Here is a 453873-nt window from a genome sequence, read left to right as displayed (position 1 = left end):
CACATTGACCGGCGAGGCCCCGACCATCGCGATGGATTTCACGCTGTTGAGGATGCCGCGGACGTAATTGTCGGGATAGGCGTCGTGGTTCATCACTTATCTTTTCTTGTTGGCGGGGGTCATTCATCCCGCCATGTCGGCGCGCGCTTCTCGATGAAGGCGCCGATGCCTTCCTCGGCGTCGCGCGCCATCATGTTCTCGGTCATCACCTCTGCGGCATAGCGATAGGCGTCTGCAAGGCTCATCTCGGCCTGGCGGTAGAAGGCCTCCTTGCCGAGCTTGATCGTGTAGGCGGATTTTAACGCGACCTGTTGCGCGAGCTCGATCGCGGCGCCGAGTTCGGTGCCGGCGGGAACGACACGGTTAACGAGCCCGATCTCGCGGGCGCGGTCGGCCGTGACAGGCTCGCCCGTCAGCAGCATCTCCATGGCCTGCTTGCGCGGGACGTTGCGCGACAGCGCCACCATCGGGGTCGAGCAGAACAGGCCGATATCGACGCCGGGTGTGGCGAACTTCGCCTCGTGCGATGCGATCGCAAGATCGCAGCTGGCGACGAGCTGGCAGCCGGCGGCGGTCGCGATGCCCTGGACGGCCGCGACCACGGGCTTCGGCAGATGCACGACCGCCTGCATCATCGCGCTGCAGGCCGTCATGATCTGCGCAAAATAAGCCCGACCCCGATCCGGATCGGTGCGGCGCGCGGTCAGTTCCTTTATGTCGTGGCCGGCGGAAAAAGCGGGGCCGTTGGCCGCGATGACGGCCGCGCGGATGTGCTTGTCTTCCGCGATTGCGTTTAGGCTCGCATGCAGCTGTCCGATCATCGCCTCGGAAAGGCTGTTGCGCGCGGCTGGTCGGTTCAGCGTGAGCACGGCGACGCTGCCGACGATCTCGCGCAGCAGGATCGGCGGTTGCGGGGTGGGGGCGCGGGCGGCCTGAACGGACATCGAAGCGTTTCCGTTGGATTATTGCATTTGAATGACGCAGCTAACTTAATGTAACAGGGCAAGTGAAGCGAGGGTGGGAATAGCATGGCGGCAGCGAAAATGAGCGTGGCGGAGCTCGAGCAGTTCCTCCGCCACGAGTTTCCCCAGGCCTTCAGCGGCGACGACATCACGATCGAAAGCGCGGACGGACAGACCTGCCTTCTGCGGCAGCGCTACAGCGAAAAGATGCTGCGACCGGGCGGCACCGTGTCCGGCCCGACGCTGATGGCCTTGGCCGATTTCGCCATGTACGTGGTGCTGCTGTCTGCCATCGGGCCGATCGGGCTCGCCGTGACCACCAATCTCAACATCAACTTCCTGCGCAAGGGCCAGCCCGGCCAGGACGTGCTGGCGGAGGCGCGACTGCTCAAGCTCGGCAAACGGTTGGCGGTCGGGGAGGTGAAGCTGCTGTCCGGCACCTCGCCGGATCCGATCGCTCATGTCACCTCGACCTATTCCATTCCAAATGTTTGAGGTTTTCGCGGGTATTATCGTACCATATTTTTAAGGCATTGATTTTACGTAACTAATTTCATCTCTGAGGCATTGACCGTTGCGCCGCTCTTCTCTAGAACCGCGCGCAGTCTGGTGCGGTGTTCGCGCCGATATCTCCCGTCCACGGAAACTCCGACATGAAAACCTTTTCGGCAAAGCCGGCTGAGGTGACGAAGAAGTGGGTGCTGATCGACGCCAAGGGTCTGGTCGTCGGCCGCCTCGCCACCATCGTCGCCATGCGCCTGCGCGGCAAGCACCTCCCGACCTACACCCCGCACGTCGATTGCGGCGACAACGTCATCATCATCAACGCGCAGCATGCGGTCCTCACCGGTCGCAAGCGCGAGCAGAAGACCTACTACAAGCACACCGGCTATGTCGGCCATGTCAAGGAGCGCACCGCGCGCCAGATCCTCGAGGGTCGTCATCCCGAGCGCGTGCTCGAGAAGGCCGTCGAGCGCATGATCCCGCGTGGTCCGCTCGGCCGCGTGCAGATGGGTAACCTCCGTGTCTACGGCGGCGCCGATCATCCGCACGAGGCGCAGCAGCCCGAGAAGATCGATATCGCCAAGTTGAACCGCAAGAACACGAGGGCCGCATAACATGGCCGAATCCATTCAGTCGCTCGACCAGCTCTCGCAGCTCAAGACGGCGGCCGCGCCCGAGGCGCCCAAGCACGAGAAGAAGGTCGACAAGTTCAACCGCGCTTACGCCACCGGCAAGCGCAAGGACGCGGTCGCCCGCGTCTGGATCAAGCCGGGCGCCGGCAAGGTCACCGTCAACTCGCGCGAGGTCGAGGTCTATTTCGCCCGTCCCGTGCTGCGCATGATGATCGAGCAGCCGTTCTCCGTGGCCCAGCGTTCGGGCCAGTACGACGTGATCTGCACCGTCGCCGGCGGCGGCCTGTCCGGCCAGGCCGGCGCGGTCCGTCACGGCATCTCCAAGGCGCTCACCTATTTCGAGCCGGAGCTGCGCTCCGTGCTCAAGAAGGGCGGCTTCCTCACCCGCGACTCGCGCGTGGTCGAGCGCAAGAAGTACGGCAAGGCCAAGGCCCGCCGGTCCTTCCAGTTCTCGAAGCGTTAATCGCTTTTGTCGCATTCGCCGCGAAAGCGGCTTCAATGAGATGCAAAAGGGCGCTGATTTCAGCGCCCTTTTTGTTGTTCGTTTGTATGCAAATTGATGGCGTGTTTCCCGAAAACTTAGGGACCGGCGAAAACCTGAATGGAACCGGCGAGACCTAGCGTTGCCTTCGGAAGGGCGCGCAAATCGGCTGGGCCGATCGCGTAACTGCTATGTTCTAGAGGGGGCCGACATGATGTCGCTCGATAGCATCACGCTCTATTTGGTCGCCACCATGGTCGCCGCACTGCTCGGCGCCATGATGGTGTTTTTCGGCAAGCAGGAGAACAGCCCGGCGCTGAAATGGTGGGGCACCGCCTATCTGCTCGGTGCCGCCTCCGTCGCGCTATGGACCGCGGCGGGCGACAGGCTGGGGCCGCACATTTACCTTGCACTGAACGCGGTCGGTTTCATCGCCTGCGGCATGGTCTGGAACGCGGCGCGCGTCTTCCACGGCCGCAACCCGAACTGGCCGGGGCTCGTGCTCGGCGCGCTCGCCTGGGTCGCTGCTGCGACGCTGCTCGATCCCGCTTCATCGATGCTGCGCATGCTCGTCGGTGCCGGCATCGTCTCGGTGTACGCGGCGCTGACTGCGAGCGAGCTCTGGACCGAACGGCGCAAGAGCGTGCAACGGCGCTGGCCCGCCTTCGTGATGCCGGTGATGCACGGCTGCGTGTTGATGCTGCCGATCCTGATCGGCAGCTTCCTGCGCCCGCATGATGCCGGCTTCTCCTCGAGCATCTGGGTCACCGTGTTCGCGGTCGAGCTCATACTCTATGCCGTCGGCACCGTGTTCGTCATCTTCATGCTGGTGTCGGAACGCACCGTCACCGCGCATCGGACTGCGGCATCGACCGATCCCTTGACCGGCATGCTCAACCGGCGCGGCTTCTCGGAGGCTTGTGCGCGCGTGATCGAGCGCGAGGCCAAGGCCGGGCGGCCGGTGACCGTGATGATCTTCGACATCGACCATTTCAAGTCGATCAACGACCGCTTCGGCCATCCCGCCGGCGACGAGATGCTGAAGCTGTTCTCCACCGTCGTGGTCAGCAATTTGCGCATCTCCGACCTGTCGGGACGCATCGGCGGCGAGGAGTTCGCCGCGCTATTGCCATGCTCACTGGAGGAGGGCGTGCTGGTCGCCGAGCGCGTGCGCGAGGCGTTCGAGACCTCCGGCGTCGTGGTCGACGAAGGTCCGGTCGATACCACCGTCAGCATCGGCGTTGCCGGAGGTCCGGCCGGCACCGAGCTGGAGGTGCTGCTGGCCTCGGCGGACACCGCGCTCTACCAGGCCAAGCGCGGCGGCCGCAACCGCGTCGAGGCGGCCGAGGAGCTGCCGCTGTCGCTGGAGAACTGGCGCCGCCAGAGCGCGGCGCGGACCGGCGCATCGCAGGCGCGTCCGGTCACCGCGTGAGCATGCAGGGCGGGCTTGCGGTAAATCTCTGTTTACCATTCGATCCCTACCATCGTGGTCATGGAATCGATCCGTCGACGGAATCCGCAAGCCGCCCTGATGTCGCTCGAAGCCGAAGCTGCCTCGGCCCGCGGCGGTTTCGCCTGTCTGTTCTCCACTGCGGACGAATACGAGAGCGCGCTGATCACCGAGCGTCGTGCGCAAGGCCGCTACACGCAGCAACGCAGCTACTGGCCGTTCGTGTTGTTCGCGGGTTGTGCGCTGATCGTCGCGGGCACGGTCCTGCTGTTCGCCTGACAGGCCTGCATTTCCAGACCGGGCAGGGCGCCGCTTCAGCGCCTTTTTCTTTGTCGCCATCTGCGGTAGACACGGCCATCAACAAAAAGGGTGGAAAGCCGATGATCACCGAGATCGCGCAAATTGACGTCAAGCCGGGCAGCGAGAAGGATTTTGAGGCCGCCGTTGCCAAGGCCAAGGCCGCTTTCGGCCGCTCCAAGGGCTTTCACGGCTTCGAGCTGCACAAGTCGATCGAGAAGCCGCAGCGTTACCGGCTGATGGTGAAATGGGCGACGCTGGAGAACCACACCGTGGACTTCCGCGGCTCGGAGAATTTCACCGAATGGCGCGGCCTGGTCGGCCAGTATTTTGCCGCGCCTCCCGAGGTCGAGCACACCGAGACCGTGCTGACGACCTGAGGCTTTATCTCGGGAGCATGATCTTATCGGAAAACCGCTCCACACTTTCCGCTAACGCGATCCTCCGGGTCCGGATCATGCTCTAGGCCGCCTCCGCGAGAGGCGACGCCTCGTAGGTCTTGACATGGTCGATCATGACCTTGGCGATCGCGACCAGCGGGAGCGCCAGCGCCAGGCCCCAGATGCCGAACACGACGCCCAGCAGGATCTGGAACGCGAACAGCGTGGCCGGCGGAATGTCGAGTGCTTGCCGCTGCAAAATCGGCGTCAGCACGTAGCTTTCCATGGCGTGCACGCCCATGAACAGCAGAAACGCCGACAAGGCGGGGATCCAGCCCGAGGCGAGGCTCGCCAGGACCACGATGACGCCGGCGATGATGGCTCCCACCGTGGGGATGAAGGCGAGCAGGCCCGCCTGGATTCCCAGGATGAACGCGCCGGGGATGCCGATGACGGCAAGTCCGATCCAGGTTACGACACCGACCGCGATCATGACGATGATCTGGGCGATCAGCCAGCGCTCGAGCGTTTCAGCGATACGGTCGATGACCAGGGCGACACGGGTACGGTGCCGCGCCGGTGCCAGGAACAGCAGGCCGTCATGATAGACGCTGGGCTGGGCGGCGAAGGCCAGGCCCAGGAACAGCACGATGAAGATGTTGCCGACGCCGTGGATGGTGCCGAGCAGCAGCTTGAGGGTCTGGCTCACGATCGCCCCGCCGCTGGAGGCGAGCGTGCCGGCACTGGGCAGTGGAGCGCGCGAGGGAGTTGCCGGCGCGGGCGTCGCCTCCGAGGACGCGTTGGCGGCGGGGTCCGAGGCAGCGTTGCCGAGATCGAAGAAGCTGGTGTCGATGCCGTGGCTCTCGAGCAGGGACCTGACATTGGTGATCTGCGACTTGATGGTCTTGCTCAGCAGCGAGGCCTGTTCGGCAATGGTGGCGCCGCCGAGATAGGCGATGCCCGCGAGCAGCAAAGCGAGCGCGACACAGACGATTGCAAGCCGGACCGTGTGAGGCAGCTGGACCCGGCGGCCGAGCGCATTGACCAGAGCATTGAGACCGAGGCCGAGCAGCATGCCGGTGAAGATCAGCAGCAGGGTGGCCGCAAAATACCAGGTGAAGGCGAGCAGCGCGGTGAACAGCACGACGCCGATGCCTCCGACCGCGATTGCCCAGGCCTGATCCCGCGCGAGGTCGGCACGGGAGCGGGATCGTTCATTTGCGGGAAAGGTCACATCGTATCCTGTCTTTGGTGGCTGCAATGGGGGCACTCTTTCGACAATCACGCTTCCGATCAAGAGCAGGGCTATCGCAGATCACTTTTGGCGGCGGCCTGCGCGCACGCCTCGTCCTTCGAGACGGCGCTTACGCGCCTCCTCAGGATGAGGCTAATCTGGATCAGTGCCTGTTGAAACTGTAGCCACGCACTCCGCCCTCATCCTGAGGAGCCCGCCTAAAGCGGGCGCCTCGAAGGATGACTGCAGGGAAAAGCCCCCTCAAATGCGATAGCCCCGAGATCAAGAGCGGCAACGCGCCGGTTTGACGCTGCCGCGCGAACGGTGCAGAGCGGTGGCGAAAAGGAAGTGAGGGGCGCTTGGGCGTTATCAGCAAGTGGGCCGGTCTGCTCGGGCTGTTGGCTTTGCTCGTAGGCGGCGACCAGATCCGGATCAACCGGCCGGACCACAAATACCGCCTAACGGTCGAGGTGACGACGCCCGCCGGGATCAAGACCGGGTCGGCCATTCTCGCTGTCGTGCCCGATCGCAACTATAACCGCAGCGGCCGCACCACGACGCGCGGGGAGGCCGTGTTCGTCGATCTCGGCCAAGGCAAGAACATCGTGGTCTTGCTGGCGCACCAGCAGGGCGCCAAGCTCGACCTCGACGACATCAACTATGTGGCGCTCCGCGCCTATGGCGCCGCGCGCGGCAGCCGGGTGTCGTTCAAGGACATGAGCCGGCAGACCGGCATTGTCCCGGTGCAAGGAGAGCTCATCCCCGTGCTCGTGAGCTTTGGCGATCTCAGGGATCCCAACACCGCGCGCCTTGTCGCCAGCGACAAGGCAGAGGCAATCCTGGGCGAGGGCTATGCGATCCGCGGCTTCTCCGCCGAGGTGGTGCCCAACGGGTTCTGGCCGATCGACTTCGGAGGCGTGCTCGGGGAGCCCGTGACGCGCGGAATCGAGGCCAAGCTTCCCTGGCTGACCGCGCCGGGCGAGACAGCGGCAATTGCGCTGAGGGCCGCGGGTCTGCCCGTGGAGGGCGGGTTGGACGCCCGGGAGGCATTTGCGCGAAAATAGCATTGCCGTCCCGCGATCCCCTCTGTTGAATTTGTTCCATCGGAGGGGCATCTTTGGGGAATCTTCTTATCGGGAGGCGCGGAACGACAGATGAGAAAGCCGGTCGTCGGCGTGATCGGGAATTCCTATCGCGTCGAGAATCGATTTCAGGTCCAGATGGTTGGCGAGCGAAACCTGCGCGCCGTGGCCGAAGTCTCCGGCGGCTTGCCGTTGATGTTCGCTGGAGCCCCCGACATCACGGATATCCCGGCGCTGCTCGATACCGTCGACGGCATCATCCTCACAGGGGCCCGGGCCAACGTTCACCCGACCCGCTTCAACGTCGATCCCTGCGAGAAGCACGAGCCGTACGACATCCACCGCGACGAGGTCGCGCTGGCCCTTTCGGTCGCCTGCGTCGCCCGCGGCATTCCGCTGTTCGGCATTTGCCGCGGCCTGCAGGAGATGAACGTCGCCTTCGGCGGCTCGCTGCATCCCGAGATCCGCGAGATCCCCGGCCGCATGAACCACCGCATGCCCCGGCTCGAGAACGGCGAGATCCATCCCGATCCGACCGTGGTGTTCGCCGACCGTCACGACGTCGAGCTGACGCCCGGCGGCGCCTTCGCCACGATCCTCGGCTGCGAGAAGATCCGGGTCAATTCGCTGCACGGACAGGGCATTCTCGATCCCGGCAAGCGCGTGCTGATCGAAGGCATCGCCGAGGACGGCACCATCGAGGCGATCCGCATCGCGGAAGCCCCGAGCTTTGCCCTCGGCGTGCAATGGCACGCGGAGTACGACCCGCAGCACAATCCGATCAACCGCAAGCTGTTCGAGGCCTTCGGCGAGGCGCTGGTGACAAGGCAGAAGGCGGGGGCGTAGCCGCGGTCGTGTCCCGGACCAGCTGCAACGCGGAGCGTTGCCGCGCAGAGCCGGGAATCCAGCTTCTGCCACGTTGCGCACTCGGCTTGGACTGAGTAGGGCGGATTAGCCGAAGGCGTAATCCGCCATCTTTAGTTCATGGGGCAGCTGCAATGCCGAACTATCGCCGTGCATTTGTTCCAGGTGGCTGCTGGTTCTTCACGGTCAATCTTCATGATCGTAGGCAGCGGCTGCTCGTCGAGCACATCGCAGCGCTGCGCGCGGCCCTTGCAGCGACCCGTCGGGACTATTCGTTCACTATCGATGCGTTTGTCGTGCTTCCGGACCACCTTCATGCGGTCTGGACGCTTCCCCGCGGCGATGCCGACTTTTCGATGCGGTGGAGATTGATCAAAATGCGCTTCGCGAAGTCCCTGCCGAAGACAGAGCCTTTAACCGCTGTACAGATCGCAAGACGGGAGCGTGGCGTATGGCAGAACCGGTTCTGGGAGCACCTCATCCGCGACGAAACCCGACTATGCACGCCATATCGAGTATTGCTACATCAACCCAGTCAAGCACGGATATGTGACCCGCGTGTTGGATTGGCCGCATTCGTCATTTCACCGAGATGTCGAGGCCGGACTGTTTCCGGCGGATTGGGCAGGAGATAGCAACGCGGATGGTAACTTTGGCGAACGTGCGTGAGCGTCGCACGCAGTAGGCGGATTACGCCTTCGGCTAATCCGCCCTACGAGGACTGTTTATCCAAGGTGCATCCCGAATTTCCGACGGAGTAAACCAATCAGTAGGAATTGCTCCGTCCTGGTTTTTGCGGCTCTGATTTGTTCTTCGAGAACGAATTGGAGTCAGATGCAGAACGAAAGCTGATGGCCGCTCCGTGGCGCAAAATTTCTCTACCGTGTTGAATCGTAGATGCGCTCAGGCTGTGCCCAGCGAGAGCGCCGCGACCGGACTGCGTCCATCGGTCATGCCACCGGCATCAGCCTCACACCGCCCGCTCCATCCGTCGCGCACGATAGGATTGCGTGACATCAGTGTCAGCTTGCGGAAGCTGCTCTCATCCTCATAGCCGGCAGCGCGCGCGATCGTCTTGATCGGCTGCGTCGTCGATTCCAGCGGGGTGCGCGCGTGCTCGACACGGCTGCGCATGATGAAGGATTGCGGCGGCTCGTGCGTGAGTCCTGGAATTTTCGGTTCAACGTACGCTCGCCGAGGCCGAGCGCGTCGGCAATCCTGCATGGGCATTCCCATTGCGTTGCACAATCGCAATGTTGATCTCCACGCGCAGCATTGAGGTTCATGAGAACAATACCATATGCTCTGCAAGGGAGCCCGTGCCGTGCAGACCATGAAGGCGGCCCTCGTTGCGGCGATCACCGTCGTGGCTTTGAGTTGCTGCCTCCTTCCCAGCTCAGCGGAGGAGAGCAAGCGCGTAGCCCTTGTTGTTTCGATCGACGGGGCGATTGGCCCGGCGTCAGCCAGCTACGTCCGGGAGGCTTTGGCCATGGCGAGCGAACGGCGCGCCGAGGTCGTGCTTCTGAGGATGAACACGCCCGGCGGGCTCAATTCCAGCATGCGCGAGATCATCGCTGATGTGCTCGCCTCGCACGTCCCTGTCATTGGCTACGTCGCTCCCTCCGGGGCCCACGCGGCGAGTGCGGGGACCTATATCCTTTACGCGACCCACATCGCGGCGATGGCACCAGGTACCAACATCGGTGCGGCGACGCCGGTCCAGATTGGCGGACCGCTGCCGGGCCTGCCGAGCGGCACACCCGACAAGGATGGCAAAGACAAGAAGGATGAGCCGAAGGACGCGATGACGGCGAAGGCCACGAACGATGCCGTCGCCTTCATCCGAAGCCTCGCCGAGCTGCGCAACCGCAATGCGGAGTGGGCGGAGAGGGCGGTCCGCGAGGCCGCAACACTCTCCGCCAACGGCGCGCTGGAGGCACATGCCATCGATCTCGTCGCGCGCGATCAGGCTGAATTGCTGCGGCAGGTTGATGGCCGTGTGGTGGAGCTCGCAGGCGGCAAGACGCAACGCCTCGCAACAAAGGATGCTGTCGTCGAAGCCATCGAGCCCGGACAGATATCCCGGTTCCTGGCGGTCATCACCAACCCGAACGTGGCGTTCATTCTCCTGATGGTCGGCATCTACGGCCTGATCTTCGAGTTCATGTCTCCCGGAGCCGTCGCCCCCGGAGTTATCGGCGCGATATGTCTGCTGATCGGCCTCTATGCGCTCAATTTGCTGCCGATCAACTATGCCGGCCTCGCCCTGATGCTGGTGGGACTCGTGCTTCTCACCGTCGAAGCCTTCAACCCGACCGTGGTGGTCGGCTTCGGCGGGATCATCTCTTTCGTGCTGGGAGCAATGATGCTCTTCAGGAGCGAGGCGCCTGGATACCAACTGTCCTGGTGGGTGATCGGCACCACTGCGGTCGTGTTCAGCGGTTTTGTTCTGATCGTGCTTGGCTCACTTCGGCGCGTCCGCAAAGCTCCTGCGCTGGTCGGCGCACAGGCCATGCGCGGCTTGCCCGCCGAGGTTCTCGACTGGAACGGGAACGAAGGTCATGTCTTCGCCCATGGTGAGCGCTGGCAGGCGCGCGGCGCCGAAACCTTCAAGCCCGGAGAGACGGTAGAGGTCGCCAATGTCGTCGACCTGACGCTGCTGATACGCCGCACACCCGCTCGGACAGGCGAGGGAGGTACATCATGACGCTGGAATATCTGACGTATGCGGCGCTTGCGCTGCTTGTCATCGTGTTTCTATCCCAGGCCATTCGAATCCTGCGCGAATACGAGCGCGGCGTCGTCTTCACGCTCGGCCGCTTTACCGGTGTGAAGGGCCCGGGCCTGATACTCCTCATCCCGATCGTGCAGCAACTCGTCAAGGTCGATCTGCGGGTGATGGTGCAGGTGGTGCCGCCGCAGGACGTGATTTCGCGGGACAACGTCTCCGTCAAGGTCAACGCCGTCCTGTACTTCCGCATCGTCGACCCCGAGCGCGCCATCATCAAGGTCGGCGACTACATGGCGGCGACCAGCCAGCTCGCCCAGACCACGTTGCGTTCGGTGCTCGGCAAGCATGAGCTCGACGAGATGCTTGCCGAGCGCGACAGGTTGAACGCCGATATCCAGGAGATCCTCGACAAGCAGACTGACGTCTGGGGCATCAAGGTCACCGGCATAGAGATCAAGGACGTCGATATCAACGAAACCATGGTTCGCGCGATCGCCAAACAGGCCGAGGCGGAGCGCTTGCGGCGAGCCAAGGTGATCAATGCGATGGGCGAGCAGCAGGCCGCCGAAAAGCTCGTCGAAGCCGGCCGGATCCTGGCGCAAGAGCCTCAGGCAATGCAGCTGCGTTACTTCGCAGCTCTGCACGACATCGCCGGTGAACGCTCGTCAACCGTGGTGTTTCCGCTCCCCACCGGCCTGCTCGACCATTTGATGCCGCGACCAAACAACCCGTAACAGAAGGCGGCGAGGTGCTGATCGCGAGCGGGCGCCACGGCTCCGACCGAGCTGCAGCGGGCGTTCACGGCGACGTGGTAGCTGTCGAGCCTCCTCAAACGAAAAGGCGCCTCCTTCCGGAAGCGCCTTTTGCTTGTCGCGGATAGTTCGGACCGCTTAGCCCGAATAGTACATGTCGAACTCGACCGGGTGCGGGGTCATCTCGAAGCGCTCGACCTCGGTCATCTTCAGCTCGATATAGGCGTCGATGAAGTCGTCGTCGAACACGCCGCCGGCCTTGAGGAAGGCGCGGTCCTTGTCGAGGTTTTCGAGCGCCTCGCGAAGCGAGCCGCACACGGTCGGGATCTGCTTCAGCTCTTCCTTCGGCAAATCGTAGAGGTCCTTGTCCATCGCCGGACCCGGATCCATCTTGTTCTTGATGCCGTCGAGGCCGGCCATCAGCATCGCGGCGAAGCCGAGATAGGGATTGGCGAGCGGATCGGGGAAGCGCACCTCGACGCGCTTGGCCTTCGGCGACGCGGTGTAGGGGATGCGGCACGACGCCGAGCGGTTGCGCGCGGAATAGGCGAGCAGCACGGGGGCCTCATAGCCCGGGACCAGACGCTTGTAGGAGTTGGTCGACGGGTTGGTGAAGGCGTTGATCGCCTTGGCGTGCTTGATGATGCCGCCGATATAGTGGAGGCAGGTCTCCGACAGGTCGGCGTATTTGTTGCCGGCAAACACCGGCTTGCCGTCCTTCCAGATCGACTGGTGCACGTGCATGCCCGAGCCGTTGTCGCCGTAGACCGGCTTCGGCATGAAGGTGGCGGTCTTGCCGTAGATGTGCGCGACCTGGTGGATGCAGTATTTGTAGATCTGGATGTGGTCGGCCATCAGCGTCAGCGTGTCGAACTTCATGCCGAGCTCGTGCTGGGCGGAAGCGACCTCGTGGTGATGCTTCTCGACCTTGACGCCCATCTTGGCCATGGCGCCCAGCATCTCCGAGCGCATGTCCTGCACCGAGTCCTGCGGCGGCACCGGGAAATAGCCGCCCTTGGTGCGGACGCGGTGGCCGAGATTGCCGCCTTCATATTCGGTGTCGGAGTTGGTCGGCAGCTCCGAGGAGTCGAGGCGGAAACCGGTGTTGTAGGGGGTGGAGGAGAAGCGCACGTCGTCGAACACGAAGAACTCGGCTTCGGGGCCGACGAACACGGCGTCGCCCACGCCCATCGACTTCACCATCGCCTCGGCCTTCTTGGCGATGCCGCGGGGGTCGCGGTTGTAGGGCTCGCCGGTGGTCGGCTCGAGCACGTCGCAGGTGATGACCATGGTGGTCTCGGCGAAGAACGGGTCGATCGTCGCGGTCACCGGATCGGGCATCAGGCACATGTCGGACTCGTTGATCGCCTTCCAGCCGGCAATCGAGGAGCCGTCGAACATCGTCCCTTCGGCGAAGATGTCTTCATCGATCATGCTGACGTCGAACGTGACGTGCTGCCACTTGCCGCGCGGATCGGTGAAGCGCAGGTCGACGTACTTCACGTCGTTGTCCTTGATCGATTTCAGGACGTCTTTGGCGGTCTTCATGCATACCCCTTATGGCTCTGCGGGTCGGTTTCCAGGTGAGCAAGATTGTTCTCGCTTTTGGCGAGTTCGCGCGCGACCGCACAAACGAAATCAGGCCGCCGAAGCAGCCTTATTTCTTGTCAGAGTGTCGCAAAATGCGGGATAGCACCCGGTTCAGATAGCGTCCAGCCCGGATTCGCCGGTTCGGATGCGGATCGCCTCTTCGATGTTGGAGACGAAAATCTTGCCGTCGCCGATGCGGCCGGTCTGCGCGGCGCGGCGGATCGCGTCGATGGCGCGCTCGACCAGATCGTCGCCGATCACGATCTCGATTTTGACCTTCGGCAGGAAGTCGACGATGTATTCTGCGCCGCGGTAAAGTTCGGCGTGACCCTTCTGCCGGCCAAAGCCCTTGGCCTCGGTGACGGTGATGCCCTGCAGACCGACTTCTTGAAGCGCTTCCTTCACCTCGTCGAGCTTGAATGGCTTGATGATGGCTTCGATTTTCTTCACTGCGCGACTCCCGGCCTTTCGATCCAATAGCAACGTCTTCGTCAGGACGCGCATTTCTCAACGCACGATCTTGTCTTCTCTGTGCCGGGATCCCTGACCCGTCCGGCAACAACGGCCGGCCACGCCCTTCAAGATGTCAGTGAGCACGACGAACCGAAGCGGCTTCCTCGAAAGCAGGGTCTATGCCAAGTTGCAAATGCCCTGATTATCGGAGCGTTATCAGCCTTTTAACGAGCATCTCTGAGTGATGGTGCCGACCTGCACAAAATACCGAAGACCGCAAAATAGGCAAACGGTTCAATATATGTGCATTTCGACGTTCCCACCGCCGGATCGGCGCAAAAGATGCCTGTTCAAGAGGCGTTTGTACTAGGAAGTGGCATGGAAGTTCTGACCAACGCCGAAATGCAGCGCGCCGACCAGCTTGCCATCGCGGCCGGCACGCCCGGTTTCAAGCTGATGCTCAGCGCCGGCCAGGCGGTCGCCGAGGCCGCCCATGCGCTGGTGGAGGAGGGGCCGATCCTGATCGTCGCCGGCCCCGGCAACAATGGCGGGGACGGTTTCGTGGCCGCGGCCGAGCTCGCCGCGCAGGGGCGCGAGGTTTCGGTGATCCTGATGTGCGAGCGGGACCAGCTCCAGGGCGATGCCGCCTCGGCCGCGCGCGGCTGGAAGCACCCGGTGCTGCCGTTCAACCCGCAGGCGATCGGCAGGCCTGCGCTGATCATCGATGCGCTGTTCGGCGCCGGCCTCAGCCGCACCGTGGATGGCGAAGCGCGCGCCATGATCGAGGCGATCAACGCCAACGGTGCCCCGGTGCTGGCGGTCGACCTGCCGAGCGGCATCAACGGCACCAGCGCGGCCGTGATGGGCGTGGCGGTGAACGCCACCGAGACCGTCACCTTCTTCCGCAAGAAGCCGGCGCATCTGCTGTTGCCCGGGCGCATGCATTGCGGCCGCGTGCGCGTTGCCGACATCGGCATCGATGCGCAGGTGCTGGAGGAGATCGCGCCGCAGACCTTCGAGAACGATCCGGATCTCTGGGGCGCGGCCTTTCCGGTGCCGCGCATCGATGGCCACAAATATGCGCGCGGTCACGTGCTCGCGGTCTCGGGCGATGCAGCCGCGACCGGCGCGGCACGGCTCGCCGCGCGCGGCGCGCTGCGCGCCGGCGCGGGCCTCGTGACGCTGGCGAGCCCGCGCGATGCGCTCGCAATCAATGCTGCCGCGCTCACCGCGGTGATGGTTCGCCCCGTCGACAGCGCGATCGAGTTCGGCGAGCTGCTCGGCGACAAACGCTACAACACCTGCATCATCGGCCCCGGTGCGGGCATCGGTGAGCGCACCTGCGATCTCGTCCACACCGCGCTTACCGCGCAGCGGCATCTGGTGCTCGATGCGGATGCGCTGACCAGCTTTGCCGCAACCCCCGAGCGCCTGTTCGAATCGATCAAGTCCTCGCAGGACAATGCGGTGGTGCTGACCCCGCACGAAGGCGAGTTTCCGCGCCTGTTCTCCGACCTCAGCAACAAGCATCCCGGCCGCTCCAAGCTCGAGCGCGTCCGCGCCGCCGCCGAGCGCTGCGGCGCCGTCGTGCTGCTGAAGGGCCCGGACACCACAATCGCCGCCCCCGACGGCCGCGCCACCATCGCCGCCAATGCGCCGCCCTGGCTCGCCACGGCCGGCGCCGGCGACGTGCTGTCCGGGATCATCGCCGGGCTCCTGGCGCAAGGCGTGCCGGCGTTCGAGGCCGCCAGCATCGGCGTCTGGATGCATGGCGAGGCGGGAAGCGAAGCTGGGCCGGGCCTGATCGCGGAGGATCTGACCGAGACGCTGCCGGCCGTGCACCGGCGGATCTATGACGCGCTGGGCATCGAATACTGAACGTTCACTCAACCCCGTACCAGCGCACCAGCCGCGGCGCGGCCCAGTCGGTCACGACGGATTCGATCAGCCAACGTCCGGGCGAGGTCGCGGCGAACGCGATGCGCTGGGTCTGGCCAGGCTCGATCGCGAGCGTGTCGAGCCAATAGGGCTTCCAGCCGTCGTCGAGCTTGTCGAGCAGCCGGAAATGGTGGCCGTGCAGGTGAAACACGGTGGTGACCGGGGCGGGGTTCTGCAGCGCCAGGACCACAGTGCGGCCGGTCTTGGCGCGGAAGGCAGGGGCGGAGGCGGTGGAGAAGGTCGCGGGCCGTGCCCAGCCGGCATCGGCCGTACCGAGCGCGACATCGAACCGCAGGGCGCCTCTCAGCTCGAGCTTCTCGGGCAGATCATTCGGCGGGAGCGGTTGGGGCGGCGGCAGCGGAGCGCGCTCCAGCTTCCCGGAGACAGTCAGGTGTCCGACCTGGCGCACCGCCTTGCCGTCATGCAGCATAAACGGGGCCGAACTGGCCGCATCCACGAAGGCGTCGGCCCGCGCACCCGGGGCCAGCACCAACGCGCCGTTGCGCGCGGGGAACGGCTCGGCCGGCTGGCCGTCGAGGGCCATCACGCGGACTTCGTGGTTTTCCAATTTGATTGCGAGAACAGAGCGTTGCGAGCCGTTGATGAAGCGTAGCCGCAGCCGCTCGCCCGCCGAAGCTGAGAGTTCGAATGAAGTCTTGCCGTTGATTGTGTAAAGCGGCGTCGTGTCCTTCGGGTCCTGGCCCGGCGGGACCGCGGTGCCATCCGGCCGCAGGCGCCATTCCTGGATCAGCAGGAGCTCATCACGATCGACGGCGACCGGGCCGGTTTCGGCCACGATGATCGGAAGCGCGCGTGCGGGCTGCTGCAGGCGGTGCTCGAAGAGGCGGAAGTCGGCCAGCAGGGTGCCTGCATTAGGCACTGAAATAATTGATGTTTCTGTCGCATCCGGCGCTGCCGGGGCGCGGCCGCGAAGCGGGTCGGCGGCCATCGGCGCGTGGAGGCTGTACCAGACTGGCGCAATCGGCACAGGGAGGTTGTTGCTGAAGACCACCTGGCAGCGGTCGAAACGCTTGAGACGCACGTCTCTGAGGTGGCTTACGGCGGCCAGCTCCCAGATTGGTGTAGCCGGCTGACCCGGTCTCAAAGCCAGCGTTGCCGGTCTCGCCTGCAGCGCGAGCTGGGCCGTGACGGATGGGCCTGCACCGCCCACGATCAGCCCGGCTGCCGAGGCCCCTAAGCCGGCCAAAACCTCGCGCCGATGGGGAGCATGGATCCGCGTTGTCATGGCACGATCCGGACCACGCCGTGCTGGATAAGTCCAGCCGCAGTGCCTACTTGAAGCTTGCCTCCATCAGGCCATTTTTTTGCTGCGAACAGTCAGGCACATGCTATAAGCCCGGCCGCCCGCGGCATCGCGGCCGGTCTTGATGCGAATTCACGCGGGCGTGGCGGAACTGGTAGACGCGCTGGATTTAGGTTCCAGTGACGAAAGTTGTGGGGGTTCGAGTCCCTCCGCCCGCACCAAGCGCTTATCGCGTTTGCACGGATTACGAGGCCTGCTTCCGCGCGGATGATCATCCGCCTGGAGCGGGTCCGATGAACCACCGGCGTGAAGGCGTTTGCCTCGCGCCGGATCGATTAACGACAGCGTCCCGGCGCGCGACGTGCCGGGGCCGAACGAAAAGAAGATTGGACGCCATGCAGGTCACAGAAACCCTCTCGGAAGGTTTGAAGCACGAGTTCAAGATCAGCGTTCCCGCGTCTGATCTCGACGCCAAGGCCGGCGCCAAGCTCGTCGACCTCAAGGACAAGGTCCGTATCAACGGCTTCCGTCCGGGCAAGGTGCCGGTCGCGCACCTGAAGAAGGTCTATGGCCGCTCGGTGATGGCCGAGACCATCGACCAGACCATCCGCGACACCAACACGCAGCTGTTCTCCGAGCGCGGCTTCCGTCTCGCGACCGAGCCGAAAATCACCATGCCGACGGAGCAGAAGGACGTCGAGGAGCTGCTGAGCGGCAAGACGGATCTGACCTACACGGTCGCCATCGAGGTGGTGCCGGCGATCGCGCTCGCCGACTTCAAGAGCTTCGAGGTCGAGAAGCCCGTCGCCGAGGTCTCCGACTCCGACGTGGACGAAGCGATCAAGCGCATCGCCGATTCCAACCGCACCTATGCCGCCAAGGGCGAGGGCACCAAGGCCGAGTCGGGCGACCGCGTTACCATCAACTTCACGGGCCGCATCAACGGCGAAATCTTCGAAGGCGGCACCGGCGAGGGCATCCAGGTCCTGATCGGCTCCAACACCTTCATTCCGGGCTTCGAGGAGCAGCTCATCGGCATCGGCGCGGGTGAGACGCGCACGCTGAAGGTGTCGTTCCCGAAGAACTACATGAACGACAAGCTCGCCGGGCAGCCGGCCGAGTTCGAGACTACCGCGACGTTGATCGAGGCGCCGCAGGACCTTGCGATCGACGACGAGTTCGCCAAGTCGCTCGGCCTGGAATCGCTGGACAAGCTGAAGGAAGCCGCACGCGAGCGCCTGGTTGCCGAGTTCGCCACCGCCACGCGCCAGCGCGTCAAGCGCGCGTTGCTCGACCGCCTCGACGAGGCGCATCGCTTCGAGGCGCCACCCTCGCTGGTGGACGAGGAGTTCAGCCTGATGTGGAACTCGGTCAAGGCCGAGATGGACTCCGCCGGCAAGACCTTTGCCGACGAGGACACCACCGAGGACAAGGCGAAGGAGGAGTATCGCAAGATCGCCGATCGCCGCGTGCGGCTTGGCCTGGTGCTCTCCGAGATCGGCGAGAAGAACAAGATCACGGTGACCGACGACGAGGTCGGCCGCGCCGTGATCGAGCGCGCGCGCTCGATGCCCGGCCGCGAAAAGGAGGTCTGGGACTTCTACCGCAACAACGCCCAGGCGTTGGCCCAGCTTCGTGCACCGATCTACGAGGACAAGGTGGTCGACTTCATCCTCGAGCTCGCTAACGTGACCGAGAAGAAGGTTTCGCGCGAGGACCTCTACAAGGACGACGACGCGGAAAAGACCGCGGCCTGAAGGGTTTGAGATAGTCCGCTATTAAGGATGATGAGCGAAGAGGCCCAGCTAGCCAGGTGGCCGGCTGGGCCTCATTGTGCGAATCAGCTTCAACTGCCGCCACGGATTAAGCCTTAATGCGCTGCGCACTTGTCAGAAGCGAAATGGGCTATATCTGTCGCTACGCCTTTCTGCTTCTTACCCAAGTTCCTGCATCACAGGACGTCCATTCGCCTTCCGGCAAATCCAGCCAAGCTGGCAAGCCTGCCCGGCGATGTCCGTCTCCGAAACCCTAGGTGACTCATGCGCGATCCGGTTGAAACCTACATGAACCTCGTGCCCATGGTGGTCGAGCAGACCAACCGTGGCGAGCGCGCCTACGACATTTTCTCGCGCCTCTTGAAGGAGCGCATCATCTTCGTGACCGGCCCGGTCGAGGACGGCATGTCGACGCTGATCGTCGCGCAGCTCCTGTTCCTCGAGGCGGAAAATCCGAAGAAGGAAATCTCGATGTACATCAACTCGCCGGGCGGCGTGGTGACGTCGGGCCTTGCGATCTACGACACCATGCAGTTCATCCGCCCGCCGGTCTCGACCCTGTGCACCGGTCAGGCGGCTTCGATGGGCTCGCTGCTGCTTTGCGCCGGCGAGAAGGACATGCGCTTCTCGCTGCCGAACGCGCGCATCATGGTGCACCAGCCCTCGGGCGGCTTCCAGGGCCAGGCAACCGACATCATGCTGCACGCCCAGGAGATCCTGAACCTGAAGAAGCGGCTCAACGAGATCTACGTCAAGCACACCGGCCAGACCTACAAATCGATCGAGGATGCGCTGGAACGCGATAAGTTCCTCACTGCGAACGACGCCAAGGAGTTCGGCCTGGTCGACAAGGTGATCGACAAGCGCGCCGAGGAGCCGGCGCCGGCGAAGGCCCCGTAGCACTACTGAGGCGTCACGACGAGCCCTCAGTTTGCCGTTGACCCGTCAGGGCGGCGTTCACGTTAGGTGCGCGTGCGCGCGGCGCAAAACGCGGTTTTGCGCCCTGCGACAAGCAGAAAGTTCCGCTTTCGTGCTTGTTTTTCGTGGCAATCCAGCAACGCGGGGGTGTTTTCGATCACTTCGCCCGTGCCAAGACCGGAAATCACGGTATTGTCACGGGTAGCCGGCGACCCCCGATTAGCGAATTCTTGATAGTCGGGTGACAGCATGGTTGGCTACGATCGATCGGCTATGATCGCGGGAGAATCGAGCCACCGTGATTCGCACGGAATGTAGTAAAGCGTAGGATCTTTTTTGGTACGGAATTTGCTCTACTTAAGCTTCATGCCGACCATCGTGTCGGAATGGAGCGATCGAGCGGAACGGGATCGAACCGCGGACGGAGATATGAATGAGTAAGGTCGGCACGAGCGACTCCAAGAACACGCTATATTGCTCGTTCTGCGGCAAGAGCCAGCACGAAGTCCGCAAACTGATCGCGGGTCCCACGGTCTTCATCTGCGACGAGTGCGTCGAGCTCTGCATGGACATCATCCGCGAGGAGAACAAATCCTCGCTGGTCAAGTCGCGCGACGGTATTCCGACGCCGAAGGAAATCTGCAAGGTGCTGGACGATTACGTCATCGGCCAGAGCCATGCGAAGAAGGTCCTGTCGGTCGCGGTGCACAATCACTACAAGCGCCTCAACCATCAGACCAAGCACAACGACGTCGAGCTCGCGAAGTCGAACATCCTGCTGATCGGTCCGACCGGCTCGGGCAAGACGCTGCTCGCGCAGACGCTCGCCCGCATCCTGGACGTGCCGTTCACGATGGCCGATGCGACGACGCTGACCGAAGCCGGCTATGTCGGCGAGGACGTCGAGAACATCATCCTGAAGCTGCTCCAGGCCGCCGACTACAACGTCGAGCGCGCCCAGCGCGGCATCGTCTACATCGACGAAATCGACAAGATCAGCCGCAAGTCCGACAACCCCTCGATCACGCGCGACGTGTCGGGTGAGGGCGTGCAGCAGGCGCTGCTCAAGATCATGGAAGGCACGGTGGCTTCGGTCCCGCCGCAGGGCGGCCGCAAGCATCCGCAGCAGGAGTTCCTGCAGGTGGATACCACCAACATCCTGTTCATCTGCGGCGGCGCCTTCGCCGGCCTCGAGAAGATCATCTCGGCGCGCGGTCGGTCGACCTCGATCGGCTTCGGCGCCCAGGTGCTCGCGCCGGAGGATCGCCGGACCGGCGAGATCTTCCGTCACGTCGAGCCTGAGGACCTCCTGAAGTACGGCCTCATCCCCGAGTTCGTCGGTCGTCTGCCGGTCGTGGCGACGCTCGAGGATCTCGACGAGACCTCGCTGAAGAAGATCCTGACGGAGCCGAAGAACGCGCTGGTGAAACAGTACCAGCGGCTGTTCGAAATGGAGAACATCGAGCTGACTTTCGCCGACGAGGCGCTTGGCGCGGTTGCCCGCAAGGCGATCGAGCGCAAGACCGGCGCGCGAGGCCTGCGTTCGATCCTCGAGGCGATCCTGCTCGAGACCATGTTCGACCTGCCGGGCCTGGAAGGTGTGGAAGAAGTCGTGATTTCCCGCGAAGTCGTGGAAGGCACGGCGCGTCCGCTCTACATCTACGCCGATCGGTCCGATCGTGCCGTCGAGAACGCCAGCGCCTGATCTGACGGCGCTGGAAAGCTCCAATCGTCTCCTCGAGTTGGCTGCGGAGCCGTGGTTCCGCAGCCGGTGTTGCGTCGCTTGCCGCGTTGCGTAAGCGCCTGATGGCGCGCGTTTTTCAATGACTTGACACCCCCCGGGTCGATAGCCACCTAATGTCGGCGGCGAGCGAAAATTCTCTTCAAGATTCGCCTCAGTTCCGTTCCGGCGAGCCGGTCCAACTTGTAGAGGACCGACCGGTTCTGCGGATCACCTCGGCACCTTGTGGCGGTTGCGCATGATCGCGGGCTGCGTGCAAGGGGGCAAAGCAAAAGGAAAAGGCCATGACCAATCCAAAACCCCGGCCAACAATCGTTCATGGCGAAGCACACGCCTATCCCGTGCTGCCGCTGCGCGACATCGTCGTCTTCCCGCACATGATCGTTCCGCTCTTCGTCGGTCGCGAGAAGTCGATCCGCGCACTCGAAGAGGTGATGAAGAACGACGCGCTGATCATGCTCGCGACGCAGAAGAACGCGTCCGACGATGATCCGGCGCCCGATGCGATTTACGAGACCGGTACGCTTGCCAGCGTGCTGCAGCTCCTGAAGCTTCCCGATGGCACCGTGAAGGTGCTGGTCGAAGGGCTCGAGCGTGCGCGCGTGGCGAAGTACACCGACCGCGCCGACTATTATGAGGCGACCGCCGTCGCGCTTGCGGACACCGACGCGAAATCGGTCGAGGCGGAAGCGTTGGCGCGCTCGGTCGTGTCCGACTTCGAGAGCTATGTGAAGCTCAACAAGAAGATCTCGGCCGAGGTCGTCGGCGTCGTGCAGGCAATCACCGATTTCGCCAAGCTCGCCGATACGGTCGCCTCGCATCTCGCCGTCAAGATCGCCGATCGCCAGGGCATCCTGGAGACGCTGTCCGTCACCACGCGCCTGGAGAAGGTGCTGGGCCTGATGGAGAGCGAGATCTCGGTGCTGCAGGTCGAAAAGCGCATCCGGTCCCGCGTCAAGCGCCAGATGGAGAAGACCCAGCGCGAGTACTATCTCAACGAGCAGATGAAGGCGATCCAGAAGGAACTCGGCGACGACGACGGTCGCGACGAGCTCGCCGATCTCGAAGAGAAGATCTCGAAGACCAAGCTCTCCAAGGAAGCGCGCGAGAAGGCGCAGCATGAATTGAAGAAGCTGCGCCAGATGTCGCCGATGTCCGCGGAAGCGACCGTCGTGCGCAACTATCTGGATTGGCTGCTGTCGATTCCGTGGAACAAGAAGTCCAAGGTGAAGAAGGACCTGGAGCAGGCGCAAGCCATCCTGGACTCCGATCACTATGGGCTGGAGAAGGTCAAGGAGCGTATCGTCGAGTACCTCGCGGTGCAGTCGCGCGCCAACAAGCTGACGGGGCCGATCCTGTGCCTGGTCGGGCCTCCCGGCGTCGGCAAGACCTCGCTCGGCAAGTCGATCGCGAAGGCGACGGGGCGCGAATTCGTGCGCGTCTCGCTCGGCGGCGTGCGCGACGAGGCCGAGATCCGCGGTCACCGCCGCACCTATATCGGCTCGATGCCCGGCAAGATCATCCAGTCGATGCGCAAGGCGAAGTCGTCCAATCCGCTGTTCCTCTTGGACGAGATCGACAAGATGGGCGCCGATTTCCGCGGCGATCCGTCCTCGGCGCTGCTCGAGGTTCTCGATCCCGAGCAGAACGGGACCTTCAACGACCACTATCTCGAGGTCGACTACGATCTGTCCAACGTGATGTTCATCACCACCGCGAATACGCTCAATATTCCGGGACCGCTGATGGACCGCATGGAGATCATCCGGATCGCGGGCTACACCGAGAACGAGAAGGTCGAGATCTCGCGCAAGCACCTGATCCCGAACGCGGTGTCCAAGCATGGCCTGGACTCCAAGGAGTTCTCGATCGACGACGAGGCGCTGCTGCTTTTGATCCGCCGCTACACCCGCGAAGCGGGCGTGCGCAATTTGGAGCGTGAGCTCTCTACACTGGCCCGCAAGGCGGTGAAGGAGCTGATGATCTCCAAGAAGAAGTCGGTCAAGGTCACCGAGAAGACTCTGGAAGAGCTGCTCGGCGTGCCGAAGTACCGCTTCGGCGAGATCGAGAGCGAGCCGCAGGTCGGTATCGTCACCGGCCTTGCCTGGACCGATGTCGGCGGCGAGCTGCTGACGATCGAAGGCGTCATGATGCCCGGCAAGGGCAAGATGACGGTCACGGGCAATCTGCGCGACGTCATGAAGGAGTCGATCTCCGCGGCGGCGTCCTACGTCCGCTCGCGCGCGATCAACTACGGCGTCGAGCCGCCGCTGTTCGACAAGCGCGACATCCACGTGCACGTGCCGGAAGGGGCGACGCCGAAGGATGGCCCGTCCGCAGGTGTTGCGATGGCCACCGCGATCATCTCGGTCATGACCGGCATCCCGGTCCGCCATGATGTCGCGATGACCGGCGAGATCACGCTGCGCGGCCGCGTGCTGCCGATCGGCGGCCTCAAGGAGAAGCTGCTGGCTGCGGCCCGCGGCGGCATCAAGACGGTGCTGATCCCCGAGGACAACGCCAAGGATCTCACGGAGATTTCCGATGCGATCAAGGGCGGCATGGAGATCATCCCGGTCTCGCGCCTCGATGACGTCGTCGCCAAGGCGCTGGTGAAGAAGCCTACGCCGATCGTCTGGGAAGAGGACACCAAGGTGACGGTGAAGCCGGACGGCGATGAAGCCGCCGGCGGCCTGACCGCTCACTGAGATCGCAGCTCGAAAATGATGATAAAACGGCGCCTTCGGGCGCCGTTTTTGTTTGGGGAAGGGGAGGAGGCAATGCACGTCGATGGGCAATGCCATTGCGGGAAGGTCGCGTTCGAGGCCGAGGTCGATCCGGAGGCAGTCTCGGTCTGTCACTGCACCGATTGCCAGACGCTGACCGGCTCGCCGTTCCGCGTGACGGCCATCTGCACCAAGGCCGATGTCCGCCTGACCCGTGGCTCGCCCAAGATCTACGGCAAGCGCGGCGACTACGGCCGGATGCGCTTTCAGCATTTCTGTGCCGATTGCGGTTCCCCGCTGTTCACCAGCGGCGAGGGCGACCAGGCCGACGATTGGGGCATCCGTTGGGGCTCGATCCGCCAGCGCCATGCGCTGCGGCCGGTGAGGCAGATCTGGTGCCAATCGGCAGCGGTGTGGATCGATGCCGTGCCGCTGCTGCCGGGGCGGCCGCAGGATTGAAGTTGGCTGGCCGAGCCCGCCTTCGCCGTTGGGCTTCGGCGCGGCAACCTTCGATCGCTTCGCGCTTACGACCTTGCTGTGCTGGCTTGCCGAGCCGTAGCTCGCGAAGCGAGCGAAGGCTGGTGGGCGGTCACGGATTCGAACCGCGGACCCTCTCGGTGTAAACGAGATGCTCTAACCAGCTGAGCTAACCGCCCAATGGCGCCTCTTTAGCGCCCCGGCGGGGGCCGAAGCAAGGGCCGACCGCGCCCGACCCGGCTGCAATTGCCGGCCCGGTGAGAGCTTTCATGCCGGACACGGCCAACCCTGCAGCAGGTCCGCTGCAGGGCAATCTTTCTCGCAGCGCGATCTCGACGTAAGGCCGAGGAGCCAGCGATCATGCTGCGGGTGTCAGGCTGTCTTGGTGAACATCGTCAGGACACCGTCGACGATGTTGATCGCGACGACTTGTGCCGAGCTCAAGCCCTTGGCCTTGAGCACGGAGGCGGCCTGCGGTGTGGCGTCGATGGACTGCCGAAGCGACTGGATGTCCGTCTCGCTCGTATGCGCCACGAGTTCATCGACCTTCGCGCGCACGGCCGGCTGCAGTTCCTTGACGTCCACAACCTGTATGCTCCGGATCACAGTGCTGGATTGCGTGGACGATTGCTCCGTGTCGGATTGCGACGATGCGCCCTGTGCCTGCACCAGGGCAGGTGTTCCCAGCGAGAGAGCTGCAACGAGGACGGATGCCGTGAAGCTGCGCATGGTCATGCCTTTTCCAGTTTGAGGAAGCGCGAACCTAGCGCGGAAATCTGGTTGGCATCTGATTCCGATGTGGCCGTTCGGTGAAACAATGCGGCCGCAATGCGCGCGGATGAGACGCTTGCGTCGGGTCCGGAGCCCAATGCGCAACTCTGTTCCAGACTTTCATATTGACCGAATGCAGAAAGCAAAAGCCCCGGACGAACCGGAGCTTTGCCTTAGCGACGACCAGCAGTGGGGTGATCAGTACTTCGCCACGACGGGGCCTCCGCCCCAGTTGAAGCGATAGACCAGCTGGCTGCGAACGGCGTGAACCCATTTCTCGGAATCGATCGACGCTCCAACGGACAGACCCGTTGCCGTGTCGCGGACGGCGTTCGTTGCGGTGTCGAATTCAGAGAACCGATATTCGGTCTTCCAGAACAAGCCCGGCACGATCTTCAGCGCGTGTTCTTCGCCGGCGCCGATGAACCAGCCCCTGTAGGTACGCTTGTCCATGAACACGCCGCTTGGTCTTCCGAACGGCGCAGCGTTGAGGGTGAAATCGGTACGGTCAAAGCTGGCTTCGGTATAGCCGACTGAGAAATAGGTTAGGAGGCTCGGGGTCGCCAGCCAGCCGAGCCGGCCGCCGCCCGCCCAGGCCGAGCTCATCTTCTCTTCACCCACGATCCCGAAGCGAGGCGGGCTGAGCTGGCCCTTGAGGCTGCCGATATCGTAGTCGCCGAATGCGCCGACGACGAAGGCCGCGCCCGCTGCCGCAAACTGGTAGTCGCAGCCGCCCTGCACAGTCCCGAAGAAGCCGCGGCCTCCGGTTGTTGCTGTATCGCTGAAGCGGGTTCTGGTGGGACCATCGATGTAGGTCGTGCTGTCCTGATTCCAGAGCCCATAGCCTCCGCCGCCGCCGACGTGGCAGCCGGTCCAATTCGTGAGCGGCGTGGGGGCCGGAGGCGCCTTCAGATAGGCAGGGGACGTCACATCGGCGGCGGGGCCGCTCGAATTGAAGCGGTAGACCAACTCGCTGCGGACAGTGTGGACGTACTTCTTCGAATCCTCGGAAAAGCCGATCGGCAATCCGCTCGCAGTATCCCGGATCGGATTTGTGCCGACATTGAAGTCGGAGAAGCGGTATTCCGTTTTCCAGAAGAGACCCGGCAGGAAGCCCAACGCATATTCGGCGCCGGAGCCGATGAACCAGCCATCGTAGGTTCGCTTGTCCTGATAGAGGCCGGCCGCAACTCCGAAGGGCGGAAAGTTCAGATTGAAGTTCGTGCGGTCGAAAGTCGCTTCGGTGTAACCCGCCGAGACATAGGTCAGCAGGCTAGGCGTCGCCAGCCAGCCGAGCCGGCCGCCGACCGCCCAGGCCGAGCTCATTTTCTCGTCGCCAACCATCGAGAAGCCGGAGGGAGTGAGCCGCCCGGTTAGACTGGCGAAATCATAATCACCGAAGGCGCCGATCACGAAGCGCTCGCTGGCCGCCGCAAACTGATAGTCGCATCCCGCCTGTACCGTCCCGAAGTACCCGCGGCCACCGGTGGTGATCGTATCGGCATTCTGAAAGCGGAGCGGACCGTCGACAAAAGTCGAATTTTCCTGATTCCACATGCCGTAGCCGCCGCCGCCCGCGACATAGCAGCCGGTCCAGTTGACGAAAGCTGCGGCGACAGCCGGTGGCTTGGCGTATTTGCGCGGAAGGTCGGCTGCCAATGCTGATCCGGAAAACGTCACCAATGCCACGAGGGCGGGCGCAACCTGCTTCATTCCAAACATTCCCATTCCACCAGACCGCGGCCAAGCGACCCCTCGCCAAGCCACAATCGACTCCTCGGGACAAACATACGAAGTTTGATTCAGAATGCTGTTGCAGGAAGGCTACAATCGCGGAAAGTGTGCGGCTCGCCTGTGCATATCCAGCCGCGAGCCGGGCTTTTCGCGACACCGCGTTTCTGGTGTCGGTCTCGTGGGAGCAGAGGGTGCGAGCCTTGGCCCTTCGAAGGGACCGGATGGCGTCCAGCAGAACCTCTTTGATAGCAGAGGGTTCTGACGTTCGACGCGTGCAGTCCAGGGCTGCGGACATCGACAGCTTTCCGAAAGTCAGTCTCTGATCGGACGCGGCCCGGACGGGCCGGTACGCGCCGACGCGGCAATCCGTCGCGCGACCTCCAAAGCGCTCTCACACGTGCCTGACGTTAGGGCGCCCGCTTTTCGACCGAACAAGCTTCTATGATAGAGCAAGAATAGATGATGGAGCCTTGAATGGAACGACCCGCCGGGCACGCAGAGAACGCCGACCAGATCGCCTATTGGAACGGGCCGAGCGGGCAGCGCTGGGCCGATCGCCACGCGGCGCAGGAGAAGCTGCTCGGCCCTATTGCCGACGTGTTGATCGACCGCGCCAAGCCGAAGCCGGGCGAGCGCGTTCTGGATGTCGGCTGCGGCTCCGGCGCGACGACGTTTGCCTTCGCAAAGGCGGTGGCGCCCGATGGCTTCGCGCTCGGCCTCGACGTCTCCGAGCCGATGCTGGCGCAGGCGCGGGCGCTCGCGCCGAAGGGCCTGCCGCTCGACTTCGTGCTGGCGGATGCGACCGTTTATCCGTTCGAGCCGGCGAGCTTCGATCTGCTCGCTTCACGCTTCGGCGTGATGTTCTTCGCCGATCCCATCGCGTCCTTCGCCAATCTGCGTCGCGCGCTGAAGCCGGCCGGCCGGCTCGCCTTCGCCTGCTGGCGGGAGCCGAAGGAAAATCCGTGGGCGATGACGCCGCTGATGGCGGTCTACAAGCACGTGCCCAAGATGCCGCCGGTTGGGCCGGAGGAGCCGGGCCCGTTCGCCTTTGCTTCGGAAGAGCGCGTCATGCGCATCCTGAAAGGCGCAGGATTCGCGGACGTCGCGATGGAGCCGCACAATCTGGCGATGGACATTGCTATCGGCGGCGGGCTCGAGGCCGCCGTCGACGGCTCTCTCCAGATCGGTCCCGCCAGCCGCGCACTCCAGGGCCATCCGCCCGAGACTTATGAAGCTGCCAAGGCTTCGATCCGCGAGGCGCTCGCGCCGTTCCTGAAGGAGCAGAGCGTGGCGCTCCAGGGCGCGATCTGGATCGTGACGGCGAAGGCGGGGTAGGGCGCAGCGCTCTCCACCGTCATTGCGAGCGAAGCGAAGCAATCCAGAATCCCTCCGCGGAGACAATCTAGATTGCTTCGTCGCAACGGCTCCTCGCAATGACGATGCGGAGGCAGAGTCGCCTCACACCACATCATCCGGCGCGAGCGCGCAGCCGTTGTCGGGATGCGTCTCGACCTGGAGCGTGGTGTGGCCGATGCGGAAGGATGTCTTGAGGAGCTCCGTCGTCTGCATCAGGAATGCGTCGTCGCTGCCTGCGGGCATAACGAGGTGGCAGGTCAGCGCCGTCTCGGTGGTCGAGATTGGCCAGACGTGGAGATCGTGAATCGCCGAGACGCCCGGTCGCGCCAGCAGGAACGCCCTGATTGCGGCGAGGTCGGTACCCTTGGGCGCGGCCGCCATCGACATGTCGATGGAGCCGCGCAAGAGGCTGGTCGTGCTCCAGAGGATGGTGGCGCAGATGATGAGGCTGGTGATGGGATCGAGCCAGAGCCAGCCGGTCCAGATGATCAGCGCGGCCGAGACCACGACGCCGAGCGAGACCGCGGCGTCGGCGGCCATGTGCAGATACGCGCCTTCGATGTTGATGTCGTCCTTGCGTCCGCCAGCGAACAGCAGGGCGGTGAAACCGTTGATGAGGATGCCGATGCCGGCGACCACCATCACGGTGACGCCTGCGACCGGCTCCGGCTCGCGCAGGCGCAGGATCGCCTCCCAGCCGATCGCGCCGGTCGCGACCAGCAGGAACACCGCATTGGCCAGCGCCGCCAGGATGGTGGAGGCGCGAAAGCCGTAGGTGAAGCGGCCTTTGGGCGCGCGGCGGGCTGCGATCGAGGCGCCCCAGGCAATGACGAGGCCGAGCACGTCCGACAAATTATGGCCGGCATCGGCGAGCAGGGCGGTGGAGTTGCCGACATAGCCGTAAACCGCCTCGGCGACGACGAGCGCGATGTTGAGCGTAATGCCGAGCGCGAACGCCTTGCCGAAATTGGCGGGTGCATGGACATGGCCGTGTCCATGACCATGATCGTGTGTATGGCCATGCGCATGCGAGTGGCCCGCATGATCATGGTCGTGATAACCGTGGTGGTCGTGGCTGCCCAATTCTAGCGCTCCGCAGACGCCGCCAAATCAGGGGCCATTGTAGGCGTTTCATCTGCCACGTCACGGCGGAAGAGCACGTACAGCGCCGGCAGCACCAGCAGCGTCAGCACGGTCGAGGAGAGAATGCCGCCGATCACCACGGTTGCGAGCGGCCGCTGCACCTCGGCACCGGCGCCGGTGGCGAGCGCCATCGGCACGAAGCCGAGCGAGGCGACGAGCGCCGTCATTAACACCGGGCGCAGCCGTGTCAGCGCGCCTTCGCGCACGGCCTCCGCGACCGAGCGTCCCTCGCTGCGCAGACGCTCGATGAAGGCGATGATGACGAGGCCATTGAGAACGGCAACGCCGGATAGCGCGATGAAGCCGACGCCGGCGCTGATGGATAGCGGAATGTCGCGCAGCAGCAGCGCCGCGACGCCGCCGGTCAGCGCCAGCGGCACGCCGGAGAACACCAGCGCCGCATCCGCCGCCGATCCCATGCCCATGAACAGCAGCAGGAACACCAAGAGCAGCGCCACCGGAACCACGATCGTCAGCCGCTTGGTGGCCGAGACCAGCTGCTCGAACTGGCCGCCCCAGCCGATCCAGTAACCCGGCGGCAGCTTGACTTTCTCGGCAACGGCCGCCTCGGTCTCCGCGACGAAAGAGCCGAGGTCGCGCGCACGGACATTGGCCGTGACGACGATGCGCCGCTTGCCGTTCTCGCGGCTGATCTGGTTCGGCCCCGGCGTCGCATCGACGGTGGCGACCGACGACAACGGCACATAGCGCATCTGGGTGAGGGGCGAGCTGGCCAGCGCCGTTCGAACGGCGCTGCCGGTTACCGCCTCCTCGGAGGGCGGCAGCGGGATCGGGATCGCCCGGATCGCCTCGAGATTGCCGCGCAGGTGCTCCGGCAGGCGCACCACGATGTCGAAGCGGCGATCGCCTTCGAACAGCTTGCCGGCCGACTTGCCGCCGACCGCGATCTCGACGATGCCCTGCACCTCGGCGACGCTGAGGCCGTAGCGGGCAAGCGCCTGGCGATCGAGGCGCACGGTGAGGATCGGCAAGCCCGAGACCTGCTCGATCTTGACGTCGCTGGCGCCGCGGATGCCGCGGATCGCGGCCTCCACCTGCTTGGCGGCGCCTTGCAGGATGTCGAGATCGTCGCCGAAGATCTTGACGCCGACATCGGTGCGGACGCCGGAGATCAGCTCGTTGACGCGGAACTGGATCGGCTGGGAGATTTCGTAGGCGCTGCCGGGAATCTCGTCTGCAGCATGCTCGATGGCCTCGACCACCTCCGATTTCGACTTGCCCGGATCGGGCCATTCGGCGCGCGGCTTCAGCATGACGTAGCCATCGGTCTGCGCCGGCGACATCGGGTCGGTGGCGATCTCCGCGGTGCCGATGCGGGTGAAGAACTCCTTCACCTCCGGAATCTGCATGATGCGCTTTTCCAGCGCCTTCTGCAGGTCCAGCGACTGCGTGAGGCTGGTACCTGGAATCCGGATCGAGGCCAGCGCGACGTCTCCTTCGTCGAGGCTCGGAATGAACTCGCCGCCCATGCGCGAGGCGGCGATGCCGCTCGCGGTCACGATGAGCACGGCGGACAGGGCGACGGCGAGCCGGTTATCGATGGCAAAACGGAGCAGGGGGAGGTAGGCGCGCTTCGCCGCGCGCATGAATAGGTTTTCGTGCTCGGACACCTTGCCGGTGACGAAGATGGCGACGGCCGCCGGCACGAAGGTGATGGAGAACAGCACGGCCGCGCCCAGCGCCATCAGCACCGTCAGCGCCATCGGCGTGAACATCTTGCCCTCGACGCCGGTCAGCGTCAGCACGGGCAAATAGACCACGGCGATGATCAGCGTTCCGAACAGGCTCGGCTTGATCACCTCACTCGACCCGCGCAGGATCGCGCGCAGCCGTTCGGGCGTCGTCAGCAGCCCGCCTTTCTCGCGCTGAGCCACCGCCAGCATGCGCAGGCAGTTCTCGACGATGATCACGGCGCCGTCGACGATGATGCCGAAGTCGATCGCCCCCAAGCTCATCAGGTTGGCGCTGACCTTGGTCTCGACCATGCCGGTGATCGTCAACGCCATGGATAGCGGAATGACGCAGGCCGTGACCAGCGCGGCGCGGAAGTTGCCGAGGATCAGGAACAGCACGGCGACCACCAGCGCCGCGCCTTCCAGCAGGTTGTTCCGGACGGTGCGGATGGTGGCTTCGACGAGATCGGTGCGGTCGTAGACGGTCCGCGTCACGACGCCCTCGGGCAGCGATTTGGCGATGTCCTCCAGACGGGCTGCGACGCGGCGGGCCACGGTCCGGCTGTTCTCGCCGATCAGCAGCATGGCGGTGCCGAGCACGGTCTCCTCGCCGTTCCAGGTCGCAGCGCCCGTGCGCAAATCGCGCCCCTCGGTGACAGCAGCGACGTCCCTGATCCTGACCGGATTGCCGCCGCGCGAGCCGATGACGATGTCCTGGATTTCGCTGATAGTGCCGACCTGGCCCGGCGAGCGAACCAAATATTGCTCGCCGTTGCGCTCGATATAGCCGGCCCCGACATTGGCGTTGTTGGCGGCGAGCGCGGTCATCACGTCGCGGAAGCCGAGCCGGTAGGCCATCAGCTTGCCGGGATCCGGCAGCACGTGGAATTGCCGCTCGAAGCCGCCGATCGTGTTGACTTCGATCACGCCCGGCACGTTGCGAAGCTGCGGTCGGATGATCCAGTCCTGCACGGTGCGCAAGTCGGTCAGCGAATAGTCGCGGTCGCCCTGCGTCTTCGCGCCCGCCTTGGCCTCGACGGTGTACATGAAGATTTCGCCGAGGCCGGTCGAGATGGGACTCATCGCGACCTCGACACCCGCCGGCAGCTGGTCTTTCACCTGCTGGATGCGCTCGCCGACGAGCTGCCGGGCGAAGTAGATGTCGGTGCCGTCCTTGAAGACGACCGTGACCTGGCTGAGTCCGTAGCGCGACAGCGAGCGGGTGTAGTCGAGCTTTGGCAAGCCGCCCATCGCAGTCTCGACCGGGAAGGTGATGCGTTGCTCGGTCTCGAGCGGCGAATAGCCGGGAGCGCGGGTGTTGATCTGGACCTGGACGTTGGTGATATCAGGCACGGCGTCGATCGGCAGGCGCTGGAAATTCCAGGCGCCAAAGGCGACGGCGCCGAGCGCGAGGACGAGGACCAGCCAGCGCTGCTGCAGCGAGACGGCGATGAGACGCTCAATCATGCTCGGCCTCACCCTTGCCCATCTCCGCCTTCACCACGAAGCTGTTCTCCGCGACGTAATGCTCGCCTGCCGAAAGGCCGGCCTTGATCTCGACATGGCGCGGATCGGAATCGCCTGTTTCGACCGGGCGCGCCTCGATCTTGTCGCCGTCCTCGCGCACGAACACGATGGTCTTGTTCTCCAGCGTCTGGATCGCGCTGCGGCGCACGGCAACCGCGACATTGCGCGCTGCGAGGATCAGCCGCGCCGTGACGAACAGGCCGGGCCGCAGCCGTCCGTCCGGATTTGGCAGCACCACGCGCGCCAGCGCGGTCTGGGTCTCGCTTGAGCCGATCGGTGCCATGTAGGAGATCGTGCCCTTGATCTCGCCGCGGCCGTCGTCGGGATCGATCAGGACCTCGTCGTTGAGGCGGACGCGGCGGAGGTCCTGGCGGTAGATCGACAGGTCGACCCAGATGGTGGAGAGGTCGGCGACCACGAAGGCCGGCTTCTGCTCGGAGGCGTATTCGCCGAGCGAGATCTGCCGCTCGATGATGGTGCCGGCAATCGGCGCCTTCAGCTCGTAGACGGTGAGGCTCTGGTTGCTCTCGATCGCGGCGAGCAGGTCGTCCTTGCCGACCTTGTCGCCGATCCGCTTCTGGATGGATTTGGCGAGGCCCGGAAAGCGCGGCGTCACCTGCACCACGGCTTCCTGGTTGGCGCGCAGGATGCCGTTGAAGGCGAGCGTGTCGGTCAGCGTGGCGCTGGCGGCTTCCGCCAGCGTGACGCCCGCGGCCGCCAGCTTGACGTCGGAGATGCGGATGCGGTCGGCGCCGTGCTCGTCCTGCTCGACATGGTCGCTCGGCTTCTTGTGTTCGGAATGCTCGGCGTGCTCGCCATGATCGGTGTGTGCGAGCTTGTCCGCTGCGAGCAGGGAATAGCCGTAAGCGCCTAGCGCGGCGGCGACGATGGCTACAAGGATGGTGGAGGACGTCTTCATCGCGCGCTCTCCCGGGCCAGCGTAAAGGGATTGCCGACAAGGCCTTCGATGATGGCCACGCCGGCGTGGAAATTCTGCAGCGCCTCCTGCTCGCGCAGCCGCGCCTGGGTGACGCTGGCCTGCGCGTCCAGCACTTCGAGCAGGGTGAAGCGGCCCTGGCCATAGCCTTGCGAAATCGCCTCGGACGCTTCGACGGCCTTGGGAATTGCGGTCTCGCGCAGCACCGCGAGCTCGCGCAGCGATCCTTGCAGCGAGTCATAGGCGCGGCCGGCGATCACGATCAGCGCGTTGCGGTTGGCCTCGCGCTCGGCTTTGGTCTTTGCGAGGCTTTCCTGGGCCGAGAGGATGTTGCCCTGGTTCTGGTCGAACACGGGGATCGGCACGGAGACGGTCAGCCGCGCCGCATCGTCGCCCGTTTCGTTGAAGTGGCGCCAGCCGGCCGCGATCCGCACGTCCGGATAGGGCCTGAGCCGCGCCAGTAGCAGCTCGGCATTGCGCTGGGCGTAGACTGCGGTCCAGCGCACCAGCTGCGGATTGGCGTCGATGGCGGCAACCACGGCCTGGAACGCCGGCGGCCGCCCGGTGGTGTCGAGCCGGCCGGACACCTCGCCGAATTTGGCGGCGGGATCGCCCATCAACACCGCAAGCTCGCGCCGGGCGCTCGCCAGCGTCGCCTTGAAGCGCTCGCGGTCCGCCTTCACCAGGGCGGAGGCGACCTCGGCGCGGCCGGTCTCGGCCGGCGAGGAGGCACCGGCCTCGACACGGCGGCGCAGAAGCGGCGTCAGGCGGTCGATCGCGGCGATCTGCTCGTCGAGGATCTGGATGCGCCGCTGCGCGCCGAGCACGCTGAGAAAGGCGATCGCGGTCTCCGACAGCACCTCCAGCCTGATCGCCTTGCGCTGGATCGCGGCGACCTCGACGCCGGCTGCGCCTGCGGCAATCCGCGCCTCGCGCTTGCCGAACAGCTCGAAGGCCTGGCTGATCTGGAGCGTGGTCTCCGCCGAGCGCGTTCCGCGATATCTGCCGGAGCCGAATGAATCGTCCTGTTCGTAGGACAGTTCCGGATTGAGCAGGGCGCCCGCCTGGATACGCTGGCCCGTGGCGATGCCGACGTCGCGCTCGGCTGCCGTCAGGCGCGGGCTCGCCGCCAGCGCGCGCGACAGCGCGCTTCGCATCGTTAAAGTCTGGGCGTGAGCCGGTGCAAGCGCCGATGCTGCAATCAGACACGCTGCCGCGCACGCGAGGCGCGCGGCCATTCCCCTGCAAAACATGAAATCGACCTGTGAAGGATGAACCTAATGGGCGCGCCGCGCCCGACCAATCCGTTCAGGCAATAGGTCTGGGAGGGGGAGAGTCGGTATCGGGCACAATTCCGGCGAGGCGGGGGGCCTGTTGCGGGCTCGGTGCCGACACGAGCGCGATCGCCGCGGTCGATGGTGCCGGCTGTGCCACGGTCAGCGAAAAGCAGCCGTGGCAATGATGTCCGCCGATGGTCTTGTGGTCGCCATGGCCGGAGGCACGATCGAGGACCGCGGCGATCTCCGAACTGCCGCGGGGCGTGGTGATGTCGATGTCGTGCGCGCCGTGCAGAGCGCCCGCGAGCAGATAGACCGCCGCGATCAGCACGGACAGCAGCCCGCGCGGAAAACGCGAGCGGCGGGATCCTGAGGGCTGACGGTTTGCGAGCACGAGTTCACTCTGGTTGCGGTCTGTGCCCGGCCTAGCATGGGTGCGGGAACAGTGTCGACCCGCAACATTGTTACGTCCCTGGAACAATTGCCGCAGCAGTGCATGCGCTGCCAGCGCCTCTCACTGGCGGATAATGACGCGCCGATGCGGCGTCATGGTTTCGAACGCGGGGGCCGGAGCGTCGCTGCCATTGTCACCTTCCATGGTGATGACCGCCCGACAGCTCGCTTCCATAGCCCGTTCCAGCCATTTGATGGCTTCGTCGATCCATTGGTCGTGGTGCTCGGGATCGGCGAGGGCCTTCTCCCGGAATGCATTCGCCTGATGCAGGCACGCCGTTCTGCGGTCCACGCGCCTCTCCTGATCCGGAGGTTCCGCCCCGATCGCATCATTGATGATCCCGGATCCGGCGTCGTTAACATACGACAGGAGGAAACCTGCCGGCCGCAACGCGGAAAGGCCCCAGCCGGACGAGCCGGCTGAGGCCTCATGTGCTCACAATCTCTATCCCTAGGACTTGGACAGACAACCCGCATCCTCCAAGTTCGTTCCATACGATCTGTCCAATTTGGAACGTTCCTCATACCTCGCGATTAGCGAGAGAAGAAACTGAGGAGGACGGACAATGGACGGACTGATTTATCTGATCGGCTTGATCGTCGTCATCATGGCGATCCTGTCGTTCTTCGGCCTGCGCTGAGAGCGCCGCGATGACGGTCGAGACTCTGATGCGGGAAGAGGTCATGGAAGGCGGCTTGGCAGTTGAGGCGCCTCGAACCATCCAGTGGAGCTCGGTGTTCGCGGGCGCGCTTGCTGCGAGTGCAATGTCGTTCATCCTGATCGGTTTTGGTGTCGCGGTCGGCCTCGGTGTCAGTTCGGCCTCGCCGAGCTGGCGCGATGCGTCGGCGGCGCTGGCGCTACTCTCCGGGCTCTATCTGATCATCCAGGCGATCGTCAGTTTTGGATTTGGCGGTTACGTCGCCGGCCGGACCACCCGGTCCGAGCCCGCGCTCGCAACGATCGAGGATGACGGCGAGCGGCGGGACGGGCTTCACGGGTTGACCGCCTGGGCGCTGGCAGTCCTGGCCGGCGCCGCGCTGCTGGCCCTTCTCGGCGCTGCCGCGATCGACCGTTCCCCGATGCGCAGCTCGGCGAGCAACACCTCGGCCGCCGAGCCCCTGTTGAGCTATGAGCTCGACAAGCTGTTCCGCGCGCCGCGCCGCGCTCCGAACACCGACCTAAGGGAAGCGCGCGCCGAAGCCGGACGTATCCTGATGACGTCGTCCAGCCACAGCGGCGTCGCCGCCGATGACCGGACGTACCTCGTGCAGCAGGTCGCCGCGGTCACGGGACTGGCGGCCCCCGACGCCGAAAAGCGCGTTGACGCCCTGATCGCAGACGCGAAGACGGCGATCAACCGCGCGCGGCGCAACTCGATCATCGTGGCGTTCTCGGTCGCAGCCGCGACCCTGATCGGCGCCGCAGTGGCCTGGGCCGCGGCGGTTGCCGGCGGACGCCATCGCGATGGAGAGCCGTTGCCGAACTGGATGGCGAGCGCCAACCGCTTCCACCGCAACCCGCGCGCAATGCCGGTGCCGTAGGCCCCTCAACCAAATGGAAATGGCCGGGCACAAGCCCGGCCATATTCGACTCTTCAGGAAGCGTCAGGCCTTCTCTTCCCAGATCATCGCCAGATGCACGATGGTCTGCACCGCCTTCTCCATGTCCTGCCGGCTGACCCATTCGAGCCGCGAATGGAACGCGTGCTCGCCGGCAAAGATGTTGGGGCAGGGCAGGCCCATGAAGGACAGGCGCGAGCCGTCGGTGCCGCCGCGGATCGCGGTGCGCATCGGGCGCAGGCCGGCGCGGCGGATCGCCTCGATGGCGTATTCGAGCACGTGCGGGTGACGATCGATCACCTGCTTCATGTTGCGGTACTGCTCCTTGACCTCGAACGTGTAGGTCGAGCGCGGGTAGTCCTTCATGACGTCCTTGACGATGCCCTCGAGCAGCGCCTCCTTCTCCTTTAGCCCCTCCTCGGTGAAGTCGCGGACGATGAAGGAGAGCGTCGCCTGTTCGAGCGCGCCGTCGATGCCGATCGGATGCAGAAAACCCTGCTTGCCTGAGGTGGTCTCGGGCGAGCAGCCCTCCTTCGGCAGGCGCTCGACGATGGCGGCGGCGATCTTGATCGCGTGCTCCATCTTGCCCTTGGCGTAGCCGGGATGGGCGCTGACGCCGTTGATGGTGATGGTGGCGCCGTCGGCCGAGAAGGTTTCGTCCTCGACGCAGCCGGCGCTCTCGCCGTCCATGGTGTAACCGAAATCGGCACCCAGCTTGTTCAGGTCGACATTGTCGACGCCGCGGCCGATCTCCTCGTCCGGCGTGAACAGGATCTTGATGGTGCCGTGCTTCACGTCGGGATTGTTGATGAAGAAATGCGCGGCATCCATGATCTCGGCGACGCCGGCCTTGTTGTCGGCGCCCAATAGCGTCGTGCCGTCGGTGGTGATGATGTCGTTGCCGATCTGGTTCTTCAGCGCAGGGTGCTCATTGAAGCGGATCACCTGGCTGGTGTCGCCGGGCAGGACGATGTCGCCGCCGCGATAGTTCTTCACGATTTGCGGCTTGACGTCCTTGCCGGTGACGTCGGGCGAGGTGTCCATGTGCGAGCAGAAGCAGATCACCGGCACCTTCTTGTCGGTGTTGGCCGGGATCGTTCCGTAGACGTAGCCGTAATCGTCGAGATGCGCGTCCACAACGCCCATGGCCTTCAGCTCGGCAGCGAGCACGCGGCCGAGATCCTTCTGCTTCTCGGTCGACGGCGAGCTGGGGGATGCCGGATCGGACTGGGTGTCGATGGTGACGTAGCGCAGGAAGCGCTCGGTCACGGTATGCGAAAAGGAGAGGGAGGACATTCTGGTCAAACCGCCGGGTGTTCTTGAAGCTGGCGGTATATCAGAAAAGCGGGCCGTGATGCGGCCGCAACGGGCTCGGGGGCGGGCTTTAGCGGCCTCAGATCGCTTCCTTCAGTTCCTTCACCGGGCGGAACGCGACCTTCCTGGTGGCTTTGATGTGGATCGCTTCGCCGGTGGAAGGATTACGGCCGGTGCGGGCGGCGCGCTTGCGGACCTGGAGGATGCCGAGGCCGACGATGCGGACCCGGTCGCCCTTCTTGAGGTGCTTGGTGATCAGATCGACCATGTCGGTCAGCACGGCCTCGGCATGCTTTTTGGAGACATCCTGGCGCTCGGCAATGTCGGCGGCGAGGTGCTTGAGCGTGATCGTGGCGGGCGCGGCCGCCTTCTTCGCAGAATCCTTCTTAGCCGGATCCTTCTTAGCCATGTCTGGCCTCCTCGATCTTGCAGGTCGTCCAGAAGGGAGATGGCCCCTGACCCGCAAGTTCCCGGAGGCGTAGACGATTCGGGACCGGACTGACTACGCCCCCGGCGTTACCGAGGGCCGCGTTCGTGTGTGCCAGCAGTGGAATCCGCTGGTTTGAGCTGTGGATGCAACGTCCTTGACTTCACCAGATCGGGCCTTTAAGTCCCCCCTCGTTCCGCAGACATTGCGTGTCACGCGGGAGTAGCTCAGTTGGTTAGAGCGCCGGCCTGTCACGCCGGAGGTCGCGGGTTCGAGCCCCGTCTCTCGCGCCATTTTTGGCAAAAAGATCAAATAGTTGCTGTCTCGGCCAAAAGCGCCGCTTGGACTGCCGTTTCATCCCGATCGCTTCCTCCCCGCCAGAATTCGTCTATTTCGGCTTGGACTCCTCGATATGCGCGAGGATGCGCCGTGCGTCGGTGCTGCCGGCCTGCGCTGCCTTGGCCAGGAGCCGCCTGGCCGCGGCAAGGTCCCGTCGGCCGCCGATTCCGTTGGCGTTGCACCGGGCGAGATTGACCAGAGCTTCGAGTCCGCCCATCGCGGCGCCCCTCTGGTACAGCGCCCGAGCCAACTTCAGGTCTCGCCTGGCTCCCAGTCCCTTCTCGGCAAGCTCCCCCATCCTGTTGATGGCCGTCGCATCGCCGAGCTCGGCGGCCCGCTGGTACAACGCATAGGCCTTTGCGGGATCGCTGGCCGCGCCGATTCCACGCTCCTGCTGTAGGCCGAGGCTGACGAATGCTGGCGCAATCTTCTTCTCGGCGGCCATCTCATAGTAGAAGCGCGAGCGGGCGGGATCTTTCTCGACGCCGTTGCCGTTCTCATACATCAATCCGAGCTCGTAGAGCGCGCGTGCGTTGCCGAGCTCGGATGCCGCCTTGTAGCTCGCCACCGCTCCTCCGTAATCGCGCATGGCGAACAATGAACGCCCGAGCTGGTAGTGCAGGCGGTCCGCCCCTGGCCACCGCTTGACCGCCTCCGCGCACGCCGCAACCGCGCTCGCCGCCTTTAGATTGTCGCGCGTCTCGCCTTGGTCGGCGCGTCCCCTCAAATCCGCGAGCCCGGCAACGGCGTTGTCGCAGTGCTGCATGACGGCGGTATCGTCCTGGACGACTTGCTTGACGGGATGGAGATAGATCTTGTCCTTGGAAAGCTGACCATACATGTAGGGCGTCTGCTTCCGGTGCGTTGCCTGCCGAACCTCGTCGCGAACGTTGCGAAAGACGAAGTTGATCTCGAGGTCGGCCTGCCGGAGGTATTTCAGCAGCGCCGCAGCGAAAGGGCTGTTGCGGCCTTCGCCTTCTTCCGCGGTCCGCCCCGGCTCCGCTGGAAAGAACACGAGCGTGTTGCGGATCGGTGTGCTTCCGGCTGAGGTCAGGGAAGAGCTGCTGCTGCGGCCATTCGGTATCGCAGGGAACGGGTTCTCCCGCATGGCATCCAGGATCACCAGACCCAGCCTGCGAGCCCGCCCTGCGGCAGCGGTCACCGCAGCCAGGGGAACGGTCTCTGCGTTGGCCGACTCAGGTGTCGCAAGATGCGCATCCACGGGGATCAGGTAACTGCCGACACCGGCAGCTGCACTGTATCCGGCAAAATAGAAGACCGCGATGTCCGCAGCGGCGGACTTCTCGGTGAAGGCGACGAGCCCCACGCGCAGATCGTCGATGGTCGTGTTCTTGCGCAGATCGACATCGAAGCCGAGGCCGGCGAGACCCGCGGCAATGTCCTCGGCATCATTGACGGGAGAGCCGAGCGGCGGCGCGTTCGCGTAGCTCGCGTTTCCAATGACCAAGGCGACACGGCGGTTGGAAGCTTCTGCTTCGGCGTCGAAGAGAAGCCCGATGGCAATGAACAGTGCCAGCCAGCGCAAGTTGGAGTCGCGTCCCTTAGTCGATGCCCGAACGGAGCTGCCGCCTCATCCAGTCGCGGTCGGTGAGAAAATCGAGGCCGAGCAGACCATAGTCGACGCGCAGAAACCCGTCCACTCCAGACGACACCGCCGCGGGAGTCTGCCGCGCGACCTCCTGCGCCATCACGCCGACATAGAACCTCGCATCGCCCTTGTATCGATAGCGATAGAGGCGGAGGCCAGTATCGGTCCAGCCGAGTGCCGTAATGTCCTCCTTGAGGCGGATGTCCGATGGAATGGTGACGCGGCTCGCGGCATTCGAAGCGGCAGTCGAGGCCGCTCTGCTGGCCGCGCTTGATGCAGCGCTCGAGGCTGATCGGCTGGCAGCGTTCGACGCTGCGGCTGATGCCGCCTGCGATGCCGCCCGGCTTGCTGCGCTCGACGCGGCATTGCTGACCGCAGTCGAAACGGCATTGCTGACCACGTTGCCGACGACGTTGCTGACGACGCCGCTGACCACATTGCCGACATTCTGGTTCACGCGTGCAACCACTCGCCGATATTCGCGATTGCGAACCTTTTCCTCTTCCGAGCGGGTGTAGGCGGAAACCAGCAGCCCGCGCCGGCGCGCCTCGGTCACCGCGTTGATCATGCATCCCTTGGGATTGCCCTTGGACCGGCAAAGCTGGAATTGAAGCTGGACGTAGTCGGGGTATTTTTTGATGGATCTGGCGCACGCCCCGGAATCGCCGTCGAAGCAGGCGTTCACGTCGCTGTCGTGCGCTGATTGCAGCATCAGCTCGGTGGAATTGACCGGTCGCAGGGCAAGGTCGCTGCCCGGCGGCAGGCGGTTATGGCGCGAGCTCGGATAGCGCTCGGCAAACCGGCCAACCACGCTCTTGTCGCGTGATTCCTTCAGGACATCCCATGCCTTCTCGACTGCCTCCGAATTGCCGGTGGTCGTCTCGGCCGAGGCGAGCTGATAGCTCGCCGGTGGCGGACCGGGCATGTCGATCTGCCCGGTGGCTTGGCCCGGCTTAGCCGACTTCTCGAGCGAAGCCAGCGCGACCCGGGCGCTCTCGACATGCTCGCCAAACGGATAGAGATCCAAATAGGCGCGGTAGGCCGCGAGCGACTTCTGTCGCTCGACGATCTTCCAGGCGTTCGTTTCAGCCGTCTGCAACTGCGCAATGCGCTGGTCGATTTCGGCCGTATGCGCGCTCGCCGGGAATTGCTGGGCGAAACGGCGCAAGGTCGCGATCTCGTTGGTCGAGCGGACGAACTCCCAGGCGAGCTGCTCGGCATCTGCTCCACCATCGCCGCTTGCGATGTCGGCTTCGCCGTTGAGATAGATGTCGCCCTTCGGCAGCGTCCCGTAGATTGCCGGCTCTTGTGTCCCGGTCTCCTTCCAGACTTCGTCGTGCACGATCCGGAAGAGATAGTTGATCTCGAGTTGCGGCGTTTCGACATGGCGCAGGAGCGAGCCGGAGTAGGGGCTATTCCGCCCGGCCCCGTCGCTCGCCGTCGTGCCGGCAGCGGCCGCAAAGGCAACGAGCACGTTGTCGCTCACCTCGACAGGGGCAAGACCGCGCGTGTCGGCCGCGAAAGGCGTCGGGGAACGGGGTGTGCCGGACACTGGCGCGGCCGCCTTGGATGGCCGCGACGACACCGCGCGTCCCGCGGCGGCGACCTTCGTCGTTTCGAACGGGTCGTTGCGGCAGGCGTCGAGAACCACGAGGCCGATGATCTTCGGCATCACGGAGATATCGATCAGGGTCTCGAGATTGATCGCCTCGGCATAGACATCGATCTCGGACTTGATTTCGGCATCGACCGGGATCAGCCAGTTCTTTCCGTCCATTTCGACGCCATGGCCTGCGAAGAAGATCACCGCCTTGTCGGCCGTCTTCGCCGCATTGCCGAATTCGATGAGGGCCTGCCGGAAATGATTGTAGTCGAGGTCGGCGAGGTGTCTGACGGAATATCCCAGACGACCCAGCGACGTCGCCATGTCGGCGGCGTCGTTGGCCGGGTTGATGAGTTTTGGAACCTTGCGATAGTTGCTGTTGCCGACAACGAGCGCGATCCTGTCTCCGGCGGTCGCCTGCAGTATTGTCGAAACGAGCATCGACAATGCTACGCAGCTGAGAACGGCGATCCGGCGTGCCAGATCCTGCAACGTGAAGAGGGGACGCGAGCTTGCGAGAACGAAAATCCCGAAATGGGCAGGCATCGGCAGAAACTCAGAAAATGAAAAATCGCAGAAACGGGCTAAGGCGGCTTGTTCGTGGATCTTACATCAAGGGATGCTGGATGACGACATCAAAGGCCTCCGTGTTCAGGATTTCGTGAACCGGGAGTGGCGATGCTTCGACCAAGAGGCTGCACATCGCGAGCGGTGAAACCAGTCACGCTGCGCTGGTGTTGATGGCGCAGGCGGCCGAGGCCGGCGACATCTTCGGAGACTGCGGATGACCAGGATAGTCAAGTTCGCCTGTGCGCCGATTCTGGCCCTGCCGCTGCTCGTCGCTTTGTGCAGCGTGGCCCGCTGCAATGATCCGGCCGAATCGTCACGCGACTCGATCATTCAGAACGTTCGAGAGGACGTGCGGCGGCACATCCGGGCACGGGAAGCAGGCAAGCCTAAGAAAAGTCCGGAGCTGAGCCAGACGGCAACGCAGCGTGGTGCCACGAAGAAGCGAAACCGCTCGACGGTGGAGTAGTGGGATATCGGCGCGCGCCCTGCGTTGGGTTGCTTCTCGTATCCGGGCGTGTTGCTCGGCGTGCAGCGCGGCCTGGGAAAGTGTTGCAGATGAGCATCAGCTGGGCGCGCTTGATGGAGCCGAACCCCCAATTCAGCCAATCAGGTGAAGACGCCGCGGGTGCTTTGCAAATAAATTCGGCGCCTGAAGCTTGCGGGAATTTACCTCCCGCCAAGGCTCGGGGCTGAACCAGCAGGGGGCTGATCGAATACTATGAGGGCAGGAATTTTCCGCCGCGGCTTTGTCGTGGCCGTACCTTTTTTGCTTAGTCTGTTTGCGACGCGACCGGTCTCCGCACAGGAGGTCAATGTTCCGCAGCAAGTCATCAACAACACCGTTCAGAACATCATCCAGAACGTCCGCGACCAGATTCAGCATCGCAGGGTCGTTACTCCTCCTGGAATGCTGCGCTTCAGCGGCGAGGAGTCGGATTTCGACCGTCGTGATCCATTCGCCGCAAGGGGTGTCAGCAATCCGTTCGGTGCCCTGGCCTACGCCAAGGCTCCGGCACTTGCAGCGCCGCCCCCGGCGACCTGGCTTTACGGCGCGAACCTCGTCGGCAGTGGCGACAGTGCGCAATCGAGCGGGGTCCAGGTCAGCGTTGCGACGGTGACCGGCGCAGTCGATGTGACCAAGATCGGTATCTTCACTGCAACCGACGCGCTGACCTTCATCGGGACTGGCTCGCACTCGTGGGCGCACACCTTCACGAATGGCGGACTGACGACCGACGGTTCAATTCCATCGACTTCCGGCACCCTGTCGTATCTCAACGGCGGTTTCTCGACTGACTTCACCGCGCTCGCGAGCTGGACTCGCAGCACATCCAATCTTCCCCTTGCCGCGACCGCGGACGGCAGCGGCATCGCCTATACCTGGAACGGCCAATACCGGTTCGACTTCCCCTATACCGTGTGGTTCGAGCCGACGGTCGGCGTAACCTATTCGGAGGGCTATACCGCCAATTTCGGCAGCAAGACGGGCGATTCAACCGAATTTCACGGTGGCATGCGCGCCGGCTTCGAGACGGACTGGCTGGGCTTTAAGATCCAGCCGTCGATCTCGGGTCAGTACTACAGGATCGTCGACGCGAGCGGCGCCGGCGCCGTTGGAGGTGCGGTCCCCGTTGCGGCCGGCGTGATCGGTACCAATGGTCTTCGCGGTTCTGCAAAGGTCAACGTGCTCTGGACGCCGCAGCTGTCGTCCTACCTCGAAGTTCATGGCAGCAGCATCACCTTGCCGGACCCCCTGCTGCCTGGGGTTGGCGGATTCGGAACCTCGATCGCGGGTACTCAGGCCGGCCTTCGCTATACCTGGTAGAGTGATCTCGAAGACGGATGCCCGCCGTGCCCGGCGGGCATCTTCTTGCGCTCCTCTCGCGCCTGGCGGAGGCAACATCCCCCGCGGCGCCGTCGCATGGGTGAAACCGAACGAAAAGGCCGCCTGAAGGCGGCCGTTTGGTATCAAACCGGACCTTTTCGGTTGTTCAGCGAATCTCGGACGTGCCCGCGCTGGTCACCACCACCGGCTTGCCGGCCTTGATGACCTGGGTGGACTGGGCGGTCTGGCTGTAATCGGCATGGGTGCGGGCCGCAATCCCGAAGCCGGCCACGGCAATGCCGGCCACCAGCGCCACCACCACGATCTTCAGGTGGGTCGCACGATCAGCAGAATGAATTGAGTGGTTCATCTGAGCCTCCCGACGGGCTTTGCCGTCGTCTACGGGCTCATCTTCTAAGCGCCGTCTGTTTCCGGATGGTTTCGCGGGTTCCGCAAAATGGTTTCATCTCGCCCGGCCGGCAAGTTTCATTCGGACGGCCGCGCTGGGCTGGTCTGGGGCGCCGTTTGGCCGCCTGATCGTCTTTCGGTGATCGCCGCCGAAGCCCGCTGATGTTGCAGCAACATACGGAAATATTGGAGCATTTCTAAGAGTCCTTCTAAGAAGCATTCAATTAGGGAATTCCCGCGCCCTCACATAAGCGTCATCGCGAGCGCATGCCGTTCCGGGGACAGGCGGCATGACGCATCGAAACATGCAGCTTTGGGGTGGCGCGTTGAACAGTCTTGGAATGCTGCGGTCGGCCGTGTTGGCGACCGCATCCGCTTGGGTCTTGATGCCTCAGGCATCGCTTGCACAATCTTCCGCGCAGAGTGGCGCGCAGAACATTCCGCCGGTGACGGTCACGGCGCCGGAAGCGCGCCGCCGCACCGCGGCGACGCCTCAGCGCCGCGCGACGCGGATCTCGGCGCAGACCCCTGCCTCGAACAGGCCGCAGCCACGGCGCGACGTCGGCTTCGTCGAGACGCCGCGCGGGCCGGTGAATGGCTATGTCGCCGGCCGCAGCTCGTCGGGCACCAAGACCAACACGCCGATCATGGAGACGCCGCAGGCGGTGTCCGTCATCGGTGCCGAGCAGATCCGCGACCAGAAGCCGAACAAGCTCGACGAGGTTCTGCGCTACACCGCCGGCGTGCGGGCAGGGACTTTCGGTACGGACACGCGCAACGATTGGTGGCTGATCCGCGGCTTCAAGTCCGAGGACATTGGGCTGTTCCTCGACGGCATGCAGCTGTTCTACACGTCCTATGCGAGCTGGAAGCTGCAGACGCCCAACATGGAGCGTGTGGAGGTGCTGCGCGGTCCGTCGGCGGTGCTGTATGGCGGATCGAGCCCGAGCGGCATCGTCAACGTCATCAGCAAGATGCCGCCGGCCGAACCGATCCGTTACATCGAGACCGGCGTCAACAATTTCGGCAACGCCTATGTCAGCTTCGACATGGGCGGTCCGGTTGCGACCAGTCCTGATAACGGCAAGCTGTTCGCGCGCGTGGTCGGCCAGGTCCAGAACGGCGGCACGCAGGTCAACTTTATATCTGACAACAACTACTTCATCGCGCCGTCCGTCACGTGGAAGCCCGATGCCGACACGACTTTCACGGTGCTGGCATCGGCCTCGAAGCAGGATACCCGCGGCATCAACTTCCTGCCCTATCAGGGCACGGTGACCAGCGCGCCGTTCGGCAAGATCCCGACCAGCTTCTTCGTCGGCGATCCCAGTGTCGATAAGTTCACGCGCGAGCAGGAGATGCTCGGCTACCAGTTCGAGCGTCATCTCACCGACGATGTGACGTTCCGTCAGAACGCGCGCTTTGCGCATGTCGACATCACCTATCGCGGCTATGTCGGCAACGGCTGGGACAACATCAACACGGCGACGATGGGCCGCTATAACTGGTATGCGAAAAACACCGCGAATCAGGCCAATCTCGACAACCAGCTGGAGTATCGTTTCAACACCGGCGCCGTCAGGCACACGATGCTGTTCGGTGTCGATCTGCGGGGCTATCAAATCGACGATTACCAGGCCTTCGGGTTCGGTGTGCCCTCGATCAACGTCTTCAATCCGGCCTACGGAGGAGCTGAGGTTCCGCTACCCGGCTCGCCGTTCCGCAACTTCCTCATCACGCAGAAACAGGCTGGTACTTACGTTCAGGACCAGATGAAGCTCGGCAATTTCACGCTGGTGCTGAGCGGCCGCAATGACTGGGTCGAGACGACGCAGGAAGCCCGGGACACCCGCGCCACCGTCGCCAGCCGCGACGACAGCAGGTTCAGCGGCCGCGCCGGGTTGATCTACAATTTCGACAACGGCATCTCGCCTTACGTCTCCTATTCAACGAGCTACAATCCAATCATCGGCCTTAATGCGTCGAACCAGCTTTTCCTGCCGGAGACCGGTAAGCAGGCCGAAATCGGCGTGAAGGTTGCGCCGGTCGGATTCGACGGCTATTTCACCGTTTCGGCGTTCGACCTTGTCCGTCAGAATGTCCCGACAACGGTGCCGGGCAGCGTTCCGCTCCTGCAGAACCAGACTGGCGAGGTGACCTCGCGCGGCATCGAGCTCGAGGCGGTGGCCAATGCCACGAAGGAGCTGAAGTTCATCGGTGCCTTCACGGCCTATAATCTCTTTGTGAGCAAGGATCTCGATCCGACGCTCGTCGGCAAGACGCCGACCAACACGCCCGAACTCCTGGTGTCCGGCTGGGCCGACTACACCTTCAAGGACGGACCGCTCGCGGGCTTCGGCTTCGGCGGCGGCGTACGTTACATCGGCTCGTCCTGGGCCGATACCGCCAACACGCTCGAGGTTCCCGCGGTCGTGCTCGGCGATCTCGCGCTCCATTATGAATGGCAGAACTGGCGGACGGCGCTGAACGTGATCAACCTGACCGACAAGATCTATGTCGCAAGCTGCGCGTCGTCCACGTCCTGCTTCTACGGCGACCGTCGGCGCGTCACCGCCAGCGTCTCCTACAAATGGTGAGGACAGGCGAGGGCAGGGCCGGAAGGCTCTGGGACGAAGCGCAACCGATCGTGACGTTCGCTCGGCTCCACCTGGGCGTCCGCTGATCTGCGGTTACGATGAGCTCGCGGGCCATGCCCCCCGGCCCAAAGCTCATCCGGGCGCGGCGCAAGCGACCGGCAGGTCGCCGCCGCGCCCGCGACCGGCTTGGAGCCAATCGCGGGCACATTCGCCGGACGAGCCCTGGTCCTGTGATGACGCATGGCTCCTCCGATTACTCTGAGCTGTGGACAGGTCTTTCCTGCACCTGAGGCGGCCGCACCAGCATGGGTGTCCTGGCCGCGCCGATCGGCAAATCGGTCGCCGCGATAACGGGGGGAAGTTGCCCCTGCGGCGCTGCGCTGCCGCACCAAAAACCGGAGCATTCGGTCGATTAGCGCGCAGCGAATAGCTGGCTCGGCCCGAGCGCCGCAATCTCAGAACGGCTGACCTGCGAGACCGTGGCAGCCCTTGCTGGGTGGGGCGATCTGCTCCATACCAGCCGCGGGGTGATTCCGGGATTTTCACCGTGCTGGGGGCGGCAAAGGGCCTGAAAAGAGCGTGTCTTGCGCCCATTGGTGCACTGCGCTAAGGCTCAGAATAATTCCAAATCGGACGAATCCGTGGCTGTCCCGAGGCTGCGGGAAAAGGGCTCGCCAATGAGCGGCATTCTGCAGAACTATCTTCCACTCGTCGTCTTTATAGGGGTAGCGGGCCTGATCGGCCTCGTGCTGCTGATCGCGCCGTTCATCGTGGCGTTCCAGCAGCCGGATCCCGAAAAGCTGTCGGCCTACGAGTGCGGCTTCAACGCCTTCGACGACGCCCGCATGAAGTTCGACGTCCGCTTCTATCTCGTCGCCATCCTCTTCATCATCTTCGATCTCGAGGTGGCGTTTCTGTTTCCCTGGGCGGTGGCGTTCGGCAAGCTTGGCGCGACCGGCTTCTGGTCCATGGTGGTGTTCCTCGCCGTGCTGACGGTCGGGTTCGCCTATGAATGGAAGAAAGGGGCCCTCGAATGGGATTGAACCCGGCTACACAGTCCGCAGGTCCGGTGATCGCACCGGCCCCGAAGGGCATTCTGGATCCTTCGACCGGCAAGCCGGTCGGGGCCAATGATCCGTTCTTCCTCGAGGTCAATTCCGAGCTGTCCGACAAGGGCTTCTTCGTGGCCGCGACCGACGACCTCATCACCTGGGCGCGTACCGGCTCTTTGATGTGGATGACCTTCGGTCTCGCCTGCTGCGCGGTCGAGATGATGCAGGTCTCGATGCCGCGCTACGACGTCGAGCGCTTCGGCTTCGCCCCGCGTGCCTCGCCGCGTCAGTCCGACGTGATGATCGTGGCGGGAACGCTGACCAACAAGATGGCGCCGGCGCTGCGCAAGGTCTACGACCAGATGCCCGAGCCGCGCTACGTCATCTCGATGGGCTCCTGCGCCAATGGCGGCGGCTATTATCACTATTCCTACTCGGTCGTGCGCGGCTGCGACCGCATCGTGCCGATCGACATCTACGTGCCGGGCTGCCCGCCCACGGCGGAGGCGCTGCTCTACGGCGTGCTGCTGCTGCAAAAGAAGATCCGGCGCACCGGCACCATCGAACGCTAAGGTTTTACGTCATGGACGACGCCAAGCTCGACGCCCTGGGGCAGACGATCGTTAGCGCGCTTGCGGGCGCCGCGACCGGTCACTCGGTGGCCTTCAACCAGCTCACCGTGGACGTCGAGGCCGCCAGGATCGTCGAGGTGGTCAAGTACCTCCGCGATGACCCGAACTGCCGGTTCGTCAACATCACCGACATCACGGCGGTGGACTATCCGGATCGCGAGAAGCGCTTCGACGTGATCTATCACTTCCTGTCGCCGACCTTGAACGCGCGCATCCGGCTCAAGGCGCAAGCCGACGAGACCACGCAGGTGCCCTCGCTAATCGACGTCTTCCCGGGCGCGGACTGGTTCGAGCGCGAAGCCTACGACCTCTACGGCGTGTTCTTCGTCGGCCATCCCGACATGCGCCGCATCCTCACGGACTACGGCTTCGAGGGCCATCCGCTGCGCAAGGATTTCCCGCTCACCGGATTCGTCGAGGTCCGCTACGACGATCAGGAGAAGCGGGTGGTGTACGAGCCGGTCCGCCTCAACCAGGAATTCCGCAAGTTCGACTTTTTATCCCCTTGGGAAGGTGCCGACTATCCGGTGCTTCCGGGCGATGAAAAAGCGGGGCCGAAGGTCTGATCATGAACGAGCAACCGCAGAATCTCCGTAACTTCACGATCAATTTCGGACCGCAGCACCCGGCGGCGCACGGCGTTTTGCGCCTCGTGCTCGAACTCGACGGCGAAGTGGTAGAGCGCGTCGATCCGCATATCGGTCTCTTGCATCGCGGCACCGAGAAGCTGATCGAGCAGAAGACCTATCTCCAGGCGATCCCTTATTTCGACCGGCTCGACTACGTGGCGCCGATGAACCAGGAGCACGCCTTCTGCCTCGCCGCCGAGAAGCTGCTCGGCATCGAGGTGCCGCGCCGCGGCCAGCTGATCCGCGTGCTCTATTGCGAGATCGGCCGCATCCTCTCGCATCTGCTCAACGTCACCACGCAGGCGATGGACGTCGGCGCGCTGACCCCGCCGCTGTGGGGCTTCGAAGAGCGCGAGAAGCTGATGGTGTTCTACGAGCGCGCCTCGGGCAGCCGCATGCATGCGGCCTATTTCCGTATCGGCGGCGTGCACCAGGACCTGCCGCAGAAGCTGGTCGACGACATCGAGGCCTGGTGCGATCCGTTCCTCAAGGTTGTGGACGATCTCGACCGTCTGCTCACCGCCAATCGCATCTTCAAGCAGCGCAACGTCGACATCGGCGTGGTGCCGCTCAAGGAAGCCTGGGAATGGGGTTTCTCGGGTGTGATGGTGCGCGGCTCGGGCGCGGCCTGGGACTTGCGCAAGTCGCAGCCCTATGAGTGCTACGCCGAGATGGATTTCGACATTCCGATCGGCAAGAACGGCGACTGCTACGACCGCTACCTGATCCGCATGGAAGAGATGCGCCAGTCCGTGCGCATCATGAAACAGTGCATCCAGAAGCTGAACGCGCCTGACGGCAAGGGCCCGGTCGTCGTCGAAGACAACAAGGTCGCGCCGCCGCGCCGTGGCGAGATGAAGCGCTCGATGGAAGCGCTGATCCACCACTTCAAGCTCTACACCGAAGGCGTTCACGTGCCGGCCGGCGAGGTTTACGCTGCGGTCGAGGCGCCCAAGGGCGAGTTCGGCGTCTATCTCGTCGCCGACGGCACCAACAAGCCCTACAAGTGCAAGATCCGCGCGCCGGGCTTTGCGCATCTGCAGGCCATGGACCACATCTGCCGCGGCCATCTGCTGGCCGACGTGTCGGCGATCCTAGGATCGCTCGACATCGTGTTCGGAGAGGTCGATCGGTGATGGCGCAGGCGCCAATCCAGTTTGACCGTGCCTCGGGGGCCCTTGAAGGGGCCAACCTGTGGGAGCGGACGGCTGCCTTGGCGCTGGTGACGGGATCGAAGATCTCTTCGCACTTCTCGCATATGGGCTACATCGCCTGCGCGAATTTGCTGCGCAAGACGCTGCCCGAGCGCAACATCGCGATCAGGCTCAATCCCGACGCGGTGTTCGAATTCCCTTACGGCGACGGCTATTGGAGCAAGCTGCTCAACCGCTCCTACATTTACGAGGACGAGCTCGAGCTCTTGTTCGCCGATTCCATCGACGTCGACTACACGCTGCTCGATTGCGGCGCCAATTACGGTTATTGGTCGGTGCTGGTCTCGAGCAAGCCGTTCGGCGCGCACAAGGCGATCGCGATCGAGCCGTCGGGCCAGAACTATTCGAAGCTCGCCAACAATGCCCGCATCAACGCTGGCCGCTTCGAGACCATGAAATGCGCCATCGGCGCGGCGCGCGGCACCGCGCGTCTGTCGGGCACCAAGCACGAGGCCTTCAGCATCGCCGGCGATCAGTCGGCGGGCGGCGAGGAGGTGCCGGTGATCGCGCTCGACAATTTGATCGAGGACGGCAAGGTCGCGGCCACCGGCAAGTACCTGATCAAGCTCGACGTCGAGGGCGTCGAGATCGAGGCGATCAAGGGCGGGGCACGGCTGCTTCAGGCCGACAGCGTCATCATGTGCGAGGAGCACGGCAGCGACCGCTCGCACGCCGTGTCGCGCTTCATCCTCGAACAGACCCCGCTGAAGCTGATCGTGTTCGATCCGCGCAGCAACCGCATGGAGACCGTGACCGAGCTGTCGATCCTCGACCGCATCAAGGTCTCGACCCACGTCGGCTACAACGTTTTCGGCACCGCAAGCGCATTCTGGCAGGACAGGATCGAGGCCATGAACGCCAAGAACCTGGATACCAAGACCGCGCGCCGCATGCAGTGAGAGATTGAAGAGATGTCTGTTCGCCGATTAGCACCGAAGGAAGTCCAACCCGCGAGCTTTGCGTTCACGGAGGAGAACCTCGCATTCGCCCGGCAGCAGATCGCGAAATATCCCGAAGGCCGTCAGGCCTCCGCCGTCATCGCCATCCTCTGGCGCGCGCAGGAGCAGAACGAGGGCTGGGTGTCGGAGGCCGCGATCCGCGTCATCGCCGACATGCTCGACATGCCCTATATCCGCGTGCTGGAGGTCGCGACCTTCTACACCATGTTCCAGCTCGCCCCCGTCGGCAAGAAGGCTCACGTCCAGGTCTGCGGCACCACCCCGTGCCGGCTGCGCGGCGCCGAGGATCTGATCCACGTCTGCGAGCACCGCATCCATCACGAGCCCTTCCATCTCTCCAAGGACGGCAATTTCAGCTGGGAGGAGGTGGAGTGCCTGGGCGCCTGCGTGAACGCGCCGATGGTGCTGATCGGCAAGGACACCTATGAGGACCTGACCAAGGAAAGCTTCGGCAAGGTGCTCGATGGCTTCGCTTCGGGCAATCCGCCCAAGCCCGGTCCGCAGAACGGCCGCCAATTCTCGGCGCCGATCACCGGACCGACCACGCTCAAGGAGATCACCTGATGCGTGATCTCGCCATAACCGGAGGGACCGCGGCCGTGAAGAAATGGGGCTTCGTCGCCATGCACGCCGCGATCGCGGCTGCCTTCATGTTCCTGCTGCAGCGTTACTTCATGAACGCCTCGCAGGAGACCAGTCTGCTCTGGGCGCTGTTCTTCGCCGTCTGCGCCGCCGGACTTGCCTACAAGCAGTCCATTCGTTGATCGGAAAGCACTGATATGCTCGAGGACAAGGACCGCATCTTCAAGAACCTCTACGGCCTCCATGATTGGGGGCTGGATGGTGCGCGGCGTCGTGGCGCCTGGGACGGCACCAAGAACATCATCGACAAGGGCCGCGACTGGATCATCAACGAGATGAAGGCCTCAGGGCTCCGCGGCCGCGGCGGCGCAGGCTTCCCGACCGGTCTCAAATGGTCCTTCATGCCGAAGGAGTCCACCGACGGCCGTCCCAGCTATCTCGTCGTCAACGCCGACGAATCCGAGCCCGGCACCTGCAAGGACCGCGAGATCATGCGGCATGATCCGCATCTGTTGGTCGAGGGCTGCCTGATCGCGAGCTTCGCGATGAACGCGCATGCCTGCTACATCTATGTCCGCGGCGAGTTCATCCGCGAGCGCGAGCGCCTTCAGGCCGCGATCGACCAGGCCTATGAAGCCAAGCTGATCGGCAAGGACAATCTCAACGGCTGGCCGTTCGACCTCTACGTCGCCCACGGGGCCGGCGCCTATATCTGCGGCGAGGAGACCGCGCTGCTCGAAAGCCTCGAGGGCAAGAAGGGTCAGCCGCGGCTGAAGCCGCCGTTCCCGGCGAATGTCGGTCTGTTCGGCTGCCCGACCACCGTCAACAACGTCGAATCCATCGCCGTTGCGCCCGATATCCTGCGCCGCGGCGCGGCGTGGTTCGCCGGCATCGGCCGCCCGAACAATGTCGGCACCAAGCTGTTCTGCATCTCCGGCCATGTCGAGCGGCCCTGCAACGTCGAAGAAGCCATGGGCATCCCGTTCCGTGAGCTGATCGAGAAGCATTGCGGCGGTATTCGCGGCGGCTGGGACAACCTCAAGGCCGTGATCCCCGGCGGCTCGTCGGTGCGCATGGTGCCGGCCGAGCAGATCATCGACACGCCGATGGATTTCGATAGCCTGAGCAAGCTGCGCTCGGGCCTCGGCACCGCCGCCGTGATCGTAATGGACAAGTCGACCGACCTGATCCGTGCGATCGCCCGCATCTCCTATTTCTACAAGCACGAGAGCTGCGGCCAGTGCACGCCGTGCCGCGAGGGCACGGGCTGGATGTGGCGCGTCCTGACCCGCATGGCCGAAGGCCGTGCCCACAAGCGCGAGATCGACATGCTGCTCGAGGTCACCAAGCAGGTCGAAGGCCACACCATCTGCGCGCTCGGCGACGCCGCGGCCTGGCCGATCCAGGGCCTGATCACGCACTTCCGCCACGAGATCGAAGCGCGCATCGACCAATATTCGCACAAGGCCGATGTCGATGACATCGGGGTCCGCGATCCCGTGAACATGGTCGCGGCGGAGTAAGAGACATGACCAAGCTCATCATCGACGGCAAAGAGATCGATGTCCCCGCCGAGTACACGCTGCTTCAGGCGTGCGAGGCGGCTGGCGCCGAGATTCCGCGCTTCTGCTATCACGAGCGGCTGTCGATCGCCGGCAATTGCCGGATGTGTCTCGTCGAGGTGAAGGGCGGCCCGAAGCCGGTCGCGAGCTGCGCCTGGGGCGTGCGCGACTGCCGTCCGGGCCCCAAGGGCGAGCCGCCCGAGATTTCGACGCGTTCGCCGATGGTGAAGAAGGCACGCGAAGGCGTGATGGAATTCCTTCTGATCAACCATCCGCTGGATTGCCCGATCTGTGACCAGGGCGGCGAGTGCGACCTGCAGGACCAGGCGATGGGCTACGGTGTCGACACCAGCCGTTTCGCCGAGAACAAGCGCGCGGTCGAGGACAAATATCTCGGCGCGCTGGTCAAGACCTCGATGAACCGCTGCATCCAGTGCACGCGCTGCGTCCGCTTTTCGGCGGAAGTCGCCGGCGCGCCCGAGATGGGCGCCACCGGCCGCGGCGAGGACATGGAGATCACGACCTATCTGGAGCACGCGCTGACGTCCGAATTGCAGGGCAACCTCGTCGACATCTGCCCGGTCGGCGCGTTGACCTCGAAACCCTATGCCTTCGCGGCGCGCCCGTGGGAGCTCGGCAAGACCCAGTCGATCGACGTCATGGACGGCGTCGGCTCTGCGATCCGCGTCGACACCCGCGGCCGCGAGGTGATGCGGATCCTGCCGCGCATCAACGAGGCCGTGAACGAGGAGTGGATCTCCGACAAGACCCGGCACGTGGTCGACGGCCTGCGCACTCAGCGTCTCGACCGGCCCTATATCCGCGAAGCCGGCAAGCTGCGCGCAGCGAGCTGGACCGAGGCCTTCGCCGCGATCGCCGCCAAGGCGGCGCGCACCGACGGCAAGCGCATCGGCGCGATCGCAGGCGATCTCGCCGGCGTCGAGGAGATGTTCGCGCTGAAGGACCTGCTCGGCAAATACGGCTCGGGCAATCTGGCGGTGCAGGGCGGCGACGCCTTCGATCCGGCGCTCGGCCGCGGCTCCTACATCTTCAATCCGACGCTCGCCGGCGTCGAGCAGGCGGACGCGCTGCTCATCATCGGCGCGAACCCGCGGAAAGAGGCGGCCGTGTTCAACGCCCGCATCCGCAAGCGCTGGCGTGCCGGCGGCTTCAAGGTCGGCGTGATCGGTGCCAAGGCCGACCTGACCTATGATTACGACCATCTCGGTGCCGGTACCGAGACGCTGGCCGAGCTCGCGGCCGGCAAGCATTCCTTCATGGACGTGCTGAAGAACGCTGAGAAACCGATCATCCTGGTCGGTGCGGGCGCGGCCGCCCGTCACGACGGCGCCGCCATTCTCGCCGCCAGCGCCAAGCTCGCGCTCGATGTCGGCGCAGTCAAGGACGGCTGGAACGGTTTTGGCGTGCTGCACGAGACCGCCTCGCGCGTCGGCGCGCTCGACATCGGCTTTGCCGCAACCAGCGGCGGCCTCAATGCTGCGCAGATGACGACCTTCGGCACGCTCGACTTGCTGTTCCTGCTCGGCGCCGACGAGATCAAGGCGCCTGACGGCACCTTCGTCGTCTATATCGGCACCCATGGTGATCGTGGCGCACACCGCGCCGACGTCATCCTGCCGGCGGCTGCCTACACCGAGAAGTCCGCGATCTACGTCAACACCGAAGGCCGCGTGCAGATGACGGGCCGCGCCGCGTTCCCGCCGGGCGAGGCCCGCGAGGACTGGGCGATCATCCGCGCGCTGTCGGAAGCGCTCGGCAAGAAGCTCGGCTACGACTCGCTTGCGCAGCTGCGCCAGGCGATGTTCAAGGCCGTGCCGCATTTCATCCGTCTCGACCAGATCGAGGCCGGCTCGGCCGACCAGATCAAGAAGCTGGCGGGCAAGGGCGGCTCGCCCGAGAAGGCGCCGTTCAAGCCTCTGGTCGAGGACTTCTATTTGACCAACCCAATCGCGCGTGCGTCCGCCGTGATGGCGGAGTGCTCGCGCCTCGCCTCCGGGCAGATGCTGACCGCAGCGGAGTGAGCGTGATCTGATGGAATTCTTCGAAAGCGCATTCTGGACCGGGTTCCTCTGGCCGCTGATCATCATGGTCGCGCAGAGTGTCCTCGTGCTCGTCGTCCTGCTGGTCGCGATCGCCTACATCCTGCTCGCCGACCGCAAGATCTGGGCGGCGGTGCAGATCCGCCGCGGCCCGAACGTCGTCGGCCCGTGGGGCCTGCTGCAATCCTTCGCCGACCTGTTGAAGTTCGTGCTGAAGGAGCCGATCATCCCGGCCGGCGCCAACAAGGGCGTGTTTCTTCTTGCTCCCTTGGTCTCATGCGTGCTCGCGCTCGCGGCCTGGGCGGTGATCCCGACCAATCTCGGCTGGGTGATCGCCGACATCAATGTCGGCGTCCTCTTCATCTTCGCGATCTCGTCGCTGTCGATCTACGGCATCATCATGGCCGGCTGGTCGTCGAACTCGAAGTATCCGTTCCTCGCCGCGCTGCGCTCGGCCGCGCAGATGGTGTCCTACGAAGTCTCGATCGGCTTCGTCATCATCACCGTGCTGCTCTGCGCCGGCACGCTGAACCTGACGGCGGTGGTCGAGGCCCAGCACGCGCGCGGTCTCGCCAGCCTGATCGGGCTGCCGCAGCTGACGATCCTGAATTGGTACGTCTGGCCGTTGTTCCCGATGTTCGTGGTGTTCTACGTCTCGGCGCTGGCGGAAACCAACCGTCCGCCCTTCGACCTCGTCGAAGCCGAATCCGAGCTCGTCGCCGGCTTCATGGTCGAGTACGGCTCGACGCCGTACCTCTTGTTCATGCTCGGCGAGTATGTCGCAATCGTCACGATGTGCGCGCTGGCGACGATCCTGTTCCTCGGAGGCTGGCTGCCGCCGGTGGACCTGCCGCCCTTCAACTGGGTACCGGGGATCATCTGGTTCTCGCTGAAACTGTTCTTCATGTTCTTCCTGTTCGCGATGGCGAAGGCGATCGTGCCGCGCTACCGCTACGATCAATTGATGCGCCTCGGCTGGAAGGTGTTCCTGCCGCTGTCGCTGGCGATGGTGATCGTGGTGGCCGGCGTGCTGCATTTCGCCGGCATCGCGCCGAAGTGAGGGCCGTCATGGGTATCAACGTCAACGCCACTGCACGCTCGCTTCTGCTGTCGGAATTCGTCTCGGCGTTCTTCCTCGCCATGCGTTATTTCTTCCAGCCGAAGCCGACGCTGAACTATCCGTTCGAGAAGGGCCCGATCTCGCCCCGCTTCCGCGGCGAGCACGCGCTGCGCCGCTATCCGAACGGCGAAGAGCGCTGCATCGCCTGCAAGCTGTGCGAGGCGGTCTGCCCGGCGCAGGCCATCACCATCGAGGCCGGCCCGCGCCGCAACGACGGCACCCGCCGCACCGTGCGCTACGACATCGACATGGTGAAGTGCATCTATTGCGGCCTCTGCCAGGAGGCCTGTCCGGTCGATGCCATCGTCGAGGGCCCGAACTTCGAGTTCGCGACCGAGACCCGCGAGGAGCTCTATTATGACAAGGCCAAGCTGCTCGCCAACGGCGACCGCTGGGAACGCGAGATCGCCAAGGCGATCGAGCTCGACGCGCCGTACCGGTGAGGTGAGGGCATGATCCTTCCCGCACTGTTCTTTTATCTCTTCGCCGGCGTCTGCGTCGCCTCGGCCGTGATGGTGATTGTCTCGCGCAATCCCGTGCACTCCGTGCTGTACCTGATCCTGGCCTTCGTCAACGCCTCCGGCCTGCTCGTGCTGATGGGCGCCGAATTCCTCGGCATGATGCTGATCGTCGTCTATGTCGGCGCGGTCGCGGTGCTGTTCCTGTTCGTGATCATGATGCTCGACGTCGACTTCCTCGAGCTGCGCGAGGGTTTCATCGAGTACCTGCCGGTCGGCCTCGTGATCGGCGGCATCTTCATGTTCGAGTTGCTGCTCACCGTCGGCTTCTGGGTCATCAACCCCGGCGTCTCCAAGACGATCACGGCGGCGATCCCGGCCAACGTCAGCAACACCGAGGCGCTCGGTCTCGTGCTCTATACGAAGTACATCCACTACTTCCAGCTCTCGGGCATGGTGCTCCTGGTCGCCATGATCGGCGCCATCGTGCTGACGCTGCGCCACAAGGAGAAGGTCAAGCGGCAGGACATCAACGTTCAGAACGCGCGCACGCCCGACATCGCGATGGCGGTGCGCAAGGTGGCGCCGGGGCAGGGGCTCTCGGACGCGGACGCGGCGGAGTGGGTGAAATGACGATCGGGCTCGGACACTATCTGGCGGTCGGCGCGATCCTGTTCACGCTCGGCATCCTCGGCATCTTCCTGAACCGCAAGAACATCATCGTCATCCTGATGTCGATCGAGCTGATCCTGCTCTCGGTCAACATCAACCTCGTGGCGTTCTCGAGCTTCCTCGGCGACATCGTCGGCCAGGTCTTCGCGCTGCTGGTGCTGACGGTCGCGGCTGCCGAAGCTGCGATCGGTCTCGCCATCCTGGTGGTCTATTTCCGCAACCGCGGCTCGATCGCGGTTGAGGACGTCAATCTGATGAAGGGCTGAGCGCATGATCCGGAAAAGTGGGTACCGGTTTTCCGACCAGATCATGCGGAAAGAGTAAGTCATGGTTCAGGCAATTGTCTTTCTGCCTCTGCTGGGCGCCATTCTGGCTGGCCTGATCGCGCTGTTCGGCGCGCATGCCCGCAACCCCTCGGGCGACGAGCTCGATCATCACGGCGGCCACGGCCATGGCGCGCATGCCCATGCGTCCGACAAGATCAACGAGGATGCCTCCGTCATCCACGAGAGCCATCACGACGACGCTCACGATGATCACGGCCATGGCCCGACCGAGCCGCCGGCGGCGGGCTCGCGCGCGGCCGAGCTGATCACCACCGGGCTGCTGTTCGTCTCGGCGGCCTTGTCCTGGATGACGCTGGTCGACGTCGGCTTCATGCATCACGACTACAGGATCCAGCTGCTGCCCTGGATCTTCTCCGGCGATCTCCAGGTCTGGTGGACGCTGCGCGTCGATACGCTCACCGCCGTAATGCTGGTGGTGGTGACGACCGTGTCCTCGCTCGTGCACCTCTATTCCATCGGCTACATGGACGAGGACCCGAACCGGCCGCGCTTCTTCGGGTATCTCTCGCTGTTCACCTTCGCCATGCTGATGCTGGTGACGGCCGACAATTTGGTGCAGCTGTTCTTCGGCTGGGAAGGCGTGGGTCTCGCCAGCTATCTGCTGATCGGCTTCTGGTACCAGAAGCCCTCGGCCAACGCTGCCGCCATCAAGGCCTTCGTGGTCAACCGCGTCGGCGACTTCGGCTTCGCGCTCGGTATCTTCGCGGTCTTCATGCTGGTCGGCTCGACCGATTTCGAGACCATCTTCCACGCCGCGCCCGGCCTCACCGGCAAGACCATCAACTTCCTCGGTTGGCACGCCGACGCGCTGACTCTGACCTGTCTGCTGCTGTTCATGGGTGCGATGGGCAAGTCCGCCCAGTTCCTGCTGCACACCTGGTTGCCGGACGCGATGGAAGGCCCGACCCCGGTGTCGGCGCTGATCCATGCCGCGACCATGGTCACCGCCGGCGTCTTCATGGTGGCGCGCCTGTCGCCGCTGTTCGAACTCGCTCCGAATGCCCAGGCCGTCGTGATGTTCTTCGGCGCGACCACGGCGTTCTTCGCCGCGACCATCGGCCTCGTCCAGAACGACATCAAGCGCATCGTCGCCTACTCGACCTGTTCGCAGCTCGGCTACATGTTCGTGGCGATGGGAGCAGGGGCCTATTCGGTCGGCATGTTCCACCTGTTCACCCACGCCTTCTTCAAGGCGCTGCTGTTCCTGGGCTCCGGCTCGGTGATCTACGCGATGCACCACGAGCAGGACATCCGCAACATGGGCGGCCTCTGGAAGAAGATTCCCTACACCTATGCGGTGATGGTGGTCGGCACGCTGGCGCTGACCGGCTTCCCGCTCACCGCCGGCTACTTCTCCAAGGACGCGATCATCGAGTCCGCCTACGCCTCGCACAATCCGTTCGCGATGTACGGCTTCCTGATGACGATCGTCGCCGCCGGCCTGACCTCGTTCTACTCCTGGCGCCTGATCTTCAAGACCTTCCACGGCGAGCCGCATGACGAGCATCATTACGAGGCCGCGCATGAGGCTCCGCTCTGGATCCTGATCCCGATCGGCGTGCTCGCGGTCGGCTCGTTCGTCGCGGGCCTGCCGTTCAAGGAGCTGTTCGCCGGCCACGGGGTCGAGGAGTTCTTCCGCGAGTCCGTGAAGATGAACCCGCACATCATCGAGGAGATGCACCACATCCCTCAGACCATCGCCTTGCTGCCGACGGTGATGATGGTGCTGGGCTTCCTCGTCTCGTACCTGTTCTACATCCGCCGGCCCTACCTGCCGGTCGAGCTCGCGAACACGCAGCCGATGCTGTACCAGTTCCTGCTCAACAAATGGTACTTCGACGAGCTCTACGACATCATCTTCGTCCGACCGGCGAAGTGGATCGGCTACCAGCTCTGGAAGAAGGGCGACGGCTTCATCATCGACGGCTTCGGCCCCGACGGCGTCTCGGCCCGCGTGCTGGACGTCACCCGAAACGTCGTCAAGATCCAGACCGGCTATCTCTATCACTATGCATTCGCCATGCTGATCGGCGCCGCCGGCCTGATCACCTGGTTCATGTTCGGCTTTGGAGGCCAGTAAATGACAACCTGGCCCATTCTTTCGGTCACGACGTTCCTGCCGCTGGTCGGCGCGCTGATCGTCTATCTGAGCCGCGGTGACGACGAGGCGGCGCGGCGCAATTCGCGCTGGATCGCGCTCTGGACCACGCTGATCACCTTCGCGGTGTCGGTGATCCTGGTCATGCGCTTCGACCCCAGCAACCCCGACTTCCAATTCGTCGAGAAGGCGAACTGGCTCGCCACCGGCATCACCTACCACATGGGCGTCGACGGCATCTCGCTGCCGCTCGTGATCCTCACCACCGCCGTGATGCCGTTCTGCATCATCGCGAGCTGGAAGGCGATCACCAACCGCGTCCGCGAATATATGATGGCGTTTCTGATCCTGGAAACGCTGATGATCGGCACCTTCTCGGCGCTCGATCTCGTGCTGTTCTATTTGTTCTTCGAGGGCGGCCTGATCCCGATGTTCCTGATCATCGGCGTCTGGGGCGGTCCGCGCCGGGTCTATGCCTCGTTCAAGTTCTTCCTCTACACGCTGCTCGGCTCGGTCCTGATGCTGCTTGCCATCATGGCGCTGTACTGGAACGGCGGCACCACCGACATCCCGACCCTGATGCACACCGCCGTGCCGCGGTCGTTGCAGACCTGGGCGTGGCTCGCCTTCTTCGCCTCCTTTGCGGTGAAGATGCCGATGTGGCCGGTGCACACCTGGCTTCCGGACGCGCACGTCGAAGCGCCGACTGCGGGCTCCGTGGTCCTCGCCGCGATCCTGCTGAAGATGGGCGGCTACGGCTTCCTGCGCTTCTCGCTGCCGATGTTCCCGCTGGCCTCGCACGACTTCGCGCCGCTGGTGTTCACGCTCTCGGCCATCGCTATCATCTACACCTCGCTGGTCGCCCTGATGCAGGAGGACATGAAGAAGCTGATCGCGTACTCCTCGGTCGCGCATATGGGCTTCGTCACCATGGGCATCTTCGCCGGCACCATGCAGGGCGTCGCCGGCGGCGTGTTCCAGATGATCTCGCACGGCATCGTCTCCGGCGCGCTGTTCCTCTGCGTCGGCGTCGTCTACGACCGCCTGCACACCCGCGAGATCGCGGCCTATGGCGGTCTCGTCAACCGGATGCCGCTCTATGCGATGACCTTCATGGTGTTCACCATGGCCAATGTCGGTCTGCCCGGCACGAGCGGCTTCGTCGGCGAGTTTATGACGCTGCTCGGCACCTTCAAGGTCTCGATCCCGACCGCGTTCTTCGCCAGCTTCGGCGTGATCCTCTCGGCGGCCTACGCACTATGGCTCTATCGCAAGGTCGTGTTCGGAGCGCTGGTCAAGCCGCAGCTGGCGAGCATGAAGGATCTCACCTTGCGGGAGTGCGTCATTCTATTCCCGATGATCGCGCTGACGATCCTGTTCGGCGTCTATCCGAAGCCGGTGCTCGACATGTCGGCCGCCTCGGTCCAGCAACTCGTCAACAATTACAATACCGCCGTGACGGCCGTGAAGGCCGCCGCACTGCTCCAGTGATCGGGCAGGTCAGGATATCGCCATGAGCTTTTCGACTGCAGGTTATCAACTGGCGCCGGTGCTGCCCGAGCTCGTGCTCGCGGTCGGCGCGATGGCGCTTCTGATGCTCGGCGCCTATCGCGGGCAGGAGACGACCAGGACCGTGACGTCGCTGGCGGTGGTGCTCCTCATCGTGGTCGGCGCGCTCGTCTACATGCAGCCCGCGGGCAAGCAGGTGACGTTCGGCGGCAGCTTCATCGTCGACGACTTCGCCCGTTTCATGAAGATCCTGGCCCTGATCGGCTCGGCCGTGACGCTCGTCCTGTCGACCGAGTTCCTGTCAGACCCGTCGCGCCGGATTTTCGAGTACGCCATCCTCGTGCTGCTCTCGACGCTCGGCATGATGGTGCTGATCTCGGCCGGCGACCTGATCTCGCTCTATCTCGGCCTCGAATTGATGTCGCTGGCGCTCTACGTCGTGGCAGCCTCGAACCGCGACAACGCCAAGTCGACCGAAGCCGGCCTGAAGTACTTCGTGCTCGGCGCGCTGTCCTCGGGCATGCTGCTGTACGGCGCCTCGCTGGTCTACGGCTTCACCGGCACGGTGAGCTTCACCGGCATCGCCGCGGCCGCGACGGTCTCGAATGTCGGCCTGGTGTTCGGCCTCGTCTTCCTGCTCGTCGGCCTCTGCTTCAAGGTCTCGGCCGTGCCGTTCCACATGTGGACGCCTGACGTCTACGAGGGCGCGCCGACCCCGGTCACCGCCTTCTTCGCGTCGGCGCCGAAGGTCGCCGCGCTCGCCGTCTTCACCCGCGTCACGCTCACCGCATTCCCCGGCATCGTCTCGCAATGGCAGCAGATCCTGGTGTTCGTGTCGATCGCCTCGATGGCGCTCGGCTCCTTCGCCGCGATCGGCCAGAGCAACATCAAGCGCCTGATGGCCTATTCGTCGATCGGTCACATGGGCTTTGCGCTGGTCGGCCTTGCCTCCGGCACGGTGGAAGGCGCGCAGGGCGTCTTGATGTACATCGTGATCTATGTCGCGATGACGCTCGGCTCGTTCTCGATCATTCTCGCCATGAAGCGCAACGGCCAGGCCGTGGAGCAGATCAGCGATTTCGCCGGCCTGTCGCGCACCAATCCGCTGCTCGCCTTCATGTTCGCGATGCTGCTGTTCTCGCTCGCCGGCATTCCGCCGCTCGCCGGCTTCTTCGCCAAATGGTACGTCTTCGTCGCCGCCATCAAGGCGAACCTGTTCACGCTGGCCGTTATCGGCGTGCTGACCAGCGTGGTCGGCGCCTACTATTATCTCGCGATCGTCAAGACGATGTATTTCGACGAGCCGGCCGGCCGGGTCGATCCGGTGCGCATCGAGGTGCGGACGGTGCTGGCGGTCGCTGGCCTGTTCAACCTGCTGTTTGCGCTGTTCGCGGGGCCCGTGGTGAGCGTCGCCTCCGCCGCGGCAAAGTCGTTGTTCTAGGATGACCTTCGCGCTCGGTCCTCGCGCATCGGCTGCGGGCTACAGGCTCGCGGCGTTCGAACGGACCGGCTCGACCAATACCGAGGCGATCGAACACGCCAGGGCCGGCGAGCGCGGCCCGATGTGGTTCGTCACGTCCGAGCAGACCGCCGGCCGCGGCCGGCGCCAGCGCGCCTGGATCGCGCCGCGCGGCAATCTCGCCGCCAGCATCCTCGAAGTTATGGACGTCGCCCCCGCGGTCGCCGCCACGCTCGGCTTTGCCGCAGGGCTGGCCGAGGAGGCGGCGCTGGAGAAGGTGAGCCTCGAGGCCGCGCTCCGTCTCGGCGAAGGCCGGCCCCGCTACGCGCTGAAATGGCCGAATGACGTGCTCGCCAGCGGCAAGAAGCTGGTCGGCATTGGCCTTGAGGCCGAGGCCATCGGTGGCGGCCTTGCCGTCGTGGTCGGCATCGGGACCAATGTGGTCGCCGCGCCCGAGGGCACCCCGACACCCGCGGTGTCGCTGGCCGCCCTCGGCGTCCAGATCAGCGCCGAGGAGCTATTCATGGCGCTGTCGGATGCCTGGGTCGAGTTCCGCGGCATCTGGGACAATGGCCGCGGCTTTGCCGAGATCCGCAGGCTCTGGCTGGAGCGCGCCGCCGGCCTCGGCGAAAAGGTTGCCATCCACACGGGAACCATGACGCTGGAAGGTGTTTTTGACACGATCGACGACACCGGCTGCCTGATCGTCCGCACCGCGGAGGGCCGCCTCGTTCCGGTGGCGGCCGGCGAGGTGTTCTTCGGGCCCGTCGCCTCGGTGGGAGCAGCGTGATGGCAAAGCCGGACGAATTGGTGTTTGCGCCGCTCGGCGGCGTGGGCGAGATCGGCATGAACCTGTCGATCTACGGCCTCGGCAACCGTCACCAGCGCGCCTGGCTTGCGGTCGATCTCGGCGTCTCCTTCGGCGATGAGGAGCATCTGCCCGGCATCGACCTGATCATGCCCGACATCTCCTTCCTGGAGAAGGAGCGCAAGAACCTGATGGGCCTCGTGCTGACCCACGCCCATGAGGATCATTTCGGCGCCATCATCGACCTCTGGCCGAAGCTGAAATGCCCGATCTACGCCACCAGGTTCAGCGCCGCGCTGTTCGAGGCCAAATGCGCCGCCGAGCGCAACGCGCCCGAGATTCCGGTCACCGTGGTGCCTTCAGGCGGCCGTGTCGATATCGGTCCGTTCAACGTCGAGTTCATTCCGGTCGCGCATTCCATTCCGGAAGCGCATGCGCTGGCGATCCACACCGACGCCGGCATCGTGCTGCACACCGGCGACTGGAAGATCGACCCGACCCCGACGCTTGGAGCCGCGACCGACGAGAAGCGGCTGCGCGAATTGGGCGAGCAGGGCGTGCTCGCCTTGATCGGCGATTCCACCAATGCCGTGCGCGACGGCCGTTCGCCCTCGGAGGCCGAGGTCGCCCGAACCATCATCGACCTCGTCAAATCCGCCAAGGGCCGCGTCGCGGTGACGACGTTCGCCTCCAACGTCGCCCGCGTCAAAGCGGTGGCTGACGCGGCGAGGGCCGCGGACCGCGAGGTCGTCGTGGTCGGCCGGGCCATGGAGCGCGTGGTGCAGGTTGCACGCGAGACCGGCTATCTCGAGGGCGTGCAGAACTTCCGCTCGCCCGAGGTCTATGGCCACCTGCCGCAGGACAAGGTGCTGGCGTTGTGCACGGGCAGCCAGGGCGAGCCGCGCGCCGCGCTGGCCCGCATCGCCAATGACGACCATCCTGAAATCACGCTGAACCGCGGCGATAGCGTCATCTTCTCCTCGCGCACCATTCCCGGCAACGAAAAGGCGGTCGGCTCGATCATCAACAATCTGGTGCTGCAGGGCGTCGAGGTCATCACCGACCGCGATGCGCTGGTCCACGTCTCCGGCCATCCCCGCCGCGACGAGCTGCGCGATATGATCTCCTGGGTGAAGCCGCAGATCCTGATCCCGGTCCACGGCGAGGCCCTGCACCTGCATGAGCACGCCAAGCTCGCCCGCGCTGCCGGCGTGCCGCGCGTGCTGGTCTGCCGCAACGGTGACCTCGTCAAGCTCGGCCCCGGCGATCCCGGCATCGTCGGCGAGGTGCCGTCGGGACGTCTGTACAAGGACGGCACGATCCTGGAAGACTCCAAGTCCCGTGCCGTCGTGGAGCGGCGCCGCATGGGCTTTTCCGGCTGCGCCTTCGTCGCGATCGCGATGACCGCGCAGGGTGAGCTCGCCGGTGATCCCGAGCTCGATTTGGTCGGCATCCCCGAGAAGAACAGGGCCGGCGAGACCTTCGACGACATCGTCTTCGATGCCGTGATGTCGACCATCGAAGGCCTGCCGAGGGCGCGCCGGCGCGATCCGGACGCCTTGGCCGAGTCGGTGCGACGCGCTGTCCGGGCCGTGATCAACGAACATTGGGGCAAAAAGCCCCCCTGTCTGGTACATGTACTGACGGTATAGGGAGGGGAACATGTTGGGCCGGCTCAACCATGTCGCGATCGCGACCAAGGATGCGGTCAAGGCCGCGAAGATCTACGGTGCGGCCTTCGGCGCCCAGATTTCCGAGGCCGTGCCGCTGCCCGAGCACGGCGTCACCACCGTGTTCGCGACCCTGCCCAACACCAAGATCGAGTTCATCGAGCCGCTCGGCGAGGCCTCGCCGATCGCGAAGTTCATCGAGCGCAATCCCGACGGTGGCATCCATCACGTCTGCTACGAGGTCGTCGACATCATCGCCTCGCGCGACACGCTGGTGAAGGAGGGCGCGAGGGTGCTCGGCGACGGCGTGCCGAAGATCGGCGCCCACGGCAAGCCGGTGCTGTTCCTGCACCCCAAGGATTTTTCCGGCGCCCTCGTCGAGATCGAGCAGGCATAGGGCCGCGTCATGGCCATCCAGATTTCAACCTGGCTCGCGATCTATTTCGTGCTCTGGTGGGTCATGCTGTTCGTGACGCTGCCGTTCGGCGTGCGTAGCCAGCACGAGGACGGTGTTGGCGCGCCCGGCACCGATCCCGGTGCTCCCATCCTCACCCGCATGGGGCACAAGCTGATCTGGACCACGATCATCTCGGCAATCGTGTTCGGCATTGGCCTTGCGGCCTATCATGCCGGCTATCTCTCGATCGAGCGCCTGTCGAAGATGATGGGAATGCCGTTTTAAGTTTTGATTGGCGTTGTTATGGGGTCAAAAATGACATTTCAGCGTATCGTCATTGCGCTTCTGGTGCTGATCGTCGCAGGGCTCGGTGCCATCGGCTATTTCGAATGGCGAATGGCGGCGCAGGTGCGCACCCTGAAGGCGTTCGTCGAGGGCTATGTCTTCAACGAGGCTGTGCTGGCCTGCGAACAGGCCAAAAGTTCGACGCCGTTCAAATGGAACGGCGGCAAGAGCACCTCGGTGATCGGCCTGAACTCGGTCAAGACGGACAAATACACGGTCAGCGCCAGCTACACGCTGGTCGCGGACAGCGTCTATTGCGACTACGATCCGATCAAGAGAAAGGCCGACATCGGCTCCAGCTTCCTGGAGCGGGAGACTTTCTAGCTAGATCGCGCGGCGCTGCCGGCCGGCGAAGAGACCGTAAACGAACAGCACGATGATCGCGCCGACCACGGCACCGATCAGGCCCGCACCCTCGCCAGGGCGATACCAGCCCAGCGCTTGCCCAAGATACGAAGCGACGAAGGCGCCGACGATGCCGAGGATGGTCGTCAGGATGAACCCTGAAGGTTCGTTGTCGCCCGGCATGATGAACTTGGCGATCACGCCGGCGAGAAAGCCAATGATGATGGTCCAGAGAATGCTCATGAGTACACCTTTTCGAGTTGAGCCGCTGCTTCTATGCGTCGGGCAGGCGTCCATCCGGCGTGTATTTGTCGATTGCGGAAGGAAGCTCGCGGGTTAGCCGTGAGACGATCTCCTCCTGGGAAAGCCCGGTCTGCTGTGCGAGCTTTTCCAGGACATCGCTGCCGATGGCCTGCTTCAGCTCCGGCGGGGAGATCTCCTTGTTGGGGCCCGGCTTCACCCATGAATCGGCGATCTCGCCCTGCCCATTCTGGTTGAATCTCTCCAGGAGCTCGCCAATCCCGCCGTTCAGCAGGCCCCCGATCCCGCCCGCGCCGAGCATACCGCCGAGACCGCCGAGCATGCCTCCGAGCGGTTGCTGGCCGCCGGTGGACGAGCCGGCGCCGGCGCCTTTCAGCAGCTCCGCCAGCTTGTCGCGGTTCTGATATCCGGCGATGGCCAGCATCGCCAGCAGGGCAGTCATGGATGGCATTCCGCGGCTCATCGCTAGCTCCTTTTAGAAGGTCAGAAACCCAAAACCGTCTCAGCCTGCTTGGGTTCCTCAATCGACCAATCGGAGCTCGCGACCAAGCGTCCCAGCTTGGCCGCCACCAAAGCACCGGGTGGCAGACAACGTACATTGTGGCTACGATCCGATGAAAAGAATGGCCGGATCGGCTCGAGCTTGCCAGCATCGGGAGTAGCGATCCGGCCCAGACATGGGATGGGATCGCAATGACCGGGGACCGGGCAGGGGACTATCGGATTTTGCACGAGGCGGACTTGCGAGACTATCTCGCAGGCCTGCCCGATATCGCCGCGCTCCTTGGCGGCGAGGCGTCCTCCTGGGCGATCACCGAGGTCGGCGACGGCAACCTCAACCTCGTCTTCATCGTCAAGGGCGCGCGCGGCGGCATCGCCGTGAAGCAGGCGCTGCCTTACGTCCGCCTCGTTGGCGAGAGCTGGCCGCTGCCGCTGTCGCGCGCCCATTACGAATATCTGGCGCTGTCCCGCCAGGCCCAGCTCGCGCCCGGCCTGGTGCCGGCCGTGCTGCATCACAACGAGGCCCTGGCGCTGACGGTGATGGAGCTGCTCGAGCCCCACATCATCATGCGCAAGGGCCTGGTCGCGGCAACGCGCTATCCGCGTTTCGTCGACGATATCACGACCTTCATGGCGCGGACGCTGTTCTTCACCTCAGACCTCGCGCTATCGGCGGCCGAGAAGAAGGAGGCCATCGCGGCCTTTGCCGGCAACCACGCGCTCTGCAAGATCACCGAGGACCTGATCTTCACCGATCCCTACCGCATCGCCGAGCAGAACCGCTGGACCGCGCCCTATCTCGACGGCCTCGCCGCGAGCTTGCGCGAGGATCTGGAGCTGCATGTCGCGGTCTCCCGGCTGAAGCTGAAATTCATGGCGAGCCCGGAAGCGCTGATCCATGGCGACCTCCACACCGGCTCGATCATGGTCACGGACGGCCAGACCCGGGTGATCGACCCGGAATTCGCATTCTACGGTCCCATGGGCTTCGACATCGGCGCCGTGCTGGCCAATCTCCTGATGGCCTATTTCGCTTCCGCCGGCCACGAGCGCGCGCCGGGCGAACGGGCGGCATTCGAGGCCTGGGTGCTGGAGACGGTCGAGCAGGTCTGGACCGAGTTCGCCCGAAAGTTCCTCGATCTCTGGCGGGCGGGAGGCACCGGCGATGCCTATCCGGTCTCGCTTTTCGCCGGCGAGCAGGGTGCCGTGCGGCTGGAAGCCGAGCGAAAAAGTTACGTGCAACGCCTGTTCGCCGACACTGTCGGCTTCGCAGCCGCAAAAATCATCCGCCGCATCTTCGGCCTCGCCCACAACATCGATTTCGAGCTGATCGAGGACCCGCGCACGCGGGCGGTCAGCGAAGCCCGTGCCGTGCGGCTGGCGAGGGCGATGATGGTGGAGACGGCGTCGTTCCGGACCATCGCGGATGTGACGAATGCCGCGCGAAAACTGCGGGACTGGATGCCGGAATTGTCGGGCTGAACCAGCCTCATGAGGAGCCCGCCCACGCTCCGTGATTGCGAGATGAGAGATCGTCCCCGGAACGTTAGTAAAGCCGCATCGGCAGCAGGACGCCGTCCGCGCCGGCCAGCAAACCCCAGGTCTCGTTGGCCGCGACTTCGAACTCCCGGCTCGCTGCCGCTCCGCCGTCCACCTTGAGGGTGACCTTGTACCTGCCGGGCGGCAGATCGAGCTTCTGGCTGTCCGGCAATTCGCCTGCGGCACCGTCGGAGTTCGCCAGTTCTTCGCCGGCGTGCGCCGCCAGATTGACGGCCTGGTCGGCGACGGTGATCACCGCCGCTTCATCCGTCTTGTTACCGAGCATCAGCCTAACTTGCCCCGGCTTCGGCAGCAGGCCGATGGTCGCCGGGGCGAATTTGCGCCCCGACAGCTCGGCAATTGTCCTGTCGTCCTGACGTGAGAGCCGGAGCAGGAGCGGTCCCTCTCTCGTCAGGAACGTGATCTCGGCCCGGTCCGGCTCTGCCACCGCACCGTCTTTCTCCGTCCCGCCACGCTTGCCGAGTGCGTCGCGATAGAAGCCGAGCACAGAACCGAGATCGCGCGGCGTCTCGGCGTAAATCGACCGGATCTGCGGCGAATCTTTCGCCGTCGCGAGGGCCCAGCCTTCGGGCAGCGGCAGGCCGGTATGCTCGGAGAGCTTGGCTTCGAAACGTGCTCCCGCACCGCGCGCCATCATCCCGACGGGGATGCTGAGCAGTCGTTCGACGAAATTGTGCAGAGTGTCATGGCTCCGGACCGCCCACCAGGTCTGGTCGACATTGTCGTTCGCGCCGGAGGTGCGACTCCAGCCGAACTGGATAGCGTCTGTCGCGCTCTCTCTACCGAGGCCGGCCGCGACCGGGCGCGCCAGCACGGCCGTTGCGGCGACCAGACCGGCCGCGAGCAGGGCAGCTAGCGTTCGGCGATTCATTTTTTCCAGATCCCTTGGGGCTCAGATAATGATCCTGAGCTTGGTCGCGTTGATCAGGAAAAATGTTCATCGATCCTGGTCGTCGATGACGCACCGCGTCAATGCCCCGCCGAAAGACTGCCTCAGGAACCGGCATCATTTGCCGTCAAAACGAAGCTTGCTTTCGGCAGGCGACGAATGATCAAATCACTCATCGGAATACGCCTGCGTCGGGGGGACACATGATGTTCAAGACCATCGCGATCGTTGCCGGTTTGGGACTGGCGCTCGCCGCCACAGCCGAGGCGCAGACACCGCGCAAGGGCGGAACCATCCGCATGACGGCGCCCTACGGCTCGAGCTTCACCAGCCTCGACATTCACACCACGCAGCGCGCCCAGGATGAGATCTACGCCAAGGCCCTGCACCGTTCGCTGTACATCTGGAATTCGGCGGAAGGAAAGCCGGTGCTCGAGCTCGCCAAGGAGGATGTGGTCTCGGGCGGAGGCCTCGTTCACACCTTCAAGCTGCGCGACGACGCCTATTTCCACAGCGGCCGCAAGATGACCGCCGACGACATCATCTGGTCCTACAACCGCATCATGGACGGCAGCAAGGCCTATCCCGGCGCGCGTTACGTCCGTGTCATCGAGGGCGCAGCCGCAGTCGAGAAGGGCCAGGCCAAGGAGATCTCCGGCCTGAAGAAGATCGACGACTTCACCATCGAGATGAAGCTGACGGAGAAGGTCGATCCCGGCTTCTACTTCTTCACCGCGCTGACCTCGATCTATCCCGCCGACGAGGCCGCCAAGGAAAGCTTCATCCAGAAGCCGATCGGTCTCGGTCCGTTCAAGTTCGTCGAGCATGTGCCGGGATCACGCATCGTCCTGGAGCGCTGGGACCGGTTCTACAAGCCCGGCAAGCCCTATGCCGACAAGATCGTGGTGTCGGTCATGGGCGAAGCCGCGGCGCGCGACGTCGCGTTCCGCAACAAGGAGATCGACACCTCGGTGCTGGGACCTGCGCAGTACGTCGCCTACCAATCCGACGCTGACCTCAAGGGCACCATCGTCGAGGTCGCCGAGGTGTTCACGCGCTACATGGGCATGAATCCCGCGGTCAAGCCGTTCTCCGACAAGCGCGTGAGGCAGGCGATCAATTACGCCATCGATACCGATTTGATCATCAACAAGCTGGTCAAGGGCAAGGCCTACCGCGCCACCAGCTGGCTGCCGCTGACCTCGCCGGCCTACGACAAGGCGATGAAGCCTTACCCCTTCGATCCCGCCAAGGCCAAGCAATTGCTCACCGAGGCCGGCTACGCATCCGGCTTCGAGTTCGAATGGACCACCAGCCAGAATGAAAGCTGGGGCCTGCCGATCGTCTCGGCCGTCATTCCGATGCTGGACAAGGTCGGCATCAAGGCCAAGGTCAAGCAGGTCGAGACCGCGGTGCTGGCCGAGGTGGTTCGCACCGGCGACTATCAGGCCTTCATCTATTCCCAGGCGAGCGGCCCCGATCCTCAGGCCGCGCTCAAATGCTTCCATTCGGCGACGCCGCAGGCGGCCTGTAACTACACGACCTACAAAAATCCCGACTTCGACAAGATCCTCGATGAAGCCGGACAGGCCGACGATCCCACAAAGCGCATCCAGCTGATGCAGAAGGCCAATGCGCTGCTCTACGAGGAGGCGCCGGTCTGGTTCTTCAACTACAACAAGGCGGTCATGGCGGTGCAGCCCTGGCTGAAGGGAATTCAGCTCAACGCGACCGAGCTGACCCACCAGAACGTCGAGGACCTCTGGGTCGACGAGACCTCGCCCGCGAAGTGACACGCGCGCTCCCGCCTAGCGCGACGGGCGAGGGAGGGAGCGGGGAAAAGTTGAGATGCTCGCGTTCCTGATCCGCCGCGTCCTGCAGACCATCCCGACCGTGCTCGCCGTGGTGCTGCTGGTGTTTGTGCTGTTCAGCGTCGTTCCCGGCAGCATCGTCTCGAGCATGAGCGACGACAGCGATCCGCAGGTCGAGCTGCGCATGAAGAAGCAGCTCGGTCTCGATCAGCCCGTCTATATGCGTTTCGGCACCTACATCGCCGGGCTCGCGACCGGCGATTTCGGAACATCGTTCCGGACCCGTGAGCCTGTCACGACCATGATCGCCAAGCGGGCATGGCCGACGCTGCAGCTGATCTTCGCATCCATGGCGTTTGCGATTCTGCTCGGCGTGCCGCTCGGCTTCGTCGCCGCCTTGCGGCCGGGCAGCCTCGTCGACACCGTCTCGATGATGCTGGCAGTGTCCGGCCTGTCATTGGCCAAGTTCTGGCTCGGGCTGCTCTTGATGTACCTGTTCGCGCTCAAGCTCGGCTGGCTGCCGAGTTTCGGCTACGGTGACGGCAGCCTCAAATACCTGATCCTGCCCGCCGTGACGCTTGGCGTCTCGCCGATGGCGCTGCTGGCGCGGACGACGCGCGCCGCGGTGCTCGAGATCATGACCGCGGATTTCGTCCGCACCGCGCGCTCGAAGGGCATGAGCGAGACCAGGGTCGTCAAGTGGCACGTGATGCGCAACGCGCTCGTACTCATCCTCACGACCATGGGCCTGCAATTCGGCGCGCTGATGGGGCAGGCGGTGGTGGTCGAGAAACTGTTCTCCTGGCCGGGCATCGGCTCGCTGCTGGTCGACAGCGTGCTCCAGCGCGACATTCCCGCCGTCCAGGGCTCCATCCTCGTCGTGGTGATGTTCTTTCTCGCGATCAATCTGTTGATCGACATGCTCTACGGCGTGATCGATCCCAGGATCAGATACGCATGAAGCTGCGCGCCAATCTCGTCATCGGGGGAGCGTTGTTCGCGCTGGCGATCGTGGTCGGTCTGCTCGCGCCATGGCTGGCGCACACCGATCCCGTCATGGACGCCAACCTCATGAATGCGGAGGAGCCGCCGAGCTGGACCTGGTGGTTCGGCACCGACGCGCAGGGCCGCGACATCTATTCCCGTGTCCTCTACGGCGCGCGCGTCTCGCTGACGGTCGGCATCGTCTCCCAGCTCATTAACAGCGTCATCGGCGTGGCGCTCGGCCTCAGCGCCGGCTATTTCGGCGGCTGGTGGGACGATGTCGTCAACGCCCTGACCAATCTCATGCTCGCGATCCCCTCGCTGATCTTCGCGCTCGCCATCATGGCGGTGCTCGGTCCCGGCCTGACCAGCCTCTTGATCGCGCTCGGGCTGACCAACTGGTCGTTCACTTGCCGCCTGGCACGGGCCTCGGCGCTGTCGCTGCGGAGCCAGGGCTATGTGCAGGCGGCCACCGTGCTCGGCTACGGTGATATCCGCATCATGATCACGCAGCTCCTGCCGAACATGCTGGGGCCGATCGTCGTCATCGGCACGCTGGGCATGGGCAGCGCGGTCCTGTCCGAAGCCGCATTGTCGTTCCTGGGCCTCGGCGTCCGCCCGCCCTTTCCGAGCTGGGGCAGCATGCTGTCGGAAGCGCGCGAGCAGATCACGACGGCGCCGTGGCTTTCGATTTTCCCGGGCCTTGCCATCTTCCTCACCGTGCTCGGCCTCAATCTGCTCGGCGATGGCCTGCGCGACATCCTCGATCCGCAATCGCGGAGCCGGCGCACATGACCGGCGCGCCGCTGCTCGAGGTCGAGGATCTCCGCATCGATCTCGATGACGGATTAAGGCGCGTTGCTGCGGCCGAAGGCGTTTCATTCCGCATCGATGGCGGCGAGACGTTCGGCCTCGTCGGCGAGTCCGGTTGCGGCAAGAGCATCACGGCGCTCGCTTTGATCGGCCTGCTGCGGCCACCCTTGTCGATCGGCGGCGGCGTCATCCGGTTCCAGGGCCAGGAGATCCAGCACCTGTCCGCTGCGAGGCAACGGCAACTGCGCGGCAATCGCATCGCCATGATCTTCCAGGAGCCGATGACGGCGCTGAACCCGGTCTCGCCGGTGGGGCGGCAGATCGCCGAAATGTTCGTGCTGCATAAGGGCAAGAGCTGGCGGGAGGCCAACCAGCTGGCGGTCGAGGCGCTCGCGAGCGTCCGCGTCCCCGCGCCGGAGCGGCGCGTGAAGGACTATCCGCATCAGCTGTCGGGCGGGATGCGCCAGCGCGTGATGATCGCGATTGCGCTCGCCTGCGGTCCGGACCTGCTGATCGCCGACGAGCCGACGACGGCGCTCGACGTCACCGTGCAGGCGGAGATCATCGAGCTGATGCGCAATCTGTGCGCCGAGCGCGGAACGGCGATCCTGATGATCAGCCACGATCTCGGCCTTGTTGCCAATGTCTGCCGCCGCGTCGCCGTCATGTATGCCGGCCGCATCGTCGAGGAGCGCGGCTCGGCCGACATCTTCCGAGCGCCCTCCCATCCCTATACGCAGGGCCTCGTCGACTCCCTGCCGCGTCTCGGCAGCCGTGCTGCGCTCGGCCGCAGCAGGCTGAAGGAGATCGCGAGCGTCGTGCCGGCGATCACGCGCTTCCCCGATGGCTGCCGGTTCAATCCGCGTTGCGCGCAGGCGACGGATATTTGCCGAACCACCGCGCCTCAGACGGAAGGGCTGGAGGCGGGCGGTTTCGTCCGGTGTCACCACCATGCATGAGCCAAAGGGGAGAGCGGATGACGATGTGATCCTCAGCGTGGAGGATCTCGCCGTTCATTTTCTGCTTGGAGGCGGCCTGCTGGGCCGCGGCCGTCGGCTGCTCCGCGCCGTCGACGGCGTCGACCTCAAGCTGAAGCGCGGCGAATGCCTCGGCCTCGTTGGCGAATCCGGCTCCGGCAAGTCGACGGTCGCATTGTCCATTCTGGGCCTGCTGACGCCGACGCGCGGCCGCATCGTGCTGGACGGGCAGGTCGTCACGAACCGGCAATCCGGAGACCGGAAAGCGCTCGCCCGCATCGTGCAGATCGTGTTCCAGGATCCCTACGCCTCGCTCAATCCGCGCCAGACCGTGCGCCGCACGCTGGAGGATCCCCTGCGCGTGCACGGCGTGACCGCGAAAAGCGAGATCGAAGACCGCGTCGCGACGATGCTGAGGCATGTCGGCCTGCGCCCCGAGCAGGCCGACCGCTATCCGCATGAATTCTCCGGCGGCCAGCGCCAGCGCATCGGCATCGCCCGGGCGCTGATCCTCAACCCCAGAATCGTCATCTGCGACGAGCCGGTCTCGGCGCTCGACGTCTCGATCCGCGCCCAGATCATCAACCTGCTGCTGGAGCTGAAGGACACGCTCGGCCTGTCCTACATCATGATCAGCCACGACCTCGGCGTCGTCGAGCACATGAGCGACCGCGTCGCCGTGATGTATCTCGGCCGCATCGTCGAGAACGGCAACTGGCGCGAGATCTTCGAGCGCCCCGCGCACCCCTATACGCAGGCTCTGATCGCGGCCATCCCCGATCCTCTGCGCCATGCGCCGCTGGCGACAACGGGCGGCGACCTGCCCAATCCGCTCAACCCGCCGAACGGCTGCGCCTTCAGCCCGCGATGTCGGCACGCGGAGGCGGTGTGCCGGAGCGAGCCGGGGCCGGAGTTGGAGACGCGGGTGGATGGGCACGCGGTGCGGTGCTGGCGGGCCGAGGAGATCGCGGGGCGGGCGGCATTAGTCCCGGCGGAGGGCTGATGCGCCGAAGGCGCGTCTGGGCACACGCCAAGGTAGCTAATCCGATCCTAACGGGACAGAATGGCCGACCTAATCGGATGATGGACGAGACCGTGATGGATTCGCCGCAAGCAGGACCCTTTGCACCGTTCGAATGGATGCTCGCTGCACGCTATCTACGTGCCCGTCGCAAAGAGGGGTTTGTCTCAGTCATCGCGGGGTTTTCGTTTCTGGGAATCTTGCTCGGGGTCGCCACGCTGATCATCGTCATGGCGGTGATGAACGGCTTTCGCACCGAACTTTTGGGCAAGATCCTCGGATTCAACGGGCATATTGTGGCGCAGCCGCTGGAGACCCCTTTGACAGACTGGAAGGACGTCGCCGAACGCATCGGCCAGGTGCAGGGCGTTCGGTTGGTGGTACCGGTTGTTGACGGCCCGGCACTGGCATCGTCGTCAAACGCTTCCGGCGTTTTGGTGCGCGGCATTCGCGCGGCGGATCTCATTCAGCTTCCCTCAATAGCCAATGACATCAAGGAGGGGTCACTCGAACATTTTGACGAGGGCCAGGGCGTCGCCATCGGCCAGGGCCTTGCCGATCAACTCTCGGTACATGCCGGCGAAAATATCACGCTCGTTGCGCAACGCGGCGCAGTCACGCCTATGGGCATGATGCCGCGCGTCAAGAAATATCGAGTCGCGGCTGTCTTCGAGATTGGGATGTCCGAATACGACGCGGGCGTCATCTTCATGCCGCTCGCAGAAGCGCAGGCCTTTTTCAACCGCAATCAGGACGTGACCGCGATCGAGGTTTTCACGGCCAATCCCGATCGGATCGACCTGTTTCGCAAGACGGTAGCGGAAGCGGCTGGTCGACCAATCTTCCTCGTTGACTGGCGACAGCGAAATACGACGTTCTTCAACGCGCTCGAGGTCCAACGAAATGTGATGTTCCTCATTCTCAGCCTGATCGTCTTAGTGGCCGCGCTGAACATCGTGTCTGGTCTGATCATGCTGGTGACGGACAAGGGTAGCGACATCGCGATCCTCAGGACTATGGGCGCCTCACAGGGTGCGATTATGCGGACGTTCATGATCACCGGCGCTTCGATTGGCGTGGCCGGAACGCTGGTCGGCTTCTGCTTCGGGCTTCTCGTCTGCAGGAATATCGAAGCAGTCCGGCAATTGATGTCCTGGCTGACGCGTACCGAGTTGTTCCCGCCAAAGCTCTATTTTCTGTCAAAACTGCCGGCGGAGATCGATCCCGTGGAATCCGCAGCGGTCGTGACCATGGCGCTGACCCTGTCATTCCTCGCAACGCTCTATCCATCGTGGCGAGCTGCGCGGCTCGATCCCGTCGAGGCTCTGCGACAGCGGGGCTAGGTACGCCCAGAGGCCGGTGAAGCCGGCTTCTGTGCGGTTACCAGGAGCACAGCGGACCGCATCCGCGCTGAAACTGCGGCGCGGGTTTATGAGCACGCGCCCTGGATGGTCACCGCGATTTTTCTCTGGGTAAGGATGCGTCGAGTTGAACGGCAGTCCTCGGCCTCGGCCCTTTGGCCCGGTCAACTCCCGATGCCGCCGACCAGACGCGGGCGACGATTTGCGAGCGTTTTCGCCGCGGGCAGCGCGCGCAGCCATGCCCGAAAACTCACAATCTCCGGACAATCCGCCGTGCCTTCCGGCGCAACCAGCCAATCACCCGGGCCCAATCCCTGATCGATCCGTTCGCAGCGATAGCCCGGATGGTGGCTCACGCCGCGGGCGATCAGCACATCCACCTTGCCCTCGACAAGCTCGTGCAGGCCGGCGGGCTGCAGCACGCGCAGACCGATCTCCGCATGTGCGCTGCGAAACGCCGTAAGTTCGAGGCGGCGAAGGTCGTAAGCGCCGTGGACACCCAATTGCAGCAGCACAGCACCTATCGGCTTCAATTGCGAGGTCGCCTCGGCAATGTGGCGGAAGCCCTCGGAGATTCCGGGCAGATAGGCCCGGCCGGCCTCGGTGAGGATGAGCTGCTTGTGCAGACGCTCGAACAGCTGCACGCCGAGGCGCGCCTCCAGCGCTTTCACCTGCTGCCCCACGGCGGCGGGCGTGACGTGCAGTTCGTGCGCGGCCAGCTTGAAGCTGAGATGGCGCGCGGCGGCCTCGAAGGCGCGGAGCGCGTTGAGCGGGGGCAGGGCGTAGGTCATCGCAGCGCACTTTGACACCGATAAGCTGCGGCCTTGCAATAGATTTTCTTGCGCTGAACCGCAGCAATGATGCTTTGCGCAGCAGGGAGGCCGCCGGCTACGGTTGGCCCGCAAATCCGGAGAATCGCCATGTCACCAGCTCACATCGTCAGCCACAATCCCGCGACGGTTCACCCGCCCGTCGGCGGCTACTGCATGGGCCTGGAGTTGAAGCAGCATCGCCGCCTGCTGTTCATCAGCGGCCAGGTGCCTCAAAATTCCGACGGCTCCGTGCCTGACGGCTTCGAGGCGCAATGCGAGCAGGCTTGGCGCAACGTCAGGGAGGTGCTCGCCGCGGCGGGCCTTGGCATTGAGCACCTGGTCAAGGTCACCACGTTCCTGACCGATCGCAGCCAAGTCGTCGCCAACCGCGCCATTAGGCGCGCGGTGCTCGGGGAGCATCAGCCGGCACTGACGGTCGTGGTGGTCGAGACCGTCGACAGCAAATGGCTGCTGGAGATCGAGGCGATCGCCGCGGAATGAAGTGGTCGTCGATGTTGCAATGATCCAATCATATCAGGTGTCCAATGGCTGAGATTCATCCGTTCTACCAGACGCATCGCCACGCGATGGAGGCCGCCATGCGCGAGAGGATAGACCTTGCCGAAGCGATGCTCCGCGAGCGCACGCATCTCTCCGACATCGACGCAATCAGGCAGGAGGTGATGGACGAATTTCAGATCGTCCTCACCCAGATGCCCTATGTCGGCGGCGCGGGAAGCCGCATGAGCGATTTCTTCATGCGCCTGACCGGCTTCATGGCCATCAGTCGTGTGCTGCGGCGCCACGGCGTCCCGGTGCCCGTGATCGGCGAGATCGAGCGAGAAACCTACAAGGCGCAGCTGTTGACGGCACCCGAAGCCGAGCGTCTCGCCGCGGGGCGTCAGTTCATGTCGCCGGAGAACCAGGCCTTGATGCGCGAGCAGGCGGCAAGGAGCGTTACAGAGGCTCACCAAGCCGAGTTTCCGGAAGATTTCGTCTACGATTTCGTCGAGCCGGGTCCGCAGGACAGCTTCGAATTCGGCATCGACTACAGGGCCTGCGGCTTCTGCAAGCTCGCGGCGCGCCGCGGCGACACCGAGATCCTGCCGACCATCTGCGGCCTCGACTTCGTCGCCTACGCCACGCGAGGCATCCGCCTGGAGCGGACCCAGACGCTGGCCGGCGGCGCCAGCCACTGCAATTTCCGCTTCTCGCGATTAGACCGCACTCGTTGACCCGCGATCTTGATCCCGAGTCCACGTCGTCATTGCGAGCGCAGCGAAGCAATCCAGAAATGCATCCGCGGAGAGAGTCCTGGATTCGCTTCGCTGCGCTCGCAATGACGGGGACGCACCCGATGACGGGGGACGCACCGGCCTTTCAAAGCCGGCTGGCGATGATGCCACTATACCCCTGTTTTGCCCGACGGAGCAAATCGACTTCGCCGAATCCGCAATTTAACGACGCCCGCCGGCAAGTCATTGATTCCGCTGGCCCCGGCTACTGTGCATGGGGTTGTTTTCGCATTTTTGTCTTGCCGGCCGTCTATTCCGCCGCTTTCTCCCTCAAGCGCTGCGCATAGACGTTGATGACCAGCGCCGCGAGCAGGATCAGGCCGCGGATCAGGATCTTCAGGAAGCTGTCGATGTTGACGTGGTCGAGGCCGTTGTTGAGCACGCCGAGTACGAACAGCCCGACGATGGTGTTGCCGATGCCGCCGCGACCGCCGAACAGGCTGGTGCCGCCGACCACGACGGCGGCGATGGAATCGAGCAGGTAGGTGTCGAACTCGTTCTGCTGCGCGCTGCCGAAATGGGCTACTCCCAGCATGCCGCCGAGGCCCGAGCACACCGCCGAGATCACCATGACCGCGCCGAGGATCAGCTTGACGTTGAGGCCCGAATATTCGGCCGCTTCGCGATTGCCGCCGACCATGTAGACGTAGCGGCCGAAGCGCGTGTAGGTCAGCACCAGATGGCCGCCGAGCAGCATGATGGCGGCGACGATGACGATCCAGGGGATGCCACCGATCGAGCCCGAGCCGAGCGTCGTGATCAGGCTCGGCACCTTGTAGGCGATCTGGCCGCGCACCAGCAGCGCGGAGATGCCGGCGGCGATCTGCATCATTGCCAGCGTCATGATGAAGGAGGGGATGCCGATCACGGTCAGCCCCACCGCGTTGACGAGACCGAGCAGGGCGCAGAGCAGGAGCGACAGGATGATCGCGACGGCGCCGGGCAGGGGGATGTTGGCGATGTTGACGTAGGATTCCTGCAGCGTGAAGTAGGCGACCGCAATGCCCGTGACGTTGGCGATGCTGGCGACCGACAGGTCGATTTCGGCGCAGAGGATCACGAAGGTGAGGCCGACGGCGATGATGCCCGTCACCGACACCTGGGTCAGGATGTTGCCGAGATTGTCGAGCGTTGCGAAGGAAGGGCTGGCGAAGGCGAAGAAGGCGGTGAGGAAGATCAGCGTCAGGAACGGGGCGATGTTGCGCATCTGCGAGCGCAGGAAGGGCGCAAGGCCCCGCGCCCGTTGTCCTGTCGCCAAAGCCGTCTCGCTGCTCATGTGCTTCTCCGTCACGCCGCTTCCAGCAGGCGGTCCTTGCTGACCGGCTCGTTCTTGAATTCACGCACCAAGGCGCCGCGCTTGAGCACGAGGATGCGGTCGGCCAGCGACAGCACCGTTTCCGGCTCGGTCGACAGCACGATGATCGCGAGCCCCTTTGTCCTGAGGTCGCGGACGATGTTGATGACGTCGTTCTTGGCGCCGACATCCATGCCGCGGGTCGGCTCGCACAGCACCAGCAGCTTAGGCGGGTAGGTCAGCCATTTCGCCAGCGCGACCTTCTGCTGGTTGCCGCCCGAGAGCATGCCGAGATCGAGGCCGACCACCGGCGGCCTGATCTGCAGCTGCTCGACCTGGCGCTTGGCGATGTCGCGCTCCTGCGCCGGCTTGAGTAGCAGCGAGGAGATGCGGTCGAGAATGCTGATCGAGATGTTCTTGTAGACCGGCTCCTGGTGGAACAGCATGTCGCGCCGGCTCTCCGGCACCAGCGCCACGCCGGCGCGGCGCGCCGCCGCCGTGCTGGCGAACGTTTTCGTCACGCCTTCGACTGCAAGCGTCCCGCCGTCCGGCTTCAGCTTGCCGAACAGGACGCGCGACAGCTCCTGCTGGCCGCAACCCATGAAGCCGTAGATGCCGAGCACCTCGCCGGCGCGGGCCTCGAACGAGACGTCCTGAAGGCTGCGGGACAGCGACAGCTGATCGACCCTAAGAATCACCTTGCTGTCGCTCGGTTGCGGCAGCATCAGGTCGTCGGTGTAGCTGTGCTCGAGCGCCTCGCCGCCGCGGCCGATCATGGCCTCGATCAGCGCGCCCTTGCTGGTCGCGGCGCTCGCCGTCTCCGCAACCTTGCGGCCGTTGCGGAACACGGTCACCGTGTCGGACACCAGCAGGATGTCCTCGATGAAATGCGAGATGAAGACGATGGCCGTGCCTTCCTCGCGCAGCCGCCTGAGCGTTGCGAACAGGCGCTCGACCTCGGGCGGGGAGAGGGCGGAGGTCGGCTCGTCCAGGATGACGATGCGCGCGCCGGAGAACAGCACGCGCGCGATCTCGATCAACTGCTGCAGCCCGATCGGAAGGTCGCCGAGCCGCGCCATCGGATCGACGTCGATGCCGAAGCGGGCGAGCTGCTCGCCCGCCTCGCGCGCCATCCGCCGCCATTGCACGAGGCCGAAGGCGTTGGTCGGCTGGTTGCCGAGGAAGACGTTCTCCGCGACCGTCAGGTCGGGCGCGACGCTGAGCTCCTGGTGCACCATGGCGATGCCGGCGGCGTGCGCATCGCGCGCCGAGCGAAAATGCATCTCCTGGCCGTCGACCAGGAAGCGGCCGGAGAACTCGGTGTGCACGCCGGCGATGATCTTCATCAACGTGCTCTTGCCGGCGCCGTTCTCGCCGACGAGACCATGGATCTCGCCGGGATAGAGCGCGAAGTCGACACCACGAAGCGCTTCGACGCCGCCGAAGCTCTTCGTGATGCCCTGCAGTTCCAGGATGGGCTGTTGTCCCACGCTCATGAAGGATCTGGAGGCTTAGATCAGGAAGTGATCCTGCATCCACTGCATCCCGGCCGCGTTCGCCTTGGTCACGACCGGACCGTCGGTGACGACGTTCTTCGGGATGCCCTGTCCGCTCTTCTCGCCGCCGACCACGGCGGAGACGCCCGCGACGATCGCGCCGCCATGGATGCGGCAGGACGGATTGCGGACGGTCGCGAACATGCGGCCTTCGCTGACCGCCTGGATCGCCGGCGGCATGGCGTCGACCCCGCCGATCAGGATGTTGGTGCGATTGCGCGCCTTCATGATGTTGGCGGCGGCCAGCGCCATGTCGTCATTGTGGAAGAAGGCCGCGTCTATCTGCGGGTATTTGGTCAGATAGGTCTCCCAGAGACGGGCGGTCTTCGACACGTCCCAATCGGCCGGCTGGGTGTCCAGCACTTCGATGCCCGGGAATTGCTTCACGACCGAGTTGAAGCCCTTGGCGCGGCCCTGCGCACCGGTGTGGCCGAGCGCGCCCTGCGTCATGATGATCTTGCCCTTGCCGCCCATGGCGTTGCACAGCGCCTGTGTCACCGAAGCGCCCATGAACTCGTTGTCGGGAGCGAGGAAGGAATGGACGTTGATCTGATCGAGCGGCGCGATCAGCGTGTCCATGTCGATCACAGGCGTGCCGGCATCGATCATCTTCTGCACCGGCTGGGTGAGGGTGCCGATGCCGAAGGCCTGGATCGCGACGAAGTCCCATTTCTGCGAGGCCATGTTGTCGATCGCCGCGCGCTGCTTCACCGCATCGAGCTGCCCGTCGAACCAGGTCACCTCGACATTGAACAGCTTGCCCCAGAATTCCGCCGCCTGCTTGCCTTGCGCGCACCAGGTGGCCTGGAGGCCGGCGTTGGAGAACGCCGCCTTCAACGGCTTCTCGCTGCGTCCGACTGCGGCCAGTGCGGGGTTTATGCCCATGCTGCCGAGGATGGCAGCTCCGGCGCCGGCGGCCGCAGCCGCCTGAAGAAGATCGCGCCTGGTCGTCGAGAAATCTTTCGTCCCGGACATCGCTCGCTCCCATATATTTTGTCGTCGGCGCGTCATTGGTAGCGCTACCGATCTCCGAAAGTCTCTCACAAGAGTTGTTCGCACTCAATCTGCATTCAGCCGCAGCGTCGTCGCAGCCCGTGCGTTGGTGCAGCGCAAAGCGTCAGGTGGCCGCGGCGGCGAATGCGTCGATCTCGGCAAGCAATGTATCCCAGGACTGCGCGATCTCGGGCGTCCATTCATCGCCGAGCAGATCGCGGAGCGCATCCCTGATGACGGCGAAGAACGCGATGAACAGCTCGCGCGGCGTGCCATAGGCGTCGTGCGAGGCGACCTCGCACGCGATTAGCCGGAAATGCCCGCGGCGCTCGCCGGCGAAGTCGAGAATCGCCTCGATCGTCAGCGCCAGCATCGACCCCTTCACGAGGTCACCGCCGTCCGTGCGGAACATCGCCTGCGTTTCCGGATGGAGATCGAACAGACGTCGATAGACGAACGGCGTGAGGTCGGCGCAGCGCGAGGCCGCACGTTCGAAGCTGTCGTGGATGGGATGAAAGGCCGCGTTCATCGACAGTTCAGCCGCGCGGGCAAAAAAAGAGCGGGGCCCTGGCCCCGCTCAAAAATTGTGTCGACCCTATTATCCCCGATCTTAAGATTTGATCTTGATTGACGGGGCGACGCTGCGTTTTGCGCGCCAGGGGCTCCTCCCGAGACTTGGACCACCAGGCCTCGACCTCGCGGTCAGCGCCTGAGCAAGAGGGATGCTAGATCAACTTTTCTCACTTGTCATCATTTTCGGCAACGAATGTTCAAAATAGGAGCAGCTGACGAAACGTTCGGGCTTCTGCCTACCTAAACATATGACAGATATAAGAAATTTGTGGATGGCCGGGCAGGTTTCCCTGCCTCAGATACCGGCCGGGCTCGGGCGTAGGGCGGTCCGGCCACAGCTTTCGAGCAATTTGCGCGGGACCAAGCAGGCTGCGGAACTGGCCTCGACTCGGCTGCGCCCGAGTGATTAGTTAGCGCACGAACGAATGGTCCGGCGGATGCGCGCACGCCTGCAAAAATTCCTGCCTCTGGTCCTGCTCGCCCTGGCGATGCAGGTGCTGGCGCCGATCGCCGCCTGTCTCGCGGCCGGCCAGGCTGCGGCCGATCCGTTCTCTGCAGGCGTCATCTGCCATAGCACAAGTGAGCAGGGCGGCCCGGTTGATGAGACCGGGACACCGGCCGCAAAAGCTGGCGCATGTGCGCTTTGTTGCCTCGCGCACGCTGACGCTTCGCTTGACGCGCCGCCCCATGCGGCGTTCTCAACTCCCGTCCGCCCCATCGCCCGCATCGTCTGGCACGTGGCGAACGCGCCCGTCCTCGCCGCCATCGACGGTTCGAGCGCTTGGGCGCGCGCTCCCCCTCGCATTTCCTGATCCGCGAAACCTTCAGCTCCGCGCCGGCTTCGGCCGTGCCGGGATCGCTATGCACCGGCTCTCTGCCGGCATCAGGAATGACCTCATGCCTCGTACAGGCTTCTTTCGACTGCTTTCCGCACGCAAAATTCTGCTTGCCTCAGCTTCTGCCCTCGTTGTGCCATCCAACGCAATCGCGGAGGAAAACCGGCGCGAGCTTCCTCCCGTCACAGTCGACGCGCCGCGGGAGAAACGGGCCTCTCCAGCCCGCGCACAGCGAACCGCCGCGCGATCAACGCGGGCCCGCGCGCCCGCAACTGCGCGTCCGCAACCGACGGCAGCTTCCGAAGGGGGCCTCGGTCCTGGTGCCCTGACGGTTCTCACCGCCCAGCAGGCACTGAGCGAGATCAACCAGACGCCGGGCGGCGTAGCGCTGGTCGCAGCGGAGGCCTACCGGAATTCGACTCCCGCCAGCACGATCAAGGATGTCCTGGACTACGTTCCCGGCGTGTTTGCGCAGCCGAAATGGGGTGACGACACCCGGCTTTCGATCCGCGGATCCGGCCTGTCGCGCAATTTCCATCTGCGCGGCGTGCAGCTTTACATGGACGGCATCCCGATCAATACGGCGGACGGCTACGGCGATTTCCAGGAGATCGACCCGACCGCCTACAAATACGTCGAGGTGTACAAGGGCGCGAACGCGCTGCAGTTCGGAGCCAATTCGCTGGGAGGCGCCGTCAACTTCGTGACGCCATCGGGACGCGACCGATTTCCGAATGGAGTCTCGCTCGACGTGGGAGCCTTCGGCTTCAGGCGACTGCAGGCCAATGCAGGAGGCGCCAACGGGCCGTGGGATGGTTTCGTCACCGCATCAACGCAGGCCACGGACGGCTTCCGCGATCACAGCTTCGGCTCGGGCAACCGCGTGAGCGGCAATGTTGGCTACCAGTTCTCGCCGGATTTCGAGACGCGATTCTATCTTAACGCCAACGAGGTGCGGCAGCGCATTCCAGGAACCGTCACCAAGGCGTCTGCCTTGACCAATCCGGAGGCCGCGGCTCCGGCGAACGTTGCGCTGGACCAGCAGCGCAACATCGACACGATCAGGCTGGCAAACAAGACGACGATCCGATTCGACGACACCAGGTTGGAGTTCGGCGCTTTCGGCGTCGACCGGCACCTCATGCATCCGATCTTCCAGTGGCTCGATTATCGCTACAAGGATTATGGCGGCTTCGCGAAGGTTACGGACGACCGCATCATCGGCGGTTACCGCAACAGGCTGGTTGCGGGCGTCAACCTGTTGAACGGCAGCATCGACAACCAGCAGTTCGCCAACATTGCCGGACAGAAGGGGGCATTGCTGTCGTCGTCGATCGATCGCTCGGAGAACACCTCGGTTTACGTGGAGGACAGCTTCTACTTTCTGCCGAATGTCGCCGCGATCGCCGGCACGCAATTCCTGCATGCGACCCGCGATCGGCAGGACCGGTTTCTCAGCGACGGCGACCAGTCGGGAGCAACCCGCTTTGATCTGTGGTCGCCGAAGGCGGGCCTGCTGTGGCAGATCGACCCGACGTGGCAGGCCTTCGCCAATGTTTCGCGGAGCGCCGAAGTGCCGAGCTTCGGCGAGAGCGCGCGCGGTCCTGGCATTCCGACGATTCCGTTCACCAGCATCCGCCCGCAGATTGCGACGACCTACGAGATAGGGACCCGCATGCGACGGCCCGACTATTCGTGGGAATTGACCACCTATCGCGCCGATATCCGCGATGAGCTGCTGTGCCTGTACAGCGCGTTCGGCAATTGCAACGTGACCAATGCCGACCGAACCTTCCACCAGGGCGTCGAGGCGGGGGCAGGGGCAGCAATCTTCCGCGATATCTTCGTGACAGGAGGCGCGCCCGACAAGGTGTGGCTCAACCTCGCTTATACTTACAGCGATTTTCGCTTCGACAGCGACACGGCGTTCGGCAACAACCAGCTGCCCGGCGCGCCGCGTCACTATTTGCGCGCCGAGTTGCTCTATAACCATCCGACCGGGTTCTATGCTGGTCCGAACGTCGAATGGGTGCCGCAGGCCTATTTTGTCGACAGTATGAACACGTTGACGACCGAGCCGTATGCACTGCTCGGATTGAAAGCGGGCTTCGACAATGGCGGGCCGTTCTCCGCCTATATCGAGGGTCGAAACCTCACCAACAGGACCTACATTGCAAGCGTCAGTATCATCGATCGCGCCACCGCGACGTCGGCGTTGTTCGAGCCAGGTGCGGGCCGGGCGGTCTACACCGGAATGAGGTATCGATGGTAAAGCGCACTGAGGCTGCCGAGACCACCACGACCGATCCAATCAGATCAAAACCGAGGGAACCAAATGAACAGGATCAAGCTATCACTTCTGGCGGCCGCCATGCTGCTCGGCACCAGCGCGGCAGTCGCAGCCGACGACGTCAAGGCCGGCGATCTCGTCATCTCGCAGGCCTGGAGCCGGGCGACGCCGGGCGGCGCCAAGGTCGCCGGCGGCTATCTGACCATCGAAAACAAGGGGAGCGCCGCCGACAGGTTGGTCAGCGTGTCCGCCGATATCGCAGGCAAGGCCGAGATTCACGAGATGGCCATGGACAACGGCGTGATGAAGATGCGCGCGCTCGACAAGGGATTGGCGATCGAGCCCGGCAAGACCGTGAAGCTCGCCCCCGGCGGCAATCATTTGATGCTTCAGGAGCTGAAGGGGCCGTTCAAGCAGGGCGACAAGGTGCCGGTGACGCTTCAGTTCGAGAAGGCCGGCAAGATCACTGTTGCCCTCGACGTCCAGGGCGTCGGCGCGCAAGCACCGGGCGGCGGGGGGCACTCGGGTCACATGGACATGAAGAAAATGCCGGATCATTCGGGAATGAAGATGAAATGAGACTGTTCTGGACTCTCGGGAGACCGAATATGTCGAAGCGATCCTGCCTGATTCTGATTGCCGCGGTCGCCGCATCACCAGTGGCGGCGCATGTCTCTCTCGAGACCAAGCAAGCCACAATCGGCGCGTCCTACAAGGCGGTGTTCACCGTGCCGCATGGCTGCGCGGGCTCGCCGACGGTGAAGCTCCGCGTGCAGATTCCGGAAGGGGTCATCGCGGTGAAGCCGATGCCGAAGGCCGGCTGGACCATCGACGTCGTCGAGGGCAAATATGCGGGGGAATACGACTATCACGGCAACAAGCTCTCGTCCGGCGTCAAGGAGGTGGCGTGGTCCGGCGGCAAGCTGCCGGACAAGAACTATGACGAGTTCATCATGCAGACGGTGCTGACCGACAAGCTCAAGGCGAACACGACCTTGTACTTCCCAGTGGTTCAAGAATGCGAGACCGGCGTCAGACGCTGGATCGAGATCCCAACCGAGGGGTCAAGCCATTCGCATGAGGGCAAGTCGCCGGCGCCTGGCGTCAAGCTCCTGCCGAAACCCTGATGCGCCTCCTCGCCGCGCTCGCGACGCTGCTCTTCGCTGCGGGCTTCGCGAGCGGTGCGCTCGCGCATGCGGCGCTGATCTCGGTCGAGCCGGCGAATGGCAGCACGCTCGCGACCGCGCCCAAGATGGTCGAGCTGCGGTTCAACGAACCGGTAACGCCGGGCGCGATCCGGCTGATCGACGGGACGGGCAGGGCGCGGGACGAGACGCGCGTCAGCGCGTCCGGCGACACGATTTCGATCCAGATGCCGGCGGATCTGCCTGAGGGGACCGCGGTCGTCAGCTATCGCGTGGTCTCGCAGGATGGCCATCCGATCGTGGGATCGGTGATGTTTTCAGTCGGCATGCCGTCGGAGACGAAGCCGTCCGCGAGTACTGACCATTGGTTGGCCGCGCTGATCTGGCTGGCGCGCGTTGGCCTCTATCTCGGTCTGTTCGTAGGCGTCGGCGGTGTGTGGTTTGCGCGCTGGATATCATGGTCTCTGGCCGGCATGACCGTGCCGCGCATGGCGCTCGCGGTCGGCCTTTCCAGCGCGGTGGTGTCGCTCGGTGCGCTGGGTCTCGATCTCCTCGGCCTGCCGCCGGCGGCGCTCGCGACGGCCGCGCCTTGGAAGGTCGCGGTGGCAACCAGTGCCGGCCGCGCGTTTCTAGTTGCTGCCGCCGCGATGCTGTTCGCCTTGCTGGCGCTCCGCAGCGCATGGTCTTCGCGGGCTCTTGCGATCATTGCCATGGTCGGCGTGGGCCTGTCGCTCGCCATGAGCGGGCATGCCGCAACGGCGCCGCCTCGAATGATGATGCGCCCGGCGATGTTTCTTCACGGCCTGTGCGTTGCGCTATGGATCGGCGCTCTTGCTCCGCTCGCGGCTTTGCTGTCGAAGCCGACGCCGGCAACACTCGCCGTCGTGAAGCGCTTCTCGGGCATCGCCATGCCGGCGGTCGGCGTGCTGGCATTGACGGGCCTCGCCCTTGCGATTGTTCAGCTCGAAAAAGTTTCGGCGTTGGTCGAGACCCGCTATGGCCTCATCCTCTCGATCAAGCTCGGCCTGGTTCTCATGCTGCTCGCACTTGCGGCGCTCAACCGCTTCCGCCTCACTCCGGCACTCGCCCGCGATCGTGGAGCCCAGACCATCCTCAAGCGCTCGATCCTCCTCGAATGCGTGATCGCCCTCGCCATCTTTGCCGTCGTCGCCGGCTGGCGCTTCACGCCGCCGCCGCGAACGATCATTCCGGAGACGCCGTTGGCGATCCACATCCACGGCGACAAGGCGATGTTCCAGGTGCTGGTGTCACCTGGAAAGGTCGGCAAGGACGATTTCGTGCTCCAGCTCATGACCGGCGAGGGGACGCCCCTGGCGGCCAAAGAGGTGACGTTGACCCTCAGTCTGCCCGAGCGTGGCATCGAGCCGATGGAACGGGTCGCCTTGCTCGGGCCGGATGGCTACTGGCACGTGCGCAGGGTCGAGCTGCCCTTCGCCGGCCGCTGGCGTGTGCGGATCGAGGCGCTTGTGAGCGATTTCGAGAAGATCACGCTGGCGGATGAACTCGAGGTGCCGCCGCCCTAGGCTCACCGGCTTTGCTGAGCACGGTGCTCCTGAAGTCAAACCTGAAGGCAACGGAAAAATGACAGCTATTTCGCCGCGTTAGCGGCTTTTCTTCATTCCCGTCTTGTGTTTTCGCTCCCAATCCGGTTTCACTGCAGGCGATCACTGATTCCCAGAGTATTACCATGCGGTTGTCGCGGTTCTTTCTGCCCATCCTGAAGGAAAATCCGAAAGAGGCGGAGATCGTCTCGCATCGGCTGATGCTGCGTGCCGGCATGATCCGGCAGGAGGCGGCGGGCATCTATGCCTGGCTGCCGCTCGGCTTTCGCGTGCTGAAGAAGATCGAGCAGATTGTGCGCGAGGAGCAGAATCGGTCTGGCGCGATCGAGGTCTTGATGCCGACCCTCCAGCTCGCCGACCTCTGGCGCGAGAGCGGCCGCTACGACGCCTACGGCCCGGAGATGCTGCGCATCGCCGACCGCCACAAGCGCGAGCTGCTGTACGGACCGACCAACGAGGAAATGATCACCGAGATCTTCCGCGCCTATGTGAAGTCCTACAAGAACCTGCCGCTCAATCTCTATCATATCCAATGGAAATTCCGCGACGAGCAGCGTCCGCGTTTCGGCGTAATGCGCGGCCGCGAGTTCCTGATGAAGGATGCCTATTCCTTCGACCTCAACGAGGCCGCGGCGCGCGTCGCCTACAACAAGATGTTCGTCGCATACTTGCGCACCTTCGCGCGGATGGGGCTGAAGGCGATCCCGATGCGCGCCGAGACCGGCCCGATCGGCGGCGATCTCAGCCACGAGTTCATCGTGCTCGCCGAGACCGGCGAATCCGGCGTGTTCATCAATCGCGATGTGCTGGACCTGCCGGTGCCGGGCGAGGACGTGGATTATGAGAGCGACCTGACGCCGATCATCAAGCAATGGACCTCGCTCTATGCGGCGACCGAAGACGTCCACGATGCCGCGCGGTTCGAGCAGGAGGTGCCCGTGGACAAGCGGGTGAACACCCGCGGCATCGAGGTCGGCCAGATCTTCTATTTCGGCACCAAATATTCCGAGCCGATGAAGGCGCTCGTGGCGGGGCCTGATGGTGTCGACGTGCCGATCCATGGCGGCTCGTACGGTGTCGGCGTCTCGCGCCTGCTGGGTGCCATCATCGAGGCTTGCCATGACGATGCCGGCATCAAATGGCCGGAAGCGGTGGCACCGTTCCGCGTCTCGATCCTCAACCTGAAGCAGGGCGATGCGGCCGTCGATGCGGCCTGCGAGAAGCTCTATGCCGAGCTCACGGCCAAGGGCGTCGACGTGCTCTATGACGACACCGATCAACGCGCCGGTGCCAAATTCGCCGCCGCCGACCTGATCGGCATCCCCTGGCAGATCATGATCGGGCCGAAGGGGCTCGCCGACGGCAAGGTCGAGATCAAGCGGCGCAGCGACGGCGCGCGCGAGACCATGTCGCCTGCCGACGCGGTTGCAAGACTTGTGGGCTGAGAAGGCTGATCGGCTGAATATTGTTCATCGCGCGATATCGCGGCCGCCAATCCGGCCACAATTGACCCCGAATCATGGGATTATCGAGCGATGGATGAGACCATGACCGAAACCGTGCAAACCGCGCCTTTCGCGCCCTTCGAGTGGATGCTGTCGGCGCGCTATTTGCGGGCGCGGCGGAAAGAGGGATTCATCTCGGTCATCGCCGGGTTCTCCTTTCTCGGCATCATGCTCGGCGTTGCGACGCTGATCATCGTCATGGCCGTGATGAACGGCTTCCGCAAGGAGCTGCTCGATAAGATCCTGGGCCTCAACGGCCACATCCTGGTCCAGCCCCTGGAATCGCCGCTGACCGACTGGAAGGACGTTGCCGACCGCCTCAGCCAAGTCGAGGGCATCCGGCTCGCGGCGCCGGTGGTTGACGGTCAGGCGCTGGCGTCATCGCCTTGGAACGCCTCGGGCGTCCTGGTGCGCGGCATCCGCTCCGACGATCTCAACAACCTCACCTCGATCGCCAAGAACATCAAGCAAGGCTCGCTCGAGGGGTTTGACGAAGGGCAGGGCGTTGCGATCGGCCGCCGCCTCGCCGACCAGCTTTCGTTGCATGCCGGCGACAGCATCACGCTGGTGGCGCCCAAGGGCGCAGTGACGCCTATGGGAACGACGCCGCGCATAAAACCGTACAAGATCGTCGCGGTGTTCGAGATCGGTATGTCCGAATACGATCTCGGCTTCGTGTTCATGCCGCTTGCCGAGGCGCAGGCCTATTTCAACCGCAGCAACGACGTCACCTCGATCGAGGTGTTCACGACCAACCCCGACAGGATCGACGCCTTCCGCAAGGCGGTGACGGAGGCGGCGGGCCGGCCGATCTTCCTGGTGGATTGGCGGCAGCGCAATTCGACCTTCTTCAACGCGCTCCAGGTTGAACGTAACGTGATGTTCCTGATCCTGACCATGATCGTGCTGGTCGCCGCGCTCAACATCGTCTCCGGCCTGATCATGCTGGTGAAGGACAAGGGCAGCGACATCGCGATCCTGCGCACCATGGGCGCCTCGCAAGGCTCGATCATGCGGATCTTCCTGATCACGGGCGCTTCGATCGGCGTCGTCGGCACGCTGGTCGGCTTCTGCGTCGGCCTCGTGATCTGCGTTAACATCGAATCGATCCGGCAATTCCTGTCCTGGCTGACCTCGACCGAGCTGTTCTCGCCGGAGCTCTACTTCCTGTCGAAACTGCCCGCCGAGATCGACGTCGGCGAGACCACGGCCGTCGTCATCATGGCGCTGACGCTGTCGTTCCTGGCGACGCTCTATCCGTCGTGGCGCGCCGCGCGCCTCGATCCCGTCGAAGCGCTCCGGTACGAGTGAGGGGCTGATGGAGCAGCAGCAGGGGGCAGAAGATGTACCGGTCATTTATCTCCACGAGATAAAGCGGCAGTACTTGCAGGGCGAGGTGCCGCTGACGATCCTCGACGGCGCCAAGCTGGCGCTGTGGGCCGGCCAGTCCGTCGCCCTGGTGGCGCCGTCGGGCTCTGGCAAGTCGACGCTGCTGCACATCGCGGGGCTGCTGGAAGCCCCCGATTCCGGCGAGGTCTATGTCTCGGGCGCACCGACCTCGCAACTGCCCGACATCGAGCGCACCCAGCTGCGCCGCACCGATATCGGCTTCGTCTACCAGTCGCACCGGCTGCTGCCGGAGTTCTCGGCGCTCGAGAACGTCATGCTGCCGCAGATGATCCGCGGCCTGAAGAAGTCCGAGACCGTCAAGCGTGCCAAGGAGATCCTCGGTTATCTCGGCCTCGGCGACCGCATCACCCATCGCCCCGCCGAGCTGTCCGGCGGCGAGCAGCAGCGTGTCGCCATCGCCCGTGCAGTGGCCAATGCGCCGCGCGTGCTGTTTGCGGACGAGCCGACCGGCAATCTCGACCCCGGCACCGCCGAGCACGTGTTCCAGGCCCTGATGCAACTGGTCAAGGCGACGCACGTGTCGATGCTGATCGCCACCCACAACATGGAGCTCGCCGGCCGTATGGACCGGCGCGTCTCGCTGTCGAACGGCCAGGTGGTCGAACTCGACTAAAGAGCTCGAAAACAACCCCATGCACAGTAGCCAAGTGCTTGGTGAGACTTCCGAAAAAAATCGAAGACGGCGGTCCGTCGCCGCCTCACGATTCAGGGCCTGATCACCGTCAATTTGAACGGTCCGCCATTGGCGGCAGCATGCGCCACGGCTTCGTTGGCGTGGTCGAGATCGAAGGTCTCTGTCTCGTACTCTTCCAGCCGCAGCAGCCCGGCACGCACCAGTGCGATCAGGCGGCTGGCCGCGTCGGGCGGATACATCCAGACGCCGTGGATGCTGATGCAGTTGCGCATGATCCAGGGGTAGGGCAGCTCGAGGCCCGGCCCGCCCGCCATGCCGACGCCACCCATCAGCACGACGCGTCCGTAAGCGCGGACCGTCATGACTGCCGCGCGCACGACAGTCGGGCTCACCGAGGGCGGCATGATGTCGAAGACGCAGTCGATCGGCCCCGGTGCGGCGCGCTTCATCGTCTCACGGTCGTCGTCCTCGTCACCCGAGAGCTTGACCGGCTTCACCCGCGCCCCGAAGCGGCGGACGAGGTCGGCGAGGATCCGTTCGTTGCGGCCCGGCGCGACCACGCAGGCTGCGCCCATCGCCAGCGCGACGGAGACGGCGGCGCTGCCGAAATTGCCGGTGGCGCCGCTCACCAGCACGGTCTCGCCCGGGCGAAGGTTTGCCGCAAGGAAGCCGCCATAGGGCACCAGCAGCGTGCCCAGCGCGCACCATTGTTTCGCCTGCTCGGACGTGATCGGGCCGAGGGGTTTGACGTTCTCGGTCGGCACCCGCATCTGCTCGGCGAAGGAGCCGTGGCGAAAGTGCCGTTGCAGGCGCATGCCGCCGGGTCCCGCGGCGGTCAGGCCCTGCAGGGCGATATCCGGCGCCGCGGCGTCATCGCGCGAGCGCACTGTCGGATCGCAGAACACCCAGTCGCCGACGGCAAGCCTGGTCGCGTCCGGACCGATCGCGCGCACGCGGCCGACGCCGCCTGGGCCTGGAATGATTGGCAGGTCGAGCGCGTAGTTGCGCGTCCCGTCGAAGACCTCGTTCATGTAGGACAGCACGCGCGTCGCGACGACGTCGACGATGACCTCGCCGGTGCCGAGCACCGGTTCGGGGACAGTCTCGATCGCCAGCGGCGAGCCGAAGGATTTGAGTACGGCAGCTTTCATGATGTTCACCTCGAGGTCGGGTGAAGTCCGTATGCGCCGACCTGTCCGGAGACAGGAAGGCCCGGTATTATCCTAGTATTCCGTAGGCCCTCCATCGCCGGGACATCTGCCATGGTCGATCCACGCCGCGTTGAATTCGGGGACTTCCTGAGGTCCCGCCGCGAAAAGCTGTCGCCGAAGGCGGTCGGGCTTCCGGCGGGCAGGCGCCGGCGCACCGCGGGGCTGCGCCGCGAGGAGGTTGCGCAGCTCGCCGGCATCGGCGTCGACTGGTACATCCGTCTCGAGCAGGGGCGCACGGTCAGCCCGTCCGTGACCACCGTGGATGCGCTGGCCCGGGCCCTCCGTCTCAGCAAGGCCGAGCACGCCCACCTCAAGGCGCTGGCGCGCGAGCCCGCAAGGAGCCCCTTCACCCGCGAGATCGTGCCTCCGCCCATTCGTCGCATGATCGAGAGCCTGCATCAGCCGGCCTACATCACCGGCCGGCGCTGGGACGTGCTGGCCTGGAACGATGCGGCCGAGGAGGTGTTCGGGTTCGGGCGATTGCCGGAGCAGGATCGCAACACGCTGCTTCTTATGTTGACGAACAAGCAGACGCGAAAATCCTATGGCGCCGGCTGGACCGACGTAGCCAAGGCGATGGTGGCGATGTTTCGCGCCAAGCACGACGTCTGGGCCGGCGATCCCGCCTTCACGGAGCTGCTGACGCGACTGCGCGAGGGCAGCCCGGAATTCGTCAAATGGTGGGAGGCGCACGACATCCGCAGCACCATCTCGGGCCGCAAGACCATGAACCATCCGAGCAAAGGCGTGCTGCACTTCGAGCACACCAGCTTCCAGGCCAACGACGATCCCGCACTGAAGCTCGTGATCTATACGCCGCTCTAAGCCCGCCGTTGTTGAAGACACTTGACCACCTGCATCGCGCGCTGGGCCGAGCAGGACCCGAGAGGCGTCTTGATGCTGAGCCGCCCCTCGCGCCGGGAACCGAAGGCCCCACCTACAGTTACTGTCTCATCATTGTGCAGGTGGAGCGAGGGACGTGTTCGGGGTTGACCGATGACGACAGCGACCGGGGGATCCTCGGCCGACCGCAACGCCGTCTTGGCCACCCTCGGCGATCATATTCGAGAGATCGGCAGCCCCGACGATCTCGCCTATGCGGCGGCCGAGCTGCTTGGCCGCAGCCTCAATGTCAGCCGGGCAGGTTACGGCACCGTCGACACCTCCGCCGAGACCATCACGATCGCGCGCGACTGGAATGCGCCTGGGATCTTGAGCCTGGCCGGCGTGCTGCGCTTTCGCGACTATGGCAGCTATATCGAAGACTTGAAGCGGGGCGAGACGGTCGTCTGCGCCGATGCTGAAAAGGACGCTCGCGTCGGCGACCGCGCCCGAGCTCTCGAGGCGATCTCGGCGCGCGCATTCGTCAACATGCCGATTTCCGAGCCCGATGGGGTCGTGGCGCTGCTCTACCTCAACAATGCCACGCCGCGCGAATGGACCCCGGCGGAGCTCGAGCTCATCCGCGAGGTTGCCGAACGCACCCGCACCGCCGTTGAACGTCGCCGCGCCGAGAGCGCGGTGCGCGAGAACGAAGCGCGACTCCTCTTCCTGGACGCTCTCAACAAGGAAACGGCCAAGACGCGCGATGCAGACGGCGTCATGGCAGTGACGACGCGAATGGTCGGTGAGTATCTCGGCGTCTCCAACTGCGCCTATGCCGACATGGATCCCGATCAGGACGGCTTCACCATCCGCGGGGATTGGGCTGCCCCCGGTGCGATGCACATAGTGGGGCACTACAGCCTTGCCGACTTCGGCGAGAAGGCGGTGCGAGAGCTGGGCGCCGGCCGCCCCCTCATCATCAACGACAATCTGAAGGAGATCGCCCCCGAGGAAGCCGCCACCTTCCAGCGCATCGGCATCGGTTCGACGATCTGCATGCCCTTGGTGAAGGAGGGGCGCCTGACCGCCTTGATGGCCATTCATCACCGTGGCCCGCATCTTTGGACGCCGCGCGAACTTGCCTTGCTCACCGAGGTGACGGAGCGATCATGGGCGCACATCGAGCGCGTCCGATCGGAGCAGGCGGCGCGCGAAGCTGCCGAGCGGCTCGTCCTCGCCAACAAGGCCGCCGGAATCGGCACCTGGGACTACGATCCGGTCAACGACATTCTTCGATGGGATAACCGCTGCAAGGAGGTGTTCGGTCTCTCACCGGATGCCGAGGTCAGCTACGAGGGCTCATTCCTGAAGGGCATCCATCCCGACGACAGGCAGCGCGCCCATGAGGCCGTCTCGACCGCGTTACAGCCCAATTCTCCGGGAAGCTACAACATCGAATACCGCACCATCGGCATCGAGGATGGTGTCGAGCGCTGGATCGCCGCAACGGGTCACGCGATCTTTTCTGACGGCCACGCCACGCGATTCATCGGGACCGTGCTGGATATATCCGCGCAAAAGAAGACCGAGCGTCATCTGAGGATCCTCAACGACACGGGAGCATCGGTTGCCCGCGAACGCGATCTCGAGAGGATCGTGCAGATCGTGACGGATGCCGGCGTCGAGCTGACGGGCGCCCAGTTCGGAGCCTTCTTCTACAACGTCCTGGCCGCGGACGGCGGCAGCTACATGCTGTATTCGCTGTCCGGCGTGCCGCGATCCGCTTTCGAAAACTTCCCGATGCCGCGCGCCACCGCCGTGTTCGAGCCGACCTTCAAGGGCACGGGCGTGGTGAGGTCGGACGACATCCTGCAAGACCCGCGCTATGGCAAGAATGCGCCGCGGAAAGGCATGCCCGAGGGCCATCTTCCGGTCCGGTCCTATCTGGCGGTCCCCGTGATCTCGCGCAGCGGCGAGGTGCTCGGTGGGCTTTTCTTCGGTCATGCGGAGGTCGGTCGATTCCACGAGGAGCACGAATCCGCATTGCTCGGCATTGCCGGCCATGCCGCGACGGCCATTGACAATGCCCAGCTGCTGACCAGGCTCGAAGCGCTCAATGCCGAGCTGGAGCAACGTGTCGCCGACGAGATCGCCGAGCGCATGAAGGCCGAGGAGCAATTGCGGCAATCGCAGAAGATGGAAGCCGTCGGGCAATTGACCGGGGGGATCGCCCACGACTTCAACAACATGCTGGCCGTCATCCTCGGCAGCTTGAATCTCGCCAAACGGCGGCTCGGCAAGGGCGAGCTCAACATTGACCGCTTCTTGGATAGTGCAACGGATGGTGCGAACCGTGCCGCCACGTTGACGCAAAGATTGTTGGCGTTCTCGCGGCAGCAGCCTCTTGCGCCCGAGGTCGTGGACATCAACAAGATGGTCGGTGAGATGAGTGAGCTGCTCGAGCGCTCGCTCGGCGAGCTCGTCCGTCTCGAGACGGTCCTCGCGGCTGGCCTTTGGCGCGTCAAGGCAGACCCTGCCCAGCTCGAAAGCGTTCTCGTCAATCTTGCTGTCAATGCACGCGATGCCATGCCTAAGGGTGGCAGGCTGACGATCGAAACCGCCAACGCCTCGATAGATCGAAAATATGCCCGCGAATACGCGCTGCAGCCCGGGCAGTACGTGCTCATTGCGGTGACGGACAACGGCACGGGCATTGCGGCGGACGTGCTGGGAAAGGTCTTCGATCCGTTCTTTACGACCAAGGTCGTCGGCAAGGGGACTGGACTTGGCCTCAGCCAGGTCTACGGCTTCGTGCGGCAGTCGGGCGGTCATGTCAAAATCTATTCGGAGGTGGATGTCGGTACGACCGTGAAGATCTATCTTCCACGGTTCGCGGGCCAGGAGCCTGTCTCAACTCCGTCGCACGGCGTGCCACATCCCGGTGCAAGTCCGCAGAGCGAGACCATCCTCGTCGTCGAGGACGACGAGCGGGTCCGCGGCATCTCGTCCGAAAGCCTGCGCGAGCTTGGTTATACCGTCGTCGAGGCCGCCAGCGCCCGGGAGGCGATCGGCAAGATCGAAGGCGGTTTCGTTCCGGATCTGCTGTTCACAGACGTCGTCATGCCCGACATGACCGGTGCCGAACTCGCGGCCGAGCTGTCGAGACGATACCCGGATCTGAAAGTGCTGTTCACCACCGGCTACACGCGCAACGCGATCGTCCACAATGGCGTGCTCGATGCCGGCAAGCATTTGCTGTCCAAGCCCTTTGCGATCGAAGACCTGGCCGCCAAGGTCCGCTCCCTGCTCGACGAGGGGTGAATGAATGTTGCGCGTTGAATCGTCCCCGGCGATGTCCGATGGCATTTCAAGGCGACGGAGCGGGCCGAGGGTTTGTGCTGACGGTCAGTTGGGGGGCGGGCGTCCAAGGGCTCTCGGGCCAATGAACTGCCTGCCAGGGAGCCGCTTTCCCAGGCGTCGTCGGCCAGGAGCTTGTCGGGCCCGGCGTCGGCAATGCGCAGGATGCCTTGAGCCGAGCCCATTGTGACGGCAGGCCCGCCAGGTCGAGCTCGAATGTCATGATGTCCGTCTTGTCGTCCGCGATCGGCGTGCTTTCGCGGACATGCAGGGAGCGGGAGGCCAGTATCGCCTTGACCATGTCGGGGTCGATGTTGCTGCGCCAGACCTCGTGCTTGCCGGTCCGCAGCGGAGATCCTCCGGCCGTCTTCTCCTTGTCGGCATCCGCCGTGATCAGGATCGTGCTCTTGCCGGTGGCCTTTTCGTCGACCTCGGCCGCAAATGTCAGCGGTGCGCCCTTGCTGCTTTCGCAAGACAGGCGCAGCTCCATCGTTCGGAACGCGGAGCCGTTCGCCTTCTTTGCGGTCGCGATCTTGCGGACGAACGGCCGGGCCTCCTTCTCCAGCGACCAGTTTGTCTCAGCGAGCGGTCGCGTGTCGATGCCGAAACCGTGGAGCTCGGATCGCGTCAGCACGTGCAGGCTTTCGAATTTCACCGTCCGGATCAGCGAATCGAGCTCGCGACCAATTCCCATCGCGGCGATGAACGCGGCGCGATCGCGATCGGCCGCCAACAGCCGGCGACGCCTGTATTCCGCGACGGCCGCCGGATCGGGCCGTCCGTCGAAGGCGAGCACCAGCCTGGAATTATGGACCGCTATTGCGGCGTCGGGGGCGACCTCGCGCGATGCCGCCCCCAGAAACAGGTATGCGCAGGCCGAGTTGCACATGGCGCGGGTCGTGGTGAGCTCGGCCTCGACCTCGCCGCTTGCGTTCTTGAGCTTCAGGCAGGCGGCATCCACCTGCGTGCCCGCGGCGCAGGCGGTCGCGATCGTCCGGCCAACCCTGGCAACCGCCTTGCGGCTGCGCAGCAACCGCGCGATCGCGTAAGACTGCTCGACGTTGCCGCCTGGCGAATGGAGATAGATCGGACGCTGCAGGTCCTTGACGGCGGCGAGGAAGCGGCGAATGCGCAGCGCAGCCTCCCGATCGATCTCGCCCTCGATGGCGATCCAGCGATCGCAGCCCGGGCCGCATGCGTCGGCAGGTCCCTTGGCGAGATAGATCGTCAGCCTGGAGGCAAATCCGGTTTTCTCGGCCGGCATTGCTTCGGCACGCAAAGTGCCGGGAAGCAAGAGCGAGGCAAGGAGGAGCAGGATACGGACATGCATGCAGCAAGCGACCACGCACGGCGAGGAAGAGGTTCGACCCTATATGAGGACCACCGTTATCACAACTTTTGATGGCCGGCCGGTGCACGCTTATTTCGTTCACCGGCCACCGCAGCAACGCACCCATGCGCGGCGTGCTGTCGTCCGTCAGGTCAAGATCAGGTCAGACGATCGATGATTTGCAACAGTCGATCGCAGGACGCCTCAATTCGTTTGAGCGGAGACGTTGCCACGCCGAGCAAAAGTCCCGGGCGCACTGATCCGTTCGACGCATACCAGAGCGATAGCGGCGTAGGCGCAAGTCCCAGCCGTGCTGCTTCCCTGGCGACGGCCAGATCGGGTGCTCCGTCCGCCAATTGCAGGACCGCCGCCAACCCGGCAAGCGCAATGTTCGCGGTGCGCGCGCGAAGGTACTTCAGCAATGCATCGCCTTGTGCAGCGTAAACCCGCTTCGTGCGCCGAAGATGCCGCAGATAATGGCCCTCGCGCATGAAGTCGGCCATCGCGCGCTGCACCGCCGGCCCAGGCGCGGGCGCAAGGCACGCAGCAGCTTCGGCAAATTGCGACGCCAGGGCGGCCGGTGCGACGACAAAGCCCAGCCGCAGGGCAGGCGTCACCGTCTTGCTGAAAGAGCCGATGTGAATGACGCGGCCGGCGCGGTCGAGCGATGCGAGCGCCGGCGTCGCCCGGCCCTTGAGCTGAAGCTCGCTGAGATAGTCATCCTCGATCACCCATGCCTTGCTTTGCGCTGCCCAGTCGAGCAGGCGTGAGCGCCGCACAAGCGACAATGTGGAGCCGAGCGGCGCCTGCTGGCCCGGTGTCACGACCACCAGTGCCGCATCAGGAGCATGTTTCATGCCGTAATCGACATCGATGCCGTCCGCATCAACGGGGATCGGCGCAACCGACAATCGCGCAAGCGCGAGACCCTGCCGGGTAAAGGGAAAGCCAGGGTCCTCCATCCAGGCCTTCTTCTGCTCGAGTCCGAGGACGCGGAGCGCCAAGCCAAGGCCGCCGCTGAAACCGGCAGTGACGATGATCTGGAACGGCGCGCATTCGATCCCGCGCGCCAGCGCGAGGTAGGCCGCGATCTCGCGCCGCAACGCCAGCTCGCCGCGTGGATCCGGGTAGATCGCCGGTGCGCTCACCTCCGCCCGAACTGCCTGCGCGCGCATCCGCGCCAGCAATGTCGCGGGAAGGGTCTCCTGCGCAGGCACGCCCATCTGGAAGATCGCGGGCCCCGCCGTCAGCTCCTGGTACATCTCCATGAACGAGCCGGGCGACGGGGCGCTGTCCCGCCTTGCTGGGAACGGGGGCCTGTCGGCGACATGGGTTCCTGTCGCGCGGCTTGCGACGATCAGTTGGGCGGATGAGAGCTTTTCGTACGCCACCCGTACGGTGCCGCGGGCGACGCCGAGTTGGGCGGCGAGATCCTGCCAGGAGGGCAGGCGTGCGCCGGGGGCGAGAACGCCGCTTTCGATCGCGGTCCTGATCCCCTTGTGGATCTGCTCGGCCAGCGGCGTCTTTGCAGATCGATCGAGCTCCAGATGCAGCGGCCTCGTCATGCCTGCGTGGTACACGAGTTTTGTACGTTCTTGGTGCTTTTTTGTGGACCAGTGCAGGGGCACCTAAGGGGGCAAGAGGGAGGGTTCATCCCCGATCATCAAGGAGCAGGCAGATGAGCGAACGGCTCAACTACAATCACGTCGCACCGGCAGGTATGAAGGCGCTGGGCGGTGTCTACGGCTACGTCATGCAGAGCGGACTTCCCGCGACGCTTGTCACCCTGGTCTATCTTCGCGTGTCGCAGATCAACAATTGCGCCTACTGCTTCGACATGCATACACGCGACCTGCTGAAGAGCGGCGTGAAAATCGAAAAGATCGCGCTGGTCCAGGCCTGGGCCGAGGCGGGCCATCTTTTCGACGAGCGCGAGCGTGCGGCTCTCGCATGGGCCGAGACGATCACCCGCGTCGCCGAGACCAACGTCCCGGATGAGGCCTATCAAGCTGTTCGCAAAGTCTTCAGCGAGCGCGAGCTAGTCGATCTCACGATCGCGATCAGCCTGATGAATGCGTACATCGCATGTCGATCAGCTTTCGAAATACGCCGCAGGCCGCGCTCGAGGAGGCCGCCTGACCCGAAGGGAATCAGCCGAAACAGAAAGCAGGAACCTGAAAATGACGAGAGTGATCTCCGGCGTCAAAATTCCCGACAGCCAACTGGCTCGCGAGGCCGCCGAGCTGGTGCGCAGTTACGAAGACGAGATGTTGTTCAACCATTCCGTTCGCGTCTACGTGTTCGGCGCGATGACGGGATTGCGCCAGAAGCTGAAGTTTGATTCCGAGCTTCTCTATGTCGCGGCCCTGTTTCACGACCTCGGCCTCGTCGATCACTACCATACCGCGACCAAGCGGTTTGAAGTCGACGGTGCCGATGCAGCGCGCGAGTTTCTGCGGGCACGCGGCATCGCTGATTCCCAGGCCGATCTGGTGTGGGAGGCCATCGCCCTGCACACCACGCCCGGCATTCCGCAATATATGAGACCGGAAATCGCGCTCACCAACGCAGGCGTTCTGGTGGATGTGGTGGGCATCGGGTATGATCATTACACACCGGAGCAGCGCGAGCAGGTGATCTCGGCGTTCCCGCGCGGTGACTTCAAGAACGAGTTCGTGAAGGTACAGACCTGCTCGGCGCTGAAGAAACCGCAGACGACGTTCGGGACGGTCAACTTCGACTACATCGCAGATCACGATCCGAGCTTCCAAAGGCCGAACGCGTGCACGCGGATCCGCAATGCGCCCTGGCAAAGCTGAGCAGACGCAGCGCGCTCATCGCAGGGCTATGGCATTTGAGAGCTGTTCAGCCGTTCCTGCGACCATCCTTCGAGATGTCCGCTTCAGGCGGGCTTTTCAGGTGAAAGACGGTGTGTGAGGCTGCAGCTTCCAAAAGGCACTGTCGCTGATTGGCCTCATCACGCAGACGACTCTGATCGCGTATGGGGTGTCGCTTTGTCCGGCGAAGTACGCGCGGAGGCGAGCTAGCGATTGACGCGCCCACGAATGTGATGAAAGCGAGCGAAAAGATGGCGACAATTTGGATGAGGAACTTATTCGCATTCGCCTCTTCCATCACGCTAATGTGCGCGCGACGATGTTGCGCGCGCATGCAGCTTGTCTCGCCTCGTCAACATTGAAACTGCTGCAAAACCCCTTGTTTGATAGGGTGTCCGCGATGCTCGATTAACATTCGTTAATGAGCAAAGTCCTTTCGATCACACTGTGGCGCCGCGGCTACAGCAATTCCGTCGATCGCTGTTATGACGACCCACGGCCGGGGGGCCCACTACTGAAGAAACTGGAACGGGAATCAAATGAAGAAGAATTTGTTGCTTGCAGCTGTCAGCCTGGTCGCGCTTGGTGCGACTGCGCCGGCACTTGCGGCTGATCTCGCGGCACGGCCCTACACCAAAGCACCGCCCGCGGCGATCGCTGCGGTGTATGACTGGAGCGGCTTCTACATCGGTATCAACGGCGGCGGCGGTTCGGCTGACACGTCGTGGGATCTGGTCGGCTTCGGTCCGGAAGGCTCCCACAACTCGACCGGCGGCACCGTCGGTGGCCAGATCGGTTACCGCTTTCAGTCCGGCCAGTTCGTGTTCGGTCTCGAGGGCCAGGGCAACTGGGCCGACTTCTCGGGTGACAACATCAGCGCAATCACCGGTTTGCGGAACCGGACGCGCGTCGATGCGTTCGGTCTGATCACAGGCCAGGTTGGCTATGCCTGGAACAACGTCCTGCTCTACGCGAAGGGCGGTGCGGCGGTCGTCAGCAACAAGTACGACGTCTACAGCGTCGTGACGGGTGCGAATCTCGACCGGGCCGACGAGACCCGCTGGGGTGCCACGGTTGGCGCGGGCCTGGAGTTTGGTTTTGCTCCGAACTGGACGGTCGGCGTCGAGTACAACCACATCTTCCTCGGCGACCACAACGTCACCTTCGCCAGTGGCGCTGTCGAACGCATCGGGCAGGACATCGACATGGGTCTCGTCCGCCTGAACTACAAGTTCGGCGGCCCGATGATCGGCCGTTACTGAGACTGACCGCTCCACGTGAGTGGCTGACGAAAGCCCCGGCCTCGGCCGGGGCTTTTTTGCTGTTTGTCTTCAGCGAGTTAACCATCTCCTTTCGGCGGCTTCCGGATCGCTTGACTCCATAGAACGAAATGAGAACAATGTTCTTCATACGTTCCAACAAGGGAGCCGGCCATGTTCAGGGTTTTCGTGGAAGAAGCCGCCGCACTGGCGTCCATCACGCTGTTCGTCGGGATGATCGCGATCTGGGCCCAGGTCATTCCGCAGCTGTAGGCCGGCTTTCTCCGACCTCTTGGGGAAAAGCGGGACGACGCGCCCAAGCGGCCGCTCCGGCGTGGACTCTCAAGCTGTGAGACCCCACCATTGAGAGGCGAGTCGGCCGCGAGTGCATGATGCCTTGAGGCGCCGGAGACCGCTCCATCTCATCTGCAAGAGGCCGTCACGCGACCATGCCGAGCGCCGGATTTGTTCACCTTCACGTTCACTCGGCCTATTCGCTGCTCAAGGGCTCGATCAAGATCGCCAAGCTCGCCGAGCTTGCCAAGAAGGACCACCAGCCGGCGCTGGCGCTGACCGACACCGACAATCTGTTCGGCGCGCTGGAGTTCTCCGACAAGATGGCGAGCTCCGGCATCCAGCCGATCGTCGGCTGCGAGCTCGCCATCGATTTCGGCGATCAGGATCCCAATGCGCGCAACGCGATGGGACCCTCGCGCGTGGTGTTGCTCGCCGCGCAGGAGCGCGGTTATCGCAGCCTGATGCGGCTGAACTCGCGCGCGTTTCTGGAATCGCCGGACAGCCATGCTCCGTTCATCAAGCTCGACTGGCTCGAGGGCGAGACCGAGGGCCTGATTGCGCTGACGGGCGGGCCGGACGGGCCGATCTCGCTGGCGCTCGCCGGCGGCATGGCCGAGCTCGCCGGCGCGCGGTGCGAGCGTCTGGCCGCTCTTTTCGGCGACCGTCTCTACATCGAATTGCAGCGCCACAACGCCGAGAAGGAGCGGCGCGTCGAAGGCGGCCTGATCGACATCGCCTACGCCAAGGGACTGCCGCTGGTTGCGACCAACGAGCCGTATTTCGCAACCACCGACGATTACGAAGCACATGATGCGCTGCTCTGCATCGCCGGCGGCCGGCTGATCGCCGAGACCGACCGTGTGCAGCTGACGCCGGATCATCGCTTCAAGACGCGCGCCGAGATGGCGGTGCTGTTCGCCGACATTCCGGAGGCGCTGGCCTCGACGGTGGAGATCGCCGAGCGCTGCTCGTTCCGGCCGATGACGCGCAAGCCCATCCTGCCGTTCTTCACCGTCGGCGCCGCGGCGAGCTCGGATGCCGCCGCGGTCGAGGCGGCCGAGCTGAAGCGCCAGGCGGAGGAGGGGCTCGCCAACCGTCTGCGCGTGCACGGCCTCTCTCAGGGCACGACGGAAGAAGACTACAACAAGCGCCTGGCGTTCGAGCTCGACGTCATCATGCGCATGAAGTACGCGGGCTACTTCCTGATCGTGTCCGACTTCATCAAATGGGCCAAGGCTCACGGCATTCCGGTCGGGCCGGGCCGCGGCTCCGGCGCAGGCTCGCTAGTGGCGTGGGCGCTGACGATCACCGACCTCGACCCGATCAAGTTCGGCCTGCTGTTCGAGCGCTTCCTCAATCCGGAACGCGTCTCGATGCCGGACTTCGACATCGACTTCTGCCAGGACCGCCGCGGCGAGGTGATCAGTTACGTGCAGCAGCGCTACGGCCGCGACCAGGTCGCGCAGATCATCACCTTCGGTACGCTGCAGGCGCGCGGCGTGCTGCGCGACGTCGGCCGCGTGCTGCAGATGCCCTACGGCCAGGTCGACAAGCTGACCAAGCTGGTGCCGCAGAATCCGGCGGCGCCGGTGACGCTGGCCGCCGCGATCGAGAGCGAGCCGAAGCTGCAGGCGTTCCGCGACGAAGATCCCGTGGTGGCGCGCGCCTTCGACATCGCCCAGCGTCTCGAAGGCCTGACCCGCCACGCCTCGACCCACGCGGCCGGCATCGTGATCGGCGATCGTCCGTTGAGCGAGCTCGTGCCGCTCTACCGCGATCCCAAATCCGACATGCCGGTGACCCAGTTCAACATGAAATGGGTCGAGCCGGCGGGGCTCGTCAAATTCGACTTTCTCGGCCTGAAGACGCTGACCGTGCTCGACGTCGCCTGCAAGCTGCTCAAGCCGCGCGGCATCGATGTCGATCTCGCCACGCTGCCGATCGACGATGCCGAGAGCTATCAGATGCTGGCGCGCGGCGACGTGGTCGGCGTGTTCCAGGTTGAAAGCCAGGGCATGCGGCGGGCGCTGATCGACATGCGCCCCGACCGTTTCGAGGACATCATCGCGCTGGTCGCGCTCTATCGGCCGGGCCCGATGGCGAACATCCCGACCTATTGCGCGCGCAAGCACGGCGACGAGGAGCCGGAATATCTGCACCCCGTGCTGGAGCCGATCCTGAAGGAGACCTTCGGCGTCATCATCTACCAGGAGCAGGTGATGCAGATCGCGCAGGTGATGTCGGGCTATTCGCTCGGCGACGCCGACCTGTTGCGCCGCGCCATGGGCAAGAAGATCCGCGCCGAGATGGACAAGCAGCGCGACATCTTCGTCGCGGGCGCCGTGAAGAACGGCGTGCCGAAGGGGCAGGCCGAAACCATCTTCGAGCTGCTGGCGAAATTCGCCGACTACGGCTTCAACAAGAGCCACGCGGCGGCCTATGCGCTGGTGTCCTACCACACCGCATACATGAAGGCGCATTATCCGGTGGAGTTCATCGCCGCGTCCATGACGCTCGATCTGAACAACACCGACAAGCTCTCCGAATTCCGCTCCGAGGCGCAGCGGCTCGGCATCAAGGTCGAGCCGCCGAACATCAACCGGTCGGGCGCGACCTTCGAGGTCGGCGAGAACACGATCTACTACGCGCTCGCCGCGCTCAAGGGCGTCGGCATTCAGGCGATCGAGCAGATCATCGCGGAGCGCACCCGGGGCGGCCTGTTCACCTCGCTCGCCGATTTCGCCGCGCGCGTCTCGCCGCGCGCGATCAACAAGCGCATCATCGAAAGTCTCGCCGCCGCCGGCGCCTTCGACACGCTGGAGCCGAACCGGGCGCGCGTCTTTGCCGGTGCGGATGCGATCCTCGCCGCCTGCCAGCGCGCGCATGAAGCTGCGACCATCGGCCAGAACGACATGTTCGGCATGTCGGCGGATGCGCCGACCATCATGCTGCCGCAGGTCGAGCCATGGCTGCCGGCCGAGCGGCTGCGCCGCGAATACGACGCGATCGGCTTCTTCCTGTCGGGACATCCGCTCGACGATTACGCGACCGTGCTGAAGCGGCTGCGGGTGCAGAGCTGGGCCGAGTTCTCGCGCGCCGTGAAGACCGGCGCCACCGCTGGCAAGGTTGCCGCGACCGTGGTCTCGCGCATGGAGCGGCGTACCAAGACCGGCAACAAGATGGGCATCATGGGGCTGTCCGATCCCACCGGCCATTTCGAGGCGGTGCTGTTCTCGGAAGGCCTTGCGCAATATCGCGACGTGCTGGAGCCGGGCGCGGCCGTGCTGCTGCAACTCGGGGCCGAGCTTCAGGGCGAGGACGTCCGCGCCCGCGTGCTGCATGCCGAGCCGCTCGATGATGCCGCGGCCAAGACGCAGAAGGGGCTGCGCATCTTCCTGCGCGACACCAAGCCGCTGGACTCGATTGCCAAGCGTCTCGCCGGGCCCGAGATGGCGGCTTCCAACGGCGGCGCGCCGAAGGTCGGCAGTCCCAGCATCGCACCCCGCGGAAACGGCGACGGCGAGGTCTCGCTGGTGCTGATGCTCGACCTCGAGACCGAGGTGGAGATGAAGCTGCCCGGCCGCTTCAAGGTCTCGCCGCAGATCGCCGGCGCGATCAAGGCGGTGGCAGGCGTCGTCGACGTGCAGCAGCTTTAGCTTCTCCGCCACGCGTTCCGGTTTTTGCAAAGTCGTCATACTGCATCGGTTGCAACCCTGCGCTGATTCCGACTAGCATGTCCCCGGGGAATGGAATGGGGCGTGTGATGCTGCGACAGGTTGCGTTGTTGTTGGCCGTTTGTGCCATGCTGACGGGGTGCGTCAGCAATCAGGTTGGGACGGACTTTGCGTCGGTGTCGAAAAAGGTTGGTCCTCCGCGCGCGGGGCACTCGCGTGTGGTGTTCCTGCAGGACAAGAGGAGCGGCTTGAGCATGGCCATTTGCGCCTGCGAGGTGAAGCTCGACGGTGCGCCGCTCGGAAAAGTCGTGGCCGGGAAATATGCCTATGCCGACCGGCCTGCCGGGCGTCACGACGTGCTGCTCACCGAGCTGATGTTTCCGGGCGAGACCAAGCGCGAGATCGTCATGGAGGCAGGCCGGACGCATTTCTACCTGATCAAGAGCAGCCCCCGGCACGATGCGGCCATGGGCGGCGCCGTGCTCGGCGGTTTGGCCGGACTTGCGGTCGTGTCCGTCGCGACGGCGGGCGAGGCCAATCTCGGGCCGGGCGAGCTCGTCGCGCTGGATGAGGCAACCGCGCGGACGAAGCTCGCGGAGCTGGAAGCCGTCGAGTAGGGCGCGCGGTACGACGACGTGCCTCTGATCGCGCTGGCGCAGGGGCTCTTTGGCGGGTTGATCTCGAATGCATGCAGGCGGACGCATGTTCGTGCAATCGTCGGGCGCGGAATGACCGGCCTTTCGGCTTGCAGCATAGCGCGCGGTGCAGCAATCATCGGTTGCATCAACTAACATTTGTTATTTCTTCATATCGGCGCACCTATCTTCGCGACGCTTCATTCGTCCACTGACCCGAGGAGACGTCACATGTGCGACAAGTGTTCTGACACTCTGCATCACCAATCTCTGCGCCAAGACTCTCTGCGCCAAGACATCGCGCCGTCGCGGCGATCGGCGATGCTGTTTGGCGCCGCCGCGTTCGGCATGACCTTCGCCGGTGGAGCTTTCGCCAGTGGCGCCTTGGCCAAGGACGCCAAGCAGCCGCCAAAGCCGCAGAACGTGCTGTCGCCCGACGCGTCGCTGAAGCGGCTGATGGAAGGCAATGGGCGCTACGTCGCCGGCGTGTCGCGACGTCACGATTTCAAGCACGAGCGCGAGGCGCTGGCCGGCGGACAGAATCCGTTCGCGGCCGTGCTGAGCTGCGCCGACTCGCGCATCGCACCGGAATATGCGTTCGATGCGGGGCGCGGCGACCTCTTCGTCTGTCGCGTCGCCGGAAATTTTGCCGGCACCGAGACCATCGCAAGCATGGAATATGCGGTGGCGGTGCTGAACACGCCGCTGATCCTCGTGCTCGGCCATGATGCCTGCGGCGCGGTCGACGCGACGCTAAAGGCGATCAAGGACAATACGTCGCCGCCGGGGCACATTCCCTCGTTGGTCGATGCGATCGCGCCCGCCGCAAAGGCGGCGATGCAGCAGGGCGGGGACGTGCTCAACAAGGCGATCCGGCAGAACGTGGTCGACAACATCGCCAAGCTGAAGACGGCTGCGCCGATCCTCAATGCGGCCGCGGAGCAGGGCAAGCTGAAGGTTGTCGGCGGCATCTACCGGCTAACCACTGGCACGGTCGATCTGATCGCCCAGGGCTGAACGGGCCGAGGAGCCTTGTGCCGCAGTGCGGTCGCGAGGCTTGCGGGCCTCACGTGGAGGTTCGAGGTTTGACGTGAGGTTTGGCGTGGAGGTTTGAGTTGGGCGGCGGCGCCATGCCGCCGCCTCAATCCGCGCTTTTCGTTCAAGTGCCATTCAGCTGGCCGCGCGCCTGATATGCGGTATATGCGGTGGCTACCTCAACGACAAAAGCAGGCACAAGCCATGCGTGGGACGCTCAAAGTCTTCCTCTGCCTTCTCCTGCCGATGGCGATCCTTGCCGCAGGCGCGCCGCATCAGGCGCGTGCCCAGCAGCAGGAAAAGCGTATCGCGCTCGTGGTCGGCAATGGCGCCTACGCCAAATCGCCGCTGGCGACCACCGCGAACGATGCCGGCCTGATCGCGCAGACGCTACAGGCGGCCGGCTTCGACGTGGTCGGCGCGCGCGATCTCGACGGCGACACGCTGCGCAAGAGCTTGCGCGATTTCATCCAGAAGGCCCAGGCGTCGGGCCCGGGCACCGTCGCGATGATCTATCTTGCCGGCTACGGCGTGCAGCTCGCCGGCGAGAACTATTTCATCCCGGTCGATTCCAACATCAGCCGCGACACCGACATACCGACCGAGGCCCTGCGCATCAGCGACTATGCGCGCCAGCTCGCCTCGATTCCGCTCAAGGCCAATATCGTCGTGCTCGACGCAGCCCGTGCGCAGCCCTTCATCGAGGGCGGTCAGCCGATCGCGAGCGGTCTGGCGCTGGTCGAGCCCGAGGCGAACATGCTGATCGCCTTCAATGCCGCGCCCGGCACGGTGGCGCCGGAGGAGCCAGGGCCCTACGGCATCTATGCGCAGTCGCTCGCCGAGATGATCCGCACCGGCGGCCTGCCGCTGCCCGAGGTGTTCGACCGCGTCCGCCTGCGCGTCAACGAGGCCTCCAAGGGCGCGCAGGTGCCCTGGAACGAGCAGAAGATCTCGGCGCCATTCTCGTTCTTCGAGCGCGCGCCCGATGCGCCGCCGCCGCAGGCTGCGCCCGACCAGGTCGCCGCGATCCGCGGCAAGCCGATCCGCGATCTCGGGGTGCAGGACGCCTATGCCGCCGCGCTCGAGCGCGACACGCTGGCGGCCTATGAAGAGTTTCTCGCGGCCTATCCGAACGATCCCCTCGCCAAGCGCGTGATGGCGATCGTTGCCGCGCGCCGCGAAGCCATCACCTGGCGGCGGACCTACCGGACCGACACGCCGGAGGCCTATTGGTCGTATCTGCGCCGCTATCCGCGCGGGCCGCATGCGGCGGATGCGCGGCGCCGCCTTGCGATCCTCACCGCGCCGCCCGAGCCGCCGCCGACCTTCGCGATGATCGACTACGACGTGCCGCCACCGCCGCCGGAGGAGGTGGTCTATGTCGATCGCCCGGTGCTGTATTTCAGCGATCCCGATTTCGGCTTCGCGCCGCCACCGCCGCCGCCGGTCTATTATCTGCCGCCGCCGCCGCCGGATTTCGTCGTGCTGCCGCCGCCGCTGCCGGTGGTCGGTCTGTTCGTGCTGCCGCAGCCGGTGTTCGTGCCGATCCCGGTGTTCGTGAGGCCGCCGGTCTATGTCGCGCCGCCGCCGAACAACATCATCTACCAGAACATCCACAACACCACGGTCATCAACACCGTGATTAACCGCCCGCCGGCGCCGCCGCCGGCCGCGGGGCCGGCGCTCGGATCTGGGATCGGACCTGGCAATCTGGCGCCGGCGGTTGCCGGCCGCGCCACGCCGGCAGGACCGGCCGTGCCGCAGGCGGTCGTTCAGCGCGCCGCCCTGATCCAGCAGGGCAAGGCGCCGATGCCGCCGAGCGCGACCATCCAGCCGACGGCGAGGCCAGGTATCCCGACACCAGCTCCGGCCAATGTCGCGCCTGGCACGACAGCGCCGCCGCCCGCCGGCGCCAAGCTGCCGCAGGCCAATATTGTGCCGCCGCCAGGAGCTCCCGGCAGCCCGCCAGCCGGAGCGGCGCCCGGAGCTGGGACGCCGGGAGGCACACCAAGTCCGACCGCAAACGCTCCCGCCGGCAGTGCCGCTACAACCCCGCAAGCGCTGGCTCCGACCAAGCCGCCGCCGGCCAATACGCTGCCGGTGCCGGGATCTCCGGGCAGCCCGCCGGCCGGAGCGCCGCCCGCGACGGGGACGCCCGGCGGCACGCCCAGTCCGAGCGCGAACGCTCCCGCCGGCAACGCCGCAGCAACCCCGCAAGCGCTGGCCCCGACCAAGCTGCCGCCGGCCAATACGCTGCCCGTGCCCGGCACCCCCGGCGGGCCGCCGCCGGCCAGGGCAGGGGCTGCGCCCGGGACTGTCCCATCCCCTGGCAAGCCCGCCGCGACCGCCACGGCGCCGAGCGGCAACGTTCCGCCGGCGCAGCCGAACGCGGCAACGACGCCCAATCACCCGCCGGCTTCCGGAACCGCGGCGAGCCCGTCCGCGGCCCTGCCCAGGCCGGGGACGACGAGCCCGCCTGTGCCTGACCTGCGCGGCAGGCCCGGCGGGCCCCAGCCGGGCGCTTTGCCGCCGCCGAGCGCGGCCACCGGCAAGCCCGCGGCCCCGACTGCGGTTAAACCCGTGACACCTCCGCCGCCGCCCGTAGCGGCGCGGACACCGTCCGGAGTTCAGGGTCATCGGCCCGCGCCACCGCCGCCGCAGGCCGCCAGGCCCGCCGCTCCGCCGCCGCCTCCTCAGGCTCTGGCAAGGCCGACGCCGCCGCCTCCGCCGCGCGTTGCGCCACCTCCGCCGCCGCGAGCGGCGCCTCCGCCCGTGGCCGTGGCACGGCCGGCGCCGCCTCCGCCTCCGCCAGTAATGGCGCGGCCGGCACCACCTCCGCCGCCGGTTGCGCGGCCAGCGCCGCCGCCGCCGCCACCTCCGGTCGCCCGACCGGCGCCGCCGCCGATGGCCGCCGCGCCGCATGCGCCTCCGCGGCCGGCCGGCCCGCCACCGAAGAGCTGCCCCCCGGGCCAGCCCAGGTGTTAGGAGGCGCGAGGGGCAGGGGATACCGGGATGCGACAGCAGCCTAGAGGCGTCCCCAAAGGCCGTTATTTCCTTGCTTCTGGCCGAAATGGCGCTATATAGCGCGCCATCTCACACGGAAACATGGCTCACAAGGCCGTCCGGTGGCAACCGGGGCGTGAACGCTCCGTTTTGCTCACACGTTTCCGGAGGAACCAACCGGAGAATTAGAACGATGGCACTGCCCGATTTCACTATGCGTCAGCTGCTCGAAGCTGGCGTGCACTTTGGCCACCAGTCTCACCGCTGGAATCCGAAAATGGCTCCGTTCATTTTCGGCACCCGCAACAACATCCACATCGTCGACCTCGCCCAGACCGTGCCGATGCTGCATCAGGCCCTCCAGGCCGTCAGCGACACGGTGGCCAAGGGCGGCCGCATCCTGTTCGTCGGCACCAAGCGCCAGGCGCAGGACGGCGTTGCCGACGCGGCCAAGCGCTGCGCGCAGTATTTCGTCAATTCGCGCTGGCTCGGCGGCACGCTGACCAACTGGAAGACGATCTCGGCTTCCATCAAGCGCCTGCGTCACCTCGACGACGTGCTCTCGGGCGGCGAAGCCAATTCCTACACGAAGAAGGAGCGCCTGACGCTGCAGCGCGAGCGCGACAAGCTCGACCGCTCGCTCGGCGGCATCAAGGACATGGGCGGTCTGCCCGACCTGATCTTCGTGATCGACACCAACAAGGAAGACATCGCGATCCAGGAAGCCCAGCGGCTCAACATCCCGGTCGCTGCGATCGTCGACACCAATTCGGACCCGAAGGGCATCACCTATGTGGTGCCGGGCAATGACGACGCCGGTCGCGCCATCTCGCTGTACTGCGATCTCGTCGCGCGTGCGGCGATCGACGGCATCTCGCGCGCGCAAGGCGATTCGGGCATCGACGTCGGCGCCTCGGCCCAGCCGGTCGCCGAGGAGCTGCCGGCGGCGTCCTCGAGCGGCTTCCAGGGCCTTGCGGGTCCTCGCGGCACTGCCGACGACCTCAAGAAGCTCCCGGGCGTGTCGGGCGCGATCGAGAAGAAGTTCAACGACCTCGGCATCTTCCACTATTGGCAGCTCGCCGAGCTCGACCACGACACCGCGCACACGATCGGCGAAGAAGTCGGTCTGCCGAGCCGTGCGGATGCCTGGGTGGCCAAGGCCAAGGCGCTGACCGCGGAAGCGGAATAGTTAAAAAGAGCGATGGGTTGGCCGGATAGGATCCGGCCACCATTTCAGTTGACGCGAATTCCTGAGATGGACCGCGGCGGGGCGATTGATGCCGCGCCGCGGCAAACCGGCAGGCACAAAGGATTTTCAACGATGGCAACGATCACAGCTGCGATGGTCAAGGACCTGCGCGAATCGACCGGCGCGGGCATGATGGACTGCAAGGCCGCGCTCACCGAAAACGACGGCAACATGGAAGCGGCGCAGGACTGGCTGCGCAAGAAGGGCCTGTCCAAGGCCGCCAAGAAGTCGGGCCGCGTCGCCGCCGAGGGCCTGATCGGCGCGCTCACCAAGGGCACCAAGGGCGTCGTGGTCGAGGTCAACTCCGAGACCGACTTCGTTGCGCGCAACGGCCAGTTCCAGGGCCTGGTCAAGATGATCGCCCAGGTCGCGTTCGACGTCGGAGCGGACGTCGAGAAGATCAAGGCCGCCAAGGTCGGCGACGTCACGATCGAAACCGCCATCAATGATGCGATCGCCACCATCGGCGAGAACATGACGCTCCGCCGCGCCGCCGCGCTCGAGGTGAGCCAGGGCGTTGTCTCGCACTACGTCCATGGTGCCGTCATCGACGGCGCCGGCAAGATGGGCGTGATCGTGGCGCTGGAATCGCCGGGCAAGGCCGATGAGCTCGCAGCGCTCGGCCGTCAGATCGCGATGCACATTGCGGCCGCCAACCCGCTGGCGCTCGATCCGTCCGGCCTCGATCCGGCCGTGGTCAAACGCGAGAAGGACGTACTGGCCGACAAGTACCGTCAGCAGGGCAAGCCCGAGAACGTGATCGAGAAGATCGTCGAGTCCGGCCTCAAGACCTACTACAAGGAAGTCTGCCTGCTCGAGCAGGCCTTCATCCACGACACCGGCAAGTCGGTGGCGCAGGCGGTGAAGGAGGCCGAGGGCAAGGTCGGCGGGGCTGTGAAAATCGCGGGCTTTGTGCGCTATGCTCTCGGCGAGGGAATCGAGAAGCAGGAAAGCGACTTCGCGGCCGAGGTCGCCGCGGCCAGCGGCAAGAAGTAAGCGCCGGAAGTTCCTTCCGGCGTGCCGCCGGAAGCGGCGCCCGGACAAGGAAAGTGCTCATGACTGATCCGGTCTATCGTCGCGTCGTGATCAAGCTGTCCGGCGAGTATCTCGCGGGACGGCAAGGCTTCGGCATCGATCAGCCGACCGTCGACCGGGTTGCGGACGATCTGATCGCGGCCCGCCATCTCGGCATTGAGGTCGCGGTCGTGATCGGTGGCGGCAACATGGTCCGCGGCGTCGAGGTCTCATCCCGCGGGGTGTCGCGCACCACCGGCGACACCATGGGCATGCTCGCCACCATGATGAATTGCCTCGCGCTGGAAGCGGCGATCGAGCGCAAGGGAACGCCGGCGCGGACCCTGTCGGCCTTCGTCATGCCCGAGATTTCCGAGCTGTTCACCCGCACTGCGGCACACAAATACCTGGCCGAGGGCCGCATCGTGCTGCTCGGCGGCGGGACCGGCAATCCGTTCTTCACCACCGACACGACCGCGGTACTGCGGGCCGCCGAGATCGGCGCGCAGGCGGTCCTGAAGGCGACGAATGTCGACGGGGTCTACTCGGCCGATCCGAAGCAGGATCCGACCGCGACGCGGTTCGACCGCCTGACGCATTCGCAGGCGATCGAGGGCGGTTACAAGGTGATGGATGCGACCGCCTTCGCGCTTGCCCGCGAGACATCGCTGCCTATCATCGTATTCTCGATCGCGGAGCCGGGCTCGATCGGCGCGATTCTGCGTGGCGTCGGCCACGGAACCATCGTCGCCGGCTGACGGGTCATCTGGCGCGCCGAACGACGGTGCGGAGCGGTCGCCGGGATTTTGAAGGAGAAACGTGATGGCCACGGGTAATTTCGATCTCAACGAAGTGAAGCGTCGCATGCAGGGCGCCGTCGCCTCGCTCAAGCACGAGCTCGGCGGCCTACGCACGGGACGCGCCTCCGCCTCGATGCTCGATCCGGTGCAGGTCGAGGCTTATGGCAGCCACATGCCGCTCAACCAGCTCGCCACCGTCAGCGTGCCGGAGCCGCGGCTGATCTCGGTGCAGGTCTGGGACAAGTCGATGGTCAAGGCCGTCGAGAAGGCGATCGTCGATTCCAATCTCGGCCTGTCGCCCGCGACCGAGGGCCAGGTGCTGCGCCTGCGCATTCCCGAGCTCAACGAGGAGCGCCGCAAGGAGCTGGTGAAGGTCGCGCACAAATATGCCGAAGCCGCCAAGGTCGCCGCGCGCCATGTCCGCCGCGACGGTCTCGACGTGCTCAAGAAGCTCGAGAAGAATCACGAGATGTCGGAGGACGACCAGAAGCGTCACGCCGACGAGGTGCAGAAGGCGACCGACGGCACCATCGCCGAGATCGACCAGTTGCTGGCCGCCAAGGAAAAAGAAATCCTCACCGTTTAAGGCACCGCCTTCATGTCCAACGCCGCCGCGCCCGCAACGGAAGGACCCGACAGGTCCGAGGCGCCTGCGCATGTCGCCATCATCATGGACGGCAACGGGCGTTGGGCGGCCGCGCGCGGTCTGCCGCGTGCGGAAGGGCATCGCCGCGGCGTCGACGCGCTGCGCCGCGTGGTGCGCGCCTCGCACGAGCTCGGCATCCGCTATCTCACCATCTTCTCGTTCTCGTCGGAGAACTGGTCGCGCCCGGCGAGCGAGATCGGCGACCTGTTCGGCCTGCTGCGGCGCTTCATCCGCAACGACCTGGCGAGCCTGCATCGCGACGGCGTCAAGGTCCGCATCATCGGCGAGCGCGAGGGGCTCGAGAGCGACATCTGCGCCTTGCTGAACGAGGCCGAGGAGCTGACGCGCGACAACACGCGCCTGACGCTCGTCGTCGCCTTCAACTACGGCTCGCGGCAGGAGATCGCGAAAGCGGCGCAGAAGCTGGCCCGCGAGGTCGCGGAGGGCAGGCGGGATCCTGCCACGATCGACGCCGAGACGCTTGGCGCGCATCTCGACGCGCCCGACATCCCCGACCCCGACCTCATCATCCGCACCAGCGGCGAGCAGCGCCTGTCGAACTTCCTGATGTGGCAGGCCGCCTATAGTGAGCTCGTGTTCGTGCCGATCCATTGGCCCGACTTCGACAAGGCGGCGCTGGAAGGCGCGATCGCCGAATTTGCCAGGCGCGAGCGCCGTTTCGGCGGCCTGGTTGCGAAGACCGCCTCGTGAACGAACCCGATCCTGCATCGGCGGGCGCCAAGCCTGCCCCGAGCAATCTGGTGATGCGGGTCCTCGCAGCGCTGGTGCTGGCGCCGCTGGCCATCGCGATCGCCTATGCCGGCGGCTGGTTGTGGGCGCTTCTCGTCACCCTGGTCTCGATCGGGCTGTTCGCGGAATGGCTGATGGTGGTGGGCGCAGCGTCGGCCGCGCTGACCGGGGCAGGGACGGTCGTGATCGCCATGATGGGAGCCTCCGTCGCTTTCGGCGCGCTCAAGACCTCCGTCGTCACCGGCCTCATCGGCGGTGCCATCGTGACGCTGATCGCCCGGGGCAAGTTCTTGTGGGCGGCGAGCGGGTTTGCCTATGCGGCGGCGGCGCTGCTGGCCTCGATCCTGGTGCGCAAGGATCTCGTCAACGGCTTCTCCGCGCTGATGTTCGTGCTGCTCGTGGTGTGGGCGACCGACATCGGCGGCTATTTCGCCGGACGCAGCATCGGCGGCCCGAAATTATGGCCGCGCGTGAGCCCGAAAAAGACCTGGGCCGGCGCGCTCGGCGGCTTTGCGGCGAGCCTTGCGGTCGCGGCCGGCTTCGCCGCCTCCGGGATCGGAAAGCTGATTCCGCTGCTGCTCGTCGGCGCCGTCCTGTCGATGGTGTCGCAGCTCGGCGATCTCTTCGAATCCGCCGTGAAGCGGCGCTTCGGTGTCAAGGATTCCAGTCACTTAATTCCCGGCCATGGCGGGCTTATGGACCGCCTGGACGGATTTGTCGCCGCCATCCTGGCGGCCTGGTTTATCGGCTTTTTCCGCCATGGTGTGCATAGCGCCGGAAGCGGTCTTATGGTTTGGTGAGGATATGAGCGCCGTTCCCTTGCGTAACAACAGGCTTGCTGCGTCCGACATTCGCAGCGTCACGGTCCTCGGTGCCACCGGCTCGATCGGCGACAGCACGATGGATCTCTTGCGCGCCTCGCCCGAGCGCTACCGTGTCGAGGCGCTGACGGCGAACGGCAATGTCGCAGCGCTCGCCAAGCTCGCCAAGGAATTCAACGCGCGCTATGTCGCGATCGCCGACACCTCCAAGCTCGCCGAGCTCAAGGCTGCGCTCGCGGGCACCAGTACCGAATGCGGCGCCGGCGAAAGCGCGGTGATCGAGGCCGGCGCGCGTCCGGCCGACTGGGTGATGGCGGCGGTCAGCGGCGCTGCCGGGCTGAAGCCGGCGCTCGCCGCGGTCGATCGCGGCGCGCATGTCGCGCTCGCCAACAAGGAGTGCCTGGTCTGCGCCGGCGACTTCTTCATGCAGCGCGCGGCAAAAGCCGGCGCCTGCATCCTGCCGGCCGATTCCGAGCACAACGCGCTGTTCCAGGCGCTGAGCTCAGGCAATCGGGACGAGCTCGTCCGCGTCATCATCACCGCGTCCGGCGGCCCGTTCCGGACCTGGAAGCCCTCAGACATCGAGCAGGCGACGCTCGAGCAGGCCCTGAAGCATCCGAACTGGAGCATGGGCCAGAAGATCACGATCGATTCGGCCTCCATGATGAACAAGGGGCTCGAGGTGATCGAGGCGTCCTATCTGTTCGCGCTCTCGCCGGACGAGATCGACGTGCTGGTTCATCCGCAGTCGATCATCCACGGCATGGTCGAGTTTTCCGACCGCTCGGTGGTGGCCCAGCTCGGCGCGCCCGACATGAGGACGCCGATCGCCCATTGCCTCGGCTGGCCCGACCGAATCAAGGGCCCGGCGGCCAAGCTCGACCTTGCCAAGATCGGCCAGCTGACCTTCGAAGCGCCGGACTTCGAGCGCTTCCCCGGACTGCGGCTGGCCTACGAATCGCTCCGGACCGGGAAGGGCGCGACCACGGTCTACAATGCCGCCAACGAGGTCGCGGTGGCCGCCTTCATCGGCGGCAAGATCCGGTTCGGTGCGATTGCCCGGCTGGTCGAGGCGACCCTTGAGGATTGGATCAAAGGCGGCAACCAGGCGCCCCTGACCTCCGCAGACGATGCAATCTCTGTTGACCATGTTGCGCGAAATAGGGCTGCCGCCCTATTGCCTCAAATTGCCTTAAAGGCATCCTAGTTGGTTCGGGACCAGGGCCTTGCGGCGCTGGGTGAGGGAATTCGATGATCGACTTTTTCGTCCATAGTTTCAATACTTTGAGCCATGGGCTCCTCGGCTACGCGGTTCCCTTCCTGTTCGTCCTGACCATTGTCGTGTTCTTCCACGAGCTCGGCCATTTCCTGGTCGCGCGCTGGGCGGGCGTACGCGTGTTAACCTTTTCGCTCGGCTTCGGCCCCGAGCTGGTCGGCTTCAACGACCGCCATGGCACCCGCTGGAAGATCTCGGCGATCCCGCTCGGCGGCTACGTCAAGTTCTTCGGCGACGAGAGCGAGGCCTCGACCCCGTCGGCCCAGACGCTGGCGGCTATGTCGGCCGAGGAGCGCGCCGGCAGCTTCCACGACAAGAAGGTTGGTCCCCGGGCGGCGATCGTCGCGGCCGGACCAATCGCCAATTTCATCCTGGGCGCGCTGATCTTCGCCGGAATGGCGCTCTATTACGGCAAGCCCAGCACGATCGCCCGGGTCGACGGTGTCGTCGCCAACGGCGCGGCGGCTGCCGCCGGCTTCAAGGTGGGCGACGTCGTCATCCAGATCGACGGCAAGCCGATCGAGAGCTTTGCCGACATGCAGCGAATCGTTGCGATGAACGCCGGTTCGGCTCTTACCTTCCAGGTGAAGCGCGACGGCGCCGTCGTCTCGCTGACCGCGACCCCGGCGCTGCTGGAGCGCAAGGACCCGTTCGGCAACAGCCACCGTCTCGGCGTTCTCGGCATCGAGCACAAGTCGCAGGCCGGGGAGGCCTCGACCACCCCGGTCGGCGTCGGCGAAGCGCTCAAGATCGGCGTCGAGCAGGTCTGGTTCATCATCACCAGCACTTTCAAGTTCCTGGGCTCGCTGTTCGTCGGCCAGGGCAATCCGAACGAGGTCAGCGGCGTCCTGGGAATCGCGAAAATGTCGGGGCAGGCGGCCAGCGCCGGGTTCCAGTTCGTGATCAATCTCTGCGCGGTGCTGTCGGTGTCGATCGGCCTTTTGAACCTGTTCCCGATCCCGCTGCTCGATGGCGGCCACCTGATGTTCTATGCGGCCGAGGTGGTCCGGGGCCGGCCTTTGTCCGAGCGGACCCAGGAAATGGGGTTCCGAATCGGGCTTGGCCTGGTGCTGATGTTGATGGTGTTTGCGACCTACAACGACATCCTGCGGATGGCAGCTTCCTGATAGGGGCTTTTTTGTGGCGTTGCTGTTGAGCAACGTCTTGGAATGAAATTGAAATTACGGCGCTTTCGGCCGTTTGCGGCGTCGGCGAAATTGGCTACAAGCGGCCTGAACTTGGGGAATCTCCGGACCGGCGTTGGGGTTGGGTCTGGCAGGGAATGATAAGGGCGCGTTGCGCGATGAAGTTTGGACTGCGACTCCGGGGGGGCTTGCTCGCGACCCTGATCTTGTTCGGCGCGCCGGTGGTTGCCCCGGTTGGGGCTGTTTTCGTGTCTTCGTCTGCGCTCGCCCAGACCGTTCAGTCGATTTCCGTCGAAGGGAATCGCCGCGTCGAGGTGGAGACGATCCGCTCCTATTTCAAGCCGGGTCCCGGCGGCCGGCTGGATCAGGCCGCCATCGACGACGGCCTCAAGGCGTTGATCGAGACCGGCCTGTTCCAGGACGTCAGGATCAACCGCGGTTCCGGCGGCCAGCTCATCGTCTCCGTGGTGGAAAACCCGGTGATTGGCCGCATCGCCTTCGAGGGCAACAAGAAGATCAAGGACGAGCAGCTCACCGCTGAAGTCCAGTCCAAGGCCCGCGGCACCTTCTCCCGCGCCATGGTGCAGTCGGACACGCTCCGTATCGCCGAAATCTATCGCCGCTCCGGCCGCTACGACGTGCGCGTCACGCCCGAGATCATCGAGCAGCCGAACAACCGCGTCGACCTGATCTTCACGGTCGAGGAGGGCGTCAAGACCGGCGTCCGGTCGATCGAGTTCGTCGGCAACAATGCCTTCTCATCCTACCGCCTCCGCGACGTGATCAAGACGCGCGAGACGAATCTGCTGAGCTTCCTCGGCAGCGGTGACGTCTACGATCCCGACCGCGTAGAAGCCGATCGCGACCTGATCCGCCGATTCTACCTCAAGAACGGCTTCGCCGACGTGCAGGTCGTCGCGGCGCTGACCGAATACGATCCGGAGAAGAAGGGCTTCAACGTCACCTTCAAGATCGAGGAAGGTCAGCAATACCGTGTCGGCGCGGTGGATTTCCGCACCAGCATTCCGAACTTCGATCCGAGCTCGATGCGCGCCTATTCGCGCCTCAATGTCGGCTCGCTCTACAACGTCGAATTGGTCGAGAAGTCAGTCGAGGAGATGCAGATCGAAGCCTCCCGCCGCGGCTATGCCTTTGCCGTGGTCCGGCCCGGCGGCGATCGCAACTTCGAAGCGCACACCGTGTCCGTCGTGTTCAACATCGACGAGGGCCCGCGCACTTATATCGAGCGCATCAACCTGCGCGGCAACACCCGCACGCGCGACTACGTGATCCGGCGCGAGTTCGACATCTCGGAGGGCGACGCCTACAACCGCGCGCTGGTCGACCGTGCCGAGCGGCGCCTGAAGAACCTCGACTATTTCAAGAGCGTGAAGATCACGACCGAGCCGGGCTCGTCGAGCGACCGCGTCATCCTGATCGTCGACATGGAAGAAAAATCGACCGGCGACTTCTCGGTCTCGGGCGGTTACTCCACCACTGACGGCGCGCTGGCCGAAGTCTCGATCTCCGAGCGCAACCTGCTTGGTCGCGGCCTGTTCGCCAAGGCTGCGGTGACCTATGGCCAGTATGCGCGCGGCTACTCGCTGTCGTTCGTCGAGCCGTATCTGCTCGACTACCGCGTCGCGCTGGGCCTCGACCTCTATCAGCGTGAGCAGAAGTCCAACAGCTACATCTCTTACGGCACCAAGACGCTCGGCTTCTCGCCGCGTCTCGGCTTCTCCTTGCGTGAAGATCTCTCGCTCCAGCTGCGCTACTCGATCTATCGGCAGGAGATCACCCTGCCGAGCTATCTGGCGAACTGTAACAACGTGGTTGGTTCGGCGGCCTTCAATCCCAGCCCGGCCTTCTCTGCTGCCACCGGTATACCTCTGGATCCGTCCACCAACGGCCTCGGCTGCTACAACGACGGCGAAGCCTCGCTGCCGGTGCGCAAGGAGCTCGCCAACGGCAAGACGCTGACTTCGGCGCTCGGCTACACGCTGACCTACAACACGCTGGACAACAACAAGAACCCGACCGACGGCCTGCTCGTCGACTTCCGGCAGGACTTCGCCGGCGTCGGCGGCGACGTCTCCTATCTGAAGTCGGTCGTCGATGCGAAGTACTACACTCCGCTCGTGTCCGACATCGTCGGCCTCGTCCGCTTGCAAGGCGGCATGCTGAACAAGATCGGCACCGATCTGCGCATGCTCGACCACTTCCAGATGGGCCCGAACCTCGTCCGCGGCTTCGCCCCGAACGGCATCGGTCCGCGCGACTTGAACCCGTTCGGCACGCAGGATGCGCTCGGCGGCACCCAGTATTGGGGTGCTTCGTTCGAATTGCAGATGCCGTTCTGGTTCCTGCCCAAGGAAGTGGGTCTGAAGGGCGCCGTCTATGCCGACGCCGGCGGCCTCTACGACTACAAGGGACCGACGAGCTGGACCACCACCAACGAGGTCAATGCGCCGGGATGTATCCCGTCGAGCATCAATCCCTCGAGCACGGGGACCTGCACCGGTCTCGTCTATGACGACAGCAAGGTCGTTCGCTCGTCGGTCGGTGTCGGCGTGATCTGGCAGTCGCCGTTCGGACCGCTGCGCTTCGACTACGCCGTGCCGCTCAGCAAGGGCAAGTACGACCGCACGCAGGAATTCCGGTTCGGCGGCGGCACCACGTTCTAATTCGATCAGCACGGCACGATCCGGATCACCGGAACCGGTTTCGGAAAGGGATCGTGCCGATCCAGGACATGAGGCATGATGCGGCCTGACCGCTTCATGCCGAAGCCGGACCGCGACGGGGTGGAATGGCGCAGCCGATCTTCTTCACAAAGCCGCCTGCCGCAGCGTTGGCCGACATTGCCACGCTGACAAAGGCGCAGCTGGTCGACCCCGCGAGGGGCGGCCACGTCATCACGGGCCTTGCTTCGCTCGACGAAGCTGGCCCGATGCATCTGGCGTTCTTCGACAACCTCAAATACGCCGATCAGCTTAGGGCGACCAAGGCGGGGGCCTGTCTGGTCAGTCCGCGCTTCGAGGCCGAGGTGCCCGAACATGTGGCCGTGCTGCGGGTGGCGCAGCCATTCCGCGCCTTTGTCCGGATCGCGCGGGAATGGCACGCCGACGCGCTGCGGCCGCAATCCTGGGTCGGCAACGACGGTATCGCACCATCGGCCATCATCGATCCCACGGCCCGGCTCGAGGACGGCGTGGTCGTCGACCCCCTGGCCGTGATCGGCCCGGACGTCGAGATCGGCAGTGGCACTGTGATTGGCGTCGGGGCGGTGATCGGTCCCGGCGTCAAGATCGGCCGGGATTGCAATGTCGGCGCCCGGACCGCTATCCAGTGCGCCCTGATCGGCAACAACGTGCTGATCCATCCCGGCTGCTCGATCGGCCAGGACGGCTACGGCTTCATCTTCTTCGGCCCGGAGGGCCATCTGAAGGTGCCGCAGACCGGGCGCGTGCTGATCCAGAACGACGTCGAGGTCGGGGCCAACACCACGATCGACCGCGGGTCCTTGCGTGACACCGTGATCGGCGAGGGGACCAAAATCGACAATCAGGTCCAGATTGGCCACAATGTGACGATCGGCCGGCACTGCCTGCTCGCGGCCCAGATCGGGCTCGCCGGCAGCCTGACCATCGGCGACAACGTGGCGCTCGGAGCGAAGGTTGGCATCAACAATCACCTCAAGATCGGCGACGGGGCGCAGGTGACGGCGATGAGCGCGGTCAAGGACGACATCCCGCCGGGCGGCCGCTGGGGCGGGCACTTCGCCAAGCCGACCAAGCAATGGTTCAAGGAGATCATCGCGGTGGAGCGGCTGGTACGCGACAGCAAGGCCGATCCGAAGGACGAGGGACGGGAATGACGGCGGAATCACCTGTTAAGTTCGAGCTGGTGGACATCAACGCGATCCTCCAGACACTGCCGCACCGCTTTCCGATGCTGCTGATCGACCGCGTGATCAACATCCGCGCCGATTACAGCGGCATCGGCATCAAGAACGTCACCTTCAACGAGCCGGCGTTCCAGGGACATTTCCCCGAGCGTCCGGTTTATCCCGGTGTCATGATGATCGAGGCGATGGCGCAGACCGCGGGCGTGATCGGCATCAAGTCGGTCGAGGGCACCGAGAAGCCGCGGGCGGTCTATTTCCTCACCATCGACAAGTGCAAGTTTCGCAAGCCGGTGCTGCCGGGCGATACGATCGAGTATCACATGCGCTCGCTCGGCCGCCGCAAGACCATGTGGTGGTTTCACGGCGATGCAAAGGTCAACGGTCAGGTCGTTGCCGAAGCCGACGTCGGCGCCATGCTGACCGATTGAGCGGCACTGGGCTCAGGTGCAATCGTAGCGGCTGCCGGTCGTCTCCCGCCTGATAGTCCGGTTGAAGAACTGGCCCATGGAGGGCGCGCCGAGGAGGCGTTCGACGGTGTCGGCCGTCACGCCGCAATAGCGGTGATAGGCGCCGTTGCTCGCGACGATCAGGTCCTGCTGCGCGCGATCGTAACAGACCCGCTGAAGCACCGTGCTGCGGGTGATGTCCCGGCACTCGAATGTCCGCAGATCGACCAGGCGGTGTTCGCCGGTCTCGACCGCCTCCGACACGATCGGAGTATCCGCGAGCTGCGCCAGCAGAAGGATCAGGGCCCTGACCACGATCGTTGAAGCTCCGCATGAACCTGACGACGGGACGGGAAGGCCGCCTCATCCGGCACTTGAAACACGGCGAGATGATACGTCACTGGACAGATCGGGCATAGTCGCGCTAACCAGCCGAAAACCGAGCGACTTCAATACATAACCCGACCTTCTTGACGAGTAAGATTGGCTTGATGAGCAAGATTGATCCCACCGCGCGGATCGCGGACGGCGCCGTGATCGGCGAGGGCACCGAGATCGGACCCTATTGCATCATCGGCCCGAACGTCGTCATCGGCGCGAACTGCAAGCTGATCGGGCATGTGCACATCACGGCGCAAACCACGATTGGCGACGACTGCACCATCTATCCGTTCGCTTCGCTGGGCACGCCGCCGCAATCGCTCAGCTATCGTGGCGAGCTGACGCAGCTCAGGATCGGCGCGGGCTGCACCATCCGCGAATCCGTCACCATGAACGCAGGTACCGTCGCTGGCGGGGGCGTCACCTCGGTTGGCGACCGCGGCTATTTCATGAACTGCAGCCACGTCGGCCACGACTGCCATGTCGGCAACGACGTGATCTTCGCAACCTCGGCAACGCTCGGCGGCCATTGCGAGATCGGCGACTTCGTCTTCATCGGCGGGCTGTCCGCCGTGCATCAGTTCACCCGTATCGGACCGCAGGTCATGGTCGGCGGCGTGTGTGGCGTGCGCGACGACATCATTCCGTTCGGTCTCGTCAACGGCCAATATGCCGTGCTCGAAGGCCTCAATCTGATCGGCATGAAGCGTCGCAAGTTCACCAAGCAGCGGCTTGCCACCGTGCGTGCGTTCTACCAGAAGCTATTCCATGGCGCCGGCACCTTCGCCGAGCGGCTGGAGGCGGCGCGGCCGCTCGCGGGCGAGGACCCCGCGATCGCCGAAATTCTCGACTTCATCGGCAAGGGCAAGCGCCCGCTCTGTCTTCCCGCCATCGCGAAGTGATCTTGAAATGATCTTGGAGTGATCTTGGGATGGCCGCGGGCACGACATCGGCGGCTTTGCAGGTTTCGTCACCGGTCGGCATCGTCGCCGGGGGCGGAGCCATGCCGTTCGCGGTCGCCGAGTCGCTCGCCGCGCACGGCATCACGCCGGTGCTGTTTCCGCTACGCGGGGCCTGCGATCCCCAGCGGGTGGAGAAGTACCGGCATCGCTGGATCTCCGTCGGCCAGCTCGGACGCGCGATGCGGCTGTTCCGCGAGGAGGGCTGCCGCGACCTGATCTTCATCGGCACGTTGGTGCGGCCTTCGCTGTCCGAGATCCGGTTCGACTTCACGACGCTGCGCCTGCTCGGCAACGTCATCCGCGCCTTCCGTGGCGGCGACGATCATCTGCTGTCGGGTGTGGGCCGCATCCTCGAGCAGGACGGCTTCCGGATGGTCGGCATCAAGGACGTTGCGCCGGATCTCCTGATGCCCGAGGGCTGCATCAGCCGCGCCTGGCCGAGCGATGCCAGCAAGGCCGACATCGCGCGCGGCCGGGCGGTGCTGACCGCGCTCGGCCCGTTCGACATCGGCCAGGCCGTGGTCGTGATCGACGGTCATGTGGTGGCGGTCGAGGACATCGAGGGCACCGACGCGCTGCTCGCCCGCGTCGCGAGGCTGCGCGAGGAGGGCCGCATCCGCGCCGCCACCGGACGCGGTGTGCTGGTGAAGGCGCCGAAGAGCGGCCAGGACCTGCGCTTCGACCTGCCGACGATCGGTCCGCGCACCATCGAGGGCGTCGCGGCTGCCGGCCTTGCCGGCATCGCCGTCATCGCGGGCAACACCATCGCCGCCGAGCCGCAGGCCATGATCGCGCTTGCCGATGCCAAATATCTCTTCGTCATCGGCCTGCCCGCGTGATGTCGCGTGATCCCAAGCGCAAGATCTTCCTGATCGCGACGGAGGAGTCCGGCGACAGGCTCGGCAGCGCCTTGATGAAGGTGCTGCGCCAGCGCCTCGGCGACGGCGTGCAGTTCGTCGGGGTCGGCGGCCGCACCATGGCGCGCGAGGGCCTGGAATCGCTGTTTCCGATTGAGGAGCTCTCGATCGTCGGGTTTGCCGCGGTGGTGCAGCAATTGCCGAAGATCCTGCGGCTGATCCGGCAGACCGCCGACGCAGTGACCGAGGCCGCGCCCGACGTGCTCGTCATCATCGACAGCCCCGACTTCACCCATCGCGTCGCCCGCCGCGTGCGCGCGCGCAATCCCGCGATCCCGATCGTCGACTACGTCTCGCCGCAGCTCTGGGCATGGCGGCCAGGACGGGCGCGGACCATGCTCGGCTATGTCGACCACGTGCTCGGCCTGCTGCCGTTCGAGCCCGAGGAATACCGCAAGCTCGGCGGCCCGCCCTGCAGCTATGTCGGCCATCCCCTGATTGAGCAATTGGGCTCGCTGCGGCCGAGTGCGGAGGAGCAGGCGCGCCGCGACAGTGAGCCGCAGGTGCTGCTGGTGCTGCCCGGCAGCCGCCGCAGCGAGGTCAGGCATCATCTCGACGTGTTCGGCGCAACGCTCGGTCGCTTAAGGGGTGAGGGCTGTGCGTTCGAACTGATGCTGCCGACCATGCCGCATCTCGAAGCCACCATCCGCGAAGGCATCGCGAGCTGGCCGGTCAAGCCTCAGATCGTGATCGGCGAGAACGAGCGGCGTGCGGCCTTCCGCATCGCTCACGCCGCGCTGGCGAAATCCGGCACGGTGACGCTCGAGCTCGCGCTGTCGGGCATTCCGATGGTGACGGCCTATCGCGTCGGCGCGATCGAGGCGTTCATCCTGCGACGCGCGATCCGTGTCTCCTCGGTGATCCTTGCCAATCTCGTGATCGGCAAGGATGTCATTCCCGAGTATTTGCAGGAGGAATGCACGCCGGAGAAGCTGGCGCCGGCGCTTCGGGACGTGCTGACGGAGTCTCCGCTGCGCCGGCAGCAGGTCGAGGCCTTCGCCAGGCTCGATCAGATCATGTCGACCGGCAACACATCGCCGAGCGTGCTCGCCGCCGACATCGTGCTCGCAACGATGCGCCAGGGGCGGCGAACGAGCCAGGGTGTTTCATAGAAGTCTGCTTGAGCCGCCCCCTCCAAAGCGTGAGCTGCCCTCCAAAGAGCAGACGCCAAGAAACGCAACAGCGAAGGCGTGAGTTACGCTAAAGCGACGTGGATCACTCCTGTTGCGAAGGCAGACTAAAGTGAAACGCCGCCCCCTGTGGTTCATTGGCACCAGTCCAAAGTCGTCCTCCGTGCGCCTCGATGATCGATTGGCAAATCGACAAGCCCATGCCGGTTCCGTCCGGCTTGGTGGTGTAGAAGGGCTCGAACAGGCGGTCAACGATTGCGACGTCAAGTCCAGGTCCGGTATCCCGTACGGCGACAACAACGAGATTTGAAGCATCTGCAGCCGTGCTGATCCGCAGCTCTCGTCCGCCAACGTCGACACAGTTCATTGCCTCGATCGCGTTGAGGATCAAATTGAGAACCACCTGTTGCAGCTGAACGCGATAGCCCTTCACGAGCGGCAAGCCCGGAGCGAGGTCGGTCTGGATCGAGACATCATGTTTGAGCAGCTCGCTACGGGCGATGGTGATCACGTCCAGGATTGCACCATTGACATCGACGCTCTCCTTCGGCGCCGGAGCTTTCTTGATCAAGGAACGGATCCAACTGATGATCTCGCCGCCTCGCTTGGCTTCTGTGACGATGGATACGAGCGCCTGCTGTGCCTTTTCGAAATTCGGAGATTGTGTTCCTAGCCAGTTCAGTGCGGCCTCTGCGTTGCAGAGCACCGCGGTGATTGGTTGGCTTAGTTCGTGTGTCACCGAAGCCGTGACCTGGCCCATTGCCGCCGCGCGATTGGCGTGTGTTAGTTCAGCTTGCATCTCGCGGAACGTCTCGGCGGTTCGCTTGCGTTCGGTGATGTCGCGGCTCAGACAAATGATTCGTGACTGTCCGACTTCGCAGAACTCGCGCATACGAACTTCGACGGGAAACACAGTGCCATCCTTTCGGCAATAGCGCCTCTCGAGCGTAGCGATGCCGCCGGCCTTAAGACGCTCGCGGTTGCGACGCCAAGTCGCTTCATCCATCTCCAGATCGAACAAGGCCGCAGTTGCCCCAACCAGTTCGGTCCGGCTGTAGCCGAGACTTTCGCAGGCATTCCGATTCACATCGAGAACGTGACCATCTTCACTGTGCAGCATGAACGTATCGGTCGCGTGGTCCACGAAGGTACGGAAACGGGCCTCGCTCTCGATCAGCGCCTGTTCGGCGCGCTTGCGCTCCGTGATGTGGCGCCCCACACCTCGGTAACCCACGAAGTTCCCTGTCTTGTCAAAGATGGGCAGCCCAGAGACGGAAATATAGCGCTTGCCGCCGTCGGGCATCGGCCGCGCGAGCTCGAAATCGCGAAACGGGAGGTGAGCGTCGAGTATCTCCCGGTGTTTGCGCCAGCCATCTGCGTCAGGTTCGAGATACGGGACCTCCCATCGTGTCCTGCCGATCTCGGAGACCGGCGGCTCGGGAAGCGTCTCGGCGAACTCCTGGCGGATGAAGCGATGCTCCGCGTCCGTTTCCCAGTACACATCGAAGGAGAATTGCACCAGCGTGCGAAAGCGCTCCTCGCTCTCGCGCAGTGCCTCCTCAGGGCGCTTGCACTCATTCGAATCGAGGGCGACCGACGGCACTTCAATCGCATGTTGCATGATCATCTCTTGCTCACGCGTGATGGATCAATCGACAGATTTCTCGTGCCGGATCGCGTCCCCCCGGAGCCGATCAAGATCGATCGGGAATATGCCTTTGGCGACTATACTCCCGTATACAGGGCTTCTCTATAGCGACGTGGCTGTGACGACCCCGAGCCGAAACAACGCGAGCTAAAACCCGGTTCCATCAACGTATGCGTGTGAGGTGGGCCCTGTTTCTGTCTCGCGGGTGGCCGACGCATATTTGCAAAGTAACGACGCGGCCGACATGGACGGGAGGGCAAGGACGTTCGTGGTGAGCTCTTAACCAGTGTTTCTGACCGCCTCAGCCAGAATGGCGTAAAGCTGCTGCCGGCTGAATTCCTTTGGCAGCTCCCTCTCTGCTGTACTCCGCGACACCCTCCGCGCGATGGGACGGGCGCAGGCGGCCGACGACGGCCTCAGCTTCGGGGCCGGCCTTATCTGGGGCTGCGCTGTGGGCGGCTTGTGGCCGCGCTTCAGGCCCAGACGGTTCAGCATACCGCATACCGCGTTACGACTGCAGCCGAGATGGCGCGCAATCTGCGCCGCGCTCTGCCCCGCGGACCAGAGCCTTTTGAGAAGCGCTATGTCTTTCGCATCCCAGCCCATCAGAGATAGTATAACGGCGACTGCCAGACACCGGCTAGTCTAGTCTTCGTCCGGCTCGCGCACGACCGCCGGTTCGTCGGCATCATCTTGCTCATCCTCGTCTTCGTCCTCCTCGTCTTCATCCTCCTCGTCTTCATCGGGGTCCCTGGGTGGCATCACGATGCGCATCCGCATGAGCAGTTTCCTGGCTGTGGTGGAAAATGCTTCGGAGGTGTGTTGCTTCATGGCATTGTGCTCCTCGAAAATTAGCGCAGTCGCCAGATTCTTGGCCGGCATATGCCGGTGCCGGGGCGCGACCGCCGCAAACGCGATGCAGGTCGGGTAGACTGCACGATCAGCGGGCGGCGGGCCATGCAACAGGCAGCGTTTTCGGCTACTTGATGCCCGAGGACCCATTGGGCTCTAAGTTCACCAAAACCTCGCCGGCAGCGATTTCAGGAACTCCAAGATCGAGGTCGGGTAGACTGGCTTGAACAAATGCCAGTATCTTGGCGTTCGCTGCGTTGGCGCTTTCGCGGTCGTCAAATATCATCACCGCGATACCGACACCGTCGCCCGCATCCAGCACATGGTAAGATTTGAATCCCCGCGATTGTCTTAGGATCTCACCGACGCCGCTCTTGGCGCGACGAGCGGCGTCGGCGACCGAACGAACCTTACTGTACTTGCGAATGACCATGTACATGGGGCCACCACGCGCCATACGCTCCTTCGCATCAAAGCATTTCGGTCCCGCTCGGACTAGTGCCAACTTCCGGGATGGGCCACAGCGTCAGGCTGGCGGACCGCAACGCGCCTGTCCAATGAGCCGTCCTCGCCCGAAGCGGCGAGGTGCTGAGGCTCAGGAGCCCTCGAACTTGAACGATACGTTGAGCTTGGCGCGATAGGCCTCAACTTTTCCCTTGTCATCCAGTTGCATATCGAGCTTGACGACCTCTGCAATGCGGAGATCTCGGAGAGATTTAGCAGCTTGCTCGACTGCGTTAGCGGCCGCCTTCTCCCATGAGTCGCTGCTGGTACCGACCAGTTCAATGACCTTGTAGACGCTATCGGGCATGTTCGTCCTCCCAATCGCTAGGAGCAGGAAGTCTAGCACTGGGATCTCGACGCTGATACATCTCGGGATGCCGCGGAAAGGGTCCGATTGGCTGTCACTTTCCTGTTCGACCCAAAAGAAGAACTCGGGTCGTCCTGTCGGAAATTATGTTCGCATTTTCAGCCCGAACGAACGCGGACAGGTATCTTCTTCGCGCTCTCCGGCTTCCGAGTATAATTTTGCGCGCCTAAGTCGTCATTGCCGCCAAGGTTCCGATCCATGAAGCGATGGCACCGCGTAAGCGTCAGCAGCTTGGTGATTGCCCTGAGTCTGGTGTGTGCCGGGGCCCTGGTGGTAAATCAATCGCACGTGCCATCGGAAGCCATAGCGTCATCGGTCACACGTACTCCGGAGCTTATTGAGCGTGCGTGGCACCTGCCCGTGGCAGCAACATTTGAAGGACACGTTGATTGGCAGTCAAATGGCTCTCGCTGCGGACCTGCCGCTGTTGCAAACGCGTATCGGTCCCTTGGCGAGGCGGCAAGGACGGAAGGCAAGGTGTTGGCCGGGACGTGGAGTTGCTGGACAGGCGTATGCATCATGGGACTCACGCTTGACGAACTGGCCAACGTCGCCCAGTCCAACACCAGCCGGAAAGTTACTGTCTTGCGTGATCTCAGCGAAAACCAGTTTCTGGAGCATCTCCGTCGCTCCAACGATCCGCGGCGACGCTACATCGTGAATTTCGATCGCGCTCATATTTTTGGTGCTGGTAGTGGACACCATTCCCCAATTGGAGGCTATTTCGAAGCCGAAGACCTCGTTTTCGTGCTCGATGTCAATTTCGATTTCCAGCCGTGGCTAGTCGAACGGAAGCGGCTGTTCGACGCTGTAAATACGTTTGATGGCGATAAGAAGAGGGGACTGCTGTTCATAGAGTGACATCCCGCTCCATGTCGCCTCGTGACCCTTAGCCGGATCATTTGAGGCAGTTGGGATGTCGCCTATCGGCGGTGGACAGAACGCGGGGGGCCGTCTTGCCTCGACTGGCGCTTGTGCGCCCTATGACGGCCCGCCACTTGCCGCCGGGGTCTCGCTCCACGCGTACACTGAGCGCGACATACTGACCCCGGGAGGACATTTGGGCGGCAACCAGGCGGACGACACGCTAACTCGGGACCGCATGCGACCCGTGAATTGGCCACTTCCGGCGTCCGCGCAACTCGCCGTAGACGCAGCGCAGGCCGAGTGTTCTATTTCGGAGTGCCGGTCTGGCTACCCGAACCCGTGGTCTGCTCACTTCCCGGTCGGCCCGGAGGATGCGCCGAAGCGGCCGGCTTGTCTTGATCGGCCACGTATCCTGACTCTCCGGAGTTGCGGGTCTTGATCCCTTTGTCCGCATCGCGCTGCATCTGCTCGTTGGGCTGGCCAGCCTTGAGCTCCCGGTCCACGTCGCGCTTCATCTCCTCCTTGGTTTGCTCACTGGGTGCGGCCTTTTGCTGTTGGGCCGTTGCTTGGAAGCTCATTGCGCTTCCGGCAACTACAATCAATGCGAGAATTGCTGTTCGCATGCTTCTCCTCCACGGCTTGCTCCGGCCCCTAAACGCGCGAACCTCCCAAGGTTTCCTAGTTCCAATCACTATTGTCGAACGTCACGTAGGGCTAAGCAAAGGGCACTCGAACGGTCTTATGCGCACCGGCCTAGGCGAGTCCGCCATCAACCCTGAAACACTGGCTGGTGATGCGCTGGCTTTCGTCGGAGGCGAGGAACAGTGCCATATTGGCAATGTCTTCGGGCGTTACCGCATCGGGCACCGCCTGGCGCGAGCGTATCTCGGCGATGACCCGATCGTCCGGATACCACAGCCTGCGCTGGCGCTCGGTGATGACCATGCCCGGCGCGATCGCGTTGACGCGAATGCGGTCGGGACCGACGGAGCGCGCCAGCGAGTTGGTGAAGCCGACGATCGCCGCTTTCGCCGCGGCGTAGACCGGCAGTGCCGGCGCGCCGCGCATCCAGGCGATCGACGACATGTTGATGATCGAGCCGCCGCCGCGCGCCTGCATCTGTGGCACCACCGCTTGCGCCGCGAAGAAGACGTGCTTGAGATTGACGCCGATCATCCAGTCGAACTCGGATGGCGTGACCTCGGCGAGAGCCTGGCGCTGATCGTTGGCGGCGTTGTTGACGAGAACGGCGGCGTCGCCAAGCGAGCGGCGGGCCTCTGCCATCGCGCTGCGCAGGGCATCGATGTCGAGGAGATCGCAGGGCACGAACAGCGGCGCAGGCCCGGACGAGGCCGCTATTTCCCGCACCAGGGCTTCGGCGGCGTCCTTATCGATGTCGAAGAAGGCGACCCGGGCGCCTTGGCCCGCGAAGGCCCGGACGAAGGCGGCGCCGATGCCGCTGGCGCCTCCGGTGATCAGCACCACGCTGCCGGCTAGGCTGGAATAGGTCGTCTTCGTCATGCGATCAGGCGCTCCGTCTCGGGGTCGAACAGGCAAATGCGGCGGGTGTCGAGCGCGAAGGCGGCGGACGTGCCGGGCGCGGGGCGGATATCCGGCGAGACTCGTGCCATCGCGGGCTCGCCGCCGAGCCGCAGGAGCACCATCGTCTCGGCGCCGGTAGGCTCGACCAGCTCCACCGGCGCCTCGACGAGGACAGGCGCTTCGCTGGAAAACGTGCGGCTCCCCTCAGCGATGCATTCCGGCCTGATTCCGAACACCACTTTGCGTCCGACAAAGGGTGCTGCTGCGTCGTACCCCGTAAGGCGAAGACGAAGCTCGTCGGGCCGTCCCGCGCCGATCACGACGACCGGACCGTCATTTTCGGCCTCGAGCCGCGCCGGCATGGTGTTCATCGGCGGCGAGCCCATGAAGCGTGCGACGAACAGATTGGCGGGATAGCGGTACACAGTGTCGGGATCGGCGAATTGCTGCACGCTGCCCTGATGCATCACGGCGATCCGCGTCGCCATCGTCATCGCCTCGATCTGGTCGTGAGTGACATAGACGATGGTGGCGCCGATGCGCTGATGCAGGCGCTTGATCTCCATCCGCATCTCGACGCGCAGCTTGGCGTCGAGATTGGAGAGCGGCTCGTCGAACAGGAAGAGCAGGGGATTGCGCACCAGCGCGCGCCCCATCGCCACGCGCTGGCGCTGGCCGCCGGACAATTGCGAGGGCTTGCGGCCGAGCAGCGGCTCGATCTGGAGCAGTTTTGCGACATTGCCGACCGCAGCGTCCTGCTCGGCTTTGGGAACGTGACGGCATTCCATGCCGAAGGTGATGTTCTGACGCACGGTCATCGAGGGATAGAGCGCGTAGGACTGGAACACCATGGCGATGTCGCGGTCTTTCGGCGCGACGTCATTGACGACGCGGCCGCCGATTTCGATCGTTCCCGCGCTCGGGCGGTCGAGCCCGGCGACGATGTTGAGCAGGGTGGACTTGCCGCAGCCGGACGGGCCGACCAGCACGGTGAACTCGCCGCTCTCGATGTCGAGCGCGATGTCCTTCAGCACCTCCAGATTGGCGTAACGCTTGGACAGGGCGCGAATGCTCAGTGCTGCCATGACAACTCCATCATTTCACGGCCCCGGCAGTCAGGCCGCGGACGAAGTACTTGCCGCCGAGCAGGTAGATCAACAGCGTGGGCAGCGCGGCGATGATCACCGCTGCGCTCTGCACGCCATGCTGCGGGATATCCGCGACGGCGGCGGACAGCGCGATAAGCGCTGCGGTGACGGGCTGCTGCTGGCCGGTGGTGAACGTCACGCCATAGAGGAACTCGTTCCAGATATGGGTGAACTGCCAGATCACCGTGACGATCAGGATGGGACCTGAGAGCGGCAGGATGATGCGCCAGAAGATGCGGAAGAAGCCGGCGCCGTCGATGCGGGCGGCCCTGATCAGTTCATGGGGAATGGCGACATAATAATTCCGGCAGAACAGCGTGGTGAATGAGAGCCCCTGAATGGTGTGAATCAGCACGAGGCCGGTCAGCGTGTTGATGAGGCCGATGTCCCGCAGCACGATGGTCCAGGGCAACAGGCGCATCTGCTGCGGGAGGAACAGGCCCAGCGTCACGATGCCGTAGATCCAGTTGTCGCCGCGAAAACGCCAGAGCGACACAGCGTAACCGGCGATTGCGCCGAGCAGGGTGGAGAAGATCGTGGCGGGAATCGTGACCAGCGCGGAGTTCAGCATGTAGGGCCGGATGCCGGCGCAGGTCTCGGCGACACAGAAGCCGCTCCAGGCTGCGGCGTAGTTGCTCCAGGCCAGATGCTGCGGCCAGCCGATCATCGATCCCTGCGCGATCTCCTCGTTGCTCCGCAGCGAGTTCAGCACCACGACCACGAGCGGCGCGAGCCAGGCCGCGGCGATCAAGAAGACGGCGAGATAGATCAGGATCCGGGTCGGTGCGAAGCTGCGGTCAGGCATGGGCGCCTCGCCGTCGCTGGATGTATCGCCACGCCGCATAGGGCAGCAGCACCGCGAGAAGAATGAGCAACATCAGCACGGCCGCCGCCGCGCCGCGACCGAGCAGGCTGCGCTGGAACATCAGGTCGTAGACGACGAGTGCCGGCAGCTGGGTCGCGATTCCCGGTCCGCCGTTGGTGAGCGCGCGCACGAGATCGAAGGTCGAAATCGCGAACTGCAACTGGATTACCACGACGGTGACCGTGATCGGCCACAGCGACGGCAGGATGATACGCCGGTAGGTTCGGACCGCTCCCGCGCCGTCGATCTGCGCGGCCTTGATGATGTCGGGATCGACCGAGCGAAGGCCGGCAAGGAACAGCGCCATGGCAAAGCCGCAGGATTGCCAGATCGCGGCGATGACAATGGTCCAGATCGCCATGTCGCGGTCGATCAGCCAGTCGAACTTAAAGGAGGTCCAGCCGAGGTCGTGCACCAGCTTCTGGATCCCGAGACCGGGATTGAGCAGCCAGCTCCAGACCGTGCCGGTGACCACGAAGGACACCGCCAGGGGATAGAGGAAGATGGAGCGCAGCACGTTCTCGCCACGAATGCGCTGATCGAGCAGGATCGCGAGGATGAGGCCGGTCGCTGCGCTCAGCAGCACGAAAGCGCTGCCGAACAGCAGCAAATTGTCGAAGGCGATTTGCCAGTTGCGCGATGCCGTGACCGCCGTGTAGTTGCGCAAGCCGACCCAGCCCGCAACGGGAACGAGGGTGGACGGCGTGAACGAGATCCAGATCGTCCAGAGCGAAAACGAGACGAGGTGCGTCGCCGACAGCAGCAGCGGCACCCAGATCGTCAGATATTCGGGCAGCCGACGCACCCATTCGGGAAGCGCCGGCCGGCCCGGTCTCATCGTGGCGGCATTGCTCAACGCGCGCCCTCGACGGCCTCGGCGAGGCGGGTGGCTGCCTGCTCCGGCTTGATCGTCTTGTTCTTCACGTACTCCGTGATTACGTCGATCATCGCCGCGGTCATTCCGTTTTCCTGCGCCATGTTGTGCGCCATGCTGAGGACGGCCTGATTGCTGGCGATGGCCTCCTTCAAGGCCTTCGAGGTTGTTCGTTGCCCCTCCGACCAGCCTTCGCCTGATAGATCGACGTCAGTGCGCACGGGGATGGAGCCGGTGATCTGCGAGTACATGGTCTGGATCGCCGGATCCATGACGAGCTGAGCCATCAGGGTCTGGCCGGCTTGCAGGTCCGCCTCCTTGCGCTGCCAGAAGATGAAGGCGTCGGCATTCAACAGGAAGACCGGCTTGCCGTTGTCGCTCGGGCCTGGCGCAATCATGAAGTCCTCGAGCTTGAAGCCGGCATTGCGCAATACGCCCTGCGCCCATCCGCCCATGATCATCATGCCCATGTCGCCGTCGATGAAGCGCTTCAGGTTGGTCGAGAAATGCTGGGCGCCGACGTTGGGGTCCATCCAGTCGGCGATCTTGCGCACCTGGGCGAACGCGGCCTTGATCTCCGGACCCTCGAGGGCCTTCTTCTCGAGATTCATGATGGCCGCGCGATAGGCGAGCGGACTGATGCCCGCGAGAGCCGCCTCGAATTTCTGTCCGTCGTCCGGGCGGGTGCCGCCATTGGCGATAGGAGAGGCGACTCCGCCCGCCTTCATCTTTTCGGCGAGGTCGTTGAAGTCGGCCCAGGTGACGGGGACCTTGTCCGCCTTCGCCTTGTCCATCGCGCGCTTGGACAGGAAGAGCATGTTGGTGCTGTAGATCTGTAGCGGCAGCGCAATCCATTTGCCGCCGGGCTTGTGCAGCTTTGCAAGGTCCGGAGCGACGACCTTCTCGTAGCCGGCGGCCGCGACGAGGGCATCGAGATTGACGGTGGGCGCAATCTTCGACCAGGCCGCAATCTCGGGCCCCTTGAGCTGCGAGCAAGCCGGCGGATCGCCGGCCATGATCTGCGCGCGCAGCTTGTTCATCATCTCGGTGGTGAAGCCGGGGACGGGCGAGTGCTGCCAAACGCCGCCCTTCTCCTCGAATTTCTTGCCGAGCGCCGTAATGGCCGCCCCGTCGCTGCCCGCCGACCATTGCGAGATCGCGGTCAGTCGCGGCTTGGCCGCGCCTTGCGCGCGGGCAAGGTGCGGAAAGGCGAGCGCGGCAGCGGAGCCAGCGAGCAGACGACGCCTTGTTATTGTGATCGGCATGGCAGTTCCTCCCGGTGTGAAATCTTTCGCGCTTTACAGGCCGTTTGGGCTCAGCGCATGTCAGGCCGCCTCCGTCGATGCCGCGGGCATGCCGCCACGGCTGGCGAGACAAAAGGCGGCGAAGGCGAGCGCAGCCTGCGGATCGTTGCCGGTCGACGGCGGCACGAAGGCGAGGGAGACCTGCGCCAGTTTGCGTCCGCCCAGCAGGCAGGCGTCGATCCCATCGACCAGTGCTTGCCGATCCTCTTCAGCGAGAAGCGACGGCCAGCCGCTGATCGCAACGCCGCCGCACGGCTTGACGTTCAGCGTATTGCCGATCGCAAGGCCGAGCCGGAACAGCCGACGGCGCAAATCCTGCCGCACGCGCGATGAGATCGGGACCGTGTTGACCCATTCGTTGCCGAGCTGGAGCAGCTCGGTCTCGGAAACGCCGAGAAGCGCAGCCAGCGCGGGAATCGACGTATAGGCCTCGACGCAGCCGTGATGTCCGCAGCGGCAGCGCGGTCCGTCAGGCCCGAACACCATGTGGCCGAGCTCGATCGGCTGCAGAGCATCGGTCTCGGCCGGATCATCCATCCAGGCGCCGGCGACGCCGTGGCTGACGAGCACGAACAGATGCGTGTCGTTGAACGGGTAGCTTTCCGTGCGGCAGCGGTGAAAGGTGGCATGCGCGACGACCGAATTGGTGAATTCGAGCGGCACGCCGGCGAACATCTCGCCGAACATGTCGCTGATGCGAGCGACGTCGCAGGGAATGATCGGATTGGCCGATATGCTGAGACGGCCGAGGCCGGGAATCGAGACGCCGATCTGCGAGAGGGTGATCCGGCGGCGCCGCGTCCAGTCGCGCAACAACGTCATCGCTTCGCGAAATGCCCGGCCGACGGTCTCGACGTCAGGCGTCTTCGGGAGCGGCACACGCTCGGTGTAGTGCAGCTCACCCGACAGGCCGCCGACCCCGACGCTGAGCCGCTGCGTCGTCAGCTCGAAGGCTGCCAGCGCCACCGCGCCGTCCAGCGACACGAGACCGGTCGGGCCGCCGACGTAAGGGGCAGGGCGCCGCACTTCCTCGATCAGACCCTCGGCCTTCAGGTCGAGCAGGATGCGCGACAGGCTCGCTTCCGACAGACGCACGGCCTTGGCCAGCGGCGGACGAAACGAGCCGCCCGACTGAAGCAGATGAGTCAAAATGGCAGCGCGCGTCTGCCGCCGACTTCTCGGCTGCTCCGGCATTTCCATCCCTGTCGTCATTCTTACTTAGAGTAAGAATGCGCGCGGAGCATTTAGGCTGTCAAGGCGCTTGCCGCCGTGAGCATGGACTTGTTGTTGTGCGCGGCAGCACGAGGAAAGTGCGGGCGCAAAACAAAACGGCGCCATCTTGCGATGGCGCCGCTGCGAAAGGCGTGATGGCCTGACGTTAGCGCTTGTCGATCGGCACGTAATCGCGCTTGGCGACGCCGGTGTAGAGCTGGCGCGGGCGGCCGATCTTCTGTTGGGGATCCTCGATCATCTCGCTCCACTGGCTGATCCAGCCGACGGTGCGGGCGACCGCGAACAGCACGGTGAACATCGAGACCGGGAAGCCCATCGCCTTCAGCGTGATGCCCGAATAGAAGTCCACGTTCGGGTAGAGCTTGCGGTCGATGAAGTACTGGTCGCTGAGCGCGATCTTCTCGAGCTCCATCGCCACCTTCAGCATCGGATCGTCGCCATGGCCGGTCTCCTTGAGCACGGCATGACACATCTTCTGCATGATCTTGGCGCGCGGATCGTAGTTCTTGTAGACCCGGTGGCCGAAGCCCATCAGGCGGACTTCGGAATTCTTGTCCTTCACCTTGGCGATGAACTCGGGGATCTTGTCGACCGTGCCGATCTGATAGAGCATGTTCAGCGCGGCTTCGTTGGCGCCGCCATGGGCCGGGCCCCAGAGGCAGGCGATGCCGGCCGCGATGCAGGCGAACGGGTTGGCGCCCGAGGAGCCGGCGATGCGCACCGTCGAGGTCGAGGCGTTCTGCTCGTGGTCGGCGTGCAGGATGAAGATCTTCTCCAGCGCGTCGGCGAGCACCGGGCTGACCTTGTAGTCTTCGCAAGGCACCGCGAAGCACATGTTCAGGAAGTTCTCGGCAAAGCCGAGCGAGTTCTTCGGATAAACGAAGGGCTGGCCGACGGTGTATTTGTAGGCCATCGCAGCCAGCGTCGGGATCTTCGCGATCATGCGCATCGAGGCGATCATGCGCTGCTTCGGATCGTTGATGTCGGTGCTATCGTGATAGAACGCGGCCAGCGCGCCGACGGCCGCGACCATGATCGCCATCGGATGGGCGTCGCGGCGGAAGCCCTGGAAGAAACGGGCCATCTGCTCGTGCACCATCGTGTGATGGGTCACGCGGTAGTCGAAATCCTTCTTCTGCGCGGCGGTCGGCAGGTTGCCGTAGAGCAGGAGGTAGCAGGTCTCCAGGAAGTCGCCATGCTCGGCGAGCTGCTCGATCGGGTAGCCGCGGTATTCCAGCACGCCCGCGTCGCCGTCGATATAGGTGATCTTGGACTGGCAGCTCGCGGTCGAGGTAAAGCCCGGATCGTAGGTGAACAGGCCGGACTGGCCGTAGAGCTTGCCGATATCGATGACGTCAGGCCCGACGCTGCCGCTGAGGATCGGAAGATCGAAATTCTTGTTTCCGACCGTCAGCGTCGCGGTCTTTGGGCTTTCTTTTGCGTCCATCAGAGGTCCCCGATGTGTGGTGAGACGGGCCGGAGCCGGAGACCCCCAGGGCGACCATGGGGGCAGGCCGGATGTTCCAGAATGTGGGGGAGATGGGTATATTATTGCTATGTGCGCTGCAAGATCGCCGCACGCATGGTCGACTTACGTCGTAGACTGATCCCTAAGCCGGCCGAGGCTTTCCTGGCGTCCAAGCACCTCCAAAACCTCAAATATACCAGGGGACGTCGTCCGTCCGGTGAGCGCCGCCCGAAGCGGCTGGGCGACCGCGCCGAGCTTGAGACTATTTTCCTCGGCAAAGGCGCGCAGCGCGGCCTCGGTGGTGGCGCCGCTCCACGTCTCGACTTTCTCCAGCGCGGAATGTAGCTGGCCGATCAGCTTGCGGTTCTCGGGCGTCAACAGCGCCTGCGCCTTGGGATCCGGCGCCAGCGGCCGGTCGGCGAAGATGAAATGGGCGCCGTCGATCAGCTCGATCAATGTCTTGGCGCGCTCCTTGAGCGCCGGCATGGCCTTGAGCAGCTGCGCGCGCGTGGTGTCGTTTAACTTGGCCTTGATCTCGTCGCGGCTCGGCACGACGTGGTCGAGCACGTCCTCGAACATCTTCACGAGCGATTGATCGTCGGCGTGGCGGATGTAGTGGCCGTTGAGGTTTTCCAGCTTGGCGAAATCGAAGCGGGCGGCGGCGCGGCCGACGCTGCCGAGATCGAACGCGTCGATCATCTCCTCGGTCGAGAAGATCTCCTGGTCGCCGTGGCTCCAGCCGAGCCGGACCAGGTAGTTGCGCAGCGCAGCCGGCAGGTACCCCATCGCGCGGTAGGCATCGACGCCGAGCGCGCCGTGCCGCTTGGAGAGTTTCGAGCCGTCCGGGCCGTGGATCAGCGGGATATGGGACATGCTGGGCAGCTCCCAGCCCATCGCATCGTAGATCTGCTTCTGGCGGGCGGCGTTGATCAGGTGGTCGTCGCCGCGGATCACATGGGTGACGCCCATGTCGTGGTCGTCGACCACCACGGCGAGCATGTAGGTCGGGTTGCCGTCGCCGCGCAGCAGGACGAGATCGTCGAGGTTCTCGTTCTGCCAGACCACGCGACCCTGGACCTGGTCCTCGATCACGGTCTCGCCGGTCTGCGGCGCGCGCAGGCGGATGGTGGGCTTGACGTCGCTCGGAGCCGTGGCCGCGTCGCGGTCGCGCCACATGCCGTCATAGAGGCGGGTGCGCCCCTCGCTGCGCGCCTTCTCGCGCATGGCGGCGAGCTCTTCGGCGGTGGCGTAGCAACGGTAGGCCTTGCCATCGGCGAGCAGCTGCTCGGCGACCTCGCGGTGCCGGGCGGCGCGGGCGAACTGGTAGATGACCTCGCCGTCCCAGCCGAGCTCGAGCCACTTCAACCCGTCGAGGATGGCGCCGATCGCCGCCTCCGTGGAGCGTTCCCGATCGGTGTCCTCGATCCGCAGCAGCATCTTGCCGCCGTGCTTCTTGGCATAAAGCCAGTTGAACAGCGCCGTGCGGGCGCCCCCGATATGGAGGAAGCCGGTCGGCGAGGGAGCGAAGCGCGTGACGACGGAATCGGACATTCTTAGCAGGGCCTATGCATTGGAGGCGGTGGTGTATAGCAGGAACGGGACATAACTAAAGGGCGACGGCGGACCCGGCAGGCCTTGCTTAAGCTCTTGGCGCGGCCACGCGAATTTGGCAGAAGGACCGCTGATTTCCCTACAGGATTTTCGTAATGACAGAACCGGTGGCAGCTGAGGTTGGGCGCGATTTCATTCGTGACATCATCCAGGCCGACCTCGATCAGGGCAAATACAAGGAGATCGTGACCCGGTTCCCGCCGGAGCCGAACGGCTACTTGCATATCGGCCACGCCAAGTCGATCGCACTCAACTTCGGCGTCGCCCAGGAGTTTCCGGGCCGCTGCCACCTGCGCTTCGACGACACCAACCCGGTCAAGGAAGAGCAGGAATATATCGATTCCATCCAAGCCGACGTGCGCTGGCTCGGCTTCGACTGGGGCAAGAACCTGTTCTTCGCCTCGGACTATTTCGACCGCCTGTACGAATGGGCGGAGCAGCTGATCCGCGACGGCCTCGCTTATGTCGACGACCAGACCCAGGAGGAGATCCGCCTCTCGCGCGGCACGTTGACCGAGCCCGGCAAGAATTCGCCGTTCCGCGAACGCTCCGTGGAGGAGAACCTCGACCTGTTCCGCCGCATGAAGGCGGGCGAATTCCCCAACGGCGCGCGCGTGCTGCGGGCCAAGATCGACATGGCCGCGGGCAACATCAATCTGCGCGACCCAGTGCTGTACCGCATCCTGCATGCGCACCATCCGCGCACCGGCAACGCATGGTGCATCTATCCGAGCTACGACTATGCCCACGGCCAGTCGGATGCCATCGAAGGCATCACGCATTCGATCTGCACGCTGGAGTTCGAGGACCACCGACCGCTCTACGACTGGTTCATCGAGAAGCTGCCGGTGCCCTCACAGCCGCATCAGTACGAATTCGCGCGGCTGAATCTCACCTACACGCTGCTGTCCAAGCGCGTGCTGACCCAGCTCGTCCGCGACGGCCATGTCGCGGGCTGGGACGATCCGCGCATGCCGACCATGGCGGGCATGCGTCGCCGCGGCGTGCCGCCGGCTGCACTTCGCGAGTTCGTCAAGCGCATCGGCGTCGCCAAAGCCAACAGCGTGGTCGATGTCGGCATGCTGGAGTTCTGCATCCGCGAGGAGCTGAACCGCACGGCGCAGCGGCGCATGGCGGTCTTGAAGCCGCTCAAGGTGGTGATCGAGAATTATCCGGAAGGGCAGACCGAGGAGCTCGAGGCGATCAATCATCCCGACGATCCCTCGGCCGGCACGCGGAAGATCACGTTCGGCCGTGAGCTCTATATCGAGCAGGACGATTTCATGGAGAACCCGCCGAAGAAGTTCTTCCGCCTGTCGCCTGGCAACGAGGTGCGGCTGCGCTATGCCTATTTCGTCAAGTGTACCGGCGTGATCAAAAACGACAAGGGTGAGGTGGTGGAGCTGCGCTGCACCTATGATCCCGCGACCAAGGGCGGCAACGCGCCCGACGGCCGCAAGGTCAAGGCGACCATGCACTGGCTGCCGGCGGCGGCCTCCAAGCCGGCGGAGATCCGCATCTACAACCAGCTGTTCGCCAATCCGAGCCCGGATGCCTCGAACTTCGCGACCGATCTCAACCCGAACTCGCTGGAGATCCTCGCCGATGCGCGGGTCGAGGCGTCCGTTGCGGAGAGCAATTCGACCGAGCCGATGCAGTTCGAGCGCCAGGGCTATTTCGTGCGTGACAAGGACTCGACGCCCGGCAAGCCGGTGTTCTCGCGCACGATCGGTCTGCGCGACACGTTCGCGAAGGAAGTCGCCAAGGGTTGAGAAGGGCTGAGCAGGACATGAGCAGCGAGGCCGACGCCATCGTTTCCGCCATCATCGCGAAATGGTGCGCCGGCTTCGCGGCGCTCGATGCGGCCGCGCTGTCCTCGCTCTATGCGAGGAACGCGTTCTTCTTCGGCTCCAATCCGAAGCTCTATCGCGGCCGAGATGGCGTCGCCGACTATTTCAACGGCCTGCCGCGCTGGGGGAGGCCGAGCGCGACCTTCTCCGACGTGCACGCCGCGCAGGCCGGCCCTGATCTGATCAACATGGCCGCGAAGATCACGTTCGATCTCGCGGGCGAGCGGGATGATCTCGTCGTCAAAATGAGCTGGGTCATCATCCGCGAGGACGGCGAGTGGAAGATCGTCAATCACCACGCCTCCTCGCAGGCGCCGCTGATCTAGCAACGGGCGCCAGCCCGGAGAAAAGTAGAGCGCTCTTCGCCTGTTCCCGATCCGTACCGCTATTCGTGCAGCCGCACGGTCCGGTAGCCTCCGCAGCCGTCGCGTATCGTAAGGTGCAGGGGAATGGCGGAGCCGGGCCGGCCAGGACGGTCCCAGGGAGTTGCCGGGACGTGGCCGGTCGGCCGCGCTACCCCGGCCGGCGGTTTTGCGCCGGTGGGCTTTGGCATCTGGCCGGCGATCATCGAGACGCTGCGCCAATGGGCTCGGGGCGAGGCCGGGCCTGGCCGGCTGTTGCCGTGGGTGCCGGTCGCCTTCGGCGGCGGCATTGCGCTTTATTTCGCCGCCGATCATGAGCCGGTGCTGTGGGTGGTTGCCGCCACAGCCATCGCGCTGATGCTCGGCGCGGTGCTGCTCCGGCGGAGCCGGCTGTTTGCGCCCGCCATCATGCTCGCGGCGGTCGCGGCTGGTTTTGCCGTGGCGACCTGGAAGACCGCGCGTATCGCGCACACCGTTTTGGCAAAACCGCTCTATTCGGTGTCGCTGTCGGGCTTCGTGGAAGCGCGCGACATCCGCGAGCGCACCGATCGCTTCGTGCTGCGCGTCAGCGCGATGGAGGCGCAGCGCAGCGACGTCAAGCTCGAGCGCGTCCGCCTCTCGGTGCGCAAGGGCACGGCGCCGGAGGTCGGCAGCTTCGTGCAATTGAAGGCGCGGCTGATGCCGCCGATCTCGCCGGTGCGCCCCGGCAGCTATGATTTCTCGCGCGACATGTTCTTCCAGGGCATCGGCGCCTCCGGCTTCGTGATGGGCGCGATCACGGCGTCCACACCGCCGGATGGCGGCGGCCTGCGGCTGCGCTATGCCGCCTTCATGCAGGGCCTGCGCGACGCGATCGACGCGCGCATCCGCGCAACGCTCGAAGGCGACAACCGCGCGATTGCGACGGCGCTGCTCACGGGGCGGCGCGATGCGATCACCGCGCCCGTGAACGATGCCATGTTCGTCTCGGGACTCGGCCATGTGCTGTCGATCTCCGGCTATCACATGGCGGTCGTCGCCGGCGTCGTCTTCTTCGCGGTGCGCGCGCTGCTGGCCTTGATCCCGGGGCTGGCGGCCGGCTCTGCCATCAAGAAATGGTCGGCCGCCGCGGCGCTGGTCGCGGCCGCGTTCTACCTGTTGCTGTCGGGCGCGGAGGTTGCGACGCAAAGATCGTTCTTCATGACGGCGGTGGTGCTGATCGCAGTGATGGTCGACCGCCGCGCCATCACCTTCCGCACGCTGGCGGTTGCCGCGCTGATCGTGCTTGCGGTCGCGCCGGAGGCGTTGGTGCATCCAAGCTTCCAGATGTCGTTTGCGGCAACGCTCGGGCTGGTGGCGCTGGTGCAGATCGGCATGCCGAACCTGCTCGCATCGCCCGATCATTCCGCGACTGCGCGGATCGCGTTGTGGGGCGGCCGGGAGATCGCGATGCTGTTCCTGGCCTCGCTGATCGCGGGGCTCGCGACCACGCCATACGCCGCCTTCCACTTCCATCGCGTGACCCCATACGGCGTGCTCGCCAATCTCGGCGCCATGCCGGTGGTCTCGGCGCTGGTGATGCCGGCCGGGCTGTTGGGGCTGCTCGCGGCGCCCTTCGGGCTCGACGGCGTGTTCTGGTGGTTGATGGGGATCGGCATCGAGTGGATGGTCCTGGTCGCGCGCTGGGTGGCGGCCCTGCCGGGCGCCGTCGGCCGCATTCCCGCCTTCGGGATCGCGCCGCTGATCGCAGCGAGCCTCGGGCTCATCGTGATGGGCCTGTTGCGCACGCCCTTGCGCTGGTCCGGCGCCCTGGTGCTGCTGGCAGCGATCCTCTGGGGACTGTCGGTGCGGCAGCCCGATATCCTGATTGCCGGGGATGGCGCGAGCGTCGCGGTCCGGGGCGGGGATGGGCGCTTGCAGGTGATCCGCGCCAGCAAGGACAGCTTCCTGCTGAAGGAGTGGTTGGCTGCCGATGCCGATCCGCGCGATGCCGGCAACGCCTCGTTGGCGAGCGGGGTGTCGTGTGACGAGTCCGGCTGCGTGGCGCCGCTCGCGGACGGACGACTGATCGCGTTGGCGACGCGTATCGACGCGCTGGCCGATGATTGCAGCCGCTCCGCGCTGGTGGTGACGGCGCGGCCTGCGCCACCCGATTGCGCGGCGATGGTGGTCGATCGGGCGCGTCTTGCCAGTCAGGGCGCACTGGCTCTGACGAGACGCGGCGAGGGCTTTTCGGTGCAGGCGGTGAGGACGAGGGGAGCAAGCCGTCCCTGGCTGCCGGCCGGCGCCGGCGAGGGAGATTTCGACGGCAGCCTCGTGCCGAAGGCGGCCGTGCCCCGCAACCGGGACGCAACGCCATCGGAGGCCGACTTGCAGGCCGACGATTGACGCGGATCACAAATACCAGGCCAGCACGGCGTCAAGCCTTCCGTTGCCGATAACCGGCAGGGCCACCATTCGGCTCAGCCCGGCTGCGCAGGCTTCGGAGCCGGCGATCGAGCCGTCAGAGGTGAGATCGTCGTTGAGCGCGGGCATGCCGGTGGCCCAGGCGCCGCCGATGCTGCCTTCGCCCCTGGCGATGGACTGCGCCGCATAGCGTGCGGCGAGGTCGGTCTGCGCGCTGCAATCGCCGGCGCGAAAGACCAGCGCCGAACGGTCCTCGTTCGGGACCCAGATCTCGAAGCGTCGTGCAATCGGCGTTGCCTGCGCGGAGAGGAATGTCAGAACCCAGGTCTGGTCGGTACCGGTTCGGTAGGGCACGCCGACGCCGAGATTGATCCCGACCTTGGCGGCGTCCTCCCAGCGCAGGAAGCTCTTGGCGTCGTGCAAGTCCTTGATGATCAGCGGCAGGCCCGCCTTCCAGGTGCGTCCGGGCAGGCCGAAGCCGCGCGGAAATCTGGTGTGGCGGGAGTTGAATTCGAACATGTCCGCGGTGCCGTAATAGCCATCGACGAGCCCCATCTCATGCGAGAGATCAGGATCGTTGTGCCAGAGTTCGATCGCGCCGACATGCGCCTCGTCGTCGCCGCAGAACAGCACCAGCACGGCTTGCAGGAATTCGCCCGCGAACACCGGCACCGCCACGCCGCAGGTGAGGCCGGCCGCAGCGGCCTGATCGGTCCGCTTGAAATAGGAGTTGGCGAATTTCGTGAGGATGACGGGGTGGCCACAGGCCCAGGCCTTGCCGGGAAGTCCCTCGTCATATCCGAAGTGCAGCTCTTCGCTGACGGCTTTGAACGCGGACAGCCCATCGTCGTAGAGGCCGCCGCCGAATTCCAGCCGCATGCGCGTCCGGTCGGGTACCCAAAGTTCAACGACGCGAATGAAGGTCTTCATCGAGCGTGTCCGCCGCCTCAAACCACGACAGCATCGGTCATTTGGCTGCGGAGCGGACGTTCAAAATGCGGGCAGCACGGCCCAAACTTCGTGCGACGACGAGGCGCGGCGGTGGGCTCGCCGATCGAATGTCCTGAAACACAAACTTGCCGGGCTCGCCGGCCTCGGCCGGCGACGGCAATTTCAATCCCGGGCTCGGCCTGTCGGCCGAAGGGCGTCAGCCGATCGGCAGGCGCGTGATCGTGGGCCGCGTGTCGGCGACGATCTGCGGCTTGTGCTCGCGCTCGGGGGCTGCCTGCGTCACCGGCAATTGCAGCACGGTCGCGCGCTGGCCTTCGACGAGCTGCGTCACCAGCACGTATTTGCCGTCGGGGAATTCGATCGCGTCATGATGGCGATCGGGAATGTGCGGGTCGATCTTGCCGAACTTGCCGACGCGAGAGTTCACGGTGCGCGTCCAGATCCAGCGGTTGTCGTAGCGGACATTGTCGGCGAAAGCGAGCTCCGTCCCCGGCAGCAGACAGACCGCGACGGAGGGATCGGCTTCGGAAGCGAAACCGCGCGTCGAGGTGCCGCGGAAGGTTGTCGTGACGATCGTCTCGCCGACTTCGGCGGGGCGCGTCGCGACGGCATGCAGGCTGTAGTCACACATCGGGTGCTCCTCATGCTGGGATAGCGACCCGCGTCTCTTTCGAGGCGCAGGCCTCTATCAGAGTGGAAGCATACAACGCTCTGCTCGGTTATGGGCAAATCTGCGGCTCGCGTCCGCAGCGCGCGATCACATTATCTTTCCCGGATTCGATAGGAACAAACCTCGCGTCCTTGCATTCGGCCGGAGCTATCAGCACTGCCGGCACAACTCTACCGGTGAAGCAGAGCGAGATTGCTGCGCGCCTGCGCGGGCGAATGTCGCGCGGGAAGATGGACCGGACAGCCGGCGCAGAACCAGAGAAACCGTCCAGCCGGAGCGGACAAGTATCCGCTCCGATCCTGGATCGCCGATGCCGATCGAAACGCGCCGCGCGCTTGATGTTTCCCGTATCAGTACTTCCGGTAAAGCCCGATCAGCTTGCCCTGGATCTTCACGCGGTTCGGCGGAAGAATGCGGACCTCGTAGGCGGCATTGGCGGGCTCGAGCGCGATCGAGGCGCCGCGGCGGCGGAAGCGCTTGAGCGTGGCCTCCTCGTCGTCGATCAATGCCACCACGATGTCGCCGGTATTTGCGGTCTCGTTGCGCTGGATCAGCGCCATGTCGCCGTCGAGGATGCCGGCCTCGACCATCGAATCGCCGCGCACTTCGAGCGCGTAGTGCTCGCCCGAGCCGAGCATGTCCGGCGGCACGCTGATGGTATGGCTGCGGGTCTGCAGCGCCTCGATCGGCGTGCCGGCGGCGATGCGGCCCATCACGGGCACCGCGACGGGGCGCTCGCCCTCGTCCGCAGGCGGGCTGGAGCTCGCGCGCACCTTGCCGAGATTGCCCTCGATCACGCTCGGGGTGAAGCCACGGCGATTGCCGGCGGCGGCCTGGAGCTCGGGCAGCTTGATCACCTCGATGGCACGGGCACGGTTGGGCAGGCGGCGAATGAAGCCGCGCTCCTCGAGCGCAGTGATCAGGCGATGGATGCCTGACTTCGAGCGCAGGTCGAGCGCATCCTTCATCTCGTCGAAGGACGGCGGCACGCCGCTTTCCTTCAGACGTTCGCTGATGAACCGCAGAAGCTCGTATTGTTTGCGCGTCAACATCTCGACCAAAGTCCCCCGGTTGATGTCGTTCGATTCCGACACGATGAAGCCGGCACTAAGCCGCTACATCCTCGAAACAAATCATGAACGGACACTATATGTTCGATATGTGTTCCGCAACTGCTTAATTTATGGTGAACGCGGCCAAGCTCGCGGAATGCGTGTGGCTGGGCGGCTCAGACGGGCAGCCGGAGCACCTCGCAAGGCGTGCCGGCCTCGGCCTTCGGCGCGAACGGTGCGCGCACCAGAAGTACCTGTGCCGCAGCGAGATTCGCAAGAAGGGAGGAGTCCTGATGGCTGACCGGAAGGGCGACGCGCGTGCCGTCGTCGCGCTCCTCCAGCCGCGCACGCAGATAGTCCTCGCGCTGGTCGTTGGCGGCGAGATCGCGGCCCAGCACGGCGCGCTCGCGCCGATGATGAATCGCTAAACGGCCCGACAGGGCGCGAATCAAGGGGACCATGAACAGGAAGGCGCACACGTAGGACGACACGGGATTGCCGGGCAGGCCAATCACGCGCATCGCGCCTATCCGACCGTGCATCATCGGCTTGCCCGGCCGGATCGCGATCTTCCAGAACGCCATCGCGATGCCTTCGCCCTTGAGCGCCTGCTGGACCAGGTCGTGGTCGCCGACCGAGGCACCGCCGGTCGTGATCAGGATGTCGGCGCCGCTCTCGCGCGCGCGGCGGATGCCGGCGGACGTCGCCTCCAGTGTATCGGCGGCAATTCCGAGGTCGATGGTCTCGGCGCCCTCGCTGCGGGCGAGCGCATGCAGGGCATAGCCGTTGGAATAGACGATCTGGCCGCGACCAGGCGTGGTGCCCGGCATCACGAGCTCGTCGCCGGTGGCGAGAACGGCAACCCTCGGGCGGCGGATGACGGCGAGATGCGGATGATTCATTCCGGCGGCAAGGGCGAGATCGCGCTCGGTGAGGCGGATTCCCTTGCGCAGCAGCACGTCGCCTTCGCGGAAGTCGACGCCTGCAGGGCGGATGTGCCGGCCGAAAATGGCGGCTTCCTTGATCGTCACATGTTTGCCGTCGGCAGCCGTGTCCTCCTGGATCACGACGGCATCGGCGCCGTCGGGAACGACGCCGCCGGTGAAGATCCGCACGGCTTCGCCGGGGCCGACGCTTCCCGCGAACGGCCGGCCCGCCGCGACCTCGCCGACGACGGTCAACCTCGAATCGTTTGCCGCGTCGGCCGTGCGTACGGCATAGCCGTCCATCGCCGACATCGCCTCCGGCGGCTGCGTGCGCCGCGCCGCGACATCGCGGGCGAGCACACGATGGTAGGCCTCGTCGAGGCAAACCATCTGTTCAGCCAGCGGCTCGACGCCGGCCAGCACCGCGGCAAGCGCGTCAGAAACCGGCATCAGGGCCACGGGCGAACTCCTGCTGAGCACATCAGTCAATGGGCGGCGAGAGTTCTAGCCGAGTGCAGGCGTGAGGCAAAGCAGCACGCGGGATGATTTATCCTGCGTGATCGCGGGGTGGAGGAGGTCGGCTCAACTCCGCCGCGGCATGATGCGGAAGGCGAGACAGACCGGAACGAGGATTGCCATGGCAAGGACGAGAATGACGAGCGCCACGGCCAACATCGTTCAACGCCCCGTCGGATCGCCCGGACTGATGTCCGCGACGTCGGGCGGCTTGGGACCCTGATCCTTGTCCGGCAGCGGGTCCGCCTGGGATTTTAGGTCGGCGGCCTTGCTGATCAGCTTGGCGGAGAGGTCAGAATCCGAGGTGGTTCTGGCGAATTCGAGCAGGAGAGAGGCTTGCTTGGTGAGATAGGTCTTGCCCAGCACGTCGATCAGTCCAATGTAGAAGTCCCAACGGACTCATGAGTCCGAAGGGTGGTATTCCGTTCCCGGAACTCTGTATAAAAATGCACAAAGTGATCAGGTTCCACATTTTCAGCAGTTTTTGTTCCGGCAAGTGAGCGCGCTCCGGGCTTTCCCGCGGCTCAGATCCGCAATGCTTTCAATGCGTTCCCGACATCACGCGGCGAGGTGACATGCACGGCGGTCAACCCGCGCGCCCGCGCTCCCTCGATGTTCTCGGCGAGGTCGTCGAAGAACACGATGCGCTCGGCCGGCACGCCGATCGCCGCCACGACATGGTCGAAGGCCTCGGCATCCGGTTTGCGCAGGCCGATGCTGGAGGACAGATACAGCTCGCGGAAATGGCCGAGCAGACCGGCATATTCCTTCGAGAAATAGTCGACGTGCGGCCGATTGGTGTTGGAGAAGGCATAGAGCGGCATCTGCTTCGCCGCCCGCGGCAACAGCTCGGCGATATCAGGCATCTCGCCGGCGAAAATCGCGTTCCAGCCTTCCAGGAATTGCGCATCCGAGATGCCGATCCCGAGCGAGGACCGCAGCGAGGCGAAATAGTCCCCATCGCTGATCTTGCCCATCTCGTGCAACCGGTAGGCCTCGTCGCGCACATAGCGCGCGATGATGGCCTCGGGCTGGCAGCCGGCATGTCCCGCCCAGCAGGCGATCGCCTTGGAGAAGTCGATGTCGAGCACAACGCGCCCGAGGTCGAACAGCAGCGCATCCGCGCTGCCGGGAGAGAGCGATGTCATTGCGTCCTTTTCACTTCGGTATGGCGCGTCAGTAACGATAGGGCTCGTGGTCGAACAGCGGGAACGCGCTGAACACGCTGGGCGCGTTGGTGGCGGCCGCCGGATGCAGGCAGGATTTGTCGAGCTCGGCGAATGAGGTGGCGCCCAGGAGGCCGAGGCAGCGCAGCACCTCGTCTTCGAGCAACTCCAGCATCCGCGCGACGCCGGCTTCGCCGGCTGCCGCCAGCGCCCAGCATTGCAGCCGGCCGATGCCGACGAGGTCGGCGCCCGCCGCGATCGCCTTGACGATGTCGGTGCCGCGGCAAAAGCCGCCGTCGACCATGATCCTGGCGCGGCCCTTCACGGCGTCGACGATCTCCGGCAGCACGTGCATGGCGCCGCGGCCGTGGTCGAGCTGGCGCCCGCCATGGTTGGAGACGTAGATCCACTCGACGCCGTGATCGAGCGCGATCTGCGCATCCTCGGCCGTGGCGATACCCTTGAGGATCAGCGGAATTTTGAACGTGTCCTTGATCATCTTCACGGTCCGCCACTCCAGGCCCTTCTGGAAATCGCCGCCGGTGGCGCGCAGGCGGCTCTCGCGAACGTAGCGCTTGGCGATGTCACGTTCACGACGGCTGTAATGGGCGGTGTCGACGGTCAGGCAGAAGGCGGCATAGGCGTTCTTCTCGGCCCGGTCGACCACGTCGGCGACGAAGGCATCGTCGCCGCGGACATAGAGTTGATAGAGACGCAGTGCATCGGGGGCAGCCTCGGCGGTCGTCTCGAGGCCGGGCTCGGACACCGAGCTCAGCATGTGCGCCGCGCCGAACCTGCCCGCAGCGCGCGCGACGCTCGCCGCGCCATCCGGATCGAAGATCTCGAGTGCGCCGACGGGAGCCAGCACCACCGGCAGACGCAGCTTGCGGCCGAACTGCTCGACGCTGCCATCGATCCTGCGCACGTCGCGCAGCACGCGCGGGCGGAAGGCGATCTCGTCGAGCGCCATGCGGTTGCGCCGCATCGTGGTCTCGGTCTCGGCGGCGCCGATGATGTAGTCCCAGGCATTCTGGTTGAGGTTGGCGCGCGCCTTCCGGATGAACTCGTGCAGGTTCTGGAACGGCTCGTCGCTGGCGCCGAGCTCGACGTTCCGTTCCGGCCGGATGCGGGGCGCTTCATTCATTGTTGTCCTCCCGAGAATTTGAAGTCTTGTCGCCATCGCCTATCGCGTCCGGTCCTCCAAAACCATCCTAAAATCGCATAGCTGCGAGGCGTAGGCGGCCCGGACCGTGTCGTGTTGCTTCGAAACAGTTTCGGAACGTTGCCAAAAGTTTAGGCCAAGGCGAAGGGATTTCTTCGGTGTACCCGCCAGCGCGGCATCCCGGCCTTGAAGAAACCAGAATGGTATTGTGAGAGATGGACTGGATCGCCATTTGCATGGCGTCTCCCAGCCTCAAGAGAAACGCCAAGCACAAAAGGCACCTTCATGCGGAAAACCCTGCTGTTCCCCCTGGGCGCGCTCACGGGAGCGTGCCTGACCCTTCTGGTAGCCAGCCCGCAGGGCGGCGTATGGGCAGCGCGGGCGGCAGTGAGTGCGGGTGATGCTTATTCCCAGCTCAATCTGTTCGGCGCGGTGTTCGAGCGGGTCAAGGCCAGCTATGTCGAGAAGCCGGACAATGCCAAGCTGATCGAGGGGGCGATCACCGGCATGGTGACCTCGCTCGACCCGCATTCGCGCTACATGAACGCCAAGGCCTGGACCGAGATGCAAGAGACCACCTCCGGCGAGTTCGGCGGGCTCGGCATCGAGGTCACGATGGAGGATGGCCTCGTCAAGGTCGTCTCGCCGATCGACGACACGCCGGCTTCGAAGGCCGGCATCATGTCCGGCGACCTCATCGGCAAGATCGACGGCGAGGCCGTGCAGGGCATGACGCTCGAGCAGGCGGTCAACAAGATGAAGGGACCGGTCGACACCAAGACCAAGCTGACCATCATCCGCAAGGGTGCGGATGCGCCGCTCGAGGTTGCGATCACGCGCGAGATCATCCATGTGCGTCCGGTGCGCTTCCGCGTCGAGAACGGCGACATCGGCTATATCCGCATCACCTCGTTCAACGAGCAGACCGCCGACGGCCTGAAGAAGGCGATCGCCTCGGTCTCCAAGCAGGTCCCGCCGGAGAAGCTCGCCGGCTACGTGGTTGATCTGCGCAACAATCCGGGCGGCCTGCTCGACCAGGCCGTGTCGGTGTCGAGCGCCTTCTTGCAGCGCGGCGAGGTCGTTTCGACCCGCGGCCGCAGTCCGGAAGAAACCCAGCGCTTCACCGCTCATGGCGGCGACCTCACCAAAGGCAAGCCGATCGTGGTGCTGATCAACGGCGGCTCGGCCTCGGCCTCGGAGATCGTTGCCGGTGCGCTGCACGACCACAAGCGCGCGACGTTGATCGGCACGCGATCGTTTGGTAAGGGCTCGGTGCAGACCATCATTCCGCTCGGCTCCGGCAATGGCGCGCTGGCGCTGACCACGGCGCGCTACTACACGCCGTCGGGCCGCTCGATCCAGGCCCAAGGCATCGCGCCCGACATCGAGATCCTCCAGGACGTGCCGCCCGAGCTGAAGGGGCGGATGGACACCATGGCGGAATCCCAGATGCGCGGGCATCTGTCGGCCGACGGCACCGAGCAGACCGGATCGCAGTCCTACGTTCCGCCGGAAGAGAAGGACGATAAGGCTCTGCACGCAGCCTACGACTTCCTCCACGGCGTTACGGCAAATGCCGTCGCTGCCAAGCGCGCGACGAAGGCTGCAGTGCCGAACTAGATCTTACGACGTTCCGGATCATGTTTCGCCCGGGAGCGGAGGACCGCTTCCGGGCGATTTCGTTTCCAGCGCCGTTTCGACCTAACCGACCTCGCGGCGGCGGCTCTCGCTGCCTTCGCGCCGGGCGCGCCGGCTGCGGTGCAGCGCGAACAGCTCCAGCATCTTGTCGGCGGGCTTGGCGGCGCTGAACAAATAGCCCTGCATCTCGGAGCAGCCGAGCGTACGCAACAGGCGCTGCTGCTCCTCGGTCTCGACACCCTCGGCCGTCGTGGTCATGCGGCGGGCGGCCGCCAGGTTGACGACGGCTTGAACGATGCTGGCGGAGCCGTCGGGACGGGCGATGTCCTCGACGAAGCAGCGGTCGATCTTGATCTTGTCGAACGGGAAGCGGTGCAGATAGCTCAGCGACGAGTAGCCGGTGCCGAAATCGTCGAGCGCGATGCGCACGCCGATGGCGCGGAGCTGGTGCAGGATGGCAAGCGCGGCATCGTCGTCGCGGATCAGGACTGCCTCGGTGATCTCGAGCTCGAGCCGGCTCGCCGGCAGATTCGACGCTGCGAGCGCCGCCATGATCTTCAGCGCCAGCGTGCCGCTCTTGAACTGCACCGGCGAGACGTTGACGGCGAGGCGGATGTCGTCGGGCCAGCTTGCCGCGTCCCGGCACGCGGTCGCCAGCACCCATTCGCCGATCTCGTTGATCAGGCCGGTGTCCTCGGCGATCGGGATGAAATCGGCCGGCGAGACCCAGCCGCGCTCGGGATGGCGCCAGCGCACCAAAGCCTCGCAGCCGGTGATGCGGTCGTCCTTCAGGCCGAGGCAGGGCTGGTAATACACCTCGAGCCCGCCTTCGCGGCCGCCTTGCGCGATGGCGTGGCGCAGGTCGCCCTCGAGCTGGCGGCGTTCGCGGACCTTGGCGTCCATGTCCGGCTCGAAGAAGCGGTAGGTGTGGCGTCCGGCGGACTTGGCCGCGTACATTGCCATGTCCGCGTTCTTCAGGATCTGGTCGAGCGCCGTGCCGTGCTCCGGCGCGAGCGCGATACCGATGCTGGCGTCGCTGGTGAGATGATGGCCCATGCAGTCGACCGGCGTGCGGATGGTTTCGAAGACGCGCGCGACGAGCTCGTTGACCTGATCCAACGACGTTACCGCGCCCTGCACGATGGCGAATTCGTCGCCGCCGAGTCGCGCCACGAAGTCTGCGGGACCCGCACAGCGGCGGAGGTTGGTCGCGATCGATTTCAACAGCTCGTCGCCGACGAGATGGCCGAGCGCGTCGTTGACGCCCTTGAACTCGTCGATGTCGATGTAGTGCACCGCGGTCTGCTCGCCGTCGCGCGCCGCGGCCAGCTCCTGCCGCAGATGCTCGTGGAACATGGCGCGGTTGGGCAGGTCCGTCAGCGCGTCGTAATGGGCGAGGTGGGTGATGCGCTCCTCGATGCGCCGGCGCTCCGTGATGTCCTCGTGGGTCGCCACCCAGCCGCCATCCGCGAGCGGCTCGTTGAGGATGTGGATCGAGCGGCCGTCGGCGGTATCGACCACCATGGAGTTGCGGAGATGGATGTCCTTCAGGACGCGCGCGGCGTAGGCATCGACGTCGCCGGTAAACGAGCCGGTCGTCTTGCGATGGGCGATGATGTCGCGAAAGCTGCAGCCGGGCTTCACGACATCGGCCGACAAGCCGTACATCTCGATGTAGCGCTGGTTGCAGACCACGAGCCGCTGCTCGGAATCGAACAGCAACAGGCCCTGCGTCATGTTGTTGACCGCGCGGTCGAGCCGCTGCTTCTCCAGCGTCAGCTGTTCGCGCGAAAGGCGGTGCTGCTCCAGCAGCTTGCGCACGACGGCAATCAGCACGCCTGCGATCGCGAGCGCGGAAGAGGCTGCGATCGAGATCAGAATGCCGATCTGCTCGCGCCAGTCAGCCAAGGCCGCTGCGCGCGTCGTGGTGGCCATCACCAGGATCGGGAAGTGGGGCAGGGCACGGGAGGAGATCAGCCGGTCCTCGCCGTCGACGGGGCTGTTGAAGCGGCCGGCGAAATGATCGAGCCCGAACACCCTTTGATGCTCGAACGGTCCGGTCTTGAAGTTTCGCCCCATCAATTCGCCGGACTGCGGATAGCGGGCGAGCAGTGTGCCGTCGCCATGCAGCATCGAGATCGTCGCGCCTTCGCCGAGCACCACGGAGGCGAAGAACTTCTCGAAATTGGCAGGTTCGATCCCGCGTCCGACCACGCCGAGGAACTCGCCGCGTGGCCCGACGACCCTCCGGGCCACCAGAATGGTCCACGCGCCGGAGATGCGGCTGTGCAGCGGCTCGATCAGGACATCAGGCGCATAGGGATCGTACTTGAAGGTGCGGAAGTAGGCGCGATCGGCGACATTCACCTTGGGCGTCGGCCATGCGGTCGACGAATTGATCAGATTGCCTTCGGCATCGATGATGTTGAGGCCGCCCATATAGGGCAGCGCCTCGATCTTCGACCGCAGCATCCGGTGCACATCCTCGCCCGAGAGGCGCTTGCGATACTCCTCTCCGGTGGTAATTCCGGTGGTGCGGACGTAGTCGACGAAACCCTTCTGGATGACGGCGAAGTCCTGCAATTGCTGATCGAAATGATGAGCAAGCAGCAGCACGGTGTTTTCCAGCTCGCGGCCGGAATTGCGCAGCGCCCGCTCCCGGAAGTTCTGCGCCATCAGGACCGAGCCTATGGCGATGGCCGCGATCAGCAGCGTGCCGCCAACCACAAGCCAGCGGATCGGGCCGCTGCGCACGAAGACCTGGTCAAAGAGACGACTGCCGAATTTCATCTTCATGCTGGATTCGTTGCCGCGCACACGTCAGGATCAATTCAGGACCCTGAGAACATCCGTTGGTTTACGGTGACGGTGTGGAAGTAAAGTTAGGAAGCGCGGTTAACGAGACGTGAATACCCGCGCGCAAAAGCAATCCATGCGCGCGGCGCGAAAGTGGGGCGCTAACGCAAGCCCGCGTCAGGCGCGGTAATGGCCGGATTTGCCGCCGAGCTTCTCGACCAGATGGATGCCCTCGATGCGCACGCCGCGCTCGACGGCCTTGATCATGTCGTAGATGGTGAGGCAGGCGACCGACACCGCCGTGAGCGCCTCCATCTCGACGCCGGTCGGTCCCGTCACCTTCACGGTGGCCCGTACCACGCAGCCCGGCAGCTTGGCGTCAGGCTCGATATCGACAATGACCTTCGACAGGGCGAGCGGATGGCAGAGCGGGATCAGCTCCGAGGTGCGCTTGGCGGCCATGATGCCGGCGATGCGCGCGGTGCCGAGCACGTCGCCTTTCTTGGCGTTGCCGGACACGATCAGATCGAGCGTCGTCTTGGTCATGACGACGCGGCCCTCGGCGACCGCCAGCCGCTCCGTCGCTGGCTTGTCCGAGACGTCGACCATCCGCGCCTCGCCGGAGGCGCCGATATGGGTGAGGGCGGGGCCGGCCTTTGCTTTGGCCTGCTTCGTCTTGGCTGAAATGGTCTTCGCCGGCTTGCGCGCCATGTCAGCGCGTGCCCGCCGCGCGCGCCGTCGCCTCGCGCGCGAGCAGCGCGCGCGTCGCCGCCGTGACGTCGGCCTGCCGCATCAGGCTCTCGCCGACCAGGAACGTCGACATACCGACGCGCTCGAGCCGGGCGAGGTCGGCGGGCGTGAAGATGCCGCTCTCGCCGACCATCAGCCGGTCCGAAGGGATCAGCGGCGCCAAGGCCTCGCTGGTCGCGAGCGTGGTTTCGAAGGTCCGAAGATTACGGTTGTTGACCCCGATCATCGGCGAGCGAAGTCTCAGCGCCCGGTCGAGCTCGGCGCGGTCATGGATCTCGATCAAGACGTCCATGCCGTAGGCGAGGGCGGCGTCTTCGAGGTCTCTTGCCGCGGCGTCATCGAGCGCCGCCATGATGATCAGGATGCAGTCGGCGCCGTGTGCGCGGGCCTCGACCACCTGATAGGGATCGAACAGGAAATCCTTGCGCAGCACGGGGAGCGAGGTTGCTTCGCGCGCGGCTACCATGAAGTCGAGATGGCCCTGGAACGAGGGCGTGTCGGTCAGCACCGACAGGCAGGCAGCGCCGCCGGTTTCATAGGCCTTTGCGAGTGCCGGCGGGTCGAAATCGGCGCGAATGAGTCCCTTGGAGGGCGAGGCCTTCTTGATCTCGGCAATCAGCGCGTAGCCGCCGTTGGCGTGCTTTGCCTTGATCGCGCGCAGGAAGCCGCGCGGCGCGGAGGCGGCCTTGGCCTGCGCCTCGACGGTGGAGAGCGGACGCGCTCGCTTCGCCGCCGCGATCTCCTCGCGCTTGTAGCTCTCGATCTTGGTCAGGATGTCGGACATGCGGGAGTTCAGCTCTTGGAGACCGTGACCAGGTGCTTCAGCTTCGCGTTGGCTGCGCCGCTGTCGATCGAGCGGACGCCGATCGCGACGCCCTCCTTGAGGTCCTTGGCGCGGCCGGCCACGACCAGCGCGGCGGCTGCGTTGAGCAGCGCCACGTCGCGATAGGGGCTCGGCTTGCCGTCGAGCACGCTCTGCAACGCGATCGCGTTGGCATCGGCGTCACCGCCTTTGAGCGCACCGGCCTCGCAACGCGGGAGCCCGGCTTCCTCCGGCGTCACCTCGAAATTCCGGATCTCGCCGTTGTGGAGCGCGGAGACGAAGGTCGGGCCGGTGAGGGTGATCTCGTCGAGACCATCGGACCCGTGCACCACCCAGGCGGAGTCGGAGCCGAGATTCTTCAGCACCTGCGCCAGCGGCTGTACCCATTGCCTGGAGAACACGCCGACCATCTGCCGTTTCACGCCGGCCGGATTCGACAGGGGACCGAGCAGATTGAAGATCGTGCGCGTGGCGAGCTCGACCCGGGTCGGGCCGACGTTCTTCATGGCGGGATGGTGGGCGGGGGCAAACATGAAGCCGATGCCGCATTCGCGCACGCAGCGGCCGACCTGCTCCGGCTTGAGATCGATCTTCACCCCGAGCGAGGCCAGCACGTCGGCGGCGCCCGAGCGCGACGACAGCGCGCGGTTGCCGTGCTTGGCCACGGGCACGCCGGCGCCCGCGACGATGAAGGACGCGCAAGTCGAGACGTTGACCGAGCCGGAGCCGTCGCCGCCGGTGCCGACGATGTCGACTGCCTCCGGCGGCGCCTGCACGGTCAGCATCTTCGCGCGCATCGCCGCGACCGCGCCGGTGATCTCGTCCACGGTCTCGCCGCGCACCCGTAGCGCCATCAAGAGCCCGCCCATCTGCGAGGGCGTGGCCTCGCCGCTCATCATGGCATCGAAGGCGGAAGCGGCTTCGTCACGCGACAGGCTGGCGCCGGTCGCCACTTTTCCAATGATCGATTTCAGGTCGTCCATCGCGTGCTTTCAACTCACTGGTTCGCGCCGGTCACCTGCGCGAAGGCGGCCTGATTAATGGTGGTCCCGATGTCGGTTTCAAGCTTGTTGACGTAGGAAGCGACCTGCTCCTCGGTTTGGGCGCGGTCGAGGCTCTCCTTCAGCTTCTTGACCGCGTCGGAGGCAAAGTCGACCGCGGGATCGACGATGTCGGTGACGCGGAACACGATCACCTCGCTGCCGCCGCTCACGGCCGTCTGTCCGATGCCGTCCTTGGCGGTGCGGAAGGCCGCCGCCACGACGGTGCCGGGCACGCCGACGGGCGAGTCGTCGCGCTTGAAGCCGCTCGCGGTCTCGACCTTGGCGCCGACGGCGGTGGCCTCGTCGGCGAGCTTGCCGCCCGCATCGAGCTTTTGCACCATCTCGGTCGCCTTGGCCTTCAGCTTGGCGGCGATCTGGTCCTGGCGCCATCGCGCCTCGACCTGATCGCGGACCTCGTCGAGATTGCGGTCGCGCGAGGGGGTGATGGCGAGCACGTCGTACCAGACATAGCCGCCTTTGAACGAGATCGCGTCGTTGTCGACGCCGACATCGGTGTTGAAGGCCTGCGATACCACGTCGAGGCCCTGCGGGATGCTGGCGACCGGCTGGCCGTTCGGGGCGCGACCGGAGCGGTCGACGGCCTCGATGGTCACGGCGGTGAGGCCGAGCTTCTGCGCCGCGTCGATCACGCTGGAGCCGCCGCCACGCTCGTCTTCCATCTTGTCGCGGAGGTCGGCGACCTTGACGCGTGCACGCTCAGTCGCGATCTCGCGCTTGATGTCGCCGGCAAGCTTGGCGTAGTCGGCCTCGGCGCCCGGCTCGATCTTGTCGACCCTGACGATCGCGACGCCGAGCCCGCTCTGGATCGGCTGGCTGATCTCGCCGGCAGGCAGCGCGAACGCGGCATCGCCGACGGCGGGCGCGAGCGAAGACTTAGTCACAAGCCCCAGGTCGACGTCGGAGGCGCTCAGCCCGCGTTCCTTGCCGATGTCCTCGAACGACGTGCCGCCGACGAGGCGCTCGCGAGCGGCCTGCGCTTCGGCAACGTTCGGAAAGACGATCTGCTGGATCTGGCGCTTCTCAGGCGTGCCGAGCCGGTCCTTGCGCTGCTCGAACATCTTCCGGGCATCCTCGTCCGAGACCTCGGTCCATTTGCCGATTTCTTCCGGCGAGACCACGACGAAGGAGATCTTGCGATATTCGGGCGCGCGGAACTGGACCTTGTGATCCTCGAAATAGGCGGCAAGCGCCTCGGGCGAGGGCGGGTCGATCGGACCGGCCTGCGCGGCGTCGAGCCGGACGAATTCAATCGAGCGTTGTTCGTTCTGGTAGCGCGTCAGGACGTCGACCATGGCCTTCGGGGGCTCGAGGCCGGCGCCGACCGTGCCGGTGATCTGCCGGCGCAGCGATACCTTGCGCTGCTCGGCGACATAGCGCTGCTCGGTGTAGCCGAAATTGCGGATCAAGGCTTGGAAGCGATTGGGGTCGAAATTGCCGCCGATACCCTTGAAGTTGGGGTCGTTCATGATGAGCTGGCGGATCTGCTCGTCGGATTGGCCAAGGCCGAGCCGGCGCGCCTCTTCGTCGAGCGCGGCCTCGGCAATGGTCTGCTGCAGCACCTGGCGGTCAAGGCCGAACGCGCGCGCCTGGTCGGGCGTCAACGGACGGCCGAACTGGCGGCTGATCTGTTGCAGGCGGTCGGTGTAGATCTGGCGGAACTCGTTGAGCGAGATCTCGGTGCTGCCGATCTTGGCGACCGTGGACTGGCCGAAGCCCTTGAAGATGTCGGCAATGCCCCAAATGCCGAAACTGATGATCAACACGCCCATCACCACGGCCATAACGATCTTGCCGAGCCAGTTCGATGAGGCCTTGCGTATTCCTCGGAGCATTTGGTCCAACTTGTTTGGTCAGGAGGGGAACGGAGCGCGTCTTAATGCAGATTCCGCAAAAGCGCGTCACCAAATTGATAGATCATCATAAAGTGGCGGCTTTCCCCCCGCAACCTCGCCCCGGGCGACCGCTTGAAGCTGCGGCGAAAGGGCCTCTGGTCTCTGGAACTGCAGGAGCACCTCTGCTAGCGCATGAACAAACCTCATTCTGCTGGACATTGACATGACCGACGCCATCCGACCGCTGATCGCGGGCAATTGGAAAATGAACGGCCTGAAAGCCCAGGCTGCTGAATTCGACGCCATGCTCAACGGCGCGGCAGACGTGGCTGGCAAGGCCGACCTGCTGGTCTGCCCGCCGGCGACCCTGGTTGCGGCGTTCGCCGAGAAGGCGCGCGGCAAGAAGGTCGCGGTCGGGGCCCAGGACTGCCACTCCAAGGCCTCCGGCGCCCACACCGGCGATATCGCCGCCGAAATGCTCGCCGATGCAGGCGCGACCGCCATCATCGTCGGCCATTCCGAGCGCCGCGCCGACCACGGGGAGGGCGACGCGCTGATCCGGCAGAAGGCCGAGGCGGCCTGGCGCGCCGGGGCCGTTGCGGTCGTCTGCATCGGCGAAACGCAGGGCCAGCGCGACGCCGGCCAGACCCTGGACATCCTGCGCGGCCAGCTCGACGGCTCGCTGCCAGAGGGCTCGACGGCGGCCAATCTGGTCGTGGCCTATGAGCCGGTCTGGGCGATCGGCACCGGGCTGACCCCCACAGCCAAGGATGTCGAGCAGATTCATGGGTTTATCCGGGAACTCCTGACCATCAGGTTCAAGGCTGAGGGCGCGAAGATGCGAATCCTCTACGGCGGCTCGGTCAAGCCCTCGAACGCGGCCGAACTGATGGCGGTGAAGAACGTCAACGGGGCTCTGGTCGGCGGTGCCAGCCTGAAGGCGGCCGATTTCCTTGCGATCGCTAAGGGCTGCCCCTAGCTAAGTCCAAACCGCGGGACCGGGCCCGATCGGGGGTGGCAATGCCACCTCCGATCGTGTAACACCGCGCAACTTCAGGAAAACCCGCGAAGCGCGATCGGCCGCCGTCAGGCGCCGCCCGCTTGTGACGGAAGGATATCATGCAGACCGTTGTCATCGTCATCCACCTCATGATCGTCGCCGTCATGATCGGTGCCGTCCTGCTCCAGAAGTCGGAAGGCGGCGGCCTCGGCATGGGCGGCGGCGCGGGCTTCATGTCGAGCCGCGGCACGGCGAACCTTCTGACGCGGACCACCGCGATCCTGGCCGTCGGCTTCTTCCTCACCAGCCTGTTCCTGTCCTGGTATGCCGGTTACGACCGCAAGCCGTCGTCGATCATCGGCCAGCCCTCGCAGACCCAGCCGGCCGGCGGGTCGCCCATCGCGCCGCCGACCTCGGGCGGCATCCTGGATTCGCTGAAGAAGGCCGACGAGCAGCAGCAGGCGCCGGCTCCGACCGGTCCTCAGGTGCCGCGCTCGCAATAAAGCAGGGGGGCCATGCAGGGCGGTGGCTACCGTCCTGCATCAACAATCCCCATCAAGGCACTGTCATCACTCTTCGTTTCGGCTCACCCACAGGCCCGCAAAATCTTTGGGGCGGAATACGAATCGCTTTGGCGAATCGTATTTAGGGGATTAGAGGTTAAGTCCCATGGCGCGGTACATATTCATCACCGGCGGCGTGGTTTCTTCGCTCGGCAAGGGTCTGGCTTCGGCGGCACTGGGTGCCCTGCTGCAGGCCCGAGGCTACAAGGTCCGCCTCCGCAAGCTCGACCCCTATCTCAACCTCGATCCCGGAACGATGTCGCCGTATCAGCACGGCGAAGTGTTCGTGACCGATGACGGCGCGGAGACCGATCTCGATCTCGGTCACTACGAGCGCTTCACCGGCCGTCCCGCGACCAAGGCCGACAACATCACGACCGGACGCATCTACCAGGACATCATCTCCAAGGAGCGCCGCGGCGATTATCTCGGCGCGACCATCCAGGTGGTTCCGCACGTCACCAATGCCATCAAGGAATTCGTCCTCGACGGCAACGACGATTACGACTTCGTGCTGGTCGAGATTGGCGGCACCGTCGGCGACATCGAGGGCCTGCCGTTCTTCGAGGCGATCCGCCAGCTCAAGAACGAGCTGCCGCGCGATCACGCCGTCTACATCCATCTGACGCTGCTGCCCTATATTCCCAGCGCCGGCGAATTGAAGACGAAGCCGACGCAGCACTCGGTGAAGGAGCTGCGCTCGATCGGCATCCAGCCGGACATCCTGCTCTGCCGCACCGACCGCGAGATCCCGAAGGAAGAGCGGCGCAAGCTCGGGCTGTTCTGCAACGTGCGCGAAAGCGCCGTGATCGAGGCGCGCGACGTCGACAACATCTACGCGGTCCCCGAGGCCTACCACAATGCGGGCCTCGACGACGAAGTGCTCGCTGCCTTCGGCATCGGCTCGCGGATTCCGCCGGAGCTGCGCAGCTGGCAGGAGATCAACGAGCGCATCCGCAATCCCGAGGGCAACGTCACCATCGCCATCGTCGGCAAGTACACCGGCATGAAGGATGCGTATAAGTCGCTGATCGAGGCGCTCTCGCATGGCGGCATCGCCAACAAGGTGAAGGTCAATCTCGACTGGATCGAGAGCGAGATCTTCGAGAAGGAGGATCCGGCGCCGTTCCTCGAGCACGTCAACGGCATCCTGGTGCCCGGCGGATTCGGCCAGCGCGGCGCAGAGGGCAAGATCAGGGCGGCGCAGTTCGCGCGCGAGCGCGACGTGCCGTATTTCGGCATCTGCTTCGGCATGCAGATGGCGGTGATCGAGGCCGCGCGAAACCTCGTCGGCATCGAGGACGCCAACTCCACCGAGTTCGGCCCGACCAAGGAGCCGCTGGTCGGCCTGATGACGGAATGGCTGCGCGGCAACGAGCTCGAGAAGCGCTCGCAGGCAGGCGACCTCGGCGGCACGATGCGGCTTGGCGCCTATCCTGCAACGCTCAATCGCGGCAGCCGCGTCTCGCAGGTCTATGGCGGCGCGACCGAAATCTCCGAGCGTCACCGCCATCGCTACGAGGTCAACACCGCCTACAAGGACCGCCTCGAGCAGCACGGCTTGAAGTTCTCAGGCCTCTCGCCCGACGGCGTGCTGCCTGAAATCGTCGAGTACGAGGATCACCCCTGGTTCATCGGCGTCCAGTTCCACCCCGAGCTGAAGTCGCGCCCCTTTGAGCCGCATCCGCTGTTCGCTTCGTTCATCGAGGCGGCGGCGAAGCAGAGCCGGCTGGTATAGCCGGCTCGGTCTGCCCTGACAAAGTCTTGCTCGCACGTCCGGCTACGCGGCCGCGATGTCCATCCTGCGGCAGAAGCAAGATGCCTTGATCGGCACCTCCGCGCGCGACTGGGCGAGGTCAAGTCGCTGCTTGATCAGCGGCCTCTCGGCGCTGTCGCCACGCCGCATGAGACATTCGTGCAAGCCGTGAAGCGACCACAGATTGTCGGGATGCTGGCAGGCCCGGCTCAGCTTTCCAGCGAGGCCGAGATCGGAACGGTACACCGCCTCGGCTTCCTCGATCCGTCCCTGCTCCAGCAGCAGCGCACCGAGTGCGTGACGCGGTGGCTGCATCCATCCCCACGGCTCGTCATAGGGCAAGGCGTCGCTGAGTGCGACCGATCTGCGCAGCTCAGCGAACGCGAAGTCGTAATTGGCTTTGCGATATTCCAGTTCGCCATTCAACATCGCTTCGGCCACGCCGAGCAGGGCGACGACCTTGTTGTTGTGCACGAGCCGGCTCTCCGGCACGCGTGTCTTCGCCTGAGCGAACAACGCTTTCTCGGTTTCGGCCTCAGTGACGTGGCCAAGCGCTGAATGAGCCACCGCCTTGGCGTAGTGGATCATCGCCGTCACAGAGCAGTATAGCTCTCGATCCTCCGGCAGCTGTTGGGCAATGATGTCGTGCCATTTGCCGAAACGCACGAGAACGTGCTGCTTCATCGTCAAGTAGCCTTCCAGGAAGTCCGCCATGGGGGGCGATTGAATGCGCAGCACTGGCTCGGGCACGGTGGCAATGAGTTCCTCGGCCGCTGCGATAGCGGGGGCGTATTGACCCAGGAACATCGCGCCGTAGATGGCGAAGTGGAAGTTGTGGATGACATAGACCAGGTAGACACCCGGATCGTCCGAATAAGCGAGGAATCTGCGGTCGGTCGCCAGCGCCTTCTGATTGTAGAGCAGGACGTCGTTGTACTGCCCGCACAGCACGTCGAGATGCGTCGGCATGTGGATCAGATGGCCGCTATCGGGGGCGATCCCGCGCAGCCGGTCCCCAGCCCGCATCGCCTTTTGCGGGAAGGGCGACATCTCCATGAGGTGGACGTAGAGATGGAGCAGCCCCGGATGATTCCACGCAGCCGGCCATCGATCGAAAGCTTGTTCGAGCACGGCCCTGCATTCCTCGGTGCCAGCGCCCTTGGTGGGTTCTCCAGACTCAAGGTCCCACATCAGCCACGGCGTCTCGTTCATGATCGATTCGGCAAAGATGGCTCGGACCTCGAGATCTTCGGGATACGTGGCGAAGACCTTTCGCATCTCTCGCGTGAAGGCCTTGTCCCACGGCGCCATGTCCTCGATCGCGTCACGCTGCGGATAGCGCGCCGACAAGGCGCGGATCAGCGCTTGCTCGACCGGGCTCGCCCTCTCCGCCTGCGCGAGGGCGTCCTGCGTCGCATCGTATGATCCCGCCAGCGCCAATTGACGGCCTTGTGCGTCATAGCGGACCCAGGGCAGGTTGTAGTTGGGACCCGCGGCGTAGCCGATGCCCCAATGCGCCATCGCGCAGCTGCTATCGAACTCGAGCGCCTTGCGAAAACATTTGATCGCCTCGCCATGGTTGAATCCGAACACCCAGTTGAGCCCTCGGTCAAACCAGAGCTGCGCATCGGGCGAAGTCGTGGTGATTTTGCGGCTGTAGGGTCCGAGATCAAAATAGGTCATTGCCTTCGCCCCCTTTGATCGCTTCGGTCGTTTTGCCGATTGCTCTCGGGCCGTCGGCGGCTGATGCGCCCTGACCGAGCCTGCACATTATCAAGAGCGCCGGCCCCGCGCTATCGAGCTATGCATGGAACGCCATGAGGGGGCCCCGGGTGAGGCTCAAGACAGAGTTGTGGCCAGCGGGTATAACCGCCGCTCCTGTCAGGGAGGGAGCAAGAATGATCTACGAAATGCGCGTCTATCGTTGCGTGCCCGGCCGCCTACCGGCATTGCTCAAGCGGTTCGAGACCGCCACGCTGAAGATCTGGGAGAAGCATGGCATCAAGCAGGCCGGGTTCTTCACCACCCTGATCGGCGAATCCAACCAGGAGCTGACCTATTTCCTCGCCTGGGACTCGCTTGCCGAGCGCGAGAAGAAGTGGGGCGCGTTCATGACCGATCCGGACTGGATGAAGGCGCGCGCCGAGAGCGAAGCCGACGGCCAGATCGTCGCCAACATCGTCAGCCAGATCCTGGCGCCGACCGCCTTCTCGGCGGTGAAGTAGCAGGCGGCGGGCAGGGAACCCTGGCGCAACCCTGATATTCGGACCGTCCGGGCGGAAGAGGGTTGATCCGACCCTCATGCCGGCTATGGTCGCGCCGAAACGAGGGATGTGCCTTGAGCTCTTCGAATTCAGCGGCGCCGGTCGTCACCATCGGCAGGGTCAAGTTCGGCAATGATTTGCCGATCGCGGTCATTGCTGGGCCCTGCCAGCTCGAGAGCCGCCAGCATGCGCTGGAGGTCGCCTCCGCGCTGAAGGAGATCGCGGAGCGGCTGAACATCGGCCTCGTCTACAAGACCTCGTTCGACAAGGCCAATCGCACCAGCGCGGCGGCGGCGCGCGGGCTGGGTCTTGCGCCGTCGCTGCCGATCTTCGCGGAAATCCGATCCTCGCTCGGCTTGCCTGTTCTGACCGACGTGCACGAAGCCACGCAATGCGCCGAGGTGGCGCAGGCCGTGGACATCCTGCAGATTCCAGCCTTTCTGTGCCGGCAGACCGATCTGCTGCTAGCGGCGGCCGCGACCGGCAAGGTCGTCAACGTCAAGAAAGGTCAGTTCCTGGCACCCTGGGACATGGCCAATGTCGTGACCAAGATCACGAGCGCTGGCAATCCCAACGTGCTCGTCACCGAGCGTGGCGCCTCGTTCGGCTACAACACGCTCGTCTCCGACATGCGCGCGCTGCCGATCCTGGCGCGCACCACCGGCGCGCCCGTGATCTTCGACGCCACCCATTCGGTGCAGCAGCCGGGCGGGAAGGGGACGTCCTCGGGCGGCGAGCGCGAATTCGTCCCGGTGCTGGCGCGTGCAGCTGTCGCGGTCGGCGTTGCCGGCGTCTTCATCGAGACCCATCCCGATCCCGATCGCGCGCCTTCCGACGGTCCTAACATGGTGCCGCTGCGCGAGTTCGAGGGGCTCATCGCCCGGCTGATGGCGTTCGACGCGCTGGCAAAGAATCCGCGCTGATGCAGCAGAGTGAGGCGCGGCCGCAAGATCACGGCTTGCCGACGGCGCTCTACGTCATCTCAGGCGCAAGCTTTGCCGCTGCCTTGTCGGCCCGCGCGCTCGATCCGGTGCTGCCGCACGTCGCCGAGGATTTTGGCGTCAGCATCGCGACCGCCGCGGGCTTTGCCGCGGTGTTCGCCTTCACCTTCTCGATCATCCAGCCGATCATCGGGGCCGCCGCCGACCTGTTCGGCAAGACCCGGCTGATGATCGGCTGCCTCGCGCTGCTCGGCTTCGCGAACATCCTGGGCGCATTCTCGACGTCGTTCTCGGTTCTGTTCGCAACTCGCATCCTCGCGGGCATCGGCTCCGGCGGCGTATTTCCGGTGGCGCTCAGCCTGACCAGCGATCTCGTCGGTCCCGAGAAACGCCAGGTTGCGATCAGCCGCACGCTCGCCGGCGCCATGACGGGCAATCTGCTCGGCGCCTCGGCCTCAGGCCTGATCGGTGATTTCCTCGGCTGGCGGGGCGTGCTGGCGGTGCTCGGTGTCCTCGTGATCATCGCATCGATCGCGGTCGCGGCCGGCTTTCGTGGCGCCAAGGTCAAGCATCCGCCGAAGACGAGCCTCTCGGCGCTGAAGGCCGGCTATCGCACCATCTTCACCAACCCGAATGCCTATGTCTGCTATTCGGCTGTGTTCATCGAAGGCTGCTGCGTGCTCGGCCTGTTTCCTTACATCGCTTCGTTCCTGTTCGAGCTCGGCCAGACCTCGCTGTCGATCGCCGGCATCGTCATCGCCGGCTTTGCGGTCGGCGGCCTGTTCTACACGCTTACGGTGTCGCGCCTGCTGCCTTGGCTCGGCGTGAAGGGCATGATGATCGCAGGGATGACGCTGGTGGCGTCACAGCTCATCGCCGTCGCCTTCGGTCCACGCTGGGAAGTGCAGGCGCTGAATCTCGTCGTGATGGGCTGGGGCTTCTACATCGCCCATGGCTGTCTCCAGGTCTTCGCCAGCGAGCTCTCGGTCGAGGCGCGCGCCACCGCAATGTCGCTGCATTCGTTCTTCTTCTTCATGGGGCAGACGGTGGGGCCGCTCGCCTACGGCTTCGGGCTCCAGCATGCCGGCAAGACGGCGACCCTGTCGGCGAGCGCCGCGATCATGGTGCTGCTCGGCCTCGTCTGCGCGCGGCTGCTCAAGCAGCGGGCGCCGTCAGATGCGCGCGTCTGAGGGCGCGTCCGGACGAAGCGCCCTCTCAAAAAGCTTCGCAAGCAGTCCTTGTGGCGCTCAGGCGCTCGCGTAGGCCTCCTGCCAGAGGTCAAGCACCTCGTGACGCGTAATGCCACGGGTGATGAACACGATGCGCGAACGGCGGTCGGCAGCATGGGGCCATTTTGCAAGCGCCACCGGCGGATGGAAGACGTGGTGGACGCCATGAACCGCGACCGGCGTCTCTTCATCGCGAAGATTCAAGATGCCCTTGACCCGCAAGAGGTCCTCGCCCCGGGTGGCGCGCAGATGCGCGAGCCAGCGCGATACGGCCATCCAGTCAAGGGGATCGTCGAATGCGATCATGAAGTTAAGGATCGAGGCATCGTGGCTATGATGCTCGTGATGGGCATGACCGTCATCATGATGGTGGCCGCTCTCATGTGCAGCCTTGGCGACGTCGGCGAACGCCTGCTCGTTGAGCCAGCGCTCGATATCGGCTGTCTTCTTTTCGGGGTCAATGAGGGCGGCGCCGAACAGTTGAGCCGGATCGACCTCGCCATGCGCCACGTTCTCGATCCTGGCGCTGGGATTGAGCCGACGAAGCCGCAAGTCCAGTGCGTCAGTATCGTTGACCAAATCGCGCTTGGTGATCAGCAGCCGGTCAGCGAGCGCGACCTGCTTCACCGCCTCGTATTGGCGGTCGAGCTGCCGCGCTGCATTGACCGCGTCGACGGTGGTCACCACGGTGTCTAGCCGAAGGAAATGCGACACCAAGGGGTTGTTCAGCAGCAGCTGAGCGATGGGAGCGGGGTCAGCCAACCCCGTTGTCTCGACCAAAATCCTGCGGAACGGCGGTACCTCGCCACGATCGCGGCGCACCAGCAGCGCGCGCAGGGTCTCTTCCAGATCGCTGCGAATAGTGCAGCAAATACAACCGCTCGCGAGCACGGCGACCTCGCCGTCCACGCGTTCCACGAGGAGGTGGTCGAGGCTGACCTCGCCATATTCATTGATGACGACGGCGCTGTCCTTCATCGCGTCATGGCGCAGCAGGCGGTTGAGCAGTGTCGTCTTGCCGCTGCCAAGAAAGCCGGTGATCAGTGACACCGGAATCCGCTCGGCGGATTTGTCGCTCTCGAACAGGCTCATCGGCGTCCTCAACCCTGGTCTTATTTTTGTCGCTGGACAACAGCCTAATGGAGGACGAGCATTCCGAAAACAGGATCTTAAGCCCGATCTCAGCGGGCACAACCCGGGAGGAAGCGATGGACGACACCAAAGGCGACGAAGAGAAGGGCGGTGCCGCGACCGATCGGCGGACCTTGCTCCGCACGGCGGGTCTTGCTGGTGCGGCTGGCGCGGCATTCGCAGGTGCGATGCACGGCAAGTTCTCACTTGCACCGATTACCGCGGCCCAGGCCCAAACCCCGGCGATGCCAAAGGGCGTGGACAGACCTTGGTGGCCCTCGAAATGGGGCAAGGACGACGAGGCTGGCGCGTCGAACCACATCACGCCGGCGAAGGTTCTTGATGCGGTGAAGTGGATCAAGGATGGCAAGATTTACAAGATCGGCCGCGTATACGAACAAGGCATGCCGTTGTTCGGCGCCCGCGCATTCTCGTTGCGCATTCCCGGCGGGCCGACTGGCGGCCCGTTCGGCGACAACAAGCTCGTCTATCACGACGAGTTTCTCGCCACCGAAATCGGCCAGACCGGCACCCAATTCGACGGACTCGGCCATATCGGTATCCAATTGGGCAAGGATGGCGACAAGAGCGAGATGCGCTTCTACAACGGCTTCACCGCCGCTGAGATCAGCGACGCCTACGGCCTGAAGAAGCTTGGCGCCGAGAAGCTCAAACCGCTGTTCACACGCGCCCACCTGATCGATATGGTCGCGCTGAAGGGCGGCATGATGGACGCCGGCCAGGAGATCACCTCGGCCGATATCAAGGCGGCGCTGGCGAAGCAAAACATCGCCGAGAGCGACATCAAGCCAGGCGATGCGATCATGTTCCACACCGGCTGGGGCTCCCTGTGGATGAAGAACAATGATCGCTACAATAGCGGCGAGCCTGGGATCGGCCTCGATGCCGCGAGGTGGATCATCGAGAAGGATCTCGCGCTGACTGCGGCCGACACCTGGGCGGTCGAAGTGGTGCCCAACCCCGACAAGTCGCTCGCCTTCGTGGTTCACGCCGAATTGCAGACCAAGCACGGCATTCTCAACCACGAGAACCTGATCTTCGACGAGTTGATTGCCGACAGGAAGTACCAGTTCGTCTACTGCTTCACGCCGTCGCCGATCAAAGGCGCTACCGGCAGCAATGGCTGTCCGATTGCGATCACCTGACGCGAATGAAAAAGCGGGTGGGCGGGACGTCCCCGCCCACCACGCGAGCTGCGGAGCGACGTGCGGCTCGCCTCGCATGGTCCCGCATGGAATTCGGCGAGATGGCGATCCTGGAGCACAGCCGCAGCGCCGACGTCTTTCGCCGACACGCCCGTCACCTGCCTCGAACTGCCGCTCGACAGCTTTGCCGATTACCGCCGGCTGCACCCGGAAACGTCGTTGAAGATCATGCGCAATCTTGCCGCCATCCTGGCGCGGCGGCTGGTGCTGGCGAATGCCAAGGTGGATTTGCTGAGCGCCTACTGACTATACCGAGACATTATTTTTCGTTCCCCTGATGCGACGCAGCGCGCCGCACTTGCGGCGTGGTGCGTTGCTGATCCGGGGTCCGGAATTCGTGGCGCTCGGTCCCGGCTGTGCGGGGCGCAGCGTTTCGCGCTGCACCTTGCGCGGAACACGGGTGGGGGCTGTCTCACTTCGTCCACGTCACACTGGGCGGAGGAGGCTAGCTCGCGCAGCTCTTGCGATACTCAGCCGGCGTGACGTTCATGTGTCTGCGGAAAATCCGATTGAGATGGCTTTGATCGGAAAATCCGCTCAAGAGGGCAATTTCCTTCAGGGCGAGCCGATCCTTGCGCAGATGTTGGCGGGCGCGCTCCACCTTGCGGCTCAGGACATAGGCATGCGGCCGCATGCCATAGTGCACCTGGAACTTGCGCGCGAACTGCACCGGCGAGCAGTTGCAGATGTTGGCTAGCTCCTCGAGCGTGATGTTCCTGGAGATGTTCTGTTCGACATAGTCCTCGATCAGCCTTGCATGCGCTGGCCTGAAGCGCCCCTGCGAGCAGGGCAGCTTGAATTCAACCGAGGCGTATTTTCGCAAGATGTGCACGCTCGCCTGAAGTGCCAGCGCATCGTAGCAGAGCCGGCCGCCCGGGCCGCCTTCGGACACTTCCTGCACCATCCGGTCGCCGATCCAGGTCAGCACCGGATCTTCGATCCTGAGCAGATCGTGGAGTTCGACGCCTTCTGACTCGCGGTCGAATGCCTCGCTCGCGGTCTTCGTCATCAGGCTCGGCGAGATGTAGAAATGGCTGACTTCGAGGTCATTGCTCCAGCGCCAGTTCGAAGGCTCCGCACGTGTCAGCAGGGTTGTGACACCGCGTCCGACGTGATCCTGCTTCCACGCGCCGGTCACACGGCGGTTCATTGACGTGGTGCCTTCGCGATAGACGACGATCAGGAAATTCTCGGACGGCGGCACCCAGATGTCGGACGGCGCATAGCGGAAGACGCGCAACCGAAAGTCAGCCTTGCCCACGGCGGAACTGTCCAGCATCAATTGGCCGGGAGCGTAGCGGGGGAGCTCCTCAACCGTGATTAATTGGCCCATCGCGCGCGACTCCTTCCCTGATTCTAAGGCGCGGTTGACCGCTTCTGCTTCTCATTGGCCGAACGGCGGAGACGAGCATAAGCCGGTTTTGCCATTTGCCAAGCGAGCCGCGTTGCCGAACTGCAGAACCGGCAACGGACGTCCGGCTTCGTTCAAAGAATTGTCCGATTTGTTCAAGCTCCAGCCGCCGGAATACTCATAGCTTCCCCCGTCCCGCACTGATGGGATCAACAATGACGCGCTGCACCACCATCCGATCGTATGACGGATGGGGAAGGTCGTGCGCAGTCAAAAATCACCGAGGAGGAAGAAATGGCGGAAGCCCTGACCAAATCCAATGGAAGCAACGGTTCGCATGGACCAGCGAGATTCGATGCCGTGGTTGTCGGAGCCGGCGTCGCCGGGCTCTATCAACTCTATCGTCTGCGCGAGCAGGGATTGAGCGTCAGGGGGATCGACGCCGCGTCAGGCGTAGGCGGCACGTGGTATTGGAATCGATATCCCGGCGCGCGCTTCGACTCCGAGGCCTACATCTATCAGTATCTTTTCTCCGAGGAGCTCTACAAGGATTGGAGCTGGAGCGAGAAGTTTCCGGGCCAGCCCGAAATCGAGCGCTGGATGAACTACGTCGCCGACCGTCTCGATCTGCGCAAGGACATCCAGTTCAGTACGACGGTCAAGAGCGCGCACTTCAACGAGGCCACGCAGCGCTGGCTGGTCACGACCGACCGGGGCGACGTGATCGACACCCAGTTTCTGGTCACCTGCTGCGGCATGCTGTCGGCTCCCTACGTATCCTTTCCGGGGCAGGAGACTTTCAAGGGACGGTTGTTCCATACGGCGCGCTGGCCGGAGCAGCCTGTCGACCTCGCAGGCAAGCGCGTCGGAGTCATCGGCAACGGTGCGACCGGCATCCAGGTCATCCAGACGATCGCCGGCGATGTCGGCCATCTCAAGGTGTTCATCCGGACGCCGCAATACATCATCCCGATGAAGAATCCGAAATTTGGGGCCGCGGAGGTCGTGGACTACAAGTCGAGATTCAAGTCACTCACCGAACGCCTGCCGCGCACATTCACCGGCTTTGAATACGACTTCGAGCACGCCTGGGCAGACCTCACGCCGGAGCGCCGCCGCGCGGTGATCGAGGCCTGCTGGAATGACGGTTCTCTGAAGCTATGGATATCCTCGTTCGCCGAGCTGTTCTTCGACCCGGAGGTCAATGCCGAGATCTCCGAATTCGTGCGCGGGAAGATGCGCGAGCGGCTCGAGGATCCGAAACTGTGCGATGCGTTGATTCCTGCCGATTATGGCTTCGGAACGCACCGTGTGCCGCTCGAGCAGAACTTCCTCGAGGCCTTCCATCGCCCCAACGTCGAGATCGTCAGCGTCAAGAGCAATCCGATCGATCGCGTCACGCCCACTGGTATTCAGACCGCTGACGGTACGGTCCATGAGCTGGATGTCATTATCCTAGCAACCGGCTTCGACGCCGGCACCGGTGCCTTGACGCGCATCGATATCAGGGGTCGCGACGGCCGATCGCTGAGGGAGGACTGGGGCAGGGACATCCGCACCACGATGGGCCTGCAGGTTCACGGCTATCCCAACCTGTTCACGACCGCCGTTCCGCTCGCTCCATCGGCTGCGCTGTGCAACATGACCACGTGCCTGCAGCAGCAGGTCGAATGGATCGATGACTGCATCAAGTACATGCGCAGCAAGGATCTGAAGGTGGTCGAGCCGACAAAGGACGCCCAGGACAGCTGGGTGGCCCATCACGATGAGATCGCAAACGCGACGCTGATCGCGAAAACCAATTCCTGGTACCTGGGCTCGAACGTCGAAGGCAAGCCGCGCCGTGTCCTGTCGTACTGCGGCGGCGTCGGCGCGTATCGACAGAAGTGCGACGAGGTCGCGGTGAACGGTTACGAGGGCTTCGCGATGCAATGAGCGCTCGCGACGCGAGCGTCGACTACATCAAACAATCCAGCACGGGAGGACGATCATGATCATGAATTTTGGCGCGACGGCAGATGCCGTTCTCGACGGCGTCGTCACATCCACGCCGCGCGTGCCCGGCGTTGTCGCGATGATGACGGACCGCCGGCGCAACATCTATGAAGGCGCAGCCGGCAAACGCCGTCTCGATCGGCCGGCGGACATGACCACCGACAGCGTCTTTGCCCTTTTCTCCACCACCAAGGCGATTACCGGCACGGCCGTTCTGCAACTCGTCGAGGAGGGCAAGCTCGATCTCGATGCGCCCGCGAAGCGTTACGCGAACGAGATCGGAAAGCTGCAGGTGATCGAGGGCTTCGATGCAGCGGGCGAGCCGATCCTGCGTGCACCGAAGCGCGATATCACCACGCGCATGCTGATGACCCACACGGCGGGCCTGAGCTACGATTTCATCAACCACACCTACAACCGGCTGGCGCAGGAGAAGGGGCAGCCCAGCGTGATCACCGCGACCAAGGCCTCCCTGATGACCCCGCTGCTGTTCGATCCCGGCGAGCGCTGGGACTATGGGACGAATCTCGACTGGTGCGGCCAGATCGTCGAGGCCATCACGGGCAAGCGACTCGGTGAAGTCTTCAAGACGCGCATCTTCGAACCGCTCGGGATCGAGGACATGACCTTCGAGCTGACCGATGCGATGCGCCAGAAACTGGCCGGCATCCACGCGCGGAATGCCGACGGGTCCCTGGCGCCGATGGATTTCGAGCTTCCAGCAAAGCCCGAAGTCCATATGGGCGGCCACGGCCTGTACGGCACGGTCGGCGACTACATGCGTTTCATCCGCATGTGGCTGAATGACGGGGTTGGCGAACACGGCCGCGTGCTGAAAGCCGAAACCGTTCGGATGGCGGAAAAGAACCATCTGGGCGACAGGAAGGTAACGCCGATCACGGGTGTCATCCCGTCACTGTGCAATGATGCGGAATTCTTTCCGGGCCAATCCAAATCCTGGGCGTTGAGCTTCATGGTCAACGACGAGGAAGCCCCGACAGGACGTCCCGCCGGCGCGCTGGGCTGGGCCGGGCTTGCCAACCTGTTCTACTGGATCGATCGGCAGAACAACGTCGGCGGGTTCTGGGCCACCCAGATTCTGCCCTTCGGTGATCCGACATCATTCATCGGCTATATGAACTTCGAGACGGCGCTCTACCAGAGCCTGAGGCAGCGCTTGGCAAGCTAGGACCGTGCTGCGAGAGCGGCCTCGTCGCTGTCGACCGAGGCCGTTTTCTCTTGATGGTCACACGTGACCGAGCATGCTCTAGCCCCGCCCGCGATAGGGCGCCACGCCCTGCTCCGGCACCCACAGGCCCTTCGGCACGCGGCCGGTCTGCCAGAACACGTCGATCGGGATGCCGCCGCGCGGATACCAATAGCCGCCGATGCGCAGGAATTTCGGCTTGATCTCGCTGGCGATGCGCTTGCCGATCATGACGGTGCAGTCCTCGTGGAATGCGCCGTGATTGCGGAAGCTGGCGATGTAGAGCTTGAGCGATTTCGATTCCAGCAGCCACGCCCCCGGCGCGTAGTCGATCATCAGATGCGCGAAATCCGGCTGGCCCGTAACCGGGCAGAGCGAGGTGAATTCCGGCACGGTGAAGCGCACCAGATAATCCGTGCCTTTCTGCGGATTGGGCACGCGGTCGAGTTGGGCCTCTTCCGGCGTGTGCGGCCATTCGACCGCGCGGCCGAGCTGGAGGGACTTTTTCGGCATCGTCGTCAACATCCTGTGGAGCATGATCCGGAAAAGTGGGCACCGGTTTTCCGAAAGATCATGCTCAATTAAGCAATAGGAGCGCGATAAGATCGCGCTCCAGAGGATGCCGGGATGGACGCAAACGGGCTCGTCGTCAACCGGCGGCGATTGTCTGGATCATGACGATGCGGTCGTTGCCGGACTCGCAGCCCCAAAGCTCGCCCGGCCGCCCGTCGAGCTGGCGGACATTGGCGTTGGCCTTGTCGCTGGCGAAGACGTTGAACTTCTCGGTGGCGGGATCGAAGCGCACGATGGCGTTGGCGGAGAAATCGGTCAGCCAGACCTTGTCCTTGTCGTCGACATAAACGGCATAGGCGCGGGGACGTTCGCCTGGCAGCTTCCAGGTCTTCCACGAGCCGTCCGCGGGATCATGCACCGAGACGTGGCCGCTGTTCCACTCGCTGACCCAGATCCGGCCCCTCGAATCCGACCAGACGCGCCGCGACCCCTGGTTCGGGGTCGGCGGCTCGACCACGGTCGCATTGCCGCCCGCGCGGTCGATCTTCGCGATATGGCTGCCGCCGAGGGAGGCGTACCAGATATCGCCCTTGGGCGTGACCGTGATGCCGTAGGGGCCGACCCCCTTCGGTGCCTTGAACACGTTCATCTCGCCGGTCTTCGGAGACAGCCGGCCGTAATAGCCGGACTGGCCGGTGAACCAGTAGGTGCCATCCCTGTCGAACACGCCGGTGTTGAGATTGGCGGAGGCTAACTTTTCCGGCAGGCGGAACAGCGTCACCTTGAGATCGGCAGGGTCGACCCGCGCAATCGCGTTCTGGCCGCCTTCGGTGATCCAGGGCGCACCGTCGGGCCCGACGGTTACGCCGTGTGGGGCTGCGCCCTGGCCTAGGCTGACCGTCTTGAAACGGCCATCGCGTGGATCGAGACTGCCGAGCAGACCCTTGCCCTGCGCCGTGAACCAGATCGTGCCGTCAGGGGCGGGCGTGAGATCGTGCAGGCCGATACCCGGACTGATCGGGTAGTATTTCGTCCGGAACGGGGCTTCCTGCGCAAAACCTGGGCGGGCGGCAAGCAGCGCGGCACTCGAAGCAAGAAATTGGCGGCGATTCATGGCGTTACCCCGACTGTTTGAGATTGAGGTTGGGCACGCGGACCAGACGTGGTCGAGCATATTCTGAGGCGCCTTTCGCGTCAGTCGGAGCGGTGCGTCCAAGCGTTCACATTTGCTTGCGGCCCGTGTAAGACCCGCGGCACCGATCAGCCCCAACGAACGGAAGTGGACATCATGACCGCCATCATCGACATCATCGGCCGCGAAATTCTCGATAGCCGGGGCAATCCCACCGTCGAGGTCGATGTCGTGCTGGAGGACGGGGCGCTCGGCCGCGCCGCGGTTCCGTCCGGCGCCTCCACCGGCGCCCATGAGGCCGTGGAACTGCGCGACGGCGACAAGGCGCGCTATCTCGGCAAGGGCGTGACCAAGGCGGTCGGCGCCGTCAATGGCGAGATCTTCGAGGCCCTGAGCGGCCTCGATGTCGAGCAGCAGGCCCAGATCGACCAGATCATGATCGACCTCGACGGCACGCCGAACAAGAGCCGGCTGGGCGCCAACGCCATCCTCGGCGTCTCGCTGGCCTGCGCCAAGGCGGCCGCGAATTCGCTCGACATGCCGCTCTATCGCTACGTCGGCGGCACCTCCGCGCGCCTGCTGCCGGTGCCGATGATGAACATCATCAACGGCGGCGTGCACGCCGACAACCCGATCGACTTCCAGGAATTCATGATCCTGCCGGTCGGCGCCTCGAGCTTTGCCGAGGGCCTGCGCTACGGCGCGGAAGTCTTCCATACGCTGAAGTCCGAATTGAAGAAGGCCGGCCACAACACCAATGTCGGCGACGAGGGCGGTTTCGCTCCGAATCTGCCGTCGGCGGACGCCGCGCTCGACTTCGTCATGAATGCGATCGGCAAGGCCGGCTTCAAGGCGGGCACCGACATCATGCTCGGCCTCGACTGCGCCTCGACCGAGTTCTTCAAGGACGGCAAATACGTCTATGAAGGCGAGGGCAAGACCCGTTCGATCTCCGAGCAGGCGAAGTATCTTGCCGACCTCGTCGCGCGCTATCCGATCGTGACCATCGAGGACGGCATGTCGGAAGACGACATGGACGGCTGGAAGGAGCTCACCGACCTGATCGGCAAGAAGTGCCAGCTGGTCGGCGACGACCTCTTCGTCACCAACGTCAAGCGCCTTGCCGAAGGCATCAAGACCGGCCGCGCCAACTCGATCCTGATCAAGGTCAACCAGATCGGCACGCTGACCGAGACGCTCGCCGCGGTCGAGATGGCGCACAAGGCCGGCTACACCTCGGTGATGTCGCACCGCTCCGGCGAGACCGAGGATTCCACCATCGCCGACCTCGCGGTCGCCACCAATTGCGGTCAGATCAAGACCGGCTCCCTTGCAAGGTCCGACCGGACCGCCAAATACAACCAGCTCTTGCGCATCGAGCAGCAGCTCGGCAAGCAGGCGCTCTATGGTGGCAAGGCGGCACTGAAGGCGCTGGCGTAAGCCGGCGTCTCGATCCGCGCGAAGAGAAGGACAGGGGAGGATCGACATGAGTGACGGCAAGACCGGACTCGAATTGCGTTCGCTGCTGAAGAAGAGCGGCGAGCTGGAATTGTCTCTCGTGACGGTCCCGACCCCGGAGCCGGCCGACGATGAGGTCGTGGTTCGCGTCGAGGCCACCCCGATCAACCCGTCCGACCTCGGGCTCCTGATCGGTCCCGCCGACATGTCGGCCGCCAAGGTCTCCGGCAGCAAGGAGATGCCGGTCATCACCGCCACGATGCCGGAGGCGGCGATGCGGATGATGGCGGCGAGATTCGATCAGTCGCTGCCGGTCGGCAACGAGGGCGCCGGCACGGTGATACGGACCGGATCGTCGGATGCGGCCAAGGCCCTGATGGGCAAGACGGTGTCGATGATCGGCGGCGGGATGTACACGCAGTACCGCGTGCTCAAGGTCCGCGACGTCATGGAGCTGCCGCCGGGCACCACGGCGGCGGACGGCGCTTCCTGGTTCGTCAATCCGCTAACTGCACTCGGCATGACCGAGACGATGCGGCGGGAGAACCACAAGGCGCTCGTGCACACGGCCGCAGCCTCCAATCTCGGTCAGATGCTCAACAAGATCTGCATCAAGGACGGCATCGGCCTCGTCAACATCGTCAGGAGCAAGGAGCAGGCCGACATCCTGCACAAGATCGGCGCAAAGTACGTCGTGGATTCCAGCGCGCCCAGCTTCATGGACGATCTGACCAACGCGCTGGTCGAGACCGGCGCCACCATCGCCTTCGACGCCATCGGCGGCGGCAAGCTGGCGAGCCAGATCCTGACCGGGATGGAGATCGCAGCCAACAAGACCGCGAAGGAATACAGCCGCTACGGCTCCAACGTGTACAAGCAGGTCTACATCTATGGCAGCCTCGACACGCGGCCGACGGAGCTGAACCGCTCGTTCGGGCTCAGCTGGGGCGTCGGCGGCTGGCTGCTCACGCCATTCCTTCAAAACATCGGCCCGGCCGAGATCGGCCGCCTGCGCCAGCGCGTGGCATCCGAGCTCAAAACCACCTTTGCCAGCCATTACACCAAGGTAGTGTCGCTCGCCGAGGCGCTCGATCCCGCCAATATCGCAGTCTACGCCAAGCGGGCCACCGGCGAAAAATTCCTGATCAACCCGAACAAGTGATCGCTTCGGACCGTTACCGACGGACATCAGGCCGCCGCTTGGCGGCCTGATTGCTGTTGATCTTGGCCGGATGAAGCGCGCGCGCACCCATTTCCAGAAACGCAGCGTTTCCAAATCGGACCAGTTCATGCACTTGCATCTATTGGCCCGGATGGCTTAAGTGCCGTTCCGGCATTTCCGCTCGAGCCTTCAAGGACACCCAATGGCCTACAACATCGTCACGATCGCTGGCAGCCTGCGCAAGGACAGCTTCTCGCTCAAGATCGCCAATGCGCTCGCCAAGCTCGCGCCTGCCTCGCTCAAGCTCGAGGTGATCACGCCGGCGGGCATCTCGTTCTTCAACCAGGACCTAGAGGGCGCGCCGCCCGCGGACTGGCTCGCCTTCCGCGAGAAGCTCAAGACGTCGAATGGCGTCCTGTTCGTCACCCCCGAATACAACCGCTCGATCCCGGGCGTTCTGAAGAATGCCATCGACGTCGCCTCGCGGCCCTATGGCAAGAGCTCGTTCCTCGGCAAACCGGTCGGCATCATCTCCAATTCGCCGGGGCTGCTCGGCGGCGTCAGCGCGGCCAAGCATCTGCAGAACATCCTGCCGGGCATTTCCGGTCCGGTCCTCCAGCAGCCGGAAATCTATCTCAGTAGCGTCGGCGATGCTTTCGATGTGGACGGCAACCTGACCAAGGACTCCCTCAAGACGGTGCTGCAGCAATACATCGACGCCTTCGCCGCGCATGTGGCGAAGAATCAGGGCTGAGCTTCCGGCCAAGCCGACGCTCCGTCATGCCCGGGCTTGTCCCGGGCATCCACGTTCTTCGTTATCGCCGGCAAAGCACGTGGATGCCCGGGACAAGCCCGGGCATGACGCGTCGTGGGGATAGTGCCTCGTTCTGGCAATTAGCACTCCCTTAACCAACCTGTCCCATCTTCCGAAGATGGTCTCCCGCGCGCGCCTGAAATCGATCCTGACCGGTCTTGCCCTCTATGCGATGGCGGCGGCGATCGTCGGCTATTTCGGCGTCAACGCCTACACCGGCAAATACGGTCTCAACGCCCGCCAGGAGCTCGACCAGGAGATCATCGCGCTGACCAGCGAGCTGGCTCAGCTCAAGCGCGAGCGCGCCAGAAGCGAACAACGGGTGTCGCTGCTGCGGTCCGAGAAGATCGACCCGGACATGCTGGACGAGCGGGCGCGCTTCCAGCTCGACTATGTCCATCCGCGCGATCTCGTTCGAATGATCCCGGCGAACTAGCGGCATCCGCAGCTTTCGAAAGCCGAAGCGAAAGTCGCTGCTGACATCCGACCACCACAACTTTGCCTCCTCCTGCGAAGGTCGTAACCCCCGAACCGGGCGGTTCCCTTGACGGCGGCGCCGCGGCGGGCTCATGCCTTTGCTGGCGCGCGCTGAAGTTGACGCAGATCAACCGGGGAGCACCGGCGCCTCCTACAATCGATATCCGGAGGAAACTGTGATGAATGGGACAATGCCCCGGCATCACGCGGCCCGCGTCGAGGCCGCCATCGCGTCAGGCCAGGCGGCACGGTCCGCGCTCGTGGCCTCGTGGCGCCGTTCCTCCCGGTTGCACCATCTCGATCCCGGCGGCCACGCCGCGCCGATGCGGCTGACCGAGGCCGAGCTGCAGCAGGCGCGCGAGCGCATCGCGCCGCTTCTGGCGGCCGCCCAGGGCGCCATGGACCGGCTTTATCAGGCTGTCGGCTCTGCGGGCTGCTGCGTGCTGCTCGCCGATCGCGAGGGCGTGCCGGTCGATCGCCGCGGCACGGTGGCGGACGATGCGACGTTTCAGTCCTGGGGCCTTTGGACCGGTGCACTCTGGAGCGAGGAGCACGAGGGCACCAACGGTATCGGCACCTGTCTCGTCGAGCAGCGTCCGCTGACGATCGATCGCGACCAGCACTTCTTTGCGCGCAACACGCTTCTGAGCTGCACCGCCGTTCCGATCTACGATCACGAAGCGGCGCTCGCGGGCGTGCTCGACGTCTCCTCGTGCCGCGCCGACCGCACCGATGCCTTCGCCAGCCTGATCGCGCTCGCGGCAGGCGAGGCGGCCAGGCGGATCGAGGCCGACCTGTTTCGCAAGGTCTTCGCCCATGCCCGCATCGTGCTGACACAGGCGGCGGATGGAGGCTGCGGCGGCCTCGTTGCAGTCGATGCGGACGATCTGGTGATCGGCGCAACGCGCTCCGCCCGGCTGGCGCTCGGCATCGTGCCCGGCGGTGCGTTGCGGCCGCTGCCCGCGGCCGATCTTCTCGGCGGCGATGCCGCGCGCGATCATCTTGCCGGTGGCCAGCGTGCGGTACTGCAGCGCGCGCTGTTGCGTGCCGGCGGCAATGTCTCCGCCGCCGCCAAGGCCCTCGGCGTCAGCCGCGCGACGCTGCACCGGAAGCTGAAGCGGTTCGAGCTGAACCACTGAGCTCAGCCGTCATTGCGAGCGCAGCGAAGCAATCCAGAATCTTTCCGCGGAGGGACTCTGGATTGCTTCGCTGCGTTCGCAATGACGGTAGGGTGGCTGTGAGCGCTCCATCTCACGCTTACCTCGTCCACGACTGTCGCAGTTCTGCGACAGGTCGGCTCCGCCATCGCGTCCGTCCGGGCTGACAGAAAACACCTCCCGCATCATCGTCGGCGCAAGTCGCGAACAGGCGACGACAAGCGCAAACAGCAACATCGGGAGTGATCAATGAACAAGGTGGAATTCCTCAGCGTCACCAAAGTGCCCTTTGCCGAACGCTACGACAATTTCATCGGCGGCAAGTTCGTCGCGCCGATCTCCGGGAAATATTTCGACAATGCCTCGCCCCTGACTGGCCAGGTCGTCTGCAAGATCGCGCGGTCCGACGCGCAGGACATCGAGGCAGCGCTCGACGCGGCGCATGCCGCCAAGTCCGCCTGGGGCCGCACCAGCGTCGCCGAGCGCGCCGCGGTCCTGAACCGGATCGCCGACCGCATGGAAGAGAACCTCGAGCGCCTCGCGATTGCCGAGACCTGGGACAACGGCAAGCCGATCCGCGAGACGCGCGCCGCCGACCTGCCGCTCGCGATCGACCATTTCCGCTATTTCGCCGGTGTCGTCCGCGCCCAGGAAGGCTCGATCGGCGAGATCGACCACGACACCATCGCCTATCATTTCCACGAGCCGCTCGGCGTGGTCGGCCAGATCATTCCCTGGAACTTCCCGCTTCTGATGGCCTGCTGGAAGCTCGCGCCGGCGCTGGCCGCCGGTAATTGCGTGGTGCTCAAGCCCGCCGAGCAGACCCCGGCCTCGATCATGGTCTTCGCCGAGGTCATTGCCGACCTGCTGCCGGCAGGCGTGCTCAACATCGTCAATGGCTTTGGCCTCGAGGCCGGCAAGCCGCTGGCGTCGAGCCCACGCATTGCCAAGATCGCCTTCACCGGCGAGACCACGACGGGCCGGCTGATCATGCAATATGCCAGCCAGAATCTGATTCCTGTCACGCTCGAGCTCGGCGGCAAGTCGCCGAACATCTTCTTCAAGGACGTCACCGCCGAGAACGACGATTTCTTCGACAAGGCGATCGAGGGATTCGTCATGTTCGCGCTGAACCAGGGCGAGGTCTGCACCTGTCCGAGCCGGGCGCTGGTCCACGCCGACATCTATGACCGCTTCATGGAGCGGGCGCTCAAGCGCGTCGCCGCGATCAAGCAGGGCGATCCGCGCGATCCCACCACCATGATCGGCGCACAGGCCTCCAGCGAGCAACTCAGCAAGATCCTCTCCTATATCGACATCGGCAAGCAGGAGGGCGCCAAGGTGCTGGCCGGCGGCGGACGCGCCGATCTCGGCGGCGATCTCACCGGCGGCTTCTACGTGCAGCCGACCGTGTTCGAGGGCCACAACAAGATGCGAATCTTCCAGGAGGAGATTTTCGGCCCCGTCGTCTCGGTCACGACCTTCAAGACCGACGAAGAGGCGCTCGCGATCGCCAACGACACGCTCTACGGCCTAGGTGCCGGCGTTTGGAGCCGCGACGCCAATCGCTGCTACCGCTTCGGCCGGGAGATCCAGGCCGGCCGGGTCTGGACCAATTGCTACCATGCCTATCCCGCCCATGCGGCGTTCGGCGGCTACAAGCAGTCGGGCGTCGGGCGCGAGACCCACAAGATGATGCTCGATCATTACCAGCAGACCAAGAACCTCCTGGTCAGCTACAGCCCGAAGAAGCTCGGCTTCTTCTGATCGGATCGGACAGGGCGGCGCCGCTTCGGCGCCGTCCGCTCCGCATGTCGGGATTGGCGTCGTGCACCGTTCTTGATCCGGTCACGAATCTGCGCGCGCGATGGCGCTCATAGATTTGTTGCCCGATCAGCGCCAAAGATTTTGCAATATTTCGATCACGTTGCAGTGCGGCATAATGAAAGTCGTGCCATGCCGCCGCGGTGCTTTCCAAGGGCGTTTGACTTGGGTTAGAGAGGGCGAAAGTTTTCTCTGACCCGGAATTCCCATGGCCGCACCCAAGAAAGCCGCCGCAAGCGCTCCACAGGACAAGACCGACGGCGGTTCGCCCCCGGAATTCACGAAGGAGCAGGAACTCAAGGCGCTCCGCGACATGCTCCTGATCCGGCGCTTCGAGGAAAAGGCAGGCCAGCTCTACGGCATGGGCGCCATCGGCGGCTTCTGCCACCTCTATATCGGCCAGGAGGCCGTGGTGGTCGGCATGCAGATGGCCCTCAAAGAGGGCGATCAGGTCATCACCGGCTATCGCGACCACGGTCACATGCTTGCGACCGGCATGGATGCCAACGGTGTCATGGCCGAGCTGACGGGACGTCGCGGCGGCTATTCCAAGGGCAAGGGCGGCTCCATGCACATGTTCAGCAAGGAGAAGCACTTCTACGGCGGTCACGGCATCGTCGGCGCCCAGGTCTCGCTCGGCACCGGCCTTGCCTTTGCCAACCACTATCGCGGCAACGACAATGTCAGCGTCACCTATTTCGGCGACGGCGCGGCCAATCAGGGCCAAGTCTATGAGAGCTTCAACATGGCGGAGCTCTGGAAGCTGCCGGTGATCTACGTCATCGAGAACAACCGCTACGCCATGGGCACCTCGGTCTCGCGCGCCTCGGCACAGCAGGATTTTTCCAAGCGCGGTGCGTCCTTCAACATCCCGGGCAAGCAGGTCGACGGCATGGACGTCCGCGCCGTGAAGGCGGCGGGCGAGGAGGCGGCGGCCTGGTGCCGTGGCGGCAAGGGTCCTTTCATCCTGGAGATGCAGACCTACCGCTATCGCGGCCACTCGATGTCCGATCCCGCAAAATATCGCACACGCGAGGAGGTCGAGAAGGTTCGCCACGACCAGGATCCGATCGAGCAGGTTCGCAATCGGCTGCTCGCTGCCAAGGTCAGCGAAGCCGATCTCAAGGCGATCGACGCCGAAGTGCGCGACATCGTCAACGCCTCCGCCGATTTCGCCCAGCATGATCCCGAGCCGGATGCCGCCGAGCTCTGGACCGACGTGTACCGCTGAACGCGCGCGCAAGCTTTCTTTGGAGAAGATATGCCAATTCAAGTGCTGATGCCCGCGTTGTCGCCCACGATGGAGAAGGGCAACCTCGCCAAATGGCTGAAGAAAGAGGGCGAGACGATCAAGTCCGGCGACGTCATCGCCGAGATCGAGACCGACAAGGCGACCATGGAGGTCGAGGCGACCGACGAGGGCACGCTCGGCAAGATCCTGATCCCCGAGGGCACCGCCGACGTGGCGGTGAACACCCCGATCGCGACCATCCTCGCCGACGGCGAGAGCGCGGCTGATCTCGCCAAGGCACCCGCAGCGGCGGCGAAGGCTGCGGAGTCCGCGCCGCCGGCCGCAGCAAAGGCCGAGGCGCCCGCGCCGAAAGCCGCGCCTGCTCCGCAGGCCGTTGCCGAGCCCGATCCGGAAGTCCCTGCCGGCACCGAAATGGTGACGCAGACCATCCGCGAAGCGCTGCGCGATGCCATGGCCGAAGAGATGCGCCGCGACGCGGACGTGTTCGTGATGGGCGAAGAAGTTGCCGAATATCAGGGCGCCTACAAGGTGACCCAGGGCCTGCTCCAGGAGTTCGGCGCCAAGCGCGTGATCGACACGCCGATCACCGAGCACGGCTTTGCCGGGGTCGGCGTCGGTGCCGCGATGACCGGTCTCAAGCCGATCGTCGAGTTCATGACCTTCAACTTCGCCATGCAGGCGATCGACCAGATCATCAACTCCGCGGCCAAGACGCTCTACATGTCAGGTGGCCAGATGGGCTGCTCGATCGTGTTCCGCGGTCCGAACGGTGCGGCCGCGCGCGTTGCCGCCCAGCACAGCCAGGACTATTCGGCGTGGTATTCGCACGTCCCGGGCCTCAAGGTGGTGGCGCCGTATTCGGCCGCGGACGCCAAGGGCCTGCTCAAGGCTGCGATCCGCGATCCCAACCCGGTGATCTTCCTCGAGAATGAGGTGCTGTACGGCCACACTGGCGAAGTCCCGAAGCTCGACGACTTCATCATCCCGATCGGCAAGGCGCGCATCGTGCGCGCCGGCAGTCACGTCACGATCATCTCCTGGTCGAACGGCATGACCTATGCGCTGAAGGCTGCGGACGAGCTCGCCAAGGACGGCATCGAGGCCGAGGTGATCGACCTGCGCACGCTGCGTCCGATGGACACGGAGACCATCATCAACTCCGTGAAGAAAACGGGACGTGCGGTTACGGTGGAAGAGGGGTGGGCCCAGAGCGGCGTCGGCGCCGAGATCGCCGCGCGCATCATGGAGAACGCCTTCGACTATCTTGATGCGCCGGTGACGCGCGTGTCTGGCAAGGACGTGCCGATGCCCTATGCCGCGAACCTGGAGAAGCTCGCGCTGCCCTCGGCGGCGGACGTCGTCGAGGCCGCTAAAGCCGTCTGCTACAGGTAGACCATGGCAGGCCCCAAGGAGCAGCCACTGCCGCCAGACGTCATGACCCGCGACGACGCGGTCGAGATCCTGCGCGTGTTCGTCCTGGACGGTGGGCTGTCGATGGCGTTCCAGCGCGCCTTCGAGGAGCCGGACATGTGGGGCCTCCTGCTCGTCGATCTCGCACGTCATGCCGCGCGCGCCTATGCGCGCGAGAGCGAATATACCGAGGAGGACGCGCTGAACCGGATCCTCGACATGTTCCAGGCCGAGATCGAGCGCCCCACCGACACGGGCACCACCACGCCGCGCGGCAAGGGGCACTGACCATGGCGATCGAAGCCTATCATTACGATTTGATGCTGGAGGCGATCCGCGAGGCGGAAGCCTCGATCGCGCAGGGCGGCTTGCCGATCGGCGCGGTGCTGACGCGCGACAACAAGATCATCGCCCGCGGCCACAACAACCGCGTGCAGGAGAACAATCCGATCCTGCATGGCGAAATGAGCTGCCTGCGCGAGGCCGGCGCGATCTCGTTCCACGACACCGTCATGTACACCACGCTGTCGCCATGCTCGATGTGCGCCGGCGCGCTCGCGCTGTTCAAGGTCAAGCTGGTGGTGATCGGAGAGTCCATCACCTTTCCGGGCTCCAAGGACATTCTCGACAGGTTCGGGATTCCGTGGATCGACCTTGCCGACGACCGCTCCATCACCATGATGAAGAATTGGCGTTCCATCCCAACCAATGAGCGCCTGTGGCAGGGCGACATCGGCAACTAAACCTGGTCTGTTCGTCGCCGCTGTCGGACGACGACGTTTTGCAAAGTTCTTCTTGAGGTCAGCATGCCCATCAACATCCTGATGCCCGCTCTCTCGCCGACGATGGAGAAGGGCAACCTCGCCAAATGGCTGAAGAAGGAGGGCGACAAGGTCAAGTCCGGCGACGTCATCGCCGAGATCGAGACCGACAAGGCGACCATGGAGGTCGAGGCGATCGATGAGGGCACGATCGCCAAGATCCTGGTGCCCGAGGGCACGCAGGACGTTCCGGTCAACGACGTGATCGCGGTGCTCGCCGGCGAGGGCGAGGATGTGAAGGCTGCAGGGAGCGCCAAGCCCAGCGCTTCGGCCGCGCCGCCGAAGGCTGCTGAGGCTCCTGCTTCGCCGGCTCCCGCGCCTGCGCCTGCCGCACCGAAAGCTGCTGCGCCCGCCGCGGCACCCGCGCAGCAGGCTGCAGCTCCGGCAGCGCAAGCCAATGGTCATGGCGGCCGTGTATTCTCGTCGCCGCTGGCGCGCCGTCTCGCCAAGGAGGCCGGCATCGATGTCGCCATGGTCGCCGGCACCGGTCCGCACGGCCGCGTGGTCGCCCGCGACGTCGAGCAGGCCAAGTCCGGCAAGGGTCTGAAAGCGCCCGCCGCGGCACCGTCAGGCGCGCCTGCGATCGCGCCGACCATGTCGGACAAGCAGATCCTGTCGCTGTTCGAGCCCGGCTCCTACGACATCGTCCCGCATGACGGCATGCGCCGCACCATCGCCCAGCGCCTGACCGCATCGATCCAGAACGTCCCGCACTTCTACCTCACCATCGACTGCGACATCGGCAAGCTGCTCACTGCCCGCGAGGAGATCAACGCCGCCGCGCCGAAGGACAAGGAGAAGAAGCCGCTCTACAAGATCTCGGTCAACGATTTCGTCATCAAGGCGATGGCGGTCGCGCTGCAGAAGATCCCGAACTGCAACGTCAGCTGGACCGAAAGCGGCATGGTCAAGCATCACCATTCCGACGTCGGCGTCGCCGTCGCGATGCCCGGCGGCCTGATCACGCCGATCATCCGGAAAGCGCAGACCAAGACGCTCTCGACCATCTCCAACGAGATGAAGGATTTTGCCGCGCGCGCCCGCTCGCGCAAGCTCAAGCCGGAGGAATACCAGGGCGGCACCACGGCCGTTTCCAACCTCGGCATGTACGGCATTAGCCACTTCACTGCGGTGATCAATCCGCCTCATGCCACGATCCTTGCGGTTGGCACCAGCGAGGAGCGTCCCGTGGTGCGCGGCGGCAAGGTCGAGATCGCGCACATGATGAGCGTGACCTTGTCCTGCGATCACCGCGCCATCGACGGCGCGCTCGGCGCCGAGCTGATCGGCGCGTTCAAGCAGCTGATCGAAAACCCCGTGATGATGATGGTCTGAAGCGGCGGCAGAGGGGGCAACCTTGCATGTCCGGACCCGCTGGCCATGGATATCGCTATTGCTCGGAGTCATCGTCGCGCTCAACCCCGTCGGGCTCGATTTTCTTCACTCTGCGTTCTTTGCCGGCGAGCAGCTGGCACGGAACATCGCCCAGCCGATCGTGCTCACTGCGCTTGCCATCATAGTCCTGGTGGTGCTGCTCGAATGGCTGCTGAGGTCTTTTCTGGTCAAGCGCCGCGCCCGCGGCGCTTCTTGAGTTGAACGGGAGCCGCTATGGCCGACACATCCTTCGACGTCATCATCATCGGCTCCGGCCCCGGCGGCTATGTCACCGCCATCCGCGCCGCGCAGCTCGGCTTCAAGACCGCGATCGTCGAAAAATCCTATCTCGGCGGCATCTGCCTCAACTGGGGCTGCATTCCGACCAAGGCGCTGCTGCGTTCGGCCGAGATCTACCATTACATGCAGCACGCGAAGGACTACGGGCTCTCCGCCGAGAAGGTCTCGTTCGATCCGAAGGCGGTGGTGCAGCGTTCGCGCGGCGTCTCCAAGCGCCTCAACGACGGCGTCGGCTTCCTGATGAAGAAGAACAAGGTCAGCGTGATCTGGGGCGCGGCCTCGATCGATGCGCCCGGCAAGGTCACGGTGAAGAAGTCCGACGTCGAGGGCCCGAAGGGCGCGCTAGGCGAGGGGACCTACCAGGCCAAGCACATCATCGTCGCCACCGGCGCGCGGCCGCGCGTGCTGCCCGGCCTCGAGCCGGACAAGAAGCTGGTCTGGACCTATTTCGAGGCGATGGTGCCGGAGCGGATGCCGAAGTCGCTGCTGGTGGTCGGCTCCGGCGCGATCGGCATCGAGTTCGCCTCGTTCTTCCACACCATGGGAAGCGACGTCACCGTGGTCGAGGTGCTGCCGCAGATTCTGCCCGTCGAGGACGCCGAGATCGCGGGCCTCGCCCGCAAGCGGCTGGAGAAGCAGGGCATCAAGATCATGTCCTCGACCAAGGTCACCAAGCTGGAGAAGAAGGCCGACAGCGTCCTCGCCACCATCGACGACGGCAAGGGCAAGCCTGTCACATCAGAGTTCGAGCGCGTGATCTCGGCGGTCGGCGTCGTCGGCAACATCGAGAATCTCGGCCTGGAAAAAGTCGGCGTGAAGACCGACCGCGGCATCATCGTGGTCGACGGCTACGGCAAGACCAACGTCCCCGGCATCTACGCGATCGGCGACGTTGCCGGCCCCCCGATGCTGGCGCACAAGGCCGAGCATGAGGGCGTGATCTGCGTCGAAGCGATCAAGGGCCTCAATCCGCATCCCCTCGACAAGAACATGATCCCGGGCTGCACCTACTGCCAGCCGCAAGTGGCCTCGGTCGGTTTGACGGAAGCCAAGGCGAAAGAGAGCGGCCGCGAGATCCGCGTCGGCCGTTTTCCCTTCGTCGGCAACGGCAAGGCGGTCGCGCTCGGCGAGGACCAGGGCCTGGTCAAGGTGATCTTCGACAAGAAGACCGGCCAGCTGTTAGGGGCCCACATGGTCGGCGCCGAGGTCACCGAGCTGATCCAGGGCTACGTCGTCGCCATGAACCTGGAGACCACGGAGGAAGAGCTGATGCACACCGTCTTCCCGCATCCGACGCTGTCGGAGATGATGAAGGAGGCCGTGCTGGATGCGTATGGAAGGGTGTTGAACATTTGAGGGGCGAGCGCGTCGCCCGCCGCCGTCATTGCGAGCGAAGCGAAGCAATCCAGACTGCTGCTGCGGAAAGATTCTGGATTGCTTCGCTTCGCTCGCAATGACGAGCAGAGAGAGCTGTTTGCAGAACAAGAAGGAAATCATCCCATGCACGACAACGACAATCTCACCATCGAACGTCCGACCTTCGTCACCCATCTCGAATGCGCGATGGAGGGCGATCATTACGCGGCCGACGAGGTTCACAACCTCTCCAAGGCCGGCAAGCCGCTTCTGGTACGCTACGACCTCGCGGGCGTGAAGAAGGCGCTGACCAAGGATGCGCTCGCCCAGCGCCCCGGCGACATGTGGCGCTACCGCGAGCTGCTGCCGGTGCGCAAATGCCAGGACATCGTCTCGCTCGGCGAAGTCACCACGCCCCTGATCCGGCTGCCCAAGCTCGGCGCAAAACTCGGCGGCGGCGAGATCATCGTCAAGGACGAGGGACGGCTGCCGACCGGCTCGTTCAAGGCGCGCGGCCTCGTGATGGCGGTGTCGATGGGCAAGGCGCTCGGCATCAAGCACATGGCGATGCCGACCAACGGCAATGCCGGCGCGGCGCTGGCGGCCTATGCCACGTCCTGCGGCATCAAGACCACGATCTTCTGCCCGGCCGATACGCCCGAGGTGAACGTCAGCGAGATCGAGCTGCAGGGCGCGACCGTCTACCGCGTCAACGGCTATATCGACGATTGCGGCAAGATCGTCGGCGAGGGCAAGGCGAAAGTCGGCTGGTTCGACACCTCGACCTTGAAGGAGCCGTACCGCATCGAGGGCAAGAAGACGATGGGCCTCGAGCTCGCCGAGCAGCTCGGCTGGGACGTGCCGGACGTGATCTTCTATCCGACCGGCGGCGGCACCGGCCTGATCGGGATGTGGAAGGCGTTCGACGAGCTGGAGAAGATCGGCTTCATCGGCTCAAAGCGCCCGCGCATGGTCGCGGTGCAGGCCTCCGGCTGCGCGCCGATGGTGCGCGCCTATGAGGCCGGGACCGAGCATGCGACGCGCTGGGAGGACGCACACACCATCGCCTCGGGCATCCGCGTGCCGCAGGCAATCGGCGATTTCCTCATCCTGCGTGCCGTGCGCGAGAGCAAAGGTTTTGCCATTGCCGTCGATGACGACGAGATCTCGGCGGCGCTGAACGAGGTCGCGCGCGAGGAGGGGCTCTTGCTCTGCCCCGAGGGTGCCGCGACCTACGCCGCCTACAAGGAAAGTCTCGCCGACGGCCGGGTCAGCAAGACCGATCGCGTCATGCTGTTCAACTGCGCGACCGGGCTGAAATATCCGCTGCCGCCGGTCACCCGCACGCTCGATCGCCACAAGCCGATTGACTATTTGAAGTTCTAACTGGCTTCTCCCTCTGCCCGTTCTTACGGGGAGAGGGTCGGGGTGAGGGGCTGCTTCCGCAAACACAGTGAAAGTTGAGTTCGCGGAGACTCCCCCTCACCCGAATTGCTTCGCAATTCGACCTCTCCCCGCAAGCGGGGCGAGGTGAAGAAAAAGACATCACTGGGGAGAAGACAATGAAGAAGGCCTTCTGGGCTGCGCTGATTGCTGTTCTCGCTGTTGCAGGCGCCGCGCGCGCCGACGATTTTCCCTCGCGTCCCATTACCATCATCGTGCCGTTCGCGGCCGGGGGCCCTTCGGACGCAATGGCGCGGGTGCTCGCCGAGCGTATGCGGGTGCCGCTGGGCCAGCCGGTCGTGGTCGAGAACGTCACCGGAGCAGGCGGCTCGATCGGTGTCGGCCGTGCCGTGCAATCGCCGCCCGACGGCTACACCATCTCGTTCGGCCATCTCGGGACCCACGTCGCCAACGGCGCCGTCTACAAGCTCAAATTCGACCTCGTTGCCGACCTCGAGCCGGTGGTGCTGCTGCCGAGCAATCCGATGATCGTGGTCAGCAAGAATGCGGTGCCGGCGACCTCGCTGAAGGAGCTGATCGACTGGCTGAAGTCGCGACCGTCGCCGCCGACCGCCGGCACGGCCGGCGCGGGCTCCGGCAGCCACATCGCCGGCGTCTATTTCGAGAGCGTCTCCGGCATCAAGTTGCAATACGTGCCGTATCGCGGCACTGCACCGGCATTGAACGATCTCATCGCCGGCCAGATCGACATCATCGTCGACCAGACCTCCAATTCCATCAGCCAGGTCCGCGCCGGCACCATCCGCGCCTACGCCGTGACCGACGACAAGCGCCTCGCCTCCGCACCCGAGATCCCAACCGCGGAGGAGGCGGGCCTGAAAGGCTTCAACATGACGCTGTGGTCGGGCATGTGGGTGCCGAAGGGCACACCGAAGGAGATCGTCGCAAAGCTCAACGCCGCGGCCGTGGAGGCGCTGAACGATCCTGCGGTGAGGAAGCAGCTCGAAAGCCAGGGTCTCGAGATGACACCCAAGGATCAGCTCACGCCCGAAGCGCTCGGCAGGCGGCAAAGGGCCGAGATCGCCAAATGGTGGCCGATCATCAAGGCGGCGAACATCAAGGTGGATTGAACCGGGCGGCGCACTCCTCGCGGCGTCACCGCCGCGTTTGCTGGCGGCGGGGCGCTCACGACGTGGTTTGGTGACCTGGTACCAGCGCACGGTCCAGGCATTGCATCAGATCCGAGGCGGCGAACGGCTTACCGAGAAAACAGATTGCGCCCGCATCGAGCGCCCGCACACGCACGCCCTCATCCGGGAAAGCTGTGATGAATATGAACGGCGTAGCCGACCCCTGCGCCCGCATCTTTGTCAACAGATCGATTCCGCTCATCAGCGGCATCTGCACGTCGGCGATCACGCACGAGGTGTCGCTCGAATCGGTCGAGCTCAGGAACTCTTCCGCCGAGGCGAATGTGTGGACGTTGTATCCGCGCGATTCCAGGAGATTGTTGATCGCGGCCCGAACGTAGGGGTCGTCGTCAAGCACCGAGATGACCGAAGCCACTGACAAGACGTCCGCTCCTCGCCGGGAATTACGCTTGCCGTCGCCACGGCTAGAACATAAAGGCGCAAGGTGGACCTGCCGGTCACGATTGGAAACTCATACTTAGGTTTGTGCATCGGGCTTGTTCGGGCCAATCCCGAGCGCCTCGCTCATTCTCACCAGATCGGCCAGCGACTTCGCGCCCATCTTCCGCATGATCTGGCCGCGGTAGATCTTGACGGTGATTTCGGCCAATCCGAGCTGGGCGGCGACCTGCTTGTTCATCAGGCCGGACGTCACCAGTGACAATACGTCTCGCTCCCGCGAGGACAGTGACTCGAAGCGTGATCTGACCGTCGAGACCATCCTGTTGAGGTCGCGGCGCTTGCGGTCTCGCTCGATCGCGGCCTGAACTGCGTCGAGAATGTCCTGATCGCGGACCGGCTTGGTCAAAAAATCGATCGCCCCGCTCTTCATGGCCCGAACCGTCATGGGAATATCGCCATGACCGGTAATGAAGATGATAGGCGTGTGGATATTTGCCTTGGCAAGATCGGCCTGCAGCTCGAGGCCGCTCGTTCCGGGCAGGCGGATGTCGAGCACCAGGCAGCTCGGGACGTCTGGCGGCTTGGCCTGCAGGAGCTGCGGCGCCGAGCCGAATGCTTCGACCTTGAGACCGACCGACTCGAACAGATTGGTGAGCGCACGGCGCATGGACGCGTCGTCGTCGACGATGAGGACAAGGGGCTGATCGCCGTCCTTCTGCGGCGGCGAAGAGTCCGCGCGCTCGGTCACGATGCTTCCTCTCGGTGGAGGGGCAAGGTGATCTGAAAAGTCGCGCCGCGCTCCTGGTTTGATATGGCGGAAAGTCGCCCGCCATGGGCCTCGATGATCGATCGACAGATCGACAGGCCCATGCCCATGCCGGAGGACTTCGTGGTGAAGAACGGCGTGAACAGGCGGTCTATCGCCTGTTCGCTGATGCCGGTTCCGCAGTCGGAAACGCTCACCTGCATCGCGCTATCGCCGCTCGCCTGTGAGCGAATCGCCAGCTCGCGCGGGCGATCGTGGACGTCTGCCATGGCCTCGATCCCGTTCATGATCAGGTTGATCAGGACCTGCTGCAATTGGATGCGATCGCCAAAGATCCTCGGCAGTGCCGACGACAGCTCCATGCGGACGGACACGGCGTGGCTGGCCATCTCGCGCTGAACCAGCGCGACGGCCTCCCGCACGACCGCATTGGCGTCGAGCGGAACCATCTCGATGTCAGAACGCTTGGCGAGCGCCCGAACGTGACGGATCACGTCGCCGGCACGCCTGCCGTCCTCGATGATCCACTCGACCGAGCGGCGGGCCGCTTTGAGATCCGGCGGACTGCGCTGCAGCCAGGCGAGGCAGGCGTCGGCGTTTGCGATCACTGCAGCGAGCGGCTGATTGATTTCGTGCGCAATCGAAGCGGTCAGCTCACCCAGTGTCGTGACACGTGTCACATGGGCGAGCTCGGCCTGGGCCTTGCGCAGCGCGTCTTCGGCTTGGTTGGCCCGGATGGCGGCGGTTACGTCCGTGCAAACGCCACGGTAGCCCAGGAAAGTGCCGTCCGCGTCGAAGAAGGGCTTGCCGCTGGTCCGGACGTAGATCGGCTGCCCACTACGGTCTTTGCTGCGGTACACCAGGTCGCGGAACGGGACGTGGGCGTCGAGCGCCGCTCGATGTTGTCGCCATTTTTCGGGCTCGAGAGCGGCGTCGGGCGCAATGTCCCAACGCGTGAGCCCGATCAGGCCGGCGGGGGCGGTGTTGGTATCGGAGTGCTCGGATATCTGGGTGACCCGGTGGTCCGGCCCGGTTTCCCAGAACCAGTCAGACGCGGTTTCGGCATAGTCGCGAAAGCGCTGCTCGCTGTCACGAAGCCTGCGTTCTGCCTCCTTGGTAGCGGTGATGTCGGTTACCGATCCGACGAACTCAACGCGACCGCTCGCATCTCGCGTTGCCCGTGCCACCGCTCGGACGTATTTGATGGAACCGTCGGGCATCACCAGCCGGTATTCGTGATCATAGTCCTTGCCCTCGCGCGCCGCCCGGCCCGTCGTCTGCTGCACGGCGAGCCGGTCCTCCGGATGGATCCGCTGGAGCATGAAGGGGATCGCGGGCTTCGTCCCTTCCTCGCATTCGAAGATGCGATAGGTCTCCTTGGACCAGGTGATCTCGCGGGTTGCGGCCTTCCAGCCAAAACTACCAGTGTGGCTCAATTCCTGCGCCTGGGCGAGATAAGCCTCGCTCTGTCGCAGCGCGTTCTCGGCCTCCTTCCGCTCAGTGATGTTCTCGCAGGCGACCAGCACGATCGGCCCGCCATTGGCTCGCAGCATGGCCTTGGCGTTCTCGCGCACCCATAACATCGAGCCGTCCTTGCGAACCTTCCGGATCTCCCAGGTGTGTGACTGATCAAGGGTCTTGAGGCACAACGCGACACAGGCGCGGACAGTGGCGCGATCTTCCGCGAGGAAGACATCCAGCACGGATCGGCCGATCAACTCCGCCGGCGTGTAGCCCAGCTGCTCGGCGCCGAATGTGTTCACGTTGATCACGGTACCGGCCGGATCCACCATGAAGTACATGACCGGCGTGTGCTCGAAGACCTGCTGCCATTGCTTGACCGCCTCGAGCAAGTCGGCGGCATTGGCATCGGTGCGCTGCTTGGCGGGAACAGTTTGCCTCAAGCAGCCGACGAGGAATTGCGCGGCTGACTTTCCGAACGTCGCTGCCCGGCCAGGCTTCATCGCTGACGCTCCCGGCACTCTCTGCGTGAACAGGAGTAGAGCACGTTGCGGCCAGAGGAGCAATTCCAGCCAAAGTCGGGTCGGCCGTCATGACGTTCGCCTTTGGACCGTCCGCTCACCGCCAGGTCCATTGCGGCGCCTCACGGACACCGTGCCGGCCGAGGTTCACGGTGACCGTGCAGCCGGTGCGTCGTGCGCCGTCTCGTTGAACTCGGGCCGCGTGGGCCCGGGCGAATACGGGACAAACTTAGGTATAGCTCCTCCATGCCTAGTCATGTCGGCCATTTTACCTCCGTACAATTGAGCGTTTCGTGCCCGGCGGACTAGCCTCTCGACCATCGGGAGTGTCGAAGCGAACAGCCGAGAAAAGCGCAAGCAACAGAGGGAGACAGCAATGTGCGATATGTCGGTACTTCCTGAGCGTCGCCCATCGGCGTCCGAAAGTTGCTCCTCAGTCAAGGGCTGTGCGGTGTGCGGCGGCAAGTTTGGCCTGATCCGCTACTATTCCTGGCGCACGGCGCTCTGCTCCAAGAAGTGCGTTGATCGTTTCCGCACGCGAAGCGAACGCGACCGCCGGTGGTTGTTTCGGGCCCAGGTCGCATAAGGCTGGATTGGAGAGTTGATCCGGGAGGCCGTGCGTTGAACCGCTCATGCAAGCTCTTCTGCTGGATCGTTCTCATCGCCCCCATCGCGGCCGGCCAGGCACAGGAGACGGGACACGGTGCCGTTCATCGCAAGCACCCACCCCAGGACCAGGCGCTGCACGAAAAGTTCTATTCCTCCTGGCACATGCCTGATAACCCGAGCCTCAGTTGTTGCAACAGCGCCGACTGTTATCCGACCGACATCAAGTACATCGACGGCCAGATCTATGCGCGGCGCCGGGAGGACGGGAGATACATTCTGATCCCACCGCAAAAGGTGGAGCGAAACAGGGATAATCCGGACGGCCGGAATCATCTGTGCGCTCCACCGCCCGCACTGTCTCCGCTCGACAGCGTTTACTGCTTCGCTTTGGGAGGTGCCACATGAGATTCGCTTTCGTGCTGGTCAACGGCCGGACCCCGTTCCGGCAGACCTCGTGCATGCAGTGCTGCGAGCCGATCAGCGGCAGTTATTTGCGCGAGATCGCGACCCGTCTGCCTTACTGCGATCATCAGTGCTACGCGCTGTTCTGCGAGACGCTCGCCAAAGATGGCGTGAGAGCGGCTTCATGAAATTCGTGGTGGTCAATCACGAGCCGCCGTTGCACGCGGCCGCGTGCAGCACATGCTCGCGGTCGCTCCGCTCCGGCTATGTCCGCCATGCGCGGACGCAGCGCCGTTACTGTGACGACGATTGTTACCGGCGCGGCGAATTCTCCACGTTGTTCATGCACTGGCCGGTGCCTGGGCGGACGGAACCAATTGCCGGCAAGGTCGAGCTAGCCGCTGGCAGCATGATCCAGACGTTGACGGTGATGAGTGCCGTCTGGTGCTGGAGCTGCACGATCACCGCCTGGACCTTCGCGAGAGCTTTGACCGGCGCATACTTGGACAGTCGCGACCCGATCACGATGGAAGGAGGTGACACCTAGAGCATGATCCGGAAAAGTGTGAAGCGGTTTTCCGAAACGATCATGCTCAAACAATAACCTAAAGCGCGATGACGATTCATCCTAATCGCATCGCGCTTTAGCTGCGCGGCTGCACGCGCGTAGAAGCCGCAGCACCGTATTCTTGCAGGCGCCGCGTCCAGCCCCGGCGGCGTCGATCAGGGAATGGGTGCTGCGGCCGCCGCTGGCTCCGTTGCGCTGGCCTCGTGCGTCACCACGCGCTGGTCGCTCTTGCCGGCGATCATGCTGCTGCCCTCGAACCTTGCCCGGTAGACCAGCACGTTCTCCATCACGCGCTGGACGTAGTTGCGCGTCTCGGACAGCGGGATGCGCTCGACCCAGTCGACCGGGTCGACGTTGGGGTCCCGGGGATCACCGCGCTTCTGCACCCATTCGCGCACGCGGCCGCGGCCGGCATTGTATCCGGCGAAGGTCATGATCTGGTTACCGCGATATTCCGAGAACAGCGCGCTGAGCTCGGCGGCGCCCATCTGCGTGTTGTAGACGGGGTCGGAGACCATCCTGTCCCAGTCGTAAGTCAGGCCGAAGCGCTTCGCGGTGTCGCGTCCCGCTTCCGGCGTCACCTGCATCAGCCCGACCGCGTTGGCATGCGACTTGTCGCGCTGCTCGAACGAGCTCTCGGTGCGTGCCACCGAATAGATCACGCTGGTCTCGATCGCCGGTGCGACCTGCTTGTGCTCGGGGATGCCGATGGTCGGGAAGGCGTAATGGTCGAGCGCGAGCCCGCGCGCCAGCGCGGTCTTGCCGACCTCCAGCATCACGCGCGCATCGTTGCGCCGGCCCGCAAGCTCGCCGAGCGCTTCCAGCGCGGCGACGTCGGTGCTCTCTTTGGCGAAATCCTCGGCGTAATAGAACACCATGTCGCGCTCGCCGATGCCGTAGAGCATGTCGGCGGCGCGCACGCGCTCGTCCGCAAGCTGCGCATCGGCCGAGGCCAGCACCGGCGAGGGCGGACGCAGTTCGATGCCGTCGAGGCCGAGCCTGGCGCGGGCGAGCTGGCCGTAATAGGCGGTGTGATAGCGCGCCGCCGCCCGGTAGCTCATGCGCGCGTCGGCCGCCGCGCCCATGGCTTCGGCCGCGCGGCCGCGCCAGTAATGCGCCCGCGACAGCGCGATCGGATTGGACGAGCCAGCGTCGATCGAGGCGAAATGCACCATCGCCGTCTTGGGATCGTCGAGATAGCGTAGCGCGATCCAGCCGCACATGAAGTGATAGTCGACGCGGTAGACCTCCTTTTCCGGCACCGCGGCCGTGTGCACCACGTCATAGGCGATCCTGGCCTTGCCCTGATCGAGCAGCTTGCGCGCCAGCATGCGGCGCTCGCGCCACCAGGCATCGGTGTCCTGCGCGGCCATCATGTCGGGCTTGGCAGCGAGGATCACCTCGGCCGCGTCGTCGATGCGGTCGTTCTGAAGATGCCACTGCGCGCGGCACAGCACGTAACCGAGATCGCGTCGCTCCTCGGCCGCGACGTCCTCGAGCAGATCCTTGGCCTTGCTCGCCTTGCCGGTGACGGCGGCGCAGGCCTTCACGATCGCGAGCGCGTCCTCGCCGAGCCGCTTCGCCGCGCGCCGCGCACCTGCATAATCCTTGGCGCCGAGGCGCTTGTCCATGCGCGCGCGGTGATCGTCGGCGGACAGAAGGTCGCCGAACGCCGCATAGGAGTCCTCTTCGCTCCGCTCGGACAGTTCCTCCGCGCGCCAGGTTTCCCGGACCAGCCGCGCAGCCCTGTCGGTCTCACCTTCGGCGAGCAGGACGCGCGCGAGTGCGAACTTGCCCTTGGCGCTGGTCGGGCGATCCATCGTGAACTTGTGCACGATGGCCGCGTCGGCCTTCTCCTGCCACAGCCGTGCCTCGGCACGGCGGCGGAGCAGGGCGCTGCTCGGCCAACCGGGATTGGCGGCGAGGAAGGCGGCGTAGCGCTTGAAATTCGCGGTGCTGTCGGGATGGCGCAGCATGAACCAGTCGGCGAGCTTCTGTCCGGCAGGGTCCGTGATGCGGTCGCGCGCAGCGCTCGCGTCTTCGGTCTTGCCCTTGCGCGTCAGGTCGATGGCGTCCTTGAGCGCGGCAAGATCGCCGGTCAGCGGCGGCTTGGCCGCGGGCTCCTCGACCGCCTTCTTCGATTTGCGCTTGGCCTCGGCGTGCTTGCCGTGCCGCGCTTTGCCGGCGGAGGCGTGGCGGTGCTTGCCCGCTTTCGCCTCATGCGTCTTCTTCGGTGCGGATGATTTTTGACTGCTCTTCGCCGCAAGCTCGGTGGGAAGGAGGGCCATCGCGGCCACGGCAACGACACACGCGAGCGAGCGTAGGCACTGGTTCATTGGATGGTCCCCCCTGCGAAAACCACTACAAACCAAGGTCCGCGACATGCGGCTTGCGAATCAAAGTACCGAACGATGCGTCGGCATCGTGTCGCATCCTCAGGCTGTCGCAACAATGCGGCAAAATACGGATTGGAACTGGGGAACTTCCGAAGTGACGGAAGAGGCAGTGGCTTTAACCTTTGTTAACGATCTGGACTCGCGCGACGATTGCGCACGGTACAGGACGCCGGAACGGTCAGATTGCGCGTGTTCCCTCGGCGAAATCCGGTGTATGAGTTCCTTCTCTTCATCCTTTCAGCCTTTGCCCTGTACCTATGCCGATTTTCAACCAGTCGATCCGGCGCAAGATCGTCGGCATCGCGCTCGGATTGATCGTCCTGATGCTGGTCACCTCGATCCTGTCGATGGTGATGTCCAGCCAGGTCGGCATTTTGCTCGACGAGCTGACCAACCGCTACATCCCCGCCTATAGCCATCTGGCGCGCGCGAACATCCGCTCGCTGGAACGGGCGCTGGCGCAGCGGCGGATGGTGATGACCAGGATGGAGGCGCCGTCGGACGAGGAGGCCTACGCGGCGCGGCTTCGCGACTTCGAGGCCTTGGACCGCAATTTCGAGCGGGAGGCCGAGGCCGCTCGCAAGCTCATCAACGCGATCATCGACGACCCCAGGACGTATTCCGACAACGCCGCGCTGGCACGGCTCGACGTCCGGATCGAAAGCTCCGTCACCGAGCTGCGGCGCGATCTGGACGAGGGCAATGCGAAACTGCTCAAGCAGGTCGACGCCAAGGATATGGCTGCGGCCCGCGGCACGCTGGAACACCTCGACACGCTGCGCGATGCGTTCAACCGGAAGGTCGATGCGATCCGCGCCGACATGCTGGCGCAGGTCTATTTCTCGACGTCTCAGGTGATCGGCCGCCAGCACCAGACCATCATCGTGTCGGGGGTCGTAACCCTGCTCGCGGCGATCGTCGGCTTCGTGTTTGCGCTGCTGGTGAGTAGCGGCATCACGCGACCGGTGCGCCTGCTGCTGGCCGGCGCCCGCGAGGTCGAGGCGGGCCGGTTCGACAAGCCCATCACCGTCTCGACACAGGACGAGATCGGCGAGCTCGCTGCCGCCTTCAACCGCATGATCGAGCAGCTCAGGCACAACGAGCGCATTCGCGAGACCTTCGGCCGTTACATCGACCCGAAGGTGGTGCAGGGCCTGATCGACCGGCCGGAGGTCGCCATCGACGGTGAGCGCCGGGTGATGACCATCTTGTTCTGCGACATGAGCGGCTTCACCTCGATGAGCGAGGGCATGACGCCGCGCGGCCTCGTCAAGGTGATGAACCACTACTTCACCGTGATGTCTGCTCCCATCAGGAACAATCGCGGGATCATCGACAAATATATCGGCGACGCCATCATGTCCTATTGGGGGCCGCCCTTCATCGAGGAGGAGGAGCAGGGTCTGCTCGCAGGGCTCGCCGCCGTCGAGATGACCGATCAGGTGCCCGCGCTGCAGAAGCAGCTGCCGGACCTGCTCGGCATTCGCGCCATGCCGGCGCCGTGCGATCTTCGCATCGGCATCGCCACGGGCGAGGTCCTGACCGGCAGTATCGGTTCCGAGCTGATGATGAGCTTCACCGTGATGGGCGATGCCGTGAATCTCGCCTCGCGGCTGGAGGCCGTCAACAAGGTCTACGGCACCCGCATCCTGATCTCGCAGGCGACCGCGGACGGGATCGGATCGCGCCTGGAATTGCGCGAGATCGATCGTCTGGCGGTCGCGGGCCAAAGCGCGCCGCAGGCGATCTTCGAGCTGATGGCGAGACCGGGCGCGCTCAGCGATGCGCAAGTGAGCTTGCGCACGCATTATGCCGATGGTCTCGCCGCCTATCGTGCGCGGCGCTTCGACGAGGCCCGCGCCGCCTTCAACGCGGCGCTCGAGGCGGTCCCCGGCGACGGCCCCTCGCGCACGATGCTCGGCCGCATCGCTCAATTTGCGGCCAATCCGCCGGATCCCGATTGGGACGGCGTCTGGCGGCTGGAGCAGAAATAGCCGTGCCTTTGCGGTCGGCACGCCGCGCCGGAAAAAAGATGCTACTCCATAACGATGTTCGCCGTGACCTATTTCCCGGGCTTAGGTTGGGTGTCCATGAGGCGTCTGATGGGGACACGCCGATGACACATCTCGAGGACAGGCTGGAACGGTTCGAGACGCTCAGCGCCGAATGCGAGCTGATCGCCAAGCTCGCCACCGACAGCAGCAAGCGCGAGTTCTATTTGAAGCTCGGGGAACAGTACCGTCAGCTGGCCGTCGATATCCGGCAGGCGATCGCGACGACTGCTGCGGCCTGAGCCGGCTGAAATCCGTTCTTAACGTTTGGCGCGCATCCTTGGAGCAAGCGAGCATCGCCGGTCGGCGACACTCGTTGGTGGGAAGGCCGGGGTTCGCTGCAATGCAGCGCGCCTCGTGAGTGTGATTTGCCATGTCTGACAGGGCAATCCCATGCGCCTCGTTGCAGTGATCATATTCGCGCTCATGACGGCGGCCTGCGATCAGGAGCAGGACATCACCGGCTCGACGAATCCGGCCTGTCCGTTGCGCAACTACAGCTACAATCCACGCGACATGAACCAGTGCGTCAGCGCCTGCAAAACGTGCGACCGCGGCACGACGGTCACCTGCACGACCTCCTGCACCCTCAAGGGCGCCCGCTGAGCACTTTGCGGATGCGCGGAACCGGTAGGGCACTCGAGCCAATGCCGGCGGTGCTGTAGCACCGGAACGATTCACATGCATTAATCATTGAAGGAGGCGGCAGGACGCGGAGTCCAATGGAATGGGTATGCTCGATCCCGGTCGATTTCTGGTGTCGTGCTCGCATTGCGATGCCTGGCCGATGGCGGCCAATGTGAAACGGTCGAGCTGGTCGGCGTCGCCGCACGAGGTCCGCTTCGTCTGCACGCGTTGCCGCCGCGAAGAAACGGCGATCGTCTCGGCCTCCGGCGAATTGACCCCCATCAAGCGCGTCGATGCCCCGCCACGCGATGTCGCTGTCGCCTGGGCCCAGGCGCAACGCTCGCGCGGGCGGTCCTGATGTTCGGCGTCGCCGTCTCGTCGATGTTTCGCTTCTCTGTCAATCTGCCCGCTCTAAAATATTCCACTTTACCGAAATTCGGAAATGACGTATGTGTCGCCCATCCCGGCTCAATCTCGAGGGGCGATCATGAGGTCGTCATTGTCGCGAGCCGGGCTTGCGGTGGACGCGGCAGCGTCGTGTACGAGAGCTGAGGGCAGGGCGGATTGCTCTCCGTGAGCCCGAGGCTTCGTACGGACGAGCGGCGCTGTCAGGTTCGTCGCGCCGGCATTTCGATGGCAACGTGCACAACGCCGTCGAACCCTGCGGCGCCAACGAACCGCGCGTACGGCAAAACCGTGTGGTCCTGGCCGTCGTTGCTACGGTCAAGCTCTGGCGAATGCGGCATTGGCGTCAACCGGCGCGGTGCCGGTGACTTTCGCGGGAGCGAGGGAGGCCAGAGGGAACTCGGCTCCCGGGAGAGCGCGGCATAAGCCGTCCGACCATCGCGCAGGGAAGGCCGTGTGTTGGGCTTCACCTGTATGCTGCTGTGCGGTTCTTCCTGCGTGTGCTCTAGCGCAGTGGACCGCGGGTGCCGCCGGCACCCGGCCTTCCCTGCGCCCTCTTGGCTATGAGGGCGGCGAGATCAAGCAAAGCTCGGGCGAAATGCGCCGCGAGGCCGAGTACGCACGTCTGCGTCCACACATTCGGTGTCATCGCCCGGCTTGACCGGGCGATCCAGTACTCCGAGACGCCAGTGATTGAATCGAGAGGCCGCGGCGTACTGGATTCCCCGCCTTCGCGGGGAATGACAAGTGTTACTTGGAGAACGCAGCGTCGCCTCACACTCCGTCATTGCGAGCGCAGCGACTTGTCCGCGGAAGCCTTTGGCGAAGGCGGAAGCAATCCAGAATCTTTCCGCGGCGGGATTCTGGATTGCTTCGTCGCAAGGGCTCCTCGCAATGACGAGGAGGAGAGAGCGAGCGCTACTCTTCGCTCTCGTGCCCTGGACGCAGCGCAGCGTCCCCCGGCGATGCGAAGCATCGTCCGGTTCAACGGTGCGCTGCCGAGCCGGCGCCCATCTATCCGCAATCGCCGTGTTGCCTGGCGTGCCGACTCCGCGCCGCAACGCCCGCGCGTTGCAACTTGTCCGGGACACGAGCGATGCGCATCGGTTCGCGTGGGGCTGCCGCCGACTCACTTCGGGAATGCCCGCCTGTTGTCCAGAGTGGATGTTCTGTGCCTTCCGAAAGATCTCAGGTTGTCGATCGTCACTTTAGCGAGGTATCCCGTAAGCAAACCCGTGTCTTCCCGGTAACGATTGTGCTGTCTGTGCAACACCCCACATCGGATTTAACCCTTATCACCGGCGGTTCGCATCGCCGCCGCTTTTTGGCCACACCCGGACATGAATAAAATCGCTCTAATGTTTTAAGGGCAGTGGCGGTCTTCGAAGGCGACGAGAAAATCCCAAGGTCGATTCAAATCTTGGCTCTGATTTTTCGGGTCTGAAAGGGTTGGCCGGAGAAGCTGGTTGCGATGGGCGCGAAGATCAACAAGCAAAGGCTGCCGAGCCGTCACGTGACGGAAGGCCCTGCGCGCGCGCCGCACCGGTCCTATTTCTACGCCATGGGTCTGACCACCGAGCAGATCCACCAGCCCTTCGTCGGCGTCGCCTCGTGCTGGAACGAAGCTGCTCCCTGCAACATCGCGCTGATGCGTCAGGCTCAGGCGGTGAAGAAAGGCGTCGCGTCCGCCGGCGGCACGCCGCGCGAATTCTGCACCATCACCGTGACCGACGGCATCGCCATGGGCCATGACGGCATGCGCTCCTCGCTGCCGTCGCGCGAATGCATCGCCGATTCGGTCGAGCTGACCGTGCGCGGCCATGCCTATGACGCGCTCGTCGGGCTCGCCGGCTGCGACAAGTCGCTGCCGGGCATGATGATGGCGATGGTCCGCCTCAACGTGCCCTCGATCTTCATCTATGGCGGCTCGATCCTGCCCGGCAATTTCCGCGGGCAGCAGGTCACCGTGCAGGACATGTTCGAGGCGGTCGGCAAGCATTCGGTCGGCGCCATGTCGGACGAGGACCTCGACGAGATCGAGCGCGTCGCCTGTCCCTCGGCCGGCGCCTGCGGCGCGCAGTTCACCGCCAACACCATGGCGACCGTCTCAGAGGCGATCGGGCTGGCGCTGCCGTACTCGGCCGGTGCCCCGGCGCCCTACGAGATCCGTGACGCCTTCTGCATGACCGCGGGCGAGAAGGTGATGGACCTGATCGCCCAGAACATCCGGCCGCGCGACATCGTCACCCGCAAGGCGCTGGAGAATGCGGCCGCCGTGGTCGCTGCATCCGGCGGCTCGACCAATGCTGCGCTGCACCTGCCTGCGATCGCGCACGAGGTCGGCATCAAGTTCGACCTGTTCGACGTCGCTGAAATCTTCAAAAAGACACCATATGTCGCGGATTTGAAGCCGGGTGGCCGTTATGTCGCCAAAGACATGTTTGAAGTAGGTGGCATACCGCTTCTGATGAAGACGCTGCTCGACAACGGCTTCCTGCACGGTGATTGCCTTACCGTCACGGGCCGCACGATCGCCGAAAACCTCAAGAGCGTGAAATGGAATCCGCACCAGGACGTGGTGCACCCGGCAGACAAACCCATCACCGTGACAGGCGGTGTGGTCGGCCTGAAGGGCAATTTGGCGCCAGAAGGTGCGATCGTGAAAGTCGCGGGAATGTCCAACCTCAGGTTTACCGGTCCGGCCAGGTGCTTCGACCGTGAGGAGGACGCGTTCGAGGCGGTCCAGAACCGCACCTACCGTGAAGGCGAAGTCATCGTGATCCGCTACGAGGGGCCGAAGGGCGGTCCCGGCATGCGGGAAATGCTCCAGACCACGGCAGCGCTGACCGGCCAGGGCATGGGCGGCAAGATCGCGCTCATCACCGACGGCCGCTTCTCCGGCGCCACCCGCGGCTTCTGCATCGGCCATGTCGGGCCGGAGGCGGCGGTCGGCGGCCCGATCGGGCTGCTCGAGGACGGCGACGTCATCGAGATCGACGCGGTGGCCGGTACTCTTAACGTAAAATTGAGCGACGCCGAGCTCGCCCAGCGCAGAACCAAATGGAGCGCCCGCGCGACTAACCACACGTCGGGTGCGCTCTGGAAATATGCTCAGCAGGTTGGACCGGCGGTCGGGGGGGCAGTGACCCATCCGGGCGGCGCGCACGAGAAACAGTGCTATGCGGACATTTAGGCGTGCCACAGTTGCGTTTGTGTTGGGGGCGGCTGCGCTGGCCGCGCCGGCGTTCGCCTTCGACGGTGCGCCGGTCAACCCGAAGGATGCCACCATCCCGGTCGTGACGACCTTGCCCGGCGCTGCGGGTGCGGTGCGCACCAAGGTTCCGCCGCAGGTCGCGACCCAGGAAACCTCGCTCACCGCTTTGCAATATGCCGCCGAGGGCGGCCACCCCATCGCGCAATGGAAGCTCGGCCGCATGTACGCCAACGGCGACGGCGTCGCCCAGGACGATTTGCGTGCCTTCGAATATTTCAGCCGGATCGCCAACGCGCATGCCGAGGACAGCCCGTCGGCGCCGCAGGCGCAGATCGTGGCCAACGCCTTCGTCGCCCTCGGCCGCTACTATCTGGCCGGCATCCCGAATTCGAAGGTCAAGGCCGACCCGGACCGCGCCCGCGAGATGTTCTCCTATGCCGCATCCTATTTCGGCAACGCGGACGCGCAGTACGACCTCGCCCGTCTGTACCTGAAGACCCCGGACGCCTCGCGCGAGGACTACCGCTATGGCGCGCGCTGGCTTGGCCTCGCCGCGCAGAAGGGCCAGCATCAGGCCCAGGCCTTGCTCGGTCAGATGCTGTTCAACGGCGACCGCCTGCCGCGGCAGGCCGCACGCGGCCTGATGTGGCTGACGCTGGCGCGCGACAGCGCCGGTGCCGACGAGGTCTGGATCAAGGAAAGCTACAACCGCGCCTTCGCCAAGGCCTCCGACGACGACCGCGCCATGGCCCTGCAAATGCTGGAGCAATGGGTGCAGGGGCGTCGGGAGTGATCGGCTGAGGCGGCCTTAAGCCGCCTCGAGATCCAGATCCGCCCACACCGGCACGTGATCCGACGGCTTCTCCCAGCCGCGCACATAGCTGTCGATGCCGACATTGGCGAGCTTGTCGCTGGCCTGCGGCGACAGCAGCAGGTGGTCGATCCGCAGCCCCTGGTTCTTCTGCCAGGCCCCGGCCTGGTAGTCCCAGAACGTGTAGAGCCCGCCCTCGTCGGTGACGGCGCGCAAGGCGTCGCTGAGGCCGAGGCCGAGCAGGGACTGGAAGCTCTCGCGCGTCTCGGTCTTGAACAGCGCGTCCTCGGTCCAGGCGGCCGGATTGTGCACGTCGCGGGCATGCGGGATGACGTTGAAGTCGCCGGCCAGGATCAGCGGGACCTCCTCCTTGAGTCGCTCCTTCGAATAATCAAGAAGCCGCGACATCCATTTGAGCTTGTAGGGATATTTATCGGTCCCGACCGGATTGCCATTGGGCAGATAGAGGCAGGCGATGCGCAGCACCCCTCGCTTCAGCGTCACCACGCCTTCGAGGAAGCGGGCATGGCTATCCTCGTCGTCGCCGGCGAGGCCCGACTTGGTCTCGTCGAACCTGAGCTTGGAGAGCAGGGCGACGCCGTTGAACGTCTTCTGCCCGTGCGTCACCACGTTGTAGCCGAGTGCCTCGATCTCCAGCCGCGGAAAGGCCTCGTCGACGCACTTGATCTCCTGCAGGCAGACGATGTCCGGCTGGCACTCTTTCAGCCAGGTCAGGAGCAGATCGATCCGCTGCCGGACCGAGTTCACGTTCCAGGTGGCTACTCTGATGGGCATTGGCAGGGCTCCGGGCGGGGGTCTTGGTTAGAACAAAATGCAAACGCACCCGTCAAGCCGGCCGCAAAATCTCCCACAAAATTAACCCGGCTTAAGCAGGCCGCAGGCCATTGATCGTCAAGAGGTTCCTCGGATGGATGGCCGGACAAGGCGATGAATCGAACTCAGCCGCGTGACGGCCTGATCGGCGCGTTCCTGTATTGGCTCGGCGGCTTCGAGATCGAGGACGGTCTGACCGCCGATCTCAGCGAGCGCGAGATCCGCCGCATCCGCGCCAAGCAGATCGACGCGGTGACCCAGCTGATCCCTGTGACGATGGCCGTGACGATGCTGAACGTCGCCATCGTGCTGATCCTGTTCTGGGGCAGGGGCTGGAACGACTTCCTCGCGATCTGGGGCCTGACGCTCGCCGCCACCGCTTCGCTCGCGGTGCGCGCGTGGCACAAGTCGCATCAGAACCCGCCGCAGGAGACATCGCCGCACGCGGCGCGGCAGATGCTGCGGCAGGCGTTTTTTCTCGCCGCGATCTGGGGCGCGCTGCCGCTCGCTCTGTTCAGCCGCATCGAGCCGACCAGTCAATTGCTCCTGGCCTGCCTGATGGTCGGCATGATGTCCGGCGGCGCTTTCACGCTCTCGACCTTCCCGCGCGCGGGCCTCGTCTATCTCGCGACCATGACGATCGCCTGCGCCGGCGCGCTCCTCCTGTGCGGCACCGGCCCATATCTGGTGACCGCCGTGTTCCTGCTGCTGTTCGCATTTTTCATGGCGCGTAACATCGTCTCCCAGGGCAACCTCTTCCTCGGCAATCTCAAGGCCCAGCTCGAGCTCGAGCGCCAGACCGAGATCATCTCGCTGCTGCTGAAGGATTTTCAGGAGAACGCCAGCGACTGGCTCTGGCAGACCGATGCAGAGGGACGTCTCGTCGACGTGCCGCAACGCTTCGCGGACGTCGCGCAGCTGCCGCTTCCGCTGCTGAAAGGCGCGCAGTTCGCCGACGTGCTCGACATGCTCTGCCCCGAGGACAAGTCAGCGGCCTACAACATCGTCGGCCTGATGGAGCAGGCCGAGCCGCTGCACGAGATGAATCTCAAGGTCGTCGCCGGCGGCGAGGCCCGGCTGTGGTCGCTGACGGCGAAGCCGGCCCATGATCGTGACGGTCATTTCCTGGGCTATCGCGGCTTCGGGCGCGACGTCACCGAGCGCTGGCGCGCGGAAAAGGCCGAGGCCGAAAGCCGCGCCAAGTCAGACTTCCTGGCGGTGATGAGCCACGAGATCCGCACGCCCATGAACGGCGTGCTCGGTCTTGCCAGCATGCTCCTCGAAACCAGGCTCGATCCGGAGCAGCGCGAGGCCGTCACCACGATCCGCGAGTCCGGCGACAACCTCCAGCGCATCCTCAACGACATTCTCGATCTCTCCAAGCTGGAAGCAGGCCGCTTCCAGTTCGAGGCGATCGACTTCGCGCCGCAGGCGCTGGTCGAGACGGTTGCGACCGTGGTGCGCGCCAGCGCCAAGAGCAAGGGGCTCACGGTCAAGGTCGAGCTCGATCCGAACCTGCCGCCGACGCTCCGCGGCGACGTCGCGCGCATCCGCCAGGTGCTGCTCAATCTCGCCTCCAACGCTGTGAAGTTCACCGACGAAGGCGAGGTGACGATATCGGCGACCTGCCAGGCGCGGCGCGACCTGCTGGCGACCGTCGAATGGACGGTGACCGACAGCGGCATCGGTATCGCGCCCGACAAGCTCGACCTGCTGTTCAGCGACTTCGCCCAGGCTGATGCCTCGATCAGCCGCCGCTTCGGCGGCACTGGCCTCGGCCTTGCCATCAGCAGGCGGATCATCGAGCAGATGGGCGGCACGATCGGCGTCATCTCGACGCCGGGAGAGGGCTCGACCTTCCGCTTCACGCTGGTCCTGCCCTGGAGCCAGGCGCAGGCGTCCGATCAGGCTGGCGGCCGCGACGAAGCCGACGAGCTCCAGGCCCGGATCTCCGGTCTCGACCGGCCGCTGAAGGTGCTGGTCGCGGAGGACGATGCGGTCAACCGCATGGTCGTGAGCAAGATGCTGGGGGCATTCGACATCGAGCTGCGTGTCGTCACCGACGGGACCGAAGCCGTCGCGGCAGCCTGCGAGGGCAATTACGACGTCGTGCTGATGGACGTGCGCATGCCCGACATGGACGGGCTCGCCGCCACCCGCGCGATCCGCGCGCAAGGCGAGCGCTTCGAAGCCTTGCCGATTGTCGCGCTGACCGCCAACGCCTTCCCCGAGGACATCAAGATCTGCCGCGAAGCCGGCATGTCGGACTTCCTGGCCAAGCCGCTGCGCAAGCCGGCACTGGTCGGAGCGCTCCTGCGGGCGCTGGACGGTCACGTCATGTCGGAGGACGCACCGCTCCAGCCGACGTTGATGCCGGCCGAGGTGGCTTGGACGGACGAGGAAAGGCAGATAACGGGCGCGTAGGTGCGCTAGACCGAGAAGCTCGTCCCGCAGCCGCAGGACGCGGTTGCGTTGGGATTGTTGACGCGGAACGAGGCGCCGATCAGGTCGTCGACGAAATCGACCTGCGATCCCGCCAGAAACGGCTGCGAGGCGGAGTCGACCAGCACCACCGCATTGTCCTGCTCGATCACGAGATCGTCGTCGGTGCGGGCACGGTCGATGTCGAACTTGTACTGGAAACCGGAGCACCCGCCACCCTCGACGGAGATGCGCAGCATCGCGCCAGAACCTTCGCCCTTAAGGATCTCCCCAATCCGGCGTGCGGCCCGGTCGCTGATGGTCACGGCAGTCGTCATTGCTGGTCTCCGATAGTCCCGGCGTCATACCCAATTCATTTGGTATCCCGCGCCCGACATAGTTAAGTGCCACCATACGCAGAATCAAATGGATAGGGACTAAATTCGCCGTGTCCGTCGGAATGGCAGCCCCCCGCGCGCCCTATGCCTGCGACCCCGATCGCAGCCGCGGCCGGCTGGTCGCCGAGCCTCCGAGCCGGACCCGCAGCCCGTTCCGGCGCGATTGCGATCGGGTGATCCATTCCACCGCGTTCCGCCGCCTCAAGTACAAGACCCAGGTGTTCGTGTTCCACGAGGGCGACCACTACCGCACCCGGCTGACCCATTCGCTGGAGGTGGCCCAGATCGCCCGCGCGCTGGCCCGCCAGCTCGGGCTCGACGAGGACCTCACCGAAACTCTGGCGCTCGCGCACGATCTCGGTCATCCGCCGTTCGGGCATGCCGGCGAGCGGGCCCTGGACGCCTGTCTGAAGGCGTTCGGGGGCTTCGACCACAATGCCCAGACGCTGCGCGTCGTGGCTTCGCTCGAGCACCGCTATCCCGAGTTCGACGGGCTCAACCTGACCTGGGAATCGCTGGAAGGCATCGTCAAGCATAACGGTCCGCTGACCGATCGCAGCGGCGCCCCGGTCGGGCGCTACCGCGAGCATGGCGTTCCCGTCGGGATCGCCGACTACGTCAAGACCTACGATCTCGAATTGTGGAGCTTCGCCTCGCTGGAGGCGCAGGTCGCCGCGATCGCCGACGACATCGCCTATGACGCCCATGACATCGATGACGGTCTGCGCGCCGGCCTGTTCCAGCTCGACGATCTCAAGGTGATGCCGCTGACGGCGGAGATCATCGCCGAGACTGCGGCGCATTATCCCGATCTTGAAGACGTCCGGCGCGGTGCCGAGCTGGTGCGGGAGCTGATCTCGCACCTGATCGGAGCGGTGTTTGCGGAGACAGGGAAGAACCTCGCGGCCGTGAAGCCGCAATCGGCCCAGGATGTCCGCCGGCAGAGCCGGGCGCTGGTCGCGTTCCCCGCCGAAGTGGCCGAGGAAGAGGCCGCCATCAAACGCTTCCTGTACCAGCACATGTACCGCCACGCGCGGGTGATGCGGGTGATGGGCGAGGCCGAGCAGATCCTGTTCGATCTGTTCGCAAAATACCTGAAATCCCCCAGCGAGCTGCCGCCGGAATGGCTGCTGGGGGCTGAGGCCGACGACGAGGGCGACCGGGCCCGCCGGATCGGCAATTTCATTGCCGGAATGACCGACCGCTTCGCCCTGACCGAGCACCAGCGGCTCTTTGACTCGACCCCGGATTTGCGTTAGGCGGCGGCCATGCCCCAGACATCCTCATCGCTGCATCTGTTCGCCGACGTGCTCGCACGCGTGCACGGCGCCTGCCGCGCGCTTGCGGCGGATTCCAGCTGGCCCGAGGGCATCGATTTCTCCCGCGTCGTCGTCGAGCCGCCGCGCGATGCCTCCCATGGCGACATGGCGACCAACGCCGCCATGGTGCTTGCGAAAGAGGCAAAGGCAAAGCCGCGCGATCTCGCCGAGCAGATCGCCGAACGGCTGCGCACGGATGCGCTGATCGCCAAAGTCGATGTCGCCGGTCCCGGCTTCATCAATCTGACTCTGAAGCCCGCCGCCTGGGCCGAGGCGCTGCGCACGGTGCTGCGCGAAGGCGCCGATTACGGCCGCATCCGGGGCGGCACCAAGGTCAATGTCGAATACGTCTCCGCCAATCCGACCGGGCCGATGCATGTCGGCCATTGCCGCGGCGCCGTGTTCGGCGACGCGCTGGCGAGCCTGCTCCAGTTCGCCGGCCACGATGTCACGCGCGAATATTACATCAATGACGCCGGCGCCCAGGTCGACGTGCTCGCGCGCTCAGCCTTCCTGAGGTATCGCGAAGCGCTCGGCGAGGACATTGGCGCGATCCCGGAAGGGCTCTATCCCGGCGACTACCTCAAGCCGGTCGGGCAGGCGCTGGCGACGGAGCATGGCGACAAGCTGCTCGCGATGAGCGAGGCCCAGTGGCTGCCGACCGTGCGCGCCAAGGCGATCGCGATGATGATGGACGAGATCAAGGACGATCTCGCCGCCCTCAACATCCGCCACGACGTGTTCTTCTCCGAGCGCTCCCTGATCGAGACCGGCAACAACAAGGTTGCGGAGACCATCGACTTCCTGAAGGCCAAAGGCGACATCTACGAAGGCCGCCTGCCGCCCCCGAAGGGCGCGCCGGTCGAGGATTGGGAAGACCGCGAGCAGTTGCTGTTCAGGGCGACCGCCTACGGCGACGACGTCGATCGTCCGCTGATCAAGTCGGATAATTCCTATACCTATTTCGCCTCCGACATCGCCTATCACAAGGACAAGTTCGACCGCGGCTTTGCCGAGATGATCGACGTCTGGGGCGCCGATCACGGCGGCTACATCAAGCGCATGCAGGCGGCGGTGAAGGCGACGACGTCGGCTAAGGGATCGCTGGACGTCAAGATCGTCCAGCTCGTGAAGCTCCTGCGCAACGGCGAGCCGGTGAAGATGTCCAAGCGGAGCGGGGACTTCGTCACCTTGCGTGACGTGGTGGATGAAGTCGGCCAGGACGCCGTCCGCTTCATGATGCTGTACCGGAAGAACGACGCGGTGCTCGATTTCGACCTCGCCAAGGTCATGGAACAGTCGCGGGACAACCCGGTGTTCTACGTCCAGTACGGCCATGCGCGCGGCCATTCGATCTTCCGTAACGCGCGGGCCGAGGTGTTCCCGGAACTGCCGGGGGATGCCGGCGCGCGGATCGCATGGCTCGCTGAGTCGGCGGTGGAACGGTTGTCGGACCCCGTAGAGCTCGATCTTCTTAAGCGCCTCGCAATTTATCCGCGCATGCTGGAAGCTGCCGCCGCGGCCCATGAGCCGCACCGAATTGCCTTTTATCTCTATGATTTAGCCAGCGAATTTCATGCGCTTTGGACGAAAGGGCGCGATTTGCCCTATTTACGCTTCATTATCAATAATGATGCAGATCTTACAAAGGCGCGATTGGCAATGGTCCAGGGCGTCGTCTCGGTCCTGGCATCGGGCCTCGCCATCCTCGGCGTCCATGCCCCGGACGAGATGCGGTAGTTTGGGGCGAACTACTTAAGGGGAATTCGGGGGTAACCGGCAGAAGCCGGATCGCTTAGACTTGGTTGAAAGCCTTGTGGGTCGAAAGCCGTGCCTTGGTCGAGGGGCGCGCGGCTTTCCCGAAGGGACGCATCATCACGATGGCCGAACGATATCAGGACAGACCGTTTCCTTCCGATGACTATGGTCGCGGCGGCGACCAGCATGGGAAGGCGGATAGCGATCCCTTGGCCGAGCTCGCCCGTCTGATCGGGCAGACCGATCCGTTTGCAGCGCAGTCGCGTCCGCCGGCGGCGCCCGCCCAGAGCTATCAGGACCACGATTACCGCCAGCTCGATGATCAGCAGGACTACGCGGAGCAGGCACCGTCGCCGCCCTCATGGATGCGGCGTGCCAACGTGCAACCGCAGCCGGCACCCGCGCCGGAGCCTGACTATCCGGTCACCGTAAGCCCGGTCCACCCGCTGCATCGCTACGCCGCCAAGCCTGCCGCGCCCGAGCCTGTCGTTCATCAGCCCCAGGCCTATCAGGACACCTATCAAGATCAGGCTCATCAAGATCAGGCTCATCAGGAGCAGGCCTATCAGCAGCATGGTCAGGCCTACCAGGAGCAGTCCTATCAGGAGCCGTATGCGCAGCCCGATCCGTCGCGCTACGACGATGCGCTCTATGGTCGGCTGGAGACAGGCGAGCAGGACTATCAGCGCGAGCCGGCCTATCCCGACGACCCTTACGCCGACCAGAGCGACTATCCGGAGGACGAGGTCGAGGAGCCGAAGAAGCAGCGCGGCGGCATGATGACGGTCGCGGCGATCCTGGCGCTTGCCGTGCTCGGCACCGGTGCTGCATTCGCCTACAAGACCTATATCGGCTCGCCTCGTAGCGGCGAGCCGCCGATCATCAAGGCCGACAACACCCCGACCAAGATCGTGCCGGCGCCGACGGACTCCGCGGTCAAGGTACCGGACCGCATGGTCAGCGGTGACGGCACCGAAAAGATCGTGCCGCGCGAGGAGGCGCCCGTCGACGTCAACGCCAAGGCGGGCGGGCCGCGCGTGGTGTTCCCGCCGCTGAACCAGAATGCGAACCCGCCCTCGGTGGCGAGCGTGTCACCATCCACCGTGCCGCCGCCGAGCGCGGGTCCGAGCCCGAGCAACGGCACGCTGCCGAACAATTCGCCGCGCGCGATCAGGACCGTTGCGGTGAAGGGCGATCAGACCGATAGCGCCGTGCCGCAATCGGCCGCCGCCAAGCCGGCGCCCGCGGCGCCGAAGCCCGTTGCCGCGCCGGTTGCGCCCGCCGCGCCGCGCAATCCGCCGACCTCGGCCAATGCCAGCGCCAACCAGCCGATGTCGCTGGCGCCGCAATCGTCCCCGGCGGCCGAGCCGCCGCAGCGGATAGCTGCGACCAACCCGACGCAGATCGCGCCCACCAGCAGCGGTGGCGGCTACATCGTGCAAGTCTCCTCGCAGCAGAGCGAGGATAGCGCCGCCGCATCCTACCGGGTGCTTCAGAGCAAATACGGCAGCGTGCTCGGCTCCCGTTCGCCCGTCATCAAGCGTGTCGACCTCACCGACAAGGGCAAGGGAGTCGTCTACCGCGCCTTCGCCGGCCCCTATGGTTCGGCCGAGGAAGCGACGCAAGCCTGCAACAATCTGAAGTCCGCAGGCCTGTCTGCCTGCTTCGTCCAGAGGAATTAACGGTCGTTTCCTTGACCCCCTCGCGGGGCAGAGTTAATCGGCCGTTATGAGCACGCGGGCCTTCATTACCGGCGTATCCGGAACGGAACTGACCGCCGCCGAGCGGGAGTTTATCCGTGCCGAACGCCCATGGGGCTTCATCCTGTTCAAGCGTAATGTCGCAACACCAGCACAAGTTGCTGCGTTGGTTGCAGAATTGCGTTCGGTCGCGAAGGCCCCCGACGCGCCGGTCCTGATCGACCAGGAGGGGGGACGGGTGCAGCGGCTGGGGCCGCCACACTGGCCGGTCTATCCGCCGGGGGCCGTATTCGCGAATTTGTACGACACTGATTCGACCCTCGGGCTCACTGCGGCGCGCCTCAGTGCCCGCCTGATCGCAGCCGATCTCGCCGATCTCGGCATCACCGTGGATTGCCTGCCGCTGGCCGACGTGCCGGTGCCGGGCGCCGATGCGGTCATTGGTAACCGGGCCTACGGCACGGAGCCGGGCAAGGTCGCGGCGATCGCCCGTGCAGTCACCGAGGGCCTGGAGCAGGGCGGCGTGCTGCCGGTGCTCAAGCATATTCCCGGGCATGGCCGCGCCACCGCCGACACCCATTTCAAGCTGCCGACCGTCGACACGCCGCGGGACGAGCTGGAGCGGACCGATTTCGCCGCATTCAAGCCGCTGGCTGATCTGCCGATGGCCATGACTGCACATGTTGTGTTTAGCGCCTTCGACCCCGCCCATCCGGCGACGACATCTGCGACAATGATTGCTGACGTGATTCGCGGCGCAATCGGGTTCCAGGGTTTGTTAATGAGTGATGACGTGTCGATGAATGCGCTGTCGGGAAATATCGCCGAGCGGACTCGCGCGATCTTCGCGGCCGGCTGCGACGTGGCCCTGCATTGCAACGGCAACATCGAGGAGATGCGCGACGTCGCCGGCGAGACACCTGAACTGGCCGGTGGGGCGCTGGAGCGGGCGAACGCCGCGCTCGCCGCACGCAAGCCGCCGCAGCCGTTCGACCGCGTGGCCGCACGCGCCGAACTGGATGCATTGATCGCACGGGCAAACACGGCATCGGCATGACTGCAGAAATCCTATCGTTCGAAACCGGGCGGCCCGCAGAGCTCGCCGAGGGTGAGCCGGCGTTGGTGGTGGACGTCGAGGGCTATGAGGGTCCGCTCGATTTGTTGCTTGCGCTGGCGCGGCAGCAGAAGGTCGATCTCGCCAAGATTTCGATTCTCGCGCTCGCCGACCAGTACCTCCATTTCATCGAAGCCGCGCGAAAGATCCGGCTGGAGCTCGCCGCGGACTATCTGGTGATGGCCGCATGGCTTGCCTTCCTGAAGTCGCGCCTGCTGCTGCCGGAGCCGCCGAGCGCGGAAGGCCCGAGCGCCGAGCAGATGGCGACGGCGCTCGCCAACCGGCTGCGCCGCCTGGAAGCCATTCGCGAAGCCGCCAACCGGCTGATGAACAGGCCGCAATTGCAGCGCGACATCTTCGCGCGTGGCGAGCCCGAGCACATCGCCGAGATCAAGCACCCGAAATACACGGCCACGCTCTATGATTTGCTCACCGCCTATGCCGCGCAACGCCAGTCGCGCGTGCTGGCGAGCGTGCATCTGGCCAAGCGCACGGTGTGGTCGCTCGCCGAAGCACGCGCCACGCTGGAGCGGCTGGTCGGCAGCATCACCGAGCAGGACGATTGGGGTGTTCTCGACGACTTCCTGATCCGGCATGTCGCCGACCCGACGCAGCGCGCGACGGTGTTCGCCTCGAGCTTTGCCGCCGCGCTCGAACTGGTGCGCGAAGGTCAGCTCGAGCTGAATCAGAAGGAAGCGTTTGCGCCGATCTATTTCCGGAAGGGGCGCCCAAAACCGGTCCCGGACGCAGCTCCTGCGCCTGATGCGCCGGTCGCTTAAGTGCAAGAAGGAGAATCTGCCATGGCAAGCCTGGCTGAAGTGCGGGTAGAAGAGGCCGAGCCGATGGAGAACGAATCCCAGGCGCGTCCCGAGGAGTTGCGGCTGCTGGAGGCGCTGCTGTTCGCCTCGAATGAACCGCTGGACACCGCGACGCTGGCCAAGCGCATGCCCGAGGGCGTCGACGTCAAGGCTGCGCTCGAGCAGTTGCAGGCCGATTATGCCTCGCGCGGCGTCAATCTCGTTCGCGTCGCCAACAAATGGACGTTCCGCACCGCGGGCGATCTGGCCTGGCTGATGACGCGGGAGAGCACCGAGACCCGCCGCCTGTCGCGGGCCGCAATCGAGGTGCTCGCGATCATCGCCTATCACCAGCCGGTGACGCGGGCCGAGATCGAGGAGATCCGCGGCGTCGTCACGTCGAAGGGCACGCTCGACGTGCTGCTGGAGACCGGCTGGATCAAGCCGCGCGGCCGGCGCAAGACGCCGGGCCGGCCCTTGACCTTCGGAACCACCGAGGAGTTCCTGTCGCAATTCACCCTGGAACAGCTCGGCGACCTGCCGGGCCTGGAAGAGTTGAAGGGGACGGGCCTGTTGGATTCGCGCCTGCCCACCGGGTTCAGCGTGCCGACGCCGTCGGATGATCCTGCCCTGCGGGAGGACGAGGATCCGCTGGAACCGGGCGATGACCTCGATCTCGCCCTTGCGCCTGCGGTCGAGCCTGAGAGCCCGCCAGAAGGCGGCAACGAGGGTGGCAGCGAAGGCGGCGCCGAGGACTGACGTACCGGCGAATTACGGGCTCCTGCGACCAGTTAACACTAGCAAGATTGCGTAGCGCCGACAGCGAATTGGCTGCCTTGGTCCTTGTTTTTGAGGCCTGCCAAGCCTAGGTTTCGGTGAGATCGGCCGGGTCCCCGGCCATGCGCGTTTGGAGGGTTGCAGGATGGGTTCACTCAGCATTTGGCACTGGATCTTGGTGATCGCAGTGGTCCTGCTGCTGTTCGGCCGCGGCAAGATTTCGGATCTGATGGGCGACGTGGCTCAGGGCATCAAGGCTTTCAAGAAGGGCATGCAGGACGACGACAAGGCTGCCGAGAAGCCCGAGCCGGCGAAGTCGATCGAGCACAATGCTGCGCCGACCGCGACACGGTCCGACGTCGGCAGCAAGGCCGTCTGAGCCGGAAGAAGCACGCGAGACGCGGGTAGCGGCCCGATCCTGCGCGCAAGGGATTGGGCCGGCTCCGGCTTCGCGTGAACGGAAGACCTCATGTTCGACATCGGGTGGAGTGAACTGGTCCTCATCGGGGTCGTGGCCCTGATCGCCATCGGCCCGAAAGAGCTGCCGGGCGTGCTGCGCATGGTCGGACAGTGGATGGGCAAGGCGCGCAAGATGGCGGCCGAATTCCAGGGCCAGTTCCAGGAGGCGATGCGTGAGGCCGAGATGGCCGACCTCAAGAAAAGCTTCGACGAGGTCAAGGAAGCCGCCACGGGTTTCAATCCGATGAGCTCGCTCCAGAAGGACGTGAGCGACGCGCTTCGCATCGATGCGCTGGACAAGCCGGCCGAGACGCCGGCCGCTACTACCATCGATCCGCCCGTCACGCCCACGACACCGGAGACCCCGACGCCGTCGACCTTCATGGAAGCCGAAGCGCATGCGGCCGCGAACGAGCCGCTCGCGATCACCCGTGAGGTCGAACAGGCAGAGGTTGCGCAGGACACCGCGCCATCCGAAGCGATCAAGGACGCCAAAGCGTCATGACCGACGCCGATATCGAGGCCAGCAAAGCCCCGCTGATGGACCATTTGATCGAGCTGCGCTCGCGGCTGATCAAGGCGCTGCTCGGCTTTGGCCTGGCCTTCATCTTCTGCTTCTTCTTCGCCAAGCAGATCTACAACGTGCTTGTCTGGCCGTTCGTGTGGATTGCGGGGCCGGAGAACTCGAAATTCATCTACACGGCGCTGCTCGAATATTTCATTACCCAGCTCAAGCTGGCGCTGTTCGGCGCCGGCTTCATCTCGTTCCCGATCGTGGCGACGCAGATCTACAAGTTCGTCGCGCCCGGGCTCTACAAGCACGAGAAGCAGGCGTTCCTGCCGTATCTGGTCGCGACGCCGTTCTTCTTCGTCCTGGGCGCGGCGCTGGTCTATTTCGTCGTGCTGCCGATGCTGGTGCGCTTCTCGCTCGGCATGCAGCAGACCGGCGGCGACGAGACCGCGCAGATCCAGCTGCTGCCCAAGGTCGGCGAATATCTGTCGCTGATGATGTCGCTGATCTTCGCCTTCGGCATCGCCTTCCAGCTGCCGGTGATCCTGACGCTGCTCGGGCGGATCGGCATCGTCAGCTCGACAATGTTGCGCGAGAAGCGCCGCTATTTCATCGTCTTGGCCTTCGTGATCGCAGCCGTGCTGACGCCGCCCGACGTGCTCAGCCAGTGCTCCCTCGCGTTTCCGCTGATGGCGCTCTACGAGGGCTCGATCCTCGCGGTGGCGATGGTGGAGAGGAAAGCGGCCGCCGCACAGGCTGCCACCGGCACTGACGTGTCGACGCCGGCCAATCCGGCGGAGTAGGGCGACCAAGCCCACCGGTGTCATTCCCCGCCTTGTGCGCAATTGCGCACTGGAGCGGGGAATCCAGTACGCCGCGGCCCCTCGGGGAAACACTGACGTCTCTGGAATACTGGATCGCCCGCTTTCACGGGCGATGACAGAATGCTAGGGGAAAACGCGCCAATGTAAGTTGTCGGCATAAACGTTGACTATTTACGCGCTGATCCGGGACCACAGCCATGCACGACATCAAAGCGATCCGCGACAATCCGCAAGCCTTCGACGCCGGCCTCGCACGGCGCGGTTTGAAGCCGATGTCGGCCTCGCTGCTCGCGATCGACGAGAAGCGGCGTGCGGCGATCCTGGCCTCCGAGCAGGCGCAGGCGCGGCGCAATGCAGCTTCGAAGGAAATCGGCGATGCCAAGAAGGCCAAGGACGAGCCGCGTGCGGCCAAGCTGATGGCCGAGGTCGCCGAGCTCAAGACCACGATGCCCGAGCTCGAAGCGGCGGCAAAAGCCGCTGACGATGAGCTGACCAAAGAGCTGGCCGCGATCCCGAACATTCCGTTCGAGGACGTGCCCGACGGTCTCGACGAGCACGGCAACGTGCAGCATCACGTGTTCGGCAACAAGCGCAACTATGGCTTTGCGCCGAAGCTGCATGACGATCTCGGCACCGCGCTCGGCTACATGGATTTCGAAGCGGCGGCAAAACTCTCCGGCGCGCGTTTCGTCGTGCTGAAAAAGGGGCTGGCGCGGCTCGAGCGTGCCATCGGCCAGTTCATGCTCGATCTGCACACCACCGAGCACGGCTACACCGAGATCAATCCGCCGCTCCTGGTGCGCAACGAGGTGATGTTCGGCACCGGGCAATTGCCGAAATTCGAGGACGATCAGTTCTGGGCGATCAAGGGCGAGCTGCTCGCCTCGCCGGACCATGAGCGGCTGAAGACCGAGCGCCTCGGTCTGATCCCCACCGCCGAAGTGTCGCTCACCAATCTCGCCCGCGAATCCATCCTCGATGAGAAGCAATTGCCGATGCGGCTGACCGCGCTGACGCCATGCTTCCGCGCCGAGGCGGGTGCGGCGGGGCGCGACACTCGCGGCATGATCCGCCAGCACCAGTTCACCAAGGTCGAACTGGTCTCGATCACGACGCCGGAAGTGAGCAAGGACGAGCTGGAGCGGATGCTGTCCTGCGCCGAGCAGGTGCTGCAGAAGCTCGACCTGCATTACCGTGTGATGACGCTCTGCGCAGGAGATATGGGCTTCTCGGCGCAAAAAACCTATGACATCGAGGTCTGGATGCCCGGGCAGGGCGAGGGCGGGGCGTTCCGCGAGATCTCGAGCTGCTCGGTCTGCGGCGACTTCCAGGCACGGCGCATGGATGCGCGCTCGCGCGGGCCCGACGGCAAGCCGCGCTTCGTGCACACGCTGAACGGCTCCGGCACCGCAGTCGGCCGCGCGCTGATCGCCGTGATGGAAACCTATCAGCAGGAGGACGGCTCGATCGCGGTCCCGGACGTGCTCCAGCCCTATATGGGCGGGCTGAAGGTGATCGCGCGCGACTAAAGGGTTTTCCCGCGAAGTGGGCAGCGGTTCGCGTCCGAAAACGCGGCATGACGAGAATCGCGTTGCGAAGATCGGGCGGCCGGCTATCCTGCCGGCCCGTCCACGCGAACCCTCCGTTCATGGCCTTGCACCGCGACATCTTCTGGGTCGGAAGACAATGGGCGGTGACGGGGGCCGGGATCCAGGCCATCGACCAGCGCCTGCGCGGCGTTCTCGACATCGGGATCGCGCGGCTCTGGGACGATGATCTCGTGCAGAGCCGGCGGGCCAAGCCCGGCGTCAATGCTGCGGATTTCGACAAGGCACTGAGCGTGGCACGCGAACGCTTTCCGCAGGAGCCGACGTCCGATCCGTTCGTCGCGCAGCTGAAGGCGCTCGGCGTCATCGAGGCTTCCGTCGTGAACCCGGTCGTGCCGGCGATGCAACTGCGTGCAGAAGGCCGGCTTGCGCGCTTCCTGCCGCAATGGCGCGTTCGCCGCTAGCGGGACCAGCCAGGGAACCAGCCGCCGGACCGCAATCGTCCGGTTTGCCTGATCGGCGCTGGCCGGATAAGACGGCTCAGACCCGCTTTCAGGAATCGAACCTTCCGCATGCGCATTCTCTGCACCAATGACGACGGCATCCACGCTCCCGGCCTCAAGGTCGTGGAGGAGATTGCGCGCGCTTTGACCGATGATGTCTGGGTGGTGGCGCCCGAGCTCGACCAGTCCGGCGTGTCGCACTCGCTGTCGCTGAACGATCCCTTGCGTCTGCGCGAGGTCGGCCCACGGCACTTCGCCGTGCGCGGCACGCCGACCGACTGCGTCATCATGGGAGCGCGCCATATCCTGGGAGCCAAGCTGCCCGATCTCGTGCTGTCCGGCGTCAATAAGGGCCGCAACGTCGCCGAGGACGTGGTCTATTCCGGCACCATTGCCGGCGCATTGGAAGGCACCATCCTGGGGTTGCCGTCATTCGCATTGTCGCAGGAGTTCAGCGTCGAGACCCGCGAACGGCCGCCGTGGGACACGGCCCGCAAATTCGGGCCCGATATCCTGCGCAAGGTGATCGCCGCCGGCGTTCCGAAGGACACCGTCATCAACATCAACTTCCCATCCTGCGCGCCGGAGGATGTGCTTGGCATCCGCGTCACGCGGCAAGGCAAGCGCAATCTCAGCTTCCTCAGGATCGACGAGCGCCGGGACGGCCGCGGTAATCCTTATTTCTGGATCGGCTTCGAGCGGACCGCGATGCTCGACACGCCCGCCGACGGCACCGATCTCGCGGCGCTGCGCGAGCGCTACGTCTCGGTCACCCCGCTCAGGCTCGACCGCACCGACGAGGCGTTTTCGGAGCAGCTTGGCCTCACCCTGAAATAAAGGTTAGCCGCCGCGAAGCGCAGCCTCAATGGTCTTGCCGAGCGCGTCGAGCTGAAACGGCTTCTGGAGCGCCGGCCGGTCGCGATATTGCTCGGGCAGGCCGGAGGAGCCGTAGCCGGTGGCGAAGATGAACGGGCAGCCCTTGGCCATGATGACATCGGCGACCGGCGAGATGACCTTGCCGTTGACGTTGACGTCGAGAATGGCGAGATCGAACTCGGTGGATTGCGCAAGCCGCATGGCCTCATTGATGTCGCCCGCTTCGGCGGCAACCTTGTAGCCAAGCTCCTCCAGCATGTCTGCGACCATCATTCTGATCATGACCTCGTCCTCGACGAGGAAAACAGAGCGGCCCGAAAGCCCTGTCGCAGTCATGGTTGAGTCCTTGCCCATTCTCGTAAACGTTCGCAGATAACGATAGGCGACGCAATGCGCGTTTCGGCGAACGCAAACCTCGCAAATGGCTTAGCGCTTTGAAGGCCTTGTTGTGGTCAAATGCTGTGCCGAAAGGATATCATGAGTTCCTGAGCCGGAACAAGATTCTCGTCTCGGGTTCTTGCGGTGCAGTACGGCGATCCGCCAGACGAGACGAGCGATAGCAGCAATGACGTCCCACCAGCACCCGCCGGAAAAGATGATGTTTCAGCTCACGCTGAGGCGTCGGGGCATCAGCGATCAGGCCGTGCTGCGGACCATGGAAGAGGTGCCGCGCGAGCTTTTCGTCGACGAGGCCGATCGCGAGGGCGCCTATCGTGACAGCGCGCTGCCGATCGCCTGCGGGCAGACCATCAGCCAGCCCTTCGTCGTCGCCTACATGACCGAGCAGCTCCAGCTCCAGAAGCAGCACCGGGTGCTCGAAATCGGCACCGGCTCCGGTTACCAGGCCGCCGTGCTGTCGCGGCTCGCCGGCCAGGTGCTGACCGTCGAGCGCTACCGCAAGCTCGCCGAGACGGCACGCGCCCGGCTTGAGAAGCTCGATTGTCACAATGTCGAGGTGATGCTCGGTGACGGTCTCAATCTGCCTCCCAACATCGGCCCGTTCGATCGCATCATCGTCACCGCGGCGATGGAGCAGATACCGGAGAACCTGGTCGAGCGGCTTGAGGTCGGGGGCATCCTGATTGCCCCGGTCGGCCCGCATCAGGGCGTGCAGACGCTGACCCGGCTGGCCCGCAGCGAAACCGGAATCGAGCGCAAGGAACTCGTCGAGGTCCGCTTCGTGCCGGCACTGCCCGGGGTGGCGCGGGAGCTGTAGAATCCCGGATCGGCAGTGCCGCCAACATCTTATTGTGAGGGTTAAGCCGTTATTTACTCGCCGCGTGTTTACTTAAAACACCAGTTCTGTTGCGTACGAGTGAGTAACCATGTCCGCTGTCGCCGAGTTGCTTTACTCGCGCCGCGTGCCGCAGGTCGCGGTGCTGGCGCTGATCTCCTTCAGCTTTGCAGGGTGCAGCGCCGACATGTCGTCGCGGCTGTCCCAGACCAACTTCTCCAATCCTTTCGCCTCCGAGCAGACCGGTTCGGTGCAGCAGCCGCCGCCGCCGCAGCGTGAGTTGCCGCAATATGCGCGGCCGCAGACGCAGCCCGGTTATTACCAGTCGCAGGCTTTGCCTCCGCCCGCGGTATCTGCCCCGCAGTCCTATCCCGTTGCCTCCGGGGGCGGGGTGTCCGGCGGCGGACGGGGCGTCAGCTCATATGCGCCTCCGGCGCAACCGCATCTGGAGACCACGGCCACTGTCCCGCCGCGGTCGGTCGCGGCCGCCCAGCCGGCCGGCGGAACCAAGATCATCGTCGGGACCAGCGACACGCTCGACGTGCTCGCCAAGCGCTATCGCGTCACGCCGCAGGCGATCCTTGCCGCCAACGGCTACAAGGGTCCGCGGGCGCTCTCGCCCGGCCAGCAGTTGATCATTCCGTCTCCTGCGACCGCAGCTGCACCGGCGCCCGCGATGGCTCCGGTCGCGGCAGCGCCTGCGGCGAAGCCGGTTGCTGCCGTCGCGGCACCGCCGAGCACGCACTTCGTCAACCGTGGCGACACGCTCGCCAGCATCGCGCGCAAGAACCGCATCTCGGCGGCAGAGCTCGCCCGTGCCAACGGCATCGATCCGTCGGCAAAGCTGAAGCTCGGCACCAAGCTGACCGTGCCCGGCGCCAAGACCGCCGCCGTCGCGGCGCCGGTTGCTGCGGCTCCGGTCGCGGCTGCACCGGTGGCCGGAACGCTCCAGCCTGTTGCGGCAGCTCCGGCACCCGCGACCAAGATGGCCACTGCCGCCGCGCCCGTGCAGAGCGCGCGGCTCGCCCAGGCCACGAGCAATGTGGAAGAGAAGGCTGCCGAGACGCCGGCGAAGGCTGCGGAGGCCACCGGCGCGCTGCCGACCTTCCGCTGGCCCGTCCGCGGCAAGGTGGTCACGAGCTACGGTGCCAAGACCAATGGCAAGTCCAATGACGGCATCAATCTGGCGGTGCCCGAGGGGACGCCGGTCAAGGCGGCCGAAGATGGCGTCGTCGCCTATTCCGGCAACGAGCTGAAGGGTTACGGCAATCTGGTTCTGGTTCGGCACTCCAACGGCTACGTCACCGCATATGCCCATGCGAGTGAGCTGTTGGTGAAGCGCGGCGATACCATCAAGCGCGGCCAGGTCATTGCCAAGTCGGGTCAATCCGGGGAAGTGGCGTCGCCGCAGCTCCACTTCGAGATCCGCAAGGGATCGAGCCCGGTTGACCCGCTTCAATTCCTCAACGGCGCGTGAGACTTACGTAGCCTCCGCACCAACGGTGTCGTCGCCCGGCTCGACCGGGCGACCCAGTACGCCGCGGCCTCTCGATCGATCACAACCGTTTCTAGAATACTGGATCGCTCGCTCCAGTGCGCAAGTGCGCACAAGGCGGGCGATGACAGTTGAATTCGGGGTAACAGCTCGCGCTACTACGCCGTCAGCTTCACACCCAGCCGTCCCGCCAGCTCCTGCACGAACTGCCAGGCGACGCGGCCCGAGCGCGAGCCGCGCGTCGTCGACCATTCCAGCGCCTCGCGCTCGAGCGTCTCGTCGTCGACCCTGATCCCGAAATGGCTGCAATAGCCGCGCACCATGGCGAGATATTCGTCCTGGCTGCAGCGGTGGAAGCCGAGCCAGAGGCCGAAGCGATCCGACAGCGAGACCTTCTCCTCCACCGCTTCGCCCGGATTGATCGCGGTCGAGCGCTCGTTCTCGATCATCTCGCGCGCCAGCAGATGGCGCCGGTTGGAGGTGGCGTAGAGGATGACGTTCTCGGGCCGGCCCTCGATGCCGCCTTCGAGGACCGCCTTGAGCGACTTGTAGGAGGCATCATTGCCGTCGAATGAGAGGTCGTCGCAGAACACGATGAAACGGAAGGAGGAGGCCCGCAGTTGCTCCATCAGGGCCGGCAGGCTCTCGATGTCCTCACGGTGGATCTCGATCAGCTTGAGCTTGTCGGCCGGTTTGCGCTCCGCGTTGATGCTGGCATGCGCCGCCTTGACCAGTGACGACTTGCCCATGCCGCGTGCGCCCCAGAGCAGGGCGTTGTTGGCAGGCAGGCCATTGGCGAAGCGCTCGGTGTTCTCCATCAGGATGTCGCGCATCCGGTCGACGCCCTTGAGCAGGAACAGCTCGACGCGGCTCACGCGCGGCACCGCCGAGAGGCGTCCGTCGGGATGCCAGACATAGGCGTCCGCCCGCTTGAACGACTCGGCCTCGACCGCCGGCTTGCCCTGCGCGGAGAGGTGCGCCGCAATGGTCTCCAGGGCGTGGACGATGCGCTCCTGCGCGAGGTCCGGGCCTGCCTTGGTGACCGCCGCCGTGGGGCGTTTTGCCGCGAGGCGGGTGGGCTTGTTGGCAGGGGTGCGGGGGCCTTTGCCGGCCGGGCTTTTGCTATGGTTTTTGGGCATGTCCGAAGTTCCTGAGAACGCAGCCTTATCGGGCCTGACGGGCCGCCGCAAGGTGGCCCAAAAGGGCAGTCTGGCAGCGTTGCAATTGGGGCAATGGCCGCTATAGTCCGCGCGAATTTGACCGAACCGGTCGCCTTTGAGGGCCTGACCGGCTTTCCCCCGTTTTCACGAGGATCGTCCGAATGCTGATTACCCCTGCGTATGCCCAGGCCGCGGCCGCTGGCGACACCAACAGCATGTTGATGTCGCTGCTGCCGTTCGCCCTGATCTTCGTGATCATGTACTTCCTGATTCTGCGCCCGCAGCAGAAGAAGGTCCGCGACCACGCCGAGCTCGTGAAGAATATCCGCCGCGGCGACACCATCGTGACCTCGGGAGGCCTCGTCGGCAAGGTCACCAAGGTGGTCGACGACGACCAGATCGAGTTCGAGATTTCCGACGGCGTGCGCGTGCGGCAGATGCGCCAGATGATCTCGGGCGTGCGCGCCAAGGGCGAGCCGGCCAAGGAAAGCGCAAAAGAGAGCGCCAAGGACGACACCGCGGCGAAGTGAGAGCTTCACCGCGAGTCTCAAGTCTCCTGATCTGACAGGTCCAGTCGATGTTGTATTTCACGCGGTGGAAGGCGCTGGGGATTATCCTGACGGCGCTGATCGTGTGCCTCTGCGCGGTCCCCAACTTCTTCCCCGAGGCGCAAGTCAAGAGCTGGCCCGCCTGGGCGCAGCGCCGCATCGTGCTCGGCCTCGACCTCCAGGGCGGCTCCTATCTGCTGCTCGAGGTCGACGCTGCCTATGTGAAGAAGGAGCGGCTCGACCAGGTCCGCGACGACGTTCGCCGGACCCTGCGCGACGCCAAGATCGGATTCACCGGCGGCGTCACCGTGCGCAACGATGCCGTCGAGGTTCGCATCACCAAGGAGACCGATGCGCAGCCGGCGCTTGCCAAGTTGCGCGAGCTGTCCCAGCCGCTGGGCGGCCTGATGGGATCCAGCGGTCAGCGCGACCTCGAGGTGACTGATGCCGGCGGCGGGGTGATCCGCCTGAGCGTCCCGCAGGCTGCGGTGCTCGATCGCCTGCGCAAGACCATCGAGCAGTCGATCCAGATCGTCGAACGCCGCGTCAACGAGCTCGGCACCGTCGAGCCCGTCATCCAGCGCCAGGGCAACGACCGCATCCTGGTGCAGGTCCCCGGTCTTCAGGACCCGACCCGCCTGAAGGAACTGCTGGGCAGGACCGCGAAGATGGAATTCCGCATGGTCGACACCTCCGTGCCGCCGGATCAGGCGCAAGCGGGCAGGGTGCCGCCGGAATCCGAACTGCTGATGAGCGCCTCGCCTCCGCCGACGCCCTATGTGGTCAAGAAGCAGGTGCTGGTCGCCGGCGGCGACCTGACCGATGCGCAGGCGACCTTCGACCAGCGCACGGGTGAGCCGGTCGTCAGCTTCAAGTTCAACACCTCGGGCGCGCGCAAATTCTCGCAGGCCACGCAGGAGAACGTGGGACTGCCGTTCGCGATCGTGCTGGACAACAAGGTGATCTCGGCGCCCGTCATCCGTGAGCCCATCACCGGCGGCCAGGGCCAGATCTCCGGCAATTTCACGGTGCAATCGGCCAACGATCTCGCGATTCTCCTGCGCGCCGGCGCATTGCCGGCACCGCTCACGGTGGTCGAGGAGCGCACCGTGGGTCCAGGACTCGGCCAGGACTCGATCGAGAAGGGCCAGCTCGCGGCCTATGTCGGCTCGATCCTTGTCATCATCTTCATGCTGCTGACCTACCGGCTGTTCGGCGTGTTCGCCAACATAGCGGTGGCCATCAACGTCGCCATGATCTTCGGCTTATTGTCGCTGCTCAACGCCACGCTGACGCTGCCCGGCATCGCCGGCATCGTGCTCACCGTCGGCATCGCGGTCGACTCCAACGTGCTGATCTACGAACGCATCCGCGAGGAATTGCGCGGCGGCCGCAATGCGATCTCGGCGATCGACGCCGGATTCAAGCGGGCGCTCGCCACCATCCTCGATTCCAACATCACCACCTTCATTGCTGCCGCGGTGCTGTTCTACATCGGCACCGGTCCGGTGCGCGGCTTTGCCGTGACGCTCGGCATCGGCATCATCACCACGGTGTTCACCGCCTTCACCCTGACCCGGCTGATCGTCGCCTGGTGGGTGCGGTGGAAGCGGCCGCAGAGCGTGCCGATCTAGGAGCCTGATCGTGACTCACACCGTTCTCATCGGGCTCGGCGTCCTCATTGCCATCCTCACCGTGGTCTCGGCCCTCGGCCTGCTGCCGTCGCTGCGCATCGTCCCCGACGATACGCATTTCGACTTCACGCGTTTCCGTCGCATCAGCTTTCCGATCTCGGCGGCGCTGTCGATCGTCGCGATCGTGCTGTTCTTCACCCATGGCCTGAACCTCGGTATCGACTTCAAGGGCGGCACGCTGCTGGAGGTGAAGGCGAAGTCCGGCACCGCCGACATCGCGGCAATGCGTACCTCGCTCGACGGCCTGGGCCTCGGCGAGGTCCAGCTGCAGCAGTTCGGCGGTCCGGAGAACGTCCTGATCCGCGTTGCGGAGCAGCCGGGTGGCGACGCGGCCCAGCAGGCAGCCCTGCAGAAGCTTCGTGGCGCGCTTGGCGACAGTGTCGACATTCAGCGCACCGAGGTGCTGGGTCCGCGCGTCGCGGGCGAGCTCCTGGCCTACGGCATGCTCGGCCTGATGCTCGCGATCGTTGGGATCCTGATTTATCTCTGGTTCCGGTTCGAATGGCAGTTCGCGCTGGGCGCCATGATCGCCAACGTGCACGACATCGTGCTGACGATCGGCTTCATGTCGATCAGCCAGGTCGATTTCGACCTGACCAGCATCGCGGCGTTGCTGACCATTCTCGGCTATTCGCTCAACGATACCGTCGTCATCTACGACCGCATCCGGGAAATGCTGCGTCGCTACAAGAAGATGCCGATGCCCCAGCTGCTCAATGAATCCATCAACTCGACGCTGTCGCGCTCGATCATCACCCACGTCACGGTGACGCTCGCGCTGCTCGCGCTGCTCTTGTTCGGCGGCCATGCCATCCACAGCTTCACCGCGGTGATGATGTTCGGCGTCGTGCTGGTCGGCACCTACACCTCGATCTTCATTGCAGCACCAATCCTGATCTATCTCGGCGTCGGCGAGCACCGCGAAGACGCGCCCGATACGGCGACGCCGGCGAAGAAAAGCAAGGCATGATCCGAACCTCATGCCCTTGCAGGCGTTTGCGAGGGCAGTAAGCCCATTCGGACGAAGCTCATGGCCGGCGATCCCAACGCTCCGCATTTTCCGCGCTCGGCGCCGATCGATGCCTATGGCAAGGGCGGCTTCGCCTTTGCCGGCATGTCGCATCGGGGCTCGCTGCTCTGTCTGCCCGACGCGATCTGGGCTTGGGACGTGACCGACCCCGCGAAGATCGACCGCTACTCGCTGGATCGGGTGTTCACGGCGGCCAACAGCATCGACACGCTCCTGGTCGGCACTGGAACGGGGCTGTGGCTGCCGCCGCCGGAGCTGCGTCAGGCGCTCAAGGCGGTGAGGGTTGTACTGAACACGATGCAGACCGGCCCGGCCGTGCGCACCTACAACATCATGATCGGCGAACGGCGGCGGGTTGCCGCCGCGCTGATCGCCGTGCCATGAGCAACCGGCCATCCGACTCCGCCGCGTTCTGCGCCGATCTCGTGCGCAGCCACGACTTTCCCCGCTACGCCGCGACCCTGTTCGCGCCGGCCGCCGAGCGCCGCGCGTTACTGGCGATCTATGCCTTCAACGTCGAGATCGTTCGCATCCGCGACCAGGTGAGCCAGCCCTTGCCCGGCGAGATCCGCCTGCAATGGTGGACCGACATGCTGTCGGGCCACGTCCATGGCAGCGCCGAAGGCAATCCGGTGGCGGCCGAGCTGCTTCGCGCGATTCGCGATTTCGACCTGCCGGTCGAGCCGCTGTCGCTGCTTGCCGAGGAGCATCAGTTCGATCTCTACAACGACCCGATGCCGACCATGGCCGCGCTGGAAGGTTACCTCGCGGCGACCTCATCGGCGCTGTTCGCCCTGGCAGCGCAAGTGTTGGGACCGCCTTCGGAGGCGGCCGAGCATGTCGCCCGCCATGCCGGGCTGGCGCAGGGTATCGTGCAGGTCATAGCCAATTTGCCGCGCGATGCCGCGCACCGGCAATTGTTCGTGCCGCAGCAGGTGCTGGAGAAGCACGATTGCAGCATGGAGGATGTCTTCGCCGGCAAGGAAACACCCAATCTCCATGCGGTGCTTGAGCAACTCGCGGGTGAAGCCCGGCAGCATATGACCGCGGCTTCATCGCTGCTGGCGCAGCTGGCGCCGCCGTTGCGGCCGGCGTTTCTGCCGCTGCGCCAGGCGCAGGCCGATCTTGAGCGCCTGTCGCGCCCGGGACGCAATCCGTTTAGGTTGCAGCCGACCTCGCGGTTGCGCACGCTCTGGACGCTGTGGCGCGCCTCGCGATCGCGTGAATTTACCAAATAGACGCCGGCTTATCGCCTGGCCCGCCCAAATGCTCTATGCTGTCCTATGGCTGACATGTCCCAAAGCTCGTTCGATCTCAGCGGCCTTCCGGTCGCCCCTGAAGACATTCGCGCCGCCGCCAAGACCATCCAAGGCGCCGTTGTCGAGACGCCCTGTAGCCACAGCCGGACGCTGAGCAGCATCTGCGGCTGCGACATCTGGCTCAAATTCGAGAACCTGCAGTTCACCTCCTCGTTCAAGGAGCGCGGCGCGCTCAACCGGCTTACCGCGCTGACGGCGGAGGAGCGCGCGCGGGGCGTGATCGCGATGTCCGCGGGCAACCACGCGCAAGGCGTTGCCTACCATGCCAAGCGGCTCGGCATTCCCGCCACCATCGTGATGCCGATCGGCACGCCCATGGTGAAGATCGAGAACACCCGGCATCACGGCGCCGAGGTGGTGGTCACGGGCGCGACGCTGGAGGAGGCGGCCGCCTTTGCGCGCAGCCACGGTGAAGCGCACGGCATGGTCTTCGTCCATCCTTACGACGATCCGCTCGTCATCGCCGGGCAGGGCACGATCGGGCTGGAAATGCTGAAGGCGGTCCCGGAGCTCGACACGCTGGTCGTCCCGATCGGCGGCGGCGGTTTGTTCAGCGGGATTGCCATTGCCGCGAAGTCGATCAAGCCGTCGCTCAGGATACTGGGCGTCGAGGCCTGGCTCTATCCCTCGATGTACAACGCCATTCACGACGGCAATCTGCCGGCGCGCGGCGATACGCTCGCCGAGGGCATCGCGGTGAAATCACCGGGCAAGATCACCACCGAAATCGTTCGGCGCCTCGTCGACGATATTGCGCTCGTCAACGAAGCCGAGCTCGAGCGTGCAGTCGCGACCCTGATCTCGATCGAGAAGACCGTCGTCGAGGGCGCCGGCGCCGCCGGCCTCGCCGCGCTGATGTCCGACCCGTCCCGCTTTGCCGGCGAGAAGGTCGGCCTCGTGCTGAGCGGAGGCAATATCGACACGCGGCTGATCGCCTCCGTGCTCACCCGCGAGCTCGCGCGCGAGGGGCGGCTGACGCAATTGTCGCTCGATATCCCCGACAGGCCGGGGCAGCTCGCCGCGGTAGCGGCACTGCTGGCCGAAGCGGGTGCGAATATCATCGAGGTCTCACACCAGCGGACCTTCTCCGACCTGCCGGCCAAGGCGACGCTGCTGCAGCTTGTCATCGAGACCCGCGATGCCGCCCATCTCAACGAGGTGATGGCCAGGCTCAGCGCATCCGGACTGAGCGCGCGCTGCACCTGAGCACGCGCTAACGTGACGCCAAATCCGCGACGTGGTCGATCAGCCGGTCGATCTCGGCTTGGGTGTTGTAGTAGTGGGGGGAAGCTCGGACGAGCGGCGGCAGCTCGCGGTTCTCGGCATCGATGCGGGTACTCGACGGGTCTGAAGCGCCGATTGTGATGCCCGCCGCCGCGGCGCTGCTGACAATGGCCTCCGCTTCATATCCATCCAAAGTGAAGCTGACGATGGCGCCAGGCTTGCGGCCAAGGTCGTGAATAGTGATGCCGCGAATGGAAGCGAGGCCGCTGCGAAGGCGGCCCGCGAGCAGCCGGCAGCGCTCCTCGATGGCATCCATGCCGATGTCGAGCGCATAATCGACGGCAGCGCCGAGCCCAAGCCGGGCGGCGTAATTATTCTCCCATGTCTCGAAGCGGCGGGCATCGTCGCGGAGCCGATATTCATCGCGCGAGACCCAGGGCGCTGCAAAATGGTCGATCATCGGTGGCTCGAGCTGCTGCAGGAGCGCCCCGCGCACATAGAGAAAGCCGGTACCACGCGGTCCCCGCAGGAATTTGCGTCCCGTGGCCGACAGCATGTCGCAGCCGATGGCCTCGACGTCGACCTCCATCTGGCCGACCGCCTGGCAGGCATCGAGCAGATAGGGGATGCCGTGTGCTCGCGCAATTCTGCCGATGCCCGCCGCGGGATTGGTCAGCCCGCCATTGGTCGGAACCCAGGTGATGGCGATCAGCTTCACGCGTTCGTCGATCATACGTTCGAGTGCGCCGACATCGAACTCGCCCGTCGCATCGCTCGGCACCACATCGATGACCGCGCCTGTGCGTTTGGCGGCCTGAAGAAACGCAACATAGTTGGCGGCGTACTCCGCTTCGGCCGTCAGGATCCGGTCGCCCTCTCGAAATGAAAGCGAATAGAACGCCATCTGCCAGGCAACCGTCGCGTTCTCCACCAGGGCGATTTCATCCGGCGATGCGTTCAGGAGCCGGGCCACTGAGCCGTAAACGGCTTCGAGCCGATCTGACGCGCGATCGGCTGCGGCATAGCCGCCGATCTCGCTCTCGAGATCGATATGTCCCTTCATCGCCGCGACGACGGGCGCGGGCATGAGAGCCGCACCGGCATTGTGGAGATACGCGAGCCGGGAGGCAGCAGGCGTGTCGGCACGAATTTGGTTGATGTCGATCACGTCAGAGCCTCCATCTTCAGGTTCCTCGTAGACACAATGACGCACGCGAGCAAGCTCGGGCAAACGACTGTTCCAGCTGGAGCATGCAGATCGGGATGCCTATGCTGATCGGAAGCGCAATCTGGCACGGAATCACAGGGAATACCCAATGGCAAAGAACACGATCTGCCTCTGGTACGACAGGGATGCTGAAGCCGCGGCCCGCTTCTATGCCGAGACGTTTCCCGACAGCGCGGTGAGTGCGGTCCATCGCGCGCCCAGCGACTATCCGTCCGGCAAGGCAGGCGATGTCCTGACCGTCGAGTTCACGGTAGCCGGCGTTGCCTGTCTCGGTCTCAATGGCGGACCCGTCTTCAAGCACAACGAGGCCTTCTCGTTCCAGATCGCCACCGACGATCAGGCGGAGACCGATCGCTACTGGAACGCCATCGTCGGCAATGGCGGGCAGGAGAGTGCGTGCGGCTGGTGCAAGGACAGATGGGGAGTCTCCTGGCAGATCACGCCGCGGGTGCTGACCGAGGCGCTGGCCGCCGGTGGCACGGAGGCCAAGCGCGCCTTCGATGCGATGATGGGGATGACGAAGATCGACGTCGCCGCGATCGAAGCCGCGCGCCGCGGCTGAGACGGTCGCGCCTCAGATGCAGAGGCCGAGCAGCTTGACGTGACAATTGCCGGACTTCGGCTTGCTCGCGGGCGGTACCTCGCGCTTCACCGCGACGACGGGCTCCTTGTCCTTTTTCTTGCCTTTGCCCTTCTCGTAGTCGCCGGCGATGACCATGGCCCAATAGGTGCGCTTGCCACTCGCATTCTTGGCGCTGGCAATGCCGACGCGGGAGGCATTGTGCAGCAACAGGTTCTTGCGGTGCCCGGAGGAGTCGATCCACTGGCCCAGCGTCTTGTCGAAACTGTCGTAGCCGTAGGCGATGTTCTCTGCGGCGCGGCCCGCGCCGGCCGGTGCGACGCGGCGATTGAATGGGCCGAGTGTGTCGTGGCTGAGGTCGTCCTTCGCCGCCATCGCGCGGGCCTGATCCATGGCGATGCGATCGAGGGTGGCGTCGCGCACGACGCGGGCCTCACCATGCTTGAGACGGAAGCTGGAGATCAGCTCCGCCGGTGAGTCGGCCAGCGCAGGCGCCCCTGTCAGCAGCACAAGGCCGGCGATCGTTCCGCCAACCATACGATGCATCATCGTCCCCCGAGCGCCCATGATCTCTGCCAACCCTTCCTGATCCAAGCGCTTCTCGATCGCCATTGTGGAGGCTTCAAGGCGCAGATTCCGCGCTAGCTCGTCGGGAGCTTCGCCTCGAAATTGAAGCGGTCGCGCAGGTTCTTGCGCTGCTCCAGGATATCCTTGAGGAAGGCGCGATCCTGCTCGTTCTTCATCATCGGCTCGATCAGGTCGAGCTGGTTCATGGCGACCAGTTGCAGGACCTCGATGCGTGGCTTGCCGCTGGCGTTGCGTGGCAGGGCGTGCACGACCTGGATGTGCTCGGGCGGCTTCGGTCCCTTGGAGGCGGCAAGCTCGCTGCGGAGCTGGCCCTCGAGCGCGGCCTGATCGGCTTCGACGAAGGCGTAAAGCCCGACGCCGGAGCGGCGGTCGGCAAAGGCGACGATGGCGGCGTCGCGCACGGCGGGATTGCGGCGGAGCAGCTCGGCCAGCACCGGCGCGTCGTTGACGAGCCGACGGCCGCCGCCCTCGCGGTCGGTGAAGTTGAACAGGCCGCGGGTGATGGCGCGATAGACCTTCTTGCCGGTGGCGAGCCACAGGCTCGCGGCGAACGACTTCCTCGCCAGGATCTTTCGCTCTCGCGGCGTCAGCGCCTCGGGCGCGTAGGAGCGCTTGTGCTTGAGCAGATGCCGGAGGTCTTCATAGGCGAGGATGCGATAGAGCCGGCCGCGGCCCTTGAAGCACGCGGCGAGCTGGAAGTCGGTCACATAGGCGCGGCCATCGCGGCCGACCAGCCAGTTCTGCTCCTTGGCGAGATCGTTGTGGCAGATGCCGGCGCGGCGCAGCCGACGCAGCGCGGCCTTGGCGGAGCGGAAATAGGCGAGATCGCCATGGGGCTTTGCCAGATGCAGCGCGACGCCGTCGACGAAGCCGCGCACCAGAGCGCGGCGCCCGGCCCAGAGCAGCTCGGGGCCGACGGCGAGGCCTTTGGCGCGCACCAGCGCATGCTTCTCGCGGGCGAACAGGTGGCGTGCCAGCAGGAACGACCACCATGGCACCTCGTCGAGCCGGCGCAGCACCGCGTCGATCTCGCCGCTTTCGCTGCGGAAACGGCCGCGCTCGACGGTCGAGAACACGTCGCGCTTGAGCAGCACGCCTTCGGTCCAGCGCGCCGACAGCTCTGCGGCGTCGTCTTTGGGCAAGCTCATTGCAAACTCACGCGGCGGCGGCAATGCGCAGGTGATCGGCGATCCAGCGATCGAGATCGGCGAGCGCCCGTGCGCTCAGCGCCTGCTTCTTGGCCACCGTCTTCTCGTTGCCGCGCAGCCTCGTGCCGTCGGGCTTCTTCGTTGGCAAGCTCGCGAGCGGCGGGAACAGGCCGAAATTGATGTTCATCGGCTGGAACGAGCGCGTGCCCGGCTCGATGGTCTCGATATGGCCGCCGGTGATGTGACCGAGCAGCGATCCCAGTGCGGTCGTAGCCGGCGGGCTGACAAGCGTCTCGCCGCGCGCTTCCGCGGCTGCATAGAGACCCGCGATCAAGCCGACGCTGGCGGATTCCACATAGCCTTCGCAGCCCGTCATCTGGCCGGCGAAGCGCAGCCGCGTCTGTGCGCGCAGCCGCAGCTGGCCGTCGAGCAGCTTCGGCGAGTTCAGGAAGGTGTTGCGATGCAGGCCGCCGAGGCGGGCGAATTCGGCGTTCTCCAACCCCGGAATGGTGCGGAAGATGCGCTGCTGCTCGCCATACTTCAGCTTGGTCTGGAAGCCGACGATGTTGTAGAGCGTGCCGAGCTTGTTGTCCTGGCGCAGTTGCACGATCGCGTACGGTTTCGTGGTGGGATCGTGCGGGTTGGTGAGGCCGACCGGCTTCATGGGACCATGGCGCAGCGTCTCGGGGCCACGTTCAGCCATCACCTCGATCGGCAGGCAGCCGTCGAAATAGGGCGTGTTGGTCTCCCATTCCTTGAACTCGGTCTTCTCGCCGGCGATCAGCGCGGCGACGAAGCCCTCATACTGCTCCTTGGTCATGGGGCAGTTTATGTAGTCGGCACCGTTGCCGCCGGGGCCAACCTTGTCGTAGCGCGATTGGAACCAGGCCACCGACATGTCGATGGACTCGCGGTGCACGATCGGCGCGATGGCGTCGAAGAAGGCGAGGGCGTTCTCGTCGGTCAGCTCGCGGATGGCGTCGGCCAGCGGCGCGGAGGTGAGAGGGCCGGTGGCGACGATGACGTTGCTCCACGCGGCCGGCGGAAGGCCCGCGATCTCGCCGCGCGCGATCTCGATCAGGGGATGATCGTTCAGCGCCTTGGTGACGGCCAAGGAGAAGCCGTCGCGATCGACCGCAAGTGCGCCGCCGGCGGGCACCTGGTTGGCGTCGGCCGCGCGCATGATCAGCGAGCCGAGGCGGCGCATCTCCGCATGCAGCAGGCCGACGGCGTTGTTGGCGGCGTCATCCGAGCGGAACGAGTTGGAGCAGACGAGCTCGGCAAGTCCGTCGGTGCGGTGCGCGTCGGTCATGCGGGTCGGCCGCATCTCGTGCAGCACCACGGGCACGCCGGACTTCGCAATCTGCCAGGCAGCTTCCGAACCGGCGAGGCCGGCACCGATCACGTGGACGAGGTTGGATTGGGGTCCTGTCATGGGGCGGACAGGTAGCGCTTTTCGGCGGAGAGTGGAATCGCCGAGATCGAGTTTTCTGCCACCAGATGCGACAACGCCCGCACGAGGCGGGCGCTATCGGTCCGTTCTAGTGAAGGGCTGAAGGGTATCAGCCCTGATACTGACCGGCGGCAACGCGCGGGATGTCCGAGCGATCGAGGCCGATATCGGCCAATTCGCGATCGCTGAGCTGGGACAGCTCGGCAACATTGCGCTGATAGTCCCGGAAGGCCTGGATCATGCGGATGAGCGAGAGCAGCATTGGTAGTCTCCTGTAGTTCGATTCAGCCTTTGCTTGAGGCCTCATCGTTGAAATGAATATAGGTGAGAGTGGTGCAGTGCGAAAGTTCCGATGTTGCGATGCAGCTAAGCGCTATGCGCATGGCGTACGTAACGGATGATTAACCGGACGGCGCTCCCGCCCAGAGCTTGGCCAAGGTCGTCCGGTGTCCGCGATAAGTACCCGTGAAATAACGGGTTTATGTCAAAGGTTGATCTGGGTCATCGCGGAAATGGGTTGCCTATAAGCGGCCAGCAAGTTCAACCCAGCAGCTTATAGACTCAAGTCATGCCTGCCTAATTCGCATAGGACGCGACGCTATTGTATGAATATAGATTCACTTTAAGATCCATTGAATACCGAAAATGCGCCCATGAGCGATGCGCTGGCGCCGCTACAGGCTAGGCCCGCTTGCCGGGGTTCGGCAGCGGCGATTCGGCGCGGTTCGGCTAGGCTGAGATCTAAGGGGCGCGTGCGAGCTGTGCGGCAAAATAGGCCACGGTCTTGGAGTAGACCTCGCTCTTGTTCCACTGCTTGAGCACCTCAAAGTTCGGGCTGCCTGGCTGCCAGTCCTTGCCCTTCTGCCAGCCATAGCCGACCAGATAATTGGCCGTGGAGGCGAGCACGTCGGGCACGTTATGCAGAAGATCGCGCTTGCCGTTGCCGTCGAAGTCGATGGCATATTTCATCCAGGATGACGGCATGAATTGGGTCTGGCCGAGCTCGCCGGCCCAGGCGCCTTTCATGTCGGCAGGCGCAAGATCGCCGCGCTGGACGATGCGCAACGCATCCAACAGCTCGGCGCGAAACTGCTCTGAGCGACGGCAATCGTAAGCGAGCGTTGCAAGCGAGCGGATCGTTGCAAACTTGCCAGTGTTGACGCCGAAATCGGTCTCCAGGCCCCAGATCGCGACCAGGACTTCGCCCGGCACGCCATAGGCCTGCTCGATGCGCGACAGCACCGAGCCGTATTGCTTCATCCTGTTGGAGCCGCGCTCCAAGCGTGGCGGCACCATGCGGCCGGAGAACTCCTCGAAGCTCTGGGTGAAGACCTTTTGCGAGCGGTCGCGGTTGAGCACGCTCTGATCCAGTGTGACGCCGGCAAGCCCGGCAGTGATGGTCTGCTGCGAGATGCCCTTTGCCGCAGCGTCGGTTTTGAAATCAGCCAGCCAAGCGTCGAAATTGCCCGAGTCGCAGGCAACCGCGGCGGGCGCTGGCTGGACTGAGAGAAGGGACGCGGAGACGGCCAAGGCTGCGAGAGCAAGACGAGAAATCGTCGGAGTCATCAGATGAAATGGATTTCCGTGAATTGACCTGACCGGCAGCATAATCTCGGCTGTAACCGCGGCCAAAGCAAGGCGCGCGGCCCTGTCCGAACCGGCCAGGGCCGCACGTCACGAGATTGTCAGACGTCAGTCCGATTCCGCCACGGGAAAAGGTTGGCCGGGAAGTCGGCGGCCGGCTTGCGCGCCCGATGCGGCGGAGGGGGGGCCGGACGTGCGCCCGGATCGGACGCGATCACCTTGCGGTAAAGGTGCCACGTGGCGTGCCCGAGCAGCGGGACCACAACGGCGAGGCCGAGGAAGGCCGGGATCGTGCCAAGCGCGAGCAGCACCGCCACGATCAGGCCCCAGGCCGCCATCGGCACCGGGTTTTTCGCGACAACGCGCAGCGAGGTGCTCATCGCCTCGAACGCGCCGGCATGACGATCGAGCATCAAGGGGAATGACACGACGCTGAGGCACAGTGCGGCGAGCGCGAACAGAAATCCGGTGCCGCAGCCAACCACGATCAGCCACCACCCTTGCTGCGTCGTCAGCACGCGCGTGATGAAGTCCGAGAAACCGGTGACGCCCTCGTAGCCGAACGCCGCGACATAGATCGCCTGCGCGGTCGCCACCCAGGTGACGAACAGGGCGAGCAGCAACGTACCGAGGCCGAGCATCGCGCCGAACGACGGCGATCGCAGCACCTCCATGGCATCCCAGGCGCTGGCCGGTTCATAGCGCTCGCGCCGGCTGGAAAGCTCGTAGAGCCCGAGCGCAGCGAAGGGCCCGATCAGCGCGAAGCCCGCGGCGAGCGGAAACAGCAGCGGCAGCACCGAATAGCCCATCACCACACGGGCGAGCACGAGGCCGAGCACCGGGTAGATCACGCAGAGGATGATGGCGTGGCTCGGAACGGCCTTGAAATCCTCCCAGCCGCGCCTGAGCGCGTCGTGCAGATCGGACAATTGTATGGTTCGGATCACCGGTCCAGCCTCATCCGTGGGCTGGGCCATCGTGGGGACATTGCCCTGGTAGAGTGTGGCCATGGTCGCTAGCTCCCTTGCCAAGCGGCTGTATCCGGCGCCGGCAAACGGCGCAAGCGGCCGCCCATTCTCTTGAAATCCCACGATCCCGACCAGACGCGAATTCCGGATGGATCGCGAGCTGAACGGCAAGCATACTCCCAAGTCCGAGTCCTGTCCCTCACGCTTGGGTGAAATTTCGATGCCGCGACGCAATCAATGCGGCGTCATTCTGTCGTCATTTCGCCGCAGATAAGCTGATGCTGCTGTCCGTTCGCGCAACTTCGCGGGCGCGGCGCACCAACTTCGTCTATAAGTGCCACGCAAGGCCCTTCCAACGGATTCCTTTTCGGGGAGCAGACATGAGCATTTTCGGGAAAATCATCAGCGCGATCTTCGGCGGCCAGCCGGCCTCCGCTGCGCCGGCCGGTGGCGCCGCTTCGCCGGGCGCCCCCGCAGGGTCGGCAAGTCCTTCGGCGCCGGCCGCCGCACCCATGGCTGCGGTCGACGTGGCGGCGATCGTCGACAAGGCGGCCGCCGCGCACAAGGGAGAGAAACTGGAATGGCGTACCTCCATCGTCGACCTCATGAAGGCGCTCGACATCGATTCCAGCCTCGCTGCGCGCAAGGATCTCGCCAAGGAGCTGGGCTACAGCGGCGACATGAACGACTCGGCGAGCATGAACGTCTGGCTGCACAAGCAGGTGATGTCCAAGCTCGCCGCTAATGGCGGCAAGCTGCCGCCGGAGATCAAGCACTGACCGGACCTGGGGTAGTGCCTCCGGGGCCCGCGATCGCCGCGGGCCCTTTTGCATTCAGGCGACCAGATCCGCATCCTCCGGATGCCGATCGAGATAGTCGACGACGAAGCCGCAGCCGGCGATCACCTTCTTGCCGTCGCGCCGGATCAGGTCGAGCGCGCCCTTGACCAGCTCGGAGCCGATGCCGCGCCCGCGCCACGCGCGCGGCGTCTCGGTGTGGGTGATGATTACGGCCGACGGCGTCAGCCGGTAATTGGCGAAGGCGATGTCGTCGCCGACATCGAGCTCGAAGCGGCTCCTGTCCTTGTTGTCGCGTACCGAAGCCGCCATGCGGGGTCCCTCCGAACTGCAGGTGCCTCCTGATCTAGGAGGCTGACACGGCCCTTGCCAAGGTGAGACCAGGGGGAGATTGCGCAGATGAGATATCTGCAAATGCGCGCCGCCCTGACCGCACTGCGGTATGGCCATGGCGCCCGGCGAGCATGGTCCCGCGACTCCGCAAATAATTCCCGATACCGCTCTTGCAAGCCGGAGTTCGGTTCCCACGTCCTGGAAAGGACATACGCCCGAATGCGGCCGGCAGGGTCGCCAGATATTCGGAGTGTCATGATCGCCAGCCGCAGACGTATGCCTCTTTTGCAGGAGGGTACGATGTCGGATTCTGGTTTCTTGAAGACTCATCGAACGTGGGAAGACTGGTGTGGGATGCTGCTGGGCGCGTTGATCGTGGCCTCGCCGTGGTTCCCGATCCAGGATCAGGCGATCTCCGGTCACCAGACGGCCATCCTGAACACCGTTGCGATCGGTCTCGTCGTATTTGGCATCAGCCAGCTCGAATATGTCGCCTTGCAGCGCTGGCAGGAGGTGATGACGATCCTGGCCGGACTGTGGCTCATCGCCTCGCCATACGTGATCGGCTATTCCGGTGAGGGATTTCTCCGCATCTATCACACGACCCTCGGTGCGGTGGTGGTGCTGCTCGGCATTCTCCAGCTATGGCAGGACTGGGATATGAATGACCAGGACTTGCTCAAGCACGGACAATAGACCGTAAGTACGGCAGGCCCGCCGGCCACGAGCGGCGGGCCTGTGCACTCACCGTGTCACGAGATCCGCATAGTCCGGGTGCTTGTCGATCCACGCCTTCACGAACGGGCATTGCGGGATCAGCTTCAATCCGTCGGCGCGGACCTGGTCGAGCGCGCCTTGCACCAGCTTCGAGCCAATGCCCTTGCCGCCAAGCTCCTTCGGCACGTCGGTGTGCTCGAAGGTGATGACACCGCCGTCGAGCCGGTAGTGCTCGGTCGCAAGATGACCCTCCACGTCGAGCTCATAGCGGTGATGGGCCTTGTTGTTGATGACGTCGCTCATATCATTGCCTTGCAGCTGCCGGCCTCGCGCACGAGATCGTAACGCGCGGTCCGGCCGGGGTTTCCAATCCGAAGCTGTTCCGTTCAGTCGGTCGCTTTGGCGAGCCTGGAATCTTCGGCCTGTGGCTGCGGGCGGAGGCAGCCCTGGCAGATGACCAGGGAGCGGCTGACCCTGGCGTCCTGTTCGGCCTCGATGCCATCCTGCGCCTGCCACCGTTCCTTCGAATGGGGCTGAGCGTCGGCTTGCAACCTGTTGCGCTCGGAGCGGCTGGAGGTTCGTGTCGGCTGCGAGGCGGCGCGGGGCCGGTTGGGATCCTCGCCGGCGCCATCCCAGGCATAACGCGCAGGCTTGACGGCGAGATCGGATGCCAGATGCGCTTGCGGAGTCGCGGCACATCCGGCGAGCGCCAGTGACAACAGAAGGAGGGCAGGCGCTTTGACCATGATGCGGCACTCTGTACGCGAGAACTGAGCGAGGTTGCGTCGATCATGTTTAAGATTTCCTGAACGATATCGTTTGTGGTTGCGACCAACACCAATGCGATATCTGATCCTCCTGCTCAGCTTGCTCGTGACCGGCGCGCGTGCCGACGACGCAAGGCCGTTCAATCCGGCCGATTATCCGCCCGGCGTGCAGAAGGCTGTGCGCTTTGCCAATGAGGAATGCGAGAGCCAGCAAGGCGGCGAGGTGACCTTCGCGCATGATACGGTGCGCAGGATCGACCTGACCGGCGATGGCCGTGAGGACTACATCGTCGATTTCCAGGACACCAAATGCGGCGATCGCGAGACGACCTATTGCGGAACCGGCGGTTGCGTTATGAAGATCCTGGTGACGCTGCCGGATGGCAGCGTGCGCGAGGTGTTCGACGGCTACGTGCTCCGCTATAAGATCATGGCCCCGCCAGTGAAGCGCGGCGCCGCACGCACCATCCGCTTCGATCTGCATGGCAGTTTCTGCGGCGGCTTTGGTCCGCAAGCCTGCTGGAAGACCAAGGCCATCACGGCGACGCCTTTTGCGTTCAAGCAGTAGGCCAAGTCCGCGGCAGCCGGCCTTGCAGGGCCGCTGGCGTTGGCGATAAATGGGCTGCAATGAACGGACGGCTTGCGTGCCGCCCGTCGTCGAAGAGGAAGCCCGATGCAGCCCCTGCGCATGTCCCGCCGCGTCATGAATCTCGCCTATATGCTCACCCAGAATGCGCGGCGGCATGGCGCGCGTCCCGGCTTCGTTTGGGGGGACAAGTCCTGGACCTGGCGCGAGATCGATGCGCAGGTCTCCGCCCTGGCCGCGGCGCTCGCCGCGCGGGGCATTGCCAAGGGCGACCGCATCCTCGTCCATGCCAAGAATGGCGATGAGATGTTCTTCTCGATGTTCGCCGCGTTTCGGCTCGGCGCGGTCTGGGTGCCCACCAATTTCCGTCTGATGCCGGATGAGGTCAGCTATCTCGCGCAGGCCTCCGGCGCCAAGGCGTTCCTGTGCCATGTCGATTTCCCCGAGCACGCCGCGGCGGTGAAGGACGGTGCGCTGGAGTTCACCTGGAGCGTCGACGGCAAGGCCGCGTTCGGCGAGCGCTCGGTGGCCGATGCGATCGCCTCGCATTCGGGCGCCGTTGTGGAGAATGTCGCGGTCGAGCATGACGATCCCTGCTGGTTCTTCTTCACCTCCGGCACCACCGGACGCTCCAAGGCGGCCGTGCTCACCCACGGCCAGATGGGATTCGTCGTTACCAATCATCTCGCCGATCTGACGCCCGGCACGACCGAGCAGGATGCCTCGCTGGTGGTGGCACCGTTGTCGCACGGCGCCGGCGTGCACCAATTGATGCAGACCGCGCGCGGCGCGCGCACCGTGCTGCTGCCGACCGAGAAATTCGACATCAACGAGACGTTCCGCCTGATCGAGGCGCATCGCGTCAGCAATCTCTTCACCGTGCCGACCATCCTGAAGATGATGGTCGAGCATCCCGCCGCCGGCAAATACGACCATTCCTCGCTGCGCTACGTCATCTATGCGGGCGCGCCGATGTATCGCGAGGACCAGAAGGCGGCGTTGAAGAAGCTCGGCAAGGTGATCGTGCAGTATTTTGGCCTCGGTGAGGTCACCGGCAACATCACCGTGCTGCCGGCGGCGCTGCACGACCCGGAGGACGGCCCGCACGCCAGGATCGGCACCTGCGGCTTCGAGCGCACCGGCATGCAGGTGTCGATTCAGGACGATGAGGGCCGCGAGCTCAAGGCCAACCAGAGCGGCGAGATCTGCGTGATCGGGCCTGCCGTGTTCGCCGGTTATTACGACAACCCCGAAGCCAATGCGAAGGCGTTCCGCAACGGCTGGTTCCGCACCGGCGACCTCGGCCACATGGACGAGGAGGGGTTTGTCTACATCACAGGACGTGCGTCGGACATGTACATCTCCGGCGGCTCCAATATCTATCCGCGCGAGATCGAGGAGAAGATCCTGACCCATCCCGGGATTGGCGAGGTCGCCGTGCTCGGCGTGCCGGACGCGACCTGGGGCGAGGTCGGCGTCGCCGTCTGCGTCGTCCGAGAAGGCGCGAAGGCGGTGACCGAAGCGGAGATGGCGGCGTTCTTGTCGCCGAAAGTGCCGCGCTACAAGATGCCGAAGCGCTTCTTCTTCTGGGACGCGCTGCCGAAATCGGGCTACGGCAAGGTGCCGAAGCGCATGGTGCGCGACGAGCTCGAGGCGCGCGGGCTGCTCGACCTCGACAAGGCGAGCTGAGCGCACCAGATGCGGAGCATCAAGCAGCCGGGCGCGCCGCTTCCCGAACGCATTCAATGGGTGGAGGCGAGGGGACGCGCTTTCTCGTTCACACTTCAGGCCGGTCTGCCGCTGCTGGAGGCCGCGCGGCGCGGCTTTGCGTCGGAGGGCTTTGCCGGCGGCGTGCTGAACTTCCGCCATGGCGCGCTCGGGCCGTTCGCCTATGTCATGCCGGCGCTGTCGAAGACCGGTGAGAATGCGGCGTTCTACAGCGATACGTTCCGGCCCGCCGGCGTGACGCGTTTGAGGCTCGGCAGCATGACGCTCGGCACGCGCGACGGTGCGCCGTTCTTTCATTGCCACGGACTGTGGACGGAGGCTGACGGCAAGACGAGCGGCGGCCACATGATGCCGGACGAGACCGTCGTCGCCGAGCCGTTCGAGGTCGAGGCCTTCGGTCTGAACGGTGCGATGTTCACGGCCGAGCCTGATGCGGAGACCAATTTCAAGCTGTTCGGACCGGTCGCGGCTGCAAGCACCGGCGTGCGCACGACGAGCCGCGCCTTCGCGCTACGCCTGCGCCCGAACCAGGATTTTGCCGGCGCACTCGAAGCGTTCTGCCGCACGAACGGCATCGCCCGCGCGAAGATCCATGGCGGCGTCGGATCGACCATCGGCGCGCGCTTCAGCCATGGCGGCGTGACCGAGCCGTTTGCGACGGAGCTGGCAATCACGGCAGGGACAATCGCGCCCGGCGCCTCCGGCGCGCTGGAAGCTGCGCTCGATGTCGCCCTGATCGACTATACCGGCGGCGTTGCGGAGGGGCGTCTGATCCGTGGCGACAATCCGGTGCTGATGACGATGGAGCTGGTGCTGGAGGAAGGGGATTAGCTCGTGAGCCGTGACGTGGCAGGTGCAAGATAGCGCTTTTGCAATCCGGATGTTCCTGTCATGTTCCGTTGCGGATACGAGTAGCGGCAGGACGTCATGGCACGAAGAGGCAATCGAACGATCAACCTTCCAGCGCCGTATCTGAAGCGGGTATGGCTCGACCCGTCGCAGGTTCGCGACCGCGAAGCCTATCCGTTTTGCTTGCCCATCTTCCCTGATGATTTCGAGCTTAGCTTCGACAGCCCCATCACGATCATCGTTGGAGAGAACGGTACCGGGAAGTCGACCATCCTCGAAGGCATCGCAGCGCTCGCCGGCTATGACGATGCCGGTGGCGGCAAGGGCTACAAGCCGGTCGATCATTCCGAAGCGCGCGAGGAGATGGGCGGCCAACTCTCCAAGGCGCTGCGCGCAAGCTGGCTGCCGAAGATCACCAACGGCTGGTTCTTTCGTGCGGAGAGCTTTTTCTCGGTCGCGCGATATCTGGACAAGGCTGCGCGCGACGCCGGCCAGGTCGGTCCCGATTTCTTGTCGCACTCCCATGGCGAAGGTTTTCTGCGCTTCTTCGAGGAGCGTTGCCAGCGCCAGGGCATCTTCATCTTCGACGAGCCGGAATCGGCGCTGTCGCCGGCGCGCCAGATCGAATTCCTCAAGCTACTGCGGCGCATGGAAGACTCCCGCATCTGCCAGGTCATCATGGCAACGCATTCGCCGATGCTCATGGCCTATCCCAACGCGCGGCTGCTGCGGCTCGGCAAATACGGCCTGGAGCCTGTCACGGTGGAGCAGACCGACCATTACCGGTTGATGCGTGAGTTTTGTGCTGATCCGCACGGGTTCGTGGAGGCGACGCTGGCGGAGTAGGTGAGGGGATCCCCTAACAGTAGCTCTCTCTGTCGTCATTGCGAGCGCAGCGAAGCAATCCAGAATCTTTCCGCGGCAGCAGTCTGGATTGCTTCGCTGCGCTCGCAATGACGGAGTGTGGAGCAGCAGTGCGCCAACTCCCGTGTCCTGGTCAAGCTGCAACGCGTGAACGTTGCGGCGCGGAGCCGGGATCCAGGAGCCGCAGCATCGCGGATGCATGGGCCCCGGCTCTGCAGCGCACCGCCCAAGGGGCGCTGCGCTGCGTCCGGGGCACGAGAGCTCGAATTTATCTCGCATTGCTACCCGCATACGCGCGGCTTCACATCCTCGCGGCAGAGTCCGCCCGAGCTTTGCTGCATTCGTCACCCTCAAAAATGCCGAGGGCGCAGGGAAGGCCGGGTGCCGGCTGGCACCCGCGGTCCACTGTGCGAAGCGTGTGCTTGAAAAAGCTGCACAGCGGCATACAGGTGAAGCCAAACATCCGGCCTTCCCTGCGCAGTGGGTTGACGGCTTATGTCGTGCTCTCCCCGGGGAGCGATGCACTATTGCCCCCGTCGCCTTGCGGATGACTGACGGTGCGGGCCCGGTCGGCCCGCAACGTCACCGCAAGCCTTGGCGCACAGACCCCGGGCGCCAGGACCACACGATTTTGCCGTACGCAGACTGCGCCCGTCGTGTGCGCGCCTCGCCTGCTCACGGAGTGATCCGCCCTGCAAACCGCTTGCGCGCGACGCTGCCTGCGTCCACCACCTCCCATCCCGCGTTCGTGACGATCGCGATGCGCCCCTCGGCCCGGGTTGGGGTGGCCGCAACATGCGATAATTCCGAATTCGCGTAAAGCGAATTATTTCGGCTTGGCCAGGTTGACCCCGGTCTGGTGTTTTGCCCGTCGACCAACCCAATCAATGGTGTGCATTGGCTTTGCCACCGCCGTGCCACGAACGGGTCTCCCCATGGCCCAAAAATGCGCTAGCATGACCTCAGCGCGCGTTCCAAGTCGCGCAGATTGAGAAACGAGGAAACGAGATGAGGATGAGAAGCGGACCGGCGATCGCCGGGGTGGCGGCGCTGGCGGTGGCGGGGATGGCTCTGATGACCGCCTTCGAGCCGGTCTGGGCCCATGGGCCGACGCGGCAGAAGGTGCGGGAATCCATCGAGATCAACGCGGCCCCGGCCAAGGTGTGGGCGGTGATCGGCAATTTCCAGGACATGAGCTGGCTCCAGCCGGTCACCAAGACCGAAGGCGAGAAGGGCAACGAGATCGGCGCGACGCGCAAGCTGACCCTGACGGGCGGCGGAACGGTCGAGGAGGAGCTCTACAAATACGAGCCCGACATGCAGAGCTATTCGTACCGGATCACCAAGGTCGACGTGAAGGTGCTGCCTGTGACCAATTATTCCTCGACCCTGACGGTCTCGCCCGCGCCTGATGGCAAGGCCAAGCTGGAATGGGCCGGCGCGTTCTATCGCGGCTATCCCAACAACGACCCGCCGCCGGAGCTGAGCGACGAGGCCGCGATCAAGGCCGTGAGCGGGCTGTACAAGGCCGGGCTCGAGGCGCTCAAGAAGAAGATCGAGAGCGGCAGCTGATCGTGCGGGTGCTGGTTCTGGCGGCGCTCGCCGCCAGCCTTTGTCACGCCGGCTTTGGAAGCGCGCGCGCCGACGAGGCGTTCGTCACCAACCAGCTCAGCGAAGATCTGATGGTGGTGGATCTCGCTGGCGCGCGCGGCGTTGCGACCATCCCAATCGGCGGCAAGCCGGCCGGCGTCGCCGTCAGCGCCGACGGGCGCTTTGCCTATGTCACGAGCCCGGATGCCAAGGCGGTGACGGTGGTCGACGCTGCCACGCGGCAGGTCGCCGGCCGCGTCGAGGTCGGCGGCGGGCCGCTCGGCATTGCCGTGGCGCCCGATGGCAAGACGGTCTATGTCGCCGATTGGTACGCGGCCGCGGTGCGGGTGATCGATACGGCCTCGCGCAGCGTTGTCGCCAGCATCGCGGTCGGCGCCTCGCCGTCGAGTCTTGCGGTGACGCCCGACGGCAAGCTGCTGCTCTCGGCGGACCGCGACGACGACAGCGTCTCGGTGGTGGAAACGGCAACGCGCCAAGGCAAGGCCGTGATCAAGGTCGGCACCCGCCCGTTCGGCGTCACCATCGATGCCGAGGGCAAGCGCGCCTACACCGCCAATGTCGGCTCCGACGATGTCTCCGTGATCGATATCGCGGAAGGCCGCGAGATCGGCCGCGTGCCGGTCGGCATGCGCCCATATGCGGTGGCGCTGACGCTAGGCCGAGGCTTCGTCACCGACCAATATGGCGGCACCGTCAGCGTGTTCGACCTGGCGAGCCTCAAGCCGGTCAAGCGCATCCATGTCGGCGACTATCCCGAAGGCATTGCGGCGACTGCCGACGGCAAGCGCGTCATTGTCGCCTGCTGGGAAAGCAACACGCTAAGCATCATCGATGCGGCCGAGCTCAAGGTGATCGGCGAGATCAAGACCGGCGACGGCCCAAGGGCGTTCGGGGCGTTCCTGCGCAGGACGGAGTAGTTCGTCACAACCCGAGGCCGCTTGCTCCGGCCGGCCGAATTCAAGCGGCCATTCCGCCAGAGCTCAATTGACGTTCTGCGCTTCCAAGATCGTGTTCTCCGGCGCGCCTCGGTCGGTCCAGTCCGGCGGCAGCCCGATTCTTTCTCCGGCCAGGCCTGCCAATCCTGGCGCCCGGCCGAATGTTTCGCAGATCGCTTCCTTGGGCGCACCACCGAGAGAGGCGCTCAATCTGTCGACGGAAGGCGGCGTGGGGACCTTCCCGAACGGGCTCTCCGCGGCAACGAGAAACCTCCCGAAATCGCTTCCGAAAGCCTCGGCCAGGTCATAGGCGTCGCCATCGCTCGATACACGCGGAGCGCTGGTGAAGGAGTTCGCTCCGCGCGCCCAGATCATGGCCGCCTGTTGGTTGCCGCTGCGGTCACGGGCCTCGGCCTCGACGGACAGGCTTCCCAGTCCGATCGGAAGGCGCGGCACCGGAATGGGCACGCCGGGAGCGACGATGGACGGCACGACGCTCGCGACCTTGGAGACGCCGGCTGCCGCCGCATCGGTCGGCGCAATCTGTGTGATGACGGCGCGAACATTCAAGTCCGCAGCCTCCGTGGGAGCTACGATCCGGAAGCGCTCGCTGAGCGCAAGACACATCGCTCTGTTGATTGCGTTCTTGATCAGCCTGCGCTGCTGCGGCGTGAACGGCTGGCTGGCTGCGGTCGCCGTGAACGCGGTCGGCTCGATGCGAGCGGTCTTCGCGGCGAGAACATCAGCCTTGCTGATCCGGAGCTGCGACTTGGTCAAGAGACCATCGGACGGCGTGAGATCGTCGTAGGAGGCCAGCGACCCCGCTCGTTCCAGCGGAGCCGCCGCGCAACCGGCGGCCATCGAGCTCAAGACCGCAACTGCGAGCCACCTCATGGCGAGGGAACGAGACCGGTCGCCACTCCCTGGGCCACGCGCCGGGACTGCGCGACGGGCAGGGGAGAAGGTGCGGCGCCCGGCGCCGAGGCGAGCATGGGCTGCCAGGTCACGTTCCAGCGCGCCAGCGTGGCACCGTTGCCATCGAAAACCAGGTCGAGAAAGGCCAGGGTGAGCTCGGCCGTCGCGAGCTTCACCTTCGGGTTGAGCGCCGGACCACCGGTGAACGAGCGATCGGTGAAGATGCTGTGCGAGCCGCCTTCGAACACGGCAAGCAGCTTGCGCGGTGTGGCAATGGCGTTGAAGACCTCCAGCCGGTCGGCAGCGGGTGAGTAATATCCGGGGATCTGGATGACGTCCTTCGTCGCCGTCACGTGCAGGGTTGGAACGGTGATCCTGCTCAACACCGAGGCAAGATCGGGTTCGCCATAGAATGGAGGGGCCGAAATGACGATGGCGGCGGCAAAGCGCGGGTCGCGCGCCTCGACCCACTTGCCGTCGCGCATCACGCGGGCGCCAACCGCAACAAGCGCCGTGTTCGCCCCATAGGAATGCCCCGCCGCCATGATGCGCCGGCGGTCTACGTGGGCACCATGGGGACTCGACAGCATGCGATCCAGGGCAAAGCGCAGATCCAGGGCTCGCGCCAGCGCCTCGCTCTCGCGAGCGGCACGCTGCAGGCGGTCCACGACGGCGAGGGGATTGCCCGCCCAGAGCGAGGAATCGCTGCCGGCATGCTGAACATGCAGGCTGGCGACGCCGCGGGCCGACCAATATCGCCCCAGATAGCTGTAGCCCCGGCGAGAGCCGCCGAGCCCATGGGAGAACACGATGAGCGGCACGCGCGATCCCGGCGCAACATCCGCCGGCCAGTGCAGGCGCGCCGGAACGGGCCGCGAACGCGCCGGATCGACCCAGTCGAAGTCGACGACCGCGGGGGGCGCGGACTGCGCCCGGGCTGGAGGCGCGGCGAGCGTGGCCGTGACGGCGACCGCCAGCAGCGCGGCACCGAACCGCCGTCGGGTCAGGCTTGTCGCTCCGCTCGCACCGTCCGCGCCATTCGCGTGCGCGGATCGCACATGCTGAGAGGAAGTGTCGCTCAACCCGTTCACCATGAAGGCACCTTGTATGAAGTCGCACCGAGTGTAATCGACGTATTGCACTTAGTGTAATTTTGCAAACTGGTCGATTTCATGGCAAAAACAGGTCATGAAAAGTTCATCCCGGAAGGAGGAAGGCCTGCGCGAGCGGAAGCGGCGCGAAACGCTGCATCGTATCGCCGAGCAGGGCCTTAAACTGTTTCTGACCAGGGGCTATGATGCCACCACGCTCGACGCGATCGCGGAGGCGGCGGGGATCTCGCGGCGGACGTTCTTCTACTACTTCAAGTCCAAGGAAGAGATCCTCCTGGCGTGGCAGGATGGTGGTTTCAGCGAGACCTTGCGTGCCGCCGTGCTCGAGCAAACGACCAAGCAGTCGCCGCTCGATGCCGCAAGGAACGGCCTGCTGGAGCTGACAGCCCGCTTCCCGGTCGATTACAAGCAAACAAAAGTGATCGAGCGCCTGATGTCCGCGAACGAGTCGCTTCGCATCCGGCAGCAGGCGAAATACGTCGAGAAGGAAGCTGCCGTGTTCGCGGCGCTGTCCGAGATGTGGCCGCAGCCGCATCGGCAGGCTGCGCTGCGCGTGGTCGCCATGATGTCGGTCGGAGCCTTGCGGCTTGCGATGGACAGTTGGAATCGCGACCAGGGCAAGCGGCCCTTGGCCGTCTACGTGAAAGAGGCTTTTGCGTGCCTGAACCGGGAGATCGGAGCGGGAGCCTCGCGCAAGGCTGCCGGTCGATCCGGCGAGTGAGCGAGGCTAGCGGGTCGCGCTGTCGATGGGAAAACGAACCGCTGCGCGTCAGCTAAGCCCGCATCGGAGCTGTGACGCCGATCAGCGCCGGCGCGATGTCACGGATGTGCTCGAACACATGGTCGGGCCGAAGCGCCGTTAGCGCCGCCGGTGCCGCATAGCCCCAGCACACCGCGCCGCAGGCGATCCCGACCGCCCGCGCCGCGTCGATGTCGCGGACCTCGTCGCCGATCGAGATCACCCTGCTAGGCGCGACGCCGGCGCGGCGGATGACCCGGCGGAATTTCGCGGCCTTGCCGAACAGCGACGCCGCGCAGTCGAAATGCGAGAACAGCGCTGCGGCGTCCCCGAGCTTCTCGCGCGCATTGGCCTCGCTGTCGGACGTCACCAGCGCGAGCTGCACGCCGTTCTCGGCCAGCGTTCGCAGCATCGTCTCGACGTCTGCGAACAGCGAAATCTCGGAAGCCGCCTCCGCCTTCAGCCGCCGCGCATGCCGCGCGATCGCCGGCAGCTTCCACATGGGCACTTCGAGCTTGGCGAGGATCTCGCGCGACGAGGCGTGGCGCAGCTCCTCGACATCCTCGTCCTTTACGCGGCGAAAGCCGAAGCGGTCCGCGACGTCGTTGATGGTGCGCAGGAACCACGGGAAGCTGTCGGCGAGGGTACCGTCGAGATCGAATATGGCGAGGGAATAGGGCATGAGGCCGGATTTTGAGCTCGCTGACAAGCGTGAGGTCGCCTGCTAATATTCGTGGAGTTCGAGGACAGCCATGCGACACGAGCGGATCGAAATCAACCCTGCGATCGGCCGTTACGTCGTGGTCGACGGGGTTCGATTCCGATCTCGACCCCTGTAGCTCCCTCACCGCAACTTACGAACATCGACATTGATGTCGAGATCGATCTTCGCCACGCAGGTCTGGGTGCTCTTATGCGAGCCGCCTTCATGCCAGCGGCCATCCCGCGCCCGGGCACCACTGACATTGGCCAGCTTCAGGCAGCGCCATTGCGGCAGCGATCCGCTGCTTTCGCCTGCAAACTGCCAAGCCAGCACGGCTTCGTCACCGGACTTGTCGGTGCCGATGATATGCGGACAGAGCTCGCGACGGCGACCCTCGTAGACGCAAGTCACCTGTTGCTCGGCGAGGATCGCGTTCCGAAATAGCGTATAGGTTCGACTGGCTCATTGCTCCCTCCAGATCGATCATCTGGCCTTGCCAACTACTTGAGTGTAGTGATGCGGGACTGGAAGGGTAACCATGCCGATCAATGACACCCAGCTCAGCAAATTTCTGAGCCTGGTCCTGCGCCACCAGCCGGAAACGATCGGGTTGGTGCTGGATTCGCACGGGTGGGCCAGCATCGACGACCTGATCGCCAAGGCAAATGCCGCCGGCACAAAGTTTGGCCGCGATGATCTGCTGCGCGTCGTCGCAGAGAGCGACAAGAAGCGTTTCTCGCTGTCCCCTGGAACTGATCGCATTCGCGCCGCGCAAGGACATTCCGTCTCGGTTGAACTTGGCTTGGCGCCGCAGGAGCCGCCGTCGATCCTGTATCATGGCACGGCGACACGGTTTGTCGAGGCGATCCTGTCCGAGGGCCTGAAGCCGCAGGCGCGCCAGCAGGTGCATCTGTCCTCCGACGAGGCAACTGCGCAGCGTGTCGGTCAGCGCCACGGCAAGCCGCACATCTTCAAGGTCGATGCCGGCAGCATGCATGCCAAGGGATTCAAGTTTTTTCGCGCAGAGAACGGTGTGTGGCTGACCGACCATGTGCCGCCGGAGTTCCTGGCGTAGCTTACGTCCTGGATTTCCAAACGGTCTTCTCGGTCCAGCCGAGTTCGGCGAATTCGGCGGCTCGCAGCGGCGCTTCGCCTTCCGCGAAGAACTCGTCGAGCTGCGGGGGCGCGACATCCGTTTCGCACAGCATGGCATGCGCCTGTCCGCGATGATGAATTTGATGCTGGAAGAGATGCATGAGCAGCCGGTCGCAGCGCTCGGTTTGAACGCTCGTATCGCGGTTGATCCGGACGAAGGCGTCGAGCCGTTCAGTTGTCAGCGCATCGCAGATCGCAATCAGGCGGTTGTCCATTGCGGCCTGGGCAGCTTTGAGCTCGGCTAACGAGGGGTACGGCACCTCGTTCTTCCAGGCTGCCGGTCCGAGCCAGCCCCCTTCAAGCGCATCGATGTAGAAGAAGTCGATGATGTAGATGTGGTTCAGCGTACGCTGCAGGCTTGGAAAGAAGCCGGTGCGGTGGGCTTCGAATTCAGACTGGGATAGCGCAGCGCAGGCGGCGAGCAGGCGATGGTTCGCCCAAGCGTTGTTGTGGGCGAAGGCGCGGTAGGTTTGTACGAGTCCAGCGGACATGTCGGTTCTTTCCCGATCGAATAGTGGCTGATTACGCTCCGCTAATCCGCCCTACAGCCCTGTGGCTTCGATGCAGCGCAATCTACTCCGCCGCCTCGCTCGCCGCACGCCTCCGCTTCGGCTTCCGCGCCTTCTCGAGCACCGGAGCCAGGAATTTCCCCGTATAGCTCCGCGGCGCTTTTGCGATGTCCTCCGGAGGTCCCCACGCCACGATCTCGCCGCCGCCGTCGCCGCCTTCGGGGCCGAGATCGATGACCCAGTCGGCGGTCTTGATGACTTCGAGATTGTGCTCGATGACGACGACCGTGTTGCCCTGCGCGACCAGCTCGTGCAGCACCTCCAGCAGCTTCTTGACGTCGTGGAAGTGCAGGCCGGTGGTGGGCTCGTCCAGGATGTAGAGCGTGCGGCCGGTGGCGCGCTTTGACAATTCTTTTGCCAGCTTGACGCGCTGGGCTTCGCCGCCCGAGAGCGTCGTCGCTTGCTGGCCGACATGGATGTAGTCGAGGCCGACGCGGTGCAATGTCTGAAAAGTCTCGCGCACGCGCGGCACCGCCTTGAAGAACTCGGCAGCTTCCTCGACAGTCATGTCGAGCACGTCGGCGATGCTCTTGCCCTTGAACAGCACCTCCAGCGTCTCGCGGTTGTAGCGCTTGCCCTTGCAGACGTCGCAGGTGACGTAGACGTCGGGCAGGAAGTGCATCTCGATCTTGATGACGCCGTCGCCCTGGCAGGCCTCGCAGCGGCCGCCCTTGACGTTGAAGGAGAAGCGGCCGGGCTCGTAGCCACGTGCTTTCGCTTCCGGCAGGCCGGCGAACCATTCGCGGATCGGCGTGAACGCGCCGGTATAGGTCGCCGGATTCGAGCGCGGCGTGCGGCCGATCGGCGACTGGTCGATGTCGATGATCTTGTCGATGTGCTCGAGGCCCTCGATGCGGTCGTGCGGGGCGGCGCCCTCGCTGGCATTGTTCAGCTTGCGGGCGATGGCGCGGTAGAGGGTATCGATCAGCAGCGTCGACTTGCCGCCGCCGGAGACGCCGGTGACGCAGGTGAACAGGCCGAGCGGAATTTCCGCCGTGACGTTCTTGAGGTTATTGCCGCGCGCGTTCACCACCTTGATGGTGCGGCGATGGTTCGGCGGACGCCGCTCCGGCACCTCGACCTCGAGCTCGCCGGTCAGGTATTTGCCGGTCAGCGATTTCGGGTTGCGCATGATCTCGGCGGGCGTGCCTTCGGCGACGATGTTGCCGCCATGCATGCCGGCGCCTGGGCCGATGTCGAGCACGTAGTCCGCAAGGCGGATGGCGTCCTCATCATGCTCGACCACGACCACGGTGTTGCCGAGGTCGCGCAGCCGCTTCAGCGTATCGAGCAGGCGGGCGTTGTCGCGCTGGTGCAGGCCGATCGAAGGCTCGTCCAGCACGTAGAGCACGCCTGTGAGCCCCGAGCCGATCTGCGAGGCGAGGCGGATGCGCTGGCTCTCGCCGCCGGACAGCGTGCCGGAGGAGCGGGACAGCGTCAGATAATTGAGGCCGACGTCGAGCAGGAAGGTGAGGCGCTCGCGGATCTCCTTCAGGATGCGGCCCGCGATCTCGTTCTGCTGCGCGTTCAGCGCCTCCGGCACGGTCTCGAACCATGCGCCGGCGCCCTTCACGGACAGCTCCGAGATTTCGCCGATATGCTTGCCACCGACCTTGACGCAGAGCGCCTCGGGCTTGAGCCGGAAGCCCTTGCAGCCCTCGCAGGGCACGTCGTGAAAATATTTCGCCAGCTCCTCGCGGGCCCACTCGCTCTCGGTCTCGCGGTAGCGGCGGTTGATGTTGGTGATGACGCCTTCGAACGGCTTCTTGGTGTCGTAGGAGCGCACCCCGTCCTCGTAGGAGAACTTGATCTCGTCCTCGCCCGAGCCGTAGAGAATCGCGTTTTGCGTCTTCTTCGGCAGATCCTTCCACTTGGTGTCGAGCGTGAACTTGTAGTGCTTGCCGAGCGCGGTCAGCGTCTGCACGTAATAGGGCGACGACGACTTGGCCCAGGGCGCGATCGCGCCCTTGCGCAGCGTCAGATCCTTCTCAGGGATGACGAGGTCTTCGTCGACATGCTGCTCGACGCCGAGGCCGCCGCAGGCGGGGCAGGCGCCGTAGGGATTGTTGAAGGAGAACAGGCGCGGCTCGATCTCGGGGATGGTGAAGCCGGAGACCGGGCAGGCGAACTTTTCCGAGAACAGGATGCGCTCGGGCCCGCTCTTGTCGTGGATTTTCGCGGTCTTCTTCTTTTCCTCCGCAGGCGCAGCCGCCGCGGACGCATCGGCGAACTCGACGACGGCAAGGCCTTCGGCGAGCTTTAGCGCGGTCTCAAAGCTCTCGGCGAGGCGCTGGCCGATATCGGCACGCACCACGATGCGATCGACCACCACGTCGATATCGTGCGGGAATTTCTTGTCGAGGCTAGGAGCTTCCGCCAGCTCATGGAAGGTGCCGTCGATCTTGACGCGCTGAAAGCCCTTCTTGAGCCATTCGGCGAGCTCCTTCCTGTACTCGCCCTTGCGGCCGCGCACGACGGGGGCGAGCAGATAGAGGCGGGTGCCCTCGGACAACGCCAGCACGCGGTCGACCATCTGCGAGACGGTCTGGCTCTCGATCGGCAGGCCCGTGGCCGGCGAATAGGGCACGCCGACGCGGGCCCAGAGCAGGCGCATGTAGTCGTAGATCTCGGTGACGGTGCCGACGGTCGAGCGCGGGTTCTTCGACGTCGTCTTCTGCTCGATCGAGATCGCCGGCGACAGGCCGTCGATCTGGTCGACGTCGGGCTTCTGCATCATCTCCAGGAACTGGCGGGCATAGGCCGACAGCGATTCGACGTAGCGGCGCTGGCCCTCGGCATAGATGGTGTCGAAGGCGAGCGAGGATTTGCCGGAGCCGGATAGCCCGGTGAACACCACCAGCTTGTCGCGGGGAATCTCGACGTCGATATTCTTGAGGTTGTGCTCGCGCGCGCCGCGGATCGTAATTGCGCGCAGGCTGGAGCCCGCGTTCTGTTGTTGGCGCTTCGCCTTGATCACTTCATCCATCCGAGTTACCCTCAAGGAAGCCCAAAGGTGCGCGATCGCGCCAACAAAAAAAGGCGCGCTGCGCCCGGAACCGGGATCGGCGCCGATGGGTATGGCAGCGAACGTAGGAAGAACGGCGGCGGATTTCCAGTGGGACTTGCGAATCGTCAACGGATTGTTGGCGTGCTGGCGGGATCTGGCAGCAGGAACGCGCGGAACCGCTCGCGGAGCACCCAGCCAAAACAAAAAGGCCGGCGCGAGGCCGGCCTTTCGTGACGATGTGACGTCGATCGTGATCAGTACTTCGCGACCACCGGGCCACCGAAGGTGTAGTTGAGTCGAACGGTAGCCATGTCCACGTCCTGCTTGATGCTATCGGTGCGAGTGGTCACGCCGAGGAAGGTGAAGGTCTCGTTGTGCCTGCCCATAAACAGGTGGTTGTATTCGACACCGACCGACCAGTTCGGAGCGAAGCCGAATTCTATGCCGGTGCCGACGGTACCGCCCCAGCGCGTTTCGTTCGCGGTGTCGAGCGTAACGCCGCCAAAACTACCAGTGTACTTGTTGTGAGTGACGGCAGCGCCGCCCTTCACGTACCAAAGCACGTTGTTCCAGGCATAACCGACCTGGCCAGTGAAGAGGCCAATGGCGTCGATCCTGGTCTCGTTCACCAGCGGCGCGAGCGCGGCAGGCGAGCTGATGTTCGAACCCTTCAGGTCAGCCCAGTCGCCCTGGGCTTCGAGACCGAATACCCAGTTGGCGGACTGCCAGCGATAACCGATCTGGCCGCCGACGAGTGCGCCGGTCGCATTGTGACAACCTTCGGCCACCGCCGGAGAGACCACGAAGGGGCCGACACTGGTGAGATCCCAACAGTTGCGGCTCCAGCCACCGCCGGCGTTGGCGCCGAGGTAGAAACCGCTCCAGTTGTACGCCGCGATCGGCGCCACCGGTGCCTTGGCGTAGGGGCGGGCCGCCAAATCGGCCGCCGAGGCCGGTGCCAACGCGCTGAGTGCGAACAAGCTGGCCGAAGCCAGCAAAAGCTTCTTCATATCCATTCCCCACTTCCATTTCTCATTCCGGTCTTCCGGAGAGCGGAAGAGCAGCGGACTTATGACCCAAGCAACGTCATTGCTTTACACCATTGAAGCCAAAGGTTGTGTCACCTAGAGGTCACATCCCTCCGAAAACGCGAGCGAACGGGCGGCCGCAACAAACAAAAAGGCCGGCGCGAGGCCGGCCTTTCGTGACGATGATGCGTCAGAGACGAAGCTCAGTACTTGGCGACGACCGGGCCGCCGAAGTGGTAGTTCACGCCGACCTGCACGGTGTGGAGGTCGAGAGTGCCGGTGTTGACCGGGAAGACGCCCGAGAAGTAGGTCTCGCCGCCCAGGCTGCGATAGAGGTACTCGCCCTTGACCGACCAGTTCGGAGCAAACATCGCCTCGACGCCCGCGCCGACCGTCCAGCCCGAATGGAACTGGCTCTCCGAGAGGCTCAGAACAGGGGGCGCGCTGACGCTGATCTTGTTGTTGATCCAGGCGTAACCACCCGTGGCGTACAGCAGGACGCTCGGGGAAGCGAGCCAGCCGATGCGACCACGCACGGTGCCGAGCGCGTCGATACGCGAACTGACCGTCGTGGGAACGAGGGCGCCACCAAAATCAACAAGACCGGTCGCCGAGGCGTTTACGTCAGCCCACGCGCCATCAGCTTCGATGCCGAACACGACGTTGGAGGTCTGCCAGTTGTAGCCAACGGTGCCGCCGACGAAACCGCCCTGCATGCGCGGATCATCGGAGCTGTTTTCCCAGGCGCCGCCACCGACGATACCCAGGTAAAAGCCGGTCCAGTTGTAGACCGAGGCCACAGGCGCGGGGGCCTTGGTGTAGGGGCGGGCTGCCAGATCAGCAGCCGAAGCGGGGGCCGCAAGGGCGAATACACAGGCCGAAGCCAACAAAACCTTCTTCATTTTCAACTTAATCCCAGTCCCAGTTTCTGTTGTTGCCTTCCGTGGCGGAAGGGCAGCGGACTCAAACGGCCCAACTGACGCCGTCTTTACACCACCAAAGCCGCAAGTTGTGTCTCCGAAAAGCCACAACAGCGGAAAAGGTGATGGTTGCTGACTTATTTACGTCCAGGCATGTGCCGAAAAAAGAAGGGCCGGCGCTGGGGCCGGCCCTTCGTTTCGCTCACGATAGGTGGGATATCAGTACCTCGCGACCAACGGGCCGCCGAAGCGATAATTCAGGCGGACTAGACCCATGTCGACGTCCTGACTGATGCGATCGCTCCCGAAGGCAACGCCCGCAGGCGTCGTGAAGGCGATCGTACGGTCGCCGAGGAAGATGTGGTTGTACTCGACGCCGAGCGTCCAGTTCGGAGCAAATCCGAATTCCAGGCCGGCGCCAACGGTGCCGCCCCAGCGGGTCTCGCGAGCCGACGCCAGCAGCGTGCCGGCGCCAGGCGTGCCAGGCGCGGCATAGACGTCGTACTTGTCCCCGACTACGGCGGCGCCGCCCTTCACATAGAGCAGCACGTTGTTCCAGGCATAACCGACCTGGCCCGTGATCAGGCCAAAAGCATCGATGTGAGAGCGGTTACGATCACCGGTGACCAAAGCGCTTCCAGGGAAGAGGAGGCTGACGTTGTCCCCCGAGAAGTCAGCCCAGTTGCCCTGGCCCTCGAGGCCGAACACCCAATTGGCCGACTGCCAGCGGTAGCCGATCTGACCACCGACCGTGCCGCCGGTCGCATCGTGACAGCCTTCAGCCACCAGAACGCCCGTGACCGGGGTCACGAAGTCCCAGCACTTGCGGCTCGTGCCGCCGCCGCCGTTGACGCCGATGTAGAAGCCGCTCCAGTCGTAAACCGCGGCGACCGCCGGGGCCGGAGCCTTGGTGTAGGGACGCGCAGCCATATCCGCCGCGCTTGCCGGAGCCGACAGCCCCAATGCCATTGCACTGATTACGCCGAAAAGAATCTTATTCATTGCAGTCTCCCCAAGTTTCGTCCGCTTCATGAAAGTCCCTGAAGCGGCTGATCAGACGCGACACCCATATGAATCAATTCCAAGGCAAAGGTAGCCTAAGGAAAGGGCAGAGTCCGTCTCCGGAAAGCCACACTCGCCAGACTATTGACAGGTTCCATCTTGATGAATGTTAAGAGTTTTTTCCTATTCAAGGGAACTCGAAAAGGTTCCATTCGGGGCTGACGTTTTTCGCGGCACGCGGGAAAATGTCTGCCCGCCCATGATGAAGAACAAATCTGGAACAAACGTGCGCGCGATGCTATATGTGGGGATAACCTTGGGGGTGGCAGGCTGATCGGTGTCCGCAAGCGTATAGGGTCGCCCTAGCGGGCGCAGAGGAACGCGGGCAGCGGATTCGCCCTTTTGAAATTCAGTGGCATTCGGAGTGGAGAGCGGCGATGGCGGGAAGCGTCAACAAGGTCATTCTGGTTGGAAATCTCGGCAAGGATCCCGAAATCCGCCGCACCCAGGACGGGCGGCCGATCGCGAATTTGAGCATCGCGACCTCGGAGACCTGGCGCGACAAGAACACCGGCGAGCGCAAGGAGAAGACCGAGTGGCATCGCGTCGTGATCTTCTCTGAGCCGCTTTGCAAGATCGTCGAACAGTATCTGAAGAAGGGCGCAAAGGTTTACATCGAAGGCGCGCTCCAGACCCGCAAGTACACCGACCAGAGCGGCGTCGAGAAATACTCGACCGAGGTCGTGCTGCAGGGCTTCAACTCAACGCTGACGATGCTGGACGGCCGCGGTGGCGGCGGCGGAGGTGGCAGCTTCGGCGACGAGCCGGGCGGCGACTTCGGCTCCTCCGGACCCGTCAGCAGCGCGCCGCGCCGTCCCGTTGCCGCCGGCGGCGGCCGCAACAGCGACATGGACGACGATATCCCGTTCTAGGACTTCGGAAGAGGCGGCTAGTCTCGGCGCAGATAACGGCCAACTCGGTTTTCAAGGATCCGCACCAGGACAGGATCCATGAATTCATAGTCGTCCGGAATATCGAGACAGATGACCCGTTTGTTGTACAAGCTGGAGCGGAATTTCCGGTTCAGCTTGGTCCGGTGGGTCTTTTCCATGACGAAGATGACGTCGGCCCATTCAATCTGCTCGGCGGACAGCAAGACGTCCGCGCCGTTCGAAATGCCGGCCGAGTCGGTCTCGATCCCGGGCCAGGTCGAAAACACCTGCTCGGCGGTAGGGCTGCGGAGGCGATTGGCGCTGCAGACGAAAAGGACGTTGGTCACTTTGCCGCTCTCGGAGACGATCGGTCAGGTATCGGCGGGATGATTGGTCAGTGCTTTTCGGGCGGGCTTCCGAGAGTTCCTGCTACATAAATACAGTTCTTTGGTCGACGGTTTTTCCGGCCTAAGCTTATGTGCGCCTCAAGTCTTCGGCGAGATGTGATGTGAATGATATTAACTTTCATGTTAATCATACTCACATCAGTCTCCGCCGGACACGAGGAAGCCCTGCATGAGCCTTGCGCCGCTGCTTGAGGCCGCGCCGGTGGTCCCGCTGCATGCCTTTGCCGCAATGGCCGCCCTTGTGCTTGGCCTCTTCCAGTTCTCCGCCCCCAAGGGCACGCTGCCGCACCGGACTATCGGCTGGATCTGGGTGGTCCTGATGGTGTTCGTGGCCGCCTCGTCGTTCTGGATCCACGAGATCCGTCTGGTCGGGCCGTTCAGCCCGATCCATTTCTTGTCGATCTTCACCCTGGCGGTGCTGCCGCTGGCGGTATGGCGTGCGCGCACCCATCGCGTCGCCGACCACCGGCGGATGATGATCTTGATCTTCTTCGGCGCCCTGGTGGTGGCAGGACTGTTCACGCTGGTGCCTGGGCGCATCATGCACCGGGTGACTTTCGGGGCGTGAGAGCCGGTTCCGCCCAGTCCGTTCCGGCCCCGTCCGCGGCCGTGGCGCGAAGGGCGTAAGTCTCTGGAAAAACAGTGGGAAAAAGCGCTTCCCCAAAGCTCGGCAAGGGTGGTTATCAGGGGTGTGATGCGCTATATGATTCCCAGATAAAACCTCACCGGATTTCCCCTTGGCTGACGACGATAACAAGCCCGGCGACCAGCCGGCGCAACCCTCGGACATTCGCCCCGTCTCCATCCTCGACGAGATGAAGAAGTCCTACCTCGATTACGCCATGAGCGTGATCGTGTCGCGCGCGCTGCCCGATGCGCGCGACGGCCTGAAGCCGGTGCATCGGCGCATCCTGTTCTCGATGAACGAGCAGGGCTTCACGCCCGACAAGAAGCACAAGAAGTCCGCCGGTATCGTCGGTGACGTCATGGGTAAATACCACCCTCATGGCGACCAGGCGATCTACGACGCGCTGGTGCGCATGGCGCAGGACTTCTCGATGCGCGAGTTGCTGGTGGACGGGCAGGGCAATTTCGGCTCGGTCGACGGCGACCCGGCGGCGGCCATGCGCTACACCGAGTCCCGCCTGACCAAGATCGCGCTGAAGCTGCTCGAGGACATCGACAGCGACACCGTCGACTTCCAGGACAATTACGACGGTTCCGAGAAGGAGCCGGTGGTCCTGCCGGCGCGGTTCCCGAACCTGCTGGTCAACGGCGCGGGCGGCATTGCCGTCGGCATGGCGACTAACATCCCGCCGCACAATCTCGGCGAGGTGATCGACGCCTGTATTGCGCTGATCGACAATCCCTCGCTGACCATCGACGAGCTCATCAACATCATTCCCGGCCCGGATTTCCCGACTGGCGGCATCATCCTTGGACGCCAGGGCATCCGCAGCGCCTACCATCTCGGCCGTGGCTCCATCGTGATGCGCGGCAAGGTCACGTTCGAGACCATTCGCAAGGATCGAGAGGCGATCGTCATCACCGAGATTCCGTATCAGGTGAACAAGGCGACAATGGTCGAGCGCATCGCCGAGCTCTACAAGGAAAAGAAGATCGAGGGCATCTCCGACCTGCGCGACGAGTCCGACCGCGAGGGCTATCGCGTCGTCGTCGAGCTCAAGCGCGACGCCGTGCCCGACGTGGTACTGAACCAGCTCTACAAGTTCACCCCGCTGCAGACGAGCTTCGGCGTCAACGCGGTTGCGCTCGATTCCGGGCGTCCGCAGACGATGAACTTGAAGGATATGTTGACGATCTTCGTCGGCTTCCGCGAGCAGGTCGTTACCCGGCGCACCAAGTACAAGCTGCGCAAGGCGCGTGAGCGCGCCCATGAGCAGGTCGGCCTCGCCATCGCGGTCGCCAACATCGACGAGATCATCAAGGTGATCCGCACCTCGCCGACACCGGCGGCGGCCCGTGACACCCTGATGACGCGCGATTGGCCCGCGCGCGACGTCGAGGACATCATCACGCTGATCGATGACCCGCGTCACCGGATCAACGAGGACGGCACGATCCGCCTCTCGCTGGAGCAGGCGAGGGCGATCCTCGAATTGCGTCTCGCACGTCTCACCGCGCTCGGCCGCGACGAGATTGGCGGCGAGCTGTCGAAGCTCGCCGGGGAGATCGGCGACTATCTCGCGATCCTGCGCTCACGCGCGCGCATCCTGGACATCATCAAGACCGAGCTTGCCGAGGTGAAGGCCGAGTTCGCCACGCCCCGCCGCACCGTGATCATGGAGCAGGAGGGCGAGGTCGAGGACGAGGACCTGATCCAGCGCGAGGACATGGTCGTCACGGTCTCGCACGCCGGCTACGTCAAGCGCGTGCCGCTGTCGGCCTACCGGGCGCAGCGCCGCGGCGGCAAGGGCCGCTCCGGCATGCAGACCCGCGACGAGGACTTCGTCAGCCGGCTCTTTGTCGCCTCGACCCATACTCCGGTGCTGTTCTTCTCCTCGCGCGGCCAGGTCTACAAGGAAAAGGTCTGGCGGCTGCCGATGGCCGCGCCGAACGCGCGCGGCAAGGCCATGATCAACATCCTGCCGCTGGAGCAGGGCGAGCGCATCACCACCATCATGCCGCTGCCGGAGGATGAATCGACCTGGGGCCAGCTCGACGTGATGTTCGCGACCACGGGCGGCAACGTCCGGCGCAACAAGCTGTCCGACTTCGTTGACGTCCGCCGCTCCGGCATCATCGCCATGAAGCTCGACGACAACGAGGCGATCGTCGACGTGCAGATCTGCACCGAGCGCGACGACGTGCTGCTGACCGCTGCGGGCGGCCAGTGCATCCGCTTCCCCGTCACCGATGTGCGCGTATTCACCGGGCGCACCTCGATGGGCGTGCGCGGCATTGCGCTCGGCGAAGGCGACAAGGTGATTTCGCTGGCGATCCTGCGCCACGTCGACACCACCTCGGACGAGCGCTCGGCCTATTTGAAGATGCGCCGCGCGGTCGCGGGCGAAGCCGCCGCAGACGAGGCGCCGGCCGATGCCGAGGCCGAGGAGACCTCGGGCAGCTTCCAGCTCCCGCAGGAGCGCTATGTCGAGATGTCGGCGCAGGAGCAGGTCGTGCTGACCGTCTCCGTCAACGGCTACGGCAAGCGGACCTCGTCCTACGAGTACCGCACCACCGGCCGCGGCGGCAAAGGCATCGTCGCTATGAGCGTCAACCACCGCAACGGCAATCTCGTCGCCTCGTTCCCCGTGGAGGAGGCGGATCAAATCATGCTGGTCACCGACAAGGGCCAGCTGATCCGCTGCCCGGTCGAAGGCATCCGCATCGCCGGCCGCTCGACGCAAGGCGTGATCGTGTTCGACACCGCCGAGGACGAGCACGTGGTGTCAGTCGAGCACATCACGGAAGAGGCCGAGAACGGGAATGGAGCGAACGGGGAATAGAGGCTGGCGAATCGGGACTCATCCACCCGCCGTTCCTCGCAGCCGATAGTGCCCCCTGAACGAGATCGCGCCCGTCGGGCCATTCCGACGGGCGCGAGCGTCGCGTAGTCTGCGACGAGACGTCACAGAAATTCCTGGGGTCTTGAGGGACCCGCCCGACACGAACCTGACAGATCCGATTACGGCGTGCGGTTGGCGGTCACGAGGCGGGCCTCGCGGACGTTGGCCTTGGTGCCGGCGCTACGCAGGCAGGACGCTTCGAAGTTCGGCCAGGCCTGCTGCGAGCAGTCACGGCCGATGCTGCGGATGTCGAGCCGGTCGCTCTTGGCCAGCGGCTGCGGCACGCTGGCTTCGACCTTCGGGGCAAAGCCGGGCAGGAGGGTGAGGGCCGCGGCAACACACGCAGACAGAGCGATCGCTGAAATGGTCTTGATCATGACAGTCCCCTGTGATGCGGCCGCCTACGCCCAGTACGCGGCCCGTCATTCGTTGGCCGGATTAGTAATCATGGCCAGTTTCCGGACGTCTTCGCCGATGTGGGAAATGGTTTCGTTCGCGCTCCGTTTTGTTTCGTGGCCGCCCGAGGACGAAACAAACCGGCTGCCGCTGACGCCCAACGGGACATTTTCGGAGGGGCTGGACCGGAAACGGGCTAGGAACCTGCCCGGCTTGCCGGCCCGGGCGGGGCGCGGTAGGACGGGGCCATGCCGCGCATCGCCTTCTACCCAGGTTCCTTCGACCCCATCACCAACGGCCATCTGGACGTGGTCCGGCACAGCGTTTCCTTGTGCGACAGGCTCGTGGTCGCGATCGGGGTGCATCCCGGCAAGAAGCCGCTGTTCTCGACCGAGGAGCGCCTCAAGATGCTCGAGGAGGTCTGCGGTCCGATTGCGGCGCAGGCCGGCTGCGTGCTGGAGGCGACGACGTTCGACGATCTGTCGGTGACCGCGGCGCGCAAGCACGGCGCGACCATCATGATCCGGGGCCTGCGCGACGGCACCGACCTCGATTACGAGATGCAGCTCGCCGGCATGAACGAGGCCATGGCGCCGGAGGTGCATACGGTCTTCCTGCCGGCCTCTCCCATGGTCCGCCCGATCACCGCCACTTTGGTGCGCCAGATCGCCGGCATGGGCGGGGACGTCTCGGCCTTCGTCCCGCCGCAGGTCGCGGCACAGCTCAAGGCCAAATTCGCCTGAAAACGGCGCGCTTCCTCTTCTCTCTGATCCGGAGTTGTCATGATCCGAATTCTCGCAGTTCTTGCCGCGCTTCTGTTCGCGGCGCCGGCGGTGGCGCAGCAATTGCCGGCAAATCTCGACAAGGCCAACGCCATCGTCATCGACAGCACCAAGGGCCGCATCGTCATCAAGCTCAGGACCGACATCGCGCCCCAGCATGCCGAACGCATCAAGCAGCTGGCGCGCGAAGGCTTCTACAACAACGTGCCGTTCCACCGCGTCATGGACGGCTTCATGGCGCAGACCGGCGACGGCCAGAACGGCAACGGCACCGGCGGCTCGAAATACCCGAACCTGAAGCAGGAATTCTCCAAGGTGCATTTTGCCCGCGGCATCGTCGGCATGGCCCGGCGCGGCGACAGCGTCGACAGCGCCAACTCGCAGTTCTTCATCATGTTCGCCGACGGCGGCAGCCTCGACGGCCAGTACACCGTGATCGGCGAGGTGGTGCAGGGCATGGACGTCGTCGACAAGCTGAAGAAGGCGCCCCCCGGCTCGCCCGGCGGCTCCGTCACCGATCCCGACAAGATGGTGAAGGTGCAGGTCGCCTCAGACATCAAATAGGCGCGGCCATGGCGCGCCGCGGTGGCAGGCTCCTGCTGATTGCCGCGGTGCTGTTGCTCGCCACCTCCCGTGCGGCCGTGGAGGCCGCCCAGGTCGACACGATCCAGGACATCTTCCGGCACCTGCGCACCTGCTGGAGACCGCCGTCGCCGGCGAGGGCCCGCCCACTCGACATCACCGTCCTGGTGAGCTTTAACCGGGCCGGAAACATTCTGGGCCATCCGAGGATTACCTATGAATCCGCGGAGGCCTCTGACAACGACCGGCTGCAATACCGGATCGCGGTGATGGAGGCGTTGCAACGCTGCACGCCGGTGCCATTTACCGATGCAATGGCCGGCGCCGCCGCGGGACGTCCATTCGCGATCCAGTTCCGCAGCCGCAAGACGTCACCCGACAAGACTTCACCCCCAACGCAAGAGAGACGAGCATGAGCGTCACCGAAAACACCCTGATCCTCGAGACCACGCAGGGCCCCGTCACCATCGAGATGCGCCCCGACCTCGCGCCCGGCCATGTCGCGCGTATCAAGGAGCTGGTCCGTGAGGGCTTCTACGACGGCATCGTGTTTCACCGCGTGATCGAGGGCTTCATGGCGCAGACCGGCTGCCCGCACGGCACCGGCACCGGCGGCTCCGGCAAGAAGCTGAAGGCCGAGTTCAACAAGGAGCCGCATGTGCGCGGCACCGCCTCGATGGCCCGCGCCGCCAATCCCGATTCCGGCGACAGCCAGTTCTTCATCTGCTTCGACGACGCCCGCTTCCTCGACAACCAGTACACGGTGTGGGGCAAGGTCACCGAGGGCATGGAGAACGTCGACAAGATCAAGCGCGGCGAGCCGGTGCAGAACCCCGACAAGATCGTCAAGGCGCGGATGGCCGCAGACAAGGAATAGTCACTCGATCCTCATCCTGAGGAGCGCGGAACGCGCGTCTCGAAGGATGAAGGCCCCACTGCTGCAACCCGGCCTTCATGGTTCGAGACGGCGCTAAGCGCCTCCTCACCATGAGGGTCTGGCTGTGTCGCGCCAAGCCTGCTCATGCGCACCGATCTCTTCGATTTCGATCTGCCGCCCGAGCGCATCGCGCTGCGCCCGGCGAGCCCGCGCGATTCCGCGAGGATGCTGGTCGTCGAGAATGGCGCGCTGCGCGATCAGATCATTTCCGACCTGCCGCAATGGCTGAGGCCCGGCGACCAGCTCGTCGTCAACGACACCAAGGTGATTGCGGCGCAATTGAAGGGCCGCCGCATCGGCCGCGACACCGAGCCGAAGATCGAGGCGACGCTGATCAAGCGCCTCGACGGCTCGCGCTGGCAGGCGCTGGTGAAGCCGGCCAAGAAGCTCGCCCCCGGCGACCGCATCCGCTTCGGCAACGAAGGCAAGGTCTGCCTGCTCGGTCATCTCGACGCCGAGGTCGAGGCCAAGGGCACCGAGGGCGAGGTGACGCTGGCGTTCTCGTTCCACGGCCCGGCGCTGGACCAGGCCATCGCCGATCTCGGCAGCCCGCCGCTGCCGCCCTATATCGCCTCCAAGCGCACGCCAGACGATCAGGACCTCGCTGACTACCAGACCATGTTCGCGGCGAATGAAGGCGCAGTTGCAGCGCCGACCGCGGGGCTGCATTTCACGCCCGCGCTGGAGCAGGCGCTGCGCGACCGCGGCGTCGGCCTCAACCGCGTGACGCTGCATGTCGGGGCAGGGACGTTCCTGCCGGTGAAGGTCGACGACACCGAAGCCCACAAGATGCACGCCGAGTGGGGCACGATCTCGGCCGCAACGGCGCAGCGGCTCAACGCCGCGCGGGAGACCGGCGGCCGTATCGTTGCCGCCGGCACCACGTCATTGCGGCTGCTCGAAAGCGCAGCGCGCGAGGACGGCACAATCCAGCCATTCGCCGCCGAGACGTCGATCTTCATCACGCCCGGCTATCGCTTCCGCGCAGTCGATATTCTGATGACGAATTTCCATTTGCCGAAGTCGACGCTGTTCATGCTGGTGTCGGCATTTTCGGGGCTGGAGACGATGAAGCAGGCCTATGCGCACGCGATCGCGAGCGGATACCGGTTCTATTCGTATGGCGATGCGTGTTTGCTGCTTCGGGCCGAGCGGTAGGGTGGATTAGCCGTCAGGCGTAATCCACCGCTTCTGTTTCCGCGGATATGAAAGAGGTGGGTTACGCCCAGCGGCCGCGCTTCGCGCATCCGCTAGGCTAACCCACCCTACGCACCTCCCGTTACGCCATCACCTTCTGCGGTAACAGCTCGGCGATCTGCACCGCATTGAGCGCCGCGCCCTTGAGCAGCTGGTCGGCCGCCACGAACATCGAGATCGAATGGCCGGTGGGATCGCTGAGATCCTTGCGGATGCGACCGACCAGGACGTCGTCCTGGCCCGAGGCGTCGATCGGCATCGGGAAGTAGTTCTTGGCGCGGTCGTCGACCACCTTGACGCCGGGCGCCCGCGCCATGATGGCATGGACCTGGTCCTCGCTGATCGGCTTCTCGCATTCGAAGGTGATGGCTTCGCAATGGGCGCGCAGCACCGGCACGCGCACGCAGGTGACGCCGACGGCGATGCTGTCGTCCTCGAAGATCTTGCGGGTCTCCTTGATGACCTTGGTCTCTTCGTCGTTGTAGCCGGTCTCGGGGTCGATGGCGGTGTTGTGGTTGAACAGGTTGAAGGCGTAGGGGTGCGGCATCACCTTCGGCGTATAGACCTGCCCGTTGAGGTTGGCGCGGGTGGATTCGACGAGCTCCTCCATCGCGGCGGCGCCGGCGCCGCTGGCCGCCTGATAGGTCGAGATGATCACGCGCTTGATGCGGTTCTGCTGGTGGATCGGCCACAGCGGCACCAGTGCGGTGATCGCGGCGCAGTTCGGGTTGGCGATGATGCCCTTGTGGTCGCGGATGCGGCTCGCGTTGATCTCGGGGATCACCAGCGGCACGTTTGGGTCCATGCGGAAGGCCGAGGAATTGTCGACCACGACGGCGCCGGCCTTCACCGCGATCGGTGCATACTTCCTGGAGATGCTGCCGCCGGCGGAGAACAGCGCGATGTCGACGCCGTCGAAGGAGCGCTCGGTCAACTCCTCGATGGCCACGCTCTGCCCGCGGAACGACACCGTCTTGCCGGCCGAGCGGGCGCTCGCCAGTGCCTTGAGCTTGCCGACGCGAAAGCCGCGCTTGTCCATGGTGGCGATGAATTCGGCGCCCACCGCACCGGTGACGCCGACAATCGCGACGACGGGATCGTTACTCACTTTGTCCTCCGTTGCATTGAGAATTTAGACAACAAAAAAGCCCCGGACCATCGAGGGCGGGGCTTGCCGTAGAGCTGATGCGTTTAAGTCGACGACCTACGCGCGCACGCCTCCCCGGGCCCCTTCGGCCGTGGTGGTTTTGGTCGTGCGTTTGGTAGTCGTGAACATGGCGGCGACTTATGCGGGAGAGTCTTGCGGCCGTCAATGGCTTTTCGGCCCGGCCGATGCCGGGGGCAGCCTGCCGCTATTTGGCACCCGCTATTTCCCCTTGGCGCCAGGCGGCTCCAGGGTGACCTCCTTGAGGTCGTCGCCGCTGACGACGACGATCGAGAAGTTCAGCCGGCCGCGCTCGCGGACCAGCCCGCCGCTGATGGCCTTGCCTGCGGCGGCGTGCTCGGCGACGCGTACGGCATCGGAGAGGCGGTGCCTGATCGCACCCAGCGCTGCGAGGTTGCTGCGGTCCTCGCGGTCGAGCTCGGTGAGGGGTAGGGCCGCTTCCCCGCCGACCAGTTCGCCGGTCGCAGCATTGATGGTGTGGCGCCAGATCCGGTCGTTGTGCAGTGTCTTCACCCGGTAGACCGGCACGCCCGAGCCGCCATCGAAGCTCACATCGGCGGTGGTGGCGCCGGCATGGCGGGCTTCGGCAATCGCCATGGCCTGGCTGATCGTGATCGAGGAGCTGCGGAATCGCTCTATTTCGCGGCTGACTGCTTGGCGGTCCGCTTCGGCATCACCATCTGTGTCGCTGTGAAGCGCGGTCGGCGTGCTCGCGGTCACGACAGCCTGTGCCGGTGCGGCGATGAGCAACGCGGGCAATGCGATCGCAAGCAGGTGCGAGGTCCATCGTTGGGCAGTCGTCATGCTCGAAACCCTCGGCCAGCGAGTGTGCCGGATGATCGTAAAGAATTCGCGGCCGGCCTTGGGCATCGGCCGGCCGCGGAGCGCCGCGGCAGGCTGTACCCGCCGCGGCGATCGAAGCGGGTCCGGACCTCTTTGGGGCTGGTGAAAAAAGCGGCCCGAACCGACTGTAATGAAACCATACCGTATCGTTTTATTTCGGTCAATGACGCCGCATCGTCGCCCCCTGGGGAAAGCACGCAAGCTCACGGAATTGTCAGCGGGAGGAGCGGCGCCGTGGCGCGAGTTTCGAGGTGTCCTGGACGCGGTCGGCAGGTCCCAGCGCGCCGGCCAGGAACAGCTTGATCGCCGCGCGCATGCGCTTCTCGGCAGACTTCAGCTCCAGCGCCGTTCCGAACGTCGCCATACGATGGGTGTGGCCGACGACGACGTCGAGGAACACCTCGGCTGCGATGGTGGTGTCGTCGACATCGAGCGCGCCTTGCGCCACCAGATGGTCGAAGAAGCGCGCCGTGGTGGCGACGGCCTTCAGCCAGCCTTCCTCCTTGCCGAGCTTGGCGACGTCGGGGAAGTTGATGGCCTGTGCCGTCATCATGCGGCTGAAGGCGACGGCATCCGGGCCGCAGGTGAAGGTCAGCATCTCGCGTCCGATCTCGACCAGCCGCTGCTCGACCGGGATGTTCGAGGCGCTGGAGAGCTGCGTCTCCGCCGCCGCCGACAGCGGCGCAAGCCAGCGCTCGATCTCGCGCCTCAGCACGGCCGCGAACAGACCGCGCTTGTCGCCATAGCGGGAATAGACGGTGGGCTTGCTGACCCGCGCAGCTTCCGCGACCGCATCGAGCGAGGTCGCATCGAAGCCGCGGTCCAGGAACAGGCGGGTGGCGACCTCGATCAGCCGCAGATCGCGCTCGATCGCAGCGGTCTTCGTCGGCCGGCCACCACGCGATTTCGGCACCTCGCGCCGTGGCGCTGCCGGTCTTGTCCTGGTCGCAGTCAATCCCATGCCCAATGATTCCTGCGCGGTCGTGATATCGGTCATTCGCTCTATATCGCGCAGGAGCGGAGGCGTCATCGCGAATCTGGCCGAATTGGCCATATCGTCAACGGTTTCGGTATTGCCTCGTTCCGTCACGAGGGATCACGGCAGCGTCGAGGTCCAGGCCTGGCCGGATGCAGCCTTCTCGTATCCGTACTGGTAGAGCGCCCGCATATAGGTTGTGTCGAACCCTTCCGACGGCGGCGCAGGATAGTCGCGCGCGATGTAGGAGAGATGGAAGCCCAGCCGGTTGCGCTTGGCGAAATCGTAGGTCGAGAAGATGATCGAGCGCGTCTGCGATTGGGTGATCGCCGACAGGCTGCGCGAGGCGACGTCGATGGTGCCGTTGGAGACGAGCTCGAAGTTGCGTTCGATCTTCTTGTTGACGAGGATGTAGATGTCCACCTTCGCATTGCCGGGCAGACGGCCACTCTGGAACAGCAGAGCTTCGGGCAAGGTCAGCACCGGCGCGGTCACGCCGCCATCGACATGCATCTCCTGAAACTTGCGGCCCCCGCCTTCGGCATCGATCATGATGGGCGGAAACACCAGGGGAATGCTGGCGGAGGCCGCCATCACGTCGCGAAACAGCTTGAGCGCCTCGGGCGTTCCGACCGCGGCAATCTTGCCCATGTCCCAGATCGCGGTGCGCTGCGTGTCGAGGTCGGTCGTCACCACGAGCAGCCTGCGGCCCTTGGCGTGCTCGCGCGCGACCTGCGCCATGATCTCGGGCCCGACATAGCGTGCGACGAGTTCGCGCAGCCTGGTGTTGCCGAACAGGCCGGATCCGAACAGCACGCGCATGATGCTGGGATCGTTCAGGAGGCTCTCCGCGATGCCGCTGGTGTAGACCTCCTTCAGCGTGTCGTCATATTGCGGTCCGAGAAACGCGAACGGCGCAATCAGGCCGCCGGTGCTGACGCCCGAGACGACCGAGAAGGTGGGGCGGGTTCGGGCCGCGGTCCAGCCGTTGAGCACGCCGACGCCATAGGCGCCGTCAGCGCCGCCGCCGGACAGCGCCAGATAGGTTCTCGTCGCAGTGCTGTTGTCTTTCTCCAAGCTGAACTTGGTGGCCGGCTCGTCGGCGTAGCGCCGGAGGCCGTCGATATCCAGCACGCGCGAGGCGCTGGCTTCAGCGGCCGTGTAGGGCGTGCGGGGCAGGGCGGTGCAGGCGCCGAGCGCCAGGCTGCAGATCAGGACCACCGATCCGATCAGCCCGACGCCAGTCTGCCTGATCCGGTCACGCGAGGAGACGGATGCGTCGGTCGAACACGGAGGGTACGGCATTGTCGGTGGCTGGCGATCACGCATCTACCGCCGCCGGCAAGTTCGCCGCGGCATCTCGTCCAGCCCCGCGCACAAAACTACACTGTATCGTTTCGTTTGACAAGGGCGCGGGCACACGATCCTTGTGTGGGTCGGTGTCCAGTCTGATGCACAAACCGGCCCGAGCGCGGTCGGCGGGTTGATCAGCCTGCTCCGACACGCAATAAGCACCGCCATGAATCCCGACAATGACCTTCCCAATCACTTTGAGTTGCTCGCCACCGACGGGGCCGCGCGCACCGGGCGCCTGACCACCCCGCATGGCGTGGTGCGGACCCCGGCCTTCATGCCGGTCGGCACCGCCGGTGCCATGAAGGGCATGCACTGGCGCGAGGTGCGCGATGCCGGCGCCGACATCGTGCTCGGCAACACCTACCATCTGATGCTGCGTCCAAGCGCCGAGCGGATCGCGGCGCTCGGCGGCCTGCAGACGTTCACAGGCTGGAACGGACCGATGTTGACCGATTCCGGCGGCTTCCAGGTGATGTCGCTGGCGGATTTGCGCAAGGTCAGCGAGCACGCCGTCACGTTCCGCTCGCACATCGACGGCGCCAAGGTCGAGCTGTCGCCGGAGCGGTCGATCGAGGTGCAGCGTTTGCTCGGCTCCGACATCGCCATGCAGATGGATGAATGCGTACGGTTGCCTGCCGAGCGCGCCGACATCGAGCGCGCGATGCAATTGTCGCTGCGCTGGGCGGAGAGAAGCAAGCGCGCCTTCGCGAACGCCCCGGATGGCTACATGCTGTTCGGCATCGTGCAGGGCGGCGACGTGCCCGAGCTGCGCCATGCGAGCGCGCAAGGCCTGGTCGGGATCGGCTTCCATGGCTATGCGATCGGCGGGCTCGCCGTCGGCGAACCGCAGGCGGTCATGCTGGCGATGATCGACGAGACCGCGCCGCTGCTGCCGAAGCAGCGGCCACGCTATCTGATGGGCGTCGGCACGCCCGACGACATCCTCGAGGCGGTGAAGCGCGGCATCGACATGTTCGACTGCGTGATGCCGACCCGCAACGGCCGGCACGGCGTCGCCTTCACGCGCTACGGCCAGGTCAATTTGCGCAACGCGCGCCATGCCGACGATCCACGCCCGCTCGATGAAGAGAGCTCATGGCCGTCGACGCGGAACTGCGCGCGCGCCTATCTGCATCATCTCGTCAAGGCCGGCGAGACGCTGGGCGCGATGCTGCTGTCCGAGATCAATGTCGCGTACTACCAGTCCCTGATGCAGGGCATCAGGGACGCGATCGCGCAAGGAAATTTCGAGGAGTTCTATCAGCGTACGCGCGCGGACTGGGCGAGGGGCGATATCGCCCCGCGATAGCTCAACAGTCCAAACTCAGTTGCACACGAGCCGCCGCTTCACGGCATGCTTGGTCACGAAGCCGTAGCCGCAATTGTCGCAAGTCCAGAGGTAGCTGATGATGTGGTCCGAGACGTAGGCAGATGCTTCAGCGGCGACCATGGAGTCGGCGCAGACGGGACAGGTCGGCAACTCGCTGCAACGCGGATCACGCCTTAGCACTACGGTCGACATCACTTCAGCAACCGCTGACATCGTGGTGACCTCCCTGCTTTGAGACCTAAGTCTAACATAAGCAGAATCAGTTGACGAGGTCGCAACACAAATGCGTTGGTTTTCTGCTAATTAAAGCTCACGCGATTTTGCGATGCAGCGTATTTAACATGTGCTGCATAGCCGCTTGCGTGTCGCCGCAAGCTGTCCGTAACTGCGCAGGGCCGCGACAGACGTGCAGATCGTCGCCACAGGGAGTTCATCATGGACGTATCGTCCAACACGGGTGCAGCGCACCAACCCGGCCGTGGCCGGATCTATGACTCGATCGTCGATGCCTTCGGCAACACGCCCATCGTGCGCTTGCGCCGGCTGGCCGGCATGCACGACGTGAACGCGACCATTTTGGCAAAACTTGAATATTTCAATCCTGCCGCGAGCGTGAAGGACCGCATCGGCGCGGCCATGATCATCGCGATGGAGAAGGCGGGCATCGTCAAGCCGGACACCGTGCTGATCGAGCCGACCTCCGGCAATACCGGCATTGCGCTCGCCTTCGTCGCGGCCTCCCGCGGCTACCGGCTCAAGCTGGTGATGCCGGAATCGATGTCGATCGAGCGACGCAAGATGCTGGCCTTTCTCGGCGCGGAGCTGGTGCTGACGCCGGCGGCGCAGGGCATGAAGGGCGCCATCGCGGCCGCCGAGGAGCTCTTGAAGACGACGCCGAATTCGGTGATGCCGCAGCAGTTCAAGAACCTCGCCAATCCGGAGGTGCACCGCCGCACCACCGCGGAGGAGATCTGGAACGACACCGGCGGCAGCATCGACTTCTTCGTGGCCGGCGTCGGCACCGGCGGCACGATCACCGGCGTCGGCCAGGTACTCAAGCCGCGCAAGCCGGGCTTGCGTGTGGTCGCGGTCGAGCCGGAGGAGAGCCCGGTGCTCTCGGGGGGACAGCATACTCCGCACAAGATCCAAGGCATTGGTGCCGGCTTCGTCCCTGACATCCTCGACCGCTCCGTGATCGATGAGATCGTGAAGATCAACTCGACCACGGCGATCGAGACCTCGCGCGCGCTGGCGCGGCATGAGGGCATTCCGGGCGGCATCTCCTCGGGCGCCGCGATCGCCGCCGCACTCGAGATCGGCACGCGGCCGGAAGCTTCCGGAAAGACCATCCTGGCGATCGTGCCGTCCTTCTCCGAGCGGTATCTTTCGACGGCTCTGTTTGAGGGAATCTAGGACATGGCGGATCAACCGAGACGGCCGCGCACGCTGGGCGATGCCAGGACCGAGGCCGAGGCGGCGTTCAAGAAGGTGACGGCCAAGGTCGCCACGGCGCCGCCCAAGCAAAACGCCGTGCCCGGCATCAAGGAGCAGGTCACGCTGCGCATCGACCAGGACGTGCTGGAGTTCTTCCAGGAGGGCGGTCCCGGCTGGCAGGATCGCATCAACGAGGCGCTGCGCAAGGTGGCAGGGAAGTAGACTTCGCGGATGGGCTGTAGCTCCTCATCCTGAGGAGCTTGCGAAGCAAGCGTCTCGAAGGATGAAGGCCCCGCTGGTCGAGGCGCGCCTTCATGGTTCGAGACGGCGCTTCGCGCCTCCTCACCATGAGGATCACAAACGAAAAAGCCCGGCGCGAGCCGGGCTTCTGTCGTCTGGGATCCGTCTCGCTCTCAGCGGCGGAACATGCCGCCCATCATGCCGCCGACGACGCCACCGACGAAGGCCGCACCGGCAGCATCGCCGGGATTGCTGCGTGGCTGGGGAGCCGGTGCCGGCGCGCTGCTCTGAGCCGGGGCGGTGGCGGCGCGCCGAGCCGGCTTCTGGCTGCCGTCGCTCGCCGTTGCCGGGGCAGCCACGATTTCCGAGAGCAGGGCCTTGTGCTGGTTCTTGTTGAGATAACCCGACGAGGGATAGCCGCGCGCAGTCTGCCAGCGCTTGAGCACGGACCGCGTTTCGTCGTTGAAGACGCCGGTCTGGTTGGTGTCGAAGCCGAGCGCCGTGAGTCGACGCTGCACGTCGCGACGCTTGTTCTTGTCGAGACCGATTTGGTCCTCGGTCACTTGGGTAGCCTCATCCGTGAAGGTGGCGGGATCGACGCCGGCATTGAGCGTGCGGGTCGCGGTCGAGGGGCCGCTCTTGATCGCCGCTAGCCGCGCCAGCGCCAGCGCCTTGAACTGGCCGTTCGGGTAAGCGGTGAGGTAGGCATTGAGCTCCTCGGCCTTGTTGGACTCCTTAACCGAGCGCCAGTATTCGAGCTCGACACCGTCCGAGCTTCCGGTCGCCGCCGGCACAATGCCGGTCGCGGTCGGGGCCGCAGCGGCGACCTGGGTGGTCGGCGCCTGATTGAGATAGACGGAGCCGGTCAGGTTGGTGTGGCCCCAGGGCAGCTGGCCCTTGCGGGTCTCTTCATTGACCTGAGCGCGCACCGACGTCATGGCCTGCTGGATCTCGACGCCGGGCTTGGTGATGTTGTCAATCAACGCCCGCGTGAACGGGCTGTTGTTGCCTTCCTGGCCGTCGAGTGCGGTCTGGCCCGGGCCGGTGGCGAACGCGATCAGCGTGCCTTCGCCGGACTTCATCTCGGCGAGGCCGCTCTGGACGTTGACGCTGCGGGTCGCCGAATTCGACTTGATCTTCGCGGCGAACGGATTGTCCCGGCAGGCGTCGAGGAAGACGAGCTTGACCTTGGCATCGCCCATGGTCTGCTCGAGCGTCAGGTCGATGTTGATGGCGGCGCCCAGCTTGACGTCCATCTCCGACTTGATGTCGGCATCGACGGGCAGCAGGTAATTGGTGCCGCTGACGGCGATGCCGTGGCCGGCATAATAGAACAGCGCGATATCGGAGCCTTGCGCCTTGCGGCCGAAATCAAGCAGCTTCTCGGTCATCTGGTCGCGGCTGAGATTGGAGCCTTCGATCACCTCGAAGCCGACATTGCGCAGCGTGGCCGCCATCGCCTTGGCGTCGATCGGCGGGTTCGGCAATTGCGCGACGTTCTTGTAGGAGCCGTTGCCGACGACGAAGGCGACGCGGCGGTCAGCCTTGGCGGCACTGATCGACAGCGCCATGCACATCAGCGAAGCGAGGAGGGTGAGATAGCGCATTCTGAAATCCCCAGAATCGAATTGCAGGCAGCAACAAATCGGCCACGAACCTACACGAAGTGCCCGACTTCGCGCCACCAAAACGGCAGTCCGTTGCGTTCAACCCGCTGCTGTGTGGCCGAATGTGCACGATGGAGTGTCGCTCCAACGTGATCCAAATCACACGGCCACTTGGTTTTGTCGCGCGAGGCGGCGCGAGGTTCACCTGGCCCGGGCGGGAACCGACGAAACGGGCTTCAAATTGAGTAAATTGCCAAACAGGATCAGCGCGGCGCCGAGCAGGGTCCAAGCGTCGAGCCGCTCGGAATACAACAGCCAACCGGCAGTTGCAGTCAGTGGAACCCGCAGGAAATCCATCGGAACCACGATCGTCGCGTCGGCGTAGCGCATCGCACTGGCCAGGCAATAATGTGAGAACGTGCCGCAGACGGCGATCACGCCGACCCAGCCCCAGACATAGAGCGACGGCCACGTCCAGACCAACAGCGTCGGAATGAAGCCCGCAACCGACTGCACCACCAGCATCCAGAACAGGATCGAGAGAGCGCTCTCGGTGCGGGTCAGCGATTTGACCAGCGCCATCGCGACGCCAAATCCCATGGCGGCGCCAAGCGCGATGAGCTGCCCCGGATTGATCTCCCCGGTCGAGGGGCGGACAATGACGATAACGCCGACGAGGCCGAGCACGATGGCGGCGATCTTCCATGGCGTCATCCGCTCGGACAGGAAGCTCGCCGCGAGGACGGCCGTCCAGATCGGCATGGTGAACTCGATTGCGACCACCTGGCCGATCGGGATCAGTGTCAGTGCGAAGAACCAGCCGAGTTGGGCAACATAGTGCACCAAATTGCGGCCGACATGCTGCGGCAACCGCGATGTCTTGAGCACCTTCCAGCCGCCGGCGCGGTAGATGATCGGTGAGAGCAAGACGAAGCCGGCCAGCGACCTCATTTCCATGATCTGAAAAACATTCAGCTCGCGCGTGGTCTCGCGCCCGGCCACCGCCATGATCAGCATCAGCGACAGCCAGCCGGCCATCCACAGTGCAGCCATCATTTTCGACGGTGTGGTGCTCATCTGCGGCGGATACGGAAAGGGATGGACAGAGGAGGGGCGGCCGGTATCGGCGACATTGCCGCCGTTTGCAACGGCCAAATCTGCGGATGCAGCGATGCTGGGCGGCATGCTAAGGCATCAGCGAACAACGACAAAGATCGGGAGACATTGCCCATGCGCATCTTGCAGCCGGCCGAGTGGAAGAAACCGCGCGGCTTTTCCCACGGCGTCGTGACCGAGGGGCCGGGCCGATGGGTGGTACTCGCCGGCCAAACCGGGGGCGACGAGGCCGGCAGTTACGATCCCGACATGGCAGCCCAGGTCGCGACGGCGCTGAAGCGGATCGTTAAGCTGCTGGGCGAGGCCGGTGCCGGCGCCGAGCACATCGTCCGCCTGACCTGGTACCTGACCAGCCGCGCCGAGTACGAAGCGGCAGGTGCCGGCATTGGCGCGGCCTGGAAGGAAACGCTCGGCCGCAATTTTCCGCCCTCGACGCTGCTCTATATCGGAGGCCTCGTGGACGAGCGTGCCAAGGTCGAGATCGAGGTCACGGCGTTCGTGCCCGGCCCATAAAAAATCGATCCGGCGCGGGCGCCGGATCGATTGTCGCGTGAGCTAGCGTCTTATTTCGACATCGAGATGTGCGCGCCGCGGAACTGACTGTCCGCGCGCATCGTGACGTTCTGCTTGTTGCCGGACGTCTTGAGAGAGATGTTGGCGTTGAAGCCCGCAGTGGAGGCTACCAGCTCGTAGCTTCCGCCGCTGCCGCGGCCCTGGAGCGAACCGGAGATGTTGCGGCTGGTCTCGGACCAACTGCCTGCAATGGCGCCGCCTTCGGCCTTCACGTTGGCGCCGAGGTTGAATTTGTAGGCATCGCTGGCGCAGGTCAGCGACATCTCCATGGTCGGTCCGATCGGAGCGTATTTGGCCCGGCAGCGGATCCGCTCGGTCGAGCCGTCATCCAGCGTGACCGTGCCACTACCGCTCCAGCTGCCCGCCAGCGGGGCGAACGGGCCGGACTGGGCACTGCTTTCGGTCGCGGCGATCCCAGCCCCAAACAAAACGGCGGCCGCGATCAGCAGCCGCCGGTTCCGGGCGCGAGCCTCAATTGGTTTATTGGCGCGATGCTTCCCACCGCCCGCTGCACGGTATGCCTGCAGATGCTCCATTCCACTTCCCCGATCCGGCGTTGCCGCTGAGTTGACCGTTGGCATATGCACCATTGATCGAAACTTTCACAAGTCCCCCGCTGCCGATGGTGCCGGAAACGTTAGCGCCGGGCGCGGTGATCTTGCCGCCGGCAACCGTCAGCATCGAGCTTGCGGTCGGCTCGCACGAACCGCTCTTGGTCACGATGGTGACTTGCCAATTGCCGTCATAGGGATTCTGGGCGAAGGCGGGGGCGGCGAGGGTGCCAGCGAGAACTGGGGCGGCACAGAACACCGCAATGCGACCAAAACGCATGAATTCGTCCTTGAATGTGTCTGAGTTGTTGACGCTTATTCGGACGAAATGTGACGGAAATTTGTTGCGATGCCAAAGCGAAAATTGTTCCTTTGGGAACAATGGTTTATTTGCGCTTTTGGCTCCAATTTCCGAAGCAGAATCAAGGGCGCCGCACGTTAAGGGTAAACGTCAGGACGACTCGGAAAGAGCTTGCTCCAGGAGACTTCGGCTCCGAGGGCAGGCTCAGAGGGTCTTGGCTCAGGAGAGGCTCGGCGCGGAGGTCGCGAACTGCTCGTCCTGGACTTTGGCGGGTAGCGCCTTGTGGACCTTGGCGTAATCGATCACGTCGGCCAGCAGCTTGAGCCCGAGCGGCGCCAGCGCGCGCTCCCAAAGCTCTCGTGCGGTCTCGCCCTTCTTGACGAAGCACCAGTCCTGGGCGGCGATCGCGCCGGCATCCATGCGGTCGGCGAGATGGTAGATCGTGCCGCCAGCGATGGGGTCGCCTTCCTTGATGGTCCATTCCACCGCGGCCTTGCCGCGGTGGCGCGGCAGCAGCGAGGGATGATAGCCGATCCCGCCGAGCCTGGCGGCGGCGAGCGCATCCTTGCCGATCCTGGCATGGCTGTGCGCGGTGATGATCAGATCGGTGTCCGGGGCGATCTCGGAGGCCACCACCAGCTTAGGATTGGCTTGCACCTGCACCTCGATGCCCGCCGCCTTGGCCGCCGCGGCGAGGCGGTCGTCGGCGTCCGCCACCACGACCCGGACGACCGAGACGCTGTGCTCCCGGAGCATGTTCAGGGTGGTCACGCCAAAATGGCGGGAGCCGACGAGGGTAATTCGCATGGGTGTCCGATCCGTCTCGCAACTGCGTCATCCCCCGATAACACGTCCGCATGCCCTGTCACCACCCGCGCAGCGTTTGCGTGGGTTATCAACAATGCGCCGGGCGCCGCTTGCGCGAACGCCGGGATTGCGCCGTCGAGCCGTCCGGCGCCTTCCAAGCGGGCATGACATCGGCTTGGGAGTGAAGGCATGCGGAGCGTCGGGTTTTTTGTTGTCGCGACGCTGCTGGCGGCCACGTCGGCCCAAGCTGGCGGGCCTTACCCGGCGGTCCCGACCGGCGTTGCGCCATCAGGTGGCGCCGATCTCGGACGCCTACCGTTGCCTGGGGCGCTGCGTCGTCGACGAGAGGCTGTAGCGGGTTCCTGTGTTTCGTTCTTAACAGAGATGCCTCGGATTGGCTGATAAGGGTGCGCCAACCGGGGCTGGTGACATTTCAAACCCGCATCCGTTTTCGACCCCGGCTTTTGGCCGCCGGCGGCCTTTCATGCCCACGACTGACGAAATCATCGAACGGTAACACGATCTCAACCAGCTTGGCGTATCGACGAATCCGTCGCGGATTTGTATTGCGTACCGCGACACCGAAATCGTCCGCCGGCGTGGGCGCGCCGCCGGGCCTTTTCGCCGGGACAGATCTCATGCCGAACGCGATCGAGCAGATCGTCGACGCCTATGTGCGTCTGAAGAACCGCCGTGGACTGGACGAGCTGATGATGCACAGGCAGCGGCTCGCGGTCGATCTGAAGAGCCGGTCCGGCTATGATTTCAGCCTGCCGATCGGTCAGATCGACGAGGAGATCGCGATCATCGAGGCGGGGCTCAGCCGGCTCAAGTCGGATAAGTCCACGATCTAGACGTCGGCATCGTGCGCGATGCCTGGCGTTGACGCATTGTCGCAGTCCGAGCCCGGTTCATGCGGGGTTCAGGCCAGCCATGCGTCAATTGCCATGTCGTTTCGTGGGACGCGAATCCTGATAGGCTTGTCCCGTGTTTTGAAGGAATCGTCATGATCGAACTTGCGCTGGCCGGCCTGCTTGCGCTTGCAACCGTGCCTGCGGCGCCGACAGCGCCCATGGTGGAGCAGGTTCAGTTCAGGGGCGGTCCGGGCGGGCAATGTCCACACGGCTACGATTACAACCACTCGAACGGCCGCTGCTATCCCAACGACCGTCACGCGCCGGGTGTCTACACCGGGGGCCGCGGCTCGGGCTATGGGCGCCGTGGTGGCCTGTGCCCGCACGGTTACGACTATAATTACTCGACAGGCGAGTGCTACCCGAATCGTGCGCACGCGCCCGGCGCTTACGGTCGCCCTCAATATTACGGACGACGCGGCGGGCTCTGTCCGGACGGCTATGATTACAATTACTCGCAGGGACAGTGCTACCCGCACGGGGCACGTGCGCCGGGCATGTATGGGCGGTAGTCATCGCCGTGCTGAGGCGGGCGCTCAGTCGCGCCGGCCGCCGTCGATCACCGTGAACAGCGGCCGCGCCGGGGTGGGTTCGACCAGCAGCTCCTCCACCAGTGCGGTTGCGGCATCGACATATTTTCGGGTCGGCTTGTCGAGAGAGCGCTTGGCCTCGTCGTCGAGCGCGACTTTTGCGGCCTCGACCAGCTTGCGCATGCGCGCGGCATGGTCGTCGCCCGCGGTCAATGTCGCGCGCGCCAGCGAGCGCAGCACGAACAGCTCGCCCTCGAGGCGAAGCAGACGGTCGTTGAGCCTGGTCAGGACGGCGTTGAGGTCGGCCATGGCGTTCGAAGCGGAGGATCCGTCCTGATCTAGCCGCGATCGGTGAACGGAGTGCAAACGGCGCCGGCGCAATTCGGCGGATCCGGCGTCACCGCAGGCGGCTTACCATTCGACGCCGGCCCAGCGCCGCCCGAACACCGGTGGCCTCGTCTTCACGGCCTGCCAGCCGAAGAAGTGGTGCTTGCCGGACCAGGCATGCACGATGCCGCTGCAGATGCCGCATTTGAAGTTGCCGCTGTGAGCCTCGCTGTGCTCCTCTCTGGTCGCGGTGTAGTTCATGCCGCAACCGGTGCAGGTGAATTCTTCGATCGTCCAGATGCTGTTGGCCATGACCCAGAATGCGTTTCGGTGACTACGAAGAAAGGTAGTCACCAGCATTTGCAGGGGCGTAAACCGGCGCGGGGAAATCCGGTTAACCCGCGTTAGCCAAGCCGGGTTGGGGGCGGGCGATGTGGTATCCGGCAGCCGGTCGTCTTGACGCCAGATACGTTGCTGGCAATAACGGCTGAGCCCGCAAGCGCGGAAGTTGCGTTCATGCCGCAAGGAAAGCTGTGCCCGTGAAAAGCCTCCGTCAGTTGCTGACGGGCGAGGACGTCATCCAGCTCGTGATCCGCCTCGGCCTGCTCGCCCTGCTGATCATCTGGACCTTCCTGATCATCCGCCCATTCGTGCCAATCCTGGCCTGGAGCGGCGTGCTGGCGGTCGCGTTCTATCCGGCATTCAGCTGGGTCGCCAAGATCCTGGGCGGCCGACCCAAAACCGCAGCAATAATCCTGACCCTGATCACGCTGGGTATCGTCATCGGCCCGGCGACCTGGCTCGGCATCAGCGCGGTGGACGGCGTGCGTGAGCTGGCGCACCAGCTCGGCACCGGCGACCTCGTGCTCCAATCGGCTCCGGAGCAGCTTAAGTCCTGGCCGCTGGTCGGCCCCTGGCTCTACGAGCTCTGGGATCAGGCCTACAACAACGTTCGGACGGCGGTGCGCGAGGTGGCGCCGTATCTTCAGCCGCTGGCCGGCCCGCTGCTCTCGCTCGCGGGCGACGCCGGCCTTGGCACGCTCCAGTTTCTCGTCTCCGTGTTCGTGGCCGGCTTCCTGTTTCCGCATGGGCCGCGCCTGGTCGCGGCCGGCCGCAACTTCCTGTTTCGCATCGTGCCGGAGCAAAGCGAGCATTTCCTCTCGCTCGCCGGTGCGACCATCCGCGCCGTGGCGCAGGGCGTCATTGGCGTGGCGATCGTCCAGGCGCTGCTCGCCGGAATCGGCTTCAAGCTCGCCTCGGTGCCGAGCGCGGGCCTTCTTGCCTTCATCGTGCTGCTGCTCTCGATCGTGCAGATCGGTGCTTTCCTGGTGCTGCTGCCAGTGATCATCTGGATCTGGACCGCTAAGGACGTCACCACCGCGCTGCTGCTCACCGTGTTCTTCGTCCTAGTCGGCTTCATCGACACCATGCTGAAGCCGCTGGTCATGGGCCGTGGCCTGACCACCCCGACCATCGTGATCTTCGTCGGCGTGATCGGCGGTACGCTGGCCCACGGCATCGTCGGACTGTTCATCGGACCGATCATCCTGTCGGTGGCCTGGGAAATGATGATGGCCTGGATCAGGACCGAGGACCGGGCGGAGACGGGGAAGGGGTGATCTCGCGCCCGCCAGCGCGGTGTCAGCCGCCCATGCCGGTTAGCTCGTGGCTTGTGATCAAGGCGCGTCGCTAACTTGTCTGTTTGACTAGACAAGTTACCATTGGGTCGATTCTGTTTTCGACAACGGCAGCAATGGCAAAGTCTTCCAAGCTGGTTGCCGCCAGGCGCGGCAAGGTATTGTTGGTCAGACGCCGGTCGGACGGCCTGTGGATGTTTCCGGGCGGCCGCAAGCGTGCGCGCGAGTCGGAGAAGGACTGCCTGCGGCGGGAGATCAAGGAGGAATTGCCCAAGCTGAAGCTCGGCAGGATCAGCCTCTGGAAGGAAGTGAAGGCGAGGAACAAGCGCTCCGGCCGCAAGATGAGCGACGCGATCTTCATCGCCAAGTCCGCCAAGGGCAGGCTGGCGATCGGCGACAAGAAGGAGATCGACCGCGCCGCCTGGCACAAGCCCCGCGGCATCCGCCTGACGGCGACCTCGCGCTACATCCGCGACCGCCTGTTTCCGCGCAAGCGGCGGCGAAGCTGAGCCGCTAGTCCTCCCGCGCCGCCGATCGCGTCCTGCCAGCAAACCTCCTCGATTGCGCCACCTCCGGCTCGGGTGCGGCGAGCTTCGCGGCCTGGAGCTCCCGCATCTCCTTGCGGGCCTGGCGCGCACTGCGCATCGCCCGCTTGATGAAGGGATGCTGCGAGTCCTCGGCGAAGAACAGCACGACTTCGCAGCTCGGACATTGCCTGGAATAGCCGTCCTGCAACCGGCCGGCGCGATCGCGAAACACGTTCTTGCACCGCGTGCACTGAACCTGGACCGAACTCATGCGCGGATGACAATCACTTTGAAATGGATCGTCAGCTGATCCGAAATGTCTGAAGAAAGCTTGAATGCCGGCCTGGCCCGATGCCGCCAGACATCGCCGAGCCAACTAGGCGTGTGAACCAGTTCACAAGCGCGCGGCGAAACCGCTGCTATGAAGACGTCATTGCTTAACCGATTCATTTCGAACGAAACGCCCCAGCGTTGCTCCAAGCGCTGGGGCTTTTTCGTGCCTCCATTCTCACAGCCAAGAGCAGATCGAAAGGGATCGCGCCGCCGCCTCGAACGTTACCGAGGAGGGGTGCGTTCGCAGGGCAAATCCCATATGCATGGCGCCGAGCTGCCGATTCGAGGGGCAAGGCGGCTCGCATTCAGTTTGCGGCGGTTCAAAAGCAGAAACGGGTCCAAGTGAGGCTTTCCACGAAGGCAAGGGTGGCCAAGAAGCCGCCGAAGAAGAGCAAAGGATCGCAGCGCGCCACGATCTCGTCTTCGTCGCCTCTCGGCATGATGGCCCTTCATCTGCTTGGACAATGGAAGCAGTCCGGACGCAGCGGCATCGTGTTTCTCGCCGAGAGCGAGAACAGGGCGGAGCGGCTCGGCAGCGTCATTCACGCGCTCGACCCCGCCTGCGAGGTGCTGGTGTTTCCGCGCTTGAATACCTTGCCGTTCGATCAACTGGAGCCCTCGCACGAGCTCGCGGGGCGCAGAGCCTCCGTGCTGAGGCGCCTTGCGAAGTCCAAGAAGCCGGTGTTTCTGGTATCGACGGCTGAAGCGGTGATGGAGCGGATGCCGCCGCCGGCCAGCCTGTCGCGCCTGAGCCTGAGCTTGAAGGTGGGCGGCACGTTCTCCGAGCAGGAGCTGGAGTCCCGCCTGCAATCCCTCGGTTACGATCTTGACGATGAGCCGGATTATCCGGGCGGGGCGCTGTTCCACGGCCAGACCTTCGAGATATTCCCGGCGGGCGCGCTGGGGCCGTTCCGGATCGAGCATTCGCAGCACACGATCAAACGGATCGTGGCCTTCGACCCGCATGAGCACAGGATCATCTTCGAGACCAGGGAGCTGCTCGTCGATCCCATGTCGGAGCGGCTCGGCCTTGCCGGCAAAGGCGGTAAGCGCGCCAGCCTGTTCGATTATTGCGTGGGCGCCAGATGGATCGCCGATGCCGGCGTGCCGTCGCATGCCGACGGATGGCTCGATACGATCGAGGAGGCCGCGCCCCGCAGCGAGCGGGAGCGCGAATATCTCGGGCGCAGCGATTGGAAGCGGCTCTCCAAGGGCATCAAGGTGCTGCCGCGGACGGCACCGTTCCAGGCCATCCCGGAATTTTCGAAGCTGACATCCTCCCGGAAGGCGTTGCGTGGCTTCGTCGAGGAGACGCGCCGGGCCGGGTCGCGGCTGATCCTCGTTGCCGCGCACGAGGACGATCTGCGCGTGATGGAGCGGATGAGCGGCGTCAAGGCGGAGCGCTGCGAAGACTGGGAGGAGGCGGCCCGCGGGCGGGGCGGTGAGATGGCGCTGCTCGCCGATCTCGATGCCGGTTTCGTCGTGCCGGCGAAGAAGCCTCTGGTCGTGGTGACGGCGTCCGACGTGCTCGGCAGCCGCGCGCATCATCCGCAGCCGATGGCGCGCGCCTGGAGCGCGGCCTTCGACCATGCCGATGCGCCGGAGCAGGGCACGGTGGTCGTTCATCTCCAGCGCGGCCTTGCCGTGCTCGACGGCCTGCAGACCGTCAACACCGGCGGGGGCGCGATGCGCGAGATGATCCGCCTGAAGTTCGCCGGCGACAATGCGGTGCTGGTGCCGCCGCCCGATCTCGCCTTGATGTGGCCTTACGCCGCCGAGCTCGGCAGGCTTTCGCTCGATAAGGCGGACGGCAGCACGTGGTGGGCGCGCCGCAGCGAGGCCGAGCGCGAGATCCAGATCGCCGGCAAGGCGCTCGCCAAGCACATCAGCCAGCGCCGGCGGCGGCGCGGCGAAAAGCTGGTGCCGCCGGGATCGGCCTACGAGAAGTTCGTCGCGCGTTTTCCTTACTTCACGACGATCGACCAGGCCCAGGCGATCCGGGACGTGCTGGATGATCTCGCATCCGGCCATCCGATGGATCGGGTGATCTGCGGCGATGTCGGCTTCGGCAAGACCGAGGTCGCGCTGCGCGCCGCAGCCGCGGTGGTGCTGTCAGGCAAGCAGGTGGCGGTCGCGGTGCCGACGACGGTGCTGGCCCGCCAGCACGTCGCGACGTTCCAGAAGCGATTTGCCCCGTTCGGCATCGAGGTCGGCAACCTCTCGCGCGCGACCTCCGGCGCGGCGCTGCGGGAGACCAGGGAGGGCCTGCGCAGCGGCCGGACCAAGGTCGTGATCGGCACGCAGGCGCTCACCGGCAAGGACGTCAGGTTCGACGATCTCGGCCTCGTCATCGTCGACGAGGAGCAGCATTTTGGCGCGGCGGAAAAGGCAAAGCTCGCAGGGCTCGCCAAGAACGTCCACGTGCTGATGATGAGCGCGACGCCGATCCCGCGCACGCTGGCCGCCGGCCTCGCCGGCTTCCGCGATCTCAGCGTGATCGCCTCGCCCCCGGTGCACCGGCTTCCGGTCGCGACCCGGATCGCGCCGCTGTCGGATGCGGCGATCGCCTCGGCGCTGCTGCGCGAGCAGCGCCGCCACGGCCAAAGCTTCCTGATCTGCCCGCGCATCCAGGATCTCGATCCCATGCTGGCGCGGGTGCGGGCCGTGGCGCCGGACCTGCGCATCGTCTGCCTGCACGGCAGGCTGGCCGCGGACGAAATCGACGACCGCATGATGAGCTTCGTCGAAGGCCATGCCGACGTCCTGCTCGCGACCAACATCGTCGAGAGCGGTCTCGACATTCCCCGCGCCAACACCATCGTGGTGTGCTGGCCGGAAAAATTCGGCCTCGCTCAACTGCACCAGCTGCGCGGACGCGTCGGCCGCGGCGGCATCCGCGCCTTCGCGCATCTGCTCACCGAGACGGAGTCCGGACAATCCGAGAAGCGCCTCGCCGTGCTCGAGGAGTTCAGCCGGCCGGGCGCGGGCTTTGCCATCAGCGAGCGCGACCTGGATCTGCGCGGCGCGGGCGATTTGTTCTCGGAACAGCAATCCGGCCACGTCCAGGTGTTCGGGCCGGTGCTCTACAGCCACCTGCTGAAAATGGCCTCGGAGAAGAGCGACGAGCAGCTGTGGGTGCCCGACCTCAACCTGCCGGTCGGGGACATGCTGCCCGAGAGCTATGTGCAGTCCGAGCCGGTGCGGCTCGAGCTCTATGCCCGCGCCGCACGATGCAACGACGAGGACGATCTCGACGACCTCGAGGAGGAAACCTCCCGCCGCTTCGGACCCTTGCCAAAGCTCGCGCGCGACTTCTTCGCCGCGGCCAAGCTCAGGATCGAATGCAAGCGACGCGGCATCATCCGCCTCGACGTCGGGCCTGAAGCTGCGGCAGCGACGTTCCTGCCCGGACGCCTGCGCAAGTCGCGAGGCAAGTCACTGCAACGCGACGGCGACCGCGTCGTCTATCACAGCCCGATGCGCGATGCGCCGTTCGAGCGGGTGGAGGAGCTGTTCGAGCTCCTGGACGAGGGGTAGGGGCTTGCGCGTTCGTCAGCGCTCGCAACTGCGAATTCGTAGCGGAAACCCTGCTCCACCATTATAGTTAATTTGGGCGTGGCGAAGGAGATCGTCCGATGTCACATGCCATTCGTCCAGTGATTGCCACGATTGTCGCAGGCTCATGTCTGTTGGCCCTGGTGCAAGCGGGCGGCGCAAATGCCGGCTCCGCCGGAGCGGGCATGGGAACGGGGCAGGGTAGCGCTGGCGGCTCGGCGCCTTCTGGAATGGGGACGAGTGCGGGCAATGCAGGTCCCTCAGCACCCCCAGGGATGGGGACGAAGGACATCGCGCCCGGCGGAGATCTGGGCACCAACAGCGAAGCGACCAATTCGAACGTCCAGCCCGCCACGCCTGCGAGGTCGCGGGCGGCAGCTCAGGCCGCGAGAAATGCCGGGGCTGGTCGCGCTCAAAATGGCCTGCCGATCGGCGCAATTGGCAGCGGCACGAGCAATGAAGATCAAAAGGCCGCTGGTTCGGCGTTCTCCCAAAGCAGATTCCGACCGGCAACACAGGCTCAAGGAAACGCCAGTGTTGGTTCAAATAGTCTGTCAGGGAGAGGCTCGAGCCTTTCGGACCAGATCAGTCGGCCGCGAGCCGCACGAGCTGGAGACAAGGTGCTGGATGCCAAGGCCCGGGTCGAGCGACGAACGACTGTGTCGCCCAAACGCGTTACGAGCCCGATAGGACCAGGTTTGTAATCTGCGAGCGACGGGGGAACAGGTCGACTCGGTGCATCGCGCTCTACCAAAGCACATGTGGCGCTCGCGGTTTGAGCGGACGCACGAGCTGTTCGAGCTGCTGACGAGGGGTAAATCGGAAAGTGCGAAAACAACCCCATGCACAGTAGCTATGTGCTTGTGCGATAAGGCGTTCTGCATTCGGCGCGTCCATCGCGGCCGAGGTGGCCCAAGCAAGCGTGGTCCACGACCCGGATCAGGCCTATCGTGCCGAGTCCGTGCCGGAGGCGCCGTCACTTGGCCGTTGATTTGTCGGGCAAAACAGTGGCATTATGCCAACTTCGGAAAATCCGTTGCTGGCATGGCTGTTGCCGGATGCGCGGCGAGGAGCTTGCGCCGGATCCGTAATCGGCCGGGGGCGCCGGCCCGTCCGCCGGCCGCGCCGCTAACGCGGAATTAATCCAGAAAGCCGACAATTTTAGGCAGTTGTGTATGGGTGCTGCGTAAGCGGATCGTCGCGAGGGCGTTCCAGGGGGCGGCTTCCTGTTGCTCGCTCCATGGGGGTCAGTGCAAATGACCACGTCCTTCGAAACGCCAAGCTTCGCCGAAGAGCTCGACGCCGTCGCCCTTGCAGACGCTGCAGGCGCGCAGGAACCCGCAGGCCCGGAAGCTGAAACGCCGCCAATCGCGCCCCGCCGCAAGACGATCCTGCCGCTGGCGGTGTGTGCCCTCGCCATCAACGGCGCGGCGGCCATCTATACGTCGCCCTCCGGCATGCCGTCATTGAATGTTGCCAGCCTCGCCGAACTGCTGCCGCGGCAGGAGGCACCGGCACCGAAACCGGATCCGGTCGTCACCGCCCTGAAGGAGATCCAGTCGGCCCAGCAGCAGCACACCGCTTCGCTGCATGAGAACAACCAGACGCTGCAGCAGAATGCAGCCTTGCTGCAGCAGGATTCACTCTTGCTGCTGTCGCTGCGGCAGAGCATCACGGACGAGCGGGTCGACGTGAAGAAGATCTCCTCGCAGCTGTCCACGCTGATCGCCAAGGTCGACTCGCTGCAGAATGTGATGATGTCGGACGTGACATCGTCCGTTCGCAGAGCGAATGCGCGCTACGGACTATCCGCCGCGATGCGCAAGCGGCTGGTGCGTGAGCCCAAGCCCCTGGGGCCTCTAGGGCCGGTGTCGATCGGAGGGGCTCCGCTGACCGCGCCGGCTGCGGTGGCGGCGCCGGAGAGCTGAGGACGCGTTCTGGCTAGGCCGCTTCCTCCTCGAACGAGGTGTAGACCCGGCCTGTGGGATCAACGACCTGAACGTCCCAGCATCCGTCCTCGACCAGCTCCCTGGCCTTTTTGAGGGCCGCGGCGAGTGACGCCCGCTTGAGGCTGACGACGCCCGCCGTGTCGAAACCGTTGATTTCAAACATGCCGTTCCTCCGGTTTTGGGGAATCCTACACGTTTCCGGCGCGATGTCAGCGGGTTTGTCAAAGTTTCAGTTGCTGGGCCTTGGCCTCCAACCGTATTCCTGATGGGAAATCGTGGCGGTGATGTCGGCCTCTTTGTCTGCCGAGAGGCGCCAGGCCGCCACTCCGAAGCACAACGTCAGGACCAGGGCCGTCGCAAGCAGAAGCATCGAGACGAAATGGCTCACGCGCGTCACCAGCGGTTGGAAGCTCCGAGAGAGCGAACACGGGTTGCCGATTCGGAAAATACAGACGGGCTGACCTAAAGCCCTGGTTTCCACATCAAGTCACACAGGACCAAAGGCGCTCACGATCCCGATCCTGATCGGGACCAGCGCGACGATCGTCCATAAGGCGGGCGAGCTGGAAGACAGACCGGCGAAAAAGATCAAAAGACCGAAGCCACAAGGGCCGCCGAGATGGCATAGGCGAGTGCTTTTTCCATCGTTCGATCCACGAGGAAACGGGATGGATTGCGCCTGTAGGACTCAGTGCCGATCGAAACGTTCCCATGCTGATCTGGATTGGCAGTGCATCAGCATCTCCGCAGCTCCGCTCAGCATGTCGACCACCACTGCGGCTTCGAAGCCTGGAGCCACAAAATCACTGGGCCATGTCTGCGCGGATCGGGCACCGGATCCGCGGCGTGCTTCTAAGGCCGAGACAGGTCGGTCCCGGCCTTCCGCTCAACCATCGCCATTTCCACTTGGTCAGCAAGGACCGTGAGGTGGCTTGCGAGCCTGTCGAACACTTCGCGCTTGGCTGGATCGGTAGCCAAGTCGCGGATCAGGGCGCGTTCGGCCGCATCTTTGCCAAGTTTCTCGATCTGCGCCAGATAGTCCTTCATTGGCAATTGGCTTCGTTCTGCGCAAACAAAACGTACAAGCAATGTGCGAAAGCGAGCAGAAGCGATTGCCGATTTTTCCTAGTCTTCGGTGGCTTTGGCCTTCCCCAAAGGTCCAAGCACCTCCAGCGGCCCCGGCCTCACACCCCAAAAGCCCCCCACGGTCGGGGCCGTCATTGGCGCTAGGCGCGATTTGCGATCGTAGCCGTGGCGCCTGCCTCTGAGCGTTCGCGGATGGAGGAGCCGAGTCGCATCGCACGAACTGCGACAACGGCGCAGCACTCTTCAAAGGAACTGACTCCATGCCTCTGCATTCCTCGATTGCATGATTTTCCCACTTTTCGGTCGGCTCGTTGACGGAGGGGGTACATGGGCACTTTCGATCACACCGCTGTTCTGAAGCAGCGTTTCGATGAGCTTGCTTCTGGGCTTTCCGCATTGGAAGATCTGCGCTCGCGCGTAGTCGCAGCCGAGCAAATGCAAGAGAGGCATAGTCACGCGGGCAAGCCGCCCCCGACAATTCGCAAGGGTGGCAACCCTAAATCGCGATCAGCAGAAACCGATCGGCCAAAGAGGCGCTAGGCGCGGCCCCCGGTTCACGCTTCAGAACAAGGGCCGCCGCTCTGGAACAGCGGCCCTACCGGGTTACGATAGATCCGAGATGAAACTTGCCGGCCCCGGTAACGACATGTTCGTCCTGGAGGGACGTTCCTGCATCAACAAACGTGAATCCAAAGGAACGGCCCCGGGCGTCCCGGGGCTGGCTGCGGACACACCGAGGCCGCCCGACGCACCACTCAGCGTGGCACGCCGGGTGATATCGTCTGCTCAAACATTCGAGCTGGGTGTCTCAAAAGATACCGTCCGGCATTAAATTTTCGAGCTCTAGGCCAGAACCAGCCCCGACGGCAACGCGAACGGCGGCCGGTGAACACGTTCGAATGCGGCGCCCGAGAAAGGAGGCCGCAACCATTGGGGCCTACCGGTTCACGCTGGCGGACCACCATCGTTCGCCGCACGCGACCTCTCCGCGCGTGAGGGCATCAGCAGAAGTAGCAATTGTTCAGCTCGCTCCTTGGTCAGATTGGCCGCCATATCGGTCCCGATCAGTGCTGGGCCCCTGCGTTCTCGATCGTAGACCATCCAACCCTTGCCGCCCATGCGAATGAAAAATCGGCTTTGCGACGGAACCTCGTCAGTCAATGAAGCATGCTCCCGATTTGCCCAGCACCTCTCAGGAAGCGGCATTCTTCTTTGTAGCTTCATTCGCATATGTGAATCGTTTCGGGAAAAAATGGCAATTGGTCGAGTTTTCGTTCACAGTTGAGCGCACTGTCACCGTAGATTGTCAGATCCGGCGGGCGGGCTGCTTGGAACGCCTTGCTTGACTTCACGACCCTGGTCACGCGCCAGCGGTTGTTGAGTTCGTGGGGAAGCCAATGATGTGCGCATCAACCGGCGAAGCTCCGGCCTTCCTGCGTCAGCTCGAAGCTCTCGCCATTTGCGCAGAGCAAACCCGCCTCGACCATTTGCTTGGCAAATGACAGGCTGCACACCGGCTGCGAGCCGCCCGGATGATACAGCCGCGTGCCCCGCGCGATCAGGTGCCCATACAGCAGAGCGAGCCGCAGCGGCCTGACCATCCCGGGCGAGACATTTGGCATTCCTGCCAAAGCGTGCGGAAGGCCCTTCGTTCCTGCGTGGAGTCGAACGACTGACAATTGTCAGTCTGCAAAGCATTGACCGCGGCTGGCTGCAGCTAATCGCCCGCGAGCGACTGCATCGCTTCCAAGAGGCGTTCAAGCCCGAACGGCTTCTGGAGCATGATGCTGCCGGACACCGGACGCGGAGCGGCGTGCGTGTAGCCGGTGGCGTAGATCACAGGCATGCGCGGATTGGATTGCCTGCACTGGATGGCGACATCCCAGCCCGTCAGCGAGCCCGCCAACCTGATGTCGGTGAACAAGAGATCGGGTGTGGCTTCGGCACAGAGCTCGAGCGCGCGCTCGCCGCTATCAGCTTCCATCACCTCGTGCCCGTGAGTCTCCAGGATGTCGACCACCACGTCCCGGATCAGGTCTTCGTCTTCGGCTACAAGAACCCGCAAGTCTCCCTCCAGTCGCGCTCTTCGTCCACGACATGAGGACCCATGCGCAGAAAACATAGTGCCGGCTGGTCGGCGCCGCCTCCGCGAACTCGGCCGACGAGCCAGCGAGACTCAAGCTGGAACGGGTGACCTTTGTTCCTGCCCACCTGCTGAGCCGGACGGCATTTCGATTTTTGCTACTTGATTTTATTGGTGAGCGCGCTGGGGCTCGAACCCAGGGCCGGGAGCCTGGATCGGGCAATGAACCAAGAGCATGTGAGGCGACTATTTCACCGACATGGAGCAGGACGACAGCGACGCTGAGGACGATGATCCGGAGGAGGCGAAGCAGCAGGCTCCGGAAATGTGCCCGTGCGCTTGATTCTGCTCATGCCATAGCGGTTGTCTCACGAGTCTCGAAATCGAACGCTGCCGGGCTCGAAATACATGTCCCGGCAGCGTGTCATTCTCAAACTGAGCGCTGAAATCCCAGTTGGCTTCGACTGTGCAACGGACATGCCACAGGCTTGTGACAGGAGCCCGCCGGTTCGCGCTGGCGGGCCTTTGATAGCTTAATAGTAATGGCGCCTTGGGCGGTGATAATAGTCGCCATAACCGTAATATCCCTGCCGGCCCTGCTGAAACTGTGGCGGCACCGTGCCGTTGGGGTAGCACCGACCGTCTCGAATATCGACGTCGGCGCCGTGGCCGCATCGGACGGGATGTCTACCGTAGCCTCCACCGTAACCTCCGCCGCCGCGATGATAGTACTGCCGCGCAGCCTGTTCTTGAGGAGGGAGGGCTCCGTTCGGATAACACATGCCGTCTCGGGCGCTCAGGTCCCAACCGTGGCCGCATGGAGGCGGGTGTCTTGGCACACCATACTGGACCTGCTGGATGGGTGGCTGAACCAGCCCCGGCACGGGCGGGCCCATAAGTAATGCTGCGGCGAGCACGGAAACGATCATCTGAGAATCTCCATGGGGCGCAGCGTGCCTCAGCACGTATGAACCCGCTGTGAATGGCACGGCTCACGTTGGCGGCTTCTTCGCAAAGCCTAGGGTTAGCACCATAACCACTGCCAAGAGAACCCAGCCGACAATATCGATGGCGGTCATGGCTGCACCCGGCGAGTGTGCACACTGTGTGCAGGCCCCAAAAATCCCCTCAACTCGAAGGGCTGAATTTTGGCTCTAGGTGCTTGATTAGCTTGGTGAGCGCGCTGGGGCTCGAACCCAGGACCCCGTGATTAAAAGTCCTATCGCGTATCGATGAAGGTCGATGATCAGCGATGATTGCTGGAACCAAATCCTTCACCTTATCAAGCCCTTAGGTTACGATCTTCGAGGATTAAGACCGAACGTCGGTGATCACCCAGACGTCGCGAAAACCTAATCTCAGACCTAATCTCAGGGGCCGTATGCTCGATCCACAAAGTCCATCTCCGGCGAAACGGGATCGTTCATGCGAGGCCGATCGGCATCGTTTGTTCACTGAGATCAGCATTGCAAAGCTCAAGCTGAAACCGGGCGAGAAGCAGGTCGCGTTTCGTGACAAAAAGAAGCAAGGGCTGATCTTGCGCATCAACGGTACTGGTCGGAAGTCATGGCTCGTGTCCTTCTATGACAAATCCCGCGGCACGATGCGGACGGAAAAGCTGGGTGAGTTCCGGCCGGGCTCGTCCGATCACGTCAGCCTCAAGGCCGCGCGGGACGCGGCAGACAATTTCAGGGCGAACAGGACGTCCATCCTCGCTGAGCGCGCGAAACATGCCGCAGCCCGTTCTGATACGTTCGAAGTTGTGGCCGAACGCTATCTCAAACGATTTGTGGACGGCAAAAGACGATCCGGTCCTCAAATCCGCAAAATGGTCGAGAAAATCTATCCTGTTTGGGGCAAGAAGCCGTTTGAGGCGATCAAGAGGTCCGACGTCTCCAGTCTCCTCGATGAGATTGAGGAGACGCGCGGGCCAAGAGCAGCTGACGTCACGCTGGCAACATTGCGCCGGATGATGTCGAAATATGCCGTGGGCCACGATGACTACTCCTCTCCGATCCGCGAGGGCATGGCCCGCATCGAGAGCCCTTCCGAGCGTGCACGGGATCGCATCCTCTCGGACGAGGAAATCCGGGTGATGTTCAGAGCGTGTGAGGGGCAGGGCGTTTTTGGAAATCTCGTAAAGATGCTCCTCCTGACGGCCCAACGTCGGATCAAAGTTGCCACCATGAGCTGGGATGATCTCTCGGGAGACGTCTGGACAATCGCGACGGAAGAACGGGAGAAGGGGAACGCTGCGCGTCTAAAGCTCCCCAAGATGGCCATCGCCATCATCGAGGCCCAGCTGGAAACTCGGACGAACAATTATGTGTTTCCGGCCTCGTTCAAAACGAAGAGAACCGATCCGACGAGGCATTACGGGAGCTTTAGTGCGTTTGGAGACGGCAAGGCCGCGTTAGACAAAGCGATGGCCGACATTATGCCCGACATTCCTCATTGGACTCTGCACGATTTGCGAAGGACCGCGCGTTCCCTGATGTCCCGCGCGAAAGTCCGTCCGGACATCGCAGAGCGTGTCCTCGGGCACGCAATTCCAGGCGTCCAAGGCGTCTACGACCGGCATGCGTACGATCTGGAACGTGCTCAAGCCCTCACGGCTCTGGCAGCCTTAATCGCACGCATTCTGGAGGGGAAGGCCGGAAATGTGGTCCCCCTCATCCGTGCTACACGATCATAGCACGGCGGGGCGGGTTCCTGAGCCGTTTGATCCGGTCTGTTTGGGGAGATGGTCCGCAGCGTCTATCCAGCCGCCCCATGCCGCGCCCAGCTAATGTGCTTCCAAAAAAAAGTTTGAAGCCTCCTCACGATTGCGGAATTTCCTGATCTTTCAATTCTCTATCGCAAAATCAGCAAATCTGCTCCCCCTCTTATTCCCCGATTTCGTAGTACCCTCAGGCCTTTAGCCTGTTGATCGCGCCAAATTGTTCGATCACACTGATATTCGCCTGATCACGCCGACAATGGCATCAAGTCGCCCTCGGACGATCTAGCTGAATTGCAATGTGCATCGATTGCGTTGCGTCTCTCCGGCGCGCGGTGCGGTAGCTATTGGATGTCGTCATGAAAAATTCGAGAAGGATCGTCCGCGAAAGGCTGGGCCGACGCGGTCCCAATAAGCCCAGACCTATCACCGAGCAGCGTGAGCTGATCACTCGCAAAGAAGCTGCCGCGATCCTCGGATGTCACGTTGACACCGTGAAGAAGCTCGAAAATCATCGTGGCGGGCCGCTCGAAGTTAAACGGCTTCATCCTGCTGGTCGCAGCGTCTACTACCGCCTTCGGGATGTCATGACGATAGCTGGACCTCGCAGCTCCGCAACCGCGCAATAAGGCCCCGCACTGTTCGAGCAGTGCGAGGCCATTCGTTTGCGCAACGAGATCACGAACCCAAGCCGTCGAAAGCTCATGCTCATGAACGAGCGATCAAGAAAGATCGTCGATGTTGGACGTTCTATCACAGGTAGCACATCAAAACAATGCACTCAAGATTGGCCTTATGGCTCCGTATGTTGACACGATGGAGGTGTCATCCACGCGCAGATTTCATCCTGCCCTCATTCGCGCGATCAAAGCCAACAGCGGGAGTGCCTTTCCGAAGGAGAAAGAGGACCAAAAAATTCCCGAGCTGGTATGGCGCCACATTCTGATTATCAACCAGCCGTCCCGCTTCTGCATCGAGCTATTGCAGTCGTATGCTCAGATCGATCGCAATCTCTCGCTCTATCGGCTTCATGTCGCATTCGATTTGATCCAGCTCTATGCTGGATGGACATACGATGGAGCCGTCGAAATCCTGAGGAATTTGCTGCACCTTCGCCACCGGAGACATTCCGACTGGATATACGAATACGAAGGTACCACGTATTCGATCTATGTCTCACGCCGCAAATCTCGGCCCTATCGAAATCTCTGCTTCTACAACACCAAGCCGTCGAGCATCACGGGGGAGGACAATGCTATTCATGTCGAGATCAGAATGGAGAGAAAACGCTCCGTCCAAGCTGCGGGCATATTCGAGCCCATGGACATCCTGAGCATCAGGCCGGAAGAAATTTTCAAACAGTACTGCGTCGTTAAAGATCATCGGGCAAGATTGGAAGAGATCACACTGCGTGGAATTGCATCAACGTGCGAAAACTATGCTGGTGATGCCCCGTCCTACATTGAAATGCGCGTCCGCGCACTAAGCAGGCGGATTGGGCTACATCACGTCTCTGTCTACGCGAAGCATTATCCGGATCGTTTTGATCGTCTGGAAAAATGGGATTGCCTGGATTTTGAGGAGGGCTTGAATTGGGCTTCTGCTGATGTTGCGTGCGATGATGCAGTGCGGGAATTGCGTTCTTTGTTACCCCCTCAGAGGACAATCAAGCCCAGCGGACCTATTGTCCGGGAGAGGCTATAGGTCCGTTTTAGTTGTCCGCAGGCCATTCGAACCGGACGTCGCGTATAGTAGGCCGAGATTTCCAAAGCGGACGTCGCACATGGCATTTTCGGTACGGAGCTGATCTGCCCCGCTACTCCCGTTCGTTGTTCGGCCCAAGCAGCGGGAACAGCAGAATTCATAGGAACAGGTCGGCGCCGCTCGGCGTATTTGGCATCATGCCGGACAAAGACTTACTGCGCAGAGCCGAGCGGGCCATTCTTGAAAGCGAGGTGGCAAGGGACCACGTTCGCCGAAGCCTCGCGGTTGCGCGACTAAATGCCGAGAAGGTCAGGGCAACTGTCCAACTATTACAATGGGAGCGGGATCAACCTGTTCGCTGGGAAACGGTTGATACGGCCTTATTGGTGCTGGAAAATCCAGAGGCGAATAGAACTTCAGGCTCTTAGGAAGAAACGTCGTCCGAGTCCGCATCCGACGAATGCCGTCGCTGATTTCGTCTTGCCACGCTTGGTTTTGAGCGCGGAGCTCTTGAGCCTCAGCGATGGCCGCGGCTGCACGGTCGAGCAACTTTTCGTCGGTGTAGACGGCAGCTAGGGCCATAGCTGGACAACTATCATAGGTTAATCTGAGTTCCCGTCGAAACACGATTTTTGGAACGGAGTTCGGACGCCCGCCGTTAACTGACATCACCGGCCAAGGGCACTGCCGTAGGCGTCGGTGGCTGAGAGACCGATTGCGCTCCCGCCTGCATAGCGAGGGAGCGCGGCCATGGCCGACAAGCGCGCCGTTTCTCATCCCATTTCGACATCAGACCTGAAGATCATCACGATGACGCGCGAGCTGATTGATCGGTCGCTCAAGCTCCTGAGAGAGTGTCCTAAGCCGGACACCTTTCTTGGCCGCAAAACGCAAGAGCCGTTTCCAAAACAGACCAAGAAGTAAGCCGCTTCAGCTAGCGCCTCTTTCAGTAGTTCCCACGAAAGCTTCTGTTTTTGGCCCCATCCCGGACTAAACGTGCGTCCAGCACGATGTCCGCAATGCCTTCCCGCAGCAGACGTCGCTCGGCTCAGGGTCCTACAGGCGCCAAACGGCCCTAGGATGGGGATAGTCCCCAAGAGCGGGAAGGACGCCCACGAACCCGCCAATTGAGCGGGATGGCCGTCCTGGAACACATCCCATATCCACAATCATTTTTGCCAACGAAAGGAGCTTCCCCATGGGAGGACGTGACGATCAAGACCTGTACAAGTACGCCGGGAAGGGAGCCAAGCATAGGGAGCGACTAAGACGGGCAGATAGCAGACGGCTATCAACATCAAGCCCGTTGGCAGAGAACGAAGGCCATCTAACAAAGCGACTCAAAAGAACGGCCGGACCAAATGAAGACGCGGTGACGATCAAGGAGAAGATCAGGCTTGCTGTCATCGACCACGACATGAGCCACGAGAGGATTTGCAAAATGCTCAAGAAGCAGGGACATATCCTTTCCGACATCGCGGCTGCGAACGTACGAGCTGATACACGCGAAACGTTGAAGCTGATGCTGAGAGCTGGCCTGCTCAATCGGGAAGACCTCGCGCGGCATCGTCGAAAACATTCGCGATGATGGCTCGCCAGAAAGAGCAAAGGGTCGGTCGGCGGAATGCCAATTTTTGCGCGAACACGCGTACTCGCATCCCGATCTTATTTGTTCCGCGCGATCCGTCGCGATGCTGATTTGAGACGAGTGAGCGCAGTTCTCATGACTCGTTATCACGTTGTGGCTTTCGCCCGCGCAGTAAAATAGGCGTTGTGCGCATCCCCCTTGCAATGAGATCAGGTCTGAGATTACGTTTCGTGCCCAAAATCGATGCCGCAACAGCGACTGCGCAAAGGCGCATTCGCAAGCATGGGACGAGGGCTTTGCACGGGACGTTGAAGCAGAATGTGAGACGCAATCGATCGGCCGTTTCATCCGGTCGACGTCTCTTTGCTGAGCGCGTCCCTGCGAGCTCTCCGCGCGGACGTCGCTTCGTCGACCTCGTCAATCGATATGCTGATGATTGTGGTGGAGCTGATCGCATTTCGGAGACGACGCGCAATCACATCCGACGCATCGCGTTTCTGCAATGTGTGCTCGAGGACGCGGAAGCCGAGTACGTCAAGACGGGCTCAACGACGTTGGATGAACGTCTCGAATATCAACGGCTCAGCAACACCCAATCTCGGCTGATGAAAAAGATCGGACTGTTCAACGCGTCCCCGGATCGGGATGACGATGAGCATGATGATCCTCTGGCATATGCTGAACGCGGGGGCTCGCGTCCACACAGGGAACGGCTTGAATGAAGCAGAGGCTGGTGCGCGAACGTCTGGATGCCAGACCCGCACCACGCCTCAAGCCTCAACCAAGATCAAATCGTCTCACGCTCCTCGACGCGATCGCAGACCCCAAGCTTTTCAAGCCCTTCTTCAAAAATCCAGCATCATGGATCGCGTGGCGTGCGTTCATCGCAGCCGCTTTCGGCTTGCCAATGTCGGGCGAGGAACTCGCGATCTATCGGGCTTGCACGGGACGGAAGGATGCTCCGACCCAGCAGATGCGCGAGCTTGTGCTCGTCATTGGGCGTCGTGGAGGCAAATCCCGCATCCTCGCATTGATCGCAGTGTGGCTGGCTTGCTTCCACGATTATCGGCAATACCTCGACGAAGGGGAGCTGGGCGTTGTCCAGGTTCTCGCAGCAGATAAAGAGCAGGCCCGCGTTATCTTCCGCTACGTCAAAGGCTTCATCAAGAAAGTCCCCATGCTCGCGCGGATGATCGAGCGGGACACCAACGTTGGGCTTGAGCTTTCTAATTCCATCTCAATCGAGATCACCGCGTCCTCCTATCGCGCAGTCCGGGGCCGCACCGTAGTTGCAGCCCTCTGCGATGAAATCGCGTTCTGGCAATCGGACGACTCGGCCAATCCGGACGCGGAGGTCGTCAACGCGATCAAGCCCGGAATGGCAACGATCCCGACGTCTATGCTATTGCTCGCTTCCAGCCCGTATGCTCGACGGGGTGTCCTGTACAACATGCATCGGCAATATCACGGGACGGATGACCCTCGAGTGCTCGCATGGTCCGCGGCGACGAACGTCATGAACCCGGAAATTGATCCGGCATTTCTGGCACAAGCCTATGAGGATGATCCTGTCTCGGCTGCCGCAGAATATGGGGCTCAGTTCCGTTCCGACGTCGAAGCGTTCATTGCGCGCGAAGCCGTTGAAGCCGTCACCTCGGACGAGCGGGAACGGCCGTATATGCCGGAGTTCAAATATCACGCATTCGCGGATGCCGCGGGCGGATCAGGTTCGGACAGCTTTACGCTAGCCATTGGTCACGTGGAAAAGGGGACATCCGTTCTCGACGTCATCCGGGAGGCCAAGCCTCCATTCTCGCCGGAAACGATCGTCGAGCAGTACTCGGACGTCTTGAAGTCCTACGGCATCAGCAAGCTCCTCGCGGATCGCTATGCCGGCGAATGGGTTCGCGAGAAATTTCTTGGGCACGGGATCACCCTTGATTACGCCGCGAAACCTAAGAGCACCATCTACGGAGAATTCCTGCCCCTGATGATGAGCAAAAAGTGCGATCTCCTAGATAACCAGCGGCTGATCAATCAGCTTTGCGGGCTGGAGAGACGTACAGCCCGATCCGGCAAAGACAGCATCGATCACGCCCCCAATGGTCACGACGACGTAGCCAACGCGGTCGCGGGCGTCCTGACGTCCATGGGCGTCCGCAAATATCGTTACGTCGCAGATTTGAGCTGGGTCGGAGGACCGATCGACACCGACAAGCTCGGACAGAGCAGAAGTGCTCAGATGCTCAGCAACATTCTAACCTTAAGAGGCATACGATGACTAAGGACTCAATTCTCTACGACAAAGACGGCAAGCGCGTTCACCGTCGCGACGGCGTAGTCGCAGACGGCGACAGGCTCGTCATCGGCATGCGGCTGATGGACGCCGCATCCGCGTTACCATCCGTCGTCTCTCTGCGTGATGCCGAAGGCGACGCACCCCCAACCCAAGAGCAACTGGACGCCGCCTATCAGGCCCGGTGTTCCCGGATGGAGGATGCCTGGCGTCATCCGGATCAGCAGGACGCTTTGAGGCCGAACCCTCCGACGTCGGTTGATGCCACGATCGCCGAGCGCAATGCGCGTCTTGAGAGCGCATGGCGCAGCTAGGACATGTCCGGCCTGCCGCGTTTCGGCGCGGTGGGCTTCAACAGGAGGGACCATATGGCTGACGGATCGAAGTTACCAAAGACAGCCCAACTCAAAATTCTACGACTGGAGGACGCAGAGCAGCAGGCACAAACGCTGATCTCGTCCACGGTTCGCAGGATCGGCGAACTCGAACGGATCATCATGAACAATCCAGACGCAGACACGGCCGATGCTGTCCGGGAAGAGATTGCGTTACTCCGCGAGAGAAGAGACGAGCACATCGATCGACATCGTTCATGCTCCGATGTGAACGCGGCAATCCGTCGATACCTCGGAATGCTCCCGGCCAACGCGGTCTTGTCGGACGCAAAAAAGATCAAGGCTCGTCCCAAGGGAGGCGAGAGCTTCGTCGAAGCCGTCGATCGCATCCGACGTGACATTGCGAACCTTGTTTCCGAACGATTTCAGGTTCAGCAGTGCGGGCTCCCGATCGAGGAAATCCGCGCGAAGGCTCGCGACTGGATTTCCCGGCATGCACAGACCGCACGACCGCGCATCACCGCGACGCACAATGAGTTTGCGATCAGTTTTGAAGTTTACGACGAAAGGGCATCAGTTCCGATGCCCGACATAGCTGCGATCATGGCGTTTCTCTATCCGGAGAAGCTGTTGAAACGGATCGACGAAGCCATTGAGCAAATGCCGAAGCCGAGACTTGCCTTGTCGGCAGAGCAGAAGGCCAAACGGCTCAGCGAGATTAAAGACCTGCTGTACGAACGGGAGACGGAGGAGGAGGCCCTGATCTCATTGGCCGAAGAACAGGGACAGACGATCGATCGGCGTCCGACAGCCGATCCGAGGGCAATACTCGGCCTCCTCGTGGACCGGCACAGGGCAACAGCCGCATGACGAGTTTCCCTCCCGTTAGCTGCATTCGGGAGGGCATAGTGCTGGCCTCCCTTTGATCCGTCCAGAGGCCAGCAGCGGGCCACTGCACAGGTGTCCGCTCGCGCAAAAGAACGGTGCAGAGCCTGGGGTCAGAGTTGACCTTCGCTGACGCGCCAGGCAGGCCCGTCGTCTCTCTACCCATCCCCGGCACGTAGCGAGACGGCGGGCTTTTTCAAACGTTGGACCCGCGGCTGTGAAAGACGCTCCCGCACTATACGGTCCGGATATTGCGTCGAACGATATTGTTCAATGGTTGCAGTAACACTGCTCCATTGCTCGGCGGCATTGCGCGCTGCCTCTGACATATTTTCAAGCATACCGTCAGACAGGAGCTGTAACGCTTTGTCGGCATCGTTGATGATTGCGGTGCAGCTCATGATCGGCCTTGTAGCTTCATCGATGAATTGAATTGCCCAGATACGCGCTTGTTGTGAAGGATCGGAGTCGCCATCGTTTGAGCCTTCATCGATCTTGTGACGGAATTTAGCAACAGGCCACTTCTGTTTAGCTGCAAGCTTCAACCAGCGCCCTTGTTGATCAGGCTCCAGCTTCGCAACCACCTCATGGTGGCTGAAACTCAAAGCCTCATTACGTAATGAGGTTGGCACTTTGCGAGCAACTCGCCCAAAATTCATCAGGCTTCCTATCGCGTATGGAAGCTCTTTCGCCTTGTTCGCTCGTTCGCCGTATGCGTGATGTCCGTATGCCCACCAGTCTCCCAGCGCCCACTGAATACCTCTTTCAATCGCCATCAGCTTTCGGCCGACGTCGGTCCATTGCTCGACGTCGAGCTTTTCCGGCAAGTACAGGCCTGTTGCCGACAGTTCGGCCCCATGCGGAAGCTCGGTATCCATTCGGTGCGCAGACCTTTGCAGGGCTGTCCACGGTGTGTCGCTGACCTCTCGTTCGTAGCGGATGATTGGGCTCAATCGCGCGATCATGTTGGTCTCCCGTCAAAGAACTGACAGGGTCAGACATTGAGGAGGCATGAAAAAGGGGGCAGTTCCCACGATCATCGCTGATCACCGACCAGCGGGGACTTTTATGAGGAGAGACAAATATCCAGGCTTCCACACTTGACGATGAAGGAGAGTGTTCGTATTTTGTTCTCCACAACTTGCTAGTTCGTCTGGATTGTCCTGCACCTGGGGTTGCCCTATTCCTGGGGCGGGCCCGGGGGAAACGATGCCAAAAGTCAACAAGAGGGTACACTATCGACGTTTTGAGCCAGTGAATGGAGGATGGTCGAAGGGGAGCCTGCAAAACATGTTAACCGCGGCCCTCAGTGCGAAAGCTCCCTCTGGGCGGAGCTACTATGAGGATTGGAGCGCGCGAACGTTCGTCGTGCCTGCGGAGCCGGTTCTCAGGCGTTTTGCTCATAATATCACATCGGCCTCCAGTGATATCTCGGGGACCCTATGCCTGTTCTCCCCGGACGATTGGGCACCCGTGCTTATCCGAGAGAGTGAGGAAGGTGGCCAGCATAAATCATTGGACGAGGCCCTTCGCGATGTTGAAATTGCCGAGCGTCCTCCGATCAAGGGCGAGGATTATCTGAGAGGCATCGCTTACTGGTTGGTCGCCGGCAACCATCTGTTCGTTGTCCAGCATACGTCTATTCAGACAAAGGCGTTCGAGGAATATTTCAAGGCTCTGCTGGATGGCGCAGGCGTTACGGCCGAAGCGGACAAATTTGCCCTCCGTGCTGTGTTCAACAAGACAATCGTGGGAGGCGATCTCGAAGAGATCACGGCGGTTGAGGTCGGTGGTATTCTCAGCCAGGGACCGCCTGAGATTATCACGATGGAAGGTAAAGTAGTCGAAGAGCAGGAAACTCTTGGCCGGCAGACCAGTCGGTTTGACAAAGCCTTGGATGTCCTCAAAGCGGTTTTCGGTGCACCCGACGCCGAGCGCATCCTCAAGGAAATTCCTAAAGAAGCGGAACTCGAAGTGGAGGTCCGGTTCGGCTACAAAACAAAACGCCGCGGGGTCTCCCGGGCTGCACTGGAAGACATCGCGCGGTCCGCCCGTAATTTGCCAGATGGAGAGGTAACTGCATTCGGCAAGGATGGAAAGCAGATCGGTGACGATCTACGCCTGAGTATGCCTATGCCGTTCGCACTACTAAGAGAGCATGGGGCCTTGCTTGATCTTGACGACGCGCGGACACAGCTAATGCGCGTGTATCAACGCTTCGTGGAAGATGGGAAGATTGAGTGACGCAATGGCTTGCGAGGGTCTATGCTCCTGTTGCCGCAATCGTCGCGGTTGCGGTCGGCTGGGCAACTGCGCGCTACGTTCCTCTATCAATGTGGAAACCTGTGTTTCCGGGCATGCTGGTCGCCTTGTCCATGTTAGGTGCAGCAGTCCTCGTTCGGCTGGCCCGTAATGCACCGATCACTGCTCCTACCGCATTCGATGAAACGGACCTAAAGCGGTTCTTCGACGCTTTAGAGGAACTCAATCGTCGACTTTTTTGGATTTTCTTGCAGGCCGTGATGGCTTTGTTCATCACTCTGTTTGCGATCGTAATGGAAGATCACAAGGGTATGATCTTCGGTTATGCCCCGCCGATCGCGAAGGTATGCTCCGGCATCCTAGGATTTCTCTTAGTTTGGATATTGTCACGGGTCCTCGCGATGGCGCGCGGAGATATCGGCTTCGTGCGATTGCAGCGCGAGGTACTCGAAAATGCGCTAGCTAGACAGCGGAAAGCAGCGAGTGAGAAGATCGTGCCAGCAACTGTCGAGTTTCGTTCCTCCGGGGGATATGGAAGGGCTCTGTAAGCGCGTAGTCTGATTGTGATTGCTATCCGACTCTGCTAACCGGACCGCGAATGTATGAAGCTCGTAAGATATGCAACTGGTTGCTCGCGAACTTCGATCCGGTCGAGTTCGATTTGACGAACTTGCGGATCAATAAGCTTCTTTACTTCATGCATGCCGAGTCACTTTGCTGCAGAGCAGAAGGCTTGGTGCGTAATCATTTCGAGGCTTGGCAGTTCGGACCGGTGATCAAACCTGTCTTCGATGCGTTCAAAGCTTACAAGGACGCACCGATTACTGCACCGGCCCAATATCTCGACTATGCGACCGGAGTGAACCGTCCCGTACCTTATCAGGACATCCGCGCCGATGACGTCCAGATCATTAAGCGGGAGTTTAAGAAGTACAGCCGGTTCACGACCGGTCAGCTTGTTTCGTTATCTCACGAACCCGGCGGGCCGTGGGACATTACGTATCGCGCACATCAGACGGACCCAACATTCAGCCCACGTATTCCGAACGACCTGATCCGGAAACATTTCTCCGGGGATAATCCTCGCGTGCTCCACTAGGGCTTGTTGCCGGAAGGCGGCGACTCACACTATATCTGCTCAGTTCTGCTCCATCCGAAGGAGGCTAACTGATGTCGGGGCGCGGGAAATTCTTCGAACTCTTGGACTTCACCAAGTTTGCGTACCCCGGCGTCCTGGGCATGGACCCCGTCCAGACCTCGTACAACGTCCGCGACCGGCTCGGTGGCGGAGGCTTTATGTCGTACGGCATGATTTGGCCGAGGATGGCTCACATTGTGAGTGGGCGAGCGAGTGCCGATTACATCAGCTCACAATTCAGCCCCTACGATACGGACTGGAAGAATGAGTCCATCCAAGGGGTGGTGCGCCTGCTTTCAGAGTTCTTCGGAGGGCGTGGGACTTGGTATGGCCACCCTTTGAAGCCGAACAAGGTCCTCGGCTTCTGGTTCAAGCCTAGCATCAAAGGAATTTGGTTCGTCGATGGTCAGGCCTATGCGGTTCTGATCAACGCGCGAAAGAGCCAGCGGCTGTTCGCTGAACACGTCAAGTTTCTCGCCCGGGGAGTCTACGAACTGCATTGTATCGACGACCCGAATGATCCCATTCCCCTGATCATCGATGTCAGCGCACATGACGAGGCTGAGGGAAGGCGAGTTCGACCCTACATCGTGCGGCCGGAGGAAGCGGCCACTCTGGAAGAGTTTGACGATGCCGTCCGACAATTCCTTAAAGCTCTTGAACTCGCCGGCGTGGCCTTGCCGTCTGATCCAGACGAAAGATTGTTGGACCTCTTTAAGCGGCGCGGGACCTGATCTAGACCTAATCTCGCGCTTTCTCGTGATAACCGGCTGCTGTATCTAAGCCCTTGATTTTGTTGGTGAGCGCGCTGGGGCTCGAACCCAGGACCCCGTGATTAAAAGTCACGTGCTCTACCGGCTGAGCTACGCGCTCCCATGGCCGCTGATGGCTCGAAGAGATCGCCATCGTGTTCGGACATTCGAGAGGCATGTCTTGCCGCTTCGCCTAGAGATCGCGTCGCGGGGAAAACCGGCTGTTTCCGGATCATGCCTTCGGCCCGCGCTGTGTAGGGGGAGTGGCTGCGGAGGTCAATAGTGCGGGTGGTTGCCGAAGATCGCGGCAGGAGCGGGGATTTGCCTGGGCTATCCGTCGCTTAGGCCAAAATTCTCACCTCGATTGGCGGCCGGTCATCCACGCCGGAGACCACGTGATTCCAGGCACGAGGCCGAAGACCGGCGTGGAGCAGGATCAGTTCGTCTCCCGCCGGACCTCGCTCGGCACCGGCTGCGGCGTGCCGGTCGGGTGGGGCAGCGCGACCGGGCGCAGGCCGATCAGCTCGGCGGTGCGGATCGCGCTGTCGCGCCAGAACTGGAACGAGTTGATGCGGCTGAGCTCGAGGATGGCGATGGCGACGGCGGCGAGGAACGGCAGGCTCTGCAGCACCAAGACGCCGGCGAAGATGTAGATCTCGGTGATCTGCTTGTAGCTGTTGGTGGCGATCAGCACGCCGGCGCCGACCAGGAGCAGGGTGCCGATCACGGCTTCCCAGAACGCCTGGAACTCGATCGACATGCGGGAGAGGCCGCCTTTGGAGGTGCGGGCGAAGGCGATGTGCTCGGTGATCAGGCCCTGCGCCACCGCGCGCGACACCGTCCATTGCACGCTCATCGCCGCGATCATGGCGCCCAGCATCTGGCCGGGCTTGATGGCGACGCGGGCGCGGTACATCGACAGGAAGTGCACCAGCGAGACGATGAAGGCGCCGACAATCGGCAGCGTCAGGATCTTGTCGGGAATGGCGATGTCGGCGAAGGCGACGATCGGCACCCAGATGAGGTTGAGCAGCGCCACGACCACGCCGAGGCTTTCGGCGCCCAGCCAGTTCAGCCAGCCGAGGCCATATTCGCGCTTCTGGTCGGGCGTCAGCCGGCTTGCGCCGGGCAGGAAGCGGCGCCAGTGCTTCTTGACGATCTGCAGGCCGCCATAGGCCCAGCGGTGCCGTTGCTTCTTGAAGGCCTCGTAGGTGTCCGGCAGGAGGCCTGCGCCGTAGCGGGTATTCGTGTAGTGGGTGGTCCAGCCGAGCTCTTGGATGGCAAGGCCGAGATCTGAGTCCTCGCAGATCGTGTCGCTCGACCAGCCGCCGGCCATGTCCATCGCGGCGCGGCGGATCAGGCACATCGTGCCGTGCACGATGATGGCGTTGGCCTCGTTGCGCTGGACCATGCCGATGTCGAAGAAGCCGGCATATTCGCCGTTCATGATGTAGTGCATGATCGACAGATCGCCGTCGCGGTGCTCCTGCGGCGCCTGCACGAGGCCGACGCGCGGGTCGGCAAAAGCAGGCACGAGGTCCTTCAGCCAATCGGGCTCGACGACATAGTCGGCATCGAGGATGCCGATGATCTCGGCATCCGCCGCGGTGCGGTCCATCGCAATCCGCAGCGCGCCGGCTTTGAAGCCCTGCACCTTCTCGGCGTTGATGAACTTGAAGCGTTCACCGAGCGCGCGGCAATGGTCCTGGATCGGCTGCCAGAAGGCGGGATCCGGCGTGTTGTTGATGATGACCACGCATTCGTAGTTCGGGTAGTTCAGCCGCGACAGCGCATCCAGCGTCTGCTTCAGCATCTCGACGGGCTCGAAATAAGCGGGGATATGGATCGAGACCTTGGGGCAGTAATCCTCGGGCACGTTCTCGACCGGCTTGTTCTTGGCGATCAGGCGCTGCGGCGGCCGGCCGAAGGCAACCGCGGCGATCTCGTCGATGCGCGCCATCGCGATGAGGACCAGCGGAACAAGGAGGATCATGCCGAGCGTCAGCGCGAAAGCGGAGCCGAACAGGAAGTAGTGGCCGTTCCAATAGGCGAACACGGTCGCGGCCCAGGCGCCGACGCCGTTGGCGGTCGCCGACAGCAGGAAGGCTTGCCTCGCGGTCGCCTTCTCGATCCGCAGGATCGGTAACGACAGCAGCACGCCGACCAGCAGCGCGATACCCATCAGCTTCCAATAGTCGGGGTTCTCGACCGGGCCGGTCCAGGCGAATTTCGGCTCGCCGCTGGCATTGAGGACGCCCCAATACGGACCGACGCCGCCTTCGAAGAATTTCCAGGGCCGATCGAGGGCTTCGACGATGTTGTAGTCCATGCCGAGCGCTTCGGCGCGGGTGACGAAGTTGCGCAAGGTCAGCGCCTGCTGGAACGGACCTGGATCTGCGTTGCGCAAATTATAGCCGGCGCTCGGCCAGCCGAACTCGGCGATCACGATGCGCTTGCCCGGGAACTGATTGCGCAGGAGGTCGTAGCGGTCCACGGCCTGGTCGACGGCCTGATCCGAACGGAAGTTTTCCCAATAGGGCAGCACGTGCGCGGCGATGAAGTCGACGCTGGAGGCGAGGTCCGGAAAATCGCGCCAGATGTTCCAGATCTCGCCCGTCGTCACGGGAACACGGACCGCGCTCTTGACCTTCTTGATCTTGCTGATGAGGTCCTCGACCTTCATCTCGCCGCGGTAGATCACCTCGTTGCCGACCACGATGCCGATCACGTTGCTGTTCTTGCGGGCGAGCTCGATGGCGGCCTTGATCTCCCGCTCGTTGCGATCCTCGTCCTTGTCGATCCACGCGCCGACCGTGACCTTGAGGCCGAACTCGGCCGCGATCGGCGGCACCAGCTCGCTGCCTTCCGTCGCGGTGTAGGACCGGATCGCTCGCGTGAGGGTCGAGAGCTTCTTCAAGTCCGCGCGAATCTTGTCGGGGTCGACCTTGAGGTCGACGACATGGCCCGGTTCGAACGGCGTATAGGACAGGCTCGGCACCAGGCCCTTGAAGTCCGGCGCAGGTTCCCTGTCGCGCAGGACTCCCCAACTGCCTGCGTGGAGCGCAGACACGAGCAACAGAACGGCGGCGACAACGCGCATCGCGGCTAAACCAATAGGGGCTGAGGTGGCAGGGAAGCGGATCCGACCCCGAGATCCGACCAAGTCCGCGGCAAAGGGAGCATATCTCTGCCGCGCGGTTTCACAACTGTCATGGCCTCATGTCCTTATGAGGGCATGGCCTTTTCGAACGACGCGCGGCAGTGCCAACCGTCTCTATGGCCGGTCGTTCCTGAACGGCAGCTGAAACGACCGGAGCGATTTTGGCTTGGGCTATTTCGCCGGCGTCGGGGACGGGCTTGCCGCAGGCGAGGGGCTCGCGGCGGGCTGCGGCTGCGCATTGGCGGCCGGCGCTGCCGGCTGAGCGGCCGCGGCCGCCGCCTGCTGCGGCTGGGCGGCCGGGTTGATCCAGCACGCGTGCACGCGGCTATCCAGAGTTTCGGCCACCTTGGGGTCGATCTGGCCGCCGAAACGGGTCAGGCAGCGGAACGCGGCCTGGATGTGGCCGCCGGGACAGCCGAAGCGGTCGTAGAGGTCGAGATGACGGAATGCGGTATCGAGGTCGTCCCGCCACATCAGCCGCACCACGCGCCGGCCGAGCCAGACGCATTCGGGATTGCCGGCCGGGCCGTTGATGACCTGGGCGGCTTCCGCGAACTCGTCGGTGCGGCGCTGATTCTGGGCGGCGTCCTTGGCGGCGTCGGCGGGCTGGGCTGCCGCCTTGCCCTGTTCGGGGCCCGGCGGACCGCTCTGGGCGGAGGCGCCGCCAGCACCGGTCAGAACGAGCAGGCAGGAGACGGCCAAGGTGGCGGCGAACTGCCGCAGGACCGCATTTCGTGACTCGAACACCCGTTGCCGCATGAATTCCCCAATGTATCCGCTGGCCGTCCGCGTCAGGAGCCCCGCGGACGCGCTAGCTGATGGCGTCCAAATGGGTCTCCAATGCGGCGGAAAAGTCTTTCGGAGTCCATGACCTGTATTTCGAATTTTGTCCAGCAAAGTCACGATCCTAGATCCCGGTGAACCGGCGCAGGTAAATTCCTTGGGGGCGCAAGGGATCCACCGGACGTGCCCCCTTGGCAGACGGCGTGCGAGAAGGTAATCGACGGCCCTTCGCGGAGGACGGAACCGATTTCTCTTCGTACGCCACTGGCGCTTCTGCTCGTCTCACTGGGTGCGATCGCTGCCGTGTGGTGGTGGCTTGCCACGCCGATCACGCTCGCGCGCGCCCCGATCGATCCCGCCGACAAGGTTCAATGCGTCTCCTACGCGCCGTTCCGCGGCGAGCAGTCGCCGCTGGACGCATGGACCCATATCGATGCCGACCAGATCGAACAGGACCTGCGCCAGCTCAAGGAGATCACCGACTGCGTCCGCACCTATTCGCTGGAGAACGGGCTCGACCAGGTGCCGGCGATCGCCGCCAAGGTCGGCGGGATGAAGGTGCTGCAGGGCATCTGGCTCTCGAGCAACCGCACCAAGAACTACGAGCAGGCCGGGCTCGCCATTCGCCTCATCAAGCAATTCCCTGACGTCATCACCTCCGTCATCGTCGGCAACGAGGTGCTGCTGCGCGGTGAGATGACGACGGCGGACCTCGTCGCTCTCATCCGCCTGGTGAAGACCCAGGTCGGCGTGCCCGTGACCTATGCCGATGTGTGGGAATATTGGCTGAAGAACCGCGAGGTGTATGACGCCGTCGACTTCGTCACGATTCATATCCTGCCCTATTGGGAGGATTTTCCGATCAGGGCGAAGTTCGCTGCCGCCCATGTCGAACAGATCCGCGAGCGCATGGCGGTGGCGTTTCCCGGCAAGGAGATCCTGATCGGCGAAACCGGCTGGCCGAGCGCGGGCCGCATGCGCGACGGCGCACTGCCCTCGCGCACCAATCAGGCGCGCGTCGTCTCGGAAATCCTCGGCCTTGCGAAGGCGCAGAAGTTCCGCGTCAATCTCATCGAGTCCTACGACCAGCCCTGGAAGCGCAGGCTGGAAGGCACCGTCGGCGGCTATTGGGGCCTCTACGACTCGGTGCGCAGGAGCCTGAAATATCCGCCAGGACAGCCGATCAGCAATTTCCCGTACTGGAAATGGTACATGGGCGCCGGCATGGGGCTTTCCGTGCTGGTGTTCGCTGTCGCGCTGATCACGCTGCGCCGCCGGCCGTGGACACCGCGTTTCCCGGCCTGGCTCGGCGTCGGCATCTCGGCGACGACCGCCGGAATCCTGCTCGGGATCGGCGCCGACAAGATGTACTACGAGAGCTACGGGATCGGCGGCTGGCTGCTCTGGGGCGCGTTGCTGCTGGCCGGCATTCTGTCGCCGATCTTCTGCGCGCAGGCGATGGTGATCGGCCGCAGCCTGCCGACCTTCCTCGACCTGCTCGGCCCGCGCGAGGGCCGGAAATGGTCGAAGCTCACGGCGGTGCTCGGCCTGACGCTGGCGGTGACCGCGGTGATCGCTTCCGCGACCGCGCTCGGCTTCGTGTTCGATCCGCGTTACAAGGATTTTCCTTACGCCGCGCTGACGATGGCTGTGGTGCCGTTTGCGCTTCTGATGCTGAACCGGCCGCAGATCGGCCAGCGTCCGATCGCCGAAGCGGTGTTCGCGGGGGTGCTGGCGCTGTCCGCCGTGTACGTGCTGTTCAACGAAGGTCGCGACAATTGGCAGTCGCTATGGACCTGCGCGATCTATCTGTTGTTCGCGCTCACGCTGTGGCGGGCGCGGGCCGAGCAAAGCCAAGAATAAGCAGGCCGATCGCAAGGCCCGACAGCACGACATTGTAGAGCACGATGCCGAGGCCGGCGGCGATGAGGCCGACGGTCAGCAGCACGATCGACGGCCGCATCAGGTTCAGCGTCGCAACCACCAGCGCCACGATGCCGAACACCGAATTCTTGAACAGCACGGTCGAGACCGAGCGCGACTTGCAGACCAGGGTCTGAAGCCCGGCGTCGCAGGCGAGCGCTACTTGCGAAAACTCGATCGCGAGATAGCGCACGTAGAGCGCGCAGCCGACGGTGACGAATCCGACCACGAGCAGGAACTGCACCTGGTAGGGCGTGAGGCGGAAGGGCTTCTTTGTCATGGCCGCAATATGGTCGGGAAGGCGCGGCCAGGCAACAGGGCAGGCGAGGTTTCTGTTGATCCGCCCGGGCACTCTCCAGGAACACGCGAGCCTCCCGCTGGTTCTCAACATTGTGTTGCCAACACCGCCTAGGAGTGAGGCATGGACAAGCCGACGCAGGAGCAGCTGAGCGAGCTCAAGAGGCTGAGCAAGGAGGCGCGGGTCGAGGATTGGTCGGACATCGTCCAGTCCAAGGACGAGGCGGAGATGCGCATCCGCGATCTGAAGGAGAAGGCGCGCATGGAATAGGTCATCGCCTGCGCCAAGGGCGATCAAGGACGATCAGCTGCGACCTTGCGTGTTCCGGCTCTGCTCCGCCAGCCGGCGCTCGTATTTTTCAGCCAAGGCGAGCAGTCGCTTCCTGATGTGGGGATCGGCCCGCTCGGCCAGTTCGCGGATCAACGCGAGTTGCTCCCGCAGAAAGTTCGCGTCCGTCATCTCCGCTCCGAATCAAGTCCGGTACGGAGTGTGCCGTGTCAGGTTGGTCTCGTTCGTATCATTTGGTACTTGGGCGGAGGCATGAAGCCGCTCACCGGCCATGTGCGACTACCAGACTTACTTCAACCCCAGGCGACGTTCGAGCCAGCTGAGCGCGAACAGCACGAATAACGTGACTGCGATGGCGGCGCCCACCAGCAGCCAGGCGCCCAGCGCGCAGGCGATGCCAAGACCGGCAGCGATCCAGACAGTCGCCGCGGTAGTGAGGCCATGAACCGTCTTGGCCTTGACGTCGTGCAGGATGACGCCCGCACCGATGAAGCCGACGCCGCTCAGCACGCCGGTAACAATGCCTTGGACCACCCTCGAGACTGCATCCGGGTGGTCGCGCAAATTCTGAAACTCGATCACGGAAATCGAGATCAGCGCAGAGCCCAAGGCCACCAGCGCCAGGGTGCGCATGCCCACCGGCTTGTCGTTCATGTCGCGGTCGATGCCGATCACGAGGCCCGTAGCCGCCGCGACGAGCAGTCTCAGCACATCATCCAGTTCGTTCATCAAGACCCGCGTTTCTGGAGGGGCGACGCTTCGCGCACGTCGGACATGGACCTGCGAACTTGCTGCCAAGCGCGGCCGAGGTCCAAGCGTCCGTTGGTCGCATGCTGGCTGCGTGCGCGCCGGGACCGAGGCGTCATTGTCGCCTGAAGAACGACGACAGCGTCGATCCCGCGGACGACGCTGCCGCCTCCGGTTTCGCCGGTGCTGGCGCCGGCTGCGCGGCGGGAGCGGGGGCGGGCTCGTCGCGCTTGGTGCGTTTTGAGGAGTAGCTGCGGCGGCGTTGCGGCTTTTCAGGCTTCGCGCTCGACACAGGCGCCGTTTCGGCTGGAGGGCCAGCGTCCTGGCTTGTCTCCGAACCCTTGTCCGGGACTCTGTCCTGAGTCTTCTCTTGCGTCTTGTCTTGTACCTTGTCCGGACCGCCACGCATCGACAGGCGCTGGCCATCGAACACGGTGGTCTCGCAGTGACGATTGCTCTCGGCGAGACCCGCGCAGAATTTTGCGGCGGCGGCGGCATTGACCAGGGGGCCGGCGCCGAGGCGGAGCTGCATGCCGAGGCCGGTGTTGCCTTCCTTGATCATGATGATCGGCCGCAGCGCTGCGATCTCCGGGTTGGACTTGGTCACGCCGCGCCAGAGCGCGCGCAGGCCGTCGATCGAGTTGGCGCCGCCGAGATCGATCGCAAAGCGCGTCTGCTGAACGGCGATGGCAGGGGATTCGCTCTCGGCTGGCTCTGGCGGCTTGGTTGCTGCCGCCACGATTTCGGCTGCGGCGGGCGCCGGCTCGGCCTTCTGCTCGGCTGTCTCAGGTTGAATCAGTTTCGATGCGGCCGGATCAGGTGGCGCCATGAGCGACTTGGCGGGCACCAGCGGAATGGTCGGCAGCGCCGAAGTCATGGCCGGATTCTGTTGCACGAGCGAGGCGGCGGCCGCGGTCTGCGGCGGCGGGCTCGGCGGCTCCTTCAACGTTTCCTTCTGAGCATCCTTTGGCGAATCCTTCTGAGCATCCTTGGCGGCTTCGCTGCGCGGCTTCTCGCTCGTCGCCGTCGGCGTCGAAGCAACCGGCGCGACATTGGGAGCCGCGGGTGCTGCGTCCTGCGGCTTCGCGCCCGGCGGCGGCGCGGCCGCTTGCTTGGCAATGGCGCCGGTGACGGAATCGAGCCCTTGCTCCAGCACGGTGACGCGCGAATACAGCCGGTCGCGGTCGCTGTTCAGCGTCTCGATCGCGGCGGCGAGCCGGCGCGCTTCGTTCTGGCTCTCCTTGGTCAGCAGCTGCAGCCGGTCGGCCTGGCGCACGAGATCGGCGGACGCAACCTGGTCGCGCCGCCAGCCGAGCTGGGCCTGGTTGGCCATCAGGGCAATGACGACGGCGCCGACGGCCGCCACGCCCCACGAGCCCAGCCGCCACATCATGCGCCGGTCGAAGGCGCTTTCCTCGGCCAAAAGTCCGGAGAACAGCCCGCCGGTCTCCTTGGTGGAGAAAGCGTCCGCCAGTGGGTCGGATTCCTTTGCCATGAATGTTAAGCGCCCAGCCCCGTCCGGCTTCCCCGAATCAATCAGGGAACATTAACAGGAAAAGCGCGCCGCACTTGAATTCCGGGCGTTTGCGGGGGTAGCAAGGCGATAGCTTCCGAGGGCGTTGCCGCCCGTCCGCGCCAATTTGATTCGGCCATAGCTATCAGGATTTCGATGACCGCCCGTTCCAGCCTCACGATCGTGCTCGCCGCCGGCGAAGGCACGCGCATGCGATCGAGCCTGCCGAAGGTGCTGCATCCGGTCGCGCACCGGAGTCTGCTCGCGCACGTGCTCGCCGCCGCACCCAAGGGAACCGGCACCTCGCTCGCGGTGGTGATCGGCCCCGATCATCAGGCGGTCGCCGACGAAGCCAAGCGCATCCGTCCCGACGCGCTGACCTTCGTGCAGGCCGAGCGGCTCGGCACCGCGCATGCGGTACTGGCGGCGCGCGAGGCGATCGCGAGCGGCGCCGACGATCTCCTCATCGCGTTCGGCGACACGCCGCTGATCTCGGCCGAGACCTTTGCGCGGCTGCGCGCGCCGCTCGCCCGCGGCGCAGCCATTGCCGCGCTCGGCTTTCGCGCCGCCGACCCGACCGGCTACGGCCGCTTCATCGTCGAGGGCGACAGCCTGGTTGCGATCCGCGAGCAGGCCGACGCCAGCGCGGACGAGCGCAAGATCGATTTGTGCAACGCCGGCGTGATGGCGATCGACGGCCGCCGTGCGCTCGACATTCTCGGGCAGATCGGCGATGCCAATTCCAAGGGCGAATATTATCTGACGGATGCGGTCGAAATCGTCCGCAGGCAGGGATGGGAGTCGGTGGTGATCGAAACCAGCGAGGACGAGGTGCGCGGCATCAACACCAAGGCGCAGCTCGCCGAGGCCGAAGCCGTAATGCAGGCGCGTTTGCGCAAGGCGGCAATGGAGGCCGGCGTCACGCTGATCGCGCCGGAGACGGTTTATCTGTCCACTGACACCGTGTTCGGCAAGGACGTGACGATCGAGCCGTTCGTGGTGATCGGCCCCGGCGTGTCGATCGCGGACGGCGCGGTGATCCACTCGTTCTCGCATATCGTCGAGACTACGCTCGGCAGGAAGGTCTCGATCGGACCCTATGCGCGGCTGCGTCCCGGCACCTCGCTCGGCGACGGCGCGCGCATCGGCAATTTCGTGGAGACCAAGGCGGCGACGCTGGAGGCCGGCGTCAAGGTCAACCATCTCTCCTATATCGGCGACGCCACCGTCGGCGCCAATTCCAACATCGGCGCCGGCACCATCACCTGCAACTACGATGGCTTCAAGAAGCACAAGACGGTGATCGGAAAGGGCGCCTTCGTCGGCACCAACTCCTCGCTGGTCGCCCCGGTAACGATCGGCAATGGTGCCTATATCGGCTCGGGCTCGGTGATCACGAAGGACGTCCCCGACGACGCGATGGCGCTGGAGCGGAGCCCGCAGACCATCCGGGAAGGCGGCGCGGCGCGCTATCGCGAGATGAAGACCGGCGGCAAGAAGCCGGAGACGTGAGCGGCGCTATTCTTCGTCGGCGAATTCGGAGAAGATCGCGCGGGTCAGGCGCCAGCCGCGCGGCTTGGCGCGCTTCACCGGCTCGCCTTCGGGATGCTTGATGAAGAGGGGCTTGTTCTCTTTGCCGCGCAGCGGCGGCGGCCAATGCGCAAGGTGCGTGCCCGTGGTCTCGCTGGCGCGCAGATTCATCGACGACAGACCCTTGCGGTCGGATGAGCCTTTCATGGCCTGGTTCTCCTGACCGGAATCGTTGGCCAAATGTATTGACAATCGGTTAACGTGCGCGGTTTAAGCCGGCCAATTCGACGCAGACGACGCAGCGGTCGCGGGCCCGTGCTGTCTCAATCAGCAATAATTATTGAGTATCTGGTTCCCTGCGATTTTCGCTAAAAACCAAGCGCGTCGTTTAGGCGATTTTTCGACGATTGGGGGATAGTGATCCGCATGTGCGGGATTGTCGGCATTCTCGGGCGCGAGCCGGTTGCAGAGCAATTGGTGGATTCGCTCAAACGCCTCGAATATCGCGGCTACGATTCCGCGGGCGTGGCCACGCTCGAAGGCAAGCACCTGGAGCGCCGCCGCGCCGAGGGCAAGCTGAAGAATCTGGAGAAGCGGCTGGAGGCCGAGCCGCTCAAGGGCACCACCGGGATCGGTCACACGCGCTGGGCCACCCACGGCAAGCCGACCGTCAACAACGCCCACCCGCACGCGACCGAGCGCGTCGCCGTGGTCCACAACGGCATCATCGAGAATTTCCGCGAGCTGCGCGAGGAGCTCGAAAAGAAGGGCACGGTGTTCCACACCGAGACCGACACCGAGATCGTGCTGCATCTCGTCGACGATTTGCTCACGCGCGGCAATAAGCCCGTGGAAGCGGTGAAGCTGACGCTGGCGCGCCTGCGCGGCGCCTTCGCGCTCGGCTTCATCTTCGCTGGCGACAACGACCTCATGATCGGCGCCCGCAACGGCCCGCCGCTGGCGATCGGCTACGGCGACGGCGAGATGTATCTCGGCTCGGACGCCATCGCGCTCGGCCCGTTCACCGACACGATCAGCTATCTCGAGGACGGCGACTGGGTGGTGCTGACCCGCAAGAGCGCCGCGATCTTCGACAAGGACGGCCATGCCGTCCAGCGCGACAAGATCAGGCACGCCGCCTCGACCTCGCTGGTCGACAAGGCCAATTACCGTCACTTCATGGCCAAGGAGATCCACGAGCAGCCGGAGGTGGTCGGCCACACGCTGGCGCGCTACGTCGACATGGCAACCGAGCGCGTCGCGCTGCCGGTCGCGCTGCCGTTCGATTTCAAGAACATCCAGCGCATCAACATCACCGCCTGCGGCACAGCGAGCTATGCCGGGTTCGTCGCCAAATACTGGTTCGAGCGCTTTGCGCGCCTGCCGGTCGAGGTCGACGTCGCCTCCGAATTCCGCTACCGCGAGGCGCCCTTGCGCAAGGGCGACCTCGCCATCTTCATCTCGCAGTCGGGCGAGACCGCCGACACGCTGGCGGCGCTGCGCTATGCCAAGGCCGAGGGCGTGCACACGATCGCGGTCGTCAACGTGCCGACCTCGACGATCGCGCGCGAGAGCGAGACGGTGCTGCAGACGCTGGCGGGACCGGAGATCGGCGTCGCCTCGACCAAGGCGTTCACGTGCCAGCTCATGGTGCTGGCAAACCTTGCGATCGCGGCCGGCAAGGCGCGCGACGAATTGTCGGACGAGGACGAGACCAAGCTGGTCCACGGGCTCGTCGAGGTTCCGCGCCTGATGGCCGATGCGCTCACGAGCGAGCTCCAGATCGAGAAATTGGCGCACCGGATTGCCAAGTCGCGCGACGTGCTCTATCTCGGCCGCGGCACCAGCTTCCCGCTGGCGCTCGAAGGCGCGCTCAAGCTGAAGGAGATCTCCTACATCCACGCCGAGGGCTATGCCGCCGGCGAGCTCAAGCACGGCCCGATCGCGCTGATCGACGAGACCATGCCGGTCGTCGTCATCGCACCCCACGACCGCGTGTTCGAGAAGACCGTCTCCAACATGCAGGAGGTCGCCGCGCGCGGCGGCAACATCATCCTGATGACCGATGCCAAGGGCGCGGCGGAGGCGACGGTCGAGTCCCTCGTCACCATCGTCATGCCCGATATGGCAGCAGCCTTCACGCCGATGGTCTATGCCGTCCCGGTGCAGCTGCTCGCCTATCACACGGCCGTCGTGATGGGGACCGACGTCGACCAGCCGCGCAACCTCGCAAAATCGGTGACCGTGGAATAGGCAATCTGGATATCGATCGGCCGCTCTCTTCCAAAACCTGCTAGAAGACCCTAGCTTGTGGTAGCGACCGACCTGGAACCCGAATGACCCCCCGCGACGACGCGCCTGCGCCTCTTGATCCCGTTCCGGAACCGCATACCGGCCTGATGGGCCGTTTCCGCAATTATTTCCTGACCGGCCTCGTGGTGACGGGGCCGATTGCGATCACCCTCTATCTGGTCTGGTGGTTCGTTACCTGGGTCGACGGCGTGGTGCGGCCGTTCGTGCCGCTGGCCTACCGGCCGGAAACCTATCTTCCCTACGTCATTCCCGGCTGGGGACTGATTGTCGCATTCTTCACGCTGACGCTGGTCGGCTTCCTCGCGGCCAATCTGATCGGCCGCACGCTGGTCGATGTCGGCGAGACCTTTCTCGGCCGGATCCCGGCGGTGCGCGCGATCTATCGCGGCCTGAAGCAGGTGTTCGAGACGCTGTTCTCGGGCAAGGGCTCGAGCTTCCGGAAAGTGGGCCTTGTCGAGTTTCCTTCGCCGGGCATGTGGTCGATCGTGCTGATCTCGCAGTCGCCGAACGAGGACATCTCGCGCAGCCTGCCGGGGCAGGAGGAGCACGTGTCGGTGTTCCTGCCGTGCTCGCCGAACCCGACAACCGGCTTTTTCTTCTATGTCCCCAAGAGCAAGATCATCGAGGTCGATCTCACCGCCGAGGACGCCGCGACGCTGATCATGTCGGCCGGCGTGGTGCAGCCGGGCTCGTCGCCCGATCCGAAGAAGGCGGCCGCGCTTGCGGGCATGGCGAATGCCGCGCGTATCGCCAATGCCTCCACGCTCCGGCCCGAGCCTGCGAAGGCGGAGTAGGGCCATTCCGTTGCGGGATGGTCGCGTTCACGCGGGCGCATTCGTCCTCTGCTAGGCTCAGGTCGACCGAACCTGCCGCTCGGAATTCGACCTGGAGTGCACGATGTCCAAAACCATTGCGATCCTCGCCCCCGGCGCGATGGGCAGCGCCGTGGCCCGCCGCCTCAGCGAGAACGGTGCGCGCGTGCTGACGTCGCTCAAGGGGCGGAGCGAGGCGACGCGCAAACGCGCCGCGGACGCCGGAATGGTCGGCGCCGAGGACGATGCGATCGCGGACGCCGACATCATCCTCTCGATCGTGCCGCCGGGCGAAGCCGTCGCGCTGGCCGAACGGCTGGCCGCGCTGATCGTCAGGCGCGAGAAGAAGCCGGTCGTGGTCGATTGCAACGCCGTCAATGTCGATACCGTGCAAAGACTTGAGGAGATCATCGGGTCGGCGCAGGCGCCGTTCGTCGATGCCGGCATCATCGGCTTTCCGCCGCAGCCAGGTGGCAAGAGCCCGGCCTTCTACATGTCGGGCGAGCATGCCAAGGACGTTGCCGTGCTTGGGGATCTCGGCCTCGACGTGCGGATCGTCGAAGGCCCGGTCGGCGCGGCCTCGGCGTTGAAAATGTCCTATGCCGGCATCGTCAAGGGCCTCGCCGGCATCGGATCGGCGATGGTGATCGCAGCCACGAAGGCGGGCGCGGCCGATGCACTGCGCGACGAGCTCGCGCTGAGCCAGCCCGCCATCTTGGCGCGGCTCGAAGTCGCGCTGCCCGACATGATCCCGAAGGCCTATCGCTGGGTCGCCGAGATGCGGGAGATTTCAGGATTCCTCGGGCCCGATCATCCGGCCAGCCAGATCTACGAGGGCTTTGCGCGGTGGTTCGAGCATCTGGCGGAGGATGCGAAGGGGGAGGCTGTGGATGCCGCGTTGATGAAGACCTTCGCGGCGAGCATCGCGCGGAAGAAGGCCTGATCGCGCGCATTCTCGCTCTCTCAACACGTCATTGCGAGCGCAGCGAAGCAATCCAGGCTGCCTCCGCGGAAAGATTCTGGATTGCTTCGCTGCGCTCGCAATGACGTGGAGGTTCCGGTGCCTTTGCGTCTGTCACGAACCTTGCGGCACTGCCTCAAAGTTAGCCCGCTCCGATCAGCGGAATCGCCTCGTCGCGCTCATAGAGATACAGCAGGCACCGCAGCGCTTCGCCGCGTTCGCCCTTTAATTTCGGATCGTCCTTCAGGATCCGCAGCGCTTCGTCTCTGGCCTGGGCGATCAGCTGGCCGTGCACCTCCGGACGCGCGATGCGGTAGCCGGGCAGGCCGCTCTGGCGCACGCCCAACACGTCGCCTTCGCCGCGCAGCTTCAAATCTTCCTCGGCGATGCGGAAGCCGTCGGTGGTCTCGCGGATCACCTTCAGCCGGGCCTTCGACATCTCGCCGAGCGGCTCGCCATAGAGCAGGATGCAGGTCGAGGCCTCCGAGCCGCGTCCGATGCGGCCGCGCAGCTGGTGCAGTTGGGCAAGGCCGAAACGCTCGGCGTTCTCGATCACCATGATGGTGGCGGCCGGAACGTCGACGCCGACCTCGACCACGGTGGTCGCGACCAGCAGGCCGATCTCGTGCGCGGCGAACTGGGCCATGACGCGGTCCTTCTCGGTGCCCTTCATCTGGCCGTGGACGAGCCCGACGCGGTCACCGAAGCGCTTTTGCAGGGTCTCGAAACGCTTGGTGGCGTTGGTGAGATGCTCGGTGCCCTCCGCCTCCGACTCCTCGACCAGCGGGCAGATCCAGTAGACCAGCTTGCCGGCTTCGAGCGCGCGACCGACGCCTTCCATGACCTCGCTGATGCGGCTCATCGGCACGGCCCGGGTATCGATCGGCTGGCGGCCGGCCGGCTTTTCGCGCAGCTCGGAAATGTCCATGTCGCCAAAATAGGTCAGCACCAGCGTGCGCGGGATCGGCGTTGCGCTCAGCACCAGCACGTCGACAGCCTCGCCTTTGGACGTCAGCGCGAGGCGCTCGCGCACGCCGAAACGGTGCTGCTCGTCGACGATGGCGAGCGCGAGATCCCTGAAGACGACATCGTCCTGGATCAGCGCATGGGTGCCGACGAGCAGGTCGATCTCGCCGTCGGCGAGCTCGGTGATGATCTCGCGCCGCTCCTTGCCCTTCTCGCGGCCGGTGAGGATGGCGACACGCAATCCCGCGCGCTCGGCGAGCGGAGCGATGGTCTTGATGTGCTGGCGCGCCAGGATCTCGGTCGGGGCCATCAACGCGGCCTGCTTGCCGACCTCGGCGACCGCGGCGGCCGCGAGCAGCGCCACCACGGTCTTGCCGGAGCCGACGTCACCCTGCAGCAGGCGCAGCATGCGCAGCGCCTGCTTGAGGTCTTCGGCAATCGCCGCCGCAGCGTTGCGCTGTGACGGTGTGAGCGCGTAGGGAAGGGCATCGATGATCTTGTTGCGCAGATGCCCGTCGCCGGCATTGCGCACGCCCGCGGGACGGCGCAGCTGCGCGCGGATCAGGGCGAGCGCGAGCTGGCCGGCCAAGAGCTCGTCGAAGGCGAGGCGCGACCAGAACGGCCGGTCGGGCAAGATGTCGGTTAGCTCGACCGGCTGATGCACGCGGTTGAGCGCTTCCGCGATCGGCGGGAAGTCGCAGCGCCGCAGCACCTCCGGGCTGATCCATTCCGGCAGCGCGGGAAGCTTTTGCAGCGCCTGCGCGATGGCACGACGGAGCGATCCCAGCGCGAGGCCTTCCGTCAGCGGATAGACCGGGTCGATCCCCGACAGCTTCGAGATCGCCTCCTCGTCGAGCACGCGATCGGGATGCACGATCTGCGGGATGCCGTCGTACATCTGCAGCGTGCCGGAGACGAAGCGCTTCTCGCCGACCGGCAAGAGCTTTTCGACAAAGCCCGGCTTGGCGCGGAAGAAGGTCAGCACCACGTCGCCGGTATCGTCGCTGGCGTAGACCAGATACGGCGCGCGCGAATTGCGCGGCGGGGGCGGGCGGTGACGATCGACGGTAACCTCCAGCGTCACCATGGTTCCAACGGCCGCGTCGCGGATCTTCGGCCGGGCCCGGCGGTCGATCACCTGGCTCGGCAGATGCAAGAGCAGATCGACCAGCCGCGGCGTCTCGCTGCGGCTGAGCAGGTACTGCAACAGCTTGTCCTGCTTCGGACCGACGCCGGACAGGCTGGTCACGGGAGCAAACAGCGGATTAAGCAGGCTGGGGCGCATGAGAGCGAATCTAGGATCGTTTCGGCCCGTCATGCCCCGCTTTATGCCGGGCATCCACGTCTTTTTTCGTAGCCGCCCGCGAGCTCCGGCCATGCCAAATCAAGGGCTGACACCGGGGGTCCAAGTGGCTATATCACCCCCGCCCGGCACGTCCGGGCTTTCTGCGTTTGACTGGATTTGAGACATGACGGGAACGACACGATCGAGCAGCGGGCTGGATGACCGCCGCAAGCGGCTTCTGTTCCGCTGCTGGCACCGCGGCACGCGCGAGATGGACCTGATCCTCGGCCGCTTCGCGGATGCCGAGATCGGCGATCTGTCCGATGACGAGCTGAGCCAGCTCGAGACTTTGCTCGAGGTCAACGATCCCGATCTGTATGCCGCCATCACCGGCGACAAGGTGCTGCCGGCCGACGTCGCCGGCGCGCTGTTTGCCCGCATCAAGGCGTTTCCGATCGCGGACGGCAACGCATGAAGCAGGGAATGAAATCTCCGGCCGAGCTGCTCGCGCCCGGCCGCGCGCTGACGCTCGCCAATGTCGCGGAAGGTGCCGAAGGCCTCGTCGTCTCCGATCTCGCGCGCGCCATCGCGGCGCGGCCGAAAAAGCCGGCGGTCAGCCTTGCCGTGGTCTGCCGCGACGGCGGGCGCATGCAGTCGCTCGAACGCGCACTTAGGTTCTTCGCGCCCGATCTGCCGGTGCTGACCTTCCCGGCCTGGGACTGCCAGCCCTATGACCGCGTCTCGCCGCATGGCGGCGTTCTCGCCCAGCGCCTGACCACGCTGGCGCGGCTGGCCTCGCTCACCGGCAGCGACAAGCCGCTGATCGTGCTGACCACGGTGAACGCTGTGGTGCAGCGCGTGCCCGCGCGCGAGCTGGTCGCGGCGCAGGCGCTGTCGGTCGCGCCGGGCAACGTCGTGCCGATGGACACCGTCGTCGCCTGGCTCGAGCACAACGGCTACAACCGCTCCTCCACCGTGCGCGAGCCCGGCGAATACGCCGTGCGCGGCGGCATTTTGGATCTGTTTCCGGCGGGCCTCGAGCAGCCGGTGCGGTTCGACTTCTTCGGGGACAGCCTGGAATCGATCCGCTCCTTCGACGCGGAGACCCAGCGCACGCTGCTCGACATGCGCTCGCTCGACCTCGTGCCGGTCTCCGAGTTCCAGCTCGTCACCGACACCATCCGAAGATTCCGCATGGGCTATGTCGCCGAATTCGGCGCGCCCGAGCGCGACGATGCGCTGTACGAGGCTGTTAGCGAGGGCCGCCGCCATCCCGGCATGGAGCACTGGCTGCCGCTGTTCCAGGACCGGATGGACACGCTGTTCGATTATCTGCAAGGCGCGGCAATCGCGATCGAGCCGCAGGCCGAGGACGCCGTGCGCGAGCGCTTCAAGCAGATCCTCGACTATTACGAGGCCCGGCGCGATGCGATGGAGCATCCCGGCGGCGGCGCGATCTACAAGCCGCTGCCGCCCGACCGGCTGTACCTGACCGAGGAGGAATGGACCAAGCGCCTCGGCGCGATCCCGCTGGCGCGGCTGACGCCGTTCTCGGTGCCGACCGACGGCACCGGCGTAGTCGATGCAGGTGCGCGCAAGGGCCGCGATTTCGCGCCGGAGCGCAACGACAGCAATGTCAACGTGTTCGAGTCCGTGGTCAGCCACGTCATGGCGCTGCAGGCGCAGCGCAAGAAGGTCGTGATCGCGCTGTGGACGGAGGGCTCGCGCGACCGCATGACCTCGATGCTGCGCGACCACAAGCTCGCCCACACCACCAGCGTCAATTCGTGGCGGACGGTGCAGGCGACGCCGCGCAACGAGACCATGCTCGCCGTGCTCGGCCTCGAGAGCGGCTTCGAGACTGACGAGATCGCCGTCATCAGCGAGCAGGACATCCTCGGCGATCGCCTGGTGCGGCCGCGCAAGGCCAGTCGCAAGCTCGACAATTTCATCTCGGAGGTGACGAGCCTCACCGCCGGCGACATCGTCGTCCACGTCGATCACGGCATCGGCCGGTTCATCGGCCTGCAGACGCTGGACGTCGCCGGCGCGCCGCATGACTGCCTCGAGCTGCATTATGCCGCCGAGACCAAGCTGTTCCTGCCGGTCGAGAACATCGAGCTCTTATCGCGTTACGGCTCTGATCAAACCACGGTCGAGCTCGACCGCCTTGGTGGCTCGGGCTGGCAGACCCGAAAAGCAAAACTGAAGAACCGCATCCGCGAGATCGCGGGCGAGCTGATCAAGATCGCGGCCGAACGCATGCTGCACGAAGCGCCGAAGCTGCCGGTGCAGCAGGGCGTCTACGACGAGTTCTGCGCACGCTTCCCCTATGACGAGACCGAGGACCAGCTGGGCGCGATCGAGTCCACGCTGAAGGATCTCGAAAAGGGCCGCCCGATGGATCGCCTGATCTGCGGCGACGTCGGCTTCGGCAAGACCGAGGTGGCGCTGCGCGCCGCCTTCGCCGTGGCGCTCGACGGCAAGCAGGTCGCGGTCGTGGTGCCGACCACGCTGCTGGCGCGTCAGCACTACCGGACCTTCAGCGAGCGCTTCAAAGGCTTCCCGGTCAATGTCGCGCAGGCCTCGCGCCTGATCCCGACCAAGCAGCTCAACGAGGTCAAGAAGGGTATCGCCGACGGCTCGGTCGACATCGTCGTCGGCACCCACGCGTTGCTCGGCAAGGCGATCAAATTCCGCGACCTTGGCCTGCTCATCGTCGACGAGGAGCAGCATTTCGGCGTCAGCCACAAGGAGCGGCTGAAGGCACTGCGCGCCGAGGTGCACGTGCTGACGCTGTCGGCAACCCCGATCCCGCGCACGCTCCAATTGGCACTGACCGGCGTCCGCGAGCTCTCGATCATTGCCTCGCCCCCGGTGGATCGCTTGGCGGTGCGCACCTTCGTCGCCCCGCACGATCCCCTGATGATCCGCGAAGCGCTCCTGCGCGAGCGCTATCGCGGCGGCCAGGCGTTCTACGTCGTGCCGCGTATCGACGATCTCGCCGAGGTCAAGGACTTCCTCGACAAGAACGTGCCCGAGATGAAGGTCGCGGTCGCGCACGGCCAGATGCCGCCGGCCGTGATCGAGGACATCATGACCGCGTTCTACGACGGCAAGTTCGACGTTCTGTTGTCGACCACCATAGTCGAGTCCGGCCTCGACATCCCCAACGCCAACACGTTGATCGTGCATCGCGCCGACATGTTCGGCCTTGCCCAGCTCTACCAGCTGCGCGGCCGCGTCGGCCGCTCCAAGCTGCGGGCCTATGCGCTGTTCACGCTGCCGGCGCAGCAGAAGATCACCGCGCAGGCCGAGCGCCGGCTCACCGTGCTGCAGTCGCTAGAGACGCTGGGCGCCGGCTTCCAGCTCGCCTCGCACGACCTCGACATCCGCGGCGCCGGCAATTTGCTCGGCGAGGAGCAGTCCGGCCACATCAAGGAGGTCGGCTTCGAGCTCTATCAGTCGATGCTGGAGGAGGCGATCGTCAACCTCAAGGCCGGCGTCTCCGAGCCCGCCGCCGACCGCTGGTCGCCGCAGATCACTATCGGCATGCCCGTGCTGATTCCGGAGGACTATGTCAGCGACCTCTCGGTGCGGCTGTCGCTGTACCGGCGCCTGGCCGATCTCGACACCGAAGAGGAGATCGAGAATTTCGGCGCCGAGATGCGCGACCGCTTCGGCGTGCTGCCGGACGAGGTGCGCTATCTGTTCAAGGTCGCCGCGATCAAGGCGTTCTGCCGCCGGGCCAATGTCGAGAAGATCGACGCCGGCCCGAAGGGCGCCGTCATCGTCTTCCGCGACAATTCCTTCGCCCATCCCGAGCGCCTCGTGAGCTTCATCCGCAGCTACGGCCAGGCCGCCAAGGTGCGCCCCGACATGAAGGTGGTGTTCCTGCAGGACTGGGAAACGCCGGAAGAGCGGCTCGCGGGCACCACGGAGATCATGCGACAGCTGGCGCAGCTCGCCGAGAGCAAGAAGGCGGCGTAGAGGCACCGGCCTCACCGCGTCATTGCGAGGAGCCCTTGCGACGAAGCAATCCAGAGTCTTTCCGCGGAGGGATTCTGGATTGCTTCGCTGCGCTCGCAATGACGGTGGTTATTGCGACAGCCCGCGAGAAAGCTAAGACGCCGCCCTTGACGCGTCCGCCGACAGTCGCGCCAGCAAGGACCTTGCCGTATCCGACGGCGACAGCGAGTCCACGCTGACCACGGGATCGCTGCGCATCTCGTGCTTGCCGTTGGAGGTGTGCCGCATCACCGCCGACAGGCGGCGCGCGATCATATGCGCGGTGCGGAAGTCGGTCTCGGCGAACACGACGATGACCGAGCCGTCCTTCTGCGCGGCGCCAAAATCCATCTGCCGCATCAGGCGGCTGAGGATGCGGGCGGCGTCGAGCTGGGCGCGGGGATTGTTGGGATCGAAGGCGAAGCGCGCGACCGAGAGGCCGCCGCCGCGGGCGAGCGTCTGCTCGACCGCCTTGGCGAAATCGCGGGCGAAGGCTTCCACCGTGAGCAGGCCGCTGCGCGGATCGAGCCAGCCGCCGGCATCGATCGAGCGTAGCGTGCGGCTCAGCTGCGCTTCCATGGCGTGCTGGCGGATCAAGGGCAGCGCGTTGGCCGCGATCCTCGGCGGCTCGCCGGTGATCAGCTCGAGATTGGGCAGGTCGTAGCTCTGGGTGAGCTGGTGGGCGGTGACGACCACGGGCAGGCTGCGGAAGCGGGTGTCCTCGGCGAGCACGGTCAGAAACGCATCGGTCACGCGCGCGGTAAAACCTTCGGCGAGCACGACGCCGTCGAGATCGCGGGTGTTGAGGTGTTTCGCGGCAGCCTCGATCGAGAGCGCACCGACCACGCCGACGCGTTCGCCGAACGCGACGGAGAGCGCAGGGTAAGCCGCGCCGCGGCCGATCAGGAGCACGGTGGCATCGCGTGCGGGATCGCCCTGCGGCAGCGCGACTTTCACTTCGGGCAGCCGGCGCAGAACCGTTGCGTGCAATGTCCGCACGCGCAGCGCCGCCCGGAGCCGCGCGATCAGCCGGTCGGGATTGCCGCCGCGCGAGGAGAAGGGCAGGGCGTTGTGCGGCAGCGTGCCCGCCGCATCCAGGGCCACGAAGGGCAGGTAAGGCGATTGAGCGGCGATCTTCTGAGCAAGCCGCGTCACATGCGGCTCGTGCCCGGCATGGACCGCAGCGAGAACCGCGGCCGGCTGCACCTCTTCGACCGCGCGCGGCGCGCTGGTCCAGTCGGTGTCGACGACAGGGAAGAGCCGGGCCTCGTCCAGCGCCGCCACGAAGGCGGGGCGTTCGGCATCGGACACAAACAGGATCGGGCCCGCCTGGGACATGTAAAAACTCTGATCGCGCAACAATTTGCCGCCGCAATCTAGTTTGGCCGCCTTAATGCTGCGTCAACGCAGGCGCTGAAACCGCGCCTAGGCCGGCCCGGAGCGGTCGCGAAAAGCCTCGACCATCAGGGGGTTAAGCCCGAGCTCGCTGAGCGCCTCGCGGGCGCGGGCATTGTCCTGGGCGCGCCCGGCGAGCCGGTGGCCGGAGAGGCGGTCGGGCAGCGCCGTGAGCAGCGCGCCCTGGCCGAGCCGGCGCGCCCATTCCTGCAGATCGTTGGAGAGGAAGCGATAGCCGCCGACGGCCATGATGCCGGAGGGCGGCGCTGTGATGCAGATCGCGCCGCTCGGGCGATCGAGCCGCGCGGCATAGCCCGTGTCGACATAGTCGCGCGGCGGCTGCGCCGTCAGCGTCTCGCCGACCGGCTGCGGCGGGGCGTAGGCCGCGATCGGCACCATCGCGCCGCGCAGGCCAAGCGTGCCCTTCGGCGTCAGCAGGATCTCGCCGGCGATGGAGGAGCCGGACTGCTCGCGCGGAGCGCCGTGCGGCCCCGGCATCACCGGCACCGGCATGCCGTCCTCGCCGCGGCGGGCGCCGAACAATCCGGCCTCGCCGAACAGGTAGACGTCGGTCAGCGGCGCATGCGGCGCAATCCAGGCATCGCTCGCCGCGACCTGCTCGGGCGCGCGCCACAGGCCGATGACGTTGCGCAAAGTCGGCATCCGCGCCGCGAGGTCGGCATCGCCGAGCCGCAGCGCGAGCTGCGCCGGCGCGATCAGCACCTCGCATTCGTGCTCGTTGATCTGCTGCTCCAGCACATCGTTCTCGAACGGATGATGCAGCGCCATCGTGCCGCCCGAGAGCAGCCACACCGCGAGCGAGGAGGCGAGCCCTGCGAACGACATCGGCGTGAACGCCGCCATCACGGTCGCGCCCTGCTTGATGTCGGCTTCGAGCGACATCGCAAGGCCGCCCGCGATCAGGCTGAAATGCGGCCGCGGCACCGGACGGAAGCCCTCCGCCGTGACGTCGAAGGAGATCATGGCCGCCTTGCGGCCGTCCTGGATCACGGCGCGCGTGGTGCCGGGCGGGCGTGCCAGGACATCGTCGAGCGAAGCCATGCCTTCGGGCAGGTCGCTTCCGAAGCCGTAGACGTGCCGGATCGAGAACGCCTCGGCCGCGGCGTGCATGGCGAGATCGGCATAGCTGACGCCGTCGACCGTGCTCATGGTAACGATGGCGCGCGCGGCGGTGCGGTTCAGCGCTGCGGTCAGTTCCGCATGGCGCCAGAGCAGCGGCAGCACGGCGACGACGAGGCCGGCGCGATGGGCGGCGAGCACGGTCAGCACGAATTCGACCGTGTTGGGCAACTGGATCGCGATCACGGAATTGGCGGGCAGGCCGGATTCGACGAAATGCGCCGACAGCGCCTCGATGGCGGTATCGGCCTCGGTATAGGTCATTCGCCGCGGCTGGTGCCCGGTGATGCGTGCCTTGTTGAGCGGATCGAGCAGGGCGGTCGCGTGCGGCTGCCGCATCAGCGTGCGCTGAAACAATGTGTCGAGCGTCGGCGATATTGCTGGCTGGTTCACGGCGTCACTTCGCTTGATGAGCTTGCGGCTGCCCCTTCGACCACCAGGTCTCCGGCAAATAGCCCGAGAGCGAGGTGATCTTAGGCCGTTCTATCCGATTCCAGCGCGCGATCCATTGCTCCGATACGTTAAACAGCGGGATTGTATAGAAGCCCGCGATCAGCGCGCGGTCGAGCGCGCGCACCGCCGCAACGAAATCCGTATGTTCACGGGCCTCGAGCAGGGCGGCGATCATGGCATCGACGGCGGGATCCCTCGCGCCCATGTAGTTGCGGGTGCCCGGATTGTCCGCCGCCGCACTGCCCCAATAGAAGTACTGCTCGTTGCCGGGCGACAGCGACTGGTCCCAGCGGTTCTGGATCATGTCGAACTCGTAGGCGAGCCGGCGCTGGTCGAATTGCACGGGATCGACCGAGCGCACGCTGGCCTCGATGCCGGCGCGTCTGAGGTCGCGCTGGAAGGCGAGCGCGATGCGCTCCTGGTCGCGCGTCGTGACCATGATCTCGAAGGTGAAGGGGCTCTTGGTCGCGCGATTGCGCAGCACGGTGCCGTCGAGATCGTAGCCGGCCTGCGACAGCAGCTTCAGCGCGGCGCGCAGCGTGGTGCGGTCGCGGCCTGATCCGTCAGTGACCGGCAGGCGGTAGCTGCCGTCCAGGATGTCGGGCGGAATCCGTGCGGCGAACGGTTTGAGCAGCTCACGCTCGCGCGCATCCGCAGGCTTGCCATAGGCTGATAGCTCCGAGCCGGCGAAATAGCCGGCCACGCGCGAATAGAGCCCGAAGAAATAGCTGCGGTTGACCAGCTCGAAATCGAGCAGCAGCGTCAGAGCCTGCCGCACGCGGATGTCGGCGAAGACAGGACGGCGGGTGTTGAACACCAGGAATTCGGACGGCTGCGGCAGGCCGGGCTTGACGGTGTCGCGGATCACCTCGCCGCTTTTGGCGGCTGGAAAATCGTAGCCGTCGTGCCAGCGCAGCGGCTCGTGCTCAACGCGGAAATCGTAGAGGCCGCGCTTGAACGCCTCGAACTGCCCGTTGGCCTCGCGAAAATAGTCGAGCCGGATCTCGTCGAAATTGTAGAGCCCGCGATTGATGGCGAGGTTGCGGCCCCAATAATCGGGATTGCGCGTGAGTGTCACGCTGGCGCCGGGCTTCACCGCGGTGACGCGATAGGGGCCTGAGCCAATCGGCGCCGTCAGCGTCGTTTCCTCGAAGGTCGCGACGTCGATGGCGTGCTTCGGCAGGATCGGCATCAGGCCGAGAATTAGCGGCAGCTCGCGGTCGTTGGCGCCTGTCAAGTCGAATCGGACGGTGAGGGGATCGGGCGCTTGGGCCTTGGCGACCTTGCCGTAGTATTGCCGGTGATTGGGGCGGCCGCGGTCGCGCAGCAACTGCCAGGAGAACAGCACGTCCTCGGCCGTGACCGGCTTGCCGTCGGAGAAGCGGGCGCGAGGATCGAGACGGAAGGTGACGAAGCTTCGCTCGTCATTGGTTTCGACGGTCCTGGCGAGCAGGCCGTAAAGCGTGAACGGCTCGTCCTGCCCGCGCGCCAGCAGGCTCTCGACCACATAGTTGCGGACCGGCTGCACCGCCAATCCCCTCACGATGAAGGGATTGAGGCTGTCGAAGGTGCCGAGAATGCCCCAGGTCAGACGGCCGCCCTTGGGGGCATCGGGGTCGGCGTAGGGCATGTGGCTGAAGTCGGCGGGCATCGCCGGCTTGCCGTGCATGGCGATCGCGTGGGCCTCCTCGGCCGCGGCGGTGCCTGCCGACAGCATCCCGGCAAGCGCAAGGGCAAGGGCAAGGGCAAGCGTATAGAGGCGGAGGCCGGGGCCCTCGAAGAGGCGCTGGAACATGAACATCGGCACAAGGTGATTCGAGGACCGTCGGGCGAATCTTATCACAGGGAATTTGATGGGGCTTTCGCGCCAGACCGGCCAAAGACGCTTGTCGGCATTGATCTTTTCGTCGGCCACGTTAAGAAGGCACCCAATCGCGCAAGAGCGTCGAGACCGTCACTTATCCGCCTCAATTGACGGGGAGAGAGCCGCGCCCAAGGCGGCCAGGTTCGGCGCTTCGGAGCGGTTCGGGCACTTCCCGTTCAGAAAGGGTTTTCCGCAATGAATTTCCGTTACTTGGCCGCGTCCGTCCGGCCGCGCGGGCGACTTCTCGCCCTGTTGACGGCGACGGCGTTGGCCGTTCCGTTTGCCGCCGAGGCCCAGACCCCTGCGCCGGCCCCCGGCGCCCCCGCCGCGCCCAAGGCCTCCCCGGCCCCGGCTCCGAAGGCGGCTGCTCCCAAGGCAGCTCCCAAGGCTCCGGCGCCCGCAGCATCCCCGCAGGCTCCCCCGCAGCAAGGCGCCCCGCAGCAGGGTGCAGCTCAGCCCGCCGATCAGCAGATCCAGCTGATCTATGCGCCCTGGACCAAGTTCTGCCTCAAGGGCCAGGACGCCAATGCCAAGCAGGTCTGCTTCACCGGCAAGGACGGCCGTATCGAATCGGGCCAGCCGGTCATCGCGGCCGTGATCATCGAGCCGGAAGGCGAGCCCAAGAAGATCCTGCGCGTGACGCTGCCGCTCGGCATGCAGCTCGTGCACGGCACCCGCATCATCGTCGACAGCAACGCGCCGCTGCAGCAGCCCTATGTGATCTGCTTCCAGAACGGCTGCATGTCCGACTACGAGGCCACGCCCGAGCTCATCAACAACATGAAGAAGGGCCAGAATCTCGTTGTCCAGGCGATCAATGCCAACGGCGCGCCGCTGACGCTGCCGCTGCCGCTCGCCGGCGAATTCCAGAAGGCCTATGACGGTCCGCCGACCGATCCGAAGGTGTTCGAGGAAACCCAGAAGAAGCTGCAGGAAGAGCTGCAGAAGAAGGCCGAAGAGCAGCGCAAGAAGCTCGAGCAGCAGGGTGGTGGCGCACCGGGCGCGGCTCCGACCGGTCAGAAGTAATCGGGAGCAAATCCCGGACGTGAAAAAGGCGCTCGGTTCGAGCGCCTTTTTTGCTGGCCGACGATCACGACGATCAGTTCAGCGAGGGATTGCGCGGGCGATAGCCGCCGGCCTTGTCCTTGACGAAGATCTCGGCGACCTGGGAATGCCGGACCGGCTCGCCGGAATCGTCCGGCAACAGGTTCTGCTCCGAGACATAGGCGACGTATTCGGATTCCGCGTTCTCCGCGAGCAGGTGATAGAACGGCTGGTCCTTGTGGGGCCGCACTTCCTCGGGAATCGACAACCACCATTCCTCGGTGTTGTTGAATTCCGGATCGATGTCGAAAATCACCCCCCGGAACGAGAAGATCCGGTGGCGAACGACCTGTCCGATCTGGAATTTGGCGGTCCGCGCTTTAATCATCCCCCGTCGATAGACCAGGATTGTGGCCGATGCTAGTGCCCTCAGCTGGAATTAACCTTCGTCTCCGGGGCGGATAGCCCCCAAGCCTTCAGAAAAAACTTCAGCAATGGTCGATATCCTCAATCTGGCGCTGCCTTATTTCGGCTTGATCTTCGTCGGTTTCGCTTGCGGGAAGGTCAAGTCCATCCCGGAATCGGGGCTCGCCTGGATGAACTTCTTCCTGCTCTACGTGTCGCTGCCGGCGCTGCTGTTTGCGATCATGTCGAAGACGCCGTTTTCGGAATTGAATAACCCGCCGTTCCTGGTGGCGACGACGCTCTCGACGGTCGCGGCATTCACGCTGGCGCTGGTGGTCGGCAAGCTATTCGGACGGCTGACGCTGCGCGAAGCGACGCTCGCGGGCCTCTCCGGCGGCTACGGCAATATCGGCTATATGGGCCCGGGCCTCGCACTTGCGGTGCTGGGGCCGAAGGCGGCTGCGCCGACCGCGCTGATCTTCTGCTGCGACAGCATCTTCCTGTTCACGATCGTGCCGCTCTTGATCGAGCTTTCCGACCGCGACCATCCCTCGCTCGTCCATGCTTTCGGCGTCGTGCTGAAGCAGATCGTGCTCAATCCGCTGATCATGTCGGCTTGCTTCGGCGCGGCGGTGGCGGCGCTGCATATCGAGCTGCCGGTCGCGCTCGACCGCACCATCACCTTCCTGCAGAACGCGGCCGCGCCGACCGCGCTGTTCGTGCTCGGCGTGACCGTGGCGCTCCGCCCGTTCGATCGGGTGCCGTGGGAGGTGCCGGGCGTGATCGCGGTCAAGCTGCTGATCCATCCGCTCGCGGCGTTCGCCCTGATGCTGGCGTTCGGCCCGTTCGCGCAGCCCTGGGCCGCCACCGCCGTGCTGATGGCCGCGCTGCCGCCGGCGCTCAACGTGTTCGTCATCGCCCGGCAGAACGATGCCTGGATCGAGTCCGCCTCCGTCGCGGTGCCGCTCGGCACCTTCGCCTCGGTGGTCACGCTGACCAGCGTGATGTGGGCGATCCAGACGGGACGGTTGGCGTTTCCTTGATGGTGATGAGATTGGCTTGATCTCTTCCGCGGGCCGGTGCGCTCCCTCTCCCGCTTGCGGGAGAGGGTCGGGGAGAGGGCTCTCTCCGCGTCGGGATTGTCGAGAGTGCAGAAAAAATCCCGTCGCGGAGAGAGCCCCCACCCGGCGCTTCGCGCCGACCTCCCCCGCAAGCGGGAGAGATTGCACCGAGCCAGCGGTGAAGTCGTCCAACCTAACGCGCTTCGGAGCTACCTGCGCCAGGTCGGCGTCAGGCCTTCGCGCATGGCGAAGCGCCGGAGCGGGCCGATGGCGCCGAGGAGGTGCATGCCGACGGCGCGGACGGGCTGGAGCGGCAGGAAGTCGTTGAGCAAGGAGCGGTTGGCGATGTCGATCGCAAAGGTACGGCTCAAGATGTCCGGACGCCGCGCGCGGTCATAGCGCTTGAGCACATCGTCGGCGCCGGGATCCTGTCCCGCGGCGATGGCCTCGCCCGCGAGCCGGGCAATGTCGGCGGCATCGCGCAGGCCGAGATTGAGGCCCTGGGCGCCGATCGGCGGCACCACATGGGCGGCTTCGCCGACCAGCGCGATACGGTCGCGGCCGAAGCATTTCGGACGCTCGATCGCGAGCGGGAACAGGTTGCGGCCAGGCTCCACATTCATCCGTCCCAGGATCGAATGCGACTGTTTCTCGATCGCCGCCGACAGCGCCTCGTCGCTCAAGCCGCGCAGCCGTTCAGCCTCCGCAGGCGCTGCGACCCAGACGATGCTGGAGCGGTCGCCGGGCAGGGGCACGAACACGCAAGGCCCGTGCGGCGTGTGGAACTCGGTCGAGACGTTGCGATGCGGCCGGGCATGGCTGATGTTGAAGGTCAGCGCAGTCTGGTTCAGCTCGCGCCGAGTCACGGCGATGCCAGCAGCCTCGCGGCACAGCGAGTGCCGGCCGTCGGCGCCGACCACGAGGCGCGCCGAGAGAAACTGTCCGGACGCCGTGCGCAGCGCGACGTCGTCGGCCTCGATGACGACGCTTTCGGCCTCGTCGTCGAAGCGGACGAGATTGGGCAGCTCGGCCGCGCGCGCTTCCAGCGCCAGCATCAGCGAGCGGTTGTCGATATTGTAGCCAAACGCATCGAGGCCGATTTCGTGACAGGAGAAGCGCACCTCGGGGCTGCGGAACAGCCGGCCGGTGTCGTCGACGAGGCGCATGACTTCCAGCGCAGCCGCCTTGTCCCTGCAGCGCGACCAGACGTCGAGGCCTTCCAGTAGATCGATGGAGGCGCCGAGCAATGCGGTGGTGCGATTGTCGGCATAGGAAACGCGGCGCGCCACCAGTGCGGTCCGGGCACCCGCCTGCGCCAGGGCGATCGCCGCGGCAAGGCCGGCAGGTCCGCCGCCGATCACGGCCGCGTCATGGAGTGTCGATGCGTCTACCATGGAACGACATTTGACACGCCGGGCGGCAAATTCAAGCCCACCTATATTTCCCTGATTTTATGGCGAATTTTGCGATCGTGCGCCGCAATGGCGGATGTGCAAACCGGTCGCATTCTGATAGCAGAAGCCATGGATATTCAGCAGGATTCCCTGAAGCCGAGACCGGTGATCCGCGCCGCAGCCTTCTCGGTACACATCTTCACCGCCTTCGGCGCGGCAATCGCGCTCCTGGCGATGCTGGAGGCCGTGCGCGAGCACTGGGCGGCGATGTTTCAATGGCTGGGCGTCGCCCTGATCATCGACGCGATCGACGGGCCGATCGCGCGGCGGCTCGACGTCAAGAACGTGCAGCCCAACTGGTCGGGCGACGTGCTCGATCTCGTGGTCGACTTCTGCACCTATGTCTTCGTGCCGGCCTATGCGATCGTCGCGAGCGGCATGCTGCTGCCGGTAGCGGCTCCCTTGCTCGGCATCGCCATCATCGTCACCAGCGCGTTGTATTTCGCCGACCAGCGCATGAAGGCCGACGACAATCATTTCCGCGGCTTCCCGGCGCTTTGGAACGCGGCCGCGTTCTATCTGTTCCTGCTGCATTGGCCGCCGCTGTGGGCGACGCTGCTGGTCGCCGCGCTGGTCGTGCTGACGTTCGTGCCTTTCCATGTGCTGCACCCTGTCAGGGTGGTGCGGCTGCGCTGGCTGACGATGTCGCTGATCGCGGTCTGGGCGCTGCTCGCCTTCTACACGCTGCAAATGGATTTTCGCGTCGGCACCGGGGTGACCGTCGTGCTCTGCGCCATCGCGCTCTGGATCAGCTTCAGCGATGCCTTGATCCGGTTGGCGAAATCCCTGGCGAGATTATCGGCGTGATGGAGCTGCTGACCAGCCCGGAAGCCTGGGCCGCGCTGCTCACCTTGACGGCGCTCGAGATCGTGCTCGGCATCGACAACGTCATCTTCATCTCGGTGCTCGTCTCGCGCCTTCCCGAGAAACCGGCGCAGCGCGCCCGCCAGATCGGGCTTGCGCTGGCACTGGTCTTTCGCCTCATCCTGCTCAGTCTCCTGGTCTGGCTGATCGGCCTGACCGCTCCGGTGCTCTCGATTCAGGGCTATGCTTTTTCCTGGCGCGATCTCATCCTGATCGGCGGCGGCCTCTTCCTGATCGCCAAGGCCACACATGAGATTCACGGCGAGGTCGAATCCGATCACGACGCGAGCGAGAAGGACTCCACAGGCAGCGCCTTCGTCTGGGTGATCGTCCAGATCGTGATCATCGACATCGTGTTCTCGCTGGACTCGATCATCACTGCGATCGGCATGGCCGAGGACATCAAGATCATGATCGCGGCGGTCGTGATCGCATGCGCGGTCATGTACGTTTCGGCGGGTCCGGTGGCGCGATTCGTCGCGGAGCATCCGACCACCAAGATGCTGGCACTGGCCTTCCTGGTGTTGATCGGCGTCGCGCTGGTTGCGGACGGATTCCACTTCCACATTCCGCGCGGCTACATCTATTTCGCAATAGCGTTCTCGGCGGCGGTGGAGTTCTTCAACGTGCTGGCCAGGCGCAACCGCCGGAAAGCCGCCAAGTAGTCGCGTTGGGTCGTTCCAGTCGGCGTCGAGTTGACAAGGCGGGCGCGATAGCTTTCGCTCAGCCGCACGAAGAGGAGGTCAGGTGATGACGAAAGCCATCCGTGTGCACAAGGTCGGAGGCCCCGAAGCCCTGGTCTATGAGAGCGTCGACGTGCCGGCGCCCGGGCCCGGCGAGGTGCGCATCCGCCAGCACGCGGTCGGCCTCAACTTCATCGACGTCTATTACCGCACCGGCCTCTACAAGGCGCCGGGGCTGCCCTTCATCGCCGGCAATGAGGCCTCCGGCGAGGTGGTCGCGGTCGGGCCAGGCGTGACGAATTTTCATCCCGGCGACCGCGTCGCCTATTACCACAATCTCGGCGCCTATACCGGCGAGCGCAACATCCCCTGGGAGAAGCTGGTCAAACTGCCCGATCACATCACCTACGAGCAGGGTGCCGTGCTGATGTTGAAGGGGCTGACGGTCTGGTATCTCCTGCACAAGACCTTCAAGGTCGAGCCGCATCATCGCGTGCTGGTCCACGCCGCCGCCGGCGGCATCGGCCTGCTCGCCTGCCAGTGGGCGAGGGCGCTTGGCGCGCATGTCATCGGCACCGTCGGCTCGCGCGAGAAGGCCGAGCTTGCGGAGGCCAATGGCTGCGATCACGTCATCCTCTACAACGAGGAGGATTTCGTTGCGCGCGTGAAGCAGATCAGCCGTAACGAGGGCTGCGACGTCGTCTATGACGGCGTCGGCAAGGCGACGTTCCCGGGCTCGCTGTCCTGCCTGAAGCCGCGCGGCATGTTCGTCTCGTTCGGCAATGCTTCGGGCCCCGTGCCGCCATTCGCGATTGCCGAGCTCAACAATCACGGCTCGCTGTTCGCGACGCGACCGAAGCTCAACGATTATGTCGGCACGCGCAAGGAACTGCTCGAAGGCGCCGACACCCTGTTCGCCGCGGTCATTAACGGCAAGCTGCACGTGCCGATCAACCACGCCTACGCGCTCAAGGACGCCGCCAAGGCGCATATCGATCTCGAAAGCCGCAAGACGACGGGGGCTTCGATCTTGAAGCCGTAGCTCTTTCGGCATCGGCGGTTTCGTAGGGTGGGCAAAGGCGCGGAGCGCCGTGCCCACCATCTTCATTGCGGTGAAAAATGGTGGGCACGCTTCGCTTTGCCCGCCCTACAGCACTACGCGACGCGTCTTGCCGCGCCGGCCTTGGTCAAGATCGCGTCGAGACATTCGATCATCTCGGCGATCTCTTCCTTCGTGACGTTCAGCGCCGGCATGAAGCGCAAGCTGTCGACCTGCGGGGCGTTCAGCAGCACGCCGGCCTCGAACGCCTGCGCGACGATGCCGGGTGCGATCGGCAGCTTGAAATCGAGCGCGAGCAACAGGCCGCGTCCGCGCACGCCACCGAGGCCATGCCGGGCCGAGACCTTCTGCAGTTCGCTTTCGAGCAGGAGGCCGGTCTCGGCGACCTGTTTCAGGAAGTCGGGCTTCTTGACCTCCTCGAGCACCGCGAGGCCCGCCGCGCACATGATCGGGTTGCCGTTGAACGTGCCGCCCTGATCGCCGTGCTCGAAGCATGAGGCGCGTTCGCTCGCGAGCAGGGCCGCGAGCGGCACGCCGCCGCCGATGCCCTTGCCGAGCGTCATGATGTCGGGCGCAATCGCCGTGTGCTCATAATGGAAGAGCTTTCCGGTCCGTCCCATGCCGGTCTGGATCTCGTCGAAAATAAGCAGGAGGCCGTGCGCTTCGGTCAGCGCGCGCAGCTGCTGCAGGAACTGATCGGTCGCAGGCCACACGCCGGATTCACCCTGGATCGGCTCGAGCATCACGGCGACGGTGTTGGCGTTGATCAGAGCTTCGACCGAGCCGATGTCGTTCAGCTTGGCCTTCTTGAAGCCCGCGACCTTCGGCTCGAACAGCGGCTCGAACGCTTTCTTGCCTGAAGCCGACATCGTCGCCAGCGTTCGGCCGTGGAAGCCGCCTTCGAAGCTGATGATCTCGAACGCGCCGCCTTTGTGCAGGCTGCCATATTTGCGCGCGAGCTTGATCGCGCCTTCGTTGGCTTCAGCGCCCGAATTGGCGAAGAACACTTGATCGAACGCGCTGTGCTCGACCAGCGCCTGCGCCAGCTTGAGGCTCGGCTCGTTGTAGAAGGCCGGGCTCGGCGTCAGCAGCCGCTTGGCCTGAGCTGCGAGCGCGTCGGCGATCGCGGGCGGGGAATGGCCGAGACAGTTCACGGCCCAGCCCTGCACGAAATCGAGATAGCGCTTGCGGCTGTCGTCCCAGAGGTAGGAGCCGGCGCCGCGGACGAACACGGTCTTGGGCCGTGCGGTGATGTCCATCAGCGCGTCATACGGATGCGTGGTCATGTCGTACTCCTCTGGAGGCGGGTGGAAAAAAGGGCGCAAAAAGCAGAAAGGCCGCACCTTGCGGGTGCGGCCTTTCTCGAAAACTAGCTGAATTCAGTGGTTCAGCGGCGTCCTCGGACATGGCGCACCCTCTCGTTGTCGCGGGAGCGACGGCGGAGCATTTCGGTGCGCTGGTTGGTCCGGGCGTTGATCATGGGGCGGGTCCGTACAGCCGAATGGCAGGACTTGTCAAGCAGGCTTTTTTCAAGATGCACGCCGAGCGTGCATCGGTCAGGTCGGGTGCGCGGCTTCCTCGGCCTCTGCATCGCCCCAATCCGCATCCGCGATTGCGGTGTCGATCAGCTCGCCCCGCAGCAGCTTGAGCGGCGAATTCCAGTACAGCGCGATGTTGTGGAAGGGGTCGGTCAGCACCTTGAACACCCAGACCAAGCCCGTGGTGACGTCGCGGGTGGCGAAGAGCTGCAGCATGCGCGCAAGTCCGCCGCCGATGCCGATGGCGAGCCAGAGCGCGCCGACATGCCGGACGAAATCGAGGCGGGACGCCGGCGCATCGAACAATCCGAACAGCGTCGGAAAGGCGAACAGCGCCAGCGGCGCACTGCCCCAGACCAGCAGCAGCACGATCTTGCGGGTCTGGTTGTAGCCGACCTTGACCGCTTCCTTGTAGTGGTTGCTGACGTCGTTGACGGCGTCATAGCCGTTCGGCTCGAAGAAGAAATGCCCGGTCTGCCGCGTCAGCATCGCGAGCCAGCCGACGATGCCGGCGAGAGCAGGGTCCTTGAACAGCAGGGCATAGCAGCCGAGGAAGATGACGGCGCTGATCAGGTGCAGCGTCTGGTTGACGGTGCTTTGGTGGTAGAAGCGGTAATCGTCGAAGCGCTGCGTGCGCAGCATGTCCGAGAGGCGGCTCATCCTCATTCCTCGCTCGCGCTGAAGACGCGGGCAGAGTTAGGCCGAGTCCGTGACCGCTGCGTGAATGCATTATAGTGTCACATTCCTAACGTGACGCTTACTCCACGCCATAGTGCGAGAACACATCGGCGATGCCGGCGTTGATCGCCTTTGCGGCCGCGATGTCGCGCTCGGCGCCTTCGCTGTCACCGTTCTTGCGCTTCGCCAGTCCGCGGCCGTAGAGCGAGCCGTCGAGCCCCGGCTTGATGCTCAGCGCGGCATCGTAATCGGCGATCGCCGCGTCGAGGTTGCCGAGCTTGAGATGGGCAAGGGCGCGGCTGTCCAGCGTGTAGGCATCGTTGGGAGCCATCTTGAGCGACTGCTCGCAATCGGCCAGCGCCTCCTGCAGACGGCCGACGATCGCGCGGGTGAAGCAGCGCGAATTGAACACGTCCGCGCGGTTCGCATTCGCTCTGATGGAGCGGTCGTAATCGTCGAGTGCCAGCGCATAATCGTGCGTATCGAAATACATGTTCGCGCGCGCATAGTAGTCGCGGTCGTTGTTCGGACTGAGATCGACCGATTTGGCGAAATCGGCCAGCGCTCGGGGGCGGTCGCCGCGGTCGCGATAAATGCGGGCGCGGTTGCCGTAGGCCGGCCCGTAGTTCGGGTCGAACTTGATCGACAGATTAAAGTCCGCAAGTGCACGCGCATCGTCGCCGTGGTTGCTGAAGGCGGTGCCGCGATTGAAATAGGCGAGCGCGAATTTCGGATCGAGCTTGATGGCCCGATCGTAGTCGGCCATCGCGAGCTCGTAAGCGTTCTTGTGAATGTAGGAGTTGCCTCGGTTGTTGAAATAGAGCGGGTCGCGGGCGTTCAGCCGAATGGCGCGCGTGTAGTCGGCAATGGCGCGATCGGCGTCGCCGAGATCGTCATTGGCGATGCCGCGATTGTACAGGATGTCGGGATCCTTCGCACCGAGGTCGATGGCACGGCTGAAATCCGCCACGGCGCGCTCGGGCTCGCCACGTCGCCGAAACATTTCGCCGCGATTGGCGAGCGCGTGCACATCGTCGGGATTGGCCTTGAGCAGGGCCGAGCAGCCGGCGAAGCGCCGGTCGTCACTGCCTCCGCCGTCGTTTGCGAAGCACCACTGGCGGGCCTGCGCGGTGGATGGTGATCGCGCGTCGGCGGGGGCCGGCAGCGCGAGCAGGGTTATCGTCAGGCCGAGTGCGGACAGCTTGAGGAGAATCCCTGACGTTTCATCGTGTTTCATTGTTTCTCGCGTCGAAACCATTGCGCCTCTAGCGCGTTTGTGATCGAAGGACGCGACTTGGTTCGAACCGAATGCATCACCGCCCAGACCAAGAAGGCGGGACCAACCAGATAGCTCAAAGCCTTGTCCGATACGCCCTATCCGATCGACCTCGACAGCATTCGCGGCGCGTTTCCGCCTGGCATCGAGGCGCCGCCGCTGCTGGTCGACTTTGCGGCCTGGCTGAAGGGGCGTCCCTGGGGCAGCGTCGGCTGCTTCTCGCTGCAGGGCCAATTCTCGGACTCCGCGCCGATCGTCGACGGCAGTTCCTTGCGCGACCGGTTCTCGCTGTTCATGCGCCTGCCTGACGGCTCGGCCGTCGGCGGCTGGTATGGCGCGGGTCTTGATCGTGACAATCCACCGATCGTCGGGCTGGGATCCGAGGGTGACTACGAATTGCTGGCGCCGAGCCTCGATGCGCTGCTGACGAGGCTGACGTCGCAGCAATTCGACAGGGCCTGGAGCGATCTGAAGCCGCATGACGAAGTCGAGCCTCAGACCGTCGAACTTGCGCAATGGCTCGCTGGACAGCCCGTTGGCGACAAGGCGGCCTGTGACGACGGGCCCCCGGAGCTGCCTGATTTCCGCGGCTTCATGGAAAAATGGAGCCGGGACCGCGAGGACTATTGGGCTAACCATCGCATGATGGCCGAACTCGGCTGGCGGCTGGCCGCCCATCTGCCCAAGGGCAAGAATGCCTGGGATAAGACGCGTTTCGAGGTCGCAATCGTCGGCAAGCAATACCAAGCGCGCGTGCTGACGCGCGGGCCGCAGCCGTTCGAGGAAGCGGCTTCTATCGAATCCCTGCTGCGCGAGCTGCGCGAACAGATGTGGAAGGCTCAGCCTGAGCTCGGGTTATGGTATGCGATGAGGTTCGGCCTCTACGCCGACGGCCGCGTCATGCCGAGCTTCGAATACGATGCGCGCCCGACCATCGACGGCGAACCGGCATTGCTCTCCGAGGCGAAAGCCGATCTCGCCCGTGCACCAAGGCCGGAGCGCTGGGTGCCGAAATGGCTGGCGTGATTGTCTCCACACTGTCATTGCGAGCGTAGCGAAGCAATCCAGACTGTTCCCGCGGAGGGATTCTGGATTGCTTCGCTACGCTCGCAATGACGGAACGCGTTCAGAATCCCGCGACGCTGCCGTGCAGATCGTATGCGTCGGCGCGCTCGATCTTCGCCGTGACGATCTCGCCGACACGCAAGGGACGGCGGCTGGAGAGATAGACTGCGCCGTCGATCTCGGGCGCATCGGCCTTGGAGCGGCCCTTGGCCACCGTCGGGCCGACCTCGTCGATGATGACCTGCTGGCGCGTGCCGACCTTGCGCTTCAGCCGGCGCGCAGAGATCTTCTGCTGCCGGGCCATCAGCGCATTGTAGCGCTCCTGCTTGACCTCTTCCGGCACGGGGTTCTCGATCGCGTTCGAGGTGGCGCCGGCGACCGGCTCGTATTTGAAGCAGCCGACGCGGTCGATCTCGGCCTCGTCCAGCCAGTCGAGCAGATAGGCGAAATCGGAATCGGTTTCGCCGGGGAAGCCGACGATGAAGGTCGAGCGCAAGGCGAGATCGGGACATTCCTCACGCCAGCGCTTGATCCGCGCCAGCGTCTTGTCCTGCGCCGCCGGGCGTTTCATCGCCTTCAGGACCTCGGGGCTCGCATGCTGGAACGGAATGTCGAGATAGGGCAGCACCTTGCCTTGCGTCATCAGCGCGATGACCTCGTCGACATGCGGGTAGGGGTAGACATATTGCAGCCGGACCCAGGCTCCCAACTCGCCGAGCTCGCGCGCGAGGTCGAGGAATTTGGCGCGGACCTGGCGGTCCTTCCACGGGCTCTCGGCATATTTGAGATCGACGCCGTAGGCTGAGGTGTCCTGCGAGATCACCAGGAGCTCTTTGACGCCGGCGCCGACGAGGCGCTCGGCCTCGCGCAGCACGTCATCGGCGGGGCGCGAGACGAGGTCGCCGCGCAGCTTCGGAATGATGCAGAAGGTGCAGCGGTTGTTGCAGCCCTCTGAAATCTTCAGATAGGCGTAGTGGCGCGGGGTCAGCTTGATGCCCTGCGGCGGCACCAGGTCGAAATGCGGATTGTGCGCCGGCGGCAGCGCGCGGTGCACGGCGTCCAGCACGCTCTCATATTGCTGCGGGCCGGTGATGGACAGCACGCCCGGATAGGCCTGCTCGATCGCTTCCGGTTCCGCGCCCATGCAGCCGGTCACGATCACCTTGCCGTTCTCGGCCATGGCCTCGCCGATCGCCGAGAGCGATTCCTGCTTGGCGCTGTCGAGGAAGCCACAGGTGTTGACGATGACGATGTCCGCCCCGTCATGCTTGCGGGCGAGCTCATAGCCCTCCGCGCGCAGCCGCGTGATGATGCGCTCGGAATCCACTAAGGCCTTGGGACACCCGAGTGACGTGAATGAAATGCGCGGCGCTCTGTCCATGTAATCGCCTGGAGCCTATCTGAATTGTCTGGATTTGCGATCCAAGTAATTGAACCGATGGCGAAATTCAACAACTAACGTATGCGGCGCGCGGCTAAAGCAGTACGCGCGCGTAGTTGGCGTGATCGGCCAGTCACCAGCGACGGTATTACTGACTGACGGTTCCTGGTCTGGAAGCTCTTCGGATCGAGCGAGTGGAGGATCCGAGGTGAATTGCTCGAACACGCCCGTTTTGGTTGTTATTCGGTTTCTTGCTTGATTTCACGGAGCTTAACCACTATGCGCCGCTTCATCTTCGGCTTGGCTTTCGTCACCGTTTCCTATGGCGCCATGTTTCCGGCCCGCGCTGAAGTCGACAAGATCATCCATGTCTGCGATCGGCAGGAACGATTGTGTCCGGAATTCAGGCCTCGCGTGAAGGCACCCGACGGGTGGACGAGGGATGAGGCCGCGAGTCTCAAATACGGCGCATCGATGTTCGTTCCCAAAGGGAAGACATTCGGTAAAGCAGAAGCAATCATCTATGCCGAAGGCCGCTATAACGAGGACCGCACCGAACTGGTTCAATGGATCGCAACGAGCGATAGCGATTGGGCGACGACATCCGGCAAGAATGCCAAGATCAGCTACGCTTCCCTCGGTCAACCCCAAGGTCGTCATCAACCGCTACGACAATCCATCCCTGAAGGACCAGCCGGTTGAAGTGATCGCGCATTACGCTGATCTCGACAAGGACGGCAATTCCTACGTCGTGCGGCTAGCAGTCTCCGGCCGCACTGAGGCGGCGGTGCTGGCCGCGGTGCCACTTCTCGACAAGATGATCGTTGGCGCGAAGATTCCGTGAGAGCATGAGTTCTGCTTCGCAGCTGAAGGCTGCGCGAGCGTTTTCTTGCGGGAGGGCGGCACGGAGAGTTTACATTCGTCGTGTCAGGGACACCCGAGCGACCCGAAGCTGACCTTGGGCGCAGCCGTCTGATCCATATCTAATCTGCCTGATTGACCGGCCTGAGCTAGTCCCAATTGCCCATAATTACAACCCTTTGCAGGGCGATCCGGCGTGCTATGGATGAATCAGCTGCCGTGAGTGAGCCATGAGCGCCGAACAGTCGCCCAAAATCGTGATCGTCGACGAAAGCCCGATCCGGGCCGCGATCCTGGAGGAGGGATTGCGCGAGGCCGGGTTTACCCAAGTCGTCCATATCAGCGAGATGCAGAGCCTGCTGGCCCGTATTTATGCGGCGGACCCCGACATCATCGTGATCGATCTCGAAAACCCCAGCCGCGACGTGCTGGAGGCGATGTTCCAGGTCAGCCGCGCGGTGAAGCGGCCGGTCGCCATGTTCGTCGACCAGAGCGATTCAGCCTCGATCCAGGCCTCGGTCGAGGCGGGGGTGTCGGCCTATATCGTCGACGGGCTGAAGAAGGAGCGCATCAAGCCGATCCTCGACCTTTGCGTGTCCCGTTTCAACGCCTTCGCCAAGCTCCAGGAGGAACTGGAGCGCACCAAGTCGCAGCTCGAGGACCGCAAGATCATCGAGCGCGCCAAGGGCATTCTGATGAAGGTGAAGGGCCTGACCGAGGACGAGGCCTATGTGCTGCTGCGCTCCACCGCGATGCGCGAGAAGAAGAAAATCGGCGAGATCGCGCAGTCGATCATCACCGCGTCGGAGATGCTGAAATGACCGTCCCCCTCCGCATCGGGTTCATTCCGCTGGTCGATGCCGCCGCGCTGATCGTCGCGATCGACAAGGGCTTTGCCGCCGCCGAGGGGCTCGAGGTCGAGCTGGTGCGCGAGGTCTCCTGGTCCAACGTCCGCGACAAGCTCAATATCGGCCTGTTCGATGCCGCGCATCTGCTCGCGCCGGTGGCGATCGCGTCCTCGCTCGGCCTCGGTCACGTCAAGGTGCCGATCGCCGCGGCCTTCAATCTCGGCATCAACGGCAATGCCATCACGGTGTCGCCGGCGCTCCATGCCGCGCTGATGGAGGAGATCGACGGCGATCGCTTCGACCCGATGGCGACGGCGAAAGCGCTGGCGAAGGTGGTTGCCAAGCGCCGCACGGCAGGGGCCGAGCCGCTCACCTTCGGCATGACCTTCCCGTTCTCCACCCACAATTATCAATTGCGGTTCTGGATGGCGGCGGCGGGCGTCGATCCCGACGAGGACGTGCGCCTCGTGGTGCTGCCGCCGCCCTACATGGTCGACAGTCTGAAGAACGGCCATGTCGATGCGTTCTGCGTTGGCGCGCCCTGGAACTCGGTCGCGGTCGATCTCGGTATCGGCCATATCCTGCATTTCGTCGCCGACATTCTGGTCCGTGCGGCGGAGAAGGTGCTGGCGATCCGCCAGACCTGGGCCGACAAGAACCCGGACGTGGTTGCAGCCCTGGTGCGGGCAGCCGTGAAGGCCGCCGAGTTCATCGAGCATCCCGAGAACCGGACCGAGGCGGCGCAGATCCTGGCGCAACCCGAACGGATCGGCGTCGACGCCGAGGTCATCCAACGCACCCTCACCGGGCGCCTGAAGATCTCGCCCGATGGCACCTTCCGCGAAAGCGGCCGCTACCTGCTGGTCGGACGCGAAGGGGCAGGGCGGCCGGATCCGGTCCAGGCCGCCTGGCTCTATGCGCAGATGGTGCGCTGGGGCCAAACGGCGCTCACCCCTGACGGGGTCAAGACGGCGATGGCGGTGTTCAGGCCCGATCTCTACGACGCGGCGCTTGGCAACAGGGCGCCGCCTGAGGCTCCCGCAGCGTTCGGCGCCTTTGCCGGTCCGGTCTTCGACCCCGCCGATATCCGCGGGCATCTCGAGGCCTTCGGGGTCGGGCGCTGGAAGGCCTGATTCGCGGTTGCCTCGCTTTTGAGCAACTAAGATCCTTGGCTAATGTTTGAGCTGGCTGCTCGTATTTCGGGAGAGTTCCCAATCCGGCAGTTTGCGGGTGACGTCCTAATCATCTGAAACTTCATTGGTTTTTATTTCGACCAAGCTGGCACGCAACTTGAATGTTGCGCTGCGGCCAGCTTGTCATAGGTGCCTGCTGAGCCAAGTCCCGCAGCAACGAAGCTGATCGGACCGCGAGTGACGAAGCCGGCTCCTGAGCCAGCGTGACGTTCCTCGCGGGTCGCGCAATCCGTCGAAGCCACCGAAGGTGGCCGCAGGAGCTTCGTTACACACCATGAAAATCGATACGGTCTCAGTCGACTTTACCGACGAGCAGAAACGCTATCTCGAAGGCTTCACGACCGGCCTGCAGATCAGCCGCGTCGGCCGCGGCCTTGGTGGCGGCAGCGGCAAGGCGAATGCCGAGCCTGTGGGTCCCGATGCCGTGCACATCAAGGCGCAGGACAAGGTGATCGCATCGGGCAAGAAGCTCGCCGATCAGGAGAAGGTCAAGCGCGACGAGCACCCCTTCGACGCCTATCCGCGGCTGCGCCAGCAGGCCCTCGACAACACCCCGCCGAGCCCGGCGGACAATTTCCGCTGGCGCTATTACGGCATCTTCTATGTCGCGCCGACGCAGGACTCCTACATGTGCCGCCTGCGCATCCCGAACGGCATCATGAAGCATTGGCAGCTGTCGGGCCTTGCCGATCTCGCCGACGAGCTCTGCGGCCCCTACAGCCACGTGACGACGCGCGCCAATCTCCAGCTGCGCGAGATCCCGCCGAAGCACGCGATCAGAATGATCGAGGGCATCCAGGAGCTCGGCCTGTGCTCGCGCGGCTCCGGCGCCGACAACATCCGCAACGTGACGGGAACGCCGACCGCCGGCATCGATCCGCAGGAAATCATCGACACGCGGCCCTATGCCCGCGAGTGGCACTACCACATCCTCAACGACCGCTCGCTCTACGGTTTGCCGCGCAAGTTCAACGTCGCCTTCGACGGCGCCGGCCGGATCGCGGTGCTTGAAGAGACCAACGACATCGCCTTCACGGCCTATGAGGTAAAGGACGGTTTCGGCGTCGAGCCCGGCGTCTGGTTCCGGCTCGGCCTCGGCGGCATCACCGGTCACAAAGACTTTGCGAAATATTCCGGCATCATCGTCAAGCCGGAGCAGGCGACCGCCGTCGCCGACGCCATCGTGCGCGTGTTCATCGAGCATGGCGACCGCACCAACCGCAACAAGGCACGGCTTAAATACGTGCTCGACGCGATGGGCCATGACGGCTTCCTCAAGCTGGTCGAGGAGCGGTTGAAGACGCCGTTCACGCGCGTGCCGGAAGAGGCGTTCGCGCCGCGGCCCGCGGCGGACCGCATGGCCCATATCGGCGTGCACAAGCAGAAGCAGGACGGCCTCAACTGGATCGGCGTATCGCTGACGCTCGGCAAGCTCACCTCCGATCAGATGCGGGGCCTCGCCAAAGTGGCGCAGGATCTCGGTGACGGCGAGATCCGGCTCACGGTCTGGCAGAACCTGTTGATCTCGGGCGTGCGCGACGCGAATGTCGAGCTCGCCATTGCCGCGATCAAGCAGATCGGGCTCGCGGTCGAGGCCTCGCACATCCGCGCCGGCCTGATCGCGTGCACCGGCAATGCCGGCTGCCGCTTCGCGGCGTCCAACACCAAGCGCAATGCCGCCGAGATCGGCGACTGGTGCGAGCCGCGCGTCGCGATGGACAAGCCGGTGAACATCCACCTGACCGGCTGCCATCATTCCTGCGCGCAGCATTACATCAGCGACATCGGACTGATCGGCGCGCGCGTGCCCGTGAACGAGGAGGACACCGTCGAGGGCTATCACCTCTTCACTGGCGGCGGGTTCGGCCCCGACGCCGATGTCGGGCAGGAGGTCTATCACGACCTCAAGGCCGAGGACGCGCCGAAGACGGTCGAGGCGCTGCTCAAGGCCTATCTCGCCCACCGCGCCTCGCCCGACGAAACCTTCCTCTCCTTCGCGCGCCGCCATGACGGCGAAACGCTGCGCAAGCTTGCCGATGCACAGGTGTCCGCATGAACCAGATCACGCCTCCGCCGAAACTCGATATCATCCCCGCCAGCGCCCCGTTCTCGGATGCGCAGCGCTCCTGGCTGAACGGCTTCTTTGCCGGGCTTTTGTCGCCTGACGTCGCAACGCCGCTGTCGGCAGAGCAGGGCGCCGCCGTCATGCAGGCCGGTGACGGCGACGACGGCGAAGCGCCGTGGCACGACCAGACCATGCCGATCGCCGAGCGGATGAAGCTTGCCGAAGGCCGTCCCTTGCGCCGCAAGATGATGGCGGCGATGGCACAGCAGGATTGCGGCCAGTGCGGCTACAATTGCCACGATTATTCGGAAGCAATCGCGAGCCGTAGCGAAGCGCGGCTCAATCTGTGCGTCCCCGGCGGCAAGGAAACCGCGCGGATGCTGAAATCGCTGTACGAGGAGCTCGACAAGGCGCCCGCGGCCAAGACCACCGACAAGAGCACCGACAAGGCCGGCGCTCCGGCGCCGGCTGTGACCGTGACGATCGCAGAGCCCGGCCGCTCGCGGGACAATCCGATCCAGGCGACCTTCCTGTCGCGCCGTCTTCTCAACAAGGGCAAGTCGGAGAAGGAGACCTATCACATCGAGTTCGATCTCTCCGAGGGCAAGCTCGACTATGTCGTTGGTGACAGTTTTGGCGTCTTCCCGCGCAACGACGTCGGCCTCGTCGACCAGATCATCGCGCTGCTCGGCGCCTCCCACACGACCAAAGTCAACGGCAAGACGCTGCGCGAGGTGCTGATCGACGACGTCTCGCTGTCGCCGGCGCCCGACACTCTGTTCGAGCTGATCTCCTTCATCACCGGCGGCGCGCAGCGCGAGAAGGCGCGGGCGCTGGCGCAGGGAGAGGATCCCGATGGGGATGCCGCGACGCTCGACGTGATGGCGGCACTGCAGAAGTTTTCCGGCACGCGGCCGCATCCCGAGGCCTTCGTCGAGGCGCTGGAGCCGCTGCAGCCGCGGCTCTACTCGATCTCGTCCTCGCACAATGCGACGCCGGGAAAGCTGTCACTGACGGTGGACTCGGTGCGCTACGTCATCGGCAAGCGCAGGCGGCTCGGCGTCGCCTCGACCTTCCTCGGCGAGCGGATCAACGAAGGCGAGAAGCTCAAGGTCTATGTGCAGAAGGCGCACAATTTCGGCCTGCCGCAAGATCCGAAGACGCCGATTATCATGGTCGGTCCCGGCACCGGCATCGCGCCGTTCCGCGCCTTCCTGTTCGACCGCAAGGCGACCGGCGCGCCCGGCAAGAACTGGCTGTTCTTCGGCCATCAGCGCAGCGATTGCGACTTCTTCTATCAGGACGAGCTCAACGCCATGAAGACCTCAGGGCTTCTGACGCGTCTGTCGCTGGCCTGGTCGCGCGACGGCGAGAAGAAGTTTTACGTGCAGGACCGCATGCGCGAGGTTGGCCGCGAATTGTGGACCTGGCTCGCCGAGGGCGCGCATCTCTACATCTGCGGCGATGCCAAGCGCATGGCCAAGGACGTCGAGCGCGCGCTGGTCGACATCGTCGCGCAGTTCGGGGCACGTTCGACCGATGAAGCCGTCAGCTTCGTCGCCGAGCTCAAGAAGACCGGCCGCTTCCAGGCTGACGTGTACTAGTCGGACGACTCCTCTCGGGGTTGGGCGTCATCCGATTGTCATCCGTCCCGGTTCCAACTGGCTTGGATTTTAACGAATAAGATTCTCGGAACCTGCTGGTGAAGAGAATTTGCATCTGCGATGGGGGGCCTCCAGAGAACCCTCATCGCTATTTCCGCCACCGTCTTGCCTCCCGCCCTGGTTGATCCTTCATACTCCCGCAAATGGGGCGTTGGAGATCGACCATGCGCGGACTATCGGCGGAAGCCAGGCTGCACTTCTACGCGCGCTCGCTCTCGCGCCGGACCGGGGCGAGCATGCACCACGTTGCGATGTACAGCGCGTTTGCGGTGATCGCGGCGATCGTGTTCGGGACCCTCTCGGTGCATCCGTTTTGATGTGTCCGCGTAGGGTGGGTTAGCCGAAGGCGTAACCCACCACTTGTATGGCTGAAGCAGAAGAGGTGGCTTACGCTTCGCTAATCCACCCTACGACACCGAACCCTGCTCACGCCCCGCGCTTGAACGGCGCCACATCGATCCCCGCAGCTTTCAACGCCTGCCGCACGCCGCGCGCGATCTCGACCGCGCCCGGCGTATCGCCGTGGATGCAGACCGTATCCGTGCGCATCTTGATGACCTTGCCCGTGACCGACACCACCGCGCCGTCCTGCACCATGCGTACCACGCGATCGGCGATCGCCTTGGCGTCGTGCAGCACCGCGCCGGACTTCTTGCGCGAGACGAGGTTGCCGTCATCCTCATAGGCGCGGTCGGCGAACACCTCGTGCACCATCGGCAGGTTGGCGTCTTCGCCGGCCTTCACCAGCTTCGAATTGGCGAGCACGACGAAGATCAGGCTGGGATCCACCGCCTTGATGCCGGCGGCGATCGCCTTCGCCGTCATGTCGTCCTCGCAGGCGACGTTGGAGAGCGCGCCGTGCGCCTTCACATGGGTGACCTTGTAGCCGGCCGCAGTCGCGATCGCCTGCAACGCGCCGATCTGATAGGCGACGAGGTTCTCGATCTCGGCGGCCTTGAGCCCTGCGATCGGATGCCGGCCGAAGCCGTGCAGGTCGCGATAGCCGGGATGCGCGCCGACCGAGACGCCGCGCGCCTTCGCAAGCTCCACCGTCCGGCGCATGATGTCGGGGTCGCCGGCATGGAAGCCGCAGGCGACGTTGACCGAGCTTGCCAGCTCGATCATCGCGGCGTCATTGCCCATCTCCCACGCGCCAAAACCTTCGCCGAGGTCGCAATTCAGATCGACTGTCTTCATGGGTTGCTCTCCGCCTCTGGTCTTGTTGTCGCTTACGGCTCCGCCGTGACCTGCCACGTCCCGGCATCGACCGCGCTGACCGCATAGCCCGCCACGTTAGCATCGCTGAGCGCCTCGATGTTGAGGGCGACGATGTCGGAGGAGCGCAGGCGATCGGGCAGGCTGCGGATCGCATGCGCGAACTTGCGCGCCTCGTCCTGCGCTTCGGCCATGCTGACCGCCTTGAAGCGGAACGCGGTTCCTGCCGAGGTCTGGGCGAGGCGGCCGATGTCGGCCGTGATCACGGTTGCGATCTTCGGATAGCCGCCGGAGGTGCCGCGATCCATCATCAGCGCGATCGGCGCGCCGTTGCCGGGCACCTGGATGCTGCCGTTGACCGTGCCGTCGGAGACGATGTTGTGGCCGTGCAGATGCTTGATCGCGGGGCCCTCGAGGCGGTAGCCCATGCGGTCGGAGGTCGCCGAGATCTTCCATTCGCTGTCCAAGAACAGCGCCTTGTTGGCGTCGTCGAACTCGTCGTCCTGAGGACCCAGCAGCACGCGGATCGGGCCGCTCGCCGGCTTCGGCAGCTCGATGCGCAGCTCCGGTGCGCCGCTGGCGGCATCGACCGTGAACTCGTCGCCGGCCTGGAGCGGGCGCGGATAGGGGCTGCCGAGGCCGGCGCGGGCGTTCACCGCGAGGCTGCCGAAGACCTTCTCGCCCTTGATGGCGCCTTCGATCGCGAGATAGGTGAAGGCGCCGCCGCGGGCAAAGCCGAGCGTCAGCGTCTCGCCATCCTTGAGCGTCACCGAGGTGTCCATCGCGACCGGGCTGCCGGCGATGTCCGCATTGCGCGGCGCGCCCGATATCGCCACGCGCACGGCGCCGTCGCGGGCGGTGAAGGAGGCACCGAACGGGCCGATCTCGATGGCGGCCGCGAACGGCTCGTTGCCGACCAGCGTGTTCGCCGCCGCAAGCGACAGCCGGTCCATCGCTCCGCTCACGGTCAAGCCGTAGCGCTGCGCGCCGTGGCGGCCGCCGTCCTGGACCGAGCTGGCAGGGCCGATGCTGGCAACGACGAGCCGGCTCATGCGTCCACCTGCTCGGCGACGATCTCGCCGGCTTCCGCAGCGCGGTCCATGTCCTCGAATGTCTTGTGGTCGATCGGGTAGAACGTGACGCGGTCACCGGGCTCGGTGAGGAAGGTCGGATTGCGGTGGAGCTGATAGGTTCGCACCGGGGTGCGGCCGAGCAGGTGCCAGCCGCTCGGGGCGGCCAGGCACTGGATGCCGGCCTGGACGCCGCCGATCGAGATCGTGCCTGATGGCGTCAGCAGCCGTGGCGATTGCCGCCGCGACATGTGCAGGAATTTGTCGAGACCGCTGAGATAGGACCAGCCCGGCGTGAAGCCGATCATGGCGACTTTATAATCGCCGCCAGAATGCCTGATGACGATGTCATCCGGCGTGGTGCCCAACGTCTTGGCGACGTCCTCGAGGTCGATGCCGTGCTCGCCGCCATAGGCGACGGGAACGCGCCAGCGGCGCGCTTTGGTGACCGGCGGCAGCGGCCGGGTGGCGATCGGGAGGATCTTTTCGCCCAGCGCCTCAAAGCCGATCTTGCCGGGATCGTAATGGACCAGCAGCGAGCGATAGGTCGGCACCGTCTCGGTGATGCCGTCGATGGGTGTCGCAGCGAGCGCCTTGTCGAGCGCCAACACGCGCTGGTTGGCATCGTCGTCGATGGTGCGGCTGAACTCGACCGTGACGGCACTGTCGCCGCTGGGCAGAAGGCGGGGCGGGGGAAGCGTCGCGGCCATTGAGCTGTCAGAGCGCTGTCGTAATCGGGCTTCTCGGGGATGCGGGCTCGACCTTGAGTTCCGCTTGTCCCTGCTTCGCGTAAATGTGCCCGCAAGTCCAATAAATTAATGCAAGGGGAAGCGATAAAGCCTTGTTATCGCATCGCATAACGGCGCTGCGGCCCTGCGTAATTGCTACTCTTGGCCCTTGACGCAAAGCTCGCGGCTCGCAAGATGCGCGCGTTCTGTCCCGCACCTTGGAGCTCGTTCTCGTCCATGTCGCTGTCCCCCGAAGCCCGCAAGACCCTCGCCGGCATCACCACCGCCACCATCACCACGGTCCTGCTGAAGAAGGGGCTGCGCAATGTGTGGATGCGCGGCGCGCGTCCGTTGCGGCCGGGCCTGCCGCGGCTGGTGGGACCGGCCTTCACGCTGCGCTTCGTGCCGGCGCGCGAGGATCTGGCGACGCCGGAATCCTGGTCGTCGCCGATCTCGACCCGCACCGCGATCGAGGCGATGCCGGAGGGCTGCATCGCCGTGGTCGATGCCATGGGCATCACCGATGCCGGCATCTTCGGCGACATCCTTTGCGCGCGCATGGTCAAGCGCGGCGTCACCGCGCTTGTCACCGACGGCGTGGTGCGTGACGTCGAGGGCGTGCTTGGCACCAATTTGCCGGTTTGGTGCGACGGCTATGCCGCGCCGCCGTCGGTTGCAGGCCTCACTTTCGTCGGCTGGGGCGAACCGATCGGCTGCGGCGGCGTTGCCGTCTTCCCGAACGACATCGTGGTCGCCGACCAGGACGGCTGCGTGCTGATCCCGCAGGCGATGCTCGATCATGTCCTCAATGAGGGCGTCGAGCAGGAGCGGATGGAAGCCTGGATCGTCAACGAGGTGAACAACGGCGCGGTGCTGCCGGGCCTCTATCCCATGAACGCCGAAACCAAGGCGCGCTACGCCGCCAGCAAGAAGTAACGGACAAAGGAACGAGGACCCTCATGGACATCACGCTCGCCGGCACGCGGCCGACCCGCCGCGCGCCGAAGGAACACTTCACCGGCACCGTGTGGCAGGACCCCATCAACATGGCGCCGGCGCCTGCACGGCTGAACGTCTCGCGCGTCGCATTCGAGCCGGGCGCGCGCACCAACTGGCACCACCATCCGCTCGGGCAGACGCTTTACGTGATCTCGGGCGTCGGCCGCGTTCAGACCAAGGGCGGCCCGGTCCAGGAAATCCGTCCCGGCGACACCGTCTGGATTCCGCCGGGTGAAGTGCACTGGCACGGCGCATCGCCGACCAACGGCATGTGCCACATCGCCATGCAGGAAGCGCTCGACGGCGTCTACTCGACCTGGCTGGAGCCGGTCACCGACGCGGAGTATGGCGCGGCGGTGGGCTGACTCTCGTGTCCCGGACAAGACGCATCGCCCAAGGCGATGCGTCGCCGATCCGGGACCCAGATCTTCGACCCACTGAGAGCACTGGGTCCCGGCTCTGCGCGGCAACGCTTCGCGCTGCCGCTTGTCCGGGACACGGCACCTAAATCTTCTCCGCGGTCCAAGTGCCCGTGCACATGGCGCCGCGCCAGGTGCCGGAGCCGGACGCGCCGCTGAGCCGGCCGAAGCCAATGGCACGCTTGATGCCGGTGCTCAGGGTGACCTTGATGTTGCCGGCCTCGGCGACGCGTCCCGACGCCGTCACTGCGGCGCTGCTCGAGGCGATCTGGCCATTATTGATGCCGATGGAGACAGTCGCGCCGTTGCCGCAGGCCTGGCTTGATGAAGCAATGCGGACGTTCCACGCGCCATCGAACGTGCTTGTCGCAGCGTCGGCCTGCGCGAGCGGGACAGCGATGACGACGGCGGTGGCGAATAGAGCCTTGCGAAGCACGTTCATGACACGCCCCTGTGGTTGACCATGCGGGGGACCGTGACACGTGCGCGGAACCGGCAATGTGAGGGCTGTCACGTGCGCAGGAGGCTGTGTGAGCCTGCGCACGCCGGCACGGCAGGGCGCAAAAGCAAAGGGACCCGCATCGCGGGCCCCTTGTCTGCGTAAGAACGATCAGGCGGATCTCAGTTCACCCGCGTCCAGGTCTGGCCGCCGCAGAACATGCCGCCGAAGGCGCAGCCCTGCACGCGCAGCCGGTCGGTGCCCTTCATGGCGATCGTCGAATCGTAGGTCGAGCCCGAGTTGGGATCGAGGATGCGGCCCGACCATTTCTGGTCCTTGCCCGCCTTCATGTTGATCAGCACCTGCTCGCCGTTCTGGTTCGACTTGCTGTCGACCGAATAGCCGCAGAGGTTGGTGCCGCATTGCTCGATGCGGACCTTGCCTTCCTTCTCCTCGGTGAGCCAGACGCCGATCGGCGAATTGAGGTCGCGCGTCGGCGCAGTTGCAGGTGCAGGCGGCACTGCGGCCGCCTGAACGCGAGCGGGAGCAGGCGCAGGTGGCGGAGGCGGGGCCGGCGGAGCCGCAGCCACGGCCGGGGCGGGCGGCGGGGCCACGGCGGGCGCGGCTTGCTGCTCGACCGGCGCAGGGGCCGGAGGTGGTGCAGGCGGCGGCGCAACGGCCGTTTGGGCCGGCGTATTGGCCGCGGTCGCGGCCGTCGGCGGAGCCGGCGGCGCAGGAGGCGGCGCGACGGCGGCCGCGGGCGCTTGTACGGCCGCGGGCGCTTGCACGGCTGCGGGCGGCGCAGCAGGAGCGGGGGCCGGAGCAGCCGGCGCCTGCGGGTCGACCGTGGCCTGCTGCGGGGCCGTCTCGTTCTTCTTGGCCTTCCTGGGCTTATTCTGGCCTGTGTTGTCGTAGACGCCGGGGATCTGCACCGTGCCGCGGTCCGGATCGATGCGGATGGTGCGCCCGCCATATTCAAACGTGTACTGCGCCTGCGCGGCAGTGCTCGCCAAAAGGAATGCGGCCGTGGCCAACAGCTTCCTCATTTCCGTCTCCTGAACAGGTGGTCCCCGCACCGACGCTTACGCGCCGGCTCGCTTGCAAAAAGTGATCTAGATCACTGTCGTTGCTGTGAGTCGTCTGCCGGCGGTTCCGGGTTCAATAGGCCCGGAGCCGGTCCAAAGTTTGGCGAGGCAAAGCGACGGAAGGACACGGCCTTATCGAACCATGCCGGGTAGATCCCTTGCAGGCGCCGTCTTCCATGGCAATGTGCAGCCACTGGTCGACCGAAAAGCGGACAACTCGGAAGGCAGAAATCGAAGGGAATCCTTGAAGTGACGATCTCGATCTACGAGGCCTCGGTCGGCCTGTTCGTGCCCTATTTGCGTAACCTGTCGGCGCTGCTCGACAAGGGCGTCGCGTATGCCGAGGCCCGGAAGTTTGATCCGGCGATTCTGCTCGGCATGCGCCTTGCGCCGAACATGTATGACCTCGCCCAGCAGGTCGGCGAGGCCTGCCGCCATGCCACGGTCGCGCCGGCCCTGCTGGCGCAGTGCGAGCCGGTGACGCTGCCGGCGCTGGAGCATGACATGGCCGGGCTGCAGGCGCGCATAGCGACGTCGATCGAGTTCATCGAGAGCCTGCCGCGCGCGGAGATCGATGCGGCGGCGGAACGGAGTGTCTTCTTCAAATTGAAGAACGGCACCGAGCTGCCCTTCACCGGCCGGACGCTGCTGCTGACGTTCAGCGTCCCGCAATTCTTCTTTCATGTCACCACCGCCTACGACCTGCTCCGCCACGCCGGCGTCGAGCTGGTGAAGAAGGATTATCTCGGCAGGAAGTGAGGTCTTACGCTTCGCCCTTGCGCTCGTAGTCGGCGAGCGAGCTGCGGCCGGCGATTTCGCTGCGCAGCAGCTCGAAGCGCCTGTTCGCCTCATCTTGTTGGGTGTCGACGAAGCGCACCGCGGCCTCGCTCGTCATGGGACCACTGACCACGGGGGCGGATTGCTCGCCGATGGTCTCGTGGACATAGTACTGGCCGTCATCGCCGCGATGAACCGTCCATTTCAGACGGATCGCGACCATGGGTCCCGGACCAACCTTGCTGTAGCCGTCGGCATCGGTGTGCTCCGGCGCCAGCGGCTGCTCCTCGACCACGGGATGCTCGTCGATCACCGGATGCTCATCCACGATCGGCGGCTCGTCCGACGCGATGTGCTCACGCTCTCCGGCGACCACGATTTCGGTCTCGGTCTGGCGAATGACGAGAACGGGCTCGGGGTGCTCCAGGATGCTGGCGATGGTCGCCAGCGCGTGGTCGGTCGGGTCGATCTCTGACAAGGGGCCATCCTCCAGCTCGTCGCGCCGGCCAGTCTGTCCCACCGCCGCCGCGTTTCAAGCCCATTACGCGCGTTTGATTAAGGCTGAGTTGGGGCCCGATCTGCACCAAAATGGGACGCTTTCTGGCGTTCCGAAGGCGGCGGGGTGAGCCGCTGACCTTCCATAATCTCAGCCCAGCACGTCCTGGTTGATGACGTTCTGCCTGATGGGATCGCCGTCCAGCACGCTCAAAATATTGCGCGCGGTCTGCTCGCTCATGCGGCTCACCGCCTCGACCGTGACGCCGGCGACATGCGGGGCCATGATGACGTTGGGCAGCGCGAACAGCGCGTTGCTGACCGGCGGCGGCTCCACCTCGAACACGTCGATGCCGGCGCCGGCGAGCTTTCCGGACGTCAGTGCGTCATAGAGCGCTGCTTCCTTCACGATGCCGCCGCGCGCGGTGTTGATGAGGTAGGATCTATCCTTCATGCGGCCGATCCTGTCGGCATCGAACAGGCCGACGGTCTCCGGCGTCTTCGGGCAGTGGATGGTGACGAAGTCGGCGTGAGGCAGCGCGGCATCGAGGTCGGTGACCGGCTCGCATCCGGCCGCCCTGATGTCGGCGGCATCCTTGTAGGGATCGTAGACCTGCACCTTCATCTCGAACGCCAGGCAGCGCTTGGCGGTGCGGCTGCCGATGCGGCCGAAGCCGATGATCAGCACGGTCTTGCCGTAGAGGTCGAACGGCAGCATGCCGAGCCGGTCGGCCCAGGTGCCCTCCTTGACGCATGAATGCAGCTCCTGCGCGCGCTTGGCCAGCGTCAGCATCATGAACAGCGCCGCCTCCGCAACCGAGGGCGAATTGGCGCTGCCGGCAACCATCAGCGGCACCTTGCGGCGGGAGAGGGCGGGCACGTCGACGGCGTCGTAGCCGACGCCGATGCGGGTTACCACCTTCATGTCGCGCGCGGCCTCGAGCTCGGTCTCGCCGAAAGCGGTGGCGCCGAGGGCCACGCCGTGGACGGGGGCATGGCTCTTCAACAAGGCCTCGAAATCCTTCGCCGAGATCAGGTTCGGAAACTCGACGAGCTCGATATCGTCCCGCTGGGTGAGGAGGGCGCGAGCCCCTTGCGACAAAGTTTGCGTAACGAAAATCTTCTTCTGGTTGGTCGCCATCGCTCCCCTACCTGCTCGCTTTCTTGGATCGCGGCGTCACAACACGACGCCGGTCTCCTCATTTAGCAGGTGCATGTTGTTGAGGTCCATCGCCAGGCGCATGGGTGCCCCGTCCTTGGCGCCGGCATTGGGATCGACGCGGCCGCAGACCGGCGTGCCCTCGAGTCCGAAATAGACCAGCGTCTCCATCCCCATCGGTTCGGTGACGTCGAGCACGGTGTCGAAAGTCTCGACGCCGGGCGCCAGATGCGCATGCCACTCGGTGAGATGCTCGGGACGGAGGCCGAGCAGCAGCTTGTCGGTGCGTGGCAGCGCGTTGTAGCGCGCGGCGCGGGCCGGCGGCAGCGCGAAGGCGAGGCGGTCGGTGAGGCGCAGCTGAAGCGTGCCGCCGACATCCTCGAGCCGGCACGGGATGAAGTTCATCGCGGGTGAGCCGATGAAGCCGGCAACGAAGCGCGTCGCCGGCTTGTGGTAGAGCTCGTTCGGCGTGCCGATCTGCTCGATCTTGCCCTTGTTCATGACAACGACGCGATCGGCCAGCGTCATCGCCTCGACCTGGTCGTGGGTGACGTAGACCGTCGTGGTGCGCACCTTCTGGTGCACCTTCTTGATCTCGATCCGCATCTGCACGCGGAGCTTCGCGTCGAGATTGGACAGCGGCTCGTCGAACAGGAAGACCTTGGGATTGCGCACGATGGCGCGGCCCATGGCGACGCGCTGGCGCTGGCCGCCGGAGAGCTGCTTCGGCTTGCGGTCGATCAGATCGGTGATGTCGAGGAGGCGGGCGGCTTCCGTCACCCGCGCCTTGATCTCGGCCTTGGGATAGTGCTTCAGCCGCAGCCCGAACGACATGTTCTCCGCGACCGTCATGTGCGGGTAGAGCGCGTAGTTCTGGAACACCATGGCGATGTCGCGGTCCTTCGGCGGCACGTCGTTGACGATATCGCCGCCGATCATGATGTCGCCGTCGCTGATGTCCTCGAGGCCTGCGATCATGCGCAGGGTGGTCGACTTGCCGCAGCCGGAGGGGCCGACCAGCACAATGAACTCATGGTCGGCGATGTCGAGGTCGATGCCGCGCACGGCTTCGACATCGTCGTAACGCTTGACTACCTTCCGCAAGGAAACGTCGGCCATTTCAGTTCAACCCCTCGCTTTCAACCCTTTGTCGCACCGGCGGTAAGGCCGGCAATGTAGTAGTCCATCAGGAACGCGTAGATGATGAGCGGCGGCGCGGCTCCGAGCAGCGCGCCGGTCATGATCTGTCCCCAATTGAAGACGTCGCCCTTGATCAGCGTGGTGATGATGCCGACCGGCAGAACGAGCTGGTCCGTTGAGGTCGTGAACACGAGTGGATAGAGGAATTGCGCCCAGGATACGGTGAAGGCGAAGATGGTCGCGGCGATCAGCCCGGGCAGCGCGACCGGAATGAAGATCCGCGTCAGTGTCTGGAACCAGGACGCTCCATCGATGATGGCGGCCTCGTCGAGCTCCTTCGGGATCGAGGCGAAATAGCCGATCATGATCCAGGTGCAGAACGGAACCGTCAGCGTCGGATAGATGAAGAGCAGCACGTACCATCTGTTGATCAGCTGGACTCCCGTCCAGTCGCCGATCAGCGCGAACATCTTGAATAGCGGAATGAACAGCAGGCTGTCGGGGACGAGGTAGGTGAGGAACACGCCGGTGGCGAGTGTCGCCGAGCCCCAGAACTTCATGCGCGCCAGCGCGAACGCGGCCGGCACGCTGATCAGCATGGTGAGGGTTACCACGATGATCGAGACCCACGCCGAATTCCAGAAGAAGCGCAGGAACTGGTTGGACGTCAGCAGCTCTGCATAGTTGTCCAGCGTCGGATGGAACACCCACCAAGGGTTGGTCGCCGCCGAAATCTCGGCGCTGCTCTTCAGCGAGGTGATCAGCATGTAGAGTGGCGGCGTCAGCGAGAAGATCGCAAACAGCACCAGGAAGAAGTAGGACCAGCGCAGCGCCCAGGCGCGGTCGCGGCTCATGCTGCCGTATTTGACGTTGCGGCGCGGTCCGGCCTTGTCGATTGTCATGGTGCTCATCAGGCTTCGTTCCCGCGTTTGTTGACGTCGCGAAGGATGAAGATTGCGGCGACCGCCAGGATCGGCACCATGAACAGCGAGACGCTGGCGCCGAGCGGAATGTCGCTGCCCTCGATGCCGACCCGGAACGCCCATGTCGCAAAGATATGGGTGTGATCCAGCGGGCCTCCCGCGGTCAGGATGCGCACGATGTCGAAATTGGCGAAGGTGACGATGAGGGAGAACAGCGTGGTGATCGCGATGATGTTGCGCATCATCGGCAGCGTCACATACCAGATGCGTTGCCACCAATTGGCGCCGTCGATGGCGGCGGCCTCGTAGAGCTGATCGGGCACCGATTTTAGGGCGGCCAGATACATGATCATGAAGAAGGGCGCGCCATACCAGACGTTGACCAGGATCACGGCGAAACGCGCCCAGGCGGCGTCGCCGGTCCACGGGATGGGCCCGATACCGAAAAATGCAAGTGTGTAATTGAAGGCGCTATAGGACGGGTCGAACAGCCAGAGCCAGGCAAGCGTGCTCATTGCGGGCGGGATCACCCAGGGCACGAGCAGCATGCCGCGCCATTTGCGCTGGCCCTTGGCCGGAATGTTGTGAACGAAATGCGCGACGACGAATCCGATCAGGGCCTTGAAGACCACGGCCGTGATGGCGAAGATGCAGGATTGCTTGACCACCAGCCAGAATGTGTCGCGCCTGAACAGGAACTCGAAATTGCCGAAGCCTACAAACTTCTGCATCGACTTGTTCAGCGTTGCCAGATGCAGCGAATAGAAGGCCGGATAGACCACGAGCAGCGTGATCAGCAGGATCAGCGGCAGCGTCATCAGGAACGCCACGGTCGATTTCCGCCTGAGGGCGTTGTGCAGGCTTGCACGTTTGTGGGCGCTCGCAGGCCGGGCGACGCCGGGTTGCCGAACTACGGCATCAGCCATGATGCATCTTCCTCGCAGGATCGTTCGCACGGAAGCCGGCGGACCCGGCTTCAGAAATTGAAGCTTGTGGCGGCAGCCAGACCGGGCGGCTCACGTCCAGCGTGAGCCGCCGGTCTCTGTCTCAGCTTCGCATGAAGCCTTCGCACTCACCTTCCGCCCAAGCGAGCGTCGCCTCCATCTTCTCGCCCTGCGCGTAGCGGAGGCACATCTTGGTCAGCGTGGCCTGCGCATAGATCTGCTGGGCGATCTTGGGCGGAGCCGGAGAGGCCGCAATCGACAGCGTCTGGTGATTGTGGGGATTGGGGTAGTGATAAAGGGTGCCCTTCGGCGGCCCTTCCTCCTGCCAGGTCTTCAGCGTCGTCATGTTCGCGTAGGCCGGCAGGTCGTAACCGCCGCTCGCGGCCACGAACTTCTCGATCGATGACGGCTGCGACAGATGCGTGAGCAGGCTCTTCGCCGCTTCCTTGTTCTTGGAGAAGCTCCAGGTCCCCCAGAAATAAGGCAGGTAGGGCGCATAACGGCCTTTCGGACCGGACGGCATGCCGTGGGTCCAGCACTGCTCGGCGACCTGCGGCGCGTCGCGCTTGGCGACCGCCCACGCGCTCGGAGGATTCATGATCAGCGCGCCTTTGCCGGAGATCAGCCACTTATTGTTGGAGGCGTCATCCCAGGCGGCGACGTCGGGCGGCAGGACCGCGATAAGCTTCTTGTAGAATTCGAGCGCCTGGCGAACCGCGTCCGTCTTCACCGTGAGATCGCCCTTGGCATTGACCAGCTCAGCGCCGAACGACTGGAAGATGGCGCCGGCAGTGTCGGTGCTGTCGGTGGTCTCGCCCAGGCCGATGCCGAAGGGCACGCCGCCTTTTTGGCAGGCCTCGGCCGCCTTCAGGAATGTCTCCATGTTCCAGTTGTCGGCCTTGGGCTGGCTGCCCGCCGGATATATTTCCTGGATATCGATATTGGCGAACTTCTTCAGGAGATCGATGCGGGAGCAGGGCCCCTTGATCTGGCTTCCGATTGTTGCGGGCACCGCAAGCCATTTGTTGCCGGCCCGTCCCAGATATTTGACGGTGCCGTTCACGTCGCCGTTCTGCTTGATGATCGGCTCCATGATGTCATTGACCGGCTCGAGCAGTTCGGCATGGGCGTGCGGCCACCATGTCGGCATCGCCAGGACATCGTGACCTGACTTCGCCGCCGCCTCGGCCGCGATGGTGAGCTCGATCTTCTTGCCCTGGCTTGTGATGTAGTCGATGGAAATCTCGACCTTCTCCTTCGCCGCCCATTCGTTGACGAGCTCGGTCGAGGCCTTGTTGGCGCCCGGCACCCAATGGTCCCAGAAGCCGATCGAGAGCTTGCCGGCGGCGTAAGCGCCCCGGACATAGGGCGCCGAGATCAGCGCCGCGGAGGACATTGCAGTGGCAGCCACAAATTGACGTCGCGTCAGTGTCTTGCGTGACATCTCGTTTCCTCGCTTGGGTGTTGTTGTTGGAGTTTCCTCTGAGACTTCTTTCTTGAGTTCTTGTTGTCGATTTTCTTGTTGGTGCCGTCGGCCCGCGTGGGCAATTCACGCCGGTCGCAGCAAATTGGTAGCGCGATCAGATCATGATTGATCGCGTCTGTCGAGAAAGCCGAACGGCTCCGCGTCCAAAACTCATGTTGTGCCCGGAAAGGTCGCAACGTCTGGCAAGGCGATAGGGCCGCAGGCGCAGCGCACGGTGTTTTTTTGCGACGCACACTTCGCGCCAAACGGCCTCGAACGCTGCCGTGCGCAATTGCGCCTCAGTTTCGCAAGAGGCTCGATAACCGCTTCGCGTGAAAGACCTTTCGGGCGTGGACAGCAATCGGCCGCGTCTGGACCTCGAAGTGGCGGAAACGATAGAGTTGCGCCTGGCGGCTGATCCTCGCTGACAGGCCAGATCGATGATGGAGACGAGAATGATCAAACCGGCGGCACCAGCGCGGCTTCATCTGCGGCGATGCCTGGCGCTGGGGTCTATGCTCGCGCTGTTGCTCGGGGCCGGCGCGGTGGCGAATGCTCAAGGTCTGGTCAAGGGCGTTCAGGAAGGCGCCGCAGCCGGCAACAAGGCGGCCGGTCCGGTCGGTGGTGTGCTCGGTGGCGCCATCGGTGGCGTGGTTGGCGTTTTCACCGGCGTGCTCGGTGTCGGCAACACCAACACCGGCAATCAGGCGCCGCCGCCCAAGGAGGCCGGCAAGGACGCGGCTAAGGATTCCAAGCAGCAGGGCGGGGCCAAAGACAAGGATGGCAAAAGCGCCAAGGGCAAGAGCGCCAAGGCGACCAAGGAGGCGAAGAACGCGCCGCAGGACAACAAGGGTAAAGACAACAAGGAAGTCACGGTTCTGACCCAGCCCGGTGCGCCGCAGCTGACTGCCGAGCAGATCGTCGCGAACAGCGATTCCTACATCGAACGGATCAAGAGCGAGCTGAATCTCACGCCGGATCAGGAGAAGCACTGGTACGGATTCTCGAGCGCGATGCACTACCTCGGGCATAATGGCGCAGAGCGGCTCAACCTGAGGATTGCGCGCGCCAAGCGCGATCCGCCCGACGACATCATCGAGCAGATGCGCAACGAGGCCCAGTTCCTGATCGATCGCGCCGGCGATCAGCGCAACGTCGCCGATGCCGCCGAGCCGCTCTTTTCGAGCCTCGACGACAAGCAGAAGCAGGTGTTCATCCAGGCGATGGTGCGGCTCAGCCACGAGCGCGGACTGGATTGATCAAGTTGAATCGGTTCGGGCGCGTGTGAATTAACGGCGCCCGCCACGAATTCGTGTATCTACAGCGCAATTCGGTTATGCTTAGCTTCGCACGGCTGATTGCGGGGTTGATATGGCGGACGGACTCTCCGTTTTCCTGGTCGAAGACGAGGCGTTGATCCGGATGATGATCGCCGACATGGTGGAGGAACTCGGCCACCACGTCGTTGCGGAGGCAGACAATGTGCGCGACGCCAGCGCCTTTGCCATGACCGCGCAGTACGATCTGGCCATCCTCGACATCAATCTGATGGGCGTCTATGTCGACCCCGTCGCCGATTTGATCGAACGTCGTGGAAAACCGTTTCTGTTCGCCACAGGCTACGGTCCGGAACTGCTGCCGTCCTTGCTCCGGCGCAGGCCGATCCTGCGCAAGCCGATCGCGATGGATCAGCTCAAGGCGATGATCGACTCGATGTTTCCGGAGCCGTCGGCCACTATCCCGAGCTGACCGATCGCGCTTTTGCCGCCTGGCGGGAAGGACTCAACCGGCAGGGTTGCGGCCGTTCCTCAGCACCCTTGCAATGGTATGAGCCGTCATGGCCGCGCGATCCGAAGCGCGCTGGGCGGCCAGCTGGTCGCGGGCCTTTTCCTCGATCAGGAGCTCGATGAGCGCCAGCCGCTTGTCTTCGCTGTCCGCTTCGCGCAACAGGCGGTGATAGCGGTGATAGTCGAAACCCGAATCCTGCTTACGCATGTCACGCCCCCGCAACTACGCCACACACGGGTAGATTGTTTCTCATCGGGAACACACAGGCAAGCAGAACCTGCGTGGAACCGCAGGTGCGCCGCAAATCAGCTGTGCATGACGGGAACTCGCCGCCTGAGACCGCTACTCAGCCGGAATTGTGCTCGGCAAACATCGTCAGGCCGAGGAAGCTCGCATCGGGTTTGATCACGAGCCTGGTCGGGATGTTGCGCAGATAATCCTGGAACCGTCCCTTGGCTTCGAAGCGCGCCCGGAAAGCGGAGGCGGCGAGGAACTCGCGGAAGCGCGGCACGATTCCGCCGGCGACATAGACGCCGCCGCGGGCGCCGAAGGTCACCGCGAGATTGCCGGCGACCGAGCCGAGGATGGCGCAAAACATTTCGAGCGTCGCGCGGCTGACCGGACAGCTGTTCTCCAGGGCCGCCTTGGTGATCCCGGCGGCATCGCGATGCGGCACCTGGACGCCGTCGATCTCAGCCAACGCTTCATACAGGTTTTGCAGCCCCGAGCCCGAGAGGGCACCGCGCTCGATCGAGACATGGCCGAGGCGCTGCCGCAAGCAGGCGATCACGCGCTCCTCGCGCTCGTTCTCCGCCGGCAGGGTCGCATGTCCAGCCTCGGTAACGACGGCCAGGCGCGAACCATGGCGGTCGACCAGGCAGGACACACCAAATCCGGTTCCAGGCCCCACGACCAGCAACGGCTCGCCGGCCAGGCCGTCGCCGCCGCCGAGTGGGACCAGGTCTGAAGGCTCCAAGGCAGGCAGGGACCAGGCCACCACCTCGAAATCGTTCAGCACATGGACGCTGTCGAAGCCGAGCGCGGACTGCAGCTCGTTGCCGTCGATGACCCAGGGACTGTTGGTCATGACGCAGCGATTGTTGGTGACGGGACCCGCCACGGCCAGCACCGCGCGATGGGGCTGCTCGCCGTTGGACCGGCGCGCCAAAACGTCCGCGATGGCTTCGCGCACGGTCGGGAAGTCGGCGACCTTGACATAGTCGATCGGTCCGGTCTGACCGCTCGGGCTCAGCGCGAAGCGCGCATTGGTGCCGCCGATATCGGCGAGAAGAATTTTTCCGGTCTTGCCGATATTCATGGCCTCATCGCCGCCACGACCTTCAGGCCCTGGCAGCCCTGTCCTCCGCTGCTTCGACCCGATCCGCCTGGCGCGGGCGGTGCGAGAATCTGCCCTTGGGTGCGCCTAGTCAACACGGACGAGGTCAAACCGTTGCATCGTGGCGGCCACGGTGACCAATTCGCGCAGCTGCCGCGCGTGCCAGTGGTTGCGAAGCCGCGCGGGAAGGCCGACACTGAGGTGGTCGCCCGGCGCCGTCGCGCCCGGCAGATCGAAATGGGACGGCGATGAAGATTTCCGACCGCGACGTGTTGCTGGTGATCGACGTGCAGAACGACTTCTGCACCGGCGGGGCGCTCGCCGTTCCCGGTGGCGAGAAGGTCGTGCCCGCCATCAACAGGATCGCCCAAAAATTCGCCAATCTGGTGCTGACCCAGGACTGGCATCCGAGCGACCACGTCTCGTTCGCGCCGAACCATGCCGGCAAGCAGCCGTTCGAGACCATCGAGCTCGACTATGGCCGGCAGGTGCTGTGGCCGACGCATTGCGTGCAAGGCACGGCCGGCGCGGAATTTCATCGCGATCTCCACGTGACACGGGCAAGCCTCGTGGTGCGCAAGGGCTTTCGCCGCGGCATCGATTCCTATTCGGCGTTGTTCGAGAACGACCATCGGACACCGACCGGATTGCTTGGTTATTTGCGCGAACGCGAGCTGAAGACCGTCTTTGTCGCAGGTCTGGCGCTGGACTTCTGCGTCCGCTTCTCGGCGGAAGATGCGCGCAAGGCAGGGTTGGAGGTGGCCGTCATCGAGGATGCCTGTCGCGGCATCGATCTCGACGGCTCGGTCGCGGCGACCCATCGGAGTTTTCGGGACCTCGGCATTGCCGTCGTGAGCCTCGAGGCGTTTCTGTGAGGATGTCGAGGTAGCCATGGTGGACAAGACCTCCAAACCGCCACGCAGTTCAGCCCAGGCTCATGATGATCCACGGCTCTGGCCGTTTGCGGCAGCGCAGCTCGCCATGGATGCCTGCTTCTGGTGGCTGGAGCGGGCACCCGAGCAACAGGATGACAGCAGCCTGCCATGGACGACGCCGAGCCGCGTTGCGTTGGAGCTCCCGACGATGGACTTGCGCGATTGCTCGCAGACCCGGTCCGGCCAGCCGGCGCTGGTCTGCGCGCCCTATGCGCTGCACCGGGCCCTGATCGCCGATTTCGCCCCAGGCCACAGCGTGGTGCAGTCGCTGCAGAACGGCGGCATCGACCGGATCTATCTCACCGACTGGCGGTCAGCGACGCCGGACATGCGCTATCTCTCGATCGACAGCTATCTCGGCGATCTCAACGTCGCCATCGACGAGATCGGCGCGCCGGTCGATCTCGTCGGGCTGTGCCAGGGCGGGTGGCTGTCGCTGCTCTATGCCGCGCGCTTTCCAGGCAAGGTGCGGCGGCTGGTTCTGGTCGGTGCTCCCGTGGACCTGTCGATCGAGTCCTCGCTGGCCCGGCTCGCCCGCAACGCGCCCGAGCTGGTCTATGACCAGCTCGTCGCGCGCGGCGGCGGCAATGTCAGCGGCGAGGAGATGCTGCGCTTCTGGTCCAAAACCCCTGACAACGACGATATCAGGACGGCATTGCAGCGGGATCTCTCGGACGAGCAGGGCTCCGAGCTGCTGGCGCGGTTCGACCGCTGGAACACCGAGACGCTCAACCTGCCGGGCACTTATTATCTCGAGATCGTCAACGCGATCTTCCGGGAGAACCGCATCGCCGAGGGCCGTTTCGTCGCGCTCGGGCGCCCGATCGATCTGAAGGACGTCAAGGCGCCGATCTTCCTGCTCGCCGGCCTCGACGACGATGTAGTGCCAGCGACGCAAGCGCTGGCCACCGCGGGGCTCGTCGGTACGCCACCTGCCTTCGTTGCAGCGGCATCCGAGCCCAGCAACCACCTCGGCCTGTTCATGGGCGCGCGCACCCATGCGCATGCCTGGCCCCGAATCGCCGGGTGGCTGCGCGGCGATCTGCCCGGCGTGCTGGCCCGCAGCGCCTGACCTCGCCGGCACTGGACCGGATGGGGCGCAAATCCGTTATGCATGACGGCGGATGGCCTGCACGGGGCCAGATCGATGGGCTAAATATGACCGGAGCTGACGGCTTTGGCCGCCGGCGAGAGATTTGAGGGTACTGCGCTCGATGACGTTCCACTCGATTTACGCCCACGGATTTGCGCGCGTGGCAGCCTGCGTGACCACCTCCCACGTCGCCGATCCCAGCGCCAACGTGAAGGCCGTGCTGGCGGCGGCCAATGCCTGCCATGAGCAGTCGGTCGCGGTCGCGGTGTTTCCCGAGCTGTGCCTGTCCGGTTATGCGATCGAGGACCTGGTGAAGCAGGATCCGCTGCTTGATGCGGTCGAGCGCGGGCTCGCAAGCGTCGTTGCGGCCTCCGCGGGGCTAATGACGGTCCTGATCGTCGGGGCGCCGCTGCGCTTTGGCAATCGCATCTACAACTGCGCCGTCGTCATTCATCGCGGCAACGTCCTCGGCGTCGTGCCGAAATCTTACTTGCCGACCTATCGCGAGTTCTACGAGGGACGGCATTTCGCCTCCGGCGCCGGCATCGCCGGTGAGACCATCGCCTTTGGCGGCCTGCATGCGCCGTTCGGCGTTGATCTCCTGTTCGCGGCCGAGGACGTTCCGGGCCTCACCATTGGCGTCGAGATCTGCGAGGACATGTGGATCCCGGTGACGCCGGCCTCGGAGCTCGCGCTTGCGGGCGCGAGCGTGCTGATCAACCTCTCGGGCAGCCCGATCACGATCGGCCGGGCGCGCTCGCGCGCGTTGCTGTGCCAATCGACCTCGGCGCGCTGCCTCGCGGCTTACGTTTATTCCGCGGCCGGGGCCGGAGAATCCACCACCGATCTCGCTTGGGACGGTCAGACCTCGATCTACGAGAACGGCGTGCTGCTGGCCGAGGGTGAGCGGTTCCGCCAGGGCGGCCAGATCACGCTGGCTGACGTCGACCTCGACCTGCTCCGGCAGGAGCGCGCGCTGATGGGAACGTTCGACGACAACCGGCGGCAGCGCGAGGCGTTTTTCCGCAAGGTGACATTTGCCCTGAAGCCGCCGGCCGCCGATATCGGCTTCCTGCGCAAGGTCGAGCGCTTTCCATTCGTGCCGAGCGATGAGAGCCTGCTCGAGCAGGACTGCTACGAGGCCTACAACATCCAGGTCGCCGGGCTGGTGCAGCGCATGCGCGCCACCAGTACCAAGCGCGTGGTGATCGGCGTGTCGGGCGGCCTCGATTCCACCCACGCCCTGATCGTCGCCGCCAAGGCGGTCGACCTGCTCGGCCTGCCGCGCGAGAACATCCTGGCCTACACCATGCCGGGCTTTGCCACCGGCAGCGAGAGCAAGACCAACGCGCTCGCGCTGATGAAGGCGTTGCAGACGAGCTGGCAGGAGCTCGACATCCGCACCACGGCGACGCAGATGCTGAAGGATATCGGCCATCCCTTCGGCAAGGGCGAGAAGGTCTACGACGTCACCTTCGAGAACGTGCAGGCCGGCCTGCGCACGGATTATTTGTTTCGGCTCGCCAACCATCACGGCGGCATCGTGATCGGAACCGGCGATCTCTCCGAGCTCGCGCTCGGCTGGTGCACCTATGGTGTCGGCGACCAGATGGCGCATTACAACGTCAACGCCGGCGTGCCGAAGACGCTGATCCAGCATCTGATCCGCTGGGTGATCTCCTCCAAGCAGTTCAGCGACGACGTCAACCGGACGCTTGGCTCGATCCTTGTGGCCGAGATCTCGCCGGAACTCGTGCCCGTCGAGGCCGGCCAGAAGCCGCAGAGCACGGAAGCGTCCGTCGGGCCTTACGAACTGCAGGACTTCAACCTGTTCTATACGCTGCGCTTCGGCATGCGGCCGTCCAAGATCGCCTTCATGGCGCTTCAGGCATGGAAGGACGTTGCCAAGGGCGAATGGCCACCGGCCTTCCCGAGCGATCGGCGCCGGGCCTATGATCTGCCGGAGATCCGCCGCTGGCTCGAGGTGTTCCTGCGCCGCTTCTTCGCCTTCAGCCAGTTCAAGCGCTCGGCCATGCCGAACGGGCCGAAGGTCTCGGCCGGCGGTTCATTGTCGCCGCGTGGCGATTGGCGCGCGCCCTCGGATTCGAGTGCAGCGGCATGGCTCGAGGATCTCGAGCGGAACGTGCCGAACTGATCGGGGCAGCGGATCGGTGGGGATGATCGGATGTCAGCTGGCGATGAAGCGGAAGCGGGTGAGGAGGCCAGGGTCGTCAACGGCCTCTACATCTTCGACATCGAGATGCGGGACGGCAAGCGTGGGCAGGCCAGGGGCGTGGTCGTGCTCAGCGACGGCCGCATCATGGGCGGCGACAGCTACTTCTACTACACCGGCAGCTACACCTTCCGGAACGGCAAGTGGCGGGGCGACATGATCGTCAATCAGCACACCGAGGCGGTCGGCAGGACGCTCGCATTCGGCGGCAGGGAGGTCACCTGCGGCTTTTCCGGCGACTATTTCCCCGGCGGTGCGGAAGTCGAAGGCATGGCGCTGGTCGGCAAGACCAGCGTGACGTTCACGGCGCGGCTGACGCTGAAGGATGCGATGTAATGGCGACTTGATTGGCTCACCTCCACGACTGCGTTCCTGCTCAGGAACCTTCGTACGAACAGAACGTTCGCGTTTATTGTTGCGAATTGTCGAGGAGAGGGACCATGCGTCAACATTTGATGTTATCGACTGCGGCCGTCGGGCTCATGCTCGCATCCGGCCTTGCCTATGCCCAGGCGCCCGGTGAGCGCAGGGACGAGCCGAAACGGACCGAGGAGCCGGCCAAGGGCGCTTCTCCGCAGCGCGGTGGTGCGGCTCAAGAACGCGTTCAAGAGCGCGCGCAAGGCGCCCAAGAGCGGCTTCAGGGCGCAGGCCGCGAGGATCGAGGCGGCGCTGCCAAGAGCGAGGCAAGTGACGACAAGCGCCAGCCGGCGACGGCCTCGGAGCGCAATCAACCGAAGGCGAGGGACCAGGCACAAGACTCTCGTGAGCCTTCGCGCGATCGCAACCGGGAGGCCGAGAGCACCAAGCCCGGACGCGATGCGGGCAAGAGCGGTGCGGAAACCAAGCAGGACAAGGCTGCGCAGGACAAGGCTGCGCCGCAGAAATCAACCGCCGAATCCGAGAGATCCAAGACTGGCCCGACGACTGGTCCGGCTGGCCAGCAGAACGAGCGCACCGGAGCTACAGCCAACCAGAACGAGCGCAACCAGGCCCAGCCGCCGCGCAGTGCCGCCGAGCAGCAGCCGCCGGCGCAACAGAGCAACCAGCCGGCCACTGCGACGGATACCAGCCGCGCGGCACCGACCAACAACGCACAGACCGCGCCCGGCTCCACGGGCACGCAGACCAACCAGGCCAATCAGACCACGCAGACCAACACGCAGGTCAACCAGCAGGCCCAGGTGACGACCGAGAGGCAGGTGCGGATCTCCGAAACGGTGAGCCGCGCACGCCTGGCGCAGCCGGAGCGCAATCTGAACATCTCGATCCGGGTCGGCGAGACGATTCCCTCGCGCGTGCGTCTGCATCGGCTGCCGCCCGAGATCGTCTCGATCGAGCCTGCATATCGCGGCTACGAATATTTCACGACGGAAGACGAGGTCATTATCGTGGAGCCGCGCTCGCATCGCATCGTCAGCCAGGTACCCCGCGATCCGTCGCGGGCCCGGGCCCAAATGGGTGGCAGCGCCTCCTCGTCGTCAAGCATGGCGGCGGCCGGCGGAAACAACATGGTGAACTGCCAGATCATGCGACGTGATGCCTCCGGCAACGTCGCTCAGGCCGAGCCGACCACCGTGGGCTCGACTGCGCGCACCGATTCCCTGAGCGTGATCGTCCAGATGCCTGGCGGCGGCTCGTCCACGCCGATCGCTCTCGGCGCTCCCGCGGGCAACATCGTGGTCGCGACGCAAGGGCAGGGCGATTGCACGGTGACGCTGGAGCCGCAGACACGCTAAGCGCCGAAACAAAGAGGCTCTGAAACGACAACGCGCCGCCCGGATGCCCCACCGGACGGCGCGTTGCTGCGTTCAATCTAAAAAGTTTCGAGGTCCGGAGTGCCTAGGAGTCCGGACCTCGTCACCTTGCCCCAGCCTTCAATCCCCCGCCCCATGTGGTCCCCCAACCCCATGTAGCGCGATCAGAGGGTGATGCCCGTGGAAGTGGCCGCCGATCGATGTCCCGCGATGTACGCGAAGGACGGCTAGGATTCCATTCCGGATCACTACGGACACGATGGCGCTTGCCATGTGCCCATTCGGCATCGCTCGGAGCGATCGCTTTTGCTTGAACCGCAGCACGCGCGGGCAGGATGTCCACATCTCGTCCACGCTGCGGAATGCGCATTTCACGGGCCTGTCATTGAACTGGTCTAGCGCTGCTCCCGTCATCGCTGACGACGAAGGAGCATGCCATGTCGAAGCCGGTGCTGGGCGCCGCATTGTCCATCAAATCGATCCCCGCGCATCGTGACTGGCTTCTCGAAAAGCAGCGCGATCTGGAAATCCAGGACTTCTTCCGGGCCGATCTGCTCGATAGCGACTGGCGCGCAACTGCCGGCGAGATCAAGCAGATGCTCACCGGGCACACCGGCCGGCTCGGCATCCACGGTCCGTTCTGGGGCTTCAAGATCGACAGCCACGATCCGATGATCCGCCAGGCCGTAACGAAGCGCCTGCTGCAGGGCCTCGAGGCCGCCGAGTTCCTCGGTGCGACGCAGATGGTGATCCACTCGCCGTTCACGACCTGGGACCACAACAATCTCGATCTCTATCCCGACAACCGCGCCAATATCGTCGAGCGAGTCAAGGCGACGCTCGCCGAGGTGATTGCGCGTGCCGAGACGATCGGCTGCGAGATCGTCATCGAGAACATCGAGGACAAGGATCCACGCGACCGCGTGCGCCTCGCCAAGGCGTTGGAAAGCAGCAAGGTCCGCGTCTCGCTCGACACCGGGCACGCCAATTATGCGCACATCTCCACCGGCGCGCCGCCGGTCGACTATTACGTCGAGACCGCCGGCGACATGCTGACGCATGTGCACCTGCAGGACACCGACGGCTTTGCCGACCGGCACTGGGCGCCGGGCGAGGGCAACATTCCCTGGGTCGCCGTATTCCGCGCGCTAGGACGGCTGACGTCGAATCCGCGGCTGATCCTCGAACTCCGCAACCACGACGATGTCCGCAAGGGCGCGGCGCATCTCGCCGCGCTCGGTCTCGCCGAATAACCGACATCACACAGGGCAGGGGTTATCCTCATGAGCAAGCTCACCCGTCGCACCATCCTGAAATCCGGCGGCGCCGCCGCAAGCACCTTGCTGCTGCCGCGTTTTGCCATCGCGCAAGCCGACAACCGTCCGTCGGTGACGGTCGCCGTGCAGAAGGTCACGAATGCGAACGTGCTCGACGTGCTGCGTGAGCAGTCCAATGTCGGCGAGCGCGTGTTCTTCTCCTCGATCTGGGAAGGCCTGATCTCCAAGAACTGGCGCGGCAAGCTCGAAGCTGTGCCGGGCCTCGCCACCGAATGGCGCCGCATCGACGACCAGACCGTCGAGGTGAAGCTGCGCCAGGGCGTCAAGTTCCACAATGGCGACGAGCTCACGGCGGAAGACGTCGTGTTCACCTTCAGCCGCGAGCGCATGTTCGGCGAGACCGAGGCCAAAAACCGCTCCACCATCAAGGCGTTCGAGAAGATCCCGACGCCGCGCCCGGGCAAGGAGCTGCCGCCGGACGTCCCCGCGGTCGCCCGCCGCATCTGGCCGGACCTGGTGCGCGTCGATGCCGTCGACAAGTACACGGTGCGCTTCTACAACGCGACGCCCGACGTCACGATCGAAGGCCGGCTGTCGCGCTACGGCTCCGACATCATGAACCGCCGCGCCTGGGAAGAGGCGGCGAGCTATCTCGACTGGGCCCGCAAGCCGGTGACGACCGGCCCCTACAGGGTCGTCGAGCTCAAGCCGGACGTCTCGCTGACGCTGGAAGCCCACGACGAATATTGGGGCGGCCGGCCGCCGCTCAAGCGCATTCGCTTCCTCGAAGTGCCTGAGGTCGCGAGCCGCATCAACGGACTGCTCTCGGGCGAATACCAGTTCGCCTGCGACATCCCGCCGGACCAGATTGCCGGCATCGAGAAGAGTTCCGCCTTCGAAGTGCAGGGCGGCACGATTCAGAATCATCGCCTTACCGTGTTCGACAAGAACCACGCCGTGCTCGCCAATCCGCTGGTGCGGCGCGCCTTCACTCACGCGATCGATCGCCAGGCGATCGTCGACAGCCTGTGGGCCGGCCGCACCCGTGTGCCGAAGGGTCTGCAATGGGAATTCTACGGCGACATGTTCAACGCCGACTGGAACGTGCCGGCCTATGATCCGAAGCTGGCGCAGGATCTGCTCAAGCAGGCCAATTATAAGGGCGACCCGATCCCGTACCGCCTGCTCAACAACTACTACACCAACCAGGTCGCGACCGCGCAGATACTGGTCGAGATGTGGAAATCGGTCGGGCTCAACGTGCAGATCGAGACCAAGGAGAACTGGTCGCAGATCATGGAGCGCGGGCCGGCACGCGCCGTGCGCGACTGGTCGAACTCGGCCGCCTTCAACGATCCGGTGTCGTCGCTGGTCGCCCAGCACGGGCCGAACGGCCAGCAGCAGCAGATCGGCGAATGGACCAATGCCGAGCTGAACACGTTCTCCGAATTCCTGGAGACCTCGACCGACCGGGCCGCGCGCAAGAAGGCGTTCCGCCGCATGCTCGAGATCGCCGAGCGCGAAGATCCCGCCTACACGGTGCTGCACCAGAACGCGACCTTCACGGCCAAGCCGAAATCGATCAAGTGGAAGGCAGCGCCCGCCTTCGCGATGGATTTCCGCGCCGGCAATTTCGAGGTCTAAAGGTGAAGCCGCTGGTCAGCATCGAGGACTTGCGCGTCGCCTTCAACGGCGTGCCGGTCCTGCGCGGCGTCGACATTGCCTTGCAGAAGGGCGAGGCCATCGGCCTCGTCGGCGAGTCCGGCTCCGGCAAATCGGTGACGTGGCTCGCCGCGCTCGGCCTGTTGCCGCGCCATGCGCAAGTCTCTGGCTCGGTGCGGCTCGACGGGCGCCAGATTCTCGGCGCACCGGCCGCCGAGCTCGATCAGGTCAGGGGCGGGCGTATCGCCATGATCTTCCAGGATCCGGCGAGCGCGCTCAACCCGGTGCTGACCATCCGCAGGCAGCTTTGCGAAGCGCTGGCGCTGCATCGCGATCTCCAAGGCAACGCCGTGAAGGCGGAGGCGCGGCGGCTGCTCGATCTCGTCGGCATTCCCGACGCTGGCCGCCGGCTCGAGGCCTATCCGCACGAATTCTCCGGCGGCCAGGTCCAGCGCATCATGATCGCGATGGCGCTGGCCGGGAATCCCGATCTCTTGATCGCGGACGAGCCGACCACTGCGCTCGATGCCACCATTCAGGCGCAGATCCTGGAGCTGCTCTCCACGGTCCGCCGCGAGCTCGGCATGGCCATGGTGCTGATCAGCCACGACCTCGGCGTCGTCGCGGAGAATTGCGACCGCGTCGCGGTGATGTATGCCGGCCGCATCGTCGAGCAGGCCCCGAGCAACCAGCTGTTCGCCGATCCCGTGCATCCCTACGCGCAAGGATTGATCGGCGCGCTGCCGCCGCTCGATGGTCCGCGGCGGCGCCTCACCGCCATTCCCGGCACGGTGCCTGATCCTGCGCACATGCCCGGCGGCTGCGCCTTCGCGCCGCGCTGCGCGCTTGTCGCGGAAGCATGCGGCCTTGCGGCGCCGCCCCTCGCGCCGATCGCCGATGATCGCAGCGTCGCCTGCGTCCGTGCCGAGACATCGCGCCGCGCGCTGCTCGGGATGGCCGCCGAATGAGTCCGCCGCTCGTCGAGGTCTCCGCGATCTCGCGCACCTATGCGATGCGCTCCGGAATGTTCGGGAGAGCTGCGGCCGTGCATGCCGTCGACGGCGTGTCGCTGACGATTCCAAGGGGCCAGACGCTCGGTCTCGTCGGCGAATCCGGTTCGGGCAAATCCACCACGGGCCGCATCGTGCTCGGCCTCGAGCCGCCTGACAGCGGCGCGGTGCGGTTCGACGGCAAGCCGATGGCCGCGCTTGGGACAACGGCGTGGCGTGCGCAGCGCGCGCGGATGCAGATGATCTTCCAGGATCCGCTCGGTGCACTCGACCGGCGGCTGCCGGTCGCCACGCAGATTCGCGAGCCGCTCGACATTCACGGCGTCGGCACGCCTGCGATGCGCGACGAGCGCGTCCGCGAGCTCTTGCGCGCCGTCGAACTGACGCCGGCGCATGGTGCGCGCTATCCCGGCGCGCTCTCCGGCGGGCAGCGTCAGCGCATCGTGCTGGCGCGGGCGCTGGCCACCAAGCCGGATTTCCTGGTCTGCGACGAGCCGGTCAGCGCGCTCGACGTCTCGATCCAGGCGCAGGTGGTGAATCTGCTCTGCGATCTCCAGGCGCAGCTGTCGCTGACGCTGCTCTTCATCAGCCACGATCTGCGCGTCGTCAGGCAGATCAGCAACGTCGTCGCCGTGATGTATCTCGGCCGCATCGTCGAGATCGGCAGCGCGGACGATCTGTTCGCGCGGCCCGAGCATCCCTACACCCAGGCGCTGGTCTCGGCCTCGCCCGCGCCGGGCCGCCGCAGTGCGGGCCGCATCGTGCTAGCAGGCGACCCGCCGAACCCGGCCGCGCGCCCCACGGGCTGCGCCTTCCATCCGCGCTGCCCGCGCGCCATCGCGCGCTGCGCGCGCGAGGTGCCGGCGCTGTCCGCTGTCGGCGGCGACAGGCAGGTCGCCTGCCATCTCGTCGCCGGCGCTGCGACACGGGACGCCGCGTGATGGGACGTTATTTCGCCATTCGGATCGGACGCGCCGCGCTCACGATCGTGCTCGTCGTGACCTTCGCCTTCATCGTGTTGCGGCTATCAGGCGATCCCGCACTGATGATCCTGGGACCGGAGGCGCCGCCGGAGGTGCTCGCGGCATTCCGCAAGGCTTGGGGCCTCGATGACCCGATCTGGGCTCAATATTTCGATTATTTCGGCGCCATCGCCAAGGGCGAACTCGGCCGCTCCATGCGCGACGGCCGGCCCGCGATCGAGCTGGTGCTGGAACGCATCCCGGCAACGCTGGCGCTGACCCTGCCGGCGTTCTTCTTCAAGGTCGCGCTCGGCGTTCCCGCAGGGATCTACGCCGCGCTGCATCGCGGCTCGGGAATCGACCGCGCCGTGATGATGACGGCGGTCGCGGGCTTTACCGTGCCGAGCTTCGTGCTCGCGCTGCTGCTGGTGCTGATCTTCGCCGTGCAGCTGGGCTGGCTCCCTTCGGGCGGGCAGGACAGCTGGCGCCACGCCATCCTGCCGATCGCAACGCTCAGCCTCGGCGGCGCGGCGGTGCTGGCGCGCTTCACCCGCAGCGCCATGCTGGAGGTGCTGGGCCAGCCCTATATCCGCACCGCATCCGCAAAAGGCGTGCCGTGGCGCAAGGTGGTGACCTCGCATGCGCTGCCGAATGCAGCGATCCCGACCGTGACTATCCTCGGCTTCATGGTGGGCACGCTGATCGCAGGCGCGGTCGTGGTCGAGAGCGTGTTCGCCTGGCCGGGAGTAGGGCGGCTTCTCGTCGTTGCGGTTGCCAACCGCGATCTCGCGGTCGTGCAATGCATCCTGCTGCTGGTTGCGATGACCATGGTGACGTCCAATCTGATTGTCGACTTCCTCTACGGCTTCCTCGACCCGCGCCTGCGCAGCAAAGGAGCGCACGCATGACCGACGCGACGCTGAAGGAGACCAAGGCGTTTTCACGCCGCATCAGCCTGCCGGCCATTCCGGTCTCGGTCGCGCTGGCAATCAGTTGGATCGTCGCGATGCTGCTGATCGCGGCCTTTGCGGAGAAGATCGCGCCTTACGGCTTCACGCAGCTCGACCTGCGCAACCGGCTTGCTGCGCCCGGCAATGCCGCGCACTGGCTTGGCACCGACGAGCTTGGCCGGGACGTGCTGTCGCGGCTGCTCGTCTCGATCCGCATCTCGCTCCTGATCGCGTTCGGCGCGACCGCAATCTCGGCCGTGGTCGGGACCACCCTCGGCTTCCTCGCCGCGCATTTTCGTGGGTTCGTCGAGCAGCTCGTGCTGATGCTGACCGACTTCCAGGCCAGCATGCCCTTCCTGATCATGGCGCTGGCCGTGCTCGCCTTCTTCGGCAACTCGTTGCCGCTCTTGGTCGGGCTGATGGGCCTGTTCGGCTGGGAGCGCTACGCCCGCATCGCGCGGGGCCTTGCCATCTCCGCCAATGCGCAGGGCTACGCCGCCGCCGTCCGCCAATTAGGGGCGACGCCGTCGCGGATCTATCTCCGGCACATCCTGCCCAACATCGCCTCGACCTTGATCGTCTCGACCACGCTCGTGTTCCCCGAGGTGATCCTGATGGAGTCAGGCCTGTCCTTCCTCGGCCTCGGCGTGCAGCCGCCGATGACCAGCCTCGGCAACATGGTCGGCTACGGCCGGGAATATCTGACCCGCGCCCCCTGGATCATGCTGGCGCCGGCGACGACCATCGTGGTCACCACCCTGGCGGTCTCTGTGATCGGCGACTGGCTGCGCGATCGGCTCGATCCGACGCTGTAATAGGGGCTCCGACGCCCCCGCCGTCATTCCGGGGCGCGCCGAAAGGCGCGAACCCGGAATCCATTGTCCCGCGGGTGCTGCCGCCCGATGGATTCCGGGTTCGATGCTGCGCATCGCCCCGGAATGACAGAGAGTGAGCGACGAGCCCCCGCGCCGGGAGCAGGGGAGCCCTGTCCGACCCAAGTTCCCGTTGCGCGGGCTGCCCCCGTGCGCTATCCGGCCGGAAAGGCCTGAGGTGGCTCCACATTTTCCCGCCCCGGCCGACGCAAACCCGAGGACGGAAACCGCCATGCCAGCCTATCGCTCCCGCACCACCACCCACGGCCGCAACATGGCGGGCGCCCGCGGCCTCTGGCGCGCGACGGGCATGAAGGACGCCGATTTCGGCAAGCCGATCATCGCGGTGGTCAACTCCTTCACCCAGTTCGTGCCGGGCCACGTGCATCTGAAGGACCTCGGCCAGCTCGTGGCACGCGAGATCGAGCAGGCCGGCGGCGTCGCCAAGGAATTCAACACCATCGCGGTCGACGACGGCATCGCCATGGGCCATGACGGCATGCTCTACAGCCTGCCGTCGCGCGAGTTGATCGCAGACAGCGTCGAGTACATGGCCAACGCGCATTGCGCCGACGGCCTCGTCTGCATCTCCAATTGCGACAAGATCACGCCCGGCATGCTGATGGCCGCGCTCAGGCTCAACATCCCCGCCGTGTTCGTCTCGGGCGGGCCGATGGAGGCCGGCAAGGTCAAGCTGGCCGGCAAGACCAAGGCGGTCGACCTCATCGACGCCATGGTGGCCGCCGCCGATAGCAAGGTCAGCGACGAGGACGTCAAGGTGATCGAGCGCTCGGCGTGCCCGACCTGCGGCTCCTGCTCGGGCATGTTCACCGCCAATTCCATGAACTGCCTGACTGAGGCGCTGGGCCTCGCGCTGCCCGGCAACGGCTCGGTGGTCGCAACCCATGCCGACCGCAAGCGCCTGTTCGTCGAGGCCGGTCACACCATCGTCGATCTGGTCCGCCGTTATTACGAGCAGGACGATGCATCCGTGCTGCCGCGCAACATCGCGAATTTCAAGGCGTTCGAAAACGCGATGACGCTCGACATCGCGATGGGCGGCTCGACCAACACCGTGCTGCATCTCTTGGCCGCCGCCCATGAGGGGCAGGTCGCCTTCACCATGAAGGACATCGACCGTCTGTCGCGCCGCGTGCCCGTGCTCTGCAAGGTCGCGCCTTCCGTCGCCGACGTGCATGTCGAGGACGTGCACCGTGCCGGCGGCATCATGGGCATCCTCGGCGAGCTCGACCGCGCCGGGCTGATCGACACTTCGGTCTCGACCGTGCACGCGCCGACCATGAACGAGGCGCTGGAGCGCTGGGACATCAAGCGCACCAAGAGTGAGACGGTCCGGACCTTCTATCGCGCTTCGCCCGGCGGCATCCCCACGCAAGTCGCCTTCAGCCAGGAGCGCCGCTACGACGAGCTCGACGCCGACCGCGAGAAGGGCGTCGTGCGCGATCTCGCGCACGCCTTCAGCAAGGACGGCGGTCTCGCCGTGCTCTACGGCAATCTCGCGCAGGACGGCTGCATCGTGAAGACCGCCGGCGTCGATGCCTCGATCCTGAAATTCTCCGGCCCCGCGCGCGTGTTCGAGAGCCAAGACGCGGCCGTCGACGGTATCCTGGGCGGCAAGGTCGTCGCCGGCGAGGTCGTGGTCATCATCTATGAAGGCCCGCGTGGCGGCCCCGGCATGCAGGAGATGCTGTATCCGACCAGCTATCTGAAATCGATGGGCCTCGGCAAAGCCTGTGCGCTCGTCACCGACGGCCGCTTCTCCGGCGGCTCCTCCGGCCTGTCGATCGGCCATCTCTCGCCGGAGGCCGCCGAAGGCGGCAATATCGGTCTGGTGCGGACCGGCGACATCATCGCCATCGACATCCCAAACCGCAGCATCAGCCTCGAGGTCTCCGACGAGGAGCTCGCCAAGCGCCGCGCCGCGGAGGAGGCGAAGGGCGATGCTGCCTGGCAGGCGCAAGGCCGCAAGCGCAACGTCTCGACCGCGCTGCAGGCTTACGCCGCGCTCACCACCAGTGCCGCGCGCGGTGCGGTGCGCGAGGTCAAGCGGCGTCCGAAGTAGGCGGCATCGGCGCCCCTGGCCTGGATCGGCGATCTTCGGAACGCCTCGCGGCTCCGTGCGACCACCCGGATGCGCCGTTGCAGGAAGTAGCCGGAACGGAGATCGGGAAAGAACGGCCCCCGCCTCCCTAGGGCGTGGGGCTGGTTGGGGTGGGAGCGGGAGCCGTTTGCTCAGTGGGCACCCGACGTGCGGGCTCGCCCGCCAGGCATCATCAACTTAGTGCATTGTCCACATTTTGCTATTTAATTTTTATTAATTTTGTTTTTATTTTTATTTAATCATGCCATCCTAAGAAAAATCGTCGAAATCCATTTTTTCCGAATCCAGCCGAGGCGGTCGCCGTATCGAGGTTCGTCCGCAAAGGTTCGGATTGCCAATAGCGGAGTTAGCCATGAGTCATTCTCCATCACTCGTGCCGCAAATCACGACAGACCGGGACGTCTATCTTGTGCTCGATGATTTCGGCCGCCGCCTGGGCCGGGCTTGGTGCGAGACGGCCGAGGAGGACGCGAATCGCGCGACCCTGCTCAGACATCTCGCCGAAGGGCAATATCTCCATCCCGCACGTATCGTGGCCTTCAATACCGCGGAGGGATGGTCGCGCGATGCCACCGCTGAAATCGCCGATGAGCTGCGCCGTCGCTTCGTCGAACTGGAGGAGACCGATCCCTCGCTGTTGGAGTTTCTGGAAAGAGCAGCGAGGCGTTGAAAGCTCGAACATGGAACGAGGATGAACTGCAAATTATGCTCGAACGAGTGCCGCGGCGATCTCCGATCGCGGACTCGCTGTCATGCGCACCCCCGCGCAAACATCCCGCGCGTTAATGCGCGTGGTCAATGAGTTCTTACCGCTCCGCCGCGATCGATCGTTCGCATTAAGGATGCCTCGACGAAGTTCGGCAAGGCAAGGTTTTGCGCCGTATACTCCCGCGACCTTCGCAGATCCGTTTCGGGCAACTGGGGCACCACCGCAATGTCTCGTACTCTCGCTGTCGTTTTCTCAACGGCCGTCGCCGCCATTTCCATGACGGGCGCGGCCTCCGCCGGCTGCTACAATTGCTACACGCCGCCGCCGTGCACGACCTGCTACCAGCAACAATATGTGCCGCCGCAATACCGCGCCGTCGACGAGACCGTGATGGTCTCGCCCGGCTCCGTGGTCGCGCACCGCACGCCGGCGCAGTACCGCACCGTGATGGTGCCGCAGACCGTGATGGTCGCGCCGCCCAGCGTCCAGTACGAGCGCATCCCGCCGCAATACGCCACCCGGCAGCGCGTCGAGATGGTCTCGCCGGGTTATTCCTATTACGCCCCGGTGCAGATGAACTGCGCGTCCTGCGGCTACTGAGCTAGACGCAAACAACAAAGAATTTCAGGACGGCGCTCTTCGCGGGGCGCCGCGCTTTCTGTTGCGCGACGCAAAGGTGAGGGAGCCTTTGAACCGCAAGGCCCGGAACGACACGAAACGGCATGAGCTCGTTTCTGGACTCCGTCGAGCCACCGCAACTCGGGCTGGTCGCTGCTTTCGCCGTTTCACTGATGTGCGCAGTTGCGGTGGTCTGGTCGGTCGGCTCGACCGATCGCGTTACCTATCTCGGCCCGGACCACGGCCAGGAGCAGACCATCACACAGGTCCGCCTCAAGACGCTCCCACAAGGGAGTTACGTGATCGAACGGGGCGCGATCTACAAGGCAATGCAGGCAGGGTGCCGCTACGACTTGAACTACAGCCCTCAATTCGGGCGCAACGTCAGCGACCGGCAGAGGACCAAGTACATCCGGAGTGCCGTCCTGGTTGATTGCCCGAAGAGCTAGACAGGTTGTTCAGGAAAAGGAACGCGCCGCGCTCCGGCCGACAAAGGTTTGAGCACTTGCGCCAACTTGGCGTTGCCTTGCGCGGTCGACTACGTTAAGCGACACCCATTCCCGGGACTGGAAGGGTGGCCGAGTGGTTTAAGGCACCGGTCTTGAAAACCGGCGTGCCCGCAAGGGTACCGTGGGTTCGAATCCCACCCCTTCCGCCAGAAATCGCCATAAGTTCCCCTCGTGGGCTGGCACGCTCCTTGCCAATTGGACGTGCCCGACCATGGAGGCGTGCACCGATGGCACAGCGAGTTCGTATCTTAAAGCAATCCAAGTCCGGTTTGACACATATTGCCCGCGAACTGGTGAGATTGCTGGACGCGATCGAGGAGCTCGAGGAGCTGAGAGAAAGGGTCCGGCTCGCCGAAGCCGCTCGCGTGTTGCACTAGCCTGCGCTGGAAAGACTGGGGCGCCTCGGCGCGTCACTCCCAAGGTCTGGATTGGCGGCGCCCCGGTGCCGCTCGGGTCATTTGGCCGAGACCCATTCCTAACACCGCAGCCCGACGGATCTGTTCAATCTTCCTCGCTCAAGTCCGGCCCGCGATGTTGGAGAGACGGATTCCGGCGGTGCCGTAGACCCATGTTGCGTTTGGATCTCCAGTCTTCAAGAGGAGGATCGGGACTGGTTGAAATGCAGTGGAAGGAAGCGTTGCGTGCTAGAGCCACGGACACGCGAAACTGTGCAGGAACGCTACTGACTTAGAGAGATTAGCCCGACAGCAAGCTTCACAGCGGGCAACGCATGTTCTTCTTTTTCTCGAACCGGCTGGGATGTCTCGGCTCGCTGCTGATCTCCGGCCTGGTCACGGTGGCGCTGCTCTTCCTGTTTGGACTCATTCGGTTCTGATCATCAGCGCCTGGGATCCGACCGTCATCCTCTTGCATGCTCCCTCAGGAACTTGGCCTCGGCTCGCCTGTTGTTCGCAGTCTCGAGCACACGGAGAGCAGCCTTGGAAAGCACCATCATTGGAGAATTCGACACGCGCCGCGGAGCCGAGCTTGCGGTTGAGCATGTCGTGCAGGAATGCGGCGTGCCGCGAGGCGACGTCTTCGTCCAGCCTGCCGGCGCTGCGAACACCGTGGGAACACGCGCGGCAGGACCCGACGTCAAGACAGCGCCCACTCCGGAGGGGCGGCAGAAGCTGGAAGGCCTGATCGAGGTTTCCGTCGATTTTCACGGCGATGCCCCTGAGAAAATTGTCGATGTGTTGAGGAGCGCCGGCGCGAAGTTTGTCCGCACCAAATGACGACTTGTGCGACGGGCGCAGTGGGCGCCGGACATTCGGCATTCGCATCGAACCGCAGCCGTTGACCGCCTGGAACCCCTTGAGCCTCCAGCGCGTTTAGACGCAAACGCGAATTGCGAGGTCCACCTGCTTCAGAGCGCATCGACACTCACTCCCGGCGACACCGTCTGGCGGCGGTGCAAGGCGCGGCGCGTGGCGGTACTGAATGATGCCGCCGCCTATTTCGCCGCCCTGCGGGAGGCACTGCTGGAGGCGCAGGATGTCGTCTACATCGTCGGATGGGACATCCATAGCAGGACACGTCTGGTCGGAGCTTCCGGACGTGCCGATGATGGCCTGCCTGACGAGCTTGGTCCGTTCCTGCGCGCCCTGGTGCGGCGCCGGCCCGCCTTGCGCATCAACATTCTCGTCTGGGACTTCGTCTCGTTTTACGCTTCCGAGAGGGAGTGGAATTCCGCGGCGAAATTCACTGCCGATACCGATGGCCGCGTCCGGTTTCATCTGGACGCCACGCTTCCGTTCGGTTCGGCGCAACACCAGAAGATCGTCTGTGTCGACGGATCATTGGCGTTCGTCGGCGGCCTCGATCTGACGATCCGGCGCTGGGACACGAGTGACCACCGCGCCGACAATGCCATGCGCTGCGACCCACAGCGCAAGCCATATCCACCGTTTCACGACGTTCAGTGCCTGGTCGACGGGGATGCTGCGGAGCAGCTGTTCGCCCTCGCGGAGCAACGCTGGCGTGCGGCAGGCCAACAGTCCGATGAACGGCGCGCACCGAGGAACGGTCGCTGGCCGGCGAACGTGCCTGTCGAGGCCGAGCACTTACCGGTCGGGATCGCCAGGACCGAGGTGGTCTGTCCTGCAGGCTCGACCATCAAGGAGGTCGAACGCTCCTTCATTGCGGCGATCCGGTCGGCAACGAGCTTCGTGTACATCGAAAATCAATTCACCAGCGCGACCAGGATGGCGCACGAATTGGCGGAGCAGATGTGTCGCGTGCCGTCGCTTCGGGTTCTGGTCGTCGCTCCGAAACTGCATTCCTCGTGGCTTGAGTCCCAGGCCATGCAGAACGGCCGTGGCGCCTTCATCGACTGCTTCAGCGCAGCTGGCGTGGCCGATCGCATCCGCTTCGTCTATCCGATCTCCCGCAGCGGCAATAAGGAAGCCGCGGTGATGGTGCACAGCAAGCTCATGATCGTCGATGACAGGATCTTGCGGATCGGCTCGGCCAATCTGAACAATCGTTCCATGGGCGCCGACAGCGAATGCGACCTCATCTTTGAAGCTGAATCCGAGCAGCATCGGGATTTCATCGCCTCGGTCCGCCGTCGGCTCATCGCTCATTTCTGCGGTCTCGACGAGCAGGCCGTCACGCAAAACGAGCATCGGCTGTTCGCCCTGCTGGACCAGGTGTCGAAAAAGGGTGGGGCGAAGACGCTGCGAAAAGTGGAGTCCTCGGTTCTGACCAGCACGCTGGCCACCCTGGTTCAGCCGGTGGCGGACCCTGAGCTGCCTCTTCATCTCGAGCGGGCGGCATCGCGCATGTGGAGCACGAAGACGATCATCGGGATCGCCTCGATCGCGCTGGCACTTCTTGGACTGACGCTGGCCTGGTCGTACACGTCCCTCAGCGATTACGCCGATCCGGGCCGGATCTCGTCGTTCCTGTCTGCCTATTCGCAGTCCGTTTGGGGACCGCCATTCGCAATTGCGGCCTTTGTCGTCGGCGGGCTGGTCATCTTTCCGGTTCTCGTGCTCATTGCTGCGACCGCCGCCGCCCTGGGGCCCTGGCTGGGCTTCGTCACCGCAATGGCGGGCGTCTTGCTCAGCGCGCTCCTCCTTTTTGCGATCGGACGGTTCCTGGGCCGAGAGCGCCTTCAGCGCTTGTTGGGACGCCGTGCCGCGCGCATCCAGGAGCGCGTTGTCGGCAAGGGAATCCTGGCCGTCGTCGTCATCCGGATGATTCCGATCGCACCATTCTCGCTGGTGAACGTCGCGGCTGGCGCGAGCACGCTGCCGCTCCGTGATTTCCTGGTTGGAACGCTGCTGGGCATGATGCCCGGCATTCTCGCCATGGCCGTTCTGGGAGCGCAGATCGCCGATCTGGCCAGGAATGCGTCCTGGAGCAGCGTATTGCTGCTCACGCTGGCATTTCTGGGCTGGCTCGGCGTCTGTGCGGGCGCTCAATTCCTCGCGACGTGGCTCGCCGGGAGGCGCTGATGGCGCCGATGCGCTTCATGACGTGGAACGTGCACGGCACGTTCAATCTCAATCCGACGTTCGATCTGGAAGGCGTTTGCTCCATCATTCGCAAATGGTCGCCGGATGTCGTCGCGCTCCAGGAGGTGGATTCCCGATCGCGGTCGGACGATCCGTTCGCGAAGCTGGCGCGCGTCGTCGGCGATCATCGCGTTCATGCCAAGTCGATCGTCACGGAGGACGGTGACTACGGCCAGATGCTCATGAGCCGCTTTCCGTTCTCCAGCGTGCCCGAGATCGTAGACGTGTCGTATCGAGAGCGGGAGCCGCGCAGGGCGATCGCGACGGGGTTGCTGACGCCTTTCGGCGACGTCCGCGTGGTCGCCACTCATCTCGGCCTCAGCATCCACGAGCGTTATGCGCAGGCTCAGGCCGTGGTGAGCCTGGTGAGGCCGGAAAGGACCGTCGTCCTCGGCGATTTCAACGACTGGTTTTGGGTGAAATCGGTGCGGCGCGTGCTCGCGCAGGCCTGCCCGAACCGGACGCGGTTGCGAACTTTCCCATCGCGCTTGCCCCTCATGCGGCTCGACCGGATCTACGCAACGCGTGACAGCCGAATCGAGAAAGTCTGGACCGATCATGCGGCGCGCGCCTATTCCGACCATTTGCCCGTGATCGCGGACATCGCGATCTGACGGTTCCGGCGATCGGAGCGCGGATCTCTGGCCCTCATTGAGAAAAGCGTTGTGGTAGAGGAACTTAGCTACTGTGCATGGGGTTGTTTTCGGACAACTTATGCCCCCGGCCGACGGTCTCGAACGGGACCATGCGGAACTTTTTCCTCACGGCCACGTTCATTCGGCATGACTGAAGACCTTTCCTTCCGACGCAAACCCCTGACTCCCGAACAGCGCCACGCTCGCGATGCGGCTCGGCGGATCGAGGCCGAGAAGGCCATGCGCGATCACGAAGCGGCGCAGAAGGCGTTCTATGCCAACAAGGAACGGCTGAAGGCCGAGCGGCTGGCGCGCGAAGCGGCGGCGGCGAAGGGCTAAGCGAACGCGCTTAGCCGCGCAATTACCAAAAAATCGTATCTGCTGGCGGCCTGCATTTGATTGTCGGCCGCCAATGCCGCTTCCCATCGGCAGGCTTGACGGCGCTTCGCTTCCGGGAGGAAGCTTCTGATGATCCAAAACTGACCTGAACCATGGAGACGTTCGCTCCCAGCAAGTCCGATCCTCATCAGCGACGCAGAATGGAGCTGACCATGACCACGTTCGACAAGCGCGAGCGGGGCTTTGAAGCCAAATTCGCCCACGACGAGGAATTGATGTTCAAGGCCACGGCGCGGTCCAACAAGCTGCTCGGGCTTTGGGCCGCAGGCCAGCTCGGGCTCAGTGGCGATGCCGCTGCAGGCTACGCGGCTGCGCTGGTGACGGACCATCTGGAGAGCCGGACGATGGACCACGTGGTCGGCAAGGTGGCGGGCGATCTCGCAGGCAAGGGGATCGCGCGCGAGCAGGTCGCGCAGAGGCTTCAGGAATGTCTGCACCAGGCGCTGGCGCAGCTCGAAGCGGACCGGCAATGACACTTGCTGCCGCGTTCATTCGGCGCGCTTGACGCCTTCCGCGGGCTGTGCCGTTTCGTGCTACCGTGCCAGCCGCCGGAGACGGCGGCGAGCGGGAGGTGGGGGCATGTCACGGGGCAGCTTTGGCAAATGGTCCGGCGCAATCGCATGCGCCGGCGCCATGCTGGTCGCTGCAGGTGGCGCCGAGGTCTCGGCGACACCGCTGACGCCGTTTCGCTACGAGGCGCAGGCCCAGCGTCATTGCCCGCGCGACAAGGTGGTTTGGCTCGACTTCGGCAAGGGCGTTTATTACCGCAAGGGTCAGAAGCGCTACGGCCAGGGCTTCGACGGCAGCTTCGTCTGCCAGAACGAGGCCCGCGGCGGCTTCTACCGCCGCTCGCTGTTGGGCCTGCGCTGAGCGGCGGATTTCGGCGGCTGGCGGACGCGCCGGTTATTTCGCTGACGGCAGCCTGACCGGCACATGCGGGGAGGTGCTGATGACCCGGGGGCTTCCATCCGGATAGGTGCGGTTGCCGCGGATCAGGGATTCCAAGACCAGGAAGAACTTCTCGGCAAGCATTTGCGTCACCCTCGTTGGTGATGGCCTCTTGCAATTGGTCGAGGCGCCGAACGCAATAATTCAATCAACTGAATGGGAGCGGGGACGGCCGCGCCTGCTGCGCCGCAATGGAGAGAACCGGTGTTGGACAGGAGGACGTGCGGTTCAGGCAAACGCCAGCGCGACGAGGCTCGAGCAGAGCAGCACCAAGCCGCCGGCGGTCAAGGCCAGGAAGCCATCGGATACGAGGTCATGATTACGCATGGGACACCTGCCGCTCTCGTGTTCGATGCGCGAGTGGATCGACCAAGACCGTCCGAACGCGCCGCTTTGAAAGAGGTGATGCTTGCCGTCCGCGCGAGTGCCTTTATGCCCTCGTGCGGTAACCCTCGAACGCATGGGCCAGGAAGATCCCCGCGCTTACCAGACCCATCAGTGCCGAAACCGTCTCGATCATCGTTAAATTCCAAATCCCGCCCTCGCATCCGAGAGAACGCGGGCGGCCTTGCACAGTCAAAAGAATTTCGGTGAGCGGCGCGACAATGGGGGTGGAGTGAGGATTTGGCGCAACAGACTGTCCGGCACTGGCACAGTGCGGGGGCCATCGCCCCGTAGAACAACGGAAAAATGCGAACGTCTCGTTTACCATCCCGGCGTGATCGCCGTGGGCTCCCCATTTCCGCCGCGTTCGGGTTGCGTTATCGTTACCGCTTCCGAGACGGTGGTGGGCCGCCTTGGATGAGATGACCGGACAGCGCTCCCCGTAGCCAAAGCGGGTTGGGTACGCCTCCGGCGAAGTGGTATTTGGGGCGCATGGGGATCCGTCGGTCAGATTCGGTTTTGCGAGCCGCGCGCGGTGTTGCGGCGGTCGCGACCTGCCTTGCGCTCGCCAACTGCGCCTCCTCGAACAAGTTCGCCAGCCGCGTCGACCCGAAATACGGCGTGTCCTCGAGCCCGCGGGTGGTGGCCTTTGGCGATCCGGTCCCGAAGGGCGGCGGCACCTACCGCGTCGGCAAGCCCTATGTCGTGGCGGGCCGGACTTACGTGCCGGAGGAGGACGTCAACTACCGAGCTGAGGGCATGGCCTCCTGGTACGGCGACAGTTTCCACGGCCGCCTGACCGCCAATGGCGAGGTGTTCGACATGACCTCGCTGACCGCGGCGCACCCGACCCTGCCGATGCCGTCCTACGCCCGGGTCACCAACGTCTCGAACGGCAAGTCGCTGATCGTCCGCGTCAATGACCGCGGGCCTTACCACGGCAACCGCCTCATCGACGTCTCGAACAAGGCTGCCGAACTCCTTGAATTCAAAGGAAATGGCGTCGCCAAGGTCCGCGTCGAATATGTCGGCCGGGCTCCGCTAGAAGGCTCCGACGACCGCCAGCTTCTGGCGACCCTGCGCACCGGCGTTCCGGCGCCGTCGCCCTCGATGGTCCGGGTCGCCTCGGCCAAGCCGTTTGTGCCGGAGCTGCCGTCCTCGACCCGCGGTGCCATTCGCGGCGAGGTCCCGATGCCGGAGGGGCGGCCATACAATCTCGGCAGTACCTCGGCCGATATGGCTTCGCTCAATGCTACCTCGGAAATGTCGGCCTCGAGCCGCAGCCGGGGCCAGGCGCTCCAGAACGCCCGCGCGGTGTCCTATGGCGAGGACGGTCGCTACGCCGCCGACAGCGCGGCCGCATCGACCGATGGCGCCGCCGAGGCCCGCAGCATCCTGAGCGGCCGCGGCCTCTACTGAGCCGCGCTCTCCTTCAAGAACGTGACGAGCGCCGCATTCACCTCTTCGGGCCGCTCCTGCTGCACCCAATGGCCGGCGCCCTCGATGATCAGCTTGCGCTTCAGATTGGGCAGCACGCGCTCGAGCTCGTTGACGCGCTTGGCCCCGATCAGGCCGGTGATGACGGCGTCCTTCGAGCCTGCGATGAAGAGGGAAGGCTGGTGAATCTGCGCGTCCTGCCAGGGCGCGGTCAGCTCCCAATTGCGGTCGATGTTGCGATACCAGTTCAGCCCGCCGCGGAAGCCGGACTTGCGGAAGGCCTCGGTGAAATAGGCCAGGTCTGCCTCGCTGAGCCAGCCAGGCAGCGGCTCGTCGGCGCCCGCGTGGCCGAGAAAGCCCTTGCCCTCCTGCACGAACATGGCGGCGGTGGGATCGGCGAGGCCCCGCCCGCCGAGGACGATGCGCATGGTGCGTGCGACGTCACGCTCGAGCTCGGCCTCGGCGACGCCGGGCGTCTGGAAATACTGCCAGTAGAAGTTGGTGACGCCGCCCTGGCGCAGCAGGTCGAGCGGCTTGCCGCGGCCCCGGAACGGCGGCGGCACGCTCAGGCCCGCGACCGCCGTGAAGATGTCCGGCCGGAACAGCGCCGCGTGCCAGGCGACCGGTGCACCCCAATCGTGGCCGACCACCATCGCCTTTGTCTCACCGAACGCCTGGACGAGGCCCACCACGTCGCCGACCGTGTCGAAGATCGAGTAGGCGTTCATATCGAGTGGTGCCGCGCTCTGACCATAGCCGCGCATGTCGGGGGCGACGACGTGAAACCCGGCTTCGGCGACTGCCGGGATCTGGTGGCGCCAGGAATAGGACAGTTCCGGCCAGCCATGGCACAGCACTACAAGCGGTCCCTGTCCGGCTTCGCGGACGAACAGCTCGACCCCGTTGGACTTGATCATGCGGGTTGAGGGCATTCGCTTTTCCGCCTTGTTTCAGGGGTTTGGTCGAAAAACATGAGGCGTCACGATAGGGGCGCAGCGAGAATCGTGCAATCTCGGCGACAAGCGTCCAACCGCGTGTTGTTCGCATCTGTTCCAGCTGTTAGAACGCCTCTCTCAGGGCTTCGCCATGGCACTTCGTCTTCCTTTGCTTCGTCGCAACCGGCTCACCGCCGGAACGCTGGCGCGCGGGCTGATCGCGACGGTTTTGGCGGCGGCCATCGGCTGGGGCGGGGCGCTCCATGCGGCCAACCAGAGTGTCCAGGGCGGCAAGAAAGCGGAAGATGCCGGCTTCGACGGCGATGCCCCGACCGCGATCCTGATCGAAGCCTCCTCGGGCAGCGTGCTGTTCGAGAAGAACGCCGACGAGCTGCGCGCGCCTTCGAGCATGATGAAGCTGATGACCGCCGAGGTCGTCTTCAACGCCATCAAGAAGGGCGACATCAAGCTGAACGACGAGTATCGGATCAGCGAGAATGCCTGGCGCAGAGGCGGGGCCCCCTCGGGCGGCTCGACCATGTTCGCCGCCATCAACAGCAAGGTCTCGGTCGACGATCTCCTGCGCGGCGCGATCATCCAGAGCGGCAACGACGCCTGCATCGCGCTGGCCGAAGCCATGGCGGGCAATGAGCGGATCTTTGCCGCCGATTTCATGACCAAGCGCGCCCGCGAGCTTGGCATGACCAGGTCGACCTTCGCCAATTCCAGCGGTCTGCCCGATCCCGGCAACAAGATGACGGTGCGCGAGCTCGGCATGCTTGCCCGACACATCATCCTGGACTTCCCCGAATTCTACAAACTGTTCGGCGAGAAGGAGTTCACCTGGAACAAGATCCGCCAGCAAAACCGCAATCCGCTGCTCAATTCGATGGAAGGCGCTGACGGCCTGAAGACCGGCTACACCAAGGAAGGCGGCTACGGCATGGTCGGCTCCGCCGTGCAGAACGGCACGCGGCTGATCGTCGTCGTCAACGGGCTTGACGATCCCGAGGACCGCGCCACGGAAGCCAAGAAGATGCTGGAATGGGGTTTTCGCAATTTCGAGACCCGCACCCTGATCGCAGCCGAGCAGCCCGTCGGCTACGCCAAGGTGTTCGGCGGCGAGAGCCGGTCGGTCAAGCTCATCGCCAAGACCCCTGTGAAGGTGATGGTGCACAAGAACGGCAGCGACAAGCTGATTGCGCGCATCGTCTATAGTGGCCCGGTGCGCGCGCCGATCGAGGCCGGCCAGCGGGTCGGCGTGGTCAGGGTCTGGCGCAGCGGCAACATCGCAGTCGAGACGCCGGTCTACGCCGCGGAGGCGATCGGCACCGGCTCGACCATGCGCCGCGCGATCGACGGCGCCAGCGAGCTCGTGATCGGCATGTTCCGCGCAGGCGCCGAGAAGCTCTGATCATGAGTGAGAGCGCTGCACAGCGACCGTCCGGACGGGGACGCTTCATCACCTTTGAAGGCGGCGAGGGCACGGGCAAGTCGACCCAGATCAAGAAGCTCGCCGACCGCCTGAAGGCGGCAAAGCTGCGCATCCGCGTGACGCGGGAGCCGGGCGGCTCGCCGGGCGCTGAAATCATGCGTCATCTGGTGCTGTCGGGCATGGGCAAGCTGCTCGGCCCCGAGGCCGAGACGCTGCTGTTTGCCGCCGCGCGCGATGACCATGTCCGCACCGTGATCCAGCCGGCGCTGAGCCAGGGCGTCTGGGTGCTGTGCGACCGCTTCGCGGATTCGACGCGGGCGTATCAGGGCAGCCTCGGCCAGGTGCCCGATGGCCTGATCAACGCGATGCAAAGGGTGACGATCGGCGACCTCAAGCCGGACCTCACCATCATCCTCGATTTGCCGGTCGAGATCGGCCTGCAACGTGCCGCCGCGCGCCGCGGCAGCGGCACGCCCGACAGGTTTGAGGCTGAGAAGCTCAGCTTTCACCAGGGCCTCCGCGAAGCCTATCGCAAGATCGCGGCGGAGGATCCCGCGCGCTGCGTGCTGATCGACGCCAATTCCGATCCGGACACGGTCGCCGCGCGCGTCTGGACGGCGCTGCGCGAGCGCCTGCTGCCAACGCCTGCGTCAGTGGTGTCGGTATGAGCCCGCGTCAGGCCGAGCGCGAAATCGCCATACCGCATCCGCGCGAGACGTCGCAGCTGTTCGGCCATCGCGAGGCGGAGGCCGCGCTGCTTGATGCCTATCGCAGCGGACGCATTCCGCATGCCTGGCTGATCGGCGGGCCACAGGGGATCGGCAAGGCGACGCTGGCCTATCGCATGGCGCGCTTCGTGCTCGCCCATGCGCAGCCGCTGGCGCCGGCCGTGCAGCGCGCCGAAAGCCTTGCGATCGATCACGACGACGCCGTGGCGCGGCAGGTGGCGGCCGGCTCGCATGGCGGCCTGCTGACGCTCGAGCGCACCGCCAACGAGCGCGGCGTGATGCGCACCGTGATCACCGTGGACGAGACGCGCGAGACGATCGGTTTCTTCGGCTCGACCGCCGCGGCCGAAGGCTGGCGCGTCTGCATCGTCGACACCGTCGACGAGCTCAATCCGAACGCGGCCAACGCGCTTCTGAAGATCTTGGAGGAGCCGCCGCAGCAATCGCTGTTCCTGCTGGTGAGCCACGCGCCCGCGCGGGTGCTCGCCACGATCCAGTCGCGCTGCCGCAAGCTGCGCCTGCGGCCGCTGACCACGAACGATGTGATCGGCGCCGCCGCTTCGGCGGCTGAGCTCGATCCGAACGATGCCGCGCTGCGCGAGGCGGCCGAGGCCTCCGAGGGCAGCGTCGCACGGACGCTGACGTTGCTCGGTGGCGAGGCCCTGAAGCTTCAGCAGCGCACGGCGGCGCTGCTCGCGCGCCTGCCGCAGGTCGATCCGCGCGAATTGCACACGCTCGGCGATTCGCTCGGCACCAGCGACCGCGTGGCGCTTGCGGCCTTCATCGACGGCATCGACCGCTGGATTGCGGAGCGCCTGCATGCGGATGAGGCCAATGCCAACCAGAACCTGCCGCGCCTTGCGCGGCTAGCTGAGGTATGGGAAAAGATCGTCCGCGCCGCGCGCGACACCGAAACCTACAATCTGGAGCGAAAGCCCTTGGTTTTCTCGGTGTTCGGCTGGCTGGCGGACGCAACGCGCTAAAGCATGATCCGGAAAAGTGCGCAGCGGTTTTCCGAAAGATCATGCGCAAAACAATAACGGAACGCCGAGCCGTTTCCAAAATTCGAGAAGCCGGTAAAGGAATTCGTGGTGGCAACGCGAGCTAAGAAATCCGTCAAACGCAAGAGCGGCAAGAAGGCTGCGAAGAAGGCCGTCAAGAAAGCCGCGAAAAAGGCCAAGGCGCGCGCGGCCAAAGCTGCCAAGAAGGTCAAGAAGACCAAGAAGGCTGCCGTCAGGAAGACCGTGAAGAAGGGCGCCGCAAAGAAGGCCGCGAAGAAGCAGGTCGTCGCCAAGAAGGCGGTGAAGAAAGCTGCCAAAAAGCCGGCCAAGGCTCCGGCGAAGAAGGTCGCGAAAAATGCGGCTGCGCCTGCCGTGACCGCCGCACCGACTCCCGTCGTGACGCCTGAGAAGCCAAAGGCGCCGAAGCCAAAGGCTCCTCGTTCGCCGAAGCCCGTCGCTTCTGCGCACGTTGCCACGCCTGCGGTTGCCGCCGCGCGCGACAACATCTTCTACATCACCACCGCGATCGCCTATCCCAACGGTAGCCCGCATATCGGTCATGCCTATGAGGCGATCGCGACCGACGCCCTGGCGCGCTTTGCGCGGCTCGACGGCAAGGATGTGTTCTTTTTGACCGGCACCGACGAGCACGGTCAGAAGATGATTCAGACGGCGGCGAACGAAGGCATGTCCACCGCCGCGCTCGCGACGCGCAATGCCGGCCGCTTCAGAGAGATGGACGAGCGCCTGGACGTGTCGTTCGACCGCTTCATCCGCACCACCGAGGAGCAGCATCACCGTTCCAGCCAGGAGATCTGGCGCCGCATGGAAGCGAACGGCGACATCTACGCTGACACCTACTCGGGCTGGTACTCGGTCCGTGACGAGGCCTATTACGCCGAGGACGAGACGCGTGTGAACGACGATGGCGTGCGCTTGGGGCCGCAGGGCACGCCGGTGGAATGGGTGGAGGAGAAGAGCTATTTCTTCCGCTTGTCGGAGTACCAGGACAAGCTGCTCAAGCTCTATGCGGATCAGCCCGACTTCGTCGGGCCGGACTCGCGCAAGAACGAGGTGGTGAGCTTCGTCAAGGGCGGCCTGCGCGATCTCTCGATCTCGCGCACCACGTTCGATTGGGGCGTGAAGGTGCCCGGCGACGAAGAGCACGTGATGTATGTCTGGGTCGATGCGTTGACCAACTACATCACCGGCGTCGGTTTCCCCGATGAGAGCGACAAGAACTGGCGCTATTGGCCGGCCGACGTGCACGTCATCGGCAAGGACATCATCCGCTTCCATGCGGTGTATTGGCCGGCCTTCCTTTTGTCGGCGGGCATCCCGCTGCCGAAACGGGTCTATGCCCACGGCTTCCTGTTCAACAGGGGCGAGAAGATGTCGAAGTCGGTCGGCAACACTGTCGATCCCTTCAACCTCGCCGACCAGTACGGCGTCGACCAGTTGCGCTACTTCTTCTTGCGCGAGGTGCCGTTCGGCCAGGACGGCAACTACAATCACGAGGCGATTGTCGCGCGCATCAACGCCGATCTCGCCAACGATCTCGGCAATCTCGCGCAGCGCTCGCTGTCGATGATCGCAAAACAGCTCGGCGGCGTGCTGCCCGAGCCCGGCGAGTTCAGCGACAACGACAAGGCGATCCTGGCGATGGCCGACGGCATGATCGCTGCCTCGCGTGAAGCCATGGCGACGCAGCAGATTCATCAATGGCTCAACGCCGTCTGGGCCGTGGTCGCGGAGGCCAACCGCTATTTTGCGGGTGAAGCGCCGTGGGCGCTCGCCAAGACGGATCCGGCCAGGCAGAAGACGGTGCTCTACGTCACCGCCGAAGTCGTGCGTCAGATTGCGATCCTGGCTCAGCCCGCGATGCCGACCGCCTCCGGCAAGCTGCTCGACAGCCTCGGCATCCCCGAAGCCGAGCGCAATTTTGACATGCTCGGCGGCGCCAAGCGCATCGCGCCCGGTTCGACGCTGCCGGCGCCGATGCCGGCGTTCCCGCGCTACGTCGAGCCGGCGGCCTGAAGGCGTTCGCACGATGCTGGTCGACAGTCATTGCCATCTGGATTTTCCGGACTTTGCGGAAGATCTCGACGGTATCGTGTCGCGGGCGCGAGCCGCCGGGATCGCCCGCATGGTCACGATCTCGACGCGGGTCCGGCGGGTGCAGGACCTGCTCGCCATCGCGGAGCGCTATGACGACGTCTATTGCTCGGTCGGCACCCATCCGCATCATGCGGACGAGGAGGACGGCATCGCGCCGGATGAGCTGATTGCGCTGACCCAGCATCCCAAGGTCGTCGCGCTCGGCGAGGCCGGGCTCGATTATTTCTACGACAACGGCTCGCCGGAGGCGCAGGCGAGGGGCTTTCGCGCCCACATCGCCGCCGCCCGCACCACCGGCCTGCCGCTGGTGATCCATACCCGCGAGGCCGACGAGGACTGCGCGCGCATCCTGGAAGAGGAGGCCGCAAAGGGATCGTTTCGCGCCGTCCTGCATTGTTACACGGGCGGGCGCGAGCTGGCACTGAAGGCGGTGTCGCTCGGGCTCTATATCGGCTTCACGGGAATCCTGACCTTCAAGAAATCGGAGACCTTACGCGCGATCGCAGCCGAACTGCCGCCCGATCGTATCCTGGTCGAAACAGACTCGCCCTATCTTGCGCCCGGCAAATTTCGGGGCAAGCGCAACGAGCCGGCCTACGTGGTCGAGGTCGCAAAGGTGCTCGCCGAGACGCGCGGCGTGTCGCTCGACGAGATCTCGCGCCAGACCAGCGAAAACTTCTTCCGCCTGTTCTCGAAGGTGAAAGCTTGAGACTGGGAGCCACATGACGCTGACGCTGACGATCCTGGGCTGCGGCTCCTCCGCCGGCGTGCCGCGCCCGGCGCTCGGCTGGGGCGCCTGTGATCCCAACAATCCCAAGAACCGCCGTCGCCGCTGCTCGCTGCTGGTCGAACGGACGTCCGAGCATGGCACGACACGCATCGTGATCGACACCTCGCCGGACCTGCGCGAACAATTGCTCTCGACCAATGTCGACCACATCGACGCGGTGTTCCTGACGCACGAACATGCCGACCAGACCCACGGCATGGATGATCTGCGCTCGGTCGTCATGCACATGCGCCGGCGCATTCCAACCTATTTCAACCAGTCGACCGCCAAGGACATCCTGTCGCGGTTCTCCTATTGCTTCATCTCGCCCGAGGGCAGCGATTATCCGCCGATCCTGACGCGGCATTCGATCGAGGCGGGAGAAAGCCAGACCATTCTGGGGAAGGGCGGCGCGGTGACGATGACCGCCTTTCTGGTGCAGCACGGCAACATCCCCGCGCTCGGCTACCGCATCGGGGATGCGGCCTATACGCCAGACCTCAATGATATCCCGCGCGAGAGCTGGGAGGCGCTGGAAAATCTCGATCTCTGGATCGTCGACGGCCTGCGTTACACCGGCCATGTCAGCCATTTCAGCATCAACGACGCGCTGTCCTGGATCGAGCGCTTCAAGCCGAAGCGCGCGGTCATCACCAACATGACCGCCGACGTCGATTATGAGGTTATCCGGCAGTCGCTGCCCCCTGGCGTGGTGCCGGCCTATGACGGGCTGCGGCTCGAGACGCACTAAACCCGCGGTGGAAATTCTCCTGCCAGCCGGCATAGACCTTGCTTGCACCGGCCCCATCATGTTGATCTAACGTCTGAAAGACAGGCGTTGGGCAGGGCGATATTCAAACAGGACCGGCAGTCGGATGCTATCGGTCCGTCGAGTCGCATCGTGTGAGGATGGGGATCGCGTTGGCAGAGGACGATGTAGCGACTCAGGGACCGGTACGACGCGCGCTGGACCTCCTCTATCTCGGCGCGGGCTATGCCGCGGGCGTCTTCCTGGTCGCGATCTTCGCAATCATGATGGTGATGTCGGTCGGGCGCCAGTTTGCGCTCAACATTCCCGCCGGCGATGATTTTGCGTCCTGGTGCATGGCGGCGATGGCGTTCCTCGGCCTCGCTCACACGTTCAAGCGCGGAGAGATGATCCGCGTCGGCCTGTTGCTGGAGCGCTTGCACGGGCGGACCAAGCAGATCGCGGAGGTCGTGGCGCTCGGCATTGCCGCTGCCTTCATTCTCTACTTCACCCGTCATGCTGTGCAGATGACCTACGATTCCTGGCGCTTCAACGACGTGGCGCAGGGCGTGGTCGCGCTTCCGCTCTGGATTCCCCAGCTCGGCTTCGCCGGCGGCCTCGTGATCCTCTCGATCGCGCTGATCGACGAGATGGTCAACGTCATCGGCGGCAACCGTCCGAGCTACGAGAAGGGCTCGCCCGACGAAACTCCGGAAGAGTTCGTCGAACGCATCTCGCAGGGCGGTGGGGGCTGACCATGGCCAGTCTCGGCATGATCGAGCTGTCGTTCGTCCTGCTCGGCGTCATGATCCTGCTGCTGGGAAGCGGCGTCTGGATCGCGGTCTCGCTCGGGCTGGTCGGCTTCGTGGCGATGGCGCTCACCACGAGCCTGCCGCTCGGCACCGTGCTTGCGACCACCACCTGGAGCGCGAGCTCATCCTGGACGCTGGCGGCCCTGCCGTTGTTCATCTGGATGGGAGAGATTCTCTTCCGCACCAAATTGTCGGAGGAAATGTTCCGCGGCCTGTCGCCCTGGGTGCAGTGGCTGCCGGGACGGCTGACACATGTGAACGTGATCGGCTGCGGCATCTTCGCGGCGGTGTCGGGTTCGTCGGCGGCGACCTGCGCGACGATCGGCAAGATCGCGCTGCCGGAGCTCGACAAGCGCGGCTATGACAAGGGCCTGAGCCTCGGATCGCTGGCGGGCTCGGGCACGCTCGGCCTGCTGATCCCGCCGTCGATTCCGATGGTGGTCTATGCCGTCACGGCGAACGTCTCCGTGCTTCAAGTGTTTCTCGGCGGCTTCCTGCCGGGATTGCTCGTGATCGCGCTCTATTCCGGCTACATCATCATCTGGTCGCTGCTCAACCCGACAAAGGTTCCGCCGCGCGATCCGCCGATGCCGCTCCGGCAGAAGCTGCGCGAGTCCGCCAAGCTCGCGCCCTGCCTGCTGCTGATCCTGGCGGTGTTCCTGTCGCTCGTTCTCGGCTTTGCGACGGCGACGGAGTGCGCGGCCTGGGGCGTTTCCGGCGCGCTGCTGCTGGCTTGGTGGAGCGGCACGCTCACGCGCAAGAACTTCCTCGAGAGCATCATGAGCGCGACGCGCCTGACCTGCATGATCATGCTGATCCTGGCAGGCGCGGCCTACACCACGGCGGCGATGGCCTATACGGGGATTCCGGCCGCGCTCGCCACCTGGGTCCAGGGCCAGCAGCTCACGCCGAGCATGCTGGCGCTGTATCTGAGCATCATGTACATCATCCTGGGTTGCCTGATCGACGGCATCTCGATGATCGTTCTGACCGCTGTCATCGTGCTGCCCATGGTCAGGCAGGCCGGCCTCGACCTGGTCTGGTTCGGCGTCTATCTGATCATCCACGTCGAAATGGCGCAGATCACGCCGCCGGTGGGGTTCAACCTGTTCGTGCTCCAGAACATGAGCGGCCGCGATACGTTCACGGTCGCGCGGGCGGCCTTCCCGTTCTTCGTGCTATTGCTCGCTGCGGTCTTCATCATCACGGAGTATCCGCAGATCGTGACGTTCCTGCCGAAGCTCGCTTTCCCAGACTGAGCGTACCCGTTCTCTAGATCGACTGTGAGGAGAAGTCCGATGATGTCTCGTTTATTCCACGCATCTTTGATTGCCGGCGTTGTGCTGGCCGCGACACCTGCCTTGGCTCAGACCAAATGGAACCTGCCGGCAGCGTATCCTGCGGACAATCCGCACTCCGAAAACCTGGTCGCGTTCGCCAAGGACGTCGAAGCCGCCACCTCGGGCAAGCTCCAGATCACGGTTCATCCGGGCGCCTCGCTGTTCAAGGCCCCCGACATCAAGCGCGCCGTGGTGACCGGGCAGGCGCAGATGGGTGAGGTGCTGCTGTCGATCCACGAGAACGAAGACCCGATCTTCGGCGTCGACGTCGTGCCGTTCCTCGCGACCAGCTTCCCCGAGGCGACGAAGCTGTATCAGGCCTCCAAGCCTGCGATCGCCAAGAAGCTCGACGCGCAAGGTCTCAAGCTGCTGTTCGTGGTGCCGTGGGCACCGCAGGGCGTCTACGTCAACAAGCCGCTGGCCACGATCGAGGACATGAAGGGTCTGAAGTGGCGCGCCTACAATGTCGGGACCGCGCGGATCGGCGAACTGGTCGGCGCGCAATCGGTCACGATCCAGGCTGCGGAACTGCCACAGGCGTTGGCGACCGGCGTGGTGAACTCCTTCATGTCGTCGGGCGGCACCGGCTACGATTCGAAGGCGTGGGAGTCGCTCAAATACTTCTATGACGTGCAGGCCTGGATTCCGAAGAACTACACTTTCGTCAACAAGGCTGCGTTCGAGGCGCTCGACAAGCCGACCCAGGAGGCCATCCTGAAGGCCGCCGCCACCGCGGAGACGCGCGGCTGGAAGGCTTGGGAAGAGAAGGCCAATTGGTACCTCGGTCAGCTCAAGGCCAAAGGCATGACTGTCGAGCCGCCGAGCCCGGCACTGAAGGCCGGCTTCCAGAAGATCGGCGACCAGCTCACGGCCGACTGGCTTAAGAAGGCAGGGGCCGACGGTCAGGCGGTGCTCGACGCCTACAAGAAGATGTGAGGATGAGAGAGCTTCCACCCGCCGCAGGCGGGCGGAAGCTTCTTTGGCCGCTGATCAGGCCGAGATCGCCTTCACCGAGCCGACTTCGTTGCGCAGCAGGAACTTTTGGATCTTGCCCGTGGACGTCTTCGGGATCGGCCCGAACACGACCGCCTTCGGCGTCTTGAAGCCGGACATCTGGCTGCGGCAGAAGGCGATGATTTCCGCCTCGCTGGCACTGGCGCCCTCTTTCAGTTCGACGAAGGCGCAGGGCACTTCACCCCATTTCGGATCGGGCTTTGCCACCACGGCCGCGAACAGCACGGCCGGGTGCTTGTAGAGGATGTCCTCGACCTCGACCGAGGAAATGTTCTCGCCGCCGGAGATGATGATGTCCTTGGAGCGATCCTTGATGATGACGTAGCCGTGCTCGTCGAGCACGCCGAGATCGCCGGTGTGGAACCAGCCGCCTTCGAAAGCTTCCTTCGTCGCCTTCTCGTTCTTCAGGTAGCCCTTCATCACGATGTTGCCGCGGAACATGACCTCGCCGATGGTCTCGCCGTCGCGCGGCACCTGCTGCATCGTTTGCGGGTTGATCACGGTGACGCTTTCCTGCAGCGGGTAGGGCACGCCCTGCCGGCGCTTCATGCGCGCGCGCTCGGCGGCGGGCAGGTCATCCCAGCCCGGCTGCTCGGCGCAGACGGAGGCGGGGCCGTAGACCTCGGTCAGGCCGTAAACATGCGTCAGCTTGATGCCGATGCTTTCGGCGCCTTCCAGCACCGCGACCGGCGGCGCTGCGCCCGCGATCAGGCCGACGACGCGGCGGGCCGCATCGCCCTTTGGTGCATCGGGCGCGTTGATCAGCGTGTTGTAGACGATCGGCGCGCCGCACATATGGGTGACGCCGTGTTGCTTGATCAGCTCGAAGATCCTGGTCGGCTCGACCTTGCGCAGGCAGACATTGATGCCGGCGGCCGCCGCAATGGTCCAGGGAAAGCACCAGCCGTTGCAGTGGAACATCGGCAGCGTCCAGAGATAGACCGGATGCTGGCCGAGATTGCCGGCGAGGATGTTGCTGACGGCGTTCAGATAGGCGCCGCGATGATGGGTGACGACGCCCTTGGGATTGCCCGTCGTGCCCGAGGTGTAGCTCAGCGCAATCGCGTCCCATTCATCGCTCGGCGTGATCGGCGCGAAGCCTGGATCGCCTTCGGCGACGGCTGCCTCGTATTCGATCTCGCCGATGCGGGTGCCGCCCTTGAACGATGCATCGTCGACGTCGACCACCAGCGGCTTGGGGCCGGTCATCTGCGCCAGGGCCGCAGTGATGACGCCTGAAAACTCTGGATCGACCAGGATGATTTTCGCGCCGCCATGATCGAGCTGGAACGCGATCGAAGGCGCATCGAGGCGGATGTTGAGCGCGTTGAGCACGGCGCCGGTCATGGGCACCGCGAAGTGCGCCTCGTTCATCGCGGGAATGTTCGGCAGCATCGCCGCGACGGTGTCGCCGACGCCGATGCCCTTGCTCGAAAGCCACGAGGCGAACCGCCGGCAGCGCTCATAGGTCTGAGCCCAGGTGAAGCTGCGGCCTTCATAGACCGTGCTGACGTGATCGGGATAGACCGCGGCGCTGCGCGCGAGGAAGCTCAGCGGGCTCAGCGGCACATAGTTGGCTTGCGTCTTGTCGAGGCCGATATTGTACGGATTCTGTCGCTCGCTCATCGACACCCTCCTTAAACCGCATCAAAGAAATCCGATCGAGATCCAGGGGAAGATCGCGACGATGATCAATCCCACCAGCAGCGCCAGCAGATAGCCCCAGATCGGCCTGATGCCTTCGGCCGGATCGACGCGCCCGATGGCGCAGGCGGCATAATAGCCGACGCCGAACGGCGGGGCGAATAGCCCGATACCCATGGCGAGAATGATCACCATGGCGTAGTGCACCTCGTGCACGCCGACGGCGCGGGCGATCGGAAACAGCAGCGGTCCGAACAGCACGATCGCCGGGATGCCCTCCAGCACGCTGCCGAGGATGGTGAAGGCCAGGATCGACACGGCGATGAAGGTCGCAGCCCCGCCCGGCAATCCCGTCATGGCTGCAGCCAGCGAGCGCGAGAAGCCGGATTGGGTCAGGCCCCAGGCCATGCCGGTCGCCGTGCCGATGATCAGGAGGATCGCACCCGACAGCGCGGCGGTCTCGACGAGCATCGGAAACAGCCGCCGCCAGTCGAAGCGGCGGTAGATCAGAAGGCCCACGAGGGCGCCATAGACGATGCCGATGGTGGAGACTTCGGTGGCGGTCGCGATGCCCTCGACCACGGCATAGCGGATCACGAAGGGCAGAGCGAGCGCGGGCAGGGCGATGACGAAGGTCTTGCCGATCTCGGATGCCGTCGCGCGGCGGACGTGGCCCATGTCCTCGTGGCGGTAGCGCCACCACACCAGCATGCAGAGCGTGACGGCGAGCACGACGCCGGGCAGGAGGCCGCCGGTGAAGAGGGCGGCGATAGAGACGCCCGTGACCGAGCCGATCGTGATCAGCACGAGGCTGGGCGGGATGGTCTCGGTCTGGGCGCCGGTGGCCGCCAGCAGCGCGACGAGATCGCCGGGCTTGGCGCCGCGCTCTTTCATCTCCGGGAACAGCACGGGCGCGACTGCCGCCATGTCGGCCGCCTTGGCGCCAGAGATGCCGGAGACGAGGTACATCGCGCCGACGAGCACGTAATGCAGGCCGCCCCTGATATGGCCAAGCAGGCTTGCCAGGAACGCCACCATGGCCCGCGCCATGCCGGTCATCTCGATCAGCAACCCCAGAAACACGAACAGCGGCACGGAAAGCAGGATGAGGTGGCTCATGCCCTCGTCCATGCGCCCGACCAGCACCATGACCGGCGTGCGCGTGGTCAGCGCGAGATAGCCGTAGATCGCAAGACCAAAGCCGAACGCAATGGGAACCCCGGCAAACACGCAGAAGCCGGCGACGCCGACGAAGAAGATGATGAGGTTGAGATTGCCGAGCGGTCGCAGCAATGGCTCGGCCAGCCAGAACAGGCCGATCACGACCGCAACCGACAGCACGGCGGCCGCAACCATTCGGTAGTCGGCCGCGCGCACGAGCCGCAGCAAGGCGAAGGCCGCCATCAGGCCGATGCCGGCCGGCAGCGCGGCGGCGCGCCACATATTGGAGATCTGCAGCGCCGGCGTCGTGATGTAGCTTTCTTCATAGGCGTAGTCGAAGGCCGGCCACACAATCAGGATCAGGAACGCCAGGGCCGCGGAGGTCGCGACCAGATCGAGATAGGCCCGCATCGCCGGCCTGGCGCTGGCGACGACGGCCGTCATGCGCATGTGCTCGGAGCGGCGGAACGCGACCGCCGCTCCCAGCATGGCGAGCCACAGGAACAGGATCGAGGCGAGCTCGTCCGACCAGATCAGCGGCCGGTGCAGGCCGTAGCGAGCGACCACGCCGGCAAACAGGATCACGATCTCGGCGACCACCAGGATCGCCGTGGGGATTTCGACGACGAGGCCGAGCACGCGCTCGACTGAGGCCAGCAGCGAAGGTCGGCGAGGGGACTGCAACGTCACCTCGCCCACAGCTTCGGTCATCTCGATCTCGACATGAGCCATCCTGATACCGACCTCGACGGCCCCAACGTGCTACGACAGCTTGCCGACGGCCTTCTCCAGAAGCTCCCAGGCCTGATCGCCATATTTGCCCTTCCATTCGGCATAGAAGCCGGCGGAGCGCAGCTTGTCGCGGAACGGCGCGATGGCCGGCTGGTTGAAGGCCAGGCCCTTGCCCGCGAGCTCCTGCTGCAGGTTGGCGTTCAGCTTGGCGGTATCCTCACGCTCCTTGACGGCGGCGGCATTGATGTTCCTGGCGACGACGGTGCGCACGTCCTGCGGCAGCTTTTCCCAGGCTCTGCGATTGGCCAGGAACCAGAATCCGTCCCACATGTGGTTGGTCAGCGAGCAGTACTTCTGCACCTCGTAGAGCTTGCCGGTCGAGATGATGGCCAGCGGGTTCTCCTGGCCCTCGACGATCTTGGTCTGGAGCGCGGAATAAACCTCGCTGAAATTGATCGAGGCGGGCGCGGCATCGAACGCCTTGAACATCGAGGTCCACAGCGGCGACACCGGCACGCGGATCTTGAAGCCCTTGAGATCGTCAGGCCCGGCGATCGGCCTGGTCGACGACGTGGTCTGGCGGAAGCCGTTGTCCCAGATCTTGTCCATGACCTCGAGGCCGGCCTTCTTGATCTCGCCGCGGACATGGGCGCCGAGATCGCCGTCCATGGCCTTCCAGACCGTGTCGTAGTCCGGGAACGCGAAGCCGATGCCGTTGATGGACGCCGCCGGCACCAGGGTCGACAGGATCAGGCCGGACAGCGTGAAGAACTCGACGCCGCCGGAGCGGATCTGGCTCAGCATGTCGGTGTCGGAGCCGAGCTGATTGTTCGGGAAGATTTGCAGGTCGAACTTGCCGCCTGTCTCGGTCTTGATCGCCGCCGCCATCTCCTTGGCACGGACGTTGAGCGGATGGGTGTCGGGCAGGTTATTGGCGTACTTGTAGGTGAACTCGGCGCTCTGGGCGCGAGCCACATGGGGCGCACCGAGGCCGCCCAGGACCGCGGTCGCGGCGGAAGCCTTGAGAAGCGTGCGTCGGGAATAGCGCGTGGAAAGGACCATGGGTCTGCTTCCTCGGAAGGTTTGTTGTTGTTCTGAGATGCAAACCTATACGGGCGGTCGGCCTTAGGGTCATCTGCGATCTCGCGGATGCCTCGCTTATTGCAGCCGGACAAGGTCACGGCAATATCGGCTTTCGCAGACCTCGACCCGTTTCAAAACCTGAAAAACAACCCCATGCACAGTAGACGTCAAGAGCTAAGACGACGGCCGACGCGCAGACGGAGATACGGGCTTTGGCGAAGGTCGGATGTCAGCAATTCCGCACAAATGATTGATCTCATTGTACATAAATATATTCCATAATATACCTTATGCGAATTACGGATGTGCCGGGCACCAGGCCAATGTCCTGCGGCGATTTCGACGATGCTACGTTGATCTGGTTCTGCCGACTGGTACCCCAAGTGATCGGCGGCTTCCTCCTCTGGCAACGTGACGATGCGGCTGCGGCGCGAGCCTACCTCCAAGCTCCGGCGGTCGGCGGAAGCCCAGACGCCGCGATCCACCGGCTGGTGATCGCCCTAATCGAGGTCTCTTCCGCCTCGGCCAGTCCCCTCTCCCCGAACGTCCGCTATTCGGTCTTGACGTTGCGTTCCTCGATCACCTTGCGCCAGGACGGGATTTCTGCGGCGATCAGGGCGTGCAGTTCGGCAGGCGTGCTGGCCTTGGCCTCCACGCCATAGGAGAGAAACCGATCCCGTATTTGCGGCATCGCCAGCACCGTGCCAAGCGCAGCGTTGAGCTTGGCCAAGACGTCTGGCGGAGTGCCGGCAGGCGCGAGAATGCCGAACCACGTTTCGACCGAATAGCCCTTCAAGGCACTGCCGATGGATGCCGCACCGGGAGCAACCGGAGAAGGACCGGGCGAGGAAACCCCGAGCAGCTTCAGCTTGCCGGAGCGGATGTGCTCGTTCAGCGTATCGGACGTGGTGGTGAGCAGAATGTCGACCTCGCCGGCAAAGATGGCGAGCGTCGTCGGCGCCTGGCCCCGGTATGGGACGTGGACCATCTGCAGACCTGCCTGATTGAGGAAGCGTTCCGTGCTCAGATGCCCGAAGCCGATATCGCCCCTTACCGAGCTCAAACCCGAGGTCGCTCAGTCCTGGTGGATTGCGCTGCTCCGGCGAACTTTCCGACCGCTGACCGCAACGGAAAGTTCGGAAAGTGTGGGCCAGTTCATACAATCGAGCGGCCGCGAGCCGCACTATTCGCAAATAGCGTTGCATTGCGAAACACGTTTCGGTTGCCGGGCTCAGGCGCGAAATGGCCTCAAGTCTGCGTGCGACCCGGGGGAGCCAAAAACATGCGTCGTGATTTGACCATCAAGACCGGCAGCATGGCCGGCACGTCCGATTTCAGGGTGATGGCTCCGATCAAGAAGGGATTCGTGCCGTCCCTGGATGCGACCACGTACAAGACCCGCGTCAAATACGTGCTACGGGCGCTGAATGGCGGACGCGCCAACGCGTATGAATACGAGCTCGCCCGCGTGCTGACCGATTCCGTTGACCGCGTCGGGCGGATCCACTCGGTGGGCATCGCCGTGCTCGAACCCGAGGACGAATCCGTGGACGGCGTGGACTATGTGCTGCTGACCGCCACGTTCGACGGCTCCTGGGAAGCCTATGTCCGCGTCATCTGGCAGAAGGCCGCCCGGCTGCTCGACCTCATCTTCTGCAATACCGATGGTTATGTGCTCGGATACGAGAACACGTACGAAAACTGGGGTATCTGGCTCAAGAGCAAGCAGACCGAAGCCTATTTCCTCTATGCCACTCCCGACCTGACCGTGGATGACACGCGCTTGCTGCGAATGGAGGAGCGGGTCTATCGGCGCGCCTCTGGCGCCGGCGCCGACAAGATCGTCACGCGGATCAGGATTCCCTCGCCGGAAGACATCGCGCGACACTCGATATTCGAGGTCGACGGCCAGGTCGGCGTCGATCCGACCAATGCCGGCTTCAGCAAACCGCTCAGCATCGAAGCCGCCGCCCGGCCTCCGTTTCGCCACGGCATCCGCGCACTGGCGGGACTCTACCGTCTGGCCGACTTCTATCCGCCGGGGACGCATGACGGGGTGCTTCTGCATCGGGCCGGCCACGAGCTGCTGCCGGAATTCGTCACCATGATCAACGACCCCACCTACGCGGAAGGCGTCAAGCGCGCTCGCCGGCGCTATGATGAGGCCCTGCGCTGGTTGATGACCCCGCCCGATTTGGCGCCGGTACGGCGCAACCTGCCTCTCGCCCCGCCGGCCGAACTGCCGTTGCAGGATCGCGGTAACGTGCAAGGCGGAATTCTGACCGCCTACAATTCAGATCACGGCTGCCTGCTGCTGCTGCAGTTCGCCAATCCGGCCGCACTGGCCGCGTTTCTCGACGTCCTCGAGGTGACTTCCGAAGCCGACGTTCTGACGCCGGGGCAGATCGTCACCAACATCGCATTCACGGTCGAGGGACTGCGTCAGGCCGGCCTGTCGGACGAAGAGGTGCGCACTCTGCCGGAAGAGTTCGTGCAGGGCATGGAAAGACGCGCCGGCCTGCTCGGCGACGTGCGCTGGAATCATCCGCAGCGATGGCGCCTTCCCGCCAGCAATTGGGCGCTCGGGACCGACGCGCCGGACCTGCCCGAAGGCGACCCGGCGCCGCGCATCAGCATGAGCTCGGTCCATGCCGTCCTTCAACTCCGCCTGTTGCTGTCCAAGGACGCGCAGACGACGGCGGATGCGAGACATGCGTTGATGGCCGAAATGAAGCGCCTGGTCGGGGTCGATGCGGGTATCAGGCCCCTTTCGATCCAATGGATGCAGCGGCAGCGCGACAAGAGATCCCGCGACATGCAGGACCATTTCGGGTTCGCCGACGGCAGTTCGAACCCGGTGCTGCGTGAGTGCGAGGCCGGAACGTACTATTCCAATCGGGTGCATCTCGGCGAAATTCTGTGCGGCTATCCGAACATCGCCGACGAGACGGCGCCGTTCGGCAACGCGACCAATCGTGCTCACGCGATGCTCCGCGACGGCAGCTTCATGGCGCTGCGCAAGCTGCGACAGGACGTCGAGCAGCTCGAGAATGTGCTTGCCCGCGCGACGCGACAGGCAGCCGAGATGGCCGGACCGGACGCACCTGCCCTGACGCGCGAGACGCTGATGGCCAAGATGATGGGACGCTGGCCGACCGGCCATCCCCAGGCCGGGCAACCCCTGACCCCTACTCCGCCCCCTGACAAAGGCCACAACGACTTCAACTACGACGCCGACCCGCAGGCCCAATCGTGCCCGTTTCACGCGCACATACGGCGCGCCAATCCGCGCGTGTCGATCACCAAGGCGGATGCCGGCGCCCGGCCCCCACGGATTGTCAGGCGCGGCATGTCCTACGGGCCGCCCGTCGACCCGCAAGCCGCCAAATCCGGCCAGCAAGCAGAGCGGGGCCTGGTTTTCATGGCCTACAATGCCAGCCTCGGCGAGCAGTTCGAGGTGGTGCAGAGCTGGCTCTCTGGCGGCAACAGCGCGGGTTCGTCCTCAGGGGTCAGCGATCCTTTCCTCGGCCTCGCCGAGCCTGGCCGGCTCCGGCATTTCCGTTTCGAGCATGAAGGCCAGACCATTCGCGTGGCGCTGGACGGCTCGGACCGGCTCCACGACGAACCTCGTCCGTTCGTTCGGCTGGAATGGGGAGCATATTTCTTTGCGCCATCGAAGAAGGCGCTTGCCGATCTAAAGCAATGGGCGGCGAGCCAGGGGTACAAACCGGCCGTGACGTGGTCCGCGGATCAGGGGGAAAAAGAGATCGCGCGTCTGCGCCTGATCGAGCGCCAGCAGGGCGAAGCCGCGGCGATGGCCGCGTGGAAGACAGCGCTCGAAGATCCGGATTCAGCCTCGCATTTCGTCAACGCCTCGATCTGGGCTGCGATCCGCGAGCGCCACGGCGGCGCACTTCGCACGCCCTTCGGGGTCTTGGTGGCCGACCGCGACATGGTCTACAAGGTGTTCGCCGATTCCGACACCAAGCTGACCATCACCGGCTATCTTCCCCGCATGCTGCGGTCGTTCGGCATCCTCTATCTTGGCCGCGACGCCGGGCAGCCAGACCAAGTCTACGAGCAGGAATCCGAGGCCTGCAACGCCGCGATCATGGCCCTTGACCAGCCCGCCGCATTCGAGCTGGCGCGCGCGGTCACACAGAAGGTGCTGGGCTTGTTTGTCAAGCAGACGATCGACTATGCCGCCAGCGACGGCGAAGCGAGCTGGGAGCTGACCGTCGACGTGCACGAATTGGTGGATCCGCTGCTCGCCGCCTTCTGCGAAGCGTGGTTCGGGTTGAGTGAAGACGGGGGGCATTTCCGCCGTGTCGGCTATCGTTGGGATTGGACGCCGGGCGAGCCGCCCGGCTATCCCGGGCATTTCCTGTCGCCTTCGCGCTACATATTCCAGCCTCATCCGAACGCGACAGTGGAGGCGATCGGCGCGGCGCATGGCGACGCTGCGCGCCGTGCGATGGAAGGTTTCCTGACGCAGTTCGGGCCGACGAACGCGCCGGTGACGAAGGCTGTTTACAACTCGCCGCGGGGCACCGGCGACATTCCCTTCGTGGCGCGCACGGTCGCCGGCGCCATGATGGGATTCATTCCGACCGTCGACGGCAACCTGCGACGGATATTGAACGAATGGCTGCGCGAAGGAACGCTATGGGCGTTGCGCGCTCGCTATGCCGGCACGAAGGCAAAGAACTACATGGACGCCCTCAACCGGCTGAGAGACGACTTCATCCCGGCGATGCAACTTCGCGCGGTGCCCGAACTGATCTGGCGGACGGCCGTCGTTTCGCAAACCATCGGGGGTGTCGAGGTGAGGCCTGGCGACGTCATCGTCGCCGGCGCGGTCTCCGCCACCCAGCAAAGTCTCGCCGAAGGCCGCCAGGACATCTACCACGCCTTCGGCGGCAACCGCAGGGTCGCGGGGCATCCGACGCATTCATGTCCCGGAGCAGACCCGGCACTGGCGGTGATGCTGGGTTTCTTCAGCGCACTGGTGGAGACGGAGCTACCCTTGCGGACCGGCCCCATTCCAATGAGCCTGACGATGGACGGAAGAGTTCCCGCACCGAGCCCACCTCCACCCTAGAGCCGTGTAAGGAAAGGTGCGCAGGGGTTAGACGGCACAATGCCGAGCGAGCTGATCGTTGGCGTAGCCGACGGGTATGCCAATGACGAGCCTGATCGTCTCCTCCGCATGCCAGTGCATGCCGAGCGCGCGCAGCTTCTCGGCGGCTTCCATCATGGTCTGGCGGGCCGCCTCGCCCCGGCCCTGCCCTGCGAGAAGCTCGCCGCGCAGGGCCAGGTTCAGGGCCGCATCGCGCAGCGAACCACGCCAGCCTGCGGAAGTTTCAGCCCGTCGCAACCAGCGCTCGCTAAGGCCGAGATCCTGGCGCAGGGCTGCGAGCTTCGCCAGCGAGCGGCATGCCGCCGCCTCGCCCAGTCGCTCGCCTTCGCGTGCGCGGCGCAGGACATGGGCGGCATACCGCCGCGCCGTCTCGACATCGCCTTCGGCGGTCGCCGCCTCGACGAGCCAGCTATACTGAACCGACGTGTAGAATTGAAAATTGCGCCGCTCCATCCATTCGGCGGCGTTCCGCAACTGCAGCAAGCCATCGGCGTCGCCGGTCGCCGACCAGCGGGCAAATCCCGAGGCTGCCCGGCAATCCGCCAGAAGCAGCAGGCTGCGCGTGTTCTCGGCGATGCGCGCCCCTTCCACGGCGAGTTGCTCCGCCTCCTGCCAGCGGCCCTGCCAGATCAGCGCGACCGCAATCCAGTTGCGCACGGAGTTGACGACCGGGTGGGTCGAGCCTCCGACCAGAGCCATGGCTTCACTGAAACAGGCGTGGGCGCCCTCGAAATCGCCGCGGTCCGCCAGGATACCGCCCTTGCACGACAGCGCGTAGGCCGCTCCGAAGGATATCGCACCATGCCGCCGGCTGCGCTGCTGCTTGGTCGAAATGGCAGCGTCGATCAAGGCGATCGCTTCGTCGTACTGACAGCTTGCAGCCAGAATCTGCCCGAGCGTCGCTTCGATCTGGGCGATCAGGCGACGATCTTCGAGCTTGCGCGCCAATTCCAGTGCCGTCCGCGTGTGCGTCACGGCCTCGCGGAAGCGGCCAAACCCGTAACACATGTAGCCGAGCCATTCATAGGCGCTGGCCATTGCGGCGGTCTCGCCGAGGGAGGACGCGATCGCAACCGCGCGTTCGAACACAGAGGTGTCGTCGGTCAGCGACAGCGGGTCGAAGATATTGGCCATCGCCAGCTTGTTGGCCAGCAGGCACCAGCGCAGCGATTGCTCGCGCGAGCGATCGGGCACGCGATCCAGCGCCTGCATCGCGACCTGGTACTGCGCACTGGCACGATCGAGCGCAAATGCAGCCATGGCCTTGTCGCCGGCACGTTCAGCATAATGGGCTGCGCTTTCCCAATGACCTGCGCCTTGCGAATGGTAGGCCAGAGCTTCCATCGCATCCTCGCGATCAGCCTGCTCGGACCGCGCCAGCAGGGTGTCTTCGATCCGCTTGTGCAATGCCTGACGCTCGTGCAGGCCAATGGTGTCGTAGACCGCATCGCGCGTGATGCCGTGCTTGAAGCGAAGGACGCCGCCCGCTGGATCCGCAAAGAGAAAGTCCGCATCCGCCAATGCCCGCACGATGGCCGGGTCGGGTTCGCTGCCGCAGGCCGAAACCAGCAACCCGTGCGGCACGGTGTTGCCGATAACGGCCGCGGCGCGCACCACCTTCGCCTCATCGGGCGGCAGGCGTGCCAGGCGCGAAGCGACCAGGGTTGCGATCCAGCCCTGTTTGCTGCGCGCTTCGAACGAGGCAGGATCGTTGGCGGCGATGGAATGGCAGAGCTCTTCGATGAACAACGGCACCCCGCCCGCATAGGCATGGATGCGGGCTACGAGGAAGGGATCGGCCTGCGGGACCCAACGTCGTACGGCAAAGTCGGTTTCCGGCCCCTGAAACGGTTCGAGAAATAGGTGCGGTGCGCCGGAAATCCATTCGCTGCCGTCCTCGCGCGGCCGGCTGGCGAGGATGACGTGAGGTCCGTTGGGCAATTCCAGCAAAGCCTGCAGCAATTGGCGGCTCGCGTCGTCGGACCATTGCCAGTCGTCGATCACCAGCACCAGCGGGCCATGTGCCGACAGTCCGGTGAAGAACCCGAGCAGATCGCCGACGACGCCGTCGACGGTGATGCGGCCGCCACGCGCATCGGCGCCGGCCGACGCCAGTGCCAGGATCGATTCTGCATTCGGACCGAGCTGGGCCGCCCATGGCTCCAGAGCCGCGCGCGCCGTCTCCTTTGCCTCGGCGAGGGAGGCGTCCGCTCGAATTCCCAGCGCAGCGCGCAGCATTTGCAGGAATGGTTGCAGAACCTCGGCACCGACGTAACTCTCGCAACTGCCTCGCAGCAGCCTGATGCGCTCGGTGCCGACGTGCCCCAGCACCTCTTCCAGAAGGCGCGTCTTGCCGAGTCCGGGCCCGCCGACGACCACCGCGCAGCGTTGCGCCTGCGCAGGTGCTTCGCTCAGAAAGCGTGTCAGGAAGCCGAATATCTCGTTGCGGCCGATGAAGGGTGTCAGGCCCCGGCGCGAGGTTGCCTCGAAGCGTCGGGTCGCCGTGCTACGACCCAACACCAGCCTCGCCTGCGGCATTCCCGAAGCCGCTGGGAGGTGGGCGGCGAGCTCGAAGAAGTTGGCATGCGGCCCAAGGGCATCGAGGCTGGCCAGGATCTGATCCGGACCGGCGTGGCGCGACAGGTGCGCTGCCGTGTTCACGACATCGCCGATCAGGTCATACCGGCCGGACTCGATGTCGCCTTGGGTCAGGAGCACGGTGCCGGCATGGATACCCGAATGCATTCGAAGCGGCATCAGCGCCGGCGATACGCCATCGTGGCGCAGCTCTCCGACCCATTCGTGAATATCGAGTGCTGCTTCCGCAGCACGACGACCGTCATCTTCGCCGGATTGGGGATAGCCGAAAATGGCGAGCGCACCGTCTCCCTGCGTTCGGATGATGCGACCACCGTGCTTCGCCACCGCGCGATGCCAGATCTGCCGCAACTGGCTGAGGAGTTCGGAAAGGTGCTCGGACTCGACATCCCGGCCCAGGGCGGTTGATCCGACAAGGTCGGAGAACAGCACCGTCAATCGATGACGTTCGCCTCTGGGGTCGCGGGTCTGCGTAATCATCGTCAATCGCAGCCAACTCGTTGACGAACCGCAAGAACGGTCTCCAGCGGGTGCCAGACCGGATGCAGCAAGTATCGCAAAAGGCCATAGTAACTCGCCCAACCCGCAAGTGGAAGCTCGCGGGGATTGCATCCGCCGAATATGGCGATCAGGACGACCGCATTGGCCTAACCTATTAAAAAACCTCATGTCTTCCGTTTGCCGACGGCGCGGCGCCGCCTCGCCTGCGCAGGCCAAGGCGTGGTTCAAAGCCGGTGGTTCACAGCCGGAGGATCACGGCGGAGAATATCGAGCTGGCATTCCTAGGGAAGCGGCAGCCGGTCCAGCTGGCTCTGCGCCGTCTTGACGGCGGCCGCATACCAGCTCTGGCTCGGGGCTTCCTTGGCGAAGCACGCCGTGAAGGCGGTCATTGCCTTGTCCTCGCGGGCCATCTCGCCGCGCGGGTCTTTCTTGTCGACGGGCTTTGCCATCATCTGCTTCCAGACCTTCTCGCAGGTCGGGATCGGGGCGGTCTTCACGGCCTCCCTTGCCGCGAGGAAATAGACCTTGTCGCCCTGGATCGCGACGACATCGATTTCGTCCGGCGGGCCTTTGAGGCCGCCATTGCCGCGCACGCCGAGCACAGCGGCTGCCACGCTCGCCTTGACCGGCTTGGTGATCGGCAGCTCTGCGTAGATCGCAAAGGCGGCGTCCTGGATGGCGTAATAATAGAAGCGGTCGGATTTCGACGCGGCGCCGCTGTCCTGAGGCATGCCGTCCTCGCGATGCTCGCCAAGCCAGTGCTTGAGCAGCCCGGTCGTGGTCACCACAGCCTGCATCTTGTCGCCTTCGGATGCGAAGCTCAGCCCGTCGAGATGGCCGAAGCCGATGTCGTCCTTGAACAGCGTATCGACGTTCGACTTGCCCTCGGCCGGGAGTCCCTTGATCGCGACCGGACCGACCAGGCCGCGCAGCACGCCGGCCAGCTCCTTCAGGGCCGCATCGTGCTGCTTGTAGATCTCGTCGCTCTCCTTGGCATTCGAGAATTTTGCGATGTAGCGGTCGCGCAGGTCGAGATAATGCTGCTCGGGCGCGGCCGCCCCGGCGGGCGCGGCCAGGACGAGCACGCAGAGCAAGGCAAGCAATCTCATTGCAATTCCGGAAGACTGGAGAGCGATCTCCCATCTTTGTGCCGAAGCCGCGTGCCAAGGTTCATCCATTGGCGGAACGCGGGTGCCCTACTCTGCCGGCGTCAGTTGCTCCCGGTTCAGCCGCACGGCCGCCGTCTCCCGCACGCGAACGCGGGCGCGGCGCTTGCGCCACCAGATCACGACGCCGGTGACAGAGAGCGCGGCGACCACGAGGCCCATCACCGAGATCAGGATACGCCCGAACAGTCCGACGATGCGGCCCGAATGCAGCGGAAACTGCGCCTGCACGAAGATGTCGGCGGCGGTGCCGACCCAGGGCAGCCGCTCGCCAATGGGGCGGCCGTCCTCGCTGTCGTAATAGAGCTGCGCCGGGCCGACGCCGCCGGCACCGTGATCGTCGCCGGGATGGAAGAACGCGGCGGCGTAGACGCCATGGGCCGGGCCGTAGCTGAGCGCGCCGACCGGGGTGGTCCAGCCTCGCGCCTTGCCGTCGGCGGCCGCGCGGGCAGCAATCTCGGCGAACGTCATCTTGGGCTCGATCGGATTATCGAGATCGCGATAGGGCCGCTGCTCATAGGGTGTCGGGGTGTAATTCGACACCATCTTCATCAGCGGCGAGAACACCTCGAAGTAGAGGTTCAGCGAAAACGCGGTGAAGGCGATGATGAACAGTACGCCCCACGTCCACAGGCTGAATGCGCGGTGGATGTCGAAATTGATCCGGTAGGCGCTGCCCGAGGTCTTGATGGTCCAGGCCGGCGCCCAGCGCGCCCAGAAGCCGCGCTCGAGCTGGCGCGCGACCTCAGGCGCCCGCGCGGCCTTGGCGCGCCGGCGCGAGGGCAGCGTCAGGTAGAAGCCGACGAAGCAATCGATGGTCCAGATGATGGCGATGATGCCGAGCACGCGCATGCCCCAGCGGTCGCTGCCCCAGAATTCCGGGATGTGCATCGTGTAGTGCAGCTTGTACAGAAACGAGACGAAATTCTCGCGCGTGACGGGCCAGACCGCGCCCCAATAGCGCCGGCCGAGCTCCGCACCCGTGTTGGGATCAAGGAAGACCTGGTTGTAGTCGAGCGGGTAACGCTTGCCGGTCGCGGGATCGATCCGCGGCATGACGAAGAACCACAGCGAGTGCCCCTCCTCCGGCGTCATGAAGAGATAGACGACGCGCGCACGCGGATCGCGCTGCTCGATCATCTTGGCAAGCTCGATCGAGGGTATGGCCGGGCCTTTGGTCGAGACGTCGAACAGGTGGCTGTTGAGGATGTCGTCGAGCTCGTGGTCCCAGGAGATGATCGCGCCGGTGATGCCGGAGAAGAACAGGAAGGCGGCCGTCAGCAGTCCCGCCCAGCGATGCAGTTTGCCGAATATCGCTCTCATCGCTCAGATCTCATTCCCACTGGACCCGGCCCCTCATTTGCCGGACCGCTTTTCGATTGGACTCGCCGCCGGCAGTTCAGCCGGTGGGCCTTCGGCCTAACGCAGGGACAGTTGCAGTGCGAGAGGTCCGACATTAGAATTTATCGAGACTGGCCAATCAGCTGCGCGACAAAGCGTCCATGCGTGATCGGGTGTTCGCGCAGCCGCGTGCGTTACGGCCAATCGGCAAAATTCAGCGTCGGTCTCGATCGCCCCGCTCTCGCGCGTGCCGCAACGCGCCGACGCCATACGCCCGGTGCCTCGCCGGTGTGCTTGCGGAAAAAGCGGCTGAAATAGGCGGTGTCCGTGAAGCCCAGCGCAAATGCGATCTGCTTGACGGCGATGGTTCCAGCCTCCAGCCGCGCCGCCGCTTCCTTGACGAGGCGCTGCTGAATCAGCTCGCTCGGCGAGCGCTTCAGCTCGCGGCTGCACAGCGCGTGCAGGCGATCCGGCGTGGTGCCGAGTAGCCTGGCGTAATCGCTGACGCGCAAGTGCTGTTGATAGCGCTCCTCGAGCAGCCTGCGGAACCGGCTCAGGATCTCGGTGCTGCTGCTCTCCTCGTTGCGGTTCCCGTCGCCAGCGAACAGGCGCCAGAATCGCAGCACGCACAGCGTCAGCTCCGCCGACATGATCGACGCTGCACCGCTGCGTGCGGGCGTGGCGACCTCGGCGGCGATCGCCGCGATGGAACGCGCGATCGTGGCCGCGAGATCGGCCTCGACCTGCAACGCCAAGGTGCCGCCCGCCCCCTCGAGCGCGAGATAGGCCGCCTCCGCCGATGGCGGGAGATAGCGATGCCACGTGCCGGCGCGCAATTGCAGCAGCTGCGCCGTCGTGCCTGCCGACACCTCCAGATAGTCGGCGGATCCTGCCGGGAGCCAGACCAGCGCGGGTCCGACCGTCCGCACGATCTTGCCGGCCTGACCGATATCGGCGGTCCCGCCGCCGGGAAGGCAGAGCAGATGAATGAACGGACGGGCCGCTTTCGAGGTCAGCGTCCATCGCCGCGCGACGTAATGCGCTGCGATCAGCTCGGCGCCCACAGGCACAGCCCCATTCGGCACGATCGCCGGCGCCGGATCTGAGCCCGCGACGCCTCGACGCACTTGGCCATCGAGGCCAGAACCGTCCAATCTTTCACCGGATTTGTCCATTGTGCGAGCAAAGCTTGGGATGCTTGCTAGGTCAAGTCCCGGTGGCGGCCGGCTCAATGATGCCGCGCTAGAGAAAGTCGGGACCAAGGGGAAACGACCACTCACTGCGATGCCGACCATCGCTTGAGTGCAACAGGAGGGAGACACGATATGTTTTCAGCGAACCGTCGAACGTTGCTGCGCGTCGCTGGCCTTGCGGCTCTGGCCGGAACGCTCTGGACCTTTCCGTCCACGGCCGATGCGCAGGAGAAGATCCGGATCGGCTACGCCATTTCCAAGACCGGTCCCTATGCCGGCGGCGCCGGCATCACCACCCTGCCCAATTATGAGCTGTGGGTGAAGGACGTGAATGCCGCCGGCGGCATCAAGCTCGGCGACAAGAAGCTACCGATCGAGGTGGTCGAATATGACGACCGCAGCAACTCGGAAGAAGCCGTCAAGGCGATCGAGCGCCTCGCCAACCAGGACAAGGTCGATTTCATTCTTTCGCCGTGGGGCACGGGCCTCAACCTCGCGGTCGGCCCGACTCTGAACCGTCTGGGCTACCCTCACCTCGCGGTCACGTCGGTGACCGACAAGGCGCCGGAGCTTGCCAAGCGCTGGTCGAACGCGACGTTCTGGCTCGGGACGTCGGCCCAGATATCCGAGGGGCTCGCCGATCTGCTCGGCAAGCTGAAGAGCGAAGGCAAGATCGGGGCGAACATCGCGATGGTCAGCATCGCCGACCAGTTCGGCATCGAGCTGTCCGCCGCGGGCCGCGAGGCCTTCAAGAAGCACGGCTTCAAGCTCGGCTATGACAAGACCTATCCGATGGGCACGCAGGATCTCCAGCCTCTGTTGAAGGATGCGATCGCCTCGAACCCGGATGCGTTCGTCGCCTTCAGCTATCCGCCGGATACGATCGCGCTGACCGAGCAGGCGCAGCTGTTGAAGTTCAACCCGAAGGTTTTCTATGTTGGCGTCGGCACCGCGTTCCCGCTCTACAAGGGCAAGTTTGCCGCCAACAGCGACGGCGTGATGGGCATCGGCGGTTGGAATGCCGAGTCTCCGCAGCTGAAGGAGTATCTGGCGCGCCACAAGGCCACGACCGGCAAGGAGCCCGATCGCTGGGCGAGCTCGATCACCTATGCGAGCCTGCAGGTGCTACAGCAGGCGATCGAAAAGGTCGGCAAGCTCGATCGCACCGCTGTCGCGGCGGAAATCCGTGCGGGCACGTTCGAGACCATCATCGGCAAGGTCAAGCTGAAGGACGGGCTGCTTCAGGAGGTCTGGAGCGTCGGACAGTGGCAGAACGGCGAGTTCTACGCCCTCGCACCGACCTCGCTGCCGGGCGCGCGTGCCGCGGTCGTGCCCAAGCCGCAGTGGCAGTAAGGCTGGTTGGCAGGCCTTGCGTCGGCAAGGCCTGCCTGCCGTCCGCTCAAGGGGACGCCGTTTCATGTTGCTTGTCGACATCATCCTGCCGGGCCTCGTGCTCGGCGGCATGTACGCGCTGATCGCGCTCGGGCTGACGCTGCAATATGGCGTGGCGCGGATCATGAACCTCTCCTATGGAGAGTCGCTGGTCGCGGCCGCCTTCGGCGCGTTCTCGCTCTACGGCGGCCTTGGGCTGAGCCCGCTCGCGGCGCTGCTGCTGGCGGTCCCGGTCGCGATGGTGCTGAACTGGCTGCTATATCGCTTCCTGCTGGAACGGCTGATGCGGCGCGGCAAGGACCGGGGCGCACAGGAGATCGACAGCATCCTCGTCACCTTCGGCGTTCTGTTCGTGATCCAGGGCGCCATGCTGGTCGCCTTTGGCGGCCAGTACTACAGCTACAGCTATCTCTCCATTCCGCTGACGATCATGGGCTCGACGCTTGCTGTCAATCGGCTCGTCGCGCTGCTGTTCGCGGCGCTGGTCGGCGGCGCCGTGTATCTCGCCCTCACCCGCACCCGGATCGGCACTGCGGTACGCGCCATCGCAGTCGATGCCAACGCCGCGCGGCTGGTCGGCATCGACGTTGCAGCCCTGTCGGGGCTGGCGTTTGCCTTTGGCGGCGGCCTCGTCGCCATCGGCGGCGTGCTGATCAGCATGTTCCTCACCTTCAATGCCGCGATGGGGGTGGTCTTCACCATGAAGGCGCTGGTCGTCGTCATCATGGGCGGTGTCGGCAACGTCATCGGTGCGCTGGTCGCCGGTCTGCTGCTTGGTGTGGTCGAGACGGCGGTGGCGCGGCTGGTCGATCCCGGTCTGACGCTGGCTGCGACCTACGCGCTGTTTCTCGGCGTGCTCGTGATCAAGCCGACCGGCCTGTTCGGCAGGGCCGCGTCATGACGAGACCCGTCCGGATTTTGCTATGGTGCGCCGGCCTCGCCCTCGCCGCCTGCCTCGTCACCTATCCGCTCTATGCCAACGGCTATTATCTCGCGCTCGGCATCAGCGTGCTCTATTTCACGATCCTGGCGACCGCGTGGGCGATGTTCTCGGGCCCGACGCGCTACATCTCGCTTGCAACGGTCGCGTTCTTCGGGCTCGGCGCTTACACGGCCGCGGTGCTCGGCGAGACCATGCCCTGGCCGGTCGTGCTGCTGGCCGCAGCCGGCGTGGGCGCACTCACCGCCGCAATCACCGGGCTTTCGACGCTGCGGCTGTCCGGAATCTATTTCGTGATCTTCTCCTTCGGCCTGGCCGAGCTGATCCGGCAGCTCGTGATCTGGTACGAGGTCAACATCCACAAATCGGTCGGCCGCTATCTCTTCAGTGCGGTGACGCAGGACGTTCTCTACTGGCAGCTGCTGGGCTTGACCGCGGTTGTCTTCCTGGTGGGCTGGATGCTCGGGCGCTCGCGCTATGGGCTGGCCCTGCGCGCCATCGGCGCCGACGAGACCGCGGCGAGCCATTCCGGCATCGATGCCACGCGGATCAAGCTCGGCGTCTTCATTCTGAGCGCGACCTTCATGGCGGTGACCGGCGCGGTGATGGCGCCACGCTGGACCTATATCGATCCAGCCATCGCGTTCAATCCGACCATCTCCTTCCAGGTCGTGATCATGGCCCTGCTAGGCGGTGCGGGCTCGCTGTTCGGGCCCGTGCTGGGCGTCATTCCGCTCGTCCTGCTGTTCGAGGTGCTGACTGCGATGCTGCCCAACCATTTCAGCATCGTGCTCGGCGTCATCTTCGTGTTCATCGTGATGGTGCTGCCGAACGGCGTGATCGGCCTGTTCGGGGCGGGCCGCTGGCGCGTTCCGGCCGGCGGTCCCGCCGCCGCGCCTGCCCGCACGAGCGATGCACCGCTGCTCGCGGTCGACGGCGTCAGCAAATCGTTCAGCGGACTACGCGCCGTCGACGGTGTCAGCTTCACGGTCACGCCGGGCGAGATCATCGGCATCATCGGCCCGAACGGATCCGGCAAGACGACGCTGCTGAATACGCTGTCCGGGGCGCTGCGGCCCTCCTCGGGCACGATCCGGCTGGGCGGCATCGTCCTCAACGGTATGCGCGCGCACCAGATCGCGCGCCTTGGCCTTGCGCGCACGTTCCAGCTGGTGCGCGTGATGCCGGACCTGACGGTGGCCGAAAACGTTGCGGCGGCGCGGCTGTTCTCGACGACGAACGGCTCGGGCGCAACGGCAAGCGAGCTGCTGGACCTCGTCGGGCTCGGCAAGCTGCAGGAAACGCCCGCGAGCGAGCTGACCTATATCGACCAGAAGCGGCTCGAGCTTGCCCGCGCGCTGGCGCTGCAGCCGCGCCTCGTGCTGCTCGACGAATGGCTGGCGGGCCTCAATCCGAGCGAGCTCGAGACCGGCATCGCGCTGATCGCGAAATTGCGCGATCGCGGCCTCACCATCATCATGGTCGAGCATGTCATGGATGCGATTCGAGCGCTGTGCAGCCATTGCATCGTCATGAATGCCGGCAGCTTGATCGCGCGCGGCGCGCCGGAGGCCGTGTTGTCCGATCCAAAAGTCGTTGCAGCCTATCTCGGAGGCGACGATGCTTGAGGTCGCCGCCCTCTCCCACTTCTATGGCAAGCACCAGGCCCTCGCCGACATTGCGCTCGGTATCGGGCAAGGCGAGATCGTCGCGATCCTCGGCGCCAACGGCGCCGGCAAGTCCACCTTGCTCAAGAGCATCGCCGGGCTGGTCAAGCCCGCGCCGGGCGCAACGATCCGGTTCGAGGGACATCACATTGGCGAGCTGCCCGCCCACCTGATCGTGGAGCGCGGCATCGCGCTGGTGCCCGAAGGCCGCGGCGTATTCGGCGATTTGACGGTTGCCGAGAATCTGCAGCTCGGCGCCTACCCCGCCCGCGCCCGCGCAGGCGAGGCAGACCGGCTCGTGAGGATCCTGCGACTGTTCCCGCGCCTTGCCGAGCGTATGGCCCAGGCCGTTCGCACCATGAGCGGCGGCGAGCAGCAGATGGTGGCGATCGGCCGGGCGCTGATGTCGAACCCGCTGCTGCTCCTGCTCGATGAGCCTTCGCTCGGCCTGTCGCCCCTGCTCAGCCGCGAAGTGTTCCGTGCACTGGCGGAAATCCGCAGCAGCGGCCTCAGCGTGTTGCTGGTCGAGCAGAATGCGCGGGCAAGCCTCGACATCGCCGACCGTGTCTACCTGATCGAGTCCGGCCGCAACGCCGGCAGCGGGCCGGCCAGTGCGCTGAAGAACGATCCGGAGGTCCAGCGCGCCTATCTCGGCAAGGCCCGCGCGGCCCCGTCCCCACCATAATCGCTCAATCCCGCCTGCAACCTTTGGAGTGCATCATGAACGCGATCGACCTTCTCATCGGCGGCAAGGACCAGTCCGCCAGCAATCAGCGCACCTTCCAGCGCCACAACCCGATCTCCGGCGACGTCGCGACCATCGTGGCGGCGGCCTCGATCGACGACGCGATGCGGGCCGCGGATGCTGCGGCCGCCGCCTTCCCGGCCTGGTCGCAGCTTGGCCCGTCCGAGCGCCGCAAGCGGCTCAATGCGGCCGCCGACATCCTCGCGCGCCGTGCCGCGGAGTTCACCGCGCTGATGGTCGCCGAAACCGGCGCCACCGCGGGCTGGGCCGGATTCAACGTGCACCTGGCCGAAGGCATGCTGCGCGAAGCCGCGGCCATGACGACGCAGATATCCGGCGAAGTCATACCGACCGACAAGCCCGACAACCTCGCCATGGCGTTTCGCCAGCCGGTCGGCGTGGTGCTCGGCATCGCGCCCTGGAACGCTCCCGTGATCCTCGGCGTGCGATCGGTCGCGATGCCGCTCGCCTGCGGCAATACCGTGGTGCTGAAGGCGTCCGAGATGAGCCCGGGCGTGCATCGGCTGATCGGAAGCTGCCTGGCGGAGGCCGGCCTCGGTGACGGCGTCGTCAATGTCGTCACCAACGCGCCGGAGGATGCGCAGGCGGTGGTCGAGGCGCTGATCGCCCACCCTGCGATCCGCCGCGTCAACTTCACCGGCTCGACGCGCGTCGGCCGCCTCATCGCGCTGGCATGCGCAAAGCACCTGAAGCGCGCACTGCTGGAGCTCGGCGGCAAGGCCCCGCTCGTGATCCTCGACGATGCCGACCTCGACGCCGCCGTGAATGCGGCGGCGTTCGGCGCCTTCATGAACCAGGGGCAGATCTGCATGTCGACCGAGCGGATCGTCGTTGACGACAAGGTGGCGGACGCCTTCATCGCCAAGTTCGCCGCCAAGGCCAAGAGCCTTCCCTTCGGCGATCCCCGCAAGGGCAATGTCGTGCTCGGCTCGCTGGTCAGTGACGCCGCCTGCGAGCGCGTCCGGAGCCTGATCGACGATGCCGTCGCCAAGGGCGCCGTGCTCGCTGCCGGCGGTCACGGCAGCGGCACCATCATGCCCGCCACCATCGTCGATCATGTCACGCCGGCGATGCGGATTTATGGTGAGGAGAGCTTTGGTCCCGTCGTGACCGTGGTGCGCGTGAGCGGGATCGACGAGGCCGTGCGCGTGGCCAACGACACCGAATACGGCCTCTCTTCCGCCGTGTTCGGCCGCGACATCGCCCGTGCGCTCGGCGTTGCCAGGCGAATCGAGGCGGGCATCTGCCACGTCAACGCCCCGACCGTGCATGACGAGCCTCAGATGCCGTTCGGCGGCACCAAGGCGTCTGGCTACGGCCGCTTCGGCGGCAAGGCCGCAATCGACGAGTTCACCGAACTGCGCTGGATCACCGTTCAGACGGGGCCGCGGCACTATCCGTTCTGATCGGCGGGAGGAACAGGTCCGGCCTCCAAGGCCGGACGTCCTCGGATGGTGCTCACCAGCGGTAGGTCAGCCTGGCGATGGCTTTCCGCCCTTCCGCGTAGAAGCAGCCCGCCAGGCTGTAGCACGAAGCGACGTAGCGGGTGTCGGCGAGATTGGTGACGTTCAGTGCCAGGCGCCAATTGTCCCTGTTGTAGGCCAGCAGCGCGTCGAGAACAGTCGACGATCCCACCTTGAACGTGTTGGCCTCGTCGCCCCAGGTCGCGCCGACATAGCGGATGCCACCGCCAAATTGAAGCCCCGCGAGCGGCCCGTTCTGGAGCGTGTAGTCGCTCCACAGCGAAGCGCGGTTGAGCGGCACCGTCGTCGGCGCCTTGCCGACATTCACCGGATCCTGCGTGACCATGGCGTCGACATAGGCATAGGCCGCGCGCAGGTTCCAGCCGTCGGCGAGCGACATCGTGCCTTCGAGCTCGAGGCCGCGCGACTTCACCTGCCCGATTTGCTCGTAAAAGAATGCTGCAGGCACGTACACAGCGACGTTGTCGCGCGTCAGGTCGAACGCGGCGAAGGTGAACAGCGCGTTCCAGCCGATCGGCTGGTACTTGACGCCGACTTCGTACTGGACGCCGGTCTCAGGATTGAGCATCTGTCCGCCGAAGCCGGTCGCGAGCAACGGCAGGAACGATTCCGAATAGCTGAAATAGGGCGCGATGCCGTTGTCGAAATTGTACATCACGGCGGCGCGGCCGGTGAAGGCCGAAGCGTCCTTCGCTATCGTCGTATTGGCGATACCGTTATCGACCTGCGTGGTCACGAAATCCTGACGGCCGCCGAGCTGGAACGAGAGCCGGCCGAGCTTGATCTGATCCTGCGCATAGACGCCGACCTGGGACTGCTTGACGCCGGTGTTGTCGTACATGGCGCCGATGGCGTAGTCGTAGCTGTAGTTCGGGTTGAAGACGTTGATCTCGGGGGACGAGGTCGTGACGCCGAAGGCGGTGTCGCGGAAGGAGGTGTTGCGATAGTCGACGCCAACCAGCGTGGTGTGGCTGAGAATGCCGGTGGTGAACTTGCCCTGGAGCTGGTTGTCCACGGCGAATGAGTTGATGTAGGAGTTGCTGTAGCTGCCATAGCGCGCGAGCTGCCCTGCGGCTTCGTTGGTATAGCCGCCGCCGTAAAACACCTTCTCCTCGTTGTGCTGATAGGCGTAGCGCAGATTTTGCCGGAACGTGACGTTGTCGGTGAAATTGTGCGCGAGCTGGTAGCCGACGGTTGCGATCTCGGTGTTGAATGCGTCGAAGCCCGGCACGCCCGCGAAGAACGAGACCGGGATGGTGCGGCCGTTGTTCGGCCAAACCGTGCCCGAGGCCGGCAGGAACTGAAGGCCCCACCCTGCCCGGTCCCGCTGATAGTTGGCGAGCAGGGTGATGGTGGTGTCCTCGTTCGGCTTGAAGGTGACGGCGGGCGCGATGAAGACGCGATTGTCCTTGCTGAAATCGACCTGGGTCTCGCCGTCGCGCACGACGCCGGTCAGGCGCCACAGCACCGTGCGTTCCTTGTTGGCGGCGCCGCCCATGTCGAACTGGCCCTGATAGCGGTTGAAGCTGCCACCCGAGATCGAGACCTCGCCGAACTGCTGCGCCGTCGGCAGCTTGGTCACGTAGTTGAGAACGCCGCCTGTGCCGCTGCCGCCATACATCGCGGAGGACGGACCCTTGAGCACCTCGATACGCTCGGCCCCATAGGGCTCGAGGCCATTGAAGTGCACGTAGTTGCTGGAGGGAATCCGCAAGCCGTCGACGAAGAGGCCCGGCATCGTCATGTCGAAGCCGCGGATCTGGAGGCCGCCGAAGCGGGTGTCCGAGCCGCCATTGACGTCGCCGCTGACGCCGGCGGTGTAGCGCAAGGCCTCGCCGATCGAGACCGCGCCCTGGTTTCTGATCTGGTCGGTGGTGATGACCGACACCGACTGCGGCGTTTCGATCAAGGGCGTATCGGTCTTAGTGGCGGTGCCGCTGCGCGTCGCGACGAAACCGCGTACCGGTCCGTTGGCGCGTTCGCTCGTGGCACCGTTCGATGCTGCCGACTGAGTGGGCGCGGCCTGCTGCGCCGGGCCCCGACGATTGGCGCGTGCGGTTCGCGCCGCCGCAGCCCGTCGCGACGACGCAATCGCCGCTGGACGGGTGCGCTGCGTCGGCGCTTCGACGGTGACAGAGGGAATCTGCGTCTGGGCTTGGGCAGAGCCGAAGGGCACGGCGAGAGCGAGTGTGCTGGCCGCACCGAGGAAGAGCATCTGGATTTGTCGGCGGCGCGTGTTCTTACGCGAAGAAGGTTGGAAATCGGTCACGTCTGTTGAGCCCCACGCACTGCCGGCTTTGCCGGTATCGATCTTGATGGCCCGCCCTAACTCAGGCGGTTTCGGAGTGCGATAGGAACGGCGTTAGAATTTCTCCAGACGTGTGCACAGCACGTGCGACGCATGCGCTCATGCGCGCTGCTTCTTTGGGATTGGAATGCTTCTAGAATGTTTCTGTCAGTGTGTCAGGACCCGACCGCGTGCCACGGCCGCGTCGCGCAATCAGTGTTGCGACCAAAGCCAGGTGCGAGCGGATGAAGGTCACGTCCGGTCCGCGTGACAACAGGTCGTGCTCTTCTCGCCAGCCAGCACGCTGCGGCTGTTGCGGTCCGGCGGAAGGTCGCCAGCCGCATTCGCCGCAAAGAATCCGGTTGGCTTCAACACGAAGCCGGCATATTCCACCGGCATGATCGGAAAGTCTTCGGGCTTGCAGACATGGGTGTGGCCGAAGGAGTGCCACACCACGATGTCGGCATTCTCGATATTGCGATTCTGCGCGGCATAGCGCGGCAGGCCGTCGCCGCCGGCGTGAACGTTGGGATAGTCGCCGCTGGCATATTTCTCGGCCGGATCGAATGCAGTTACCCAGACATGCTTGGTGGCGAAGCCGCCGCGCTTGCGCACGTAACTACCCTCCTGGGCCAGCATCAGCGGGCTGGGATTGACGACGAGCTTGTAGGCCGGTGCACCGCCGACCGAGTTGATCTCGTTCGGATTACTGATCTTCCAGAACCGGCCGGTCTCGCCATTGGCGACCGCTGCGGCGTCGCGCTCGCGCGACAGCACGCGCGTGGTGGTGTCGAACACGTTGCCGTGCGGATTGTCGTCGCCCCAGGGCCGCGGCACGAACTCGTGCTCCGTCACCGTGTTACCGCCGCCATCGAGATCCATATGCAGGCGGACGTTGAAGAAGTGCTGGTGCGTGGGGCCGCCGAGATTATCGTCGACCATGCCGCCCCATCGGTACTTTTCGCCCGGCCGCACCGCGGCAGTCTGGATGATGCCGGTGAGTTTCGTCTCCAGCTGAATCGTGCCGTCCTGATAGAGATACCAGTAGAAGCCGTAATCGTAATTGCCGACGGTGGCGAAGAACGAGATCACGAGCCGCCGGGATCTCCGCACCTCGAACAGGCCGTTGCGAAACTCGTAGTGCTTCCAGGCAATCCCGTAATCCTCCTCATGCATGCAGATCGCGTTCTGCATGACGAAGGGCTCGCCCTTGTTGTCGGCGGCAGGCACGTCGAAATAGTGGATGTTGCCGAGGCAGTCGCAGCCCAGCTCCAGCGCGTTGGCGAGCATGCCGAGCCCGTATTCGCCGGCATCGAAGGCCGACTTCCAGAAGTGGCTAGCGGTCGGATCGGCGTAAGGCACCACCATCTCGGTAACGCTGGCGCGGTGGATCAGCGACCGCTTACGCGCGCCGTCCTGGTAGGCGAGCTGATGCAGCACGAGGCCCTCGCGCGGCGTGAAGCCCACGCGGAAGCTCCATTTTTGCCAGTCGACTTTCCAACCGTCGACCTTGAAGCTCGGCCCATCCGGCTGCTCGATATGCAGCGGCTTGATGTCGGTGCGCGGGTTTGGCACCTCATGCGCGCCGTAGTTCCGTTTCTTGCGCGGAATCGGCACAATCGGATCTTCATCCGTGAGCTCGATGATCTTGCGCCCGATGAGGTCGACCACAGCGACCACGCCCTCGATCGGATGGGCGTAGCCGTTGTCCTGGAGATGCTCGCGAAAATAGCTGACGGCCCGGACAATGCGGGCGCCGCGCTCGAACTCCTTGTCGAAGAATCCGGAGGAGAACGGGTCGACCTGGACCAGCTCGATGTCCTTGTCGGTCAGCCCGCGCCGAACCATCGCCGCCCGCCAAGCGGGATCGGCCTTCACCACGGCATCGCACTTGAACAACTCTTCCAGCATCACCGGCGGCTGCCCATAGGGCGCCTCGCGGTTCGGCACGACCTTGCGGCCGACGATCTCGCCGCGGCCGAGGTCGACGATATGCTCGATCGCCTCGCCCGTGGCGACGTCGAGCGTCAACGCGAAGGCGCGGCGTCCCACCTCGCCTGAAGCCAGCTCCTGCTTGGTCGGCTCCTCCAGCCGCACCGTCGGGAAACGGCAGTTCGCCGCTGAAGTGGCCGCGGCCCGCACCAAAGCGCAAGCCGCGCTGATCTCGTCGGCCGTCAGCGGATCGAGCGGATGCGGTGTCGCGGTCTGCGCTCGCGGTTGGGCTTTGGTGGTTTCAAGCATGAGGACGTCCAAATATCAGGCGAGATGTGCGGTGATGGCGCGGAAGGCAGCAAACCAGCGCTGGTCGATCGACACGTCCATCGCCTTGGGCTGTGTTGCGAGCTTGACGATGACGGTGTCGGAGTCGAGGTCGACATAGAGGTGCTGGCCGTGAATGCCGATCGCGGTGAGCGCGTTGCGCGAAGGATCGATGGTGAACCATTTGCTGCGGTAGCGCGCGCCCGGGAAGAACTCGGCGAGGTCGCCATCGGCCCACGCCTTGGGATCACCGTTCTCGCGGATATCGTCGATCCACCAGCCCGGCACCACCTGCCGGCCCTCGACGACGCCGCGGCAGCGGATCATCTCCCCGAAGCGGACGAGATCGCGCGCGGTGACCGAGATGCCGCCGGCAATGCGGCCCATGCCGTGGCTATCGAGTGTGAGAGAGCCGTCCTCCTCCGCGCCCAGGGGCTGCCAGAGAAACTCGGAGAGAATAAGATGGTAGGGCATCCCGCAGGCGCGTTCATACACCCAGCCGAGCACCTCGGTATTGGGCGAGACGTAGTGGAACACCTTGCCGTGCGGTTTGCCGCTGCCGCGCAGCGTCGTCAGATAAGCGCGCTGATGGCTGGGCTCGACGCCCGGCGGCGGCACGTCCCAACCCGAGGAGAACCGATAGCGCGCGAGGTCGCCGGCGGGGTCCTCGTAATCCTCCTCGAACTTGATGGCGACGGCCATGTCGAGCAGGTTGCGGACGGTGCAGCCGGCGTAGACCGATGTCTCCAGCTCCGGCACGTAGCGCAGCACCCTCGCCTCCGGATCGACCAGGCCGCGCGCGGCCAGCACGCCGCCGAGCGTGCCAGCGATCGCCTTGCTGATCGAGCAGATCAGATGCGGCGTGGTCGCGCTCATGCCGTCGCCGTACCATTCATGGATCAGCGTGCCCTGATGCATCACGAGGAGCGTGTCGGCAAAGGTTTCGCGCAGCGCGCATTCGATCGTGGTCGCTTTGCCATCAGGCCCGGTGAAGCCGAGCTTTGCCAGTTCGCGCGGGGCGCTTCTCATCGGCGTCGGTCGGGCGGAGCGACGAATCTCTGCGGTCGGCAGCACTTCGCGGGTGTGGGTAAAACCCCAGCGGATCGCGGGAAAGCTGCGCCAATTGGCGCGCGTCACCTGAGCCTCGGGTACGGGCGGGCTGCCGCGCATGACATCGGTCGGTCGCATCTCGATCCCTCCGCGAAGCGCCGTCCCGGCAGCGATGTCGGAGCGGCAGGACGGAAGCCTGCACCGCGGCGCTGTCAGGCGTTATCGAGATCCGGCAATATTTTGCTGGACAGCGCTCATGGCCGTGCCAGTCTGGCGTGGTTCCTGCTCGGTGCTGGACTCAAGGATTTCGACGTATTGCCATGGCCTTAAGGGCAACTCTTCCGATTCAAGACTCGGCTGCCGGCTTGCTCCAGGCGAACAGCACGGATGTCGATGAGCATTGCGCAAGCCTCGGCCGCTGGCGGCTGAGCTACGATCAGATCAGCGCCGGCGCGTTCCGGGGCAGTTTCACGCAACTCTCCTTGCCGCGGCTGGAGGTGTTCTGCGAGATCACCAGCCAGCAGGTCCGCCAATATGGCCAGCTTGGCGCCGACAGTTTTGGCATCGGCCTGCCCTGGCACGGCGACGGCGAGCTCAGCTTCAACGGGACCGGTGCCAGCGGCGCCCGCGTCCTCGCCAGCATCGACGCCGAGATCGACATGTGTACCCCGAAGGCCTTCGAGCTGCGCGGCGTCGTTGCCAGCACGGTGTTGATCGCAGAGCTCGCCGCCCGGCTCGACATCGAGCTGCCGCGCACCGCCTGGCACCGGCTGCAGGTGATCGAAATGGCGGAAGCGCCGGTCGCGCGGCTGCGGGCGCATCTGGCCGCCATTCAAGCGACGATCACGACCGCTCCGGCAACGTTCAACGATCCGGCGGCGAGGCAGGCCCTGGAAGATGCCCTCCTCGTCGAGATCATGGACATGCTGCCGACCGCACGCCCGAGCGATCCCGGCCGCAGCGCGGCGGCTCGGAAGCGAACCGTGGATCGTGCCCGCGAGCTGATGCATGGCAGGGGCGATCGCTCGCTCTCGCTGCTGGAGGTCTGCAAGGCCGTCGGCGCCAGCCCGCGCAAGCTCGGCTATTGCTTCCAGGAGGTTTTGGGCACGAGCCCGATGCACTATTGGCGCGCGATGCGACTGAACCGTGTGCGGCGCGATCTCAAGGGCGCCGGCGGCAACGAGACCTCGGTCTACGACGTCGCGGTGCAGCACGGATTCTGGCACTTCAGCCAGTTCTCGCTCGACTACAAGCGTCACTTCGGCGAGCTGCCCTCGCAGACGCTGCGTCGCGCGAGGTGTGCCGCCTGATCGGATTCAGCGATGCCGCAGCCGGCGGTTGACCCGGCGCGCCAGGTAATCGCCGGCGCTCTGGACTATCTGCACCAGTGCGATCAGCACGACCACGACGGCCAGCATCATCTCCGGCATGAAGCGCTGATAGCCGTAGCGGATGCCGAGATCGCCAAGGCCGCCGCCGCCGACTGCGCCGACCATCGCGGAATAGCCGAGCAGGCTGACCACCGCGAGCGTCAGCGCCAGCAGCAGGCCGGGCAGCGCCTCCGGGATCAGGACCTTGAGCACGATCTGAAGGGGCGAAGCGCCGAACGAGGACGCGGTCTCGATCAGGCCGCCGTCGACCTCGCGGATTGCAGCCTCGACGAGGCGCGCGATGAACGGCGTCGAGGCGATGGTCAACGGCACGATAGCGGCGGTCGAGCCGATCGAGGTGCCGGCAACGAGGCGCGTGAACGGGATGATGGCGACGACGAGGATGATGAAGGGCGTCGAGCGCGTCGCATTGACGACGATGCCGAGCACGCGATTGACGATGGGCGCCGCGAACAGCTCGCCTTTGCGGCTGGTGGCCAGGAACACGCCGAGCGGCAGGCCGAAGGCGGTGCCGAGCAGCGCCGCGATGCCGACCATGTACAGGCTTTCGAAGGTAGCCTGGACGATCAGGTTGATGAGTTCAGGCGACATAGCCGAGACGCTCCGCCGAGAATTGATATTGAGAGAGCCAGGCGAGCGTCCGCGTCACCGCGTCCTCGCCGCCGGGAATGCCGAGCGTGAGCGAGCCGACATGCTGGCCGCCGATCTCGTCGATGCGCGCAGACAGCAGCGCGACGTCGAGCCCGAGCTCGCGCGCGAGCCGGGCCACCACGGTGTCGCCCGCCCCTGCCCCGCGCACCTGGATCCGGATCACGGCCTGCCCGCCGGCAGGCTGCTTCGAAACGATTCGGCTCTCCAGCGAGACCGGCAGGCTGTCGCCGATCACCTCGGCCAGGAAGGACTGCGTGATCGGATGTCTTGGCTGCGTGAAGATGTCGGTGACGTGACCACTCTCGACGACGCGGCCGGCGTCCAATACCACCACCTCCTTGGCGAGCTGGCGCACCACGGACATCTCATGCGTGATCAGCACGATGGTCACGCCGAGCTCGCGGTTGATGTTCGCAAGCAGATCGAGGATCGCGCGCGTGGTCTGCGGATCGAGTGCCGAGGTCGCCTCGTCCGACAGCAGCACGCTCGGCCGCGTCGCCAGCGCGCGGGCGATGCCGACGCGCTGCTTCTGGCCGCCGGACAGTTCGGAAGGATAGCGGTCGTGCTTGTCGGCGATGCCGACCAGCGCGAGCAGCTCGGCGACGCGGGCCTTGATGTCGGTCTTGGTCCAACCGGCGATCTCCAGCGGCAGCGCGATGTTGTCGGCCGCGGTGCGCGAGGACAGCAGGTTGAAATGCTGGAAGATCATGCCGATCGAGCGCTGCGCCAGCCGCAGCTCGCGGCCGGCCAAGGCCGAGATATCGCGGCCGTCGACGATCACACGGCCCGTGGTCGGCTTCTCCAGGCCGTTGATCAGCCGGACCAGGCTCGACTTGCCGGCGCCGGAGCGGCCGATCACGCCGGTGATGGAGCCGCGCGGAATGGCGAAGTCGATGTCTTGCAGCGCGTTGACGCCGGGCTTGCCGCGATAGGCCGGATAGGTCTTGGAGATGCCGGCGAAACGGACCATCGCGTCCGGCTCGGCGGGCGCGGGTGAAATCGCTTCGAGCGTTTCGATTGGTCGTTCGATCGCGAGCGATTGGTAGGCGTTCATGGAGGCGGCCTTCATGCGCAATAGCTCGGTCACCCACATGCCCAAAGCACACGGGAACCGGTCGCGTCTGCGACGGGGTGAGAATGGCGACGAGGGCTCAATCGAGCGCGCTGCACCGCAGCACGCACCTTCGCTCTTTCTGGTCTTCCTTGCAATCTCAGATATTTGGGAGGACTTGGAGGAAGTTTTCCCGATCGCCTCCAGCCGGAGAAGATTATCCGCCGACTATCGGCGCTGTGATCACCGACCCCGGAACCGCGGCTTGCGGCGCGTCAGGAACGCCTCCACGCCCTCCTTGTGGTCCTCGCTGAGGCTGGCGAGCGCGAACTGATCGACATCCATGTGGCTCGCAAGGTCGTCCAGCGCATGCGCGAGCCGGTTGACGGTCAGCTTGGTCATGGCGACGGACAGCGGCGGCTGCGCGGCAACCTTGCGGGCAAGCTCCATGGCGGCATCGAGCGCATGGCCGGGATCCGCCACCTGCTCGACGAGCCCCCATTCATAGGCCTCGTCCGCGCTGATACGCTGGTCGGCCAGGATCACCGCCTGCTTGGTGCGGGCCGGCCCAATCAGATGCAGCATGCGCGGGATGCTCTGCCAGCTCATATTCATGCCGAGCCCGATCTCGGGCACGCGCAGATGCGCATCGCGCCCCATCACCCGGAAATCGAGCGCCACCGCGAGGGCGACGCCGCCGCCGACGCAAAAGCCTTCGATCGCGGCGATGGTGATCTGTTCCATCTCTTGCCAGGCGTGCGTCAGGCGCGGCCCGACCTTGAGGTGCCGCCGCAGCGCGCCGAGGTCCATCTCCTTGCGCGAGCGTCCCTCGGCGTCCTTGAGATCGAAGCCGGCGCTGAAGGCGCCCGAGCTGCCGGTCAGCACGACGACCGAGGTCGCTGCATCGTCCTCGAAGCTGCGCGCGGCCGCCGTGAGTTGGCGCAGCGCCTCCGGCGAGAGCGCGTTGATGCCGTCGCCGCGGTCGAAGCGCACGACCGCGATCCGCCCCTCCGGCCCGAGACCCTTCTCGATCTTCACGTAATCGGTCACCATCATCTCCACGCTGTTTGCGGGATGCTAGCGTACAAATGCCCTCACGCATACGTGCCAGGACTGCGCTGCAACGAGCCCTCGACAGCCCCTAGCCATTGCGCCTATCTTCCGCGGCATGAGCCAAGATCACGACCATCATCACCACGATCACGATCATTCCGAGCTGTCCGAGACCGAGCTGCGCGTGCGCGCGCTCGAGACGATCCTGACCGAAAAAGGCTATGTCGAGCCGGCTGCGCTCGACGCTATCATCCAGGCCTATGAGACCAAGATCGGCCCGCACAATGGCGCGCGCGTGGTCGCCAAAGCCTGGACCGATCCGGCGTTCAAGACGGCGCTGCTGCAGGACGGCTCCAAGGCGATCGGCACGCTCGGCCATGTCAGCCGCGTCGGCGATCATCTCGTCGTGGTCGAGAACACGCCCGAGCGGCACAACATGGTCGTGTGCACACTGTGCTCCTGCTACCCCTGGGAAATGCTCGGGCTGCCGCCGGTCTGGTACAAGGCCGCGCCCTACCGCTCGCGCGCGGTGAAGGACCCGCGCGGCGTGCTCGCCGATTTCGGCGTCGCGCTGCCGAAGGACACCGAGATCCGGGTGTGGGATTCCACCGCCGAGACGCGCTTCCTGGTGCTGCCGATGCGCCCCGCGGGCACGGAAGGCTGGAGCGAGGAGCAGCTCGCCGAGCTCGTGACGCGCGACTCCATGATCGGCACCGGTTTCCCCAAGACGCCGGGCGCACCGTCGTGAACGGCGTGCACGACATGGGCGGCATGGACGGGTTCGGCAAGGTCGAGCCTGAGCCGAACGAGCCGATGTTTCACGAGGAATGGGAGTCGCGCGTGCTGGCCATGGTGCGCGCGATGGGCGCGGCCGGCGCCTTCAACATCGACACCTCGCGCTTCTATCGCGAGACCTTGCCGCCGCACGTCTATCTCTCGAGCTCTTATTACAAGAAATGGTTTCTCGGGCTCGAGGAGATGCTGATCGACAAGGGCTATCTCACCCGCGAGGAGGTCGCTGCCGGCCATGCGATGCAGCCTGCAAAGGCGCTCAAGCACGGCAAGTTCGACCGCGCCAATGTCGAGCGCGTGATGGTGCGCGGCAAGTTCGGCCGCCCTGCCCCGGCTCCGGCGAAATTCAACATCGGCGATCGCGTCCGCGCCAGGAATATTCATCCAGCCACGCACACGCGGCTGCCGCGCTATGTCCGTGGCCATGTCGGCGTGGTCGAGCTGAACCATGGCTGCCACGTGTTTCCTGACACGGCGGCGATGGAGCGCGGCGAGAACCCGCAATGGCTTTACACCGTCGTGTTCGACGGCCGCGACCTCTGGGGCGAGGACGGCGATCCCACGCTGAAGGTCTCGATCGACGCGTTCGAGCCCTATCTGGATCCGGCGTGATGAGCAGCGCGCTTGCGGCCGCCGCAACGGCGGCGATCCCGAGCATTCCGTGCGACGACGACGGCCCGGTGTTCCGTGCGCCCTGGGAGGCGCATGCCTTCGCGATGGCCCTGAGCCTGCACGAGCGCGGCGTGTTCACCTGGCCGGAATGGGCCGCCGCCCTCGCCGACGAGATCAAGCGCGCCCAGGCCGCCGGCGACCCTGATACCGGCGAGACCTACTATCTGCACTGGCTCGCCACGCTGGAGGGCCTCGTCGCCCGCAAGGGCGTCGCGTCGATGGAGACGCTGCACCGCTATCGGAATGCGTGGGACCACGCCGCGGATCGCACGCCACACGGCAAGCCGATCGAGCTCAGGCCAGAGGATTTTGGCTAGCTGATTGCTCCGTCGTCATTGCGAGCGCAGCGAAGCAATCCAGAATCCCTCCGCGGTGGCAGTCTCGATTGCTTCGTCGCAAGGGCTCCTGGCAATGACGACAGAGCGAGCTTACCGTCCCGCCACGTAGTCGTTCCACCCCTTCGCCCGCAAACTGCAGGCCGGGCACTCGCCGCAGCCGTAGCCCCAATCGTGCCGTGCGCCGCGTTCGCCGAGATAGCAGGTGTGGGAGTGCTCGCGGATGAGATCGACGAGGCCGTCGCCGCCGAGGTCATGCGCGAGCCGCCAGGTCGCGGCCTTGTCGATCCACATCAGTGGCGTGTGCAGCTCGAACTGCTTGGCCATGCCGAGCGAGAGCGCGGCCTGCATGGCGCGGACGGTCTCGTCACGGCAATCGGGATAGCCGGAATAATCGGTCTCGCACATGCCGCCGACGATGTGGCTGATGCCGCGCCGGTAGGCCAGCGCCGCCGCAAAGGTCAGGAACACGAGGTTGCGGCCCGGCACGAAGGTGTTCGGCAGGCCGTCCGCGCCCATCGCGATCGCGACGTCGCGGGTCAGCGCCGTCTCGGAGACGGCCGCCAGCGTCGGGATCGACAGCGTGTGGCTCTCGCCGAGCCTTGCGGCCCAATCGGCGCGCAGGCCCTTGATGCCGTCGAGCAGGCGGTCGCGGCAGGCAAGCTCGATGGCGTGGCGCTGGCCGTACTCGAACCCCAGCGTCTCCACGCGGGCGAAGCGGCTCAGCGCCCAGGCGAGGCAGGTGGTGGAATCCTGGCCGCCGGAGAACAGCACCAGCGCGGTTTGTGAGGAAAATGCATCACTCATGGCCCGCGCTTTAGCATCGCACGACTTGCCCGCCAATCGGTGGAAATCGGCCAGTTCCGCCGCCTTGCGCTGGGATCGGGGGCCCGCTTTTGGCATAAGGCTCTGTATCCCAGGAGACTGCCCGGCAATGACCCCTTCCCGCGACATTTCCCGCCTGATCGAGATCATGGCGGCGCTGCGCACGCCGGTGACCGGCTGCCCCTGGGACCTCGAGCAGGATTTTTCGACGATCGCGCCCTACACGATCGAGGAAGCCTATGAGGTGGTGGACGCCATCACCCGCGGCGATCTCGACGATCTCAGAGAGGAGCTTGGCGATCTCCTGCTCCAGGTCGTGTTCCACGCCCAGATGGGCTCGGAGCAGAACGCGTTCGATTTCGGTGACGTGGTCCTGGCCATCACCCGCAAGATGATCCGCCGCCATCCCCACGTCTTCGCCGACAAGGACGGCAATCTCGCCTCCTCCCACGTCAAGGAAGTCTGGGACCGCATCAAAGCGGAGGAGAAAGCCGAACGCGCCGCGCGCCGGCCGCCGGAGGAGGCGCCGACGCACAAATCGCTGCTCTCGGGCGTGAAGGCCGGCCAGCCCGCTTTGACCCGCGCGATGGAGCTGCAGCGCAAGGCCTCCACCGTCGGCTTCGACTGGAACGACCCGCGCGCGGTGCTGCACAAGATCCGCGAGGAGGTCGACGAGATCGAGGCGGCATTGGACCGCAACGACAAGCAGGAGATTGCGGAAGAGACCGGCGACCTCATGTTCGCCCTCGTCAACCTCGCCCGCCATGTCGATGCCGATCCGGAGGCTGCGCTCCGCGCGACGAATGCAAAATTCGAGCGGCGCTTTGCCTATATCGAGCGGGCACTGGAGGCGCAGGGCCGGACGCTCGAGCAGGCCTCGCTGGCGGAGATGGACGCGTTGTGGAATGCCGCGAAAGTGGAGACGAAGGTGACTTCGGAGACGCGAACCGCGTAGTCCAGATGCGCGCCGGCCTCACGCCGGCAGATGTGGCACGGCGTCGAACCTGTTCACCACGATGTCCCGCTTGGTCTCGTCCACCCGCACGGTCATGTCGAAGCGGCCGTCGTGGAGCTCCTTCGACAGCACCTCGGCGTTGCGATGCAGCCAGCTGATGCCGGCGCCGTCGGCGGCGTCGATGGAGAGATCGAGCGTGGTCCGTTTCGCCGCGAGCCGCTGCTCGATCGCGGCGAGCAGAGCATCGACGCCCTCGCCCGACACGGCTGAGACCAGCATCGCCGGATGATCCTCCGGCCTGCGCGCGGCGATGTTGAGCAGCTCTTCGCGTTGCTCGGGGTCGAAACGGTCGATCTTGTTCCAGACCTCGATGATGCGGCCGGAATCATCAGGGTTGATGCCGAGCTGGCGAAGCACTGCGTCGACGTCGCTCTGCTGCGCCTCGGCGTCCTCATGCGAGATGTCGCGGACATGCAGGATGACGTCGGCCTCCAGCACCTCCTCCAGCGTGGCGCGGAAGGCGGCGACGAGCTGCGTCGGCAGGTTGGAGATGAAGCCGACGGTGTCCGAGAGCATCGCCTTGCCGCCATGCGGCAGGTTGAGCGCCCGCAAGGTGGGATCGAGCGTCGCGAACAGCATGTCGGCCGCCTGCACGTCGGCGCGGGTCAGGCGATTGAACAGCGTCGACTTGCCGGCATTGGTGTAGCCGACCAGCGCGACGACACGATACGGCACGCGCTGACGTCCCGCACGGTGCAGGCGCCGCGTCGCCTGCACCTTCTTCAGCTCGCTCTCGAGCTTGGAGATGCGCTCCTGGATCAGGCGGCGGTCGGCCTCGATCTGCGTCTCGCCGGGGCCGCCCATGAAGCCGAAGCCACCGCGCTGGCGTTCGAGATGGGTCCATGAGCGCACCAGGCGCGAGCGCTGGTAGTTGAGATGCGCAAGCTCGACCTGCAGCGAGCCTTCCCTGGTTTTGGCGCGGCGGCCGAAGATTTCGAGAATGAGCCCGGTGCGGTCGAGCACCTTGGCGTGCCATTCCTTTTCGAGATTGCGCTGCTGGATCGGCGACAAGGCGCAATCCATCACCACGAGCTCGACCTCGAGGGTCTTGATCAGCCCGGCGATCTCCTCGACCTTGCCCTTGCCGATATAGGTCGCGGGGCGGATCTGGCTGACCGGCGCGACGATGGCGTCGGCAATGACGAGATCAATCGCCCGAGCGAGGCCGGCGGCTTCATCGAGCCGGGCCTCGGTATCGCGCAAGGCATGAGTCACCGATTGCACGTCGGCGCTGCCCGCGCGCACGCGCAAGTAGGGGCCGATGACAAGCACCCGCCCCGTCTGCGTAGCCCCTGCCGACCGCGGACGGTCGGCATCCCCGTCGAAATTCCGGGGTTCCAATCAGGTCACTCTCAAGCCGGCTGGTCCTCGCCGCCTTCGAACAACTGAATCGGAGCGCCCGGCATGATGGTCGAGATCGCATGCTTGTAGACCAGCTGCGAATGACCGTCGCGCCGAAGCAGCAAACAGAAATTGTCGAACCAGGTCACGATGCCCTGGAGCTTCACTCCGTTGACCAGAAAGATCGTCAGTGGCGTCTTGGTTTTGCGAACGTGATTAAGGAAGGTGTCCTGTAGGTTTTGTGCGCGGTCTGCCGCCATTGTTTTTTTCTCGCTTTGAGTTTCTTTTTATTGCGCCGAATGCGGCCCTCTTTGTGGAGTTCGGGGCCTCCTCCGGTTGCCGTCCCTCATGAGATCCCCCTCGGAAGGAACAGCGGTTCGATTAGAGGACAGGTCGGGGTATTAGGCAAGCCGCTTGAAGCGGCAGGCGTGGCCCTATTGCCCCGAAAAATTACGGAAATCGATGATTTTCTTTGCCTAATCCCGAGATGCCGCCGCAGCGTCGCAGCATTAGCCGACGCCGAGCGCTTTCAACTTCCGGTGCAAGGCCGAGCGTTCCATGCCAACGAACTCGGCCGTTCGAGAAATATTTCCTGAGAAACGGCTGATCTGTGCAATCAAATAGTCGCGCTCGAACACCTCGCGTGCTTCGCGCAGCGGCAGGCCCATGATGTGCTCGCCATTGTTGCTGGTCGGCATCGCCGGCACCATCGAGCCGACATCCTGCGGCAGCATGTCGGCGGTGATGATGACTTCCGGCCCGCCGGCGGCCAGAATCATGACTCTTTCAACGTTGTTGCGGAGCTGGCGCACATTGCCGGGCCAGACATGCGATTGCAGCACCGCCATCGCGTCCTGACCGATCTGGCGCTTGGGCAGGCCGCTGCCGGCCGAGATCTGCTCCATGAAATAGTCGATCAGTTCCGGAATGTCCTCGCGCCGCTCCGACAGTGCGGGCACGCGGATCGGCACCACCGAGAGCCGGTGGTAGAGGTCCTCGCGGAAACGGCCGGCCGCGATCTCCTCTTCGAGATTGCGTGCGGTCGATGAGATGATGCGCACGTCGACCTGCACCTTGGCGGTGCCGCCGACGCGCTGGAACGACTGCTCCACCAGCACGCGCAGGATCTTGTTCTGGGTCTCGCGCGGCATGTCCGCGATCTCGTCGATGAACAGCGTGCCGCCATGCGCCTCTTCGAGCGCGCCGGGCTTGCGCGGCTGCTCGCCATTGGACTGCTCGACGCCAAACAGCTCATGCTCCATTCGCTCGGGCGTGATCGCGGCGGCGTTGATGACGACGAACGGACCGTCGGCGCGGCCCGAAGCGGTATGCAGCGTGCGCGCGGTCAGCTCCTTGCCGGCGCCGGCGGGGCCGACGATCAGGATGCGGCTGTTGGCCTTGGCCGCCCGCTCGATGGTCTGGCGCAGCTGGTTCATGCTGGGCGAGCGGCCGACGAGCTGGCTGGCGCTCGGGGCGAGCTGCTTCAGCTCCTTGACCTCGCGCTTCAGCCGCGAGTTCTCCAGCGCTCTGGTCGCGACCAGGATGAGGCGGTCGGCCTTGAACGGCTTCTCGATGAAGTCGTAGGCGCCGCGCTTGATCGCGGCGACCGCGGTCTCGATGTTGCCGTGGCCGGAGATCATCACGACGGGCAGGTCGGCATTGTCCTTCTTGACCTGCTCCAGGAGCTGCAGGCCGTCGAGCTTGGAGCCTTGCAGCCAGATGTCGAGAAACACCAGATGCGGCCGACGATTGGCAATCTCGGCGAGCGCCGTGTCGCTGTCACGCGCGGTCCTGGTGACGAACCCCTCGTCTTCGAGAATGCCTGCAACGAGATCGCGAATATCGGCTTCGTCATCGACAATCAGAATTTCACTTGCCATGGATCGCGCCTGTCTTGTCAGCTGCCTGTTGAGGCTTCGATTTTGGTTGAATCATTGGTCTTTTCAGCCGGCTCTTTGGTTCCGGCGGCCGGCTCTTTTGTTGCCTGGGTCGCGACGGATTCCGTCGCCGTTTGCGTGATGTCGGGCTTGGAGGTTATCCCATTCGCACCGTTGACCGCCGGCCCTTGCTCCGTTGTCGCGGATTTCGCGGGTTGTCCTGACACGGCAAAGCGCATGCGCATCCAGGCACCGCGCTGGCCTGGACGGAAGTCGGAGGCGTCCTTCAGCTCGATCCGCCCGCCATGGTCTTCCAGCACGCGGCCGACGATGGCAAGGCCCAGCCCGGTGCCCTTGGCGCGCGTGGTGACGTAGGGCTCGAGCAGGCGCGAGCGCGCGACCTTGGGCAGGCCGATGCCGTTGTCGATGACGTCGATCAGCACGTCGTCGCCCTCGCGCGACACCACGACGTCGATACGCCCCTTGCCGAGCTCCTCGGGCGGGACCTGCTCGATCGCCTCGGTGGCGTTCTTGACGATGTTGGTGACCGCCTGCGAGATCAGGCGCCGATCGAACTGGGCGCGCAGCGGATCCTGCCTGAACTCGGCCTCAATGTCGATTTCGGGATGGGCGACCTTCATCAGGAACACGGCCTGGCGCACCGTGTCGGCGACGTCCTCGCCTTCCATCACGGGCTTCGGCATCCGCGCAAAGCGCGAGAACTCGTCGACCATGCGCCTGATGTCGTCGACCTGGCGGACGATGGTATCGGTGCACTGGTCGAAGATCTGCTTGTCCTTGGTCTCGGTGATGTCCTTGCCGAACTTGCGGCGGATGCGCTCGGCCGAGAGCTGGATCGGCGTCAGCGGGTTCTTGATCTCATGCGCGATGCGGCGCGCCACGTCGCCCCAGGCCGAGGTACGCTGCGCCGAGACCAGCTCGGTGATGTCGTCGAGCGTGATGATGTAGCTGTCATGCGGCTGGTTCTTCTCGGCGCTGACGCGGACCGACAGGTTGCGCTCGGTGCCGTCGCGGGTGATCGTGATCTGGCCCTGCACCAGGCGCTGGGTGCCTTCCCGCGCCGTCTTCATCATCTCGTCGAGCTCGGGCAGCACGTCGGAGAGCGGATGGCCGAGCGTCTCGGCTTCGGAGTGCCCGATCAGTTTCTCTGCGGAGCGGTTGAGGATGCCGACGCTGCCGGACGCGTCGACGCCGATGATGCCGGCGCTCGCGGATGACAGCACCGCCTCGATGAAGCGGCGGCGGCTGTCGATGAGGTCGCTGGCGTTGACCAGCTCGTCGCGCTGGCTGCGCAATTCCTGCGTCATCTTGTTGAAGGTCTCGCCCAGCTGGGCGAGATCGCCCTCCGACTGGTGCACGGGCACCTGGACGTGCAGGTCGCCGGTCGAAACTGTATGTGCCGCGTTCATCAGCCGCCGGATCGGCGAGACCAGCGAGTTGGCGAAGTTGAGACCGATCAGCACCGAAGCCATGAGAATGGTCAGCGCGATCACCGCGAACATCAGCGCGAAGGCGACCTGGATGCCGAGCCTGCGCGATTCGATCTGGGCGTATTCGGCGACGCTGACCTCGGTCTGCTTGAGCTGATTGACGACATTCGGATCAAGCGGCCTGGCGACATAGAGGAAGGTGTCGTTGAAGGCGCGCAGGCGGATCACCGCGGCAACGAAGCTCGCATCGGGAAGGACCGCGATCTCGGGCTCGTTCTCGTTGACGTTGCTGAGAAAGTCCGGCGCGGGCGGCGAATAAGCGAGCCGCATGCCGGTGTCGGCGGATTCCAGGATGTTGGTGTTCTTGTCGATGATCATCGCGCCCGGCAGGTTGCGCGACGCGGCGCTCGCCGTCAGCATCTCGCGGAACGAGCGGCGGTCCTGGTCGTAGAGCGGCCGGGCATGGGCGATGTCGTTGGCCATGCCGAGAATGTCGCCGCGGATCAGCTGCGCATGGTCCTGCATGTAGGCCCGCGCGATCGTCAGCGAGTTCTGGATCACCTCCTTGGTCGGCCCGGAGAACAGCCGGTCGAGGCCGCGCTCGATGGTGACGTTGGCGACGACGGCGACCAGCACCGCCGGCAGCACCGCCACGATCGAGAACAGGCTGACGATCTGGACGTGAAGACGCGCCGCCGCCCTGCCCCGCCGCCGCGCCAGGATCAGCTGCCAGAGTTCCCGGACAATGATCCCGACCAGCAGCAGGATCGTGGCGGCATTGATCAGATAGAATGTGCGGACCACCGCGGGCGTCGGCTCGATCGTGCTCAGACCCGTCAGGACCAGGAAGGTCAGGAAGGCCGACAGCAGCGCCAGCGCGACGGCAAAGGGCGCCAGCCAGCGTCGCACCGACCAGCGCCGGGGCTCTTCCGCTGGGGCCGTGTCAAAGTGTGCGGCCGAGGTATCTGCGCTGGTCATTCCGGCAATGATGCTGAAAACGGGTCCGCGGACGCGCGGATACTGATGTATTCGTACCACATTGTTGCCGAATTGCGACAATTCCGCGGCGTGTTCTCCCTGGCGGACCCGCGCAATCCACAGGCACATGCCGCCTGGGCGGAACGGATTCCCGCCGTCCCGGCTTAATCCGCATGGATAGGATCTTTCTCGCGACGATGGTTTCGGCCGTTCTGCTGCTGATCGTGGCCGCCGACCTCCTGGTCAACGGCCTCGGCCTTCAGCAGCCGCCGCTGAATGTCGCGAGCGTGGTGCCAGCCTCCGGCGGACTGGTCAGATAGGCGCAATGGCCGCGCTGCGGCCGACGACCAATTTGAATGTGCGGGCGGAACATTAGAGTCCCGTCAGGACTTGTGCTCACCGCGTCAGCCACAACGGCCAGCGCGATCCGGACAGGCTCAGCTCTGCCTTGGTAGGGGGAGCTGAGCCACCGGTCCGCGCTAGCGCGTTTGGCGTTCGTCGCAAGAAAGTCAGCCCCCGCTCCGATACACCTGGATGTCGAGATCCCGGATCTTCTTCCGCAGCGTGTTGCGGTTGAGGCCGAGCAGGTCCGCAGCGCGGATCTGGTTGCCACGGGTGGCGGCGAGCGCGGCCGTGAGCAGCGGCACCTCGATCTCCTTGAGGATGCGGTGATAGAGGCCTGGCGGCGGCACGCCGTTCGGGAAGCCCTGGAAGTGCGAGGACAGATACGCCTCCACGGCGCCGCCGAGATTGTCGACCCCCTGCTGGACCGCAGCCCCCGGGCTGACCGAGGGCGGCGCGAGCTCGCCGTCGATGACGGAGGACGTGATCACGTCCTGCGGATAGAGCGCGGCGAGCCGCCGGGCGAGATTTTCCAACTCGCGCACGTTGCCGGGCCAGCGGTGCTGCTTCAGCCGCTCCAGCGCCAGCGTGTCGAGCTTCTTCGGCGGCAGACCGTCCTTCTCGGCCAGCGTGAAGAAGTGCCGCACGAGATCCGGCAGGTCCTCGATGCGCTCGCGCAAGGGCGGCAGCCGCAGCGGGACGACGTTGAGGCGGAAGAACAGGTCTTCGCGGAACAGGCCCTGCTGGATCAGCACGCGCAGGTCCTTGTTGGACGCCGCGACGATGCGCACGTCGGTCTTGATGGGGGTACGGCCGCCGACGGTGGTGTATTCGCCCTGCTGCAGCACGCGCAGCAGGCGGGTCTGCGCCTCCATCGGCATGTCGCCGATCTCGTCGAGGAACAGCGTGCCGCCCTCGGCCTGCTCGAACCGGCCGGAGGCGCGGGTGTTGGCGCCGGTAAAGGCACCGCGCTCGTGGCCGAACAATTCGGACTCGATGAGATCGCGCGGGATCGCCGCCATGTTGACCGCGACAAAGGGGCCGTTGCGGCGCTTGCCGTAATCGTGCAGCGCTCGCGCCACCAGTTCCTTGCCGGTTCCGGACTCACCCGTGATCATCACGGTGAGATCGGTCTGCATCAGGCGCGCCAGCACGCGGTAGATTTCCTGCATCGCCGGCGAGCGGCCGACCAGCGGGATCGCCTCCATCTCGGCGTCCTCGTCCGGCGACGAGGTCCGCTCCTTCGGCTCGGCGAGCGCGCGGCCGACGATGGCGATCAGTTCCTTCAGGTCGAAGGGCTTTGGCAGATATTCGTAAGCCCCGCGCTCGGAGGCGCGGATCGCCGTCATGAAGGTGTTCTGCGCGCTCATGACGATGACGGGCAGGTTCGGCCGCATCTTCTTGATCCGCGGCAACAGGTCGAAGGCGTTTTCGTCCGGCATCACCACATCGGTGATGACGAGATCGCCCTCGCCCTGGCTGACCCAACGCCACAGCGTTGCGGCATTGCCGGTCAGCCGCACTTCGTAACCGGCGCGGGACAGTGCCTGATTAAGAACGGTGCGGATGGCGGTATCGTCATCGGCTACGAGAATGCTACCTGCGGGCATCGTTGATCCTCATTTTGCCCCCTGTGACGCAGGCGACGACTTCCCGGCAGAGCCGTCGCGACTGCTTTGATCGGCGTGTTTGACCGATGTGGAATACATCGGCATCAGCACGCGGAAGGTGGTCTTGCGCGGCTGAGATTCGCATTCGATGATGCCCCCGTGATCGCCGACGATCTTGGCGACCAGCGCAAGGCCGAGACCCGAGCCGGTCTGCTTGGTGGTCACGAAGGGATCGAACAGGTTGGGCAGAAGATCGTCGGGCACGCCGGGTCCGTTGTCCTTCACACAGAATTCGAGCGGAAGGGATACCCGCGATTTTTGACCGGGGACTGACAGGCGCACACCGGGTCGGAACGCGGTGGTGAGCTGGATCTCGGCATCGGGCACGTCGATCAGCGCTTCGGCGGCGTTCTTCACGAGATTGAGGAACACCTGGATCAGCTGGTCCTGGTTCGCCAGCACCGGCGGCAGCGAGGGATCGTAATCCTCGACGAAGCGGATGTTGCGGGCAAAGCCCGACTGCGCCAGCCGCTTGACGTGATCGAGCACCGAATGGATGTTGACGGGGCCGCGCACCACGGGGCGCTCGTCGCCGAACACCTCCATGCGGTCGACCAGCGTCACGATGCGGTCGGCCTCGTCGCAGATCAGCCGCGTCAGCATGCGGTCCTCGGACGAGGCCTGCTGCTCGAGCAGCTGCGCTGCGCCGCGAATGCCCGAAAGCGGATTCTTGATTTCATGCGCGAGCATTGCTGCTAGCGCTATCACCGAGCGCGCTGCGCTGCGATGGGTGAGCTGCCGATCCATCTTGTCGGCGATGGTGCGCTCCTGCAGCATCACGACGATATGGCCGGGCCGCTCGGTGAGTGGAGCCACGTGCAGGTCGACCTGGCGGTCGCCGCCCATGCGCGGCGTGCCGAGATCGACCTTGTATTCGTTGACCGGCGCGTTCGAGGAGCGCACTTGGTCGATCAGCGCCAGCAACGGGCTGCCGAACGGCACCAGCTCCTTTAGCGACTGCCGCTTCAGGAATTGCGTGGAGATCTCGAAGAAGGCCTCGGTGGCGATGTTGGCGGCGACGATCTTGCCGTCGGGCCCGATCATGAGCACGGGGTTGGGCAAAGCATCCAGGATTGCGTCGCTGTCGGACTGAAGCGGCCGACGATGTTCAGCGGCTGAACTCATGCAGCAGCGCTCCATGCGAAGTCGTCGAAGGCGTCTTGCAGTGCATCGTGAACGAGGCGCGGATCCTCCGAGACCAGGATCTTCTGCCGCCAGGATTTCAGCTTCTCGGCCGGCGCACGGCTCGCCTGCGCTGCGACGTCGAGCGCCCAGCCCAGATGCTTGCGGGCGTGCCTCAGTCCGATGCGCAGGCCATAGAGCGCACAAACGCCGTCATAGAGCGTGCGGACATAATGCAGCTGCGTCTGGAGCGAGGGCACGGCTTCCTCGGCCCCGCCGTTCAGACGGCGGCCGATCTGGCCCGGCAGCCAGGGCTGGCCCTGCGCGCCGCGGCCGATCATCACGGCGTCGGCGCCCGAGGCGTCCAATGCCGCCAGCGCCTTTTCGTAAGAGGTGATGTCGCCGTTGACGACGAGCGGAAGGGAGGTGGCCTCGCGCACGGCGCGGATCGCATCCCAATCGGCCTCGCCCTTGTAGAACTGGCAGCGGGTGCGGCCGTGCACGGTGACGAGCTTGATTCCGGCGGCCTCGGCACGTCGCGCCAGCTCCGGCGCGTTGCGGCTGCGGTCGTCCCAACCGAGGCGCATCTTCAGCGTCACCGGCACCTTCACCGCCGCGATCGTCGCTTCGATCAGGCTGACGGCATGGTCGAGGTCGCGCATCAAGGCCGAGCCGGACTGGCCGCCGGTGACGTGTCGGGCGGGACAGCCCATGTTGATGTCGATGATATCGGCGCCTTCCGCTTCGGCGATCCGGGCGCCTTCGGCCATCCAATGCATCTCGCAGCCGGCGAGCTGGACCACATGCGGGCCGATGCCAGTGGCTTCGCAGCGCAACCGGGACATCCGGTGGCCATTGGCGAGCTCATCGCTAGCGGTCATTTCAGACACAACGAGACCAGCCCCAAGCTCGGCGGCCAGCCGGCGGACGGGCGAGTCAGTCACACCCGACATCGGCGCCAGGAAGACCGGGGTGGCGACTTCAATATCGCCTATTTTCAACGGCTTAGAGCCTGATACTGCCGAGCCGGTCACAGGGGTCCCGTTGACTGGGCAGGGCCTCATCGCGCCTGCCATGATCTATCTTGCGCACAATTCTTGTGCAGTCAAGCGTCATGCCTACAGTTTAGACAGTTCTGTAGATCTTTCAAGTGCACTGCAGCAAAATGCTGTTTCCCACAATCCGGGGAAACCCCCTTTTTTTGCGGGCCTGCCGTGCTAGAGGCATGCCGGCAAATCACCCCCTGCTCTTTCATTAGCAATTGAGTATTTGAGTCCTATGGCGAAATCACAGCGCACCGCGGTCGTCCTCGTCGCAGCCGGGCGTGGACTGCGCGCCGGCGCCGGCGGGCCGAAGCAATATCGCGAGATCGGCGGCGTGCCCGTGATCCGCCGCGCCATGGAAGCCTTCAGCGGTCACACTGAGGTGTTCGCGGTGCAGCCGGTGGTGAACCCCGACGACAGCGCCATGTTCACCGCAGCGGTCGCAGGGCTCAGGCACGAGCCACCGACCAATGGCGGCGCGACGCGGCAGGCTTCGGTGCTCGCCGGCCTCGAAGCGCTGGCCAAGCACAATCCGGACATCGTGCTGATCCACGACGCCGCGCGCCCCTTCGTCTCGGAAGGCGTGATCTCGCGCGCGATCGAGGCGGCGAGCCGCAACGGCGCTGCGATCCCCACCGTTGCCGTCACCGACACCATCAAGGTCACCGGCGAAAGCGGCAACGTCGAGGCCACGCCGGAGCGCGCTTCCTTGCGGATCGCACAGACGCCGCAATCCTTTCGTTTCGACGTCATCCTCGAGGCGCATCGTCGTGCGGCAAGGGATGGACGCTCGGATTTCACCGACGATGCCGCGATTGCCGAATGGGCAGGATTGACGGTTGCAACCTTTGAAGGCGATGTTGCCAACATGAAGCTCACAACTCCCGAGGATTTCGTGCGCGAGGAAGCGCGCCTGGCCGCCCAGCTCGGCGACATCAGGACCGGCACCGGCTACGACGTGCACGCCTTCGGCGAAGGCGACCATGTCATGATCTGCGGCGTGCGCGTGCCGCACACCAAGGGTTTCCTGGCTCATTCCGACGGCGATGTCGGCCTGCATGCGCTGGTCGACGCCATTCTCGGCGCTCTCGCCGACGGCGACATCGGCTCGCACTTCCCGCCGAGCGATGCGAAGTGGAAGGGCGCCTCCTCCGACCAGTTCCTGAAATATGCCATCGAGCGCGTCGCAGCGCGCGGCGGCCGCGTCGCCAATCTCGAGGTCACGCTGATCTGCGAGCGGCCGAAGATCGGCCCGTTGCGCGACACCATGCGCGCGCGCATCGCCGAGATCTCCGGCGTCGACATCTCGCGCATCGCAGTGAAGGCGACCACCAGCGAGCGGCTCGGCTTCACCGGCCGCGAGGAAGGCATCGCGGCGACCGCGAGCGCCACCATCCGCCTTCCCTGGGGCGTCTAGGCCATGGGCGGCAGCGACGCACGCGCCCTCTCCCGCTCGCTGCTCGATCTGTGCCGGATGCGCAAGCTGACGATCGCAACGGCCGAATCCTGCACCGGCGGTCTCGTCGCGGGCGCACTGACTGACATCCCGGGCTCGTCCGATGTCATCGACCGCGGCTTCGTCACCTATTCCAACGAGGCCAAGCGCGCGATGCTTGGCGTCGAGGCGAGCACGTTGGCCAATTTCGGCGCCGTAAGCAAGGAGACCGCGACCGCAATGGCAATCGGTGCGCTTGAGCGCGCCGATGTCGATCTCGCGGTCGCCATTACCGGCATCGCCGGCCCGGGCGGCGCCACGCCCGGCAAGCCGGTCGGTCTCGTGCACTTCGCCGCCGCCGCGCGCGACGGCCGCATCATCCACCGCGAGCACCGCTTCGGCGCCATCGGCCGCAGCGCGGTGCGCGCCCGCTCCGTGGTCGAGGCGCTGCGCATGCTGATGGATCTGGCCCGCGGCCCGCAAGTCGCGGCCAAGCCGCAGCGCACCGCCGCCAGCCGCCTGCGCCCGCGTGTGACGCGCTCACCGCGCCGGCATGTGGTCAAACGCAGGCCGCCACGTCCGCCGCGGGGATAAATCGTCTCAGGCGGCCGTGGCAAGCAGCGCGCTCGCATGATCAAGCACGCACTGCTTGACCGCGCCAGCTTCAGACGGTTTCGCCTTGGCGCTAACCGTCAATTCCAGGATCGGCGCGGCGGGATTGGCGACATCGAGGA

419 protein-coding genes, 5 tRNA genes and 2 pseudogenes (2 of these 426 cut by a window edge) are annotated in these 453873 nt (G+C 64.6%); 257 read left to right on the top strand and 169 right to left on the bottom strand.

The features are described from left to right. Nucleotides 1-93 carry the 5' end (the start) of a CoA-binding protein gene (locus tag N2605_RS18965; protein ID WP_260342054.1) on the bottom strand. Its footprint begins 492 nt before the window's first position, so the window shows 93 of its 585 coding nt (coding positions 1-93); its start codon is at nucleotides 91-93; the stop codon falls past the left edge of the window. Nucleotides 94-119: 26 nt separating this feature from the next. Continuing rightward, nucleotides 120-944, bottom strand: coding sequence for an enoyl-CoA hydratase (locus N2605_RS18960; protein ID WP_225130780.1), 825 nt, complete (start codon nucleotides 942-944; stop codon nucleotides 120-122). Between the two features lie 84 nt (nucleotides 945-1028). On the opposite strand from N2605_RS18960, the gene N2605_RS18955 reads away from it, so the two are divergent. The 6 genes from N2605_RS18955 (at nucleotide 1029) to N2605_RS18930 (ending at nucleotide 4706) form a co-directional block, all read left to right on the top strand. Next, nucleotides 1029-1457, top strand: a complete 429-nt coding sequence (locus N2605_RS18955) for a PaaI family thioesterase (RefSeq protein ID WP_036010317.1) — start codon at nucleotides 1029-1031, stop codon at nucleotides 1455-1457. Nucleotides 1458-1615: 158 nt separating this feature from the next. Continuing rightward, nucleotides 1616-2080 (top strand): 50S ribosomal protein L13, encoded by a 465-nt coding sequence (gene rplM / locus N2605_RS18950; RefSeq protein WP_018642440.1) that lies wholly within the window; start codon nucleotides 1616-1618, stop codon nucleotides 2078-2080. 1 nt (nucleotide 2081) lies between these two features. Then, the gene (gene rpsI, locus N2605_RS18945) at nucleotides 2082-2561 is read left to right on the top strand and encodes a 30S ribosomal protein S9 (protein ID WP_018642439.1); all 480 of its coding nucleotides are present in this window, start codon (nucleotides 2082-2084) and stop codon (nucleotides 2559-2561) included. Between the two features lie 229 nt (nucleotides 2562-2790). Then, nucleotides 2791-4011, top strand: coding sequence for a GGDEF domain-containing protein (locus tag N2605_RS18940; RefSeq protein WP_260342053.1), 1221 nt, complete (start codon nucleotides 2791-2793; stop codon nucleotides 4009-4011). Nucleotides 4012-4071: 60 nt separating this feature from the next. Further along, entirely contained in the window at nucleotides 4072-4308 is a 237-nt protein-coding gene (locus tag N2605_RS18935; RefSeq protein WP_036010312.1) for a hypothetical protein, read from the top strand. Nucleotides 4309-4409: 101 nt separating this feature from the next. After that, a complete protein-coding gene (locus N2605_RS18930) occupies nucleotides 4410-4706 on the top strand; it encodes an antibiotic biosynthesis monooxygenase family protein (protein ID WP_025036647.1) in 297 nt (98 codons plus the stop codon). Between the two features lie 82 nt (nucleotides 4707-4788). On the opposite strand, the gene N2605_RS18925 is transcribed toward N2605_RS18930, so the two are convergent. Then, nucleotides 4789-5940: an AI-2E family transporter gene (locus N2605_RS18925; protein ID WP_260342052.1), complete on the bottom strand. Its 1152-nt coding sequence runs from the start codon at nucleotides 5938-5940 to the stop codon at nucleotides 4789-4791. Between the two features lie 359 nt (nucleotides 5941-6299). Between N2605_RS18925 and N2605_RS18920 the strand changes: the two genes are divergently transcribed. The 3 genes and pseudogenes from N2605_RS18920 (at nucleotide 6300) to N2605_RS18910 (ending at nucleotide 8555) form a co-directional block, all read left to right on the top strand. Next, nucleotides 6300-7004: a hypothetical protein gene (locus N2605_RS18920; RefSeq protein ID WP_109143560.1), complete on the top strand. Its 705-nt coding sequence runs from the start codon at nucleotides 6300-6302 to the stop codon at nucleotides 7002-7004. Between the two features lie 90 nt (nucleotides 7005-7094). Next, complete coding sequence (locus tag N2605_RS18915; protein ID WP_260342051.1) at nucleotides 7095-7868, top strand: gamma-glutamyl-gamma-aminobutyrate hydrolase family protein; 774 nt, start codon at nucleotides 7095-7097, stop codon at nucleotides 7866-7868. Between the two features lie 152 nt (nucleotides 7869-8020). Continuing rightward, nucleotides 8021-8555, top strand: a pseudogene (locus N2605_RS18910) (REP-associated tyrosine transposase). A 234-nt stretch (nucleotides 8556-8789) separates the two neighbouring features. Here the strand turns inward: N2605_RS18910 and N2605_RS18905 are convergent. After that, complete coding sequence (locus N2605_RS18905) at nucleotides 8790-9020, bottom strand: hypothetical protein (RefSeq protein WP_036025386.1); 231 nt, start codon at nucleotides 9018-9020, stop codon at nucleotides 8790-8792. Nucleotides 9021-9210: 190 nt separating this feature from the next. Here N2605_RS18905 and N2605_RS18900 point away from each other — a divergent pair, with 190 nt between their 5' ends. Both N2605_RS18900 and N2605_RS18895 read left to right on the top strand, forming a co-directional pair. Next, entirely contained in the window at nucleotides 9211-10593 is a 1383-nt protein-coding gene (locus tag N2605_RS18900) for an NfeD family protein (protein WP_260342050.1), read from the top strand. Next, nucleotides 10590-11351: a slipin family protein gene (locus tag N2605_RS18895; RefSeq protein ID WP_036025384.1), complete on the top strand. Its 762-nt coding sequence runs from the start codon at nucleotides 10590-10592 to the stop codon at nucleotides 11349-11351. The genes N2605_RS18900 and N2605_RS18895 overlap by 4 nt, the downstream gene beginning before the upstream one ends. Before the next feature lie 156 nt (nucleotides 11352-11507). Here N2605_RS18895 and glnA read toward each other — a convergent pair whose 3' ends face one another. Both glnA and N2605_RS18885 read right to left on the bottom strand, forming a co-directional pair. Next, nucleotides 11508-12917 carry a type I glutamate--ammonia ligase gene (glnA, locus tag N2605_RS18890; protein WP_036010292.1) on the bottom strand — a complete coding sequence of 470 codons (1410 nt, stop codon included), beginning with the start codon at nucleotides 12915-12917 and terminating at the stop codon, nucleotides 11508-11510. A gap of 153 nt (nucleotides 12918-13070) precedes the next feature. Then, a complete protein-coding gene (locus N2605_RS18885) occupies nucleotides 13071-13409 on the bottom strand; it encodes a P-II family nitrogen regulator (protein ID WP_007603495.1) in 339 nt (112 codons plus the stop codon). Nucleotides 13410-13790: 381 nt separating this feature from the next. On the opposite strand from N2605_RS18885, the gene N2605_RS18880 reads away from it, so the two are divergent. Beyond that, entirely contained in the window at nucleotides 13791-15290 is a 1500-nt protein-coding gene (locus tag N2605_RS18880) for an NAD(P)H-hydrate dehydratase (RefSeq protein ID WP_225156941.1), read from the top strand. A gap of 4 nt (nucleotides 15291-15294) precedes the next feature. On the opposite strand, the gene N2605_RS18875 is transcribed toward N2605_RS18880, so the two are convergent. Further along, a complete protein-coding gene (locus N2605_RS18875) occupies nucleotides 15295-16596 on the bottom strand; it encodes a multicopper oxidase family protein (protein WP_260342049.1) in 1302 nt (433 codons plus the stop codon). Nucleotides 16597-16750: 154 nt separating this feature from the next. On the opposite strand from N2605_RS18875, the gene N2605_RS18870 reads away from it, so the two are divergent. From N2605_RS18870 to N2605_RS18860, 3 genes are all read left to right on the top strand, one after another. Further along, nucleotides 16751-16835: transfer RNA gene (locus N2605_RS18870), tRNA-Leu, on the top strand. A gap of 174 nt (nucleotides 16836-17009) precedes the next feature. Beyond that, the gene (tig, locus tag N2605_RS18865; RefSeq protein ID WP_260342048.1) at nucleotides 17010-18371 is read left to right on the top strand and encodes a trigger factor; all 1362 of its coding nucleotides are present in this window, start codon (nucleotides 17010-17012) and stop codon (nucleotides 18369-18371) included. Between the two features lie 282 nt (nucleotides 18372-18653). Next, complete coding sequence (locus N2605_RS18860; RefSeq protein ID WP_025036638.1) at nucleotides 18654-19289, top strand: ATP-dependent Clp protease proteolytic subunit; 636 nt, start codon at nucleotides 18654-18656, stop codon at nucleotides 19287-19289. A gap of 62 nt (nucleotides 19290-19351) precedes the next feature. Here N2605_RS18860 and N2605_RS18855 read toward each other — a convergent pair whose 3' ends face one another. Continuing rightward, complete coding sequence (locus N2605_RS18855) at nucleotides 19352-19558, bottom strand: hypothetical protein (protein ID WP_157283534.1); 207 nt, start codon at nucleotides 19556-19558, stop codon at nucleotides 19352-19354. A 182-nt stretch (nucleotides 19559-19740) separates the two neighbouring features. On the opposite strand from N2605_RS18855, the gene clpX reads away from it, so the two are divergent. The 3 genes from clpX (at nucleotide 19741) to N2605_RS18840 (ending at nucleotide 24233) form a co-directional block, all read left to right on the top strand. Beyond that, the gene (clpX, locus tag N2605_RS18850) at nucleotides 19741-21012 is read left to right on the top strand and encodes an ATP-dependent Clp protease ATP-binding subunit ClpX (protein WP_008547851.1); all 1272 of its coding nucleotides are present in this window, start codon (nucleotides 19741-19743) and stop codon (nucleotides 21010-21012) included. 320 nt (nucleotides 21013-21332) lie between these two features. Beyond that, nucleotides 21333-23756, top strand: a complete 2424-nt coding sequence (gene lon, locus N2605_RS18845; RefSeq protein WP_036010279.1) for an endopeptidase La — start codon at nucleotides 21333-21335, stop codon at nucleotides 23754-23756. Between the two features lie 72 nt (nucleotides 23757-23828). Beyond that, nucleotides 23829-24233, top strand: coding sequence for a GFA family protein (locus tag N2605_RS18840; RefSeq protein ID WP_260342047.1), 405 nt, complete (start codon nucleotides 23829-23831; stop codon nucleotides 24231-24233). Nucleotides 24234-24353: 120 nt separating this feature from the next. Here N2605_RS18840 and N2605_RS18835 read toward each other — a convergent pair. The 3 genes from N2605_RS18835 to N2605_RS18825 all read right to left on the bottom strand — a co-directional run bounded on the left by N2605_RS18835 (nucleotide 24354) and on the right by N2605_RS18825 (nucleotide 26735). Next, nucleotides 24354-24430: transfer RNA gene (locus tag N2605_RS18835), tRNA-Val, on the bottom strand. A gap of 193 nt (nucleotides 24431-24623) precedes the next feature. Next, a complete protein-coding gene (locus tag N2605_RS18830) occupies nucleotides 24624-24986 on the bottom strand; it encodes a hypothetical protein (protein ID WP_051057016.1) in 363 nt (120 codons plus the stop codon). Between the two features lie 234 nt (nucleotides 24987-25220). After that, the gene (locus tag N2605_RS18825) at nucleotides 25221-26735 is read right to left on the bottom strand and encodes an outer membrane protein (RefSeq protein WP_225173983.1); all 1515 of its coding nucleotides are present in this window, start codon (nucleotides 26733-26735) and stop codon (nucleotides 25221-25223) included. Between the two features lie 495 nt (nucleotides 26736-27230). Between N2605_RS18825 and N2605_RS18820 the strand changes: the two genes are divergently transcribed. Continuing rightward, nucleotides 27231-28091 carry a class I SAM-dependent methyltransferase gene (locus tag N2605_RS18820; RefSeq protein WP_225147176.1) on the top strand — a complete coding sequence of 287 codons (861 nt, stop codon included), beginning with the start codon at nucleotides 27231-27233 and terminating at the stop codon, nucleotides 28089-28091. A 123-nt stretch (nucleotides 28092-28214) separates the two neighbouring features. Here N2605_RS18820 and N2605_RS18815 read toward each other — a convergent pair whose 3' ends face one another. From N2605_RS18815 to N2605_RS18790, 6 genes are all read right to left on the bottom strand, one after another. Continuing rightward, nucleotides 28215-29195, bottom strand: a complete 981-nt coding sequence (locus N2605_RS18815; protein ID WP_109143569.1) for a cation diffusion facilitator family transporter — start codon at nucleotides 29193-29195, stop codon at nucleotides 28215-28217. Between the two features lie 2 nt (nucleotides 29196-29197). Further along, nucleotides 29198-32416: an efflux RND transporter permease subunit gene (locus tag N2605_RS18810; RefSeq protein WP_260342046.1), complete on the bottom strand. Its 3219-nt coding sequence runs from the start codon at nucleotides 32414-32416 to the stop codon at nucleotides 29198-29200. Next, nucleotides 32409-33395, bottom strand: coding sequence for a divalent metal ion exporter adaptor subunit IhpB (ihpB, locus tag N2605_RS18805; protein WP_225147174.1), 987 nt, complete (start codon nucleotides 33393-33395; stop codon nucleotides 32409-32411). The genes N2605_RS18810 and ihpB overlap by 8 nt, the downstream gene beginning before the upstream one ends. After that, nucleotides 33392-34666, bottom strand: coding sequence for a divalent metal ion exporter subunit IhpA (gene ihpA, locus N2605_RS18800; RefSeq protein ID WP_036010223.1), 1275 nt, complete (start codon nucleotides 34664-34666; stop codon nucleotides 33392-33394). The genes ihpB and ihpA overlap by 4 nt, the downstream gene beginning before the upstream one ends. A 55-nt stretch (nucleotides 34667-34721) precedes the next feature. Next, nucleotides 34722-35084: a hypothetical protein gene (locus N2605_RS18795; protein WP_225113094.1), complete on the bottom strand. Its 363-nt coding sequence runs from the start codon at nucleotides 35082-35084 to the stop codon at nucleotides 34722-34724. A 120-nt stretch (nucleotides 35085-35204) separates the two neighbouring features. Next, nucleotides 35205-35435: a hypothetical protein gene (locus N2605_RS18790; RefSeq protein ID WP_225113095.1), complete on the bottom strand. Its 231-nt coding sequence runs from the start codon at nucleotides 35433-35435 to the stop codon at nucleotides 35205-35207. 359 nt (nucleotides 35436-35794) lie between these two features. On the opposite strand from N2605_RS18790, the gene N2605_RS18785 reads away from it, so the two are divergent. Continuing rightward, entirely contained in the window at nucleotides 35795-36685 is an 891-nt protein-coding gene (locus tag N2605_RS18785; RefSeq protein ID WP_036010217.1) for a hypothetical protein, read from the top strand. 63 nt (nucleotides 36686-36748) lie between these two features. On the opposite strand, the gene pepT is transcribed toward N2605_RS18785, so the two are convergent. Together pepT and N2605_RS18775 are read right to left on the bottom strand one after the other, a co-directional pair. Continuing rightward, nucleotides 36749-37999 (bottom strand): peptidase T, encoded by a 1251-nt coding sequence (gene pepT / locus N2605_RS18780; RefSeq protein ID WP_036025351.1) that lies wholly within the window; start codon nucleotides 37997-37999, stop codon nucleotides 36749-36751. Nucleotides 38000-38096: 97 nt separating this feature from the next. Then, nucleotides 38097-38426 carry an HU family DNA-binding protein gene (locus N2605_RS18775; protein WP_036010212.1) on the bottom strand — a complete coding sequence of 110 codons (330 nt, stop codon included), beginning with the start codon at nucleotides 38424-38426 and terminating at the stop codon, nucleotides 38097-38099. Nucleotides 38427-38660: 234 nt separating this feature from the next. On the opposite strand from N2605_RS18775, the gene N2605_RS18770 reads away from it, so the two are divergent. Next, nucleotides 38661-38737, top strand: a tRNA-Asp gene (locus N2605_RS18770). 95 nt (nucleotides 38738-38832) lie between these two features. On the opposite strand, the gene N2605_RS18765 is transcribed toward N2605_RS18770, so the two are convergent. Both N2605_RS18765 and N2605_RS18760 read right to left on the bottom strand, forming a co-directional pair. Next, nucleotides 38833-40329, bottom strand: coding sequence for a caspase family protein (locus tag N2605_RS18765; RefSeq protein WP_260342045.1), 1497 nt, complete (start codon nucleotides 40327-40329; stop codon nucleotides 38833-38835). Between the two features lie 16 nt (nucleotides 40330-40345). Continuing rightward, the gene (locus N2605_RS18760; protein ID WP_260342044.1) at nucleotides 40346-42436 is read right to left on the bottom strand and encodes a caspase family protein; all 2091 of its coding nucleotides are present in this window, start codon (nucleotides 42434-42436) and stop codon (nucleotides 40346-40348) included. A gap of 343 nt (nucleotides 42437-42779) precedes the next feature. On the opposite strand from N2605_RS18760, the gene N2605_RS18755 reads away from it, so the two are divergent. Together N2605_RS18755 and N2605_RS18750 are read left to right on the top strand one after the other, a co-directional pair. Next, nucleotides 42780-43031 carry a hypothetical protein gene (locus N2605_RS18755; protein WP_036010209.1) on the top strand — a complete coding sequence of 84 codons (252 nt, stop codon included), beginning with the start codon at nucleotides 42780-42782 and terminating at the stop codon, nucleotides 43029-43031. Between the two features lie 252 nt (nucleotides 43032-43283). Then, entirely contained in the window at nucleotides 43284-44390 is a 1107-nt protein-coding gene (locus N2605_RS18750; protein WP_141697649.1) for an autotransporter domain-containing protein, read from the top strand. Between the two features lie 166 nt (nucleotides 44391-44556). Here the strand turns inward: N2605_RS18750 and N2605_RS18745 are convergent, their stop codons facing one another. Further along, complete coding sequence (locus N2605_RS18745) at nucleotides 44557-44760, bottom strand: hypothetical protein (RefSeq protein ID WP_036010204.1); 204 nt, start codon at nucleotides 44758-44760, stop codon at nucleotides 44557-44559. Nucleotides 44761-45139: 379 nt separating this feature from the next. Here N2605_RS18745 and N2605_RS18740 point away from each other — a divergent pair, with 379 nt between their 5' ends. From N2605_RS18740 to N2605_RS18635, 22 genes are all read left to right on the top strand, one after another. Next, complete coding sequence (locus N2605_RS18740; protein WP_260347461.1) at nucleotides 45140-47395, top strand: TonB-dependent siderophore receptor; 2256 nt, start codon at nucleotides 45140-45142, stop codon at nucleotides 47393-47395. Between the two features lie 677 nt (nucleotides 47396-48072). Then, nucleotides 48073-48438, top strand: coding sequence for an NADH-quinone oxidoreductase subunit A (locus N2605_RS18735; protein ID WP_008136158.1), 366 nt, complete (start codon nucleotides 48073-48075; stop codon nucleotides 48436-48438). Continuing rightward, nucleotides 48429-49019 carry a NuoB/complex I 20 kDa subunit family protein gene (locus tag N2605_RS18730; RefSeq protein WP_036025347.1) on the top strand — a complete coding sequence of 197 codons (591 nt, stop codon included), beginning with the start codon at nucleotides 48429-48431 and terminating at the stop codon, nucleotides 49017-49019. Before N2605_RS18735 ends, N2605_RS18730 begins: the two co-directional genes overlap by 10 nt. Nucleotides 49020-49030: 11 nt before the next feature. Next, nucleotides 49031-49645, top strand: a complete 615-nt coding sequence (locus tag N2605_RS18725; protein ID WP_260342043.1) for an NADH-quinone oxidoreductase subunit C — start codon at nucleotides 49031-49033, stop codon at nucleotides 49643-49645. A gap of 2 nt (nucleotides 49646-49647) precedes the next feature. After that, nucleotides 49648-50844 (top strand): NADH-quinone oxidoreductase subunit D, encoded by a 1197-nt coding sequence (locus tag N2605_RS18720; RefSeq protein WP_036010192.1) that lies wholly within the window; start codon nucleotides 49648-49650, stop codon nucleotides 50842-50844. Continuing rightward, complete coding sequence (locus N2605_RS18715; protein WP_036025345.1) at nucleotides 50844-51821, top strand: FkbM family methyltransferase; 978 nt, start codon at nucleotides 50844-50846, stop codon at nucleotides 51819-51821. The genes N2605_RS18720 and N2605_RS18715 overlap by 1 nt, the downstream gene beginning before the upstream one ends. Before the next feature lie 12 nt (nucleotides 51822-51833). Continuing rightward, entirely contained in the window at nucleotides 51834-52445 is a 612-nt protein-coding gene (gene nuoE, locus N2605_RS18710; protein WP_225125163.1) for an NADH-quinone oxidoreductase subunit NuoE, read from the top strand. Further along, a complete protein-coding gene (locus N2605_RS18705; RefSeq protein ID WP_225143282.1) occupies nucleotides 52445-52645 on the top strand; it encodes a hypothetical protein in 201 nt (66 codons plus the stop codon). Before nuoE ends, N2605_RS18705 begins: the two co-directional genes overlap by 1 nt. Before the next feature lie 15 nt (nucleotides 52646-52660). Next, nucleotides 52661-53986: an NADH-quinone oxidoreductase subunit NuoF gene (gene nuoF, locus N2605_RS18700; RefSeq protein WP_260342042.1), complete on the top strand. Its 1326-nt coding sequence runs from the start codon at nucleotides 52661-52663 to the stop codon at nucleotides 53984-53986. Between the two features lie 5 nt (nucleotides 53987-53991). Continuing rightward, nucleotides 53992-56067 (top strand): NADH-quinone oxidoreductase subunit NuoG, encoded by a 2076-nt coding sequence (gene nuoG, locus N2605_RS18695; protein WP_225143284.1) that lies wholly within the window; start codon nucleotides 53992-53994, stop codon nucleotides 56065-56067. 10 nt (nucleotides 56068-56077) lie between these two features. Next, the gene (gene nuoH, locus N2605_RS18690; protein WP_085969087.1) at nucleotides 56078-57145 is read left to right on the top strand and encodes an NADH-quinone oxidoreductase subunit NuoH; all 1068 of its coding nucleotides are present in this window, start codon (nucleotides 56078-56080) and stop codon (nucleotides 57143-57145) included. Between the two features lie 8 nt (nucleotides 57146-57153). Further along, on the top strand, nucleotides 57154-57648 hold the full coding sequence (gene nuoI / locus N2605_RS18685) for an NADH-quinone oxidoreductase subunit NuoI (protein WP_157283556.1): 495 nt from the start codon (nucleotides 57154-57156) through the stop codon (nucleotides 57646-57648). Between the two features lie 9 nt (nucleotides 57649-57657). Then, nucleotides 57658-58296, top strand: a complete 639-nt coding sequence (locus N2605_RS18680; RefSeq protein WP_260342041.1) for an NADH-quinone oxidoreductase subunit J — start codon at nucleotides 57658-57660, stop codon at nucleotides 58294-58296. After that, the gene (nuoK, locus tag N2605_RS18675) at nucleotides 58293-58601 is read left to right on the top strand and encodes an NADH-quinone oxidoreductase subunit NuoK (protein WP_036010170.1); all 309 of its coding nucleotides are present in this window, start codon (nucleotides 58293-58295) and stop codon (nucleotides 58599-58601) included. The genes N2605_RS18680 and nuoK overlap by 4 nt, the downstream gene beginning before the upstream one ends. A 61-nt stretch (nucleotides 58602-58662) precedes the next feature. Next, nucleotides 58663-60762: an NADH-quinone oxidoreductase subunit L gene (gene nuoL, locus N2605_RS18670; protein ID WP_260342040.1), complete on the top strand. Its 2100-nt coding sequence runs from the start codon at nucleotides 58663-58665 to the stop codon at nucleotides 60760-60762. Next, complete coding sequence (locus N2605_RS18665; protein ID WP_036010164.1) at nucleotides 60763-62271, top strand: NADH-quinone oxidoreductase subunit M; 1509 nt, start codon at nucleotides 60763-60765, stop codon at nucleotides 62269-62271. A gap of 22 nt (nucleotides 62272-62293) precedes the next feature. Next, on the top strand, nucleotides 62294-63730 hold the full coding sequence (nuoN, locus tag N2605_RS18660; protein ID WP_225113103.1) for an NADH-quinone oxidoreductase subunit NuoN: 1437 nt from the start codon (nucleotides 62294-62296) through the stop codon (nucleotides 63728-63730). A 1-nt stretch (nucleotide 63731) separates the two neighbouring features. Beyond that, nucleotides 63732-64538: a biotin--[acetyl-CoA-carboxylase] ligase gene (locus tag N2605_RS18655; protein WP_260342039.1), complete on the top strand. Its 807-nt coding sequence runs from the start codon at nucleotides 63732-63734 to the stop codon at nucleotides 64536-64538. Continuing rightward, the gene (locus N2605_RS18650) at nucleotides 64538-66208 is read left to right on the top strand and encodes a ribonuclease J (RefSeq protein ID WP_260342038.1); all 1671 of its coding nucleotides are present in this window, start codon (nucleotides 64538-64540) and stop codon (nucleotides 66206-66208) included. Before N2605_RS18655 ends, N2605_RS18650 begins: the two co-directional genes overlap by 1 nt. 10 nt (nucleotides 66209-66218) lie before the next feature. Continuing rightward, a complete protein-coding gene (gene mce, locus N2605_RS18645) occupies nucleotides 66219-66623 on the top strand; it encodes a methylmalonyl-CoA epimerase (RefSeq protein ID WP_036010154.1) in 405 nt (134 codons plus the stop codon). Between the two features lie 9 nt (nucleotides 66624-66632). Then, nucleotides 66633-66908 carry a DUF1467 family protein gene (locus N2605_RS18640; protein ID WP_025036606.1) on the top strand — a complete coding sequence of 92 codons (276 nt, stop codon included), beginning with the start codon at nucleotides 66633-66635 and terminating at the stop codon, nucleotides 66906-66908. Between the two features lie 30 nt (nucleotides 66909-66938). Next, on the top strand, nucleotides 66939-67292 hold the full coding sequence (locus N2605_RS18635) for a hypothetical protein (protein ID WP_036010150.1): 354 nt from the start codon (nucleotides 66939-66941) through the stop codon (nucleotides 67290-67292). On the opposite strand, the gene N2605_RS18630 is transcribed toward N2605_RS18635, so the two are convergent. Together N2605_RS18630 and N2605_RS18625 are read right to left on the bottom strand one after the other, a co-directional pair. Then, on the bottom strand, nucleotides 67293-67556 hold the full coding sequence (locus N2605_RS18630) for a GlsB/YeaQ/YmgE family stress response membrane protein (RefSeq protein WP_024341246.1): 264 nt from the start codon (nucleotides 67554-67556) through the stop codon (nucleotides 67293-67295). Between the two features lie 31 nt (nucleotides 67557-67587). Continuing rightward, a complete protein-coding gene (locus N2605_RS18625) occupies nucleotides 67588-68037 on the bottom strand; it encodes a YidB family protein (protein WP_260342037.1) in 450 nt (149 codons plus the stop codon). Nucleotides 68038-68267: 230 nt separating this feature from the next. Between N2605_RS18625 and mtnK the strand changes: the two genes are divergently transcribed. After that, a complete protein-coding gene (gene mtnK / locus N2605_RS18620) occupies nucleotides 68268-69557 on the top strand; it encodes an S-methyl-5-thioribose kinase (protein ID WP_260342036.1) in 1290 nt (429 codons plus the stop codon). A 64-nt stretch (nucleotides 69558-69621) separates the two neighbouring features. Here the strand turns inward: mtnK and N2605_RS18615 are convergent, their stop codons facing one another. Further along, on the bottom strand, nucleotides 69622-70506 hold the full coding sequence (locus N2605_RS18615) for a hypothetical protein (protein ID WP_260342035.1): 885 nt from the start codon (nucleotides 70504-70506) through the stop codon (nucleotides 69622-69624). Between the two features lie 221 nt (nucleotides 70507-70727). Between N2605_RS18615 and N2605_RS18610 the strand changes: the two genes are divergently transcribed. From N2605_RS18610 to N2605_RS18585, 6 genes are all read left to right on the top strand, one after another. After that, a complete protein-coding gene (locus N2605_RS18610) occupies nucleotides 70728-72317 on the top strand; it encodes an ABC transporter substrate-binding protein (RefSeq protein WP_085969086.1) in 1590 nt (529 codons plus the stop codon). A 55-nt stretch (nucleotides 72318-72372) separates the two neighbouring features. Beyond that, nucleotides 72373-73296 carry an ABC transporter permease gene (locus N2605_RS18605; protein WP_128265629.1) on the top strand — a complete coding sequence of 308 codons (924 nt, stop codon included), beginning with the start codon at nucleotides 72373-72375 and terminating at the stop codon, nucleotides 73294-73296. Next, nucleotides 73293-74114, top strand: a complete 822-nt coding sequence (locus tag N2605_RS18600; RefSeq protein ID WP_128265630.1) for an ABC transporter permease — start codon at nucleotides 73293-73295, stop codon at nucleotides 74112-74114. Before N2605_RS18605 ends, N2605_RS18600 begins: the two co-directional genes overlap by 4 nt. Further along, nucleotides 74111-75091 carry an ABC transporter ATP-binding protein gene (locus tag N2605_RS18595; RefSeq protein ID WP_260342034.1) on the top strand — a complete coding sequence of 327 codons (981 nt, stop codon included), beginning with the start codon at nucleotides 74111-74113 and terminating at the stop codon, nucleotides 75089-75091. The genes N2605_RS18600 and N2605_RS18595 overlap by 4 nt, the downstream gene beginning before the upstream one ends. Then, nucleotides 75084-76112, top strand: coding sequence for an ABC transporter ATP-binding protein (locus N2605_RS18590; protein WP_260342033.1), 1029 nt, complete (start codon nucleotides 75084-75086; stop codon nucleotides 76110-76112). The genes N2605_RS18595 and N2605_RS18590 overlap by 8 nt, the downstream gene beginning before the upstream one ends. Nucleotides 76113-76192: 80 nt before the next feature. Then, the gene (locus N2605_RS18585) at nucleotides 76193-77473 is read left to right on the top strand and encodes a lipoprotein-releasing ABC transporter permease subunit (protein WP_260347460.1); all 1281 of its coding nucleotides are present in this window, start codon (nucleotides 76193-76195) and stop codon (nucleotides 77471-77473) included. A gap of 182 nt (nucleotides 77474-77655) precedes the next feature. Here N2605_RS18585 and N2605_RS18580 read toward each other — a convergent pair whose 3' ends face one another. Next, nucleotides 77656-78282 (bottom strand): LysR family transcriptional regulator, encoded by a 627-nt coding sequence (locus N2605_RS18580; protein ID WP_260342032.1) that lies wholly within the window; start codon nucleotides 78280-78282, stop codon nucleotides 77656-77658. A gap of 129 nt (nucleotides 78283-78411) precedes the next feature. Here N2605_RS18580 and N2605_RS18575 point away from each other — a divergent pair, with 129 nt between their 5' ends. Continuing rightward, nucleotides 78412-78804, top strand: coding sequence for a RidA family protein (locus N2605_RS18575; protein ID WP_109143594.1), 393 nt, complete (start codon nucleotides 78412-78414; stop codon nucleotides 78802-78804). A gap of 44 nt (nucleotides 78805-78848) precedes the next feature. Continuing rightward, entirely contained in the window at nucleotides 78849-79538 is a 690-nt protein-coding gene (locus tag N2605_RS18570) for an L-2-amino-thiazoline-4-carboxylic acid hydrolase (RefSeq protein ID WP_260342031.1), read from the top strand. A gap of 310 nt (nucleotides 79539-79848) precedes the next feature. On the opposite strand, the gene N2605_RS18565 is transcribed toward N2605_RS18570, so the two are convergent. The 4 genes from N2605_RS18565 to N2605_RS18550 all read right to left on the bottom strand — a co-directional run bounded on the left by N2605_RS18565 (nucleotide 79849) and on the right by N2605_RS18550 (nucleotide 83970). Next, on the bottom strand, nucleotides 79849-80874 hold the full coding sequence (locus N2605_RS18565; protein WP_225125179.1) for an ABC transporter permease: 1026 nt from the start codon (nucleotides 80872-80874) through the stop codon (nucleotides 79849-79851). Nucleotides 80875-80885: 11 nt separating this feature from the next. After that, nucleotides 80886-82388, bottom strand: a complete 1503-nt coding sequence (locus N2605_RS18560) for a sugar ABC transporter ATP-binding protein (protein ID WP_260342030.1) — start codon at nucleotides 82386-82388, stop codon at nucleotides 80886-80888. A gap of 15 nt (nucleotides 82389-82403) precedes the next feature. Beyond that, nucleotides 82404-83423 (bottom strand): sugar ABC transporter substrate-binding protein, encoded by a 1020-nt coding sequence (locus N2605_RS18555; protein WP_036010114.1) that lies wholly within the window; start codon nucleotides 83421-83423, stop codon nucleotides 82404-82406. 142 nt (nucleotides 83424-83565) lie between these two features. After that, nucleotides 83566-83970 (bottom strand): globin, encoded by a 405-nt coding sequence (locus N2605_RS18550; protein ID WP_225170919.1) that lies wholly within the window; start codon nucleotides 83968-83970, stop codon nucleotides 83566-83568. Nucleotides 83971-84451: 481 nt separating this feature from the next. Here N2605_RS18550 and N2605_RS18545 point away from each other — a divergent pair, with 481 nt between their 5' ends. The 8 genes from N2605_RS18545 (at nucleotide 84452) to N2605_RS18510 (ending at nucleotide 93396) form a co-directional block, all read left to right on the top strand. After that, nucleotides 84452-84826 (top strand): DUF2946 family protein, encoded by a 375-nt coding sequence (locus N2605_RS18545; protein ID WP_192893192.1) that lies wholly within the window; start codon nucleotides 84452-84454, stop codon nucleotides 84824-84826. A gap of 85 nt (nucleotides 84827-84911) precedes the next feature. Next, a complete protein-coding gene (locus tag N2605_RS18540) occupies nucleotides 84912-87122 on the top strand; it encodes a TonB-dependent receptor family protein (protein ID WP_260342029.1) in 2211 nt (736 codons plus the stop codon). Between the two features lie 63 nt (nucleotides 87123-87185). Then, nucleotides 87186-87719, top strand: coding sequence for a copper chaperone PCu(A)C (locus tag N2605_RS18535; RefSeq protein ID WP_225125182.1), 534 nt, complete (start codon nucleotides 87186-87188; stop codon nucleotides 87717-87719). 29 nt (nucleotides 87720-87748) lie between these two features. Continuing rightward, entirely contained in the window at nucleotides 87749-88267 is a 519-nt protein-coding gene (locus N2605_RS18530) for a YcnI family protein (RefSeq protein WP_225113116.1), read from the top strand. Continuing rightward, nucleotides 88267-89829, top strand: coding sequence for a copper resistance CopC/CopD family protein (locus N2605_RS18525; RefSeq protein ID WP_225125183.1), 1563 nt, complete (start codon nucleotides 88267-88269; stop codon nucleotides 89827-89829). The genes N2605_RS18530 and N2605_RS18525 overlap by 1 nt, the downstream gene beginning before the upstream one ends. Before the next feature lie 164 nt (nucleotides 89830-89993). Then, on the top strand, nucleotides 89994-91313 hold the full coding sequence (gene proS, locus N2605_RS18520; protein WP_225113118.1) for a proline--tRNA ligase: 1320 nt from the start codon (nucleotides 89994-89996) through the stop codon (nucleotides 91311-91313). A 90-nt stretch (nucleotides 91314-91403) separates the two neighbouring features. Continuing rightward, a complete protein-coding gene (locus N2605_RS18515; RefSeq protein WP_036010095.1) occupies nucleotides 91404-92684 on the top strand; it encodes a lipoprotein-releasing ABC transporter permease subunit in 1281 nt (426 codons plus the stop codon). Between the two features lie 7 nt (nucleotides 92685-92691). Beyond that, nucleotides 92692-93396 (top strand): ABC transporter ATP-binding protein, encoded by a 705-nt coding sequence (locus tag N2605_RS18510; protein WP_036010093.1) that lies wholly within the window; start codon nucleotides 92692-92694, stop codon nucleotides 93394-93396. Nucleotides 93397-93488: 92 nt separating this feature from the next. Here N2605_RS18510 and N2605_RS18505 read toward each other — a convergent pair whose 3' ends face one another. Next, nucleotides 93489-94568, bottom strand: coding sequence for a zinc-binding dehydrogenase (locus tag N2605_RS18505; protein WP_036025284.1), 1080 nt, complete (start codon nucleotides 94566-94568; stop codon nucleotides 93489-93491). 111 nt (nucleotides 94569-94679) lie between these two features. Here N2605_RS18505 and N2605_RS18500 point away from each other — a divergent pair, with 111 nt between their 5' ends. Continuing rightward, on the top strand, nucleotides 94680-95453 hold the full coding sequence (locus tag N2605_RS18500) for a helix-turn-helix transcriptional regulator (RefSeq protein WP_260342028.1): 774 nt from the start codon (nucleotides 94680-94682) through the stop codon (nucleotides 95451-95453). Between the two features lie 171 nt (nucleotides 95454-95624). Beyond that, nucleotides 95625-98774, top strand: coding sequence for a GAF domain-containing protein (locus N2605_RS18495; RefSeq protein WP_260342027.1), 3150 nt, complete (start codon nucleotides 95625-95627; stop codon nucleotides 98772-98774). A 46-nt stretch (nucleotides 98775-98820) separates the two neighbouring features. On the opposite strand, the gene N2605_RS18490 is transcribed toward N2605_RS18495, so the two are convergent. Together N2605_RS18490 and pdxR are read right to left on the bottom strand one after the other, a co-directional pair. Then, nucleotides 98821-100140, bottom strand: a complete 1320-nt coding sequence (locus N2605_RS18490; protein ID WP_260342026.1) for a hypothetical protein — start codon at nucleotides 100138-100140, stop codon at nucleotides 98821-98823. 158 nt (nucleotides 100141-100298) lie between these two features. Further along, nucleotides 100299-101705, bottom strand: a complete 1407-nt coding sequence (pdxR, locus tag N2605_RS18485) for a MocR-like pyridoxine biosynthesis transcription factor PdxR (protein ID WP_260347459.1) — start codon at nucleotides 101703-101705, stop codon at nucleotides 100299-100301. 113 nt (nucleotides 101706-101818) lie between these two features. On the opposite strand from pdxR, the pseudogene N2605_RS18480 reads away from it, so the two are divergent. From N2605_RS18480 to fabZ, 18 genes and pseudogenes are all read left to right on the top strand, one after another. Continuing rightward, a pseudogene (locus N2605_RS18480) lies at nucleotides 101819-102279 on the top strand (carboxymuconolactone decarboxylase family protein). 41 nt (nucleotides 102280-102320) lie between these two features. Next, the gene (locus tag N2605_RS18475) at nucleotides 102321-102959 is read left to right on the top strand and encodes an HD domain-containing protein (protein WP_036025269.1); all 639 of its coding nucleotides are present in this window, start codon (nucleotides 102321-102323) and stop codon (nucleotides 102957-102959) included. A 557-nt stretch (nucleotides 102960-103516) separates the two neighbouring features. Further along, the gene (locus tag N2605_RS18470; RefSeq protein ID WP_225124086.1) at nucleotides 103517-104239 is read left to right on the top strand and encodes an outer membrane protein; all 723 of its coding nucleotides are present in this window, start codon (nucleotides 103517-103519) and stop codon (nucleotides 104237-104239) included. A 446-nt stretch (nucleotides 104240-104685) separates the two neighbouring features. Continuing rightward, nucleotides 104686-108189 (top strand): DNA polymerase III subunit alpha, encoded by a 3504-nt coding sequence (gene dnaE, locus N2605_RS18465; RefSeq protein WP_260342025.1) that lies wholly within the window; start codon nucleotides 104686-104688, stop codon nucleotides 108187-108189. 272 nt (nucleotides 108190-108461) lie between these two features. After that, the gene (locus N2605_RS18460; RefSeq protein ID WP_036010067.1) at nucleotides 108462-108824 is read left to right on the top strand and encodes a DUF2846 domain-containing protein; all 363 of its coding nucleotides are present in this window, start codon (nucleotides 108462-108464) and stop codon (nucleotides 108822-108824) included. 249 nt (nucleotides 108825-109073) lie between these two features. Continuing rightward, nucleotides 109074-109859 (top strand): carbonic anhydrase, encoded by a 786-nt coding sequence (locus tag N2605_RS18455; protein WP_036010065.1) that lies wholly within the window; start codon nucleotides 109074-109076, stop codon nucleotides 109857-109859. A 222-nt stretch (nucleotides 109860-110081) separates the two neighbouring features. Continuing rightward, nucleotides 110082-112862: a caspase family protein gene (locus N2605_RS18450; protein ID WP_260342024.1), complete on the top strand. Its 2781-nt coding sequence runs from the start codon at nucleotides 110082-110084 to the stop codon at nucleotides 112860-112862. Between the two features lie 211 nt (nucleotides 112863-113073). Next, nucleotides 113074-114069 carry a 30S ribosomal protein S2 gene (locus tag N2605_RS18445; protein ID WP_036010040.1) on the top strand — a complete coding sequence of 332 codons (996 nt, stop codon included), beginning with the start codon at nucleotides 113074-113076 and terminating at the stop codon, nucleotides 114067-114069. A 132-nt stretch (nucleotides 114070-114201) separates the two neighbouring features. Continuing rightward, on the top strand, nucleotides 114202-115125 hold the full coding sequence (tsf, locus tag N2605_RS18440; RefSeq protein WP_225112543.1) for a translation elongation factor Ts: 924 nt from the start codon (nucleotides 114202-114204) through the stop codon (nucleotides 115123-115125). Nucleotides 115126-115184: 59 nt separating this feature from the next. After that, nucleotides 115185-115901 (top strand): UMP kinase, encoded by a 717-nt coding sequence (pyrH, locus tag N2605_RS18435; protein WP_260342023.1) that lies wholly within the window; start codon nucleotides 115185-115187, stop codon nucleotides 115899-115901. A gap of 64 nt (nucleotides 115902-115965) precedes the next feature. After that, a complete protein-coding gene (gene frr, locus N2605_RS18430) occupies nucleotides 115966-116529 on the top strand; it encodes a ribosome recycling factor (RefSeq protein WP_025036556.1) in 564 nt (187 codons plus the stop codon). 12 nt (nucleotides 116530-116541) lie between these two features. After that, on the top strand, nucleotides 116542-117300 hold the full coding sequence (locus N2605_RS18425) for an isoprenyl transferase (RefSeq protein WP_225125193.1): 759 nt from the start codon (nucleotides 116542-116544) through the stop codon (nucleotides 117298-117300). After that, on the top strand, nucleotides 117297-118139 hold the full coding sequence (locus N2605_RS18420) for a phosphatidate cytidylyltransferase (protein ID WP_036025246.1): 843 nt from the start codon (nucleotides 117297-117299) through the stop codon (nucleotides 118137-118139). The genes N2605_RS18425 and N2605_RS18420 overlap by 4 nt, the downstream gene beginning before the upstream one ends. A 4-nt stretch (nucleotides 118140-118143) precedes the next feature. Continuing rightward, nucleotides 118144-119367 (top strand): 1-deoxy-D-xylulose-5-phosphate reductoisomerase, encoded by a 1224-nt coding sequence (gene dxr, locus N2605_RS18415; protein ID WP_225125195.1) that lies wholly within the window; start codon nucleotides 118144-118146, stop codon nucleotides 119365-119367. Nucleotides 119368-119411: 44 nt separating this feature from the next. Beyond that, a complete protein-coding gene (gene rseP, locus N2605_RS18410) occupies nucleotides 119412-120563 on the top strand; it encodes an RIP metalloprotease RseP (RefSeq protein WP_260347398.1) in 1152 nt (383 codons plus the stop codon). Between the two features lie 176 nt (nucleotides 120564-120739). Further along, on the top strand, nucleotides 120740-123265 hold the full coding sequence (bamA, locus tag N2605_RS18405; protein ID WP_260347397.1) for an outer membrane protein assembly factor BamA: 2526 nt from the start codon (nucleotides 120740-120742) through the stop codon (nucleotides 123263-123265). Nucleotides 123266-123390: 125 nt separating this feature from the next. Next, nucleotides 123391-124458: a UDP-3-O-(3-hydroxymyristoyl)glucosamine N-acyltransferase gene (gene lpxD / locus N2605_RS18400; protein WP_036010017.1), complete on the top strand. Its 1068-nt coding sequence runs from the start codon at nucleotides 123391-123393 to the stop codon at nucleotides 124456-124458. Further along, nucleotides 124455-124916, top strand: a complete 462-nt coding sequence (gene fabZ, locus N2605_RS18395; protein ID WP_036010015.1) for a 3-hydroxyacyl-ACP dehydratase FabZ — start codon at nucleotides 124455-124457, stop codon at nucleotides 124914-124916. Before lpxD ends, fabZ begins: the two co-directional genes overlap by 4 nt. 12 nt (nucleotides 124917-124928) lie before the next feature. Here fabZ and N2605_RS18390 read toward each other — a convergent pair whose 3' ends face one another. After that, on the bottom strand, nucleotides 124929-125249 hold the full coding sequence (locus N2605_RS18390; RefSeq protein WP_225133749.1) for a KTSC domain-containing protein: 321 nt from the start codon (nucleotides 125247-125249) through the stop codon (nucleotides 124929-124931). A gap of 176 nt (nucleotides 125250-125425) precedes the next feature. Between N2605_RS18390 and lpxA the strand changes: the two genes are divergently transcribed. From lpxA to lpxB, 3 genes are read left to right on the top strand one after another with little or no spacing between them, the layout of a single operon-like run. Beyond that, entirely contained in the window at nucleotides 125426-126217 is a 792-nt protein-coding gene (gene lpxA, locus N2605_RS18385) for an acyl-ACP--UDP-N-acetylglucosamine O-acyltransferase (RefSeq protein ID WP_225124094.1), read from the top strand. Nucleotides 126218-126246: 29 nt separating this feature from the next. After that, nucleotides 126247-127116, top strand: coding sequence for an LpxI family protein (locus tag N2605_RS18380; protein ID WP_157283600.1), 870 nt, complete (start codon nucleotides 126247-126249; stop codon nucleotides 127114-127116). Beyond that, the gene (gene lpxB, locus N2605_RS18375) at nucleotides 127116-128306 is read left to right on the top strand and encodes a lipid-A-disaccharide synthase (protein ID WP_260347396.1); all 1191 of its coding nucleotides are present in this window, start codon (nucleotides 127116-127118) and stop codon (nucleotides 128304-128306) included. Before N2605_RS18380 ends, lpxB begins: the two co-directional genes overlap by 1 nt. 103 nt (nucleotides 128307-128409) lie before the next feature. Here the strand turns inward: lpxB and N2605_RS18370 are convergent, their stop codons facing one another. From N2605_RS18370 to N2605_RS18350, 5 genes are all read right to left on the bottom strand, one after another. Then, nucleotides 128410-129945 carry a PAS domain-containing sensor histidine kinase gene (locus N2605_RS18370; protein ID WP_197424495.1) on the bottom strand — a complete coding sequence of 512 codons (1536 nt, stop codon included), beginning with the start codon at nucleotides 129943-129945 and terminating at the stop codon, nucleotides 128410-128412. Between the two features lie 306 nt (nucleotides 129946-130251). After that, nucleotides 130252-130578: a GcrA family cell cycle regulator gene (locus N2605_RS18365; protein WP_260347395.1), complete on the bottom strand. Its 327-nt coding sequence runs from the start codon at nucleotides 130576-130578 to the stop codon at nucleotides 130252-130254. Between the two features lie 39 nt (nucleotides 130579-130617). Continuing rightward, nucleotides 130618-130803: a hypothetical protein gene (locus tag N2605_RS18360; RefSeq protein ID WP_036025247.1), complete on the bottom strand. Its 186-nt coding sequence runs from the start codon at nucleotides 130801-130803 to the stop codon at nucleotides 130618-130620. A 148-nt stretch (nucleotides 130804-130951) separates the two neighbouring features. Beyond that, a complete protein-coding gene (locus tag N2605_RS18355) occupies nucleotides 130952-131263 on the bottom strand; it encodes a hypothetical protein (RefSeq protein ID WP_057030484.1) in 312 nt (103 codons plus the stop codon). A 156-nt stretch (nucleotides 131264-131419) separates the two neighbouring features. Continuing rightward, nucleotides 131420-131635, bottom strand: a complete 216-nt coding sequence (locus N2605_RS18350; RefSeq protein WP_035699963.1) for a dodecin family protein — start codon at nucleotides 131633-131635, stop codon at nucleotides 131420-131422. Nucleotides 131636-131893: 258 nt separating this feature from the next. Here N2605_RS18350 and N2605_RS18345 point away from each other — a divergent pair, with 258 nt between their 5' ends. Further along, the gene (locus N2605_RS18345) at nucleotides 131894-132556 is read left to right on the top strand and encodes a phytochelatin synthase family protein (RefSeq protein ID WP_260347394.1); all 663 of its coding nucleotides are present in this window, start codon (nucleotides 131894-131896) and stop codon (nucleotides 132554-132556) included. Nucleotides 132557-132867: 311 nt separating this feature from the next. On the opposite strand, the gene N2605_RS18340 is transcribed toward N2605_RS18345, so the two are convergent. The 9 genes from N2605_RS18340 to gltX form a co-directional block, all read right to left on the bottom strand. Then, entirely contained in the window at nucleotides 132868-133185 is a 318-nt protein-coding gene (locus N2605_RS18340) for a hypothetical protein (protein WP_141697647.1), read from the bottom strand. A 130-nt stretch (nucleotides 133186-133315) separates the two neighbouring features. After that, nucleotides 133316-134083, bottom strand: coding sequence for an SDR family NAD(P)-dependent oxidoreductase (locus tag N2605_RS18335; protein ID WP_260347393.1), 768 nt, complete (start codon nucleotides 134081-134083; stop codon nucleotides 133316-133318). Beyond that, nucleotides 134080-135189, bottom strand: coding sequence for an ABC transporter ATP-binding protein (locus tag N2605_RS18330; protein ID WP_036009987.1), 1110 nt, complete (start codon nucleotides 135187-135189; stop codon nucleotides 134080-134082). The genes N2605_RS18335 and N2605_RS18330 overlap by 4 nt, the downstream gene beginning before the upstream one ends. 10 nt (nucleotides 135190-135199) lie before the next feature. Continuing rightward, nucleotides 135200-136057 carry a carbohydrate ABC transporter permease gene (locus N2605_RS18325; protein ID WP_260347392.1) on the bottom strand — a complete coding sequence of 286 codons (858 nt, stop codon included), beginning with the start codon at nucleotides 136055-136057 and terminating at the stop codon, nucleotides 135200-135202. Further along, nucleotides 136050-136955 carry a carbohydrate ABC transporter permease gene (locus N2605_RS18320; RefSeq protein ID WP_425248859.1) on the bottom strand — a complete coding sequence of 302 codons (906 nt, stop codon included), beginning with the start codon at nucleotides 136953-136955 and terminating at the stop codon, nucleotides 136050-136052. Before N2605_RS18320 ends, N2605_RS18325 begins: the two co-directional genes overlap by 8 nt. A gap of 14 nt (nucleotides 136956-136969) precedes the next feature. After that, nucleotides 136970-138256, bottom strand: a complete 1287-nt coding sequence (locus N2605_RS18315) for an ABC transporter substrate-binding protein (protein ID WP_260347390.1) — start codon at nucleotides 138254-138256, stop codon at nucleotides 136970-136972. 60 nt (nucleotides 138257-138316) lie between these two features. Continuing rightward, a complete protein-coding gene (locus N2605_RS18310) occupies nucleotides 138317-139495 on the bottom strand; it encodes an ROK family transcriptional regulator (protein ID WP_260347389.1) in 1179 nt (392 codons plus the stop codon). A 178-nt stretch (nucleotides 139496-139673) separates the two neighbouring features. Continuing rightward, nucleotides 139674-140975, bottom strand: a complete 1302-nt coding sequence (gene gltA, locus N2605_RS18305) for a citrate synthase (RefSeq protein ID WP_036009984.1) — start codon at nucleotides 140973-140975, stop codon at nucleotides 139674-139676. Nucleotides 140976-141119: 144 nt separating this feature from the next. Continuing rightward, nucleotides 141120-142547 (bottom strand): glutamate--tRNA ligase, encoded by a 1428-nt coding sequence (gene gltX, locus N2605_RS18300; protein ID WP_109143623.1) that lies wholly within the window; start codon nucleotides 142545-142547, stop codon nucleotides 141120-141122. Nucleotides 142548-142702: 155 nt separating this feature from the next. On the opposite strand from gltX, the gene N2605_RS18295 reads away from it, so the two are divergent. The 3 genes from N2605_RS18295 to N2605_RS18285 all read left to right on the top strand — a co-directional run bounded on the left by N2605_RS18295 (nucleotide 142703) and on the right by N2605_RS18285 (nucleotide 147186). Further along, nucleotides 142703-144379 (top strand): glutamine--tRNA ligase/YqeY domain fusion protein, encoded by a 1677-nt coding sequence (locus N2605_RS18295; RefSeq protein WP_036009979.1) that lies wholly within the window; start codon nucleotides 142703-142705, stop codon nucleotides 144377-144379. Between the two features lie 17 nt (nucleotides 144380-144396). Then, nucleotides 144397-144783, top strand: coding sequence for a nuclear transport factor 2 family protein (locus N2605_RS18290; RefSeq protein ID WP_260347388.1), 387 nt, complete (start codon nucleotides 144397-144399; stop codon nucleotides 144781-144783). Nucleotides 144784-144906: 123 nt separating this feature from the next. After that, nucleotides 144907-147186 (top strand): ComEC/Rec2 family competence protein, encoded by a 2280-nt coding sequence (locus N2605_RS18285; protein ID WP_225147136.1) that lies wholly within the window; start codon nucleotides 144907-144909, stop codon nucleotides 147184-147186. Nucleotides 147187-147192: 6 nt separating this feature from the next. Here N2605_RS18285 and N2605_RS18280 read toward each other — a convergent pair whose 3' ends face one another. The 7 genes from N2605_RS18280 to N2605_RS18250 form a co-directional block, all read right to left on the bottom strand. Next, the gene (locus N2605_RS18280) at nucleotides 147193-148134 is read right to left on the bottom strand and encodes a GAF domain-containing protein (RefSeq protein WP_225186060.1); all 942 of its coding nucleotides are present in this window, start codon (nucleotides 148132-148134) and stop codon (nucleotides 147193-147195) included. 217 nt (nucleotides 148135-148351) lie between these two features. Then, nucleotides 148352-148786 carry a hypothetical protein gene (locus N2605_RS18275; RefSeq protein WP_225143360.1) on the bottom strand — a complete coding sequence of 145 codons (435 nt, stop codon included), beginning with the start codon at nucleotides 148784-148786 and terminating at the stop codon, nucleotides 148352-148354. Nucleotides 148787-149175: 389 nt separating this feature from the next. Continuing rightward, nucleotides 149176-149877 carry a transcriptional repressor LexA gene (gene lexA / locus N2605_RS18270; protein WP_036009965.1) on the bottom strand — a complete coding sequence of 234 codons (702 nt, stop codon included), beginning with the start codon at nucleotides 149875-149877 and terminating at the stop codon, nucleotides 149176-149178. Between the two features lie 176 nt (nucleotides 149878-150053). Continuing rightward, a complete protein-coding gene (locus tag N2605_RS18265) occupies nucleotides 150054-151262 on the bottom strand; it encodes a molybdopterin molybdotransferase MoeA (RefSeq protein WP_225112523.1) in 1209 nt (402 codons plus the stop codon). Nucleotides 151263-151481: 219 nt separating this feature from the next. Then, nucleotides 151482-151685 (bottom strand): hypothetical protein, encoded by a 204-nt coding sequence (locus tag N2605_RS18260; protein WP_036009959.1) that lies wholly within the window; start codon nucleotides 151683-151685, stop codon nucleotides 151482-151484. Nucleotides 151686-151843: 158 nt separating this feature from the next. Beyond that, nucleotides 151844-152467, bottom strand: a complete 624-nt coding sequence (locus tag N2605_RS18255; protein WP_260347387.1) for an HAD family hydrolase — start codon at nucleotides 152465-152467, stop codon at nucleotides 151844-151846. A gap of 28 nt (nucleotides 152468-152495) precedes the next feature. Next, on the bottom strand, nucleotides 152496-153629 hold the full coding sequence (locus N2605_RS18250; RefSeq protein ID WP_074447974.1) for an alpha-hydroxy acid oxidase: 1134 nt from the start codon (nucleotides 153627-153629) through the stop codon (nucleotides 152496-152498). A 303-nt stretch (nucleotides 153630-153932) separates the two neighbouring features. Between N2605_RS18250 and N2605_RS18245 the strand changes: the two genes are divergently transcribed. Continuing rightward, nucleotides 153933-155267 (top strand): S41 family peptidase, encoded by a 1335-nt coding sequence (locus N2605_RS18245; protein ID WP_036009952.1) that lies wholly within the window; start codon nucleotides 153933-153935, stop codon nucleotides 155265-155267. 81 nt (nucleotides 155268-155348) lie between these two features. Here N2605_RS18245 and N2605_RS18240 read toward each other — a convergent pair whose 3' ends face one another. From N2605_RS18240 to N2605_RS18220, 5 genes are all read right to left on the bottom strand, one after another. Then, nucleotides 155349-158081 carry a bifunctional diguanylate cyclase/phosphodiesterase gene (locus N2605_RS18240; protein ID WP_036025206.1) on the bottom strand — a complete coding sequence of 911 codons (2733 nt, stop codon included), beginning with the start codon at nucleotides 158079-158081 and terminating at the stop codon, nucleotides 155349-155351. A 177-nt stretch (nucleotides 158082-158258) separates the two neighbouring features. After that, entirely contained in the window at nucleotides 158259-158792 is a 534-nt protein-coding gene (moaC, locus tag N2605_RS18235) for a cyclic pyranopterin monophosphate synthase MoaC (RefSeq protein ID WP_036025198.1), read from the bottom strand. Between the two features lies 1 nt (nucleotide 158793). Beyond that, complete coding sequence (gene trpC, locus N2605_RS18230) at nucleotides 158794-159615, bottom strand: indole-3-glycerol phosphate synthase TrpC (protein ID WP_036025195.1); 822 nt, start codon at nucleotides 159613-159615, stop codon at nucleotides 158794-158796. 8 nt (nucleotides 159616-159623) lie between these two features. Then, entirely contained in the window at nucleotides 159624-160637 is a 1014-nt protein-coding gene (gene trpD, locus N2605_RS18225) for an anthranilate phosphoribosyltransferase (RefSeq protein WP_036025193.1), read from the bottom strand. Between the two features lie 14 nt (nucleotides 160638-160651). Continuing rightward, nucleotides 160652-162550, bottom strand: coding sequence for a SurA N-terminal domain-containing protein (locus N2605_RS18220; protein ID WP_036025192.1), 1899 nt, complete (start codon nucleotides 162548-162550; stop codon nucleotides 160652-160654). A 223-nt stretch (nucleotides 162551-162773) separates the two neighbouring features. Here N2605_RS18220 and tpiA point away from each other — a divergent pair, with 223 nt between their 5' ends. The 3 genes from tpiA (at nucleotide 162774) to N2605_RS18205 (ending at nucleotide 165851) form a co-directional block, all read left to right on the top strand. Then, nucleotides 162774-163529, top strand: coding sequence for a triose-phosphate isomerase (tpiA, locus tag N2605_RS18215; RefSeq protein ID WP_036025191.1), 756 nt, complete (start codon nucleotides 162774-162776; stop codon nucleotides 163527-163529). Nucleotides 163530-163669: 140 nt separating this feature from the next. Beyond that, a complete protein-coding gene (secG, locus tag N2605_RS18210) occupies nucleotides 163670-164053 on the top strand; it encodes a preprotein translocase subunit SecG (RefSeq protein ID WP_036009912.1) in 384 nt (127 codons plus the stop codon). A gap of 166 nt (nucleotides 164054-164219) precedes the next feature. Beyond that, nucleotides 164220-165851 carry a CTP synthase gene (locus N2605_RS18205; RefSeq protein WP_036025189.1) on the top strand — a complete coding sequence of 544 codons (1632 nt, stop codon included), beginning with the start codon at nucleotides 164220-164222 and terminating at the stop codon, nucleotides 165849-165851. 42 nt (nucleotides 165852-165893) lie between these two features. Here N2605_RS18205 and N2605_RS18200 read toward each other — a convergent pair whose 3' ends face one another. Next, nucleotides 165894-167309, bottom strand: a complete 1416-nt coding sequence (locus N2605_RS18200) for a tetratricopeptide repeat protein (protein WP_260347386.1) — start codon at nucleotides 167307-167309, stop codon at nucleotides 165894-165896. Nucleotides 167310-167767: 458 nt separating this feature from the next. On the opposite strand from N2605_RS18200, the gene N2605_RS18195 reads away from it, so the two are divergent. The 3 genes from N2605_RS18195 (at nucleotide 167768) to N2605_RS18185 (ending at nucleotide 170264) form a co-directional block, all read left to right on the top strand. Further along, entirely contained in the window at nucleotides 167768-168094 is a 327-nt protein-coding gene (locus tag N2605_RS18195) for an NIPSNAP family protein (RefSeq protein ID WP_057030503.1), read from the top strand. A 113-nt stretch (nucleotides 168095-168207) separates the two neighbouring features. Beyond that, nucleotides 168208-169056 carry a 3-deoxy-8-phosphooctulonate synthase gene (kdsA, locus tag N2605_RS18190; RefSeq protein WP_225133717.1) on the top strand — a complete coding sequence of 283 codons (849 nt, stop codon included), beginning with the start codon at nucleotides 168208-168210 and terminating at the stop codon, nucleotides 169054-169056. After that, nucleotides 169056-170264 (top strand): MFS transporter, encoded by a 1209-nt coding sequence (locus N2605_RS18185; RefSeq protein WP_260347385.1) that lies wholly within the window; start codon nucleotides 169056-169058, stop codon nucleotides 170262-170264. Before kdsA ends, N2605_RS18185 begins: the two co-directional genes overlap by 1 nt. A gap of 57 nt (nucleotides 170265-170321) precedes the next feature. Here N2605_RS18185 and N2605_RS18180 read toward each other — a convergent pair whose 3' ends face one another. After that, nucleotides 170322-171395: a CobW family GTP-binding protein gene (locus N2605_RS18180; protein WP_050995938.1), complete on the bottom strand. Its 1074-nt coding sequence runs from the start codon at nucleotides 171393-171395 to the stop codon at nucleotides 170322-170324. 116 nt (nucleotides 171396-171511) lie between these two features. Between N2605_RS18180 and N2605_RS18175 the strand changes: the two genes are divergently transcribed. Both N2605_RS18175 and N2605_RS18170 read left to right on the top strand, forming a co-directional pair. Continuing rightward, a complete protein-coding gene (locus N2605_RS18175; RefSeq protein WP_225156895.1) occupies nucleotides 171512-172600 on the top strand; it encodes a cyclase family protein in 1089 nt (362 codons plus the stop codon). 60 nt (nucleotides 172601-172660) lie between these two features. Continuing rightward, entirely contained in the window at nucleotides 172661-172906 is a 246-nt protein-coding gene (locus N2605_RS18170) for a cyclic nucleotide-binding domain-containing protein (protein ID WP_260347384.1), read from the top strand. A gap of 199 nt (nucleotides 172907-173105) precedes the next feature. On the opposite strand, the gene N2605_RS18165 is transcribed toward N2605_RS18170, so the two are convergent. After that, nucleotides 173106-173993 carry a helix-turn-helix domain-containing protein gene (locus N2605_RS18165; RefSeq protein WP_225156893.1) on the bottom strand — a complete coding sequence of 296 codons (888 nt, stop codon included), beginning with the start codon at nucleotides 173991-173993 and terminating at the stop codon, nucleotides 173106-173108. Nucleotides 173994-174305: 312 nt separating this feature from the next. On the opposite strand from N2605_RS18165, the gene N2605_RS18160 reads away from it, so the two are divergent. Continuing rightward, nucleotides 174306-175946 (top strand): flavin-containing monooxygenase, encoded by a 1641-nt coding sequence (locus N2605_RS18160; RefSeq protein ID WP_260347383.1) that lies wholly within the window; start codon nucleotides 174306-174308, stop codon nucleotides 175944-175946. Between the two features lie 55 nt (nucleotides 175947-176001). Next, nucleotides 176002-177195, top strand: coding sequence for a methyl acetate hydrolase AcmB (gene acmB / locus N2605_RS18155; protein WP_260347381.1), 1194 nt, complete (start codon nucleotides 176002-176004; stop codon nucleotides 177193-177195). A 78-nt stretch (nucleotides 177196-177273) separates the two neighbouring features. Here the strand turns inward: acmB and queF are convergent, their stop codons facing one another. Continuing rightward, a complete protein-coding gene (gene queF / locus N2605_RS18150) occupies nucleotides 177274-177750 on the bottom strand; it encodes a preQ(1) synthase (protein WP_260347380.1) in 477 nt (158 codons plus the stop codon). 112 nt (nucleotides 177751-177862) lie between these two features. Beyond that, nucleotides 177863-178840: a Vgb family protein gene (locus N2605_RS18145; protein WP_260347379.1), complete on the bottom strand. Its 978-nt coding sequence runs from the start codon at nucleotides 178838-178840 to the stop codon at nucleotides 177863-177865. 174 nt (nucleotides 178841-179014) lie between these two features. Between N2605_RS18145 and eno the strand changes: the two genes are divergently transcribed. The 15 genes from eno (at nucleotide 179015) to N2605_RS18070 (ending at nucleotide 194797) form a co-directional block, all read left to right on the top strand. Next, a complete protein-coding gene (gene eno / locus N2605_RS18140; RefSeq protein ID WP_036044362.1) occupies nucleotides 179015-180298 on the top strand; it encodes a phosphopyruvate hydratase in 1284 nt (427 codons plus the stop codon). Between the two features lie 46 nt (nucleotides 180299-180344). Continuing rightward, nucleotides 180345-181478: a zinc-binding dehydrogenase gene (locus tag N2605_RS18135; protein ID WP_260347378.1), complete on the top strand. Its 1134-nt coding sequence runs from the start codon at nucleotides 180345-180347 to the stop codon at nucleotides 181476-181478. 202 nt (nucleotides 181479-181680) lie between these two features. Continuing rightward, entirely contained in the window at nucleotides 181681-182232 is a 552-nt protein-coding gene (locus tag N2605_RS18130; RefSeq protein ID WP_260347377.1) for an NADPH-dependent FMN reductase, read from the top strand. A 178-nt stretch (nucleotides 182233-182410) separates the two neighbouring features. Beyond that, nucleotides 182411-182728, top strand: a complete 318-nt coding sequence (locus N2605_RS18125; RefSeq protein ID WP_025036496.1) for an FtsB family cell division protein — start codon at nucleotides 182411-182413, stop codon at nucleotides 182726-182728. Between the two features lie 220 nt (nucleotides 182729-182948). After that, the gene (locus N2605_RS18120) at nucleotides 182949-183908 is read left to right on the top strand and encodes a helix-turn-helix domain-containing protein (RefSeq protein ID WP_260347375.1); all 960 of its coding nucleotides are present in this window, start codon (nucleotides 182949-182951) and stop codon (nucleotides 183906-183908) included. A gap of 267 nt (nucleotides 183909-184175) precedes the next feature. Further along, on the top strand, nucleotides 184176-185693 hold the full coding sequence (gene adh / locus N2605_RS18115; protein ID WP_260347374.1) for an aldehyde dehydrogenase: 1518 nt from the start codon (nucleotides 184176-184178) through the stop codon (nucleotides 185691-185693). A gap of 265 nt (nucleotides 185694-185958) precedes the next feature. Continuing rightward, nucleotides 185959-186981 (top strand): pyruvate dehydrogenase (acetyl-transferring) E1 component subunit alpha, encoded by a 1023-nt coding sequence (gene pdhA, locus N2605_RS18110; RefSeq protein ID WP_036025165.1) that lies wholly within the window; start codon nucleotides 185959-185961, stop codon nucleotides 186979-186981. A 30-nt stretch (nucleotides 186982-187011) separates the two neighbouring features. Then, nucleotides 187012-188394 carry a pyruvate dehydrogenase complex E1 component subunit beta gene (locus N2605_RS18105; RefSeq protein WP_074447972.1) on the top strand — a complete coding sequence of 461 codons (1383 nt, stop codon included), beginning with the start codon at nucleotides 187012-187014 and terminating at the stop codon, nucleotides 188392-188394. 3 nt (nucleotides 188395-188397) lie between these two features. Next, nucleotides 188398-188700 carry a DUF5076 domain-containing protein gene (locus tag N2605_RS18100; protein ID WP_008547332.1) on the top strand — a complete coding sequence of 101 codons (303 nt, stop codon included), beginning with the start codon at nucleotides 188398-188400 and terminating at the stop codon, nucleotides 188698-188700. Nucleotides 188701-188702: 2 nt separating this feature from the next. Continuing rightward, the gene (locus N2605_RS18095) at nucleotides 188703-189155 is read left to right on the top strand and encodes a nucleoside deaminase (protein ID WP_260347373.1); all 453 of its coding nucleotides are present in this window, start codon (nucleotides 188703-188705) and stop codon (nucleotides 189153-189155) included. A 63-nt stretch (nucleotides 189156-189218) separates the two neighbouring features. Beyond that, a complete protein-coding gene (locus tag N2605_RS18090; RefSeq protein WP_260347372.1) occupies nucleotides 189219-190568 on the top strand; it encodes a pyruvate dehydrogenase complex dihydrolipoamide acetyltransferase in 1350 nt (449 codons plus the stop codon). 49 nt (nucleotides 190569-190617) lie between these two features. Beyond that, complete coding sequence (locus N2605_RS18085; RefSeq protein ID WP_260347458.1) at nucleotides 190618-190824, top strand: hypothetical protein; 207 nt, start codon at nucleotides 190618-190620, stop codon at nucleotides 190822-190824. Nucleotides 190825-190841: 17 nt separating this feature from the next. Beyond that, on the top strand, nucleotides 190842-192263 hold the full coding sequence (gene lpdA, locus N2605_RS18080; protein ID WP_260347371.1) for a dihydrolipoyl dehydrogenase: 1422 nt from the start codon (nucleotides 190842-190844) through the stop codon (nucleotides 192261-192263). Nucleotides 192264-192407: 144 nt separating this feature from the next. Then, nucleotides 192408-193649, top strand: a complete 1242-nt coding sequence (locus tag N2605_RS18075; protein ID WP_260347370.1) for a threonine synthase — start codon at nucleotides 192408-192410, stop codon at nucleotides 193647-193649. A gap of 176 nt (nucleotides 193650-193825) precedes the next feature. After that, on the top strand, nucleotides 193826-194797 hold the full coding sequence (locus N2605_RS18070) for a tripartite tricarboxylate transporter substrate binding protein BugD (protein ID WP_225143401.1): 972 nt from the start codon (nucleotides 193826-193828) through the stop codon (nucleotides 194795-194797). 55 nt (nucleotides 194798-194852) lie between these two features. On the opposite strand, the gene N2605_RS18065 is transcribed toward N2605_RS18070, so the two are convergent. From N2605_RS18065 to N2605_RS18055, 3 genes are all read right to left on the bottom strand, one after another. Beyond that, nucleotides 194853-195239: a response regulator transcription factor gene (locus N2605_RS18065; protein WP_260347369.1), complete on the bottom strand. Its 387-nt coding sequence runs from the start codon at nucleotides 195237-195239 to the stop codon at nucleotides 194853-194855. 96 nt (nucleotides 195240-195335) lie between these two features. Next, nucleotides 195336-196007 (bottom strand): response regulator transcription factor, encoded by a 672-nt coding sequence (locus N2605_RS18060; RefSeq protein ID WP_225112497.1) that lies wholly within the window; start codon nucleotides 196005-196007, stop codon nucleotides 195336-195338. Further along, nucleotides 196004-197989 carry a PAS domain S-box protein gene (locus N2605_RS18055; RefSeq protein ID WP_225125343.1) on the bottom strand — a complete coding sequence of 662 codons (1986 nt, stop codon included), beginning with the start codon at nucleotides 197987-197989 and terminating at the stop codon, nucleotides 196004-196006. Before N2605_RS18055 ends, N2605_RS18060 begins: the two co-directional genes overlap by 4 nt. Nucleotides 197990-198628: 639 nt before the next feature. Between N2605_RS18055 and N2605_RS18050 the strand changes: the two genes are divergently transcribed. Genes N2605_RS18050 through N2605_RS18040 form a run of 3 tightly spaced genes read left to right on the top strand, consistent with a single transcriptional unit; the run spans nucleotide 198629 to nucleotide 199565 of the window. Next, nucleotides 198629-199021 carry a hypothetical protein gene (locus N2605_RS18050; protein ID WP_260347367.1) on the top strand — a complete coding sequence of 131 codons (393 nt, stop codon included), beginning with the start codon at nucleotides 198629-198631 and terminating at the stop codon, nucleotides 199019-199021. Then, nucleotides 199018-199206, top strand: a complete 189-nt coding sequence (locus N2605_RS18045; RefSeq protein WP_036009825.1) for a hypothetical protein — start codon at nucleotides 199018-199020, stop codon at nucleotides 199204-199206. Before N2605_RS18050 ends, N2605_RS18045 begins: the two co-directional genes overlap by 4 nt. Next, a complete protein-coding gene (locus N2605_RS18040; RefSeq protein WP_036044352.1) occupies nucleotides 199203-199565 on the top strand; it encodes a hypothetical protein in 363 nt (120 codons plus the stop codon). Before N2605_RS18045 ends, N2605_RS18040 begins: the two co-directional genes overlap by 4 nt. Before the next feature lie 176 nt (nucleotides 199566-199741). Here the strand turns inward: N2605_RS18040 and N2605_RS18035 are convergent, their stop codons facing one another. Continuing rightward, complete coding sequence (locus N2605_RS18035; protein WP_109143654.1) at nucleotides 199742-201922, bottom strand: lytic transglycosylase domain-containing protein; 2181 nt, start codon at nucleotides 201920-201922, stop codon at nucleotides 199742-199744. A gap of 317 nt (nucleotides 201923-202239) precedes the next feature. On the opposite strand from N2605_RS18035, the gene N2605_RS18030 reads away from it, so the two are divergent. The 6 genes from N2605_RS18030 to N2605_RS18005 all read left to right on the top strand — a co-directional run bounded on the left by N2605_RS18030 (nucleotide 202240) and on the right by N2605_RS18005 (nucleotide 209072). Next, a complete protein-coding gene (locus N2605_RS18030) occupies nucleotides 202240-203976 on the top strand; it encodes an adenylate/guanylate cyclase domain-containing protein (protein ID WP_260347365.1) in 1737 nt (578 codons plus the stop codon). Nucleotides 203977-204098: 122 nt separating this feature from the next. Next, nucleotides 204099-204275, top strand: a complete 177-nt coding sequence (locus N2605_RS18025) for a hypothetical protein (RefSeq protein WP_192893196.1) — start codon at nucleotides 204099-204101, stop codon at nucleotides 204273-204275. A gap of 151 nt (nucleotides 204276-204426) precedes the next feature. Next, nucleotides 204427-204639 carry a hypothetical protein gene (locus N2605_RS18020; protein WP_109143656.1) on the top strand — a complete coding sequence of 71 codons (213 nt, stop codon included), beginning with the start codon at nucleotides 204427-204429 and terminating at the stop codon, nucleotides 204637-204639. A 121-nt stretch (nucleotides 204640-204760) separates the two neighbouring features. Next, complete coding sequence (locus tag N2605_RS18015) at nucleotides 204761-205018, top strand: hypothetical protein (RefSeq protein ID WP_036009816.1); 258 nt, start codon at nucleotides 204761-204763, stop codon at nucleotides 205016-205018. A gap of 1518 nt (nucleotides 205019-206536) precedes the next feature. After that, nucleotides 206537-208258, top strand: coding sequence for a dihydroxy-acid dehydratase (ilvD, locus tag N2605_RS18010; protein ID WP_036012786.1), 1722 nt, complete (start codon nucleotides 206537-206539; stop codon nucleotides 208256-208258). Beyond that, nucleotides 208245-209072 (top strand): tetratricopeptide repeat protein, encoded by an 828-nt coding sequence (locus N2605_RS18005; RefSeq protein WP_225112491.1) that lies wholly within the window; start codon nucleotides 208245-208247, stop codon nucleotides 209070-209072. The genes ilvD (N2605_RS18010) and N2605_RS18005 overlap by 14 nt, the downstream gene beginning before the upstream one ends. Nucleotides 209073-209087: 15 nt before the next feature. Here the strand turns inward: N2605_RS18005 and xth are convergent, their stop codons facing one another. Next, on the bottom strand, nucleotides 209088-209885 hold the full coding sequence (gene xth / locus N2605_RS18000; protein WP_036028256.1) for an exodeoxyribonuclease III: 798 nt from the start codon (nucleotides 209883-209885) through the stop codon (nucleotides 209088-209090). A gap of 153 nt (nucleotides 209886-210038) precedes the next feature. Between xth and N2605_RS17995 the strand changes: the two genes are divergently transcribed. Beyond that, a complete protein-coding gene (locus N2605_RS17995) occupies nucleotides 210039-212348 on the top strand; it encodes a hybrid sensor histidine kinase/response regulator (protein WP_260347364.1) in 2310 nt (769 codons plus the stop codon). A 5-nt stretch (nucleotides 212349-212353) separates the two neighbouring features. Here N2605_RS17995 and erpA read toward each other — a convergent pair whose 3' ends face one another. Then, complete coding sequence (gene erpA, locus N2605_RS17990) at nucleotides 212354-212683, bottom strand: iron-sulfur cluster insertion protein ErpA (RefSeq protein ID WP_024342679.1); 330 nt, start codon at nucleotides 212681-212683, stop codon at nucleotides 212354-212356. A 110-nt stretch (nucleotides 212684-212793) separates the two neighbouring features. On the opposite strand from erpA, the gene N2605_RS17985 reads away from it, so the two are divergent. The 12 genes from N2605_RS17985 (at nucleotide 212794) to surE (ending at nucleotide 224889) form a co-directional block, all read left to right on the top strand. Further along, complete coding sequence (locus N2605_RS17985) at nucleotides 212794-214002, top strand: deoxyguanosinetriphosphate triphosphohydrolase (protein WP_260347362.1); 1209 nt, start codon at nucleotides 212794-212796, stop codon at nucleotides 214000-214002. A gap of 9 nt (nucleotides 214003-214011) precedes the next feature. Then, nucleotides 214012-215802 (top strand): arginine--tRNA ligase, encoded by a 1791-nt coding sequence (gene argS / locus N2605_RS17980; RefSeq protein ID WP_260347361.1) that lies wholly within the window; start codon nucleotides 214012-214014, stop codon nucleotides 215800-215802. A 140-nt stretch (nucleotides 215803-215942) separates the two neighbouring features. After that, nucleotides 215943-217502 carry an SPOR domain-containing protein gene (locus N2605_RS17975; protein ID WP_260347360.1) on the top strand — a complete coding sequence of 520 codons (1560 nt, stop codon included), beginning with the start codon at nucleotides 215943-215945 and terminating at the stop codon, nucleotides 217500-217502. A 46-nt stretch (nucleotides 217503-217548) separates the two neighbouring features. Next, nucleotides 217549-218577, top strand: a complete 1029-nt coding sequence (gene nagZ, locus N2605_RS17970) for a beta-N-acetylhexosaminidase (protein ID WP_260347359.1) — start codon at nucleotides 217549-217551, stop codon at nucleotides 218575-218577. Beyond that, nucleotides 218574-219413, top strand: a complete 840-nt coding sequence (locus N2605_RS17965; RefSeq protein ID WP_036012765.1) for a segregation and condensation protein A — start codon at nucleotides 218574-218576, stop codon at nucleotides 219411-219413. Before nagZ ends, N2605_RS17965 begins: the two co-directional genes overlap by 4 nt. Nucleotides 219414-219434: 21 nt before the next feature. Beyond that, nucleotides 219435-220190, top strand: a complete 756-nt coding sequence (gene scpB / locus N2605_RS17960) for an SMC-Scp complex subunit ScpB (RefSeq protein WP_036012763.1) — start codon at nucleotides 219435-219437, stop codon at nucleotides 220188-220190. A gap of 163 nt (nucleotides 220191-220353) precedes the next feature. Then, nucleotides 220354-220587: a twin-arginine translocase TatA/TatE family subunit gene (locus N2605_RS17955; RefSeq protein WP_036012762.1), complete on the top strand. Its 234-nt coding sequence runs from the start codon at nucleotides 220354-220356 to the stop codon at nucleotides 220585-220587. A 90-nt stretch (nucleotides 220588-220677) separates the two neighbouring features. Beyond that, nucleotides 220678-221172: a Sec-independent protein translocase protein TatB gene (tatB, locus tag N2605_RS17950; protein WP_036012760.1), complete on the top strand. Its 495-nt coding sequence runs from the start codon at nucleotides 220678-220680 to the stop codon at nucleotides 221170-221172. Further along, the gene (gene tatC, locus N2605_RS17945) at nucleotides 221169-221981 is read left to right on the top strand and encodes a twin-arginine translocase subunit TatC (protein ID WP_036044242.1); all 813 of its coding nucleotides are present in this window, start codon (nucleotides 221169-221171) and stop codon (nucleotides 221979-221981) included. Before tatB ends, tatC begins: the two co-directional genes overlap by 4 nt. A 218-nt stretch (nucleotides 221982-222199) precedes the next feature. Next, the gene (serS, locus tag N2605_RS17940; RefSeq protein WP_036012757.1) at nucleotides 222200-223531 is read left to right on the top strand and encodes a serine--tRNA ligase; all 1332 of its coding nucleotides are present in this window, start codon (nucleotides 222200-222202) and stop codon (nucleotides 223529-223531) included. Between the two features lie 119 nt (nucleotides 223532-223650). Beyond that, complete coding sequence (locus N2605_RS17935) at nucleotides 223651-224013, top strand: hypothetical protein (protein ID WP_036012756.1); 363 nt, start codon at nucleotides 223651-223653, stop codon at nucleotides 224011-224013. Nucleotides 224014-224121: 108 nt separating this feature from the next. After that, nucleotides 224122-224889, top strand: a complete 768-nt coding sequence (gene surE / locus N2605_RS17930) for a 5'/3'-nucleotidase SurE (RefSeq protein WP_260347358.1) — start codon at nucleotides 224122-224124, stop codon at nucleotides 224887-224889. A 3-nt stretch (nucleotides 224890-224892) separates the two neighbouring features. On the opposite strand, the gene N2605_RS17925 is transcribed toward surE, so the two are convergent. After that, nucleotides 224893-225264: a response regulator gene (locus N2605_RS17925; RefSeq protein ID WP_036012769.1), complete on the bottom strand. Its 372-nt coding sequence runs from the start codon at nucleotides 225262-225264 to the stop codon at nucleotides 224893-224895. Between the two features lie 229 nt (nucleotides 225265-225493). Here N2605_RS17925 and N2605_RS17920 point away from each other — a divergent pair, with 229 nt between their 5' ends. After that, nucleotides 225494-226144: a protein-L-isoaspartate(D-aspartate) O-methyltransferase gene (locus N2605_RS17920; RefSeq protein ID WP_260347357.1), complete on the top strand. Its 651-nt coding sequence runs from the start codon at nucleotides 225494-225496 to the stop codon at nucleotides 226142-226144. A gap of 109 nt (nucleotides 226145-226253) precedes the next feature. Then, a complete protein-coding gene (locus N2605_RS17915; protein ID WP_225143460.1) occupies nucleotides 226254-227639 on the top strand; it encodes a LysM peptidoglycan-binding domain-containing M23 family metallopeptidase in 1386 nt (461 codons plus the stop codon). Nucleotides 227640-227815: 176 nt separating this feature from the next. Here the strand turns inward: N2605_RS17915 and N2605_RS17910 are convergent, their stop codons facing one another. Then, a complete protein-coding gene (locus N2605_RS17910; RefSeq protein ID WP_225147100.1) occupies nucleotides 227816-228796 on the bottom strand; it encodes an ATP-binding protein in 981 nt (326 codons plus the stop codon). Nucleotides 228797-228978: 182 nt separating this feature from the next. On the opposite strand from N2605_RS17910, the gene yajC reads away from it, so the two are divergent. From yajC to N2605_RS17880, 6 genes are read left to right on the top strand one after another with little or no spacing between them, the layout of a single operon-like run. After that, nucleotides 228979-229347, top strand: a complete 369-nt coding sequence (gene yajC, locus N2605_RS17905) for a preprotein translocase subunit YajC (RefSeq protein WP_036012751.1) — start codon at nucleotides 228979-228981, stop codon at nucleotides 229345-229347. Between the two features lie 47 nt (nucleotides 229348-229394). Next, the gene (gene secD / locus N2605_RS17900) at nucleotides 229395-230999 is read left to right on the top strand and encodes a protein translocase subunit SecD (RefSeq protein WP_036012748.1); all 1605 of its coding nucleotides are present in this window, start codon (nucleotides 229395-229397) and stop codon (nucleotides 230997-230999) included. Nucleotides 231000-231009: 10 nt separating this feature from the next. Continuing rightward, nucleotides 231010-232029, top strand: coding sequence for a protein translocase subunit SecF (secF, locus tag N2605_RS17895; RefSeq protein WP_036012746.1), 1020 nt, complete (start codon nucleotides 231010-231012; stop codon nucleotides 232027-232029). A 60-nt stretch (nucleotides 232030-232089) separates the two neighbouring features. After that, nucleotides 232090-232473: an Mth938-like domain-containing protein gene (locus N2605_RS17890; RefSeq protein WP_260347355.1), complete on the top strand. Its 384-nt coding sequence runs from the start codon at nucleotides 232090-232092 to the stop codon at nucleotides 232471-232473. After that, nucleotides 232470-233327 carry a phytoene/squalene synthase family protein gene (locus N2605_RS17885; RefSeq protein ID WP_036012738.1) on the top strand — a complete coding sequence of 286 codons (858 nt, stop codon included), beginning with the start codon at nucleotides 232470-232472 and terminating at the stop codon, nucleotides 233325-233327. The genes N2605_RS17890 and N2605_RS17885 overlap by 4 nt, the downstream gene beginning before the upstream one ends. 45 nt (nucleotides 233328-233372) lie before the next feature. Next, complete coding sequence (locus N2605_RS17880) at nucleotides 233373-234614, top strand: threonine ammonia-lyase (RefSeq protein WP_260347354.1); 1242 nt, start codon at nucleotides 233373-233375, stop codon at nucleotides 234612-234614. Nucleotides 234615-234621: 7 nt separating this feature from the next. On the opposite strand, the gene N2605_RS17875 is transcribed toward N2605_RS17880, so the two are convergent. Next, nucleotides 234622-235800: an aminotransferase class V-fold PLP-dependent enzyme gene (locus tag N2605_RS17875; protein ID WP_260347353.1), complete on the bottom strand. Its 1179-nt coding sequence runs from the start codon at nucleotides 235798-235800 to the stop codon at nucleotides 234622-234624. Between the two features lie 148 nt (nucleotides 235801-235948). Between N2605_RS17875 and N2605_RS17870 the strand changes: the two genes are divergently transcribed. Next, on the top strand, nucleotides 235949-236422 hold the full coding sequence (locus N2605_RS17870; protein WP_225156873.1) for a VOC family protein: 474 nt from the start codon (nucleotides 235949-235951) through the stop codon (nucleotides 236420-236422). 12 nt (nucleotides 236423-236434) lie between these two features. Here the strand turns inward: N2605_RS17870 and N2605_RS17865 are convergent, their stop codons facing one another. From N2605_RS17865 to N2605_RS17840, 6 genes are all read right to left on the bottom strand, one after another. Continuing rightward, nucleotides 236435-236986, bottom strand: coding sequence for a CAP domain-containing protein (locus N2605_RS17865; protein WP_260347351.1), 552 nt, complete (start codon nucleotides 236984-236986; stop codon nucleotides 236435-236437). Between the two features lie 95 nt (nucleotides 236987-237081). Beyond that, nucleotides 237082-238176, bottom strand: coding sequence for an AMP-binding enzyme (locus N2605_RS17860; protein WP_260347350.1), 1095 nt, complete (start codon nucleotides 238174-238176; stop codon nucleotides 237082-237084). 7 nt (nucleotides 238177-238183) lie between these two features. Further along, nucleotides 238184-239611, bottom strand: a complete 1428-nt coding sequence (gene trmFO / locus N2605_RS17855; protein WP_260347349.1) for a methylenetetrahydrofolate--tRNA-(uracil(54)-C(5))-methyltransferase (FADH(2)-oxidizing) TrmFO — start codon at nucleotides 239609-239611, stop codon at nucleotides 238184-238186. A gap of 127 nt (nucleotides 239612-239738) precedes the next feature. Beyond that, nucleotides 239739-239891, bottom strand: a complete 153-nt coding sequence (locus N2605_RS17850; protein ID WP_007590701.1) for a DUF1127 domain-containing protein — start codon at nucleotides 239889-239891, stop codon at nucleotides 239739-239741. A 479-nt stretch (nucleotides 239892-240370) separates the two neighbouring features. Then, nucleotides 240371-241195, bottom strand: coding sequence for a lytic murein transglycosylase (locus N2605_RS17845; RefSeq protein WP_036012731.1), 825 nt, complete (start codon nucleotides 241193-241195; stop codon nucleotides 240371-240373). 119 nt (nucleotides 241196-241314) lie between these two features. Further along, nucleotides 241315-242223, bottom strand: coding sequence for a DUF2189 domain-containing protein (locus N2605_RS17840; RefSeq protein ID WP_260347348.1), 909 nt, complete (start codon nucleotides 242221-242223; stop codon nucleotides 241315-241317). 338 nt (nucleotides 242224-242561) lie between these two features. Here N2605_RS17840 and N2605_RS17835 point away from each other — a divergent pair, with 338 nt between their 5' ends. Next, on the top strand, nucleotides 242562-242960 hold the full coding sequence (locus N2605_RS17835; RefSeq protein ID WP_036028199.1) for a DUF3597 domain-containing protein: 399 nt from the start codon (nucleotides 242562-242564) through the stop codon (nucleotides 242958-242960). 54 nt (nucleotides 242961-243014) lie between these two features. Here N2605_RS17835 and N2605_RS17830 read toward each other — a convergent pair whose 3' ends face one another. Then, the gene (locus N2605_RS17830; RefSeq protein WP_225133682.1) at nucleotides 243015-243290 is read right to left on the bottom strand and encodes a GNAT family N-acetyltransferase; all 276 of its coding nucleotides are present in this window, start codon (nucleotides 243288-243290) and stop codon (nucleotides 243015-243017) included. A 276-nt stretch (nucleotides 243291-243566) separates the two neighbouring features. On the opposite strand from N2605_RS17830, the gene N2605_RS17825 reads away from it, so the two are divergent. Further along, a complete protein-coding gene (locus tag N2605_RS17825) occupies nucleotides 243567-244007 on the top strand; it encodes an SPW repeat protein (protein WP_311735376.1) in 441 nt (146 codons plus the stop codon). Nucleotides 244008-244055: 48 nt separating this feature from the next. Here N2605_RS17825 and N2605_RS17820 read toward each other — a convergent pair whose 3' ends face one another. Continuing rightward, nucleotides 244056-244331, bottom strand: coding sequence for a GNAT family N-acetyltransferase (locus N2605_RS17820; protein WP_036028195.1), 276 nt, complete (start codon nucleotides 244329-244331; stop codon nucleotides 244056-244058). Nucleotides 244332-244414: 83 nt separating this feature from the next. Next, nucleotides 244415-244774, bottom strand: coding sequence for a hypothetical protein (locus tag N2605_RS17815; protein WP_109143671.1), 360 nt, complete (start codon nucleotides 244772-244774; stop codon nucleotides 244415-244417). Nucleotides 244775-244868: 94 nt separating this feature from the next. Between N2605_RS17815 and N2605_RS17810 the strand changes: the two genes are divergently transcribed. The 6 genes from N2605_RS17810 (at nucleotide 244869) to N2605_RS17785 (ending at nucleotide 251350) form a co-directional block, all read left to right on the top strand. After that, nucleotides 244869-245363 (top strand): hypothetical protein, encoded by a 495-nt coding sequence (locus N2605_RS17810; protein WP_260347347.1) that lies wholly within the window; start codon nucleotides 244869-244871, stop codon nucleotides 245361-245363. Between the two features lie 105 nt (nucleotides 245364-245468). Beyond that, nucleotides 245469-247070 (top strand): acyl-CoA synthetase, encoded by a 1602-nt coding sequence (locus tag N2605_RS17805; RefSeq protein WP_260347346.1) that lies wholly within the window; start codon nucleotides 245469-245471, stop codon nucleotides 247068-247070. A 9-nt stretch (nucleotides 247071-247079) separates the two neighbouring features. Further along, nucleotides 247080-247940 carry a DNA-binding protein gene (locus N2605_RS17800; RefSeq protein ID WP_260347345.1) on the top strand — a complete coding sequence of 287 codons (861 nt, stop codon included), beginning with the start codon at nucleotides 247080-247082 and terminating at the stop codon, nucleotides 247938-247940. Between the two features lie 96 nt (nucleotides 247941-248036). Next, nucleotides 248037-248804, top strand: a complete 768-nt coding sequence (locus N2605_RS17795) for an AAA family ATPase (RefSeq protein WP_260347344.1) — start codon at nucleotides 248037-248039, stop codon at nucleotides 248802-248804. Between the two features lie 1026 nt (nucleotides 248805-249830). Then, complete coding sequence (locus N2605_RS17790; RefSeq protein WP_036044199.1) at nucleotides 249831-250394, top strand: SRPBCC family protein; 564 nt, start codon at nucleotides 249831-249833, stop codon at nucleotides 250392-250394. 2 nt (nucleotides 250395-250396) lie between these two features. Further along, on the top strand, nucleotides 250397-251350 hold the full coding sequence (locus N2605_RS17785; RefSeq protein ID WP_260347343.1) for a YVTN family beta-propeller repeat protein: 954 nt from the start codon (nucleotides 250397-250399) through the stop codon (nucleotides 251348-251350). Between the two features lie 63 nt (nucleotides 251351-251413). Here N2605_RS17785 and N2605_RS17780 read toward each other — a convergent pair whose 3' ends face one another. Together N2605_RS17780 and N2605_RS17775 are read right to left on the bottom strand one after the other, a co-directional pair. Then, nucleotides 251414-252229 carry a DUF3313 domain-containing protein gene (locus tag N2605_RS17780; RefSeq protein ID WP_306469099.1) on the bottom strand — a complete coding sequence of 272 codons (816 nt, stop codon included), beginning with the start codon at nucleotides 252227-252229 and terminating at the stop codon, nucleotides 251414-251416. A gap of 29 nt (nucleotides 252230-252258) precedes the next feature. Continuing rightward, the gene (locus N2605_RS17775) at nucleotides 252259-253365 is read right to left on the bottom strand and encodes an alpha/beta hydrolase family protein (protein WP_260347342.1); all 1107 of its coding nucleotides are present in this window, start codon (nucleotides 253363-253365) and stop codon (nucleotides 252259-252261) included. 106 nt (nucleotides 253366-253471) lie between these two features. Between N2605_RS17775 and N2605_RS17770 the strand changes: the two genes are divergently transcribed. Next, entirely contained in the window at nucleotides 253472-254116 is a 645-nt protein-coding gene (locus tag N2605_RS17770; RefSeq protein ID WP_260347341.1) for a TetR/AcrR family transcriptional regulator, read from the top strand. A gap of 52 nt (nucleotides 254117-254168) precedes the next feature. Here N2605_RS17770 and N2605_RS17765 read toward each other — a convergent pair whose 3' ends face one another. Continuing rightward, entirely contained in the window at nucleotides 254169-254816 is a 648-nt protein-coding gene (locus N2605_RS17765) for an HAD-IA family hydrolase (protein ID WP_036012680.1), read from the bottom strand. 162 nt (nucleotides 254817-254978) lie between these two features. After that, nucleotides 254979-255248, bottom strand: a complete 270-nt coding sequence (locus tag N2605_RS17760; protein ID WP_244608982.1) for a hypothetical protein — start codon at nucleotides 255246-255248, stop codon at nucleotides 254979-254981. Between the two features lie 127 nt (nucleotides 255249-255375). On the opposite strand from N2605_RS17760, the gene N2605_RS17755 reads away from it, so the two are divergent. Next, nucleotides 255376-255912 (top strand): RNA 2'-phosphotransferase, encoded by a 537-nt coding sequence (locus N2605_RS17755; protein WP_036028168.1) that lies wholly within the window; start codon nucleotides 255376-255378, stop codon nucleotides 255910-255912. 1 nt (nucleotide 255913) lies between these two features. Here the strand turns inward: N2605_RS17755 and N2605_RS17750 are convergent, their stop codons facing one another. From N2605_RS17750 to N2605_RS17730, 5 genes are all read right to left on the bottom strand, one after another. After that, nucleotides 255914-256483 carry a DinB family protein gene (locus N2605_RS17750; protein WP_260347340.1) on the bottom strand — a complete coding sequence of 190 codons (570 nt, stop codon included), beginning with the start codon at nucleotides 256481-256483 and terminating at the stop codon, nucleotides 255914-255916. Between the two features lie 82 nt (nucleotides 256484-256565). After that, on the bottom strand, nucleotides 256566-259547 hold the full coding sequence (gene uvrA / locus N2605_RS17745; RefSeq protein WP_260347339.1) for an excinuclease ABC subunit UvrA: 2982 nt from the start codon (nucleotides 259545-259547) through the stop codon (nucleotides 256566-256568). Between the two features lie 275 nt (nucleotides 259548-259822). Then, nucleotides 259823-260578 (bottom strand): outer membrane protein, encoded by a 756-nt coding sequence (locus tag N2605_RS17740; RefSeq protein ID WP_260347456.1) that lies wholly within the window; start codon nucleotides 260576-260578, stop codon nucleotides 259823-259825. Between the two features lie 221 nt (nucleotides 260579-260799). Further along, nucleotides 260800-261498, bottom strand: a complete 699-nt coding sequence (locus N2605_RS17735; protein WP_036012666.1) for an outer membrane protein — start codon at nucleotides 261496-261498, stop codon at nucleotides 260800-260802. Nucleotides 261499-261735: 237 nt separating this feature from the next. Next, nucleotides 261736-262518, bottom strand: a complete 783-nt coding sequence (locus tag N2605_RS17730) for an outer membrane protein (RefSeq protein WP_036028162.1) — start codon at nucleotides 262516-262518, stop codon at nucleotides 261736-261738. A 437-nt stretch (nucleotides 262519-262955) separates the two neighbouring features. On the opposite strand from N2605_RS17730, the gene N2605_RS17725 reads away from it, so the two are divergent. After that, on the top strand, nucleotides 262956-263450 hold the full coding sequence (locus tag N2605_RS17725; RefSeq protein ID WP_025036423.1) for a single-stranded DNA-binding protein: 495 nt from the start codon (nucleotides 262956-262958) through the stop codon (nucleotides 263448-263450). 17 nt (nucleotides 263451-263467) lie between these two features. On the opposite strand, the gene N2605_RS17720 is transcribed toward N2605_RS17725, so the two are convergent. Beyond that, nucleotides 263468-263797: a low molecular weight protein tyrosine phosphatase family protein gene (locus N2605_RS17720; RefSeq protein ID WP_036012656.1), complete on the bottom strand. Its 330-nt coding sequence runs from the start codon at nucleotides 263795-263797 to the stop codon at nucleotides 263468-263470. 229 nt (nucleotides 263798-264026) lie between these two features. On the opposite strand from N2605_RS17720, the gene N2605_RS17715 reads away from it, so the two are divergent. Further along, nucleotides 264027-264425, top strand: coding sequence for a DUF2306 domain-containing protein (locus tag N2605_RS17715; protein WP_036028159.1), 399 nt, complete (start codon nucleotides 264027-264029; stop codon nucleotides 264423-264425). A 169-nt stretch (nucleotides 264426-264594) separates the two neighbouring features. After that, the gene (gene gyrA, locus N2605_RS17710) at nucleotides 264595-267327 is read left to right on the top strand and encodes a DNA gyrase subunit A (RefSeq protein ID WP_225112462.1); all 2733 of its coding nucleotides are present in this window, start codon (nucleotides 264595-264597) and stop codon (nucleotides 267325-267327) included. 179 nt (nucleotides 267328-267506) lie between these two features. Here gyrA and N2605_RS17705 read toward each other — a convergent pair whose 3' ends face one another. Continuing rightward, nucleotides 267507-267764: a hypothetical protein gene (locus N2605_RS17705; RefSeq protein WP_036012649.1), complete on the bottom strand. Its 258-nt coding sequence runs from the start codon at nucleotides 267762-267764 to the stop codon at nucleotides 267507-267509. Nucleotides 267765-268031: 267 nt separating this feature from the next. On the opposite strand from N2605_RS17705, the gene coaD reads away from it, so the two are divergent. The 5 genes from coaD (at nucleotide 268032) to queA (ending at nucleotide 271242) form a co-directional block, all read left to right on the top strand. Beyond that, entirely contained in the window at nucleotides 268032-268526 is a 495-nt protein-coding gene (gene coaD, locus N2605_RS17700) for a pantetheine-phosphate adenylyltransferase (RefSeq protein ID WP_036012646.1), read from the top strand. Nucleotides 268527-268565: 39 nt separating this feature from the next. Next, a complete protein-coding gene (locus N2605_RS17695) occupies nucleotides 268566-269129 on the top strand; it encodes a peptidylprolyl isomerase (protein ID WP_036012644.1) in 564 nt (187 codons plus the stop codon). Between the two features lie 8 nt (nucleotides 269130-269137). After that, nucleotides 269138-269563 (top strand): hypothetical protein, encoded by a 426-nt coding sequence (locus tag N2605_RS17690; protein WP_260347338.1) that lies wholly within the window; start codon nucleotides 269138-269140, stop codon nucleotides 269561-269563. Continuing rightward, the gene (locus N2605_RS17685; RefSeq protein WP_018642141.1) at nucleotides 269560-270024 is read left to right on the top strand and encodes a peptidylprolyl isomerase; all 465 of its coding nucleotides are present in this window, start codon (nucleotides 269560-269562) and stop codon (nucleotides 270022-270024) included. Before N2605_RS17690 ends, N2605_RS17685 begins: the two co-directional genes overlap by 4 nt. Before the next feature lie 144 nt (nucleotides 270025-270168). After that, nucleotides 270169-271242, top strand: a complete 1074-nt coding sequence (queA, locus tag N2605_RS17680) for a tRNA preQ1(34) S-adenosylmethionine ribosyltransferase-isomerase QueA (RefSeq protein WP_260347337.1) — start codon at nucleotides 270169-270171, stop codon at nucleotides 271240-271242. 121 nt (nucleotides 271243-271363) lie between these two features. On the opposite strand, the gene N2605_RS17675 is transcribed toward queA, so the two are convergent. The 4 genes from N2605_RS17675 to N2605_RS17660 form a co-directional block, all read right to left on the bottom strand. Continuing rightward, nucleotides 271364-272389 carry an aspartate-semialdehyde dehydrogenase gene (locus tag N2605_RS17675; RefSeq protein WP_057029255.1) on the bottom strand — a complete coding sequence of 342 codons (1026 nt, stop codon included), beginning with the start codon at nucleotides 272387-272389 and terminating at the stop codon, nucleotides 271364-271366. A gap of 258 nt (nucleotides 272390-272647) precedes the next feature. Next, the gene (locus N2605_RS17670; RefSeq protein ID WP_260347455.1) at nucleotides 272648-273250 is read right to left on the bottom strand and encodes a PepSY domain-containing protein; all 603 of its coding nucleotides are present in this window, start codon (nucleotides 273248-273250) and stop codon (nucleotides 272648-272650) included. Between the two features lie 253 nt (nucleotides 273251-273503). After that, nucleotides 273504-274250 carry a TetR/AcrR family transcriptional regulator gene (locus N2605_RS17665; protein WP_260347454.1) on the bottom strand — a complete coding sequence of 249 codons (747 nt, stop codon included), beginning with the start codon at nucleotides 274248-274250 and terminating at the stop codon, nucleotides 273504-273506. A 135-nt stretch (nucleotides 274251-274385) separates the two neighbouring features. Further along, entirely contained in the window at nucleotides 274386-275570 is a 1185-nt protein-coding gene (locus tag N2605_RS17660; protein ID WP_225147084.1) for a patatin-like phospholipase family protein, read from the bottom strand. A gap of 214 nt (nucleotides 275571-275784) precedes the next feature. Between N2605_RS17660 and tgt the strand changes: the two genes are divergently transcribed. Further along, the gene (gene tgt, locus N2605_RS17655; RefSeq protein WP_036012616.1) at nucleotides 275785-276930 is read left to right on the top strand and encodes a tRNA guanosine(34) transglycosylase Tgt; all 1146 of its coding nucleotides are present in this window, start codon (nucleotides 275785-275787) and stop codon (nucleotides 276928-276930) included. A gap of 15 nt (nucleotides 276931-276945) precedes the next feature. Here tgt and N2605_RS17650 read toward each other — a convergent pair whose 3' ends face one another. Beyond that, a complete protein-coding gene (locus N2605_RS17650; RefSeq protein WP_036012613.1) occupies nucleotides 276946-277164 on the bottom strand; it encodes a hypothetical protein in 219 nt (72 codons plus the stop codon). Nucleotides 277165-277386: 222 nt separating this feature from the next. Between N2605_RS17650 and cysK the strand changes: the two genes are divergently transcribed. After that, the gene (gene cysK, locus N2605_RS17645) at nucleotides 277387-278364 is read left to right on the top strand and encodes a cysteine synthase A (RefSeq protein WP_260347336.1); all 978 of its coding nucleotides are present in this window, start codon (nucleotides 277387-277389) and stop codon (nucleotides 278362-278364) included. Between the two features lie 3 nt (nucleotides 278365-278367). Further along, nucleotides 278368-278607 (top strand): BrnA antitoxin family protein, encoded by a 240-nt coding sequence (locus N2605_RS17640; protein ID WP_036012607.1) that lies wholly within the window; start codon nucleotides 278368-278370, stop codon nucleotides 278605-278607. Between the two features lie 191 nt (nucleotides 278608-278798). Here the strand turns inward: N2605_RS17640 and N2605_RS17635 are convergent, their stop codons facing one another. Then, entirely contained in the window at nucleotides 278799-280232 is a 1434-nt protein-coding gene (locus N2605_RS17635; RefSeq protein WP_057029251.1) for a caspase family protein, read from the bottom strand. 201 nt (nucleotides 280233-280433) lie between these two features. Further along, a complete protein-coding gene (locus N2605_RS17630; protein WP_225112546.1) occupies nucleotides 280434-281309 on the bottom strand; it encodes a DMT family transporter in 876 nt (291 codons plus the stop codon). Between the two features lie 153 nt (nucleotides 281310-281462). On the opposite strand from N2605_RS17630, the gene N2605_RS17625 reads away from it, so the two are divergent. Further along, the gene (locus N2605_RS17625; RefSeq protein ID WP_036012586.1) at nucleotides 281463-281861 is read left to right on the top strand and encodes a RidA family protein; all 399 of its coding nucleotides are present in this window, start codon (nucleotides 281463-281465) and stop codon (nucleotides 281859-281861) included. Nucleotides 281862-281911: 50 nt separating this feature from the next. On the opposite strand, the gene N2605_RS17620 is transcribed toward N2605_RS17625, so the two are convergent. The 3 genes from N2605_RS17620 to N2605_RS17610 all read right to left on the bottom strand — a co-directional run bounded on the left by N2605_RS17620 (nucleotide 281912) and on the right by N2605_RS17610 (nucleotide 283580). Next, entirely contained in the window at nucleotides 281912-282457 is a 546-nt protein-coding gene (locus N2605_RS17620; RefSeq protein ID WP_074447965.1) for a hypothetical protein, read from the bottom strand. After that, complete coding sequence (locus tag N2605_RS17615) at nucleotides 282402-282752, bottom strand: hypothetical protein (RefSeq protein WP_036012597.1); 351 nt, start codon at nucleotides 282750-282752, stop codon at nucleotides 282402-282404. The genes N2605_RS17620 and N2605_RS17615 overlap by 56 nt, the downstream gene beginning before the upstream one ends. 240 nt (nucleotides 282753-282992) lie before the next feature. Next, nucleotides 282993-283580: a formyltransferase family protein gene (locus N2605_RS17610; RefSeq protein ID WP_036012580.1), complete on the bottom strand. Its 588-nt coding sequence runs from the start codon at nucleotides 283578-283580 to the stop codon at nucleotides 282993-282995. Nucleotides 283581-284218: 638 nt separating this feature from the next. Here N2605_RS17610 and N2605_RS17605 point away from each other — a divergent pair. Continuing rightward, nucleotides 284219-284434 carry a hypothetical protein gene (locus tag N2605_RS17605; protein ID WP_036012594.1) on the top strand — a complete coding sequence of 72 codons (216 nt, stop codon included), beginning with the start codon at nucleotides 284219-284221 and terminating at the stop codon, nucleotides 284432-284434. A gap of 596 nt (nucleotides 284435-285030) precedes the next feature. Here the strand turns inward: N2605_RS17605 and N2605_RS17600 are convergent. Together N2605_RS17600 and N2605_RS17595 are read right to left on the bottom strand one after the other, a co-directional pair. After that, nucleotides 285031-285333 (bottom strand): hypothetical protein, encoded by a 303-nt coding sequence (locus N2605_RS17600; RefSeq protein ID WP_036012577.1) that lies wholly within the window; start codon nucleotides 285331-285333, stop codon nucleotides 285031-285033. Nucleotides 285334-285435: 102 nt separating this feature from the next. Next, nucleotides 285436-285663, bottom strand: a complete 228-nt coding sequence (locus N2605_RS17595; RefSeq protein WP_036012574.1) for a hypothetical protein — start codon at nucleotides 285661-285663, stop codon at nucleotides 285436-285438. A gap of 227 nt (nucleotides 285664-285890) precedes the next feature. On the opposite strand from N2605_RS17595, the gene N2605_RS17590 reads away from it, so the two are divergent. Then, nucleotides 285891-286970, top strand: a complete 1080-nt coding sequence (locus tag N2605_RS17590) for an AI-2E family transporter (protein WP_370107652.1) — start codon at nucleotides 285891-285893, stop codon at nucleotides 286968-286970. A gap of 134 nt (nucleotides 286971-287104) precedes the next feature. Next, the gene (locus tag N2605_RS17585) at nucleotides 287105-287497 is read left to right on the top strand and encodes an NUDIX hydrolase (RefSeq protein ID WP_157286040.1); all 393 of its coding nucleotides are present in this window, start codon (nucleotides 287105-287107) and stop codon (nucleotides 287495-287497) included. A 4-nt stretch (nucleotides 287498-287501) separates the two neighbouring features. Here the strand turns inward: N2605_RS17585 and N2605_RS17580 are convergent, their stop codons facing one another. Beyond that, a complete protein-coding gene (locus N2605_RS17580; protein WP_036028134.1) occupies nucleotides 287502-287786 on the bottom strand; it encodes a hypothetical protein in 285 nt (94 codons plus the stop codon). 500 nt (nucleotides 287787-288286) lie between these two features. Between N2605_RS17580 and N2605_RS17575 the strand changes: the two genes are divergently transcribed. Both N2605_RS17575 and N2605_RS17570 read left to right on the top strand, forming a co-directional pair. Next, nucleotides 288287-291385, top strand: a complete 3099-nt coding sequence (locus tag N2605_RS17575) for a DEAD/DEAH box helicase (RefSeq protein WP_225125346.1) — start codon at nucleotides 288287-288289, stop codon at nucleotides 291383-291385. A 1274-nt stretch (nucleotides 291386-292659) separates the two neighbouring features. Continuing rightward, the gene (locus N2605_RS17570) at nucleotides 292660-293331 is read left to right on the top strand and encodes a hypothetical protein (protein WP_260347335.1); all 672 of its coding nucleotides are present in this window, start codon (nucleotides 292660-292662) and stop codon (nucleotides 293329-293331) included. 13 nt (nucleotides 293332-293344) lie between these two features. Here N2605_RS17570 and N2605_RS17565 read toward each other — a convergent pair whose 3' ends face one another. The 4 genes from N2605_RS17565 to N2605_RS17550 all read right to left on the bottom strand — a co-directional run bounded on the left by N2605_RS17565 (nucleotide 293345) and on the right by N2605_RS17550 (nucleotide 296503). Then, nucleotides 293345-293515 (bottom strand): hypothetical protein, encoded by a 171-nt coding sequence (locus N2605_RS17565; RefSeq protein WP_193374992.1) that lies wholly within the window; start codon nucleotides 293513-293515, stop codon nucleotides 293345-293347. A gap of 689 nt (nucleotides 293516-294204) precedes the next feature. After that, nucleotides 294205-294399, bottom strand: a complete 195-nt coding sequence (locus tag N2605_RS17560) for a hypothetical protein (protein WP_260347334.1) — start codon at nucleotides 294397-294399, stop codon at nucleotides 294205-294207. A gap of 1448 nt (nucleotides 294400-295847) precedes the next feature. Next, on the bottom strand, nucleotides 295848-296039 hold the full coding sequence (locus N2605_RS17555) for a hypothetical protein (protein ID WP_225112455.1): 192 nt from the start codon (nucleotides 296037-296039) through the stop codon (nucleotides 295848-295850). A 116-nt stretch (nucleotides 296040-296155) separates the two neighbouring features. After that, complete coding sequence (locus N2605_RS17550; RefSeq protein WP_036012559.1) at nucleotides 296156-296503, bottom strand: response regulator; 348 nt, start codon at nucleotides 296501-296503, stop codon at nucleotides 296156-296158. 1399 nt (nucleotides 296504-297902) lie between these two features. On the opposite strand from N2605_RS17550, the gene N2605_RS17545 reads away from it, so the two are divergent. After that, a complete protein-coding gene (locus N2605_RS17545) occupies nucleotides 297903-299216 on the top strand; it encodes a tyrosine-type recombinase/integrase (protein WP_260347333.1) in 1314 nt (437 codons plus the stop codon). A 368-nt stretch (nucleotides 299217-299584) separates the two neighbouring features. Here the strand turns inward: N2605_RS17545 and N2605_RS17540 are convergent, their stop codons facing one another. Then, the gene (locus N2605_RS17540; protein WP_260347332.1) at nucleotides 299585-299788 is read right to left on the bottom strand and encodes a hypothetical protein; all 204 of its coding nucleotides are present in this window, start codon (nucleotides 299786-299788) and stop codon (nucleotides 299585-299587) included. Between the two features lie 190 nt (nucleotides 299789-299978). Here N2605_RS17540 and N2605_RS17535 point away from each other — a divergent pair, with 190 nt between their 5' ends. The 7 genes from N2605_RS17535 (at nucleotide 299979) to N2605_RS17505 (ending at nucleotide 306033) form a co-directional block, all read left to right on the top strand. After that, nucleotides 299979-300944 carry a hypothetical protein gene (locus tag N2605_RS17535; RefSeq protein WP_260347331.1) on the top strand — a complete coding sequence of 322 codons (966 nt, stop codon included), beginning with the start codon at nucleotides 299979-299981 and terminating at the stop codon, nucleotides 300942-300944. Nucleotides 300945-301694: 750 nt separating this feature from the next. Further along, entirely contained in the window at nucleotides 301695-301868 is a 174-nt protein-coding gene (locus N2605_RS17530; RefSeq protein WP_260347330.1) for a hypothetical protein, read from the top strand. Between the two features lie 274 nt (nucleotides 301869-302142). Beyond that, nucleotides 302143-302532, top strand: coding sequence for a hypothetical protein (locus N2605_RS17525; RefSeq protein ID WP_260347329.1), 390 nt, complete (start codon nucleotides 302143-302145; stop codon nucleotides 302530-302532). Nucleotides 302533-302762: 230 nt separating this feature from the next. Further along, nucleotides 302763-303254 carry a hypothetical protein gene (locus tag N2605_RS17520; protein ID WP_260347328.1) on the top strand — a complete coding sequence of 164 codons (492 nt, stop codon included), beginning with the start codon at nucleotides 302763-302765 and terminating at the stop codon, nucleotides 303252-303254. After that, a complete protein-coding gene (locus N2605_RS17515; RefSeq protein ID WP_260347327.1) occupies nucleotides 303251-304813 on the top strand; it encodes a terminase large subunit domain-containing protein in 1563 nt (520 codons plus the stop codon). Before N2605_RS17520 ends, N2605_RS17515 begins: the two co-directional genes overlap by 4 nt. After that, on the top strand, nucleotides 304810-305142 hold the full coding sequence (locus tag N2605_RS17510; RefSeq protein ID WP_260347326.1) for a hypothetical protein: 333 nt from the start codon (nucleotides 304810-304812) through the stop codon (nucleotides 305140-305142). The genes N2605_RS17515 and N2605_RS17510 overlap by 4 nt, the downstream gene beginning before the upstream one ends. Before the next feature lie 3 nt (nucleotides 305143-305145). Continuing rightward, complete coding sequence (locus tag N2605_RS17505; protein ID WP_260347325.1) at nucleotides 305146-306033, top strand: hypothetical protein; 888 nt, start codon at nucleotides 305146-305148, stop codon at nucleotides 306031-306033. Nucleotides 306034-306206: 173 nt separating this feature from the next. Here N2605_RS17505 and N2605_RS17500 read toward each other — a convergent pair whose 3' ends face one another. Next, nucleotides 306207-307013 carry a hypothetical protein gene (locus N2605_RS17500; protein WP_260347324.1) on the bottom strand — a complete coding sequence of 269 codons (807 nt, stop codon included), beginning with the start codon at nucleotides 307011-307013 and terminating at the stop codon, nucleotides 306207-306209. A gap of 550 nt (nucleotides 307014-307563) precedes the next feature. Here N2605_RS17500 and N2605_RS17495 point away from each other — a divergent pair. From N2605_RS17495 to N2605_RS17480, 4 genes are all read left to right on the top strand, one after another. Beyond that, nucleotides 307564-308292: a hypothetical protein gene (locus N2605_RS17495; RefSeq protein ID WP_260347323.1), complete on the top strand. Its 729-nt coding sequence runs from the start codon at nucleotides 307564-307566 to the stop codon at nucleotides 308290-308292. Then, nucleotides 308289-308858, top strand: a complete 570-nt coding sequence (locus N2605_RS17490; protein WP_260347322.1) for a hypothetical protein — start codon at nucleotides 308289-308291, stop codon at nucleotides 308856-308858. The genes N2605_RS17495 and N2605_RS17490 overlap by 4 nt, the downstream gene beginning before the upstream one ends. Before the next feature lie 50 nt (nucleotides 308859-308908). Beyond that, nucleotides 308909-309409: a Panacea domain-containing protein gene (locus N2605_RS17485; protein WP_260347321.1), complete on the top strand. Its 501-nt coding sequence runs from the start codon at nucleotides 308909-308911 to the stop codon at nucleotides 309407-309409. 71 nt (nucleotides 309410-309480) lie between these two features. Beyond that, nucleotides 309481-310182 (top strand): hypothetical protein, encoded by a 702-nt coding sequence (locus N2605_RS17480; protein WP_260347320.1) that lies wholly within the window; start codon nucleotides 309481-309483, stop codon nucleotides 310180-310182. A 63-nt stretch (nucleotides 310183-310245) separates the two neighbouring features. Here the strand turns inward: N2605_RS17480 and N2605_RS17475 are convergent. From N2605_RS17475 to N2605_RS17465, 3 genes are all read right to left on the bottom strand, one after another. Continuing rightward, nucleotides 310246-310321: transfer RNA gene (locus tag N2605_RS17475), tRNA-Lys, on the bottom strand. A gap of 315 nt (nucleotides 310322-310636) precedes the next feature. Beyond that, a complete protein-coding gene (locus N2605_RS17470; RefSeq protein ID WP_109143693.1) occupies nucleotides 310637-313300 on the bottom strand; it encodes a glycosyltransferase in 2664 nt (887 codons plus the stop codon). A 231-nt stretch (nucleotides 313301-313531) separates the two neighbouring features. Continuing rightward, entirely contained in the window at nucleotides 313532-314119 is a 588-nt protein-coding gene (locus N2605_RS17465) for a hypothetical protein (protein WP_036012549.1), read from the bottom strand. A 327-nt stretch (nucleotides 314120-314446) separates the two neighbouring features. Here N2605_RS17465 and N2605_RS17460 point away from each other — a divergent pair, with 327 nt between their 5' ends. Next, nucleotides 314447-316006: a glycoside hydrolase family 17 protein gene (locus N2605_RS17460; protein ID WP_225139965.1), complete on the top strand. Its 1560-nt coding sequence runs from the start codon at nucleotides 314447-314449 to the stop codon at nucleotides 316004-316006. Here N2605_RS17460 and N2605_RS17455 read toward each other — a convergent pair. Next, complete coding sequence (locus N2605_RS17455; RefSeq protein ID WP_036012544.1) at nucleotides 315966-316346, bottom strand: hypothetical protein; 381 nt, start codon at nucleotides 316344-316346, stop codon at nucleotides 315966-315968. The genes N2605_RS17460 and N2605_RS17455 overlap by 41 nt on opposite strands. A gap of 141 nt (nucleotides 316347-316487) precedes the next feature. Between N2605_RS17455 and N2605_RS17450 the strand changes: the two genes are divergently transcribed. Then, entirely contained in the window at nucleotides 316488-316634 is a 147-nt protein-coding gene (locus N2605_RS17450) for a hypothetical protein (RefSeq protein WP_156447140.1), read from the top strand. 33 nt (nucleotides 316635-316667) lie between these two features. On the opposite strand, the gene N2605_RS17445 is transcribed toward N2605_RS17450, so the two are convergent. From N2605_RS17445 to N2605_RS17435, 3 genes are all read right to left on the bottom strand, one after another. After that, a complete protein-coding gene (locus tag N2605_RS17445; protein ID WP_225156856.1) occupies nucleotides 316668-316823 on the bottom strand; it encodes a hypothetical protein in 156 nt (51 codons plus the stop codon). Between the two features lie 117 nt (nucleotides 316824-316940). Further along, complete coding sequence (locus N2605_RS17440; RefSeq protein ID WP_036012541.1) at nucleotides 316941-317381, bottom strand: MgtC/SapB family protein; 441 nt, start codon at nucleotides 317379-317381, stop codon at nucleotides 316941-316943. 133 nt (nucleotides 317382-317514) lie between these two features. Further along, nucleotides 317515-318894 (bottom strand): hypothetical protein, encoded by a 1380-nt coding sequence (locus N2605_RS17435; protein ID WP_260347319.1) that lies wholly within the window; start codon nucleotides 318892-318894, stop codon nucleotides 317515-317517. Nucleotides 318895-319068: 174 nt separating this feature from the next. On the opposite strand from N2605_RS17435, the gene glmU reads away from it, so the two are divergent. Further along, the gene (glmU, locus tag N2605_RS17430) at nucleotides 319069-320424 is read left to right on the top strand and encodes a bifunctional UDP-N-acetylglucosamine diphosphorylase/glucosamine-1-phosphate N-acetyltransferase GlmU (protein WP_225186100.1); all 1356 of its coding nucleotides are present in this window, start codon (nucleotides 319069-319071) and stop codon (nucleotides 320422-320424) included. A gap of 6 nt (nucleotides 320425-320430) precedes the next feature. On the opposite strand, the gene N2605_RS17425 is transcribed toward glmU, so the two are convergent. Further along, nucleotides 320431-320649: a hypothetical protein gene (locus N2605_RS17425; RefSeq protein WP_225133654.1), complete on the bottom strand. Its 219-nt coding sequence runs from the start codon at nucleotides 320647-320649 to the stop codon at nucleotides 320431-320433. A gap of 219 nt (nucleotides 320650-320868) precedes the next feature. On the opposite strand from N2605_RS17425, the gene glmS reads away from it, so the two are divergent. The 3 genes from glmS to N2605_RS17410 all read left to right on the top strand — a co-directional run bounded on the left by glmS (nucleotide 320869) and on the right by N2605_RS17410 (nucleotide 324510). Continuing rightward, entirely contained in the window at nucleotides 320869-322695 is a 1827-nt protein-coding gene (glmS, locus tag N2605_RS17420) for a glutamine--fructose-6-phosphate transaminase (isomerizing) (RefSeq protein WP_260347318.1), read from the top strand. 83 nt (nucleotides 322696-322778) lie between these two features. After that, on the top strand, nucleotides 322779-323549 hold the full coding sequence (locus N2605_RS17415; protein ID WP_036012517.1) for a DUF502 domain-containing protein: 771 nt from the start codon (nucleotides 322779-322781) through the stop codon (nucleotides 323547-323549). A gap of 103 nt (nucleotides 323550-323652) precedes the next feature. Further along, nucleotides 323653-324510, top strand: coding sequence for an NAD(P)-dependent oxidoreductase (locus N2605_RS17410; protein ID WP_260347317.1), 858 nt, complete (start codon nucleotides 323653-323655; stop codon nucleotides 324508-324510). A 160-nt stretch (nucleotides 324511-324670) separates the two neighbouring features. Here N2605_RS17410 and recG read toward each other — a convergent pair whose 3' ends face one another. After that, nucleotides 324671-326779 (bottom strand): ATP-dependent DNA helicase RecG, encoded by a 2109-nt coding sequence (gene recG, locus N2605_RS17405; RefSeq protein WP_260347316.1) that lies wholly within the window; start codon nucleotides 326777-326779, stop codon nucleotides 324671-324673. 184 nt (nucleotides 326780-326963) lie between these two features. Between recG and N2605_RS17400 the strand changes: the two genes are divergently transcribed. Together N2605_RS17400 and mfd are read left to right on the top strand one after the other, a co-directional pair. Next, nucleotides 326964-327254 carry an FAD assembly factor SdhE gene (locus tag N2605_RS17400; RefSeq protein WP_260347315.1) on the top strand — a complete coding sequence of 97 codons (291 nt, stop codon included), beginning with the start codon at nucleotides 326964-326966 and terminating at the stop codon, nucleotides 327252-327254. After that, nucleotides 327251-330769 carry a transcription-repair coupling factor gene (mfd, locus tag N2605_RS17395; protein ID WP_260347314.1) on the top strand — a complete coding sequence of 1173 codons (3519 nt, stop codon included), beginning with the start codon at nucleotides 327251-327253 and terminating at the stop codon, nucleotides 330767-330769. The genes N2605_RS17400 and mfd overlap by 4 nt, the downstream gene beginning before the upstream one ends. Nucleotides 330770-330901: 132 nt before the next feature. Here the strand turns inward: mfd and N2605_RS17390 are convergent, their stop codons facing one another. From N2605_RS17390 to N2605_RS17380, 3 genes are all read right to left on the bottom strand, one after another. Continuing rightward, on the bottom strand, nucleotides 330902-332125 hold the full coding sequence (locus N2605_RS17390; RefSeq protein ID WP_260347313.1) for a GGDEF domain-containing protein: 1224 nt from the start codon (nucleotides 332123-332125) through the stop codon (nucleotides 330902-330904). 87 nt (nucleotides 332126-332212) lie between these two features. Further along, nucleotides 332213-333715, bottom strand: coding sequence for a class I adenylate-forming enzyme family protein (locus N2605_RS17385; RefSeq protein WP_260347312.1), 1503 nt, complete (start codon nucleotides 333713-333715; stop codon nucleotides 332213-332215). A 4-nt stretch (nucleotides 333716-333719) separates the two neighbouring features. After that, nucleotides 333720-335576: an extracellular solute-binding protein gene (locus N2605_RS17380; protein ID WP_260347453.1), complete on the bottom strand. Its 1857-nt coding sequence runs from the start codon at nucleotides 335574-335576 to the stop codon at nucleotides 333720-333722. 258 nt (nucleotides 335577-335834) lie between these two features. Between N2605_RS17380 and N2605_RS17375 the strand changes: the two genes are divergently transcribed. Beyond that, nucleotides 335835-336665 (top strand): invasion associated locus B family protein, encoded by an 831-nt coding sequence (locus N2605_RS17375; RefSeq protein ID WP_036012492.1) that lies wholly within the window; start codon nucleotides 335835-335837, stop codon nucleotides 336663-336665. Nucleotides 336666-336738: 73 nt separating this feature from the next. Here the strand turns inward: N2605_RS17375 and hspQ are convergent, their stop codons facing one another. Then, nucleotides 336739-337071 carry a heat shock protein HspQ gene (gene hspQ, locus N2605_RS17370; protein ID WP_024341905.1) on the bottom strand — a complete coding sequence of 111 codons (333 nt, stop codon included), beginning with the start codon at nucleotides 337069-337071 and terminating at the stop codon, nucleotides 336739-336741. Between the two features lie 106 nt (nucleotides 337072-337177). Here hspQ and N2605_RS17365 point away from each other — a divergent pair, with 106 nt between their 5' ends. Beyond that, nucleotides 337178-338131 (top strand): AEC family transporter, encoded by a 954-nt coding sequence (locus tag N2605_RS17365; RefSeq protein ID WP_260347311.1) that lies wholly within the window; start codon nucleotides 337178-337180, stop codon nucleotides 338129-338131. Between the two features lie 227 nt (nucleotides 338132-338358). Here N2605_RS17365 and N2605_RS17360 read toward each other — a convergent pair whose 3' ends face one another. After that, complete coding sequence (locus tag N2605_RS17360) at nucleotides 338359-339543, bottom strand: UbiH/UbiF family hydroxylase (RefSeq protein WP_036028110.1); 1185 nt, start codon at nucleotides 339541-339543, stop codon at nucleotides 338359-338361. 87 nt (nucleotides 339544-339630) lie between these two features. Between N2605_RS17360 and pcsA the strand changes: the two genes are divergently transcribed. The 3 genes from pcsA (at nucleotide 339631) to N2605_RS17345 (ending at nucleotide 342192) form a co-directional block, all read left to right on the top strand. After that, nucleotides 339631-340410 carry a phosphatidylcholine synthase gene (pcsA, locus tag N2605_RS17355; protein WP_036012484.1) on the top strand — a complete coding sequence of 260 codons (780 nt, stop codon included), beginning with the start codon at nucleotides 339631-339633 and terminating at the stop codon, nucleotides 340408-340410. After that, entirely contained in the window at nucleotides 340407-341132 is a 726-nt protein-coding gene (locus N2605_RS17350; protein ID WP_036028109.1) for a TerC family protein, read from the top strand. Before pcsA ends, N2605_RS17350 begins: the two co-directional genes overlap by 4 nt. Before the next feature lie 85 nt (nucleotides 341133-341217). Beyond that, nucleotides 341218-342192 (top strand): quinone oxidoreductase family protein, encoded by a 975-nt coding sequence (locus N2605_RS17345; protein ID WP_036012480.1) that lies wholly within the window; start codon nucleotides 341218-341220, stop codon nucleotides 342190-342192. Nucleotides 342193-342305: 113 nt separating this feature from the next. On the opposite strand, the gene N2605_RS17340 is transcribed toward N2605_RS17345, so the two are convergent. The 3 genes from N2605_RS17340 to N2605_RS17330 all read right to left on the bottom strand — a co-directional run bounded on the left by N2605_RS17340 (nucleotide 342306) and on the right by N2605_RS17330 (nucleotide 345663). Further along, nucleotides 342306-343496 (bottom strand): acetylornithine transaminase, encoded by a 1191-nt coding sequence (locus N2605_RS17340; RefSeq protein ID WP_260347310.1) that lies wholly within the window; start codon nucleotides 343494-343496, stop codon nucleotides 342306-342308. Between the two features lie 270 nt (nucleotides 343497-343766). Next, on the bottom strand, nucleotides 343767-344408 hold the full coding sequence (locus N2605_RS17335) for a hypothetical protein (RefSeq protein ID WP_225148727.1): 642 nt from the start codon (nucleotides 344406-344408) through the stop codon (nucleotides 343767-343769). Between the two features lie 97 nt (nucleotides 344409-344505). Then, complete coding sequence (locus tag N2605_RS17330) at nucleotides 344506-345663, bottom strand: tetratricopeptide repeat protein (protein WP_260347309.1); 1158 nt, start codon at nucleotides 345661-345663, stop codon at nucleotides 344506-344508. Nucleotides 345664-345786: 123 nt separating this feature from the next. Here N2605_RS17330 and N2605_RS17325 point away from each other — a divergent pair, with 123 nt between their 5' ends. After that, a complete protein-coding gene (locus tag N2605_RS17325; protein WP_057029232.1) occupies nucleotides 345787-346728 on the top strand; it encodes a hypothetical protein in 942 nt (313 codons plus the stop codon). Nucleotides 346729-346828: 100 nt separating this feature from the next. On the opposite strand, the gene rimO is transcribed toward N2605_RS17325, so the two are convergent. Next, nucleotides 346829-348148 (bottom strand): 30S ribosomal protein S12 methylthiotransferase RimO, encoded by a 1320-nt coding sequence (rimO, locus tag N2605_RS17320; RefSeq protein WP_225148730.1) that lies wholly within the window; start codon nucleotides 348146-348148, stop codon nucleotides 346829-346831. Nucleotides 348149-348427: 279 nt separating this feature from the next. On the opposite strand from rimO, the gene N2605_RS17315 reads away from it, so the two are divergent. The 7 genes from N2605_RS17315 to N2605_RS17285 all read left to right on the top strand — a co-directional run bounded on the left by N2605_RS17315 (nucleotide 348428) and on the right by N2605_RS17285 (nucleotide 355096). Continuing rightward, nucleotides 348428-348850: a hypothetical protein gene (locus N2605_RS17315; RefSeq protein ID WP_260347308.1), complete on the top strand. Its 423-nt coding sequence runs from the start codon at nucleotides 348428-348430 to the stop codon at nucleotides 348848-348850. After that, a complete protein-coding gene (locus N2605_RS17310; RefSeq protein ID WP_260347307.1) occupies nucleotides 348762-348992 on the top strand; it encodes a hypothetical protein in 231 nt (76 codons plus the stop codon). Before N2605_RS17315 ends, N2605_RS17310 begins: the two co-directional genes overlap by 89 nt. Before the next feature lie 247 nt (nucleotides 348993-349239). Continuing rightward, a complete protein-coding gene (locus N2605_RS17305; RefSeq protein ID WP_036012463.1) occupies nucleotides 349240-349830 on the top strand; it encodes an ANTAR domain-containing response regulator in 591 nt (196 codons plus the stop codon). Beyond that, complete coding sequence (locus N2605_RS17300; RefSeq protein ID WP_260347306.1) at nucleotides 349827-350990, top strand: CmpA/NrtA family ABC transporter substrate-binding protein; 1164 nt, start codon at nucleotides 349827-349829, stop codon at nucleotides 350988-350990. The genes N2605_RS17305 and N2605_RS17300 overlap by 4 nt, the downstream gene beginning before the upstream one ends. 334 nt (nucleotides 350991-351324) lie before the next feature. Then, nucleotides 351325-353106: a NirA family protein gene (locus tag N2605_RS17295; protein ID WP_260347305.1), complete on the top strand. Its 1782-nt coding sequence runs from the start codon at nucleotides 351325-351327 to the stop codon at nucleotides 353104-353106. After that, the gene (locus N2605_RS17290) at nucleotides 353103-354719 is read left to right on the top strand and encodes a sulfite reductase subunit alpha (protein WP_036012449.1); all 1617 of its coding nucleotides are present in this window, start codon (nucleotides 353103-353105) and stop codon (nucleotides 354717-354719) included. The genes N2605_RS17295 and N2605_RS17290 overlap by 4 nt, the downstream gene beginning before the upstream one ends. Nucleotides 354720-354943: 224 nt before the next feature. Next, nucleotides 354944-355096: a hypothetical protein gene (locus N2605_RS17285; RefSeq protein ID WP_036012446.1), complete on the top strand. Its 153-nt coding sequence runs from the start codon at nucleotides 354944-354946 to the stop codon at nucleotides 355094-355096. Between the two features lie 109 nt (nucleotides 355097-355205). Here the strand turns inward: N2605_RS17285 and N2605_RS17280 are convergent, their stop codons facing one another. The 3 genes from N2605_RS17280 to N2605_RS17270 are packed head-to-tail and all read right to left on the bottom strand — an operon-like array spanning nucleotide 355206 to nucleotide 357774. Next, nucleotides 355206-355976, bottom strand: coding sequence for a LamB/YcsF family protein (locus N2605_RS17280; RefSeq protein ID WP_260347304.1), 771 nt, complete (start codon nucleotides 355974-355976; stop codon nucleotides 355206-355208). Nucleotides 355977-356008: 32 nt separating this feature from the next. Then, on the bottom strand, nucleotides 356009-357046 hold the full coding sequence (locus tag N2605_RS17275; protein ID WP_036012441.1) for a 5-oxoprolinase subunit C family protein: 1038 nt from the start codon (nucleotides 357044-357046) through the stop codon (nucleotides 356009-356011). Then, nucleotides 357043-357774, bottom strand: coding sequence for a 5-oxoprolinase subunit B family protein (locus tag N2605_RS17270; protein ID WP_036012438.1), 732 nt, complete (start codon nucleotides 357772-357774; stop codon nucleotides 357043-357045). The genes N2605_RS17275 and N2605_RS17270 overlap by 4 nt, the downstream gene beginning before the upstream one ends. 255 nt (nucleotides 357775-358029) lie before the next feature. Between N2605_RS17270 and N2605_RS17265 the strand changes: the two genes are divergently transcribed. Together N2605_RS17265 and N2605_RS17260 are read left to right on the top strand one after the other, a co-directional pair. Beyond that, a complete protein-coding gene (locus N2605_RS17265; RefSeq protein WP_036012452.1) occupies nucleotides 358030-358728 on the top strand; it encodes a ribonuclease activity regulator RraA in 699 nt (232 codons plus the stop codon). A gap of 23 nt (nucleotides 358729-358751) precedes the next feature. Further along, a complete protein-coding gene (locus N2605_RS17260; protein ID WP_036012436.1) occupies nucleotides 358752-359156 on the top strand; it encodes a (R)-mandelonitrile lyase in 405 nt (134 codons plus the stop codon). A 139-nt stretch (nucleotides 359157-359295) separates the two neighbouring features. Here N2605_RS17260 and N2605_RS17255 read toward each other — a convergent pair whose 3' ends face one another. Together N2605_RS17255 and N2605_RS17250 are read right to left on the bottom strand one after the other, a co-directional pair. After that, nucleotides 359296-359652, bottom strand: coding sequence for a hypothetical protein (locus N2605_RS17255; RefSeq protein ID WP_036012434.1), 357 nt, complete (start codon nucleotides 359650-359652; stop codon nucleotides 359296-359298). A 179-nt stretch (nucleotides 359653-359831) separates the two neighbouring features. Beyond that, the gene (locus N2605_RS17250; RefSeq protein ID WP_260347303.1) at nucleotides 359832-360695 is read right to left on the bottom strand and encodes a DUF2147 domain-containing protein; all 864 of its coding nucleotides are present in this window, start codon (nucleotides 360693-360695) and stop codon (nucleotides 359832-359834) included. Between the two features lie 300 nt (nucleotides 360696-360995). On the opposite strand from N2605_RS17250, the gene N2605_RS17245 reads away from it, so the two are divergent. Next, on the top strand, nucleotides 360996-361493 hold the full coding sequence (locus tag N2605_RS17245) for a DUF1993 domain-containing protein (protein ID WP_036012425.1): 498 nt from the start codon (nucleotides 360996-360998) through the stop codon (nucleotides 361491-361493). Between the two features lie 4 nt (nucleotides 361494-361497). On the opposite strand, the gene N2605_RS17240 is transcribed toward N2605_RS17245, so the two are convergent. The 6 genes from N2605_RS17240 to N2605_RS17215 form a co-directional block, all read right to left on the bottom strand. Beyond that, the gene (locus N2605_RS17240; protein ID WP_036012421.1) at nucleotides 361498-361989 is read right to left on the bottom strand and encodes a hypothetical protein; all 492 of its coding nucleotides are present in this window, start codon (nucleotides 361987-361989) and stop codon (nucleotides 361498-361500) included. A 168-nt stretch (nucleotides 361990-362157) separates the two neighbouring features. Beyond that, nucleotides 362158-363147, bottom strand: coding sequence for a hydroxyacid dehydrogenase (locus N2605_RS17235; protein ID WP_260347302.1), 990 nt, complete (start codon nucleotides 363145-363147; stop codon nucleotides 362158-362160). A 36-nt stretch (nucleotides 363148-363183) separates the two neighbouring features. Continuing rightward, nucleotides 363184-364284 (bottom strand): ABC transporter ATP-binding protein, encoded by a 1101-nt coding sequence (locus N2605_RS17230; protein WP_036012409.1) that lies wholly within the window; start codon nucleotides 364282-364284, stop codon nucleotides 363184-363186. Nucleotides 364285-364304: 20 nt separating this feature from the next. Next, nucleotides 364305-365216: a carbohydrate ABC transporter permease gene (locus tag N2605_RS17225; RefSeq protein WP_036012407.1), complete on the bottom strand. Its 912-nt coding sequence runs from the start codon at nucleotides 365214-365216 to the stop codon at nucleotides 364305-364307. Further along, the gene (locus N2605_RS17220; protein WP_057029220.1) at nucleotides 365216-366154 is read right to left on the bottom strand and encodes a carbohydrate ABC transporter permease; all 939 of its coding nucleotides are present in this window, start codon (nucleotides 366152-366154) and stop codon (nucleotides 365216-365218) included. Before N2605_RS17220 ends, N2605_RS17225 begins: the two co-directional genes overlap by 1 nt. Before the next feature lie 121 nt (nucleotides 366155-366275). Then, nucleotides 366276-367616, bottom strand: coding sequence for an ABC transporter substrate-binding protein (locus tag N2605_RS17215; RefSeq protein ID WP_036012401.1), 1341 nt, complete (start codon nucleotides 367614-367616; stop codon nucleotides 366276-366278). 476 nt (nucleotides 367617-368092) lie between these two features. On the opposite strand from N2605_RS17215, the gene N2605_RS17210 reads away from it, so the two are divergent. Both N2605_RS17210 and N2605_RS17205 read left to right on the top strand, forming a co-directional pair. Continuing rightward, on the top strand, nucleotides 368093-368896 hold the full coding sequence (locus N2605_RS17210) for a Spy/CpxP family protein refolding chaperone (protein WP_109143715.1): 804 nt from the start codon (nucleotides 368093-368095) through the stop codon (nucleotides 368894-368896). Between the two features lie 112 nt (nucleotides 368897-369008). Beyond that, nucleotides 369009-369386 carry a response regulator gene (locus N2605_RS17205; RefSeq protein ID WP_036012398.1) on the top strand — a complete coding sequence of 126 codons (378 nt, stop codon included), beginning with the start codon at nucleotides 369009-369011 and terminating at the stop codon, nucleotides 369384-369386. Nucleotides 369387-369419: 33 nt separating this feature from the next. Here N2605_RS17205 and N2605_RS17200 read toward each other — a convergent pair whose 3' ends face one another. Together N2605_RS17200 and glk are read right to left on the bottom strand one after the other, a co-directional pair. After that, nucleotides 369420-369632: a hypothetical protein gene (locus N2605_RS17200; RefSeq protein WP_036039656.1), complete on the bottom strand. Its 213-nt coding sequence runs from the start codon at nucleotides 369630-369632 to the stop codon at nucleotides 369420-369422. A gap of 139 nt (nucleotides 369633-369771) precedes the next feature. After that, complete coding sequence (glk, locus tag N2605_RS17195; protein WP_036012393.1) at nucleotides 369772-370743, bottom strand: glucokinase; 972 nt, start codon at nucleotides 370741-370743, stop codon at nucleotides 369772-369774. Nucleotides 370744-371009: 266 nt separating this feature from the next. Between glk and pncA the strand changes: the two genes are divergently transcribed. The 22 genes from pncA to N2605_RS17085 all read left to right on the top strand — a co-directional run bounded on the left by pncA (nucleotide 371010) and on the right by N2605_RS17085 (nucleotide 392892). Then, on the top strand, nucleotides 371010-371636 hold the full coding sequence (gene pncA / locus N2605_RS17190) for a bifunctional nicotinamidase/pyrazinamidase (RefSeq protein WP_036028076.1): 627 nt from the start codon (nucleotides 371010-371012) through the stop codon (nucleotides 371634-371636). 16 nt (nucleotides 371637-371652) lie between these two features. Next, nucleotides 371653-372768, top strand: coding sequence for an alpha/beta fold hydrolase (locus tag N2605_RS17185; RefSeq protein ID WP_225187025.1), 1116 nt, complete (start codon nucleotides 371653-371655; stop codon nucleotides 372766-372768). A 142-nt stretch (nucleotides 372769-372910) separates the two neighbouring features. Further along, nucleotides 372911-374944 (top strand): NAD(+) synthase, encoded by a 2034-nt coding sequence (locus N2605_RS17180; protein WP_225145727.1) that lies wholly within the window; start codon nucleotides 372911-372913, stop codon nucleotides 374942-374944. A gap of 30 nt (nucleotides 374945-374974) precedes the next feature. Beyond that, nucleotides 374975-375358, top strand: coding sequence for a GrlR family regulatory protein (locus tag N2605_RS17175; protein ID WP_036012369.1), 384 nt, complete (start codon nucleotides 374975-374977; stop codon nucleotides 375356-375358). A 104-nt stretch (nucleotides 375359-375462) separates the two neighbouring features. Then, complete coding sequence (locus N2605_RS17170; RefSeq protein ID WP_225154102.1) at nucleotides 375463-376758, top strand: DUF1236 domain-containing protein; 1296 nt, start codon at nucleotides 375463-375465, stop codon at nucleotides 376756-376758. A 455-nt stretch (nucleotides 376759-377213) separates the two neighbouring features. Continuing rightward, entirely contained in the window at nucleotides 377214-378029 is an 816-nt protein-coding gene (locus N2605_RS17165; RefSeq protein ID WP_057029215.1) for a sugar phosphate isomerase/epimerase family protein, read from the top strand. Between the two features lie 30 nt (nucleotides 378030-378059). Further along, the gene (locus N2605_RS17160) at nucleotides 378060-379697 is read left to right on the top strand and encodes an ABC transporter substrate-binding protein (RefSeq protein WP_260347301.1); all 1638 of its coding nucleotides are present in this window, start codon (nucleotides 378060-378062) and stop codon (nucleotides 379695-379697) included. 2 nt (nucleotides 379698-379699) lie between these two features. Beyond that, nucleotides 379700-380683 carry an ABC transporter ATP-binding protein gene (locus N2605_RS17155; RefSeq protein WP_260347300.1) on the top strand — a complete coding sequence of 328 codons (984 nt, stop codon included), beginning with the start codon at nucleotides 379700-379702 and terminating at the stop codon, nucleotides 380681-380683. Beyond that, nucleotides 380680-381666: an ABC transporter ATP-binding protein gene (locus tag N2605_RS17150; RefSeq protein ID WP_260347299.1), complete on the top strand. Its 987-nt coding sequence runs from the start codon at nucleotides 380680-380682 to the stop codon at nucleotides 381664-381666. The genes N2605_RS17155 and N2605_RS17150 overlap by 4 nt, the downstream gene beginning before the upstream one ends. Continuing rightward, nucleotides 381666-382595 (top strand): ABC transporter permease, encoded by a 930-nt coding sequence (locus N2605_RS17145; protein WP_036012326.1) that lies wholly within the window; start codon nucleotides 381666-381668, stop codon nucleotides 382593-382595. Before N2605_RS17150 ends, N2605_RS17145 begins: the two co-directional genes overlap by 1 nt. Further along, a complete protein-coding gene (locus tag N2605_RS17140; RefSeq protein ID WP_036012321.1) occupies nucleotides 382592-383452 on the top strand; it encodes an ABC transporter permease in 861 nt (286 codons plus the stop codon). The genes N2605_RS17145 and N2605_RS17140 overlap by 4 nt, the downstream gene beginning before the upstream one ends. Nucleotides 383453-383741: 289 nt before the next feature. Next, nucleotides 383742-385592, top strand: a complete 1851-nt coding sequence (gene ilvD / locus N2605_RS17135) for a dihydroxy-acid dehydratase (protein ID WP_225174935.1) — start codon at nucleotides 383742-383744, stop codon at nucleotides 385590-385592. 448 nt (nucleotides 385593-386040) lie between these two features. Then, complete coding sequence (locus N2605_RS17130) at nucleotides 386041-386301, top strand: hypothetical protein (RefSeq protein ID WP_225137321.1); 261 nt, start codon at nucleotides 386041-386043, stop codon at nucleotides 386299-386301. 315 nt (nucleotides 386302-386616) lie between these two features. Beyond that, nucleotides 386617-386940, top strand: a complete 324-nt coding sequence (locus tag N2605_RS17125) for a hypothetical protein (RefSeq protein ID WP_036012307.1) — start codon at nucleotides 386617-386619, stop codon at nucleotides 386938-386940. A gap of 122 nt (nucleotides 386941-387062) precedes the next feature. Further along, the gene (locus tag N2605_RS17120) at nucleotides 387063-387407 is read left to right on the top strand and encodes a hypothetical protein (protein WP_260347298.1); all 345 of its coding nucleotides are present in this window, start codon (nucleotides 387063-387065) and stop codon (nucleotides 387405-387407) included. Between the two features lie 119 nt (nucleotides 387408-387526). Continuing rightward, nucleotides 387527-387616: transfer RNA gene (locus N2605_RS17115), tRNA-Ser, on the top strand. Between the two features lie 789 nt (nucleotides 387617-388405). Then, a complete protein-coding gene (locus N2605_RS17110; RefSeq protein WP_035999192.1) occupies nucleotides 388406-388702 on the top strand; it encodes a hypothetical protein in 297 nt (98 codons plus the stop codon). Between the two features lie 192 nt (nucleotides 388703-388894). Beyond that, nucleotides 388895-390928, top strand: coding sequence for a VTT domain-containing protein (locus tag N2605_RS17105; protein ID WP_260347297.1), 2034 nt, complete (start codon nucleotides 388895-388897; stop codon nucleotides 390926-390928). Next, a complete protein-coding gene (locus N2605_RS17100) occupies nucleotides 390928-391602 on the top strand; it encodes an endonuclease/exonuclease/phosphatase family protein (RefSeq protein WP_035999197.1) in 675 nt (224 codons plus the stop codon). Before N2605_RS17105 ends, N2605_RS17100 begins: the two co-directional genes overlap by 1 nt. Nucleotides 391603-391770: 168 nt before the next feature. Next, on the top strand, nucleotides 391771-391962 hold the full coding sequence (locus N2605_RS17095) for a hypothetical protein (RefSeq protein ID WP_035999201.1): 192 nt from the start codon (nucleotides 391771-391773) through the stop codon (nucleotides 391960-391962). 212 nt (nucleotides 391963-392174) lie between these two features. Then, nucleotides 392175-392495 (top strand): DUF1476 domain-containing protein, encoded by a 321-nt coding sequence (locus N2605_RS17090; protein ID WP_225125373.1) that lies wholly within the window; start codon nucleotides 392175-392177, stop codon nucleotides 392493-392495. Between the two features lie 106 nt (nucleotides 392496-392601). Next, entirely contained in the window at nucleotides 392602-392892 is a 291-nt protein-coding gene (locus N2605_RS17085) for a hypothetical protein (protein WP_036031443.1), read from the top strand. A gap of 33 nt (nucleotides 392893-392925) precedes the next feature. Here N2605_RS17085 and N2605_RS17080 read toward each other — a convergent pair whose 3' ends face one another. Further along, nucleotides 392926-393054, bottom strand: a complete 129-nt coding sequence (locus tag N2605_RS17080; RefSeq protein WP_260347296.1) for a hypothetical protein — start codon at nucleotides 393052-393054, stop codon at nucleotides 392926-392928. Nucleotides 393055-393846: 792 nt separating this feature from the next. Between N2605_RS17080 and N2605_RS17075 the strand changes: the two genes are divergently transcribed. Then, nucleotides 393847-394773, top strand: coding sequence for a septal ring lytic transglycosylase RlpA family protein (locus N2605_RS17075; protein WP_225142003.1), 927 nt, complete (start codon nucleotides 393847-393849; stop codon nucleotides 394771-394773). Here the strand turns inward: N2605_RS17075 and N2605_RS17070 are convergent. After that, nucleotides 394767-395723, bottom strand: a complete 957-nt coding sequence (locus N2605_RS17070) for an alpha/beta fold hydrolase (protein ID WP_225112895.1) — start codon at nucleotides 395721-395723, stop codon at nucleotides 394767-394769. The two genes, N2605_RS17075 and N2605_RS17070, sit on opposite strands and share 7 nt — an antisense overlap. A 154-nt stretch (nucleotides 395724-395877) precedes the next feature. On the opposite strand from N2605_RS17070, the gene N2605_RS17065 reads away from it, so the two are divergent. From N2605_RS17065 to N2605_RS17025, 9 genes are all read left to right on the top strand, one after another. After that, nucleotides 395878-397140 (top strand): D-alanyl-D-alanine carboxypeptidase family protein, encoded by a 1263-nt coding sequence (locus N2605_RS17065; protein WP_225112894.1) that lies wholly within the window; start codon nucleotides 395878-395880, stop codon nucleotides 397138-397140. Nucleotides 397141-397142: 2 nt separating this feature from the next. Further along, on the top strand, nucleotides 397143-397829 hold the full coding sequence (gene tmk / locus N2605_RS17060; RefSeq protein WP_225112893.1) for a dTMP kinase: 687 nt from the start codon (nucleotides 397143-397145) through the stop codon (nucleotides 397827-397829). Beyond that, nucleotides 397826-398872, top strand: a complete 1047-nt coding sequence (locus N2605_RS17055) for a DNA polymerase III subunit delta' (RefSeq protein ID WP_260347295.1) — start codon at nucleotides 397826-397828, stop codon at nucleotides 398870-398872. Before tmk ends, N2605_RS17055 begins: the two co-directional genes overlap by 4 nt. A gap of 108 nt (nucleotides 398873-398980) precedes the next feature. Next, complete coding sequence (gene metG, locus N2605_RS17050) at nucleotides 398981-400927, top strand: methionine--tRNA ligase (protein ID WP_260347294.1); 1947 nt, start codon at nucleotides 398981-398983, stop codon at nucleotides 400925-400927. Nucleotides 400928-400940: 13 nt separating this feature from the next. Beyond that, nucleotides 400941-401717 carry a TatD family hydrolase gene (locus tag N2605_RS17045; RefSeq protein WP_260347293.1) on the top strand — a complete coding sequence of 259 codons (777 nt, stop codon included), beginning with the start codon at nucleotides 400941-400943 and terminating at the stop codon, nucleotides 401715-401717. A gap of 13 nt (nucleotides 401718-401730) precedes the next feature. Beyond that, on the top strand, nucleotides 401731-402528 hold the full coding sequence (locus tag N2605_RS17040; protein WP_035999229.1) for an MBL fold metallo-hydrolase: 798 nt from the start codon (nucleotides 401731-401733) through the stop codon (nucleotides 402526-402528). A gap of 158 nt (nucleotides 402529-402686) precedes the next feature. After that, a complete protein-coding gene (locus tag N2605_RS17035) occupies nucleotides 402687-403280 on the top strand; it encodes a TRAP transporter small permease (protein ID WP_035999231.1) in 594 nt (197 codons plus the stop codon). 2 nt (nucleotides 403281-403282) lie between these two features. After that, nucleotides 403283-404596, top strand: coding sequence for a TRAP transporter large permease (locus tag N2605_RS17030; RefSeq protein ID WP_035999234.1), 1314 nt, complete (start codon nucleotides 403283-403285; stop codon nucleotides 404594-404596). Between the two features lie 39 nt (nucleotides 404597-404635). After that, nucleotides 404636-405613, top strand: a complete 978-nt coding sequence (locus N2605_RS17025) for a TRAP transporter substrate-binding protein (protein ID WP_035999237.1) — start codon at nucleotides 404636-404638, stop codon at nucleotides 405611-405613. A gap of 54 nt (nucleotides 405614-405667) precedes the next feature. Here the strand turns inward: N2605_RS17025 and N2605_RS17020 are convergent, their stop codons facing one another. From N2605_RS17020 to N2605_RS17005, 4 genes are all read right to left on the bottom strand, one after another. Continuing rightward, entirely contained in the window at nucleotides 405668-407317 is a 1650-nt protein-coding gene (locus tag N2605_RS17020) for an acyl-CoA synthetase (protein ID WP_035999240.1), read from the bottom strand. A 21-nt stretch (nucleotides 407318-407338) separates the two neighbouring features. After that, the gene (locus tag N2605_RS17015; protein WP_260347292.1) at nucleotides 407339-409228 is read right to left on the bottom strand and encodes a TRAP transporter large permease; all 1890 of its coding nucleotides are present in this window, start codon (nucleotides 409226-409228) and stop codon (nucleotides 407339-407341) included. Nucleotides 409229-409258: 30 nt separating this feature from the next. Then, a complete protein-coding gene (locus N2605_RS17010) occupies nucleotides 409259-410290 on the bottom strand; it encodes a TRAP transporter substrate-binding protein (protein ID WP_260347291.1) in 1032 nt (343 codons plus the stop codon). A 571-nt stretch (nucleotides 410291-410861) separates the two neighbouring features. Continuing rightward, the gene (locus N2605_RS17005; RefSeq protein ID WP_260347290.1) at nucleotides 410862-411299 is read right to left on the bottom strand and encodes a tripartite tricarboxylate transporter substrate-binding protein; all 438 of its coding nucleotides are present in this window, start codon (nucleotides 411297-411299) and stop codon (nucleotides 410862-410864) included. Between N2605_RS17005 and N2605_RS17000 the strand changes: the two genes are divergently transcribed. Continuing rightward, a complete protein-coding gene (locus tag N2605_RS17000; RefSeq protein WP_260347289.1) occupies nucleotides 411291-415412 on the top strand; it encodes a Dyp-type peroxidase in 4122 nt (1373 codons plus the stop codon). The two genes, N2605_RS17005 and N2605_RS17000, sit on opposite strands and share 9 nt — an antisense overlap. 27 nt (nucleotides 415413-415439) lie before the next feature. Here N2605_RS17000 and N2605_RS16995 read toward each other — a convergent pair whose 3' ends face one another. From N2605_RS16995 to N2605_RS16980, 4 genes are all read right to left on the bottom strand, one after another. Next, entirely contained in the window at nucleotides 415440-418529 is a 3090-nt protein-coding gene (locus tag N2605_RS16995) for an ATP-binding protein (protein WP_260347288.1), read from the bottom strand. Nucleotides 418530-418831: 302 nt separating this feature from the next. Further along, entirely contained in the window at nucleotides 418832-419659 is an 828-nt protein-coding gene (locus N2605_RS16990; protein WP_260347287.1) for a hypothetical protein, read from the bottom strand. An 87-nt stretch (nucleotides 419660-419746) separates the two neighbouring features. After that, nucleotides 419747-421039, bottom strand: coding sequence for a siderophore utilization protein FsrB (gene fsrB / locus N2605_RS16985; protein WP_225188902.1), 1293 nt, complete (start codon nucleotides 421037-421039; stop codon nucleotides 419747-419749). A 212-nt stretch (nucleotides 421040-421251) separates the two neighbouring features. After that, complete coding sequence (locus tag N2605_RS16980; RefSeq protein WP_260347286.1) at nucleotides 421252-422184, bottom strand: helix-turn-helix domain-containing protein; 933 nt, start codon at nucleotides 422182-422184, stop codon at nucleotides 421252-421254. A gap of 198 nt (nucleotides 422185-422382) precedes the next feature. Between N2605_RS16980 and N2605_RS16975 the strand changes: the two genes are divergently transcribed. From N2605_RS16975 to N2605_RS16955, 5 genes are all read left to right on the top strand, one after another. Then, a complete protein-coding gene (locus N2605_RS16975) occupies nucleotides 422383-423603 on the top strand; it encodes an amino acid ABC transporter substrate-binding protein (RefSeq protein ID WP_109143774.1) in 1221 nt (406 codons plus the stop codon). A gap of 64 nt (nucleotides 423604-423667) precedes the next feature. Beyond that, nucleotides 423668-424543, top strand: coding sequence for a branched-chain amino acid ABC transporter permease (locus N2605_RS16970; RefSeq protein WP_260347285.1), 876 nt, complete (start codon nucleotides 423668-423670; stop codon nucleotides 424541-424543). After that, on the top strand, nucleotides 424540-426210 hold the full coding sequence (locus N2605_RS16965) for a branched-chain amino acid ABC transporter ATP-binding protein/permease (RefSeq protein WP_260347284.1): 1671 nt from the start codon (nucleotides 424540-424542) through the stop codon (nucleotides 426208-426210). The genes N2605_RS16970 and N2605_RS16965 overlap by 4 nt, the downstream gene beginning before the upstream one ends. Next, entirely contained in the window at nucleotides 426203-426934 is a 732-nt protein-coding gene (locus N2605_RS16960) for an ABC transporter ATP-binding protein (protein ID WP_260347283.1), read from the top strand. Before N2605_RS16965 ends, N2605_RS16960 begins: the two co-directional genes overlap by 8 nt. 35 nt (nucleotides 426935-426969) lie before the next feature. Then, the gene (locus N2605_RS16955) at nucleotides 426970-428421 is read left to right on the top strand and encodes an aldehyde dehydrogenase (protein WP_260347282.1); all 1452 of its coding nucleotides are present in this window, start codon (nucleotides 426970-426972) and stop codon (nucleotides 428419-428421) included. Between the two features lie 52 nt (nucleotides 428422-428473). On the opposite strand, the gene N2605_RS16950 is transcribed toward N2605_RS16955, so the two are convergent. The 3 genes from N2605_RS16950 to N2605_RS16940 all read right to left on the bottom strand — a co-directional run bounded on the left by N2605_RS16950 (nucleotide 428474) and on the right by N2605_RS16940 (nucleotide 434233). Next, the gene (locus tag N2605_RS16950; protein WP_225140862.1) at nucleotides 428474-430714 is read right to left on the bottom strand and encodes a TonB-dependent siderophore receptor; all 2241 of its coding nucleotides are present in this window, start codon (nucleotides 430712-430714) and stop codon (nucleotides 428474-428476) included. A 324-nt stretch (nucleotides 430715-431038) separates the two neighbouring features. Further along, entirely contained in the window at nucleotides 431039-433027 is a 1989-nt protein-coding gene (locus N2605_RS16945) for a primary-amine oxidase (protein ID WP_260347281.1), read from the bottom strand. 15 nt (nucleotides 433028-433042) lie between these two features. Beyond that, nucleotides 433043-434233 carry a serine hydrolase domain-containing protein gene (locus tag N2605_RS16940; RefSeq protein WP_260347280.1) on the bottom strand — a complete coding sequence of 397 codons (1191 nt, stop codon included), beginning with the start codon at nucleotides 434231-434233 and terminating at the stop codon, nucleotides 433043-433045. A gap of 182 nt (nucleotides 434234-434415) precedes the next feature. On the opposite strand from N2605_RS16940, the gene N2605_RS16935 reads away from it, so the two are divergent. After that, the gene (locus N2605_RS16935) at nucleotides 434416-435405 is read left to right on the top strand and encodes a helix-turn-helix domain-containing protein (protein ID WP_109143779.1); all 990 of its coding nucleotides are present in this window, start codon (nucleotides 434416-434418) and stop codon (nucleotides 435403-435405) included. Between the two features lie 6 nt (nucleotides 435406-435411). Here N2605_RS16935 and N2605_RS16930 read toward each other — a convergent pair whose 3' ends face one another. The 3 genes from N2605_RS16930 to N2605_RS16920 form a co-directional block, all read right to left on the bottom strand. Next, entirely contained in the window at nucleotides 435412-436077 is a 666-nt protein-coding gene (locus N2605_RS16930; protein ID WP_057029183.1) for a methionine ABC transporter permease, read from the bottom strand. Then, on the bottom strand, nucleotides 436067-437206 hold the full coding sequence (locus N2605_RS16925; protein ID WP_260347279.1) for a methionine ABC transporter ATP-binding protein: 1140 nt from the start codon (nucleotides 437204-437206) through the stop codon (nucleotides 436067-436069). The genes N2605_RS16930 and N2605_RS16925 overlap by 11 nt, the downstream gene beginning before the upstream one ends. Nucleotides 437207-437431: 225 nt before the next feature. Then, nucleotides 437432-438238, bottom strand: coding sequence for an enoyl-CoA hydratase/isomerase family protein (locus N2605_RS16920; RefSeq protein WP_260347278.1), 807 nt, complete (start codon nucleotides 438236-438238; stop codon nucleotides 437432-437434). A gap of 118 nt (nucleotides 438239-438356) precedes the next feature. Here N2605_RS16920 and nthA point away from each other — a divergent pair, with 118 nt between their 5' ends. The 3 genes from nthA to N2605_RS16905 are packed head-to-tail and all read left to right on the top strand — an operon-like array spanning nucleotide 438357 to nucleotide 440022. Continuing rightward, nucleotides 438357-438989 (top strand): nitrile hydratase subunit alpha, encoded by a 633-nt coding sequence (gene nthA / locus N2605_RS16915; protein ID WP_035999337.1) that lies wholly within the window; start codon nucleotides 438357-438359, stop codon nucleotides 438987-438989. After that, the gene (nthB, locus tag N2605_RS16910; protein WP_260347277.1) at nucleotides 438986-439645 is read left to right on the top strand and encodes a nitrile hydratase subunit beta; all 660 of its coding nucleotides are present in this window, start codon (nucleotides 438986-438988) and stop codon (nucleotides 439643-439645) included. The genes nthA and nthB overlap by 4 nt, the downstream gene beginning before the upstream one ends. After that, a complete protein-coding gene (locus N2605_RS16905) occupies nucleotides 439645-440022 on the top strand; it encodes a nitrile hydratase accessory protein (protein ID WP_036028031.1) in 378 nt (125 codons plus the stop codon). Before nthB ends, N2605_RS16905 begins: the two co-directional genes overlap by 1 nt. A 111-nt stretch (nucleotides 440023-440133) precedes the next feature. On the opposite strand, the gene queC is transcribed toward N2605_RS16905, so the two are convergent. Continuing rightward, nucleotides 440134-440847 (bottom strand): 7-cyano-7-deazaguanine synthase QueC, encoded by a 714-nt coding sequence (gene queC / locus N2605_RS16900; RefSeq protein ID WP_260347276.1) that lies wholly within the window; start codon nucleotides 440845-440847, stop codon nucleotides 440134-440136. Nucleotides 440848-440974: 127 nt separating this feature from the next. Here queC and mazG point away from each other — a divergent pair, with 127 nt between their 5' ends. Beyond that, on the top strand, nucleotides 440975-441820 hold the full coding sequence (gene mazG, locus N2605_RS16895; protein WP_109143783.1) for a nucleoside triphosphate pyrophosphohydrolase: 846 nt from the start codon (nucleotides 440975-440977) through the stop codon (nucleotides 441818-441820). Between the two features lie 18 nt (nucleotides 441821-441838). On the opposite strand, the gene hflX is transcribed toward mazG, so the two are convergent. The 4 genes from hflX to N2605_RS16875 form a co-directional block, all read right to left on the bottom strand. Further along, nucleotides 441839-443221: a GTPase HflX gene (gene hflX, locus N2605_RS16890; RefSeq protein ID WP_198399778.1), complete on the bottom strand. Its 1383-nt coding sequence runs from the start codon at nucleotides 443219-443221 to the stop codon at nucleotides 441839-441841. Between the two features lie 11 nt (nucleotides 443222-443232). Beyond that, nucleotides 443233-443481: an RNA chaperone Hfq gene (gene hfq / locus N2605_RS16885; RefSeq protein WP_007591126.1), complete on the bottom strand. Its 249-nt coding sequence runs from the start codon at nucleotides 443479-443481 to the stop codon at nucleotides 443233-443235. Nucleotides 443482-443730: 249 nt separating this feature from the next. Beyond that, entirely contained in the window at nucleotides 443731-445101 is a 1371-nt protein-coding gene (gene ntrX / locus N2605_RS16880) for a nitrogen assimilation response regulator NtrX (protein WP_036039494.1), read from the bottom strand. A gap of 17 nt (nucleotides 445102-445118) precedes the next feature. Continuing rightward, a complete protein-coding gene (locus N2605_RS16875; protein WP_225147954.1) occupies nucleotides 445119-447527 on the bottom strand; it encodes a sensor histidine kinase in 2409 nt (802 codons plus the stop codon). A gap of 173 nt (nucleotides 447528-447700) precedes the next feature. On the opposite strand from N2605_RS16875, the gene N2605_RS16870 reads away from it, so the two are divergent. Then, nucleotides 447701-447847 carry a hypothetical protein gene (locus N2605_RS16870; RefSeq protein WP_167361662.1) on the top strand — a complete coding sequence of 49 codons (147 nt, stop codon included), beginning with the start codon at nucleotides 447701-447703 and terminating at the stop codon, nucleotides 447845-447847. A 189-nt stretch (nucleotides 447848-448036) separates the two neighbouring features. Here N2605_RS16870 and ntrC read toward each other — a convergent pair whose 3' ends face one another. From ntrC to dusB, 3 genes are read right to left on the bottom strand one after another with little or no spacing between them, the layout of a single operon-like run. Beyond that, a complete protein-coding gene (gene ntrC / locus N2605_RS16865; RefSeq protein ID WP_035999368.1) occupies nucleotides 448037-449479 on the bottom strand; it encodes a nitrogen regulation protein NR(I) in 1443 nt (480 codons plus the stop codon). Nucleotides 449480-449488: 9 nt separating this feature from the next. Beyond that, nucleotides 449489-450664: a two-component system sensor histidine kinase NtrB gene (locus N2605_RS16860; RefSeq protein WP_035999469.1), complete on the bottom strand. Its 1176-nt coding sequence runs from the start codon at nucleotides 450662-450664 to the stop codon at nucleotides 449489-449491. Then, entirely contained in the window at nucleotides 450661-451662 is a 1002-nt protein-coding gene (gene dusB / locus N2605_RS16855; RefSeq protein ID WP_085968735.1) for a tRNA dihydrouridine synthase DusB, read from the bottom strand. The genes N2605_RS16860 and dusB overlap by 4 nt, the downstream gene beginning before the upstream one ends. Nucleotides 451663-451939: 277 nt before the next feature. Here dusB and N2605_RS16850 point away from each other — a divergent pair, with 277 nt between their 5' ends. Together N2605_RS16850 and N2605_RS16845 are read left to right on the top strand one after the other, a co-directional pair. Further along, the gene (locus N2605_RS16850; RefSeq protein ID WP_225173358.1) at nucleotides 451940-453121 is read left to right on the top strand and encodes a bifunctional 2-C-methyl-D-erythritol 4-phosphate cytidylyltransferase/2-C-methyl-D-erythritol 2,4-cyclodiphosphate synthase; all 1182 of its coding nucleotides are present in this window, start codon (nucleotides 451940-451942) and stop codon (nucleotides 453119-453121) included. Nucleotides 453122-453124: 3 nt separating this feature from the next. Then, nucleotides 453125-453733, top strand: coding sequence for a CinA family protein (locus N2605_RS16845; protein ID WP_035999375.1), 609 nt, complete (start codon nucleotides 453125-453127; stop codon nucleotides 453731-453733). 6 nt (nucleotides 453734-453739) lie between these two features. Here the strand turns inward: N2605_RS16845 and N2605_RS16840 are convergent, their stop codons facing one another. Further along, nucleotides 453740-453873, bottom strand: partial view of a mechanosensitive ion channel family protein gene (locus tag N2605_RS16840; RefSeq protein ID WP_050996038.1) — the final stretch only. It continues 649 nt past the right edge of the window; 134 of the gene's 783 nt are visible here — the last part of the coding sequence; its start codon lies beyond the right edge, outside the window; it ends in the stop codon at nucleotides 453740-453742.

The sequence above is a fragment of the Bradyrhizobium yuanmingense genome, assembly GCF_025200905.1.
Lineage (GTDB): Bacteria > Pseudomonadota > Alphaproteobacteria > Rhizobiales > Xanthobacteraceae > Bradyrhizobium > Bradyrhizobium yuanmingense.
This window is presented reverse-complemented; position numbering and strand designations above follow the sequence as displayed.

Excerpts from the sequence above, each read along its gene's own strand:
- N2605_RS18960 (WP_225130780.1), bottom strand. The coding sequence starts at position 944 with ATGTCCGTTCAGGCCGCCCGCGCCCCCACCCCGCAACCGCCGATCCTG.
- N2605_RS18955 (WP_036010317.1), top strand. The coding sequence starts at position 1,029 with ATGGCGGCAGCGAAAATGAGCGTGGCGGAGCTCGAGCAGTTCCTCCGC.
- rplM (WP_018642440.1), top strand. The coding sequence starts at position 1,616 with ATGAAAACCTTTTCGGCAAAGCCGGCTGAGGTGACGAAGAAGTGGGTG.
- rpsI (WP_018642439.1), top strand. The coding sequence starts at position 2,082 with ATGGCCGAATCCATTCAGTCGCTCGACCAGCTCTCGCAGCTCAAGACG.
- N2605_RS18940 (WP_260342053.1), top strand. The coding sequence starts at position 2,791 with ATGATGTCGCTCGATAGCATCACGCTCTATTTGGTCGCCACCATGGTC.
- N2605_RS18935 (WP_036010312.1), top strand. The coding sequence starts at position 4,072 with ATGGAATCGATCCGTCGACGGAATCCGCAAGCCGCCCTGATGTCGCTC.
- N2605_RS18930 (WP_025036647.1), top strand. The coding sequence starts at position 4,410 with ATGATCACCGAGATCGCGCAAATTGACGTCAAGCCGGGCAGCGAGAAG.
- N2605_RS18915 (WP_260342051.1), top strand. The coding sequence starts at position 7,095 with ATGAGAAAGCCGGTCGTCGGCGTGATCGGGAATTCCTATCGCGTCGAG.
- N2605_RS18905 (WP_036025386.1), bottom strand. The coding sequence starts at position 9,020 with ATGCGCAGCCGTGTCGAGCACGCGCGCACCCCGCTGGAATCGACGACG.
- N2605_RS18895 (WP_036025384.1), top strand. The coding sequence starts at position 10,590 with ATGACGCTGGAATATCTGACGTATGCGGCGCTTGCGCTGCTTGTCATC.
- glnA (WP_036010292.1), bottom strand. The coding sequence starts at position 12,917 with ATGAAGACCGCCAAAGACGTCCTGAAATCGATCAAGGACAACGACGTG.
- N2605_RS18880 (WP_225156941.1), top strand. The coding sequence starts at position 13,791 with ATGGAAGTTCTGACCAACGCCGAAATGCAGCGCGCCGACCAGCTTGCC.
- N2605_RS18875 (WP_260342049.1), bottom strand. The coding sequence starts at position 16,596 with ATGACAACGCGGATCCATGCTCCCCATCGGCGCGAGGTTTTGGCCGGC.
- tig (WP_260342048.1), top strand. The coding sequence starts at position 17,010 with ATGCAGGTCACAGAAACCCTCTCGGAAGGTTTGAAGCACGAGTTCAAG.
- N2605_RS18860 (WP_025036638.1), top strand. The coding sequence starts at position 18,654 with ATGCGCGATCCGGTTGAAACCTACATGAACCTCGTGCCCATGGTGGTC.
- N2605_RS18855 (WP_157283534.1), bottom strand. The coding sequence starts at position 19,558 with ATGCTGTCACCCGACTATCAAGAATTCGCTAATCGGGGGTCGCCGGCT.
- clpX (WP_008547851.1), top strand. The coding sequence starts at position 19,741 with ATGAGTAAGGTCGGCACGAGCGACTCCAAGAACACGCTATATTGCTCG.
- lon (WP_036010279.1), top strand. The coding sequence starts at position 21,333 with ATGACCAATCCAAAACCCCGGCCAACAATCGTTCATGGCGAAGCACAC.
- N2605_RS18840 (WP_260342047.1), top strand. The coding sequence starts at position 23,829 with ATGCACGTCGATGGGCAATGCCATTGCGGGAAGGTCGCGTTCGAGGCC.
- N2605_RS18830 (WP_051057016.1), bottom strand. The coding sequence starts at position 24,986 with ATGACCATGCGCAGCTTCACGGCATCCGTCCTCGTTGCAGCTCTCTCG.
- N2605_RS18825 (WP_225173983.1), bottom strand. The coding sequence starts at position 26,735 with ATGAAGCAGGTTGCGCCCGCCCTCGTGGCATTGGTGACGTTTTCCGGA.
- N2605_RS18820 (WP_225147176.1), top strand. The coding sequence starts at position 27,231 with ATGGAACGACCCGCCGGGCACGCAGAGAACGCCGACCAGATCGCCTAT.
- N2605_RS18810 (WP_260342046.1), bottom strand. The coding sequence starts at position 32,416 with ATGATTGAGCGTCTCATCGCCGTCTCGCTGCAGCAGCGCTGGCTGGTC.
- ihpB (WP_225147174.1), bottom strand. The coding sequence starts at position 33,395 with ATGAAGACGTCCTCCACCATCCTTGTAGCCATCGTCGCCGCCGCGCTA.
- ihpA (WP_036010223.1), bottom strand. The coding sequence starts at position 34,666 with ATGTTTTGCAGGGGAATGGCCGCGCGCCTCGCGTGCGCGGCAGCGTGT.
- N2605_RS18785 (WP_036010217.1), top strand. The coding sequence starts at position 35,795 with ATGACGGTCGAGACTCTGATGCGGGAAGAGGTCATGGAAGGCGGCTTG.
- pepT (WP_036025351.1), bottom strand. The coding sequence starts at position 37,999 with ATGTCCTCCCTCTCCTTTTCGCATACCGTGACCGAGCGCTTCCTGCGC.
- N2605_RS18775 (WP_036010212.1), bottom strand. The coding sequence starts at position 38,426 with ATGGCTAAGAAGGATCCGGCTAAGAAGGATTCTGCGAAGAAGGCGGCC.
- N2605_RS18760 (WP_260342044.1), bottom strand. The coding sequence starts at position 42,436 with ATGCTCGTTTCGACAATACTGCAGGCGACCGCCGGAGACAGGATCGCG.
- N2605_RS18755 (WP_036010209.1), top strand. The coding sequence starts at position 42,780 with ATGACCAGGATAGTCAAGTTCGCCTGTGCGCCGATTCTGGCCCTGCCG.
- N2605_RS18750 (WP_141697649.1), top strand. The coding sequence starts at position 43,284 with ATGAGGGCAGGAATTTTCCGCCGCGGCTTTGTCGTGGCCGTACCTTTT.
- N2605_RS18745 (WP_036010204.1), bottom strand. The coding sequence starts at position 44,760 with ATGAACCACTCAATTCATTCTGCTGATCGTGCGACCCACCTGAAGATC.
- N2605_RS18740 (WP_260347461.1), top strand. The coding sequence starts at position 45,140 with ATGCTGCGGTCGGCCGTGTTGGCGACCGCATCCGCTTGGGTCTTGATG.
- N2605_RS18735 (WP_008136158.1), top strand. The coding sequence starts at position 48,073 with ATGAGCGGCATTCTGCAGAACTATCTTCCACTCGTCGTCTTTATAGGG.
- N2605_RS18730 (WP_036025347.1), top strand. The coding sequence starts at position 48,429 with ATGGGATTGAACCCGGCTACACAGTCCGCAGGTCCGGTGATCGCACCG.
- N2605_RS18725 (WP_260342043.1), top strand. The coding sequence starts at position 49,031 with ATGGACGACGCCAAGCTCGACGCCCTGGGGCAGACGATCGTTAGCGCG.
- N2605_RS18720 (WP_036010192.1), top strand. The coding sequence starts at position 49,648 with ATGAACGAGCAACCGCAGAATCTCCGTAACTTCACGATCAATTTCGGA.
- N2605_RS18715 (WP_036025345.1), top strand. The coding sequence starts at position 50,844 with ATGGCGCAGGCGCCAATCCAGTTTGACCGTGCCTCGGGGGCCCTTGAA.
- nuoE (WP_225125163.1), top strand. The coding sequence starts at position 51,834 with ATGTCTGTTCGCCGATTAGCACCGAAGGAAGTCCAACCCGCGAGCTTT.
- N2605_RS18705 (WP_225143282.1), top strand. The coding sequence starts at position 52,445 with ATGCGTGATCTCGCCATAACCGGAGGGACCGCGGCCGTGAAGAAATGG.
- nuoF (WP_260342042.1), top strand. The coding sequence starts at position 52,661 with ATGCTCGAGGACAAGGACCGCATCTTCAAGAACCTCTACGGCCTCCAT.
- nuoG (WP_225143284.1), top strand. The coding sequence starts at position 53,992 with ATGACCAAGCTCATCATCGACGGCAAAGAGATCGATGTCCCCGCCGAG.
- nuoH (WP_085969087.1), top strand. The coding sequence starts at position 56,078 with ATGGAATTCTTCGAAAGCGCATTCTGGACCGGGTTCCTCTGGCCGCTG.
- nuoI (WP_157283556.1), top strand. The coding sequence starts at position 57,154 with ATGGGTATCAACGTCAACGCCACTGCACGCTCGCTTCTGCTGTCGGAA.
- N2605_RS18680 (WP_260342041.1), top strand. The coding sequence starts at position 57,658 with ATGATCCTTCCCGCACTGTTCTTTTATCTCTTCGCCGGCGTCTGCGTC.
- nuoK (WP_036010170.1), top strand. The coding sequence starts at position 58,293 with ATGACGATCGGGCTCGGACACTATCTGGCGGTCGGCGCGATCCTGTTC.
- nuoL (WP_260342040.1), top strand. The coding sequence starts at position 58,663 with ATGGTTCAGGCAATTGTCTTTCTGCCTCTGCTGGGCGCCATTCTGGCT.
- N2605_RS18665 (WP_036010164.1), top strand. The coding sequence starts at position 60,763 with ATGACAACCTGGCCCATTCTTTCGGTCACGACGTTCCTGCCGCTGGTC.
- nuoN (WP_225113103.1), top strand. The coding sequence starts at position 62,294 with ATGAGCTTTTCGACTGCAGGTTATCAACTGGCGCCGGTGCTGCCCGAG.
- N2605_RS18655 (WP_260342039.1), top strand. The coding sequence starts at position 63,732 with ATGACCTTCGCGCTCGGTCCTCGCGCATCGGCTGCGGGCTACAGGCTC.
- N2605_RS18650 (WP_260342038.1), top strand. The coding sequence starts at position 64,538 with ATGGCAAAGCCGGACGAATTGGTGTTTGCGCCGCTCGGCGGCGTGGGC.
- mce (WP_036010154.1), top strand. The coding sequence starts at position 66,219 with ATGTTGGGCCGGCTCAACCATGTCGCGATCGCGACCAAGGATGCGGTC.
- N2605_RS18640 (WP_025036606.1), top strand. The coding sequence starts at position 66,633 with ATGGCCATCCAGATTTCAACCTGGCTCGCGATCTATTTCGTGCTCTGG.
- N2605_RS18635 (WP_036010150.1), top strand. The coding sequence starts at position 66,939 with ATGACATTTCAGCGTATCGTCATTGCGCTTCTGGTGCTGATCGTCGCA.
- N2605_RS18630 (WP_024341246.1), bottom strand. The coding sequence starts at position 67,556 with ATGAGCATTCTCTGGACCATCATCATTGGCTTTCTCGCCGGCGTGATC.
- N2605_RS18625 (WP_260342037.1), bottom strand. The coding sequence starts at position 68,037 with ATGAGCCGCGGAATGCCATCCATGACTGCCCTGCTGGCGATGCTGGCC.
- mtnK (WP_260342036.1), top strand. The coding sequence starts at position 68,268 with ATGACCGGGGACCGGGCAGGGGACTATCGGATTTTGCACGAGGCGGAC.
- N2605_RS18615 (WP_260342035.1), bottom strand. The coding sequence starts at position 70,506 with ATGAATCGCCGAACGCTAGCTGCCCTGCTCGCGGCCGGTCTGGTCGCC.
- N2605_RS18610 (WP_085969086.1), top strand. The coding sequence starts at position 70,728 with ATGATGTTCAAGACCATCGCGATCGTTGCCGGTTTGGGACTGGCGCTC.
- N2605_RS18605 (WP_128265629.1), top strand. The coding sequence starts at position 72,373 with ATGCTCGCGTTCCTGATCCGCCGCGTCCTGCAGACCATCCCGACCGTG.
- N2605_RS18600 (WP_128265630.1), top strand. The coding sequence starts at position 73,293 with ATGAAGCTGCGCGCCAATCTCGTCATCGGGGGAGCGTTGTTCGCGCTG.
- N2605_RS18595 (WP_260342034.1), top strand. The coding sequence starts at position 74,111 with ATGACCGGCGCGCCGCTGCTCGAGGTCGAGGATCTCCGCATCGATCTC.
- N2605_RS18590 (WP_260342033.1), top strand. The coding sequence starts at position 75,084 with ATGCATGAGCCAAAGGGGAGAGCGGATGACGATGTGATCCTCAGCGTG.
- N2605_RS18585 (WP_260347460.1), top strand. The coding sequence starts at position 76,193 with ATGGACGAGACCGTGATGGATTCGCCGCAAGCAGGACCCTTTGCACCG.
- N2605_RS18580 (WP_260342032.1), bottom strand. The coding sequence starts at position 78,282 with ATGACCTACGCCCTGCCCCCGCTCAACGCGCTCCGCGCCTTCGAGGCC.
- N2605_RS18575 (WP_109143594.1), top strand. The coding sequence starts at position 78,412 with ATGTCACCAGCTCACATCGTCAGCCACAATCCCGCGACGGTTCACCCG.
- N2605_RS18570 (WP_260342031.1), top strand. The coding sequence starts at position 78,849 with ATGGCTGAGATTCATCCGTTCTACCAGACGCATCGCCACGCGATGGAG.
- N2605_RS18565 (WP_225125179.1), bottom strand. The coding sequence starts at position 80,874 with ATGAGCAGCGAGACGGCTTTGGCGACAGGACAACGGGCGCGGGGCCTT.
- N2605_RS18560 (WP_260342030.1), bottom strand. The coding sequence starts at position 82,388 with ATGAGCGTGGGACAACAGCCCATCCTGGAACTGCAGGGCATCACGAAG.
- N2605_RS18555 (WP_036010114.1), bottom strand. The coding sequence starts at position 83,423 with ATGTCCGGGACGAAAGATTTCTCGACGACCAGGCGCGATCTTCTTCAG.
- N2605_RS18550 (WP_225170919.1), bottom strand. The coding sequence starts at position 83,970 with ATGAACGCGGCCTTTCATCCCATCCACGACAGCTTCGAACGTGCGGCC.
- N2605_RS18545 (WP_192893192.1), top strand. The coding sequence starts at position 84,452 with ATGCGCGCACGCCTGCAAAAATTCCTGCCTCTGGTCCTGCTCGCCCTG.
- N2605_RS18540 (WP_260342029.1), top strand. The coding sequence starts at position 84,912 with ATGCCTCGTACAGGCTTCTTTCGACTGCTTTCCGCACGCAAAATTCTG.
- N2605_RS18535 (WP_225125182.1), top strand. The coding sequence starts at position 87,186 with ATGAACAGGATCAAGCTATCACTTCTGGCGGCCGCCATGCTGCTCGGC.
- N2605_RS18530 (WP_225113116.1), top strand. The coding sequence starts at position 87,749 with ATGTCGAAGCGATCCTGCCTGATTCTGATTGCCGCGGTCGCCGCATCA.
- N2605_RS18525 (WP_225125183.1), top strand. The coding sequence starts at position 88,267 with ATGCGCCTCCTCGCCGCGCTCGCGACGCTGCTCTTCGCTGCGGGCTTC.
- proS (WP_225113118.1), top strand. The coding sequence starts at position 89,994 with ATGCGGTTGTCGCGGTTCTTTCTGCCCATCCTGAAGGAAAATCCGAAA.
- N2605_RS18515 (WP_036010095.1), top strand. The coding sequence starts at position 91,404 with ATGGATGAGACCATGACCGAAACCGTGCAAACCGCGCCTTTCGCGCCC.
- N2605_RS18510 (WP_036010093.1), top strand. The coding sequence starts at position 92,692 with ATGGAGCAGCAGCAGGGGGCAGAAGATGTACCGGTCATTTATCTCCAC.
- N2605_RS18505 (WP_036025284.1), bottom strand. The coding sequence starts at position 94,568 with ATGAAAGCTGCCGTACTCAAATCCTTCGGCTCGCCGCTGGCGATCGAG.
- N2605_RS18500 (WP_260342028.1), top strand. The coding sequence starts at position 94,680 with ATGGTCGATCCACGCCGCGTTGAATTCGGGGACTTCCTGAGGTCCCGC.
- N2605_RS18495 (WP_260342027.1), top strand. The coding sequence starts at position 95,625 with ATGACGACAGCGACCGGGGGATCCTCGGCCGACCGCAACGCCGTCTTG.
- N2605_RS18490 (WP_260342026.1), bottom strand. The coding sequence starts at position 100,140 with ATGCATGTCCGTATCCTGCTCCTCCTTGCCTCGCTCTTGCTTCCCGGC.
- pdxR (WP_260347459.1), bottom strand. The coding sequence starts at position 101,705 with ATGACGAGGCCGCTGCATCTGGAGCTCGATCGATCTGCAAAGACGCCG.
- N2605_RS18475 (WP_036025269.1), top strand. The coding sequence starts at position 102,321 with ATGACGAGAGTGATCTCCGGCGTCAAAATTCCCGACAGCCAACTGGCT.
- N2605_RS18470 (WP_225124086.1), top strand. The coding sequence starts at position 103,517 with ATGAAGAAGAATTTGTTGCTTGCAGCTGTCAGCCTGGTCGCGCTTGGT.
- dnaE (WP_260342025.1), top strand. The coding sequence starts at position 104,686 with ATGCCGAGCGCCGGATTTGTTCACCTTCACGTTCACTCGGCCTATTCG.
- N2605_RS18460 (WP_036010067.1), top strand. The coding sequence starts at position 108,462 with ATGGCCATTTGCGCCTGCGAGGTGAAGCTCGACGGTGCGCCGCTCGGA.
- N2605_RS18455 (WP_036010065.1), top strand. The coding sequence starts at position 109,074 with ATGTGCGACAAGTGTTCTGACACTCTGCATCACCAATCTCTGCGCCAA.
- N2605_RS18450 (WP_260342024.1), top strand. The coding sequence starts at position 110,082 with ATGCGTGGGACGCTCAAAGTCTTCCTCTGCCTTCTCCTGCCGATGGCG.
- N2605_RS18445 (WP_036010040.1), top strand. The coding sequence starts at position 113,074 with ATGGCACTGCCCGATTTCACTATGCGTCAGCTGCTCGAAGCTGGCGTG.
- tsf (WP_225112543.1), top strand. The coding sequence starts at position 114,202 with ATGGCAACGATCACAGCTGCGATGGTCAAGGACCTGCGCGAATCGACC.
- pyrH (WP_260342023.1), top strand. The coding sequence starts at position 115,185 with ATGACTGATCCGGTCTATCGTCGCGTCGTGATCAAGCTGTCCGGCGAG.
- frr (WP_025036556.1), top strand. The coding sequence starts at position 115,966 with ATGGCCACGGGTAATTTCGATCTCAACGAAGTGAAGCGTCGCATGCAG.
- N2605_RS18425 (WP_225125193.1), top strand. The coding sequence starts at position 116,542 with ATGTCCAACGCCGCCGCGCCCGCAACGGAAGGACCCGACAGGTCCGAG.
- dxr (WP_225125195.1), top strand. The coding sequence starts at position 118,144 with ATGAGCGCCGTTCCCTTGCGTAACAACAGGCTTGCTGCGTCCGACATT.
- rseP (WP_260347398.1), top strand. The coding sequence starts at position 119,412 with ATGATCGACTTTTTCGTCCATAGTTTCAATACTTTGAGCCATGGGCTC.
- bamA (WP_260347397.1), top strand. The coding sequence starts at position 120,740 with ATGAAGTTTGGACTGCGACTCCGGGGGGGCTTGCTCGCGACCCTGATC.
- lpxD (WP_036010017.1), top strand. The coding sequence starts at position 123,391 with ATGGCGCAGCCGATCTTCTTCACAAAGCCGCCTGCCGCAGCGTTGGCC.
- fabZ (WP_036010015.1), top strand. The coding sequence starts at position 124,455 with ATGACGGCGGAATCACCTGTTAAGTTCGAGCTGGTGGACATCAACGCG.
- lpxA (WP_225124094.1), top strand. The coding sequence starts at position 125,426 with ATGAGCAAGATTGATCCCACCGCGCGGATCGCGGACGGCGCCGTGATC.
- N2605_RS18380 (WP_157283600.1), top strand. The coding sequence starts at position 126,247 with ATGGCCGCGGGCACGACATCGGCGGCTTTGCAGGTTTCGTCACCGGTC.
- lpxB (WP_260347396.1), top strand. The coding sequence starts at position 127,116 with ATGTCGCGTGATCCCAAGCGCAAGATCTTCCTGATCGCGACGGAGGAG.
- N2605_RS18370 (WP_197424495.1), bottom strand. The coding sequence starts at position 129,945 with ATGCAACATGCGATTGAAGTGCCGTCGGTCGCCCTCGATTCGAATGAG.
- N2605_RS18365 (WP_260347395.1), bottom strand. The coding sequence starts at position 130,578 with ATGGGCTGGGATGCGAAAGACATAGCGCTTCTCAAAAGGCTCTGGTCC.
- N2605_RS18360 (WP_036025247.1), bottom strand. The coding sequence starts at position 130,803 with ATGAAGCAACACACCTCCGAAGCATTTTCCACCACAGCCAGGAAACTG.
- N2605_RS18355 (WP_057030484.1), bottom strand. The coding sequence starts at position 131,263 with ATGTACATGGTCATTCGCAAGTACAGTAAGGTTCGTTCGGTCGCCGAC.
- N2605_RS18350 (WP_035699963.1), bottom strand. The coding sequence starts at position 131,635 with ATGCCCGATAGCGTCTACAAGGTCATTGAACTGGTCGGTACCAGCAGC.
- N2605_RS18345 (WP_260347394.1), top strand. The coding sequence starts at position 131,894 with ATGAAGCGATGGCACCGCGTAAGCGTCAGCAGCTTGGTGATTGCCCTG.
- N2605_RS18340 (WP_141697647.1), bottom strand. The coding sequence starts at position 133,185 with ATGCGAACAGCAATTCTCGCATTGATTGTAGTTGCCGGAAGCGCAATG.
- N2605_RS18335 (WP_260347393.1), bottom strand. The coding sequence starts at position 134,083 with ATGACGAAGACGACCTATTCCAGCCTAGCCGGCAGCGTGGTGCTGATC.
- N2605_RS18330 (WP_036009987.1), bottom strand. The coding sequence starts at position 135,189 with ATGGCAGCACTGAGCATTCGCGCCCTGTCCAAGCGTTACGCCAATCTG.
- N2605_RS18325 (WP_260347392.1), bottom strand. The coding sequence starts at position 136,057 with ATGCCTGACCGCAGCTTCGCACCGACCCGGATCCTGATCTATCTCGCC.
- N2605_RS18320 (WP_425248859.1), bottom strand. The coding sequence starts at position 136,955 with ATGAGACCGGGCCGGCCGGCGCTTCCCGAATGGGTGCGTCGGCTGCCC.
- N2605_RS18315 (WP_260347390.1), bottom strand. The coding sequence starts at position 138,256 with ATGCCGATCACAATAACAAGGCGTCGTCTGCTCGCTGGCTCCGCTGCC.
- N2605_RS18310 (WP_260347389.1), bottom strand. The coding sequence starts at position 139,495 with ATGGAAATGCCGGAGCAGCCGAGAAGTCGGCGGCAGACGCGCGCTGCC.
- gltA (WP_036009984.1), bottom strand. The coding sequence starts at position 140,975 with ATGGACGCAAAAGAAAGCCCAAAGACCGCGACGCTGACGGTCGGAAAC.
- gltX (WP_109143623.1), bottom strand. The coding sequence starts at position 142,547 with ATGTCCGATTCCGTCGTCACGCGCTTCGCTCCCTCGCCGACCGGCTTC.
- N2605_RS18295 (WP_036009979.1), top strand. The coding sequence starts at position 142,703 with ATGACAGAACCGGTGGCAGCTGAGGTTGGGCGCGATTTCATTCGTGAC.
- N2605_RS18290 (WP_260347388.1), top strand. The coding sequence starts at position 144,397 with ATGAGCAGCGAGGCCGACGCCATCGTTTCCGCCATCATCGCGAAATGG.
- N2605_RS18285 (WP_225147136.1), top strand. The coding sequence starts at position 144,907 with ATGGCGGAGCCGGGCCGGCCAGGACGGTCCCAGGGAGTTGCCGGGACG.
- N2605_RS18280 (WP_225186060.1), bottom strand. The coding sequence starts at position 148,134 with ATGAAGACCTTCATTCGCGTCGTTGAACTTTGGGTACCCGACCGGACG.
- N2605_RS18275 (WP_225143360.1), bottom strand. The coding sequence starts at position 148,786 with ATGTGTGACTACAGCCTGCATGCCGTCGCGACGCGCCCCGCCGAAGTC.
- lexA (WP_036009965.1), bottom strand. The coding sequence starts at position 149,877 with ATGTTGACGCGCAAACAATACGAGCTTCTGCGGTTCATCAGCGAACGT.
- N2605_RS18255 (WP_260347387.1), bottom strand. The coding sequence starts at position 152,467 with ATGACATCGCTCTCTCCCGGCAGCGCGGATGCGCTGCTGTTCGACCTC.
- N2605_RS18250 (WP_074447974.1), bottom strand. The coding sequence starts at position 153,629 with ATGAATGAAGCGCCCCGCATCCGGCCGGAACGGAACGTCGAGCTCGGC.
- N2605_RS18245 (WP_036009952.1), top strand. The coding sequence starts at position 153,933 with ATGCGGAAAACCCTGCTGTTCCCCCTGGGCGCGCTCACGGGAGCGTGC.
- N2605_RS18240 (WP_036025206.1), bottom strand. The coding sequence starts at position 158,081 with ATGAAGATGAAATTCGGCAGTCGTCTCTTTGACCAGGTCTTCGTGCGC.
- moaC (WP_036025198.1), bottom strand. The coding sequence starts at position 158,792 with ATGGCGCGCAAGCCGGCGAAGACCATTTCAGCCAAGACGAAGCAGGCC.
- trpC (WP_036025195.1), bottom strand. The coding sequence starts at position 159,615 with ATGTCCGACATCCTGACCAAGATCGAGAGCTACAAGCGCGAGGAGATC.
- trpD (WP_036025193.1), bottom strand. The coding sequence starts at position 160,637 with ATGGACGACCTGAAATCGATCATTGGAAAAGTGGCGACCGGCGCCAGC.
- N2605_RS18220 (WP_036025192.1), bottom strand. The coding sequence starts at position 162,550 with ATGCTCCGAGGAATACGCAAGGCCTCATCGAACTGGCTCGGCAAGATC.
- tpiA (WP_036025191.1), top strand. The coding sequence starts at position 162,774 with ATGACCGACGCCATCCGACCGCTGATCGCGGGCAATTGGAAAATGAAC.
- secG (WP_036009912.1), top strand. The coding sequence starts at position 163,670 with ATGCAGACCGTTGTCATCGTCATCCACCTCATGATCGTCGCCGTCATG.
- N2605_RS18205 (WP_036025189.1), top strand. The coding sequence starts at position 164,220 with ATGGCGCGGTACATATTCATCACCGGCGGCGTGGTTTCTTCGCTCGGC.
- N2605_RS18195 (WP_057030503.1), top strand. The coding sequence starts at position 167,768 with ATGATCTACGAAATGCGCGTCTATCGTTGCGTGCCCGGCCGCCTACCG.
- N2605_RS18185 (WP_260347385.1), top strand. The coding sequence starts at position 169,056 with ATGCAGCAGAGTGAGGCGCGGCCGCAAGATCACGGCTTGCCGACGGCG.
- N2605_RS18180 (WP_050995938.1), bottom strand. The coding sequence starts at position 171,395 with ATGAGCCTGTTCGAGAGCGACAAATCCGCCGAGCGGATTCCGGTGTCA.
- N2605_RS18175 (WP_225156895.1), top strand. The coding sequence starts at position 171,512 with ATGGACGACACCAAAGGCGACGAAGAGAAGGGCGGTGCCGCGACCGAT.
- N2605_RS18165 (WP_225156893.1), bottom strand. The coding sequence starts at position 173,993 with ATGGGCCAATTAATCACGGTTGAGGAGCTCCCCCGCTACGCTCCCGGC.
- N2605_RS18160 (WP_260347383.1), top strand. The coding sequence starts at position 174,306 with ATGGCGGAAGCCCTGACCAAATCCAATGGAAGCAACGGTTCGCATGGA.
- acmB (WP_260347381.1), top strand. The coding sequence starts at position 176,002 with ATGATCATGAATTTTGGCGCGACGGCAGATGCCGTTCTCGACGGCGTC.
- queF (WP_260347380.1), bottom strand. The coding sequence starts at position 177,750 with ATGCTCCACAGGATGTTGACGACGATGCCGAAAAAGTCCCTCCAGCTC.
- N2605_RS18145 (WP_260347379.1), bottom strand. The coding sequence starts at position 178,840 with ATGAATCGCCGCCAATTTCTTGCTTCGAGTGCCGCGCTGCTTGCCGCC.
- eno (WP_036044362.1), top strand. The coding sequence starts at position 179,015 with ATGACCGCCATCATCGACATCATCGGCCGCGAAATTCTCGATAGCCGG.
- N2605_RS18135 (WP_260347378.1), top strand. The coding sequence starts at position 180,345 with ATGAGTGACGGCAAGACCGGACTCGAATTGCGTTCGCTGCTGAAGAAG.
- N2605_RS18130 (WP_260347377.1), top strand. The coding sequence starts at position 181,681 with ATGGCCTACAACATCGTCACGATCGCTGGCAGCCTGCGCAAGGACAGC.
- N2605_RS18125 (WP_025036496.1), top strand. The coding sequence starts at position 182,411 with ATGGTCTCCCGCGCGCGCCTGAAATCGATCCTGACCGGTCTTGCCCTC.
- N2605_RS18120 (WP_260347375.1), top strand. The coding sequence starts at position 182,949 with ATGAATGGGACAATGCCCCGGCATCACGCGGCCCGCGTCGAGGCCGCC.
- adh (WP_260347374.1), top strand. The coding sequence starts at position 184,176 with ATGAACAAGGTGGAATTCCTCAGCGTCACCAAAGTGCCCTTTGCCGAA.
- pdhA (WP_036025165.1), top strand. The coding sequence starts at position 185,959 with ATGGCCGCACCCAAGAAAGCCGCCGCAAGCGCTCCACAGGACAAGACC.
- N2605_RS18105 (WP_074447972.1), top strand. The coding sequence starts at position 187,012 with ATGCCAATTCAAGTGCTGATGCCCGCGTTGTCGCCCACGATGGAGAAG.
- N2605_RS18100 (WP_008547332.1), top strand. The coding sequence starts at position 188,398 with ATGGCAGGCCCCAAGGAGCAGCCACTGCCGCCAGACGTCATGACCCGC.
- N2605_RS18095 (WP_260347373.1), top strand. The coding sequence starts at position 188,703 with ATGGCGATCGAAGCCTATCATTACGATTTGATGCTGGAGGCGATCCGC.
- N2605_RS18090 (WP_260347372.1), top strand. The coding sequence starts at position 189,219 with ATGCCCATCAACATCCTGATGCCCGCTCTCTCGCCGACGATGGAGAAG.
- lpdA (WP_260347371.1), top strand. The coding sequence starts at position 190,842 with ATGGCCGACACATCCTTCGACGTCATCATCATCGGCTCCGGCCCCGGC.
- N2605_RS18075 (WP_260347370.1), top strand. The coding sequence starts at position 192,408 with ATGCACGACAACGACAATCTCACCATCGAACGTCCGACCTTCGTCACC.
- N2605_RS18070 (WP_225143401.1), top strand. The coding sequence starts at position 193,826 with ATGAAGAAGGCCTTCTGGGCTGCGCTGATTGCTGTTCTCGCTGTTGCA.
- N2605_RS18055 (WP_225125343.1), bottom strand. The coding sequence starts at position 197,989 with ATGAAGCCTGGCCGGGCAGCGACGTTCGGAAAGTCAGCCGCGCAATTC.
- N2605_RS18045 (WP_036009825.1), top strand. The coding sequence starts at position 199,018 with ATGAGATTCGCTTTCGTGCTGGTCAACGGCCGGACCCCGTTCCGGCAG.
- N2605_RS18040 (WP_036044352.1), top strand. The coding sequence starts at position 199,203 with ATGAAATTCGTGGTGGTCAATCACGAGCCGCCGTTGCACGCGGCCGCG.
- N2605_RS18035 (WP_109143654.1), bottom strand. The coding sequence starts at position 201,922 with ATGAACCAGTGCCTACGCTCGCTCGCGTGTGTCGTTGCCGTGGCCGCG.
- N2605_RS18030 (WP_260347365.1), top strand. The coding sequence starts at position 202,240 with ATGCCGATTTTCAACCAGTCGATCCGGCGCAAGATCGTCGGCATCGCG.
- N2605_RS18025 (WP_192893196.1), top strand. The coding sequence starts at position 204,099 with ATGACACATCTCGAGGACAGGCTGGAACGGTTCGAGACGCTCAGCGCC.
- N2605_RS18020 (WP_109143656.1), top strand. The coding sequence starts at position 204,427 with ATGCGCCTCGTTGCAGTGATCATATTCGCGCTCATGACGGCGGCCTGC.
- N2605_RS18015 (WP_036009816.1), top strand. The coding sequence starts at position 204,761 with ATGGGTATGCTCGATCCCGGTCGATTTCTGGTGTCGTGCTCGCATTGC.
- ilvD (WP_036012786.1), top strand. The coding sequence starts at position 206,537 with ATGGGCGCGAAGATCAACAAGCAAAGGCTGCCGAGCCGTCACGTGACG.
- N2605_RS18005 (WP_225112491.1), top strand. The coding sequence starts at position 208,245 with ATGCGGACATTTAGGCGTGCCACAGTTGCGTTTGTGTTGGGGGCGGCT.
- xth (WP_036028256.1), bottom strand. The coding sequence starts at position 209,885 with ATGCCCATCAGAGTAGCCACCTGGAACGTGAACTCGGTCCGGCAGCGG.
- N2605_RS17995 (WP_260347364.1), top strand. The coding sequence starts at position 210,039 with ATGAATCGAACTCAGCCGCGTGACGGCCTGATCGGCGCGTTCCTGTAT.
- erpA (WP_024342679.1), bottom strand. The coding sequence starts at position 212,683 with ATGACGACTGCCGTGACCATCAGCGACCGGGCCGCACGCCGGATTGGG.
- argS (WP_260347361.1), top strand. The coding sequence starts at position 214,012 with ATGCCCCAGACATCCTCATCGCTGCATCTGTTCGCCGACGTGCTCGCA.
- N2605_RS17975 (WP_260347360.1), top strand. The coding sequence starts at position 215,943 with ATGGCCGAACGATATCAGGACAGACCGTTTCCTTCCGATGACTATGGT.
- nagZ (WP_260347359.1), top strand. The coding sequence starts at position 217,549 with ATGAGCACGCGGGCCTTCATTACCGGCGTATCCGGAACGGAACTGACC.
- N2605_RS17965 (WP_036012765.1), top strand. The coding sequence starts at position 218,574 with ATGACTGCAGAAATCCTATCGTTCGAAACCGGGCGGCCCGCAGAGCTC.
- scpB (WP_036012763.1), top strand. The coding sequence starts at position 219,435 with ATGGCAAGCCTGGCTGAAGTGCGGGTAGAAGAGGCCGAGCCGATGGAG.
- N2605_RS17955 (WP_036012762.1), top strand. The coding sequence starts at position 220,354 with ATGGGTTCACTCAGCATTTGGCACTGGATCTTGGTGATCGCAGTGGTC.
- tatB (WP_036012760.1), top strand. The coding sequence starts at position 220,678 with ATGTTCGACATCGGGTGGAGTGAACTGGTCCTCATCGGGGTCGTGGCC.
- tatC (WP_036044242.1), top strand. The coding sequence starts at position 221,169 with ATGACCGACGCCGATATCGAGGCCAGCAAAGCCCCGCTGATGGACCAT.
- serS (WP_036012757.1), top strand. The coding sequence starts at position 222,200 with ATGCACGACATCAAAGCGATCCGCGACAATCCGCAAGCCTTCGACGCC.
- N2605_RS17935 (WP_036012756.1), top strand. The coding sequence starts at position 223,651 with ATGGCCTTGCACCGCGACATCTTCTGGGTCGGAAGACAATGGGCGGTG.
- surE (WP_260347358.1), top strand. The coding sequence starts at position 224,122 with ATGCGCATTCTCTGCACCAATGACGACGGCATCCACGCTCCCGGCCTC.
- N2605_RS17925 (WP_036012769.1), bottom strand. The coding sequence starts at position 225,264 with ATGACTGCGACAGGGCTTTCGGGCCGCTCTGTTTTCCTCGTCGAGGAC.
- N2605_RS17920 (WP_260347357.1), top strand. The coding sequence starts at position 225,494 with ATGACGTCCCACCAGCACCCGCCGGAAAAGATGATGTTTCAGCTCACG.
- N2605_RS17915 (WP_225143460.1), top strand. The coding sequence starts at position 226,254 with ATGTCCGCTGTCGCCGAGTTGCTTTACTCGCGCCGCGTGCCGCAGGTC.
- N2605_RS17910 (WP_225147100.1), bottom strand. The coding sequence starts at position 228,796 with ATGCCCAAAAACCATAGCAAAAGCCCGGCCGGCAAAGGCCCCCGCACC.
- yajC (WP_036012751.1), top strand. The coding sequence starts at position 228,979 with ATGCTGATTACCCCTGCGTATGCCCAGGCCGCGGCCGCTGGCGACACC.
- secD (WP_036012748.1), top strand. The coding sequence starts at position 229,395 with ATGTTGTATTTCACGCGGTGGAAGGCGCTGGGGATTATCCTGACGGCG.
- N2605_RS17890 (WP_260347355.1), top strand. The coding sequence starts at position 232,090 with ATGGCCGGCGATCCCAACGCTCCGCATTTTCCGCGCTCGGCGCCGATC.
- N2605_RS17885 (WP_036012738.1), top strand. The coding sequence starts at position 232,470 with ATGAGCAACCGGCCATCCGACTCCGCCGCGTTCTGCGCCGATCTCGTG.
- N2605_RS17880 (WP_260347354.1), top strand. The coding sequence starts at position 233,373 with ATGGCTGACATGTCCCAAAGCTCGTTCGATCTCAGCGGCCTTCCGGTC.
- N2605_RS17870 (WP_225156873.1), top strand. The coding sequence starts at position 235,949 with ATGGCAAAGAACACGATCTGCCTCTGGTACGACAGGGATGCTGAAGCC.
- N2605_RS17865 (WP_260347351.1), bottom strand. The coding sequence starts at position 236,986 with ATGCATCGTATGGTTGGCGGAACGATCGCCGGCCTTGTGCTGCTGACA.
- N2605_RS17860 (WP_260347350.1), bottom strand. The coding sequence starts at position 238,176 with ATGAGCTTGCCCAAAGACGACGCCGCAGAGCTGTCGGCGCGCTGGACC.
- trmFO (WP_260347349.1), bottom strand. The coding sequence starts at position 239,611 with ATGACAGGACCCCAATCCAACCTCGTCCACGTGATCGGTGCCGGCCTC.
- N2605_RS17850 (WP_007590701.1), bottom strand. The coding sequence starts at position 239,891 with ATGCTGCTCTCGCTCATCCGCATGATCCAGGCCTTCCGGGACTATCAG.
- N2605_RS17845 (WP_036012731.1), bottom strand. The coding sequence starts at position 241,195 with ATGACTCCGACGATTTCTCGTCTTGCTCTCGCAGCCTTGGCCGTCTCC.
- N2605_RS17840 (WP_260347348.1), bottom strand. The coding sequence starts at position 242,223 with ATGGCCACACTCTACCAGGGCAATGTCCCCACGATGGCCCAGCCCACG.
- N2605_RS17835 (WP_036028199.1), top strand. The coding sequence starts at position 242,562 with ATGAGCATTTTCGGGAAAATCATCAGCGCGATCTTCGGCGGCCAGCCG.
- N2605_RS17830 (WP_225133682.1), bottom strand. The coding sequence starts at position 243,290 with ATGGCGGCTTCGGTACGCGACAACAAGGACAGGAGCCGCTTCGAGCTC.
- N2605_RS17825 (WP_311735376.1), top strand. The coding sequence starts at position 243,567 with ATGATCGCCAGCCGCAGACGTATGCCTCTTTTGCAGGAGGGTACGATG.
- N2605_RS17820 (WP_036028195.1), bottom strand. The coding sequence starts at position 244,331 with ATGAGCGACGTCATCAACAACAAGGCCCATCACCGCTATGAGCTCGAC.
- N2605_RS17815 (WP_109143671.1), bottom strand. The coding sequence starts at position 244,774 with ATGGTCAAAGCGCCTGCCCTCCTTCTGTTGTCACTGGCGCTCGCCGGA.
- N2605_RS17810 (WP_260347347.1), top strand. The coding sequence starts at position 244,869 with ATGCGATATCTGATCCTCCTGCTCAGCTTGCTCGTGACCGGCGCGCGT.
- N2605_RS17805 (WP_260347346.1), top strand. The coding sequence starts at position 245,469 with ATGCAGCCCCTGCGCATGTCCCGCCGCGTCATGAATCTCGCCTATATG.
- N2605_RS17800 (WP_260347345.1), top strand. The coding sequence starts at position 247,080 with ATGCGGAGCATCAAGCAGCCGGGCGCGCCGCTTCCCGAACGCATTCAA.
- N2605_RS17795 (WP_260347344.1), top strand. The coding sequence starts at position 248,037 with ATGGCACGAAGAGGCAATCGAACGATCAACCTTCCAGCGCCGTATCTG.
- N2605_RS17790 (WP_036044199.1), top strand. The coding sequence starts at position 249,831 with ATGAGGATGAGAAGCGGACCGGCGATCGCCGGGGTGGCGGCGCTGGCG.
- N2605_RS17780 (WP_306469099.1), bottom strand. The coding sequence starts at position 252,229 with ATGGCCGCCGGTTGCGCGGCGGCTCCGCTGGAACGAGCGGGGTCGCTG.
- N2605_RS17770 (WP_260347341.1), top strand. The coding sequence starts at position 253,472 with ATGAAAAGTTCATCCCGGAAGGAGGAAGGCCTGCGCGAGCGGAAGCGG.
- N2605_RS17765 (WP_036012680.1), bottom strand. The coding sequence starts at position 254,816 with ATGCCCTATTCCCTCGCCATATTCGATCTCGACGGTACCCTCGCCGAC.
- N2605_RS17755 (WP_036028168.1), top strand. The coding sequence starts at position 255,376 with ATGCCGATCAATGACACCCAGCTCAGCAAATTTCTGAGCCTGGTCCTG.
- N2605_RS17750 (WP_260347340.1), bottom strand. The coding sequence starts at position 256,483 with ATGTCCGCTGGACTCGTACAAACCTACCGCGCCTTCGCCCACAACAAC.
- uvrA (WP_260347339.1), bottom strand. The coding sequence starts at position 259,547 with ATGGATGAAGTGATCAAGGCGAAGCGCCAACAACAGAACGCGGGCTCC.
- N2605_RS17740 (WP_260347456.1), bottom strand. The coding sequence starts at position 260,578 with ATGAAGAAGCTTTTGCTGGCTTCGGCCAGCTTGTTCGCACTCAGCGCG.
- N2605_RS17735 (WP_036012666.1), bottom strand. The coding sequence starts at position 261,498 with ATGAAGAAGGTTTTGTTGGCTTCGGCCTGTGTATTCGCCCTTGCGGCC.
- N2605_RS17730 (WP_036028162.1), bottom strand. The coding sequence starts at position 262,518 with ATGAATAAGATTCTTTTCGGCGTAATCAGTGCAATGGCATTGGGGCTG.
- N2605_RS17725 (WP_025036423.1), top strand. The coding sequence starts at position 262,956 with ATGGCGGGAAGCGTCAACAAGGTCATTCTGGTTGGAAATCTCGGCAAG.
- N2605_RS17715 (WP_036028159.1), top strand. The coding sequence starts at position 264,027 with ATGAGCCTTGCGCCGCTGCTTGAGGCCGCGCCGGTGGTCCCGCTGCAT.
- N2605_RS17705 (WP_036012649.1), bottom strand. The coding sequence starts at position 267,764 with ATGATCAAGACCATTTCAGCGATCGCTCTGTCTGCGTGTGTTGCCGCG.
- coaD (WP_036012646.1), top strand. The coding sequence starts at position 268,032 with ATGCCGCGCATCGCCTTCTACCCAGGTTCCTTCGACCCCATCACCAAC.
- N2605_RS17695 (WP_036012644.1), top strand. The coding sequence starts at position 268,566 with ATGATCCGAATTCTCGCAGTTCTTGCCGCGCTTCTGTTCGCGGCGCCG.
- N2605_RS17690 (WP_260347338.1), top strand. The coding sequence starts at position 269,138 with ATGGCGCGCCGCGGTGGCAGGCTCCTGCTGATTGCCGCGGTGCTGTTG.
- N2605_RS17685 (WP_018642141.1), top strand. The coding sequence starts at position 269,560 with ATGAGCGTCACCGAAAACACCCTGATCCTCGAGACCACGCAGGGCCCC.
- queA (WP_260347337.1), top strand. The coding sequence starts at position 270,169 with ATGCGCACCGATCTCTTCGATTTCGATCTGCCGCCCGAGCGCATCGCG.
- N2605_RS17670 (WP_260347455.1), bottom strand. The coding sequence starts at position 273,250 with ATGACGACTGCCCAACGATGGACCTCGCACCTGCTTGCGATCGCATTG.
- N2605_RS17665 (WP_260347454.1), bottom strand. The coding sequence starts at position 274,250 with ATGGGATTGACTGCGACCAGGACAAGACCGGCAGCGCCACGGCGCGAG.
- N2605_RS17660 (WP_225147084.1), bottom strand. The coding sequence starts at position 275,570 with ATGCCGTACCCTCCGTGTTCGACCGACGCATCCGTCTCCTCGCGTGAC.
- tgt (WP_036012616.1), top strand. The coding sequence starts at position 275,785 with ATGAATCCCGACAATGACCTTCCCAATCACTTTGAGTTGCTCGCCACC.
- N2605_RS17650 (WP_036012613.1), bottom strand. The coding sequence starts at position 277,164 with ATGTCAGCGGTTGCTGAAGTGATGTCGACCGTAGTGCTAAGGCGTGAT.
- cysK (WP_260347336.1), top strand. The coding sequence starts at position 277,387 with ATGGACGTATCGTCCAACACGGGTGCAGCGCACCAACCCGGCCGTGGC.
- N2605_RS17640 (WP_036012607.1), top strand. The coding sequence starts at position 278,368 with ATGGCGGATCAACCGAGACGGCCGCGCACGCTGGGCGATGCCAGGACC.
- N2605_RS17635 (WP_057029251.1), bottom strand. The coding sequence starts at position 280,232 with ATGCGCTATCTCACCCTCCTCGCTTCGCTGATGTGCATGGCGCTGTCG.
- N2605_RS17630 (WP_225112546.1), bottom strand. The coding sequence starts at position 281,309 with ATGAGCACCACACCGTCGAAAATGATGGCTGCACTGTGGATGGCCGGC.
- N2605_RS17625 (WP_036012586.1), top strand. The coding sequence starts at position 281,463 with ATGCGCATCTTGCAGCCGGCCGAGTGGAAGAAACCGCGCGGCTTTTCC.
- N2605_RS17620 (WP_074447965.1), bottom strand. The coding sequence starts at position 282,457 with ATGGAGCATCTGCAGGCATACCGTGCAGCGGGCGGTGGGAAGCATCGC.
- N2605_RS17615 (WP_036012597.1), bottom strand. The coding sequence starts at position 282,752 with ATGCGTTTTGGTCGCATTGCGGTGTTCTGTGCCGCCCCAGTTCTCGCT.
- N2605_RS17610 (WP_036012580.1), bottom strand. The coding sequence starts at position 283,580 with ATGCGAATTACCCTCGTCGGCTCCCGCCATTTTGGCGTGACCACCCTG.
- N2605_RS17605 (WP_036012594.1), top strand. The coding sequence starts at position 284,219 with ATGCCGAACGCGATCGAGCAGATCGTCGACGCCTATGTGCGTCTGAAG.
- N2605_RS17600 (WP_036012577.1), bottom strand. The coding sequence starts at position 285,333 with ATGGCCGACCTCAACGCCGTCCTGACCAGGCTCAACGACCGTCTGCTT.
- N2605_RS17595 (WP_036012574.1), bottom strand. The coding sequence starts at position 285,663 with ATGGCCAACAGCATCTGGACGATCGAAGAATTCACCTGCACCGGTTGC.
- N2605_RS17585 (WP_157286040.1), top strand. The coding sequence starts at position 287,105 with ATGGCAAAGTCTTCCAAGCTGGTTGCCGCCAGGCGCGGCAAGGTATTG.
- N2605_RS17580 (WP_036028134.1), bottom strand. The coding sequence starts at position 287,786 with ATGAGTTCGGTCCAGGTTCAGTGCACGCGGTGCAAGAACGTGTTTCGC.
- N2605_RS17575 (WP_225125346.1), top strand. The coding sequence starts at position 288,287 with ATGATGGCCCTTCATCTGCTTGGACAATGGAAGCAGTCCGGACGCAGC.
- N2605_RS17570 (WP_260347335.1), top strand. The coding sequence starts at position 292,660 with ATGACCACGTCCTTCGAAACGCCAAGCTTCGCCGAAGAGCTCGACGCC.
- N2605_RS17565 (WP_193374992.1), bottom strand. The coding sequence starts at position 293,515 with ATGTTTGAAATCAACGGTTTCGACACGGCGGGCGTCGTCAGCCTCAAG.
- N2605_RS17560 (WP_260347334.1), bottom strand. The coding sequence starts at position 294,399 with ATGAAGGACTATCTGGCGCAGATCGAGAAACTTGGCAAAGATGCGGCC.
- N2605_RS17555 (WP_225112455.1), bottom strand. The coding sequence starts at position 296,039 with ATGGTCAGGCCGCTGCGGCTCGCTCTGCTGTATGGGCACCTGATCGCG.
- N2605_RS17545 (WP_260347333.1), top strand. The coding sequence starts at position 297,903 with ATGCTCGATCCACAAAGTCCATCTCCGGCGAAACGGGATCGTTCATGC.
- N2605_RS17540 (WP_260347332.1), bottom strand. The coding sequence starts at position 299,788 with ATGAAGCCGTTTAACTTCGAGCGGCCCGCCACGATGATTTTCGAGCTT.
- N2605_RS17535 (WP_260347331.1), top strand. The coding sequence starts at position 299,979 with ATGTTGGACGTTCTATCACAGGTAGCACATCAAAACAATGCACTCAAG.
- N2605_RS17530 (WP_260347330.1), top strand. The coding sequence starts at position 301,695 with ATGGCCGACAAGCGCGCCGTTTCTCATCCCATTTCGACATCAGACCTG.
- N2605_RS17525 (WP_260347329.1), top strand. The coding sequence starts at position 302,143 with ATGGGAGGACGTGACGATCAAGACCTGTACAAGTACGCCGGGAAGGGA.
- N2605_RS17515 (WP_260347327.1), top strand. The coding sequence starts at position 303,251 with ATGAAGCAGAGGCTGGTGCGCGAACGTCTGGATGCCAGACCCGCACCA.
- N2605_RS17510 (WP_260347326.1), top strand. The coding sequence starts at position 304,810 with ATGACTAAGGACTCAATTCTCTACGACAAAGACGGCAAGCGCGTTCAC.
- N2605_RS17505 (WP_260347325.1), top strand. The coding sequence starts at position 305,146 with ATGTCCGGCCTGCCGCGTTTCGGCGCGGTGGGCTTCAACAGGAGGGAC.
- N2605_RS17500 (WP_260347324.1), bottom strand. The coding sequence starts at position 307,013 with ATGATCGCGCGATTGAGCCCAATCATCCGCTACGAACGAGAGGTCAGC.
- N2605_RS17485 (WP_260347321.1), top strand. The coding sequence starts at position 308,909 with ATGTATGAAGCTCGTAAGATATGCAACTGGTTGCTCGCGAACTTCGAT.
- N2605_RS17480 (WP_260347320.1), top strand. The coding sequence starts at position 309,481 with ATGTCGGGGCGCGGGAAATTCTTCGAACTCTTGGACTTCACCAAGTTT.
- N2605_RS17470 (WP_109143693.1), bottom strand. The coding sequence starts at position 313,300 with ATGCGCGTTGTCGCCGCCGTTCTGTTGCTCGTGTCTGCGCTCCACGCA.
- N2605_RS17465 (WP_036012549.1), bottom strand. The coding sequence starts at position 314,119 with ATGCGGCAACGGGTGTTCGAGTCACGAAATGCGGTCCTGCGGCAGTTC.
- N2605_RS17455 (WP_036012544.1), bottom strand. The coding sequence starts at position 316,346 with ATGACAAAGAAGCCCTTCCGCCTCACGCCCTACCAGGTGCAGTTCCTG.
- N2605_RS17450 (WP_156447140.1), top strand. The coding sequence starts at position 316,488 with ATGGACAAGCCGACGCAGGAGCAGCTGAGCGAGCTCAAGAGGCTGAGC.
- N2605_RS17445 (WP_225156856.1), bottom strand. The coding sequence starts at position 316,823 with ATGACGGACGCGAACTTTCTGCGGGAGCAACTCGCGTTGATCCGCGAA.
- N2605_RS17440 (WP_036012541.1), bottom strand. The coding sequence starts at position 317,381 with ATGAACGAACTGGATGATGTGCTGAGACTGCTCGTCGCGGCGGCTACG.
- N2605_RS17435 (WP_260347319.1), bottom strand. The coding sequence starts at position 318,894 with ATGGCAAAGGAATCCGACCCACTGGCGGACGCTTTCTCCACCAAGGAG.
- glmU (WP_225186100.1), top strand. The coding sequence starts at position 319,069 with ATGACCGCCCGTTCCAGCCTCACGATCGTGCTCGCCGCCGGCGAAGGC.
- N2605_RS17425 (WP_225133654.1), bottom strand. The coding sequence starts at position 320,649 with ATGAAAGGCTCATCCGACCGCAAGGGTCTGTCGTCGATGAATCTGCGC.
- glmS (WP_260347318.1), top strand. The coding sequence starts at position 320,869 with ATGTGCGGGATTGTCGGCATTCTCGGGCGCGAGCCGGTTGCAGAGCAA.
- N2605_RS17415 (WP_036012517.1), top strand. The coding sequence starts at position 322,779 with ATGACCCCCCGCGACGACGCGCCTGCGCCTCTTGATCCCGTTCCGGAA.
- N2605_RS17410 (WP_260347317.1), top strand. The coding sequence starts at position 323,653 with ATGTCCAAAACCATTGCGATCCTCGCCCCCGGCGCGATGGGCAGCGCC.
- recG (WP_260347316.1), bottom strand. The coding sequence starts at position 326,779 with ATGCGCCCCAGCCTGCTTAATCCGCTGTTTGCTCCCGTGACCAGCCTG.
- N2605_RS17400 (WP_260347315.1), top strand. The coding sequence starts at position 326,964 with ATGACGGGAACGACACGATCGAGCAGCGGGCTGGATGACCGCCGCAAG.
- mfd (WP_260347314.1), top strand. The coding sequence starts at position 327,251 with ATGAAGCAGGGAATGAAATCTCCGGCCGAGCTGCTCGCGCCCGGCCGC.
- N2605_RS17390 (WP_260347313.1), bottom strand. The coding sequence starts at position 332,125 with ATGTCCCAGGCGGGCCCGATCCTGTTTGTGTCCGATGCCGAACGCCCC.
- N2605_RS17380 (WP_260347453.1), bottom strand. The coding sequence starts at position 335,576 with ATGTTCATGTTCCAGCGCCTCTTCGAGGGCCCCGGCCTCCGCCTCTAT.
- N2605_RS17375 (WP_036012492.1), top strand. The coding sequence starts at position 335,835 with ATGAATTTCCGTTACTTGGCCGCGTCCGTCCGGCCGCGCGGGCGACTT.
- hspQ (WP_024341905.1), bottom strand. The coding sequence starts at position 337,071 with ATGATTAAAGCGCGGACCGCCAAATTCCAGATCGGACAGGTCGTTCGC.
- N2605_RS17365 (WP_260347311.1), top strand. The coding sequence starts at position 337,178 with ATGGTCGATATCCTCAATCTGGCGCTGCCTTATTTCGGCTTGATCTTC.
- N2605_RS17360 (WP_036028110.1), bottom strand. The coding sequence starts at position 339,543 with ATGGTAGACGCATCGACACTCCATGACGCGGCCGTGATCGGCGGCGGA.
- pcsA (WP_036012484.1), top strand. The coding sequence starts at position 339,631 with ATGGCGGATGTGCAAACCGGTCGCATTCTGATAGCAGAAGCCATGGAT.
- N2605_RS17345 (WP_036012480.1), top strand. The coding sequence starts at position 341,218 with ATGACGAAAGCCATCCGTGTGCACAAGGTCGGAGGCCCCGAAGCCCTG.
- N2605_RS17340 (WP_260347310.1), bottom strand. The coding sequence starts at position 343,496 with ATGACCACGCATCCGTATGACGCGCTGATGGACATCACCGCACGGCCC.
- N2605_RS17335 (WP_225148727.1), bottom strand. The coding sequence starts at position 344,408 with ATGAGCCGCCTCTCGGACATGCTGCGCACGCAGCGCTTCGACGATTAC.
- N2605_RS17330 (WP_260347309.1), bottom strand. The coding sequence starts at position 345,663 with ATGAAACACGATGAAACGTCAGGGATTCTCCTCAAGCTGTCCGCACTC.
- rimO (WP_225148730.1), bottom strand. The coding sequence starts at position 348,148 with ATGGACAGAGCGCCGCGCATTTCATTCACGTCACTCGGGTGTCCCAAG.
- N2605_RS17315 (WP_260347308.1), top strand. The coding sequence starts at position 348,428 with ATGCGCCGCTTCATCTTCGGCTTGGCTTTCGTCACCGTTTCCTATGGC.
- N2605_RS17310 (WP_260347307.1), top strand. The coding sequence starts at position 348,762 with ATGCCAAGATCAGCTACGCTTCCCTCGGTCAACCCCAAGGTCGTCATC.
- N2605_RS17305 (WP_036012463.1), top strand. The coding sequence starts at position 349,240 with ATGAGCGCCGAACAGTCGCCCAAAATCGTGATCGTCGACGAAAGCCCG.
- N2605_RS17300 (WP_260347306.1), top strand. The coding sequence starts at position 349,827 with ATGACCGTCCCCCTCCGCATCGGGTTCATTCCGCTGGTCGATGCCGCC.
- N2605_RS17295 (WP_260347305.1), top strand. The coding sequence starts at position 351,325 with ATGAAAATCGATACGGTCTCAGTCGACTTTACCGACGAGCAGAAACGC.
- N2605_RS17290 (WP_036012449.1), top strand. The coding sequence starts at position 353,103 with ATGAACCAGATCACGCCTCCGCCGAAACTCGATATCATCCCCGCCAGC.
- N2605_RS17285 (WP_036012446.1), top strand. The coding sequence starts at position 354,944 with ATGCGCGGACTATCGGCGGAAGCCAGGCTGCACTTCTACGCGCGCTCG.
- N2605_RS17280 (WP_260347304.1), bottom strand. The coding sequence starts at position 355,976 with ATGAAGACAGTCGATCTGAATTGCGACCTCGGCGAAGGTTTTGGCGCG.
- N2605_RS17275 (WP_036012441.1), bottom strand. The coding sequence starts at position 357,046 with ATGAGCCGGCTCGTCGTTGCCAGCATCGGCCCTGCCAGCTCGGTCCAG.
- N2605_RS17270 (WP_036012438.1), bottom strand. The coding sequence starts at position 357,774 with ATGGCCGCGACGCTTCCCCCGCCCCGCCTTCTGCCCAGCGGCGACAGT.
- N2605_RS17265 (WP_036012452.1), top strand. The coding sequence starts at position 358,030 with ATGTCGCTGTCCCCCGAAGCCCGCAAGACCCTCGCCGGCATCACCACC.
- N2605_RS17260 (WP_036012436.1), top strand. The coding sequence starts at position 358,752 with ATGGACATCACGCTCGCCGGCACGCGGCCGACCCGCCGCGCGCCGAAG.
- N2605_RS17255 (WP_036012434.1), bottom strand. The coding sequence starts at position 359,652 with ATGAACGTGCTTCGCAAGGCTCTATTCGCCACCGCCGTCGTCATCGCT.
- N2605_RS17250 (WP_260347303.1), bottom strand. The coding sequence starts at position 360,695 with ATGAGGAAGCTGTTGGCCACGGCCGCATTCCTTTTGGCGAGCACTGCC.
- N2605_RS17235 (WP_260347302.1), bottom strand. The coding sequence starts at position 363,147 with ATGGCGACCAACCAGAAGAAGATTTTCGTTACGCAAACTTTGTCGCAA.
- N2605_RS17230 (WP_036012409.1), bottom strand. The coding sequence starts at position 364,284 with ATGGCCGACGTTTCCTTGCGGAAGGTAGTCAAGCGTTACGACGATGTC.
- N2605_RS17225 (WP_036012407.1), bottom strand. The coding sequence starts at position 365,216 with ATGAGCACCATGACAATCGACAAGGCCGGACCGCGCCGCAACGTCAAA.
- N2605_RS17220 (WP_057029220.1), bottom strand. The coding sequence starts at position 366,154 with ATGGCTGATGCCGTAGTTCGGCAACCCGGCGTCGCCCGGCCTGCGAGC.
- N2605_RS17215 (WP_036012401.1), bottom strand. The coding sequence starts at position 367,616 with ATGTCACGCAAGACACTGACGCGACGTCAATTTGTGGCTGCCACTGCA.
- N2605_RS17210 (WP_109143715.1), top strand. The coding sequence starts at position 368,093 with ATGATCAAACCGGCGGCACCAGCGCGGCTTCATCTGCGGCGATGCCTG.
- N2605_RS17205 (WP_036012398.1), top strand. The coding sequence starts at position 369,009 with ATGGCGGACGGACTCTCCGTTTTCCTGGTCGAAGACGAGGCGTTGATC.
- N2605_RS17200 (WP_036039656.1), bottom strand. The coding sequence starts at position 369,632 with ATGCGTAAGCAGGATTCGGGTTTCGACTATCACCGCTATCACCGCCTG.
- glk (WP_036012393.1), bottom strand. The coding sequence starts at position 370,743 with ATGAATATCGGCAAGACCGGAAAAATTCTTCTCGCCGATATCGGCGGC.
- pncA (WP_036028076.1), top strand. The coding sequence starts at position 371,010 with ATGAAGATTTCCGACCGCGACGTGTTGCTGGTGATCGACGTGCAGAAC.
- N2605_RS17185 (WP_225187025.1), top strand. The coding sequence starts at position 371,653 with ATGGTGGACAAGACCTCCAAACCGCCACGCAGTTCAGCCCAGGCTCAT.
- N2605_RS17180 (WP_225145727.1), top strand. The coding sequence starts at position 372,911 with ATGACGTTCCACTCGATTTACGCCCACGGATTTGCGCGCGTGGCAGCC.
- N2605_RS17175 (WP_036012369.1), top strand. The coding sequence starts at position 374,975 with ATGTCAGCTGGCGATGAAGCGGAAGCGGGTGAGGAGGCCAGGGTCGTC.
- N2605_RS17170 (WP_225154102.1), top strand. The coding sequence starts at position 375,463 with ATGCGTCAACATTTGATGTTATCGACTGCGGCCGTCGGGCTCATGCTC.
- N2605_RS17165 (WP_057029215.1), top strand. The coding sequence starts at position 377,214 with ATGTCGAAGCCGGTGCTGGGCGCCGCATTGTCCATCAAATCGATCCCC.
- N2605_RS17160 (WP_260347301.1), top strand. The coding sequence starts at position 378,060 with ATGAGCAAGCTCACCCGTCGCACCATCCTGAAATCCGGCGGCGCCGCC.
- N2605_RS17150 (WP_260347299.1), top strand. The coding sequence starts at position 380,680 with ATGAGTCCGCCGCTCGTCGAGGTCTCCGCGATCTCGCGCACCTATGCG.
- N2605_RS17145 (WP_036012326.1), top strand. The coding sequence starts at position 381,666 with ATGGGACGTTATTTCGCCATTCGGATCGGACGCGCCGCGCTCACGATC.
- N2605_RS17140 (WP_036012321.1), top strand. The coding sequence starts at position 382,592 with ATGACCGACGCGACGCTGAAGGAGACCAAGGCGTTTTCACGCCGCATC.
- ilvD (WP_225174935.1), top strand. The coding sequence starts at position 383,742 with ATGCCAGCCTATCGCTCCCGCACCACCACCCACGGCCGCAACATGGCG.
- N2605_RS17125 (WP_036012307.1), top strand. The coding sequence starts at position 386,617 with ATGACGGGCGCGGCCTCCGCCGGCTGCTACAATTGCTACACGCCGCCG.
- N2605_RS17120 (WP_260347298.1), top strand. The coding sequence starts at position 387,063 with ATGAGCTCGTTTCTGGACTCCGTCGAGCCACCGCAACTCGGGCTGGTC.
- N2605_RS17100 (WP_035999197.1), top strand. The coding sequence starts at position 390,928 with ATGGCGCCGATGCGCTTCATGACGTGGAACGTGCACGGCACGTTCAAT.
- N2605_RS17095 (WP_035999201.1), top strand. The coding sequence starts at position 391,771 with ATGACTGAAGACCTTTCCTTCCGACGCAAACCCCTGACTCCCGAACAG.
- N2605_RS17090 (WP_225125373.1), top strand. The coding sequence starts at position 392,175 with ATGACCACGTTCGACAAGCGCGAGCGGGGCTTTGAAGCCAAATTCGCC.
- N2605_RS17085 (WP_036031443.1), top strand. The coding sequence starts at position 392,602 with ATGTCACGGGGCAGCTTTGGCAAATGGTCCGGCGCAATCGCATGCGCC.
- N2605_RS17080 (WP_260347296.1), bottom strand. The coding sequence starts at position 393,054 with ATGCTTGCCGAGAAGTTCTTCCTGGTCTTGGAATCCCTGATCCGCGGC.
- N2605_RS17075 (WP_225142003.1), top strand. The coding sequence starts at position 393,847 with ATGGGGATCCGTCGGTCAGATTCGGTTTTGCGAGCCGCGCGCGGTGTT.
- N2605_RS17070 (WP_225112895.1), bottom strand. The coding sequence starts at position 395,723 with ATGCCCTCAACCCGCATGATCAAGTCCAACGGGGTCGAGCTGTTCGTC.
- N2605_RS17065 (WP_225112894.1), top strand. The coding sequence starts at position 395,878 with ATGGCACTTCGTCTTCCTTTGCTTCGTCGCAACCGGCTCACCGCCGGA.
- tmk (WP_225112893.1), top strand. The coding sequence starts at position 397,143 with ATGAGTGAGAGCGCTGCACAGCGACCGTCCGGACGGGGACGCTTCATC.
- N2605_RS17055 (WP_260347295.1), top strand. The coding sequence starts at position 397,826 with ATGAGCCCGCGTCAGGCCGAGCGCGAAATCGCCATACCGCATCCGCGC.
- N2605_RS17045 (WP_260347293.1), top strand. The coding sequence starts at position 400,941 with ATGCTGGTCGACAGTCATTGCCATCTGGATTTTCCGGACTTTGCGGAA.
- N2605_RS17040 (WP_035999229.1), top strand. The coding sequence starts at position 401,731 with ATGACGCTGACGCTGACGATCCTGGGCTGCGGCTCCTCCGCCGGCGTG.
- N2605_RS17035 (WP_035999231.1), top strand. The coding sequence starts at position 402,687 with ATGGGGATCGCGTTGGCAGAGGACGATGTAGCGACTCAGGGACCGGTA.
- N2605_RS17030 (WP_035999234.1), top strand. The coding sequence starts at position 403,283 with ATGGCCAGTCTCGGCATGATCGAGCTGTCGTTCGTCCTGCTCGGCGTC.
- N2605_RS17025 (WP_035999237.1), top strand. The coding sequence starts at position 404,636 with ATGATGTCTCGTTTATTCCACGCATCTTTGATTGCCGGCGTTGTGCTG.
- N2605_RS17020 (WP_035999240.1), bottom strand. The coding sequence starts at position 407,317 with ATGAGCGAGCGACAGAATCCGTACAATATCGGCCTCGACAAGACGCAA.
- N2605_RS17015 (WP_260347292.1), bottom strand. The coding sequence starts at position 409,228 with ATGGCTCATGTCGAGATCGAGATGACCGAAGCTGTGGGCGAGGTGACG.
- N2605_RS17010 (WP_260347291.1), bottom strand. The coding sequence starts at position 410,290 with ATGGTCCTTTCCACGCGCTATTCCCGACGCACGCTTCTCAAGGCTTCC.
- N2605_RS17005 (WP_260347290.1), bottom strand. The coding sequence starts at position 411,299 with ATGGTCCACGTCCCATACCGGGGCCAGGCGCCGACGACGCTCGCCATC.
- N2605_RS16995 (WP_260347288.1), bottom strand. The coding sequence starts at position 418,529 with ATGATTACGCAGACCCGCGACCCCAGAGGCGAACGTCATCGATTGACG.
- N2605_RS16990 (WP_260347287.1), bottom strand. The coding sequence starts at position 419,659 with ATGAGATTGCTTGCCTTGCTCTGCGTGCTCGTCCTGGCCGCGCCCGCC.
- fsrB (WP_225188902.1), bottom strand. The coding sequence starts at position 421,039 with ATGAGAGCGATATTCGGCAAACTGCATCGCTGGGCGGGACTGCTGACG.
- N2605_RS16975 (WP_109143774.1), top strand. The coding sequence starts at position 422,383 with ATGTTTTCAGCGAACCGTCGAACGTTGCTGCGCGTCGCTGGCCTTGCG.
- N2605_RS16970 (WP_260347285.1), top strand. The coding sequence starts at position 423,668 with ATGTTGCTTGTCGACATCATCCTGCCGGGCCTCGTGCTCGGCGGCATG.
- N2605_RS16965 (WP_260347284.1), top strand. The coding sequence starts at position 424,540 with ATGACGAGACCCGTCCGGATTTTGCTATGGTGCGCCGGCCTCGCCCTC.
- N2605_RS16960 (WP_260347283.1), top strand. The coding sequence starts at position 426,203 with ATGCTTGAGGTCGCCGCCCTCTCCCACTTCTATGGCAAGCACCAGGCC.
- N2605_RS16955 (WP_260347282.1), top strand. The coding sequence starts at position 426,970 with ATGAACGCGATCGACCTTCTCATCGGCGGCAAGGACCAGTCCGCCAGC.
- N2605_RS16950 (WP_225140862.1), bottom strand. The coding sequence starts at position 430,714 with ATGCTCTTCCTCGGTGCGGCCAGCACACTCGCTCTCGCCGTGCCCTTC.
- N2605_RS16945 (WP_260347281.1), bottom strand. The coding sequence starts at position 433,027 with ATGCTTGAAACCACCAAAGCCCAACCGCGAGCGCAGACCGCGACACCG.
- N2605_RS16940 (WP_260347280.1), bottom strand. The coding sequence starts at position 434,233 with ATGCGACCGACCGATGTCATGCGCGGCAGCCCGCCCGTACCCGAGGCT.
- N2605_RS16935 (WP_109143779.1), top strand. The coding sequence starts at position 434,416 with ATGGCCTTAAGGGCAACTCTTCCGATTCAAGACTCGGCTGCCGGCTTG.
- N2605_RS16930 (WP_057029183.1), bottom strand. The coding sequence starts at position 436,077 with ATGTCGCCTGAACTCATCAACCTGATCGTCCAGGCTACCTTCGAAAGC.
- N2605_RS16925 (WP_260347279.1), bottom strand. The coding sequence starts at position 437,206 with ATGAAGGCCGCCTCCATGAACGCCTACCAATCGCTCGCGATCGAACGA.
- nthA (WP_035999337.1), top strand. The coding sequence starts at position 438,357 with ATGAGCCAAGATCACGACCATCATCACCACGATCACGATCATTCCGAG.
- N2605_RS16905 (WP_036028031.1), top strand. The coding sequence starts at position 439,645 with ATGAGCAGCGCGCTTGCGGCCGCCGCAACGGCGGCGATCCCGAGCATT.
- queC (WP_260347276.1), bottom strand. The coding sequence starts at position 440,847 with ATGAGTGATGCATTTTCCTCACAAACCGCGCTGGTGCTGTTCTCCGGC.
- mazG (WP_109143783.1), top strand. The coding sequence starts at position 440,975 with ATGACCCCTTCCCGCGACATTTCCCGCCTGATCGAGATCATGGCGGCG.
- hfq (WP_007591126.1), bottom strand. The coding sequence starts at position 443,481 with ATGGCGGCAGACCGCGCACAAAACCTACAGGACACCTTCCTTAATCAC.
- ntrX (WP_036039494.1), bottom strand. The coding sequence starts at position 445,101 with ATGGCAAGTGAAATTCTGATTGTCGATGACGAAGCCGATATTCGCGAT.
- N2605_RS16875 (WP_225147954.1), bottom strand. The coding sequence starts at position 447,527 with ATGACCAGCGCAGATACCTCGGCCGCACACTTTGACACGGCCCCAGCG.
- N2605_RS16870 (WP_167361662.1), top strand. The coding sequence starts at position 447,701 with ATGGATAGGATCTTTCTCGCGACGATGGTTTCGGCCGTTCTGCTGCTG.
- ntrC (WP_035999368.1), bottom strand. The coding sequence starts at position 449,479 with ATGCCCGCAGGTAGCATTCTCGTAGCCGATGACGATACCGCCATCCGC.
- N2605_RS16860 (WP_035999469.1), bottom strand. The coding sequence starts at position 450,664 with ATGAGTTCAGCCGCTGAACATCGTCGGCCGCTTCAGTCCGACAGCGAC.
- N2605_RS16850 (WP_225173358.1), top strand. The coding sequence starts at position 451,940 with ATGGCGAAATCACAGCGCACCGCGGTCGTCCTCGTCGCAGCCGGGCGT.
- N2605_RS16845 (WP_035999375.1), top strand. The coding sequence starts at position 453,125 with ATGGGCGGCAGCGACGCACGCGCCCTCTCCCGCTCGCTGCTCGATCTG.